The 449,822-nt window shown below is 60.9% G+C and carries 446 protein-coding genes, 3 tRNA genes and 2 pseudogenes (1 of these 451 running past the window's edge); 237 read left to right on the top strand and 214 right to left on the bottom strand.

Annotation, left to right across the window (positions count from 1 at the left end):
- Positions 1–1,095: the 5' portion of an aminotransferase class V-fold PLP-dependent enzyme gene (locus Q0844_RS18080; protein WP_299047780.1), read on the bottom strand. The gene continues 63 nt to the left of window position 1, outside the view; the window shows 1,095 of its 1,158 coding nt (coding positions 1–1,095); its start codon is at positions 1,093–1,095; the stop codon falls past the left edge of the window.
- An 84-nt stretch (positions 1,096–1,179) separates the two neighbouring features.
- On the opposite strand from Q0844_RS18080, the gene Q0844_RS18075 reads away from it, so the two are divergent.
- From Q0844_RS18075 to Q0844_RS18005, 16 genes are all read left to right on the top strand, one after another.
- Entirely contained in the window at positions 1,180–2,112 is a 933-nt protein-coding gene (locus Q0844_RS18075; protein ID WP_299047777.1) for a DUF4007 family protein, read from the top strand.
- Positions 2,109–5,399 (top strand): hypothetical protein, encoded by a 3,291-nt coding sequence (locus Q0844_RS18070; RefSeq protein ID WP_299047775.1) that lies wholly within the window; start codon positions 2,109–2,111, stop codon positions 5,397–5,399. The genes Q0844_RS18075 and Q0844_RS18070 overlap by 4 nt, the downstream gene beginning before the upstream one ends.
- On the top strand, positions 5,396–6,229 hold the full coding sequence (locus Q0844_RS18065) for a phosphoadenosine phosphosulfate reductase family protein (protein ID WP_299047773.1): 834 nt from the start codon (positions 5,396–5,398) through the stop codon (positions 6,227–6,229). Before Q0844_RS18070 ends, Q0844_RS18065 begins: the two co-directional genes overlap by 4 nt.
- A gap of 84 nt (positions 6,230–6,313) precedes the next feature.
- Entirely contained in the window at positions 6,314–6,835 is a 522-nt protein-coding gene (locus Q0844_RS18060) for a hypothetical protein (RefSeq protein WP_299047769.1), read from the top strand.
- Positions 6,832–8,094 carry a DGQHR domain-containing protein gene (locus tag Q0844_RS18055; RefSeq protein WP_299047767.1) on the top strand — a complete coding sequence of 421 codons (1,263 nt, stop codon included), beginning with the start codon at positions 6,832–6,834 and terminating at the stop codon, positions 8,092–8,094. Before Q0844_RS18060 ends, Q0844_RS18055 begins: the two co-directional genes overlap by 4 nt.
- An 8-nt stretch (positions 8,095–8,102) precedes the next feature.
- Positions 8,103–9,758 carry a DEAD/DEAH box helicase gene (locus Q0844_RS18050; protein WP_299047765.1) on the top strand — a complete coding sequence of 552 codons (1,656 nt, stop codon included), beginning with the start codon at positions 8,103–8,105 and terminating at the stop codon, positions 9,756–9,758.
- Positions 9,742–11,571, top strand: a complete 1,830-nt coding sequence (locus Q0844_RS18045; protein ID WP_299047762.1) for an ATP-binding protein — start codon at positions 9,742–9,744, stop codon at positions 11,569–11,571. Before Q0844_RS18050 ends, Q0844_RS18045 begins: the two co-directional genes overlap by 17 nt.
- A 182-nt stretch (positions 11,572–11,753) precedes the next feature.
- A complete protein-coding gene (locus tag Q0844_RS18040; protein WP_299047760.1) occupies positions 11,754–12,482 on the top strand; it encodes a hypothetical protein in 729 nt (242 codons plus the stop codon).
- Positions 12,483–13,287: 805 nt separating this feature from the next.
- Positions 13,288–13,530, top strand: a complete 243-nt coding sequence (locus Q0844_RS20925; RefSeq protein WP_366523034.1) for a helix-turn-helix domain-containing protein — start codon at positions 13,288–13,290, stop codon at positions 13,528–13,530.
- A 342-nt stretch (positions 13,531–13,872) separates the two neighbouring features.
- Positions 13,873–14,571, top strand: coding sequence for a TnsA endonuclease N-terminal domain-containing protein (locus tag Q0844_RS18035; RefSeq protein ID WP_299047758.1), 699 nt, complete (start codon positions 13,873–13,875; stop codon positions 14,569–14,571).
- A complete protein-coding gene (locus Q0844_RS18030; RefSeq protein ID WP_299047756.1) occupies positions 14,565–16,715 on the top strand; it encodes a Mu transposase C-terminal domain-containing protein in 2,151 nt (716 codons plus the stop codon). Before Q0844_RS18035 ends, Q0844_RS18030 begins: the two co-directional genes overlap by 7 nt.
- Positions 16,715–17,725 carry a TniB family NTP-binding protein gene (locus tag Q0844_RS18025; RefSeq protein ID WP_299047754.1) on the top strand — a complete coding sequence of 337 codons (1,011 nt, stop codon included), beginning with the start codon at positions 16,715–16,717 and terminating at the stop codon, positions 17,723–17,725. The genes Q0844_RS18030 and Q0844_RS18025 overlap by 1 nt, the downstream gene beginning before the upstream one ends.
- Positions 17,725–19,599, top strand: a complete 1,875-nt coding sequence (locus tag Q0844_RS18020) for a TniQ family protein (RefSeq protein ID WP_299047752.1) — start codon at positions 17,725–17,727, stop codon at positions 19,597–19,599. Before Q0844_RS18025 ends, Q0844_RS18020 begins: the two co-directional genes overlap by 1 nt.
- A 1-nt stretch (position 19,600) precedes the next feature.
- Complete coding sequence (locus Q0844_RS18015; protein WP_299047749.1) at positions 19,601–20,173, top strand: metallophosphoesterase; 573 nt, start codon at positions 19,601–19,603, stop codon at positions 20,171–20,173.
- Positions 20,170–20,346, top strand: a complete 177-nt coding sequence (locus Q0844_RS18010) for a type II toxin-antitoxin system prevent-host-death family antitoxin (protein WP_299047746.1) — start codon at positions 20,170–20,172, stop codon at positions 20,344–20,346. The genes Q0844_RS18015 and Q0844_RS18010 overlap by 4 nt, the downstream gene beginning before the upstream one ends.
- Positions 20,343–20,807, top strand: a complete 465-nt coding sequence (locus Q0844_RS18005) for a hypothetical protein (protein WP_299047743.1) — start codon at positions 20,343–20,345, stop codon at positions 20,805–20,807. The genes Q0844_RS18010 and Q0844_RS18005 overlap by 4 nt, the downstream gene beginning before the upstream one ends.
- 217 nt (positions 20,808–21,024) lie before the next feature.
- Here Q0844_RS18005 and Q0844_RS18000 read toward each other — a convergent pair whose 3' ends face one another.
- Genes Q0844_RS18000 through Q0844_RS17990 form a run of 3 tightly spaced genes read right to left on the bottom strand, consistent with a single transcriptional unit; the run spans position 21,025 to position 24,376 of the window.
- A complete protein-coding gene (locus Q0844_RS18000) occupies positions 21,025–21,924 on the bottom strand; it encodes a plasmid partitioning protein RepB C-terminal domain-containing protein (protein ID WP_299047740.1) in 900 nt (299 codons plus the stop codon).
- Positions 21,921–22,820 (bottom strand): plasmid partitioning protein RepB C-terminal domain-containing protein, encoded by a 900-nt coding sequence (locus Q0844_RS17995; RefSeq protein ID WP_299047737.1) that lies wholly within the window; start codon positions 22,818–22,820, stop codon positions 21,921–21,923. The genes Q0844_RS18000 and Q0844_RS17995 overlap by 4 nt, the downstream gene beginning before the upstream one ends.
- Positions 22,820–24,376: a recombinase family protein gene (locus Q0844_RS17990; RefSeq protein ID WP_299047735.1), complete on the bottom strand. Its 1,557-nt coding sequence runs from the start codon at positions 24,374–24,376 to the stop codon at positions 22,820–22,822. Before Q0844_RS17990 ends, Q0844_RS17995 begins: the two co-directional genes overlap by 1 nt.
- Positions 24,377–24,464: 88 nt before the next feature.
- On the opposite strand from Q0844_RS17990, the gene Q0844_RS17985 reads away from it, so the two are divergent.
- The 3 genes from Q0844_RS17985 to Q0844_RS17975 all read left to right on the top strand — a co-directional run bounded on the left by Q0844_RS17985 (position 24,465) and on the right by Q0844_RS17975 (position 26,733).
- Complete coding sequence (locus tag Q0844_RS17985; protein ID WP_299047733.1) at positions 24,465–24,836, top strand: XRE family transcriptional regulator; 372 nt, start codon at positions 24,465–24,467, stop codon at positions 24,834–24,836.
- A gap of 254 nt (positions 24,837–25,090) precedes the next feature.
- Complete coding sequence (locus Q0844_RS17980) at positions 25,091–25,993, top strand: LysR family transcriptional regulator (protein WP_299047731.1); 903 nt, start codon at positions 25,091–25,093, stop codon at positions 25,991–25,993.
- Complete coding sequence (locus tag Q0844_RS17975; protein WP_299047730.1) at positions 25,990–26,733, top strand: sulfite exporter TauE/SafE family protein; 744 nt, start codon at positions 25,990–25,992, stop codon at positions 26,731–26,733. The genes Q0844_RS17980 and Q0844_RS17975 overlap by 4 nt, the downstream gene beginning before the upstream one ends.
- A gap of 7 nt (positions 26,734–26,740) precedes the next feature.
- Here Q0844_RS17975 and Q0844_RS17970 read toward each other — a convergent pair whose 3' ends face one another.
- From Q0844_RS17970 to Q0844_RS17935, 8 genes are all read right to left on the bottom strand, one after another.
- A complete protein-coding gene (locus Q0844_RS17970) occupies positions 26,741–27,487 on the bottom strand; it encodes a sulfite exporter TauE/SafE family protein (RefSeq protein ID WP_299047727.1) in 747 nt (248 codons plus the stop codon).
- Between the two features lie 7 nt (positions 27,488–27,494).
- On the bottom strand, positions 27,495–28,160 hold the full coding sequence (locus tag Q0844_RS17965; RefSeq protein WP_299047725.1) for a fumarate hydratase C-terminal domain-containing protein: 666 nt from the start codon (positions 28,158–28,160) through the stop codon (positions 27,495–27,497).
- Positions 28,157–29,074, bottom strand: coding sequence for a homocysteine S-methyltransferase family protein (locus tag Q0844_RS17960; RefSeq protein WP_299047724.1), 918 nt, complete (start codon positions 29,072–29,074; stop codon positions 28,157–28,159). The genes Q0844_RS17965 and Q0844_RS17960 overlap by 4 nt, the downstream gene beginning before the upstream one ends.
- On the bottom strand, positions 29,071–30,027 hold the full coding sequence (locus Q0844_RS17955) for a fumarate hydratase (RefSeq protein WP_299047723.1): 957 nt from the start codon (positions 30,025–30,027) through the stop codon (positions 29,071–29,073). Before Q0844_RS17955 ends, Q0844_RS17960 begins: the two co-directional genes overlap by 4 nt.
- Positions 30,028–30,211: 184 nt before the next feature.
- On the bottom strand, positions 30,212–31,969 hold the full coding sequence (locus Q0844_RS17950; protein ID WP_299047722.1) for an FAD-binding protein: 1,758 nt from the start codon (positions 31,967–31,969) through the stop codon (positions 30,212–30,214).
- Positions 31,970–31,971: 2 nt separating this feature from the next.
- Positions 31,972–32,322, bottom strand: coding sequence for a succinate dehydrogenase, cytochrome b556 subunit (sdhC, locus tag Q0844_RS17945; RefSeq protein WP_299047720.1), 351 nt, complete (start codon positions 32,320–32,322; stop codon positions 31,972–31,974).
- Positions 32,319–32,651 carry a succinate dehydrogenase gene (locus tag Q0844_RS17940; protein ID WP_299047718.1) on the bottom strand — a complete coding sequence of 111 codons (333 nt, stop codon included), beginning with the start codon at positions 32,649–32,651 and terminating at the stop codon, positions 32,319–32,321. Before Q0844_RS17940 ends, sdhC begins: the two co-directional genes overlap by 4 nt.
- Positions 32,651–33,364, bottom strand: a complete 714-nt coding sequence (locus Q0844_RS17935) for a 2Fe-2S iron-sulfur cluster-binding protein (RefSeq protein WP_299047716.1) — start codon at positions 33,362–33,364, stop codon at positions 32,651–32,653. The genes Q0844_RS17940 and Q0844_RS17935 overlap by 1 nt, the downstream gene beginning before the upstream one ends.
- Before the next feature lie 131 nt (positions 33,365–33,495).
- Between Q0844_RS17935 and Q0844_RS17930 the strand changes: the two genes are divergently transcribed.
- Positions 33,496–34,341, top strand: coding sequence for a nitroreductase family protein (locus tag Q0844_RS17930; protein ID WP_299047713.1), 846 nt, complete (start codon positions 33,496–33,498; stop codon positions 34,339–34,341).
- A gap of 3 nt (positions 34,342–34,344) precedes the next feature.
- Here the strand turns inward: Q0844_RS17930 and Q0844_RS17925 are convergent, their stop codons facing one another.
- The 4 genes from Q0844_RS17925 to Q0844_RS17910 form a co-directional block, all read right to left on the bottom strand.
- The gene (locus tag Q0844_RS17925; protein WP_299047710.1) at positions 34,345–35,379 is read right to left on the bottom strand and encodes a zinc-binding dehydrogenase; all 1,035 of its coding nucleotides are present in this window, start codon (positions 35,377–35,379) and stop codon (positions 34,345–34,347) included.
- A gap of 95 nt (positions 35,380–35,474) precedes the next feature.
- The gene (goxB, locus tag Q0844_RS17920; protein WP_299047707.1) at positions 35,475–36,557 is read right to left on the bottom strand and encodes a glycine oxidase maturase GoxB; all 1,083 of its coding nucleotides are present in this window, start codon (positions 36,555–36,557) and stop codon (positions 35,475–35,477) included.
- Positions 36,557–38,584 carry a CTQ-dependent glycine oxidase GoxA gene (gene goxA, locus Q0844_RS17915; protein WP_299047705.1) on the bottom strand — a complete coding sequence of 676 codons (2,028 nt, stop codon included), beginning with the start codon at positions 38,582–38,584 and terminating at the stop codon, positions 36,557–36,559. The genes goxB and goxA overlap by 1 nt, the downstream gene beginning before the upstream one ends.
- Positions 38,585–38,742: 158 nt before the next feature.
- The gene (locus Q0844_RS17910) at positions 38,743–39,780 is read right to left on the bottom strand and encodes a hypothetical protein (RefSeq protein ID WP_299047702.1); all 1,038 of its coding nucleotides are present in this window, start codon (positions 39,778–39,780) and stop codon (positions 38,743–38,745) included.
- A 76-nt stretch (positions 39,781–39,856) separates the two neighbouring features.
- Between Q0844_RS17910 and Q0844_RS17905 the strand changes: the two genes are divergently transcribed.
- The gene (locus Q0844_RS17905) at positions 39,857–40,939 is read left to right on the top strand and encodes a serine protease (RefSeq protein WP_299047699.1); all 1,083 of its coding nucleotides are present in this window, start codon (positions 39,857–39,859) and stop codon (positions 40,937–40,939) included.
- Here Q0844_RS17905 and Q0844_RS17900 read toward each other — a convergent pair.
- The 6 genes from Q0844_RS17900 to Q0844_RS17875 all read right to left on the bottom strand — a co-directional run bounded on the left by Q0844_RS17900 (position 40,936) and on the right by Q0844_RS17875 (position 47,153).
- On the bottom strand, positions 40,936–41,355 hold the full coding sequence (locus tag Q0844_RS17900) for a hypothetical protein (protein ID WP_299047697.1): 420 nt from the start codon (positions 41,353–41,355) through the stop codon (positions 40,936–40,938). The two genes, Q0844_RS17905 and Q0844_RS17900, sit on opposite strands and share 4 nt — an antisense overlap.
- Positions 41,356–41,368: 13 nt before the next feature.
- The gene (locus Q0844_RS17895) at positions 41,369–42,865 is read right to left on the bottom strand and encodes a hypothetical protein (protein ID WP_299047695.1); all 1,497 of its coding nucleotides are present in this window, start codon (positions 42,863–42,865) and stop codon (positions 41,369–41,371) included.
- Positions 42,865–44,193: an NADH:flavin oxidoreductase gene (locus Q0844_RS17890; RefSeq protein WP_299047694.1), complete on the bottom strand. Its 1,329-nt coding sequence runs from the start codon at positions 44,191–44,193 to the stop codon at positions 42,865–42,867. Before Q0844_RS17890 ends, Q0844_RS17895 begins: the two co-directional genes overlap by 1 nt.
- The gene (locus Q0844_RS17885) at positions 44,190–45,050 is read right to left on the bottom strand and encodes a hypothetical protein (RefSeq protein WP_299047692.1); all 861 of its coding nucleotides are present in this window, start codon (positions 45,048–45,050) and stop codon (positions 44,190–44,192) included. The genes Q0844_RS17890 and Q0844_RS17885 overlap by 4 nt, the downstream gene beginning before the upstream one ends.
- Positions 45,032–46,819: a peroxidase family protein gene (locus Q0844_RS17880; protein ID WP_299047690.1), complete on the bottom strand. Its 1,788-nt coding sequence runs from the start codon at positions 46,817–46,819 to the stop codon at positions 45,032–45,034. The genes Q0844_RS17885 and Q0844_RS17880 overlap by 19 nt, the downstream gene beginning before the upstream one ends.
- 247 nt (positions 46,820–47,066) lie before the next feature.
- Positions 47,067–47,153: transfer RNA gene (locus Q0844_RS17875), tRNA-Leu, on the bottom strand.
- A gap of 203 nt (positions 47,154–47,356) precedes the next feature.
- On the opposite strand from Q0844_RS17875, the gene Q0844_RS17870 reads away from it, so the two are divergent.
- Positions 47,357–48,337: a complex I NDUFA9 subunit family protein gene (locus tag Q0844_RS17870; RefSeq protein ID WP_299047689.1), complete on the top strand. Its 981-nt coding sequence runs from the start codon at positions 47,357–47,359 to the stop codon at positions 48,335–48,337.
- On the opposite strand, the gene Q0844_RS17865 is transcribed toward Q0844_RS17870, so the two are convergent.
- Positions 48,334–49,137, bottom strand: a complete 804-nt coding sequence (locus Q0844_RS17865) for an undecaprenyl-diphosphate phosphatase (RefSeq protein ID WP_299047688.1) — start codon at positions 49,135–49,137, stop codon at positions 48,334–48,336. The genes Q0844_RS17870 and Q0844_RS17865 overlap by 4 nt on opposite strands.
- A gap of 212 nt (positions 49,138–49,349) precedes the next feature.
- Here Q0844_RS17865 and Q0844_RS17860 point away from each other — a divergent pair, with 212 nt between their 5' ends.
- The 4 genes from Q0844_RS17860 (at position 49,350) to gltB (ending at position 56,309) form a co-directional block, all read left to right on the top strand.
- On the top strand, positions 49,350–50,792 hold the full coding sequence (locus tag Q0844_RS17860; protein ID WP_299047686.1) for an NAD(P)-dependent oxidoreductase: 1,443 nt from the start codon (positions 49,350–49,352) through the stop codon (positions 50,790–50,792).
- A 114-nt stretch (positions 50,793–50,906) separates the two neighbouring features.
- Positions 50,907–51,353, top strand: coding sequence for a GFA family protein (locus tag Q0844_RS17855; protein ID WP_299047684.1), 447 nt, complete (start codon positions 50,907–50,909; stop codon positions 51,351–51,353).
- Positions 51,350–51,778 carry a GFA family protein gene (locus tag Q0844_RS17850; protein WP_299047681.1) on the top strand — a complete coding sequence of 143 codons (429 nt, stop codon included), beginning with the start codon at positions 51,350–51,352 and terminating at the stop codon, positions 51,776–51,778. The genes Q0844_RS17855 and Q0844_RS17850 overlap by 4 nt, the downstream gene beginning before the upstream one ends.
- A gap of 1 nt (position 51,779) precedes the next feature.
- Positions 51,780–56,309 (top strand): glutamate synthase large subunit, encoded by a 4,530-nt coding sequence (gene gltB, locus Q0844_RS17845; RefSeq protein ID WP_299047679.1) that lies wholly within the window; start codon positions 51,780–51,782, stop codon positions 56,307–56,309.
- Between the two features lie 3 nt (positions 56,310–56,312).
- Here gltB and Q0844_RS17840 read toward each other — a convergent pair whose 3' ends face one another.
- Entirely contained in the window at positions 56,313–56,546 is a 234-nt protein-coding gene (locus Q0844_RS17840) for a hypothetical protein (RefSeq protein ID WP_299047676.1), read from the bottom strand.
- Positions 56,547–56,712: 166 nt separating this feature from the next.
- On the opposite strand from Q0844_RS17840, the gene Q0844_RS17835 reads away from it, so the two are divergent.
- From Q0844_RS17835 to Q0844_RS17815, 5 genes are all read left to right on the top strand, one after another.
- Entirely contained in the window at positions 56,713–57,363 is a 651-nt protein-coding gene (locus tag Q0844_RS17835; protein WP_299047673.1) for an SGNH/GDSL hydrolase family protein, read from the top strand.
- A 35-nt stretch (positions 57,364–57,398) separates the two neighbouring features.
- A complete protein-coding gene (mtgA, locus tag Q0844_RS17830; RefSeq protein WP_299047671.1) occupies positions 57,399–58,124 on the top strand; it encodes a monofunctional biosynthetic peptidoglycan transglycosylase in 726 nt (241 codons plus the stop codon).
- 57 nt (positions 58,125–58,181) lie between these two features.
- Positions 58,182–58,847 carry a glutathione S-transferase family protein gene (locus tag Q0844_RS17825; RefSeq protein WP_039684904.1) on the top strand — a complete coding sequence of 222 codons (666 nt, stop codon included), beginning with the start codon at positions 58,182–58,184 and terminating at the stop codon, positions 58,845–58,847.
- A gap of 66 nt (positions 58,848–58,913) precedes the next feature.
- Complete coding sequence (queG, locus tag Q0844_RS17820; protein WP_299047663.1) at positions 58,914–59,957, top strand: tRNA epoxyqueuosine(34) reductase QueG; 1,044 nt, start codon at positions 58,914–58,916, stop codon at positions 59,955–59,957.
- 25 nt (positions 59,958–59,982) lie between these two features.
- Complete coding sequence (locus Q0844_RS17815) at positions 59,983–61,974, top strand: hydantoinase/oxoprolinase family protein (RefSeq protein WP_299047660.1); 1,992 nt, start codon at positions 59,983–59,985, stop codon at positions 61,972–61,974.
- Positions 61,975–62,019: 45 nt separating this feature from the next.
- On the opposite strand, the gene Q0844_RS17810 is transcribed toward Q0844_RS17815, so the two are convergent.
- The 3 genes from Q0844_RS17810 to msrB all read right to left on the bottom strand — a co-directional run bounded on the left by Q0844_RS17810 (position 62,020) and on the right by msrB (position 63,205).
- Entirely contained in the window at positions 62,020–62,193 is a 174-nt protein-coding gene (locus tag Q0844_RS17810) for a DUF1328 domain-containing protein (protein ID WP_299047657.1), read from the bottom strand.
- A 65-nt stretch (positions 62,194–62,258) separates the two neighbouring features.
- The gene (msrA, locus tag Q0844_RS17805) at positions 62,259–62,765 is read right to left on the bottom strand and encodes a peptide-methionine (S)-S-oxide reductase MsrA (protein WP_299047654.1); all 507 of its coding nucleotides are present in this window, start codon (positions 62,763–62,765) and stop codon (positions 62,259–62,261) included.
- Positions 62,762–63,205, bottom strand: coding sequence for a peptide-methionine (R)-S-oxide reductase MsrB (gene msrB, locus Q0844_RS17800; protein ID WP_299047651.1), 444 nt, complete (start codon positions 63,203–63,205; stop codon positions 62,762–62,764). Before msrB ends, msrA begins: the two co-directional genes overlap by 4 nt.
- Positions 63,206–63,387: 182 nt before the next feature.
- Here msrB and Q0844_RS17795 point away from each other — a divergent pair, with 182 nt between their 5' ends.
- The gene (locus Q0844_RS17795; RefSeq protein ID WP_299047976.1) at positions 63,388–63,846 is read left to right on the top strand and encodes a glutathione peroxidase; all 459 of its coding nucleotides are present in this window, start codon (positions 63,388–63,390) and stop codon (positions 63,844–63,846) included.
- A gap of 5 nt (positions 63,847–63,851) precedes the next feature.
- Here the strand turns inward: Q0844_RS17795 and Q0844_RS17790 are convergent, their stop codons facing one another.
- The 11 genes from Q0844_RS17790 to Q0844_RS17740 all read right to left on the bottom strand — a co-directional run bounded on the left by Q0844_RS17790 (position 63,852) and on the right by Q0844_RS17740 (position 74,787).
- Entirely contained in the window at positions 63,852–64,103 is a 252-nt protein-coding gene (locus Q0844_RS17790) for a hypothetical protein (protein ID WP_299047648.1), read from the bottom strand.
- 255 nt (positions 64,104–64,358) lie between these two features.
- Positions 64,359–64,601, bottom strand: coding sequence for a hypothetical protein (locus Q0844_RS17785; RefSeq protein ID WP_299047645.1), 243 nt, complete (start codon positions 64,599–64,601; stop codon positions 64,359–64,361).
- A gap of 115 nt (positions 64,602–64,716) precedes the next feature.
- On the bottom strand, positions 64,717–65,406 hold the full coding sequence (locus tag Q0844_RS17780; RefSeq protein ID WP_299047642.1) for a YjbF family lipoprotein: 690 nt from the start codon (positions 65,404–65,406) through the stop codon (positions 64,717–64,719).
- Positions 65,403–67,469 (bottom strand): YjbH domain-containing protein, encoded by a 2,067-nt coding sequence (locus Q0844_RS17775; protein ID WP_299047639.1) that lies wholly within the window; start codon positions 67,467–67,469, stop codon positions 65,403–65,405. The genes Q0844_RS17780 and Q0844_RS17775 overlap by 4 nt, the downstream gene beginning before the upstream one ends.
- 214 nt (positions 67,470–67,683) lie before the next feature.
- A complete protein-coding gene (locus tag Q0844_RS17770) occupies positions 67,684–69,591 on the bottom strand; it encodes a nucleoside-diphosphate sugar epimerase/dehydratase (RefSeq protein WP_299047975.1) in 1,908 nt (635 codons plus the stop codon).
- 192 nt (positions 69,592–69,783) lie between these two features.
- Complete coding sequence (locus tag Q0844_RS17765; RefSeq protein WP_299047636.1) at positions 69,784–70,401, bottom strand: sugar transferase; 618 nt, start codon at positions 70,399–70,401, stop codon at positions 69,784–69,786.
- A complete protein-coding gene (locus Q0844_RS17760) occupies positions 70,398–71,168 on the bottom strand; it encodes an NAD(P)-dependent oxidoreductase (protein WP_299047634.1) in 771 nt (256 codons plus the stop codon). The genes Q0844_RS17765 and Q0844_RS17760 overlap by 4 nt, the downstream gene beginning before the upstream one ends.
- A gap of 3 nt (positions 71,169–71,171) precedes the next feature.
- A complete protein-coding gene (locus Q0844_RS17755; RefSeq protein ID WP_299047630.1) occupies positions 71,172–72,419 on the bottom strand; it encodes a glycosyltransferase family 4 protein in 1,248 nt (415 codons plus the stop codon).
- 52 nt (positions 72,420–72,471) lie between these two features.
- Positions 72,472–73,494 (bottom strand): GlxA family transcriptional regulator, encoded by a 1,023-nt coding sequence (locus Q0844_RS17750; RefSeq protein WP_299047627.1) that lies wholly within the window; start codon positions 73,492–73,494, stop codon positions 72,472–72,474.
- Entirely contained in the window at positions 73,448–73,846 is a 399-nt protein-coding gene (locus Q0844_RS17745; protein ID WP_299047624.1) for a thioredoxin family protein, read from the bottom strand. Before Q0844_RS17745 ends, Q0844_RS17750 begins: the two co-directional genes overlap by 47 nt.
- A gap of 71 nt (positions 73,847–73,917) precedes the next feature.
- Positions 73,918–74,787 (bottom strand): DMT family transporter, encoded by an 870-nt coding sequence (locus tag Q0844_RS17740; RefSeq protein WP_299047621.1) that lies wholly within the window; start codon positions 74,785–74,787, stop codon positions 73,918–73,920.
- 130 nt (positions 74,788–74,917) lie between these two features.
- On the opposite strand from Q0844_RS17740, the gene Q0844_RS17735 reads away from it, so the two are divergent.
- Positions 74,918–76,288, top strand: a complete 1,371-nt coding sequence (locus Q0844_RS17735; protein ID WP_299047618.1) for a DUF3179 domain-containing protein — start codon at positions 74,918–74,920, stop codon at positions 76,286–76,288.
- Positions 76,289–76,343: 55 nt separating this feature from the next.
- Here the strand turns inward: Q0844_RS17735 and Q0844_RS17730 are convergent, their stop codons facing one another.
- From Q0844_RS17730 to ade, 3 genes are all read right to left on the bottom strand, one after another.
- Positions 76,344–76,631: an HU family DNA-binding protein gene (locus Q0844_RS17730; protein WP_299047616.1), complete on the bottom strand. Its 288-nt coding sequence runs from the start codon at positions 76,629–76,631 to the stop codon at positions 76,344–76,346.
- Between the two features lie 141 nt (positions 76,632–76,772).
- On the bottom strand, positions 76,773–78,233 hold the full coding sequence (locus Q0844_RS17725) for an AMP nucleosidase (protein ID WP_299047614.1): 1,461 nt from the start codon (positions 78,231–78,233) through the stop codon (positions 76,773–76,775).
- The gene (gene ade / locus Q0844_RS17720; RefSeq protein ID WP_299047611.1) at positions 78,230–80,032 is read right to left on the bottom strand and encodes an adenine deaminase; all 1,803 of its coding nucleotides are present in this window, start codon (positions 80,030–80,032) and stop codon (positions 78,230–78,232) included. The genes Q0844_RS17725 and ade overlap by 4 nt, the downstream gene beginning before the upstream one ends.
- Positions 80,033–80,148: 116 nt before the next feature.
- Between ade and Q0844_RS17715 the strand changes: the two genes are divergently transcribed.
- The 3 genes from Q0844_RS17715 (at position 80,149) to Q0844_RS17705 (ending at position 82,383) form a co-directional block, all read left to right on the top strand.
- Positions 80,149–80,568: a VOC family protein gene (locus Q0844_RS17715; protein ID WP_299047609.1), complete on the top strand. Its 420-nt coding sequence runs from the start codon at positions 80,149–80,151 to the stop codon at positions 80,566–80,568.
- A gap of 80 nt (positions 80,569–80,648) precedes the next feature.
- Complete coding sequence (locus Q0844_RS17710) at positions 80,649–81,404, top strand: class II aldolase and adducin N-terminal domain-containing protein (protein WP_299047607.1); 756 nt, start codon at positions 80,649–80,651, stop codon at positions 81,402–81,404.
- The gene (locus Q0844_RS17705) at positions 81,394–82,383 is read left to right on the top strand and encodes a sterol desaturase family protein (protein ID WP_299047605.1); all 990 of its coding nucleotides are present in this window, start codon (positions 81,394–81,396) and stop codon (positions 82,381–82,383) included. The genes Q0844_RS17710 and Q0844_RS17705 overlap by 11 nt, the downstream gene beginning before the upstream one ends.
- Positions 82,384–82,399: 16 nt before the next feature.
- Here the strand turns inward: Q0844_RS17705 and Q0844_RS17700 are convergent, their stop codons facing one another.
- Both Q0844_RS17700 and Q0844_RS17695 read right to left on the bottom strand, forming a co-directional pair.
- Positions 82,400–83,479, bottom strand: coding sequence for a Hint domain-containing protein (locus Q0844_RS17700; protein ID WP_299047603.1), 1,080 nt, complete (start codon positions 83,477–83,479; stop codon positions 82,400–82,402).
- A complete protein-coding gene (locus tag Q0844_RS17695) occupies positions 83,476–85,074 on the bottom strand; it encodes a Hint domain-containing protein (protein ID WP_299047602.1) in 1,599 nt (532 codons plus the stop codon). The genes Q0844_RS17700 and Q0844_RS17695 overlap by 4 nt, the downstream gene beginning before the upstream one ends.
- A gap of 246 nt (positions 85,075–85,320) precedes the next feature.
- On the opposite strand from Q0844_RS17695, the gene dapE reads away from it, so the two are divergent.
- Genes dapE through rnr form a run of 4 tightly spaced genes read left to right on the top strand, consistent with a single transcriptional unit; the run spans position 85,321 to position 89,738 of the window.
- Entirely contained in the window at positions 85,321–86,466 is a 1,146-nt protein-coding gene (gene dapE, locus Q0844_RS17690) for a succinyl-diaminopimelate desuccinylase (RefSeq protein WP_299047599.1), read from the top strand.
- Positions 86,463–86,885, top strand: a complete 423-nt coding sequence (locus tag Q0844_RS17685; protein WP_299047596.1) for a GNAT family N-acetyltransferase — start codon at positions 86,463–86,465, stop codon at positions 86,883–86,885. The genes dapE and Q0844_RS17685 overlap by 4 nt, the downstream gene beginning before the upstream one ends.
- Positions 86,882–87,451, top strand: a complete 570-nt coding sequence (locus tag Q0844_RS17680; protein ID WP_299047593.1) for a TIGR04282 family arsenosugar biosynthesis glycosyltransferase — start codon at positions 86,882–86,884, stop codon at positions 87,449–87,451. Before Q0844_RS17685 ends, Q0844_RS17680 begins: the two co-directional genes overlap by 4 nt.
- Before the next feature lie 31 nt (positions 87,452–87,482).
- Positions 87,483–89,738, top strand: a complete 2,256-nt coding sequence (gene rnr / locus Q0844_RS17675) for a ribonuclease R (RefSeq protein WP_299047591.1) — start codon at positions 87,483–87,485, stop codon at positions 89,736–89,738.
- Here the strand turns inward: rnr and Q0844_RS17670 are convergent.
- On the bottom strand, positions 89,735–90,427 hold the full coding sequence (locus tag Q0844_RS17670; protein ID WP_299047590.1) for a glutathione S-transferase family protein: 693 nt from the start codon (positions 90,425–90,427) through the stop codon (positions 89,735–89,737). The two genes, rnr and Q0844_RS17670, sit on opposite strands and share 4 nt — an antisense overlap.
- A gap of 83 nt (positions 90,428–90,510) precedes the next feature.
- Here Q0844_RS17670 and Q0844_RS17665 point away from each other — a divergent pair, with 83 nt between their 5' ends.
- Both Q0844_RS17665 and Q0844_RS17660 read left to right on the top strand, forming a co-directional pair.
- Positions 90,511–91,230, top strand: a complete 720-nt coding sequence (locus Q0844_RS17665; RefSeq protein WP_299047589.1) for a YafY family protein — start codon at positions 90,511–90,513, stop codon at positions 91,228–91,230.
- 57 nt (positions 91,231–91,287) lie between these two features.
- A complete protein-coding gene (locus Q0844_RS17660) occupies positions 91,288–92,655 on the top strand; it encodes a lytic murein transglycosylase (RefSeq protein ID WP_299047588.1) in 1,368 nt (455 codons plus the stop codon).
- 93 nt (positions 92,656–92,748) lie between these two features.
- Here the strand turns inward: Q0844_RS17660 and Q0844_RS17655 are convergent, their stop codons facing one another.
- The 5 genes from Q0844_RS17655 to Q0844_RS17635 form a co-directional block, all read right to left on the bottom strand.
- Entirely contained in the window at positions 92,749–93,633 is an 885-nt protein-coding gene (locus tag Q0844_RS17655) for an ABC transporter permease (protein ID WP_299047587.1), read from the bottom strand.
- Between the two features lie 6 nt (positions 93,634–93,639).
- Complete coding sequence (locus Q0844_RS17650; RefSeq protein WP_299047585.1) at positions 93,640–95,277, bottom strand: ABC transporter permease; 1,638 nt, start codon at positions 95,275–95,277, stop codon at positions 93,640–93,642.
- Between the two features lie 3 nt (positions 95,278–95,280).
- Entirely contained in the window at positions 95,281–95,568 is a 288-nt protein-coding gene (locus Q0844_RS17645) for a DUF1330 domain-containing protein (protein WP_299047583.1), read from the bottom strand.
- 91 nt (positions 95,569–95,659) lie between these two features.
- Positions 95,660–96,769: an extracellular solute-binding protein gene (locus Q0844_RS17640; RefSeq protein ID WP_299047582.1), complete on the bottom strand. Its 1,110-nt coding sequence runs from the start codon at positions 96,767–96,769 to the stop codon at positions 95,660–95,662.
- An 81-nt stretch (positions 96,770–96,850) separates the two neighbouring features.
- Positions 96,851–97,951, bottom strand: a complete 1,101-nt coding sequence (locus Q0844_RS17635; protein WP_299047581.1) for an ABC transporter ATP-binding protein — start codon at positions 97,949–97,951, stop codon at positions 96,851–96,853.
- Positions 97,952–98,143: 192 nt separating this feature from the next.
- Here Q0844_RS17635 and Q0844_RS17630 point away from each other — a divergent pair, with 192 nt between their 5' ends.
- The gene (locus tag Q0844_RS17630; RefSeq protein WP_299047580.1) at positions 98,144–99,295 is read left to right on the top strand and encodes a M24 family metallopeptidase; all 1,152 of its coding nucleotides are present in this window, start codon (positions 98,144–98,146) and stop codon (positions 99,293–99,295) included.
- A gap of 268 nt (positions 99,296–99,563) precedes the next feature.
- On the opposite strand, the gene Q0844_RS17625 is transcribed toward Q0844_RS17630, so the two are convergent.
- Positions 99,564–100,961, bottom strand: coding sequence for an aspartate aminotransferase family protein (locus Q0844_RS17625; protein ID WP_299047578.1), 1,398 nt, complete (start codon positions 100,959–100,961; stop codon positions 99,564–99,566).
- Positions 100,962–101,112: 151 nt separating this feature from the next.
- Between Q0844_RS17625 and Q0844_RS17620 the strand changes: the two genes are divergently transcribed.
- From Q0844_RS17620 to Q0844_RS17600, 5 genes are all read left to right on the top strand, one after another.
- Positions 101,113–102,195 carry a polyamine ABC transporter substrate-binding protein gene (locus tag Q0844_RS17620; protein ID WP_299047577.1) on the top strand — a complete coding sequence of 361 codons (1,083 nt, stop codon included), beginning with the start codon at positions 101,113–101,115 and terminating at the stop codon, positions 102,193–102,195.
- A 61-nt stretch (positions 102,196–102,256) separates the two neighbouring features.
- A complete protein-coding gene (locus Q0844_RS17615) occupies positions 102,257–103,381 on the top strand; it encodes an ABC transporter ATP-binding protein (protein ID WP_299047576.1) in 1,125 nt (374 codons plus the stop codon).
- Positions 103,378–104,253: an ABC transporter permease subunit gene (locus tag Q0844_RS17610; RefSeq protein ID WP_299047574.1), complete on the top strand. Its 876-nt coding sequence runs from the start codon at positions 103,378–103,380 to the stop codon at positions 104,251–104,253. The genes Q0844_RS17615 and Q0844_RS17610 overlap by 4 nt, the downstream gene beginning before the upstream one ends.
- Positions 104,250–105,068 (top strand): ABC transporter permease subunit, encoded by an 819-nt coding sequence (locus tag Q0844_RS17605; protein WP_299047572.1) that lies wholly within the window; start codon positions 104,250–104,252, stop codon positions 105,066–105,068. Before Q0844_RS17610 ends, Q0844_RS17605 begins: the two co-directional genes overlap by 4 nt.
- Complete coding sequence (locus Q0844_RS17600; protein ID WP_299047569.1) at positions 105,065–106,384, top strand: FAD-binding oxidoreductase; 1,320 nt, start codon at positions 105,065–105,067, stop codon at positions 106,382–106,384. The genes Q0844_RS17605 and Q0844_RS17600 overlap by 4 nt, the downstream gene beginning before the upstream one ends.
- Here the strand turns inward: Q0844_RS17600 and Q0844_RS17595 are convergent.
- Together Q0844_RS17595 and Q0844_RS17590 are read right to left on the bottom strand one after the other, a co-directional pair.
- On the bottom strand, positions 106,381–107,046 hold the full coding sequence (locus Q0844_RS17595) for a flagellar hook capping FlgD N-terminal domain-containing protein (protein WP_299047567.1): 666 nt from the start codon (positions 107,044–107,046) through the stop codon (positions 106,381–106,383). The genes Q0844_RS17600 and Q0844_RS17595 overlap by 4 nt on opposite strands.
- Before the next feature lie 3 nt (positions 107,047–107,049).
- Positions 107,050–108,759: a flagellar hook-length control protein FliK gene (locus tag Q0844_RS17590; protein ID WP_299047565.1), complete on the bottom strand. Its 1,710-nt coding sequence runs from the start codon at positions 108,757–108,759 to the stop codon at positions 107,050–107,052.
- 114 nt (positions 108,760–108,873) lie between these two features.
- Here Q0844_RS17590 and Q0844_RS17585 point away from each other — a divergent pair, with 114 nt between their 5' ends.
- From Q0844_RS17585 to Q0844_RS17560, 6 genes are all read left to right on the top strand, one after another.
- Positions 108,874–109,155, top strand: a complete 282-nt coding sequence (locus tag Q0844_RS17585; RefSeq protein ID WP_299047563.1) for a rod-binding protein — start codon at positions 108,874–108,876, stop codon at positions 109,153–109,155.
- Positions 109,145–109,504: a flagellar biosynthesis protein FlgN gene (locus Q0844_RS17580; RefSeq protein ID WP_299047560.1), complete on the top strand. Its 360-nt coding sequence runs from the start codon at positions 109,145–109,147 to the stop codon at positions 109,502–109,504. The genes Q0844_RS17585 and Q0844_RS17580 overlap by 11 nt, the downstream gene beginning before the upstream one ends.
- A 211-nt stretch (positions 109,505–109,715) precedes the next feature.
- On the top strand, positions 109,716–111,104 hold the full coding sequence (locus Q0844_RS17575; RefSeq protein ID WP_299047558.1) for a flagellin: 1,389 nt from the start codon (positions 109,716–109,718) through the stop codon (positions 111,102–111,104).
- 67 nt (positions 111,105–111,171) lie between these two features.
- Entirely contained in the window at positions 111,172–111,540 is a 369-nt protein-coding gene (gene flaF, locus Q0844_RS17570) for a flagellar biosynthesis regulator FlaF (protein WP_299047557.1), read from the top strand.
- On the top strand, positions 111,537–111,938 hold the full coding sequence (gene flbT / locus Q0844_RS17565) for a flagellar biosynthesis repressor FlbT (RefSeq protein WP_299047555.1): 402 nt from the start codon (positions 111,537–111,539) through the stop codon (positions 111,936–111,938). Before flaF ends, flbT begins: the two co-directional genes overlap by 4 nt.
- A gap of 2 nt (positions 111,939–111,940) precedes the next feature.
- Positions 111,941–112,729, top strand: a complete 789-nt coding sequence (locus Q0844_RS17560) for a DUF1217 domain-containing protein (RefSeq protein ID WP_299047554.1) — start codon at positions 111,941–111,943, stop codon at positions 112,727–112,729.
- 85 nt (positions 112,730–112,814) lie between these two features.
- Here Q0844_RS17560 and Q0844_RS17555 read toward each other — a convergent pair whose 3' ends face one another.
- On the bottom strand, positions 112,815–114,170 hold the full coding sequence (locus tag Q0844_RS17555; RefSeq protein WP_299047552.1) for a FliI/YscN family ATPase: 1,356 nt from the start codon (positions 114,168–114,170) through the stop codon (positions 112,815–112,817).
- A gap of 54 nt (positions 114,171–114,224) precedes the next feature.
- On the opposite strand from Q0844_RS17555, the gene Q0844_RS17550 reads away from it, so the two are divergent.
- The 9 genes from Q0844_RS17550 to Q0844_RS17510 are packed head-to-tail and all read left to right on the top strand — an operon-like array spanning position 114,225 to position 118,801.
- Positions 114,225–114,644, top strand: a complete 420-nt coding sequence (locus Q0844_RS17550) for a FlgB family protein (protein ID WP_299047550.1) — start codon at positions 114,225–114,227, stop codon at positions 114,642–114,644.
- 9 nt (positions 114,645–114,653) lie between these two features.
- Positions 114,654–115,046 (top strand): flagellar basal body rod protein FlgC, encoded by a 393-nt coding sequence (flgC, locus tag Q0844_RS17545; protein ID WP_299047549.1) that lies wholly within the window; start codon positions 114,654–114,656, stop codon positions 115,044–115,046.
- A 26-nt stretch (positions 115,047–115,072) separates the two neighbouring features.
- Complete coding sequence (gene fliE / locus Q0844_RS17540; protein ID WP_299047548.1) at positions 115,073–115,357, top strand: flagellar hook-basal body complex protein FliE; 285 nt, start codon at positions 115,073–115,075, stop codon at positions 115,355–115,357.
- Position 115,358: 1 nt separating this feature from the next.
- Positions 115,359–115,628 carry a flagellar biosynthetic protein FliQ gene (locus tag Q0844_RS17535; RefSeq protein ID WP_299047547.1) on the top strand — a complete coding sequence of 90 codons (270 nt, stop codon included), beginning with the start codon at positions 115,359–115,361 and terminating at the stop codon, positions 115,626–115,628.
- A 1-nt stretch (position 115,629) separates the two neighbouring features.
- A complete protein-coding gene (locus Q0844_RS17530) occupies positions 115,630–116,349 on the top strand; it encodes a flagellar hook-basal body complex protein (protein WP_299047546.1) in 720 nt (239 codons plus the stop codon).
- A 10-nt stretch (positions 116,350–116,359) separates the two neighbouring features.
- The gene (flgG, locus tag Q0844_RS17525; protein ID WP_299047545.1) at positions 116,360–117,145 is read left to right on the top strand and encodes a flagellar basal-body rod protein FlgG; all 786 of its coding nucleotides are present in this window, start codon (positions 116,360–116,362) and stop codon (positions 117,143–117,145) included.
- On the top strand, positions 117,145–117,558 hold the full coding sequence (flgA, locus tag Q0844_RS17520; protein ID WP_366523030.1) for a flagellar basal body P-ring formation chaperone FlgA: 414 nt from the start codon (positions 117,145–117,147) through the stop codon (positions 117,556–117,558). Before flgG ends, flgA begins: the two co-directional genes overlap by 1 nt.
- 50 nt (positions 117,559–117,608) lie before the next feature.
- Entirely contained in the window at positions 117,609–118,307 is a 699-nt protein-coding gene (gene flgH / locus Q0844_RS17515; RefSeq protein WP_299047543.1) for a flagellar basal body L-ring protein FlgH, read from the top strand.
- 11 nt (positions 118,308–118,318) lie between these two features.
- Positions 118,319–118,801 (top strand): flagellar basal body-associated FliL family protein, encoded by a 483-nt coding sequence (locus tag Q0844_RS17510; RefSeq protein ID WP_299047542.1) that lies wholly within the window; start codon positions 118,319–118,321, stop codon positions 118,799–118,801.
- Here Q0844_RS17510 and Q0844_RS17505 read toward each other — a convergent pair.
- Genes Q0844_RS17505 through flhA form a run of 4 tightly spaced genes read right to left on the bottom strand, consistent with a single transcriptional unit; the run spans position 118,770 to position 123,052 of the window.
- Positions 118,770–119,207 carry a hypothetical protein gene (locus Q0844_RS17505; protein WP_299047541.1) on the bottom strand — a complete coding sequence of 146 codons (438 nt, stop codon included), beginning with the start codon at positions 119,205–119,207 and terminating at the stop codon, positions 118,770–118,772. The genes Q0844_RS17510 and Q0844_RS17505 overlap by 32 nt on opposite strands.
- 1 nt (position 119,208) lies before the next feature.
- Entirely contained in the window at positions 119,209–120,294 is a 1,086-nt protein-coding gene (locus Q0844_RS17500; protein ID WP_299047538.1) for a flagellar type III secretion system protein FlhB, read from the bottom strand.
- A complete protein-coding gene (locus tag Q0844_RS17495) occupies positions 120,291–121,061 on the bottom strand; it encodes a flagellar biosynthetic protein FliR (RefSeq protein ID WP_299047535.1) in 771 nt (256 codons plus the stop codon). Before Q0844_RS17495 ends, Q0844_RS17500 begins: the two co-directional genes overlap by 4 nt.
- On the bottom strand, positions 121,058–123,052 hold the full coding sequence (gene flhA / locus Q0844_RS17490) for a flagellar biosynthesis protein FlhA (protein WP_299047974.1): 1,995 nt from the start codon (positions 123,050–123,052) through the stop codon (positions 121,058–121,060). The genes Q0844_RS17495 and flhA overlap by 4 nt, the downstream gene beginning before the upstream one ends.
- Here flhA and Q0844_RS17485 point away from each other — a divergent pair.
- Complete coding sequence (locus Q0844_RS17485) at positions 122,973–123,149, top strand: hypothetical protein (RefSeq protein ID WP_299047978.1); 177 nt, start codon at positions 122,973–122,975, stop codon at positions 123,147–123,149. The two genes, flhA and Q0844_RS17485, sit on opposite strands and share 80 nt — an antisense overlap.
- Here Q0844_RS17485 and Q0844_RS17480 read toward each other — a convergent pair.
- From Q0844_RS17480 to Q0844_RS17455, 6 genes are all read right to left on the bottom strand, one after another.
- Complete coding sequence (locus tag Q0844_RS17480) at positions 123,136–123,357, bottom strand: hypothetical protein (RefSeq protein ID WP_299047532.1); 222 nt, start codon at positions 123,355–123,357, stop codon at positions 123,136–123,138. The genes Q0844_RS17485 and Q0844_RS17480 overlap by 14 nt on opposite strands.
- Positions 123,358–123,435: 78 nt before the next feature.
- Positions 123,436–125,730, bottom strand: a complete 2,295-nt coding sequence (locus tag Q0844_RS17475) for a hypothetical protein (protein WP_299047530.1) — start codon at positions 125,728–125,730, stop codon at positions 123,436–123,438.
- On the bottom strand, positions 125,727–126,596 hold the full coding sequence (gene motA, locus Q0844_RS17470) for a flagellar motor stator protein MotA (protein ID WP_299047528.1): 870 nt from the start codon (positions 126,594–126,596) through the stop codon (positions 125,727–125,729). The genes Q0844_RS17475 and motA overlap by 4 nt, the downstream gene beginning before the upstream one ends.
- A 68-nt stretch (positions 126,597–126,664) precedes the next feature.
- Positions 126,665–127,156 (bottom strand): hypothetical protein, encoded by a 492-nt coding sequence (locus Q0844_RS17465; protein ID WP_299047526.1) that lies wholly within the window; start codon positions 127,154–127,156, stop codon positions 126,665–126,667.
- 107 nt (positions 127,157–127,263) lie between these two features.
- Complete coding sequence (locus Q0844_RS17460; RefSeq protein ID WP_299047524.1) at positions 127,264–127,644, bottom strand: hypothetical protein; 381 nt, start codon at positions 127,642–127,644, stop codon at positions 127,264–127,266.
- A gap of 10 nt (positions 127,645–127,654) precedes the next feature.
- Positions 127,655–128,143 (bottom strand): flagellar basal body-associated FliL family protein, encoded by a 489-nt coding sequence (locus tag Q0844_RS17455; protein WP_299047521.1) that lies wholly within the window; start codon positions 128,141–128,143, stop codon positions 127,655–127,657.
- Positions 128,144–128,264: 121 nt separating this feature from the next.
- On the opposite strand from Q0844_RS17455, the gene fliF reads away from it, so the two are divergent.
- The 4 genes from fliF to fliP are packed head-to-tail and all read left to right on the top strand — an operon-like array spanning position 128,265 to position 131,499.
- Positions 128,265–129,884, top strand: coding sequence for a flagellar basal-body MS-ring/collar protein FliF (gene fliF, locus Q0844_RS17450; RefSeq protein WP_299047972.1), 1,620 nt, complete (start codon positions 128,265–128,267; stop codon positions 129,882–129,884).
- On the top strand, positions 129,884–130,483 hold the full coding sequence (locus Q0844_RS17445; RefSeq protein WP_299047520.1) for a hypothetical protein: 600 nt from the start codon (positions 129,884–129,886) through the stop codon (positions 130,481–130,483). Before fliF ends, Q0844_RS17445 begins: the two co-directional genes overlap by 1 nt.
- Complete coding sequence (locus Q0844_RS17440) at positions 130,476–130,769, top strand: FliM/FliN family flagellar motor C-terminal domain-containing protein (RefSeq protein ID WP_299047519.1); 294 nt, start codon at positions 130,476–130,478, stop codon at positions 130,767–130,769. Before Q0844_RS17445 ends, Q0844_RS17440 begins: the two co-directional genes overlap by 8 nt.
- A gap of 52 nt (positions 130,770–130,821) precedes the next feature.
- Positions 130,822–131,499 carry a flagellar type III secretion system pore protein FliP gene (gene fliP / locus Q0844_RS17435; RefSeq protein ID WP_299047517.1) on the top strand — a complete coding sequence of 226 codons (678 nt, stop codon included), beginning with the start codon at positions 130,822–130,824 and terminating at the stop codon, positions 131,497–131,499.
- A gap of 333 nt (positions 131,500–131,832) precedes the next feature.
- On the opposite strand, the gene Q0844_RS17430 is transcribed toward fliP, so the two are convergent.
- The 5 genes from Q0844_RS17430 to Q0844_RS17410 all read right to left on the bottom strand — a co-directional run bounded on the left by Q0844_RS17430 (position 131,833) and on the right by Q0844_RS17410 (position 137,673).
- Positions 131,833–132,933, bottom strand: coding sequence for a flagellar basal body P-ring protein FlgI (locus Q0844_RS17430; RefSeq protein WP_299047515.1), 1,101 nt, complete (start codon positions 132,931–132,933; stop codon positions 131,833–131,835).
- Positions 132,930–133,937 carry a flagellin gene (locus Q0844_RS17425; protein WP_299047513.1) on the bottom strand — a complete coding sequence of 336 codons (1,008 nt, stop codon included), beginning with the start codon at positions 133,935–133,937 and terminating at the stop codon, positions 132,930–132,932. Before Q0844_RS17425 ends, Q0844_RS17430 begins: the two co-directional genes overlap by 4 nt.
- Positions 133,938–133,939: 2 nt before the next feature.
- Positions 133,940–135,394 carry a flagellar hook-associated protein FlgK gene (gene flgK, locus Q0844_RS17420; RefSeq protein ID WP_299047511.1) on the bottom strand — a complete coding sequence of 485 codons (1,455 nt, stop codon included), beginning with the start codon at positions 135,392–135,394 and terminating at the stop codon, positions 133,940–133,942.
- Positions 135,395–135,433: 39 nt separating this feature from the next.
- Positions 135,434–136,735, bottom strand: a complete 1,302-nt coding sequence (locus Q0844_RS17415; protein ID WP_299047508.1) for a flagellar hook-basal body complex protein — start codon at positions 136,733–136,735, stop codon at positions 135,434–135,436.
- Between the two features lie 98 nt (positions 136,736–136,833).
- Positions 136,834–137,673, bottom strand: a complete 840-nt coding sequence (locus Q0844_RS17410) for a flagellar motor protein MotB (protein WP_299047505.1) — start codon at positions 137,671–137,673, stop codon at positions 136,834–136,836.
- Between the two features lie 123 nt (positions 137,674–137,796).
- Here Q0844_RS17410 and Q0844_RS17405 point away from each other — a divergent pair, with 123 nt between their 5' ends.
- Complete coding sequence (locus Q0844_RS17405; RefSeq protein ID WP_299047503.1) at positions 137,797–139,011, top strand: MFS transporter; 1,215 nt, start codon at positions 137,797–137,799, stop codon at positions 139,009–139,011.
- Positions 139,012–139,248: 237 nt separating this feature from the next.
- On the opposite strand, the gene Q0844_RS17400 is transcribed toward Q0844_RS17405, so the two are convergent.
- Positions 139,249–140,172, bottom strand: a complete 924-nt coding sequence (locus tag Q0844_RS17400; protein ID WP_299047501.1) for a rhodanese-related sulfurtransferase — start codon at positions 140,170–140,172, stop codon at positions 139,249–139,251.
- A gap of 31 nt (positions 140,173–140,203) precedes the next feature.
- On the bottom strand, positions 140,204–140,629 hold the full coding sequence (locus Q0844_RS17395; RefSeq protein ID WP_299047499.1) for a hypothetical protein: 426 nt from the start codon (positions 140,627–140,629) through the stop codon (positions 140,204–140,206).
- Positions 140,630–140,750: 121 nt separating this feature from the next.
- Here Q0844_RS17395 and pncA point away from each other — a divergent pair, with 121 nt between their 5' ends.
- A complete protein-coding gene (gene pncA, locus Q0844_RS17390) occupies positions 140,751–141,347 on the top strand; it encodes a bifunctional nicotinamidase/pyrazinamidase (RefSeq protein WP_299047496.1) in 597 nt (198 codons plus the stop codon).
- A gap of 71 nt (positions 141,348–141,418) precedes the next feature.
- Positions 141,419–142,711: a nicotinate phosphoribosyltransferase gene (gene pncB / locus Q0844_RS17385; protein WP_299047492.1), complete on the top strand. Its 1,293-nt coding sequence runs from the start codon at positions 141,419–141,421 to the stop codon at positions 142,709–142,711.
- Here the strand turns inward: pncB and Q0844_RS17380 are convergent.
- The gene (locus Q0844_RS17380; protein ID WP_299047488.1) at positions 142,708–143,826 is read right to left on the bottom strand and encodes a Fic family protein; all 1,119 of its coding nucleotides are present in this window, start codon (positions 143,824–143,826) and stop codon (positions 142,708–142,710) included. The two genes, pncB and Q0844_RS17380, sit on opposite strands and share 4 nt — an antisense overlap.
- Positions 143,827–144,092: 266 nt before the next feature.
- Between Q0844_RS17380 and Q0844_RS17375 the strand changes: the two genes are divergently transcribed.
- Entirely contained in the window at positions 144,093–144,272 is a 180-nt protein-coding gene (locus tag Q0844_RS17375; protein ID WP_299047485.1) for a hypothetical protein, read from the top strand.
- 4 nt (positions 144,273–144,276) lie between these two features.
- Here Q0844_RS17375 and arfB read toward each other — a convergent pair whose 3' ends face one another.
- Entirely contained in the window at positions 144,277–144,699 is a 423-nt protein-coding gene (gene arfB, locus Q0844_RS17370; protein ID WP_299047482.1) for an alternative ribosome rescue aminoacyl-tRNA hydrolase ArfB, read from the bottom strand.
- Positions 144,700–144,777: 78 nt separating this feature from the next.
- Here arfB and Q0844_RS17365 point away from each other — a divergent pair, with 78 nt between their 5' ends.
- On the top strand, positions 144,778–145,167 hold the full coding sequence (locus Q0844_RS17365) for an STAS/SEC14 domain-containing protein (RefSeq protein ID WP_299047479.1): 390 nt from the start codon (positions 144,778–144,780) through the stop codon (positions 145,165–145,167).
- A gap of 225 nt (positions 145,168–145,392) precedes the next feature.
- On the opposite strand, the gene Q0844_RS17360 is transcribed toward Q0844_RS17365, so the two are convergent.
- From Q0844_RS17360 to Q0844_RS17340, 5 genes are all read right to left on the bottom strand, one after another.
- A complete protein-coding gene (locus tag Q0844_RS17360) occupies positions 145,393–146,022 on the bottom strand; it encodes a queuosine precursor transporter (RefSeq protein ID WP_299047477.1) in 630 nt (209 codons plus the stop codon).
- A 64-nt stretch (positions 146,023–146,086) separates the two neighbouring features.
- Positions 146,087–146,920 (bottom strand): esterase-like activity of phytase family protein, encoded by an 834-nt coding sequence (locus tag Q0844_RS17355; RefSeq protein WP_299047474.1) that lies wholly within the window; start codon positions 146,918–146,920, stop codon positions 146,087–146,089.
- On the bottom strand, positions 146,893–147,822 hold the full coding sequence (mepA, locus tag Q0844_RS17350; protein ID WP_299047471.1) for a penicillin-insensitive murein endopeptidase: 930 nt from the start codon (positions 147,820–147,822) through the stop codon (positions 146,893–146,895). The genes Q0844_RS17355 and mepA overlap by 28 nt, the downstream gene beginning before the upstream one ends.
- Positions 147,792–149,189 carry an MFS transporter gene (locus Q0844_RS17345; RefSeq protein ID WP_299047468.1) on the bottom strand — a complete coding sequence of 466 codons (1,398 nt, stop codon included), beginning with the start codon at positions 149,187–149,189 and terminating at the stop codon, positions 147,792–147,794. Before Q0844_RS17345 ends, mepA begins: the two co-directional genes overlap by 31 nt.
- A gap of 67 nt (positions 149,190–149,256) precedes the next feature.
- The gene (locus tag Q0844_RS17340; RefSeq protein WP_299047467.1) at positions 149,257–149,823 is read right to left on the bottom strand and encodes an acyl-CoA thioesterase; all 567 of its coding nucleotides are present in this window, start codon (positions 149,821–149,823) and stop codon (positions 149,257–149,259) included.
- Between the two features lie 125 nt (positions 149,824–149,948).
- Here Q0844_RS17340 and Q0844_RS17335 point away from each other — a divergent pair, with 125 nt between their 5' ends.
- From Q0844_RS17335 to yaaA, 3 genes are all read left to right on the top strand, one after another.
- Positions 149,949–150,230: a YggT family protein gene (locus Q0844_RS17335; RefSeq protein WP_299047466.1), complete on the top strand. Its 282-nt coding sequence runs from the start codon at positions 149,949–149,951 to the stop codon at positions 150,228–150,230.
- An 80-nt stretch (positions 150,231–150,310) separates the two neighbouring features.
- Entirely contained in the window at positions 150,311–152,353 is a 2,043-nt protein-coding gene (gene recQ / locus Q0844_RS17330) for a DNA helicase RecQ (protein ID WP_299047463.1), read from the top strand.
- Positions 152,354–152,383: 30 nt separating this feature from the next.
- A complete protein-coding gene (gene yaaA / locus Q0844_RS17325; RefSeq protein WP_299047460.1) occupies positions 152,384–153,157 on the top strand; it encodes a peroxide stress protein YaaA in 774 nt (257 codons plus the stop codon).
- Here the strand turns inward: yaaA and Q0844_RS17320 are convergent.
- On the bottom strand, positions 153,154–155,334 hold the full coding sequence (locus Q0844_RS17320; protein WP_299047457.1) for a response regulator: 2,181 nt from the start codon (positions 155,332–155,334) through the stop codon (positions 153,154–153,156). The two genes, yaaA and Q0844_RS17320, sit on opposite strands and share 4 nt — an antisense overlap.
- A gap of 146 nt (positions 155,335–155,480) precedes the next feature.
- Between Q0844_RS17320 and Q0844_RS17315 the strand changes: the two genes are divergently transcribed.
- Together Q0844_RS17315 and pbpC are read left to right on the top strand one after the other, a co-directional pair.
- Complete coding sequence (locus tag Q0844_RS17315) at positions 155,481–160,859, top strand: alpha-2-macroglobulin family protein (protein ID WP_299047454.1); 5,379 nt, start codon at positions 155,481–155,483, stop codon at positions 160,857–160,859.
- Complete coding sequence (gene pbpC, locus Q0844_RS17310; RefSeq protein WP_299047451.1) at positions 160,856–162,808, top strand: penicillin-binding protein 1C; 1,953 nt, start codon at positions 160,856–160,858, stop codon at positions 162,806–162,808. The genes Q0844_RS17315 and pbpC overlap by 4 nt, the downstream gene beginning before the upstream one ends.
- Before the next feature lie 31 nt (positions 162,809–162,839).
- Here the strand turns inward: pbpC and Q0844_RS17305 are convergent, their stop codons facing one another.
- Genes Q0844_RS17305 through Q0844_RS17290 form a run of 4 tightly spaced genes read right to left on the bottom strand, consistent with a single transcriptional unit; the run spans position 162,840 to position 169,526 of the window.
- Positions 162,840–164,882: a hypothetical protein gene (locus Q0844_RS17305; protein WP_299047448.1), complete on the bottom strand. Its 2,043-nt coding sequence runs from the start codon at positions 164,880–164,882 to the stop codon at positions 162,840–162,842.
- Positions 164,879–167,644 (bottom strand): DUF4159 domain-containing protein, encoded by a 2,766-nt coding sequence (locus Q0844_RS17300; protein ID WP_299047445.1) that lies wholly within the window; start codon positions 167,642–167,644, stop codon positions 164,879–164,881. Before Q0844_RS17300 ends, Q0844_RS17305 begins: the two co-directional genes overlap by 4 nt.
- A complete protein-coding gene (locus Q0844_RS17295; RefSeq protein WP_299047443.1) occupies positions 167,641–168,522 on the bottom strand; it encodes a DUF58 domain-containing protein in 882 nt (293 codons plus the stop codon). The genes Q0844_RS17300 and Q0844_RS17295 overlap by 4 nt, the downstream gene beginning before the upstream one ends.
- A complete protein-coding gene (locus Q0844_RS17290) occupies positions 168,519–169,526 on the bottom strand; it encodes a MoxR family ATPase (RefSeq protein WP_299047440.1) in 1,008 nt (335 codons plus the stop codon). Before Q0844_RS17290 ends, Q0844_RS17295 begins: the two co-directional genes overlap by 4 nt.
- A gap of 70 nt (positions 169,527–169,596) precedes the next feature.
- Here Q0844_RS17290 and Q0844_RS17285 point away from each other — a divergent pair, with 70 nt between their 5' ends.
- The 6 genes from Q0844_RS17285 (at position 169,597) to Q0844_RS17260 (ending at position 174,041) form a co-directional block, all read left to right on the top strand.
- Positions 169,597–170,172: a DUF1285 domain-containing protein gene (locus Q0844_RS17285; RefSeq protein WP_299047437.1), complete on the top strand. Its 576-nt coding sequence runs from the start codon at positions 169,597–169,599 to the stop codon at positions 170,170–170,172.
- 212 nt (positions 170,173–170,384) lie between these two features.
- A complete protein-coding gene (locus Q0844_RS17280) occupies positions 170,385–171,050 on the top strand; it encodes a hypothetical protein (protein WP_299047436.1) in 666 nt (221 codons plus the stop codon).
- A gap of 12 nt (positions 171,051–171,062) precedes the next feature.
- Positions 171,063–171,983: a hypothetical protein gene (locus Q0844_RS17275; RefSeq protein WP_299047434.1), complete on the top strand. Its 921-nt coding sequence runs from the start codon at positions 171,063–171,065 to the stop codon at positions 171,981–171,983.
- Positions 171,984–172,241: 258 nt separating this feature from the next.
- Positions 172,242–172,943: an SDR family NAD(P)-dependent oxidoreductase gene (locus Q0844_RS17270; RefSeq protein WP_299047431.1), complete on the top strand. Its 702-nt coding sequence runs from the start codon at positions 172,242–172,244 to the stop codon at positions 172,941–172,943.
- Between the two features lie 43 nt (positions 172,944–172,986).
- Positions 172,987–173,739: a TIM barrel protein gene (locus Q0844_RS17265; protein ID WP_299047428.1), complete on the top strand. Its 753-nt coding sequence runs from the start codon at positions 172,987–172,989 to the stop codon at positions 173,737–173,739.
- Positions 173,740–173,813: 74 nt separating this feature from the next.
- The gene (locus tag Q0844_RS17260) at positions 173,814–174,041 is read left to right on the top strand and encodes a DUF2798 domain-containing protein (protein WP_299047426.1); all 228 of its coding nucleotides are present in this window, start codon (positions 173,814–173,816) and stop codon (positions 174,039–174,041) included.
- A gap of 830 nt (positions 174,042–174,871) precedes the next feature.
- On the opposite strand, the gene Q0844_RS17255 is transcribed toward Q0844_RS17260, so the two are convergent.
- The 5 genes from Q0844_RS17255 to Q0844_RS17235 all read right to left on the bottom strand — a co-directional run bounded on the left by Q0844_RS17255 (position 174,872) and on the right by Q0844_RS17235 (position 183,145).
- Entirely contained in the window at positions 174,872–175,384 is a 513-nt protein-coding gene (locus Q0844_RS17255) for a DUF5946 family protein (RefSeq protein WP_299047423.1), read from the bottom strand.
- A 70-nt stretch (positions 175,385–175,454) separates the two neighbouring features.
- Complete coding sequence (locus Q0844_RS17250; RefSeq protein ID WP_299047420.1) at positions 175,455–176,285, bottom strand: alpha/beta hydrolase; 831 nt, start codon at positions 176,283–176,285, stop codon at positions 175,455–175,457.
- A gap of 81 nt (positions 176,286–176,366) precedes the next feature.
- Positions 176,367–178,079 carry a hypothetical protein gene (locus Q0844_RS17245; RefSeq protein ID WP_299047418.1) on the bottom strand — a complete coding sequence of 571 codons (1,713 nt, stop codon included), beginning with the start codon at positions 178,077–178,079 and terminating at the stop codon, positions 176,367–176,369.
- Between the two features lie 71 nt (positions 178,080–178,150).
- Entirely contained in the window at positions 178,151–179,104 is a 954-nt protein-coding gene (locus Q0844_RS17240) for a homocysteine S-methyltransferase family protein (RefSeq protein WP_299047415.1), read from the bottom strand.
- Between the two features lie 420 nt (positions 179,105–179,524).
- On the bottom strand, positions 179,525–183,145 hold the full coding sequence (locus Q0844_RS17235; RefSeq protein ID WP_299047412.1) for an AAA family ATPase: 3,621 nt from the start codon (positions 183,143–183,145) through the stop codon (positions 179,525–179,527).
- Between the two features lie 375 nt (positions 183,146–183,520).
- Between Q0844_RS17235 and Q0844_RS17230 the strand changes: the two genes are divergently transcribed.
- A complete protein-coding gene (locus Q0844_RS17230; protein ID WP_299047410.1) occupies positions 183,521–183,763 on the top strand; it encodes a hypothetical protein in 243 nt (80 codons plus the stop codon).
- 234 nt (positions 183,764–183,997) lie between these two features.
- Here the strand turns inward: Q0844_RS17230 and Q0844_RS17225 are convergent, their stop codons facing one another.
- Positions 183,998–184,615 carry a TetR/AcrR family transcriptional regulator gene (locus Q0844_RS17225; RefSeq protein ID WP_299047407.1) on the bottom strand — a complete coding sequence of 206 codons (618 nt, stop codon included), beginning with the start codon at positions 184,613–184,615 and terminating at the stop codon, positions 183,998–184,000.
- A 187-nt stretch (positions 184,616–184,802) separates the two neighbouring features.
- Between Q0844_RS17225 and Q0844_RS17220 the strand changes: the two genes are divergently transcribed.
- The 6 genes from Q0844_RS17220 to Q0844_RS17195 are packed head-to-tail and all read left to right on the top strand — an operon-like array spanning position 184,803 to position 188,790.
- Positions 184,803–185,747 carry a homocysteine S-methyltransferase family protein gene (locus Q0844_RS17220; RefSeq protein WP_299047404.1) on the top strand — a complete coding sequence of 315 codons (945 nt, stop codon included), beginning with the start codon at positions 184,803–184,805 and terminating at the stop codon, positions 185,745–185,747.
- A gap of 37 nt (positions 185,748–185,784) precedes the next feature.
- Positions 185,785–186,489 carry a hypothetical protein gene (locus Q0844_RS17215; RefSeq protein WP_299047402.1) on the top strand — a complete coding sequence of 235 codons (705 nt, stop codon included), beginning with the start codon at positions 185,785–185,787 and terminating at the stop codon, positions 186,487–186,489.
- 29 nt (positions 186,490–186,518) lie between these two features.
- Entirely contained in the window at positions 186,519–187,166 is a 648-nt protein-coding gene (locus Q0844_RS17210) for a GNAT family N-acetyltransferase (protein ID WP_299047399.1), read from the top strand.
- A gap of 21 nt (positions 187,167–187,187) precedes the next feature.
- Complete coding sequence (locus tag Q0844_RS17205) at positions 187,188–187,511, top strand: hypothetical protein (RefSeq protein ID WP_299047396.1); 324 nt, start codon at positions 187,188–187,190, stop codon at positions 187,509–187,511.
- 20 nt (positions 187,512–187,531) lie between these two features.
- On the top strand, positions 187,532–188,515 hold the full coding sequence (locus Q0844_RS17200; protein WP_299047394.1) for a cytochrome-c peroxidase: 984 nt from the start codon (positions 187,532–187,534) through the stop codon (positions 188,513–188,515).
- On the top strand, positions 188,512–188,790 hold the full coding sequence (locus Q0844_RS17195; RefSeq protein WP_299047391.1) for a hypothetical protein: 279 nt from the start codon (positions 188,512–188,514) through the stop codon (positions 188,788–188,790). Before Q0844_RS17200 ends, Q0844_RS17195 begins: the two co-directional genes overlap by 4 nt.
- Positions 188,791–189,342: 552 nt before the next feature.
- Here Q0844_RS17195 and Q0844_RS17190 read toward each other — a convergent pair.
- Positions 189,343–190,299, bottom strand: coding sequence for a hypothetical protein (locus tag Q0844_RS17190; RefSeq protein WP_299047388.1), 957 nt, complete (start codon positions 190,297–190,299; stop codon positions 189,343–189,345).
- Between the two features lie 208 nt (positions 190,300–190,507).
- The gene (locus Q0844_RS17185; RefSeq protein WP_299047385.1) at positions 190,508–193,591 is read right to left on the bottom strand and encodes an adenylate/guanylate cyclase domain-containing protein; all 3,084 of its coding nucleotides are present in this window, start codon (positions 193,589–193,591) and stop codon (positions 190,508–190,510) included.
- A gap of 557 nt (positions 193,592–194,148) precedes the next feature.
- Between Q0844_RS17185 and yghX the strand changes: the two genes are divergently transcribed.
- Positions 194,149–195,060, top strand: a complete 912-nt coding sequence (gene yghX / locus Q0844_RS17180; RefSeq protein ID WP_299047384.1) for a YghX family hydrolase — start codon at positions 194,149–194,151, stop codon at positions 195,058–195,060.
- Positions 195,061–195,313: 253 nt separating this feature from the next.
- Here yghX and Q0844_RS17175 read toward each other — a convergent pair whose 3' ends face one another.
- Positions 195,314–199,003 (bottom strand): GAF domain-containing protein, encoded by a 3,690-nt coding sequence (locus Q0844_RS17175; protein WP_299047381.1) that lies wholly within the window; start codon positions 199,001–199,003, stop codon positions 195,314–195,316.
- A 127-nt stretch (positions 199,004–199,130) separates the two neighbouring features.
- On the opposite strand from Q0844_RS17175, the gene Q0844_RS17170 reads away from it, so the two are divergent.
- A complete protein-coding gene (locus Q0844_RS17170) occupies positions 199,131–199,538 on the top strand; it encodes a nuclear transport factor 2 family protein (protein ID WP_366523028.1) in 408 nt (135 codons plus the stop codon).
- 472 nt (positions 199,539–200,010) lie between these two features.
- Here Q0844_RS17170 and Q0844_RS17165 read toward each other — a convergent pair whose 3' ends face one another.
- Positions 200,011–200,061, bottom strand: coding sequence for a hypothetical protein (locus Q0844_RS17165; RefSeq protein WP_299047971.1), 51 nt, complete (start codon positions 200,059–200,061; stop codon positions 200,011–200,013).
- 458 nt (positions 200,062–200,519) lie between these two features.
- Entirely contained in the window at positions 200,520–201,383 is an 864-nt protein-coding gene (locus tag Q0844_RS17160; protein WP_299047376.1) for an endonuclease/exonuclease/phosphatase family protein, read from the bottom strand.
- 76 nt (positions 201,384–201,459) lie between these two features.
- Here Q0844_RS17160 and Q0844_RS17155 point away from each other — a divergent pair, with 76 nt between their 5' ends.
- Positions 201,460–202,212 carry a glycerophosphodiester phosphodiesterase family protein gene (locus Q0844_RS17155; RefSeq protein WP_366523027.1) on the top strand — a complete coding sequence of 251 codons (753 nt, stop codon included), beginning with the start codon at positions 201,460–201,462 and terminating at the stop codon, positions 202,210–202,212.
- 8 nt (positions 202,213–202,220) lie between these two features.
- On the opposite strand, the gene Q0844_RS17150 is transcribed toward Q0844_RS17155, so the two are convergent.
- From Q0844_RS17150 to Q0844_RS17130, 5 genes are read right to left on the bottom strand one after another with little or no spacing between them, the layout of a single operon-like run.
- Positions 202,221–202,940: a glycerophosphodiester phosphodiesterase family protein gene (locus tag Q0844_RS17150; protein ID WP_299047372.1), complete on the bottom strand. Its 720-nt coding sequence runs from the start codon at positions 202,938–202,940 to the stop codon at positions 202,221–202,223.
- 58 nt (positions 202,941–202,998) lie between these two features.
- On the bottom strand, positions 202,999–204,168 hold the full coding sequence (locus tag Q0844_RS17145) for an extracellular solute-binding protein (RefSeq protein ID WP_299047370.1): 1,170 nt from the start codon (positions 204,166–204,168) through the stop codon (positions 202,999–203,001).
- Positions 204,165–205,046, bottom strand: a complete 882-nt coding sequence (locus Q0844_RS17140; RefSeq protein ID WP_299047367.1) for an ABC transporter permease — start codon at positions 205,044–205,046, stop codon at positions 204,165–204,167. Before Q0844_RS17140 ends, Q0844_RS17145 begins: the two co-directional genes overlap by 4 nt.
- Positions 205,040–205,897, bottom strand: coding sequence for an ABC transporter permease (locus Q0844_RS17135; protein ID WP_299047365.1), 858 nt, complete (start codon positions 205,895–205,897; stop codon positions 205,040–205,042). Before Q0844_RS17135 ends, Q0844_RS17140 begins: the two co-directional genes overlap by 7 nt.
- Positions 205,894–206,949 carry an ABC transporter ATP-binding protein gene (locus tag Q0844_RS17130; RefSeq protein ID WP_299047363.1) on the bottom strand — a complete coding sequence of 352 codons (1,056 nt, stop codon included), beginning with the start codon at positions 206,947–206,949 and terminating at the stop codon, positions 205,894–205,896. The genes Q0844_RS17135 and Q0844_RS17130 overlap by 4 nt, the downstream gene beginning before the upstream one ends.
- An 83-nt stretch (positions 206,950–207,032) precedes the next feature.
- On the opposite strand from Q0844_RS17130, the gene Q0844_RS17125 reads away from it, so the two are divergent.
- Entirely contained in the window at positions 207,033–208,166 is a 1,134-nt protein-coding gene (locus Q0844_RS17125; RefSeq protein ID WP_299047361.1) for an ROK family transcriptional regulator, read from the top strand.
- 216 nt (positions 208,167–208,382) lie between these two features.
- On the opposite strand, the gene polA is transcribed toward Q0844_RS17125, so the two are convergent.
- The gene (gene polA / locus Q0844_RS17120) at positions 208,383–211,172 is read right to left on the bottom strand and encodes a DNA polymerase I (RefSeq protein WP_299047358.1); all 2,790 of its coding nucleotides are present in this window, start codon (positions 211,170–211,172) and stop codon (positions 208,383–208,385) included.
- 101 nt (positions 211,173–211,273) lie between these two features.
- Between polA and Q0844_RS17115 the strand changes: the two genes are divergently transcribed.
- Positions 211,274–212,023: a methyl-accepting chemotaxis protein gene (locus tag Q0844_RS17115; RefSeq protein ID WP_299047357.1), complete on the top strand. Its 750-nt coding sequence runs from the start codon at positions 211,274–211,276 to the stop codon at positions 212,021–212,023.
- A gap of 155 nt (positions 212,024–212,178) precedes the next feature.
- On the opposite strand, the gene Q0844_RS17110 is transcribed toward Q0844_RS17115, so the two are convergent.
- The 3 genes from Q0844_RS17110 to Q0844_RS17100 all read right to left on the bottom strand — a co-directional run bounded on the left by Q0844_RS17110 (position 212,179) and on the right by Q0844_RS17100 (position 213,550).
- Entirely contained in the window at positions 212,179–212,829 is a 651-nt protein-coding gene (locus Q0844_RS17110) for a TIGR02117 family protein (RefSeq protein ID WP_299047355.1), read from the bottom strand.
- A gap of 5 nt (positions 212,830–212,834) precedes the next feature.
- Entirely contained in the window at positions 212,835–213,014 is a 180-nt protein-coding gene (locus Q0844_RS17105; RefSeq protein ID WP_299047354.1) for a zinc-finger domain-containing protein, read from the bottom strand.
- Between the two features lie 68 nt (positions 213,015–213,082).
- The gene (locus Q0844_RS17100; protein WP_299047353.1) at positions 213,083–213,550 is read right to left on the bottom strand and encodes a DUF1203 domain-containing protein; all 468 of its coding nucleotides are present in this window, start codon (positions 213,548–213,550) and stop codon (positions 213,083–213,085) included.
- Between the two features lie 194 nt (positions 213,551–213,744).
- On the opposite strand from Q0844_RS17100, the gene Q0844_RS17095 reads away from it, so the two are divergent.
- The gene (locus tag Q0844_RS17095) at positions 213,745–216,717 is read left to right on the top strand and encodes an error-prone DNA polymerase (RefSeq protein ID WP_299047351.1); all 2,973 of its coding nucleotides are present in this window, start codon (positions 213,745–213,747) and stop codon (positions 216,715–216,717) included.
- Between the two features lie 10 nt (positions 216,718–216,727).
- Entirely contained in the window at positions 216,728–217,186 is a 459-nt protein-coding gene (locus tag Q0844_RS17090) for a hypothetical protein (protein WP_299047349.1), read from the top strand.
- Here the strand turns inward: Q0844_RS17090 and Q0844_RS17085 are convergent, their stop codons facing one another.
- Positions 217,187–217,678: a DUF3291 domain-containing protein gene (locus tag Q0844_RS17085; protein WP_299047348.1), complete on the bottom strand. Its 492-nt coding sequence runs from the start codon at positions 217,676–217,678 to the stop codon at positions 217,187–217,189.
- A gap of 118 nt (positions 217,679–217,796) precedes the next feature.
- Here Q0844_RS17085 and gpmI point away from each other — a divergent pair, with 118 nt between their 5' ends.
- The 3 genes from gpmI to Q0844_RS17070 are packed head-to-tail and all read left to right on the top strand — an operon-like array spanning position 217,797 to position 221,776.
- Positions 217,797–219,308, top strand: a complete 1,512-nt coding sequence (gene gpmI, locus Q0844_RS17080) for a 2,3-bisphosphoglycerate-independent phosphoglycerate mutase (RefSeq protein WP_299047346.1) — start codon at positions 217,797–217,799, stop codon at positions 219,306–219,308.
- Complete coding sequence (locus tag Q0844_RS17075) at positions 219,305–220,429, top strand: peptidoglycan DD-metalloendopeptidase family protein (protein ID WP_299047344.1); 1,125 nt, start codon at positions 219,305–219,307, stop codon at positions 220,427–220,429. Before gpmI ends, Q0844_RS17075 begins: the two co-directional genes overlap by 4 nt.
- 6 nt (positions 220,430–220,435) lie before the next feature.
- A complete protein-coding gene (locus Q0844_RS17070) occupies positions 220,436–221,776 on the top strand; it encodes a S41 family peptidase (RefSeq protein ID WP_299047341.1) in 1,341 nt (446 codons plus the stop codon).
- 56 nt (positions 221,777–221,832) lie between these two features.
- Here the strand turns inward: Q0844_RS17070 and Q0844_RS17065 are convergent, their stop codons facing one another.
- From Q0844_RS17065 to Q0844_RS17045, 5 genes are read right to left on the bottom strand one after another with little or no spacing between them, the layout of a single operon-like run.
- The gene (locus Q0844_RS17065) at positions 221,833–222,921 is read right to left on the bottom strand and encodes a mandelate racemase/muconate lactonizing enzyme family protein (protein WP_299047337.1); all 1,089 of its coding nucleotides are present in this window, start codon (positions 222,919–222,921) and stop codon (positions 221,833–221,835) included.
- Positions 222,914–223,846: a 2-hydroxyacid dehydrogenase gene (locus tag Q0844_RS17060; RefSeq protein WP_299047334.1), complete on the bottom strand. Its 933-nt coding sequence runs from the start codon at positions 223,844–223,846 to the stop codon at positions 222,914–222,916. Before Q0844_RS17060 ends, Q0844_RS17065 begins: the two co-directional genes overlap by 8 nt.
- Positions 223,839–224,681, bottom strand: coding sequence for a fumarylacetoacetate hydrolase family protein (locus tag Q0844_RS17055; protein ID WP_299047332.1), 843 nt, complete (start codon positions 224,679–224,681; stop codon positions 223,839–223,841). The genes Q0844_RS17060 and Q0844_RS17055 overlap by 8 nt, the downstream gene beginning before the upstream one ends.
- A gap of 10 nt (positions 224,682–224,691) precedes the next feature.
- On the bottom strand, positions 224,692–226,494 hold the full coding sequence (locus Q0844_RS17050; protein WP_299047329.1) for an IlvD/Edd family dehydratase: 1,803 nt from the start codon (positions 226,492–226,494) through the stop codon (positions 224,692–224,694).
- Positions 226,491–227,237, bottom strand: coding sequence for an SDR family oxidoreductase (locus Q0844_RS17045; protein ID WP_299047326.1), 747 nt, complete (start codon positions 227,235–227,237; stop codon positions 226,491–226,493). Before Q0844_RS17045 ends, Q0844_RS17050 begins: the two co-directional genes overlap by 4 nt.
- Before the next feature lie 117 nt (positions 227,238–227,354).
- Here Q0844_RS17045 and Q0844_RS17040 point away from each other — a divergent pair, with 117 nt between their 5' ends.
- The 3 genes from Q0844_RS17040 (at position 227,355) to Q0844_RS17030 (ending at position 230,157) form a co-directional block, all read left to right on the top strand.
- Positions 227,355–228,233 (top strand): NAD(P)-dependent oxidoreductase, encoded by an 879-nt coding sequence (locus Q0844_RS17040; protein WP_299047324.1) that lies wholly within the window; start codon positions 227,355–227,357, stop codon positions 228,231–228,233.
- Positions 228,230–229,204, top strand: coding sequence for a D-erythronate dehydrogenase (gene denD, locus Q0844_RS17035; protein ID WP_299047321.1), 975 nt, complete (start codon positions 228,230–228,232; stop codon positions 229,202–229,204). The genes Q0844_RS17040 and denD overlap by 4 nt, the downstream gene beginning before the upstream one ends.
- 83 nt (positions 229,205–229,287) lie before the next feature.
- Complete coding sequence (locus Q0844_RS17030; protein ID WP_299047319.1) at positions 229,288–230,157, top strand: hypothetical protein; 870 nt, start codon at positions 229,288–229,290, stop codon at positions 230,155–230,157.
- A gap of 4 nt (positions 230,158–230,161) precedes the next feature.
- Here Q0844_RS17030 and Q0844_RS17025 read toward each other — a convergent pair whose 3' ends face one another.
- Positions 230,162–230,818, bottom strand: a complete 657-nt coding sequence (locus tag Q0844_RS17025) for a GntR family transcriptional regulator (RefSeq protein WP_299047317.1) — start codon at positions 230,816–230,818, stop codon at positions 230,162–230,164.
- A 197-nt stretch (positions 230,819–231,015) separates the two neighbouring features.
- Here Q0844_RS17025 and Q0844_RS17020 point away from each other — a divergent pair, with 197 nt between their 5' ends.
- The 9 genes from Q0844_RS17020 to Q0844_RS16980 all read left to right on the top strand — a co-directional run bounded on the left by Q0844_RS17020 (position 231,016) and on the right by Q0844_RS16980 (position 240,670).
- Positions 231,016–232,041 carry a TRAP transporter substrate-binding protein gene (locus Q0844_RS17020; protein ID WP_299047316.1) on the top strand — a complete coding sequence of 342 codons (1,026 nt, stop codon included), beginning with the start codon at positions 231,016–231,018 and terminating at the stop codon, positions 232,039–232,041.
- Between the two features lie 98 nt (positions 232,042–232,139).
- Positions 232,140–233,030: a TRAP transporter small permease gene (locus Q0844_RS17015; protein ID WP_299047313.1), complete on the top strand. Its 891-nt coding sequence runs from the start codon at positions 232,140–232,142 to the stop codon at positions 233,028–233,030.
- Between the two features lie 4 nt (positions 233,031–233,034).
- Positions 233,035–234,657, top strand: coding sequence for a TRAP transporter large permease subunit (locus Q0844_RS17010; RefSeq protein WP_299047311.1), 1,623 nt, complete (start codon positions 233,035–233,037; stop codon positions 234,655–234,657).
- A 10-nt stretch (positions 234,658–234,667) separates the two neighbouring features.
- Entirely contained in the window at positions 234,668–235,615 is a 948-nt protein-coding gene (locus tag Q0844_RS17005) for a phytanoyl-CoA dioxygenase family protein (RefSeq protein ID WP_299047309.1), read from the top strand.
- Complete coding sequence (locus Q0844_RS17000; protein ID WP_299047970.1) at positions 235,615–237,114, top strand: altronate dehydratase family protein; 1,500 nt, start codon at positions 235,615–235,617, stop codon at positions 237,112–237,114. The genes Q0844_RS17005 and Q0844_RS17000 overlap by 1 nt, the downstream gene beginning before the upstream one ends.
- Positions 237,114–238,010 carry a phytanoyl-CoA dioxygenase family protein gene (locus Q0844_RS16995; RefSeq protein WP_299047307.1) on the top strand — a complete coding sequence of 299 codons (897 nt, stop codon included), beginning with the start codon at positions 237,114–237,116 and terminating at the stop codon, positions 238,008–238,010. Before Q0844_RS17000 ends, Q0844_RS16995 begins: the two co-directional genes overlap by 1 nt.
- A 1-nt stretch (position 238,011) precedes the next feature.
- A complete protein-coding gene (locus Q0844_RS16990; RefSeq protein ID WP_299047306.1) occupies positions 238,012–238,899 on the top strand; it encodes an NAD(P)-dependent oxidoreductase in 888 nt (295 codons plus the stop codon).
- A 2-nt stretch (positions 238,900–238,901) separates the two neighbouring features.
- Complete coding sequence (locus Q0844_RS16985; protein ID WP_299047304.1) at positions 238,902–239,795, top strand: DMT family transporter; 894 nt, start codon at positions 238,902–238,904, stop codon at positions 239,793–239,795.
- A complete protein-coding gene (locus Q0844_RS16980) occupies positions 239,792–240,670 on the top strand; it encodes a sugar kinase (RefSeq protein WP_299047302.1) in 879 nt (292 codons plus the stop codon). Before Q0844_RS16985 ends, Q0844_RS16980 begins: the two co-directional genes overlap by 4 nt.
- Here the strand turns inward: Q0844_RS16980 and Q0844_RS16975 are convergent.
- Positions 240,667–241,854: a mannitol dehydrogenase family protein gene (locus tag Q0844_RS16975; protein WP_299047299.1), complete on the bottom strand. Its 1,188-nt coding sequence runs from the start codon at positions 241,852–241,854 to the stop codon at positions 240,667–240,669. The two genes, Q0844_RS16980 and Q0844_RS16975, sit on opposite strands and share 4 nt — an antisense overlap.
- Positions 241,855–241,857: 3 nt before the next feature.
- Positions 241,858–243,213, bottom strand: coding sequence for a glucuronate isomerase (gene uxaC, locus Q0844_RS16970; RefSeq protein ID WP_299047292.1), 1,356 nt, complete (start codon positions 243,211–243,213; stop codon positions 241,858–241,860).
- 89 nt (positions 243,214–243,302) lie between these two features.
- On the opposite strand from uxaC, the gene Q0844_RS16965 reads away from it, so the two are divergent.
- The 8 genes from Q0844_RS16965 (at position 243,303) to Q0844_RS16930 (ending at position 251,899) form a co-directional block, all read left to right on the top strand.
- Positions 243,303–244,340, top strand: a complete 1,038-nt coding sequence (locus Q0844_RS16965) for a Gfo/Idh/MocA family oxidoreductase (RefSeq protein WP_299047289.1) — start codon at positions 243,303–243,305, stop codon at positions 244,338–244,340.
- Positions 244,337–245,344 (top strand): Gfo/Idh/MocA family oxidoreductase, encoded by a 1,008-nt coding sequence (locus Q0844_RS16960; protein ID WP_299047288.1) that lies wholly within the window; start codon positions 244,337–244,339, stop codon positions 245,342–245,344. The genes Q0844_RS16965 and Q0844_RS16960 overlap by 4 nt, the downstream gene beginning before the upstream one ends.
- Entirely contained in the window at positions 245,341–246,384 is a 1,044-nt protein-coding gene (locus tag Q0844_RS16955; protein WP_299047286.1) for a Gfo/Idh/MocA family oxidoreductase, read from the top strand. Before Q0844_RS16960 ends, Q0844_RS16955 begins: the two co-directional genes overlap by 4 nt.
- Complete coding sequence (gene uxuA, locus Q0844_RS16950; RefSeq protein ID WP_299047284.1) at positions 246,381–247,574, top strand: mannonate dehydratase; 1,194 nt, start codon at positions 246,381–246,383, stop codon at positions 247,572–247,574. The genes Q0844_RS16955 and uxuA overlap by 4 nt, the downstream gene beginning before the upstream one ends.
- Positions 247,571–248,578 (top strand): Gfo/Idh/MocA family oxidoreductase, encoded by a 1,008-nt coding sequence (locus Q0844_RS16945; RefSeq protein WP_299047281.1) that lies wholly within the window; start codon positions 247,571–247,573, stop codon positions 248,576–248,578. Before uxuA ends, Q0844_RS16945 begins: the two co-directional genes overlap by 4 nt.
- 151 nt (positions 248,579–248,729) lie before the next feature.
- Entirely contained in the window at positions 248,730–249,641 is a 912-nt protein-coding gene (locus tag Q0844_RS16940) for an NAD(P)-dependent oxidoreductase (protein WP_299047278.1), read from the top strand.
- Positions 249,638–250,504 carry a sugar phosphate isomerase/epimerase family protein gene (locus tag Q0844_RS16935; RefSeq protein ID WP_299047275.1) on the top strand — a complete coding sequence of 289 codons (867 nt, stop codon included), beginning with the start codon at positions 249,638–249,640 and terminating at the stop codon, positions 250,502–250,504. The genes Q0844_RS16940 and Q0844_RS16935 overlap by 4 nt, the downstream gene beginning before the upstream one ends.
- A gap of 105 nt (positions 250,505–250,609) precedes the next feature.
- A complete protein-coding gene (locus Q0844_RS16930) occupies positions 250,610–251,899 on the top strand; it encodes a nucleotide sugar dehydrogenase (protein WP_299047272.1) in 1,290 nt (429 codons plus the stop codon).
- Positions 251,900–251,909: 10 nt separating this feature from the next.
- Here Q0844_RS16930 and Q0844_RS16925 read toward each other — a convergent pair whose 3' ends face one another.
- Together Q0844_RS16925 and Q0844_RS16920 are read right to left on the bottom strand one after the other, a co-directional pair.
- Positions 251,910–253,067, bottom strand: a complete 1,158-nt coding sequence (locus Q0844_RS16925) for a hypothetical protein (RefSeq protein WP_299047270.1) — start codon at positions 253,065–253,067, stop codon at positions 251,910–251,912.
- Between the two features lie 77 nt (positions 253,068–253,144).
- Positions 253,145–253,828 carry a cupin domain-containing protein gene (locus Q0844_RS16920; protein WP_299047268.1) on the bottom strand — a complete coding sequence of 228 codons (684 nt, stop codon included), beginning with the start codon at positions 253,826–253,828 and terminating at the stop codon, positions 253,145–253,147.
- Between the two features lie 128 nt (positions 253,829–253,956).
- Between Q0844_RS16920 and Q0844_RS16915 the strand changes: the two genes are divergently transcribed.
- The 3 genes from Q0844_RS16915 to Q0844_RS16905 all read left to right on the top strand — a co-directional run bounded on the left by Q0844_RS16915 (position 253,957) and on the right by Q0844_RS16905 (position 258,177).
- Positions 253,957–254,517, top strand: a complete 561-nt coding sequence (locus Q0844_RS16915) for a TetR/AcrR family transcriptional regulator (RefSeq protein ID WP_299047266.1) — start codon at positions 253,957–253,959, stop codon at positions 254,515–254,517.
- 79 nt (positions 254,518–254,596) lie between these two features.
- Positions 254,597–256,207, top strand: a complete 1,611-nt coding sequence (locus Q0844_RS16910) for a glutamate synthase-related protein (RefSeq protein ID WP_299047262.1) — start codon at positions 254,597–254,599, stop codon at positions 256,205–256,207.
- Positions 256,204–258,177 carry a thiamine pyrophosphate-binding protein gene (locus Q0844_RS16905; RefSeq protein WP_299047260.1) on the top strand — a complete coding sequence of 658 codons (1,974 nt, stop codon included), beginning with the start codon at positions 256,204–256,206 and terminating at the stop codon, positions 258,175–258,177. Before Q0844_RS16910 ends, Q0844_RS16905 begins: the two co-directional genes overlap by 4 nt.
- A gap of 212 nt (positions 258,178–258,389) precedes the next feature.
- On the opposite strand, the gene Q0844_RS16900 is transcribed toward Q0844_RS16905, so the two are convergent.
- The 5 genes from Q0844_RS16900 to Q0844_RS16880 are packed head-to-tail and all read right to left on the bottom strand — an operon-like array spanning position 258,390 to position 263,207.
- Positions 258,390–259,157: a 5-oxoprolinase subunit PxpA gene (locus Q0844_RS16900; protein ID WP_299047259.1), complete on the bottom strand. Its 768-nt coding sequence runs from the start codon at positions 259,155–259,157 to the stop codon at positions 258,390–258,392.
- A gap of 4 nt (positions 259,158–259,161) precedes the next feature.
- Complete coding sequence (locus Q0844_RS16895; protein ID WP_299047258.1) at positions 259,162–260,184, bottom strand: biotin-dependent carboxyltransferase family protein; 1,023 nt, start codon at positions 260,182–260,184, stop codon at positions 259,162–259,164.
- Positions 260,181–260,930: a carboxyltransferase domain-containing protein gene (locus Q0844_RS16890; RefSeq protein WP_299047257.1), complete on the bottom strand. Its 750-nt coding sequence runs from the start codon at positions 260,928–260,930 to the stop codon at positions 260,181–260,183. Before Q0844_RS16890 ends, Q0844_RS16895 begins: the two co-directional genes overlap by 4 nt.
- 37 nt (positions 260,931–260,967) lie before the next feature.
- The gene (locus tag Q0844_RS16885; protein WP_299047255.1) at positions 260,968–262,176 is read right to left on the bottom strand and encodes a crosslink repair DNA glycosylase YcaQ family protein; all 1,209 of its coding nucleotides are present in this window, start codon (positions 262,174–262,176) and stop codon (positions 260,968–260,970) included.
- Complete coding sequence (locus Q0844_RS16880) at positions 262,173–263,207, bottom strand: LacI family DNA-binding transcriptional regulator (RefSeq protein ID WP_299047254.1); 1,035 nt, start codon at positions 263,205–263,207, stop codon at positions 262,173–262,175. Before Q0844_RS16880 ends, Q0844_RS16885 begins: the two co-directional genes overlap by 4 nt.
- Before the next feature lie 126 nt (positions 263,208–263,333).
- Here Q0844_RS16880 and Q0844_RS16875 point away from each other — a divergent pair.
- Positions 263,334–263,410 (top strand) — tRNA-Arg (locus Q0844_RS16875).
- 278 nt (positions 263,411–263,688) lie between these two features.
- Positions 263,689–263,988: a hypothetical protein gene (locus tag Q0844_RS16870; RefSeq protein WP_299047253.1), complete on the top strand. Its 300-nt coding sequence runs from the start codon at positions 263,689–263,691 to the stop codon at positions 263,986–263,988.
- A 464-nt stretch (positions 263,989–264,452) separates the two neighbouring features.
- Here Q0844_RS16870 and Q0844_RS16865 read toward each other — a convergent pair whose 3' ends face one another.
- From Q0844_RS16865 to Q0844_RS16855, 3 genes are all read right to left on the bottom strand, one after another.
- A complete protein-coding gene (locus Q0844_RS16865; RefSeq protein WP_299047252.1) occupies positions 264,453–264,743 on the bottom strand; it encodes a HigA family addiction module antitoxin in 291 nt (96 codons plus the stop codon).
- A gap of 12 nt (positions 264,744–264,755) precedes the next feature.
- Positions 264,756–264,959 carry a type II toxin-antitoxin system RelE/ParE family toxin gene (locus Q0844_RS16860; protein WP_299047250.1) on the bottom strand — a complete coding sequence of 68 codons (204 nt, stop codon included), beginning with the start codon at positions 264,957–264,959 and terminating at the stop codon, positions 264,756–264,758.
- 260 nt (positions 264,960–265,219) lie between these two features.
- Complete coding sequence (locus Q0844_RS16855) at positions 265,220–265,375, bottom strand: hypothetical protein (RefSeq protein ID WP_299047247.1); 156 nt, start codon at positions 265,373–265,375, stop codon at positions 265,220–265,222.
- 119 nt (positions 265,376–265,494) lie between these two features.
- Between Q0844_RS16855 and Q0844_RS16850 the strand changes: the two genes are divergently transcribed.
- Positions 265,495–267,015, top strand: coding sequence for an anti-phage dCTP deaminase (locus Q0844_RS16850; RefSeq protein ID WP_299047244.1), 1,521 nt, complete (start codon positions 265,495–265,497; stop codon positions 267,013–267,015).
- A 223-nt stretch (positions 267,016–267,238) separates the two neighbouring features.
- Here Q0844_RS16850 and Q0844_RS16845 read toward each other — a convergent pair whose 3' ends face one another.
- The 4 genes from Q0844_RS16845 to Q0844_RS16830 all read right to left on the bottom strand — a co-directional run bounded on the left by Q0844_RS16845 (position 267,239) and on the right by Q0844_RS16830 (position 269,659).
- The gene (locus Q0844_RS16845; protein ID WP_299047240.1) at positions 267,239–268,279 is read right to left on the bottom strand and encodes a serine/threonine-protein kinase; all 1,041 of its coding nucleotides are present in this window, start codon (positions 268,277–268,279) and stop codon (positions 267,239–267,241) included.
- Complete coding sequence (locus Q0844_RS16840; protein ID WP_299047237.1) at positions 268,257–268,715, bottom strand: hypothetical protein; 459 nt, start codon at positions 268,713–268,715, stop codon at positions 268,257–268,259. The genes Q0844_RS16845 and Q0844_RS16840 overlap by 23 nt, the downstream gene beginning before the upstream one ends.
- A gap of 106 nt (positions 268,716–268,821) precedes the next feature.
- Positions 268,822–269,118, bottom strand: a complete 297-nt coding sequence (locus tag Q0844_RS16835) for a hypothetical protein (RefSeq protein ID WP_299047234.1) — start codon at positions 269,116–269,118, stop codon at positions 268,822–268,824.
- A gap of 4 nt (positions 269,119–269,122) precedes the next feature.
- A complete protein-coding gene (locus Q0844_RS16830) occupies positions 269,123–269,659 on the bottom strand; it encodes a helix-turn-helix transcriptional regulator (RefSeq protein WP_299047233.1) in 537 nt (178 codons plus the stop codon).
- A 41-nt stretch (positions 269,660–269,700) separates the two neighbouring features.
- Here Q0844_RS16830 and Q0844_RS16825 point away from each other — a divergent pair, with 41 nt between their 5' ends.
- Both Q0844_RS16825 and Q0844_RS16820 read left to right on the top strand, forming a co-directional pair.
- Positions 269,701–270,684: a DUF6634 family protein gene (locus Q0844_RS16825; protein WP_299047230.1), complete on the top strand. Its 984-nt coding sequence runs from the start codon at positions 269,701–269,703 to the stop codon at positions 270,682–270,684.
- Positions 270,685–270,846: 162 nt separating this feature from the next.
- The gene (locus Q0844_RS16820; RefSeq protein WP_299047228.1) at positions 270,847–271,644 is read left to right on the top strand and encodes a hypothetical protein; all 798 of its coding nucleotides are present in this window, start codon (positions 270,847–270,849) and stop codon (positions 271,642–271,644) included.
- Between the two features lie 542 nt (positions 271,645–272,186).
- On the opposite strand, the gene Q0844_RS16815 is transcribed toward Q0844_RS16820, so the two are convergent.
- Genes Q0844_RS16815 through Q0844_RS16805 form a run of 3 tightly spaced genes read right to left on the bottom strand, consistent with a single transcriptional unit; the run spans position 272,187 to position 274,010 of the window.
- Positions 272,187–273,242: a YeeE/YedE family protein gene (locus tag Q0844_RS16815; RefSeq protein ID WP_299047227.1), complete on the bottom strand. Its 1,056-nt coding sequence runs from the start codon at positions 273,240–273,242 to the stop codon at positions 272,187–272,189.
- Positions 273,243–273,284: 42 nt separating this feature from the next.
- Positions 273,285–273,656, bottom strand: a complete 372-nt coding sequence (locus Q0844_RS16810; RefSeq protein ID WP_299047224.1) for a metalloregulator ArsR/SmtB family transcription factor — start codon at positions 273,654–273,656, stop codon at positions 273,285–273,287.
- 18 nt (positions 273,657–273,674) lie between these two features.
- Positions 273,675–274,010, bottom strand: coding sequence for a hypothetical protein (locus Q0844_RS16805; protein ID WP_299047969.1), 336 nt, complete (start codon positions 274,008–274,010; stop codon positions 273,675–273,677).
- 112 nt (positions 274,011–274,122) lie between these two features.
- Between Q0844_RS16805 and Q0844_RS16800 the strand changes: the two genes are divergently transcribed.
- The 13 genes from Q0844_RS16800 (at position 274,123) to hemA (ending at position 285,855) form a co-directional block, all read left to right on the top strand.
- Complete coding sequence (locus Q0844_RS16800; protein ID WP_299047221.1) at positions 274,123–274,863, top strand: cytochrome c biogenesis CcdA family protein; 741 nt, start codon at positions 274,123–274,125, stop codon at positions 274,861–274,863.
- Positions 274,864–274,878: 15 nt separating this feature from the next.
- The gene (locus tag Q0844_RS16795) at positions 274,879–275,439 is read left to right on the top strand and encodes a thioredoxin family protein (protein WP_299047218.1); all 561 of its coding nucleotides are present in this window, start codon (positions 274,879–274,881) and stop codon (positions 275,437–275,439) included.
- A 152-nt stretch (positions 275,440–275,591) separates the two neighbouring features.
- Positions 275,592–276,047 carry a sulfur oxidation c-type cytochrome SoxX gene (gene soxX / locus Q0844_RS16790; protein WP_299047217.1) on the top strand — a complete coding sequence of 152 codons (456 nt, stop codon included), beginning with the start codon at positions 275,592–275,594 and terminating at the stop codon, positions 276,045–276,047.
- Between the two features lie 24 nt (positions 276,048–276,071).
- A complete protein-coding gene (soxY, locus tag Q0844_RS16785) occupies positions 276,072–276,494 on the top strand; it encodes a thiosulfate oxidation carrier protein SoxY (protein ID WP_299047215.1) in 423 nt (140 codons plus the stop codon).
- A gap of 24 nt (positions 276,495–276,518) precedes the next feature.
- Positions 276,519–276,848 (top strand): thiosulfate oxidation carrier complex protein SoxZ, encoded by a 330-nt coding sequence (gene soxZ / locus Q0844_RS16780; protein ID WP_299047212.1) that lies wholly within the window; start codon positions 276,519–276,521, stop codon positions 276,846–276,848.
- A gap of 56 nt (positions 276,849–276,904) precedes the next feature.
- Complete coding sequence (gene soxA / locus Q0844_RS16775; protein WP_299047209.1) at positions 276,905–277,735, top strand: sulfur oxidation c-type cytochrome SoxA; 831 nt, start codon at positions 276,905–276,907, stop codon at positions 277,733–277,735.
- 91 nt (positions 277,736–277,826) lie between these two features.
- Complete coding sequence (soxB, locus tag Q0844_RS16770) at positions 277,827–279,527, top strand: thiosulfohydrolase SoxB (RefSeq protein WP_299047206.1); 1,701 nt, start codon at positions 277,827–277,829, stop codon at positions 279,525–279,527.
- A 17-nt stretch (positions 279,528–279,544) separates the two neighbouring features.
- Positions 279,545–280,807: a sulfite dehydrogenase gene (gene soxC, locus Q0844_RS16765; protein WP_299047205.1), complete on the top strand. Its 1,263-nt coding sequence runs from the start codon at positions 279,545–279,547 to the stop codon at positions 280,805–280,807.
- Positions 280,791–282,125, top strand: coding sequence for a c-type cytochrome (locus Q0844_RS16760; protein WP_299047203.1), 1,335 nt, complete (start codon positions 280,791–280,793; stop codon positions 282,123–282,125). The genes soxC and Q0844_RS16760 overlap by 17 nt, the downstream gene beginning before the upstream one ends.
- A 20-nt stretch (positions 282,126–282,145) precedes the next feature.
- The gene (locus tag Q0844_RS16755) at positions 282,146–282,832 is read left to right on the top strand and encodes a c-type cytochrome (protein ID WP_299047967.1); all 687 of its coding nucleotides are present in this window, start codon (positions 282,146–282,148) and stop codon (positions 282,830–282,832) included.
- A 24-nt stretch (positions 282,833–282,856) separates the two neighbouring features.
- Positions 282,857–284,125, top strand: a complete 1,269-nt coding sequence (locus tag Q0844_RS16750; RefSeq protein WP_299047201.1) for an NAD(P)/FAD-dependent oxidoreductase — start codon at positions 282,857–282,859, stop codon at positions 284,123–284,125.
- 81 nt (positions 284,126–284,206) lie between these two features.
- A complete protein-coding gene (locus tag Q0844_RS16745; protein WP_299047198.1) occupies positions 284,207–284,638 on the top strand; it encodes a DUF302 domain-containing protein in 432 nt (143 codons plus the stop codon).
- Positions 284,638–285,855, top strand: a complete 1,218-nt coding sequence (hemA, locus tag Q0844_RS16740; RefSeq protein WP_299047196.1) for a 5-aminolevulinate synthase — start codon at positions 284,638–284,640, stop codon at positions 285,853–285,855. Before Q0844_RS16745 ends, hemA begins: the two co-directional genes overlap by 1 nt.
- A 94-nt stretch (positions 285,856–285,949) precedes the next feature.
- On the opposite strand, the gene Q0844_RS16735 is transcribed toward hemA, so the two are convergent.
- The 6 genes from Q0844_RS16735 to Q0844_RS16710 form a co-directional block, all read right to left on the bottom strand.
- Positions 285,950–286,138 (bottom strand): DUF2892 domain-containing protein, encoded by a 189-nt coding sequence (locus Q0844_RS16735; RefSeq protein WP_299047195.1) that lies wholly within the window; start codon positions 286,136–286,138, stop codon positions 285,950–285,952.
- A 69-nt stretch (positions 286,139–286,207) separates the two neighbouring features.
- Positions 286,208–286,828: a Crp/Fnr family transcriptional regulator gene (locus Q0844_RS16730; protein ID WP_299047193.1), complete on the bottom strand. Its 621-nt coding sequence runs from the start codon at positions 286,826–286,828 to the stop codon at positions 286,208–286,210.
- On the bottom strand, positions 286,825–287,769 hold the full coding sequence (locus Q0844_RS16725) for an MBL fold metallo-hydrolase (protein WP_299047190.1): 945 nt from the start codon (positions 287,767–287,769) through the stop codon (positions 286,825–286,827). Before Q0844_RS16725 ends, Q0844_RS16730 begins: the two co-directional genes overlap by 4 nt.
- Positions 287,766–288,680, bottom strand: coding sequence for an MBL fold metallo-hydrolase (locus Q0844_RS16720; protein WP_299047187.1), 915 nt, complete (start codon positions 288,678–288,680; stop codon positions 287,766–287,768). Before Q0844_RS16720 ends, Q0844_RS16725 begins: the two co-directional genes overlap by 4 nt.
- A 226-nt stretch (positions 288,681–288,906) precedes the next feature.
- Positions 288,907–289,539: a tyrosine-type recombinase/integrase gene (locus Q0844_RS16715; RefSeq protein WP_299047185.1), complete on the bottom strand. Its 633-nt coding sequence runs from the start codon at positions 289,537–289,539 to the stop codon at positions 288,907–288,909.
- Positions 289,540–290,344: 805 nt separating this feature from the next.
- Positions 290,345–291,355: a helix-turn-helix domain-containing protein gene (locus Q0844_RS16710; RefSeq protein WP_299047182.1), complete on the bottom strand. Its 1,011-nt coding sequence runs from the start codon at positions 291,353–291,355 to the stop codon at positions 290,345–290,347.
- 84 nt (positions 291,356–291,439) lie between these two features.
- Here Q0844_RS16710 and Q0844_RS16705 point away from each other — a divergent pair, with 84 nt between their 5' ends.
- The 15 genes and pseudogenes from Q0844_RS16705 (at position 291,440) to Q0844_RS16635 (ending at position 302,737) form a co-directional block, all read left to right on the top strand.
- Positions 291,440–292,471: a homocysteine S-methyltransferase family protein gene (locus Q0844_RS16705; RefSeq protein ID WP_299047179.1), complete on the top strand. Its 1,032-nt coding sequence runs from the start codon at positions 291,440–291,442 to the stop codon at positions 292,469–292,471.
- 122 nt (positions 292,472–292,593) lie between these two features.
- Positions 292,594–292,809, top strand: a complete 216-nt coding sequence (locus Q0844_RS16700; RefSeq protein WP_299047176.1) for a hypothetical protein — start codon at positions 292,594–292,596, stop codon at positions 292,807–292,809.
- A 98-nt stretch (positions 292,810–292,907) separates the two neighbouring features.
- Positions 292,908–293,489 (top strand): hypothetical protein, encoded by a 582-nt coding sequence (locus Q0844_RS16695; protein ID WP_299047173.1) that lies wholly within the window; start codon positions 292,908–292,910, stop codon positions 293,487–293,489.
- 68 nt (positions 293,490–293,557) lie between these two features.
- The gene (locus Q0844_RS16690; protein WP_299047170.1) at positions 293,558–295,096 is read left to right on the top strand and encodes a cytochrome c peroxidase; all 1,539 of its coding nucleotides are present in this window, start codon (positions 293,558–293,560) and stop codon (positions 295,094–295,096) included.
- Between the two features lie 77 nt (positions 295,097–295,173).
- Positions 295,174–295,917 (top strand): isoprenylcysteine carboxylmethyltransferase family protein, encoded by a 744-nt coding sequence (locus tag Q0844_RS16685; RefSeq protein ID WP_299047167.1) that lies wholly within the window; start codon positions 295,174–295,176, stop codon positions 295,915–295,917.
- A 78-nt stretch (positions 295,918–295,995) separates the two neighbouring features.
- Positions 295,996–297,198 (top strand): NAD(P)/FAD-dependent oxidoreductase, encoded by a 1,203-nt coding sequence (locus Q0844_RS16680; protein WP_299047164.1) that lies wholly within the window; start codon positions 295,996–295,998, stop codon positions 297,196–297,198.
- A 62-nt stretch (positions 297,199–297,260) separates the two neighbouring features.
- Positions 297,261–298,631: an MATE family efflux transporter gene (locus tag Q0844_RS16675; protein ID WP_299047162.1), complete on the top strand. Its 1,371-nt coding sequence runs from the start codon at positions 297,261–297,263 to the stop codon at positions 298,629–298,631.
- Complete coding sequence (gene gstA, locus Q0844_RS16670) at positions 298,628–299,230, top strand: glutathione transferase GstA (protein WP_299047160.1); 603 nt, start codon at positions 298,628–298,630, stop codon at positions 299,228–299,230. The genes Q0844_RS16675 and gstA (Q0844_RS16670) overlap by 4 nt, the downstream gene beginning before the upstream one ends.
- Entirely contained in the window at positions 299,230–299,919 is a 690-nt protein-coding gene (locus Q0844_RS16665) for a class I SAM-dependent methyltransferase (protein ID WP_299047157.1), read from the top strand. Before gstA (Q0844_RS16670) ends, Q0844_RS16665 begins: the two co-directional genes overlap by 1 nt.
- 36 nt (positions 299,920–299,955) lie before the next feature.
- Entirely contained in the window at positions 299,956–300,582 is a 627-nt protein-coding gene (locus tag Q0844_RS16660; RefSeq protein WP_299047154.1) for a LysE family translocator, read from the top strand.
- A 48-nt stretch (positions 300,583–300,630) separates the two neighbouring features.
- Positions 300,631–301,167, top strand: coding sequence for a dihydrofolate reductase family protein (locus Q0844_RS16655; protein ID WP_299047151.1), 537 nt, complete (start codon positions 300,631–300,633; stop codon positions 301,165–301,167).
- Positions 301,168–301,281: 114 nt separating this feature from the next.
- On the top strand, positions 301,282–301,620 hold the full coding sequence (locus Q0844_RS16650; protein ID WP_299047150.1) for a hypothetical protein: 339 nt from the start codon (positions 301,282–301,284) through the stop codon (positions 301,618–301,620).
- Between the two features lie 218 nt (positions 301,621–301,838).
- Positions 301,839–302,170 (top strand): annotated as a pseudogene (locus Q0844_RS16645) (transposase); the annotation flags it as partial.
- A gap of 43 nt (positions 302,171–302,213) precedes the next feature.
- Complete coding sequence (locus tag Q0844_RS16640; RefSeq protein WP_299047147.1) at positions 302,214–302,501, top strand: aminotransferase class V-fold PLP-dependent enzyme; 288 nt, start codon at positions 302,214–302,216, stop codon at positions 302,499–302,501.
- Between the two features lie 101 nt (positions 302,502–302,602).
- Positions 302,603–302,737, top strand: a complete 135-nt coding sequence (locus tag Q0844_RS16635) for a hypothetical protein (RefSeq protein WP_299047146.1) — start codon at positions 302,603–302,605, stop codon at positions 302,735–302,737.
- A 63-nt stretch (positions 302,738–302,800) separates the two neighbouring features.
- On the opposite strand, the pseudogene Q0844_RS16630 reads toward Q0844_RS16635, so the two are convergent.
- The 6 genes and pseudogenes from Q0844_RS16630 to Q0844_RS16605 all read right to left on the bottom strand — a co-directional run bounded on the left by Q0844_RS16630 (position 302,801) and on the right by Q0844_RS16605 (position 306,255).
- Positions 302,801–303,547: pseudogene (locus tag Q0844_RS16630) on the bottom strand (PepSY domain-containing protein).
- Between the two features lie 159 nt (positions 303,548–303,706).
- On the bottom strand, positions 303,707–304,096 hold the full coding sequence (locus Q0844_RS16625; RefSeq protein WP_299047143.1) for a VOC family protein: 390 nt from the start codon (positions 304,094–304,096) through the stop codon (positions 303,707–303,709).
- Positions 304,093–304,608, bottom strand: a complete 516-nt coding sequence (locus Q0844_RS16620) for a GNAT family N-acetyltransferase (protein WP_299047140.1) — start codon at positions 304,606–304,608, stop codon at positions 304,093–304,095. The genes Q0844_RS16625 and Q0844_RS16620 overlap by 4 nt, the downstream gene beginning before the upstream one ends.
- Positions 304,605–305,297: a glutathione S-transferase family protein gene (locus Q0844_RS16615; protein WP_299047138.1), complete on the bottom strand. Its 693-nt coding sequence runs from the start codon at positions 305,295–305,297 to the stop codon at positions 304,605–304,607. The genes Q0844_RS16620 and Q0844_RS16615 overlap by 4 nt, the downstream gene beginning before the upstream one ends.
- 74 nt (positions 305,298–305,371) lie before the next feature.
- On the bottom strand, positions 305,372–305,740 hold the full coding sequence (locus tag Q0844_RS16610; protein WP_299047136.1) for a cupredoxin family copper-binding protein: 369 nt from the start codon (positions 305,738–305,740) through the stop codon (positions 305,372–305,374).
- Positions 305,728–306,255, bottom strand: a complete 528-nt coding sequence (locus tag Q0844_RS16605) for a DUF4142 domain-containing protein (protein ID WP_299047134.1) — start codon at positions 306,253–306,255, stop codon at positions 305,728–305,730. The genes Q0844_RS16610 and Q0844_RS16605 overlap by 13 nt, the downstream gene beginning before the upstream one ends.
- 140 nt (positions 306,256–306,395) lie before the next feature.
- Between Q0844_RS16605 and Q0844_RS16600 the strand changes: the two genes are divergently transcribed.
- The 3 genes from Q0844_RS16600 to Q0844_RS16590 all read left to right on the top strand — a co-directional run bounded on the left by Q0844_RS16600 (position 306,396) and on the right by Q0844_RS16590 (position 308,423).
- Positions 306,396–307,352 (top strand): AraC family transcriptional regulator, encoded by a 957-nt coding sequence (locus tag Q0844_RS16600; protein WP_299047966.1) that lies wholly within the window; start codon positions 306,396–306,398, stop codon positions 307,350–307,352.
- 130 nt (positions 307,353–307,482) lie between these two features.
- Positions 307,483–307,851: a hypothetical protein gene (locus Q0844_RS16595; protein ID WP_299047965.1), complete on the top strand. Its 369-nt coding sequence runs from the start codon at positions 307,483–307,485 to the stop codon at positions 307,849–307,851.
- A gap of 29 nt (positions 307,852–307,880) precedes the next feature.
- Positions 307,881–308,423 carry a carboxymuconolactone decarboxylase family protein gene (locus tag Q0844_RS16590; RefSeq protein ID WP_299047133.1) on the top strand — a complete coding sequence of 181 codons (543 nt, stop codon included), beginning with the start codon at positions 307,881–307,883 and terminating at the stop codon, positions 308,421–308,423.
- Positions 308,424–308,461: 38 nt separating this feature from the next.
- Here the strand turns inward: Q0844_RS16590 and Q0844_RS16585 are convergent, their stop codons facing one another.
- Positions 308,462–308,884 (bottom strand): helix-turn-helix domain-containing protein, encoded by a 423-nt coding sequence (locus tag Q0844_RS16585; protein ID WP_299047130.1) that lies wholly within the window; start codon positions 308,882–308,884, stop codon positions 308,462–308,464.
- 135 nt (positions 308,885–309,019) lie between these two features.
- Between Q0844_RS16585 and gstA (Q0844_RS16580) the strand changes: the two genes are divergently transcribed.
- Genes gstA (Q0844_RS16580) through Q0844_RS16545 form a run of 8 tightly spaced genes read left to right on the top strand, consistent with a single transcriptional unit; the run spans position 309,020 to position 313,326 of the window.
- Positions 309,020–309,634 (top strand): glutathione transferase GstA, encoded by a 615-nt coding sequence (gene gstA, locus Q0844_RS16580; RefSeq protein WP_299047127.1) that lies wholly within the window; start codon positions 309,020–309,022, stop codon positions 309,632–309,634.
- A gap of 59 nt (positions 309,635–309,693) precedes the next feature.
- Positions 309,694–310,086 (top strand): nuclear transport factor 2 family protein, encoded by a 393-nt coding sequence (locus Q0844_RS16575; RefSeq protein ID WP_299047125.1) that lies wholly within the window; start codon positions 309,694–309,696, stop codon positions 310,084–310,086.
- A gap of 3 nt (positions 310,087–310,089) precedes the next feature.
- Positions 310,090–310,296 (top strand): 4-oxalocrotonate tautomerase family protein, encoded by a 207-nt coding sequence (locus Q0844_RS16570; RefSeq protein WP_299047122.1) that lies wholly within the window; start codon positions 310,090–310,092, stop codon positions 310,294–310,296.
- Between the two features lie 11 nt (positions 310,297–310,307).
- The gene (locus Q0844_RS16565) at positions 310,308–311,285 is read left to right on the top strand and encodes a nitronate monooxygenase (protein WP_299047119.1); all 978 of its coding nucleotides are present in this window, start codon (positions 310,308–310,310) and stop codon (positions 311,283–311,285) included.
- Positions 311,282–311,932 carry a glutathione S-transferase N-terminal domain-containing protein gene (locus tag Q0844_RS16560; RefSeq protein WP_299047116.1) on the top strand — a complete coding sequence of 217 codons (651 nt, stop codon included), beginning with the start codon at positions 311,282–311,284 and terminating at the stop codon, positions 311,930–311,932. Before Q0844_RS16565 ends, Q0844_RS16560 begins: the two co-directional genes overlap by 4 nt.
- Positions 311,929–312,705 (top strand): cupin domain-containing protein, encoded by a 777-nt coding sequence (locus tag Q0844_RS16555; RefSeq protein ID WP_299047113.1) that lies wholly within the window; start codon positions 311,929–311,931, stop codon positions 312,703–312,705. Before Q0844_RS16560 ends, Q0844_RS16555 begins: the two co-directional genes overlap by 4 nt.
- Positions 312,705–313,010 (top strand): hypothetical protein, encoded by a 306-nt coding sequence (locus tag Q0844_RS16550; RefSeq protein WP_299047112.1) that lies wholly within the window; start codon positions 312,705–312,707, stop codon positions 313,008–313,010. Before Q0844_RS16555 ends, Q0844_RS16550 begins: the two co-directional genes overlap by 1 nt.
- The gene (locus Q0844_RS16545) at positions 312,970–313,326 is read left to right on the top strand and encodes a Mu transposase C-terminal domain-containing protein (protein ID WP_299047111.1); all 357 of its coding nucleotides are present in this window, start codon (positions 312,970–312,972) and stop codon (positions 313,324–313,326) included. Before Q0844_RS16550 ends, Q0844_RS16545 begins: the two co-directional genes overlap by 41 nt.
- Positions 313,327–313,658: 332 nt before the next feature.
- Here Q0844_RS16545 and Q0844_RS16540 read toward each other — a convergent pair whose 3' ends face one another.
- From Q0844_RS16540 to Q0844_RS16465, 16 genes are all read right to left on the bottom strand, one after another.
- Positions 313,659–313,883: a hypothetical protein gene (locus tag Q0844_RS16540; RefSeq protein WP_299047108.1), complete on the bottom strand. Its 225-nt coding sequence runs from the start codon at positions 313,881–313,883 to the stop codon at positions 313,659–313,661.
- Between the two features lie 4 nt (positions 313,884–313,887).
- Entirely contained in the window at positions 313,888–314,268 is a 381-nt protein-coding gene (locus tag Q0844_RS16535) for a hypothetical protein (RefSeq protein ID WP_299047105.1), read from the bottom strand.
- Between the two features lie 119 nt (positions 314,269–314,387).
- Positions 314,388–314,633 (bottom strand): hypothetical protein, encoded by a 246-nt coding sequence (locus Q0844_RS16530; RefSeq protein ID WP_299047101.1) that lies wholly within the window; start codon positions 314,631–314,633, stop codon positions 314,388–314,390.
- A gap of 69 nt (positions 314,634–314,702) precedes the next feature.
- Positions 314,703–315,872 (bottom strand): 4-hydroxybenzoate 3-monooxygenase, encoded by a 1,170-nt coding sequence (gene pobA / locus Q0844_RS16525; protein WP_299047100.1) that lies wholly within the window; start codon positions 315,870–315,872, stop codon positions 314,703–314,705.
- A 48-nt stretch (positions 315,873–315,920) separates the two neighbouring features.
- Complete coding sequence (locus Q0844_RS16520; protein ID WP_299047963.1) at positions 315,921–316,586, bottom strand: TetR family transcriptional regulator; 666 nt, start codon at positions 316,584–316,586, stop codon at positions 315,921–315,923.
- A complete protein-coding gene (locus Q0844_RS16515) occupies positions 316,583–318,112 on the bottom strand; it encodes a trimethylamine methyltransferase family protein (RefSeq protein WP_299047097.1) in 1,530 nt (509 codons plus the stop codon). The genes Q0844_RS16520 and Q0844_RS16515 overlap by 4 nt, the downstream gene beginning before the upstream one ends.
- Positions 318,109–320,514 (bottom strand): FAD-dependent oxidoreductase, encoded by a 2,406-nt coding sequence (locus Q0844_RS16510; RefSeq protein ID WP_299047095.1) that lies wholly within the window; start codon positions 320,512–320,514, stop codon positions 318,109–318,111. The genes Q0844_RS16515 and Q0844_RS16510 overlap by 4 nt, the downstream gene beginning before the upstream one ends.
- A 338-nt stretch (positions 320,515–320,852) precedes the next feature.
- A tRNA-Pro gene (locus Q0844_RS16505) sits at positions 320,853–320,929 on the bottom strand.
- 15 nt (positions 320,930–320,944) lie between these two features.
- A complete protein-coding gene (locus Q0844_RS16500) occupies positions 320,945–321,928 on the bottom strand; it encodes a DMT family transporter (protein ID WP_299047092.1) in 984 nt (327 codons plus the stop codon).
- A gap of 72 nt (positions 321,929–322,000) precedes the next feature.
- Positions 322,001–322,363, bottom strand: coding sequence for a hypothetical protein (locus tag Q0844_RS16495; RefSeq protein WP_299047091.1), 363 nt, complete (start codon positions 322,361–322,363; stop codon positions 322,001–322,003).
- Between the two features lie 121 nt (positions 322,364–322,484).
- Positions 322,485–323,588, bottom strand: coding sequence for a 3-isopropylmalate dehydrogenase (gene leuB, locus Q0844_RS16490; RefSeq protein WP_299047089.1), 1,104 nt, complete (start codon positions 323,586–323,588; stop codon positions 322,485–322,487).
- Positions 323,589–323,621: 33 nt separating this feature from the next.
- Positions 323,622–324,623 (bottom strand): endonuclease/exonuclease/phosphatase family protein, encoded by a 1,002-nt coding sequence (locus Q0844_RS16485; RefSeq protein ID WP_299047087.1) that lies wholly within the window; start codon positions 324,621–324,623, stop codon positions 323,622–323,624.
- A gap of 32 nt (positions 324,624–324,655) precedes the next feature.
- Positions 324,656–325,492 carry a hypothetical protein gene (locus tag Q0844_RS16480; protein ID WP_299047084.1) on the bottom strand — a complete coding sequence of 279 codons (837 nt, stop codon included), beginning with the start codon at positions 325,490–325,492 and terminating at the stop codon, positions 324,656–324,658.
- 297 nt (positions 325,493–325,789) lie between these two features.
- Positions 325,790–326,395 carry a 3-isopropylmalate dehydratase small subunit gene (leuD, locus tag Q0844_RS16475; RefSeq protein ID WP_299047082.1) on the bottom strand — a complete coding sequence of 202 codons (606 nt, stop codon included), beginning with the start codon at positions 326,393–326,395 and terminating at the stop codon, positions 325,790–325,792.
- Between the two features lie 91 nt (positions 326,396–326,486).
- Positions 326,487–327,890, bottom strand: a complete 1,404-nt coding sequence (gene leuC / locus Q0844_RS16470; RefSeq protein ID WP_299047081.1) for a 3-isopropylmalate dehydratase large subunit — start codon at positions 327,888–327,890, stop codon at positions 326,487–326,489.
- 55 nt (positions 327,891–327,945) lie between these two features.
- Positions 327,946–328,104, bottom strand: coding sequence for a hypothetical protein (locus Q0844_RS16465; RefSeq protein WP_299047079.1), 159 nt, complete (start codon positions 328,102–328,104; stop codon positions 327,946–327,948).
- Between the two features lie 23 nt (positions 328,105–328,127).
- Here Q0844_RS16465 and Q0844_RS16460 point away from each other — a divergent pair, with 23 nt between their 5' ends.
- The 5 genes from Q0844_RS16460 (at position 328,128) to rlmH (ending at position 331,923) form a co-directional block, all read left to right on the top strand.
- Positions 328,128–329,525, top strand: coding sequence for a mechanosensitive ion channel domain-containing protein (locus Q0844_RS16460; RefSeq protein WP_299047077.1), 1,398 nt, complete (start codon positions 328,128–328,130; stop codon positions 329,523–329,525).
- A complete protein-coding gene (locus Q0844_RS16455) occupies positions 329,522–330,187 on the top strand; it encodes an MBL fold metallo-hydrolase (RefSeq protein WP_299047075.1) in 666 nt (221 codons plus the stop codon). The genes Q0844_RS16460 and Q0844_RS16455 overlap by 4 nt, the downstream gene beginning before the upstream one ends.
- 73 nt (positions 330,188–330,260) lie before the next feature.
- The gene (locus tag Q0844_RS16450) at positions 330,261–330,932 is read left to right on the top strand and encodes an FAD-binding oxidoreductase (RefSeq protein WP_299047073.1); all 672 of its coding nucleotides are present in this window, start codon (positions 330,261–330,263) and stop codon (positions 330,930–330,932) included.
- A 147-nt stretch (positions 330,933–331,079) separates the two neighbouring features.
- Positions 331,080–331,439: a ribosome silencing factor gene (rsfS, locus tag Q0844_RS16445; protein WP_299047960.1), complete on the top strand. Its 360-nt coding sequence runs from the start codon at positions 331,080–331,082 to the stop codon at positions 331,437–331,439.
- A gap of 13 nt (positions 331,440–331,452) precedes the next feature.
- Positions 331,453–331,923: a 23S rRNA (pseudouridine(1915)-N(3))-methyltransferase RlmH gene (gene rlmH / locus Q0844_RS16440; protein WP_299047070.1), complete on the top strand. Its 471-nt coding sequence runs from the start codon at positions 331,453–331,455 to the stop codon at positions 331,921–331,923.
- 97 nt (positions 331,924–332,020) lie between these two features.
- Here the strand turns inward: rlmH and Q0844_RS16435 are convergent, their stop codons facing one another.
- Together Q0844_RS16435 and Q0844_RS16430 are read right to left on the bottom strand one after the other, a co-directional pair.
- Complete coding sequence (locus Q0844_RS16435) at positions 332,021–332,380, bottom strand: hypothetical protein (protein ID WP_299047067.1); 360 nt, start codon at positions 332,378–332,380, stop codon at positions 332,021–332,023.
- 36 nt (positions 332,381–332,416) lie between these two features.
- On the bottom strand, positions 332,417–333,115 hold the full coding sequence (locus tag Q0844_RS16430) for a DUF599 domain-containing protein (protein WP_299047064.1): 699 nt from the start codon (positions 333,113–333,115) through the stop codon (positions 332,417–332,419).
- 84 nt (positions 333,116–333,199) lie between these two features.
- Here Q0844_RS16430 and Q0844_RS16425 point away from each other — a divergent pair, with 84 nt between their 5' ends.
- The 7 genes from Q0844_RS16425 (at position 333,200) to Q0844_RS16395 (ending at position 339,827) form a co-directional block, all read left to right on the top strand.
- A complete protein-coding gene (locus Q0844_RS16425) occupies positions 333,200–334,648 on the top strand; it encodes an FAD-linked oxidase C-terminal domain-containing protein (RefSeq protein ID WP_299047061.1) in 1,449 nt (482 codons plus the stop codon).
- Positions 334,649–334,699: 51 nt separating this feature from the next.
- Positions 334,700–335,821 carry a glycolate oxidase subunit GlcE gene (glcE, locus tag Q0844_RS16420; protein WP_299047058.1) on the top strand — a complete coding sequence of 374 codons (1,122 nt, stop codon included), beginning with the start codon at positions 334,700–334,702 and terminating at the stop codon, positions 335,819–335,821.
- Positions 335,821–336,174, top strand: coding sequence for a hypothetical protein (locus tag Q0844_RS16415; RefSeq protein WP_299047055.1), 354 nt, complete (start codon positions 335,821–335,823; stop codon positions 336,172–336,174). Before glcE ends, Q0844_RS16415 begins: the two co-directional genes overlap by 1 nt.
- Before the next feature lies 1 nt (position 336,175).
- Complete coding sequence (gene glcF, locus Q0844_RS16410; protein ID WP_299047052.1) at positions 336,176–337,489, top strand: glycolate oxidase subunit GlcF; 1,314 nt, start codon at positions 336,176–336,178, stop codon at positions 337,487–337,489.
- A 75-nt stretch (positions 337,490–337,564) separates the two neighbouring features.
- Positions 337,565–338,359: a trypsin-like serine protease gene (locus Q0844_RS16405; protein WP_299047957.1), complete on the top strand. Its 795-nt coding sequence runs from the start codon at positions 337,565–337,567 to the stop codon at positions 338,357–338,359.
- Positions 338,356–339,162, top strand: coding sequence for a trypsin-like peptidase domain-containing protein (locus Q0844_RS16400; RefSeq protein WP_299047049.1), 807 nt, complete (start codon positions 338,356–338,358; stop codon positions 339,160–339,162). Before Q0844_RS16405 ends, Q0844_RS16400 begins: the two co-directional genes overlap by 4 nt.
- Positions 339,163–339,362: 200 nt before the next feature.
- On the top strand, positions 339,363–339,827 hold the full coding sequence (locus Q0844_RS16395; RefSeq protein ID WP_299047046.1) for an Hsp20 family protein: 465 nt from the start codon (positions 339,363–339,365) through the stop codon (positions 339,825–339,827).
- A gap of 60 nt (positions 339,828–339,887) precedes the next feature.
- Here Q0844_RS16395 and Q0844_RS16390 read toward each other — a convergent pair whose 3' ends face one another.
- The 5 genes from Q0844_RS16390 to Q0844_RS16370 form a co-directional block, all read right to left on the bottom strand.
- Entirely contained in the window at positions 339,888–340,340 is a 453-nt protein-coding gene (locus Q0844_RS16390) for a GFA family protein (protein ID WP_299047042.1), read from the bottom strand.
- A gap of 42 nt (positions 340,341–340,382) precedes the next feature.
- Positions 340,383–341,618 carry an Hsp70 family protein gene (locus Q0844_RS16385; protein ID WP_299047039.1) on the bottom strand — a complete coding sequence of 412 codons (1,236 nt, stop codon included), beginning with the start codon at positions 341,616–341,618 and terminating at the stop codon, positions 340,383–340,385.
- A 121-nt stretch (positions 341,619–341,739) separates the two neighbouring features.
- Positions 341,740–343,911, bottom strand: coding sequence for an esterase-like activity of phytase family protein (locus tag Q0844_RS16380; protein ID WP_299047036.1), 2,172 nt, complete (start codon positions 343,909–343,911; stop codon positions 341,740–341,742).
- Positions 343,912–343,996: 85 nt separating this feature from the next.
- Entirely contained in the window at positions 343,997–344,968 is a 972-nt protein-coding gene (locus Q0844_RS16375) for a threonine dehydratase (protein WP_299047034.1), read from the bottom strand.
- Positions 344,969–344,986: 18 nt separating this feature from the next.
- Positions 344,987–345,814 carry a polyhydroxybutyrate depolymerase gene (locus Q0844_RS16370; protein ID WP_299047031.1) on the bottom strand — a complete coding sequence of 276 codons (828 nt, stop codon included), beginning with the start codon at positions 345,812–345,814 and terminating at the stop codon, positions 344,987–344,989.
- 182 nt (positions 345,815–345,996) lie between these two features.
- On the opposite strand from Q0844_RS16370, the gene Q0844_RS16365 reads away from it, so the two are divergent.
- Positions 345,997–346,287, top strand: coding sequence for a hypothetical protein (locus Q0844_RS16365; RefSeq protein WP_299047029.1), 291 nt, complete (start codon positions 345,997–345,999; stop codon positions 346,285–346,287).
- On the opposite strand, the gene Q0844_RS16360 is transcribed toward Q0844_RS16365, so the two are convergent.
- Both Q0844_RS16360 and Q0844_RS16355 read right to left on the bottom strand, forming a co-directional pair.
- Positions 346,288–346,953: a L,D-transpeptidase gene (locus Q0844_RS16360; RefSeq protein WP_299047026.1), complete on the bottom strand. Its 666-nt coding sequence runs from the start codon at positions 346,951–346,953 to the stop codon at positions 346,288–346,290.
- A gap of 103 nt (positions 346,954–347,056) precedes the next feature.
- A complete protein-coding gene (locus tag Q0844_RS16355; RefSeq protein WP_299047025.1) occupies positions 347,057–348,532 on the bottom strand; it encodes an NAD-dependent succinate-semialdehyde dehydrogenase in 1,476 nt (491 codons plus the stop codon).
- 74 nt (positions 348,533–348,606) lie between these two features.
- Here Q0844_RS16355 and Q0844_RS16350 point away from each other — a divergent pair, with 74 nt between their 5' ends.
- From Q0844_RS16350 to Q0844_RS16290, 13 genes are all read left to right on the top strand, one after another.
- Positions 348,607–349,401: an alpha/beta hydrolase gene (locus Q0844_RS16350; protein ID WP_299047023.1), complete on the top strand. Its 795-nt coding sequence runs from the start codon at positions 348,607–348,609 to the stop codon at positions 349,399–349,401.
- 98 nt (positions 349,402–349,499) lie between these two features.
- Positions 349,500–350,708 carry a M24 family metallopeptidase gene (locus Q0844_RS16345; RefSeq protein WP_299047021.1) on the top strand — a complete coding sequence of 403 codons (1,209 nt, stop codon included), beginning with the start codon at positions 349,500–349,502 and terminating at the stop codon, positions 350,706–350,708.
- 120 nt (positions 350,709–350,828) lie between these two features.
- The gene (locus tag Q0844_RS16340) at positions 350,829–351,914 is read left to right on the top strand and encodes a histidine kinase dimerization/phosphoacceptor domain -containing protein (RefSeq protein ID WP_299047018.1); all 1,086 of its coding nucleotides are present in this window, start codon (positions 350,829–350,831) and stop codon (positions 351,912–351,914) included.
- Positions 351,915–352,033: 119 nt separating this feature from the next.
- Complete coding sequence (locus Q0844_RS16335) at positions 352,034–353,110, top strand: hypothetical protein (RefSeq protein WP_299047016.1); 1,077 nt, start codon at positions 352,034–352,036, stop codon at positions 353,108–353,110.
- A gap of 47 nt (positions 353,111–353,157) precedes the next feature.
- Positions 353,158–353,454, top strand: coding sequence for a hypothetical protein (locus tag Q0844_RS16330; protein ID WP_299047014.1), 297 nt, complete (start codon positions 353,158–353,160; stop codon positions 353,452–353,454).
- 130 nt (positions 353,455–353,584) lie between these two features.
- A complete protein-coding gene (locus tag Q0844_RS16325; RefSeq protein ID WP_299047011.1) occupies positions 353,585–354,700 on the top strand; it encodes a hypothetical protein in 1,116 nt (371 codons plus the stop codon).
- Between the two features lie 75 nt (positions 354,701–354,775).
- The gene (locus Q0844_RS16320; RefSeq protein ID WP_299047008.1) at positions 354,776–356,710 is read left to right on the top strand and encodes an ATP-binding protein; all 1,935 of its coding nucleotides are present in this window, start codon (positions 354,776–354,778) and stop codon (positions 356,708–356,710) included.
- Positions 356,710–357,021 carry a hypothetical protein gene (locus Q0844_RS16315; protein ID WP_299047005.1) on the top strand — a complete coding sequence of 104 codons (312 nt, stop codon included), beginning with the start codon at positions 356,710–356,712 and terminating at the stop codon, positions 357,019–357,021. Before Q0844_RS16320 ends, Q0844_RS16315 begins: the two co-directional genes overlap by 1 nt.
- Positions 357,022–357,250: 229 nt before the next feature.
- A complete protein-coding gene (locus Q0844_RS16310; RefSeq protein ID WP_299047004.1) occupies positions 357,251–357,544 on the top strand; it encodes a hypothetical protein in 294 nt (97 codons plus the stop codon).
- Positions 357,541–357,837 (top strand): hypothetical protein, encoded by a 297-nt coding sequence (locus Q0844_RS16305; protein ID WP_299047002.1) that lies wholly within the window; start codon positions 357,541–357,543, stop codon positions 357,835–357,837. The genes Q0844_RS16310 and Q0844_RS16305 overlap by 4 nt, the downstream gene beginning before the upstream one ends.
- Entirely contained in the window at positions 357,834–359,165 is a 1,332-nt protein-coding gene (locus Q0844_RS16300) for a DUF6638 family protein (protein WP_299047000.1), read from the top strand. The genes Q0844_RS16305 and Q0844_RS16300 overlap by 4 nt, the downstream gene beginning before the upstream one ends.
- Before the next feature lie 4 nt (positions 359,166–359,169).
- Positions 359,170–359,433, top strand: coding sequence for a hypothetical protein (locus tag Q0844_RS16295; protein WP_299046998.1), 264 nt, complete (start codon positions 359,170–359,172; stop codon positions 359,431–359,433).
- Between the two features lie 11 nt (positions 359,434–359,444).
- Positions 359,445–360,092 (top strand): DUF1523 family protein, encoded by a 648-nt coding sequence (locus Q0844_RS16290; RefSeq protein WP_299046996.1) that lies wholly within the window; start codon positions 359,445–359,447, stop codon positions 360,090–360,092.
- An 80-nt stretch (positions 360,093–360,172) separates the two neighbouring features.
- Here Q0844_RS16290 and Q0844_RS16285 read toward each other — a convergent pair whose 3' ends face one another.
- Positions 360,173–361,291: a class I SAM-dependent RNA methyltransferase gene (locus Q0844_RS16285; protein ID WP_299046993.1), complete on the bottom strand. Its 1,119-nt coding sequence runs from the start codon at positions 361,289–361,291 to the stop codon at positions 360,173–360,175.
- A 48-nt stretch (positions 361,292–361,339) separates the two neighbouring features.
- On the bottom strand, positions 361,340–362,917 hold the full coding sequence (locus Q0844_RS16280) for a DUF5928 domain-containing protein (RefSeq protein WP_299046990.1): 1,578 nt from the start codon (positions 362,915–362,917) through the stop codon (positions 361,340–361,342).
- Positions 362,918–363,057: 140 nt separating this feature from the next.
- Between Q0844_RS16280 and Q0844_RS16275 the strand changes: the two genes are divergently transcribed.
- Positions 363,058–363,876 carry a sulfotransferase family protein gene (locus tag Q0844_RS16275; RefSeq protein ID WP_299047954.1) on the top strand — a complete coding sequence of 273 codons (819 nt, stop codon included), beginning with the start codon at positions 363,058–363,060 and terminating at the stop codon, positions 363,874–363,876.
- 5 nt (positions 363,877–363,881) lie between these two features.
- Here the strand turns inward: Q0844_RS16275 and Q0844_RS16270 are convergent, their stop codons facing one another.
- Positions 363,882–365,318, bottom strand: coding sequence for a septation protein IspZ (locus Q0844_RS16270; RefSeq protein WP_299046988.1), 1,437 nt, complete (start codon positions 365,316–365,318; stop codon positions 363,882–363,884).
- A gap of 203 nt (positions 365,319–365,521) precedes the next feature.
- Entirely contained in the window at positions 365,522–366,193 is a 672-nt protein-coding gene (locus Q0844_RS16265) for an SGNH/GDSL hydrolase family protein (RefSeq protein ID WP_299046987.1), read from the bottom strand.
- A 112-nt stretch (positions 366,194–366,305) separates the two neighbouring features.
- Here Q0844_RS16265 and smpB point away from each other — a divergent pair, with 112 nt between their 5' ends.
- From smpB to Q0844_RS16245, 4 genes are all read left to right on the top strand, one after another.
- Positions 366,306–366,782 carry an SsrA-binding protein SmpB gene (smpB, locus tag Q0844_RS16260; protein ID WP_299046986.1) on the top strand — a complete coding sequence of 159 codons (477 nt, stop codon included), beginning with the start codon at positions 366,306–366,308 and terminating at the stop codon, positions 366,780–366,782.
- A 128-nt stretch (positions 366,783–366,910) separates the two neighbouring features.
- Complete coding sequence (locus Q0844_RS16255; protein WP_299046985.1) at positions 366,911–367,180, top strand: hypothetical protein; 270 nt, start codon at positions 366,911–366,913, stop codon at positions 367,178–367,180.
- Between the two features lie 69 nt (positions 367,181–367,249).
- The gene (gene sseA, locus Q0844_RS16250; RefSeq protein ID WP_299046983.1) at positions 367,250–368,104 is read left to right on the top strand and encodes a 3-mercaptopyruvate sulfurtransferase; all 855 of its coding nucleotides are present in this window, start codon (positions 367,250–367,252) and stop codon (positions 368,102–368,104) included.
- Positions 368,104–369,285, top strand: a complete 1,182-nt coding sequence (locus tag Q0844_RS16245) for an amino acid aminotransferase (RefSeq protein ID WP_299046980.1) — start codon at positions 368,104–368,106, stop codon at positions 369,283–369,285. The genes sseA and Q0844_RS16245 overlap by 1 nt, the downstream gene beginning before the upstream one ends.
- 130 nt (positions 369,286–369,415) lie before the next feature.
- Here the strand turns inward: Q0844_RS16245 and amt are convergent, their stop codons facing one another.
- Complete coding sequence (amt, locus tag Q0844_RS16240; protein ID WP_299046977.1) at positions 369,416–370,726, bottom strand: ammonium transporter; 1,311 nt, start codon at positions 370,724–370,726, stop codon at positions 369,416–369,418.
- Between the two features lie 28 nt (positions 370,727–370,754).
- Positions 370,755–371,093 carry a P-II family nitrogen regulator gene (locus tag Q0844_RS16235; RefSeq protein WP_039681805.1) on the bottom strand — a complete coding sequence of 113 codons (339 nt, stop codon included), beginning with the start codon at positions 371,091–371,093 and terminating at the stop codon, positions 370,755–370,757.
- A 252-nt stretch (positions 371,094–371,345) separates the two neighbouring features.
- On the opposite strand from Q0844_RS16235, the gene Q0844_RS16230 reads away from it, so the two are divergent.
- A complete protein-coding gene (locus tag Q0844_RS16230) occupies positions 371,346–373,523 on the top strand; it encodes a PBP1A family penicillin-binding protein (RefSeq protein ID WP_299046968.1) in 2,178 nt (725 codons plus the stop codon).
- Positions 373,524–373,528: 5 nt separating this feature from the next.
- Here the strand turns inward: Q0844_RS16230 and Q0844_RS16225 are convergent, their stop codons facing one another.
- Both Q0844_RS16225 and Q0844_RS16220 read right to left on the bottom strand, forming a co-directional pair.
- Entirely contained in the window at positions 373,529–374,116 is a 588-nt protein-coding gene (locus Q0844_RS16225; protein ID WP_299047953.1) for a phospholipid-binding protein MlaC, read from the bottom strand.
- An 8-nt stretch (positions 374,117–374,124) separates the two neighbouring features.
- Positions 374,125–374,847, bottom strand: coding sequence for a VacJ family lipoprotein (locus Q0844_RS16220; protein ID WP_299046966.1), 723 nt, complete (start codon positions 374,845–374,847; stop codon positions 374,125–374,127).
- A gap of 202 nt (positions 374,848–375,049) precedes the next feature.
- Between Q0844_RS16220 and Q0844_RS16215 the strand changes: the two genes are divergently transcribed.
- From Q0844_RS16215 to Q0844_RS16185, 7 genes are all read left to right on the top strand, one after another.
- Complete coding sequence (locus Q0844_RS16215; RefSeq protein ID WP_299047951.1) at positions 375,050–376,786, top strand: type I secretion system permease/ATPase; 1,737 nt, start codon at positions 375,050–375,052, stop codon at positions 376,784–376,786.
- Complete coding sequence (locus Q0844_RS16210; RefSeq protein WP_299046964.1) at positions 376,783–378,084, top strand: HlyD family type I secretion periplasmic adaptor subunit; 1,302 nt, start codon at positions 376,783–376,785, stop codon at positions 378,082–378,084. Before Q0844_RS16215 ends, Q0844_RS16210 begins: the two co-directional genes overlap by 4 nt.
- A 66-nt stretch (positions 378,085–378,150) precedes the next feature.
- Positions 378,151–378,609 carry a RidA family protein gene (locus tag Q0844_RS16205; RefSeq protein WP_299046962.1) on the top strand — a complete coding sequence of 153 codons (459 nt, stop codon included), beginning with the start codon at positions 378,151–378,153 and terminating at the stop codon, positions 378,607–378,609.
- Positions 378,606–379,373 (top strand): glycerophosphodiester phosphodiesterase family protein, encoded by a 768-nt coding sequence (locus tag Q0844_RS16200; RefSeq protein WP_299046959.1) that lies wholly within the window; start codon positions 378,606–378,608, stop codon positions 379,371–379,373. Before Q0844_RS16205 ends, Q0844_RS16200 begins: the two co-directional genes overlap by 4 nt.
- 52 nt (positions 379,374–379,425) lie before the next feature.
- Positions 379,426–380,613, top strand: a complete 1,188-nt coding sequence (locus tag Q0844_RS16195; protein ID WP_299046956.1) for a GNAT family N-acetyltransferase — start codon at positions 379,426–379,428, stop codon at positions 380,611–380,613.
- A complete protein-coding gene (locus Q0844_RS16190) occupies positions 380,610–380,906 on the top strand; it encodes a 4a-hydroxytetrahydrobiopterin dehydratase (RefSeq protein ID WP_299046953.1) in 297 nt (98 codons plus the stop codon). The genes Q0844_RS16195 and Q0844_RS16190 overlap by 4 nt, the downstream gene beginning before the upstream one ends.
- A gap of 3 nt (positions 380,907–380,909) precedes the next feature.
- Positions 380,910–381,764 carry a mechanosensitive ion channel domain-containing protein gene (locus Q0844_RS16185; protein ID WP_299046951.1) on the top strand — a complete coding sequence of 285 codons (855 nt, stop codon included), beginning with the start codon at positions 380,910–380,912 and terminating at the stop codon, positions 381,762–381,764.
- A gap of 59 nt (positions 381,765–381,823) precedes the next feature.
- On the opposite strand, the gene Q0844_RS16180 is transcribed toward Q0844_RS16185, so the two are convergent.
- On the bottom strand, positions 381,824–382,312 hold the full coding sequence (locus Q0844_RS16180; protein ID WP_299046950.1) for a peroxiredoxin: 489 nt from the start codon (positions 382,310–382,312) through the stop codon (positions 381,824–381,826).
- An 80-nt stretch (positions 382,313–382,392) separates the two neighbouring features.
- On the opposite strand from Q0844_RS16180, the gene Q0844_RS16175 reads away from it, so the two are divergent.
- On the top strand, positions 382,393–383,601 hold the full coding sequence (locus tag Q0844_RS16175) for an FAD/NAD(P)-binding oxidoreductase (protein ID WP_299046947.1): 1,209 nt from the start codon (positions 382,393–382,395) through the stop codon (positions 383,599–383,601).
- Positions 383,598–384,143: a 16S rRNA (guanine(966)-N(2))-methyltransferase RsmD gene (gene rsmD / locus Q0844_RS16170; protein WP_299046945.1), complete on the top strand. Its 546-nt coding sequence runs from the start codon at positions 383,598–383,600 to the stop codon at positions 384,141–384,143. Before Q0844_RS16175 ends, rsmD begins: the two co-directional genes overlap by 4 nt.
- Positions 384,144–384,166: 23 nt before the next feature.
- Here rsmD and map read toward each other — a convergent pair whose 3' ends face one another.
- Positions 384,167–384,991 (bottom strand): type I methionyl aminopeptidase, encoded by an 825-nt coding sequence (map, locus tag Q0844_RS16165; RefSeq protein ID WP_299046943.1) that lies wholly within the window; start codon positions 384,989–384,991, stop codon positions 384,167–384,169.
- 50 nt (positions 384,992–385,041) lie between these two features.
- Entirely contained in the window at positions 385,042–385,746 is a 705-nt protein-coding gene (gene sfsA / locus Q0844_RS16160; protein WP_299046941.1) for a DNA/RNA nuclease SfsA, read from the bottom strand.
- A 48-nt stretch (positions 385,747–385,794) separates the two neighbouring features.
- On the opposite strand from sfsA, the gene Q0844_RS16155 reads away from it, so the two are divergent.
- From Q0844_RS16155 to Q0844_RS16110, 10 genes are all read left to right on the top strand, one after another.
- Complete coding sequence (locus tag Q0844_RS16155) at positions 385,795–386,517, top strand: molybdopterin-binding protein (RefSeq protein ID WP_299046940.1); 723 nt, start codon at positions 385,795–385,797, stop codon at positions 386,515–386,517.
- On the top strand, positions 386,514–387,230 hold the full coding sequence (locus Q0844_RS16150; RefSeq protein WP_299046938.1) for a GNAT family N-acetyltransferase: 717 nt from the start codon (positions 386,514–386,516) through the stop codon (positions 387,228–387,230). Before Q0844_RS16155 ends, Q0844_RS16150 begins: the two co-directional genes overlap by 4 nt.
- On the top strand, positions 387,227–387,793 hold the full coding sequence (locus Q0844_RS16145) for a peroxidase-related enzyme (RefSeq protein ID WP_299046936.1): 567 nt from the start codon (positions 387,227–387,229) through the stop codon (positions 387,791–387,793). The genes Q0844_RS16150 and Q0844_RS16145 overlap by 4 nt, the downstream gene beginning before the upstream one ends.
- Before the next feature lie 2 nt (positions 387,794–387,795).
- Positions 387,796–388,743, top strand: a complete 948-nt coding sequence (locus Q0844_RS16140) for an OmpA family protein (RefSeq protein WP_299046934.1) — start codon at positions 387,796–387,798, stop codon at positions 388,741–388,743.
- Between the two features lie 303 nt (positions 388,744–389,046).
- Positions 389,047–389,916 carry a PhnD/SsuA/transferrin family substrate-binding protein gene (locus tag Q0844_RS16135; protein WP_299046932.1) on the top strand — a complete coding sequence of 290 codons (870 nt, stop codon included), beginning with the start codon at positions 389,047–389,049 and terminating at the stop codon, positions 389,914–389,916.
- On the top strand, positions 389,909–390,727 hold the full coding sequence (locus Q0844_RS16130) for an ATP-binding cassette domain-containing protein (RefSeq protein ID WP_299046929.1): 819 nt from the start codon (positions 389,909–389,911) through the stop codon (positions 390,725–390,727). The genes Q0844_RS16135 and Q0844_RS16130 overlap by 8 nt, the downstream gene beginning before the upstream one ends.
- On the top strand, positions 390,720–391,538 hold the full coding sequence (phnE, locus tag Q0844_RS16125) for a phosphonate ABC transporter, permease protein PhnE (RefSeq protein WP_299046926.1): 819 nt from the start codon (positions 390,720–390,722) through the stop codon (positions 391,536–391,538). The genes Q0844_RS16130 and phnE (Q0844_RS16125) overlap by 8 nt, the downstream gene beginning before the upstream one ends.
- Complete coding sequence (locus Q0844_RS16120; protein WP_299046924.1) at positions 391,535–392,188, top strand: class I SAM-dependent methyltransferase; 654 nt, start codon at positions 391,535–391,537, stop codon at positions 392,186–392,188. The genes phnE (Q0844_RS16125) and Q0844_RS16120 overlap by 4 nt, the downstream gene beginning before the upstream one ends.
- Positions 392,185–393,399 (top strand): alpha-D-ribose 1-methylphosphonate 5-triphosphate diphosphatase, encoded by a 1,215-nt coding sequence (locus tag Q0844_RS16115; protein ID WP_299046922.1) that lies wholly within the window; start codon positions 392,185–392,187, stop codon positions 393,397–393,399. Before Q0844_RS16120 ends, Q0844_RS16115 begins: the two co-directional genes overlap by 4 nt.
- 130 nt (positions 393,400–393,529) lie before the next feature.
- Entirely contained in the window at positions 393,530–394,345 is an 816-nt protein-coding gene (locus tag Q0844_RS16110) for a sugar phosphate isomerase/epimerase family protein (protein WP_299046919.1), read from the top strand.
- Between the two features lie 223 nt (positions 394,346–394,568).
- Here Q0844_RS16110 and Q0844_RS16105 read toward each other — a convergent pair whose 3' ends face one another.
- The 17 genes from Q0844_RS16105 to Q0844_RS16025 form a co-directional block, all read right to left on the bottom strand.
- The gene (locus Q0844_RS16105) at positions 394,569–395,195 is read right to left on the bottom strand and encodes a DapH/DapD/GlmU-related protein (protein WP_299046916.1); all 627 of its coding nucleotides are present in this window, start codon (positions 395,193–395,195) and stop codon (positions 394,569–394,571) included.
- Positions 395,195–396,052 (bottom strand): phosphonate ABC transporter, permease protein PhnE, encoded by an 858-nt coding sequence (gene phnE / locus Q0844_RS16100; protein WP_299046913.1) that lies wholly within the window; start codon positions 396,050–396,052, stop codon positions 395,195–395,197. The genes Q0844_RS16105 and phnE (Q0844_RS16100) overlap by 1 nt, the downstream gene beginning before the upstream one ends.
- Positions 396,049–396,981 carry a phosphonate ABC transporter, permease protein PhnE gene (gene phnE, locus Q0844_RS16095; protein WP_299046911.1) on the bottom strand — a complete coding sequence of 311 codons (933 nt, stop codon included), beginning with the start codon at positions 396,979–396,981 and terminating at the stop codon, positions 396,049–396,051. The genes phnE (Q0844_RS16100) and phnE (Q0844_RS16095) overlap by 4 nt, the downstream gene beginning before the upstream one ends.
- A gap of 60 nt (positions 396,982–397,041) precedes the next feature.
- Positions 397,042–397,950 carry a phosphonate ABC transporter substrate-binding protein gene (gene phnD, locus Q0844_RS16090; protein ID WP_299046908.1) on the bottom strand — a complete coding sequence of 303 codons (909 nt, stop codon included), beginning with the start codon at positions 397,948–397,950 and terminating at the stop codon, positions 397,042–397,044.
- A 42-nt stretch (positions 397,951–397,992) separates the two neighbouring features.
- The gene (phnC, locus tag Q0844_RS16085) at positions 397,993–398,805 is read right to left on the bottom strand and encodes a phosphonate ABC transporter ATP-binding protein (protein WP_299046906.1); all 813 of its coding nucleotides are present in this window, start codon (positions 398,803–398,805) and stop codon (positions 397,993–397,995) included.
- Positions 398,806–398,884: 79 nt separating this feature from the next.
- Positions 398,885–400,051 (bottom strand): alpha-D-ribose 1-methylphosphonate 5-triphosphate diphosphatase, encoded by a 1,167-nt coding sequence (locus tag Q0844_RS16080; RefSeq protein WP_299046905.1) that lies wholly within the window; start codon positions 400,049–400,051, stop codon positions 398,885–398,887.
- Positions 400,035–400,754, bottom strand: a complete 720-nt coding sequence (locus tag Q0844_RS16075) for an ATP-binding cassette domain-containing protein (protein WP_299046902.1) — start codon at positions 400,752–400,754, stop codon at positions 400,035–400,037. Before Q0844_RS16075 ends, Q0844_RS16080 begins: the two co-directional genes overlap by 17 nt.
- A complete protein-coding gene (locus tag Q0844_RS16070) occupies positions 400,751–401,548 on the bottom strand; it encodes an ATP-binding cassette domain-containing protein (protein ID WP_299046901.1) in 798 nt (265 codons plus the stop codon). Before Q0844_RS16070 ends, Q0844_RS16075 begins: the two co-directional genes overlap by 4 nt.
- Positions 401,545–402,459: an alpha-D-ribose 1-methylphosphonate 5-phosphate C-P-lyase PhnJ gene (locus Q0844_RS16065; RefSeq protein WP_299046899.1), complete on the bottom strand. Its 915-nt coding sequence runs from the start codon at positions 402,457–402,459 to the stop codon at positions 401,545–401,547. The genes Q0844_RS16070 and Q0844_RS16065 overlap by 4 nt, the downstream gene beginning before the upstream one ends.
- Entirely contained in the window at positions 402,456–403,547 is a 1,092-nt protein-coding gene (locus Q0844_RS16060) for a carbon-phosphorus lyase complex subunit PhnI (protein ID WP_299046896.1), read from the bottom strand. The genes Q0844_RS16065 and Q0844_RS16060 overlap by 4 nt, the downstream gene beginning before the upstream one ends.
- A gap of 69 nt (positions 403,548–403,616) precedes the next feature.
- Positions 403,617–404,153, bottom strand: a complete 537-nt coding sequence (phnH, locus tag Q0844_RS16055; protein ID WP_299046893.1) for a phosphonate C-P lyase system protein PhnH — start codon at positions 404,151–404,153, stop codon at positions 403,617–403,619.
- The gene (locus Q0844_RS16050; protein ID WP_299046891.1) at positions 404,153–404,560 is read right to left on the bottom strand and encodes a phosphonate C-P lyase system protein PhnG; all 408 of its coding nucleotides are present in this window, start codon (positions 404,558–404,560) and stop codon (positions 404,153–404,155) included. Before Q0844_RS16050 ends, phnH begins: the two co-directional genes overlap by 1 nt.
- Complete coding sequence (gene phnF, locus Q0844_RS16045; protein ID WP_299046889.1) at positions 404,553–405,269, bottom strand: phosphonate metabolism transcriptional regulator PhnF; 717 nt, start codon at positions 405,267–405,269, stop codon at positions 404,553–404,555. The genes Q0844_RS16050 and phnF overlap by 8 nt, the downstream gene beginning before the upstream one ends.
- A gap of 326 nt (positions 405,270–405,595) precedes the next feature.
- Entirely contained in the window at positions 405,596–406,402 is an 807-nt protein-coding gene (locus Q0844_RS16040; protein ID WP_299046888.1) for an ankyrin repeat domain-containing protein, read from the bottom strand.
- 241 nt (positions 406,403–406,643) lie between these two features.
- Positions 406,644–407,549 carry a LysR family transcriptional regulator gene (locus Q0844_RS16035; protein WP_299046886.1) on the bottom strand — a complete coding sequence of 302 codons (906 nt, stop codon included), beginning with the start codon at positions 407,547–407,549 and terminating at the stop codon, positions 406,644–406,646.
- A gap of 133 nt (positions 407,550–407,682) precedes the next feature.
- Positions 407,683–408,453, bottom strand: a complete 771-nt coding sequence (locus tag Q0844_RS16030; protein ID WP_299046884.1) for a hypothetical protein — start codon at positions 408,451–408,453, stop codon at positions 407,683–407,685.
- Entirely contained in the window at positions 408,450–408,929 is a 480-nt protein-coding gene (locus Q0844_RS16025; RefSeq protein WP_299046882.1) for an RNA polymerase sigma factor, read from the bottom strand. Before Q0844_RS16025 ends, Q0844_RS16030 begins: the two co-directional genes overlap by 4 nt.
- 106 nt (positions 408,930–409,035) lie before the next feature.
- Between Q0844_RS16025 and Q0844_RS16020 the strand changes: the two genes are divergently transcribed.
- A complete protein-coding gene (locus tag Q0844_RS16020) occupies positions 409,036–409,485 on the top strand; it encodes a DUF4399 domain-containing protein (RefSeq protein WP_299046880.1) in 450 nt (149 codons plus the stop codon).
- A gap of 112 nt (positions 409,486–409,597) precedes the next feature.
- On the opposite strand, the gene Q0844_RS16015 is transcribed toward Q0844_RS16020, so the two are convergent.
- A complete protein-coding gene (locus Q0844_RS16015; RefSeq protein WP_299046878.1) occupies positions 409,598–410,533 on the bottom strand; it encodes a zinc transporter ZntB in 936 nt (311 codons plus the stop codon).
- 70 nt (positions 410,534–410,603) lie between these two features.
- Positions 410,604–412,631, bottom strand: a complete 2,028-nt coding sequence (locus tag Q0844_RS16010; protein ID WP_299046877.1) for an NADPH-dependent 2,4-dienoyl-CoA reductase — start codon at positions 412,629–412,631, stop codon at positions 410,604–410,606.
- Positions 412,632–412,841: 210 nt separating this feature from the next.
- On the opposite strand from Q0844_RS16010, the gene Q0844_RS16005 reads away from it, so the two are divergent.
- The 4 genes from Q0844_RS16005 to Q0844_RS15990 all read left to right on the top strand — a co-directional run bounded on the left by Q0844_RS16005 (position 412,842) and on the right by Q0844_RS15990 (position 416,296).
- Positions 412,842–413,318, top strand: coding sequence for a GNAT family N-acetyltransferase (locus tag Q0844_RS16005; RefSeq protein WP_299046876.1), 477 nt, complete (start codon positions 412,842–412,844; stop codon positions 413,316–413,318).
- A gap of 643 nt (positions 413,319–413,961) precedes the next feature.
- On the top strand, positions 413,962–414,765 hold the full coding sequence (locus tag Q0844_RS16000; RefSeq protein ID WP_299046874.1) for a potassium channel family protein: 804 nt from the start codon (positions 413,962–413,964) through the stop codon (positions 414,763–414,765).
- Between the two features lie 475 nt (positions 414,766–415,240).
- A complete protein-coding gene (locus Q0844_RS15995; protein WP_299046872.1) occupies positions 415,241–415,729 on the top strand; it encodes an RNA pyrophosphohydrolase in 489 nt (162 codons plus the stop codon).
- A gap of 27 nt (positions 415,730–415,756) precedes the next feature.
- Entirely contained in the window at positions 415,757–416,296 is a 540-nt protein-coding gene (locus tag Q0844_RS15990; RefSeq protein WP_299046871.1) for a hypothetical protein, read from the top strand.
- Here Q0844_RS15990 and Q0844_RS15985 read toward each other — a convergent pair.
- The 3 genes from Q0844_RS15985 to nth are packed head-to-tail and all read right to left on the bottom strand — an operon-like array spanning position 416,293 to position 418,577.
- On the bottom strand, positions 416,293–416,889 hold the full coding sequence (locus Q0844_RS15985) for a GNAT family N-acetyltransferase (protein WP_299046870.1): 597 nt from the start codon (positions 416,887–416,889) through the stop codon (positions 416,293–416,295). The two genes, Q0844_RS15990 and Q0844_RS15985, sit on opposite strands and share 4 nt — an antisense overlap.
- Before the next feature lie 57 nt (positions 416,890–416,946).
- Positions 416,947–417,936, bottom strand: coding sequence for an adenosine kinase (locus Q0844_RS15980; RefSeq protein ID WP_299046869.1), 990 nt, complete (start codon positions 417,934–417,936; stop codon positions 416,947–416,949).
- Positions 417,933–418,577, bottom strand: coding sequence for an endonuclease III (gene nth, locus Q0844_RS15975; protein ID WP_299046868.1), 645 nt, complete (start codon positions 418,575–418,577; stop codon positions 417,933–417,935). The genes Q0844_RS15980 and nth overlap by 4 nt, the downstream gene beginning before the upstream one ends.
- A 101-nt stretch (positions 418,578–418,678) precedes the next feature.
- Here nth and Q0844_RS15970 point away from each other — a divergent pair, with 101 nt between their 5' ends.
- The 5 genes from Q0844_RS15970 (at position 418,679) to Q0844_RS15950 (ending at position 423,443) form a co-directional block, all read left to right on the top strand.
- The gene (locus tag Q0844_RS15970; protein ID WP_299046867.1) at positions 418,679–419,938 is read left to right on the top strand and encodes a DUF2254 domain-containing protein; all 1,260 of its coding nucleotides are present in this window, start codon (positions 418,679–418,681) and stop codon (positions 419,936–419,938) included.
- A 376-nt stretch (positions 419,939–420,314) separates the two neighbouring features.
- The gene (locus tag Q0844_RS15965) at positions 420,315–421,175 is read left to right on the top strand and encodes a bifunctional helix-turn-helix domain-containing protein/methylated-DNA--[protein]-cysteine S-methyltransferase (protein ID WP_299046866.1); all 861 of its coding nucleotides are present in this window, start codon (positions 420,315–420,317) and stop codon (positions 421,173–421,175) included.
- Between the two features lie 142 nt (positions 421,176–421,317).
- The gene (locus Q0844_RS15960; protein ID WP_299046865.1) at positions 421,318–421,980 is read left to right on the top strand and encodes an OmpA family protein; all 663 of its coding nucleotides are present in this window, start codon (positions 421,318–421,320) and stop codon (positions 421,978–421,980) included.
- Positions 421,981–422,092: 112 nt separating this feature from the next.
- On the top strand, positions 422,093–422,635 hold the full coding sequence (locus Q0844_RS15955; protein WP_299046864.1) for an NADPH-dependent FMN reductase: 543 nt from the start codon (positions 422,093–422,095) through the stop codon (positions 422,633–422,635).
- Between the two features lie 10 nt (positions 422,636–422,645).
- The gene (locus Q0844_RS15950) at positions 422,646–423,443 is read left to right on the top strand and encodes an acyl dehydratase (RefSeq protein WP_299047948.1); all 798 of its coding nucleotides are present in this window, start codon (positions 422,646–422,648) and stop codon (positions 423,441–423,443) included.
- On the opposite strand, the gene Q0844_RS15945 is transcribed toward Q0844_RS15950, so the two are convergent.
- Entirely contained in the window at positions 423,440–424,477 is a 1,038-nt protein-coding gene (locus Q0844_RS15945; RefSeq protein WP_299046863.1) for an FAD-dependent oxidoreductase, read from the bottom strand. The genes Q0844_RS15950 and Q0844_RS15945 overlap by 4 nt on opposite strands.
- 51 nt (positions 424,478–424,528) lie before the next feature.
- Here Q0844_RS15945 and mnmD point away from each other — a divergent pair, with 51 nt between their 5' ends.
- On the top strand, positions 424,529–425,191 hold the full coding sequence (gene mnmD / locus Q0844_RS15940) for a tRNA (5-methylaminomethyl-2-thiouridine)(34)-methyltransferase MnmD (RefSeq protein ID WP_299047945.1): 663 nt from the start codon (positions 424,529–424,531) through the stop codon (positions 425,189–425,191).
- On the top strand, positions 425,188–426,057 hold the full coding sequence (locus Q0844_RS15935) for a DMT family transporter (RefSeq protein ID WP_299046862.1): 870 nt from the start codon (positions 425,188–425,190) through the stop codon (positions 426,055–426,057). The genes mnmD and Q0844_RS15935 overlap by 4 nt, the downstream gene beginning before the upstream one ends.
- Here the strand turns inward: Q0844_RS15935 and Q0844_RS15930 are convergent.
- Positions 426,022–427,998, bottom strand: coding sequence for a lytic transglycosylase domain-containing protein (locus Q0844_RS15930; protein WP_299046861.1), 1,977 nt, complete (start codon positions 427,996–427,998; stop codon positions 426,022–426,024). The genes Q0844_RS15935 and Q0844_RS15930 overlap by 36 nt on opposite strands.
- 129 nt (positions 427,999–428,127) lie before the next feature.
- Here Q0844_RS15930 and dapA point away from each other — a divergent pair, with 129 nt between their 5' ends.
- Complete coding sequence (gene dapA / locus Q0844_RS15925) at positions 428,128–429,000, top strand: 4-hydroxy-tetrahydrodipicolinate synthase (protein WP_299046860.1); 873 nt, start codon at positions 428,128–428,130, stop codon at positions 428,998–429,000.
- Positions 429,001–429,122: 122 nt separating this feature from the next.
- Here the strand turns inward: dapA and Q0844_RS15920 are convergent, their stop codons facing one another.
- The 8 genes from Q0844_RS15920 to Q0844_RS15885 form a co-directional block, all read right to left on the bottom strand.
- Complete coding sequence (locus Q0844_RS15920; RefSeq protein ID WP_299046859.1) at positions 429,123–429,995, bottom strand: DmsC/YnfH family molybdoenzyme membrane anchor subunit; 873 nt, start codon at positions 429,993–429,995, stop codon at positions 429,123–429,125.
- Positions 429,995–430,753: a 4Fe-4S dicluster domain-containing protein gene (locus Q0844_RS15915; RefSeq protein WP_299046857.1), complete on the bottom strand. Its 759-nt coding sequence runs from the start codon at positions 430,751–430,753 to the stop codon at positions 429,995–429,997. The genes Q0844_RS15920 and Q0844_RS15915 overlap by 1 nt, the downstream gene beginning before the upstream one ends.
- Positions 430,750–430,959: a hypothetical protein gene (locus Q0844_RS15910; RefSeq protein WP_299046855.1), complete on the bottom strand. Its 210-nt coding sequence runs from the start codon at positions 430,957–430,959 to the stop codon at positions 430,750–430,752. Before Q0844_RS15910 ends, Q0844_RS15915 begins: the two co-directional genes overlap by 4 nt.
- Positions 430,956–433,772 carry a molybdopterin oxidoreductase family protein gene (locus Q0844_RS15905; protein WP_299046854.1) on the bottom strand — a complete coding sequence of 939 codons (2,817 nt, stop codon included), beginning with the start codon at positions 433,770–433,772 and terminating at the stop codon, positions 430,956–430,958. Before Q0844_RS15905 ends, Q0844_RS15910 begins: the two co-directional genes overlap by 4 nt.
- Positions 433,772–434,839: an acetate kinase gene (locus tag Q0844_RS15900; RefSeq protein ID WP_299046852.1), complete on the bottom strand. Its 1,068-nt coding sequence runs from the start codon at positions 434,837–434,839 to the stop codon at positions 433,772–433,774. Before Q0844_RS15900 ends, Q0844_RS15905 begins: the two co-directional genes overlap by 1 nt.
- On the bottom strand, positions 434,836–435,765 hold the full coding sequence (locus Q0844_RS15895; RefSeq protein WP_299046850.1) for a phosphate acyltransferase: 930 nt from the start codon (positions 435,763–435,765) through the stop codon (positions 434,836–434,838). Before Q0844_RS15895 ends, Q0844_RS15900 begins: the two co-directional genes overlap by 4 nt.
- Before the next feature lie 66 nt (positions 435,766–435,831).
- Entirely contained in the window at positions 435,832–437,613 is a 1,782-nt protein-coding gene (gene xsc / locus Q0844_RS15890; protein ID WP_299046848.1) for a sulfoacetaldehyde acetyltransferase, read from the bottom strand.
- Positions 437,614–437,735: 122 nt separating this feature from the next.
- A complete protein-coding gene (locus Q0844_RS15885) occupies positions 437,736–439,187 on the bottom strand; it encodes a PLP-dependent aminotransferase family protein (RefSeq protein WP_299046845.1) in 1,452 nt (483 codons plus the stop codon).
- 271 nt (positions 439,188–439,458) lie between these two features.
- Here Q0844_RS15885 and Q0844_RS15880 point away from each other — a divergent pair, with 271 nt between their 5' ends.
- Together Q0844_RS15880 and Q0844_RS15875 are read left to right on the top strand one after the other, a co-directional pair.
- Positions 439,459–439,824: a BrnA antitoxin family protein gene (locus Q0844_RS15880; protein ID WP_299046842.1), complete on the top strand. Its 366-nt coding sequence runs from the start codon at positions 439,459–439,461 to the stop codon at positions 439,822–439,824.
- Positions 439,825–439,899: 75 nt separating this feature from the next.
- Complete coding sequence (locus tag Q0844_RS15875) at positions 439,900–441,249, top strand: hypothetical protein (RefSeq protein WP_299046839.1); 1,350 nt, start codon at positions 439,900–439,902, stop codon at positions 441,247–441,249.
- Between the two features lie 71 nt (positions 441,250–441,320).
- Here Q0844_RS15875 and Q0844_RS15870 read toward each other — a convergent pair whose 3' ends face one another.
- Entirely contained in the window at positions 441,321–442,715 is a 1,395-nt protein-coding gene (locus Q0844_RS15870) for an aminotransferase class III-fold pyridoxal phosphate-dependent enzyme (RefSeq protein WP_299046836.1), read from the bottom strand.
- 394 nt (positions 442,716–443,109) lie between these two features.
- Between Q0844_RS15870 and Q0844_RS15865 the strand changes: the two genes are divergently transcribed.
- From Q0844_RS15865 to Q0844_RS15855, 3 genes are all read left to right on the top strand, one after another.
- Positions 443,110–444,117 carry an ABC transporter substrate-binding protein gene (locus tag Q0844_RS15865; RefSeq protein ID WP_299046834.1) on the top strand — a complete coding sequence of 336 codons (1,008 nt, stop codon included), beginning with the start codon at positions 443,110–443,112 and terminating at the stop codon, positions 444,115–444,117.
- A 116-nt stretch (positions 444,118–444,233) separates the two neighbouring features.
- Complete coding sequence (locus Q0844_RS15860; RefSeq protein WP_299046832.1) at positions 444,234–445,040, top strand: ABC transporter ATP-binding protein; 807 nt, start codon at positions 444,234–444,236, stop codon at positions 445,038–445,040.
- Entirely contained in the window at positions 445,037–446,302 is a 1,266-nt protein-coding gene (locus Q0844_RS15855; protein ID WP_299046830.1) for an ABC transporter permease subunit, read from the top strand. Before Q0844_RS15860 ends, Q0844_RS15855 begins: the two co-directional genes overlap by 4 nt.
- Positions 446,303–446,350: 48 nt before the next feature.
- On the opposite strand, the gene Q0844_RS15850 is transcribed toward Q0844_RS15855, so the two are convergent.
- The 4 genes from Q0844_RS15850 to Q0844_RS15835 form a co-directional block, all read right to left on the bottom strand.
- Entirely contained in the window at positions 446,351–447,205 is an 855-nt protein-coding gene (locus Q0844_RS15850) for a DUF547 domain-containing protein (RefSeq protein ID WP_299046828.1), read from the bottom strand.
- A gap of 110 nt (positions 447,206–447,315) precedes the next feature.
- A complete protein-coding gene (locus tag Q0844_RS15845; protein ID WP_299046825.1) occupies positions 447,316–447,717 on the bottom strand; it encodes an MAPEG family protein in 402 nt (133 codons plus the stop codon).
- A 62-nt stretch (positions 447,718–447,779) separates the two neighbouring features.
- Entirely contained in the window at positions 447,780–448,760 is a 981-nt protein-coding gene (locus Q0844_RS15840; protein WP_299046822.1) for a haloalkane dehalogenase, read from the bottom strand.
- A 52-nt stretch (positions 448,761–448,812) separates the two neighbouring features.
- On the bottom strand, positions 448,813–449,397 hold the full coding sequence (locus Q0844_RS15835; RefSeq protein ID WP_299046819.1) for a hypothetical protein: 585 nt from the start codon (positions 449,395–449,397) through the stop codon (positions 448,813–448,815).
- Positions 449,398–449,822 lie beyond the last annotated feature (425 nt).

Below are 449,822 nucleotides of genomic sequence, written 5' to 3'. Positions count from 1 at the left end.
CACTTGTTCCACTGTAGAAAAACGACCAAAGCTAAATCGGATGCATTCGTTGGCGAAGTCTTCGGAATAACCCATTGCGCGCAGTACATGGGATGGCTCAACGGACCCGGAAGAACACGCTGATTGAGAAGAGGCTGCGATCTTCGGCTGAAAACGCGCCAAGAGATCAGACGCCTCCAACCCGGGAAACCGCATTAGTGCGTTGCCCGGGTGCCGATCATTTAGATCGCCAACCAGCACGGCAAGACGCCTCTCTTCAAGTCGCCGCACGAAGCTATCCCGCAAACTCGCAACGCGCATTCGCTCAGATGCACCGGTTTCAGAAAGAATTCGACAAGCCTCTCCAAATCCCACAATGAGCTCGGTTGGCTGCGTTCCACCTCTCAGGCCAGCCTGTTGGCCTGCGCCTAAGATAACAGGCTTCAATACCTTGGAAATCCCAGGCGAGGTCAACAGAGCCCCTACCCCCTTCGGACCGTAGAGCTTATGCGCGGAGATCGTGGCGAGCCCGATATCATGTTCGAGCAGGTCGACATCCAGCGCCAACGGAGCTTGAGACAGATCGGCGTGGAACAAGACACCATGTTGCGAGCAGACCTCGGCAATCGCGTCGAGATCCGCAATAGCGCCGTTTTCATTGTTCACACCAACGATCGATACGAGTGCCGTTTGTTCGTTAATGAGAGTTTTTAGATGATTGGCATCGGGCGCACCGTTGCTATCGAGCGCAATATGACGGACGATCAGGCCAACGTTTTCCGCCTCATTCAGGGCAGACCAATGATCACCAGAACCGATGAGGATTTCTTTGCGGTTCGAACGTTCTGCAATGCCCTGAGTCGCACGAAAAACCATGGCATTGGCTTCACTTGCGCCTGACGTAAAAACAACGTCATCACCCTGTAATCCAAAGAGATTTCCGACTTGTTGAGCTGCATTCTGTATTGCGGCAGCGGCTTGCCATCCGAGGACATGATCTGCCGAGTGTGGGTTGGCAAACAACGTCATTGTCGCATTTGACATCGCCTCAACGACCCGGTCGTCGACGGGTGTCGACGCTTGGTAGTCGAAGTAGATCGTTTCACCAACCTGCATGTCAGCCCCAATACTGGACGAAGTATCCAGAACGTGTATAACTGATTTGTATACTGGATGACATCCCCAGCAGGTCACGCAAGCATGGAAAACCTCAAATCCGATGGCTATCGCCCCACCTTCTCAGGCCATGAGACTTTCCCATTGCGATATGGGTGGCTGCAGAAAGCATATCGCGCGGTCAATGATGCGCCATCCGCAAAGGCCGCAGTTCATGTTTTCAGGGATCCGGATTCCATCGCGCGCTTTGGCGTGGGGCGAAACATGGTCGGTGCAATCAGATATTGGGCGACTGCCGCAGGTGTGCTCGAAGAGACTGAAGATGGCCTAGTAACAACATGGCTTGGCGACTTGCTCTTTGGAAAAAATGGAACAGATCCGTTCCTTGAGGAAGATGCATCTCTATGGTTGATTCATTGGAACCTAGTCTCACGCCCTAGGCTGACGTCGGCTTATTGGCTTTTCAACGAGTACCGGGGCGGAAGCTTTGTGCGAAAAGACATCGAAGAGCAGCTGCTAAAACTTGCTCTGGAATGTGGGTGGAGCCGCGTGGCGCCGACGACAGTTGACCGCGACCTTCAATGTCTGCTCAGGAGTTACGTCGGCGGACGCGGATCGAGTGAAGCGGGTGACTCCATTCTCGCGGAGCTTGGTTTGATAAGGCCTATGGACAAAACGCGCTCGCGTTTGTCTCGTGGCCGAAAACCGTCATTGCCGGACTCTGTCTTCTTATATTGTTTCAAAGATTTTTGGGGGCAGTTTTCACCAAATCAAGCGACGATGACGTTTGAAAACGCCGCCTACGCCCCTGGCTCCCCGGGGCGCGCTTTTCTTCTGGACGAGGATGACATTGTTGAGCGTCTAGAACGGCTTGATGAGAGCTCAGACGGGTCTCTCGTTTGGTCCGAAACAGCGGGGCTGCGGCAGATCATTCGCCACAAAGATCGATCAAGGAAGACTGAGCGCCGCGTCCTGAAAGATGCCCTGAGTCGCAGTCGAGTGCAGGTTGCAACATGAGCGAGATGGCGACGATAACGCCGAGGTTTAGACGGTCGGTTCGGCTCGACACAGACTTTGCGTCGGCAACCGCAATAGATGGCTTCCATTGCCCCGCATCTTTTCAAGTGGCCGTAAAGTTTATGGCATCGCATGTGGCCGAAACTGAACAAGGCGCTTTCACATGGACAGGGCCTTATGGTGGAGGCAAATCAAGTTTGGCTGTTGCGCTCGCGTGTTTGTTCGGCGCAGCAAAGCCGGTCAGAGAGCGGGCAGCTGATCTGTTCGGAGATGACGTTTTCAACGCTTTGAAGTCCGCGCTCCCGTACTTCCCATCCCGATGGGATGTGCTGCCGCTGGTGACCGAGCGGCGGTCCATGTCTGACCAATTAGCGGAACTCCTGGATCTGCCGAGACCATCCAGCGCATCTGATATCTTGCGGGAGATCGAAGCCAGAACCAAGAACCGATGTCTCTTTCTCATCATGGATGAGCTGGGGCGTGGGCTCGAAGCTGCCGCCGAAGGAGACGGCGACTTGCATCTTCTTCAAGACATTGCCGAACTCGCAGCTCGAAGCCAAGGACGGTTCATTTTCCTTGGCGTTTTGCACCAAGCGTTTGAAGAATATGCGGAACGCCTCGGACGCAAAGCCAGAGATTCCTGGGCAAAGATTCAAGGTCGGTTCGTCGATATATCGATATCCGTGTCTCTTGAAGAAACCGTAGAACTCATAGGGGAAGCTTTAGGTCACGAACGCGCTGTCCGAAAAGCCCTGCCTCTGGCAGAAGAATGTGTTGCTCAGTTGCGGCCATTGCGGAAGAAAACAGAAGCGAAGCGGATGGCCGGCAAACTCGCTCGGACTGCGCCGCTGCATCCTTTGACCGCATGCCTTGTAGGCCCACTCTCTCGGAGGCGGTTTGGGCAAAACCAACGGAGTGTGTTTTCATTCTTGAGCTCGGCAGAACCCTTTGGTCTGCAGGATGCGCTCGCAAGAGATTTGGCCGCTGATTACTACCCTCCTCATTTGTTGTGGGACTACCTTCAATCAAATTTCGAAGCTGCGATCCTGTCGTCTGCTGACGCACGCCGGTGGGCCTTAGCACATGATGTTTTGGAGCGATGCATTGCTCGGAGCGCAGGCGAAACGGAACAAGCCGTTTTGAAGACGATAGCAATCTTCGAGCTACTCAAAGAGCGATCAGGGCTTGTGTCTGATCTCGACACCCTAGCGCTTGCGCTCAACCAAACTCGTCGTGTTGACGTTGAGACCGCGCTGGCCCGCCTTGAAGAACAGTCGGAGATCGTTTTTAGAAAACACGTAGGCAGCTACGTCCTTTATGCGGGATCAGACTTCGACGTCGAAGCTCGCCTCGAAGAAGTCTTGTCCGAAACGAGAGAACTCGACGTCGATCTGGTCCGAGCGCTTGCAGACTTGCAGCCGATGCTTGCCAAGCGGCATCACGAAGAGACTGGTGCCATGCGCTGGTTTGAAATGGTGATCGAACCTGTCGAAGCACTGGATGACGTAAAACTGCCGAAAATCGTGCAAGATATCATTGGACGCGTCGTCTTTGCTCTACCCATGGCCGGTGAGGGTCAAAAAGAAACACGCGACAGATGCACGCGCGCAGCGAAAGCCCATCCCGAATTTCCACAAATCGTCGGTCACCACTCTGAGGCGTCGAAACTGCTCGACCTCGCTCGCGAGCTTGAGGGTCTCAATGCTCTTGAAAGAAGGTTTCCTGAACTGCAAGGCGACCCTGTTGCACGCAAAGAAATCGATGCCCGATCTTCGGATGTTCGCCAACGCATTGAGGCGTTCCTGCATAGCCTAATCAATGAGTGCGATTGGTATGTCGCAAATGGCAAGCCACATAAGCTGACCAAACGTCGCCTGAACGAACAACTGTCCGATCTCGCAGATCGCATCTATCCTGATGCCCCGCTGATCCGCAATGAGCTGCTGAACTGCTCAGACCCATCTTCGAATGCTGTGAGCGCACGCACAAAGCTTATGAAGCGCATGGCAATGCGAGGTATGGAGGACGACCTTGGTTTCGGTGGAAAGAATTACCCCGCCGAGCGTGGCCTGTACATCTCCTTGCTGAAGGAGTCTGGGGTTCACCGTGACGGAACGTATCTCCCGCCAACTCCAGAAAGCACACTGGCACCGCTTTGGCGATGTGCTGACGATCTATTGGCGTCTCGGAAGGGCACAGTCGGCGCCGACGAGATCATTCGTGCGTGGGGCGAAGCTCCGATTGGCTTGAAAAATGGGCTCGGGCCGGTGTTTTTGACAGCCTATGTGTTTTCGCGCCGAGATCGCGTGGCCGTCTACGGGGAAGGTGTCTTTCAGGCCAGTTTCAATGAACTTTGCGTGGAATTTCTTGCAAGAGATAGCAAAGATATTCAGCTGCGACGCGTGGAGATGCAGGGTTTTGTTGGGGAGACGCTGAAGACTTTGGGCAGCCTTCTGAAGATTAAGGGCGAAGTACAACCACTCATTGTCGCGCGAACCATAATCGGTGAATTTGACGCACTGGTCCCTTGGACATCTCGAACCCAGTCGTTGTCTCCCAAAACGCTGAAGGTTCGCGAAATTCTCAAGCGCGCGAGTGATCCAAACAAGCTCCTGTTTGATGATCTGCCAAAACTGACAGAACCCCGTGCCGATGGTAGCTTCGATCCAAACGCAACTGCGGTGTTGCTCCGAGACGCGCTCGCTGAAATGAGAGCTGCCTACCCGAAGATCCTTGATGATCTAAAGGACTTGATGCTGCGGGAGCTCGACGCGCGCAGTCAATCCGAAGAGTCATATCAGGCACTTCGTGATCGCGCTGACAACATTCGGCATATTGGAGGAGATCTGCGTCTTGAGGCGTTTGTCGGTAGGTTGACGCAGTTTCATGGAACCCGCGAGGACATGGAAGGCTTGGCGGGCGTCGCCATCAATAAGCTTCCGCGAGATTGGAATGACAGTGACCGCGAACGGGCTGCCGTCGGTCTAACGGAGTTGGCGACTGACTTCTTGAAGACCGAAACCATGGCCCGGGTGAAGGGTCGGAAGGATGGTCGCCACGCAATGGCTGTTGTCATGGGCAAAGAAGACATGCCTCATTCGCTCTTCGAGGAGATCCAGGTCGCCGATGTTGATTGGGGTGACGTAGAGACACTTGCCAAAAACTTGGATCGGGCACTCAGCGAAGCAGACCAGCAGCGTCGTGAGGTTATCTTGGCCGCACTTATCGAAGTGACGTCCAAGTATCTCAATGCGAACGACAAAAGCCGCGTTGGAGAACGTGCATGAGCCAAACACGCCATGTCTTGGGTCTGTCGGGTGGGCGCGATAGTGCTGCGCTCGCAATCTTCATGCGCCAACGCCACCCTGAGATCGACATCGACTACTTCTTTACTGACACCGGGAAAGAACTGCCCGAGGTATATGAATATCTGACCCGCTTAGAGGGGTATCTCGGCAAGCCGATCCAGCGTCTCAACCCAGATCGTGACTTCGATTTTTGGTTGAAGAGCTACAAAAGCTATCTCCCATCCGCGCAATCCCGGTGGTGTACGCGGCAGCTGAAGCTTCGGCCGTTCGAGAAATGGGTTCGCGAGTTCTTGGAAGCCGGTGATACAGTAGTTTCTTACGTCGCCATTCGCAGTGACGAAGAGTACCGTGAAGGATATCAGTCGAAAAAAGAAAAGTTGTTCGTACGGTTACCTTTCAAGGACGCGAACATTGACAAGCCTGGGGTCATCGAGATCCTTGAAGGTTCCGGGCTAGGCCTTCCCGAATACTACAATTGGCGCAGCAGGAGCGGATGCACGTTCTGTTTCTTTCAGCAGAAGATCGAGTGGGTCCGGCTTAAGGAAGAGCATCCGGAAGCTTTTGAAGAAGCCAAGCGCTACGAGAAAACCGCGCTGGAGCATGGTTCGCCGTTCACATGGAGCCAGGGCGAGTCTTTGACCGATTTAGAGCAGCCGGCGCGGCAAATGCAGATTAGAGACGAACATCAAAAGCGGTTGGCGAGAGCCAAGTCCCGGATGCAATCTAATCCACTACGTCCAGAAACAGAGATAGATCTGGATGATATCTATGGCGGAGCCGCAAAGGCATGTTTAACCTGTCATAAGTGAAGTCGCGTGATTGCATTTGTACCCAAGGCATTTTTGTTAAATTAGTTATCGCACCAAATGTGAGCCTAAGAAGAGGCAGAGTAGTTGGATCTAAAGTCCCTTGAAGACTTCGCAGATGACGCAACAAAAGAGATTGCCAAGTTCGAAGTGCGTTTCAACCTTTCACCAGAACGAATGGTGTCAGAAGAGTTTGGCATTGACGGACTCTGCTGGTCGCAGATCCCTTACGGCCCTGACCAGATTGATGACATTCCAAATGATCGGAGAGGTGTTTATGCATTTGTTGCTTGCAACAAGAACGGGATTTTGCCGCCGCATAACTACGTCATGTATATAGGTATTGCGGGGCGGAAGTCCGACAGACATCTGCGCGCTCGATATCGCGATTATCTGAACGCAAGATCCGTCAAAAAGCGCCCGAAGATAGCAAGAATGATCGGGACCTGGCATTCTGTACTGTGTTTCTACTTCGCGGCGGTTGACGACGACGTTGATTCAGACACCCTCGAAGCCATCGAAAAGGCACTGAACAACGCTCTTTTGCCGCCGTTTTCGCAAGGAGACCTCGACATTGAGTTAAAGCAAAAGAGGAGCGCGTTCCAATGAGCAAGGCACCAAAAAGTCAGAAGATCGCTCTTCCTGCTCTTCGGGGAATAATGGGTGATTGGGTATATTACTCCGCTTTGATGAAAATGTCTGAAGTCGGGCAGCGGGTTTCCTACGCTAACGAAGTTCACAAGAACAAGCAGCTGTCAGATATGATCCAAAGACGTTTGAAGTCGACCAGAAGCAAAGAAATCGCTCGATACATTCACGAGCAGCCAGAACGGTTCTTCAACTCTCTGGTTATTGCAACTTACGATGGTCAACCAAATTGGTACGCGGTCGCGGGGGTCAGTGCTTCTGACAATTCCTTAGATGAAGTGGAGTTGTCAGAAGAGGCGGTTGCCTCGGTCGGTTTCCTGACACTAAGAGGCGATGAAAAGCTCTTTGCTATCGATGGTCAGCACAGGTTGGCGGGAATTAAGAAAGCCATTCGTGACGGACTAAACCAAGATCCGGTCGATGAGTTGTCAGTCATCTTTGTAGCTCACAAGCAAAGTTCGAAAGGGCACGAGCGTACCAGGCGCCTCTTCACCACCCTAAACAAGACAGCAAAACCGGTCTCGAAAGGCGATATCATAGCTCTGGATGAGGACGATGTGATGGCCATTTGCGCGCGCCGGCTTATTGAAACAACCAAGAACTTTGGGCAAAGCCGCATAGCTTTCGTCGCAAACAATAATCTGCCGAGTAGCAACTTTGAGAGTCTTACAACGATTGGCAACCTATACGACGTTCTAAAGACTGTTTTCACCAAGATTCCCTCGCCTGTGAAAGAGACATCCCCAACCCTAAAAAACTTCAGGCCAAGTGATGATAGGCTCGATGAATTCTTCGAGTTCTCAAAGAAGTTCTTTTCTACACTCGGAAAAAACTTTGAAGAGATTGACGAGTTTTTCCGCGCCAAGGATACGGAGGCGGTGGTTAGGAAGTATCGAGGCAGTCACGGGGGCAGCGCGTTGTTCCGGCCTATCGGAATCCAGATATTCGTTGAGATTATCGCAAAACTCTCGAAGGACCATTCTTTGTCTGAAGCCGTCCAAATCGCGTCAAAGCTACCACGAACATTGAGCGCCGAACCGTTTTCTGGCTTGATGTGGGACACCAGCACCCAAACGATTTTGAATGCGCATAAAGTGACCTTACGGGAGGTCCTATGCTACATGGTCGGTTGTTCATCTTATTCCGAGAAACACCTGACCGAGCGTTATTCGAAGGCGCTCGGTGTTGAGGAGATTGACTTGCCGAAGCAGGTCATCTGAACTGATGGGTGGTAACGATCGAGGCCGATAGCTTGTCGCAAAGTGCTCCAGGAATTTCAGTTACGGACGTGCTGTCGTCGGCAAAGCCAAAGTCAGTCAGTGCGCTTCTCCCGAAATCAGCGAGAGACCTGATCGAACGCATGTCTCCAGGTCTGTTGGAAACATCAGAAGCCAATAGAATTGCGCTTGCTACGATTGACCCCGCAGAAGCGCTTCAGGATTCTTCTACAAGAGCAAAGCTGATAAGGCTCTTGCCGTTGGCCAAGGCACGCGAACTCTGTGTGAAGCTGGGAGTAGAGGCTGAACGCAGCCCATACGACGCGATTGGAAAGTCTATCCAACACTCAAACCTGGAGGTTCTCTTTGACTTCTTCGGGATCGTCGAGGACCCAAGAGCTCCTAAAGCAACTAGTCCAACCTCTTTTGACGCCGTTGCCACGTACGGACTTTTTGATCACCAGCGTGTAGCAGCACGGCAAGTCGCCGACGCGCTGTCAAGAGCGCCTCGCAAAACCGTTCTTCACATGCCCACAGGGGCCGGTAAGACAAGAACGGCGATGCATCTCGTTTCACGACATCTGCGCGAGTATGGACCAACGGTTGTCGTTTGGTTGGCACAAAACCGAGAACTCTTGGACCAGGCCGCCGAAGAGTTTGAGAAAGCATGGCAACCTCTCGGAGATCGGTCCGTGCAACTCGTGCGGTTTTGGGGAAACAGACGCGCCTCGCTTGAAGAACTACGCGACGGCGTTCTTGTGGCGGGTCTCGCCAAGATGGCGAGCTTGGACTCAAGAGATGCCACGACCTTTTTGACGATTGCGGATCGCGCTTCGCTGATCGTTATTGATGAAGCGCACCAAGCCATCGCGCCGACATATGCAAATGTGTTGCAAGCGCTTTACTCCAAGCGGCCACAAAATGCGCTTCTCGGTCTAACCGCAACACCGGGCCGCAGTTGGTCAGAGATTGAGGAGGACAAGCGTCTCTCTGATTTCTTTGATGGGCAGAAAGTACTGCTGGAGGTCGAAGGGTATGATGATCCAGTGTCGTTCTTGATGAGTGAGAAATACCTCGCACGGCCCGTTTTTCATCAGCTTGAGGCACCGTCATCCGTTCAACTTGAGAAGTCTGACGAAGTGTCACTGAACGACGATCCAGACTTGTCAGCCGAGCTTCTCGAAAAAATTGGTCTGGATGCTGCAAGGACCGAAGCGGTTCTAGCCACAATCTTAGACGCTACAAATAGACATGACCGGATCATTGTTTTTGCGCCCTCCGTCGAGAATGCCAGGCTTCTGCAAGCAATGCTCACTGTCAAAGATGTTGAAGCAGTGTTTGTGTCTGGGGAGACTGAAAGCTCCGAGCGTGATCGCCGCATTCGTCGCTACAAGTCAAACTCGAACAAGAAAATTGTAATGTTGAATTTCGGGGTTCTGACAACGGGTTTTGATGCGCCACGCACAAGCTGCGCAATCATTGCGCGGCCGACACGCTCACTTGTTCTTTATAGCCAGATGGTCGGACGAGCGACACGCGGTGTCCGGGCTGGAGGGAATGAAGAAGCTGAGATTATCACTGTTACTGACCCAAGCCTTCCCGGCTTCGGATCGGTGACAGAGGCTTTTTCGAACTGGGAGGATGTTTGGGATGAACCAGCAATCTGAAGACCCTGAGACTGTTATTCATGCGGAGATCATTCCGCCAGAACTCGCTGTCAGGGCAATGCGGGACAGCGGATATCGCAACACCGACTACGCTCTCGCGGAACTCATAGACAATTCTGTCCAGGCCGATGCCAGCCAAGTGGACGTTATATGTGTCGAAGTCATGAAGCAGGTCAATCAGCGTAAGAGCCGGAGGATCGAGCAGATCGCGGTGCTTGACAATGGCGAGGGCATGACGCCCGAAACGCTGCGGATTGCTCTGCAATTTGGGAACGGGACGCACCTAAAGGACCGCAAAGGGATCGGTCGGTTCGGCATGGGCTTGCCAAACTCCTCGATCTCTCAGTGCAGACGCCTGGAAGTCTGGTCATGGCAGGCAGGTCCCAACAATGCGATGTGGACCTACCTTGATGTCGACGAAATCGAGGCCGGCGGATTGAAGGCGGTCCCGAAACCGATTGAGAAAGCAGTTCCATCTGAATGGCGCGAACGCTCAGAACTCTTTGGGACAACCGGAACCCTCGTCCTGTGGACCAATTTTGATGATCATCGCCTGCAGTGGCGCGGTGCGAAGGCCACCTTAGAAAATACAGAAAACCTGATCGGCCGAATGTACCGAAAGTTCATTGAGGCAGGCGATCTCACTATTCGATTGGCTGCCTACAATGAGGGCGAAACGACCTTCGACGCCGACACACGCGTCAATGACCCGCTCTATCTCACTCAAGAGTCTTCAACTCCGGCACCCTTTGATAATCTGCCAATGTTCCAGACCTGGGGTGAAGGAGATCAAAACTTCACCATCACCTTGGACGGCAAGGAGCATATCGTTTCAGTCCGCATCAGCTGGGCAAAGGATGAAACGGTCTTGCGTGGTTCAACCGGTGATCGCGGGTCAACTTCATACGGGAAACACGCTGCGAAGAACGTCGGCGTGTCCGTTGTGCGAGAACGGCGCGAGCTGGAACTCGATAAGGCTTGGACGATCGGCTACGACCCGAGAGAACGTTGGTGGGGAGTTGAGGTGGAATTTCCATCAGCTCTAGATGAGATGTTTGGCGTTACGAACAACAAGCAACACGCCAACACGTTTGCTGCCATGGCCCAGTTTGACTGGGAGGAAGAAGCTGAGCCTGGGGAGAAGAAGTCTGCGTTCAGGGAGAGGATTTTAGCCAATGGCGATCCACGCGGATTGCTGATCGACATTTCCGAGTACATCCAAGAGCAACTGGATGAAATTCGCCGACGGATCAAAGGCCAAACAAAGGGGAAACGCAGCACCCAGAAACGACACGACGATCCTGATGTAGAGGACCAAGCTTCTGACAAGTTCCGCGAACGTGCCAAGACGGGACATGCTGCCCCAACTGACGAAGCCGGTTTCACGGAAGACGATAAAGACAATCTTCAAAACGACCTGACCGAGAATGACCACTACTCATCTGAAGATGCAAAGAACATCGTCGACGCAATCGTAAGCAGAGAACGAAAGGTGCAGTTTTCGACCGGGCATCTGGATGGGCATCACTTCTTTTCGACAAAGCAATTCGGCGACCTGACAAAGATCACTTTCAACACAAACCATCCGATCTACGAACAGCTCCTCGAGGCGCTTGATCCGGATACTGAAGACGATACGGATGCGGACCTAATTGATCGTGTGCATCGCGCATCTGACACCTTGAAGCTCCTCTTTGCCGCTTGGGCACGTTACGAATTGGAAGAAACCCAAAAGCACGACGACCTCATGGAAATGCGCCAGGAATGGGGGAAAATGACCAAAGTGTTCTTGCGCGAAGAAGATGAGGGATAGACTTGAGGATCGGCGATCGCCTGCTAACACTCCTTTGCGACGCGCAAGAACGCGTTCGGATCGCTGCGCCGTTCGTCAAAGCTTATGCTTTAGAACGGGCACTTCTCGCGATACCTGACGGAGTCCCAGTGACTTGTGTTGCCCGTATGCGGCCAGAGGATATCGCAGCAGGTGTTTGTGACTTGGAGGTGTTCGACCTTCTGCGTCAGCGATATGGCGCGAAGTTTTTGATTCACACTCACTTGCATGCAAAGTTCTTCGCGGCGGATCAGTCGTGTTTGGTCGGTTCTGCCAATCTCTCCCAAACAGCGTTAGGTTGGCGTACCCCGTCAAATGTCGAATTGCTCGTCGAGCTTAATGCCGCTGAGCACGGGTTAGATGCATGGTGGGATGAATTATTGGATCATTGTATTGAAGCAACTTCCGAGATGCGTGACGCGCTAGAAGCTGAATCCGCACGGCTACGAGATCTGGGAACTCCAATTCCAAGGACAGAAATTGAGCAGGAAACCCAAGCTGACGTCGTATGGGTGCCTGAGTGCCCGAGGTGGACAGGATTGTGGGAAGCCTACTCTGGAGATGAAGACCAAATGCCAGCAAGCGCACTTGCGTCAGCCGTGTCGGACTTAAAGGCACTCGGCCTGCCGCCGGGGCTAAACCAGCCCGGATTTGAAAAAGCGGTTCGGGCAACCTTCAAGAATACCCAGATCTACTTCGAGCTGGATCACCTGTCAGAGAAAGGTCTCACCGATCTCGCAGCACACAAACTGCTCGTGGAAGAGTGTGGCGTGACCGAGACCGACGTCGAGCGACGTTGGCAACTTCTAAAACGCTGGTTGAGCGGTCTCTATCCCGATGAATTCAGAGTGGAAACAAACCAGGAAGTCCTCTTGAAGGGAAAGTCGTTCTAACGCATCGAAGCCTGATGTTTTGAATTTCGCCACGAGCTTAGCCCACGATTATGCAAGCCAAGACCGTCGCGTAGTACCTCCAGAGTTCATGAGAACATTTGCTATTTTCTCGAAGGTCGCTAATCCGCCCTTTGGAGCCCGCTTGTCCTTAAGGCGAGCAGCGCTGCAATAGCTAGTGTGTCTACGCTTCTCGCTATCTTAATATGGCAAACAACACTCGACCGCGGCAAGCCTAGTAGGATTGCGCCTACGCACCAATCTTTGCGCGGTTGTTCACCGGAAATATGCAGCCGTAGCTCATAGCGAATCAGGTACCAATCCATGCGTGGTGCAGGTTTGTTTTGGCGTCAATTGAAACCAATGGCACCCAAAAACCCATATATTGCCGCCCTAACGTTGAGAGAAGTCAAGAAAATTGCCCTTAGTCTTGAGAGAAAAATAGGGGCCACTCTGACGCAATCTGGGAGCAATACGAAGTGTGATCACATTTAGAATTTCTGCTGACTTAAACATATACATCAACACATCTCGCCATCACAGGTTGGCAATTCCTCGCCCCTGAAGGTTCTCACGCTGAAGTCGTTGTGTATATGTATACCGGTTTAGAACGTGATTAGATCCGCAGCCGGCACAAGCAATTCCCGGCGTTCGCCCCAGATAAACATATAACATTCAGTGGCTTAGAAAATAATGCAGCTTGCCAGCTGAACTTGTTTAGCGCAAGAATTGCGCCGAATTCGGCCGCAAGGTCTGCCCATCGGCAACGCTCGACTCATAGCGGGAAACGAAAAAGGATTTCTACGTCTTGGCCATTGATTTGGATAGGCATGCGCAAATCAGGATCGAACTTCTGAAGCTCGGGGTCAGTTTTTCAGACGTTGCGTCGCGCGCCGAGCGAAGCCGGTCTGGGGCTACAGGTTGTAGCCAAGGCCGTTTCTTCAGCCACGCTATACAGGCCGAGCTTGCGAAGAGCCTCGGCACGACACCTCAAGCACTATTTCCTGAAAGATACGATGAGGAGGGTAATCCGCTGAAACACAGATCCTAAGATCAAAACCCAAAAATGACGAAGACCCAGATGCGTCAACATCCGGGCCCTCTAGAACAGATCAAATCCATCCTTCTTCTAGGATTTGATCCCATTTCTAGCGTCAGAAGTCAAGCTTTTCGCGGCCGTTTTGCGGTCCGCGCAGGGCATTTCTTTTCACAAACAAAGCTGAACTGGGAACTCCATGTTTACAGAACCACGAGTCCTGCGCTCAACGCAGGAAACATACATTCGCGACCTTCAACGGCTGCTTGAGCCGACGGTATTGCCGGAACCGATTCTGGCAGATCACGAAATCCAAGAATACCTCCGTCTGTCCTCGTATCTCGAGGAGGCACGGCCATGATGCACCCTCTTATGACCGACACAGGCTACCGCGAACCCCTCCCTAGCCTCTCAACCCGCAAGGTTGCCATGCGATCTCGGACCAGCTGCCGGGGGTTCATCCCGGTATGGCTCGCTTCCGAGCAGTGGTGGCGCCGCATCGTTTTCGAGAGCCAGCTAGAACTGATGTTCATCCAGCTGATCCTATCAAAGGGCAATGTCTTCGACATATGGGAGCAACCACCAGCGATGCCGTATGTCGATAAAAACGGGAAGCGTGCTCAGCACTTCTTCGATTTTCTCGTCACATGGACGGATGGTTCAAAGACAGCTTGGGCTGTTAAACCGCTTGAACTCGTTCAGAGACGAAACTTTGATCGCGAAGTTGCTCTCATTGCGTCTCAGACACCCAAACCCTTCGCGAATGAGGTTCGACTGTTCACTGATGCGGGGTTTCAGCGACACGATGCTGTGAATGCAGCACGCTTCCAGCAGCTCTCAAAGACAGATGATCCGGTTGCTGATGCCGCTGTCGCATCGGAAATAGCGAAACTCGATGGCACGATAACGGTCGAACAACTTGTGAAGCGGACAGCGATGGCTGGCCGAGCATACCGCGCCGTCGTTCGAGCTGTCTTTCGGGGTGACCTGCGCCAAATCAGGGTCGGGCTCATTGACTATCCGACGCTCGTAAAGCGGGGGGTGCCATCATGCTGAAGCCTCATTTCACTACAAATGATCGTGCCCTCATCGGGAAACCTCCGCACTACAGATTTCTAGGGCAAGATGCGACAACGACCAGTTGGCTTAGGGAAGGCGAGAACGGCCAAGTTGAACATTTCACATATGAACAACTGACGGAGTTTCGGAAGTCATCTCAATGGCGATACGACCGGGACTACTACGATCTGACCCAAACAAAGCTGGCGTCGTCTATGCCAGCTTTAACGCTGGATCACCTATCAGAATCCGCTCGTAAGAAAACCATTTGGTACTTTATCATCTGCATGGCTGTGAAAGCCATGTACGACGCGGGCGAAATCTCATTGACCGACGCCAGCATAACCATGGCGAAGGCCGCCCTTCAGGAAAAGATGAATGAGATCGAAGCGCAAAGGCACAATATCGGCGTCGATATCAAAGGCTTTACAGACATGCGCGTCCGTAAGCTCCCGTGTAGCAAAACCATTCGCACAAAATTCGCGACCCTGAGGCGTTTTGGGTACAACCTGCTCAGCCTGTCGCCCGGTTGGTTCCGCGCTACAAAGATCGGCTCCAAATTCAATGAAGAGACCGAAGCAGCTGTTATGCAGTTGGTTCGGGCGATTGCATCTCGCGAGATGGACAACAAAGCAGAGATTGCGCGACAGGTCATTGACCGGCTCATGGAACTAAATGAGGAACGTGCGCTCGAAGGCATTGGTGCTCTGGGTGTTCCGTCGCAACGCACAATCGAACGCCGGATTGCCGCGATGAACCAAGCGGAGCTCTATGCCATCTTTCACGGGGCAGATGCGGCGCGAAAGGAGTTCGCACTGTCGGCCGGCGGAAGGCCCAGGCAGTTCGCCATGGATGAGATCATGTTCGACGAATGCGAAGTCGATCTCTTTACGTATTTTACCAACCTGGGCATTTACGACCACCTGCCCAAGCTCGTCAGGGAAAACTTACCACGCGGACGTAGGTGGATCTGCGCAGCCATCGATACACGCACGCGCGTCATATTAGGTATTCGAGTTGCCGAGAAACCTAGCGCCGAAGAAGCGGTCAAGCTGCTTCGGATGGTTGTCCGCGACAAGACGGATATTGCAAAGGCAATGGGCGCAGAGTCGCTTTGGTCCTTTCACGGCGGCTTGGGCATGGTCGCATGCGATACTGGATCAGCGTTTGCAAGCGACGAGTTCATTTCAGCTGTGACCGCGCTCGGCGGAACCATTTTCTTTCCACCAGTCAAGATTCCAGAGCTGCGCGCCGAAATCGAACGCGTCTTCGGCACGATCAACTCTAAACTTCTGACACGGCTGTACGGACGTGCGTTTCACAAACCGAGCGCTAGAGGCGACTACGACTCGGAAGGTCGCGCGGTTCTGGACGATGACGAGCTGGCACGCATCCTGACGATCTTCTTCGTCGACTTCTATCACCATAACCAGCACACCGGCCTGAACTTTAAGACGCCGGCGAACTGTTGGGCCGAAGTTCAAGAAAAATACTTCATCAATGCCCCGCCAGACCGGCACACGGTGAGATCCGCTGTCGGTGTGGAAATGCAGCGCAAGCTTTCAAAACGCGGCATCGACGTCTTTGGCAACTACTATACCTGCCCAGAACTTCAGGCATTTTGGCATGCATCCGCAAAACGGCAGATGCGCATCAAGGTCGATCCACATGACATTGGGGCGATCTCGATTTTGATCGGGGATACTTGGGTCAGTGCCGATGCTTTGGACTGCGACCTCGACGGCGTCCATATGAGCAGTTGGGTCAAAGAGTTTCGTGAAATCAAGGCGCACAACAAAGCCGAGAGCGAGCTCAGCAGCGACCTCAGGGACCGCGCACTCAAGAACATTGATGCCATCTGCCAAAAAGCCGCCTTGCGGGCTGGCATTGGCCCTCATGATCTCACCAAGGAGCAAGTCCTAAGGCTGCAGAAAGACCCGTTCCATGGGACAACTTTCAAGCCTCGCCCAGAGATCGGGTCTCTCGATGAAACTCCTGACATGATGGGAACGCGCTTTGATACCGGGACTGCACTGGAACCCACAGAGCCGCCCCAAAGGCCTTCTATGGAGACGGATGCAGATCCCACTGAAACGCCTCAGCCAATCACCAAGCCCACCTGGAAGTTGGAGGACAAGTAATGACCTTGAAGAAGCAAAAAGCACTCGCAACCGGCCAAATTATCTCAGACCTTTGCGCCAAGTTTGTCCCCCACACACCTTTCTCGGATCTACAAGATCAATTCGATCTATTGCTTTATCGACGACGCGCGGAGCTAGCAGCCGGGCGCTCGAGCAAGGCGCGTGGCATTGTTTTGATTGGCAACTCAGGCTCTGGCAAGTCGACCGCGATGACCCACTTGTTCAACCGTCACGGAGATCTTGAGCGTTTAGAACCAAACAAGACCAAGGCTGAGGTCATCAGCCTAGCCGTTCCGTCCCCGGCAACTCTGAAACATGTCGGAATGTCTTGCCTGAATGCCATTGGTTATCCAATTCGCAGGGATCGCACTTCTGGGATCATTTGGGAGCTTCTGCAAAACCACCTAAGAGAGCGAGAGACCCTGTTCTTGCATCTTGATGAGGCGCAGGATCTGCACATCAACCGCAACGAGCGCGAGGTGCAATCGGTCGTCAACACGCTAAAATCGTTGATGCAAAATCCATCGTGGCCAACCGGTTTGATTCTGAGCGGAATGCCGGCGCTAAAGGACCTTCTTCACCTTGACCCGCAGCTGTCTCGGCGCTTCGTTCCGATTCATCTCGCACCCATCAGCTTTACGACGCATGGCAACATGCTGATGGAAATCATCGCCAATTACCTGGACGCCGCGAAGCTTCCGATGGCTGATGGAACGTACAATTCTGAATTTACAAAGCGTTTGATCCATGCCGGAGCAGGCGAACTTGGGCTTGTCATTGAGATCATCATTGCCGCCATCGAAGAGGCGTTGCTCGCTGATGATACGTCGGTTGGCTTGGACAATTTCATAGCGGCGTTTCGGCGTCGGTCTGGTTGTGTCGATGATCTTAATCCCTTCATCTCCGAAGACTTCCGCGCCGTCGATGCACGCAAACTTCTTGCGGAAGTCGAAGAGGAGGAGCCGGACGTTCTGATGCCAAATGCGCGAAAACGTCGGAGGGCAGCATAATGCAGCTTGGTCTCACACTTCCTCTTCGCCCAGCTCAGACTGTTACGTCGCTCGTGGCCAACGTCGCCGCCTTCAATGGCAGCCTGTACGCCCAAGATTTCTCACAAGACATGCGGATAAACTGGAAAGGCCTCATCAAAGGCGACACCGAAGACGTCGATTTGGTCTCAGAACTGACGGGCGTCCGACGCGCACAAATCGACAGGTATGCTTGCTGCCTTGTCGTAGACAAAGATGGCAGAAAGTCTCTGAACATCGCAGGCCAAGTTCTATCCCACCGACAGTTTGAGCGCGGCAATCTACGCGTTTGCCCACAATGCCTCCTGAACGATGAACGCAAGTTTGGCCGCTTTGGCCCATACACGAGAGTGTATTGGCATGTGGCATCAATCCGAACTTGCGCAGATCATGGTGTCCCGCTGGTTGCCTTGCCGACTGCAGACTTTCCTCGGAGTATTCATGATACCTTTGGACGTATCAGAGATCATTGGGCGCTGATCGAAGACGCCTCACGACGTACCAGTCGACGTGAAGCCTCCGCATTTGAACGCTATCAAATCGACAGATTGGACGGCCTAAGCTCAGCGAGCTGGCTAGATGATTTACCATTCGAAATCATCACCAAAACCGCCGAAATGTTAGGGCTGGTCTACACGTACGGCCCAAAATCTGCCTTCTCGAGGGCAACTGACAATGAGCTTGCAAAGGCCGGGGCACAAGGCTTTGACATCCTACTTACCGGACATGACGGAATTCGTTCTGCTCTGAAGCAGGTTCAAAATCGCTCGCAAAACATCAATGCAGGTCACTACACCGACTTCGGCAACTTCGCACGATGGCTTGAGCGCATGGCGTATGACGCGCGGTATGAGCAGATCCGTCATATCTATCGCGAGTTCGTTTTCCAGAACTATCCGATTGCGAAAGGTGAACTTGTCCTGGGTGAGCCGTGCCCAAAGCGCTATCTGCATTCCTTTGCAACCATAAAGAATACATTTGATATCAACCCACTCCGCCTGAAAAACTTTCTTTGGGGCTACGGCTTTGCCAATGGTAAGCGCACGAACGGACTTAACACTCAAGAGATCGGATATTTTGACGCTGAAGCCAGTGAAGCGAAGATCCGAAACGTTATTGGGGTTGTTGACCGTCTTGAGGCGGCCAGAAGATTGAACATCAGCAGGTCGACATTTGATCGATTGCGCAAATCGGGGATCATTTCACCCGTTGCTGATTTCGAAGGTCTGAAGGGCCTCTATCAACCGGATCATCTCGATGATGTTCTGGACCGTGTGCTAGGCCAAGCTGAGCTGGTTGAAAAACCAGTGGGCTCGCAGATGGCATTTGGCCTTGCCTGCAATAAAGCCAAACTTACCATGGAAGAGGTCCTCCCGCGCATTCTGGATGGCGGATTCACATGGCTTGGACGCAAAAAGGGCGTTCCTGGCTTCGCCGGACTTCTAGTCGATCTCGAGGAAATGCTTGATCTGTTTGAAGCGGAACCTTTGCATGGTTACACAAAGCAAGAGCTCAAACGATTGCTTCGTGTGAACGACCCGACGGTTACATACCTTGTAAATCGCGGGTTCATTCAGGCTGAAAAGACCCGGCATCCGCGTTCCCGCCGACCAATGTCGATCGTGCCTGAAGCTTCCTACACCGCCTTTCTGGATCGGTTTGTAACACTGGGCATCCTGGCGCATCAGATTGGCACGCAGGCAAAGCACGTCTCGTCAAAATTGGAAAAGCTGAAGATCGATCCGATAAAGTTGGCCCCGAGATTCAGCAAAATTTATGAGCGGTGCCTTTTGCGCGGTGTCATCGAGAGTGGGGGCTGGGTCACAGAGGCCTTCCCATCAGTGAGGAGCAGCTAAAATGACAAATTGGTACACTGCCGATCCGCACTTCGGCCACGAGAATGTCATTTCGTTTTGCAAGCGCCCATTCGAAAGCGCCGAGGAGATGGACAACACGCTGCTCCAAAACCTCTGGTCCAAAGTGGGATCTGACGACGACCTTTGGATCGTAGGTGACTTTGCCTTCGGTCCAAAAGCACGAAATCCGAGCTATGTGGAAGGCATCTTCAAAGAGCTACCAGGCGTACGGAAACACCTCATTGTCGGTAACCATGACCTTGAGCCAACCCTAGCGCTACCTTGGGACAGCATCGCTCATCTGGCTGAAGTTCGCGATGGGCCGCATAACCAAGCACACACGCTGTGCCATTATCCGATGATCACGTGGAACCACGCTCGCAGGCAGGCCCTGCAACTATTTGGCCATGTACACAACAACTGGCGAGGCTCGCGAAACAGCATCAATGTTGGCGTTGACGTCTGGGATTTCTTTCCGGTGCGCTTCGAAGAGATTGCTGAACGCGCAAGATCACTGCCGCTGAACAAACATTGGGCGGATGTCGAACGCGATGCGAAGGACCCGACGCCATGAACAAATCAGCACGTGTTGCCACCATTACCACCCTTCGTCGCAGGACGAAGGCACTTCTGAAGCTGGCTCAAGAGCATCCGATCGCAATCTCACGATACGGAAAGCCTGCTTTTGTTCTGATGTCGGTGCAGCATTACGAATTACTATTCGATGAGCTTCGGGATGCGACATGATCGAGCACACATATTTTGGTCTCGAGATCGTCGGCGCCAAAGGCGTACGCCCTGCCGATATCGCATTACTGCCATTTGCAGATTTCTGGTCTGAAAGTTCCATCAGATCTGCTCAAACGAAAGACGCAGCTACAGGTGAATGGCTTGTTCGTCTCAGCGATTGGGAGGAGTTCAGCAAGCTGTTCATCGAAACGGGACGACATCGCAACATGCCAAGTCCACCACAAGTGCTATGGTTTGACCGTGAGGATGATGAACTGGGACGGACGTATTTCGGGATCGAGGTGGTTGATCATAGGTTTGTTCGTCGCAAAGACATCGGAGCATTGCCGTTCTACGAATTCTGGTTGGCAAGAAACGGAGACGATAGACGGACAGTTGTTGATCTGTTGGTCGACCTTAAGGGTTGGCGGAACTTCTCAAGACGTTTCATTGAGATGGGGCAAAAATATTCGCCATGAATCCTCCCTCTAGAAAGCAGAGCGTTTACACAAAGCCGGTCTGGCCATTTTATGATAGCGAAGTCGTTGCCGGGCATATGGCCCGGCATGATGGGCCCCGACGGGTTCGCCGCCATTCCCATCACCGCACTTGATCCGCCCCACAGTGCGGCTTCTCCTGCGGTCCCCGCGCTTCATGGGTCCGGGTCCCCAAGTCGTCCTGTTCGAAAAAAGGCCGTCAGGATGCGAAGGCCTCCGTTTCGGTGATCTTCTCAAATGCGGGCAAAAATTCTTGGTGATGCATCGACAGATATCGCGCCACTCGCTCGCTGCTCATCAGTTTTGAGATGTATCCGCGTGCCAGAACCAGATCGAGATGGTCCGCACCGTAACTGTCTTCGACAAGCCGAACCTCTCGTTCCAAGTTGGCGGACTCGCGTTCCATCAGGTCCAGCTGCTCACGCGAAATCCCTTTGATATTCTTCGGCGTTGCAGCCGACACCAGCAGGTTTTCCGGTGTCGCTGCCAAAAGAGATCGGGCGTAGTTGATGGTGAATTTGTTCATGGCTACCATCAATTGTGCCGCTTCGATCTGGCGCATGGGTTTCATCTTCTTAAGAATTTGAAAGCTGGTCAGGGCAACCTGCTTGTCTTTCAGAAGCTCTGCGGCTTCGTCGCAGATACCGTCGAGCAGTCGCCGTTTGTCTTTGATGGTCTTGATATTGACGTTCAGCGCACTGGCTAGGCGCTCTTCGGGGACGCCCAAGGACAGCGCCCGTAAGATCATTTTGTGCTCCTGAATGGTGGCAAGGCGATTGATCCGTTTGTTGTATGTGAAGGCTTCGTCGTCGGTCGAAATCAAGCATTGCGTCTTGGCATGGCCATGATCTTTCAGCACCTCCAGGCGCAGGTGACCATCCAGCAATGTGTATTGGTTCGGCTCATGTTTGTCCGGTGCCACGACGACGGGTTCGACAAGACCGATTTCGTGGACGGACGCGGCGATCTGTTTGTACTTGGTGCTCGCCTTCTTTTGCGGGGTGACAATATAAAGTGGCGCGATCTGATCAAAGCGAACCGTCAGTAGCTCTCGTTCAAAGGCAGCGACGACCTCTTTTTCAACTGAGCTCGTGGTCATGTCGGCGCACTTTCAGCATGCGAAAGCCGATCAGCAATTGTCTTTGGTAGGCTGGCCAATCCTTCAGCACGCAGCAGCGTGACGAAGTTCTCGTCGGCCATCAGTGTTTTGAGCGATTGCAGGAGAAAGAGCATTTCGCTGCGCGTGGCATGCGCCTTGCGGAGGAGCATTTTCTTCTTTTCGACATCGTTCTCATAGGTCTTCAATATACTCTCAACCGACATGCTTTTCCGTGAACGGCCATCCGAAGACGCCCGCCCTTTCCCGTGCTTTTGGCGCGCCTCAACGAGGCGCTTGGCCCTCAACAGGCTTCCGCCTCGCAGAAGCTTTTTCTCATAAGCCTGCCTGAGAACCGACTGTACTTCTACGTCGTCCGCATCGGCGATATCGACCGCAACACTGACCGGGATCCTTCCACTTTCGACTGCGCGCAACAGGCGATGTTCATGGCTTTCCAAAAGCTTGATGACGCCATGCACATATTTGGTGGAAAGCTGTGTTTTGGCTGCGATCTCCCGGACCGAGTAACCTCCTTCTTTCAGCCGCCTAATGTCTCTCAGTAAATCAAGTGAGTGGTGGTGACGGCGGGCCAGGTTTTCCACGAGGCTCATCACCAGACAGTCTTCACTACTAGCATTGATGACAATCGCTGGGATCTCCGATTTGCCGAGCGCTTTGAGCGCCTCCATACGCCCCTGACCGCACACCAACTCATAGTTTGGTTCGTCCCCATCTTCAGTTTCGCGCACCGCAACTGTGATCGGTCGCTTGAGCCCAAGTTCAGCGATATTGGCCTTGATCTCTTCGAAAACCTTTTGATTGCGAACCCTTGGATTCACGACGGTGATCGCATCGATCGGAACAAGTACCGTCTGTTTGAGATCGGTATCGCTCATCAAGCCACCTCCAGAAGCGGTGCGCGCGCCGCCATCGCGAAGAAATGCGACAGGTCATCGAAACGGAATGCATCAAGCGACAGGCCATTGTTCTCCGACAGGCGCAACTTGGATTGCGTCATGTCGAAGGTCGGCAGCAAGTAGTAATCCAGTGGCAGCTCACTCATTTGCCCCATCCGGACGACAATCGTCATATCGGGCAAGCGCCCGGTATCGAGGCGAATGTTCCATCGAAACGCACCAGCGCCGGTCTGCATGCAGCGCGCAATGACAATAGACACTGTGAACTCGTCATTGATGGTTATGAGGTCAGTTTGCGCATCTCGATCAGCTGTTCCACCGACCGCGTCAACGCCGGCGACAACATCACTTACGATATCAGCATGGACGCCCCGCAGGCGTTTGTTGATTTCAATGTAGCGATAGTCCCGATCTGGTTTAAAACCGACAAGACTGTAGGCCCGCAGCAGGCTGCCAAACCGGCTTTGATAAGCGCCACTCGACGGCAGGCCAGCGGCTTCGTTAATCACGAAGCCGGAGAGAAACCCGTGTTGCTCCAGCGTCTCTTTCAGACCTTCAAGCATTTCCGCGTCAGACATCCGTTGCGAACGAGCGCCGATAAGCGCGCTCGCAGCCTCGAAAAGGTCTGCACTGACAATGGCTTCAAAGGCACCGACGGCGCGCACCCAATTGCTGGGGTCATTGCGGACATGACGCTTCTTCAGTTTGAAGGAGTTGCGGTTCCAGATGTTGTTGCCGATGTATTTTTCGTTGGTGAGGATTTGGCGCACGACAGCGGGCGACCAACTCCGATTCAGATCAGTTTTGATCCCGCGTGCATTGAGGTCGGCGGCGATTTCAGCTTCTGATCGGCCATCTTGGACGAATTCCTTGAAAATCTGATTTACAACCGCGATCTCGTTTTCCGGCCCTGGCACGAGCGTCACACGATCAGTCTGAATACTCTTATGTTCGCCGCGGGACAGAACGCCTTTCGCGTTGCCTGCTTCATCAATCAGCATGCGCCTTAGGCCAAATCCGGGTGCGCCACCTTGCCGGAAACCCAGTTCAATCAGGCGGGACTGACCTGCGAAAACCTTTTGCGACAGCTCTCTGCTGTATTCACCAGCCATCGCGCGCTTCAGGCCTTTGACGACAGTTGACATCGTACTGCCGTCGTTTTCGAACTGTTCGGCGTAGTATTCGACTGAAATGCCCGCGCGCTTGCAGGCATACTCATAGTAGGCGCTTTCGTCGGCGTCTTGGAAACGACCCCAGCGGCTGACGTCGTAGACGAGAACTGTCTTGAAGTCGGCGTTGCCGTTTTCAATATCGTAGATCAATTGTGTAAGTCCTGCGCGGCCTTGAATGCGCAGACCGCTCTTTCCCGCATCTGAATAGGTCTTGATGATCTGATAGCCGCGCTCATCGGCGTATCGCTGGATTGCATCCACTTGGTTTGCTGTCGAGTAGCGCTGATGCTCAGTCGACATGCGGACATATTGCGCAGCTTTGCGGCGATTTTCTTCTTCTTGATCAGCATCTGGCCAACTCAATGCTGCGGCCCTCCATCATCCAAATTCGCAAACCTGCACGGGATCTTTGCGATTCCTTTCTCAATCTTAACGAGAGAGGGGCGGAAACATGTTGCATAAAAAGGGCAACTCGTTTCATCGAGAATGCGAAGGGCGTGTTTCTGCGTCAGAATACCGAAAAGCAATCAGCGCTGCGCTGTCTCAAGAACTTGGCGGTGCTGGTCAGGCAGCAAAAGCAACCATGCGGTGGACCGGCGCGAGCGAACGCACAGCGAAGAACTGGATATCCGGTTCGTACGGACCAACGGCCGAGCATCTGATCGAACTGATGAGGCATTCCGACACAGTACTGAATGTGGTCTTAGGACTTTCTGGAAGGCCGGAGGCCATGACGATGGAACGTATCAATGCCGCAAGAGATGAACTGGCCGACGTCCTTGAAAAGCTCGATCTTCTGTGTGGGTCACAAGATACCAAATAGCCAATTCTTACGAGTTCACAACCTTTCCAGCAGAGGAAGAAAGCTCTGTCGAAAAAGGAAAAACTTCTGTCATAGCTAGATTGCAGACTTGTGTGAAATCAATGAGATAGTATCCTGCAAAAGGAAAGATCTAATGACATTTCACAAGAACGTATGTCTCCTTGGCACCAATTTCGGCGCTGTAAGCAGGGATTGCATGCCCGTCATGATCGCGCATAGTTTTGAAAGGCCCGCTTTCGAAACGCAGGGGTGCCATGACCATTCGCCTGTTGCGCACCCTTGTTGCGGTGGCCGACAACAAGACATTCAGCGCGGCGGCATCCGCCGTCCATGTCACCCATGCCGCTGTCAGTCAGCAAATGCAGACGCTGGAAGCGGATCTGGGCCTGACCCTGTTCAACCGATCCACGCGCACCCCCGAATTGACCCCTGTGGCGCACGAGGTTGTGGCCAGAGCCCGGGCGCTGTTGGCGGATTACGACAATCTGGTGCCGTCCGTCTTGGCGGATGGCGGTCTGAGCGGTGTGCTGAAGCTGGGCGCATTGGGTACGACACTGACGGGTTTGACGCCGCAGGCCGTCGCGGTTTTCAAGGGGCGGTTCCCGGCGGTCGGGTTGCATATTCGCCCGGCGCTGACAGGTGTGTCCCTGGCCGAGATCGAGCGGGGCAACCTGGATGCCGCCCTGATCACGAAACCCCATCTGATGCCCGAGGGCCTTGTGTTCCGTCCCCTGGCCGAAGAGCCCATGCACCTGATTGCGGCGCATGAGGACTCCGTCGACGATCCGCTGGTTCTGTTGCGGACGCGGCCTTACATCCGGTTCAATCGAAGTGCGGTTCTGGGCACGCTGATTGACAATTGGATTCTGTCCAAGAGGATCCGCGTCACCGAGACGATGGAACTGGACAGTCCCGAGGCGATTTCCAGCATGGTCCACGCCAATCTGGGTGTATCCATTGTGCCCGATCTGACCGTGCAACCGCTGGAACGCGCACCGGTCAAGCACCTGTCGCTTGGCCCGGACCGGCCCACCCGTGTGATTGGTCTGGCCTATCCCGAAGATCACATCAAAGCGCGTGCCATGGACGAGTTGTTTGACGCCTTTGCCAGCGTCATTGCAACGGCACGCGCAGGCGCGCGCGCGGGTCGACCATGACGGCGGACGTCATTGCCTATCTTGCCATCGGGGCTGCGGCCGGCGGGTTTATCAACGGGCTGTCCGGCACCGGCACCGCGCTGTTTGCGTTGGGGTTTTACCTGGTGGTGCTGCCGCCAACCACGTCCGTGGCCATCGTCGCCCTGATGTCCGTACTGGTTGGCGTGCAGGGGATGTGGATTGTGCGTGCTTCCATCTTTGCCCGCCCGGATCGTCTGTTGCGGTTCATCGTTCCGGGTCTGATCGGTGTGCCCCTGGGCCTGATCTTGCTGGACCGTGTCGACAGCGGGACGCTGCGCATCGGGATTGCGGTGTTTTTGATCCTGTATGGCGGGTATTTCGGGTTTCGGGCCGCGTTGCCGTCCTTTTCGCGCCCGACACCCATTGTCGATGCCGTCGTCGGCTTTGCAGGTGGCGTGCTGGGTGGCACTGCGGGTGTGTCGGGTGCGCTGCCGTCCATGTGGTTGTCGATCCGGCCGTGGACCAAGACGGAAACGCGCGCCGTCTTGCAGCCCTTCAACATGATCATGCTGATCACCACCGTGACGCTGTTGTTCTTCAGGGGGGCCTATGATGGCACTGCGGTCACTGCGCTGGCGGTGACGATCCCGTGTGGGTTGGTTGCGGCGCAGGTGGGTGTCATGGTGTTTCGCCGCCTCAGCGACACCGGATTTCGCCGGTTGCTGATCCTGTTGACGCTGGTCATGGGGATTGGAATTCTGCTGACCGAATTGACGTAACCGGGCGCTATCCGAAGATCGTGCCAAAAAGCAGATTGGCGCCCAGCAGCGAAAACGCCGCGAGGAAGTACGTCTTGAACTGCTCTGGCTCGGTCCGGTGCCGCAAGGCCTCTCCTGCTGAAAAGCCGATCAGCGCGGGGAGGAACAGAAAGGCCGAGATTGCCAGATCCGGGCCAGTGCTGTGCCCGACGGCGATGTACATCACAAAGATTGAAACGCTACCCGCTGTGATCAGGAAGCCCAGTGCCTGAACAAAGGCGTCCCGGTCCAGTCGAAGGCCGGTCAGGTACATTGCCAAGGGCGGCGCCCAGGCGGCCGTCAATCCGCCGACCAGCCCGGCGGTCACCGCGCTGATCCCCTCGAACAGGCGCACGCGGCGGTCGGGGATCCGGGGTACCATGTTGCGCCAGCTGAAATAGCAGAACACCAGCACAAAACTGCCAAGAACGGCGCGCAGAAACCTGTCGGGTGCGGATTGGCTGAACCAGACCGTTGCCGCCACAAACAGGATCAGGATGGCCGCGTAGCGCCAATGCCGCCGCACGCATCCGGCCATGTCCGGTCCGCGCCAGAACTGCCAGAGATTGCTGAGCAACATGGGGATCACGACCAGTGAAACCGCGGATCGCGCGTCAAGCTGAAGCGTCAACAGTGTCAGCGCAACGGTCGGCATGCCCAACCCGATGAACCCCTTTACCGTTCCCGCCAGCAACAGAACGGCGCTTGCAAATGCAATCAGGGACAGATCGGGCATGAACGTTTCAGATAACTTCGTCCGTGCGGTCGTCGCTTTCGCCGTAACGCTTGAGCACCGCAGGCTTTGTCCCCTCGTAAACCCGCGCCACGTTCTGTGCAATCTTGGCGTTCTCGCGTTCGAACAGACAGTCCCCGTTCATGTCGGACGCGACGATGAACGGGCCCATCCTGTTGCACTTGATGACCCACATGGCCTGGGCAAGGCCCAGTTCCTCATTCCAGTGCACCGCTTCGACGTTTTCGACCCCGCGCCCCAGCAGCGCACCGGTGCCGTAGCCGACGGTAGACAGGTACACGGCCCCGTTTGGGACGAAGTAGTCCTTGTAGTCCCGGGACGTCATCCCGCCCTTGCCGACAATCAGCTTGGCCCCCGTCTTGGCCATCCATTCGGGCAACCATTTGGCAAAGCGGAAGGATGCCGTGGCGGTGACTGCGCCCATGTCAAAGCTGCCATCGGCATTGATGCGCGCGGCGGGCGAGCAGTGGAAGTTGGCCGCCGATTGGCTGGGCAGTTCCATCGGGATGTTCGCCTTGTCCTCGAGCGCGCGCATGTAGACACCCTCGCGCGCGGTATACATCAGACCGTCGAGGTAGACGACATCGCCAAGGCGCAGGTCAGCGATGGCTTCGTCTGTGGGGGTGGTGGACAGGCGCACTTCGCGGGGGCTCATGTCGTGATTTCCTCTGCGATTTTGCGCATGTGCCGCATGTCAGTCCCGCAGCACCCACCCAGTACGTTCAGGGCCGGATATGCGGCCGCGAGATGGGCGATCTGTGCGCCCAGTTCGCTCGGGTCACCGTCGTCCAGTGTTGTAGCCTCGTCGAGTTCGGCATGAGCGCACCGCGACGCGTTGGCGACCAACCCTTTCAACCTCGGTATGCCACTCAGCACACCGGCGAAGTGATCGGGATGTACGCAATTGATCATGTAGTAAGCCGGACCTTGCTGTGTCAGCGTGTCGATCCGGGCGACGGCATCGGCTACCGGTGTTCCGTCGTCGAGCTTGCCGTCGGTTTCGACCACCAGCGACAGGGCAACCGGCACTTGCAGATCCTTGGCAGCCAGCACCGCGCCCGCCGCCTCGTCCACCTTGTTGAAGGTGTAGGCGTTGACTAGGTCAATGCCGAGGTCCTTGACCGTTTCGATTTGGGTCCTGTGGTACGCGCGCGCGTCTTCGACCGACAGCGGGTCGTCCGAACCATAGGGGTCTCGCCCGGGCCCAAGGCAAAGCGCAAGCAATATATTGTCCGCCGCGATGCTGTCCCGCAGTTCGCGCATCATGATCACGGCCTGTTGGTTGATCGCAATCAGCTGGTCGGCGCTATACCCAAGGCCAGCTGCCCGGTCGCGGTTGGCGGTCCAGGTTGGCGTGTCGATGATGGCACCCAGTCCGGCGGCTTGCGCGACTTCAATCAGTTCGCGCATTTGCTGCACCAGTACTGCCCGCGTGTCTGCGTTTTGGACCAACGGAAAAGATGCAAAACCCGGCAGGTCGATACCACGGTTGAAGATGAGGTCAGTGCCCGTGCCCGCGTAGACTAGATAGTGCCTGTCAGTTTGGTGTGGAAGCAGCCGTACGGTCATTCTGCCGCCTCCCTCTGGGGTTCCCACTCCACCGTTTCGCGGCGCTGGTAATCGGTGAACCAATCCGGGTCCGTGCGATGTTCCACCCGCCCGTCCGCGTGGATGCGTGCGACGGCGCGGCGCGAGGACAGGCAGAAGGCGTGGACCGACATGGGCATCCCGCCCGTGTGGCAGTACCCGACCTCGATATTGCAATCGATCACCATGTTCTTGCCCACGAAACCCATGGCCCCCATGCCGATGGAATTGCCGAGTTCCTTGAACTCGTCCTCCATCTCTGCAATCCGGGGGTCGGAGTTGCGGCTGCCCACGATCCGCAGGGTCGAGGCGCGTTTGCCCAGTGTCATGCAGATGTCCTTGGACCCGCCCAGCCCGATGCCGATGATCGCGGGTTGGCAGGCCAGCCCGCGCTTGCCGAAGGCCATGAGGCTGTCGAGGTAGAAGCGTTTGATCCCCTGAACGCCGTCGGACGGGAACAGCATGCGGTAATCGGTACCAAACAGGCCCCCCTTGTGTACGGTAATCAAGTCGATCCATTCGCCTTCCGGCTCGAACCCGTATTCAATCTCGGGCGCGCCGATACCGACATTGTTGTTGTGATCCGTCCGCCACAGCGGGTGCACGCGGTTGGGGCGCAGGGGCACGCCGTTTGTGGCGTTGGCCGTGGCGCGGCGCAGGGCGGCCTCAAGTGCCACCATCCCGCCCTCGACCCGCGCCTCGTTTCCCATTTTCACGAACCAACGGGGGACACCGGTGTCGCCGCACATGGCGCGGCGGTCTTCCTTGGCGGCCTCGTAGTTTTCCAGCATGGCCTTGAGAACGAAGGAGGACAGATCGCCATCTTCGGTCTTGGCCGCGTGTTGCAGGCCGTCGAGGTAGTCCTGCGGGATTTCGATGGCCGCCTTGTCCATGAGAACCTCGGCAGTGGATTGGATGAGGGAGATTGGGATCATGTCTCGTCTCCTGATTGTGCAAGTGGATGGGCCAGCCCCGACCTCGGGAGGGCGTTGCCGCTTGCGCTGACCGTCGTTCTAAATAGCATCAATGGATGTGCATGTTGCCATTGGTGCGACATAGCCCCTCCCGGGGGGGAGGTCGGGGCTGGCGCATGCGCGCCGGTTGAGCTGTTTTCCAATGTCATTGCGCTGCGACCAATGTCTCTGGCTCACCCTCGGGCAGGATCGTTTCGCCAGGGCGGACGATTGTGAACTGAACGGGGTCCCGGGACACAGTAACGTCTTCGCCTTGTAGCGTCGCCACGGTGAAGTCACTATTTTCTAAACCGCCGTCTCCGGGAAAGTCCTCGCGGTAATGCGCACCGCGCGAGTTTTCGCGGGCGATTCCGGCCTTCGTGATCACCTCGGAGACATCGCACAGCGAGCGGAGGTTCAGCCAGTCGTGCCAGGTGAGGTTGAAGGCAAGGTTGCTGTCATCGACACCGACATGCATCAGCGCATCCGATACCTTTGCGATCCCGTCCAGTCCGCGCTTCATGCCCGCCTCGGTGCGCATTACGCCGACTTCCTCCCACATCAGGTCCTGTAACTCTTTGCGCAGGGGCAGGATCAGGTCGGGTTTGCGGGTGAGCGGATAGGTGGCGCGTTCGAATTCGGCGGCCAGCACGTCTTCGTCCGGGTCGCGCAGGGTCATTCCGCCCACATCCTGTCCCATCGTATCGCCCGCGATGCCGCCATAGACGGTGGAGTTGGCGACGCCGTTGCCGCCCAGACGGTTCGACCCGTGCGCGCCGCCTGCGTCTTCGCCCGCGACATAGAGCCCTTCCATCGCGGTGCGCGTGTCCACGTCCACAACCACGCCGCCCATGAAGTAGTGGGCGGTCGGCACCACCTCGACCTTGCCCGCAGCCAGATCAAAGCCGCTGTCGGCGCAGCGTTTGACCATGCCCTTGAACTTCTGCGCCACCCATTCGGGACCTAGGTGAGACATGGAGATGAACACCCCCTCCTGGTCCGGATTGTTGTTCTTGCGCATCTCGGCATAGATACCCCGGCTGACCACGTCGCGCGTGGCCCGTTCGCCCTTGCCATCGTAGTCGAACATGAACCGCTGGCCTGCGTGGTTGATCAGCTGTCCGCCTGCGCCACGCAACCCTTCCTCAAGAACCGTGCCGGTCATGCGGGTGTGATCCCCGGCCAGAAGGCCCGTGGGGTGGAACTGCACCATCTCCATATCGCGCAAGGGCAGCCCCGCCCGCAGCGCCATGGCGAGACCGTCCATCGTCTTGTCACCGCTTGGCGTGTGGTACTTGTACATGGTCGGGCCACCGCCGGTGGCCATCAGCACCGTCTTGGCCCGCACCAGACGGAAGCGCCCGGTGCGCATGTCGATCATCAGGACACCCGCCAGCGCGCTGCGATCCCTGGTTGGGATCAGGCCGACGGCGCGGTGTTCCTGCAGCTTTTCGACACCCGATGCCAGCACCTTCTCCATCAGCCGATTGATGATCTCGATCCCCGTCAGGTCGCCTTTGTGCACGGTCCGGTCCGCAGTCTGCCCCGCAAACGCCTTTTGATGCAGTGAGCCGTCCGGGTTGCGGTCAAAGAAGCAACCGACCTCGTTCTCCAACTCTCGAATCCGAACAACGGCCTGTTCGCACAGCCGCCACGCCATGTCCTGATTGGGCAACCACTTGCCGCCCTGGATCGTGTCCATGAAGTGCCGCTCGACCGTGTCACCGCCACCCAGGGCGACGTTGTAGCCCCCTTGGACCATCCGCGTGCAGCCGCACTTGCCGATCAGCCCTTTGACCGCGATGGTGATCCTGGTCCCCTCGGGCGCGGTTTGCTGGGCATGCAGCGCGGCAAACAATCCTGCCCCCCCGGTGCCGAGGATCAGGATGTCCGTTTCGTGGCGTTCGATTTCTGAAATCTTCATGATCACACCGCCTGCATCAGAAATAGCGTGGCAATCAGGAAAGACACGGCTGTAGCCCCGGCGGCCAGTGTCTTTTGCGGTGGCGTCCATGGCAGCCATTCCATCGCCATCAGCCGCAGACCGCCGAACATATGGACGGCCAAAAGAAAAACGAGGCCAAATTCTGCAAGTTTTACAATGCCAATGTCGGTGAAGGCCAGAAAGCTGTCCAACCGCGCGGGACTGGTGAGCGCCAGCGACAGGATCCAGAAGTGGACAGGCAGAAACAGGGCAAGGCCAAGCCCGGACAGCCGATGCAGGATATAGGCCAGCCACAGCGGATGCGCGCGGGATGTGATGCCGGCCGCGCTCATGCGAAGGTCACGGCCCAGACGGCCCGCGCTCCGAGTGAAAGGAGGCCAAGGCCAATGATCCACATTGCCGCTTCGAGCGCAGGGCCTTTCAACCTGCCCCATTCATACGCGATGGTCCGCACCCCGATTGCGCCGTGGATCGACACAGCCACGACAAACAGGCCGTAAAACAGGAACCATGCGACCGAGCCCTGGGTGCGGCCCAGAATTTCGGCGGCACTCAGCCCACCCTGGATGGCGTAGATCATCACGGCAAGATGGCCGATCACCAGCGGTGCCATCAGCAGCGCCGTGATCCGTTGCAGCATGTAAAGGCGCAAGGACAGCATCAGCGCCCCCTCCGGAAAAACGACTTGGCCGTTTCGCGTTTCAGGCCGGCGATGGCTGACATCGGGTCCAGATCGTTGGGGCAATAGGCGGTGCATGACCCCATTGAGTGGCAGTTGTGGCACCCGCCGGACCCCGACACCGCGTCAAGGATCGCAACGCGCCCTTCGTCCTTTGCGTCATTGAGCAGGGTCCATGCCCGTTGCAAGGCGGCAGGGCCAAGGTAGTCGGGGTTGCCCGCAACCGTGTCACAAGCCGCATAACAGACCGAGCAGTTGATGCATTCGATACCGGCATTCGCCTCGACACGTGCGGTGCTGGCCTCGTCCACAGGGGCGATAGGATCGTTGCGCGTCAGGGCACCGTGATGCACCCCTTCCGCGTTCACCCATTTGTCAAAGAACGGGTCCATGTCGACCACGAGGTCCTTGATCACCGGCAGGTTGCGCAAGGGGCCAATCGTGACCGCGTCGCCCGTCAGCACCTTCGATATGTGCGTGCGGCAGGTCCACCGCGGAACACCATTCACCATCATGGCGCAGCTGCCGCACATCCCGACACGACAGGCAAAGCGATAGCTGAGCGTCGGGTCGGCGTTCTGCTGCACCCAGGACACGACGTCCAGCACCGTCTGGCTTTCGTAGGCGGGGACATCGAACACGGCCTGAGCGTCCACTGCGCGCTCGATCGTCACCTTGATCGTCTGGGTTGACATGGTTGGCTGGGTCTTTCCCGAGCTATGCGGTTCGTGCCAGAGTATAACCGACAGTGATGCTTAATAAATGCGATATTGAGTGAACATATTCGTAAGCATCACTTACAGTTCATTGCCCATTGGATCCCCACATGACCGACAGACCTGATCCCGATCTGAATGACGCCTTGATGGAACGCTATGGCGACGCCGTGGATGCACCGGATATGCCTGCGGATGTCCGTCAGTCATTGCGCCGGATGGCATCGCGCGGGTCTTGTCGTCGGTTCCAGCCGACGCCGGTGCCCGATGATCTCTTGCAAACGCTATGTGCCGTTGCGCTGGCGGCGCCCACGAAGAGCGATTTGCAGCAACGCGACATCGTGGCGCTGAAGTCCGAGGATCGGCGGGCAAGGCTGGCTGATCTGGTGGCGGGGCAAGACTGGGTGGCGGCCGCACCCATGGTGCTTGTGTTCTGTGGCAACAACCGACGCCAACGCCTGTTGCATGACTGGCATGATGTGCCATTTGCCAATGATCACATGGATGCGGTCATCAATGCGGCAGCTGATGCGGCGATTGCGATGGCGGCATTTGTCACGGCGGCCGAGGCGGCCGGATTGGGGTGCTGTCCGATCAGTGCTGTGCGCAATGACGCGGCAGCGGTGTCCGACCTGTTGGGGTTGCCTGAACACGTCTTCCCCTTTGCAGGTCTTGCCGTTGGATATCCTGCCCACCCTCCAGAAATCGCGATGCGCCTGCCCCTGCATGTGACCTGTCATGTCGATACCTATCGGGAGGACGGGTTGAAAGAGAGTGTCGCGGCCTATGACGTCCGCCGTGCCCGCGCCCAGCCCTACAACCGCCAACGGTTTGTCGCGACGTTCGGGACATCGGATACATATGGCTGGTCAGAGGACAAAGTCCGCCAATACAGCCAGCCGGAACGCGCGGAGTTCGGCGCGTTCCTGCGGGCGCGGGGCTTTCAACTCGATTAGATGCTAGCCGGTGAATTCCGTGATGACGGCGGTGCCGGGCGCGGTGGGCCCGTGCATAGCCCGCAGTTCTGCACTGGCACCGGACAAGGGCACTTTGCGTGCGACCATGGGCGACAGGTCAACATCACCCCGCTCGATCATGTCCAGCAGCGTGGGGTACTTCCAGGCGGGCATGCCGCGCGTCCCGAAAAAGGACAGCTGCTTTGCATAGATCGCCCGCATGTTGATCTGCATCATGCCCGACCCGGCAGGCATTCCGACATGCACATGGCGGCCCAGAATGCGCAGACACTCGACAGACGCATTGGTGGTTGCCTCGATGCCCAGTGCCTCGATCGACACATGGGCACCGCCAGCGGTGATGTCATGGATCGCGGCCGCCACGTCGCCGTGCGTCGCATTGACCGTGGCATCTGCCCCCAGCGCCTTGGCGTGGGTCAGCTTTTCGTCAACGACGTCGACCACCACGACCCGGGCGCCCAGCATCTTGGCCAACAGCATCGCGGCGAGGCCGATGCCGCCCGTGCCATGTACGGCGACCCATTCTCCGGCCCGGACATTTGCCCGGTCGGTCAACGCGTGCCACGCGGTGGTCACCCGGCAGCCCAACCCGGCGGCCAGCGCAGGCGACATCGTGTCGGGCAGATGGACAAGGTTGTGATCGAAGGGCACCGCGACATACTGCGCATAGGCGCCCGGCGTGCCAAAGCCGGGAACGATCTGATGGGCGCACGTGTTCGACACTCCGGTGTGGCAGGCCGGACAATCGCCGCAAGACAGGATGAAGGGCGCAATCAGCCGGTCGCCGATTGCATGTCGTGCGCCCTTGCCTGCCGCGACCACCGTGCCGCAGTATTCGTGCCCGAGGATTGATCCGTTCTGCACCTTGGGATGCTCGCCCGTCCAGCCGTGGTAATCCGACCGGCATACGCCGCAGGCGGCGACCTCGAGAACCACGCCGTTGTCCGGGCAGTCCGGATCGGCAACGGTTTCAATGGACAAGTCTTCTCCGAATGTACGTACGACCGCGGCGCGCATGACGACCCTTCCCTGTGCCAGCCCAATGGCGTGTTTACCGAGGGCTGTTGGAAACGCAAAGAAAATTGCGATGGCCGGTGTTCCCGGCGGCGGTCCTAGCCCTCTTGCGTGGCGGCATGATCCGGTGCGACAGGCGCGATCCGGCGCGACCAGAATGCGCTGTCGGTCCATCGCCCCTCGCGTGCATAAACGGCGCGGCGGGCGGTCAGGAAGTCCTGCACCCCCTTCGCGACACTGTCGGCATAATCCTGCATTTTCTGCTTGTCGCGCGCTGCGAATGCGTCGGCTGCGGTGATCGCAGACCACAGGGCCGTGGTCATGCCGTGGGACGACAAGGGATCGAAGGCCGCGGATGCGTCGCCGATTGCGACCCATCCCGCGCCAATGGCCGGGGCGATCCATGCGCTGTTCGATGTGGCGCGCCCCGATTGGCCAGATAACGACAGCCCATAGTCGGCCAGATACGTGGAAATGGCCCGCGTCCCGCGTGCGTGTACATCCAGATCCGCCGTGTCGAAACCGGGCAGATCACTGTCCGTGTAGAAGTTCACCACAACCCGATGATCGGCCAGAACCGACAGGTACCACCAGCCGCGTTCCTCGGCCTCGATCAGGGTAACGGGTCTGGGCGCGGTTGCAGGGTCAGTGGTATACAGCCCGTATTGGCAGCCCATCTTGTCCGCCTGAAACCGTGTGGCAAAGCGCGATGCGACGCGTGCCTTGCGTCCGGTTGCATCGAATACGAACCGGGCGGTGATGGCCCCGGTGTCGTGCGCCAGCTGCCAGTGGTCCGTCTTGATCGTCACGTCCTGAACACTGCCGTCCATCCGTTGCGCGCCTGCAATCACGGCCTGTTCTGCAATGGCGGCCTCGAACGCGATGCGGTCCAGTACGATCGGGGGGCCTTCCAACTGGACGATGGCGTTGCGTTCAATCAACGCATCGCTGCCCCAGGCTGAATAGGTGCTGTGCGCGTGTCGGTGCACCTGGGATCGCAGGATTGCATCGGACCCAAGCGTCTTGAGAAGCGGAAGGGCCGCCGCGCTCAGATGTTCGCCCGGTTTGAACCCGGGTTGCGCGCGCCCGGTGATCCAGGCCGGACGCAACCCATGCTGCGCCAGACGCAGGGCCGCGGTGGCGCCCGCGACCCCTCCGCCCAGAACGGCGACATCGTGCATCAATTGGGCAGCATGCCCTGGCCCGGGTTCCAGTCGAACCGGGTTTCCATGTTGTCTGCATGCTGCATTTCGACAAACACGTCGCCGCGTGGCGACGGCATGCGCACGACAAAGCCCATGCGTTCCCACACCGTGATCATGTTGGTGATGCCGTCCCAATAGCTGGAATTCGCATGGTACCCGATGCCGGCCACACCACGGGACCAGTTGACCCGGTTGTCGAGAAACTTGTAACGCTCCGCTTCGGTCAACGTCTCGTCCAGCCCGGCGGTATAGTATGCTTCGGGCAAAACATCGATGGGCAATAGGGCGGGCCACCAGACCGCGGTGGGATAGTTCTGCTGCATGAGGACCTGTTGGCAGCTGAAGGCATCGCATTGCCATGGCAAGCCCATCCATCGTGTCAGATCACCTGCCATCTGCGGACCCAGGGGCGGCGGCGTGTCGCCGAACCCGTTGAACGCGACCTCGGGCGTCAGCAGGCGCCCCAGGTCCTGGTTCAGGCTGGGCCGGTTCCCGTGGGCAATGCGAAACGGTTCGGCGCTTTCGTCGTAGTTCCGGGCATACATCTCTTTGATGCGCAGATAGTAAGTCAGTTCGACCCCAGGGTGGAACGCCCCGCCCGAACACGGTTCAAGCGCGGCCTGGGTCAACGCGCCGGGTTGAAGTTCCAGCGGAATGTCGTCGAAGCTGAGATGCTCGGCCGTTGAATCTTCGGCAACCTGACCGCCATAATCGTTCACGAACTCGCCTGCGGCCCACGCTTTCAGATATTCATATTGCTGCTTGGGGAACTGGAACCACTGCAACGGGCTGCCGTCATAGTTCACGCCGTCGCCCAGCATGTAGGGGATCTTGAGCCGCTCTTCGAGATAGGCGCCGTCGCCAAGATTGTAGGGATCGCGGAACAGGTCAAAGATCTGCGCGCGCAATTCGGCGTTCCCTGGGGCCGGATCCGCCAGACGCGCCACATAGTCCGGATCGCTCAGGTCGCCGATGGCAAGCCAGCCGCGCCGCAGGTTGGCCGCCTGGGTCACCCATTCCATCAGTGCGATGCGGCGGAAAGTCGGGTATATGTATTTCATGAAGGACAGGGGAAGGTCCGGCAGTTGTGACCATCCCTCCTGGACGTTCATGTCTTCGACTACATCGTAGAGGGTGGTGATCGGCGGGATCTCTGGCGCAAAGTTCGGTCCGACGCAGGCCACCCAGGATGGTTCGGCCTCAAATTCCTGATCGCCGATGCGCACGCGTGCGGTCACCGGTCCGTCGCACCAATCGTCATGCCACGCGTTGTTATCGGCAAAGCTGGTGATGGCGGCGTTGCTGGGCGAATTCGAGACGCCGTCCGGAGGCACCACCATCAGACGTCCCGCGTCGTCGGTCCGCAGCTGGCCTAAACCGACAGAGATGGCATCAGGTTGTCCGCCCCAGAAGGTGCCTTCGAACCGGTACGCATCATCGCCGCCACCTGCGTTTGTTGCGCGTCCCGAAATCTCGATCCTGCCGCCGTCGATCAGAAGGTTCTCTTCGCGGTCGGCATTGGCCACGAAATACTGGTTTCGCTTTTGCGAGGGCAGGCCAGGCGCCAGGTCGCCATTGTCGAGCGGGTTGTTGAACCCGTACCAGTTGGCCTTGGTGTTGGCGAGGTGGACGCCCCATGTGATGTCGTCACCCGTCACTTCACCGATGATGTTGTCATCGGCGTCAAAGGCATAGACGCGGAACCGCTGGACCTGTTTCTTGATCTTTTCGAGGCCATCCTTGAAGTTGCCGTCTTCCGGCATCGGAGGCAGACCGGGTACCTCGGGTGCGTAGAACCATTTGTCCGAGCCGCCCACCCTGCAAATACCCAGCGCCGGGTAAATCCGCACCTTGGTGACGGCGGCCCCGTCAGACGCGACGGAATATGCATTCCTTGGATCAATGTTGGCCCGTGCGGGCCAGGGTGCGCCAGCAATCAATGCCGCGCTTGAGGCCATCCCCAGAAATTGACGGCGTGAATTGGACGAAGGACGTGACGACATAATGTGAACCTGAAAATTGCTTTGTGTTGGGTCGAGCGTCTATGCAACCCGTGCAGAAATCAACTCAAAGGTGAAAATTGCAGGCGGCAGCGCCGTGCAGGCCCCCACAAACCGATGGCTGGCGGCACGACGTGGCGCACCGCCTCACGGGCCAGGCGCTAGTTGCCTGTAAGGACAGCATCAAGCGTTGCGCGGAACCGGTCGGTGACCTTGGCAAACCCTTCATCCGTGCCATGGATTTCATCGATCCAATCGGTGACCTCGGACATTGCCCCGCGGCAGTCGACGACCAGAACGTTGCCGTGCGCCTGGGCCAGGTCGTTCAACAGGTCGTACAGCTTGTCAATCAGGTGGATCACGATGTTCCGGCGCAGGTTGCGTTGGGCCTGCGTGTCGGATGGGAAGTTGCGTTGATCCAGTGGTTCGCCCAGCCATTCATTCTTGGCCGCGTGCCGCGGGTTGCGGGGATCATGTTCCAGATGTGGATACGGGAATGTATAGTCATACCCGTGCACCACAATCGGCAAGTTCTGCAGCCCCGGTTCGTTGCGCACGTCGGTGATCACCTTGGTGTAGACGGCGCGCAGACTGTCCAGTCGGTCGTTCAGCACGTCAGTGTTGATATGCGCCTCGATCGTGGTTCGGGTCGGGTCGAACTTGTGAATGATGTCGAACAGCGCCGATTTCCCCGTGATCGGATCCTCGCCTATGATGTCGTTACCGGCAGCAGAGAACAAAAAGGCGCGGACATGATCCTTTTGGCGGCGCAGGTTGGTCAGATATTCGCGACCGCCGGATTCCTCGGGTCCCTCGACCATGTTTTCCGCCGTGTCCCCCGCAGCGGCCAGCGACAGGATGGCGAATTTGTCGGACAGGTGATCCAGGATCTCATCGATCAGAATTGGAAACTGGAACCAACTGTCGCCTTCGGCCACCAGCACCGGTTTGTGGCGGTTGAAAATACGATCCAGATTGAAGGAGAGGCGGCGGGCCGTTCGCTCAATCCCATTGCCGGCCTGCATCGCATTTTCAAGCTGGATATCGTCGGGAATGTCGACAACCAGGTCAGGATTGGGGACCACGCGAAAATCGAAGGCGCGTTCGCCGGGGATCACAAGGGAATAGGCGCGAAACTCCTTGCGGCGATTGCGGTCTGCCGACATGGAAACATAGGTGTCGTAAGAAATCTTATCCATTGGAAATAACCTTGCATAATAGAGCCCGTTTTCTAGGCTCGAGGGTATTCTACACCAAGTTTTATTGCGAGATCACATGCCAATCACACCCGAGGATTTAGGGCTCGACAACCTTGCCGACAGTATAGGACGCCTTCAGGCACGCAAATCTAAGTGGCAGCTGGCATTACATAAAATTGCCAAAGGCAATGGCCGCGCACTGGAAAGCGATCAGCGCAAACTCAAGGCCGAACTGCGCCAGATGGCGCTGGACGAGGCCGAATCGAATGCCGAGGATGATTTCCTCATACTCACGCCAGGGTTGGGTCAAGAAGCCAATATTGGCAAGCGTGACAACATTCTGTCGGGCGAGTTTCTGGAGATCGGAATCCTGACCGCCCGCTCGGTTTGCCGCATATCCCAGGGCCTGAAAACCGGCACCGGGTTTCTGGTGGGCAATGGCATCGTCGTCACCAATTATCACGTGATCAAATCCAAGACTGAGGCCGCGTCATCCCTGTTCGAATTTCTGTTTGACGACAACAGCATTGGCACGCCCCGCAGCACGGAGATGTACGCCGCCGATACCGATCATTTCTTTTGGGCGGATGAGGCGCTGGATATCTGCTTTCTCGGGCTCCAGGGGGTGACGGACATCAGCACCTTTGGCTGGCTGCCCCTTCTGCGCGAAGAGGGCAAGGCCCTGATCGGCGACCCCACCAACATCATTCAGCACCCGGCCGGACAGAAGAAGCGGATCGTCGTGCATGACAGTGTCTTTTCGCTGGTCGACAACGATACGGATGCAGATGCGTTTTGCTGGTATTCCGGTGATACCAACAAGGGCAGTTCCGGAGCGCCCGTTCTGAACAACAGGTGGGAAGTGCTGGCGGTCCACCACAAGGCCATCCCTGACACTGACGTGAACGGCCATGTGCTCGACATCAATGGCAAGAAGATCGCCAAAGAGCGTTTGGACGAAAACAACGCGCAGGTGCGGTGGCTGGCAAACGAAGGCATTCGCGTGTCCCGCATCGTTGACAAGCTGGAGGCGCAGACCTTTCCAGATGATCCGGGCTATGTGCAGGTGCGCGACGATCTGCTGGCCCTATGGTCGGACCCGTTGGCGACCGACAGGGCCCGCCGCGCATCGTTTGCGGGCATGGAAAAGCAGCTTTAGGGTCTTGTCTGCACCTCGGCGATCAGCGCGCGATAAAACAGGTACGACAGCGCCAGCGCGAACAGTCCGTCAAACGCGGCAAAGCGCCAGAACGCGTCGCCAAGGCAGATATAGATGATCACCATCAGCGCCCGCCCGAACATCGCAATCGCCACCTGAAAGCGGTGATTGATCGGGTCCAGCAAGGCAAAGACCTGCAAGGCAGAGGCCACAATCACCATGCCTCCCCAGATCGGCAGAAAGGGCAACGCAATGGACGGGTCCAGCCCAACCAATTGCGCGCCGAAGCGGGGAGCGATGATGCAGGCCAATGCAATCAGGCTTTGCAGGATCAGGTTGATGGCAAACAGGCGGCGGAACCGGGTCAACGTGCTGCGCGCCTGTCCTTCGGTCCATCCAATTTCAAGTGAAGACATAGGACATCCTCCTTCAGAACGTGAGCAGATAAGCCAGCAGGTCGGCCTTGTCGGGCTCTGGCAGGTCGGTGCCCCACAGATGGCCCATATTCGAGTTGCCGCGCACCGTCGTGTCAAAGCAGCGCGGGCCGTCAGAACAGGTGGGCGATACAAAGCCACCGTTCGGGTCGATCAGGTTACCGCCGCGTTCGAACCGTTTCGGTCGATCTGCGGGTGGCGCCAGAAGATCGGCCAGCGTCGGAACGGACCCATTGTGCAGATACGGCCCACGCAGCCACAAACCGTCCAGCGGTCCATTGGCATAGCCGTCGGTTTTGCGGAATTGCCGGAACGCATAGGGTGTGCCCTTGAACAAGTTGGTCACTTGCTGTTCGCGAAAGGCCAGGGTGTAGCTGTGCAACCTGTTGGGGTCGGTTCCGACAACATCCAGCGGCGCAACCGTGCCCAGGTCGTCGCCTTCAAAAACATAGCCATCCAGGCCCTGATATCCGTGGCAACTGGCGCAGTCGCGCATGTAGATTTCAAGGCCGCGCGCCACGGCGGCCGCATCCGGCATGTGTGGGCTGGCGGGCGGTGGAAGGTCCAGCAGCCATTCCGCGATCCGTTCAATGGATGCGTGGTCAACCGTGTCCGGTGTCACACCGGCCCCCAGCGCGGCAGACAGGTTGCGTTCGGCCAGCGACGGATTGTTGCCGTCCCAATGCAGCTGCATCCCTTCCCGTGGCCCCTGCAGGAAGATGGATGGGAAATCCGATGCCCCCACGACCTCGTTTTCGGCCAACGTTTCTGCGGGCCAGTTGAATTCCAGCACCTTGTACGGGTTGAATGTATCCACGCGCCCATGGGCCCATGCCGGCTGGCGGTCCAGCAAGGGTTGCAGGCGGCTGGCACGCGCAATCATACCTTCGCGCAGGCGCGGGAACACTGCGATTTTCCACAAGAGGGTTTCGATCGGTCCAAGACCCACGCCCGCCTCTTTCATTGCGGCGCGCAGCGGCTCTGGCGCCATCCGTGGGTCTGCGGCTGCACCCAGAACCACAGCCGTAAACCCGTGCAGGTCAAGTTGATGCGCAGGCATGCCGGTCACGATCCGAGGCGCATCACCTTCCTTTGCCCGGTAGGTACCCGTGTGGCAGACCGCGCAATTGAACCAGACAAGATCGACACCACTGACCCGTCGTTTGGAGATGCCGATGGGCAGATCGGATCGATCATCATACAAGTATCCGAAGCTGCTGTAATCACCCGTGGGAAACGCTTCGGGGAAGAGGACCGGCAAGGCTTTCCACACCTTGTAGGGAATGCCAGACGATGTTTCGGCCCCGATGGAACCATGGCGAAAGTGCTGATCTGCGTCGCGGTAATGTGGCGTGCCTGATTGCAGTACCCGGATGATCAATCCAACAGCGATGACCATCGCCACGAGAACGGCCAACAGCACCAGCCACATAACGGGTCGCCATTTGCGACGGCGCCGGGCGAGGGCGGCTTCGACGGCAGTGACAGCCATTACGATGCCTCCGGAATTTGAAGATCGGACCTGGTGGCATAGACCTCCATCAGCTGATCGATCATCGCGTCACGTGATGGAAACCGATCCAGTTCATGGCAACCCATCGGCAGCTTGGGCGCGCCGACAAGGCACTTGTTGCAATGGGTGCACGGGGCAGGGGGCAGGTCATGTCCCTGGGCCCAGATCTGTGGCAGGTCCGGGTTGGCGACCAGCGCGCGCGCCATCGATACGCCATCAATCTGTCCCAATGCGTCCCGCACGGCCGATGCAGTTTGCCACCCGCCCGTCGATATGACGGGGATGGTCACCGCATCCTTGATCAGCCGGGCCTCCTCGTACCCGACCCCTTCGACCGGGCGGCCCTTTTTCATGCGGAACCACAGCCAGCGAAAGATCGGGCGCAGCATTGGATAGCGAAACAGCAAGAAGTTGCGGAACCCGTGCACACCGGATGAAATCATCGCGTCATAAGTCACGGCCAGCACGTCCAGCGGCAGATCGCCCGGCGGGTTGAGTGGATGCGGGAACAGCGACCCGGTCGAGATGTGCAGGGCGTCCGCGCCCACTGCCTCGCACCATTGTGCGACTTGTATCGTGTCTGCGACGGTGTTGCCTTTGCCTTCCCACGGGATGACATTGTTGTGGTCAGTGGCAGACAGTTTCACCTGCACATGAAAATCGCGGCCCACCTTGTCGCGGATGGCCCCGATCACTTCCAACAGGAACCGCGCGCGATTGCGTAACGACCCGCCATACATGTCGGTCCGGTCGTTGATCCCAGAACTCAGGAATTGCGTGAACAGATAGCCATTGGCGGCGTGCAGTTCGACACCATCCAATCCCGCCTCGCGGGCGCGCCACGCGGCCTTGGCAAAGTCGCGGACCATCTGGCGGACTTCGTTTGTGGACATCGCCTGGCACAGAAAGCCGTGCAGCGTTTCCATGTTCGATGTGGGCGACGGGCTGGGCCGGTGCATGTTGTGCACGCCGGGGATATCCATCTGACGGCCGGAATGGCTGAGCTGCAGGATGTACTTGGCCCCGTGCGCGCGCACCGCCTCGCCCAGCTTTTGCCAAAGGGGGATGAAGTCGTCGCGGTGAATGGTGGCGTACCCCGCGATGATCCGCCCATCCATGCGTACCGGGACGTAGGACGAGATCACGGCCCCCGCCCCGCCAGCGGCAAAGCGGCATTCCCAGTTGATGCGCGTCTGCGTGAGCGACCCGTCTTCGTTGTCGAACCGACCAGAGATGTTGGACCGAAAGATGCGGTTCTTGACGGTGAGAGTGCGGAACGTCAACGGTTCAAAGATCGGGTCGGTCATGCGGCACCCCCGGCTTCCAACCAGATGCGGCGCAGCAGTTTCGGCACCAGTGCATGGGCTGGGCATCCGCTCCAGGCGTCGCGGAGGAACGCGTCGCGGGGGTCCAGCGTGCGACGGGCCACGTCCGCGGTTTGCAGGATGACAAGTGTGCCGTCATCGATGCTGCCTGCGCGGGTCTCGATCGGGCCTTTGCCCTGACGTACAACCTGGGTCGGAACGGCCAAGGCGCGGGCCATGGCGACCTCGGCGCGCGTGTCTTTCGGCAGGGCGCGCAAAACCCTCAGAGAGGCGGCAAAGTTCTGTGACGCGATGCCAAGTGCGTGCACCGCGTTCAGGTCCTCGTCGCAGGCTTTGAACAGCACGGCGCGGGCCTTGCGGGACCCGCCCAAGAGCCAGTCGATGAATTGACGGATCAACCCGCTGTTCAGGACATTTCCGATATCTTCGGCGGCCTTCACGGTCTGGTAGGTGGGGTTGAACTCATCCAGAACGACGGCGCCAAGAACCCCTTGGGTCAGGCGCATCGGTTCACCTGAACCGCCTGCCACATAGGCGGCCGCTTCTGCCAGCGGTGCGGCAACGCGTGCGTCCAGGGCCGGGTCATCGATGCGCGCACCGAGCGCAGTTCGCATGTCCAGTCGCATCCGATCATCCGGCGCGCGCCCGCTTGGCAACACGCGCCCCTCGGCCCGAAACAGGTCGGCCGCCATGCGGCCGATCAAACGGTTCAGCAATGGCCCTCGTCCGGCGGACACCCGTCCAATCCGGGTATCGGACGCAAGCGACCGCAACACGTGTGGATCACGCACGCGCTGCACGTCGATCACCCCGGGGATCTTCATGACGCGCGGGTCCATGGGAAGAACATGTTGCGAGCGTTGCCAAAGGCGGGGGCGAGTTCCGGGCAATGGCGGCGCACAACGGTTTCCATCGAGTTTTCCTGCACCCAGCGGAACCCGGCCTCCGTGTAAATCTCGGGCCGGAAATCGTCCGTGAAGAAACGGTCTGATTTCAGGCGGCGGGACGCCATCAGGATGAAGATACGAAAGGCCGTGTCCGAGAAACCGAAGCGGGGCGGCTGGCCGCGTTCCGATTGGCTTTCGGCAAGGGTTCCGATCAGCAGATCGACCTTGTCTACGGTGCCATAGACCTCGCGCAGCTCTGCCTGCCATTCGGCGTTCGAGGTGATGTCGGCAAAGGTTTCGGGCACTTTCATCCCGATCTGACGCCGGAATTCCGCAAAGCGGGGCACGCCGCGTTCCCGGTCGCGCAAGATATCGACGGCTGCAAGGTCAATGCGCCGCCCATTTTCACGCGTCATGTCGCGCAAGCCGTCCGGATAGTTGTGCAACGTCAGGGCACCGGGGTTTTCGGTGCACAGACTGTAACAGACGTCTTCAAAGCTCAGCTTGCCGTAAAGATCGCGGGACGCGCCGAAACTCACCTCTCTCAGACTGGCATCCAGCACATGCGCGTCATCGGCGTAGCGCCGGAAGGTGTAGGCATCGGGCATCAGCGAATGCAGGCGATACACCGCTGCAAATTCTTCGGTCATGGCATAGGGCGCGCCGTGGTGGTCCACGGGCGAGCCGGGGATGCCATTGATGACCTCGCTGTCGGACACGCGGCCAAAAGCGTTGGTGGAGCGTTCGCCCAACAGGCCCCAGTAGTTGCCGCGCATCGCCATGCGTCCCACGGGGCTGTCCATAAGGGCGGGCGTCCATTCAACCGTGTGGATCTTGGCCAGCAGCGCGGACACGACCAGCCGTGCCTTGCCAAACAGCCAATCCCCCGATGCGTCGGGATAATCGACCTTCAACCGGGCCACGACTGTGTTGTGTTCGCGGGCAAAGAGCGTGTGAAGGACAGACAGGCCAATCCACCAGTTTCCATTTACGCCCGAAAGTTCGAGGTTCTTGGTCTCGGCCTTGCTGTCGACGGGCAACAGGCCCTTGTCGTCCAGTGCCAGCGTGCCATCGGGAAGAACGGATGTGCCCGAGCCTGTGCGTACATGCTCGAGGCGGCTTTGGTTCGATCCGTAGATCTGGCTTGCGTCCCACCAGTGGGTTTCGACGTTGACGAAGGCGTTTGGCTTGCCCTCTTCCGGGTCTGGCCGCGTGGTCGCCAGCACCTCCATTTTGTCGCCCCAATCGTCACCTTCGGGCAGGGGAATTTCCATTGGCCTGGTCTTGTCGTTTTTGCCGTGCGACAGCCAGTCGTGGACCATGAATTGAATCCACGCGGCAGCCAGCACATTGAGGTGTGGGACCGGCACGAATGACTTGCGCTTCATCAGCTTGTTGGACACCAGCCGAGGCGAAGGCGTCATCAACGTGTCACCGGTTTCGCCAAAGGACGCGTCCATTGCCACGTTGCGCCCGAACCGTGCGCCCGCCATGCCCATCCAGGGCTGACCCAGATCGTTAAAGCTGCCATCGGCGGTGCGGAAGTTGACTGGATCGTCCACTTCGGGCGGTTTCGGGGGATCGACTTCCATGTCGATTAGGTTGTCGCGCCGCAGGTTTTCGCGGTGGCCCAGGATGATGGCAAGGGCGGCGACAAAGTTCCAACGGAACCAGACACGACGGGATTCGGTCAAACGGGCGAGCGTTCCCAAAATGGACATCGGCAGCCTCGAAAAAAAATTTGTTCAATAAAGCAACCGTAGCAACATTCCCTTTATTGGGGAAGTCCGCAGAGCGGTCAGCAGAATTGTGTCATAATTTCTGAGACTTAAAGTGCAAAACGTGGTTCGATTGCGTCCGAGAACAGCACGGTTCGACACGGCGTTTCCGCCACCAAAACGGCAATGCGCGAGTCACGGCCGCGCATGCGGCAAAGCCAAGGGTCGCATCAACACTTTTAAGGGAATTTGGTGCCCAGAAGAGGACTCGAACCTCCACGTCCATACGGACACTAGCACCTGAAGCTAGCGCGTCTACCAATTCCGCCATCTGGGCACGGGTTGGTGGAGCGTCGTTTAAGCGTGGGGGCAAAGGGTGTCAATCCGATTCTGGTGCCAGTTCTTGCGGAAAGCGTGGGACCCTCGTGCGGGGATTTTTTGAAACAGGGAAAAGGGACCTGTCCCGCGCCAAATTGGCGTCTTGTCTGACGGGCATGCGAGGGATAGACCAAATGCGAATTTGTGCGCGAGGAGCGAAACATGTCCAAGCTGGTCACGATCTATGGCGGATCCGGATTTGTCGGACGGTACATTGCGCGCCGAATGGCCAAGGCAGGTTGGCGTGTACGGGTTGCCGTGCGGCGCCCGAACGAGGCGATCTTTGTCAAACCTTACGGTGTTGTCGGTCAGGTCGAACCAGTGCTGTGCAACATCCGCGACGATGCGTCGGTTGCGCAGGTGATGACCGGTGCGGACGCTGTTGTGAACTGCGTTGGGATCCTTGCCAAACAGGGCAAGAACACGTTTGAGGCAGTTCAGGCGGAAGGTGCCGCACGGATCGCCCGTATCGCGGCGGCGCACGGGGTGTCCCAGATGGTGCATGTGTCCGCCATCGGTGCGGATGCGGACAGCGACAGCGACTATGCCCGGACCAAGGCGCTGGGCGAGGCGTCGGTGCTGGAACACATGCCCGGTGCCGTGATCCTGCGCCCGTCCATCGTGTTTGGGCCGGAAGACCAGTTTTTCAACCGGTTTGCGTCCATGTCTCGCCTCGGACCGGTCCTGCCCGTTGTCGGGGCGGATACCCGGTTCCAACCTGTCTATGTTGACGATGTCGCAAAAGCGGCCGAGGTGGCGCTGACAGGCGGTGCCGAAGGTGGTGTCTATGAGCTGGGCGGACCTGATACACACAGTTTCCGCACGTTGATGGCGACCATGCTTGAGGTGATCCGCCGTCGACGCGTGGTGTTGAACATTCCGTTTTGGGCGGCCTCGATCATGGGCTTTGGCTTTGACATGTTGAATGCGTTTACCCTGGGTCTTGTGCCTGCGCAGATCACGCGCGATCAGGTCCGGAACCTGCGCAACGACAATGTCGTCGCGGAAGGGGCCAGGGGATTTCCCGAGCTCGGCATCAAGCCTGTGGCCATGAGTTCGGTGTTGCCCGAGTATCTGTGGCGTTTTCGTCCGTCGGGGCAGTACGATGCCATCAAGGAAAGCGCAAAGAACCTGCGCGCCTAGGCATAGGCCCAGATCAACAGTCCGATCCCCAGGATCACCCGGTAAATCACGTATGGTGTGAAGCTGATGCTGCGCAGCAGCCGCATCATCAGAACAAGCGCAGCCAACGCAGCCAAGAACGCAAACGCAGCGGCGATGGTTGCATCGCGCAGGATGGCCCAATTGGCATCGGCCACGACATCGATGCTCAGCACAACGCCGGAGGCGAGGATGACCGGAATCGACATCAGCATGGATAACCTGGCCGCCCCCTCGCGTTCGTAGCCCAGGGCGCGGGCGGCGGTGATGGTGATGCCGGATCGCGATGTGCCGGGGATCAGGGACAGGCACTGGGCCAGTCCCATCAGGCCCGCGTGTTTGATCGTCCACCTGTCGGCGGTTCGGTCCGTTGGGCCGCGCCGATCAGCCCAATACAGGACCAATCCAAAAATCAGCATCGTCCAACCGATCACGGCAGCACTGCGCATGGCTTGATCCAGTCCGGTCAGCTTGATGGCAAGGCCGACGATCAGGGCGGGAATCGTGGCGGTGATCAGACACAGTGCAAGGAATGCGCCCTGTGTATCGACCTTGCGTCGGGCCAGGCGGGTCAGTCCGTGGGCGGCAACCCGCACATCACGCCAGAAGTACAGGATCACCGCAAGCAACGTGCCGACATGTACGGCCACATCAATGGCCAATCCTTGATCTGGTGTGCCGGTCAACGTGGGCAACAAGATCAAGTGACCGGATGAGGATACGGGCAAGAACTCTGTGACGCCCTGAACGATCGCCACTATCAGAAGTTGAAAAAGAGTCATTCTGGGCCCGGTGCTGTGATATGGTCAAAGTACAAACCTTCGATTCTGAACGCAAAGCGAGAATTTAGGGCCGAATCGGTTCTAAATTTCACTGAAAACCGCCCTAAGAGGGTGGTTTCAGCGCCAGAAAATTCAAAGTAAGTCATAAGTGCTGACTTTTAATTCCCTGCGCGATGCCATAAACGGCGCGGACTGACTTTGGAGGGAAAGCTTTGGCCGAACAACCGATGCTGAAATTCGTGAAAATCGAACGTGACATGCCTGAAAAGCGTGCCGCAGATATACGTCGTGAAGATTTCCACGAGATTTATGCCGAGTACGCAGATGCCAAGGCCAAGGAGCAGGCGTCGCGCTGTTCGCAATGTGGCGTGCCCTATTGCCAGACCCACTGCCCGCTGCACAACAACATTCCCGACTGGCTGAAACTGACTGCCGAGGGGCGGTTGCGCGAGGCCTATGAAGTCAGCCAGGCCACCAATACCTTTCCCGAAATCTGTGGCCGCATCTGCCCGCAGGACCGTCTGTGCGAAGGCAATTGCGTGATCGAACAATCCGGCCATGGCACTGTCACCATCGGATCCGTCGAAAAGTACATCACCGATACCGCATGGGAGGAAGGCTGGGTCCTGCCCATCGCCCCGACCACCGAGCGTGCTGAATCCGTTGGTATCATCGGTGCCGGCCCCGGCGGCCTTGCCGCAGCCGACGTCCTGCGCCGCGCCGGTGTGCAGGTCACTGTCTACGACCGCTATGACCGTGCCGGTGGGTTGCTGACCTACGGCATCCCCGGTTTCAAGTTGGAGAAGGATGTGGTCATGCGCCGGAACCAGCAATTGGACGCAGGCGGCGTGACCTTCAAGCTGAACTGTTCCGTTGGCGAAGACGTATCCTTCGCTGACATTCGGGCGGCCCATGATGCCGTGATCATCGCAACCGGAGTCTACAAAAGCCGTGACCTTTCAATGCCTAACGGCGAGGCCGCTGGTATTGAGAAGGCGATTGATTTCCTGACGGCCTCCAACCGCAAAAGCTTTGGCGACGTGGTTGCCGAGTTTGACAGCGGCCGCCTGAATGCGGACGGCAAGCGCGTTGTCGTCATTGGCGGTGGCGACACGGCGATGGACTGCGTGCGCACGTCGATCCGGCAGGGCGCGACGTCCGTGAAATGCCTGTATCGCCGCGACCGCGCCAACATGCCAGGCTCGCAACGCGAAGTGCAAAACGCCGAGGAAGAAGGCGTTGTCTTTGAATGGCTGAGCGCGCCCAAAGGCTTTGCCACGGACGGCGACAAGGTGGCTGGCGTCATGGTGCAGAAGATGCGCCTTGGCGCACCGGACGCGACCGGGCGCCAGGCGCCCGAAGTGATCGAGGGCGCTGATTATGTCGAGGAGGCCGATCTTGTGATCAAGGCGCTGGGCTTTGAGCCCGAGGACCTGCCCAAGCTTTGGGATACTGACGGTTTGGAAGTGACCCGCTGGGGCACGGTCAAGGCGGCATTCACCACCGGCCAGACCGAGCTGGACGATGTGTATGCCGTGGGAGACATCGTGCGCGGCGCGTCGTTGGTGGTATGGGCCATCCGTGATGGCCGCGATTGTGCCGAGGCAATCCTGCAGAAGTTCGGCGCGGGCGAAACGGTGATGGCAGCCGAGTAAGCCCCGAAAACGGCGGTACACTATGTGTGCACAACCTGTGCACAGACCGTGCACCGTTCTGGCAGACATCAGATGTTCATGGGTCAGCATTGCTGACGGATCAGGGAGGGAAAGATGGAAAAGAATGGAGGATGCCTGTGCGGTGCCGTGCGCTTTGTCGCGCGCAACGTGCCGTCCACTTTTGGCATCTGTCACTGCCCGTCCTGTCGACGCTGGACCGGGTCCGCCCTGTTCGAGGTCAGCGTGAAGACAGACGACCTGACCTGGACCGGGACCGAGCATATCGCCACCCGCGCGACCAGCGACTGGGCCGAGCGGGCCTGGTGCCGGGAATGCGGCACGAACCTGTATTTCCGCACCACCAAAGAAGGTGAGTGGTTCGGCGGCACCGATCTGCCGCTGGGGATCTTTGATGACCCAAATGGATTCACGGTGACGCACGAGATTTATACAGACCATGTGCCTGACGGCATTCACCTGGAAGACCACGGCCAAAAGCGCCTGACACGGGCGGATGTGGTGGCGATCAATCCGGACCTGGATGACGGGAACACACCATGAGCCTGCCACGCGACATTCAGGGCCAGTGCCTGTGCGGTGCCGTGACGGCCAAGGCGATGATCAGCAACCCGATCCTGCGTGCCTGCCATTGCGACATGTGCCGTCAGCACACAAGCGCGATGTTCATGTCGCTTGCGGTCGATGTCGGGACCTTGGAACTGGACGGGCCCGTGACCACCTTCAGGTCGTCCGATTGGGCAGAGCGCGGGTTTTGCGGCACCTGCGGATCGACCTTGTTTTATGCCACCGTTCATGATGGCGCGCGCCACCCGGCGGCGGGCCTTTTTGCGGACATTGATGATGTCCCGCTCAAGCTCGAGTTTTTCAGCGACATGTGCCCTGCGGGCTATGCGCTGCGGGGCGATCACCGTCGCCTGACCACTGACCAAACGATTGCGATGTTCACATCGTCGGAAGGAGACTGACATGACCAAATATGATGCAGACTGGGTTCGCCGCGAAGAAGCCAAGCGCACGTTCATGGCCGAGAATGGTTTGTACTCCGACGCAGAGGAGCATGCGTCCTGCGGCGTGGGTCTGGTGGTGTCGGTCGATGGATCGAAAAGCCGGGCAGTCGTTGAAAACGGCATCAAGGCGCTGAAGGCGATCTGGCACCGCGGTGCCGTGGATGCCGATGGCAAGACGGGCGACGGTGCAGGCATTCATGTGCAGATCCCGGTCGAGTTTTTCCATGATCAGGTAGAGCGCACCGGCCATACCCCTGCCCGCGATCAGCTGTTGGCGGTGGGCCAGGTGTTTCTGCCCCGCACGGATTTCGGCGCGCAGGAAACCTGCCGGACCATCGTGGAAACCGAAGTGCTGCGCATGGGCTACTACATCTATGGCTGGCGCCATGTCCCGGTCAGCATCGATTGCCTGGGCGACAAGGCCAACGCCACCCGGCCCGAGATTGAACAGATCCTGATTTCGAATTCAAAGGGCGTGGACGAGGATACGTTCGAGCGGGAACTGTACGTCATTCGCCGTCGGATCGAGAAAGCGGCCGCGGCGGCGCAGGTGCCGCAGCTGTATATCGCGTCGCTGTCGTGCCGGTCGATCATCTACAAGGGCATGATGCTGGCCGAGCAGGTGGCGGAATTCTATCCCGATCTGCTGGATGATCGGTTCGAGAGTGCGTTTGCCATCTATCACCAGCGCTATTCCACCAACACGTTTCCGCAGTGGTGGTTGGCGCAGCCGTTCCGCATGCTGGCCCACAATGGCGAGATCAACACGCTGAAAGGCAACCTGAACTGGATGAAGTCCCACGAGATCCGCATGGCGTCGGGCACATTCGGGGACATGGCGGACGACATCAAGCCAATCGTGGCAAACGGGTCCTCGGACTCGGCCGCGTTGGATGCCGTTTTCGAAGTTTTGGTCCGCGCGGGTCGCAATGCACCGATGGCCAAGACGATGCTTGTCCCGGAATCGTGGTCCAAGCAGGCGGTGGAACTGCCGCAGGCATGGCGCGACATGTATTCCTACTGCAACTCGGTCATGGAGCCCTGGGACGGCCCCGCCGCCCTTGCGATGACCGACGGCCGCTGGGTCTGTGCCGGACTGGACCGCAACGGGTTGCGTCCCATGCGTTACGTCGTGACCCGTGATGGTATGGTGATTGCCGGGTCCGAAACGGGGATGGTGCCGCTGGAAGAACCGAACGTGATCGAAAAAGGCGCGTTGGGCCCGGGCCAGTTGCTGGCCGTCGACATGGTCGAGGGCAAGTTGTTCCACGACACCGAGATCAAGGATCAACTGGCCGCTTCGCAACCCTTTGGGGACTGGGTTGGCAAAATCACCGATCTGGAGGGCGAACTGTCCGGCGTGACCGAAAAGGCGCTGTATGCCGGCGATGCATTGCGCCGCCGTCAGATCGCGGCCGGTTATTCGATTGAAGAGCTTGAGAACATTCTGGCCCCCATGGCCGAGGACGGCAAAGAGGCGTTGGCGTCGATGGGGGATGACACACCGTCTGCCGTTCTGTCCAAGCGCTATCGCCCGCTCTCGCATTTCTTCCGCCAGAACTTTTCCCAGGTGACAAACCCGCCGATCGACAGCTTGCGCGAATACCGGGTGATGAGCCTGAAGACCCGGTTCGGGAACCTGAAAAACGTGCTGGACGAAAGCAGCGCGCAGACCGAGATCATCACGCTGGACAGCCCGTTTGTGGGCAATGCGCAATGGGACAAGCTGGTCAGCTATTTCAACGCCGACCTGGTCGAGATTGATTGTACGTTCGAACCCGGTCCGGGCGCATTGAGCGCCGCGCTGACCCGTGTCAGAGCCGAAGCGGAAGATGCCGTGCGGTCGGGCGCGGGGCATATCGTGCTGACAGATCAGCATTCGAATGCGGACAGGGTGGCGATGCCGATGATCCTTGCCACGTCAGCGGTGCATTCGCATCTGACCCGCAACGGGTTGCGCACCTTCTGTTCGCTGAACGTGCGGAGCGCCGAGTGCATTGATCCGCATTACTTTGCCGTGCTGATCGGCTGTGGTGCCACGGTGGTGAACGCCTATCTGGCCGAGGATTCGCTGGCCGACCGCATAGACCGCGGGTTGATCGACGGGACCCTGACCGAGGCGGTCGCGCGGTATCGGAATGCCATTGATCAGGGGCTGCTGAAGATCATGGCGAAGATGGGGATTTCCGTTGTGTCGTCCTATCGCGGCGGACTGAACTTCGAGGCGGTGGGACTGTCCCGCGCGATGGTGGCAGAGTATTTCCCCGGCATGACCAGCCGCATTTCGGGCATTGGTGTGACCGGCATTCAGTCGAAGGCCGAGGAGGTGCATGCCCAGGGATGGACCGGCACCAACGTGCTGCCCATCGGTGGATTTTACAAAGCGCGGAAGTCGGGCGAGACGCATGCCTGGGAAGCAACCAGTATGCACATGATGCAAATGGCCTGTAACAGAGCCTCTTTCGAGCTGTGGAAGCAGTATTCGGCCAAGATGCGGTCGCAGCCGCCCATTCACCTGCGCGACCTGATGGACATCAAGCCCCTGGGCAAGCCCGTGCCGATCGAAGAGGTGGAAAGCATCACCTCGATCCGGAAGCGGTTCGTGACGCCGGGGATGTCCCTGGGCGCGCTGAGCCCGGAGGCGCACAAGACACTGAACGTGGCGATGAACCGGATTGGCGCGAAGTCGGACAGCGGTGAGGGCGGCGAGGATCCGGCGCATTTCCACCCCGAACCCAATGGCGACAACCCGTCGGCCAAGATCAAGCAGGTGGCGTCGGGCCGTTTCGGGGTGACCGCGGAATACCTGAACCAGTGCGAGGAACTGGAGATCAAGGTCGCCCAAGGGGCCAAGCCCGGTGAGGGCGGCCAGTTGCCGGGCATGAAGGTGACGGACCTGATTGCCCGTTTGCGCCATTCGACCAAGGGGGTGACGCTGATTTCGCCCCCGCCGCACCACGACATCTATTCGATCGAGGATCTGGCGCAGCTGATCTATGACCTCAAGCAGATCAACCCGCGCTGCAAGGTGACCGTGAAGCTGGTGGCGTCGTCCGGCGTGGGCACGATTGCGGCGGGCGTGGCGAAGGCCAAGGCGGATGTGATCCTGATTTCCGGCCACAACGGCGGCACGGGCGCGTCGCCGGCGACGTCGATCAAATATGCGGGCCTGCCGTGGGAGATGGGCCTGACCGAAGCGCATCAGGTGCTGAGCATGAACCACCTCCGGGACCGCGTGACCCTGCGCACCGATGGTGGATTGCGCACGGGCCGTGACATTGTCATGGCGGCGATGCTGGGGGCCGAGGAATACGGGATCGGCACCGCGGCCCTGATTGCCATGGGCTGCATCATGGTGCGTCAGTGCCAGTCGAACACCTGCCCCGTGGGCGTCTGCACGCAAGACGAAAGCCTGCGCGCGAAGTTCACCGGGAACGCGGACAAGGTCGTCAACCTGATCACCTTCTATGCGCAGGAGGTGCGCGAGCTTCTGGCACAAATCGGGGCGCGCAGTCTTGATGACGTGATCGGGCGTGCGGATTTGCTTGCACAGGTATCGCGCGGGTCGGCCCACCTGGACGATCTGGACCTGAACCCCATGCTGATCACCGTCGATGGGGCGGCGGATATCGTGTACAACCGCGACAAGGAGCGGAACGCGGTGCCTGACACGCTGGACGCGCAGATCGTGCGGGATGCGGCACGCTTTCTGGAAGATGGCGAGAAGATGCAGCTGTCATATGCCATCCAGAACACGCACCGGACGGTCGGGACACGCACGTCCAGCCATATCGTGCGCAAGTTTGGAATGCGCAATACGCTCCAACCCGATCACCTGACGGTCAAGCTGAAAGGCTCTGCCGGGCAATCGTTGGGTGCGTTTGCGGCGCCGGGGCTGAAACTGGAAGTGTCCGGAGACGCCAACGATTACGTGGGCAAAGGCCTGTCGGGCGGCACCATCGTGGTGCGTCCGCCGATGTCGTCGCCCATTATCGCCGCAGATAACACGATCATCGGGAACACTGTGCTGTATGGAGCAACGGATGGTTACCTGTTTGCTGCCGGACGTGCAGGTGAACGGTTTGCCGTGCGGAATTCGGGCGCGCAGGTGGTCATCGAAGGCTGCGGGTCAAACGGGTGCGAATACATGACGGGCGGCGTTGCGGTCATCCTGGGCGAGATCGGCGCAAACTTTGGGGCCGGCATGACAGGTGGCATGGCCTATCTGTATGACCCGGACCGCAAGGCAGGGCCGCTGATGAACATGGAAACGCTGGTGACCTACCCCGTGACGGTCGATCACTGGCGCGGCCAGTTGGAAGGGTTGCTGGAGCGGCATCTTGAAGAAACCGGCAGCGTGAAGACGGCCGACATACTGCAGCACTGGGACACCGAGCAGCACAATTTCCTTCAGGTGTGCCCAAAGGAAATGCTGGACAAGCTTGCGCATCCAATAGCTGTGGAAGAGGCCGCCATTCCGGCGGAATAGGGCCTAACCCTCGGGCTGGGCGACCATCTTGGTCGCCTGGTCCTTGCTGCCGACATGGGTGTTTTCCGCCAGAATGTCGGCCACCTTGCTGGGCATCGTGCCAAGCTTGTTTGCGATCACGTGGTCGGCATCGCCGGACCATTTCAGAACCCAGACCAGGGCAGCATCCGCCGCGTTCAACACCCGATACTGTTGTGCGATGGCGCCGGGCTGGACGCCATTTGTGGTTTCGATCATCTCCTGTCTCCGAACACAATCATGTGCCCTCACCAAAGGCGAGGATAGCAGAATCATCACATGGGTGTGAGCAATTAACCTTTTGTTTTTGATTATAGTTTTCTGATTAATTGGTGAATTGAACTTTGCCGCTGGCCGGACGCGCTGTGTGCCATATCTTTTCCCCATGTACAGATGTCTAATACTGTTCTGGTGCCTGGCATCGGCGGTGTCGGCGGACCCGGTTCGGGTTCTGGCCATCGGCGACAGCGTGATGGCGTGGCACAAGTGGACCGGGCGGGACATCCCGTCGGTCATGGGCGATCTGTTGGATGCGCAGGTGGACAACGGTGCGGTTGCAGGGGCGCGGTTTTCCAATGCATCGGCGCTGGGACGGGCAGCTGGCTTTGACGTGCGCGCCCAATTCCGGACCGGCGCATGGGATATGATCCTGATCAATGGCGGCGCAAATGATCTTCTGAACGATTGCCGGTGCCAGGCCTGCGACCCGGTTCTGGACGGCTTGATCGCGTCCGACCTGACGGGTGAGGTGCCCGATTTTCTGGCCCGGTTGCTGCGCACCGGCGCCCCGGTCATCTGGATGGGGTATTACGCCAGCGCACGGTCAGGACAATTCACCGGGTGCCGGCCCTATCTGGTCGAATATGACGCCCGTCTGGCCCGCCTGGCGGCCGAAAACACCGGCCTGACCTTCGTGGACAGCGAGGATGTGATGGATCCGAACGACCGGTCCCTGTTTGCCTTTGACGGCATTCACCCGTCACCATCTGGTGCGCGTCGTATCGGCACCTATCTGGCGCAAAGCGCCGCCCGGTAGTTTTCTTGTCCGATCCGGCGTCCTATAGCTGGTGCATGGCGAAAAAGAGCAGCAAACGCACGTCAAAATCCAAGACAAAGCCTCGGTTTCGACCGGGGCGTTGGCTGCTGCGTTGGGGGCTGCGCCTGGTCAGTGTCGTGTTTCTGGTCGCCGTTGCCGCGACCTTGTTGTGGTCCGTGTTGAACCCGCCGACCACCTTCTACATGCTGCAGGAGTCCCGCCGCCTGGGCGGTGTCGATCACCAGTGGGTGCCGATCGAAGATATCGCGCCGGTCATGGCCCGCGCCGCCGTCGCGGCGGAGGACGCGAATTTCTGCATGCACTGGGGGCTGGATATCGTGGCCATCCGCAAGGCCATCGACGAGGGCAGCAACCGAGGCGCGTCGACCATCAGCCAGCAGACGGTCAAGAATGTATATCTCTGGCACGGCCGGTCCTGGGTGCGAAAGGTGATGGAGGCGGCGATGACGCCGCTTGTCGAAGCCCTGTGGTCCAAACGCCGTATTCTCGAAGTGTACCTGAACGTCGCCGAATTCGATGAGGGCGTTTTCGGGGTGGAGGCCGCCGCGCGCCATTATTTTGACGTGGGACCGGAGGATCTGTCGCCCACGCAAGCCGCACGCCTTGCCGCGATCCTGCCGAACCCCAAGGGTCGGTCGGCCCGGAACCCGTCATCGTTTGTTCGCAAGCGGGCGGCCCAGATCGTCGACGGAGCGGCCACGATCCGCGCGGATGGGCGCGCAGCCTGTTTCGAGAGTTGAAAATCCTGTGCGCGCCGTGCATGGATGCCTGACCGCTTGACTGACCCCGGAATTTGTATGGCCCGCCTGTTTCACGTCCCCCTTTCCCCGTTCTGCCGCAAGGTACGTCTGAGCCTGGCCGAGAAGAAGATCGAGGTGGAACTGGTTGAAGAGCGGTATTGGGAAGCTGATCCCGATTTCCTGCGGCGCAACCCTGCGGCCAAGGTGCCCGTATTGCGCCTGGATGGCGTGATGATGAGCGAAAGTGCGGCCATCTGCGAGTACATCGAAGAAACCCGCCCCGAGCCGTCTCTGATGCCCTCCGATCCGGTTGCAAAGCTGGAGGTGCGCCGCCTGGTCGGCTGGTTCGATGACAAGTTCCATAACGAGGTGACATCCAAGCTGCTGTATGAACGGGTGAACAAGAAGGTCATGGGTCAGGGTTTTCCGGACAGCCGCAACGTCAAGGACGGTGCCAAGGCCATCAAGTATCATCTGGATTACATGACGTGGCTTCTGGATCATCGCCGTTGGTTGGCGGGGGATGTGATGACCCTTGCGGATTTTGCCGCCGCTGCGCATCTGTCGGCGTTGGACTATATTTCGGACGTGGACTGGAACCGTTCGGAGGTCGTCAAGGATTGGTATGCCAAGATCAAGTCGCGCCCGGCCTTCCGGTCCATCCTGGCCGATCAGGTGCCCGGCTTTCCGCCACCGCGCCATTACAATGATCTGGATTTTTGATCTGACGTCGGACTGGGGTGTTTCCACCCCAGACCCCCTGCAGGACTTTTCTGAAACAGAGACGATATGGACCTGAAAGAGCGCGTCATAAAGCGCGCTCTGGACGAAGGGTTTGTCCTGGCGCGGGTGTGTCGGCCGGATGCGGTGCCAGAGGTACCGGAGCGGTTGGAGGCTTTTGTCAATGCAGGGCGTCACGGCCAGATGGGGTGGATGACCGAGCGGATGCATTGGCGCGGCGACCCATCGGCCCTGTGGCCCGAGGCGCGGTCTGTGATCATGCTTGCTGAAAGCTATGCGCCGGAGCATGATCCGCTCGCTGTTTTGGAGCGGCCGGATCTGGGCGCCGTTTCCGTCTATGCGCAAGGGCGGGATTACCACGATATTGTCAAGAAACGGCTGAAACGTCTGGGTCGATGGCTGATCGAGGAAGCCGGGGGGCAGATCAAGGTGTTTGTCGACACGGCACCTGTTCCAGAAAAGGCTTTGGGGCAGGCGGCCGGTCTTGGCTGGCAGGGCAAGCACACCAATCTGGTGAGCAGGGATTGGGGCAATTGGGCCTTTTTAGGGTCTGTTTTCACGACGCTGGAGCTGGAACCGGACGCTGCGGAAAGCGATCATTGCGGATCGTGTCGTGCCTGCCTGGATGTGTGTCCGACAGATGCGTTTCCCGCGCCCTACCAACTGGATGCGCGGCGGTGCATTTCGTATCTGACGATCGAACACAAGGGACCGGTGGATGTGGCGCTGCGTCCGTTGCTGGGCAATCGAATTTACGGGTGCGATGATTGCCTTGCTGTATGTCCGTGGAACAAGTTTGCCGTTTCGGCCAGTGATATGCGGTATCTGGGCGTTGTGGGTGCGCCGCCCTTGGCGGAACTGGCGGCCCTGGACGATGCGGCATTCCGTGCGCGGTTTTCGGGTTCACCAATCAAACGGATCGGGCGGGACCGGTTCGTGCGAAACGTGGCTTATGCCATTGGAAATTCCGGACAAGCCGATCTGATGCCGGCTGTGCAAACCCTTGTGGATGACCCCGACCCGGCAGTGGCGGACGCTGCGCGCTGGGCCGTGACGCAATTGGGCGCGACGGGTCGCGAACAGGCGCGGTAGGCACGGCAAAAAAGCGGGGAACAGCATGGCCATTCTACTGGGCGTGGATACGGGCGGCACCTATACCGACGCAGTTTTGATGCAGGACGAGGATAGGGTTCTGGCCCGGGCCAAGGCGCTGACCACGCGCCAGGATCTGGCAATAGGTGTTGGTCACGCCGTGCGGGCCGTATTGGATGAGGCGCAGGTTGACCCGGCGGTTGTAGGCATGGCGTCGCTGTCGACAACCCTGGCCACCAATGCGCTGGTCGAGGGGCAGGGCGGGCGTGTTGGCCTGATCTATGTCGGGTTTCGCGAGAAGGACCTTGAAGCGCAGGGCTTGGCCGATGCCCTGAACGGTGATCCGGTCTGTGTCGTTGCAGGTGGGCACAAGCATGATGGATCCGAGGCGCAGGTGCTGGACGAAACAGCGGTTTCCGCCTTTTTAGAGACGCATGAGGCCGATGTGACCGGCTTTGCCGTCGCGGCCCAGTTTGCCGTGCGCAACCAGGATCACGAGCGGCGCGTCATGGACCTGGTACGAAGGATGACGGGCCGGCCCGTTTCGGCATCCCATCAGCTGTCGGCCAAGTTGGGTGGACCCAAGCGGGCTTTGACTGCGGTACTGAACGCGCGCCTGATCGGGATGATCGACGCGCTGATCGGGCGTGCCGAGGCAGAATTGCGGTCCATCGGGATCACGGCCCCGATGATGGTCGTGCGCGGGGATGGTGCGTTGATGTCGTCGGCGCAAGCGCGTGCGCGGCCCATCGAAACCATATTGAGTGGCCCGGCCGCCTCGATCGTGGGTGCGCGATGGTTGACGGGGGCAGATCATGCGCTGGTCAGCGATATTGGTGGCACGACGACGGATGTTGCCGTGCTGCGCGGCGGCAGACCTGTGATTGACCCGAACGGGGCGCGTGTGGGTCCCCATCGCACCATGGTCGAAGCTGTTGCGATGCGGACCACGGGACTGGGCGGCGACAGCGAGGTGCATTTCGTCGCCGAGGGGTTGCAAGGCGGTGTCACGCTGGGCCCACGCCGCCTTTTGCCGGTGTCCCTGTTGGCCCGGGATGCGCCCGATGTTGTGCATCCCGTTCTTGAGGCGCAGATGCGCAACGCGACGCCGGGTGATCACGATGGCCGCTTTGTGCGCGCCGTGCCCGGTGTGCAGGCGGATGGGGTGACCGCGCGTGACGCGGACCTGCTGGACCGGATCGGCACCGATGTGCATCCGCTGGGCGCGGTGTTACGCACGCGGATGGAATTGGGTGCGCTTCGGCGTCTTGTTGCGCGCGGGCTGGTTCAGGTTGCGGGGCTGACCCCGTCGGATGCCAGCCACGTTCTGGGCAATGTTGACGCGTGGGATGCAGATGCGGCGCGGATGGCATGCGTGTTGTTCGGGCGTCGGCGCACCGGGGCGGGTGAACGGTTGGCCGAGACAGCGGAACAGATGGCGCAGATCGTTGTCGATCAGTTGACGCTTCAGACCAGCACGGCGCTGTTGGAAGCGGCCCTGGCCGAAGATGGCCTGGACGAAACACTTGCCACCCACAGTTTGATGGAGCGCGGCCTGTCGCGTGTTTCGGGTCTGGTGCGCGTGTCGACGGGGTTGGACATCCCGGTCGTGGGGTTGGGCGCTTCGGCGCGGGTTTATTACCCCGCCGTCGGCAAGCGCCTTGGATGTGACATGGAACTGCCGGAAAACGGCGGTGTTGCAAACGCGATTGGCGCGGTTGTCGGCCGGGTGACCGTTCGTCGATCTGGAACGATCACCGCGCCCAGCGAGGGGCTGTTTCGCGTGCACCTGCCCACGGGACCCGAAGACTTTGGGTCATCTGATGCTGCTTTGGCCCGATTAGAGACTGTTTTGGTCGATCACGCGCGCGGCGCAGCACAGGCTGCTGGCGCATTCGATATCGAGGTACATGTAGCACGGGATATTCGGGTGGCGCAGGCGGAGGCGCGGGAGGTATTTGTCGAAGCAACCCTTACAGCCGAAGCGACCGGACGTCCGCGGATCACAGGCGCATAAAAAAGGCGGGCATCCTGGCCCGCCTTTTTTTGTTTTTGTCCTGTATCAGACCGGGGGTCTGCCGCGCACGGCGCGGGCGACCATTGCCACGACGAACAGGATCAGGAAGATCACGAACAGGATCTGTGCGATCCCCGCCGATGCTCCTGCGATCCCGCCGAAGCCCATAAGTCCGGCGATCAATGCGATCACCAGGAAGGTCAGTGCCCATCCAAGCATTTTCTCGTCCTTTCTGTTTTTCGTCTTGCAGAAAGAACGTGCCGACGCGCGGATGGTTCCGAAGTTTATTCAGCAGCGCGTTTGGGCAGCACCCAACCCGCACGGGGGAAGTGGCAGGTATAGCCGTTGGGGAACCGCTCGAGATAATCCTGGTGTTCTGGTTCTGCGTCCCAGAAGTCGCCAACCGGTTCGACTTCGGTCACCACCTTGCCCGGCCAGATGCCGGATGCCTCGACATCTGCAATGGCATCCAGAGCCACCTGTTTTTGCGCATCGTCCACATAGTAGATGGCAGACCGATAGCTCAGCCCGACGTCATTGCCTTGCCGGTTCAGCGTGGTCGGGTCGTGGATCTGGAAGAAGAACTCAAGCAGTTCGCGATAGGAGATCATCGAGGGGTCAAAGATGATCTCGATCCCCTCGGCGTGTGTGCCATGGTTGCGGTACGTCGCGTTTGGCACGTCCCCGCCGGTATAGCCGACGCGCGTCGCCTTTACCCCGGGTTTCTTGCGGATCAGGTCCTGCATGCCCCAGAAACAGCCACCGGCCAGGACAGCGCGTGCATCACTCATGTCACATCCTCCACTTGGTTCAGATAGGCAGCGTAACCTTCGGCCTCCATATCGTCACGATGCACAAAGCGCAGTGACGCGGAGTTGATACAATAGCGCAGGCCACCGCGGTCGCGCGGCCCGTCAGGAAAGACATGGCCCAGGTGACTGTCGCCGTGTTTGCTGCGCACTTCGGTGCGGATCATCCCCAGGCTGGCATCGCGGTGTTCGGTGACATTGTCGATCGGCTTGGTGAACGATGGCCAACCGCAGCCGCTTTCGTACTTGTCCGAGGATGCAAACAGCGGCTCTCCGGACACGATATCGACATAGATGCCTGGTTCCTTGTTGTTCAGCAACTTGCCGGTGCCGGGGCGCTCGGTCCCGCTTTCCTGCGTGACATGGTATTCTTCGGGCGAAAGGGTGGCGATGACGTCGGGGTTCTTGGTGTAGTTGGTCATGGTCTGCCTGTCTGTTCAGATTTGAATAATATGTGGGGCGCGCGTGTTGAATTGAAAGAGGGTGACGGCATGGCGCTGCGCGCTAACTCACCCCTATCGCAACACGGGAGAACGTCGTGCGCTTGTTTTTGGTTGGCTGTCTTCTGCTTGCTGCGCAGCTTGGCAACGCGGGCCTCCGCGATATGGGGTTTCCGTCGATAGATGGCGGGGTGCTGAACATGTCTGACTGGACCGGTCAGCCGGTTCTGGTGGTCAACACGGCGTCCCAATGTGCCTATACGGGCCAATACGAAGCGTTGCAGACCCTGTATGACACCTATCGCGAAGACGGGTTGGTTGTTTTGGCCGTGCCGTCGGACGACTTTCGCCAGGAACTTGATACCGCCGACGAGGTTCGCGACTTTTGCGAGATGGCCTTTGGCCTGGACATGCCGATGACCGACATTCTGTCAGTGAAAGGCCGCAACGCCCATCCGTTCTATCAGGCGGTCGAGGCGGATGTTGGCTTTGTTCCGCGCTGGAACTTCAACAAGGTTCTGATTGGTGAAAACGGTCAGGTTGTTGAAACGTGGGGTGCACGGACGGCCCCGATGGCGCCCGCCGTGCGTCGCGCCATCGAAGCCGAACTGAACCGCGAGTGACAGTTTCAGGGCGTTGTTGTGGTGGTTGTTGTGCCGCTGCTGTCAGATGACAATGCGATAATTGCAATGCCGACACCCAAAGCGGCGACACCGGCGGCGGGCGTGAGCGTCCCGCCCAGCAATTGACCCTCTGCGGGCGGTGGGGTTGTGTTCGCCGCCGGACCGGGCGGAGGGGCTTGGTTTGCGTCTTGTGCCACGGCGGGCAAGCCAACCATGGCAAGCGCAACGGCAGACGCAGCTGAGAGGGCGCGAATCATTTTCAATGAACCTTTTCCAAGTGACGGGTCAGGCCAATGATGTGCGGTGCGGTCTGTTGCGCACAACGGTGTGGCGGTGGACCAGCATGATCAGGACAAGGGTTGCCGCTTTGGCCCACCTGGCCCGGCGAAAGGTTGCGCACAGGACACTGAAGGCGGCGTATCAAGGGACGCGATACGCATTGTCTTGATCCGGACATTCGACAAAAAAAGGGCTCGCGGTTGCGAGCCCTTTTCTGTTGTAACCGCGAGGGTTTAGTCGCCAGTCGTCGTCGATGAAGACGAATTGGCCGCAGCAAGGGCAAGGCCGACTGCGAATACTGTTGTGACAGCGATTGGCGTGATGGCGAGAACACCTGCTTCGCCTTGACCGACTTGAATCTCGGCGCCTTGGCCACCGGACACAGTTGTGTTCAGCGGAACGTCTTGCGCCAGAGTTGCTGTCGAAGTTGCGGCCACAAGTGCGGCTGCGGAAATCAGTTTGAATGCTTTGGTCATGATATGACTCCTGTAGCGTCTGAGGGTTAGATAGGATGAATTCGGCAAAAAGACAATCAACATCGCGGCTTGCGGATAAATTTCGATGCATTTTTGCTGCATCGCGGCGGGTCGATCATTTTTTCAGCAAACGCGTACGAATGTAACCAAGGTCCGGCCCCGACCATTGCCGGGATTGCCATACAGTGGCATCCCGCCGGTCGATCCAGTAGTCGAATGCAACGACGCCCTTCCAGCCGGTGCAATTCTCTTGCAGGTGCACAACCGGGAAAGACCTGCCGACAATCACGAGGTCGTCGTGTCCGACGGTCCGCATCTCACACTCCAGGGCGATCTCGTCGATGCCATTGTCGCCGTTCTTGACGTAAAGCGTGTGCTTTCCGGAAATGGGCGACCGCGTTTGGATGGCCTGAACGGCGGCGTCGGCATCTACTGATCCGACATCGAATGCAATGCCGCGGGTCGCAGCGATGACGCCATCGCGCAAAGTGATTTGTACGTCATTGCCCGTGCGCCATGTCCGCACAACACCGGGGCCGGAATCGCGACGCTCGGAAAAGGGCACCAGAAACGCGGTCGAGTTCCGGTTTTCGACCGTCACTTCCAAAGCGGGCACGGTCAGGCTGTCGATGACCTCGCGCGTGATCGCCGGAGGCGGCGTCCCTGCCTGCCTTCGACCGTCGCGATAGGCATCATAAAGCGTCCTGAATTGCGCCGATTGCGTGCCTTGGGTGTCTGTCCCGCCGGAACACCCGGCCAGCAGCACAATGGCCGCAAGGGCCAGCGATGTCAGCCGCTTCATCATTCCCAAACCCTTCCCCAATCTGCGTTCAGGTCGGTGATGTGACCGTCGCGGATTTGTTCATACAGACGCCCGGACACGTTCAGGCGCGCGCCGCCATCCCGTTGGACCGGCCGGATCGTTGTCTTGACCAGTTGGCGATTTGGCTTGCCGGTGAACCAGCTGGTCGGGATCGTCACGTTGATCCCCTTGTCAAACGACCCCTCGCCAAATTCCTCGGATGTGACGTCTGTCAGGGTAAAGAATCCACCAAGGCGCCAGCCGTTGGCAAATTGACGTTCAAGCGTGAAGGTTGCGCCGACGTCGCCTGCCAGGTACCGCCCGACATCGACCTGCCCATAGTACCCTTTGCCAAAGTCGTAATAGGCCGACACGTGCCCGGTCGCGACATCATAATCCTGAAAGCCAAAGCGTTGATCGAAATCGCGCTGCTGGACATAGTTGGCCTCGATCCCGAGGCCCAAGCGGCTTGTTGCGGGTTTCCACAGGAATTCCGCCGACACACCGCCAAAGAACTGTTCAAGGTAACCGGCCGTCAGGCGGGCATAGGTATTCTTGCCGGTCTTCCATTGCCGCGACACAAACAGGTTTTCAATCGACGTGTCGGCAGCCTGCGCGTACAGCACTGCGTCGGTGCGCACGCGGGGCAGGACCGAATTGGACAGGCGCCCATCTTCGACGTTCCCGGCAAGGCGATGACGCACTTCGCCACTGACCAGCCATCCCGGTGCAAACCGGTATTGCGCCTGGACCGAAATACCGCCTTCAAGCCGCACAGGCTCGTCCGGATCAAAGAAACTGGGCCGCACGAACGGGCCGACCGAGTAGCTGAAGCGCGGATAGGCAAGCGTGCCGTCCACCGCCCCGTCGGCAGGGTTTGGTGCGGCATCTGATACGTCAGCCGCGGCCAAAAGCGCGTTGGCGGCGTCCGGTTGGAATTCGAGTGTTTCAAGATCGCGCCGCGATATGGTGATCTTTGACAGCGCCAGCCCTTCGTTCACCAGAATGATGTCAAAGAATTCGACCGATGGCGGAAGTTGCCGTGCCAAGGCGCGACCCGTCCGGCCCACGACAATGGCCAAGTTGTCGTAACGCACGCTTGAGACCCGGGCTTCGGCCCGGTTGGCGGTGACGGTCAGGCTTTCCAGGCGAATGCCGTCTTCGGTCAGTTCCGGTTCGACAACGTCCCGGATGATGACCGGTGCGCTTTGCGATGCGGCCCATGCCGTATCGTAGGACTGTGGGTTCGCTTCGCGCGATGGGCGCACGATGATGGGGCGCGGTCCGGCAACCGAGAAGGGTGTGGCGGGGCGCTTGGGGTTGAATTGCAGCTGTGCATTCACCCCGATTTCGGATCCGTACAGGTAGTATGCGCCAACACGCAGTGCGTTGGTCCACTGGTATTCGACGCCGAGGTTGATCCGGGATTCGCGTTCAAAAATACCCAGGCCGGTCTCGAGCGCGTAGGCATCGCTCGAATATTCGAGCTTGAAGCCCAGCCGGTCGCTGTATTGCCATTCCAAACCCGCAAACGGGGACACCGGGCCGCGGAACCATTGATCAAATGAGGGTTCGCCGCCTGTATCGTCGGGATCAAAGGCTGGGCGATCATCGCCCAATGGCGATCCAATGGAGCCGGACGTACCAAGGCGCCCCCAGCCCAGGCCACCGGTCACTTTCAGTGTGCCGGGCAACCGGAAAGGCCGGCGGAAATTCTTGGTCGCGACCAGATATTCGGCGGCATAAATGCCGGTGCCGGAAAAGTCCTGCAAGCCAACCGACACGGCAGGGCGATAGCGCCCCTCGTGAAACAGCAAATACCGAACATCAAAGCTGCGGTCCCGGAACGTGTCGAACCCGCCGGAATTGAAGTCGCGCAGGCCCACATAGCGGAATGTGCCTGTGATGCGCGGCGAAAACTGGAACGAAAAGGACGTGCGTGTAGTGCCCGCAAAGTTGGAGATGCCGATGGCGATCTGACCATCTGGCAGCGCTTCGGCTGATGGCATGTCCACGAGGCCGGGCAGGCCGTAGAAATTCAGTGTCGGCGATGATGTGACGACCACCGGTTTTGCCGACCCGGTGCCCTGTGCCGGCGCAAATGACGCGTAAACGGCTATAGACAGGCTGCCAAGACTGGCGAAAACAAGCGATCGTATCCGCTGATGCATAGGGTTCACTGTCCGGTCGTTTTTTGGTTTACCCGCTTTAGATCACGCGGGTGTGTCTTACACAATCTTGCTGCTGCGGGGCTGTCAAACTAGCAGAAAAGCGCGGCTTTCAAGATACAGGGGAAACGATTTCCCGGTCTGCATGAACTGTTTCCTTGGGCATGTTGTAACCCTCGACCCAGCGCTGAACCGTTGTGCGTGCCGCGTCTTCATCACTCGCCGCCAATGCCTGGCGCAAGGACCGCATCGCAGACGCGACTTCGATTTCGCTCAGGCAGTCTTCGATGGTGAAGAAAATCTTTTTGTGGCCGGTTCCCACCTGCGTCCCGCTCAGGGTCAACTCTTCGGTCATTTTCTCGCCGGGGCGCAGGCCGGTAAACTCGATCTCGATATCGCCATCGGGGCTCTGTGCATCGCGCACGGTGAATCCTGCGCTTTCAATGACCTGACGGGCCAGTTGTTCGATCTTCATCGGCTTGCCCATGTCAAGAACGAACACTTCGCCGCCATTCGCCATCGACCCGGCGCGCAGGACAAGGTGCACCGCCTCCTGAACCGTCATGAAATAGCGCGACACGTCCCTGTGGGTCACGGTGAGCGGGCCACCGCGACGCAGCTGTTCCTGAAACAGCGGGACAACCGATCCGGACGACCCAAGCACATTGCCAAAGCGCACGATCGAGAATTTCAGCCCCTTCGGCGCGGCAACACGGCGCGCGACATCCTGAACCACCAATTCGGCCAGCCGCTTCGATGCCCCCATCATGTTCGTGGGCCGCACGGCCTTGTCCGACGAAATGAGCATAAAGTGTCCAACGCCTGCCTCGGCCGCCTCGGTTACCAGCGTTTGGGTCCCCAACGCGTTGTTGGCGAGGCCCGCCAGCGGATTGAATTCGACAAGCGGCACGTGCTTGTAGGCGGCTGCGTGCAGCACCACTTCGATCTGGTGGTCGCTCAGGACCCGCCGCACCTGCCGGGCGTCTGTGACCGACCCCAAAAGCGGGATGATTTCGATATCACTGCCTTCGGCCAGCAGCGTCAGTTCCTGATGTATCTGATACAGGGCCAGTTCGCTGAGTTCATACAGCACGATCTTTTGGGGATTGTATTCCAGCACCTGGCGGCTGAGTTCGGACCCGATTGAGCCGCCCGCGCCGGAAATCAGGACCCGTCGACCGGCATATGCCTCGCCGCCACCTTCCTGCGCGGTCATCACCTCGTCCCGTCCAAGGAACTTGCGTGGATTGACCGGTGTCAGCTTGTCGACCAGCGCCTCTTCTCCGATCAGTTGCGAGAACGAGGGAAGGGTCTGTACCTCGAGCCCCATCTTTTGCAGGCGTCGCGCGATTTGCATCTGCTTCGGATGCGATTGCGATGGGATCGCCAGCAACACGCGATCAATCTTTTTCTCGGCAACGATCTCGGCGATGCGGACGGGGCTGTACACGGGCAGACGCAACACGTTCAGCCCTTGCAGGGCCTGGCTGTCATCCACGAATGCAACCGTTTCGATCTGCTCGTGGTTGCGCAGGGCCGACACCAGCTGCATGCCAGTTGTTCCTGCGCCATAGATCAGCACCCGACACCGATCTGTCCCGTTGCGATAAATGGCCAACACGACTTGCAACAGGACGGCCCGGCTCATGATTGAAAACACAAAAAACGTGATGCCGAAGGTCACGTGGCTCGACAGTGGAAGCGCCATGTTTGCAGCGGTCGACAGAAGGGTCGATGTCATTGCCAACAGTATCGAAAACACACCCGTCCGCCCGATCGATCCGGTGTCGTAGTCATTCAGGATTGTCGAAGAGATGCCAAGCCAAAGTGACAGGGCCGCGGCAACGATCAGCATGTAGGGCAAGATTGGCAGATAGGCCTGAAAGCTGGACCAAGCGGTGCCTGTGGACAGGTTCAAGCTGAAGGCGAAAAGCAATGCGAATGGGATCAGTGCCGCATCAATTGCGATCAGGATGTTTCGCTTCTGCGTACGCGTCAGCGACTTCAGCAGATCCAACATGTTGCCCCGTGACCCCTTGAACTTATACATTGCACCTACCGCTAGCACGTATTCGTATCAAATTCTTGCGACTATTTCGCAGGTGCAGAAAAATTGCCCCGTTCACTGGCAGAAAAACGCCAAAATATGCTTATGAATTAAGCGTCCCGCGCCGCTTTTTGCACATAATCACCGATTCGGTAAGTGTTTCGCCTATGTCCTTTTGCGGCGGAACAAGTTTCCAATCGTTTGAAAGACCAGATCAAAATCGTAACAGGTGCTTTGGTTGCGCTGATAGATGAGGTCAAGGCGCGCCTTCCGTGGAACGCAGATGCGGCAATACACGTCATCCGTCTGCTCCGGGGTGTCACATCGGGCCAAAAGACGGTCCTCATGCTTGTGAAACCGGATTGTGGCAAGGCCGGTGACGCCCGGGCGCGATTTCAGGACTTTTGAATACAGACCCGGAAACCGTCCCACGTATTCGCGCAGCGGCGGGCGAGGGCCGACAAATGACAGATCGCCCTTCAGGATGTTCCAAAGCTGCGGGAACTCGTCCAGCCGCTTGGCCCGCAGTTTGGCCCCAAGCGGTGTGATCCGTGCCTCTTTGTGCCCGCCCGAGACACCTTGGTCCGCATCGACCACGGTCATGGTTCGAAACTTCCAGAGGCCGAAGCTTTCTGTTGGGCTTTTCATGCGTTCGGCGACGTAAAACAGCGGGCGGCCCTGCTTTCGCCAGATAACCCAGATCAGGTAAAGGATCACGGGGCCAAGGATCAGCACCAGAAGGCTGGCAAAAAATAGATCGAAGATGCGTTTGCGCCAGGTCATTGGGTGCGGCCCCTTCGCCAGTCCGCGACGATCCCCGCAGCGGTGCTGTCCTTCGGTTCAAAACGGATCATGCGTTCCAATTGTGTTGTGTCCAGTTGCACCTTGCCGATTGTGCGGTCTGTGGCCGGTTTCGCTGTCCAGCGAAGACCGGCGGCATCCAGCAGATCACCCATCGCCACCGTACCCGGCGCTGCAATATTCAGGACAGCGGGCGGGTCAGTGGACGTGGTCAATTGCACAAGGACATGGGCCAGTGTGCCGGGTCCGATGTAGCTGCGGGCAGGTGTGTTCCCATCCGGATATTGATCCAATTGAAACCCAGGGGCCCATCCCCCGAGGATCGCGTCGGCGCCAGCCACGTTGCCAAGCCGAAGACATGTGCACGGATTGGGATGTGTGGCTGCCATCTCTTCCATTTTCAGCTTTGCGGTTGCGTATGCGCTTTGGGGGGATGTCGGCCCGGCTTCGGGACGCGGACTGGACAGTGCGCCGTATACGGCAGCCGAGGAAAACAGAAACACATGTGCACCCTGCGCTGCATCCAACGTGCGCTGTGCTACGTCGATATTGTGCGCCATGGGAACCGCCGCGCCATGGGTCGCCCCGGCGAGGCAAAAGACGGCATCGGCCTGGGTCAATACGCGTGTCAGTCTTTTTGTATCGTTGATGTCCACGTCATCGCGCGTGGTCCAAACGGCATCGGTGGGCCAGCGCGGACGTAAAAGCCGCCCCAGTTTTCCGCCCGCGCCCAGCACCACAATCCGCATGGGTCAGCCCATCGCGATGTGTTTGTCGGCGGGAACGAGCGCGTTGATCTGCCGGATATGCTCCGGCAGGCACACGGTTTCAAAGTCGTAATTCTCGATCACGTGCTGCCGCGCCGCGGGGCCCAGATGTGCATAGTCGCGCGGCGCAGCAAGCACAGCGCTGACCTGTGCGGCGATTGCCTCGGGGTCAAAGAAATCGACCAGGAGACCGGTCTTGCCGTGCTCGATCGCTTCGCGCACCGGGGCCACGTCACTCGCGACAAGTGTCGCCTGCATCGACATGCTTTCCAGCAAGGACCACGACAGGACAAATGGCATCGACAGATACAGGTGGCACGAACTGATCTGGATGATCGATTGATAGCTTTCGAATGGCACCTGCCCCAAAAAATGCAGCCTGTCCCAATCGATCAGATGGCCCACCTCGGCCTCCATCTGTCCGCGCAGACCGCCCGGATGATTGTTCTTGCCGCCATAGGACACATCGTTGCCGCCAATCACCAGAATGCGGGCATTCGGGCGCGCCTTTTGGATGTGTGGCACTGCGCGCATGAACTGGTGATATCCGCGCGTGGTTTCCAGGTTGCGGGACATGAAGGTGACGATTTCATCCTTCGGCGTCAGGGGGCGTCCGATCCGGCCCAGCGTGACTTGGGCCTTCGAATTGGGCTTTAACTTGTCGGTGCGGATCCCGTCATGGCAGACATACATCTTGTCGTGGAACTGGGGCGGGAACCGATCGCGTTGCCAGTAGGTCGGGCAGTGCGCCAGGTCGACGACGTTAAAGTTGACCTGCGGAACCACGTTGTGCCCGTACATGATGTACGGCGCATGGCTGCTTACGGGGCTTTCGGGGTCAAATCCCACGGGGCCGCCATGGACCGAATAGTAGTATTCGAAAAACCCGATCATCGGCGTGTCCGGCAGCACCTCGCGAAAGAAGGTCATTTCACCCCAGCCGACATGCCCGATCACGATGTCCGGGACAAAGCCCTTGTCGACGATCTCGCGCAGGGCTGTCACTGCGCCGAACCCATTGCCTGCCGCGTTTTCCCAGGTGCGCGACAGGCCATATGCGCCGTCCTTGGCCTGATGATGCGATTTGTAGACGACGGTTTGCACGCCGTCGAATTGCGGGGCCTTCTTGCGCTGGGTTAGAAACACGATCTGGTGGGTTTTCTGCGCCGCTAGCCATTGGATCAGTTCGCGATACTGCCCGGGCATGTTCTGGTGCACAAACAGGAATTTCATTGTCTACGTGTCCCTTTTGCCCATGAATACAGGGGGTCGATCCGGGCTGCAATCATGGCTGAACCGGCCACATCGACCCGGTGCCGCGTTTCTCCTGTCCGGGGCTAAGGCCAAAGGTGCCGCGATAGCTTTTGGAGAAATGTGATAGGGACCTGAACCCGCAGGCCACGCAGATGTCCGTGACACTGAGCGAGGTTTGCCGCAACAACCCGCGCGCTTTTTCCAGGCGCAGTTGCAAGTAGTGCCGTTTGGGTGACACGCCCAGATGCTTGGCAAAGAGGCGTTCAAGCTGCCGGGTGCTCAGTTCGATCAGTTGCGCGATCTCGTCCGGGCGCAGCGGGTCTTCAAGGTTGTTTTCCATGATCTGCAGCGCCATGCCCAGTTTACCATGCGCCATGTCGGGGCGCGCCCTGCGCGACAGGCGCTGTCCATGGCTGGCGGCGCGCGGGTCCGTATAAACCATCTGGTCGGCCACCCATGTCGCCAGATCAATGCCGTATTCCCCCTTGATCCGGTCCAGCATCATGTCCATGGATGCCGCCCCGCCTGCAGTCGTAAACACGCGCCCATCCCTTGAATAGAGACTGTTTTCGATGATCACATCGGGCAAGAGTTCGATCAGGGCATCGCGATATTCCCAATGGGTTGTCACTGTCTTTCCTGACAAAAGACCCGCCAGCGCAAGGGTGTAGGTGCCGGATGACAGCGCGCCGAAATCCATACCCTTGCGCGTTTCGCGCCGCAGCCAATTCAGGATCGGCCTGGTACTGCCTTCGGCGGCGCGGTTGCCGGCACAAACGACCAATGTTTCATCGCGCCACAGGTCAGGCAATGCGGCGTCCACCGCCGTCGTGATGCCGTTATAGGCTGGCACGGGATCGCCGGTTTCGCCAATCACGCGCCATTCATAAAACGTCTGGCCCGAGGGGTGCAGGTTGGCCAGGCTGAGCGCTTCGAGCGCGCAGGCAAAGCCCAATTGGGAGTAGCCGGGAACAAGCAGAAAGGCGTAACGCCGAGGAAACAACGCCTCAGGCGGCAAGGGCGGCGTCCAGAAGCGCGCGCACCGGGCGCGCATAGGGCTCGTTCACCAATCGGGTCACCTCGGTGCCGTTTTTCATCACCAACAGTGTCGACCGGCGTTCAACCTTCAGCCGTTGGGTCATCTGCGAGGGGCCAAACGTGTCCCAATCCACATCCACAAATGTAAGATTGGCATAGGCGGGGGTGTCGGCCAATGCCTCGGCTATCAGGTCCGCCTTGATCTGGCATGTCAGGGACCATGCGGCGCGAAAGTTCATCACGAGGGTCTGATTTGTCTCGCGCAGATCGCGCCATACAGCCGGGGTAAATGTTTGCGCCGGATAGGCAATGGCACCGCCGGGGACAGCCAGGGCACTTGCAGTCAGAAGGAATGTACGGCGGTGCATCAAAAGGGCTCCGAAACCTGAAATCTCGGGTCACAATATTGCGGGTGGCGGCGCACGCAAGTGGGCGCGGGTCAGCTTTTGACCTGTCGTGACAATTGCACCGCAAGAATGCCCGCCGTGATGATGGCAACGCCGATGATATCTTTCATGCCCAGTCGTTCACCCAGCAAGGCAGCCGCAATGGCGACGCCGAAAAACGGGTTGAGAAAGTGAAAAGTCGCGGCCTTGGTGGCACCAATGCGCGCCACAAGCGCAAACCAGATCCATGTGGCGGCCAGACCGGGCACAAACACAGTGTAGGTAAAGGCGGCATAAAGGGCGGGAGTGTGCGTGACCTCAATCGTTTCGATGGCAGCCGACACGATGCCAAGCACAACTGCGCCCACGAACATTTGCAGGCCCACAACCATCATCAGGTTACCGCCCGAAGACATGGTGCGCATCGACAAGGTTGCGATGGTCAACGCGAATGCGGCAATGACACACAAGGCAACACCGTACATGTCCACACCTGAATCCAACCGTGCGGACATGATCAGGAGGACGCCGGCAATCCCCAGAACCAGTCCGATGATGCCCAACGGCGGCAGTTTGTCCCGAAACACGACCCATCCGGCAAAGGCGACCATCAGTGGCATGGTCGACGCGATGATCGAAGCCAATGACGCCTCGACCGTTTGCATGGCGTAGAAGTTCAGGCCCAGATAGATGGCGTTCTGGCACAGGCCAAAGATCAGCGTGGCCCGCCACTGGTCACGGGTCAGGTGCCAGGTTTGCCCCATCGCGCGCGCAACGGCGACACCAATACACCCGGCAATGAAAAAGCGCAGGGATGAGGCGGCAAGTGGCGGGGCATGCGTGACGATGATCCGGGCCGAGGAAAAGGCAGACGACCAGATCAGGGCAAAGGTCAGGCCCATAGCGAGCGCGCGGAAATCCATGCCTGCCCCTTTCATCTTTGGCGGACGTTCGGGGAATTTCGCAGGGGATGCAAGGGGCCGATCACGACCCTTTGGGGTGCATGTGAACGTAGTCCGGGCCATGTATCACGCAACGCAAAGGAGCTTTGCAATGACCCTGACCCGCCGCGCCTTTACAGGCATGACGCTGTCCAGCGCGCTGGCACCGCGCATGGCCCTGGCGCAATCCGAACCCGACTTTCTGGCGCTGCACCGCGCGCCCCTGTTCGGCACTACGTCCGAGTTCAACGCGGCCATCAGCCAGATCAGCCAGCGTGGCAACCCGGATATGGCCGCCGGGTTGATCCAGTCCTTGCGGTTTTCGCGCGACCGCGGATTACCCATTGGCGAGACCTTGAACGCCATCACCGGCGAAACCCACGATACAGACTGGTTTGAATGGATGCTGTGGCAGGAACGGAACCCCCAAGTGGTGCCGCATCCCGCCTATATCCAGTTCAAACGCGATGTGCTGTTGCGCGTTGACGACGACTTCGACGACTTCTTGCGGCTGGAATACATCCAACCCGAGCGCATGAAAATCCGGCTGGAAGAAATCGCCTGGGGCGGTGTGGTCAAGGACGGGATCCCGTCGCTCGACAACCCTGACCTGATTGCTGCTGGGGACGCCGACTATTTGCGCGGTGATGATCTGGTCTTTGGTGTGTCCATCAATGGCGATGTGCGCGCCTATCCCCTACGGATCATGGGGTGGCACGAGATGTTCAACGAAGTGATCGGGGGCGTGCCGGTCGCGCTCGCCTATTGTACGTTGTGCGGGGCGGGCATCCTGTTTGAAACTGAGGTGGCGGGCCGGTCCCAACCACTGATCTTCGGCTCGTCCGGGTTTCTATACCGATCCAACAAGCTGATGTTCGACCGCGAGACGCATTCCCTGTGGAACCAGTGGACGGGTAAACCGGTGGTTGGCCCCTTGGTCAATAGCGGGATCGAGTTGAAACAACGCCCAGTGGTAATCACGACATGGGCCAGTTGGACTGCGTCGAACCCCTCAACCAGAGTGCTGAGCCTCAATACCGGGCATCGGCGCAACTATGGGTCGGGTGTGGTCTATAATGACTATTTTGCGTCACCTGACCTGATGTTCCCGGCCTTGGTGGATCAGAACCGGCATGCGCAAAAGGATTACATCTTTGCTGTGCGCCAGTTCGGTGCCGCCCGTGCATGGCCGCTGGATGCCTTCAAAGAGCGACCGATCATCAATGACGAGATCGCGGGGACACCGCTGTTGCTGATTGGCGATACGGACAAGCGCAGCGTGCGTGCCTATGAACGCGGTGATCGCACCTTCCGTCAGTCTGGCGGCAGGATCGTGGATCAGACGGGGGTCACATGGCGGGTTACCGAAAACGCGGTGATCGGACCCGATGGCGCGCGATTTGAACGTGTGGCCGGGCACATCAGCTATTGGTTTGCCTGGGACAATTACCTGGGCGACGCGGCGACGGTGTTTGATGGTTGAACGAAAAAGGGCCGCCCAACGGGCGACCCTTCGAAAATCTTTGGGACGTCGGGCCTTAGCCGTTCACGCTGTCCTTGAGCGCTTTCGCGATGGTCATCTTCACAACCTTGTCCGCTTCTTTCTTGAACTGTTCGCCGGTGGCAGGGTTGCGCACCATACGCTCGGGGCGTTCGCGGCAATAGATTTTGCCAACACCCGGCAGGGTCACTGCACCGCCGCCCGACACTTCGTCCGTGATCAGGCCGCAGATCGCGTCCAGCGCACTGCTTGCCGATTTCTTGTCTGTGTCCATCTTCTCGGCCAGCGCGGCGACGAGTTGGGTTTTTGTCATTGGTTTTGCCATTTCATGGTCTCCTTCGTCTGCCCGACAACTTGGGCCTCTGAACCGTAGTGTAACGGAATGTTGTGCGAACACACAACGAATAGTGGCCCTTGGCAAGCCAAAATGGCGGCTTTTCCGCTGTTTTTCGCCGTTTCAGCCCGATCAGAGGAAGGCTGTTTCCTCGAACGAGCGCAATTTCCGGCTGTGAATGCGTTCCAGCGGCATGGTGCGCAGATGCTCCATCGCGTGGATTCCGATCATCAAATGGCGGGCGACCTGCTCTTTATAGAAGTTCGAAGCCATGCCCGGCAGCTTCAATTCGCCATGCAACGGCTTGTCTGATACGCAGAGCAAGGTGCCGTAGGGCACGCGAAACCTGTACCCATTTGCGGCAATCGTGGCGCTTTCCATGTCCAACGCAATGGCACGGGACTGCGACAGGCGTTGCACCGGACCATGCTGGTCCCGCAATTCCCAGTTCCGGTCATCATAACTGGCAACCGTGCCGGTCCGCATGATGCGCTTCAGTTCGTAACCTTCCAGTTTGGTCGTCTGCGCGACGGCCTGTTCCAAGGCGATCTGGATTTCGGCCAGTGCGGGGATCGGAACCCAAGGCGGCAGGTCGGCGTCCAGCACGTTGTCTTCACGAAGGTAAGCATGTGCCAGCACAAAGTCGCCAAGCGCCTGCGAGTTGCGCAAACCGGCACAGTGCCCGACCATCAGCCAGGCATGCGGGCGCAGCACTGCAATATGGTCCGTGGCCGTTTTGGCATTCGACGGACCAACACCGATATTGACCAATGTGATGCCGGACCCATCCGCACGTTTGAGGTGGTAGGTGGGCATTTGCGGCATCTTCAGGCTTGTCTCCAGGGGCTGGTCGCCTGTTGTGATCTCGGCGTTGCCGGTGGATACGAACGAGGTATAGCCACTGTCGGGATCGTTGAGTTGCTGACGTGCGTAAGCTTCGAACTCGGACACATAGAACTGGTAGTTCGTGAACAGCACATGGTTCTGAAAATGATGCGCATCCGTCGCTGTATAGTGTGTAAGGCGCGCCAGTGAGTAGTCGATGCGCTGGGCAGTAAAGGGGGCCAGTGGCCCGATCCCATCGGTCGATTCATAGGTGCCGTTCACGATATCATCGTTCGTGTTGGTCAGATCCGGCACGTCAAACACGTCCCGCAAGGGGAAGGTCGCGGCACCTTGTTGCGGCACCGTGATATCGGGGTCGTGCGCAACGGCAAAGTGTACCGGCATCGGCGTCGTGGAATAGCCGATTTCCACCGGCTGATCGTGGTTGGTGATCAGCAATCCGATCTGTTGCGTCAGGTAGTTCCGGAACAGGTCGGGCCGGGTGACAGTTGTGGCATATGTTCCGGGGTCTGACACGTGACCAAAGCTGAGCCGCGTATCGACACCGGCATAGGTTGAGGTCGTGAAGCGGATTTCCGGATAATAGGCTCTGATCCGCCCTTCTGACGCGCCATGTTCCATCGCGTGCTGGAACTCCCGGCTCAGGAACTGGACCGCATCATTATATAACTCTTCGAGATGGGCCACTGCGGCCTTGGCATCGTGAAATTCGGTGTGGCCGTGTGCGGCCTGTTCTAGTGTTTTCATGTTGTTGGCTCGAGTATGGGAATGAAATCAAACGTGCGCACATCGACCAGTCCAAGGTCAGAGATGCGCAGTTCAGGAATAACGACAAGCGCCAGCAGCGAATGCTGCATATACGCATTGTTGAGGGTGCAGCCGCAATCGACCATGGCCTGCACCATCTTGTCGGCTTTGGCCGCCACCTCGCGTGCGGGGCTGTCGGACATGAGGCCCGCAATGGGCAATTCGACAAGCGCCAGTTCTTCGCCGTCCCGAAAAATGGTGATGCCCCCGCCCACGTCGGCAAGACGATTGGCGGCCAAGGCCATCTGATCCCGGTCGGTGCCCACGACAATCATGTGATGGCTGTCATGCGCCACGGTCGACGCCATAGCCATCTTGCCCTGGTAATTGAAGCCCGACACCAGCGCGTTTGTAACGCTACCTGTCGCCCGGTGCCGTTCGACCAGAGCGATCTGGCAGGTGTCCCCGTGCGGCTCGACCTTGCCGTCGCTGACGGGCATGTCCCTCTTCAGTGCCTTGGTTGGTGCCTGGTTTTCGACAACGCCGATGACGTTGGCAGTGACGGAATTGCGCCCCTCGGGCGCTGCGATTTCGAAGTCGGAGGCAGTCTTGGGCGCGCCCATGTTCACGGTCTGACGGGCCTTGGTCGGCCAGTCGAGATGCGGACAGTCCACGGTCAAATTCCCTGATACAGAGACTGTTTTTCCGCGCGCGATGACCTGTTCAACAGGCAAGGCCCTGAGGTCCGAAGTCAGGATCACGTCTGCGCGGCGCCCGGGTGTCAGCGACCCGATCTCACGCTCCAGTCCGAAATGCGTCGCCGTATTGATCGTTGCCATTTGCAGCGCAACCAGTGGATCACAGCCGCATTCAATCGCGTGGCGCACCACGCGGTTCATATGCCCGTCATTGATCAGCGTACCGGAATGGCAGTCGTCGGTGCACAGGATCATGTTTCTGGGGTCAAGCCCCTTGTCCGTGATCGCGGTGATCTGCGTTTCCACGTCATACCACGCGCTGCCCAGTCGGATCATGGACCGCATGCCTTGGCGCATCCGGGCAATAGCGTCTGCCTCGCATGTGCCTTCGTGGTCATCGGCAGGGCCACCCGCCACATAGGCGGCGAAATCCGGTCCCAAGTCCGGCGAGGCATAGTGCCCGCCCACTGTCTTGCCCGCACGTTGCGTTGCCGCCACCTCGGCCAGCATCTGGGGGTCGGCGGCGGCCATGCCGGGGAAATTCATCATCTCTCCCAGTCCGATGATACCGGGCCATCCCATGGCTTCGACCACATCTTTGGTGCTGATCTCGTATCCTGTCGTCTCCATCCCCGGCGCGGATGGCGCACACGAGGGCATCTGGGTCCAGATGTTGACGGGCTGCATCAGCGCCTCGTCATGCATCAACCGCACGCCTTCGAGGCCAAGGACATTGGCGATTTCGTGCGGGTCGGTGAACATCGTGGTGGTGCCATGCGGAATGACGGCAGCGGCAAATTCGGCGGGGGTCAACATACCGGATTCGATGTGCATGTGTCCGTCGCACAAGCCGGGGATCATGTAGCGACCCTTGGCTTCGATGATTTCGGTTTCGGGACCGATCTGGCCGCTTGCATCCGGCAAAATACAAGCGATGCGCCCATGTTTGATGGCGATGTCATGGTCTGGCAGGGTTTCTCGTGTGTGCACGTTCACCCAGACACCGCCACGAATGACCATGTCCGCGGGCGTGCGGCCTGCGGCGACATTCACTAGATCGGGGGCAACATCGGGCCAGGACGGGAAAAGGTCATGTTCCATGTCCCAAATAATCAAGTTTCGGAAGGAGGCGCAAGAGGGGGCGGGCACTTGTCGCCAAACTGTCACGGTTTCCGGCGGGACTTGACCGATCAAAATATATCAACAATGCTGACCTTATGGACTATGATTCAATAGATGCAGACGGCTTTGGCCGCAGCCTGCGTGGCATCGGCTTGAACCTTCTGGTGCGCGATGTTGCGGCCCAGATTGCCTTTTTAGAGACTGTATTCGGCATGAGAGCCTATCAGCCGACAAGCGATTTTGCGATCATGTCGCACGGCGATGTCGTGTTTCAGTTGCACAGCGATGGGACATACCATTCGCACCCTCTTTTGGGCCTGCTTCCTGAAAATCCGCCGCGTGGCGCCGGCATCGAAATTCAGTTGTACCAGACCGATCCCGACGCGGCCGTTGCCCGCGCATCGGATATCGGCGCGTCCATCCTGCAAGAGCCAACGGACAAGCCCCATGGTCTGCGCGAAGCCTACATTCTGTGCAAAAACGGGTATGCCTGGGTTCCCTCACGCCCGAAATAGGTCGCGGACAGAACAGGCTTTTGAGTTGATCAAAGCGGTCATGGCCGTGCAGCATCCCCGCAGACAGAAGGGAGAGCCGCATGAACGTTACCGAAATTCGTCCCAACATGGACCACTGGCAAGACCGCGTGGACCTGGCCGCAGCCTTTCGCTGGACCGTACGATTGAACATGCATGAAGCGGTCGCGAACCACTTCTCCCTCGCCATCAACGATGACGGCACCAAGTTCCTGATGAACCCCAACCAGATGCATTTTTCGCGTATCAAGGCATCGGACCTGATCGTGGTGGATGCGAACGACCCCGCCAGCATGGATGGGCCCGACGCACCCGATCCGACCGCGTGGGGCCTGCACGGTGGCATGCACCGGCACTGCGCGCATGCAAGATGTGCCATGCATGTCCATTCACCCTATGCCACGGCCCTTGCCGCCCTGGCCGACAGCACGTTGCCACCGGTCGACCAAAACGGATGCATGTTCTTCAACCGTGTTGTGGTGGACGAGGATTACGGCGGACTTGCCTTCGAAGAAGAGGGGGAGCGCTGTGCCAGGTTGTTCGATGATCCGAAAAAAAGGGTCATGGTTATGGGCAATCACGGGATCATGGTCATCGGCGACACGGTGGCCGAAACCTTCAACCGCATGTTCTATTTCGAGCGGGCCTGTCAAACCTATCTTCTGGCCTTGCAGACCGGCAGGCCTTTGCGGGTGATCCCGGATGAGATTGCCGAAAAGACGGCACAGGAGATCGAAACGTACCCGGAGCAGGACCTGCGACACCTCGCGGAACTCAAGGCCATTCTGGACGAGGAAGGATCAACCTATGCCAACTGACACAGAAAGTCGCGAAGCGGGCCGCTGGAACCACCGCCCGCCAACCCCCCTGGCGCAGAACCCGTTGTTCCAATGGCCGCTCAAACCCTACGCCATCTTCAAATGGTATGCGGCCTTCTGGCTTGAAATATCGACAACGACCTTGTGCTTTGCCCTCGCACTTGGCGCGTATTTCACGATCTTGCCTGCATTAGAGACGATGCAGACCTTCCAGCCTGGTTGGATGATCCGTGTGTGGCTCGCCAACCTTGTGCCCCAATGCATCATCGCTGGTGCATTGCACTACTGGCTGATCGCACGCAAAGGGCAGGGGAATGCAACCAAGTTCGACCCACGTGACCAGAACCGGAACAACGGGTCTTTCACCTTCAACAATCAGGTTCTGGACAACATGTTCTGGCACATCGTCAGCGGGATCACTTTGTGGAGCCTCGCGCAAATCGGCGTGTTTTGGATGATGGCAAATGGCTATGCGCCATCCGTCTTTTTCCCGGACAATCCCGTCTGGTTTGTCGCGTTCTTTGTCCTGCTGCCGATCTGGTCCAGTTTTCACTTTTATTGGGTGCATCGCGCCTTGCACTGGCCGCCGCTGTACAAGCTGGCCCACGCGCTGCATCACCGCAACGTCAATGTCGGGCCATGGTCAGGTATCGCGATGCATCCGGTCGAACATCTGATGTTCTACACCAACTTCGCTATCCACCTGATTGTGCCGAGCCATCCCTTGCACGTAATGTTCCACGGGTACGTGCAATCAACGCACCCCGTTTTCAGTCATTCAGGGTTCGAAGAATTGGTGGTCAAGGACACGCGACAGATGCGGATGGGGGTGTATTTTCATCAGCTGCACCACCGTTATTTCGAATGTAACTACGGCACAGTCGAAATGCCTTGGGATCGCTGGTTCGGCAGCTACCATGATGGCACCGGGCGGGCGACGGACGAGGCGCGCGCCCGCAAGACGCAGATGTACACCTGACATTTGGGTTATGGCGCTATGCCGCGCGCTGATCGACCAATGTAATGGCCTCGAACGGGCCAAGGACCTGGTGGATGGGCCGGGCGTGTTCGGGCAGCAGGCGACTGGGCACGTCACCAAGCACACTCGCATCCAATCGTTCGGCGTCGCGGCGAATACGCCCGATGTAAAGGCTTTCCAAAGCGCAGCCCGCAGCGACAATGGCCTCGTGTCCCGGCAGGATGACCTGCACGTAATCCATGGTGCTCTTGGCGTCACCCCACATGGCGGCCTGTCCATTGACCAGATGGCGGGCGGGGACCAGCACCGCCTCTTGCCCAAAGTTGTATTCAACTTCTGATCCGCGCAGGACGAGGCGTTGTTCAGGGGCGACCACAATGTCGCGGTCCAGACCGAAATAGGGTGCGCGCAACCGAACCGGGGCAAAGCTGCCGCGCGCGGGCACCGTGTGCCGGACGACATGCAGAACGGGAACGATGTCGCCGTTGCCGGTGATGACAGTATCGCCGCGCCGCAAGCTTTCGGCCGGTTTGTAGCCACGCGGCGTTGCGATCGGTGTTGCGGGATGCAGGCTGGGCATGGGCCCGATGGGTTGCACCTGATCGCTGATGGCCGCAAACAGCACCTCTTTGGACAGGGTCCGGGCGGGGTGCGCCAACGCGATGTCGCGCAAGTCATCTGTCATGAAGGCTTTCGGCATGTGAACCGGGCGGCTGATGATGCGATTGCCTTCGGGGCGTTCCAGCGCCAGTCGGCCCCACCCTTCGGGCGCATTCCACGCATAGGTGACGCGCAAGGTGTAGGCGCGCCCGTCATTCGCCCACCGAATGGCCGCGTGCGAAATGTCAGTGTTGTGTCGGTGCAGCATGGCAATACCGCCGCCGGGGATTGCACGAAATGCCAATTCCCGCGGCCATGGAAACGGGTGCGACATACCGACAAGGTCATGCGGCCGTTCATGTCCGGCAACTCGCGTTTCGAACATGAGCGTGCCGCGTTCCAGCATTGTGCCTTGCCGCGGCGCCAGTGTTTTTTGATCCAGCCCGGATTTCGAAAATCGGCCATCCTCGTGATTGGTGACGCCCAACCAGCTCATGCAGCGGCCCTTGCCTTGCGCCACAATCCGGCCTCGTATCCGCGCAATGTACGGCGGGCGGCTTGCCCGTATCCGCCCCCGGTGCTTGGGTCAAGCTCGGGGAAGATGTCACAGATCTCCTCCACGATTTCGCGTTCCAGGCTTTTGGTCGTTTGGGGACCAGGCAAGAAGCTTTCGGTGGCCAGTCCACCCGAAAACACAACCTGGTGCTTGTCAAACATCAGATGGACATAGGTGACCATCCCGCCTTCCTGCCGCGTGACGGAGCGGTCGTTGACCAGATCCTTGGCCGCCACCAACACTTCGCCTTCGCCAAACAGCAATTCGGCCAGGCTGTCGCGGATCAGGACACGGTGCAGCGGTGACACCATGACATCGTCATGCTGCCCAAAGGTGCCCGCCCGGATCAGTATTGGGGCGTATTGGTTTTGCGCGGGAACCGTGCGCGTCCCGATCCATCGCAAGGGCTGTGCGCCTTCATCTTGCGTAGTGACCAGATCCCCTGCTGTCAGGGTTTCGACCGGAACCTCACCGTCTGGCGTGGCAATCAGCGTCCCCGCGACAAAGCAGGGCACTGACGTCGCATTCACAAATCCGGTGTCGGTGTTGGCGCCGTCGGTCACCGTGTAGGTGAAGTTGAAATTCTCTTCGTCGCCGTCCCCGACAACGGTCAGTTCGCCGTTCGGACCAATGGTGACCTGTTGGCCTGTGGGCAGCGTGATGGTCGTGCCAATCCCCGTGACCGGGTCATAGCTGACGGGTTGTCCGTTGATGTGGGTGATGGTCAGAACGCTGCCATTGGGCGACACATCGTTGTCGAGCACGTTGAAGGTTTTACTGCCATCCGGAAAGACATCGACATCGTCGCCCACGGCCACGAGCGCGGTTTGCACCGAATCCGCGGCAATCAGCAGGTTTGAATCGTATTGGTTGTCGGACACATCGGCGATGCCGATCCGGATGTTGTTCATCTGACCCGGATTGACCACCATGGTCAGGGTCAGCGTGATGGTAAAGCCATCCATCTCGGTGTTGTAATCGTCGTTTGTGTTGTCGACGAACATGTTGATGTTGTTGGTCGTGTTGATGTTGCCCGGGTCGGTGTCGCCATCACCCACTTCCATTTCGACCAGCTGGCCGTTGACCCACACCCCGACAAAGTCTTGATAGACCGAGTTCTGAAATTCCGGATATTCTTCCGAACTGAACACGAATTGCATCGTCATCAGGTTGCCATCGGGGATAAAGTTCACATCCAGGTACGAGGCATCGAATGTGCGGGCGCCCGCAGCTGCATTGAACTGCGCGTTGTTGTTCTGGCCGGACGTGTTCGTTGATGTGCTGTTGGACTGATTTTCCTGTCCTGATGAATTCGTAAAGCTCTCCGCGTTGCCCGTCGACAGGATCACCCCGGTGTCGGATGGCGTGGCTCCTGGCGAAACCGAGTCGCCGTTCGAGTAGATCCCCGCGCTGTCGATGTCGCCTGTGTACGTGGCTGAATCCACAAACACGCCATCGCCAAAGATGGCATTTGCCATGTCTTCTGCGTTAACGCCTTCGCGCACCGTCTGGATCGGAAGTTCTGATGCCGGCATAGTCTACCCCACCCCAAAATCTTGCGGACAGAACAGACGCAGCGCACGCGGTTGATCCGCGTGTCATACGGTGTGCGCATTTTTGCACTTTCGTGGCCGCACGTTGGCGACCGGACTGCTGATGCCCTGCCTCGGGTCATATTATTGCGTGTACACTAGCACAGGAATTTATGGCCTGTTAACTGTCCCGTCGGTGCAAGGCGCGGCCCGCGTCCTTTTCGCCACATCTTAGTTTGGGAGCAGCCTATGCAACCTGTTGATCCTGTTGCGCTCACCGCTGATCTGGTGCGGTGCCCATCCGTGACACCCGAAGATGCAGGTGCGCTTGATGTATTGCACAGACTGCTGTCAGAGGCGGGGTTTGAGTGTGCCTGGGCGGATCGCGGTGGCATTCGCAATCTGTTCGCCCGCTTTGGACCCAACGGGCATCCGCGCACCTTTGGCTTTAACGGCCACACCGACGTCGTGCCCGTCGGCAACCCTGGTGATTGGTCGCGGCCCCCGTTCGGCGCCGAAATACATGACGGCACCATGTTTGGCAGGGGGACCACAGATATGAAATCCGGCGTTGCAGCCTTTGCCGCGGCGGCTGTTGATCTTGTGTCATCAAAGCCGCCCGAGGGGGCGATCATTCTGGCCATCACCGGTGACGAAGAAGGCGACGCCACCGATGGCACGCTGGCATTGCTTGACTACATGGCCGTTCAAAACGAAGCGATGACGGTTTGCCTGGTCGGAGAGCCAACGTGTCCCGAACACATGGGCGAGATGATGAAGATCGGGCGGCGCGGGTCGATGACAGCCTGGTTCACGATCACCGGGGTGCAGGGCCATTCCGCCTATCCGCACCGCGCCAAGAACCCGCTGCCGCCGCTGATGCGCTTGATGGACCAACTTGCCAGTCACACATTGGACACCGGCACGGATCACTTTGACCCTTCGACTTTGGCTGTGGTGACGGTGGACACGGGAAATCCCGCAACGAATGTCATTCCTGCAGAAGCGCGCGGTACGGTGAATATCCGGTTCAACGACACGCATTCCGGTGACAGCCTGACAACATGGCTTGGGGCGCAGGCGGACGCAATTGCGTCGTCTTATGGTGTCAAGATCGACATGCGCGTCACAATCTCGGGCGAGAGCTTTCTAACGCCGCCCGGACCGCTTTCCGACCTTGTCGCACGAGCCGTTGAGGCGGAAACTGGGGTTGCCCCGGTACTCAGCACCTCTGGCGGCACGTCTGACGCCCGCTTTGTCAAAGATCACTGCCCTGTCGTCGAATTCGGGCTTGTCGGGCAATCCATGCACAAAGTGGACGAACATGTCCGTGTCGAACATGTACACCAACTGAAATCCATCTATTCCCGGATATTGCAGGACTATTTTGCATGAGCTGGACCATCGTCCAGACACAGGATCTGGCAACCTGCCACGCGCTGCGCCGCGCCGTCTTTATCGAAGAGCAGGGGGTTAGCGAAGCGGACGAAGTGGATGGCCGCGACGCCAATGCTCTTCATGTTCTGGCCTGTGTGGACGGTGTGCCCATGGGGTGTGCGCGCATCCTGATTGAAGGGTCAACTGCCAAGATCGGGCGTGTCTGTGTGCTGCGTAACGGGCGCGGGACGGGACTGGGTGCTGCCATTATCAAAACCTGTCTTGAGGTTGCCCGGCAACACAAAGGTGTGACGACTGCCAAGCTTGGCGCGCAAACGCATGCTCTGGCGTTCTACGAACGATTGGGTTTTGTCGCGTTTGGACCCCTCTATGACGATGCGGGCATCCCCCATCGGGACATGGAGCGGCCACTGTGACACCCACACTGGTCGTGATGCTCAAGATACCCCGGCCGGGGCGGGTCAAGACGCGGTTGGGACGGGACATTGGCATGGTTGCTGCCGCCTGGTGGTTTCGGCACCAGGTGCGACGTCTGCTGAGGAGGATTGAAGACCCGCGCTGGCGCGTCGTGCTGGCTGTTACGCCTGACCAAGACGGGATGAAATCGCGTATATGGCCTGCTCATCTTCCGCGTTGGCCGCAGGGGCCCGGCAATCTGGGCGACCGCATGATCCGCATGATGCGGCAGGCTGGCGGAGCGGTATGTGTGATTGGTGCAGATATCCCCGAAGTTGACAGAATTCGCGTCGCGCGGGCTTTTGCCGCGCTTGGAAACCACGACGCAGTGTTCGGGCCTGCGCCAGATGGCGGGTATTGGCTGATCGGGGTTAAATCAGGCTCTAAACTGGCCTGTTCTGCCCTCGACGGTGTGCGGTGGTCCACGGAACACGCCTTGGCCGACAGCCGGACAGCATTGGGGTATCGTCGTATTGCGCTAGTTGATACGCTTGCTGATATTGACACCGTAGACGATTTGCCATGACGGCCTTGCGCGTGCATGTTACCCCGATTTCATGAGCCGAATTCCCACCAAAGCCGAAATTCTTGATTGGATATCCGCGAACCCGACCCTGACCGCCAAACGCGATATCGCCAAGGCTTTCGGGATCAAGGGTGCAGCGCGGATAGACCTCAAACGCCTGCTCAAGGAGTTGGAGGCCGACGGTCACCTTGAGAAGCGCAAGAAGACATATCAGGATCCCGATCGACTGCCGCCGGTCAGCGTTTTGCAGGTAGAAGCCCCTGATGATAATGGCGATCTGTTTGCGCGCCCGATGGAATGGCAAGGTGAGGGGGTGGAGCCCCGCATTCTGGTTTTGCCGCGCGCCTCAGATCCGGCGCTGGGCGCCGGTGATCGTATCCTGGCGCGTCTGACATTGGTCAAGCAAGACGACCACCATTACGAAGCACGGTTGATCCGTCGCATCGGGACAAACCCGCGCCGTATCCTTGGCGTGTTTCGCGCTGGGGCCGAAGGGGGGCGGATCCTGCCGGTAGACAAGGGCAGCGACAAGGAGTGGTCCGTGCCCGCCGGCGCGACACATGGCGCCAAGGATGGCGAACTGGTCGAGGCGGAACAGGCGGGCCCCAAGGGACGCATCGGTTTGCCAAGGGCCCGTATTGTCGAACGATTGGGCGATCCGTCCGCGCCCAAGGCCGTATCGCTGATCGCCATTCACGAACATGGGATACCCGATGCGTTTCCCGATCCGGTCATTGCCGAAGCGGATGCCAAGAAACCGGCTGGCCTGAAGGGCCGTGAAGACCTGCGCGATCTGCCGCTGGTCACGATTGATCCGTCGGATGCCCGGGACCATGATGACGCGTGTTATGCTCATGCAGATGACGACCCCAAGAACCAGGGCGGGCACATCATCTGGGTCGCGATTGCGGATGTTGCGGCCTATGTGACGCCCGGATCCGCCTTGGATCGCGAGGCGAAGAAGCGGGGCAATTCGACCTATTTCCCGGATCGCGTTGTGCCGATGCTGCCGGACAGGCTGTCGGGGGACTTGTGTTCGCTGCACGAAGGCGTGCCGCGCGCCTGTATTGCGGTGCGAATGCGGGTTGATGCGCAAGGTAAAAAGATCGGGCACAGCTTTCACCGTGGCCTGATGCGGTCGCCGGCTTCGCTGCACTATGAAGAGGTGCAGGCAGCCATTGACGGACATCCAAACGACCGCACATTGCCTTTGTTAGAGACTGGTATACGTCCGCTTTACGCGGCATATGCAGCGCTTGTTGAGGCACGCAAGTCGCGTCAGCCGCTGGAGCTGGACCTTCCGGAACGTCAGATCGTTCTGGCCGAGGATGGCACGGTCAGGTCCGTTGCGTTCAAGGACAGGCTGGATGCGCACCGCCTGATCGAAGAATTCATGGTGCTGGCGAATGTGGCTGCTGCCGAAACGCTGATCGCGAAGTCATCGCCGCTCTTGTTTCGGGTGCACGAAGAACCGTCGCCCGACAAGTTGGATAGCCTGCGCGAGACGGCACAGGCCGCAGGCCTGACGCTGGCGAAAGGCCAGGTTCTGAAAACCGCACATCTGAACCGCTTGCTGTCTCAGGCCGCAGACACTGACGATGCCGAACTGATCAATATCTCGACCCTGCGGTCCATGACCCAAGCCTATTACAGCCCGCAGAATTTCGGGCATTTTGGCCTTGCGCTGCGCAGCTATGCGCATTTCACGTCCCCGATCAGGCGCTATGCTGACTTGATCGTGCACCGCGCGCTGATTGCAGCGCATGGATGGGGCATGGATGGGTTGACGCCCGATGATGTCGAAGGGCTTGAGAAGACGGGGACCCACATCTCTGGAACGGAACGTCGGTCAATGGTGGCTGAACGGGATACGACGGATCGCTACCTGGCCGCCTATCTGAGCGAACGGGTCGGCGACGAGCTGGAGGGGCGGGTCGCCGGGATCGCAAAATTCGGCATCTTTGTGAAGCTTGATGACAGCGGTGCCGATGGGCTGGTGCCCATGCGGTCCATCGGCGCCGAGTATTTTCATTTTGATCGGGACGCGAATACGTTGATGGGGTCGGACACCGGACTGGTCATCAGCCTAGGCCAACGTGCGACGGTACGCCTGGCCGAGGCCGTACCGGTGACCGGCGGGATTGCTCTCGAACTGTTGGCGCTTGACGGGGAATCGCTGCCGCGCGGACGTCAAAGCCCGGCGGGCCGCAGCCCACGACGCAAGCCCGCCAAGGCCAAGCGACGGTCGGACAAGGCCAAGCGAAAGGTCAGCCGCAAGCGGCGCTAACCCAGCGCTGCCTCGACCCTGCGCATGTAATCGACAAGCATGACATCCTGTTGCACACGGCGCGACAGGGCTGTGCCGCCTGGCGTCGACGCCATCGCCCCCAGCATGGCAGCCACGCTCGCATCTGCCGCACTTGGTGCTTTTCCGAACAGGAACGGTCCGTGCCAAAGGCGATCAGAGATGGCTTGCAAGTCGGGTTCGATCCGTTCCAGGCGTTCGCCGGCAGTCAGACGTCCGAGCCCCTGGGCATCCATTCCGCGCAACAACACCCGACGTATGCCACGGGTGATGAACTTGCGCAGAAATGTGGGCATGGCAGCAAAATATGTGTCTCTAACCAATGGCCAAACGGCCTTGTCGCCCCAGCGGTCCATTACGACATGGAAATACATATGTTCCTCTGCCATCCGAATGAACGCGCGGGATGTGGCACGATCAAGATCACTGAGCCCGGCATCGAAATGAGCGCCACGCTCTTCCAGCCAGATGCGGATGTTGTCGCTGTCACCGATGATTTCGTCATCGACCCAAAGTGCAGGCAGCTTGCCCTTGGGCCAGTTGCGCGGGTCTGCGGTGTCTTTGCGTTGCCAGGGCAGTCCGGACAGGTTCAGAAGGTACAGCGCCTTGACGCAGAACGGGCTGCCACTGGGTTGGCCGAAGGCGGGAGGATAAGTCACAAGGGTCAGCATCTTTCTCTCCTGGAATGAAATCTGGACTTGAGATAGCGCTGTGTGCTGTCAGAAATTGACAGTACATGTGATATGACTGGACCATGACCAGAACACATCGCCTTTTCCAATTGATGCAAACACTGCGTCGTCTTACGCCGCCCATCACGGCGCAATCGCTGGCCCATGAAATGGATGTGTCGCTGCGCACGATCTACCGCGACATTGATGAATTGCGCGGGCTTGGCGCTGTGATTGATGGCGAGGCGGGTTTTGGATTTACACTGATCGAGGACGCGTCGCTGCCCCCTTTGGGATTTGAAGATGACGAATTGGAAGCACTGGTTCTGGGTCTGCGGGATGTCGCCGTGATCGCGGACCCTGCGCTTGCGAAGGCGGCGACCTCTGCGTTGGCAAAGATACAAGCGCGGGTGCCACCGAAACAGGCACACCGGTTGAAGCATGCGGTTCTTGACGCGCGCCGGTATTGGCGACCCGACCCTCCGCGCATTGACGTGGCACATTTGCGCCAGGCCGCGTGGGATGAACTGAGCGTGCGCTTTGCCTATCAGGATGCAAAGGGCGATCAGACCGAGCGGACTGTGAAACCATTGGGCATCGTCTATATGGAAAACACCAATGTGCTTTTGGCCTGGTGTCATTTGCGCGAAGACTTTCGCGTCTTCCGGCTGGACCGCATGGATGACTTGAACGTGACCGACCAAAGCTTTCGACCGCACAGGGTGTCATTGCTGCGCGATCACCTGGCCCGCATCCGCGCCGAAGTGCATGAAGTGGCGAAGGACCGCGCTCATTTTGACTGATCCCTTTGCCGTGGGGCCACTTTTCGCTAGACTGTAGAAAACGCGGTACAAGCGAGCATGAGGCACAATATGCGGTGGGCAGTCACCCTTGGCGCGACAATCGGCGCGCTTTTTCTGGTGGGAGCGGCGGTTTCACAGCCCGTTCCGTCTTCAATTCGACCTGAGTTGCGACCGGTGGGGGAAACGGTGGCGCGCGCGCAGACGCTGTCGCCTGTCGCGGTGTCGACCGCGGCGGTGATGCGGCCGCAATTGCGTCCGGTGGCCCTGACCCGGGACGCATCGACGCCCCGCCAGCCGTCAGCCAAGGACCCGGCGTTTCAGCAGTGGATCGCACAGTTTCGCAGCCAGGCGATACGTGAGGGTATCAGCGGCACCACCTTTGACCGGGCATTCCGGGGCGTGCGCTACGACGCTGACGTGATCAAGCGCGACCGCAATCAATCCGAATTCACCAAGACGATATGGGACTATCTGGACAGTGCAGCGTCTGACAGCCGTGTACGCAATGGCAAGGACGCGCTGCGCACACATGCTCGAACACTTGACGCGATCGAGGCGCGGTATGGCGTTGCCAAGGAAGTGGTCGTGGCGGTTTGGGGACTGGAAAGCAACTATGGCAGTTTCCGTGGGTCCAACGACGTTGTGCAAAGCCTTGCTACCCTTGCCCATGATGGTCGGCGTGGCGCGTTCTTTGAAGGACAGCTTGTTGCGGCCCTGAAGATTTTGCAAAGCGGCGACACCAGTCCACGAAACATGACCGGATCATGGGCCGGGGCGATGGGGCACACACAGTTCATTCCGACCTCGTACCTGGACTATGCGGTCGATTTCACGGGCGACGGGAAGCGAGACATCTGGTCAGATGACCCAACAGATGCCCTGGCATCCACCGCAGCCTATCTGTCACGCTTTGGCTGGATCAAGGGCCAGCCCTGGGGTGTCGAGGTGCGTTTGCCGCAGTCCTTCAACTACGCCTCTGCCAACCGCCAGGTGAAACGCAGCCCAGCACAATGGGCGCGTCTGGGTGTCATGGGCGTCGACGGCAAGCCGGTGCCGAATTATGGCGACGCATCGATCCTGTTGCCTGCAGGGACCAACGGGGTGGCCTTGATGGTTTTCAAGAATTTCGAGGTGATCGAGCGGTACAACGCGGCGGATGCGTATGTCATTGGTGTCGGACATCTCAGCGATCGCATCGGTGGCGGTCCGCCTTTTCAGGCCGATTGGCCGCGTGGAGATCGGGCCCTTACTTTTTCCGAACGGCAGGAAATGCAACGACTGCTGACGGCTGCTGGCTTTGATACCCAAGGTGTCGATGGCAAGATTGGACCCAAGACATTGGACGCCGTGCGCGCTTACCAGCAATCGCAAGGTTTGACTGCGGACGGCTATGCATCCCTGAGCCTGCTGATGCGTTTGCGGTGATCCAAAGGACGCGTGCCGCGACACGATTCATGTGAATGAATGAGGGGCTCTGCCCCTCAAACTCCCCGGGATATTTTCAGCCGAAAGAAACGCCTATCCGGGTGACATGCCACGCAGGCGTTCACTGCGGCGGCGGAGCAGTTCGACCGTGGTAAGAAGCGCGATCGAGATCACTACGAGGATTGTCGCAACCGCCAGGATTGTGGGGCTGATCTGTTCGCGCAGGCCGATGAACATTTGCCACGGCAGAGTTTTCTGGCTGGCGGAGCCGACGAACAGAACGACGACAACCTCATCGAAGCTGGTGATAAAGGCGAAGAGGCCGCCGGAGATGACGCCTGGCAGGATCAGAGGCATTTGTACCCGGAAGAAGGTTGTGACCGGGCCAGCGCCCATGTTCGCAGCCGCACGGGTGAGCGAGCGGTCGAAGCCGACCAGAGTGGCGGTGACTGTGATGATTACGAACGGAATACCTAGCACGGCGTGGGCCAGCACAACCTTGACGTAGCCTACGAACCCCTTGTCGAGGCCCAGGGTGCCTTCCATCCAGTTGCCGAGTTGCGCGTAGAAAAAGAACATTCCCGTGGCCGAGATGATCAGCGGTACGATCATGGGTGAGATCAGGATCGCCATGATCGTCCCCTTAAACGGCACGTGGCTTTGGCTGAGGCCGATGGCTGCCAATGTGCCAAGGCTGACGGAGATGATGGTGGCCAGCGGTGCAATGATCAGCGAGTTTTTGAGGGCCAGCTGCCATTGCGGGTTGGTGAAGAAGTCCCGGTAGTGTTTGAGCGAGTAGCCTTCGGGATCCAGCCGCAGCATTTCAGGCGTGAAGGTAAAGAAGTCCTGCGCGTTGAACGACAGCGGCATGACCACGACAATCGGTGCCACAAGGAAGAAAAAGATGAGTCCACAGATCACTCGGAAGCTGTAGTACCAGATCCGTTGACCCAGTGTGGCATATGGAGGAAGGCCCATGGTCGGTTACCCCAGCTTGACGTTGTCGATGCCCACGATCTTGTCATAGGCCCAATAGAGCACAAGCACAGCGGCCAGAAGGATGGTTCCGAGCGCCGCGGCAAGGCCCCAGTTGAGCGATGACGAGATATGGTAGGCGATCCGGTTCGAGATGAAGACACCCTTGGTCCCCCCCACGATTTCCGGCGTGATATAATAGCCAATGGACAGGATGAAGACGAGAATACTGCCTGCCCCGATACCCGGCACAGATTGCGGGAAGTAAACTCGCCAGAAGGCCGTCCAGTTCGTGGCGCCCAAGGACTTGGCCGCCCGCAGATAACTGGGCGGAATGGTCTGCATCACCGAATACATCGGCAGGATCATGAAGGGCAGCAGGATATGTGTCATAGCGACAATCGTACCGAACTGGTTGTTGATCATGATAAGGCGTCCGTCATCCGCGACCAGCCCGACCCAGACCAGCACATCGTTGATCACTCCCTGTTGCTGCAACATGACCTTCCATGCGGACGTGCGCACCAGCAGTGATGTCCAGAATGGTAGGAGGACCAGGATCAGCAGTATGTTTGCCTTGCGCATTGGCAGGTTCGCAAGCAACCACGCGATGGGATAGCCAAGCGCGATGCAGGAGAACGTGATCAGCAGTGACATCCAGATCGTGCGGCCAAAGAGGGTCAACAGGATCTGCTTTTCCTCAGGTTGCCATGCGATGCCGTCCGGCGTTTTTTGTGCGTCAACGGCGTTAAGGAAGTAACCGGACGTATATATGCCGGAATGGGTCTGGATGGTTTTCCAGACCGTCGCATCACCCCAGTCTTCGTCCATATCGGCAAAGGCGTCTGCCAGTGCGGGAACGGGAAGATTGGCAACCTGCGCTTCAACCAGAAGATCGGCACCGGACCCATCATATGCGGACAAGTCAGCCGTTTTCAGATCCAACGCCAGCGCCGTTGCGACGGCTTCCCACGGGTCCCGCGTGGCCGGGTCGCGCCCTTGTTGGGTTGCTGTGAAGATCGCCCATGCCGTGTAGGCGCGCGTCGTGCGCGGCAGAAGTTCAGACAGACGTGCATCAGGGGCAAAGTTCACATCGCCTGCGGCAGAGGCGCCCGTCAACGCAGCAACACGCCCCCGTTGCTGGGACATAAGTGCCGTATCGGCATCGGCAGTTGCGTTGAAAATTCCGTACCATGTCTCGCCGTCTTTCCACGCGTCGTTCAACTGTTCGAGCGGTTTTTGCGTTTCTTTGCCAATGTCATCCAACGCACGTCCCGTTTGCCTGAAAAGGGACGACACGCCCGTCTGCTCGTAATTCATGCGCGTGCCGAGCCGCGTATGGCGCTTGGCCTCGGCTGCGAGGAACATGTCAAAATACATGGCTTCGAACACGGCTTCGTCCGGCAATGCGCCCGAACGTGCGTCCCAGTCGGCGAGCGCCTCGACCGTCATGGGAAGCGTATTGCCGACAATTTCATTTTCGACCGACCGAAACAGCATGGATGCAATCGGCACGATAAATGTGATCAGAACAAAAAGAAGAAGCGGCGCAATCAGGGCCAGCGCGCGTATTTTTTGGCGGCGCAGTGCGCGCGCCAGGCTACGTTTCAATGGCGTGCCGTCAGCGGCTTGCATCACCTCTGCCATCGATCAGGCCCCCTTTGCCACAACGATCATGGATGTGGCAGTCCGGTGGCGAATCTTCATGACCTCCTGGTAGTCCGGGTCGTTGTAGGCAGCCAAGGCAGCCTCGTAGGTGGGAAACTCAAAGACGACATGGCGGGAAAATTCCGGGCCTTCCATCGATTGCGCCTCGCCCCCGCGGACCAGGGGCACTGCGCCATGGGACAGCAGGATCGGCGTGTCCCTTTCGACATACTCTTTGTACGCCTCTGGGTCGTTCACGGTGATGTGGCCGATGATGTAGCCTTTGGGCATGGTCGTTCCCCCTTGTGGCGCAAGGCGGGGGACATCCCCGCCTTGCGATTGTTGTGCGGCAAGGCGGACATGTCGTCCGCCAAACTCGGGCTTACTGTGCCAGCCACGCCTGGAACTTGGCGTCGATGTCGTCGCGGTAATCGGCCCAGAACTCGTAGTTGTAGAGGAACGTGTTCTTGGCGTTTTCCGGATCGGTCGGCATGTGCGGCGCCATGTCGATGCCCAGCGTCGCGTGCTGGCCCACCAGCGGCGCGGACGATGCGCGGGCCGGACCGTACGAGATGTACTTGGCCTGATCCGCCAGACGCTGCGTGTCGGTCGCGAACTTGATGAAGTCACGTGCACGCGCTTCGCGCTCGGGGCTCAGACCTGCGGGAATGATCCAACCGTCAAGGTCGAACACCTGCGCGTCCCAAAGCATGCCGATGGGCTGGTCCTGCTCTTCGATGGCTGCAAACAGGCGACCGTTATAGGTCGACCCCATGATAACTTCGCCATCGGCCAGCAGTTGTGGCGTGTCGGCACCGGCGGACCACCAGATCACGTCGTCCTTGATCGTTGCCAGCTTGTCCAGCGCCTGCTGCTGGCCTTCGTCGGTTGCCAGCACATCATAGACGTCGTCCTTGGCCACGCCGTCGCACAGCAGCGCCCATTCCATGTTGTTGATCGGGCGCTTTTCCAGCGAACGCTTGCCGGGGTACGCTTCGGTGTCGAACACGGCGCAGACGGATGTTGGCGGTGTGTCACCGACCAGATCGGTTCGGTAACCGAATGTGGTCGAATACACGATCTGCGGGATAAAGCAGTCGCTGACCAGCAGGTCGCCAAAGTCGTCCGCCGCCGATGTGCCATCGGGCGCTGCTGCAAGATCTTCGTCCGGGTCGATTTCCAGTGCCAGACCTTCGTCGCACAGCCGGATCGCGTCCGCCGCAACAACGTCAACGACGTCCCACGTGACGCTGCCCGCCTCGTTCATTGCGCGCAGTTTTGCCACGGCCTCGGCCGAGCTTTCGTCCCATACGGCGGTGACGCCCGGGTTGTTTTCGAGATACGGCGCGACATAGGCGTTTTGCTGGCTGGACTGGTATGCACCACCCCAGCTGACAAGGGTCATGTCGCTGGCCATATGGCCATCTGCAAATGCCGTGCCCGAAGCCAGCGTGAGTGCTGTCGTGGCAAGTAGGGTCTTGGTGAGTTTCATGAACTTACTCCCATTGTTAACGCCCGTTTGAATTGTGCGAAGGCCGGACCACGGGCGTCGTCGTGACCTTCTTCCTCTTGCTCAGGCGTCAAGGGCCCGGCAATCCTGTGGCAACCACCCGATTTCGATCTGGGTGCCCGGCGTTAGGCGGACCTGATCCGGGGCGTTGCGTGTTTTGATGACAAAATCGTCGTTTCCGGCGACCCGCAAGCGCGTGCGGAAAATGTCGCCCATATAGATGAATTCCAGCACTTCGGCCTTGAGCGTGTGTACGTCAGGCTGCAACCGGTCCTTGTTCATTTCGACCCGTTCCGGGCGGATCGAGACACGGGTGCGTTGGCCAACCTCGGTTACGTTTACCGGCTTGGCGTCGATGATCTCTCCGCCATCCAGCGTGACCTCGCACCGGTCACCTGCGATTTTGCTGATCGTGCCCATCAGCGTGTTGTTTTCGCCAATGAACTGCGCGACGAAGCTGTTTTCGGGCTCTTCATACAGTTGGTCAGGCGGCGCCAATTGCTGGATTCGGCCATCATCGAAAACGGCGACCCGGTCTGACATGGTCAGCGCTTCGGTTTGGTCATGGGTCACGTAGACCGTTGTGATCCCCAGATCGTGTGCCAGGCGCGTAATCTCGAATTGCAATGTCTCGCGCAGTTGCTTGTCGAGGGCGCCAAGCGGCTCGTCCATAAGCACAAGCTCAGGCTCGAACACCAAAGCGCGAGCCAAGGCAATACGCTGCTGTTGACCGCCGGACAATTGCGCGGGGCGACGGCCTGCAAAGGCTTCCATCTGCACCATTCCAAGCGCGCTCATGATCTTCTCCTCGCGATCGGACTTGCTGATCTTGCGCACTTCCAGCGGGAAGCTGAGATTTTCCGCGACCGTCATATGTGGGAACAAGGCATAGTTCTGGAATACCATGCCGATGCCACGTTTGTGCGGTGGAATATTGTTGATGGGGCGGCCGCCCAGCTTGATTTCGCCATGTGTGGCTGTCTCGAACCCGGCAAGCATCATCAGGCACGTTGTCTTACCGGACCCCGATGGCCCCAACATCGTCAGGAATTCGCCCTTAGGCATAGAGAGGTTAAGATCTTTGACGACGAGTATTTCGCCATCATAACTTTTCTGCACGCGTTCGAATTCGACGAACGCCTGGTCGGTCGCAGTGTCGGCCAAATCTGGCTCCCCGTTATTTTGTAGCGGTCTGATGCCGCCGCTTTGCGCAAACTAAACCGAGGCCGCCCACGCATTGCAACCAACTATGACACAAAACATGCGTTGGTAGCGCAATCCGGTCGGAATCACTGCACTGATGTGCGTTTTCGGGCAAAGTTCCCGCAACGATCAATTGGGGGAGTTGGGGGAATCATGGAACATGCCTTTGAAATTGCGGAGTATCGCACCCGCCTTGATCGCGTGCGTAATGCGATGGCTGACCGCAGTCTGGACTGCTTGCTGATCACTGATCCGTCGAACATGGGGTGGCTGACGGGCTATGATGGCTGGTCTTTCTATGTGCATCAGGGGGTAATTGTGACCCATCATGCCGACCCGATATGGTGGGGACGGTTGCAAGATGTGGCAGGCGCGCGCCGGACGGCATGGATGGGGGATGACTGCGCGGTCGGGTATGATGAACAGTACGTTCAGACGCCCACTCGCCACCCGATGCAAGACCTCGCCCCTCGCCTGGCAGGGCGTGTCGGGGTCGAGATGGACAACTACTACTATTCGGCCAAAGCGCATGCGGTACTGGCCGACGCGGGACTGGTACTGGCGGATGCGACATCGCTCGTGAACTGGTGCCGGGCTGTCAAGTCCGAGGCTGAGATTGGGTTCATGCACAAAGCCGCCCGCATTTCCGAAGCCGTCATCGACGGCATGGCCGACCGGATCGCACCGGGGGTGCCAAAGAATGAGGTCGTGGCCGAAGCCTACCGCGACGCTATTCGCGGGGTGGATGGGGCTTGGGGGGATTACCCTGCGATTGTGCCTTTGGTACCGTCAGGTGCCGATGCCGCAGCACCGCATCTGACATGGAATGGCGATGGATTTCGCGCGGGTGAGGCGACCACATTGGAAATCGCTGGATGCTACCGCCGTTACCATGTGCCGCTGTGCAGGTCCGTGTTTCTGGGCGTTCCACCGGACAAGATGAGGCGCGCCGAAGCCGCCGTGATCGAAGGTTTGGAAGCAGGCATTGACGCGGCGCGTGCGGGAAACCAGACACGCGACGTCGCCGCGGCGTTGAACAGCGCCTTGAAAAAGGTCGGGATCGAACGGACGGCGCGTTGCGGCTATCCCATCGGGCTCAGCTATCCGCCCGATTGGGGCGAGCGTACAACGTCGTTCAGGGCCGAAGATGACACCGTGCTTGAGCCAAACATGACGTTCCACTTCATGCCGGGTCTGTGGATGGATGATTGGGGGCTGGCAATCACCGAAAGCATTCGGATCACGGAAAGCGGTCCTGCCGCGTGCTTTTGCAACAGGCCGCGCGGCATGATCGTCAAGCTATAGGGGGGCTGTCTGCCCCCCGGCTTCGCCTCCCCCCGAGGATATTTTGTGCCGGAAGAAATTGAGGGACACCATGCAAGGCATCCCTCAAGGAAAGAAGTATGCACTTCTCCCGGCACGGTCATCGGCGTCCCCGCCTGTACCGTGCCTCAATGGTTGTTCGATCTCAGTTAAATTGACGTTAACGATTGGTCGACAACCCATTACTTCTCTTGGCCGGAAATATCCCGGGGAGTGTGAGGGGCTGGCCCCTCACGGCGGAACATGTCCGTCAAGCGGCCGGTTTCATCATGTCGCAGTCCTTGAGCAGGGCATGGCATTCGTCCAGTGCGCGGCGGGCGCGGCGGCCCAGTTCCGCGATCTCTTCCGGGGTGATGACCAGCGGTGGGGAAATGACCATCCGGTCATAGACGTGGCGCATGATCAAGTTGTTGGCAAAGCAACGTTCGCGGCACATGAATCCTGCGGTGCCTGCGTCCATCGCGAACTTTGCGCGGCTGTTCTTCTCCGGCGTGAGCGCCAGCGATCCCATCATGCCGCTGATCGTGGTTTCACCGACCAGCGGGTGATCGGCCAACCCGTGCCACATCTGGTGCAAGGCGGGCATCGCGACATCACGAACGTGATCGAGAACGTTCTCGTCCTCGAGGATGCGCAGGTTTTCAAGCGCGACTGCTGCTGCAACCGGGTGTCCTGAGTACGTGTAGCCGTGGTTGAATTCGCCCGACCCGATCACCTCGGCCACCTCGTCACAGACCACCGACCCGCCGATGGGCTGGTAACCTGACGAAAGTCCCTTGGCGATAGTCATGATGTGCGGCCTGATCCCAAGCGTTTGCGACCCAAACCAATTTCCGGTGCGGCCAAATCCGCAGATGACTTCGTCTGCAATCAGAAGGATTTCGTATTTGTCGCAAATGCGCTGGACTTCCGGCCAGTAGGTGCTGGGCGGGATGATCACGCCACCTGCGCCCTGGATAGGTTCGGCGATAAACGCGGCAACCTTGTCCTCGCCATGCGCCAGGATCGCTGCTTCCAGCTCTTGCGCGCGGGCGAGCCCGAAATCTTCTGGTGTCGCATCCCCGCCCTCGGACCACCAATTGGGCTGGTTGATGTGGACAATGCCTGGGATCGGCAGTCCGCCCTGTTCGTGCATCGCCGTCATCCCGCCCAGGCTGCCAGACCCGACAGAGGATCCGTGATAGGCGTTCTTACGGCTGATGACGATCTGTTTTTCGGGCTTGCCCTTGATCGCCCAGTAAGTACGGACCATGCGCAGATTGGTATCGTTGGCTTCGGAACCGGACCCGGCAAAGAACACGTGGTTCAGGTCGCCGGGCGCCAGGTCCGCGATCTTCTGCGCCAATGCGATGGCAGGCACGTGAGTCGTCTGGAAGAAGGTGTTGTAGTAGGGCAGTTCGCGCATTTGACGTGCGGCAACATCCGCCAACTCGCCCCGACCATACCCGATGTTTACGCACCATAGGCCCGCCATACCGTCGAGGATTTCGTTCCCTTCACTGTCATGCAGGAACACGCCATTTGCCCGGGTGATGACCCGTGCCCCCTTTTTCGCCAACTCGCCCCCGGCGGTGAACGGGTGCATGTGGTGGGCCGCGTCCAACGCTTGTAGCTCGGATGTGGGCAGATGATTGGTGATGGCAGGCATGGAACCCTCGGGCGGTTGAACAACGTGCCGAGAATATGGGCAAAGTGGCGGCCGTCAATCCGGCAACTGCAATCCCGCTGGACGCATGGAACAAAAGTTGATTTCATGTGCGCTGACCCGGGCATACCGGGCGTGATACGGGGAGTACACAATGAAGAAGACACTGCTGACCACGGTTACAGCCTTTGCGATGGCGGGCGCTGCTTTGGCCGACGAAGTACGCGTATACAACTGGTCCGATTACATCGACGAAGAGTTGTTGACCAAGTTCGAGGAAGAGACCGGGCTTGAGCTGATTTATGACGTGTTTGACAGCAACGAAGTGCTGGAAACAAAGATGCTGGCGGGTTCGTCCGGCTATGATGTCGTGGTGCCGTCGGGCACCTTCCTGCAGCGCCAGATTTCGGCGGGTGCGTTCCAGAAGCTGGATCCGTCCAAGCTGCCCAACGCAGAGAATCTTTGGGATGTAGTGGAAGCCCGCACAGCGCAATATGACCCGGACAATGCATATTCCATCAACTACATGTGGGGCACCACGGGGATTGGTGTGAATGTGGGTAAGGTCCAGGAAATCCTGGGCGAGGATGCGCCACTCGGGTCTTTGGACCTGGTCTTCAAGCCCGAGAACATGGAAAAACTGCAAGCCTGCGGCGTCCATTTCCTGGATGCGCCAACCGAGATGATCCCGGCCGCACTTAAATACATCGGCGAAGATCCGGACAGCCATGATCCGGAGGTGTTGGCCAAAGCCGAACCCATCCTGCTGGGTGTCCGGCCCTATGTGCAGAAGTTCCACAATTCGGAGTACATCAACGCGCTGGCCAATGGTGATATCTGCGTTGCCTTTGGCTGGTCGGGTGACATCCTGCAGGCCCGCGACCGTGCCGCCGAGGCCGAAAATGGTGTTGAAGTCGCCTATAATGCGCCAAGCGAAGGGGCGTTGATGTGGTTTGACCAAATGGCCATCCCGGCAGATGCGCCGAACCCTGAAGGCGCGCATGTCTTCCTGAATTTCATCATGGATGCGCAAAACATGGCGCAGGCGTCGAACTATGTCTACTACGCCAACGGCAATGCCGCGTCGAAAGAGTTCCTTGTCGAGGATGTGATCGGCGATCCGGCAATCTACCCGGATGAGGCGACGTTGGAAAATCTTTATACCACAACGCCCTATCCTGCACGCGTCCAGCGGACGGTCACGCGCATGTGGACCAAGATCAAGTCGGGCACCTGACGCCTGACTGTGGGCGCGGGGACAGCCCCCCGCGCCCTTTTCATTCTGAACGGAATTCCCCTTGGCAGAGACTGTTTTCGCCCCCTGGGACGACCCGAACGAAAAGCCGCTGATCCGGTTTCGCAATGTGACCAAACGCTTTGGCGACTTCACCGCCATCGACGATCTGAGCCTCGACATTTTTGAACGCGAGTTCTTTGCCCTTCTGGGCCCGTCGGGCTGTGGCAAGACGACGATGATGCGGATGTTGGCGGGGTTCGAAAACCCCACCGAAGGCGCGATTGATCTGGCCGGCCAGGACATTGCCGGGGTCCCCGCAAACAAGCGGGCCGTAAACATGATGTTCCAGTCCTATGCGCTATTTCCGCATTTGACGATCTGGGACAACATTGCCTTCGGGCTGCGACGGGAAAGCCGCGACAAGGCAGCAATTTCTGCACGTGTCGACGAGATGCTCAAGCTGACCCGGCTTGAGAAGTTTGCCCGGCGCAAACCGCACCAAATCTCGGGCGGGCAACGTCAGAGGGTTGCGCTGGCTAGGTCGCTGGCGAAGGCGCCGAAGCTGTTGTTGTTGGATGAGCCGCTGGGCGCTTTGGATGCCAAGTTGCGCGAGGCCACGCAGTTCGAGTTGATGGACATTCAGGAAAAAACGGGCACGACCTTTGTCATTGTTACTCACGATCAGGAAGAGGCCATGACGGTCGCGTCTCGTGTTGCGGTCATGGACGAAGGGCGGATCATTCAAGTCGCCACACCCGAACGCATCTACGAAGCCCCGGACAGTGTCTATGTTGCTGACTTCATTGGTGACGTGAACATTCTGCATGGCACTGCGAAGCCCGTCGGGACGGATGAGTTCCAAATCACATGGGCTGCCGGTCAGGCGCCCGTGTGCGCGGCGAGCCCCCGTGACTTGGCGGATGGTCAAACCTGCCATTTGGCGATCCGGCCCGAGAAGGTGTCGATCCACAAGGACAAACCCGAAGCGGACAACGCGTTGCAAGGCAAGGTGTTGGACATCGCTTATCTGGGCAACTTGTCCACCTATCACGTCGAACTGCAGACGGGGGACGTCATCAAGGCACAAGTGGCAAACACTCGGCGCATATCGCGCCGGGATTTTACCTGGGAAGACCCGGTCTGGGTCAGCTGGACCAAAACCGCTGGCGTGCTGCTCGAGGAATGAGGCGCGCGGTCCTCATAGCAGTGCCCTATGCGTGGCTCCTGGCATTGTTTTTGATCCCATTTGCGGTGGTTTTCAAAATCTCGCTCAGCGACATCGCGCTTGCCATTCCGCCCTACACGCCGACCGCCCAAAACGGCATTTGGAACATGCTGTCGCAACTTGATTTCGAAAACTTCATCTTTTTGACCGAAGATGATTTGTATTGGAAGGCCTATCTCAGCTCATTGCAGATCGCATTGATTTCGACGGTTTTGACGCTGCTGGTCGGTTACCCGATGGCCTATGCGATGGCCCGTGCGCCCGAACACTGGCGTCCGACGTTGTTGATGCTGGTTATCCTGCCGTTTTGGACGTCGTTCCTGATCCGCGTCTATGCGTGGGTTGGCATTCTGTCCGGCGAAGGGTTCCTGAACCAGTTTCTGATGTGGATCGGAGTCATCGACGCGCCCCTCACAATACTGAACACGAATACAGCGGTCTATATTGGTATCGTCTACACGTATTTGCCCTTCATGATCCTGCCGATCTATTCGGCGCTGGACAGGCTTGATGGATCGTTGATCGAAGCAGCCGAAGATCTTGGGTGTTCGCGGTTGAAGGCCTTTTGGTTGATCACCATCCCCTTGTCGCGCAACGGGATCATTGCAGGGTGCTTTCTGGTGTTCATCCCGGCTTTGGGAGAATTTGTGATCCCCTCGCTGCTGGGTGGGTCCGGGACCCTCATGATTGGCAAAGTCCTGTTCGAAGAGTTCTTTTCGAACCGCGACTGGCCGGTGGCCTCCGCGGTTGCCGTGATCCTTTTGCTGATCCTGATCATCCCAATCGTTCTGTTCCAGAGGAACGAACAGAAACAGGTGGAGGCCGAAGGATGAACCGCCTGTCTTCTTTCAATGTCGTGTCGCTGACGCTGGGTTTTGTGTTCCTTTACGTCCCGATGCTGATCCTTGTGATCTACAGCTTCAATGCATCGAAGCTGGTCACGGTGTGGGCCGGGTTTTCGACCCGATGGTATGGCGAACTGCTGTCGAACGAAGCGTTTCTGGACGCGGCGTGGGTCACCCTTCGGGTTGCGGTAATATCGTCCACGATTGCGACCGTGCTGGGAACCATGGCAGCCTACGTCCTTGTGCGCGGTGGGCGGTTTGTGGGGCGGACGCTGTTTTCCGGAATGATCTATGCACCTTTGGTCATGCCCGAGGTGATTACCGGTCTGTCGCTTCTGCTGCTGTTTATCGGTCTGGGCCTGGACCGGGGTGTCCTGACGATCGTTCTGGCACACACCACGTTTTCCATGTGTTTTGTTTCGGTTGTCGTATCGTCGCGGCTGGTTACCTTTGATCGCTCATTGGAAGAAGCGGCGCTTGATCTGGGGGCGTCACCCTGGGACGCGTTTCGGTTGATCACGCTGCCGATCATTGCCCCTGCCGTCATTTCGGGTTGGCTGTTGGCCTTTACACTCAGCCTTGATGATCTGGTCATTGCATCCTTTACCTCAGGACCATCCGCGACAACACTGCCGATGAAGATCTGGTCATCCGTCCGGCTTGGGGTCAGCCCCGAGATCAACGCGCTGAGCACCATTCTGATTGGGCTGGTCACTATTGGCGTGATCGTGGCGTCGTTGACATCGAAACACGCAGTGTTGCGGGCCAAAAGGGATGAGCAGGCCGCCAAACAGGCGGCATGACCCGTATTTTCCCTTCATTCGCCTATAGCGCGGGCCCGCGTAACGGCTGCTGGTGGGACAATACTGCGGAACTGCCGACGCACCCACGCCTTGAAGGGGATGTGACGTGCGATGTCGCCATCGTAGGGGGCGGTTTCACTGGGTTGTCCGCTGCCTTGCACCTGGCGCAAGAGGGTGCCCGGGTTGTCTTGCTGGAGGCGCAGCAGGTCGGCTGGGGTGCATCGGGTCGGAACGGAGGGTTTTGTTGTTTGGGCGGCGGAATGCGCGGAGATGCGAGCCTTGACCGGACCTATGGCATTGCAGCGCGGCGCGCGTGGCGGATGGCCGAACGTGCAGCGGTCGAGGGGGTGGATGCGCTGATCAGGGGCTTGGACATCAACGTCGATCGGCATTCTGTGGGTGAAACCTGCCTTGCTCACCGGCATCGCGATGCTGTCGCGTTCACAGCCGAAGCGCAGGCAATTCGGGAAAACTATGGTGTTGAGGCCAAGGTGCTGTCCGCAACCGATTTAAAGGCTGCGGGAATGTCAGGTCCGTTCCATGGCGGCATCACTGTTCCCATCGGCTTTGGGTTGAACCCGCGAAAGTTGCTGGCGGGTCTGGTCCATGCCTGCGCAAACGTGGGCGTTGCGTTTCATGGTGACAGTGCGGCTTTGAAAATCGGCGCGGGTCGGGTCACGACATCAAAAGGCGTTGTGTATGCGCCGCAAGTGATTGTCGCGACCAACGGATATTCAAGCGAAGATGTTCCAACGTGGCTTGCCGGTCGGTACATGCCCGCACAATCCACCGTCCTCGTCACGCGGCCATTAAGCGCGGAAGACGTGCAAGCGCAGGGCTGGACCAGCGACCAGATGGCCTATGACACTCGCCATCTGTTGCATTACTTTCGCCTGATGCCGGATGGTCGTTTTCTGTTCGGAATGCGTGGTGGTTTGCGTGCCAGCCCGCCCGCCGAAGATGCCGCGCGTGCGGCTGTAATACACGACTTTCGCAAGATGTTTCCTGCTTGGCAGGCGGTGGAGGTCGCAAACGTCTGGTCCGGGATGGTGTGCCTTGCACGAAACCGTTTGCCTTTTGTTGGGCCGGTACCGGGCATGCCCGGCGTGTTTACCGGATTCGCCTATCACGGAAACGGTATTGCGATGGGGATCCATGTCGGCAGCATTCTTGCGGCACTCGCGCATGGGCGTCGTGCTGCGCATTACCCCGATGTCATGGCGCGGCCTGCAAAACGGTTTCCATTTGGTGTGGCGCGCCGTGCAGTAATGCCAGGCATCTATGCCGCGTTCAAAATCGCCGACGCCCTACCTTAACCTGGCTCGCGCAGGCCAGTGACACTTTGCGCCAGCACCATGTAGCCGCTATCCAGAACAAGCAGAGTGTTGCCGCTGTCAACGCGGGCTTCGGTTACCCTATTATAGGCCAGGGCGGGTTCTGTCAGCAAAACCTCTCCGTTCGCAGCGCTCTCGATTTGAAAACTGTATTCGCCGTGCGGCAAGGCTGAACCGCTGCTGTCTAGACCATCCCACACATAGGGTTCCGCGCTGACTGGCAGGCTGCGCCGCGCCACTTCCGTTCCTTGTTCGTTGGTGATGATAAGCGTCACGTCCTGTGCTGCGACAGGTGGGTTCGGGGCGATTGTGACCGGGGTGCCGTCAAAGCGAACCGGGCCCTGAACCAATGCCTCCATCCCGATCCAGTTTGCGGCACTAGACATGTCGTTCGCGCCAAGGGCGGACAGCATCTCTTGCATCAGGTCGTTGGTCATGACCTGCTGTTCCACCATCGAGAATTGTGCCAACTGCGCCGCATATTCGGAGGAATCGATGGGTTCCAGGGGATCCTGATACTTCGCTTGCGCCGTCAACATTTGTAGGAAAACCTCAAAATCTGAGCTGAGTACACTGGATGTCGCGGCACTACCGAAGGCGTTGTTCTGGCCGGTTGCCGCTGCGGTTACTTGGTTGATGTCCATGGTTCAAAGCCTCATGTCGATGCCGGTCAGGGCGATGTTTTGCAAAGGCGCAGGTGACGCCGGACCGTTCGATTGGTCCGTCGTGTCCTGAGCGATCAAGGGAACGTGTGATGTGTCGGGCGCCTTGCCGTCAGGGTCTCCTGACGCATTCTGATCTTGTTCAAATGCAAATGATACGTCGGAAAATCCCAGGTCATTAAGTGATTTTCCCAAATCATCAATGTTGCGCCGCATCAGGTCCAACGTATCTCCACGCTCGGCGGTGATCGTGATGACAATGCCTGTTTCCTGGGTGGACATCACCATCCGCACGCGCCCAAGCTCGGCTGGGTTGAGGGCAAGTTCGATCGGTTTGTCAGGCGAGCGACGAAACGCATCGGCTATGGCCTGACTGATATGTGGCGGTATCTCGGCGCGGGACAGGTGCGATTGTACCGTGGTGGGGTTTGAATTTGCCGGCGCCGGGCGGGTGTCCCATATTGGGAGGTCCGATTTCACGGCGTGGTCGGCATCTGTCCCCAACGGGCCAAGTGGCCCGGTCTGGTCCTGCATGGCGTTTGTTTGTGTCATTTTCGGCATGTCCGACGCAGCCGTGTTTGTTGCACTTGGAGCCGCGTCTGCATGTCTCATTCGGTCTTTGTTCGGGACAATATCGCTGTTGGCAGGTGTTCCGTCTTCCAATTGATGCCGTTGCGTGTGCCCCTCAACCATAAACTTGATTTGATCGGTCGGGCCCGGCGCGGCTGGAACACCATCGGCACCTTGAGGCGGCGCTGCCTTGTGCGCAGAATTGGCCAGGATAGAGCCTGCTGTCTTGTCTCTCAGAGAACTGGTTGTCGCGACCTGCTCTGGTATCGCAGCGCCGTCGCCGCGACCCGAAATCAGACCCGCCTGCGTTACCGGCGCAGTTGTTTGTCCCGTGCGCATGGTATCGGCATCGGTGTCGGGCAAAAATCGTCCCACGGCAGTCGGCGCGGCATTCGGTATGAATCCAGTGCCCTCCGTGACCGGAACGATTGGTGCTACAGCATGTGTTTTTGGAGCGCCGTTGGACGCCATTGATTCTGCTGCGGCGTTATGCTTGTGACCCGTCTGATGCGCGGCAACCGGTGTTCGGCCGTCGCTGCTTGCGGTGATCTGGACATGCGCTGTGCCCCATAGTTTGCCCGCCTTCGCGGTTTGACCCGTTGGGATTGGAAAGGACGTGTGGTGTACAGACCTGGTTGCGGGGATCGCCAGTCCCTCCACCATCGCTGACATTGGCGACGTATTCTGTATTCGATTTGCAGAATCTTTTTTGGAAGTATCAGTTCCCCCGAGGACGCTATCGGTCCTTTGCGCGCTCGCAGGGGCGCTACTGTCGGTAGGTGGGCGTACTGGCGTGTGGTTCCGTGTAACTGCAGGCAGGCCGGACTGTTCCGACGAGACCGCACGCCTGTCGGAACGGGTCACCAGGGGCGATTGTTCAACATCGCCTTGGGTGACAGAGATTTCATTGGCGAACTGCGGTTTATGTTGGTCTGGTTGCGGCGACTGCTCTGTACGGTCCAGCGCGGCGGCCGGTTCTGACGCCTTGTTTGCATCGTCGGCCTGAACGTCTGGATTCAGAACACCTTCAAACGGCGTGTCTGGCGCCGGTGCGTCAGATCGGTTCTTGGGCCCAGCGTGACCCTTGGTCGTGTTGGCCGCATCAATGACTTGAACAAGTTGCACACAATTCTCCGGGTTTCTTCCACGTCTGGGACACATTGCATCGGGCGTGGTTACCGGTTCTTTACCGCTGTTGCGCAAAGGTCGGGAAAGTCATTCGAATTCTAAGGAACGCTGATGATCCCAGACACAGTGCAAACACAGTTGGTGCCGACGACCTCAAGTCGGGACGCGTCCCTGCGCGCGGCAGCCGAACAGCTTGAGGCGGCATTTCTTGCGGAGATGTTGAAATCAGCCGGGCTTGGCGAAAGCCGCGATACTTTTGGCGGCGGCGCGGGCGAGGATCAGTTTTCGTCCTTCCTGGTACAAGCGCAGGCCGAAAAGATGGTTGAAGCAGGCGGAATTGGCCTGGCGGAGGCGTTGTTTGAATCGTTGAAGGAACGCAGCAATGAAACATAGAGAATATCAAGATGTTGTTGATGAAATGGATGATCTTCTGGATGCGGAGCGTCAGGCGCTTCTTGCAGGCAAACTGGACGTGGTGAACCGTTTGTATGATCGCAAATCCCGCCTTATCGACGCCTTGTCTGACATTGGGTCAAGTGCGGCAATCGACCCGAACGAGTTGCGCACCAAGATTGCCCGCAATCAAGAACTTCTGGAATCCGCAGCGGACGGTATCCGGTCAGTGGGCCGGCGTCTTGCTGCGATCCGGCGCGTGCGAGAGTCGTTGGACACCTACGATGCACGCGGGCGTCGCACAAGCGTGGACGTAAAACCCGGAACGACCCTGGAAAAACGCGCGTAGCATGTTGGCTATTGATTCAAATCTGCGCCTTTCCGCTGGCGCTCCTTAGGGAAGCGTTAGTCAAATCATCGCAAAGGTGGCGGCGCACCTGATAACGGGTGGCGCATGACCCCAAGACGGGGTGTGCATTTGTCAGAACGGCAGTTTGGCCGTCCCATGGGGGGCGGGACGTAAACCAGGGCGCAAAGCGCCGTGACAAAAGGAAATGCACATGTCGAGCATTCTTACGAACAACAGCGCAATGGTGGCGCTTCAAACCCTCAAAGGGATCAACAAAAACCTGGCGATGACACAGAATGAGATTTCGACCGGTAAATCCGTGTCGAGCGCCAAGGACAACTCGGCCGTCTGGGCTATCTCGAAAGTGATGGAATCGGACGTCAAGGGGTTCAAGGCAATCTCTGAAAGCCTGTCGCTCGGCGAGTCTACCGTTGCAGTTGCACGGAACGCCTCCGAAACCATCACCGATCTTCTCACTGACATGAAAGGCCGTATCGTTGCGGCGCAGGAAGAAAATGTCGATCTTGATGCGATTCAGGCTGACATCGACGCGTTCGAAGCCCAGATCACATCCGTTGTCGGCGCAGCCCAGTTCAACGGTCAGAATCTGATTGACGGATCAAGCGCGGTTGATTTCGAAATTCTGGCATCGCTTGACCGCGACACGAGCGGTAATGTGACGTCCAGCTCGATCGATGTGGTACGGCAAAACCTTTCGGTGACAGATGCGACCGCAACACAAGTTCTGGGTACGGCTGATGGCGGTGCCGATCAGACTGCGGCGAACGCCGCATTCACTGCTTTGAACGGTGCAACGGTTGCTGATGGCGCCGACACAACTGGCGCCGCGGTCAACTCCTACTTTGAAAACGATGACCTGACCGACGAAGCGACCAACGCGGCCACGGCTCTGGCCGACGGAACCACGGCAACATTCTCCGTGAACGAAGTTCAGGCTGGTGCTACTTACCAGATCTACCTGAGCGACCTTGAGATCAATGTTGTTGGCGGTGGTACTACCACCGGCGCACGGACGTTCAGCTATGTTGCCGCAGAATCCGATTCAACAACTGATGTTGCAGCCCAACTGACCAGTCAGATCAACGCGTTCTTTGGTGCGGCCACCGGATCCGGTGACTACACGGCTTCGATCAACAGCACCACGAATACTGCGGGCGACGTGAACCAGAATGAAATCCAGATCAGCAACGCTTCTGGCGCGGCGATCAATTTCAGCGCGCAGATCACCCAGGGCGGTACTGCGGGCACCAATGCGTCCTCAGGCGGTTTGGGCGCTCTGGCCAACATTGACGTGACACAGGATGCGACGGGTGCTTTGGCCGCGATTGACGGTCTGATCCAACAGTCGATTGATGCGTCGGCGGCATTTGGTTCGGCTCAGAACCGGATTGAAACCCAGTCGAGCTTCATTTCGAGCCTGACAGACTCCTTGAAGTCGGGCATCGGGTCGCTTGTGGACGCCGATATGGAGGAAGTGTCCGCACGCCTGCAGGCGCTGCAAACGCAGCAGCAGTTGGGTGTGCAGTCGCTTTCGATTGCCAACCAGGCGCCGCAGTCGATCCTGTCGCTCTTCCGTTAACGCACTTGAAGGAGGCGCATATCGCGCCTCCTTCTTTCAAAAATGAGTAGGTGAAACCTTGAATGCGATGTCCCAGGCCCTGAAGGGTTACGCCGAACACGCGACATCCACCAAAAGTGGTCGCAGGTCAGAATACGAAGTGATTGCCAAAGTCACGCAACAACTGCGGGATCGTGCGGTCGAGTCCAAAGCGAATTTCCCGGCCTTCGCTGATGCGCTTCATTTGAACCAGAAACTGTGGACTGCCTTGGTGGTGGATATCGCCGACGACGCCAACCCGCTTCCTGACGAACTCAAGGCGCGGATTATCTACCTGGCCGATTTCACGCGACATCATACGGGTCGCATTCTTCGCGAGAAAGCGTCGGTGTTGCCGCTTCTCGAAATCAACATGGCCGTATTGCGTGGCTTGAAATCGGAAGGTGCGGTGACATGAGTGGACTGATCCTCAAATTGAGCCCCAAGGAACGTGTTTTGATCAATGGCGCGGTCATTGAAAATGGTGACCGTCGCAGCCGCTTGGCGATCGTCACACCGGACGCTCACATCTTGCGATTGCGAGACGCAATTCACCCTGAAGATGCCAAAACACCAGTCAAACGGGTTTGCTACGCCATCCAATTGGTTCTGTCCGGAGACAGCGACAAGCAGGAAGCGCGTCACCCATTGCTGCGAAGCATTGAAGAACTGAGCCAGGTTTTTGTTGACCCTGACAGCCGCAAACATCTGGATTTGGCGTCGCATGCGCTGCTTCAAGATGATCACTACAAGTGTCTCAAAGCGTTGCGTGCGTTGTTACCACGTGAAGAGCGCCTGCTCGCCGCAAATCACTGACCATGTATCAACCGGTTCTCATATCATCCGGGTTGGTTGGCTGGCAGTTCCTTCAGCGGACATATGATCAGCAACTCGCGACGTTCAGCGAGTCGACGCAGCTAAAACGTGATACCGACCATTTTGCCGAGAAGATCGCCTCGATTACATCTGCCGAAGAGTTGGTCGCTGACCGGCAAGTCCTGACCGTCGCCTTGGGTGCGTTTGGTCTGTCTGACGACATCAACAACACCTTCTTCATCCAAAAGATGTTGAGTGATGGAACGACCGCGGATGATGCACTGGCCAACAGATTTACTGACAGCAGGTATCGCGACTTTTCCGAAGCGTTCGGACTTGGTCCCGGAGAGCTCCGCGGTGGGGTCCAACCTGGATTTGCAGAAGACATTATCGCCCGTTTCCAAGCGAACAGTTTCGAAGTCGCCACAGGTGAACAAGACGACACGATGCGAATTGCCCTCTATGCAGAGCGGACACTCCCGGCTTTGGTGCAGAGCGATGGCACTGATGCATCCAAGTGGTTCGGAATTATGGGCCAGCCACCATTACGCAGTCTGTTCGAAACTGCACTGGGATTGCCTGAGGCCTTCGGTCAGGTCGACATCGATCAACAATTGACCGTGTTTCAAGAGCGCTCAGAACGCATTCTTGGCGTGAGCAGCCCGGCAGAGATTGCTGAACCAGAGACACTTGATCGTCTGATCACCACTTTTCTTGCCCGAGCACAACTCGGCGCATCCGGTGGTGGTGCGTCTGGTGCAGCTATAGCTCTTACGCTTCTCGGTGGCTGAAGCACCGCTTTGTTTCGGACGCTCGAAAGCAGTTGAACACGTGGCTTGGTTTCGTTTCTAACGTACTCATCATCGCCTAAACCAACTATCTTGGCGATCGCTGTTTTCCGACCTGACCGCCTCCGCGCCTCAGGGCCAGCGCAAGTTGGTCAAAGCTGTGCGCAGCGTCTTGCTCATGAACGACCGACATGACCTTGTCCAAATGGGGCCACGCTTGAATTGCCGTATCAATGTCTGGATCCGTGCCTTGCGTATATAAACCGGCACTGATCATCATTTGGTTCTGAGCGTGCGAGCCCAAGAGTTTTCGTGTCTCGGCGATCATCTCATTTTCCTGAGTGGTTGCGGCACCTGGCAGGCTTCGGGAAACGGATCGCAAAACATCCACCGCTGGAAAGCGGCCTCGCTCGGCAATACTGCGGTCGAGGACGACATGCCCATCGAGAACACCGCGCAAGATGTCTGCGATCGGTTCGTCCATGTCCGACCCGGCAACAAGAACGCTGAACACCGCCGTGATATCGCCGTGATTCGGACCACCTGGTCCAGCTCTTTCACACAGGGACATGATCATGTGAGAGGTGGATGCAGGGAAACCTCGTAGAACCGGTGCTTCTCCGGCGGCGACGGCAACTTCGCGATGCGCTTCTGCAAATCGGGTGATGGAATCCGCCAAAAGCAGCACTGACAACCCTTCGTCTCTGAAATGCTCGGCGACGGCCATCGCAGTCCAGGCACATCGGCGCCGCAACAAGGGTGATTGGTCCGAAGTGGCAGCAACAATTACGGATCGCTGCAATCCTTCGGATCCAAGAACATCGTCGACGAAGTGCCTCACTTCCCGCCCGCGTTCGCCGATCATCGCGATCACGACAATGTCGGCTGACATGCGCTTTGCGAATTGCCCCATAAGGCTGGACTTGCCCACGCCGGACCCGGCAAACAAGCCCATGCGCTGCCCTCGCACAATCGGGAGCATTGTGTCAAACACCACATGCCCGGTGTTCATACGCGCACCCAGAGCGCGTCGAGTTGCTGCAGCGGGCGGCGCACATTTGAGAGGCCTGGTGACGAAACCTTGCCCCAAGGGACGACCATCCAATGGCGTTCCGTTTGGATCAACAATGCGGCCAAGCCATGTCTCGTTCGGCGCAATTTTTGGCTGGCTGTCAATGGTTACCCGGTCGCCGAGCGCTATGCCCTCGAACGCGCCGTCAGGAATGATGGTCACATCCGTCTGTGAGAGTTGGACAATTTCTGCTGACAAGGTCTCACCGGATTGACGCGTGACCTCAACCCGATCACCGATCTTCGCCACTTCGTTCAGACCGGAAACGTTCAGAACGTTCCCACGCGCGGCGCAAATCCTCCCGATTGGCCGGACAACTTGAATATCGGCAAGTTTGGATTGCAGCATTTGCAATCGTACAGCGTGGCGCATCGGATCCTCCTGATGTCTGCAAACAGTTTTTTAGGGAATCAGAGTTAAGCGTTGATGAAACCACACGAGGGAGAAGCCCCGATGTTTCAAAAGCTGGCCATTTTCGAATCCGCACATGCGATGGCGATGCATGCCGGTCAAAGGCAGGCGGTTATTGCCCAGAACGTGGCGAATGCGGATACGCCCGGGTACGTTGCGCGCGATATTCCCAAATTCACCGAGGTGTATGCGCCCGCCAGTGACGGCGCATTTTCCCAGCGCGCAACGCGAGCCGCGCACCTGCATGGCAGTCTTGCTGGCAGCGGTCAGGCGAACATGATCGAAGACCAGACCTTTGCCGCGCCCGACGGCAATTCTGTCTCACTTGAGACGGAGATGCTGCGCGCGACGGATGCCAAGAGACAGCATGACCGTTCCCTCGCAATATACAAAAGCGCGATGACAATACTGCGTTCCAGCCTTGGGCGTCAGTAGGGGGTCGACATGAGCGAGTTTTCAAAATCACTGTCGGTTTCCGCAAGTGGCCTTCAGGCTCAGGCTGAACGACTGCGCCATTTGTCCGAGAATATCTCGAACGCCGACACGCCCGGCTACCGGCGCAAGACTGTGCCTTTTCGGACTGAGTTTGACGGCGGACATGGTGTGGCGCGGGTCGAAGTGGGCCGAATGTCACTGGATGATCGACCCTTGGATCGCGTCTACGATCCAGGCCATCCGATGGCGGATGGAAGCGGCCACTATGACGGGTCGAATGTCGACCTGCTCATTGAATTGGCTGACGCACGCGAAGCGCAGCGCAGCTACGAAGCCAACCTGAAAATGTTCGAACAAACACGGCAGATGTCGTCGAGTTTGATGCAGCTATTGCGCCGCTGAAGCGGGCGAATTGAAGGAGATCCAGAATGGAAACCGCAACTTTATCAGCAGTCAAAAACTACGCCGCACTGCGGCCAGCGACCCAACCGGGTCAGAGTGACGGGGGCAGCCTCTTTGGCAAAGTCGCGATGGATTTTGCGCAAACCCTCGCGCAAGGCGAACAGGTCGCCAAGGACGCGATGGTCGGACAGGCCGATCCGCACTCCCTGGTCCAGGCCCTTGCGCAGACCGAACTGGCCGTCGAAACCGCCGTGACCGTGCGCAACAAGGTTGTCGAGGCGTACCAAGAAATACTGCGGATGCCCGTTTGATATGCTGAACGAAGTCATCTTCTTCGACACCTTGCGCCAGGGCTTGTGGATTGCGGTTCTCGTATCGATGCCCATCCTGACCATTGCCTTGGTCGCGGGCGTCTCGATTGGATTGGTACAAGCTTTGACTTCAATCCAAGAGATGACGCTCACATTCGTACCCAAGCTTGCGGCAATCGTAGTCGTGTTCTGGCTGTCGATGGGGTTCATGACACAGACGCTGGTGTCGTTTTTTCAGGACCGGATCATTCCATTGGTGATCGGAGGGTAAAATGGACAGCACAGGGTATATCACACTGACCCGGCAATCCGGATTGATGCGCGAAATGCAAATTGTCGCCAACAACATCGCAAACAGTGCGACCACTGGATATCGTCAGGAAGGCATGGTGTTTTCCGAATACGTGCAGGCGATGCAAGGCGGCGCGTCACTGTCGATGGGGCACGGTAATGTGCGGCAGACGTCCTTTGTGCAGGGAACGCTCACTCAAACCGGCGGTACGTTTGATCTTGCGATCGAAGGGGATGGTTTTTTCCTGATCCAGACCCCGGATGGCGAACGCTTGACGCGCGCGGGTAGCTTCTCGCCGAACGGACAGGGGGACTTGGTCACACCGGACGGCTATGCAGTCCTTGATGCGGGCGGAGCGCCGGTTTTTATCCCACCGGGGGCTGCTTCGCTGTCGATTTCGCCGGACGGATCAATCAGCGCGGATGGCGCCTTTGTCGGTCAGATCGGGTTGGTGCAGCCCACCGATTCATCGCGAATGACACGTCAAGGCGGACTAATGTTTCGTGCAGATGACGGATTTGAACCGTCTGGAACAGCGCGTGTGATGCAGGGGTTCGTCGAAGAATCCAATGTCGATCCGATCGGGCAACTGGCCCGCATGATCGAAATCCAACGCGCCTACGAAATGGGGCAAAACTTTCTGAATTCTGAAGACGAACGTGTCCGTCGTGCGATGGATGCGATGTTGAAATCCAACTAAGGAGCCACATATGCGCGCTCTCAAGATTGCGGCTACGGGTATGCTCGCCCAGCAGATGCGAGTAGAGACCATCTCCAACAACCTCGCGAACATGAGCACGACCGGCTACAATGCGCGGCGTGCGGAATTTGCCGACTTGCACTACCAGCAAATGACTCGACCCGGTGCGATCAATGCATCAGACGGAACCGTATTGCCGACCGGTGTTCAGCTAGGACTTGGAGTACGACCGTCTGCGGTATCTGTCCACTTGGCGCAGGGATCGCTTGCTGCGACGGGTGGTGATCTTGACCTCGCAATCGATGGGAACGGATACTTCGAAGTGACCCTGCCGTCCGGACAAACAGGCTATACCCGTGATGGCGCTTTGAAGCGCACGGGAGAAGGCGTGATTGTTACGTCGGACGGATATCCCGTTGCACCGGAAATCGTCATACCCGAAGATGCCCGCAGCATCTCTGTCAACGGCGACGGCGAAGTCTATGCCTATTTTGCCGACACGACGGCAGGGCAGTTGATCGGTCAGTTCAACTTGACCGGTTTCACAAACCCCAAAGGTCTCGAGGCGCTGGGCAGCAATCTGTTTGCCGAAACAGATGCCTCCGGCCCCCCGGTTGTCACGACACCCGGCCTCGACGGTTTGGGCACACTGCGCCAAGGGTATCTTGAGGAAAGCTCGGTCGATGCTGTGCGTGAGATTACGGACCTTATTGCGGCACAGCGCGGGTACGAGATGAACTCGAAAGTGATTTCAGCCGCCGATCAGATGATGGGTGCGATGACGCAGGTGCGATGATGCGCGCTTTGCTTCTCCTGTTGCTGTCCTCTGGATGGGTTCTTGCGGACACGGTGACCCCGACGCGCACATTGCGACCGGGCACACTTATCACCGCCGCGGATCTTGCGGTGCGCGATGGCGTGCAACCTGGCGTATTCGATCGTATGTCGGATGTTGTTGGTCAAGAGGCGCGTGTTGCGCTGTATGCTGGTCGCCCGATTCCGTTCGACGCAATCGGAGCTCCTGCCATCGTGAACAGAAACCAGATTGTGCCGTTGTTCTTCAATACCGGGGGGCTTTCGATCACGACCGAGGGGCGAGCGTTGGAACGCGGCGGCGCCGGAGACCGCGTGCGGGTTATGAATCTCAATTCACGCGCCACACTGTTCGGCTTCGTTCAGGAAGACGGATCAATCAAGGTAACCAGATGACCACGTATCCCATTTGCAAATTTGTCCGAACCGCGACAGTCCTTATCGCCATGAGCGCTGTTGTCGCATGCGGTCGCATGGATCACATCGGCAAGGCGCCAAGCTTTTCGAACCCGCTTGAAACGCGCGAGCATTCGGCGATGGTATCGGCCAGTCTTCCGCTGGTCGTTGAAGAGGTCGGTCCGACCGATCGCGCCTCGCTTTGGAGCGGACAACGCTCGTCCCTGTTGGGCGACCGGCGTGCCGTCCAACGCGGCGACATTATGACGGTTGTCATCGAGATTGATGAAAGTGCTGAGATTTCCAATGAAACGGATCGGTCGCGCAGCGGAAGCGAAAGCCTTCAGGTGCCGCAGTTGGGTGGGCTGCCGCAGCGATTGGACGAAAAACTTCCAGAAGGTGCGTCATCTTCCGATCTGGTGTCCATCACCTCCAGTTCGGGATCAAGCGGCGATGGATCGGTGAAGCGGGAAGAGAAACTGACCCTCAGGGTTGCAGCAACCGTCGTCGATGTCTTGCCGAACGGGATCCTGTCGATCTCTGGCTCTCAAGAGCTGCGCGTCAATTTTGAACTCCGGGAACTCTTGGTGTCGGGCTACGTTCGACCGGAAGATATCTCGCGCAAGAATGAAATAACCTATGACAAGATTGCCCAGGCGCGCGTGTCTTATGGTGGTCGCGGACAGATCACTGATGTCCAGCAACCCCGGATTGGTCAGCAAGTTCTTGATGCAGTTTTGCCCTTCTAGGAGCTCGCGCCGTGAAAAAATTACTGCCTTTGATACTGTTGCTTGTCGGGCTGGGAGCCGGCGTTGGTGCGGGCGTGTTTCTGCGTCCTGACCCCGAACCGGTCGAGGTCGTCGAAGGTGAGATGCCCCAAGACGCCAGCATGCCTGCCGACCCGCCCGAAGATACGTTGAATCGAGAGTACGTAAAGATGAACAACCAGTTCGTGGTGCCGGTCGTAAACGACGATACCGTGCAGGCATTGGTCGTTCTGTCGCTCAGTCTCGAAGTACCCGCCGGGCAGAAGGATGCGATTTACTCGCGTGAACCAAAACTCAGGGACTCATTCCTGCAAGTGCTCTTTGATCACGCCAATGTTGGCGGATTTGACGGAGCATTTACGAATTCAAACAACCTGGCAGTTCTACGGGCGGCGCTTCGCGAAGTCGCGCAGAAAGACATGGGTGACCAGATTACGGACGTTCTCATTGTCGAGATCGCCCGTCAGGACTACTGAATTCGGACCGCACCACGGATGCATCGATCGCTTCATCAAGCGAACGCTTGACCTGATCCTTGCGCGCTTTGTGCTGTGATCGTTCCAGCAACGCATCAGACACTGCTTTTTTCCCGCTGGCAGTTCTGTGCTGAACCATCAGGTTTTCCTTCTGCGCAAGAACTTGCGCCAGCTCAATACTCAGCTTTCGTTGTTCTGACGCGAGCCACTTCAACCAAATGACGTCTCCTCCTATCGACCGCAGTTCTGCGTCTTGTACCGGAGTTTTGTGCGTCTCATGCGCGAGCGATTGCAACCGGCTCAATTCGGAACGCAGCGCCGATTCCCGGCCGCGCAGTTTTGCGATGGCCTGTTCGCTTTTTTGATATTTGAGATCCGAAATCTGCTTGAGTTGTCTGAGGTCCATATCAAATGCGCCCTCTCACCTGTTCACGCATCTTGTCTGCGAACCGAATGGCTGCGGCGACCGCGGCGTATTGATCGGGGTGCACTTCGTCACCTATAGCCGTTATCGCATGCAGTGTCCGTGCGGTCGGCGGATCGCTATGGATCGGCACACCATTTTCTTGGGCAATTTCGCGAATCCGCAACGCGATTTCGTCAACGCCTTTGGCGACACAAACAGGGGCAGTGCCGCTGCCGCGGCTCCATTTCAACACCACTGCATAGTGCGTCGGGTTCACGATTACGACGTCCGCTTGCGGAACGTCTGCCATCATTTGCTGCGTCGCGATGGCCTGTGCCCGCGCGCGGCGCTCCTGTTTCAGATGTGGATCGCCTTCTGAGTTCTTGGTTTCGTCCATGATCTCTTTGCGCGACATGCGATTTTTGCGGATATGTTCCTGATGCTGCCAGATGGCATCGATGCCTCCCAAAGCAGTCGAAATCAGGACGACAATAAAAAGGAAGGCGATGCACATCTCGGCCAGCAAGGCAGCAACCAACCCAGGCGATGCGTGCATGACCCCGACCATTTCCGGAAGCCGCGCAACAAGAAATAGAGCGAGGCAGGCAGAATAAAGCAGGAGCTTTGCAAAGCTTTTGCCAAACTCAAAGAATCCACTGCGCCCGAACTTCTGCTTCGCATTCTGAAGCAAGGAGATCCGAGAGAGTTTGGGCTGCAACTTGGATGGGGCAACAACAAATGCCCGCTGTGCAAGTACGGCCGCCAATACCGCCAAGGCCGGAACCGCGAACAACGGCGCAATCGAGGTGGAGGTTGTCCATAGAATGCCGCCCATCACAGCGGATGAGCCACCTTGGAACAAGACATCTGCCAGGTCTGCGGGTTGATCCAGCAAGACTTGCAAGGCGCTTCCAAACGACGCGACCATCTGCGTGCCAATGGCAACAAAAGTCAGTGTCAGCCCGGCATAGGCAGCGGCTGTATGCAGATCGACTGACTTGGCCACTTCGCCTTTTTTTCGCGCCTCCAACAGCTTTTGTGGCGTTGGATCAAAAGATTTGTCTGTGTCTTCGTCCTGGTTGCTCATTGCGCATGCTCGAACGGTGCGGCCATGAACTGATCAAGCGCCGATAGCCATACGGAGAGCATGACTGGTGCGGCCAAAAACAGAAGGAACAACCCGCCCAAGGTGATGACCGGCGCGCCAACAAACGCGACCATCAGCTGCGGCATTGCCTTGTTGATGACGCCCAGGGCCAGATTGTACAGCACGGACATCAAAACAAACGGGGCCGCCAACAAGAAAGCCAGTTCGAACGCGTGGGCGACCTGTGCAAGTCCCCAATCCGCAACGTCCGCGCCGGCAGAAAACAGTCCCATCGGCAGCAGCACGTAAGAGTGTATGAGGAGATGCGCGGCTTTGATATGCAGCCCGGCCATGACGGCCAAAGCAACTGCGCCGACCGTCAGAACATACCCCATTGCGGGCAGCGGCTCGATGGCTGCTCCGCCGAGGATCTGTGAAAGGGACGTTGATTGCGCCGCGATGGCCCCGGCCGTTTGCAAAGCCAGGATGAACAATCGAATGCCCAAGCCGATGAGGACACCAGCGACAACTTCCGTGATGGCAAAAACGGCCAACATGTCGACCGAGAAGGCCGGCACGCCGTCGGAGATCGCCGGTGTGACGATCAACGTGAAAGCCACTGCGAGAACAAGTTTGATCCGCATCGGTACGGACTGTTCGCCAAAGCCAGGGAGCAGCGCAACTGTAGCAGCGACACGCAAGAAGACGACAAACCCCAGCCAGAGTTCCTCCTGGAGCATTGCAAGGAAACTGGCCATCGCAGTCATGCCGCGACAACACCCACCAGGGACGGTCGTGCGTCCACCCCGATCTCTTCAAACGACAACACGGGATTGTTGATCCCCTTTGCGCGCATCAGTGTCTTCAGGAACCTTCGCCGTCGTGTATTTGTGACAACAGCTGGAAAGATGCCCTGATCGCCCGCATCCTGCAGCTTTTCCGTAACATTGTCTGCGAGCCTGTTGAACAAGTCCGGCGGCAGAGCGATATCCAACCCTCGGTCCGCATCGACCTGATAGCTTGCGAATGTATCCTCCCATTCGGGTGCGAGCTGGATCAATGGCAGCGTGCCATCTTCACGGCGAATGCCCGATATGATCTGAAAGCCCAGACGCTGGCGTACATGCTCGCAAATCGCTTCGGGTTGCGCGTTCAAGCCGCGCGCTTCGGCTACAGCTTCAAGTATGAGCGGCAAGTTTCGGATGGAGACCTGTTCGTCCAGAAGAAGGCGCAAAACAGCGTGCAGAATGTCCATCGGAACTTTGTCTGGAATCAGCGCATCCAGCATCTTCCCGTTTGCTTCCGCGCGCACGGGATCAGACACGGTTTTCATCTCTTCCAACAAACGCCGCAGCGATTTGAGCGTCAGCAGCCTGCTGAAGTTGCGTTTTACGACCTCGAGCAAATGGGTCGCAAGAATTTCGGTGGGGGTGACCAGGGTCACACCCGCCATAGCCGCAATTTCTTGATCTTCGGTCGCGATCCAACGCGCGGGCGCACCATAGACGGGCTCTGTGGTGTCTTCGCCATCCGGCAGATTGTCACTTGTGTCCGGGGCCAATGCCAGAATTTCGTGGGGTTTGATGGTGCCGCGCGCTTGTTCCACACCCTGAATGCGCAGCACGTACCCGCTGGTTGGCAGTCCTGGATTATCGGTCAATCGAATCTCAGGCAGAATGACGCCAAACACCGTCGCAACGTGCACACGCATGTTTGCGATCCTCGCGTCCAACCCCGTCCCTGGATCCAACACCATGTTCACCAGATCCGGCGCAAACTCGACATGGATATCGTCCAGCTCAAGAACATCCCCAAGCGATTTTTCGGGCGCGACCTCTTGCACTGAATCCAGATCTATTTCGACACTTTCTGCCGCGTTTGATTTTCGCTTGATCAGGAACGCGGCAACGGCAAGGGCAAGGGCGCCACCCAAAAAAGGGACAACCGGCAAACCAGGAAACAAGCCCAGCATCGCCATGAGTACTGCAACCGTCGCAAGGGCGGCCGGGTGACGGCCCAGTTGACCAAACACTGCCAGATCTGTCGCACCCTTGGCGCCACCGCGCGCCAGCAACAACGCAGACGCAATCGAGATGACAACAGCCGGGATTTGCGACACAAGCCCGTCGCCAACGGTGAGAATGGCATAGGTTTCGAACGCACTTCCAAGAGCCATGCCATGCACGGCAACGCCCATAACCAAGCCTGCAACAAGGTTTAGAAGCGTGATCAACAGCCCCGCAACTGCATCGCCTTTCACGAATTTCGATGCGCCGTCCAGCGACCCAAAGAATGTCGTTTCCGCTTGTTCAAGTTCACGCCGTGCCTTGGCTTCCTTGTGGTCAATGGCACCGGCGGACATGTCGCTGTCAATTGCCAATTGCTTGCCTGGCATGCCGTCCAAGGCAAATCGCGCTCCGACTTCAGCCATCCGAGTCGCACCCTTTGTGATGACCATGAAGTTCACGATCAGCAAAACGCAAAAGACGACCAAACCTAGAAATACGCTGCCGCCCATGATGAACTGGGCGAAGCCTTCGATCACATCACCAGCGGCATGCGTTCCTGTATGACCCTGACCGATAATCAGCTTGGTGGATGACACATTCAGGGACAAGCGGAGCATCAAAGACGCGAGGAGAATTGTCGGGAACGAAGAAAAGTCCAGGGGCCTTTCAATGAAAAGCGTGATCGTAAAGATCAGAATGGCAAGTGCGAATGATGCCGCGAGCCCAATGTCCAAGACCCATGCTGGCATCGGTAGAATCATCATCACGATGATGGCCATCAGCGCAACCGCGAGCATGACTGTTGGGCTGAATATCGCAGATGGGGAAAACTTCATCGCGCCATGACCCATGCAGGTGCGGCTGTATTGGAAGCAAAGACACCCGGCGCTTCGGCAACTTGATCAATGTGAAGGGTTTTCTCATGATCGCGAACCCATTTCCTGCTCAAGTTCAGGTGATAGGCATTTGTGAGCATCCAAGTGGAACGTGAACTAAGATTTTGCAACGTGGCAGGCGGGGGAATTGATTTCATCAATTTGCGGTTCACGATCATGCCTCATCACTTTCTGTGATAAGCGCAGCTTAGGCAGGATCCGGTTTAGATTTGGTAACCAAGTTTCGCTGGATGTGATCAGCCTTCCGGAAGTTGTGATACGGCATCCATGGTCAATAATTGCCGTATAACGTCTCTCGCATTTGCGCTTTCATCGAGTGCGTCCTCTGTCCGCCCCAGCATTCCGTTCAGATCGCCGGAGTTATCCAATGCCGATGTGGCTACGGTAACGGCTGGCCCAAGCACTGGTTCGGTCGGCTCGATCAACACCAGCCAATCGTCGGACAGCCAGGCAGATTGTAGCTGATCCGGGCCCGCATTCATTTCCGAGAACAGGGTGTATGCCATGCCATATTCGCCAGCATGCGCATTGGCTTGTGCTCGCAACCGCTCAGCTACCTCACCTTCGAGGTTGCCAAGAAATGCAAGCGCCTCTCTTGGGCGCGACAAGCCCATTGAAATACGCGCGCGCAAAAGACGATGCTGCGGCGTAAGGGTTTCGCCGCTCGCGGTCATCAAATGCTCTGCCTCGCTAAGGAACCCTAGCTCTATCAACCGCTCGGTCAAAAGGGACCTGGCTTGAGGCGATAGGTCCTGTGGGTGCGACGTGATCGCAGCAAATGCATGTTCCAGAAACGTTGCATCGTCCGCGGTTTTGGACAGCAATTCAATCAGCGGAGATTCAAGCCTGTCGGCGAGACCGGCATTCCCGCTCGGGCGCATGCGATCAAGTGCGGCAAAAGCCGCATCAAACTGCTCTGACTTGGCAAGTGCAAGAACATGCGTGCGCCTCAGCTCCTGTCCGAGGGGATCATCGCGAAACTCCAAAGCATAGGCCTCGACAAGGGTTGCGACATCATCATCAATCGCAACCTCCGCGTCCAAATGCGTGTCAACATATCGTATCAACGCCTGTGCCGATTGCTGGTCGTTCGATTCCACGATGCCCTTCAAACGGTCTTGCGCGACTGCGACGTCACCTTGCGCCAACTCGATGTCGGCCTTTGCCATTGCACCGGCAGACTGAAGTGGTTCGGATGTCCGCTCCAAGCCGCGCAACGCGGCCGCCGCCGCATCTTGGTCGCCATAGGCCAATAACTTCTTGCTCAGTGCCGGTGCAACGAAACGCCGAAGGTGCAAGGGCAGGCTGCTCAGGCTGCGAATGGCCGCATCACTGTTGATTGTATCCGATGGTTGCAGGTCTTGCTTGGCCAGGATCGCCCAGAGCGCGACATCTGAATCGCAATCCAAGAAGCTCTCAATGTAGTTGTCTGGTTTTGCCGAGCCGAACTCCATGACATCTGCTATGGACGCAAGCGGTGCGGTTGATTGGGTCGGTTGATCGATCATCGCGAGTATTTGCCGTGCTTCTGCTCCAAAGCCGAAGTGTAGATAGAGCCGCGCCAGGTCTGTTGCCACTTCGGGATTCAGTACATCAAACTCTGAGTACAAGTCGCGCCGGAGGTTCGAAACAGACTTTGCAAAGCCGGCATCATCGCCCCAGTCTTGTACGCGCACCAAAGCAGGGTCGATACACCGAACCCCAAGTGTTGTGGACGCCTGGATCTGGTCTATGCCGTCGCTTGGTACATCATTGCTGGATGTGATCCGAAGATTGCCACCTATCGGACCGATTCCCACTTCGTCGTCGAGCAACTGTACCGACGAGTCGAAGATTTGAGTGTTAATCTGCGGCCTTGCTTCGGCTCCGGGCAAATCAATGCCCTGGTTGTTTGGGCGCAAGACACCAGTGGTTGCAGCAAAACTGATCCTTTCGGCCAGTTTTTCTTGCGCTTGGCGCAGACTTTCCAAATCGGCCGTCCGAGATGTGCTCGCGATGTCTGCTGACGGTGTCGCGGTAGAAGGTTCGCGGCTATTTTCTGCGAAATCAATTGTTGGCGTCTGTGCCTCAGTGTTCAATGTTGGTGGCTTTTCAGCAGGATCAAATGCCAATCGGGTCGTTCCCACGAACTCCAATCCAAATGATATCTCGGAGGCGGTTGAAACCTCTGCGAGGCCCTCGGTTTGACTGATGTCGACGACGATCATGCTTGCGCCTGAACGAAAAACCTCTGCGGCACATTTGCAATTGAATGCGATGTTGAGCGTACCAGCTTCGCTGGAGACGGCCCGCACATAGGTTTGGTCGATGCGCTCAAAAACACTGGCGATGTCGAAACCGCCCGCGTGATCCGCAATACTGATTGTCGCTTGGTCGGTATCTTGTTGCACAGACCACTCTGTCTCGCGTGGGACGTCCAGAACCAATCGCGCGAACCCGTCATGTGCGCCCGATCGAACCGTAATCTCTGCAGCATTTGATACAACAGCAGAGGCAAACCAGAGAAAGATGGCCGGAAGAAAGCGTTTCATGCGGCGTTCTGTTTGACGGATTTCAAGGCTTCTTCGAGGTCGGAAAAAGACGGTCGGCAATGCGAGGGTGTATTCTGGCGCCCGACTTCGATGCAAATGTTGGTGGCGTGGTTGTGCAGGTTCGCGACCAGGACTTCGCGGATCAGTTGATAGAAGTGGCTGTCCTCTTCAACCACCGCTTTCACCTTGGCTGCAAACGGACCAACCAGTCCATAAGCCAGAAAAACGCCAAGAAACGTCCCGACAAGAGCGCCGCCGATCAGTTTGCCGAGGATTTCCGGCGGTTGATCAATAGAGGCCATGGTTTTGATCACGCCCAGAACGGCCGCGACGATACCAAGGGCGGGCAGGCCATCGGCGACCGTTTGTAGAGCGTGACTGGAATGAAGGGCATGATGCATGTTGGCATCCATGCGCTTTTCCAAAACCTCTTCGACCTGATGCGGGTCGTCATAGTTCATGGAGGCAGACCGCATTGTGTCGCATATCAACGCAGTTGCTTCCCCGTCCGCGACAATCTTCGGATATCTCGAGAAAATCGACGAATTCTCCGGATCTTCAATATGTTCTTCGATTGCGACGGGGTTTTGTCGGGCAAGACGTATCAGCTCGAACAACAGGCACAGCAATTCCTTGTAATCTTCGTGCGCCCATTTTGGGCCCTTGAACACCTTGCCAAGATCCTTGATCGTGTGTTTGATTTCGGACATGGAATTGCTGATCAGGAAGGCACCCACAGCGGCCCCGATGATCATCGTCATTTCGAACGGCAGGGACTTCAAGATGATACCCATCTTGCCACCTGCTGCCAGATAGCCGCCAAATACCATTACAAAGATGGTCACAATGCCGATGATTCCAATCACGTCACAATTCCCTCTTTCCGTTCGGCAGCAAAATTGCAGACAGCCGTTAACAAAGCCTCTCGGTGGCGTCAGTTTTTAGGTGCGCGCGCGTTCCGGCCGGCCAAGATTGCACTGATCGAATATGCCGCCTGGGGATCAAGACCCGCCAAAATCTTTGCCGCTGCCTCGGGTTGCATGCGCCCGAGGAAACCGGCAGCAAATGCAGGTTCCATCGCTTCAAACAAAGCCGACGCATCTTTGGGCTTCATGTTTTCATAGACAGTTGTCAGCTTTGCCAGATCATCTTCGGCCGCTGTTTGCGCAATAGTAAGTGTCTGTCGCAGCCGCGCTTCAGTCGCCTCAAGCGCTGCTAACCTTCTTTCGATCTCTGCCTGAGCCACATCAAGCGCCTTACTTCGCGCTGCCAATGCACCTTCGCGTTCCGCAACGCGGGCCTCGCGGGCCCGCAGGGCGTCCAGCAACGGTTTGATGTCAGTGTCGACTTCTTTTTGGGGCATGGGGTCGGTTGATCGCGCGCCAAGCGGAAGCGAAAAACCGTCGGATAGGTCGATGTCCGCCATGGCAGAGTTTGCACCCACACCAATTCGCAGTACGGCGGAGCCCGCCAACAACATCACCAGAAGTGCAACCGATCCGCGGTGGGCAAATGTGCGTTTCCCATTGCGCTTCATTGGCCACCTCCAACACGTCTTCGGGTGAAAATCGGTTCGGTTGGTTCTTGTGGTTCCGGGGGCGGTGGTGCGACAGGGTCCGGAAGCGATGCAGCGGGCACGTCATGCAGCGCCGCCATTTGCAGCTCCAGCCGCCGCGCCATCTCTGCGGCGCGTTGCGTCGTGTCACTTAGCGTTTCGGCAGACTCTGCCGCCGTTCGCTGTGCCGCTTCCAACGTCTTGGTCAAGTCGTCAACCTGTGCAGACAGCACGGCAACAGCTCCGCCCACTCCTTTTTCAAGGTTGTTGAACCGGTTCAAACGACGCCCCAGTACGAAACAGTAGAATCCGGCGCCCAACGCTCCGGCGGCCAGAAAGATATCGGCAATCAAGTCCATGCATACACCATCAGCTTAGTACGAATTCCATGATCAGAAGGTCATTCACGCGTCCGGGACCCGTCACGATTTGCACGCGTCTCAGCATCTGGGCACGCAACCGTGTCAGCGCCGCCGGACTTTCAATATCCTTGGTTTCCAAAGCACGCAGATATCCGTTCAGAACATCCACCACCCGCGGGAGAATGGATTCGACATCGGATGCATACTGCGAAGGCACTTCGAGCTGCGCGCGAAACCGGAGGTGTCGGCCTTGAGAACTGGGTGACAAAGAGATCACCATCGGCTCGACCGGAACGAACGAAACGTCCGGCAGACTGTCCGGTGCCGCATTCCTGTCCGCCTGTTTTGCTGCCGATTCGGGTGCCAGGATCATTCCGGAGAAAGTTGCAAAGAACCCACCGCCGGCCCCAAGCAAAAGGGCAACAAGGCCCAGTATCACAGGCAACTTAGAGGGTTTCTTGACCTCTTCTGGGGTATCCACAACTGCGTCTGTCATCCGAGTCCCGCTCAAAATTGTCGAAGCAAGATTTCTCACAGATCAACTAACCGATTGTTAAGGCTGTTCAGTCATTGCTGTTTCAACGCCGGGCAGAACGCGCGGTATGACGGAGGCGATTGTGCAGCAATTACTGAATGTCTGGATGGGACTGGATATCAAACGCCAGATCACTGTCGTGGCGGCAACTGTCGCCATGTTCCTGGCGGTCCTGGCGATGTCGCGAATCGCGACAGCGCCGACGATGACACTGCTTTATGCAGGTTTGGAAAACGGGGCTGCGGGGGATGTCGTTCGATCGCTTGAGCAGCGGGGCGTCCCATTCGAGGTTCGCGGTGGGTCGATTTTTGTCGATGCGCAAGAGCGGGATCAGTTGCGCCTTACCCTTGCGAGCGAAGGCTTGCCGGCCAACAGCAGCCGCGGCTACGAGCTTTTGGACAATCTGTCTGGCTTTGGCACTACATCGCAGATGTTCGATGCCGCTTATTGGCGTGCGAAAGAGGGGGAACTGGCGCGAACGATCGTGTCCAGTCCGCATGTTGCCATGGCGCGCGTTCACATCGCATCGACCGGGTCAAACCCCTTTCAGCGGAGCGTTACGCCAACTGCTTCCGTCTCGATCACGCCAAATGGTGGCGACCTTTCTGCGCAACAGGCCAAGGCGATCAGGTTCCTCGTTGCGTCCGCCGTGGCCGGGCTTGCGGCGGATGATGTCGCAGTAATTGACGCAAACGGTGCATTGGTCGGCACAGGAGATGACGCCGCGCAAACCGCTGGTGCTGATGACAAGGCACAGATGCTCAGGGAGCGTGTCGAACGCTTGCTCGAAGCCCGCGTGGGTCCCGGGAATGCGTTTGTTGAGGTTAGCGTCGACACCGTCACTGAAACAGAAGAAATTCGCGAACGTCGTTTTGATCCACAGCAAAGGGTCGTGGTCAGCACGGACACCGAAGAGCGCAGCAGCACGTCCAGCGAAGCTGGCAATGGGGATGTCACCGTCGCCTCCAACCTACCGGACGGCGAAGGCGCGGGCGGAGACAGTGCATCGTCTCAGAATTCCGAGACACGAGAGCGGATCAATTACGAAGTGTCGGAAACAGAGCGTGCGATTGTCAAAGCAGCTGGTGCCATCCGCCGTATAACCGTCGCCGTGCTGGTAAACGAGACGGTCGTGCCAGAAGATGCAGACGCGGACAGCATCCAACGGTCGCCGGAAGAATTGGATGCCCTGAAGGAGTTGGTGGCGTCTGCTGTCGGTTTCGACGAGGCGCGTGGCGACGTTATCACAATCAAAGCGATGGAATTGCAAAGTGTTGTGCCTCAAGGGACGATCGCGGAAACATCGATATTGGATCAAGTCCACATCGACGTGATGTCTGCCATTCAGATGGCAATCCTCGCAGTGGTTACTCTCGTCCTCGGGCTTTTTGTCGTGCGTCCCGTGTTGTCGCGCGCGCCGTCACAGATCGAAGGCTTGCAGGCCTTGCCTCCAGCCTCCGACGAAACGGCACCCGCGTTGGTCGCGTCCGCCTCCGATGTTGGCGCTGACTTTCCAGACATTGACATGAGTTCCGCGCAAGACATGCTGCCCGACTTGCCCGCGATGGGGACGGGTTCACCCGGCGCAAGTATTGAACAACTGCCTGCGGACCCCGTTGATCGTCTACGCTCCATGATAGGTGAGCGGCAGGAAGAAACCGTTGAAATCCTGCGCAGCTGGCTGGAAGAGGAGCGTGCGTGATGTCAGCGGCGCATCTATTCCAGGATTTCGGAGAGCCAAAGCCGAAGCAGGCTGCCCTTCAGCATCTGGGCGCGGAAGAAATCGAAGACCAGAAACTGGAAGCCTTTGAAAAAGGGTACCAGGCGGGATGGGACGATGCGGTGGCCGCACAAACGGAAACCCGTTCATTTGTTTCAAGCGGTCTTGCTGCCAGTCTTCAGAACGCGTCATTCGAATATCATGAGTTGCGCGCAACTTTGAACGCTTCGGTCGAAGCGATCCTTCGCAACGTCACTGACATCATTCTGCCGCAGATCGCGAAGGCCAGTCTTGGTGCACATGTGCGCGACACCGTTCAGAGCATGGTGCGCGACAGCCTGGATTCCGCGATCGAGATTGTTGTGGCACCTGAAAGCGAATCGTCTGTGCGCGCGGCTCTGAATGATGATCCTCCCAAACCGTTCATACTGGTGACTGACGAACTGTTGGCACCCACCCAAGTGACGTTGCGGGTGGAACGGACAGAAGCCGAGCTGCACCTGGACCGAACCGTTGCAGACATTTCGGCCGCAGTCGCATCCTTTTTTGAAAATCACACTGATGAGGTTAAAGATGGCTGAAACTCCCTCGACCAAAGCTCTGGCCTCGGACGCGCATAATCCCTTCACGGCTGTGCCGATCGAAATTACGGTGTCTGTCGGGCGCGCCCGTCCACTGGTACGCGACCTGGTGATGCTGGGCTCGAATGCCGTCCTCACGCTGGACAAACGTGTCGATGATCCCGTGGACCTGTATGTGGGTGACAAGTTGATCGCCCGCGGGACTTTGGAAGAAGCCGAAGGTGCAGATGAAGGTCAACTGGTTGTCCGGTTGACCGAGATCCTCGACCTTGGCGCAGGTCTTTGATCGCGTGAGGGTTTCGGGCCTGTGGCTGTGTGTACTTGTGCTCTTGCCCAGCATGGCGAGCGCTCAGGACATTGCGATCTCGCTTGGAGACGACAGTTCGTTGAGCGCGCGCACGCTGCAGTTGCTTGCGCTGATCACTGTTTTGAGCCTTGCGCCCGGTCTGGCCATCATGGTCACATGCTTTCCGTTTCTGGTGACGGTACTGTCGATCCTGCGCCAGGCAATCGGCTTGCAACAATCACCTCCGAACATGCTGATCGTCAGCCTGGCGTTGTTTCTCACCTACTTCATCATGGAACCCGTCTTTACCGAAGCGTGGACAAGCGGGTTGCGCCCGCTGCTGGACGAGCAGATAGACCCCGAAGCCGCGTTTGTTCGCACGCTCGAGCCGTTCCGTGTCTTCATGGCAGGCCGATTGGACGCGGATACATTTGCCGCGATGGCCGATCTGCGGCCTGATACGCAAGGTATCGTGCTGGAACCGGATGCGCCCTTGTCGGTATTGATCCCGAGTTTCCTTTTGTCCGAAATTTCGCGTGCGTTTCAGATCGGATTCCTGATCTTTCTGCCGTTCCTGATCATCGATCTTGTGGCTGCGGCCGTGTTGATGAGTATGGGGATGATGATGGTGCCGCCGGCCATCGTGTCGTTGCCATTCAAGCTGGCATTCTTTGTTATCGCTGACGGATGGAGCTTGATCGCCGGGAGCCTGGTGCGCAGCTACTTCTAGCCGCAAGCAGTCATGGCGGACGGCGCATACGAGCATCCCAGATTTGTTACGCCTGCGCTTTGGAAAAGTTAAAGCCGTGCTGCACGAAAGCGTTCCATATCGCATACCTTGGACGTTCGCGTTGGTGCACTGCCCCCTTTCGGTCTGTCCTCACACAGCAAGATCTCGTTGCGGACAGACGTGGTGGGCAAGGCGTTCCTTCTAAGTCCAGTCAATTTGCTCACGCCGTTTCAACATCACTTGAGTTGAGCAGAAGCTGGGGAGTGTCCGCATGGCGCGCACCCATGATTGCGCAGCTTCGCCGTACCCGGTGCGACCACCTTGCGCAGAGACTTAGCGGACAACAAACTCGGCATGCAGCGCACCCGCAGCTTTGATGCTTTTCAGGATATCGATCATGTCTCGCGGAGCAACACCAAGAGCATTCAATCCGGCAATGACCTCGGACAAGGATGCCCCTTCGGGAATTTCGGCCAGTCCTGGACCTTCTTCATCCTGCAAATCCACCGTTGTCCGAGGCACAACTACGGTCTGGCCGTTGGCAAATGGGTTGGGTTGGACGGCCAGAGGTTGCTCTTGAATACGAAGCGTCAGATTGCCTTGTGATACCGCAACGCGCGAAATTCGGACGTCGTCGCCCATGACGATCGTGCCCGATCGCTGGTCGACGACAACGCGAGCCTTGCGTTCCGGTTGCACGGCGATGTTTTCAATTCGGCCAAGCGCGTGCGCCACGGATCTGGCGCGGGTCTGGGGGATGCTCAAGGAAACCGTGCCAGAATCCAGCATCGTTGCGACCGAGCGTCCGAACACGGCATTGATTGCATCCTCGATCCGCGCCGCGGTGGTAAAATCCGGATCGCGCAGCGCCAACCGCATATCGGTCAGACTGCTGAGTTCAAAGTCGATCTCTCGCTCGATGCGGGCTCCGGATGGAATCACGCCTGACGTAGGGACGCCCTGGGTGACACGCGCACCATCACCTTCGGCAACGGCGCCGCCGGCAAGAATGGTGCCCTGTGCTACGGCATAGATTTCACCGTCTGCCGCGTTCATCGGCGTCATCACCAGCGTGCCGCCGAGCAGGCTCTTGGCGTCGCCGATCGCCGAGACCGTAATATCGATCTGGCTTCCGCTGCGCGCAAAGGGTGGGAGTGTGGCAGTGACGATCACGGCGGCCACATTCTTGGGCCGAAACTGTTCGCCCGTGACGTTCACCCCCAGCCGCTCGAGGATGTTCGTCATGATGTCTTCGGTAAAGGGCGCGTTGCGCAGACCGTCACCGGTTCCATCCAGTCCGACAACCAGTCCGTATCCAACAAGGTCATTGCCACGGACGCCATCAAAGTCGACAAGGTCCTTGATCCGCACGGGGTTTGCTATGGCTGCCGTTGCCCCAAGCGTGACGACCAGCCAGATGAGTGCGCGGATCATCTGACGAAGTTGACCAGCGACAGATCGGACATGCGTGCGGTGATCGTGTAAAGGGATTGAAGCTGGAATTGGACTGCCTCCAATTGGGTTGCGGTGTCATAGGGGTCGGCCTGCAGCAATGCGCCCTTGGCAAACTGCAGGGATGTGTCGCGGGCTGCGTTGCGGGTTGCGATGGTGTCAATGCGCGCCTCGGCTGAGCCGAGGTTGCTCCGGGCGGCGGTCAAGTCGGCCTTGGCTTCGAACAGTCCTTCGCCCGCTTGCTGAAGTAGGCTCTGTTGGGCTGGGCCGGAGAGGGCCAGACTGTCATCTGCAGCGATTGCGGCCAACGCAGTGTTCTTCATCAGGGTTCGGAACACAGTATCGTCCGCCTTCAGGCTGACCGATACCTGTTCGTCCTCCGCCAACTGGAATGCGGCAAGTGCGCTATCGGATCCGGTGTATGCCGAGGCACGAAACCCCGCGGGATCATCGAACCAGGCATCGACGGCGGCGCTGATGTCGTCGACCGTGGTATTGCCCGCAATTGCGGCGCGCAGGTCGGCCAGGATGGTGTCCGCGCCATTCAAGGCGGGCCGGTCGGTCGCGGCGCCCGCAAACAAAGATCGCCCACCGCTGGATGTGTTGAGCGATGTGACAATGCTGCTCAACTCGTTCTTTGCATCCACGGACATTTGGTCCAGCACCGGACCAACAGCACTGGATGATGCTGTGATCAGCGCAGTGCTGAGCGTCGCGACACCCGTGTCAATTCTGTCCAGCGCGCTTTGCGCGGCCGAGGCAAATTGCGCGGCTTCTGACGTGGCGACCTTGTAACCCGACAGTGTCCGCAAATCGCCTTCGATGTCGGACAGGTAGCTGACGTTGCCGGCAAGCACCGATTTGACGTCGCTGATCCGGCCGCTCGCCAACTCTTCATTCAGGCGCGTCATTTCCGTTTTCAATGCTGCGCCACGGCGTTGAAGAAGAAAGTTCTGAGCCAGATCACCCAGTCCATAGCTGTACATGTTCAAATCCTCATCAACGTGTCGAACATCTCATCGACGGTAGAGATGACCCGCGCATTGGCGGCATAGGCCTGTTCCAGGATCATCAGGTTCTGAATCTCCGCATCGGTGTCGACGCCATCAGCCAATTCGATTTGGGTCAGTTCCGTGAACTGGGCATTCGCGAATGACAGCTGGCGGTCTTCGCGCAGACGATCCGTTCCGATTTGGGATGAGAGGCTTGCCACGACGCCTTCAACGCTGAGCGGCGATGGTCCGAATGAACCGGACGCCTGCGTGCGTGTTGCACCCAGCACATCCGTCAACGCGATCAGAAGTGTGGACTCCCCTGCGTCGCCCGGTGCGGCGGCACCCAAGCCATCACGGATGCGCCATGTCTCTCCACCTTGATCCGGATCAACCAGCGCATTCAGGGACAGCCGTGTGGCCAGCCCCAGTTCCGTCGTCGCATCCAGAGGGTTTCCCTCATCTGTGAACAAGCCGGCATCGCCGGCCGCCAGTGTCGGGTCAACGGCGCTGTCTTCGAAGCGTTCGATCAAGTCTCGGGCGATCGCGTCAACTTGGGCTTGCGCCGCCGGGGCAATCTCATCCCTGATTTCGAACTGGGCGCCCAACGTCCCACCATGCAGACGGCCATTGGCAGAGGATGTGTTGATGGAAACGCCATTCAGGGTCAGCCCAGACAAAGTGCCATCGCCAATGGATTCGTAGGGTGTCACCGTGTTGGCCGGATCAAACCCAACCTCGACGGCGCGACCTTCCAGCAGGATCGCCCCACCTGTCGAATAAAGGGCCACCGCGCCATGGTCGCGTGGCACCGTGCGTACCGGTACCATTTCGCTGATCTCGTCGATCAACTGTTGGCGCTGGTCCTGAAGGGCCGCAATATCGGTGCCGCTTGCATTGCTTGCAACGATCCGCGAATTGAGCGTTTCGACACCTTTCAGAGCGTCGTTCAAACGTGTGACCTGAGCGTCGATGCTGCGATCGGCTTGGGTCCGGGCATCCTGTATGCCGCCCGCAACAGTCGCGATGGACTGGGCCAGGTCCTTGGCGGCAAACGCGACGCTTGTCAGGCGTTCGGTGGCGTCGGGCCGGCTGCTGGCAGTGATCAGGCTTTGCTCAAAATCGGCGACGCGCGCGGCAAGTGACCCGGCGCTGTCCGGTGTTCCGATCAGATCTTCGATCCGGGTCAGGGCGGATGTCGTTTCAGAACGATATCCTGTTTCTGCTCCGGCCAGCCGTCGGTCATTGATGATCTGCTGGTCGACATGCCGCACCACACCGTTGATCCGAACGCCGACCGCGCCGCCGCCCGTGTCCGAAGAAATCGACAGGGTGCGCCGGACGTATCCGGGCGTGTTGGCGTTGGCGATATTGCTCGATACGATTTCGGACCCGCGACTGGCCGCCCGAAGGCCTGACATGGCCGAAGTAAGTGCACTGGTCAGTGACATATCGCCAACTCCCGCGTTGTGCTGCGCCTTGCGGACTTATCAGCGTTTGATGTTCGTGGTTTCCTGCAGCATCTCGTCCACGGTCTGAATGACCTTGGCATTTGACGAATAGGCCCGTTGGGTCTGGATCATTGCGGTCAGTTCGCCCGCCACATCCACGGCGGATTCCTCGCGCGCATAGGACACGATGTCGCCCGTTGGACCGTCACCTGCATCCCAAAGAAAGAAGCTGCCGCTTTCCGGCGAGGGCAGATAGGTCTGCTGGTCCAGCGCCACCATACCGTTCGGATTGGGTAGGTCGACCAGCGGGATCTGATAGATCGTGCGGCTGATACCCGTGTCGAAGAACGCGGTCACAAAGCCGTTCGCGTCCACCTCGACATTGGTCATGTTGCCGACGGGTGAGCCGTCCTTCGAAATCGACACCGGGGCAAAACTGTCAGAGAGCTGGGTCAGCCCATCGCTTTCGCCCAGTTGGCCGATGTTGATTTCCAGCGGTCCACCCTCTGCGGTCACAATGATTGTGCCCGTCGCCGGATCATAGGCCCCGCCGCTGGTTGTCGCGACCGACGCGAGCGTTCCGCCCGCGGTTCGGCTGTCGTCGAAGGTCAGCACGTATTCACCCACGACGGCCCCCCCGAGGGCCGAGTCGGTCAACTGCATGGTCCATTCATTCGACGTGCCGGCGCCCGGAACCGTCGGCGTGAAACTGATGTTGATGTTCTCGGACGTGCCGAGGTTGTCAAAATACTCGACCGACAAGTACTGAACCTCGCCGGCAGATCCCGCATCCGTGTCCGTGGCGGGCAGGTTCACACCCAGCGACAGTTGCGTCGTCGGCTCTCCGGAAAACTGGTTCACGTTGATCTGAACCGGTTGCAAGCCATCCGATGTGTCACGCGGGAATGTCGGCACTGTCCCATCGGCCAACGCGGGCCAACCCAAGAGCACCAGGCCTGAATCCGACCTCAGAAAACCCTGCGCATCGGTGCGAAATGACCCGGTCGTGGTCAGGAACATCTGGCTGTTGCCGTTGCCGACATTCACATCGCTGCTTTGTGCGACCGGCAGCATGCCACGTCCGCGCACGGCAAGGTCCGTGGCGTTGGAGGTCGATACCAGCGACCCGCGCTGATCAATCAGCCGTTCAGTGGACGCCCGGACACCCCCGGCCGAATAGGTTGCCCCGTTTGACGAGATCACCAGCGACTGAAAGTCCGTCTGAACCCGTTTGTACCCGAAGGTTGAGGAGTTTGCGATGTTGTCCGAAATGGACGCAAGCCGCGTTGCATTTGCCTGCAACCCTGCAACACCTGCATTGAGCGAGGAAGAAATCGTCATGGACACGCCTTTCTGCTGTACCGACCGAATTGAGCCAACAGATAGGTGTGCCGCCTTAACGCCGGGCTAACAGATAAAATCCAAGCTATTCCGGCGGGTCAGTCCCGAAGAAAGATAATCTCGATGCGGTTGTTGCGTACTGCCATCGGATTTCTGACCGCCGGTTCGCGATCCGCGTGGCCCGTGACGCGTGCAATGCGTTGGGAATCAACACCAGTCTGTTCCAGCAAGACCCGCATCGCATTCGCGCGCGCCACGGAACTTTGCCATGTCGCGCGTTCGGCAATCACGATGGGCTGCGCCGGCACATGCCCTTCGACAGCGACGTTGTTCTTGACGGTGCGGGTGGCATCAGCAATCAGGCGCGACAGATCACGCAACAGCGGTGTCGGCGTGTCCGTCCCTTCGACAAACAGTGGCGTATCTTCCAGCGCAAACAGTTCGATCACCAGACCTTCATCCGTGATGCGGGTCACGATGTGTTGCAGGTCATTGTCCATGACCTTGGTCTCGCCGCCCTTGCCCAAAAGTCTGGCCTCGACAGATTTGAACACTTCTTCCTGCTCTGCCGTCAGATCACCGGTGTCGGTTGCGCCGGTCTCGCCACGCGCCTGCTTGGATTCGGTGGGCCGCTGAGACGAGGCGCCTGTACCGTTCTGGGGCAACGTGACTTCAGAGAACACGCTGTCGCCGCCAAAGCTGCCGTCGCCGCCGCCCGATACCCGGTTGATCGGAATGGTCGGAGAAAAGTAATCCGCGATGCCCTTGCGCTGTTTTTCGGTCGTCGCATTCAGCAGCCACATCAACATGAAGAAGGCCATCATCGCGGTCACAAAATCCGCATAGGCCACTTTCCAGGCACCGCCATGGTGACCACCACCGCCGACAACCTTCTTCCTCTTGATGATGATTGGCCGCGCATTGGCTTGCACGCTCATATCCCACACCTCAGTTTTTCACCCGGGAACAGGGCTAGCATGAGGCCTGTTACGGCAGGATTAACACTTCGAATTGTCAGCAACTTGCTTGCGTCGCGTCACGCCGGGTGCGCAGATGCCGGTATGACGACCACCGCTCACGACAGTACCTATTCCTGGATGCGCCTTGGGCTGACCTTGCTGATCGCGATGGTCGCCAATGTCGGCATGTGGGCCATCATTGTGATCATGCCCGCGGTCGAGGCAGAGTTCGGCGTGACCCGGGCCGCAGCCAGCATGCCCTACACGCTGACCATGGTGGGCTTTGCCATTGGCAACTTTGCCATTGGACGGGCCGTGGACACCTGGGGGGTCAGTCGCGTTCTGGTGGTATGCGCGGTTGGCATCGCGGCCGGGTACGGGTTGGCGATGGCCAGCGGGTCGATCCTTGGCCTGTCGCTGGCGCAGCTGCTGGTGGGCTTTGGAACCTCGGTCGGGTTCGGGCCGCTGATTGCGGACATTTCGCACTGGTTCCTGAAACGGCGCGGGATCGCGGTGGCGATCGCCGCCAGCGGGAACTATCTGTCGGGCGCGATCTGGCCCATCCTGCTGGCCGATATTCTGGAAACGCAGGGATGGCGCACAGCCTATGCCGTTCTGGCGGTCGTCACCCTGATTGTCGTGATCCCGCTGGCCTTTACGCTGCGCCGCCAAGTTCCTGATACCGCTCACCAAATGGCCGAAGCGGTATCGTCCGGCAATGCGGCATCCGTGGGCCTGCCGCCGCGCGCCCTGGCATGGCTGTTGGGCCTTGCAGGTGTCGGGTGCTGCGTGGCGATGTCCATGCCGCAGGTGCACATCGTCAGCTATTGCGTCGACCTTGGCTACGGGCCCGCGGTCGGGGCAGAGATGCTGGCATTGATGCTGCTTGGCGGGGTTGGATCGCGCCTTGTATCCGGGCTGTTGGCCGACCGGCTGGGGGGAGTGAAAACGCTGTTGCTGGGGTCTGTCCTGCAATGCATTGCGCTGGTGCTGTACCTGCCCTCGGACGCGCTCGTTTCGCTTTATGTGGTCAGCCTGATCTTTGGGCTCAGCCAGGGCGGGATCGTGCCCAGCTATGCCATAATCGTGCGTGAATACATGCCTGCGCGCGAGGCCGGTGCGCGGGTCGGATTTGTGATGATGGCAACGATCATGGGCATGGCGCTGGGCGGTTGGATGTCGGGCTGGGTCTATGACGTGACGGGCAGCTACCGGATGGCGTTCTGGAACGGGATCGCGTGGAACGGGCTGAACATCGCCATCATGGTGTGGCTGCTGATGCGGACACGGCCCAGGCGGGCCCTGCAACCCGCATGAGACGACCGTACGCGCAACGGGTCGGCATGTTGAAACGCCAACATGCGACAGCCCCGCGTTAACACCTTGCAGATAAGGGCCGGGGCCGGGTCACAACCCGTACACCGGGCGTGCACAACCCGTGCACCGCGCGTGCACGAAATCGCGGGGAAAGCAGGGTTAACGCTGCGTACGGTGCCAAGTCTGAAGAAAGGGTTAACGCCGCGGAGTGTGTGAGGAGGATGGGCTTTGCTCCCGTCAGCCCTTGTCCGGCACCATCGGTCCGCTCAGGTGATCCTCGCCCCGGGCGCGGGCCAGTTCGATCTGCTTCTGGCGCTCGCGAAAGCGGGCCTTGTCCTCGGTGCTGGTCTCGTCCACGCAGTGATGGCAGCTGACCCCGGCTTCATATGCTGGCCTGTCCATATCCGCAGGCAAGATCGGGCGGCGGCAAGCATGGCAGAGTTGGTGCGGACCGACCTTCAACGCGTGCCCGACACTCACGCGCCCGTCAAAGACAAAGCAATCGCCGCGCCACGTGCTGCGCGCGGCGGGCACCTCTTCGAGATATTTCAGAATGCCGCCCTTGAGATGGAACACATCCTCCACCCCCTGACCGAGCAGGTAGTTCGTGGATTTCTCGCAGCGGATGCCGCCGGTACAGAACATCGCCACCTTTTGCCCATGAAAGCGATGCTTGTTCGCCTCCCACCATGCGGGAAACTCGCCAAAGCTGCGGGTGGCGGGATCAATCGCGCCGTCAAAGGTGCCGATGGCTACCTCATAGTCGTTGCGGGTGTCGATGACGGCGACATCCTCGCGTTTGATCAGGTCATTCCAGTCAGCGGGCTCTACATAGTGGCCGACACGCGCGGCGGGATCGACATCGGGCTGACCCATGGTCACGATCTCGCGCTTCAGGCGCACCTTCATCTTGCCGAAGGGGGGCGTGGCACTGGTGCTTTCCTTCCAGTCCAGATCGGCGCAGCCCGGCAATGCGCGGATATGGGCCAGCACCGCATCAACGCCCGCACGCGGGCCCGCGATGGTCCCGTTGATCCCCTCGGGGGCCAGGAGCAGCGTGCCCTTCACGTCCTGACCACAGCACAGGGCCGCCAGCGGACCCTTGAGGGCAGCAGGGTCTTCGAACCGTGTAAAGTGGTAGAGGGCGGCGATTGTGAACATGCGGGGCAGATACGCGTTGATACCGCGTGCTTCAACCTTTGCCTGATCGTTGCGATGCCTTGAAGAAAAGCCAGCCCATGACCATCGACCAGACCGCAAGCGTGACGCCGATCGATTCCCCGTGGGTCAACTGCAATCCATGGCGGGCAAGGTTGTAAGGCGCATTCATGAACCACAGCGCCAAGAACAGGATGACGGGTGTGCCGCCGACAAGCACCACGGCCTGAAACCAGAACCGACTGCTCCACAGGATGTGTTGCCAAAGCTCGCGCATGATCCAAAATGTGACCCACCCGGCGGCACCCCAAAGCAAAAGCTGCCACATGAACATTGGCTCGGTCCAGGTTGTGGCCAAAGCTTCGGCGCGGAAAAGTGTTTCCCCATCGGGACAGTCGTAGACGTCAAATATCCAGGCACTTTCACGTAAGGTGCAGGATGTGATGTCGGGCTTGTCCATGTGTACCATCGGCTGAAACTGTCCTGTTTATCGCACGAAACGGCGAAGCGGCAAAATCGAATGCGCTTCACCTTGGGCTGCGGCCCCCGTAAACTGCACCAATCCCAGCCGGAGGCTTCCCATGACCCGCGCCCTGATCGTGATCGACGTCCAGAATGACTTTTGCCCCGGTGGCGCGCTGGCCGTGCCCGGCGGGGATGAGATTGTTGCGGGCATCAATGCGCTGATGGCGGAGGTCGAGGCGGTGGTGCTGACGCAGGACTGGCACCCGGCGGGGCATTCGTCCTTTGCGTCGTCACATGCGGGCAACGCAGCGTATGAAATGATCGAGATGCCTTATGGTCCGCAGGTGCTGTGGCCGGATCACTGTATTCAGGGGACGGACGGGGCGCTGTTTCATGACCATCTGAACACGGACCGGGCGGATATGATCGTGCGCAAGGGGTACCGTCCGGCCATCGACAGCTATTCCGCGTTCTTTGAGAACGATCACACGACCCCGACGGGGTTGGACGGGTATCTGCGCACGCGTGGGATTAAGGACCTGACGATGGTGGGGCTTGCCACCGATTTCTGCGTCAACTTCTCTGCCGTGGATGCGGCCAAGCTGGGGTTCAAGGTGGATGTGCGGATGGACCTGTGCCGGGCCATCGACCTCGATGGTTCGCTTGCGGCCGCGCAATCGGGGATGACAGCCGCGGGTGTCACGCTTGTTTGACATTGGGGCCTGACTTGCCCCTGTCCGCCTGATTGGGCACAACGGTACAAGCCGTTCAAGGAAGCCTGCCCATGGTCGATATCGCCACCCGTGTCTGGAACCATAAATGGAAGATCGACCCCATCGTGCGGTCGCTGATCGATACGGATTTCTACAAGCTGCTGATGTGCCAGTCTGTGTTTCGCAACAAGCCGGACACGCAGGTGACGTTTTCGCTGATCAACCGATCGACACACGTGCCGCTGGCCAAGCTGATCGACGAGGGCGAGTTGCGCGAGCAGTTGGACCATATCCGGTCCCTGTCGCTGCGCCGTGGGGAAAGCACGTGGATGCGCGGCAATACGTTCTATGGCAAGCGGCAGATGTTCACACCCGAATTCATGGATTGGTTCGAGACGCTGCGCCTGCCGGCCTACCATCTGGAGCGGACAGGTGACCAATACGAGCTGACCTTCGAAGGGGCGTGGCCCGAGGTGATGCTGTGGGAAATTCCGGCCCTGTCGGTGCTGATGGAGCTGCGCGGGCGGGCGGTCCTGAACGAGATGGGCCGGTTCGAGTTGCAGGTGCTTTATGCCCGGGCGATGACAAAGCTGTGGGAAAAGATCGAACGGCTGAAAGGGCATGAAGGGCTGCGCGTGGCGGATTTCGGCACGCGTCGGCGGCATTCCTTCTTGTGGCAGGACTGGTGCGTGCAAGCGATGGGCGAGGGGCTGGGCGATCAGTTCGCAGGCACATCCAATTGCCTGATTGCCAAGAACCGCGATCTGGAAGCCATCGGAACCAATGCGCATGAATTGCCCATGGTCTATTCGGCCCTGGCGGAAACGGACGAGGCGCTGGCGCAGGCCCCCTATGATGTTCTGAGCGATTGGCATGACGAGCATGACGGCAATCTGCGCATCATCCTGCCCGACACCTACGGCACCGAAGGGTTCCTGGATCGCGCGCCCGACTGGCTGGCGGGCTGGACCGGGATCCGCATCGACAGCGGCGATCCGGCCACCGGGGCCGAGGTGGCCATCAAGTGGTGGCAGGATCGGGGCGAGGATCCACGCGACAAGCTGGTGATCTTCTCGGACGGGCTGGACGCGGACAAGATCGTCGAACTGCACCAACAATTCGCGGGTCGGGTCAAGGTGTCCTTTGGCTGGGGCACGATGCTGACCAATGACTTCAAGGGCCTGACGGACGCAGACCGGTTGGCGCCCTTTTCGCTTGTGTGCAAGGCCGTGTCGGCGAACGGGCGACCGACAGTGAAGCTGTCGGATAACCCCAACAAGGCCATGGGACCGGAGGCTGAGATTGAGCGCTACAAGCGCGTGTTCGGGGTTGGAGCGCAAGACCGGGTCGAGGTCGTGGTTTAGGCTTCGTCGCTGATCAGCAGTTCAATCAGCGCGGTGTTTACATAGTAGTTGTTCCTCTTGATCGACAGTTTCTGAAGCAGGCCGATGTCGCAGACTTGCTCGAGGTAGCGACCAGCGGTTGGGCGGCTGACACCAACTTCATCCATGACATATTCAATGCGGGTGTACGGGTGGCGGAACATATTGTTGACCAACTCATGACTGTAGAGTTTCGTCTCGTCCTTGAGGCGCTGCTTGAATACATCCATCAGCGTCTTCATTTTTGAGACCAACTCAGATGTTTCCTTGGCCGTTTCGGCGACACCTTTGATGATGAAAACAGTCCAGTCCTCCCACAAGCCCTCGTCTCGGACAGCTTGAAGTAGCCTGTAGTACTCGATCTTGTTGCGGACGATGTACCGGCTTAGGTAGAGGATCGGGATTCTGAGATAGCCCATCTTGCATAGGTACAACACGTTGATAATACGCCCAATTCGCCCATTTCCGTCTGGGAATGGATGAATGCTTTCGAATTGATGATGAATCACCGCCATGGCCACGAGCGGATCAATGTCCTCTCGTAACTCTTCGTTCATGAATGCTTCGAGTTGTCCCATGGCTTCAACAATCTCAATTCTCGATTGCGGAGGAACGAACACGATCTCTTGGGTCTGGTCGTTTTTGAGAACGGTTCCGGGTGTCTGTCGGAACTCTCCTGTCGTTCTCTTGATGGTCTGAAACATGCCGATGATGCAGTTTGTCGAAAGAACGCCTTGCTGGTTCAACATATCAGCAAAGCCATGGCGCAATGCTTCGTTGTACAGGGCGACTTCTTTTGCTGCGGAGCTTGGGAAAATCTGCCGCGTCGCGTTTGTCTGAAAGAGTTCATCCTGCGTCGTGACGATGTTCTCGATCTCTGAACTGGCCGCCGCCTCCTGTAGTGCCAAAGTGTCAATCAGGATACCTTGGTTTGGAATAATTTCCGCCTTACCGTCTAACAGCGCCAGCCATCTGTGCGCATCTTTCAGCGCGCGCAGGATGCGCCTGCTTTCGAAATCAAATGCAGGTGGCAAAGTCGGGATCTTGTACGTGGGTTCGGGCAAGCTACCAGTGATGGATTCAGTTCTGTCCGACATTGAGCGCCCCACGTCCCTGATGTAAAGATTTTCCCGTTTTCTTTACATCAGCGGCGTCTGTCGGTCAATATTGCACGTTTTTGAACCTCGCCCAGAAAAAATTTAGAACGTTGATTCAATTCATTAAATTGGCATTCAACACCTTTCCCACGGCAGATGATCTGCTCTGGAAAAATGTCTTAAATTCACGAACAATCGCCCCAATCCTGCCCATATTGCCTGTCATGTTGTGAACAATAACAGGCAAATACCTATCGAGCAGATACATGAAACGACTTCAGTTCTTCCTTGTTTTGGCCGCCTTGACCACTGCCGCAGCTTGCGGTGGCTCAACCCATCATGTCACGCGCAGCGACACCGCGCCGTTGGGCTTTTCGCCGATCGCGCCCGACCATGACGGGTCCACGTCGCAACGGGCGATGGTCGATCTGCTGTCGCTGGGCTGATCCGCTATTCGTCGGGCCCCACGCGTCCGCGCAGGGCCTTGACCTCTCCTCGTTCCTTCTTGGCCTTGAGCCGGCGCTTTTTCGATCCCAGCGTGGGTTTGGTCGCGATCCGGCGTTTGGGCTTGACCAGCGCCTTGCGGATCAGGTCGGCCAACCTTTGACGTGCGATGTCGCGGTTGCGGGCCTGACTGCGGGTTTCGTCACATTGAATGATCAGGGCGCCCTCGGTGGTCCACCGACGGCCTGCCAGCCGCTTGAGCCGGGTTTTGACGGGACCGGGCAGGGATGGTGATCGCTGCGCCTCGAACCGCAGTTCCACTGCCGTTGCCACCTTGTTGACGTTCTGCCCGCCGGGACCCGAGGCGCGCACGAATTGTTCGTTCAGTTCCCAGTCCTGAAGGGTGATGTCGTCGTTAATCCGCAGCATGGCCCTTGATAAGGCGGGAACACGGGCCCACGCCAGTGCGTTCCCTTCCCAATCGCACAGAAATTTCGGAGGATGAACATGCTGACGACGAACAGTATCACCCAAGTGAAGACATCGCGCCCTGACCTGTATGCATTTCGCATCACCAACAAGGTAACCCACGAGGACATGGAGGCGATGGCCGAGACGATGAACCACGCGTTCGACAGTCACGACGACAAGGTCGACATGTTGCTGATCTTTGACCGCTACGATGGCGCGGAAACTGGCGCGACATGGAGTTGGGAGGCCCTGAAAAGCCGGTTCAAATCCATTACGAACGTGCGCCGGTACGTCGTGGTCGGCGCGCCGGACAGCGCCGAGGACCTGATCGAGTCCATGGCCAAAATCATGCCGGTCAAGGCCGAAACCCACGATACGGAAATTGCCGCATGGCGGTCGCTGGACGCCGAGGCGGTGGCCGCCTGATACGAAAAAGGGCCGCCTGTTATGGGCGGCCCTTCTCGAAATGTTTCGGAGGTTGTGCCGGTTAGATCAACCGACCAACTTGGCGGTCTGCACCGCGTAGGTTTGCCTTAGCAGGCGACCCCCCAAGCTGTTCCGACACCTCTCTCCAATACCTTTCTCGACACTGGATCACCTCCTTCCGATTTGTTGAATTCACTTTGGATGGTGGCACAGCGCCTGCGAATGTCAACGAATTTCAGCAGGGCCGCCCGCGCGGGCCGTCACCCAGCGGAAGGGTGCCAATGCAATAAGCGCAAGGGTCAGCTTGACCATCCAGTCCGCAGTCGCGAGCGAGACCCACAGCGGTACCAGCGGACCCACGCCCAGAAGCGGCAGAACCTCGCCGGCCCAAGATACGTCATTGCCCGGTTCCAGCCAGGTCAGCGCGCCCGAGAACGCGATGGTGAAGAAGATGGCGGTGTCCACGGAACTGCCGATGACGGTCGAGGCCAGCGGCGCTTTCCACCACGCGCCACGGCGCAGCGCCGAAAAGATGCCGACATCCAGCAATTGCGCGGTCAGAAAGGCAAGGCCCGAGCCGATGGCAATGCGGAAGGTCACGAGCGGGCCGAATTCGCCCATGATCTGTGTCCCGACGAGAGAGCAGAAGACCCCCACGATAAAGCCGACAAACACAACCGTGCGTGCAGGGCCCGCGCCGTAAACCCGGTTCATGATGTCGGTGACCAGGAAGGCCAGAGGGTATGTGAATGCCCCCCAGGTCAGCCAGTTTCCAAACAGGAACTGGACAAGGATGTTCGATGCCACAACGATAATGGCCATGGCAAGAATGCCGGGAAGGTGTGCGCGTGTCATATCTGGTGCCCGTTTTAGCAAGGTTGCGGCGACTTGGTCCGGCGACATGCCGGACGAGCGCCTCTTAGTCGCAGGTCGCCCCGCCCGCAAGTGTTTCCGTGAGGGCGTATTCGACCAGTTCGCTGCGTTGCAGAGACAAGAAATTGTTGTCAGACACCATGGTCAGGCACGTTGCCCCCGACTGCGATTGCCAGACAGCCAGCCCTTCAAGGTTTCCGTACGCGCCAAGGGCCGTGGTCAAAAGGGGTGTGAACGATCCCGTCGGATCACTTGGATCAAGCCGCGCAACCTGACTGCGAAACCCAACCGGCGAGAATGACCGCAGCAGAAGATAGAGATATCCGTCTGGACCAAGGTCTGCTCCCACCGGTGAAAATCCGTCAAGCGACGGCAGATGGGTCAACACGGACCAGCGACCCGAATTCAGCTGCAGCACCGGTATGCGCGCGCTATTGGACGCCGGGCGTTCAGGAATGGCATAGAGTATCCCGTCAGGCGTCCCGGCCAGCGCTTCGAACCCGCCATTTTGTGGAAACTCCCTGTAACTCGGTGCACGCGGCAGCACGCGTCCGTTGGATCGGCCCACTTCGGCAGGCCCCTCAAAACTGAAGAACAGCTGGCCGTTGGCCCAGGCGAGCCCCTCGGTATCGCGATCCGCCCAGGCGATGCCAACGGGCCGGGCAGCGACGTGCCGCGCGCGCCGGTCGATCGAAAATGCAAAGGCACTGCCACGGTCCGACAGGACAATAGCGGCATCCTGCGTTTGCATTTCTATCGCCGAAAATCCCCCAAAGCGCGGCAAGTCCGCGTCCAGTGCCGTCCGCCAGACAAACGTCAGTGGATCAGACAGGGCAGCGGTGGCGCATAGGATCAGCGCGAGGCCAGAACGCCAGAGCATTGTTGCGGCAAGTCTCCAACACGCAAGTCGCGGCGCGGTTTCGGGGCCGGGGCGTTGGGATCACGCGGGGCAGGTGGCGGCGGGTTCAGGATGTTGTTGACCCAGTCCTGCGCATCGGCACAGCCGTCTCCGGGGGGTGGCGGGTTCTGATCGACACAGCCGCGGGCACCTCGGGGGCAGTTCAGGCGGACGTGGAAATGGTAGTGATGCCCCCACCACGGCCGGACCTTGCGCAGCCACGCGCGATCGCCCTTTTCATCCTTGCACATCTGCACCTTGGCGCCCGGAAAGACAAAGATGCGGGCCGTGCGTGCATCGCTGGCGGCGGCCTTGATGATCTCGTGATGGGCGCGGGTCCAGTTGGAATTCACGTAAGCACCCGAGGCGCGACGGGTGGATATTGAGCTGATGTTCTCCCGGTCTGCCGCGCTCAGGGTCAGGTTGCGGGCGGGCAACATCCAGATGTCGGCATCCAGACCGATCTGATGGCTGCGGTGCCCGGTCAGCATCGGCCCGCCACGCGGCTGGCTCATGTCACCGACGTACAAGCCGGACCAACCGGGCTGCTGAGCGGCGGCGCGGCTCAGGTCCTGCACATAATCCACCAGTTCGGGATGCCCCCAATTGCGGTTGCGCGACAGGCGCATGGCTTGCCAGGTGGGTCCGGTTTCGGCCAGTTGTACGCCGCCCGCCAGACAGCCGCGCGCATAACCGCCAAGGGGCGCGGCGGCCTGGGCCGACGCCCGGCGCTTTGCCCCGAACTGGCCCTTGGCGACGTTCTGCAATGTCGCCGGATCCACGTCCGGCGTTGGTGTGCCATCAATATCGGTGCCCGCCCCGCTGGTGCAGGCGCACAGCAGAAAGGCGGCAATCAGGGTAAGGGAACGTCGGATTTTGACCATTGGGCGTGGTCTCCTTCGGGGTGTACGAAACGCAACAGATACAGGCCAAGGATGAACAGGGCGATGACCGGAATATACCCCAATTGTGCGCTGCCTGTCATGGTCGAGAAAAGGGCGATCATCATCGGCGCCAGAAAGGCGGTGGCCTTGCCGGACAGGGCAAACAGGCCAAAGGCCTCGGTCGGGCGTTCCGGGTGGGTATGGCGCACCATCATGGACCGCGACGCGGCATAGATCGCGCCACCCGCGCCGCCGATGGCCGCGCCGCAGACGTAGAAAATGATGTCCGGGACGGCCGACCCTTCGGGCAGCGCAATGATGCCGAAGATGCTGGTGCGCTTCATCCCGACAATGACCAGCGTGACGCCGATCAAGACGAAACAGCAGAACTTGATGATGGGTTTCGGGCCAAGACGGCTGTCAAAGATGCCGCCGATCTGCGTGGCAATCGCGGCGGTGATCGCACCCACGATACCGAACACACCAATCTGGATAATGCTCCACCCCAGGATCAGCGTGGCATAGACACCGCCCGCCGAATAAAGCGCGTTCAGCGCATCCCGGTAGAACATCGAAGACACCAGAAAGTTCAAGAGAGACCGGCGTTTCAACGCGCCTTTCAGCGATTGCTTGAGGTCGGCAAAGGCCTCGGACACGCCACCCGTGCGATTGGCCTGCCGGGGTTCGCGCACCCACAGAAAGAACGGGATCATGAACACGGCAAACCACACTGCGATAAAGGGGCCGACGGACCGCGTGCCCTCGCGCGCGGTGGCATCAAGGCCAAAGAGCGGATCAAGCCCGATCAACGTCTTGCCGCTTTCGTTTTCGGCCAGCAAACAAAGCATGATGAAAAGCGATACGACACCGCCCCAATAGCCCAACGCAGCCCCATTGCCCGATATCCTGCCAACCTCTTCCTTGTCACCAAGGGAGGGCAGGATCGCATTGACAAAAATCAGCATGAACTCTGCCGCGATCAGGGCGACGTTGAAGGCAATCAGGATCAGAAACAGGGTCGACGCGTCCGGCAAGGTCCACCACAGCGCTGCCGTCATGGCGACATAGATGAAGGTAAACATCCATATCCACGGCATGCGCCGCCCGGTGCTGTCGGCATAGGCCCCGATCAGGGGGGCGGTAAAGGCAATGAACATGCCCGCAATGGTCGACCCCCAGAACCACAAGGCCTGGCTTGAGGCGCGGGCCGCGTCCGGGTCGCTGGTCTGGGTCTCGAAATATCCCAGCGATACGGCTGCAAAATAGGGGCCAAAGATGAACGTCAGACCAAGCGTGTAAAACGGCTGCGTGGCCCAATCAAAGGCCATCCACCCCCATATGCGTTTTTTCAGGCTGATCTCTGCCATGGCCCCGTCCCCGTCTTTTTGTTGGGGCGACCAAAGCAGGCCGGGGGCGTTGTGGCAAGGTAAGGTTTTACGCCACTGACTTCAGGTGCGGCGCTTGCGCGTCCTGCATGGGCGGCCACGGGCGCTGTGCCTCGGCCTTGATCCAGGCGGCGATCCAGTCAGGGATAGGCGGCGACACCGCGTCCTGCCCCATGGCGGCCAGCACCTTGGACGGTGGCACAATCCCGTTCTTGTCCGTCACGGCAGAGCGGTAGAGCACGTGGCTCGCGCACTCACCATCCGGCTTCCACATGGACTGTTCCAGATAGGTGAACTTGTCATCCCAGCACACCGCGCGGCTGCGCATCTCAAACTTTTGGAAGGCATGCAGGCGGCGGCGATACCGCACGGACGATCCGGCCATGGTCAGCCCCCAGCGGTTCGCTTTCAGCACCTCGATCAACCCGGCGCGCTGGCCCAGACCCAGACGGCCCAGATCATACAATGTCAGGGCGCGCCCGTTGTTCAGCTCCATGAAACCATCCAGGTCCCACGGCCACACACGGTGCTGCGTGACATGCAAATCCGTCAGGCCCAATGGCGCTTGGCCGCGGGCAATGACCATCTCTTTGGCAAGGCGAACGAATGGAAACATGGACTTAACTCCTTGGTGCTTTACTTGCGGCACCGCAGCGAAAGTTCAATGGCCCGGCCCCCGTGACCTTGCGCCACATGGGTGTTCGGCCTAGGTCTGATGCGGAACAACAAAGGACCCTGCCCATGCTGGTGATCTATCAACTGCTCGATCTGATACTGAGCGTCGTCTACGTGATCATGATCGTGCACATCATCATGAGCTGGCTGATCAACTTCAACGTACTGAACCTGCATCAGCAACTGGTGGCGTCGATCTGGACCGGGCTGAACAAGCTGTTGGAACCGATCTATCAGCCCATACGGCGGTTCATGCCGGACACGCATCCGCTGGACCTTGCCCCGCTTGTGGCCTTTGTCATCGTGATCGCGCTGCGCAGCATCATCTTGCCTGCCATCTTCTTCTGATCCCTCTTGTTCACGGCCTGTTAAAATGTGAGTCTGTATCCAACGAGCAGACTACATAAAATTTGACAGGGTTTTGGGATATGGACGGCGCTGCCACGCTGTTGAGCACTGTATTCGGCTTTGACGGCTTCCGCCCGGGGCAGGAAGAGATTGTCGAGGCCGTCAGCGCGGGTGACAACGCGCTGGCCATCATGCCCACGGGCGGCGGCAAATCCTTGTGTTTCCAATTACCTGCGCTGATGCGCGACGGGGTCACGGTGGTTATCTCGCCCCTGATTGCCCTGATGCGCGATCAGGTTCGCGCCCTGCAAGAAGCAGGCGTGCAGGCCGGCGCGCTGACCTCCGGAAACACGCCCGAGGAAACCGATGCCGTGTGGGAGGCGCTGGAGCGGCGCGAACTGAAACTGCTCTATATCGCGCCGGAACGGCTGGCGGCGGGGTCGTCCATTGGCATGTTACGGCGGATCGGGGTCAGCCTGATCGCGGTGGACGAGGCGCATTGCGTCAGCCAGTGGGGTCATGATTTCCGTCCCGATTACCTGCGCATCGGCGAGTTGCGGCGCGCGCTGGACGTGCCGCTGGCCGCGTTCACGGCCACTGCGGATGCCGAAACGCAGGTCGAGATCATCGAAAAGCTGTTCGATGGCGTGCAGCCGCGCACCTTCCTGCGCGGCTTTGACCGGCCCAACATCCACCTGGCCTTTGCCGCCAAGAACGGGCCGCGCGCGCAGATCCTGAACTTTGCCGCCGCGCGCAAGGGGCAGTCGGGCATCGTCTATTGCGGGACGCGCGCCAAGACGGAAACGCTGGCCCAGGCGCTGCGCGAGGCGGGGCACACAGCGATCCATTATCACGGCGGGATGGAGGCAGAGGACCGCCGCATCGCCGAGCGCCGCTTTCAACAGGAAGACGGGCTGATCGTGGCCGCGACGGTCGCCTTTGGCATGGGTGTGGACAAGCCCGACATCCGCTGGGTGGCCCATGCCGACCTGCCCAAGTCGATCGAGGCGTATTATCAGGAGATCGGGCGTGCGGGCCGTGACGGCGCGCCTGCGGAAACACTCACGCTGTTTGGGCCTGATGATATCAAGCTGCGACGGACCCAGATTGACGAAGGGCTTGCACCGCCCGAACGGCGTATGGCCGATCACGCGCGGCTGAACGCCTTGCTGGGTCTGGCAGAGGCGCTGGAGTGTCGGCGCAAGACGTTGCTGGGCTATTTCGGCGAAACGGATGTGACCTGCGGCAAGTGCGATCTGTGCGATCAACCGGCAGAGGTGTTTGACGGCACCACGGCGGTGCGCAAGGCGCTGTCGGCCATGCTGCGGACCGATGAATGGTTCGGGGCAGGGCACCTGATCGACATCCTGCTTGGCGTCGAAACGGACAAGATCCGGCAGCGCGGGCACGACAACCTGCCCACCTATGGTGTGGGCAAGGAATACACCAAACCGCAATGGCAGGCGGTGTTTCGTCAGATGATGGGCCACGATCTGGTGCGGCCTGATCCCGACCGCTACGGCGCGCTGCGGATGACCGATGCGGCGCTGCCGATCCTGCGGGACGAGGCGCGCATCACCCTGCGCCGCGACACGATCAAGGCGGCCGCGGCCCGTCGTCCGGCGGTCAAGTCCATGGTGTCCGAGGAAGACGCGCCGCTGCTGTCCGCCCTCAAGGCCAAGCGTCGCGCCCTGGCCGAAGCGGCCAAGGTGCCCGCCTATGTCATCTTTCCCGACCGTACACTGATCGAAATGGCGGAACGAAGACCTGCCAACCTCGATCAGATGGCGCAGGTCAGCGGGGTGGGGGCCAAGAAGCTCGAAAAGTTCGGCCGCGCGTTCCTTGAGGTCATCAACGGCGCGGCAGAGGCGGTGCACCCATCGCGCCGAAAGCTGGCGGGGCACAGTGCGGGCACGATCTATGACCAACTGCTCGCCGTGCAGGCAGAGCTGGCGCGCGGCAGCGATGGCACCGACAAACCGCTCAGCTGTTCGGCCTCGCAACTGGCAAAGGTCGCGCAGCTGCGGCCGGATGACGACGCGGGGCTCGAACGGCTGCTGGGTGACCGCAAGGCGGAACGATTTGGGCCCGCCTTTCTGGACGTGCTGCGGGCCGCATCCTAGATAAGCCGAAACACGCATGGGGGTAGGCAGATGTTGGTGGTGATTTCCCCGGCCAAGCGGCTGGACTGGGCGGAACGGGACGTGCAGATGACGGCGCCCGCCATGCAGGACGACGCGGTGCGTCTGGCCAGGACGGCGCGGAACCTGACGCTGGGCAAACTCAAATCATTGATGGACCTCAGCGATGACCTGGCCCGCCTGAACCGGGACCGGTTCCAGGCGTTCGAGGACACCCCGGCAGAGGATGTCACCCGCCCTGCCATGCTGGCCTTTGCCGGTGACACCTATCAGGGTCTGAATGCCGAAACGCTGTCCGACCACGACACCGCCTATGCCCAGGATCACCTGCGCATCCTGTCGGGACTCTACGGTTTGCTGCGCCCGCTTGACGCGATCCAGCCCTACCGGCTGGAAATGGGCAGCCGCCTGAAAACGCGGCGCGGCACGTCGCTTTATGACTATTGGCGCACCGATCTGGCCAAGGCGCTGAACGCGCAGGGCCAGAAGACCGGCAGTGACATGCTGGTGAACTGCGCCAGCCAGGAGTATTTTGGCGCGGTGCCGGAAAAGGCACTGAAGCTGCATCTGATCACCCCCGCCTTCATGGAAGACAAGGGACAGGGCCCCAAGATCGTCAGCTTCTTTGCCAAGCGGGCGCGCGGGGCCATGGCACGCCATATCATCCAGAACCGGGTGACGAACCTTGACGGGGTGTGCGCCTTTGATGCGGATGGGTATGTGTATCGGCCCGAGCTGTCGACCGATGCAAAACCGGTATTCGTGCGGCCCTATCCGGCGGCCTAGGCGGCCCCTTCCTCGGACCTGTCGTCAAAGGGGGGTATCACCCCGTCGGGACATGTGTCGCGCAACATGCCGTGGATTTCGGGCTTGCGCAGCGGTTTGGTCAGGTAATGATCCAGACCGGAGTCCAGAATACCCTTGTCGTCACCATCCATCGCGTGCGCGGTCAACGCCACAATCGGCACGTGCCCGCCCGTGCCCCGTTCCAGCGCGCGGATTTTCTCCGTCGCTTCCTTGCCGTCCATCTTGGGCATGGAAATGTCCATAAAGATCAGGTCCGGCGACAGCGCTTCAAACATCTCGACGGCCTCGATCCCGTTGTTGGCGAAATGCAGGTCGATGTCAGCGTCCTTGACCATCTTGCCGAACACCAGCTGATTGGTCTTGTTGTCTTCGGCGGCCAGCACAATCATGCGTCGCGACTTGGCCGGGACGGGGGCCGCGCCGTTTGGCCCGATGACCGGACCCACGCTTTCGAGGCGCGCAAACAGGTCGGACCGGGGCACCGGTTTCTGCATGATGGCGTGCAAGTGCCGCGCGCCCGGATCATTGGTCGCGAAACTGGGGTTGGAACTGAGCAGCAGAATGGGCGTCTGCACATCGGCTGCGCGCACCGCTTCGGCCAGTTCCAACCCGTCCATGTCCGGCATGTTGTGGTCGGTCAGGATCAGGTCGATATTGTCCAGCTTGCGCAGCGCCTCCTTGCCCGACGCACAGCACACGACGCCCAGGCCCAGCAGTTCCAGCTGCCGTTGCAGGATCATGCGGTTGGCCTCGATATCGTCGACAACCATCACGCGCCGCAATCCTTCGGGCACCGGCGGGTGTTCGGGCAGCTTCGCCTCGCTCATCTTCAGCGGAATGCGGAAACCAAAGACCGACCCGACCCCCTCTTCGCTGCTGACCCAGACCTCTCCCTCCATCAGTGTGACAAGGCGCTGCGAGATGGCAAGGCCCAGGCCGGTGCCGTCAAATTGCCGGTTGCGTTCGTTTTCGACCTGATTGAATTCACCAAAGATGTGGTCGATCTTGTCATCGGGAATGCCGATGCCGGTGTCCTCGATCACGATGGTGACATCGGCATGGCCTGCGTCCAGGTCGGGCACCCCTGTGACGCGCACCAGAACGTGCCCCTCGCTGGTGAACTTGACCGCATTGCCCATCAGGTTGGTCAGCACCTGCCGGATGCGCCCCGGATCGCCCACATACATGGTGGGCAGGAACAGGTCGTAATCCAGCAGCAGCGTCAGCCCCTTGTCGCGGGCCGATGGCTGCAAAAGCATGATGATTTCGTGGATGCTGCGCTCAAGGTCAAAGGGCTCGAGGTGCAGTTGCAGCTTCTTCGCCTCGATCTTTGAATAGTCGAGAACGTCGTTGATGATGACCAGCAACGCCTCGCCCGAATTCTTGATCGTATCGACATAGAGCTGTTGTTCCTCGCTCAGCCCCGTGTCGCCCAGCAGTTCGGCCATACCGACGACCCCGTTCATGGGGGTGCGAATTTCGTGGCTCATGTTGGCAAGGAACGCGGATTTGGCGCGACTGGCGGCCTCGGCCTCGGCCCGGGCGGCCTTGAGCTGTTCCTGATAGCGCACGGATTCGGTGATGTTCAGGCCCAGTGAAACGATGTCACCGCCCTGGCCGCGCCGATCCACCAGCTTGACGTACTGGTCGTTCCACAGACGGATGGTGACCGGGTCGGGCTGCGGTTGCATCCAGCGGTCCAGCATCATCTGACGCCAGCTTTGCGCCTCCATCCCTTCGGTGTTCACGATCCCTTCATCGGTCATGACTTGCAGGATGGTGACATAGTTCGCGCCGGGCCGGATCACGTCGATACCGTCAAAGATCGCCAGATAACTTTCGTTGGCGGCGATCATCTGGTTGTCCGAATTGAAGAAGGCAAAGCCATCCGTGATCGTCTGCACCGAATGCCACAAACGGCGCTCGGCGATCTGAACCTTCTGGTTGGCCTGGCCCAGTTCGCTTTTGACGCGCGCGTTCTCGGTCTTGACGGTGGCGACTTCGGCCCGCGTTTCGACAATCTCGCCCTGCAGGGCGGCCGCATGTTTGCCCAGCTTGCGGTTGGCGGCCGACAGTTCGGCCTCTTTCAACTCCAGCAAACGCTCTGCTGCAAGGCGGCCGCGCCGCTCTTCTGCCAGTTTGTTTGCAAGGCTCATGCTTGCCCTCCGCCGCATACACGGTCGTTGGTATTCCACGGCTATGGTGAAGAACCGCTTAACCGCGGGGCGAAACCGTTGCGTGGGCCGCTGCGTGCGTGGCAGGCTGCGTATAAAGGTGCCAGTCCATTTGCAGGAGGTGCGCAATGCGCCCGTTCATGATCGCCGTCTGTATGTTTCTCTGGGGCACCACGGTGTGGGGCCAGGATGTAATGCCGGATCACCGCTATGTCGTGACCCGGGACATGGACTTTATCGGCGCGGACCGGACCGCCCTGTTCGCCACCACGTTCGAGGCGTGCGTGCGCGCATGCAGCGCCGACAGCGCCTGCGTCGCGTTCACCTTCAATGACCGGTCAAACGCCTGTTTCCCGAAATCCGAGATCACGGACCGGCAACCCTATGCGGGCGCGCGGTCCGCCACGCGCATCCCCGTGCCCGCAGCGCTGAGATCGGACGCGGCCCGGCGCGCTGCTGCGCTGGACCTGCCGCAGGCCGACAGTGACGCGGCACGGACACTGGCCGTCGACACCGGTCTGCGCTTTGCGCTTTCCGGGGACAGCGTCGATGATCTGCTGGCGGCCGCGCGGGCGGCATGGCAACGCGGAGACCGGGCCGCGGCGCTGCGCTGGACCGGCAGCGCCGTTGCTCTCACGGACGCGCCCGACCTGTGGACGCGCTATGCCTATATCGCGCTGCGCCAGACGGATGACGTGTCGTCATCCGAACGTCGCCGTGCGCGCCAGTCCGCTGTTTCGGCGGCACTGAACGGCTACGTGCGTGCAACCGCAGTGGGCGGGCAGGTCAGCGCGCTTCAGACCCTGGCCGACGCGCTTGAGGCGAACGGGCGTGGCCGGGACATGATCGGGGTGCTGCGCCTGGCCCAAGACCTGCAACCGCGCGACGATATCGCGGCGGCGCTGGACGATGCCATTGGCAAATACGGGTTTCGGATTGTCGACACCCAGGTCGACAACAACAGCGCCGCGCCGCGCATCTGCGCCACCTTCTCGGAACCGCTGGCGCAGGGCACCGATTTCGACCCCTTCGTGCGCATGGCCACGCCAGGCCTGGTGGTGGCCGCCGATGGGCGCGACCTGTGCATTGACGGGGTCAGCCACGGGACACGCTACAGCATGACCTTTCGGTCCGGCCTGCCCGCGGACAGTGGCGAGGTGCTGGCCCGGGATGTCACCCTTGCCCTCTATGTCCGCGACCGCGCGCCGGTGGTGCGCTTTCCCGGGCGCGGCTACGTGCTGGCGCGGGGCACAGGCCCCAGCATTCCGGTCGAAACGGTCAACGTGTCCGAGGTGGACCTGACCCTCGCACGGGTCAGCGACCGCAACCTCGTGGCCTCGCTGCGGCGCGACTTCTTTGGCCGCCCGCTGTCGCAATGGCAGGTGCAGGAATTCACCTCCGACATCGCAGAGGAGATCTGGCGCGGCACGGGCACGGTGCAGAACGCGCTGAACAGCGACATGCGGACCCTGCTGCCGCTGGACACAGCGCTGGATGGACAACCGCCCGGTGTCTACGTGCTGTCGGCGCGCGAGGCGGGGCGCGACCCGTCGGACGTGGCCGCGGCAACGCAATGGTTCGTGCTGTCGGATCTGGGGGTGTCGACATGGCAGGGCAATGACGGGCTGACGGCGTCCGTGCGCGCGCTCAGCGATGCGGGGGCCGTGGCCGGGGCCGAGGTGCGCCTGATTTCGCAAGCCAACGCCGTGCTGGGCACGGCCACGACGGATGCGGAGGGGTTTGTGCAATTCGACGCGGGGCTGACCCGCGGGCGTGGTGCCGCGCAGCCCGCGATGGTGCAGGTGGAAACGGGTGATGACTTCGTGTTCCTGCCCCTGACCGACGCGGCCTTTGACCTGTCCGACCGTGGCGTCGAAGGAAGGCCACCCGCCCCGCCGATCGACCTGTTCCTGACAACGGATCGGGGGGCCTACCGCCCGGGCAGCACGATCCACCTGACGGCCCTTGCGCGCGACGACCAGGCGCAGGCGGTCACCGGCCTGCCGCTCACCGTGATCCTCAGCCGCCCCGACGGGGTGGAATACAGCCGCACGATCAGCACGACGGGTCAGGCAGGCGGCCATGTCGTGGCGCTGCCGCTGTCACCGACGGTGCCGCGCGGGACATGGCGGATCGCGGTGATGGGCGATGTCAACGCGCCGGCCCTCGGAACCCGGACCGTGCTGGTCGAGGATTTCATCCCCGACCGGATCGATGTGACACTGACGCCGGAGACTGACATCTTCGATTTGCGCAGCGCAGCGCAGATCGGCGTGGACGCGCAATACCTCTTTGGCGCACCGGGGGCTGACCTGTCGGTCGAAGGCGACATTCAGGTGCAACGGCGCAGCGGGATGCAGGCATTCCCGGGTTACAGCTTTGGTCGCCATGACGCGGCCTTCGCACCGCAACGCCGCTATGTGCAGGGCGGGCGCACGGACGCAAATGGTCAGGTCCGGTTGTCCCTGCCGTGGCCCGAGGTCGCGGCAACCGACCTGTTGCTGGAAGCAGTGGCAACCGTGCGGGTGTCCGACAGTGGCGGCCGCCCGGTGGAACGGCAGGTCACGCAAACCATTGCGCGGAACGGACCGATGATCGGGATCAAGCCCGGCTTTGACGATGTCCTGCCGGAAGGCGGGACCGCCACGTTCGAGGTGATCGGCCTGGGCACGGCGCCGGACCTGCCTGTCACCTGGACGGTCAACCGGATCGAAACACGATATCAGTGGTACCAGCTTTTTGGCAGCTGGAACTGGGAACCGATCACGCGACGCGCCCGGACGCAGCAGGGTACCGCCACGCTGGGGACGGAGCCCCTGACGCTCAGCGCTCCGACCGAATGGGGGGAATACGAACTGGTGGTCGAAAGTGCCGCCGGGGCCTATGCCGCCAGTTCCGTATCCTTCGCGTCGGGCTGGTATGGCGGGGCTGACAGCAGCGCCACACCGGACCGTCTGACGCTGTCCCTGGATGCGGACCGCTATGCCGTGGGCGACGTCGCACAGCTGCGCATCGTGCCGCCGCATGACGGCGTGGCACTGGTGTCAGTCCTGTCCGGGTCGGTCATCGCGCGCCAGGCCATCCCGGTGCAGGCGGGCGAAACCGTGATCCCGCTTGAGGTGACCGAGGATTGGGGCACCGGGGCCTATGTCACTGCGTCGGTCCTGCGCAGCGCTGACGCGACGGATCCGGGTCCGGCCCGTGTGCTGGGGCTGGCCCACGCCGCCATTGATCCGGGTGCCAAGGCGCTTTCCGTCTCCATCGACGCCCCGGCCGCGGTGGATGGCCAACCCGGCACGACAGAGGTCGCGGTGCGGGTGGATGGCCTGAACGGTGCGGCGGGCCACGTGACGCTGGCGGCGGTGGATGTGGGTATCCTCAACCTCACCGGATTCGACGCGCCGGACCCCCAAGGGCACTATTTCGGGCAACGCCGTCTGGGCGTTGACCTGCGCGATGTCTACGGACGGCTGATCGACGGGCGCAGCGGCGCGCTGGGCACGGTGCGGTCGGGCGGCGATGCAGGCAACGCGATGACCCGACAAGGCCCACCTCCGACCGAGGCGGTGATGGCCGCCTTCTCCGGTCCTGTCCCCGTGGGGACAGATGGGGTGGCCCGCGTGACGGTGCCGCGCCCGAACTTCAACGGCACCATCCGCCTGATGGCCGTGGCGTGGTCGGACACAGGCGTCGGTCAGGCCGTGCAGGATGTGATCGCCCGCGATCCGGTGGTGATCTCTGCCGCCCTGCCGCGCTTCCTTGCCCCCGGTGATCAAAGTCGCCTGCAGCTGGAATTCGTGCATGCGGCCGGGGCGGCAGGTGCGATGCCGCTACAAGTGACGGCAAATGGCGTGACGGTCGGGACCGGCCCCGACGGCATCGACCTGTCCGAGCAGGGCACGGTGCGGCTGTCCCTGCCGCTGTCGGCGGATGTGGTCGGTGATCACGGCATCGACATCGCCCTGACAACCCCCGATGGAACGGTCCTGCGCAAATCGCTGTCCCTCGGCGTCCGGTCCAACGACCCAACGGTCGCCACGACCCGCCGCCTGACGCTGGCGGCAGGTGAGGCGCTGACCTTTGACGACAATGTCCTGGCCAACCTGCGCCCCGGATCGGCGCGGGCGACCCTGGCGGCCGGACCACTTGCGCGGTTCGACATGCCGGGGCTTCTGCAGCAGCTTGACCGCTATCCCTATGGCTGCACCGAACAGGTGACCTCGGCGGCGTTGCCCTTGCTCTATGTCCCGCAGACGGCGCAGGCGGCGGGGCTGTCGGACGTCAACGACCGGATCGCCACGGCCATCCGGCGCGTGCTGACGCGTCAGGCCAGCAACGGGGCCTTTGGCCTCTGGCGGGCACAGTCCGGGGATTTCTGGCTGGACGCCTACGTCACCGACTTCCTCAGCCGTGCGCAGGATCAGGGCCACGCGGTGCCGGACCGGGCATTGCGGCTGGCGCTGGACAACCTGCGCAACCGGATCAACTACGCCCCGGATTTCGATCGCGGCGGCGAGGATGTCGCCTATGCCCTCATGGTGCTGGCCCGGTCGGGGTCGGCCTCGATCGGGGATCTGCGCTACTATGCCGACACCAAGGCCGAAGCGTTCAGCACGCCACTGGCGCGCGCGCAACTGGGTGCGGCGCTGGCCAGTTACGGCGAACAGACGCGGGCCGACAGGCTCTTTGGTCTGGCGCAGGACCTGGCGCTGCGAGGCACCTCCACGGCGGGCTGGCGGTCGGATTACGGCACGGCGCGCCGGGACGCGGCGGGCCTTCTGCACCTTGCGGCAGAGGCGGGCAGCACGCGTGTCGACCAGTCGCAACTGGCCGGTGTGATCGCCACGGGCAGCCCCTATTCCACACAGGAGGCGGCACAGGTGCTGATGGCGGCACAGGCGCTGCGCACGGGCACAGCCGCGCCGGTCGTCTCGGTGAACGACGCGCCCGTGTCGGGCCCCGTGGTGCAAAGCCGCGTGGCCGGGGACGCGCCGGCGACCATCCGCAACGTGTCGGGGCAGGCGCAGGACGTGACGCTGACCACCTACGGCGTGCCCACGGTGGCACCAGCGGCGGGCGGGTACGGCTATGCCATCAGCCGCGCCGCCTTTGACATGGACGGAGCACCCGCAACCGGCCCATGGGCGGTCGGGGAACGGCGCGTGATCGTACTGACCGTGACGCCTTTCGAAGAGGTGGGCGCGCGGCTGATGGTCGATGACCCGCTGCCCGCCGGGATCGAGATCGACAATCCCAACCTCATCCGTTCGGGCGACGTGGCGGGGTTGGACTGGCTGCAAACCGCGGATACCGAACATGCCGAGTTCCGTTCGGACCGGTTCCTGGCCGCAGTGAACCACCGCAGCGCCGATCCCTTCCGGCTGGCCTATGTCGCGCGCGCTGTCAGCCCGGGTGACTTCCACCACCCCGCGGCACTGGTCGAAGACATGTACCGCGCCGAATACCGGGCCGTGACCGACACGGGCCGCGTCGTGGTGACCGAATGAAACGACCGCACCGGCCCCTGGTTGCCGTTGCGGCTGTGATGCTGGCCACGGCCGGCCTGCTTGACACCTGGGACGCCTGGGTGGCCCGCACGGTCCTGCCTGCCACCCTGACCGACACGTCGGTCGAAATGGTGGACCGCACCGGTCGGCTCATGCGGGCCTTCGCGGTCGAGGAGGGACGGATCAGGCTGGCCGTGCCGCGTGGCGGCGTGGACCCACGGCTGACAGACATGCTGATCGCCTACGAGGACAAGCGGTTCCGCCGCCACAACGGCGTGGACACCCGCGCGATGTTGCGGGCCGTGGGGCAGGCGCTGTGGTCCGGGCGGGTGGTGTCGGGCGGGTCCACGCTCACGATGCAGGTGGCACGCCTGCTCGAGAATTCGGGAACCGGGTCCGCCCGGGGAAAGCTGCGACAGATGCGGGTGGCCTGGGCGCTGGAACGGCGGTTCAGCAAGGATGATATCCTGCATCTCTACCTTCAGCACGCGCCCTATGGCGGGCGGATCGAAGGGGTGCGCAGCGCGACGTTCACATGGTTCGGCAAGGAACCCCACAGGCTGACCGAGGCCGAAGCGGCGCTGCTGGTGGCCCTGCCGCAAGCGCCCGAGGCGCGGCGGCCCGACCGGTATCCGCAGGCGGCACAGATGGCGCGGAACCGGGTGCTTGCCCGTATCGGGGCCGACCCGACGCAGGCACCGGTGCCACGCACGGCCCGGGCCCTGCCGCTGCACGCACCACACCAGGCAGACGCCCTGCGGGCAGCCGACAGCCAGACACAGCGCTTTGACACCACGCTGTCCCTGCCGCTGCAACGGGACCTTGAAAGGCTGGCCCGCATTCACGCGTCCGGGCAGGCACGGGGCACATCGCTGGCGCTGATGGTCCTGGACCACCAAAGCGGCGAGGTGTTGGCGCGCATCGGCAGCCCCGACTATTCCGATGCGGGGGGTGCACCGGGCTTTGTCGACATGACGCGGGCCAAGCGCAGCCCCGGTTCCACCCTCAAACCCCTGATCTACGCGCTGGCATTCGACCGGGGGCTGGCGCATCCCGAAACGGTCTTTGCGGACCGGCCCACGCGGTTCGGCAGCTATGCGCCGCAAAACTTTGACGGCGTGTTTCGGGGCGATGTCACGGCGCGGCAGGCGCTGACACAATCCCTCAACATTCCGCCCGTCGCATTGACCGATGCGCTGGGACCCGAACGGGTGATGGCCGCGCTGCGGGCGCTGGGCGCAGAACCGAAACTGCCCGGCGGACAGGCCGGGCTGGCGGTGGCGCTGGGCGGTGTGGGCCTGAGCCTTCAGGATCTGGTCACGGTCTACGGCCACCTCGCGGCCTCGGACAGGACGCTGATCGCGCCCCGTGCGGCATGGCAGGTGGGGGACATCCTGCGGGGCATTGCGCCGCCGCCCGGTGCGCCTGCGGGGCTGGCGTACAAGACGGGCACGTCCTATGGGCATCGGGATGCGTGGGCGATCGGCTATGACGGCCAGCACGTCATTGGCGTCTGGATGGGGCGGCCCGATGGCACGCCGGTGCCGGGCGCCTTTGGCGGTGCCCATGCCGCGCCACTCCTGTTCGAGGCATTCGGGCGGCTCAAACCGCAGCTGGCCCCGGCCCCTCCGCCCCCGCCAGACACCCTGCGGTTGGCGACGGCGGACCTGCCGCCCAACTTGCAACGGTTCGGCCCGGCGCATGGCGCGGGCACAGGCCCGGCGCTGGTGTTCCCGCCCGACGGCGCACGGTTGGGGCAGGCGGATGCCGTGGTCAAGGTGGCCGGTGGCGTGTTGCCGCTGACGGTGCTGGTCAACGGACAGGTCGTTGCGGCGCAGGTCCGGGATCGGCAGATCGATATCGGGCAACTGGACCTTGGATTTTCGGACATCGCCGTGATTGACGCCGCCGGGCGGGCCAACCGGTCAGCGGTCGAGGTCCGGCCCTGAGCAGAGCCAGCTTCTCACGTATCGGCGTGGCTCAACGTCGTCCTTCGCGCAGCCAGGCCGCAACGATAAAGCCCGAGGCAAGCAGCAGCACAAGCCAGGGCGGCAACAGGCCCATCTGGCGCACGTCCTGCGTCTCGTAAGCGCCGCGCGGCGTGATCCCGATCCAGCCGCGCCCGGCCGCAGGCCGCCCCTCGCGCACGGTCCGAATGCGCGGCGTGCCCTCTTCCAGGCGCAGAACGCCCCCGCGCGTGCCTTCGACCCGGGCGGCCAGCAATGCACCGGTCGCGATTGTCTCTTCGAATTCTTTCGGCGCGGCGGGGCCAAGGCCGATCACGGTCTTCGCTTCGCCGTTTTCCAGTCGATACAAACCAATTTCCGGCCCCTCAAAGGGGGTCGTGAACCGGCCCGGTCCGGCCTCGGTCATCTCCAGCGTGACCACGTTGCCCAAGGGGTCCGTTATGGTCACCGGCGGGACGGTGTCCGACAGGCTCCGGCGCTCGATCCGCATTGACTGGCCTGTGGCTGTCGCGGTCAGCGCCTCTTCCTCCAGTTCAGGTTCCTTCATCATCCAGTGGGCCAGACGGCGCAGCAACTCCAGCTGCGGCCCGCCGCCTTCGTATCCGCGGTTCCACAGCCACGCATGGTCCGAGGCAAGCAGCGCCACACGGCCCTCGTCCACCCGGTCGAGGATCAGCAGGGGGCGGCCATCGACGCCTTCCATGACAACACTGCCGGATTGCGCCTCGACGTCGATCTGGCGCAACCAGCGACCCCAATCCCCGGCCTCGGGCAGGCCAGTGGTGACCGGGTGCTTTTCACCCAGTTCGGACACGGTCGGGCGATAACTTTCCTCAAGCACCCGCGCCGACGGTTGCGCCGGGATCACCGACCCAAGGGGCGAGCGATACAGGCTGTCGGCGCTGGCAAAGTCCGGACCGGCGGCGACCAGAACGGCCCCGCCATCCCGGATGTAACGGGCGACATTGTCGAGATACAGAGCGGGCAGGATGCCGCGCCGCTTGTACCGATCAAAGATGATCAGGTCGAAATCGTCGATCTTCTCCAGAAACAGCTCGCGGGTGGGGAAGGCGATCAGGGACAGCTCGCCCACCGGCACGCCGTCCTGCTTTTCGGGCGGGCGCAGGATGGTGAAGTGGACCAGATCTACGGAACTGTCGGATTTCAGCAGGTTGCGCCACGTGCGCCCGCCTGCATGAGGCTCACCCGACACCAGCAGGACGCGCAACCGGTCACGCACGCCGTTCATCTGGATCAGCGCGGTGTTGTTGCGGTCGGTCAATTCGCCGTCGGCCTCGGGCACGGTGAACTGGATCACGTTGCGCCCGCCATGTGGCAGGCTGATGGGCAGTTCGATATCCTCGCCCACCCGCACGTTGAACCGCTGCGGCGGCGCGCCATCAACAGAAATGTCCAGCGGGGCCACGTCTGCCCCCGCGGGGACAGCGCCCATGTCTTCGATGCGCAGGGTCAGGGTCACCGGCTCGCCGATGATGGCAAAGGCGGGGGCATTCTTGACCAGCAGGCGGCGGTCCCAATCGGTCTCGCGGCCCGTCAGCAGCAGGTGCAGCGGCGCAGGCAGGTCCAGCGGCAGGTCGGCGTCATGCACCTGCCCGTCACTCAGCGCGATCAGACCCGCAACCCGGGCGCGCGGTTCTTCGGCCAGCGCATCGGACAGCGCGGACATCAGGCGCGTGCCTGCATCCTCTTCGCCATCCGGCACGGTGATGCGGCGCACCTCGGTGTCCTCGCGCGCCGACAGGGCCGCTTCGATCGCATCGGCGGCAGAGGCCGTCTGGTCCGGGCGGTCCCGCAGGCGCTGGCTCGCGCTTTCATCCTCGGCCAGGATCACGATGTCGGACAGGGGCGCACGGTCTTCCTGTTGCAGGGACGGACCGGCAAGGGCGGCCAGCACCACCAACGCGGCCATGCCCCGCAGGGCCCAGCCGTTCAGGCCCCGGATCAGGGCCAAAACAACGCCGGCCACCGCCAAAGCGGCAACAATCGCCAGCACGGGCCACGGAAGAAGCGGATCAAACAGAACGGTCCCGGTCATTGGCCCAACCGATCCAGCAGGGCAGGCACATGGACCTGGTCGCTTTTGTAGTTTCCGGTCAGCACATGCATCACAAGGTTCACGCCAAAGCGGTAGGCCAGCTCGCGTTGCCGTTCCCCGCCAAATCCGCGACCGATGGGCAACAGCGCCTGACCGGTTGGGGTCACCGCCCAGGCGGCCGCCCAGTCATTGCCGCCGATCACCACGGGCGTCACCCCGTCATTGAGATTGCGAAACGGCATCCCCTCGACCTGCTCGGCCCCCGGAGGGGCGGCTTCGACCCAAACCTCGCCATTCAGGTGACGGCCGGGAAAGTCCTGCAACAGGTAAAAGGTGCGGGTCAGCACGTGATCACGCGGCACAGGTTCCAACGCCGGAATGTCCAGCGGGGCCGCCAGATCCTGCAACTTGCGGCCATTGGGTGTCGATCCGCCAAAGCCCGCAATGTCGCCATCGCGCGTATCAAACAGGATCAACCCGCCCGAACGCAGGTAATCATTCAGCTTGGCATAGGCCTCTTGGCTGGGGCGCGGCTGATCCGGGGTGACGGGCCAGTAGAGAATGGGAAAGAACGCCAGCTCATCCATCTCAAGATCAACGGCAAAGGGGGCGGCAGGTTCGACCGAAGTGCGGAAAAACAGCGTGTCGGACAGGCCGCGCAAACCCGCTTCGGCAATCTCGTCCACCTCCGGGTTGCCCGTGATGACGTGGGCCAGCACAACCTCGGCGGCAGCGGCAATCTCGTCCGCGGGATCCTCCTGCGCCTGTGCCCCCGGTGCTGTCACACCAAACAGCAGCGTGGCGGCAACAAGGGCCGACGCAGTGGCACGCACGCGGCCCGTCAGGCGCCCGGACAAGGCCAGCGATGCCAGAACATCCGCCAGAAGCAAGCCGATGGCGGCGGCCAACAGCATCCCGCCCAACGGGCGTTCCGGCGCGGCCACCAGACCGGTCACAGGCACATCCGCAGGCCATGTGGCGGGGGCCAGGGTCGCCTCGGCGGTCAACACGTTGCGGGCCAGGGCACGGTCCCCGGACGTATAGACACCCGGCAGCAACGCGGGCCCAGTGGGCGCGCTTACCAATGCGGGGCCGGGCACACCGGGCATTGCCCCTGCATCGCGCAGGGCTCCAAATCCATCCATGACAATCTCCGGGGTCCAGATCGTGCCCTCAAGATCACCCGCCTCGGGCGACCCGGCTGTGGCCGATACGGCCAGCCGCTCCAGCATCTCGACAAACAGGCCCGACAGGGGCAGGGACGACCATTCGGCATTGGCGGTCACGTGGAACAGCACGATCTGCCCCTGACCGGTCCGCTTGCGGGTGACAAGCGGCGTGCCGTCGCTCAGTTCTGCAATGACGCGCTCGGCAAGCGTTGGGTCCGGCTGCGCCATGACCTGCGCGGTGATCGCGACGTCCTGCGGTACAGACAGGCCAAAGAAGGGCGAATTTTCGCGGAACGGGGCCAGCGTCTTGGGCGACCCCCAACTCATGGCTCCACCCACGGACCGCCCGCCGGCACGCAGGCGCACGGGCATCAACGGGTCCTCGTCACCGCGACTGATATCGCTGGCGGCGACGCGCGGCCCGGCAAAGCGCAGCAGCAAACCACCCTGATCAACCCAGTCCAGAATGGCCTCGGCCTCGCCATCGGCAAGGGTGGCGACATCGGCCAAAACAATCACATCCGGGTTGGCGGGCAACACGTCGCCAAGTGATCCGCGCAACAGGTCCGCATTCGGGGCAAGCGCACGCTCAAGGTAATGCAGCGGCGATAGCAGCTCCAGCCCTTCGCGCCCTTCGCGGCCCGCAATCATGGCGATCTCGCGCCGCCTCAGACTGTCATCGACCAGCGTGACCGCCCCGGCAGAGCGGGCATTGGCCACCTCGAACCGGGTCACGCGGGCGCGCAATTCCGCCGGAAGGGACAGGGATGTGGTGGCCGTCACGGCACCGGCGTCAAAGACGGCATTGGCAGTGGCCAGAATGGTGGCATTGCCCGCCGGGTCACGGCCCTGCGCCAGAATGCTGACGCCCCGTTCAGGCCCACCATCGGCGCGCACCGCGGTCACTTCAACCACGCCATCCACATAGGCGGCGGGGGTCAACGCGATGATGTCCGTGGCACTTTGCACCACACGCACCGCGCCGCGCGACTGGAACACGTTCAGCAGCTCCGCGCGCGCGGAATAGTCCAGCGCATCGCTGTACCACACCGTTTCGAACCCACCCTCCGGCAGGATCGCGGCGATGGCGTCGGCCTCGGCGGGTTGCCACGGGGATGGCGCAAGTCCTGGCAGGGTGGTCGCCACTGTGTTTGCCGCGCGGAACACGGGCTGTTCAGGGTCGGCCAGATCCAGCAGCGCAACCTCGCGCCCGCCTGCCCCCGCGCGGCGCAACTCCGTATCCAGCGCTTCGGTCAGCCGCGCCCAACGCGCGGCCCCGGCCCACGTGCCGTCCACCGCGATCAGCAGGGGGCCGTCGCCCGCAGTGCCATCGTCTTCCGGGTTCAGGACCGGCCCGGCCAGCCCAATGATCATCGCCGCCACCGCAAGCATCCGGATCAGCAACAGCCACCAAGGCGTGCGATCCGACACGCTTTCGTCGTCCTGAAGGCCCAGCAGCAGCGCCACTCCGGGAAAGCGCTGGCGGATGGGCGCAGGCGGTATGGCCCGCAGGATCAGCCACAGCACAGGCAGCGCGATCAGCGCGACCAACAACCACGGCGCGGCAAAGCCGATGGGGCCAATCACCATCATGTGCGCGCCCGCCCGCCATCCAGCGCGCGCCACAACCACAACAGGCCCGACTGCGCAGGCGTATCCGTATGGTGCACCCCGTACTGCCACCCGGCTACGGAACACAGGTGCTGCAACTCGGCCTTCCGCGCCGCGAGGCGTTCCAGATACCGGTCCTTCAGATCCGAGGCTTTCAAGGTCTCATGCTCCAACGTACCGCCCACGCTTTCAAAGATGGTGCGGCCCCGAAAGGGAAAGGCTTCCTCGGCCGGATCCAGCACATGCAGCAGCACACCCCGCACGCCCCGGTCGGCGGCCTTGGTCAGCGCGGTTTTCACATCGTCGATATTGCCCATGAAATCCGACACGAACACGGCGCGGGCATGCGGAATCATGGCGCGATGTTCGGGCGGCTCATAGTCGGCCTCGGCATCCTCGGTGAACATCTCGGCCAGTCGCAGGATCTGGGCGTTGCCCCGGCGGGGCGGCAGCCGCGTACCGGTCAGGCCCACACGTTCGCCGCCCCGGATCAGCAGGATGGCACAGGCCAGGCCCAGCACGCGGGCGCGCTCGGCCTTGGTCGGCAACGCGTCGGTCGAGGCAAAGCGCATCGCCGCCCCCTGATCGACCCACAGCATGACCGACTGCGCGATCTGCCATTCGCGCTCGCGCACGAACTGCACGTCACCCATCGCGCTGCGGCGGTGGTCGATCATGCGGCGGCTGTCGCCGATCTGTGCGGGGCGGTACTGCCAGAAATCATCTCCCATGCCCGCACGACGGCGCCCATGTTCACCCAGCAGCACGGCCCCCGCCAACTGCTCCGCGCGTGCAAGCAGCGCGGGCAAGCGGGCGGCTTGCGTTTCGGCCTTTTCGCGCAGGGCGAGGGGGGTGATCACGCGGCAGCTGCCTTGCGGCCAAGGCCCGCCGCCGTTTCTTCGATCAGATCGGACAGGCTGTCGCCACGGGCACGGGCGGCAAAGTTCAACGCCATGCGGTGGATCAGGACAGGGCGGGCCATGTCGATCACATCCTCTGCCGACGGCGCCAGGCGGCCCTGCAACAGGGCGCGGGCCCGGACGGCCAGCATCAGCGCCTGCGCCGCACGCGGGCCGGGACCCCAGGCGACGGTCTCTTTCACCTGCGCGGACGCGTCAGCCTCGCCCGGACGGAAGGCACGGACCAGATCCAGGATCATCTCGACCACGCTGTCGCCCACCGGCATCCGGCGCAACAGCGTCTGGGCCGCCAGCAATTCCGCGCCGGTGAACACGGCGGTCGATTGCGCATCCTCGGTCCCGGTGGTGGCCAGCAGGATATCCCGCTCGGTCGCCCGATCGGGATACAGCACGTCAATCTGCACAAGGAAGCGGTCCAACTGCGCCTCGGGCAGCGGATAGGTCCCCTCCTGTTCAATCGGGTTCTGCGTCGCAAGCACATGGAAGGGTACGCCAAGGGGGCGATCCTGCCCCGCCACGGTCACCGTCTTTTCCTGCATCGCCTGCAACAGCGCCGATTGGGTCCGGGGCGACGCCCGGTTGATCTCGTCCGCCATCAGCAACTGGCAAAACACCGGCCCGGGCACAAAGCGGAACGCGCGGTGCCCGTCCTCGGCAGTGTCCAGCACCTCCGAGCCCAGAATGTCGGCGGGCATCAGGTCCGGCGTGAACTGAATCCGGCTGCCATCCAGCCCCATCACGGTGCTCAGCGTCTCGACCAGCCGCGTCTTGCCCAGCCCGGGCAGCCCGATCAACAGCCCGTGACCGCCGCACAAAAGCGCCGTCAGGGTCAGGTCCACAACACGTTCCTGCCCGATGAACCGCCTGGTGATCGAGGCCTTCGCCTCTGCCAGTTTCGCTCCAAGCGTCTCGATTTCGGCAACAAGGTCCTCTGCGTCAGTCATGACATCTCTTTCATTCGGGATATATGATCTTGATACCAACCTATTGCCTCAACGGAGAATGGCAAAAGATATGAGCGGACAAAAAACCGTGACACCTGATGCAGAAGGGCTTGTGGCGTCGATCACTGCTGCAAAAACACGCGGTTTGCCGCCGGTACACCTTTGGAATCCACCGTTTTGCGGTGATCTGGACATGCGGATCGCGCGGGACGGGACGTGGTTCTACCAGGGCACGCCCATCGGGCGGCCCGGTCTGGTCAAGCTGTTCTCGTCCATCCTCAAGCGCGAAGAGGGCAAGTATTTCCTTGTCACCCCGGTCGAAAAGGTCGGGATCACGGTCGATGACGCCCCCTTTGTCGCGATCGATTTCGAGGCGACGGGCGAGGGTGCGGACCAAACGCTGACCTTCGTTACCCATGTGGAGGACAGCGCGGTGGCAGGTCCCGATCACCCCATCCGTGTTGACCGTGACCCCGACACCGGTGAACCGTCGCCCTACGTTCTGATCCGCGCCGACCTCGAGGCGCTGATAGATCGCAAAAGCTTCTACCGGCTGGTCGAGCTTGGGGTGCACCATGACGGGTGGTTCGGCGTGTGGTCGCAAGGACAGTTCTTCGGGATCATCCCATCCGAGGAGTTGCCCTAGGCGCTCAGAACGGCCCGCGCCACGTATCCCAAACAACCCGGTGAACAGGCGGTTTTGAGCCGCCGGATGTCACCAACGATGCGAATCGACCCGCATTCTGCTACCATAAGGTGCACGCCCCACCGTTTTTTCGGGGCTGACGTCTATTTTTGACCAACAACTTTCCATGACTGCTCCGCGATTTTTGGAGCATGAAAATAAAGGAGACAGCTATGTCTGTTCGACTTCTCGAAGTGCAATCCGTCATTTTGCAAGCCTTGCCCGGCGACAAGCCCTCGGTATCCGTGACCGTGCAAGGGGTCGCTGCGACGCCCGGCTATGGCAATGTGCGCTTGAACCCGCTTGAGAAAGTGCTCTCGGACGACGGTATTCTCGACCTCGAATTCATCGGCGATCCACCCGATGGTATCGTGGCCCAAGTCGTTACGCCCGCCATGGCAAGCATGGTCATCACCGAAGACGTTGATCGACTTGTGGGTGTGCGCGTCGAGGCACGCACAAATGCCATGACCGAACTGCTCCAGATGATGGCGGCGCGCCAGGCGAACATCGCGGCCGGCCCTGCCGGTCTGACACCCGTGCCCGGCGGGCCAATCCCCAAGACACTTCCGATCCAGGAAGAGGCCAAGACACTGGCCCTGTTTGAGGAAGGCAAGACAGCCCTGCGTTTCGAAGAGGGCAAGACCTTCGTGCGCTTCGAAGAAGGCAAGACAGCCGCCCTGTTCGAAGAAGGCAAAACGCCTCTGATCTTCGAAGAACAAAAGCCGGTGTTCGGTGAAACCGATCCGCGCGTGGACGATCCGAAACCTCCGTTTGGCGAAGACAAGGCCCCGTTCGGAGAAGACTTCGGGTTCCGCAATCCCTTTGGCGGACGGTAGGTGGAGACGGCCATGCACTATGATCTGATACTTGCAACGGGCCGCTCGGATCCGAATACGGCATGCATCCTTGCGGCCGCGAAACGCCAGAACCTGTCGGTCTGCGAAATCGTTCCTGACGAGAATACGGAACCTGCCGTGACGTGGGACCCGGTGTCGGGCGACTTGTTCGTGTCCGGTGAAAAGACCACCGCAAACGGTGCCTTTTTGCGGTACGATTGCTTTGGCCCCGGCGGCTACACACCGGATCAGTCGCGATCCGACCGGGCGTTGGCGTGGTTTTCGACCATCGCCAGCTGGGCATATGCCAGTTCTTCGGTTCGGATGTTCAACCGAAACCACAGCCAGGCTGCTGCGCACAAGGGCTATGCCATTCATCGCGCGGCCACCTTGGGTGTGCCGATTCCAAGAACGCTGTTGACCAATGCCCGGGACGCCATGGCCATGATGGGGCCGGACCACGATCTTATTGGCAAGCCTGCGGCAGGGGGCGCGTTCACGGCAGAGCTGAATGACCTTGACGCAGAGGTTTGGGCCACCGGGACAGCCCCCGGCCCCGCCATCGTTCAGGAAAAGCTGATCTACCCGGAATACAGGGTCTACCTGATCGGCGATGCACCGGTGGTTTTCGAGACGCATGCACAGACCCTGGACTTCCGTGCAGATCGCGACAGCAAGACCATCTGGCGGGATACCGCGATCTTGCCGCCGGATTTGCTGGCCGGATTGCGGACCCTTGCGGCCGACCTGGGTCTCGATTTTTGCGCATACGACCTCAAAACCCGGAAAGAGACGGGGGAGCTGTGCTATCTTGAGGTCAATTCAGGACCGATGTTTTCGGCTTTTGATGCTCTTGCAGAGGGCACCCTGGCCGAGACGATGGTCACGTACCTGGCGCAAACGCCCGCCCCACGGCAGATGGCCGCCGAATAGGCGCAGGATCAAGGGCACGTCACCTTGTTCCAAACCCGACCCGTCCGGGGACGCGCGGCGCGCCCCCGGACAGGTCACGCGTTCTGCATGTCCTGCGTTGTCGCTGTGCACTGAACGAAGCAGCGTGGCATCGTTTGCGTGGTATCGTGTACGCGACGCACACCGCCTGTGCAGGTTGTCCGGTGGTGGACCACGGTTTTCCGTAGCATTCTTCCCGCGCAAGGCGGACATGTCGTCCGCCCAACCGGAGGACACATCATGACCCAGGGCACCGCACTCATCATCGGCGCAGGCAGCGGTCTGTCAGCCTCGTTGGCCCGGCAGTTGCACGCCCGCGGCCACGACCTTGTTCTTGGCGCGCGCAACACGGATAAACTGGCCGACCTCGCCGCCGAAACTGGTGCCCGTACCGTGGCGCTGGATGGCAGCGATCCGACGGCGGTCGAGGCGCTCTTTCAAAGTCTTAACACTCGGTTAAGCGTCGCCATCTACAACCCCTCCGCCCGCCAGCGCGCGCCCGTTGCCGAGCTGGACCCCGAAGAGGTGCGCCGCGCCATCGAGATCACCGCCTTCGGGTCCTTCCTTATGGGTCGTGCAGCGGCAAAAATGATGCAGGATCAGGACCTTGTGGACGGCAAACGCGGCACGATCCTGTTCACCGGCGCCTCTGCCGGGGTCAAGGGGTTCGCCCAATCCGCGCCCTTCGCCATGGGCAAATTTGCGCAGCGGGGCCTGGCCCAATCCATGGCCCGCGAATTGCATCCCAAGGGCATTCACGTGGCCTGGATCAACATCGACGGAGGCATTTCCAACACCGCCCGCGCCGAGCGCACGGATGACGGCACCGACAAGATGCTGGACCCCGACGCCATCGCCGGCAGCTACATGCACCTGATCGATCAGCACCGGTCCGCCTGGTCGGATGAATTGAGCCTGCGCCCCTGGGTCGAAACGTTCTGAATTCGCTGGTCCCCGCGGGGACAGCACGGTAGCGTCCGGTTCGATGCCAAGATTTGCCGCGAACCTGACCTATCTCTGGGCCGAGTTGCCCTATCTCGACCGGTTCGAGGCGGCGGCAGAGGCCGGGTTCACCGCCGTCGAGGTGCAGCAGCCCTATGACGTGCCCGTGCCCGAAACCCTTGAGGCGTTGCACGGCAACGGCTTGCAATATGTCCTACTGAATGCGCCGGGTCCCAACTATGCCGGTGGCGCACGCGGCTTTGCTGCGGTGCCAAGGGGTGAGGCGCGCTTTGCCTATGACATGCGGCGGGCGGTGCGCTACGCACAGGCGCTGGGTGCCGGCGTGATCCATGTGATGAGCGGGGATGCCGCAGGCCGCGCCGCGCGGGACACGTTGATCGCCAACCTGTCCCGTGCCGCCGAGACCCTGCCCGCCGGCCTGACCCTCACGATCGAACCGCTTGGTCCGTCAAGCCAGCCGAACTACTTTCTCAACAGCTTTGATCTGGCCGCGGAGGTGATCGAGGCTGTTGGTGCAGACAATGTGGGCCTGCAATTCGACACCTACCACGCCCACGACATCACCGGCGACGTGCTGGGCACCTACCGGGCCATGCAACCGCTGATCCGACACGTGCAGATCGGCGACGCACCGGGGCGGGTGGCGCCGGGGGCGGGCGACATCGACTTGGACGCAGTCCTGACTGCCCTGGACGCCGACGGCTATACAGGCTGGGTCGCTGCCGAGTACAGGACCGATGGGAAGACGGATGCGACCCTCGACTGGATGCGCTGACGCTGTGCGTTGACGCAGATTGTGAGGCGCCCGGAATTCCGTAACGTGGCGCCTACAGATTGCAGGAGCCGTCCATGATCCCCGCCCGCTACGCCCACATCGCCTTTGGCTTTTTCCTGAGCGGCATGATGTCGTTTCTGGTGTCGGGCATTTCGACATTCCTGGCCGTCGGCATGGTGACGGGGTTCTTGGGCCAGTGGATCGGGGCGTGGTTGCCCAGCTGGGCCGTGGCCTTTCCCATCGTGCTGGTCGTGGCGCCGGCGGCGCGCCGTCTTGTGGCGAAACTGACGATCCCTGAGTGATGTGTCCCCGCGGGGACACGGGTTTCGCCGCGTTCAAGATATTTTAGCCGCTTTGTGATTTGTCAAATGGATCAAAAGCTTGCTGCGGCGCACGGTCCGGTAGCGCATGTTAACCCCATCAAACGCACCATCGTGCCCGACGGGGCGCGGTTTATTGGCGCAAGGAAGCTGACGCGCGTACGGTTGGTGCTGGTTCATTCGGGTGGCGCGTGCGGAAACGCAGTCGACGTGTGGAGAAGATGGCAAGTGCCAGCGCAAACCAGACATGACGATCTAGCACTTCGGGCGGTGGGCATCAACCACCACCAAATTCAGGTTGGTAATAGGGTTGCCCTTTATGGGCCGTCCAAGAACAGAGAAATGGGGGATTACCACAGTGTTATCTCCATTTTTGCGGGTGCATAGAAATACGACCTTGCAACCCAAAGACTTGGACCAGAACGTCGTCTTCAAATCACTGCAGTTACCGGCTGCAATTGGCTTGTTGGAAGCTGTCCATGATTACGCTCGACAAGCCAGCGTTGTACTGCCGCATCATCTCACAAGTCACCACAGCCATTTGATCGAAGACGGATGAACATGTGAGACGTTCATGAAAGCCAGCATATCGCCCAAGCTGATTTGTCCGATATGAGGTCCAATCTCATGAAGGTTCATGTTGCATCATAAAGAATGATGACGGAGTGTTTACGTATGGCACAACGGTCGCGATACGGTTCGCTGCGGCGCGTTCCGCCGACCTATCATGCGCTCCCGTCGTGTGTCGTTCCGCTACCGCCCTGCGGAGCGGACGGGACCGAACGCTCTCCATCTCCCGGAGCGGCAACCACTCATTTACTCTTCGTGTAAGCGATCCAGTCGCGGATGTAGTCGTATTGAATTGCCCAGTCGTTCCAGGTGGCGGCGGCCCATGCCGTTACCCGTTCGCAGTGGTCCGGCTGGCCTGCATGGGGCGCGACATCGGCTGCCGTGACCGCAAACCGCCTGGGAGGTTCAAGCTTTTTCAGCGTCGCTTTGTGCTTCGCGAATCCGAGCATGACATCGTTGGTCTCGCGGGACGGCACAGGTGCAGCAAGCTGAACGCAAAGACGCGCCAAGTGAAGTCCGACGGACTGGATTTGTCGCCGGTCGGTTCCGTCGCCTGGGTGTTGAACCGCGTAGGCATCGACCGTGAAGTGGTGGGTCCTCATGAAAGCCGCGGACTCGTATTCCGCCGCAAGGATGCTCGTAAATTTCCTGTAACAGGCGGGCGAAGCGATCATGTAGGGGTGCGTCGGTCCATCGACGCACGCGAGAACCGCGCCGCATCCTGGGCAGCGAGAGGTTTCAACACGTCGCGTCATCGCACACGGGGACGGCTGTACGTCGTACGACCGTGCTCTGGCGCGCCGGAGGGGCTGGTCATCATGTCCATCATCTTCTCACCGCTACGAAATTTCGCACAGCATCTGCGTATTGCTGTGGTGCGGTTGTCATGCCTTCATGTGCCTGTCCCGAAAGGACGCCAATGATCGCCGATGGAAGAACTGACGCAAGGGCGCCTGTGACGTAGAGTTCGGGTGGGCTTTGGCTGCCCGTCTGCAAAAGGACAGGCATCGTCAGGCCGCGGTAATCTTCTGGGTCGAAGCGGTGGCGCGCAAGCGCGCGGAGATCGCCGAGCGAGGCTGGTGCATCAGCAAGAACTTGGTTCCATTGTTCCGTGTGCTGCGCCGCGTCCAGTTCGGCTTGTGGCACCGACAAGACCTGGCTGAAGAACCGCATCGAGAAACCTTGCCAGTCACCCGATGCGCCGAGCCCGGCAAGCGCATCGATGGTCTCGTCATCGACGATATGCGGCCACGGCGCCTCGTAGACCACAAGCTTACGCACGAGGTCCGGCACGGCCGCTGCGGCACCAAGTGCCACCGCTGCGCCGTAGGAGTGGCCGAGCAGATGCACGGGCTTGCCGATCGTTTCGATCAGTGCGACCGCGTCAGCAATTTCATCTGGCAGTTTGTGCCCTTCGGTCCTGTCCGTCAGCCCGCGACCCCGTCGTGACATCGCGTATCCGGTGACATGCGGCGCGAGCAGCGGCTTCACGTGCCGCCAATTCGTGATCTGGTCGCTGAAGGAGCCGTGGATGAGAACCAGCGGCGGGCCTTCGCCCCAGATGTCGTAGCCGATCTTGACACCTGCCGGCGAAACAAGCGTCGGTGTTCCATGCGGTGCGGCTTCATCCGCGGCAGAAATCTGTGTCTCTTCCATGGTCTGTTGGCCTGTCCCAAAATCTGTCGAAAATTGTCCTTTGGACGGGTCCCGGCGAGGCGCCGCCAGAACCCGCAGCGCTCAAAGCCGGTCGAGCGATGGTTCGCCTTCGCCAAGCCATGCCCGTTCGAATGCCCGGCGGGCGGCGGCGACCGTGCCTTCGTCGAGCTGGTCGACGGCGAGCCCCTCTTCGGCCTGCCAGACGCCCCAGAGCGCCCAGGCATTGCTGGGATGGGTTTTCAGCGCGGCCTCGAAAGCATCGAGCGCGCCCAATTCGTCACCGGCCTGAAGCCGGACGGCGCCGAGTGTCTGGCGCACCGGGTAAGACCAGTAGGGCGGCTCCATGTAAGGGATCGTGTCCTCAATCGCCATGGCCTCCTCCAGATGGTGCTCGGCCATGGGCCAGTTGCCTTGCGCCTGCTCTATCCGCGCCTCGACGAGGTGCTTGGCGAGCTCAAGGACATCACGCGCGGGAAGGTATTGATCCTCCAGACCAGAAAGATCGGCGTCCTTTATGATCGCCTCGATGGCGCGCTGTTCCTGCAAGGCAGCGTCCAGATCGCCAAGAAGGGCGAAAGCGGTGCCGCGCGCCCAGTGCCAGTGCCCCCGAACAAAGGGAAAGCGGCCGCCCGGATCGGGCAGTGCGAGAATAGCCTTCGGCTCGGCAAGCTGTGCGTGCGCTGCATAGGGCGCCGTGTCGATCGCCTGCACCCAGGCGAGTTCGCCCGAGATTTCATCCGAGGTCACGTGCGCCAGCCGATCCGCTGCCTCTAACGCATCCTCGCTGAGCCCGGCCATCTGAGCGCCCACGAGAAGGAAGTGGAGGTTGTGCGGATAGTAGCCGTAGCGGTAGAGCGGGCTGGCGGCGTCGCCGGCCGCTTCGAGATAGGCCTGGTCGGCCGCGATGGCCTCCTTGTTGACCGCGATAGAGTCCGCATAGCGCCCGATGCGATTGTAGATGTGCGCCGGCATGTGCAGAAGGTGTCCGGCAACTGGCACTGCGCCGCGCAGCGCATCCGCCGCCTTTTCTGCCGCGCCTGGATCGGCCGACGCCTCCACCGTGTGGATGTAGAGGTGCAGCGCACCGGGGTGCTGCGGCGAAAGCTCGATCGCATGCTCAAGGGTCGCGAGGATCGTCTCGGTCTTTCCTTTCGCCGTTGTCCCGTCCGCTTCCCAGTAATCCCACGGCTGCAGGTTCATAAGCGCATCCGCGTAGATGACCTGCACGTTAGGATTGTCGGGCATGCGTTCGGCCGCTACCGCCATCAGGTCGGCGAAGGCCCGATCCTGCGCGGCGCGGTCGCCGTGCTCTTCGTTGTACCGCGCGACGACTGCGGCCGCGAGCATCCGGTCCCGTGGCGTGAGCGAAAGCGCGAAAGCGCGCGCGGCAGCCGCCGCAGCCGGGCCTGCATTTGGCGCGTGCATCCCGTCGTTCAGATTCGGGCCAAGCGCGTAAGCCTCGCCCCAAAAACACGCCGAACAGTTGGGATCAGCCGCCTGGGCCGTGTGGAAGGCCTGCACTGCGGCCGTGTGATTAAAGCCCCAGAGCAAAGCGATGCCGCGTGCGAACGCGTCACGGGCTGCCGGAATGTCGGTCCCGGCGTCGAAGCCAAAATCGCCATAGCCCGCAAGCGCCATCGCCGCATGGGCGTCTTCCGCCGGTATCTGCCCTTCGGCATGGGCGACACCGGGTCGGAAGAGTTCTGTCCGGCGCTGGGTTTCATGGGCCGAAGCGGCACAAGTGAGAATTGTCGTTGCCGCAAAGACAGCAAGAAGTGACATGCGAGGTTGCATGGGTGTTCTCCGTTCAGAAAGGGTTGGAATGGCAGCCCGGCCACGCCGGATTGCCAGAGGATGGGATAGGGTCAGGCTGTGTCCCGCGCCGCGCAGCAATCCGCCATCGCCTCGACATGCCGATGATCGGTGCCGCAGCAGCCGCCAAGCACCCGCAGGTTCGGCAGCATCCGTTTGAGCAGGGCGTAGTCTCGCCCGAGATCGGCGGGATTTCCGGCGTCCAGCTCCTCGGCTTCGTCAAGTTCGGCATGGCTGAGACGCGAGGCGTTTGCCCGAACCCCCCAGATGCGCTTAAGCCATGCCGCGTCGGTCTCGAGCACGGCGCGGAAATGATCGGGATGGGCGCAGTTGATCATGAAGTAAGCCGCTGCGCCGGCCGTCAGCATGTCGGTCCGTTCGATCGCCTCGCCAAGCGGTGTGCCGTCGGGCAGCCGTCCGTCCGTCTCGGTCGTGTAGGAGACGACGCTTGGAATGCCCGCCGCGGACGCGGCGCGGATCACGCCCACACCCTCGTTCACCGTCGAGAGCGTGAAGGCGCTGACCATGTCGGCCTCGGTCTCGGCAAACCAGCCGATCTGCTCGGCATGATAGGCTTCGGCCTCATCGGCGGTCATAGCGGTGTCTGGCTGATAGCCGTCGCCGCGCGGGCCGATATTGCCCGAGATGACGACGGGCGAGACGCTGTCGGACGCCTTGCGGATTTCGGCAAGCAGCGCGATCGCAGCCTTGTTCCACCGCGCGAGGTCTTTCGGCGAATGGCCGAGCTGGGCCCCCCAGTCGCGGCTGGCCCGCCAGGTCGGCGATTCAAGCAGGAAGCCGGTGCGATGGTCCGCCGCAATGGCCAGATGGCGCTCGAAATAGGCGCGCAGCGTCTGCCGGCCCGTGACAGTGTCGAGGAGCGGGTAAGACGCGAAGCAGGGCAGATCGAGCTCTTCGAGGAAGATCAGGGTCGTTTCCAAACCCGAGTCGGTCAGCAGCAGTGCTTCGTCCGTTTGCGGAAGCCTTTGACGATACAGGGCGGTCATTGGACGCCACCCCAGTTGCCGCAAACGGCAAGATGATGCAGGCGTCGGAGGTACCGGCTGATCTGCAGTTCGCTGCGATCGAATTCGTGGAGTCCGGCGTCGCGGCGAAGATGCGCATTAAGCGTCGAGGCGTCGAACCCGCGGCGCGAAGGTCGCCAAGATATGGTGGGAAATTGCATGGGTCAGTCCTGTTGCAGTTGATAACCCGGTCTTGCGCGCTGCCGTTTCCAGCGGCGCCTTTCGACCGTTACGCAGCCGTTAAATATGCGTCCGCGGCCGAACGCACCCAGCACACCGGTCGATGTTGCGCAGTGCCAGGCTCTAAGAGCGGAATGCCCTGGCGGCGGGATGAACGCCTGCGAACTGAGGGTGCGGAACGCGAACGCCGCAGTGGGTCTGCCAAGCAACGCGCCTCGCGAGTTAGGCAGATGCCGTGAATGAAGCAAAGATGCGCTCTTCGGGCAGCCGGCAGATCGCATAGCCCTGCTCTTCGACGATGGCGGCCGCTTCCCCGAGGAGTTTTTTGGAAGCCGTTGGCTCTCGTTTGGCGAGCGCACGCAGGAGCGATACCCGGACCAGTGGCAAATCCAGCATTTCGGCCGACTGCAGAAGACCCTTCAACCTTTTTGCCCCAAACACATCCTGGGCCCCGGCCCGACAGGCAAGGGCAGCTTCGGCCTCCATCCGAAGAACCGGATCGACATCCGCCGCGCCAAGGAGCGTCTCCAGCCGCGCAACGCCGCTGTCGACGTCCGCTGTGCCAAGTTCCGCTTTCCCAAGCTGGACCGCGGCGAGTATCTCGAAGAACACATGTTCCTGTTTGCGAGCGATTTCCGTGGCACAGCGGAATGCAGCAACCGCCTGGTCGTTCCGATCCGCGAAAGCGAACAAATCGCCGACGGCAAGCAAGGCTATGTAGCGGTCAATCGGGTGGTCATTGTCCACCGCGGCCTGTACTGCACGCTGCGCGTGTTTCAATGCCCGTTTCGCGTCGCCCGTTGCTGCAAAAGATCTGGTGAGAAGAAACTGATTCATGACGAAGCGCGAGACGAGATATTCATCGCGCTCGGCGCGACTGTCCTCCCACGCTGTGGCGTAGTCGTCGATCGCGGCCAGAGCCTCCCGCATCTTGCCTTGGAACGACAGGATCTGACAGCGGGATATCGCGCTTTCGCGCGATAGCGAGGCATCCTTGATCGCTTCGGCGATGCCGCGCGCGGCGTCGGCATGCTCAAGAGCCCTGGCCGGGTCGTAATGCTGAAACACGAACGCGGCATGAAGCGACAGAAATGCAAAGATCTCATCGTCACCCAGTTCTCGCGACAATGCCAATGCCTCCGAAAGATTGGCCTGCAGCTTTTCCGCGTCGGCATAGGCGACCAGGACCGGCAGGCGCAGTTGCAGCCGCCGCAGTTCAAGGCGTCGCACCTCCGGGTTGTGTTCGAGCGTCTGCAACGACTTGCGCGCGATGTCGAGTGTGCGATCGGCGAATGCAAAAGCGCACGCCGAGACGGCGTCTTCGGCGGCGACGAACGCAAAGTCGATTGCCTTTCGTGCCAGGCCCGCCTTCGCCGCATGCCCTGCCAGCAAGGCGCCTTTGGTCTTGTCTCCTTCGAGCCAAGCGGGTTCAAGCCGTTCGACGATCTCGGCATGCAACGCCTGCCGGCGCTTGGACGGGATCGACTGATACGCGGCGTCCCGCAGCAGGGCATGCTTGAAGCCATAGACACGCTGCGGAACGCTGCGGATCCGGAAGAGAAGGTCAGCTTCCGCCAGCGCAAGAACGGCGGCTTCATAGGCCTCGGGGTGAAGGTTGGACATCACCGTCATAAGGTCGTCCGATGGCTCGGATCCGATGACAGCAGCCGCTTCGATCACGCGGCGCGGCCCCGGTGGCAGCGCGTCGATGCGATGCGACAGCATGTTGGTCAGCGCGATCGGGACCCCAGCCGATGCGCCAACGTCCGGGCCAAGCCGTGCAAGTTCTTCGAGAAAAAGTGGGATGCCGCCGCCACGTTTAAGAAGCGAAACCACAGACGAACGCGGCACGTGGAACGAGTTGAGCAACGCCGCGGCGCAGGTGTCATCGAGTGGCCGAAGCGTCAGAACCGCAACCTGTCCGTGTCCGGCCCACGTGTCTGCTACGCCCGGCCTTTGTGAAACCGCAAGCATCGGACCGGCGCCATCGAGAGATCGGACAAGGCGGTCAAGAAGGAGCCTGGCGTCCTCGTCCGCCCAGTGCGCGTCCTCGACAACAAGGATCGCGTTGCGGCCACACTGCGCCTCGATGGCCATCAACAGCGCGTCGGCGAGCCACGGAAATTTCTGACCGCGCGACGCTTCGATCCAGGCTTGCGCGGTCCCGGGGCGGCCTAGCAACGCCGCGAGAGGCGGCATCGCCCGCGCGACCAAAGCCGGCTCTTTCAATGTGCTCGCGATGACGTCGAGTACATCTTGCGTCGCATTGGTATCACGGATCCCCGACAGAACGAACAGCGGTTCGGCAAAGCGGTCGATACCCCCGCCAGCTTCGCCCTTGGTGAACCGCACGCGCAGCAGCATCGTCCCGGATCGGTTGGAGACGAATTCGTGCAGCAGCCGCGACTTGCCGATCCCGGGCTCGCCAATGACCACAACGGCGCGAGGGCCATCGGAGTTCAGCGCGCGCTCCAGCGCCGACATTTCCGCCTCCCGCCCGACAAAACGACTGAGGCCGCGCGCCTTTCGAATGTCAAAGCCGTCGCGGGCCATGGCCTCGCCGGAAAGGCGCCAGACCGGGCGCGCTTCGGCACCGGCGTCGACAGGCGGCACTTTTTCCAGAGCAAACGCGCCGCGACAGGCGAGTTCGACCGGTTCGGTCAATTGGACCGTTCCGGACGGCGTTTTCTCGGCAAGGCTCTGGGCGACATGGGCGAGCGGCAGGCTTTCTGCCCCGGCTCCGATCATCGCGGGACCCGCGTGCAGCGCGACGGCACTGTTGCGACCGGCAATCTCGAAGCCCGCCAAGGCAGCCGAAAGCGAAGGGCTCTCATCGGGGCGTTCGGCTCCGAAGACGCATGACAGATGATGGCCCGCCCGGCCCACGACCTTGCCGCCTTCACGCTTTACCGCCTCCTCGATCGCCCCCAGCGCTGCGCGGCTCTGCGCTTCCGCATTCTCCGGGTCGGGGTCTCGCAGCGCCGCGGCGAGCCGTTCCGAGATGACGTGCATGAACGCAAGATGGCGCAGATGTGCTGGCGTCTCGGTCGCGGCATCCGCGGTCGGGGGCGTGACATCGCGCAACGGTGGTGGACTTTGCTCGGCCACAACGTGCGATCCGGCAGCTTCCGCCGCAGGCACCGGGGTCGCGGTTCGGACCGTCTGAAACAGTTCCAAAGTTGCAGGTTCGACCGAGACCGAAAGTTCGGTGCGGATGCGTTTGCTTGTGTCCTGGAAAGCTTCGAGTGCTGCGTTCCGGCGCCCTTGACGCGACAACGCCGTCATCAGCATCCTCAGAGCGCCTTCGTCGTAGCCATCGAGCGACAGGTGCAGACGCGCAAGTTGCTCGAGTTCGGTAAACCGTCGCGTCTCCGCCGCGGTCATCTGAGCGCGTTCCAGCCACGCCACGAAGCGATGCCTCAGCTCCGCTCTCCGGGCGTGCAAGAGATCCTCTATCTCGGGCTCGAAACCGGACAGTCCGTCAAGCGGCAACCCTTTCGGCACATCCGACAGCGCGGCGGACGGTCGCAACCTGTCCGCGTCAAGGATTACGCTGTCGCGGCGCAGCTTGAGCCATCCGGTTGTGACGTCCAACGCCGATTCATGAGACGCGCCCAGTGCCGACCGCAATCGGAAGATGGCCTGGCGAAGCGATGCACGCGCCTGCGCATCCGCCTGTCCTGGCCAGATAACGGAAGACAGGTGGGAACGGCTGACCGCCCGGTCGATGTCGAGCGCCAAGAGCGCCAGGATCAGCTCAACCCGGCGTGTCGGCATGCGGACGGGCGCACCATCGGCCCGCGCCTCGAATACTCCGAACAGGTTGATCTCGAGCTTGTCCATTGGATTCAGTGTATCACGAGCCACGGCACTTGATGTAGTCAGACTGCGTCGCAAAACCGACCGTCGGTGCACATCGGAGTTTACGGCTGCCAAACCGGCGATCTTTGCACGCAGCACAAGATCAGGAACCTCGCCGAGGTCGTGTGCACGCAAGACACCAGGCTGATCGAATACACAATGTCTCCCGGCGTCCTGTCATCATTCGGGATTCGTCATTTTTTTGATGGGAGGAGACATCGAGTTGATCGTAATGCCAAAGCAGTTCGCGCGTAGGTGCGGGGGTGCTTTGGACGTGCTATCGGATAGGCGGGCAAGCAACACCCATGGCAACCTTAACATCGAAATGTTCTGAGAACACCGGATGGTCATCTCGCAGTGCTGGCCTGCGACGAAGCTCGTCGCGACCTCGTACTTTTTGATTGCGGACATCCGGCAGCTGATGACGAGATTGCAAAACGCGCGCGGCTTGCTGGCGAGATTGCGTGGAGTTGGATCATCAAACCCGAACATGTGAAGGCCTTGGCGATTGCATGTGGTAATACTGCAATTCCCCAAAACAGACGCGCCAAGCACAAGCCAACGTCCGCGCTGAAATCACACTTCGTCCGCGATTTTTGAATTCGACCATTCGCTGATTTTGCAACTGCAGCGAAAGTCCGGAATTACGGGCCGCACCGCAGCGATGGTAAGGCACAGTCAATGGCCGGAAAGGGCCGTCCTTGACGGTCGCCAATCCACCTATGTAAGCCGCCGCTGCGCCGGCTCCAAAGTCGGTATAGAGCCCATAGTGCCGAATGCTGCGCAGTAGATGAATGTCTGGTTTGGGTTGGCAGGTTTTGTCGAGACCAACACTCAAGAGTGCTTTGGCGCAAACAGAAGCTTCAAATAGGTCCGGAACAACATGATTTGTTCAGAGGCGTTGTTGTGTTCACGCAGTGCGCGCTGAAGCACCAGGCCGCCTTCCACGACGCTAGACACCATATCACCCAAAGCATCCATATTGACGGTTTCACGAAGCTCATAGACTTCCGCTATTTCTTCAAACATCCCCCTGAAGCGCCTGCGCCATCCAAGAATAGCTTGCCGGTTCAACTCGCGCACACCCTCGTCAAAAAGCCGGTCCTGATACGCAGTTGATGCAATGACGCAGCCCGGATGACCTGCCGGCATTTCTTCAAGCATCTCCGCCAACAGCTTCAGCCCGATCAACATACAGTGCAGCGGGTCATCATTCAGTTCTCTCGCCCGAGCAAAGAGGTCATCGTAAAGCGCGTCCTCGGCTTCGATGTAGCGTTCAAGCATCGCGCGGGCCAAGGCATTCTTGTCCTTGAAGTGATAGAAGAACCCGCCGCGCGAAATCTCCGCACCTGCGACAATCTCTTCAATCGAGGTTGCTTCAAACCCTTTGTCCAAAACGGCCGCTTCGGCGATGTCGAGGATTCGGCTCCGTGTGTCGACTTTTTCGTCCACGGCAGGTCTCCCACTGTACTGCGAGTCCAGTTGACTGCACGTCGGCAATAGGACGGGCCAACTGTCTTCCGGTTACAGTCTGAATTTACAGCGAAAATTGAAATGAAACAACCAGACCACGCGACAACTATCGGTCGGCACGAGGTCAGAAGTATCACCTTGGCATCACCAGACAAGGACGACTTCGATGCGAATTCAAACACTTAAAGACGCCCGCCGCTTCTTCCTCTCAGACGGAGGGTTAGAGACTTTCCTGATTTTCAACAAAGGTTATGACCTGCCCTGCTTCTCGGCGGCAGTGCTGCTGGACACGAGTGAGGGCCGCGCTGATCTGCGGGCCTATTTCGAGCGGTTCATAGAAATCGCCAAAGCCTCAGGTCGCGGGTTCGTGCTGGATGCGCCGACGTGGCGCTCGGGAACAGCCTGGGCCGGACCGCTTGGGCAGACGCTCAAGGAGGTGATGGAAACCAATAAACGAGCGGTCTCTTTCGTCTCTGATCTGCGCGCGCAGCACGAAACCGATGATTGCCCGATCCTGATCAATGGATTGGTGGGCCCTGCAGGCGACGCCTATGCGCCGGATACGGAGATGTCTCAGCAAGAGGCCCTGTTAATTCACGCGCCGCAAATCCATGCGCTTGGCAAGGCTGGCGTCGACATGATCAGCGCCATGACGCTGACCCACGCGGGTGAAGCTATTGGTATCGTCCAGGCCGCGCAGGAAATCGATGTGCCGGTTGTGATCTCCTTTACGCTGGAAACCGATGGGCGCCTTCCGTCCGGCCAGTCGCTGGGCGATGCGATCGCGGAAGTCGATGATGCGACTGACACGGGCCCACTTTATTACATGATCAATTGCGCGCATCCGGACCATTTCCGCGACGCATTGGACACCACGCAAGCATGGACCCTGCGTATTGGCGGGATCCGGTCCAATGCCTCACGCCAAAGCCATGCCGAACTGGACGAAGCCGAGATCCTTGATGACGGCGATCCGGCAGAGCTTGGCAAACTCAGCGCGGATCTTCTTTCGCGTCTTCCGAACATCCGGGTTCTGGGCGGTTGCTGCGGCACCGACCACCGGCATGTGGGCTGCATTGCGGGTCACGAACACCCTTTGACCGCAGCCTGAACTTCACCAACTCCAAACCTCTCTGAAAGGACATCACATGTTTAACACATTCATCACTTCTACGGCGCTCGTTTTGTCACTGGCGACTTTCGCCAAAGCCGAGGCTCCTGTCGCCTTCGACGTCGCCGAGGACCATACCCGCATCTACATGGCCGCTGCTCCGGTCCATGAAAACGGGATGCCCGCGCACGGCAATGCGTTTATCAGCCAAGGCTACATCTACCCCGAGGGCACGCTTGCTGACGGCACGGTCGGTGTTCTCGAAGATGGCAGCCCGGCTTTCCCCGGCCTCGTTCTGGGCACATGGACGTGCGATGGATACTTCGTTGGCGAGGGCGGCAATGCGACCACGGGCGTCTGGATCATCAGCCGCCAGACCTTTGTGTTCAACGACGGCGCAACTGTCGTGACACAGGGAACTGAAATTGCTGATATTGGTAAGCCAAACCTGCGCCCAGTAACCGGAGCGACAGGAGACTTCGCCGAGGTCGAAGGTGATCTGATTCAGACCACATTGGGCTTCAACGACTTCTGGGGGCTGAGCGCGACTTACAGCTTCGAGTCCGGCGCATCAGATCACGCAGACGCTGGTCGCACGACGTTCGACTTCACGGTTAATGACGCGGCTCTGGACACAATCTACTACGGCCACACAACGATCGATGAAGACGACCACCTGGAGTGGGATTCCGGCGCGCCGGTAGGTCCCATTTTTGATGAGAGCGTCATTCCTTCAATCTGAAAAACAGCACCAACGGTCGGGCGTATTCCATGCCCGACCTAGATGACTACGCGCATGAGGACAGAACAATGAACATACAAAATACCCCAACTATTCGGCAAGCTGACGCCTCGGACGCCGAAAGTCTTGCCAAGCTGATCAACCTTGCCGGTGAAGGCATCCCGAATTGGCTTTGGACCCGTGCCTGCGTCGAGGGGCAGACGCCACTCGAAATTGGCGTTGAGCGCGCCAAACGGACATCGGGCGGCTTTTCCTATACGAATGCTTTGGTTGCAGACCCATTTGGATATCCGATCGGTATGGTTCTGAGCTACGCAATTACCGAAGCACCGGCCGAAAATCCGGATGATCTGCCAGCACCGATTGCCCCTTTTGTTGCGCTCGAAAAGCTGTCGTTGAACACGTGGTTCATCAACGCACTGGCTGTCTTCGAAGAAGGTCAAAATCAAGGCTTAGGGTCTCAACTCATGGCGGCGGCCGAAGATCAGGCGTGGGCCAATGGTTTCGCCAAAATGAGCCTTCAGGTCTATGCGCAGAACGCCAGCGCGGTACGTCTTTATCAAAGGCTTGGCTATGTCCATGTCGCAAGCGAACCCGTCCGACTGCACCCAAGCCCACCTTACTACACGGGCGATGTTCTCCTTCTGATGAAAACACTCAACAGCAACGTGGCTTGAGGCAACAGTTTCCCGAAAGACATGATCATGGCGTCCTATTGGTTTGTTCTCGCCGCCGTCGGAGGCAGTTTCACTCTGGGCAACGTGCTGCTCAAACAGTTCGCTGACACGGGTGTCGGTTATGTTCTGCTTCTCGCAATTTTCGCGCTGGGGATCGGCAATCTGGGCTTCATTCGTTTGTTGGTGCACGGCCTTGGACAAGGTGCTGTGATGTCCAGCATGATTCAGGTCATCGCGCTGTCTCTCCTTGGGGCGTTGCTTTTCGGAGAGCGTCTTGAGTCGCAACAATTGGCCGGGCTGGGGCTGGCTGTCGCCAGTATCTGGCTCTTTTCGCAACCCCGATAGAATTCAGTGAGGTGACGAAGATGAATTTTCGATATTCAACCCCGATTGTTTTGGCTGCCCTCTCTGGCGGCGTGCTAAGCGCGGCTTTGGCCATCGCATCTGGCGACGAGGAGATGACGACCACCTCGTTGCCATCGCCATTAACGGATCAGGACTTTCTCTACGACGGGGCGCCCGATGCGTCACTTGTGGAACTTGGGCGGACCCTCTTTTTCGATCCGATCCTGTCTGGAAACAAGAACATATCCTGCGGCACCTGCCATGATCCTGCTTTCGGATCAGGTGACGGCCTGGCCCTTGGCATCGGTGAAGGCGGCATTGGTGCAGGACCCGACCGGACGACCGCTGATGCGGTCTTAGGGCGCGTGCCAAGAAACGCGCAACCTTTGTGGAACATTGGTGCGCGCAGCTATGTTTCGTTGTTCCACGATGGGCGCGTTGAAGCGCTTGCCGCAAAAGGTTCAACTGGCGCCATCCGCAACCCAGCCGGATCGGACTTGCCTTCCGATGTTTCCAGCCCGCTGGCTGCACAGGCGTTCTTTCCGGTCACCTCACCGATTGAGATGGCGGGGCAATATGGTGAGAGCCAGATGGCCAATGCCGCGCACCATGAAAGCAGGCGCGAGATCTGGGATATGCTGGCGCAGCGGGTTGCCGCCGTTCCGACGTATCTGGATATGTTGCGCGCCGCGTTCCCCAAAGTGGAAATAGCTGGCGATGTCGAATTTCTGCACCTCGCCGAAGCGCTGGCCGCGTTTCAGGCTGAGGCATTCAGAGCGGATCAAAGTCCATTTGATGTTGTATTAAGAACTGGCGACCCGACGTATCTCCCGTTGGAGACTCAAGCAGGACTTGACCTGTTCTATAGGGCTGCTGGTTGTGCACGCTGTCACAGCGGCCCATTGCTGACAGATCATCAATTCCATGCAATCGTTGTCCCGCAGATCGGACCGGGTACGGGCGAGCCTTCTTTGGTCACGTTGTTCCCGAAAGGAGTGAGATGATGGTCGATCTTCGAACCCAAGCATGGCTGGACGATATGTTCATCTATGGTGGAGGCAACGTATATGGCCCCCCCCAATTAAAGGAAGAAATCGACGCCCTCACCGAGTGGGCCGAACGCTTCCGTTCAAACTTTGATCATGTCCTGTCCGAAAGAAGGCTTACGGCTTCGGAGTATGAGGATCGCACAGAGATCAGCTTTGATAACGATGTTGAGTTTTACGATTATCTCGCAAAGCTTCATCGCTTTCTGTTCTCGGATGGCCCGATGCCTTGATGAGTTAATCAGACAATTGCCTTCGCCCCGACATGTATCGGATGATGAAAAAACTGTCATCAACGAGTTCGTTAAGGTGCCGAATCCCTGCGAAAAATGCCATTTTGTCGGCGAAGCAGCTGGAATTTTGGTCTAAAGCGGTTGGCATAAGCGAATGTCCGCATTGAGGGCTGCGACTGCAGCATTCGGCATTGTCACTGAGAGTCCGGTTTGGGCCGCGAGCGGTGGCGACTACTTGGACCAGCGTCTTGGATATTATGGCGCACTTGGTAAATGCTCAGTTCAACAGATGGCAGCTTGTGTGACCATACTAAAGAAGCAGGCCGGTCCAAAACGTAAACAACTCAGTCGGACAGTCGCAACATCACGAGCCCGAGACGCTTTGGGTTGCTCTGTCGGTCGGTTTTGCCAGCCGCACGTTGATCAAGCAATTAGTCCAATACACCAAAACATAACTGCCGATGAGAAAAGGTCCTTCTCATCATTGCAATGTCTCATGAACCGGAAAAGATCTCTCAGTCCATGGGTTTAGACAGGAAAAGCTGTTTGAACTTAGTGTGTCGCATCAAGCCTCGGCGGTCGATTGCCACAAGCACCGCCCGCACAGAACACCAAGTCGCCCGGTTTTGAAATCATGACGGGCTGGTCCGGAACCGGCACAATGTTGAAGAAGATGTCGATACAGGCGTTAGGAGATGTCTTGTAAATCGGATCAGTGCGAGGCTGCCGGACACCTGACACATAGTAGGACACAAGCTCTATGCCATTTCCTTGCGCTGATAAACGATATGGGTAAACCGGGGCACTGGGATCGCTTGGCGGGAACCGTTGATCTGTTCGCGCGATGAGCGCGCCGTCACCAACATTTATCACCCACCGTCGATCAACGATGATCGGGTAACTGTCGGCTGGCGTCTCTGGCACCACACACATCAACAGCTTGATCGAAGCGACATCGAATTGTCCTCTCCCGAAGTTCGATCCGTTTGGTAATTCCCCGATATTGAAGTGCAAGTCCATTTCGCTTCGGATAAGGCGCGGTCGGGGGGCGCCATCAGCGTCTTGTGGCCACATCACACCACCGGCGGCGAGGCAATTGGCTGATCCCTGGACGAAGGCCAGTATTTCCTCAGCCGCAAGAGCATGCATGCCGCCGTCACGCAGCGCCGACGCGATCCCTTCCATACCGGCCAAAAACTGGTTGTCGTTCACGTCAGGGCGCGGGAATGTCTGCAACACCGCCTCCAGAAAGTCGTCACTTCTATACTCCAGACCAAGGTCGAGCACCTGTTCGGCCAATGCCTGGATATCCAGCTGAGCGCGTCCGTCTTGCGTCTCAATTGTATAGGAGGCGAGCCTGGCCTCGCTTGCTAGGCCCTCAAGTCTGACGGACACACCGAGATCAACAGAGGACAGTGCAGTTTGGTCCTGCGCGAATACGGGGGAGAACGAACCGGTCGCGAGTCCAACCATAATGCCAAATGAAATCATACGTAGGGAACGGGTCATTGCAATCACCTTTATGAAAGTGTGTTGAAGAGCAAACCAACACGTAATTTAAAGCTACTGTGTTACACTATTTTTGCGATTCTGAAAAATCAGCGGTGAATCAGATGCTTGTGGTCGGTTGAAACCGGACGCACTATCCGCGGACAGACTGGCTCCACCGGACAAGGCGTTCCGATCGCGCGTTCGCGTCCCGGGCGCACAGCTTGTGTTATGACGTTTCGGCGGCTGTTCTAAGCTTCGCCTCGACGATCTCAGTGATCTTGGTTTGATACCTGATCGTCTTGGCCAGCGGATCTGCCCGAACGCTTGCGATGATGGACAGGCCCGTCTCAATGTCTCCAGCGACGTACCACGCATCAGCAAGCAGCGTTCGCGCATAGAGCGTCATCTGCGTCGAACCTGTTGCGACGTAATCATCAATCGCGCGCACGATTTTCTCGGCCCCGACGGACGGATCTCCGGCGCACGCCACTGCCCAACCGTGCAGAATGCCGCTCCAGGCGCTCCAATACTGGAATTTGCGTTTTTCGCTGATCTCGAGCGCAGCCTCGCTCAATCGGATCACCGTCTCGACGTCGCCAACCATCTGGTTGGCAGCGGCAAGAATGCTGAGTGCATAGCACTGTGAAAAGTCGTGTGGTTCGTCGATGACTTCCAAAAGCGCTTCTTGCAGCGACGGATGTTCATCTCCTCGGCAGACCTGTGCCCATACTGCCATAGCGGTATCCACCGCACGTATGTCAGCCGAATAGAACGCAAATCCGGCGTCAGGTTTGATGCTCTTGCGTAACTCCAACGCTTCAGCGAAGCATCGCATGGCGTCATCGAACGAGGCCGACATGAAACGCGTCATCCCTTCGCTGTGCGCCGAGATGGCAGCCATAACTGTATCGTCCGTCGCCTCAGCAATTTGGCGCATCTCATGATTGAGGTTCAGCGCGCTTTCCGTATCGCCCAGCATCAACTGGGTCCCGTATTGAACCGTCAACCCAAGGAAAATGTCATGCGCACTGGCACTCGTTTTGCGCAGCAACTCATGAAGCCGATCCCGGTTCTCACGGACGTCCAATGATCCGAAAGCATGCGTGTTGAGAGCCAGGTTCAAAAATCGCCGCAATTCTATTTCTTGGGTGTTTCGTTCTAGTTCATCTTCGATCTTGTCGTTTTCGGCCAACGCGAATTGCAAATGTTGAATTGTCTCTTCTGTCGCAACCTGACTGGCGGCACGCTGGGCCGCCTTGTGCCAAGCATCGCGCGCCTTAGCAGGCAGACCGGACAATGTGTAGTGATGCGCAAGCTGCTCTGGCATGCGCGTTGCGATCTCTGGAAAATGCCGGGCCAAGGTCTCTGCAACACGCTCATGCAATGCGCGCGCTTTGCTTGGAAGCATCAGATCGTAAACGGCGTCTTGGATCAGGGCGTGACGGAAAAAATATCTTGTCCCATCGCCATTGCGTCGTCGGACCAGAATTTGCGCTTCGATCAATTTACCAAGCATCCGCTGAACGGTGTCCTTTGTCTCGCTGGTCACCTTCTCGAGCATTTCAGGCATGATGGAGCGGCCGATCACCGCACAAAGAGAAACAAAATCTTGCGGTGCTGACACTTTGTCAATTTGCGCACGAAGCAGATCCTTGAGGGTGGCGGGCAAAGACAGGGCATCTTCCTGTATAACACCCGCATGAGCCGCTGCCAGTCTCTGGTCTACCATGCGCGTCATCTCTTCGAGAAAGAGCGGCACACCGTCCGTTTTGTGAATGATCTGCGTTTCAAGTTCGGGGGGAACGTCTGCGTGCGCAATCATGTTGCGTACCATCTGACGGGAATAGCGGGTTTCGAGCCGGGAAATCGTCAATGATGTTGTGCCGGCAAGCCCGATCCAGCGCGGCTTGTAATCAGGACGATAGGTGCAGATCGCCAAGACGGGAGCGTCTTCCAAGCCTTCGATGATCATATCAAAAAGCTCTTCAGAGGATGGATCAATCCAATGCAGGTCTTCGAACTGTATGAGCAGCGGTCTTGTTCGCGCCAAATGTCGAACGATACCGACCAGCGCATCTCGCAATTGACCCTTCATTTCTTCAGGTGGGTTATCAATCTGATCCAAAGACGGCGGGACCGATAGCAGGCGCGCAAAAACCGGCAGTACGGTATCGGGCTGATCGGTCCACCCGCTCAACAAACCTGTCAGTTTTTCAATCCGTCGCGCAGTATCGTCGGTTCGCAAAATCCGTGCCGCATGAACTATGAACGCGATGACGGGGTGGAAGGCGCTTGCACTGTGATTGGGCAGGCATTGGAAACTAAGCCGCCACCGGGTGTCACGTGACATACCGTTGCTCAGTTCCTCGACGAGCCGGGACTTGCCTATACCGGCCTCTCCACACAGCATGACGACTTGTAAGCCCTCCGTTTGGGCCACGTCCCAACGGCGCTTCAGCAACAGCAATTCATCCTGCCGGTTCACAATTGGCGTAATCTTTCCGTGCTGCCTTGACTGGAAACGCAGCCGCGCTTCGTGGGCACCGCGGACGATCCAGATGTTGGCCGGATCCGAGAAACCCTTGAGCTCATATTTGCCAGCTAACTCGCAATCGAAGTTCGCGCCTAACAACGACCTGGTTTCATCACTTACGGCGACAGTGCCAGGAGCGGCCTCCGACTGGATGCGCGCGGCTAGGTTGGCAGCCTCACCAAGCGCATGCACCCGATGCCCTTCGCGCGTATCGACCACAACATCCCCTGTGGCGATTCCAACCCGTACTTTAATTGGCGTGCCAGCTGATACGACCATACTGGCCACGGTTCGGCAGATCTGGAGACCCGCAAAAACCGCTCGTTCCGCATCATCCTCTGTCGCGGCAGGATAACCAAAATATGCAACGACACCGTCGCCCTGGAACTGCGCCAAATGACCGTGGTGCCCCTCAACCGCTTTCGCGCAAGCGGTCTGATAGCCATGCAATAGATCGCGGTATGCTTCAATATCCAAGTCTTCCGAAAGCTGTGTGGAACCAGAGATGTCGGCGAAAAGGAATGTCAGGTGCCGAACTTCGGGCGCCCCCGAGTGCTGTACATGTGGACCTGTCGCCTTGGCTTGCGGCGGTTCTGCATCCAATTTTGCTATCGCCACCAACAGGCGACGGCGCGCTCCAATCGGCATGCCAAGTTCTTTCAGATCCCCCTCGGTCAGGTGTGGGAGGTCATTGAAGCGAACGTCCTGTTTCGCGAACACTTCAGAGTAATCCGCGAGGTCATGAGACTGCAGCCATTCGTCGAGCTCGCTGACCATGATGAGCTTCCCCTAGAGGGTAAAAGGAAAACAATATGATGCAAAGCTGCTTGTGACTATCGCTTATGATGATCCCGGGCGATACTCTAACGTGTTGCGCAGAGTTCGGCCTACGTTAAGTATGGCCGACAGTTTATGTATCCCAAGACATTCGTTTTGTAGGGTTGCGGTCGTTGCGGTGAGCAGATGAAACCGTGTCATTTCGGTGCAGAATTGCAAGTCGTGTATTCTTTGAGCTCAACTCAAGCAGAATTGTCGTGGTGCAGCGAACGGCAACAACACAGGTTGCGACTGCAGCATCTCGACCGGTCGGTGAAAGGCAGGAACGGGCCCTCCCTTCCGGGGCGGTTCGATCCGCCAAGTGAACATGCTGCAATCGATCTAACGGCAGCGACGGAGCCCAAACGTCGGAATGCTGCGGCTGGCACGAATGTCGGCTTGGTGGCGTGTCCATCACGTTCCTTGTGCATCGTCCTTCTGCCAAAGCAACCGAACAAAGAACATCGGTCGCGGCGACAATTGGTGCTAGCCTCTGGGAGAATCAGGGAGACGGTAAAATGAACGACCAGGCACCAGCCCGTCGATTGACCGCAGCAGACTTTGATCAGGATCTTCTCGATCTTTACGACTACTACGCTCATGGCAAAATCTCAAAAAGAGAGTTCCTTGACCGCGCTGGCAAGTGGGCGGTCGGCGGACTCACCGCTGCGGCGATCCTCAGCACGCTCTCACCGAACTATGCGCTGGCCCGACAAGTTGCCGAGGACGATCCAGACATCGAAGGCGAAGAAATAGTCTATTCAAGCCCAAACGGCACCGGCGACATCACGGCCTATCTCGTCCGTCCATCCGAGATTGATCCCGACAGGCCGCCTGCAGCGGTCCTCGTAGTTCATGAAAACCGAGGTCTCAATCCGTATATTCGCGACGTGGTGCGTCGTCTCGGCAAGGCCGGTTTCATTGCAATGGGACCTGACGGCCTGTCCTCGCTCGGGGGGTACCCGGGCACCGATGACGAAGGCCGCACAATGCAACGCACCCTCGATCAGGGCGAACTGCTAAATGACTTCTTTGCCGGCTTTGAATACCTTCAGGTGTTCGAAGGGACGAATGGCAAGGTTGGCGCAACGGGGTTCTGCTATGGCGGCGGAGTCGTCAGCAGATTGGCCGCTGCCTATCCTGAGATGGCTGCAGGCGTTCCGTTCTACGGATCATTCCCGGATACAGAGCAGGTTCCGGGCATTGAAGCGCCGCTTATGGTCCAGCTTGCGGCGCTCGATCAGCGCATCAACGCCATGTGGCCGCCGTTTCAGAAGGCCATGGAGGCAAACGACAAGGTCTATGAAGCGCACATCTACCCAGGCGTGAACCATGGTTTCCACAATGACACGACGCCGCGCTATGACGAGGCAGCGGCGATGCTTGCAGAGGAGCGAATGATAGCCTGGTTCCGCACCTATCTCGCTTGATGGGCAATGGCGCGCCTGCCCGGCCCGGTGGGCGCGACGCATTCGGAGTAGCGGTCGTTCAGTTCAAGTGTGAGAAGGTCCGGTTTGTCCCGCACAACGGTAGTTCAAGCATCTCCAAATCTCGCATGTGTGGCGAATGTCCGGAAAGCGGGCTGCGACCGCAGCATCCCGGTGCTGAGCCTAGCGTCCGGTTTGGGCCTTTACGCCATGACGCAGTGCATTAGATCAACCTCACGTCAGGTGCAAAGGTCCGTCATATCTCTCCCGACAGCCTGAAAACCTCGATAGGCTCGCGGATCCCTTTCAAACTGAGTTCCCCACGGGTCTCAACTTCAAAACTGTCCTCGACAGCAATCCCGGCCCGCGTGCTTAGCAGGATTTCGCCGTCGACAGCCTCATCGCACAGCCGTGACGCAAGGTTGATTGCGGTGCCGGATGCGGTGTAGTCAAACCGGCCTGCAAACCCGACAAGGCCAACTGTGGCATACCCGAGTGAGACGCCGACGCCAAAGCCCAGGCGGTGGCCAAGTCGCTTCCATCCGGTACACAATTCAGCCATCCGCGCGCGCATCGCAATGGCAAGGCGCACCGCGTCACCGGCGGGGTCATCGCAAGGGACCGGGTCATTGAATAACACCATGACGCCATCCCCCATGCGAAGGTCAACACCTGCGCCATGCTCATTTATCAGTTTGCCCATCTCTTCATGGTAGGTCTGCAAGACCTCAATCGTCTCTTCAGGTTCTGCCGTTTCGCAGAACGCAGTAAAGCCGCGGATGTCGCAAAACAGGACCCCCAACAGGGCGCGGTGGCTTTGCAGCATCTTCTCGGAGCCCGAGGACACGACAGTGTCCGCGACGGCAGCCGGGAGGAAACGTTTCAATCGTCCCATCCGCTCTATTTCGACAACCTGCGCGTCGACCTTGGCCTCGAGCGAGGCGTTCAGTCCCTGAACCTCGGACGTCCGCGCCTGCAGGTCCCTGAACTGGCGCGCATTCTCGATCGCGATGACGGCTTGTGCGGCGAACGTCTCGACCAGCGCAATTTCGTCGTCCGTGTAGGGCTTTACCTCTTTGCGGAACAGGATCAGCACCCCAATGGCGCCTTCGCTGGTGACGAGCGGGACAAGCAGATTGGTTCGGGTGCCGTTCTCTTCGACCACGGAGACAAATACGGACACGCCTTTCTTGTAGGCGTCTGTTTCCGCCATGTCCGGGACGTGGATTGTTTTTTGCGTCAGGATGGCTTGCGCACCAACGGACAGAGTCGGGTCCATAGGGACACGTCCTTCGTCATAGACCTTGATCGTCGCAGGATCCAAGCCGTAGGACGCCTCCATCGTCTGATGCGTATCCCCGGCCTGACCCATTGCAAGGGCCGCGGCATGCGCATTGCACAAATCCGCGGCGCGTCTCAGGATCAACTCAAACACCGGCGCTTCGTTATCCCGGCTTTGACTGATCATTGTCAGAATATCGCTTGAGGCTTTTTCCCGCTCCAGTCGGGTTTCAACCGCGCGAAACTGCCGGACATTTTCGAGAGCAATCGCGGCTTGCGCGGCAAAGGTTTCGACCAGCGCGATTTCGTCAGGTGTGTAGGGCTTCACCTCTTTGCGGAACAGCACCAAGACACCTTCGCCGCCTTCGGGAGTCATCAAGGGCACAAACAGGTTCGTGCGGATACCCGTGTCGTCAACCACGGAGGTATAATGCGATACGCCAGCGCGATACCCATCCGTATCGGCCATATCCGCCACGTGGACCACATCACCGGACAGGATCGCTTTGGCTGCCATTGAGATGTCGGGGTTCATCGACACCTCACCGCGCTCATACACATCAAGTGTTGCCTGACTGACGCCCTGAGAAACGGCCATGCGTTGATGCGTATCGCCCTTGGCCCCGAGCGTCAGAGCACCGGCGCTTGCGCCGCAAAGATCAATCGCGTTCTTCAGAATAGCGTCAAAAACGGGCCGCGCATCTTTACGGTTTTGATTGATGACTTGCAGGATTTCGCGCGTCGCGGCCTCTCGCTCCAAACGCTGCCGGAGGTCCCGGAACTGCCGGACGTTGTCCAAGGCGATGACGGCCTGAGTGGCGAAGGTCTCGACCAGGGCGATTTGTTCGTCGGTGTAGGGGCGCACCTCGTGACGGAATATGATGAAACAACCGATGCCGATCCCGTCCCGAATGAGCGGGACAAAAAGGTTGGTGCGGATACCTTGGACATCGCAGAGTTCAACGACGTTGGGCACGCCTGCACGGTACTGTTCTGTCTCCATCATGTTATGCAGGTGTACAGGACGCTTTTCGATGATGGCGCGCGCGGCAAAGGACTTGTTCGGGTCCATTGGCACTTGGCCTTGGCTGTATAACTCTTCGGTGCTTTGAAGCGCACCGTGATGCGCGATCATGGTCTGGTGGTCGTCGGTCTCACGTCCCAGTATGAGTGCTGCGAACGGCGCGTCGCAGAGTTTGCGGGCGTTGCCCAGAATAGCGTCGAACACTGGCCGTTCATCGTCACTTGCGGCGCTGATAGCCTCAAGAACTTCACGCGTGGCTGCGGCCCGTTCCAGCCGATCCCGCAACGCGCGAAACCGGCGGACGTTCTCAATCGCGATGACCGCCTGAATGGCGAGATTTTCAACGAGGCGGATACTCTCGTCCGAGAAGGGGGCGACTTCGCGGCGGCTGAGGACAATTGCGCCGATACTGACACCGGACGCGATGAGAGGCACACATAGATAGGTGCGGTAGCCTTCCTCCTCCACCATCCTCACACGGGTCGGGTTGCCGCTTAGATAAAGCTCCGATTTCGACAGGTCGTGGATATGGCGCACCACACCTTCACGGATGGCGGTCGGTAGATCGTTCGGTTGATCAAGGGGCAGGGCCTCGCCCACCTTGAACGACCGCATCGCATCACCCCAGGCAGCCGCGCAATAATGTGTCTGCCGCGCAGCGTCAGCCAACTCCAGTCGGGCCATCGGCGCATCGCAGAGCTTGGCAGCATTGCGCAATATGGCGTCGAACACCGGCCCTTCGTCATCGCTCGACGCGCTGATCGCATCCAGAATTTCGCGGGTCGCGGACGACCGCTCGAGCCGGGCTTCCATCTCATTAATGTGAGCGGAGTTTTCAATTGCGATGGCCGCCTGATCGGCAAAGGCTTGCGCCAGTTCCAGGGCACGGTCATTGAACGGGTGCACACGGGTCCGATACACACTGAACACCCCAATCAAACGCCCGCCAGCCGTCATCGGGATCGCCGCCAGTGACCGCGCCTGACCAAACTTGAGGGTCGCAAAACGCAACGGGTTGTCTTCGTATGCAACGTCCTCTGCGTTCACATCTGCAATGCTGACCGGCTTCAGAGACCGGGCCGCCCGCCCAACAGCTGTGTCCGATCCTGGATTGAACAGCCCTTGTTCTGACAGCCAGGCGGCAAAAGGCGCACTTATGTGGCTGGAACGCATTTCGGTGAAGGTGAAATCACCGTGATGCGCCATCAGAATGCCGAACTCCGCCTCGCAGATTTCCAGCGCCTGTTCCAGGACTTCGTCAATTACTTCATCGAGGTTTCCACTGCTCTCTTTGATGATCCGTAGAACACGCGTCATTGTCCGTTCGCGCCGCATGGCCTCATCCAGTTCCAGCGCCAGATCAGCGGTCAGATCCGCTGCATTCTGGTGCTCGGCCGATTGGGCATCTGGATCCGCTAGCGCCTGCGCCAAGGCGATTTTCGATGTAACATTCAGTTTGCCATAGACCGTGCGCAAATGAGATCGAACGGTGGTCGGGGATATGCCAAGGTCACGGGCAATGACCTTGTAGCTGGCACCGTCCGCATAGGCATTGGCCACCTCAGCCTCTCGTTTTGACAGTGTTTCAATCGATTGCGCCGTGTCCGACATAATACCCTCGGCAAAGTGTTGCGCGACCATACCCTACATCCGTACTGCATCAATTGGTCCATTTGAACGATATCGCCGTTCTCCGCGGCTTCGTACCTTCATCGCATTACACCAATGGGATTGTCCCAAGGTCGACACGAGGAAACACGCGATGAACATGACAGAGACAGCACGGGCCTTTTTCGAAGCCTGCGAGACAGGCAAAGGTTGGGATGGGTGCGCCACGTATTGCAATGCGGACGCCAGTTTTGCGTGCCAGTCTGGCGCGCTGGCGGACACGCACACTCTTGAAGCCTATGCAGAGTGGATGAAGGGCCTGCTCACACCTATTCCGGATGGCCATTATGAGCTGAAAGGGTTCGCATCCGACGAAGACCGCAGCATCGTGCTGGCCTTTGCTGTTTTCCATGGCACGCAATCAGGTCCCGGCGGGCCTGTCGATCCTACCGGAGCGAATGTCGCATCAGACTATGTTTACGCCATGGAATTCGCCGGCGGGAAAATCGCGCACATGACCAAGATCTGGAATGACGGTCATGCGTTGGCGCAACTTGGCTGGGCCTAATACAGGGGACGGGGCGGCCAGTCCGCCCCTATTCCAACGTCCGGAATAGTCTGCTTTGGGGAAGCTGCGTTGCAGCGACACGTGACCGTTCGGGTATCTTCTGTGCATGGCTGCTGCATTGCAAGCGATTTTTGCGATTGCGATGGTACTGTCAGTACAGTCTTGTGTCCGGCCTGTTTGCGTGGCGTTTGCAACTGGCCCTCATAAGGTCCGCGAGCAAGGTTTCTGTCGGCCAAACGACCTCGAAGGCCGCGACATTCGTCGGAGTGTCCTTACTCTTGGTTGACTTCGTTTCGCATCACCACATCAAGCGCCTTGCATCTTGGGGCAGGATCAAGCGACCGGCTGCCGGTATGCTTCTCCCTTCGACAGGATCGCCCATATGATCCGGGCAGATGTGTTGGCCATGGCGACAGTTGCCAGCCCGAAAGGTTTCTGGTCGAGTGATTTCGCAGTCCAGGTGTCCACCTTCTCAGGTTTGTTCCTTGCCGCCGCTCGCTTTGTTGAGCGGCGTCAGACCCAGCCACGTGGCAAAGTCGCGTTCGGTCTCGGGTCCGATGAATTGCCAACACCACCTGCTGGCCTTGGGATTTTATCTCAACTCAGCGCATCGTGGGGCGGCGAACCGCCTCGCAGATCGCATCGGCATCGGTGGCGTCTGTTTTACCGAGTTTTGGACAGGGTTTGACATTAACAGCTGGCAGGCGCCACCCATCTCTTCCCCTTCGGACCGTTCGTTTACGGACCCTCTTGCGCGGGACAGTCGGAAGCCGCACTGCACCCTAGGGCTGGTTAGAACCCAGAGTGACCGATTTCCCGATCTTTGCGGGTTGTCGCGAGAGTACCCCATTCTTAGGACGAACCTCCGTCATGGATATCGCGCCCTCGATCCCAAACACCGCCTCACTTCGTGGCACGGCCGCGGGAGCGAGGACAAGGTTTTTCGAGGTCAGCGACGCCTAACCGCGCGTCCTGCTCAAATCAAGAAAGCGCTATTTCCAAGGGAAAATGATCCGACCCGGTTGCGGATGCTTGGATGTGCGCCTTCCTGACGAACCTCCGCAATCCTGCCGTCAAAAAACAGTAGTCGATGCGCGCTGCTTGGTCTGCGATCGTTTGTCCGGACCTTTCCTCGTTACCCGCGAGTGTCCAACTGTCGAAAAAACCCTTGATGGAGCCAAGGCGGCCGTATCTTTGCGTCATTGGGCCTGTGAGAAGCGCATATTCCTCCGACCCGGGCTCGAAATTGAAATCGCCCAAAAGGACGGCCTCATCGGGCATCGGCGGCATGGCACCTTCTGTCCAACCGCTTTTCGGATCGGGGTGGCCCCCGCACCATGCGCCCCCTTCGGCAGGGGCGCGGGCATGGATGTCAAGCAGGGCGCGGATCTGCGGCAGGCGCGTTTCGGGGCAAAGATGACTAAGATGGATCGAATAGAAGCGCACGGGCCCAAACTCTGTGTTGATGACGCATTCAAGCGCGCCTTGCTGGATCGAATGGTGATCGGTCAGGCCAAGCTTGGGCAAGGGGAAGTTCCTGCTGGAAAGGATCGGCATCCTTGACATAAGCATTGTGCCGAACTGTCGGCGGCGATTGATTAGCGCGCCGCCCTCGCTGCGATAGCTGGCGTCCATATCCAGGTTGGCACCATAGACCCAATGATGGTCGGGCAAAAGGCGCCCCAGTTCGGCTGGCTGGTCCACCATTCCGGATCGTTTCCAGAACCGTTCCACTTCTTGCAGCGCAATGATGTCTGCGTCTGCAACCTCGGCCGCGATCCGGTTCAGATCATAGACCCCGTCACGACCGAGGCCGTATTGGATATTGTAAGAGATGATCTTCAAATCGTTTTCTCCTTTGAGTTTCGTGTACTTCAAGACCTGTCATCTGCGCTTTAACCGCGTCCCCTAAGATGGAACGATGATGGATGTCTGCAGAATTGCCGCGCACAGAGGCGGCGCGTTGGAGCAAATAGAAAACACGCTTCCGACGTTTCGGCATGCCGTTGCCATAGGCGCCGACGAGGTCGAACTTGACATTCATCGGTCCGCAGATGGCGTGGTCGTCGTGCATCATGACGCAACACTCGATCGCATGACCAGCGGACAGGGCGCGATTGGGGATCATGACCATGCATCGCTCCAGACCCTGCGCGTCGGGGCGTCGGAAACGGCGAGAATTCCCACTCTCGAAGCCGTACTTCCTGTCCTTGCTGCATCATCTGTGACCTTGCGCCTGGAGGTGAAACGCGCGCCTGATGGGGCCGCCTATCCCGGAATGCTCGCGCAAGCCATTGACCGCGTCGTGGCGCATGGATTGGAACGGAGGTTCTATGTGACGTCGTTCCACGTTGACGATCTGGCGTCCCTTGCAAGTGTTCTGGGCGACGCGAAGTCCCTGCTTTTGATGGAAGATCAGACGTATCGCGCCATTGGTCCGGACGGACTTTCGCGCAAGCTCGATACCGCCAACACGCGAGAAGTTGCTTTGCCGATCGGATCTGTCGATGCTGACCTGCTCGAGCAGATGCAAAAGCGCGGCATCGTCATGAGTGCGTTTGGATGTCACGATGAGGCCCGGATCAGGAAGGCGCTTCAGTTGCAGCTTCCGGTCTTCACGACGGATCGACCGAGCCTTGCCCTTGCGCTGCGGCGACAGGCCAAAACGACCTGAGCGGGCGGTCAATCGGCATCCAAAAGTCTGGGCCAGTCGGTCATGATCCCATCAGCACCGTCCTGCAGAAAACGACGGGCCATTTCGGCGTCATTGATGGTGGCGATGGCCACGTCCAGGCCAGCGGCGTGCATCGCAGATATGTCCTGCGCGGTTGTCCATTCAGCGTTGCAATGGATGGCCGACAGTCCGAGCGCGGCCTTGACTGCCGAAGGATCGCGCGGCGGGCGCAAGCTGGCCAGACCGAGATCGATGTCGGGGCGCGTTTGCGAAACCGTGCGCAAGGCCGTGACCGAAAAACTGGTGACCATAATCGGAAACTCCGGTGACGCAGGAAGCAGATCGCCAACCGCGCGCGCGTCGTCGGCATCGATGCCCCAGGTCGCCTTGATCTCGAGTATCAACCCAAGGCCTGTTTCCGCGCAAAGCTCGATTGCACTGGACAAGGTGGGAATGCCTTCATCAGTCAAGTCGCCGGTCTGAGGATCGCGCGTCCGAAGGGCGCGCACCGTTGCCATGTTGGACATGGCCACCGGCCCCGCCCCATTGGTCGTGCGGTCAAACGTGTGGTCATGCATCACGATGACGCCGCCATCGTCGAGGACCTGGGCATCAAGCTCGATCCAGCGACACCCCGCGGCATGGGCCGCTTCGAAGGCTGCAATCGTGTTTTCCGGCTTTTGAGCGGAGGCGCCGCGATGGGCGATAATGGGTCCTGCGGCGGCCATTGTCTTTCCTGTCTGGATAGGGGCGCTGGCCGGACCGATCCGGCCAGCGCGATGTTTCTCAGCGCTCGAGAGCGACGTTTTCGATGAAGGCCTGACGGATTTCCGTGTTGAACGGGTTGCCCGGCCAGATCGTCTGGAAGGCGCGCATGTCGTTGGGCACCAGCGCGTTGCTGTCGTCTGCGTCGGGATGCATCGGAGCGGCACCAAAGACCTCGTTGAACTTGGTCTGCGTTTCAGCCGAGCTGACCCAGTTCATGAAGACAAGAGCCGCCGCAGGGTTCGGCGCATTCGCCGGCACGACGTTGTAGTTGCCGCCACCGTTCATGCCAAACTCTGGGATGTAAAACGCAATACGGTCGTCGACTTCGCCCTTGCCCTGAAGGTTGAACAGGTGGTCTTCCCACGCGGCCACCGCTGCGAACTCGCGGTTGGATAGCCGCACAAGGCTATCGGTATTGGATGCGGTGATCACGTAGCCTTCGGGATCGTCAAGGAACCAGTCCCAGGCCGGTTGCATCATCGCCATCTTTTCTTCGGATACGGCGCCATCGAGGAACTCGGCTTCCGGCAGTTCGGTGACGTGGCGGGCGATGTTCTGGATGAAGGACGGGCCGGATCCGCCGTTTTCATAGTTGAAGCCGAACTTGCCGGGCTCGTTTGCGAAAAACGCCTTGAAATCTTCAACCGTTTGCGGCGCGTCCTCGAAGGACAGGACTTCGGGATCATAGGCGATGCCGGTCTGGTTGCCCCAATAGGCAAAGGCATAGCCCATGCCATCATAGCCGCCCAGTTCGGTGACCATCTTGGGGCCATTGGGAAGCACATCCGTCAGCGGGCCAACGGTCATCTCGGCAGGATCGAACAGGTCGATGCGGTCAAGGCCCATGGCCAGAACGTCGATGTCACCCGTGTCACGGCGGGCTTCGGCGAGGAATTTCTCGATATTGCCATCATGGGTGCCTTCGGGGATCGTCACATCGATCCCGAATTCGGCGGTGAACGCGTCGGCGATCTCGCGATACTGGGGCTGGAAATACCAGACGAACCAGCTGACTTCGCCTTCTTCCTTGGCTTGGGCGACGATCTCGTCCCAAGGCTTGGACAGAAGGTCCGAGTGGCCTTCGGCCGCGGCGCCGGTGGCCAACGCTGCGAGTGCAGCAGATGCGATAAGGGTGCGATACATGGTCTCTTTCTCCGGATTGAAGGTGCAGGCGGGCTGCGGTTTCATCCTTTGACACCGGCCTGGGCGGGATTGGCGGATTTCAAAAGCCGCTCCAGACCCAGCATCAAAAGGACATTGGGAACCACGAGCACAAGGCTGACGACCGCTGCGTTGGGGCGGACGAAGTTGTACCCGAGATAGGAGTAAAGGATTGACGGAATGGTCACGAAATTTGGTGCGCCCACGATGAAGGCGATCGCGAATTCCTCGATCGATTGGATGAAAACGATGATGAGGGAGGCCAGAATGCCCGGTGCAAGCGCAGGCATGTATGCTACGCGGATACGCGCCCAGGGCGAGGCGCCAAGGTCGCGCGCGGCATCGACCAGATCCTGTTGCACATTCTCGAAAGCGACCGTCATGATCCGGATCGCGTAAGGAAGAAACAGAACGCAATGGGCGATCAGGATCGACAGGAAACGCGAATAGATCCCCAGCTTGAAGATCAGCGACGAAAAGAAGATCGCCAGGACAAACCCCGGCACAACCAGAGGCAGGAGCGTTGCAACCTGAGCCAGCCCCTTGCCCGGAAAGTCGTAGCGGGCAAAGCAGTAAGCGGTCGGCGTTGCCAGAAGAAGCGTGATGAACGCCGCAGTCGGCGCAAGCAGATAAGAGTTTCGCAACGCGTCAGGCAGCGCGGTGGTCGTCCAGACGTCGACCCAACGTGCAAACGACAGGCTGGGTGGCAGGATATCGGGATAGTTCCAGCCAGTCTCGGGATCCACCAGCGACCAGACAACCGCCATAGCGAAGGGCACGACCAGCCAGATGGTGCAGATCACCAGAAGCATCCCCATCAACAGCCGGTTGAGCCCGCTTCCCTTCTGGCGTCGCGAAGGGCGCGATTTTTCCGGTGCCGTGGGTGTATCTGTCAGGCTTACCATCGTCCCCCCCGCAGCAAGAGCCGGGAGGTCATCGCCAAAAGAAGCGATCCGCCGAGGGCCAGACCCATCAGGCAGACCCCAACGACCGCGGCCTGATTCCAGCGCCCAAAACTGTCCTTGAGAAAGACCATCAACTGGGACATCGACTGCACGTTCGTCGGGCCTGCAGTGACCTGAAACGCAAAGTCGCCTGCGGCCTGGATGAAAATGATGATCAGCGCGGCCTGCATGGCTGACACTGACAAGGGCGCGATCACCTTGCGAAAGCGATCCCAGCCCCCGGCGCCAAGATCGCGCGCCGCATCAAGCACCTCATCCGAGATGCCCTGCACCGCGCCGGACAGAAGGAGCAGCGCGAAGGGCATGTTTTTCCAAAGCTGGAGGAACACGACCCCCCATGCCCCACGGTCGTTCTGCATCCGGATCGGTGCGTCGATAAAGCCAAGCCAGATGAACAATTGATTGAGGATGCCGTGGTAGGCGACGATATTAATGAACAAGAACGCGGCCACAAGGCCCGGCACGAACAGCGGTGCCTTGAGCAAGGCCGAGACGACAAGCGATCCGCGAAACGGGCGGCGCAACCAGATCGCAATCGGATAGGCCAGCGCCACGGATCCAATGGCGCTGACCGTGGCGATATAGGCCGAGTACTGAAACGCCCGGTTGAAGGAGCGACTGTCGAGAACTTTTTGCCAATGCTCGAGCGAGAACGTGTCCTCGCCCACAAGGTTGAAGAACCCAAGGCTTTGCATGACGGCGACGTAGAAAACCGAGCCAATCATGACCAGGATCAGGCCAAGTCCCGGGAGGAGCAAAAGCAGGATCGTGCCCGTGCGCCGCCAGTTCATGCAATCTCTCCGGTGACAAAGCGCAACCGGTCGGGGGGCAGGCGAAAGCTGATGCGCGTATCAGATGGCATATGCGCATGCGGCAGGTGGAGCCGTTGTTCGGGCGAGCTTCCGACCCGAACATGCAATTCGGTGTATGCGCCCTGATAAGCGCGCTCTGTCATCTCGGCTGTGATCGCGCCGGCCTCGTCCGGCGCGCAGGGTTCGGCGTCCTCGGGTCGCCAGACAAGATAGCTGGCCGATGGATCGGGCGCGTCGTTCACCGCAAGCGTTCCGATGGGTGTGGTCACATGACCGTTCGCACCGCGTTCGAACGGGAGCATGTTCGCCGCCCCGATGAAATCCGCGACGAAAGCTGTGGTCGGGCGGTTATAGACGTCTTCGGGCGTCCCGATCTGGTCTATGCGTCCATTGCGCATGACGACGACGCGATCGGACATTGACAAGGCTTCGGACTGGTCATGGGTGACGTAGATCGCCGTAAAGCCGAATTCCTTTTGGAGGCCGCGAATTTCGCGGCGTACCTGATCGCGAAGTTTTGCGTCCAGATTGGAAAGTGGTTCGTCGAACAGAACGACGGCAGGTTGCATTGCCAGCGCTCGGGCAAGGGCGACCCGCTGTTGCTGGCCGCCCGACAGCTTGTTGGGCAATTTGTCGCGATGCGGCTCCAGTTCCACTTGGCCCAACAGGCGTTCCAGACGTTCAAACCGCTCGGATCGAGGCACGCGGTTCTGGCGTGGCCCAAAGTCGATGTTGTCGGCAACGCTGAGATGAGGAAACAGAGCGTAAGACTGAAAACACATCGCCATATCGCGCTTTTCTGGCGGGTTTTCGGTGATGTCCTGTCCCGACAGCTCGATCCGGCCACTGGTCGGGATATGAAAACCGGCAATGGTTTTCAAAAGAGTGGTTTTACCGCATCCCGAAGGGCCAAGCAGCGTCAGAAATTCACCCTGCGAGACGGTCAAGTCGATCCCGGTGAGCGCGGTAAAGCCGTCTTCAAACACCTTTGAGATGTTCGACACCATCAAAGAAACCGGCCGATCGACCATGCTTACCCCACCAAATCCATCTTGCAATCGTGCTACCGACAATTAAATTCATAGCGTGAATATAATAGCTTGGATTCAATTTGATGACGCTCACGCAAAGTATTGATGACGTTTGGAGGCCAAAGGCCATGCGCGCCTTACGCGAGACAGAACGTGCGATCCTGGAATCTATCCGGCGGTTCCCAAATCAAAGCCGCGCAGAGTTGGCCCAACGGCTCGACTACTCCAAGGCGCTGCTGACGCAATGCGTGACTGGCTTCCTTCAGGAGGGCTGGGTTACGGAAGAAAGAGAGCGTGTCCCATCGCGCCGCGGGCAACCGGCGCTGCGCGTGAAGGTCAGAAAAGGCGCGATTGGTGGCCTTGGGCTTAGCCTGTCCACCGGCGGAATACGCGGCGCAATCGTCGATCTCAGCGGTAGCATCCTGGGAACGGCGGAAAGCAGCGTGAACGCACAGGACGTCCAAGCAGGCCTGGCTGCCGCTGTCGACATTGTCTCAGATCTGCTGCACCGGGCGGATTGCCTGGCCGGTATAACGATTTGGGCACCAGCGATGTTCAACGCGGCTGGCGAAATTCAAGAAGTGACGCCGACGCAAAGCGGGATCGACTTCAATGAATACCGATCCCAGATTGAGCAAAAATTCGGCGTTTCCGTTTCCTTGGAAAGCAAATGCCCTTCCATTGATGAAGCAATGTTCGGAAGCGACCCGGATGCATTGATTTTCGTGCTGTTCCTGGACTACGGCGTGGGCGGAAGCCTGGTCGATGGGCTGCGCGTGTTTCGCGGCGGATACGGTCAAGCCGTCAACATAGGTGCGCTTGTTCCGGACCACGGCATTCGACCCTCCCTGCCGGACCTGGCGACGTATCTCGACCTTGCCGATCCCGAGCCTGACCCCGCCTTGATCGCCACACTTCTTGAACATGAAGACCAACGACTCTGGACCTGGATTGAGTCCCGTGGAAAGGCTTTGTCTGATCCATTGAGCATCGTCGTACAGTTCTTTAATCCCACCGATGTCGTGCTGAGCGGGATGTTCCCAAGGCCTGTCCTTGAAGGCCTTCTGGGGCAAATAGACCTCACAAGATACGATGCTCCGGGGCGCGTCCCAATAACGAAACCGAGGCTGCGCATCGGACGAAACGTTGGCGCGACTTCGCTTGCCGCGACCGCTGGTTCGACGTCCTTATTTCGCGTTATGGTCGCGCAAGGATAGACCAACCAAACAAAAGCGCCTCGATCTTTGCCGATCGAAAGGCTGCTCCGTCTGCACCGCTGTCATCCGCCCACACCCTGGTTTTGCGTGCGCAGCGAATTTCGCCTGTCACGGGCCGCGTCGCAGCACGACGATAGTGGATGAAGGTCGGCTTTGGGCCGCATACACAACTTTGAAAAGTCCGCTCCCTGCGCTCCTAATCGAACGCCAGCCTCCTTAGTGCGCTTCGGCCCAGTTCTGTCCCTGGCCCGCATCGACCGTCAGTTTCACATCCAGCTTCACCACCGGGTCATTGGCGCTTTCCATCACATTTTTTGCCACGCCGATCAGGTCATCGACCGCGCCGTCGTCCACTTCGAACAGCAATTCGTCATGCACCTGCAACAACATCGCAGCAGGAATGTCCTTGATCGCGGCGGGCATGCGGATCATGGCGCGGCGGATGACGTCGGCGGCCGTCCCCTGGATGGGCGCGTTGATCGCGGCGCGTTGCGCGAAACCGGCCCGGGGGCCCTTGTCGGCGATGTTGGGCGTGTGGATCTTGCGCCCGAACAGCGTCTGGACATAGCCGTATTCCCTGGCGAACGCCTTGGTGTCGTCCATGTAGGTGCGGATACCGGGGAAGCGTTCGAAGTAGCGGTCGATGAAGCCCTGCGCCTCGGCCCGCGGGATGCGCAGGTTGCGCGCAAGGCCAAAGCCCGAAATGCCGTAGATGACCCCGAAGTTGATCGCCTTCGCCTTGCGGCGGATATCGGGCGTCATCTCGTCCAGGGGCACGTCGAACATTTCGCTGGCCGTGAGTGCGTGGATGTCGATACCGTCCTTGAACGCCTGCTTCAGTTCCGGGATGTCGGCGATGTGGGCGAGGATGCGCAGTTCGATCTGGGAGTAATCGAGCGCGACGAGCGTCTTGCCCTGTTCAGACACAAATGCCTCGCGAATGCGCCGCCCTTCTTCCGTACGGATTGGTATGTTTTGCAGATTGGGATCGGTGGAGGCGAGCCGGCCTGTGGACGCCCCCGCGATGGAATAGGACGTGTGCACGCGGCCCGTGTCGGGGTTGATGTGGTCCTGAAGCGCGTCCGTGTAGGTGGATTTCAGTTTGGACACTTGCCGCCAGTCAAGCACGCGGGCGGGCAGTTCATGCATCGTTGCAAGGTCTTCGAGCACGTCGGCACCGGTGGCATAGGCCCCTGTCTTGCCCTTCTTGCCGCCTTCGATCCCCATTTCGTCGAACAGGATTTCGCCAAGCTGCTTGGGCGAGCCGACGTTGAACTTGCGCCCGGCGAGTTCGTAGATCTCATCCTCGAGCCCCGCCATTTTCTGGGCGAAGGCGTTGGACATGCGGGAGAGTGTGTCGCGGTCCACTTTGATTCCGGAGCGTTCCATGGTTGCGAGTGTGTGCACCATAGGCCGTTCCAGCGTTTCGTAGACTTTCGTCACCTGTACGCGGTGCAGTTGTGGTTTGAGAAGCTGCCAGAGCCGCAGGGTGATGTCGGCATCCTCGGCGGCGTACGCCACCGCATCGGCCACGGGCACCATGTCGAAGGTCTTTGCCGATTTGCCTGACCCCAGCAGCGGTTTGATCGGGATCGGCGTGTGGCCGAGGTAGCGTTCCGACAGCGTGTCCATTCCGTGCCCGTGCAGCCCGCCGTGCAGCGCATAGGACAAGAGCATGGTGTCGTCGATGGGCGCCACGTGGATATTCAGACGCGCAAAGATCTTGGCGTCGTATTTCATGTTCTGCCCGATCTTGAGGATGCTGTCGTCTTCGAGCACGGGCTTGAGCATATCGAGCGCCCGGTCCAGCGGCATCTGCCCCTCGGCCAGGTCGTCGGAGCCGAAAAGATCGTCGCCCCCCTGCTTGTGCGTCAGCGGGATGTAACACGCGTGGCCGGGGTTCACCGCCAGCGAGATACCCACCAGATCGGCGGTCATTTCGTTGAGGCCGGTTGTTTCGGTATCCACGGCGACGTACCCGCGCTCATAGATCAGGTCGATCCAGCCTTGCAGTTGGTCCGCGGTTTGCACGTGTTCGTAGGTGCTGTCTTCGAAACCGGGGGCATCGGGCGCGTCCTGCGCTTCGGGCGCGCTGGGTTCCTTGATCTCGGGCGCGTCGACCCCAAGCTGATCGGCGATGCGGCGGGTGAGGGTGCGGAACTCCATCTCGGCCAGGAAGGGCATGAGTTTTTCGGGGTCGGCATCCTGCACTTCGAGGTCATCAAGCGTGAAGTCGAGAGGTGTGTTTTCATCGAGGCGAACCAGGTCGCGCGACAGACGGATCTGGTCCGCGTGATCGATCAGGGTTTGGCGACGCTTGGGTTGCTTGATCTCCTCGGCGCGTTCCAGAAGGGCGTCAAGGTCGCCGTATTCGTTGATCAGCAGGGCGGCGGTCTTGACCCCGATCCCCGGCGCGCCGGGCACGTTGTCCACGCTGTCACCCGCCAGCGCCTGCACATCGACCACGCGGTCGGGATAGACGCCGAATTTCTCGAACACGCCGTCGCGGTCGATGCGGGTGTTCTTCATGGCGTCCAGCATCTCCACCCCGTCGCCCACAAGCTGCATCAGGTCCTTGTCGGAACTGATGATGGTGACGCGGCCACCCGCCGCGCGGGCCTGCACGGCGAGGGTGGCGATGATGTCGTCGGCCTCGAACCCCTCTTTTTCCTTGCAGGCGATATTGAAGGCTTCGGTGGCCGCCCGTGTCAGCGGGATCTGCGGGCGCAGGTCCTCGGGCATCGCCTCGCGGTTGGCCTTGTACTGGTCATACATGTCGTTGCGAAAGGTGTGGCTGCCCTTGTCAAAGATCACCGCAACATGGGTGGGCGCGTCCGGGCCGTGGTTCCCCTCGACATATTTGTGCAGCATGTTGCAAAAACCGGACACCGCCCCGATGGGCAGCCCGTCGGACTTGCGGGTGAGCGGGGGCAGCGCGTGGTAGGCGCGGAAGATAAAGGCCGATCCGTCGATCAGATGCAGGTGACACCCTTTGCCAAACGCCATGTTCTCGCCCCCTTGATGTGCGGTGTTCAGGTGATGTGCCACGATTCCGGAAAAGGGGAAAGCACAAGCCTTTGTTAACGTCGATCTGCCAAGACGGGCCCATGACAGCGATGAACCGTTTGGGCGACGTGACGGATGTATTGGGGCAGCAATCCGGGGCAACCGGGATTGCCGCGCGGATCGAATTGTTGCGGGCGGTGGACATGATCCGGTCCCATTGCGCGCGGGCGACGCTGTATTGTGCGGCGGGTCTGTTGTTCGACACGCCAGAGGATCACGAGAAATGCCTGCAAGGCATTCAACGCGCGATGCCCGGTGCGCATTCCGGCGTGCGGCTGCTGGCCGGGACACAGCCCGAGCGCGGGATTGACGCCCATGCGCTGGACTGGTTGCGGCGTACCATCGCCGATCTGCCGGACAGCGTGGATGTCATGCGCCAATTCGTGGCCGCCGTCACCGACATGGTCCGCCATTTCGAGCAGGGCACATGCAAGACAGAGCAGTTGCGCAACTTGACGACGTTCGCCGCAGGGTCGTTCAATCGACACTTCGCAAAGCTGGTGAACAGGCTAAGCGGTGATTTGCATACCGACCGCGTCGACCGGCGCGCAACCGCGACTCAGACCGGCACCGATGCCCGCGATGCGCTGCGCGAGATCAGCGAGATTTCGCAAAATGTCGGGCTGATCGCCATCAATGCGTCGATCGAGGCCGCACATGTGGGCGAACAGGGCCGCGGCTTTGCTATCATCGCAAGCGAAATTCGGGACCTGTCGGAAAAGATCGAGCAGGCCAATCTACGGGTCCAAACGCAGGTTGATGCCCTGATCCGGCAGGTGATCGACGACTAGCCGGTGTTCGATCCGGAGACGGGCCGTGGTCACTTTGGTGTCGCCACGATCCTGCTTGCTGGATGTCGGGCCATATCGGCACCGCCTGCGGATCCCTTGAAGCCTCGTCCAAAGTAGTCCGGCTTTCGGACCCGATGGCCTGGGGCGTGGCCCGGTCAGCTGTGAAACATGCGCCACGACAGCGTGACGGCGTAGGGCGTGGGCGTCCATATCCCAAATCGGATGCCTGCATGCCGCAACATATCCCCCACCCAGACGTTGCAGGTATTGAACAGGTGAAACCGCCCCCGCGCGGGAAAGAACCGGTCCCACTCCGAAAACCCGGGATGATCCATGGGCTGCGTCGCCGCCCCGCTTGCAAAACTGTCGGTAAGGCCCGCGATCAGGGCCCGGTATTGCGCGTCCGTCAGATGCAGCGCAGGCCAGTCCGCCGGCACGGTCCCGGCCAGGTCCACCCGCATCACGCCCCTGTCGCCCGTGATCGCCCGCCAGATGCTGCGGGGCGCAAGGTCCAGATAGGTGCCGGTGCTGGTATAGAAGTCGCGCGCCCCCCATCCCACCACCAGCCAGTCCGCACCGGGGTGATCCAGCGCGATGCCTTTGGCCGCAAGCCAGCCCAGATCGCGACGCGCGTCCGCGATGGGCAACAGGATGTCATAATGGATCGGCCCGTGGATCAGTCGGACAGTGTGGGTCTTTGGCCCTGTGGGCGGTGCGGTGCGTCCGGGCCAAAGCCCGCCAAGTGCCGCCGCCAGGGCATACAGCAGCACGATCCCAGCAAGTCCCGCACCCAGGCGGCGGAGCATTCGGATCAGGCCGCGCCTGCCGTGTCCTCGTATACATATTTGCAGTCACAATACGGGCATTCGACCCAGCCGGTATCTTCGGGGATCTGCAGCCAGACGCGCGGATGCCCCAGCGCGCCTTCGCCCCCGTCACACGCCACGCGGTGGGTGTGGACCGTCTTGGTTTCGGGTGCGTCGATGGGCATGGGGGCAATCCTTGGCTGGGGCGCGTGCGGGAGCGTTTATGCGCCAAGGCGGCAAGCCAGACAAGGGGTTACCCGTCCCGGTCCACGCGCGCCTGGTAACAGTTGTTGCGGGCAGAGCGCACATGCAGGTAGGCCACGTCCGGGTTGGCAAAGATGGCCGCCACCCGTGCCCCGATCTCGGGCGTCGGGGTGACGGCACCGGTGCCATAGACGATGCGGTCATCGGCCGAATACCCTTTGATCAGGTAGTCGGGCGAGGTGGTCAGGATGTCGGGTAAATCGGACCCGCCGCCGCGTGGGCAATCGTCGGCACACAGAAAGATCGGCCCGACCTCGGCATAGGGGTGGCGGCCTTCGAACGGTTTATGGGCCAGCACCAGCATCTCGGCGCCGGCGGGCACGTCGCGCAGGCAGTGGCGGCACGGGTTGCCGGCCCCGTCCGAGATGTGCCGTTCGGGCGGGTTGCCAAATGCATCCGGTGCACCGGCGCGGTAGGCTTTGACGATGTCTGTTGGCAGGGCGGTGAATCTTGGCATTGTGGCCTCCTTTTTTTCCATTTTGACCTGCCTGGGTGGCGCCGGGCGATCCGATTCCTGCGCCTTTGTTTCTTCCGACTGAAAATACGATGGGGGAGCGCCGCAGGCGCGGGGGCAAAGCCCCATCTCGACACTTCAAATGAGAACAAAAATAGAACATAATGGCGCCCTGCTGCCACCGAATCTGCTGTTTCATGTTTTGCGAGCTGTCGATCACGTCGAATTTCACCTTCCTCACCGGGGCGTCCCACCCCGAGGAGTACATCAACCGTGCCGCCCTGCTGGGGATGGAGGCGATTGCCGTTGCCGATGACAATACGGTGGCGGGGATCGTGCGGGCGCATACCCAGGCCAAGGTGATTGCGCGCAACGTCAAGGAACGGCGCGAGTTCGATAAAATCCACGGCCTGATTGGCCCGCCCAAGCCCGACCATGTACCGAATCCACCGCGGGCGTCGGTCGATATTGTCCCGCGCCTGATCCCGGCAGCGCGTCTGCTTTTCACGGATGCCCCGCCGATCACGGTGCTGCCCGTGGACCGGCAGGGCTGGCGCAGCCTGTGCCGGATCATCTCGAAGGGTCGTCTTGATGCCGAAAAAGGCGAATGCCATCTCCAACTGAAGGACCTCGAAGAGTTTGCAGATGGTCTCCATCTACTTCTTTGGCCACACGCGCAGGGGGGGCAGGGCGGCGCGTGCGATTGGGTGCAAACGGCGTGCCGGTTGACGCGCCGCTTTGCCGGGAACATGCATGTGCTGCTGCCCCCCCGCTATGACGGGCGCGACACGGTGCGCTTTGACCGGATTGCGGATCAGGCGCGGGGGTTGGGCGTGCCGACCCTTGCCTCTGCCGCGCCGCGCATGCACCACGGATCACGCCGCAAGCTGGCCGATGTGGTCACGGCCATCCGCCTCAAATGCCGTGTCGATGCGTTGGGCCGCGCGGCGCTCAGCAACGGTGAAGGACGCCTGCGCAGCGCTGCGGATATGTTGCGTCTTTTTGCCGGGCACGAAGAGGCCGTGCACAGGACGGGGGAGCTTGCCGCGCGTCTGGACTTCTCGCTTGATCAACTCCGCTATGAATACCCGTCCGAGATCACTGAGGATGAGACCCCCAGCCAGCGGCTCGAACGGCTGGCCTATGAGGGTCTGAAATGGCGCTACCCGGCGGGCGCCCCCGAAAAGGCGCAGACCCTTCTGCGCCACGAACTCGCCCTGATCGCCAAGCTGAAATACGAGCCCTACTTCCTGACCGTCCGCGATATTGTCCACTTTGCCCGCTCGCGCGGCATCCTGTGTCAGGGGCGCGGGTCGGCGGCCAATTCGGTGGTCTGTTACTGCATGGGCATCACCAGCGTGTCACCCGAGATGGGCACGATGGTCTTTGAACGCTTCGTGTCCGAGGCCCGGGACGAGCCACCCGACATTGACGTCGATTTCGAACATGAGCGGCGCGAGGAGGTGATCCAGCACATCTATGAACGCTATGGCCGCCACCGCGCGGGCCTGTGCGCGACGGTCGTGCATTACCGGGGCAAGCGCGCCATCCGCGAGGTGGGCCGCGCCATGGGCCTGACCGAGGACACGATCAGCGCACTTTCTTCCCAGCTCTGGGGCTTCTTTTCCACCAAGGGGTTGGAGGCGGAGCGCATGGCCGAGATCGGCCTCGATTTCCGCGACCGCCGCCTGCAGCAGACCATCGAACTGGTCTACGAGATCAACGGCTTTCCCCGGCATCTGTCCCAGCATGTGGGCGGTTTCATCATCACCGAAGGGCGGTTGGATGAACTGGTGCCCATCGAAAACGCCACGATGGAAGACCGCACCGTCATCTGTTGGGATAAGGACGACATCGACAGCCTTGGCATCCTGAAGGTCGATGTGCTCAGCCTTGGTATGCTGACCTGTATCCGCAAGGCCTTTGACCTGCTCAGGATGCACCACCAGCAGGATTATACCCTTGCCACCCTGCCGCCCGAGGACCCGCGCGTCTACGACATGCTGTGTGCGGCAGACAGCGTGGGTGTGTTCCAGGTCGAAAGCCGGGCGCAGATGAACTTTCTGCCTCGCATGCGCCCCCGCAACTTCTACGACCTGGTGATTGAGGTGGCGATCATCCGACCGGGCCCCATTCAGGGCGACATGGTGCATCCCTATATTCGCCGCCGCAACGGAGAGGAGGAGGTGTCTTTCCCCTCGGACGAACTTGGCGCGGTGCTGGGCAAGACGCTGGGCGTGCCGCTGTTTCAGGAACAGGCCATGCAGATCGCCATCGTGGGGGCGGGCTTTACCCCCGATCAGGCCGACCGGCTGCGCAGGTCGCTGGCGACGTTCAAGAAGCATGGCAGCGTCAGTGAATTCCGCGCCCTGTTCCTGCATGGCATGCGCAAGAACGGCTATGACGACGATTTTGCCGAGCGCTGTTTTTCCCAGATCGAGGGTTTTGGCAGCTACGGCTTTCCCGAAAGCCACGCAGCCAGCTTTGCGCTGCTGGTTTATGCCTCAAGCTGGCTCAAATGCCACCATCCGGGCATCTTTGCCTGTGCGCTGCTGAATGCGCAGCCCATGGGGTTCTATGCGCCCGCCCAGATCGTGCGCGATGCGCGCGAACACGGGGTCGAGGTGCGCCCCATCTGTGTGAATGCGAGTTTCTGGGACAACGCGATGGAACCTGACGGGCGCGGGGGCCTCGCCCTGCGGCTTGGGTTCCGGCAGATCAAGGGATTGTCCGAGGAGGACGCAAGCTGGCTGACGGCGGCGCGCGGCAACGGGTATCAATCCGTGCAGGATATCTGGCGGCGGGCCGGTCTGTCACCGCCGGTGATCGTGCGGCTGGCCGAGGCGGACGCCTTTGCATCCGCAGGACTTACCCGGCGCGAGGCGCTATGGGAGGCCAAGGCCATTGCCCCGGGTCCGGTCCTGCCCCTCTTTGCCAACGATCTGGATGGCGAGGTGGTGGACGAGCCCATGGCATTGTTGCCCGAGATGAGTTTGGGTGAGCAGGTGGTCGAGGATTACGTATCGACCCGCCTGACCCTGCGCGCGCATCCCGTGGGCCTGTTGCGCCATATCCTGACCCCGGGCGCGGCCCCGGTCGAAGTGTTGTCCACCACGCAACAGGCCCCGGACCTGTCGAAGATCAGTTTCACGCGGGGGACCCCGGATTGAGAGGAACAGCATGACCACACTTGCCAGTTACAAGGCCACATCGGGCACGTTCATCCCGGTCTGGACCCTGGAAATACAGACCTTGCACGAAGATACCGACCGCATTCTGGATGCGGTGATGCAGGTGCACCCATTGGGCTATGGCCGGTATCAGCGCAATGCCAGCATCTCGGCCGTGGGACGCGAAACGGCCCGGCCCGAGGCCGGATCGACCACCACAACCCATGTGGACGGATTTCAGGCCGGCGAGACCGAAACCTATCCCATGGTGGAATTGAAGATTTCCATCGAACGGGATGCGGTCGTGCTGGAGAAGGTCATGGATGCGATTCTGGAAGTGCACCACTACGAGGAACCGGTGATTTTCCTCCGCGAGGATTGGGTCAGCCGGGCGGCCTATGATCCCAACAGCGACAATCCGCATCGCTGGTGGAATAACGGCAAGGGCCTGCCGGATCGCATCACGTGATCAGTCCGGCGGATCAAACCGGGTTTGCAGTGTAAAGGCGTTGGTCGAGGGACCATCGGCCCGCAGCATCTGCAACCGCTGCCATCCGTCCTCCAACGTCACGCGGGTGCCACGTTCGGTCCACCACATGACCATGGTTGCGCCGGTCGACCGGTCCACCCAATCACGGAGCGTTTTCATCCCGTTGCGGTGCAGGGCTTCACGATAGGCAAACCGGTGCAGGGCGTGCACGTCGCGCCACCCGGCCATGGTCAGGATGTGGAAATTGTCTTCGGTCCTTGTGGTGCGCAATTCCAGAAGGTCGGTCATGTCGCCATACCGGCCGTCCGGCAGACGCGCCCCGTGATTGTGCCAGAACATGCCGTCATCCGCCTTGGCCGCCGCGAACACCTTGGGCAATTCACCAAAGAAGAACTGGGCATTGGGGTGGCCCGCGCTGAAGGCGCCGACAGGGCGCACGACATTCAGGTGTACCAGCATGTAGTCGCGCATCTCACGGCCCTCCGCCCGGGGTCGGACCGTACCGCGCGCGCCAACCTATGCAAGCCTTCTTTCCAAGCGCCGGGCGGCGCGGTAGAACGCAGGCACCCCACCGGAAGGACCCCCCAAGATGGCACCACCCAAACCCGTTGTTCTGTGCATCATGGATGGCTGGGGCCTGCGTGACGACAGGACCGGCAACGCGCCCAGGCTGGCCCGCACGCCCACGATCGACCGGATCATGGACACGTGCAGCCATGCGACCCTGGTCACCCATGGTCCCGATGTGGGACTGCCGCGCGGGCAGATGGGCAATTCCGAGGTCGGTCATACCAACATCGGCGCGGGCCGTGTGGTGGCGATGGATCTGGGTCAGATCGATTTGGCCATCGAGGACGGCAGCTTCTTTCGCAACCCGCGCCTGACCGACTGGATCAACGGTATCAAGGAAGCAGAGGGCCGCGCCCATCTGATGGGTGTATTGTCGGATGGTGGCGTGCACGGGCATATCAGCCACCTGATCGCCGCCGCCAAGGCCTGTACCGATGCGGGGCTGTCCGTTGTGATCCACGCCATCACCGATGGCCGTGACGTCGCGCCAAAATCGGCCCTCTCCTATCTGGAGCAATTGACCGAAGCCTTGCCTGCGGGGGCGCGCGTCGTGACCGTCACGGGCCGCTATTTCGCGATGGACCGCGACAACCGCTGGGACCGGGTCGAGACCGCCTTTGCCGCCATGGTGCGGGCCGATGGACGGGTGGTCGAAAGTGCGCAGGCCGCCATCGAGGCCGCCTATGACGACGACAAGACGGACGAGTTCATCCCGGCGGCCGTCATGGATGGCTACAAGGGCGCCAGGGACGGCGACGGGTTGTTTTGCCTGAACTTCCGGGCTGACCGCGCGCGCGAGATCATGGCGGCGCTGGGCGATCCGGGCTTTGACGCTTTTGATCCTGCGGGCCGCCCCGACTGGTTCGGCTTGATGGGCATGGCGGACTATTCCGAAGACCACGCGGCCTATATGACCACCGTCTATCCCAAGCCCGAGATCGTGAACACGCTGGGGGCGTGGGTCGCCAAGGCAGGCTTGCGCCAGTTCCGTCTGGCCGAGACCGAGAAATACCCGCACGTGACCTTTTTCCTGAATGGCGGAGAGGAACGACCAGAAACGGGCGAGGACCGCGCGATGCCCAAGTCGCCCGCGGTCGCCACCTATGACCTGCAACCCGAGATGTCGTCGGTCGAGGTGACGGACAAATTTATCGCCGCCATCGAAGAGGGGTATGACCTGATCGTGGTGAACTATGCCAATCCGGATATGGTAGGCCATACCGGCGATCTGGATGCCGCCATTGCCGCGTGCGAGGCCGTGGACACGGGGCTGGGCCGCGTTCTGCCTGCATTGGACCAGGCGGGCGGGGCCATGATCCTCACGGCGGATCACGGCAATTGCGAAACCATGATCGACCCTGATACCGGTGCGCCACATACGGCGCATACGACAAACCTTGTCCCCGTGGCCCTGATCGGCGCCGAGGGGCAGTTGAAGTCGGGGCGGCTTGCCGACTTGGCACCCACGCTGCTGCACCTGATGGGCCTTGAACAGCCCGTCGAGATGACAGGCGAAAATCTGATCGAATGAGGACAGGCGTCGCGCTTTTTCTGGCCCTTTTTGCCCTGCCGCTTTGGGCGCAGGAGGATGCGGGTGCGCTGGCACGTGAAGCAGGCGCGCAACTGGAGGCCGCATCGGTCCGGTTGACTGACGCGGGCAGCGCCCGCGACCGGGTACGGGCCTTGACCGATACGGTCCAAGCCTACGAGGCCGGGCTGTCCGCGATGCGGGCCGGGTTGCGCCGTGCGGCGATCCGCGAGGCGCAGCTGCGCGGCCAATTGCAGGCGCGCGATGCCGAGATTGCCCAACTGGTCGCCGTGTTGCAGACCCTGTCCCCGGACGAGACCCCGACCGCATTCCTGCATCCGCAGGGGCCAAACGGAACGGCGCGCGCCGGGATGCTCTTGGCCGAATTGACACCGGCCCTGAACCAACGCGCCGCGCAGCTGCGCCAGGACCTGAGCGATGTCGAAAGCCTGCGACTGCTGCAAGAACAGGCCGCGGCACAATTGCAGACCGGTCTGGCCGAAGTGCAGACAGCCCGGTCCGCCCTGAACCAGGCGATGGCCGAACGGACGGATCTGCCCCAACGCTTTACCGAAGATCCGGTGCGCACCGCGATCCTGATCGCCTCTGCCGAGACATTGGATGCGTTCTCGAGCGGGCTGGCCAGCATTGCGGAAGGGGACGCCGGGTGGTCGGCGCCACCCATAGATGACCTGATCGGTGAGTTTCCGATGCCCGCCCGGGGCCTCATTCTGCGCCAGGCCGGTGAACCGGATGCCGCCGGGATCACGCGCCCCGGCATCCTGCTGGCAACGCGCCCCGGCACGTTGGTGACCTCGCCCACGGCGGCGACGCTGCGCTATGTCGGTCCGCTTCTGGACTTTGGCGCCGTGACCATCCTTGAACCACGCCCCGGCACGCTGATCATTCTGGCGGGCATGGCCGTCAGCTATGGTAAAACCGGTCAGATTATCGCCGCTGGCACCCCATTGGGCCTGATGGGTGGCCTGCCTGCGCCAAATGCCGCTTCAACAGGTGGTGAAGGGGGTGGCGCTGAGCGTTCGGAAACGCTCTATATAGAGGTAAGAGAGAATAACGTGCCAATGGACCCGCTTGAGTGGTTCAGCACCGAACAGGATGGATAAGCTGTAATGAAGAAATTCGTGATGGCCGCCTTGGGCGGAACGGTGGCGGGTGTGATCGCCACCACGCAGGTCGCCGGGCCGCTTCTGGCACAGGAAAAGGCGGCAAATGCCAGCGTCTATGAACAGCTTGACCTGTTCGGGGACATCTTTGAACGCATCCGCGGCCAATACGTCGAAGAGGTCGAGCCCAAGGAACTGATCGAGGCCGCCATCGACGGCATGCTGACCTCGCTTGATCCGCACTCAAGCTACTTGTCGCCCGACGATGCGGCCGCGATGCAGGTGCAGACCCGTGGCGAATTCGGCGGTCTTGGCATCGAGGTCACGCAAGAAGAAGGGTTCATCAAGGTGGTGTCGCCCATCGACAGCACGCCGGCAGCCGAGGCGGGCATCGAAGCGGGTGATTTCATCACCCATGTCGATGGCGAATCGATGCTGGGCCTGACCCTGGACGAAGCGGTCGAACGGATGCGCGGACCGGTCGGGTCCGAGATCATCGTCACCGTGGTCCGCGAGGGCGAAACCGAACCCTTTGATGTGTCCATCATCCGCGACACCATCGAATTGCAGGCTGTCCGCAGCCGCACCCAAGGCGAAACCGTTGTCCTGCGTGTGACCACCTTCAACGACAAGACCACCCCGAACCTCATGTCCAAGCTGGAAGAAGAGGTCGAAACACTGGGCGGTATGGAGAACGTCAACGGCTTTGTTCTGGACCTGCGCAACAACCCCGGTGGTCTGTTGACGCAGGCCATTCGCGTGTCGGATGCCTTCCTCGAAGAGGGCGAGATCGTATCGACCCGGGGCCGTGATCCGGCCGATGGTGACCGGTTCAATGCGACACCGGGTGACCTGGCCCAGGGCAAGCCCATTGTCGTGCTGATCAATGGCGGGTCGGCATCGGCCTCGGAAATTGTGGCGGGCGCGCTGCAGGATCACCGTCGCGCCATCGTCGTGGGCACCAAGAGCTTTGGCAAGGGATCGGTTCAGACGGTCATGCCGCTGCGGGGTGAAGGCGCGATGCGTTTGACCACGGCGCGGTACTACACCCCGTCTGGTCGGTCGATCCAGGCGCTGGGCGTTAGCCCCGACATCGTCGTGGAACAACCCCGCCGCCGTCCTGCCGAAGAGGAAGAAGAGGGCGCAGCAAGCGCCATCGGCCCTCGGTCCGAAGGTGACTTGCGCGGCAGCCTCGACAACGATTCGTTGACCGAGGACCAGATCCAGCAAATTGAAGCGGACCGTGCCAAGGCCGAAGCCGCCGCGGAGTTGCGGGAAGAGGATTATCAGCTGGCCTATGCCATCGATATTCTGAAGGGCCTGAACGCATTGGGTCCGACCGAGTAGATCGCGCGAGATACGAGATTGGGAAGGGCGGTGCCGCTGGCGCCGCCCTTTGTCATTCAAAGGGTGATTTCATGCGGGGTCAGTTTTGACCAATCAAATGTCACACCCGTGCCGGGCACGTTCGGGGCAACGGCAAGGTGATCTTCGATCACCAATGGCCGCGTTGTGTAGCGGTCGATGGGAAAACTATGCACTTCCAGCCAACCGCCGTGGGCTTGGGATGACACCAGCGACACGTGCAGTTCCTGCATCCCGTGGCTGCACACCGGTACGCCCGCATCAGCGGCCAGTTTCGCGACGTCCAGCCAGCCGGTGATCCCAAGGCAATTCGAGGCGTCAGGCTGGATGAAGTCCACATGGGGCAGGGCGCGGCGGAACTCGTGCATGGTGTGCAGGTTTTCGCCTTGGGCCACTGGCATGCCTGTGGCGTTGCGGATGGCTGCGAAGTCTTCGAACAGGTCCGGCTCGATCGGTTCCTCGAACCAGGTAATGTTCTGATCCTTCACCGCGTGGGCCAGGCTGATCGCCTGGGCCGTAGTCATGGAATAGTTGGCATCGATCATGAATGTGATGTCGGGGCCGATCAGGGCCCGCACCGCCTTGATCCGTTCGACATCTTCGGCTTCGGTCGGCTGGCCGATTTTGATCTTCACCGCGTTGTGCCCGCGCGCCAGATAGGCGCGGACGCTGTCCAGCAGCTTGGGCAGGTCGAAGCCAAGGTCGATGCCGCCCGCATAGGCTTTGCACCGGTCAGAGGCCCCGCCCGCCGCCTTCACGAGCGATTGGCCCGCCCCTTTCAGCCGTGCGTCCCAAAGCGCGATATCAACTGCCGAGATGGCAAACGACAGGATGCCGCCGCGCCCCACATAGTGCAGGTGTGCGTCCATGCCGTGGGCAAGCCGTTCCACATCGCCCGCATCCTGCCCGATCAGGAACGGGGCAAGGTCATGCGTGATCATCGCCGCTGTCGCATGCCCGCCGCGTCCGCCATTGTAGGTATAGCCGGTGCCCGTACGCCCGTCGTCCAGCGTGACAGTGGTCGTAATCAGGTGAAAATGACTGTGATCGCCATGCTTGGCATCGACGAGGATTTCGTCCAGCGGCACGGCGAACAGGCGGGCGGTGACGTCCGTGATCTTAGCCATTGAGGTGCTTGGTCTCTGGAACCGGTGTGATCACCAGCCCGTTGTCCAGGTGGCTGATCAGGTTGTCCACGACCAGCGCACCCATGGCGGCCCGTGTTTCATGCGTGGCGCTGCCCACATGGGGCAGAAGGACCACGTTGGACATGGTTTTGAGCGCGTCGGGAATTTTCGGTTCCTCCTCGAACACATCCAGGGCGGCATAGCCCAGCTTGCCTGATTGCAGGGCCTCGACCATCGCCGCCTCGTCAATCACCGACCCGCGCGACACGTTGATCAGGGTGCCGTCAGGGCCAAGCGCCTCGATCACGTCCTTGTTGACGATGTGGTGGGTCGAAGGGCCGCCGGGGGTGATGCAGATGACCACCTCGACCGCCTGTGCCATGTCCACGAGGTTGGCGTGGTAGGTGTAGGGCACGTCCTTTTCACTGCGGGTGTGATAGTGGATGTCGGCATCGAAGGCCTTGAGCTTGTCCGCGATGGCCTGTCCGATGCGGCCCAGCCCGAGGATGCCCACACGCCGGTTGTCGGCGCTGCGTGACAGCGGCGCGTTGCCTTGCGTTTCCCAATTGCCGGAGCGGGCGTGCGCCTCGTCCGCCAGCAAGTTGCGGAAGCTGGCGAGCATCAGCATGATTGTGGTGCTGGCGACCTCGGCATTCAGCACGTCGGGGGTGTGGGTCACGATGATACCGCGTTCCACACAAGCATCCGTATCGATGGCGTCATAGCCCACGCCGTAGCTGGCCGCCATCTGCACGTTGGGGCATTTGGCCAGCACATCGGCGGGCACGCCGTCATGGCCGTTGGTGACAATGTGGGTGATGGCATCGGCCGGGTAATCACCGGTCGTCTGATGGATGGTGAAGCGCTCTGACAGACGGTCGCGCATGGTGTCGGTGATCCCACCGATTTGCAGAAGATCAGGCATCCTGTTTCACCTCTTGTCGCTGCGTGCCAAGGCCCGCGATTTCCAGTTCCATCACGTCGCCCACCTTGAGGTAGGTCTTGGGGTTCATCCCGTCGCCCACGCCGGGGGGCGTGCCGGTACTGATCACGTCACCAGGGTGCAGCGTAAACAGATGCGACAGGTGTTCGATGATTTCGGCCACGGAAAAGATCATGGTGGAGGTGTTCCCGGTCTGCATCCGCTTGCCGTTGACCGACAGCGACATGTCGAGTGCCTGGGGGTCTTCGACCTCATCCCGGGTCACAAGATACGGTCCTGTAGGTCCATAGGTGTCGCAGGATTTCCCCTTGGTCCATTGGCCCGTCAGGTTCTGCTGGAACTCGCGTTCGGACACGTCGTTGACGATGCAATAGCCCGCCACGTAGTCGAGCGCGTCGTCCCTGGAGACGTATTTGCAGGTCTTGCCGATCACCGCGCCCAATTCGACTTCCCAATCCGTACGCTTCGATCCACGCGGCATAACGACGTCGTCATTGGGGCCGACGATGGCCGAGTTCGCCTTGAAGAACAGGATCGGGTGTTCGGGGATCGGCAGACCCTGTTCGGCGGCGTGGTCCGAGTAGTTGAGGCCGATGCACAGAAACTTGCCGATGTTGCCGACGCAGGGGCCGATGCGCGGGGTGCCGTCGACTGCAGGCAGGGTGGCCGGGTCGATGGCGCGCAGCGTATCAAGTGTCGCATCGTCCAGAGTGCCGCTGTGGATGTCGTCAATGTGGCCGCTGAGGTCGCGGAGCATGTCGCCGTCCATGAGGCCGGGCTTTTCGTGACCAGTGTCACCGTATCTTACAAGTTTCATCTGGGGCCTCTTAGTGGTTGTCGCGCGGCATGTGCTTGCGCGAGATGTCCTGGTACTTGGTGGCGCCGCGCAAGGTCATGCCTTCGTCAAAGCGGCCGACATAGTCGCGGAACATCTCCTGCCATGGGCTTTGGCTTTCGGGGACGGGATAGCCGCCCGCGGCCATGATCGCCTCGGCACGGGCCTTGAGCACGGTGTCGTCGACCAGCATGTCGGCGGTGCATTTTCTCAGATCAATACGCACGCGGTCGCCGTTTTCCAGCAGAGCCAGACCGCCGCCATCTGCCGCCTCGGGCGAGGCGTTGAGGATCGAGGGCGAGCCGGAGGTGCCGGATTGACGTCCGTCGCCGACGCAGGGCAACGCCTGAATGCCTTTTTTCAGCAGGTAGGACGGCGCACGCATGTTCACGACCTCTGCACCGCCGGGATAGCCCTTGGGACCTGCGCCGCGCATGAAGAGAATGCAGTGTTCGTCGATTCCTTCGGCCTCGTCATCAATGCGGTGGTGGAAGTCCTCGGGTCCATCAAACACCACGGCCCGCCCTTCGAACGCTTCTGGGTCGTCGGGGTTGGACAGGTAGCGGTTGCGGAATTCCTCGGAAATGACGCTCGTCTTCATCAGCGCGCTGTCGAACAGGTTGCCCTTGAGGTTGATGAACCCGGCCTCGGCCTTGAGCGGGTCGGACACCGGTTTGATCACTTCGGTGTTTTCGCTGCGCAGATGGGCACAGTTTTCCCGCATCGTCTTGCCGTTGGCGGTGATGACATCGGGGTGGGGCAGCAGGTCGGCCGCGATCAATTCGCCGATGACCGCAGGGACGCCGCCCGCGTGCTGGTAATCTTCGCCCAGATATTCGCCTGCGGGCTGGAGGTTCACCAGAAGCGGAACGTGGTGGCCGTGTTGCTGCCAATCGTCGTTGTTCAATGGCACATCGAGGTGCTTTGCAATGCCGTTTAGGTGGATTGGCGCGTTGGTGGACCCGCCGATGGCCGAGTTGATGACGATGGTGTTCTCGAATGCCGCGCGCGTCATGATGTCGGACGGGCGCAGGTCCTCCCACACCATGTCCACGATACGGCGGCCTGTTTCATAGCTGATCTGGCTGCGCTCGCGGTAGGGGGCGGGAATGGCGGCCGAACCGGGCAGTTGCATGCCCAACGCTTCGGCCAGCGAATTCATCGTGGTCGCGGTGCCCATCGTGTTGCAATAGCCGACCGAGGGGGCGGAGGACGCGACAAGTTCCATGAACCCTTCGTCGTCAATCTCGCCCCGCGCCATCATCTCGCGTGCTTGCCACACGATCGAGCCTGAACCGGTGCGTTGCCCCCGGAACCAACCGTTCAGCATGGGGCCAACGGACAAGGCAATGGCGGGAATATTGACCGTCGCGGCAGCCATCAGAAGCGCCGGCGTGGTCTTGTCGCAGCCGATGTTCAATACGACACCGTCCAGCGGATAGCCAAATAGCGTCTCGACCAGAGACAGGTAGGCAAGGTTCCGGTCCAGCATCGCCGTGGGGCGCTTGCCGGTTTCCTGAATGGGGTGCACCGGCACTTCGATGCACGTGCCGCCCGCCGCGATGATGCCGTCGCGCACCCGCTTTGTCAGCTCAAGGTGGTGGCGGTTGCAGGGTGACAGGTCGCTGCCCGTTTGCGCAATGCCGATAATCGGCTTGCCCGATTGCAGTTCGTCCCGCGTCAACCCGTAGTTCAGGTAACGTTCCAGATACAGCGCGGTCATTTCCGGGTTGTCCGGGTTCATGAACCATTTGCGGGATCGCAGATCCTCTGTTCCGATTTTCTTCTTGGTCATTGTCCTGACCAGCCTCCATCAATGATGTGGGTGTGTCCTGTGGTGAATGCGCTTTCGTCGCTGGCAAGGTAGACGACAAGCGCTGCTATTTCCTCGGCTTTTGCGACCCGGCCCATGGGCTGGCGGGCAACGAATTGCTCCATGGCCTTGTCATAGCTGCCAAGCTGTTCGCCCAGGGCCTTGACCCGGTCGTGCCAGCTGGGGCTTTCCACCGTGCCGGGGCAGATGCAATTGCAGCGGATGCCCTGCGTGATGTAGTCGACGGCGACGGATTTGGTGAGGCCGACAACGGCGGCCTTGGTCGTGCCATAGATAAAGCGGTTGGGCGCGCCGATGATGGAGCCCAAGGCCGATGACATGTTGATGATGCTGCCCCCGCCACGTTCCAGCATCCCGGGAAGCGCCGCGCGGATGGTGCGATACATGGACCGCACGTTCAGGTCGAATGCGAAGTCCCATTCGTCATCCGTACTATCCAGTATGGTGCCGTGGTGCACAAACCCTGCGCAGTTGAACAGGATATCGGGCGTGGCGCGCATGACCCCATCGGCAATGCTGTCACTGTCACGGGCATCTAGTGGAAAGGCCTCGATATTGGCGTGGTCCAGCGTGCCCAGGGCATCCGCGTTCACATCGGTTGCAAAAACCTGCGCCCCCTCTGCTGCCATGGCAAGCGCGCTGGCACGCCCAATGCCTTGTCCCGCAGCGGTCACAAGTGCGCGCTTTCCGTCAAGACGGCCCATGGACTTCCCCCCGTATCGGATCAGGTGTTGCGCAGACGGCAGGTCTGCGTTTTGCTGTTAGCGTAGGACAAGGTGCGGGCGTTGACCAGACGTCACGATAATTTCGAGAGGAAAGTCATGGCGTTCGAAAAGGTGGCCCTTTTGGGCACGGGTTTGATGGGGTTTCCGATGGCGCGGAACCTCGCGCGGGCCGGGGTGGCGGTGACCGTCTGGAACCGGACCCAGGCCAAGGCGGATCCTCTTGCCGATGAGGGTGCGGCGGTGGCGGCCAGCACAAATGCGGCGGTCACCGGCGCCGACATCATCATCACGATGATGAGCGATGGCCCAACGGTCCTGTCCGTAATCGATGAGGTGCTGCCGTCCCTGACATCCGGCGCGCTGTGGATCGACATGTCGTCCACCAAACCCGCCGAGGCGCGTGCGGCACGCGATGCCTTGTCCGGCGCGGGGATCGGGTTTCTGGACGCGCCGGTGTCGGGCGGCACCAAGGGCGCCGAGGCGGCGTCACTTGCGATCATGGCAGGCGGAGATGCGGCTGATTTTGAACGGGCAACCCCGGTTCTGAAACGGATGGGTCGTCCGGTGCATGTGGGTCCGACCGGGGCGGGGCAACTGTCGAAACTGTGCAATCAGGCCATCGTCGCTGTGACCATCGGCGCAGTGGCAGAAGCAATGCTGCTGGCCGAAGAGGGCGGCGCCGACCCTGCCGCCTTGCGCGCGGCCCTCAAGGGCGGCTTTGCCGACAGCACGATTCTGCAACAACATGGCGAACGGATGACAACCGGCAATTTCGTTCCGGGTGGCCTGTCGAAATTCCAGCTCAAGGATCTGGACAATGTGCTGCACGAGGCGGCGGCAGCGGGCGTCACCTTGCCCATGGTAAGGGACGTGCGCGACCGGTTTGCCCATTTCGTGGATCGCATGGACGGGGCGGACAAGGATCATTCGGGCCTCTATCTTGAACTCAAGGCGCGGCAGGGGGACGGCACATGAAACGTATCCTCATCCTGGGCGGCGGCGGCATGGTTGGTCAAAAGCTGACCCGCCGGCTCGAGACGCACGGGCTGCCCGGCTTTGGCGATTTCCGCGTGACGCTGCATGATCTGGGCTACGCTCCGGACGCTGCGGGCGATGACAAGCGCGTTGGTGACCTGTCGGTTCTGGCCGAGGGCGCAGCGCTGGCGGCTGAGCGGTTTGACCTGATCTTCTATCTTGCCTCCATCGTGTCGGGTGAGGCCGAGACGAATTTTGACTTGGGCTGGCAGACCAACCTGACGCCCCTGTGGTCCTTTCTTGAGGCGTTGCGCGCCCAGCACCGGGCGACCGGGGGCGAATATGTACCGCGTGTCGTGTTCACGTCGTCCATTGCAGTCTTTGGCGGCCCTTATCCCGACAGGATCGGTGACGAATTCCTGACCTCGCCCCAGACCAGCTATGGCGCGCAGAAGGCGGCGTGCGAATTGATGATCCAGGATTATTCCCGCAAGGGGTTCATTGACGGGATGGCGCTGCGTCTGCCCACGATCTGCGTGCGGCCGGGCAAGGCGAACCTGGCGGCGTCGTCCTTCTTCTCGGGCATCATCCGCGAGCCGTTGAACGGGCAAGAGGCGGTCCTGCCGGTGGACGACGCGGTGCGGCACTGGCATGCCTCGCCGCGGTCTGCGGCGGGTTTTCTGGCCCACGCCGCAGTGCTGAACACCGACGAACTGAACGGACGGCGGTCCCTGAACCTGCCGGGGCTCAGCTGCACCGTGGCCGAGCAGATCGAGGCGCTGCGCGAGGTGGCGGGCAACAATGTCGTGGCGCTGATCAAGCCGCAGCGGGATGAGGCGGTGGCCAAGATTGTCGAGGGCTGGCCGCGGAATTTTGCCCCAGAGCGGGCACTGGCGCTGGGGTTCGAGGCGGAACAGAGTTTTCGCGAGATTATCGACGTTTATGTTGAGGAAGAGTTGGAGGGGCGTTAAGCCGCGTTTTCACCAAACGGGCCATGCTTTGACCACATTGCTTTGCGATTTGTGCTCTTGGGTGGAAAAGGGAGCGCACGTATTTGCAGGCTATCAAATTTGCCGCAATCAGCTTGGCGCTGATAGCAGCCATTCTGCTTTTGTATGTGGTCGGTATGGGCGGGTACATCCTGGTCCTCTCCGCCGTTTCGTCCCATCAAGCGGCAACTGCAAACGATGCTGCCAGGCTCGAACTGTACTCGGATCCGGGTGCGGTCCAGCTGTATGTCGACAACCGGCAGCAGTGTCACGGTGCAGAGTTCGAATATTATTGGATTTGCGGGCTGGTGATCGCCCGGCCGGTAACAGAGCGCTATGGCAAGTGTTCGTCGCCCGAGCATCCGATTTACTCTGGGACGCTGGGGCAGGATGCATTGGGCCACCGAATGGATCGCGACACGTTTTGGCACGGGCTTGAAGCTGCCGGGCACCAGATCATGCCGGGTAATGTAGCTTGGTTTGACGATGAACTGGCCGGTGTTGAGGCGCCTTTGCCACCCGTTCCTGTCTTCGAAACGACGCAAAGGCAGAGCCAGATGGTCTGGGCGCGCCAAGGTGATGTGACGGCATTGTTCATCAAGGGTGGTCGGTTCTCGCGAGTGCCGGAGCGATTATTTGAACTGGAAACGCTGGACGAAATGAATGCGTCTTTGCCCAGGGTCATTTTTCGCCACCCTGTTTATCCGATCCTTGTTGATACGTATGCGTCAGAACCCGATGGCAGTGATTGGCCGCTGATTGCCGCGTCTGTCAGCGCTGAGTTGGAAGCCTCTGTTCGGTCGTTTGACCCAGGCGCGCAATGCGGCGCACCACCTGACAACGTGCAGTTTCGCTTTCGCGGGACGTTGCCTGATGAAGAGATCAGGATTGTACGCAATTGGCAGAACCAACGGCGGGTCACGCCGGGCAACTGAGCGATCAGGCCGGCTCTGTCGCCGCTTCGCTCAACAAATGCCGGGCAAGGTGATCGTGGATTTTCTGCCGTGTCAGCGCCTCGTCCCCGGACATCGCAGCGTCCAGGATATGCTGGTGCTGCTGGATGTTGTTCGAGATGAAGTCGAAGCGCCGATCCTCGACCATCAATTGCTGACGGAACCGGCAGTAGACCTGAAAATGCGTGTCGATCAGCGTTTGCGACCCGCAGGCCGAGATCAGGGTTTCATGAAACTGTGCTTCTGCGTTGAACCACAATTCGACAAAGGGCGACCGGTCCGTGGCGGTGTTCAGACGCATCTCAAGATGGCTCAGCTGGTGGTGGGCGGCGGTCAGCCGCGCCTCCCACGCGACGCCACCGCGGCGGATCGACATGGCGGTACCTTCGGCCTCGAGCAGCACGCGCAAGTGCGTCAGTTCGTGAATCGCCTCGCGTGACTTTTGCGGCACGCGGAACCCGCGCTGTTCCTGGAACTCGACCAGTCCCAGCGTCGACAGGCGAAACAGCACCTCGCGAATCGTACTGGCAGAGCAGCCGAACTCCTGCCGCAAATGCTCTGCCCGAACCTTCTGACCATGCTCAAAAGCGTTTGTCATCAGGCGATAGCGCAGTGTTTCAAAGATGTCGGTGTCGTAGGGCATTGCAGTTTTCTGGCACACGAAGTCTGCACATCGATAAATCACGAAATCTCGAAATTCCATATAAATCTCAAAAATCGCCTTAATTTCATTTTTCTGTTGTCCCGCGAGGGCAACTGCGCATAGCCTCAGGTCACGACACACAAAGGCAGGCGACTGAATCTGCCGGTGCGCATACATAAAATGTCAGGGAGGATGACATGACATTTATCAAGAAGGCGGCGGCTGCCGTCGTCGCGGCCACTGTGGCCGCAACGGGTGCGATGGCCGACGGCCATGCCTCAACCAAACTGCGGATCCAGACGCACTATGCCCCAGAGACGGTCTCGGGCAAGCTGGCGGCACAGTACATCGAAGACATTCAGGACATGTCGAACGGCGAGATCCAGGTCGAGATGTTCTACTCGTCGTCGGTCGTGAAGTCGGTCGAAACATTTGACGCGGCATCCACCGGGATCCTTGACTGCGACATGACCGGTGGTGGCTACCAGACCGGCAAGAACTCCGCCTTCCAGTTCGTGGGCGACATCATGGGCGGCTACGAAACCCCCTATCAGCAGTTGAGCTGGCTGTACTTCGGTGGCGGCAAGGAAGCTGCGGCGCCGCTTTACAACAAGTACGGCATGGAGCTGATCGGCTGGTGGGTCTACGGTCAGGAGAGCTTTGCCTCGTCCAAGCCGATCGAAAAGGTTGCCGACTTCAAAGACTGGAAATTCCGGTCGCCCCCCGGCATGGAAACCAAGATCTTTGAAAAGCTGGGCGCCTCGCCCATCGTGATGGATTTCACCGAGATCTTTACCGCGCTGGAAACCGGCATCATCGACGGGGCTGACGCATCCGGCCTGGCCAACAACGTGGGTCTGGGTCTGTATGACATCGTGAAATACGCCAACTTCCCCGGCTTCCATTCGATGCCGTCGGATCACCTGGCATGCAACAAGGCCGTGTTTGACGCGATGCCTGCGCACCACCAGAAGATCATGAAGGTTGCAATGGAAGCGCTGGCGCTGCGCACCGCCCTGACGTTCGAGAAAAAGAACGCCGAAGCGGCCGCACAACTGCGCGAACAGGGCGTGACCCTGTCGAAGTGGGCACCCGAAGAGCTGCAGAAGTTCCGCAACGCGGCCCAGGCCACATGGCCCGAATTCGCCGACACGCCGGAAGCCAAGGCGCTGGTTGATGCGCACCTGAGCTACCTGAAACAGCTGGGCCTCGTGTCCGAGTAAGCGATCCTTGGGGTCCCGCATGTCGGGGCCCCAACCCGCCTGACGCCGCTCGGGACAAGACGTGCGCAGGCCATTTCTCATGACAGGGGGACTTCGTGATGCAGGTGCGCTCCGGCACTCCGATCGAGTGGCTTGTGCCTTTGGCTTTCATCTTCTGTGCAGGCTGGGTGGTCTGGCACATGCCGGCCTTCACGCTCGACTTCTACCCCCCGACAGACGCATCCCAATTCGACAAGCTGTCGGCGCTGTTTCGACGCAATGATGTGACCCCGGGCCTTGGCGGCCTGTTTGGCGGGTTTGCCGATATTGTGGACTGGCTGGCAGCCATCGGTGTCCTTGGCTTTGGCTATGTTGGCATCCGCACCGTGCGCCGCGCGGGCATGGAATTTGAAAGCTGGCGCACCGCTGACCGGTTGGCCGTGTTTATCGGTCGCGTCACCATGATGCTGATCCTGTTGCTGACATCGGTCATGTTGTACGAAGTGATCCTGCGCTACGTGTTCGAAGCGCCGACACTGTGGGCCAACGAACTGTCATTGTGGCTCGCTGGTTTTGTGTTCCTGTGTGCGGGCCTGTACGCCATGCAGCAACGCAGCCACATCCGTATCGTTCTGCTTTACGATGCCGTTCCGCGCTGGGTGCAACGCATCTTTGACTGCATTTCCACCCTGCTAATCGTCACCTTTGCCGCCTTCCTGATCTATGGCGGCTATGGCGAAGCGTTTGACAAATTCTATCGCTGGGAAACCTTCGGCACTGCCTTTGACCCGCCGATCCCGGCCACGATGAAACCCATGGTGCTGTTTGTCGTGGGCATGGTCGCGATCCAGGCCGTGATCAACCTGATTTCCGACTGGAACAAGGAAGAGGTGCATTACGGCGGCGAAGACCTCGACGAGGAAGAGATCGAGCGCATCAAGGCACAGGTCGGCAGCGACGGGGTCGGCGATCTCGACGTGACCGGCCAACACGTGAAGGCAAAGGACTGAGCCCATGGATATCGGTACTATTTCGCTTGTCCTGATGCTGGGGCTGATCCTGCTCTTGGCCATCGGGATGCCGTTGGGCCTCGCGTCGGCCATCCTCGCCGTGGGCGTGCTGGTGATGAAGTTCGAGCCGCAATTGCTGCTGGCCCCATGGACCTTTGGGGATGGTATCCTGACCGGACGGCCCGGGGCGGGGCCGCTCAATATCCTCGCCCAGCGAATATACGGGCTCTTAACGGACTATGTCCTCATATCCATTCCGCTGTTCATCTTCATGGCGGCGCTGCTGGAACGGTCCGGCATTGCCAAGGAAATGTATTCGTCCCTGAACGTGTGGCTGAACCGCACGCGGGGCGGCATCGCCATCGTGACGTCGATCATGGCGGTCATCATGGCGGCCATGTCGGGCATCATCGGGGGCGAGGTCGTGCTTCTGGGTCTGATCGCACTGCCGCAGATGCTGCGGCTGGGCTATAACCAGAACCTTGCCATCGGTGTGATCTGTGCATCGGGCAGCCTTGGCACCATGATCCCGCCATCCATCGTACTGATCATTTACGGTTTGATAACGGAAACCTCGATCAAGGCGCTGTTCACCGCGTCCTTTATCCCCGGTTTCATGCTGGCGTCCTTCATCATCATCTACATCATCATCCGCACGCAATTGCGCCCGCAGGACGCCCCGTTGCCAGATCCCGTGCCGGGCGAGCCGATGGGACGCGAAAAAACGATGTTGTTCTTTGCCTTCCTCGCCGTTGTCGTCGCGGGCTTTTCCGCGGCCCTTATGGGACGGGCGATGTTCTTTGAATTCTCGGGCTCGAACGCGGCAGCCACAGGGGAACAGGCGCGGTTCGGTACAGCGCCGTACATCACCTATTTCGGCGTTGCGCTGGCGATATCGCTGGCGCTGATCTTTGGTGTCTTTGGCCGCGCCCGCACCGCGACGGGGTGGTCGATGGGCAAGGGCCTCGTTCCGCCCATCGTGGTGATTGGCGTTGTGATGGGGTCCATCTATGGCGGCATTACGGGCATCACCGAAGCGGCAGGCATGGGTGCGATGGCGGTCTTCATCATCGCGGTCTTCCGGGGCGAGGCGTCCTTTGACCTGGTGTGGGAATCGTTGATGCGAACGCTGAAATCCACCGGCACGATCATCTGGGTGACCATTGGTGCTACGGCGCTGGCCGGGGCCTATACCATCGCGGGTGGCCCGACCTATGTTGCGGATTTCATCGTCGGCTCGGAACTGCCGACAATGGCCGTGATCCTGTTCATGATGTTGATACTGCTGTTCATGGGCGCCTTCATGGATTGGGTGGGCATCGTGTTGCTGATCATACCGGTGTTCCTGCCCATCGTGCTGAAGCTGCCCATTGACGAGATTGGCCTGTTCGGAGAGTTGAACCCGCGTCACGTCGCCATCTGGTTCGGGGTGGTGTTCTGTATGAACATGCAGGTGTCGTTCCTGTCGCCGCCCTTTGGCCCGGCCGCCTTCTACCTGAAATCCGTGGCGCCGCCGCACATCCAGCTGACCGACATTTTCAAGGGGTTCCTGCCCTTCATCGGCATCCAGCTGATCGCTCTGTCGGTGCTGCTGATCTGGCCGCCCATCATCTCGATCCTGCTCTAGGAGGGGTCCCATGCTGACCGAAGCCCAAGTCGCGGCGTTCCGCACCCAAGGCTACCTGGTCATCGAGAACGTAATCCCTGCGCCTGTAATTGACGCGGTGCGCAGGGAATATGCCACATTGCTCGATGGGCTCTATGCAAATTGGGTGGCCGAGGGTCGTCTTGTCCCCGCGGGGACAGATCTGGATTTCTGGGGCAAGTTGCGCATGTCCTATGCGGCCGGATGCGACTGGTTCCAGCCGATGGACATCAGCCTGCCGGGCGGAGAGATCGAGGCAGATTGCCCGATGCATTTCGGGCCTGCGATCTTTGATCTGGTGGTGCAGGAACGTTTGCTGGATGTGGTCGAAAGCCTGATCGGGCCGGAGATCACGTCGAACCCGATCCAGCATGTGCGTATCAAGCCCCCAGCGCCGGACTTGGCCGAGGATGAGATACGCGCCCATATCACCGTTACCGACTGGCACCAGGATCGCGGCGTGGGTCACGAGGATGCGGACATGACGGATATGGTGACGGCATGGGTCGCCGTCACGGATGCCACGGTCGAAAACGGGTGTTTGCAGGTGGTGCCCGGCATCGACGACGGCTTGCTGCCGCATTGTCCGCAGGTGCAGACGGCCATTGCCCCCGAACATCTGGACACGTCGCGTGCCGTACCCTTGCCCGTCCGGTCGGGCGGCGTGGTGCTGTTTCACCCGCTTGTGCCGCATGCGTCCTTGCCCAATCTGTCGGACGGGTTCCGTTGGTCCTTTGATCTGCGGTTTAACGTGACCGGGCAGCCCACCGGCCGCGATCATTTCCCCAGCTTTATCGCGCGCAGTCGCAGCGCGCCGGACACTGAGTTGCGCGACTGGCGGGTGTGGCGCGATGCGTGGTTTGATGCGCGTGACCGGCTTGCGGCGCAGCACCACATCCCGATCCACCGCTGGTCGGCTGACAGCCCGGTGTGTGCATGATGGATGTCATCCGGCTTGATCCCAGTGACACGGTCGTCACCGCCACCCGCGCGTTGGAGGTGGGCGTCGCGGTCGAAAAAGTGGTGACCACGGCGCTGATCCCGTCGGGGCACAAGATCGCAACACAGGCCGTGGCGCGGGGTGACCCGATCCGCAAATACGCACAGATCATCGGCTATGCGGCGCAGGACATTGCCGCCGGCGACCACGTGCACACCCATAATGTGGAGTTTCGTGGCACGGACGTGGCATACGAATTTGCCACCAATCTGCGCCCTGTCCCCGCGGGGACACCGGATACATTCATGGGGTTCAAGCGTGAGAACGGGCAGGTCGGCACGCGCAACTACATCGCCATCGTCACGTCCGTGAACTGTTCCGCCACCGCCGCGCGGATGATTGCGGCGCATTTCACGCCCGAAATTCTGGCCAAATATCCCAATGTCGACGGGGTCGTCGCCTTTGTGCATGGCACAGGCTGCGGCATGGCCGACAGCGGCGACGGGTTCGAGGCGTTGCAGCGTGTGATGTGGGGCTATGCGCGCCATCCCAACCATGCAGCTGTGCTGATGGTGGGCCTTGGTTGCGAGATGAACCAGATTGACTGGTTGCTCGAAGCCTATGGGTTGAAGCAGGGGCCGCTGTTCCAGACGATGAATATTCAGTCCGTGGCCGGACTGCGCCGTACGGTCGAGAAAGGAATTGAAAAGGTTTACGCCATGCTGCCGCGGGCCAACGCGGCGGTGCGCGAACCGTGCCCGGCATCGGAGCTGAAGGTGGCCCTGCAATGCGGCGGGTCCGATGCATGGTCCGGGATCACGGCGAACCCGGCACTGGGCCATGCCACCGATCTGCTGGTAGCGCAGGGCGGGACGGGTGTTCTTGCCGAAACGCCCGAGATTTACGGGGCGGAGCACTTGCTGACTGCGCGGGCCGTCGATCAGGCGACGGGCGAGCGGTTGCTTGACCTTATCCGTTGGTGGGAGGATTACACCGCCCGCAACAAGGGGTCGATGGACAACAACCCGAGCCCCGGCAACAAGGCAGGTGGGCTGACCACCATTCTGGAGAAGTCGCTGGGTGCTGCGGCAAAGGGCGGGACAACGCCCTTGAACGGGGTCTATAAATACGCCGACATCGTGCGCGCGCGAGGGTTCACGTTCATGGACACGCCCGGCTATGACCCCGCGTCGGTCACCGGACAGATCGCGGGCGGATGCAATCTTGTCTGTTTTACCACCGGGCGCGGGTCGGCATTTGGATCAAAGCCCAGCCCCACGATCAAGGTAGCGACCAATACGGAAATGTATGGTCGTATGACCGAGGACATGGATGTGAATGCCGGTGCGATGCTGAGCGATGGCGTGTCGCTGGAGGAGAAGGGCCGCGAGATTTACGAGCTGTTCCTACGGGTCGCGTCGGGCGAGATGTCGAAATCCGAAGCGCAGGGCTTGGGCGACTATGAATTCGTGCCCTGGCAGATCGGGGCGGTGATGTGATGGAATGCCTGACCGAAGTGCAAAAGGCGCAGTATGAAGAGCATGGGTATCTTCTGGTCGAGAACCGCATCCCGGACAAGTGGCTGACCAGGATCAGGGACGAGATCGCGCGGTTCGAGGACGAAGCCGCGACGATGACCGAAAGCAATGACCGGCTGGACCTTGAGGACAGCCACACGCCCGCAGACCCGCGCCTGCGCCGGATCAAGCTGCCCCATACGATATCGGATGTTGTGCGCGACCTGATGTATTCCGACCATGTCCTTGCCCCGGCACGTGATCTGATCGGGCCGAACCTGCGGCTGCACACCACCAAGCTGAACATGAAATCGGCGGGCTATGGCGCAGCGGTGGAATGGCATCAGGACTATGCGTTCTATCCGCACACCAATGACGACATCCTCGCCATCGGCATCTGCATTGACGACATGGCCGAGGAAAACGGGCCGCTCATGGTCTTTCCCGGCTCGCACAAGGGGCCGCTGTTTGATCACCATGTGGACGGCGTCTTTGCCGGTGCGATGCTGCCCGAGGACAACGGGCTGGACATGGCCGACGCGGTGAAACTGACCGGGCCTGCGGGGTCGATCAGCATCCATCACGGGCGTATCGTGCATGGGTCCGCGTTGAACACCAGCGACCGGGCGCGGCGCATCCTGTTCTACGAGATGATGGCGGCGGATGCCTTTCCCATCATGGGCAGCATGACCAAGTGGGACGGGATCGAGGATTACAACACCCGGATGCTGTGCGGTGTGCCGACGCTGACACCGCGTCTGAAGGATATTCCCATCCGCATTCCACAGCCGCAGCCGGATGTCCCGATTTCGATCTATGAAATTCAGAAGGGGCTGAAGACACGCGCCTTCGACACCATTGGCAAAAAGGATACGTGACATGAGCAAGCCGACAATTGGATTTATTGGTCTGGGCCTGATGGGCGGGGCCATGGTGGGGCGCTTGCAGGATCAGGGATACGCCCTGACGGTGATTGCGAACCGGACGCGAACGTATGTTGACCGCGCGGTGGAGCGTGGCGCGACGGAGGTCACGACCGCCAAGGCCGTGGCCGAGGCCAGCGACATCGTCATGCTTTGCATGGATACGTCAGACAATGTCGAGGCGCGGATGCGTGGGGCGGAGGGCGTGATAGCGGGGTTGAAGCCCGGTGCGGTTGTCATTGATTTCGGAACGTCCCTGCCAGGCTCGACCCGGACCCTGGGCAATGAGGTTGCCGCGGCGGGTGGCCACTATCTGGATGCGCCCTTGGGTCGCACGCCGTCCCATGCGGTGGATGGCCTTTTGAACATCATGTGTGCCGGCGACGAGGGTGCGTTCAACACCGTGCGCCCCGTGCTGGATGATCTGGGCGAGAACGTGTTCCATCTGGGCGCGTTGGGATCGGGGCATACGATCAAGCTGATCAACAACTTCTTTGGCATGACGGTGGCCAACGCGATGGCCGAAGCCTTTGCCATGGCGGATGTTGCGGGTGTGTCCCGGCAAGAGTTGTACGACGTGATGGCGGCCGGGCCGCTGAAATCCGGGATGATGGATTTCGTGAAGGGGTATGGTGTGGATGGCGATCCGAACCAATTGGCCTTTGCCATCAAGAACGCGGCCAAGGACGTGGGATACTATGCGCAGATGGCGTCGGATGCAGGCGTGGAATCCGTGATGTCGAAATGTGCGCTGAATGCGCTGAGCGATGCACGCGACACCGGGCGGGCAGACGATATGGTGTCGCAGATGGTGGATTACTACGCCGACCGGTTCAAGGGCTAGGCGTGGCCATCGCGGCCCACCCCACCGAAGACCGCGCGGCCCTTGGCATCGTCATGACGCTGGGGGCCTATGCATTTTTCACGCTGATCGACACCTCCGTGAAATGGCTGCTCCTGGCGGGGTTGCCAGCGTTCCAGTTGGCGTTCATGCGGTATTTTCCGCATTTCCTGATTTCGACCGCGCTGCTGCTGCGCAAGGGGGTCAGCTGGTCCAGTTTTCAGTCGGCGCATATGGGGCTGGTGCTGCTGCGCGGGTTCCTGCTGGCCTCTGCCACGCTGTTCAACTTCATCACGCTGAACTATCTGCCGCTGACCGTTGTCGGGTCGATCATGTTTTCCGCCCCGATCATCGTGTGTTTTCTCAGCTGGCCGCTGCTGGGCGAGCGGGTCGGGCCGTGGCGCTGGTTTGCGATCATTCTGGGCTTTACCGGCGTGTTGGTGGTGATCCGCCCCTTTGACGCCACCTTTCACGCGATTGCGTTCCTGAATGTCTACAATGCGTTTTCGCTGGCGCTGTATTCCATCATCACCCGCAGGATATCTGGCATTGTCGCCGCCGAAACCATGCAATTCTGGATGAGCGCCTTTGGCGCCGTGGCGTTGGCCCCGCTGGCCTTTGTCGCCTGGACGACGCCCGAAACGGCACTGCAATGGGCGCTGATGATTGGCCTTGGCATCTGGGGCTGGGCCGGGCACGAGATTTTCTCGCGGGCGCATGCCTTTGCCCCTGCAAATACGTTGATGCCCTATACCTACAGCTTTCTTCTGTACCTGGCCGTCGCCAGCTATCTTGTGTTTGGCGATGTTCCGGATGCGTGGACGCTGCTGGGCGCTTCAATCATCGTTGTGTCCGGGTTGATCATCTGGCGACGGACCGCACGAAAGGAACCAGCATGAAAATCGCGGCCATTGGCGAAGCGATGATCGAATTGTCCATGGCGGGCGACAAGGCAGATGTGCGGGTGGCGGGCGATACGTTGAACACCGCCATCTACCTCAAGCGCTGCGCGCCTGACCTGCAGGTCGATTACATAACGCGTGTCGGAACGGATGCCTTTTCGGACCGTATTCTGGAGACGATGCAGGCCGAAGACATCGGCACCGAGGCCATCGAGAGGGATCCCGGCGGCATGCCCGGGCTTTACGCCATCACAACGGATGCAGAGGGCGAGCGCAGCTTTTCCTATTGGCGTGACACGTCTGCCGCACGCATGGTCTTTGTCACGCCGGATGGACCGAATTTTTCGGCGCTGGAACCGTATGACGTGATTTATACCTCGGCCATTACCCTGGCGATCATGCCCGCTTCGACCCGAGCGGCATTGATCCGGTGGTTGCAGGCGTTTCGCAAGAGCGGCGGTCGGGTTGCCTTTGACAGCAACTACCGTCCGCGTCTGTGGGGGGATGTTGATGCCGCGCGGGCGGCCATGTCGGCGATGTGGGTCTTGTGTGACATCGCCTTGCCGTCGATCGATGATGAAATGGCCCTGACCGGCGAAACCGCCTCCGCCGTGGTGGCGCGGTTTCTCGGGTTGAAGCGGACCGGGGCGCTAAAGCGGGGCCCGGACGGGCCGCTGTGTCTGCAAACCGGAACGACGGCTGCGTATCCGGCCGCCGAGCGCGTGGTGGATACCACGGCGGCGGGCGACAGCTTCAACGGGGCCTATCTTGCCTCTGTCCTGACGGGCGGGCCGCAGGACGATGCGCTGCGTGCAGGTCACGAGCTTGCCCGGCAGGTCATCGGGCACCGGGGTGCCATCCTGCCGCGCTAGGCCCCAATGATCCGGCGCAACGCGGCGTCGGGATCTGCCGACTGGCAGGCGGCCCTGAGATCGTCTGACCGCGGATCATCCAGCGCCCGGCCTGCCGCCACCTCGGCCTGAACAAAACCGACCCATGCATTCAGGGCGCAGTCGAGTGCCGGGCTGTCTGCGTGCCCACGGTCGCGCAGCGTGGCAAGGATGCGGATTGGCAGCTTTTGGCTGCCATCCATCGCGATCTGCCGCAGACTGTGTTGCAGGTTTGGATTTGCAAACCGGTCCACAAGCGCAGTCGCATAGGGCGCTGCCTGGGCGTGCATGTCCGATGGCAAGGTTTGCGCCGCCTCGGCCATCAACACCTGTGCCGTGCTGCGCAACCGCGCATCTTCGATGGCCTGGTGAACATAGGTGTGGCCCCGCAACGCGCCAGCATAGGCCAGAAAGGAATGCGCGCCGTTCAGCATCCGCAACTTGCGCATCTCGTGGGGGGCAACATCATCGACCCATTGTACACCCGGCCAGTCGGGCCGCCGTGCCGCAAAGCGGTCTTCGACCACCCATTCGGAAAACGCCTCGGTCGGGACGGCCATGGGGTTGCCTGCCTCGGCGCGCATCGCATCGGTGGTGGCAGGCGTGATCCGGTCCACCATGCAGCCGGGGAATGTCACATCGCAGCCAAGGGACAGATGCGCGGCATCGGCAAAGGTGCGCACGGCCTTTTCCAGCTTGGCGCCATTGTCGGGCAGATTGTCGCAGCACAGGACGGTCACAGGCGCTCGCCGCAGCGCAAGCCCGCGCGCCAGCACTCCGACGACGGTTGTGCCGGTGCCCCCGAGGTCGGCCTGAATATCGGCAGCGTCCAGGTCCAACTGGCCATGCGTATCCAGGTGATACGCCTTTTCGGTGACCGTCAGGGTGATGACGTCAAAGTCGTCCGACACAATGGCATCGATCACGCCACCCGGGTCGTCCGCCGCGACGTACATGTCTGTCAGGCACGTGATGGGTTTGACCGTTGTCCCCTGCGCATCCTTGATCACCAGCGGATAGTCATAGCCCTGCGCCGCCAATCCATCGCGTATGGTACCGGACCGGAAGCTGACGCCGGTGATCTGCCAGCCCGGCGTGTCTTGCGTGTAGGCGGCGATATGCGCCCGAAAGAAGTTGCCGACCCCAAGGTGAAGAATGCGTGGCATGGGTCAGTCCAATCGGTATGTCGTGCGCGCAAGGTCCGTTGCCAACACGCCGGCAAGACGGTCGGCGGTCGTGCGGTCAAAATACCCCCTTTGCATCTGCGTATCCAGGTGCAGCGCCACGGCCCTGCGCCACAGATCGTGGCGCGCGGGGATCGACAGGAAGGCGCGGGTGTCGTCGTTGAACCCGGCCAGGTTGTGATACCCGGCTGTCTCGACCACCTGATCCAGATAGCGGGCGATGCCCGCCGCGCTGTCGTGGAACCACCAGGGTGGCCCGATACGCAGGCACGGCCAATGGCCTGCCATCGGCGCCAGTTCGCGGGCATAGGTCGTTTCATCCAGCGTGAACAGGATCAGCGTCAGCCGTGGATCGTTGCCCACACGGTTCAAGAGCGGCTCCAACCCCCGGACCCAATCGACGGCGATGGGAATGTCGGCCCCCTTGTCCGCACCAAATTGGTCGAACAGGGTATGGTTGGTGTTGCGCCGGCTGCCTGCATGCAGCTGCATGACCAGCCCATCCTCAAGCGACATATGCGCCATTTCGACCAGCATGTGACCGTGAAACGCATCCGCCTGTGCCAGATCACCCCGCAACAGTGCCGAAAAAACGTCGCCCGGCGCGTCAAGCCACACTGTTTTGGGGTCCTCGATCGCGTGATCGGTTGCCGTGGCGCCCAACGCCTTGAAGGCCGCGCGCCGGATGCGCAGGGCAGTCAGGAATCCATCAAAGGTCGACGTGTCGATATCCGTCATCGCACCCAGGGCCCGGACCTCGTCCGCCCAACGGGGGGTATTGGGATCAAGCAGCGCATCGGGCCGGAACGTGGGGATCACCTTGCCCTGCCAGGCGCTGCCCGCGATGGCCGCGTGATGGTCAAGCGGGTCCAATGCGGCATCGGTGGTGGCCAGAACCTCGATCCCGAACCGGTCAAACAGGGCGCGCGGACGATTGTCCGGCGCCGCAAGCCAGGCGTCGATATGATCATATATGGCATCGGCGGTCTGCGGCCCCAAAGGCATGTCGCAGCCCAGCGTTTCGCGCAGGACATATTCGATCCAAAGTTGGCTTGGCGTCCCAAGAAAAAGGTGCCAATGCGCTGCGAACAGGCGAAAGATCTCTCTGGCATCGCGGCTGTCCGCATCCACGCCAATGCCAAGGCGTTCCAGGGGGACACCCTGTGAGTAGAGCATGCGAAACACGTAGTGATCCGGGATCACAAGCAGCGCAGCCGGGTCCGCAAAGGCGCTGTCCGTGGCAAACCAGGCCGGGTCGCAATGACCGTGGGGCGATACGATGGGTGCGTGCCGGATGCCCGCATAAATCTTGTCGGCCATGCCAGCCAGTTTCAGCGCCATTTCCGCCCCTTTCCTTTTTGCGCAGCCTAGCACGAAAGCCCCTTGGCGCACGCGCGAAATACCGTCACTCTGCATGTGGGAGGACCAGAATGAACGTCTTGATGATCGGCGCCGGCATGGTGGCGCAGACGCATGTTCTGGCGGTGCGGGACAACCGGGAAGGTGCGCGCCTGGTGGGGGTACTGGGGCGCGATCCTGTCCGGACGCGTGCGTTCTGTGCCACCGCTTCGGCCACTTTGGGCTATGACGTGCCGGCCCACACGGATCGCGCGGCTGCGCTGGACCAAAAGCCGGACATGGCACTGTTGATCACGCCGCCCGATGCGCGCATGGACCACGCCCGCGCCCTCGCAGCAGCAGGCATCCCGACGTTGATGGAAAAACCAGTGGAACGCAGCCTGACAGCCGCACGGGACATCGTGCAGACGTACGCGCGCGCGCATGTGCCCTTGGCGCTGTGTTTCCAACATCGGACACGGTCCGCGGCCCGGGCGTTGAAGCGCCGGTTGGACGCGGGCGACCTGGGGGCACTGGTACATGTTGAGATGCGTGTGCCGTGGTGGCGCGACCAGGCGTACTATGATGCGCCGGGGCGTGGCACCTTTGAACGCGACGGTGGGGGCGTGATGATCAATCAGGCCATTCACACCCTTGATCTGGCCCTGTGGCTGGCCGGACCGGTGGCCCGCCTTCAGGCGATGATGCGCACCAGCCCGCTGCACGCCATGGAAGCCGAAGACATCGCGGCCGCTCTGCTGCACTTCGCGTCGGGCGCAACCGGGGTGCTAAGCGCCACGACAACCGCATATCCGGGCCGCGCGGAAAGCATCACGCTGACCACGACGCGGGCGCAGGTCCATCTTGAGGGAGAGACGCTTGGCATCGAATGGCTGTCGGGTGCGTCGGAACGGAGTGCACCGGATGGGGATGTGACGACGGGCGGGGGGGCCGACCCGATGGCGTTTACCCATGCCTGGCACCAATCCGTGCTCGAGGATTTTGTCACGGCTGTTGCCCGGGGCCGGCCCCCGATCGCGTGTGCCGCAGATGCGTTGCATGTGCACGCCGTGATCGACGCGATGGAACGGGCCGCGCGCAGTGGACACGGTATTGAGGTCGCCCAATGACGCTTGCCTTTGTTGCGCTTGGTCTGGACCACCGTCACATCTACGGCATGACCGAAAACATGTTGGCGCAGGGCGCGCGCTGCCTTGGCTACTGGACCGAAGGGGCGCCCCAGCCGTTGGACGGTTATGTTCGGCGCAACCCTGATCTGCGCCGGTTCGACACGTTGGACGCGGCCCTGTCCGCCGGTGCGGATCTGGCGTTGGTGTCCTGCGTTCCGGCCGACCGCGCCGCCCTTGCGATCAAGGCGATGCAAACGGGCCATGACGTGATGACGGACAAACCCGGCTGCACCACGATGGACCAGTTGGCGGCGATCAGGGCCTGCGTGGCAGAGACCGGCCGCATCTGGTCCATCAACTTCTCGGAACGGTTCGAAGTGCCGTGCGTGACGCTGGCCGATGCACTTGTGCAGGAGGGGGCCATTGGGCGCGTTGTGCACACCACCGGGTTGGGGCCGCACCGTCTGAACCGCGCCACGCGGCCGGAATGGTTCTTTCAACGCGAAAGATACGGTGGTGTATTGGCGGATATCGCCTCGCACCAGATCGATCAATTCCTGCACTTTACCGGGTCAGACGATGCGCAGGTGACACTGGCCCACGTGGCCAATCACGCAAACCCGGACGACCCCGGATTGCAGGATTTCGGAGAGATCGCGCTGCGGTCCGCGCACGCGTCGGGATACATCCGTGTGGATTGGTACACACCCGACGCCTTGCCCAATTGGGGCGACGGACGGCTGACGCTGCTGGGCACGGACGGCTACATCGAATTGCGCAAGTATGTGGATGTTGCGGGGCGTGACGGCACCGATCACCTTGTGCTGGTGAACGGCGCGCGCTGCGAGACCATCGATGCGCGTGATGCGGGCCTGCCGTATTTTGCGCGCCTGGCGCATGACATCGCGCACCGGACAGAAACGGCCATGACCCAGGCCCATTGTTTCAAGGTCATGGAATTGGCGTTGCAGGCCCAGGCGATGGCCGAGGGGCGCCGGGCGTGATCCGGGTCGCGATCCTTGGCGGCGGTATCGGGGCCCAGCACCTTGCGGCCTACGACCGGTTGGACGGGTTCGCCGTCACCCATCTGGTGGATCAGGACGCGGACCGGTTGGATGCGTTGTGCGGCGATCGGATTGCGCGGCTGACATCCGTTGACGCGGCGCTGGCCGCGGATGTGGACCTGATCGACATCTGCCTTCCGCCCCATCTGCATGCGCCGGTGGCCATCTCGGCTCTTGCGGCGGGCAAGCATGTGATCTGTGAAAAGCCGCTGGGCACGTCTTTGGCGCAGGTCGACGCGATCACGGCGGCGGCGAACGCGTCGGGCAAAACTGTGTTTCCCGTGTTTCAGTACCGCTTTGGTCGCGCGTTTGATCAACTGCGCGCCTTGCGCGCCGCCGGGCTGGTTGGCGCACCCAAGGCCGCATCCATCGAAACCCATTGGAACCGCGGTGCCGACTACTATGCGATCCCGTGGCGCGGCACGTGGGCGGGCGAACAGGGCGGCGCGGTGCTGGGGCACGCCATTCATGCCCATGATCTGTTATCGACCTGTGTTGCGCCTGTCGTTGCTGTGACCGCGCGTCTGGGCACGCTCGTCAACCAGATCGAGACGGAAGACACCGCCGCCCTGATCCTTGAGCTTGATGGCGGAGCACTGGCGACCAGCAGCGTCACGTTGGGGGCGGCGCGGGACGAAACGCGGATGCGGCTGGTGTTTGAACACCTGACTGCGACGTCAGATACGCTTCCGTACAGTCCGGCGGAAGGCACCTGGCACTTCACGGCCCGCGATCCGGTAGACCAAAAGGCCGTGGATGCGATATGTGCCGATATCCCGGAAGGGCCGCAAGGGTTTGCCGGGTTCCTGACAGAGGTCGGAAAGGCGCTGAACGCGGCACCGAACCATGCCGTGACCCTGGCTGACGGGGCCCGGTCCATTGAACTGGTGACGGCGATCTATGCCTCCGCGCGCGCGCTGTCGCGCGTGCCCCTGCCGCTGCCTGCAACGCATCCGCTGCGCGAAGGATGGCAACCATGATCGAATGCTGGCGCTGGTTTGGACCTGACGACCCCACACGGCTGTCTGACCTGCCGCAAGTTGGGGCACGCGGTGTCGTGACGGCGCTGCACCAATACGCGCCGGGCGCCGAATGGCCCCGGCAAGCGATCCAGGCGCGCAAGCAGATGATCGAAGCCGCCGGTCTGACCTGGGAAGTTGTCGAAAGCCTGCCGGTGTCCGAAGCGATCAAGACGCAAGGCACGGACGCGGCGCAGCATATCGCGGCCTACAAGGCCAGCATGGCATCCCTGGCCCAGGCCGGGGTGCGCACGATCTGCTATAACTTCATGCCGATCCTTGATTGGACACGCACGGAAACCCACGCGCGTCAGCCCCATGGCGGCACGGCAATGCTGTTCGACCTCGTCCAGTTCGCGGCCTTCGATTTGCACGTCCTGCAACGCCCGTCCGCCCCGGATGACTACCCGCCCGCGGTACAGGACGCGGCCCGTGCGGCATTTGCTGCAATGCAGGACGCCGACATCGCGCGCTTGACGCGCACCATCATCGCGGGCCTGCCGGGGGCCAATGATGGCTGGACCCTGGCAGACGTACGCGACCGTCTTGCGACCTATGACGGCATCGATCCGGCGCAGCTGCGGTCGCATCTGATCGACTTCCTGGCCGAGGTGGCGCCCGTGGCCGAGGCGTTGGGTCTGCGCCTGTGCTGCCACCCCGATGATCCGCCCTTTTCCCTGCTGGGCCTGCCCCGGGTCATGTCGTCGACGGATGACTACCAGGCCGTTCTGGACACTGTGGATGTCGCGGCAAACGGGGCGACCTTGTGCACGGGGTCATTGGGCGTATCCCCAGACTTCGATGCGCCGGAGTTTGTGCGCCGCCTTGGCCCGCGCATACATTTTGCGCATCTTCGCAACACCAGTCGACTGCCGTCGCCTGACCCGCAGCGCCCCGGCTTCCTTGAAGCGGCCCACCTGGAAGGTGATACCGACATGGTCGCGACGATCCGGGCCCTGATGGACGAAGAAGCCAGGCGGCGCGGTGCGGGCCGACCGGATCATGCAATTCCGATGCGCCCGGATCACGGGCAAGAACTGTTGATGGACCGCGCACGCGACAGCCTGCCTGGCTATCCGTTGATCGGGCGCATGCGCGGGTTGGCGGAACTGCGCGGTATCATGGCCGCCGTCGCCGGAGCGCAGTCATGATACGGATCGGAGTCGCGGGCGTTGGGCTGATCGGGCAACAGCATCTGAAGGCGATTGCGCGGGCCACTGGTGTTTGTCTCTCTGCGGTGTTCGACCCCGCGCTGGACAGTAACGCCCCATGGGAGGTCGTGGAAACTCTGCCTGATCTTGCAGAGCGTTCGGACGGTGTCATCCTTGCCGTGCCGAACCACTTGCATGCGACAATGGCCCTGAGGCTGATGGATGCGGATTGTCCCATCCTGATCGAAAAGCCCTTGACGGCGACAGCGGCAGAGGGCGCGACGGTCGTGCAGGCCGCGGACATGTCCGGCGTGCCGATCCTTGTGGGTCACCATCGGCGGCACAATCCGGTTGTCATAAGGGCACACGAGGTGATTGCAAGCGGTCAGCTTGGCACGATCACGACCGTTCAGGGCACGTGCTGGTTGCCCAAGCCCGACAGCTACTATGCGCAGGCGTGGCGTCAGGGCGCCGGGGCTGGTCCGCTCTTTATCAACCTGATCCACGACATTGACCTGCTGATGTACCTGTGTGGACCCATTGCCGAAGTCCAGGCGATGCAAAGCAACGCGGTGCGTGGGGCCGAGGCCGAAGAAGTGACTGTGGCGACGCTGAAATTCGCAAGCGGTGCGCTGGGCACAGTCAACCTGTCCGACGTCGCAGTCGGTCCCTGGAGTTGGGAGCTGACGGCAGGAGAGAACCCGGCCTATCCCAGGACGGACCAGTCCAGCTATTTGATCGGTGGCACCAAAGGCGCCTTGTCGCTGCCCAATCTCAGCCTGTGGACACAAAAGGACGGGCCGGACTGGTGGGCGCCCATGGACCAGACCCGCGTGCCCCTGCCGCTGTCCGACCCGCTCAAGGATCAGATCGAACATTTTGCGCAGGTGATCCGGGGCAAGGCCGCGCCGCTTGTCAGCGGTGCCGATGGTCTGCGTGCGGTGCAGGTGATCGAGGCGATCAAGACCGCTGCGGTATCCGGCACCCGTGTCGCGGTTGGTTAAAAAACGCTCGCGCCCGCCCAAACCTGTGCTAGCGTGACCGCGCGCAGCCTGGGCTGCGCCGCGCTAGGGCAGGGGGTGTCTTCTGGACCTGCCCGGCATCCGCGCCCGATGTGAAACCCCATCCTGAAAACCTGAAACGGAGGACCCGCTGATGACGTCAGTTGGTGTGATTGGATTGGGCGATATGGGCAGTGGGCTGGCCAGGAACCTGATCGCACATGGATTTGAAACCTGGGGCATCGACCTGCTTGCCCACAGGCAAAGTGCCTTTGTCGATATGGGTGGGCATGCGGCAACAGATGTTGCGCAGGTCGGGCGCAATGCCGAAGCCGTCTTTGTCATGGTGATGAAAGGGACCGAGGCGCAAGAGGTTATTCTGGGCACCGGTGGACTGGCAGAGACGATGGCGCCCGGCGGGATCATACTGCTAACGGCCACGATCAAACCGGCCGAGGCGCGCGCCATCGGGGTCGCGCTGGACGGCACCGGTCTGCACCTGATCGACAGCCCCGTTTCGGGTGGTTTTCCCGGCGCCCAAGGCGGGACACTGACCATGATGGCCGCCGGGTCCGATGCTGCACTGGCGCAGGCCCGCCCGGTGATGGAGGCGGTGTCGGCCAGCATCCACCGCGTGGGCGACACGCCCGGCGACGGCCAGACCGTCAAGGCATGCCTGCAATCGTTGATCGGCGCGCAATTCTCGGCCACGTTCGAGGCGGCCGCATTGGCGGCCAAGGCCGGTGTGCCGGGGCAGGTCATTCTGGACGTGTTTTCCACCTCTTCCGCCGGGTGCGGTGTGGTCAACAACGCGTTGGAAAAGATCATCGACCGGCAATTCGACGGCACCGGCAGCCACATCAACACCATGCACAAGGACCTGACCATCTCCATGGCGCTGGGCGAAGAGCTTGGCGTGCCGCTCCATACGGCGGCGTCTGCGATGCAGGTCTTTCACGCAGGCCGCACGCGCTATCCTGACGGCGACAACTGGGCCTGCACCCGCGTGATCGAAGACATCGTGGGGGCAGAGTTGCACCGCAACGGCGCCAGGATGACGCGATGAAACTGGGTGTGATTTGCGACGGCATCAGCCGCGACTTGGCCCATGCCGTTGATGTGATGGACGAATTCGACCTGACCTATGCCGAATTGCAATTCGTCGGTGACACCGAAGTGGGCGACCACTCAGCGCAGGACATCCGCGGGATCGACAGGCTGTTGCGGGATCGGGGCAAGCCCGTGTCCTGCCTGTCCCGCCACATCTTTGCCGGGACAACATCGGCCAACCGACCGGGCGACGCGCTGCATACGCAGCATATGGATGCATTGAAACGGGTGATCGACATGGCGCATGTCGTGGGCAGCCCATTGGTGCGCATCATGACCCAGAAGAAAGAGCAGATCCTGTGGGGTCGAAACGGGGCTGAGACGTGGAATGTCGCACATGGCGCGTGGGACACGATGGCTCCGATGATTGCCCCGGCCGTGGAACTGGCCCGGGCCGAAGGGATCACGCTGGTGGTCGAGACGGGCAACGGCACCATGGTCAATTCCAACTACACAGCGGCAAGGCTGATCGACGAATTGGATGCCAAGGACGCGCTCAAGGTGTTGTGGGATCCGGCCAACAATTGCTGGTGCCACGAATTGGCCTTCCCCGACGGCTACGACGCGGTCCGGGACGGCTATCTCGGCCATGTGCACATCAAGGATGTGAAGGTGGATACACCGCGCGCCACGCTCGAAGTGCGGAAAATGGGCACGGGCCAGCTTGGCCCCCTGTTTCAGCCCATGGCAGACGCCTTGCGGGCGGATGGCTATGACGGCGTGATCAGTTTCGAATCCGTGTACCACCCCGGAAATGGTGACTTCGAGGCGGGGTTCCGGGCGTGCATCGACACGTTCAAGACGATTTTCGGCCCCTGAGGTTCACCCGAACGTGCCCGCACCTGACACAGGCGCGGGCCACCCCATATTGCGTCGCGGGTGTCTCGCCGCTAGGCAAGGCATCGCAAGACAAAGGCGCACATGATGACCCAAGCCCCCCTGCCGACCCTTGACGACATGCGCGTGGCCGTGATCGGGCTGGGCTATGTCGGCCTTCCGCTCGCGTTCGAGTTCGGCAAGCAGCGCCCCACCATCGGCTTTGACCTGAACGAAAAGCGGATCGCGGCGCTGACCGCAGGCACGGACAGCACCGGAGAGATCGAGGACCTGAGCGCGGCGACACATCTGCGCTATACCGCGCAACTGGCGGACATCGCCGATTGCAACGTCTATATCGTTGCGGTCCCCACCCCGATCGACAGCCACCGACAACCCAACCTTGACCCGTTGCTCGCGGCCTCTCGCACCGTGGGCAAGGTCATCAAGCGCGGCGACATCGTCATCTTCGAAAGTACGGTTTACCCCGGCGCAACCGAAGAGGACTGCCTGCCGCTGGTCGAAGAGGTGTCGTGCCTGACGCGCAACATCGACTTCTACGCAGGCTACAGCCCCGAGCGGATCAACCCCGGCGACAAGGACCGCCCGCTGCCCAGGATCATCAAGGTGACGTCGGGCTCGACCCCCGAGGCAGGGCAGGCGATTGACGCGCTCTATGGCACCATCATCACCGCGGGCACCCACCTGGCCCCGACGATCCGCGTGGCCGAAGCGGCCAAGGTGATCGAGAACACGCAGCGGGATGTGAACATCGCGCTGATCAACGAATTGTCGATCATCTTCTCGCATCTGGGTATTGATACGGCGGCGGTGCTGGATGCGGCGGATACCAAGTGGAATTTCAACCGCTACACGCCGGGCCTTGTGGGTGGGCACTGTATCGGGGTCGATCCTTACTACCTGATCGACAAGTCGATTTCGGCGGGCCACATCCCCGACATCATCCGCATGGCACGCGAGATCAACGACGGCATGGCGCAGCACGCGGCATCGCTGTTGGTCAAGGCCATGATCCGCGCGCAGGCACAGGTGCATGGCGGGCGTGCCCTGATCCTTGGCATCACGTTCAAGCAGAACTGCGCCGACATTCGCAACACCAAGGTCGTGGACATGATTGGCGAATTGCAAGGCTACGGCCTGCAGGTCGATATCCACGATCCCTGGGCCTCTGCCGAAGAGGTGCGCCGCGAATACGGGATCGCGTTGCTGGACGACGTGCCGGACAAAGCAGCGTACGAGGCGGTGATCCTTGCCGTGCCGCATGACGCCTTCGTCGCCCAGGGGGCGGAACGCTTGCGTGCGCTTCTGACGGATCAGGGCGTTCTGTTCGACATGAAGGCGGTGTTTGACCCGGGCGACAGCGACTTGCGCCTTTGATCGGCGCTAGTCAATGCCGGTAGAAAGCCTCTATTTCACCTCTCAGTGTGAATTTTACTGATGCTCGCAAGCGGCTTTCGGGTCCAAATTCTCTCAGAAAGTCATCCTTCATGTTCCCACATGCCTCAAGCAAAGGCGCTCCTTGGGAAGCACAGGAAATATACAGTGAGAATTCGCAACTACCGGGACGGCAAGCCATGTCACTTAGGTCAAATGCTTGTACTTCCAGCGACCCCACCCAAGACCGGAAATTGCAGCTCCCATCGTCGGCGATGAAAACTTCCGCTCCGCCTGCCGCAACGAGTGATGCAACGCCAGTGGACAGATAGCTACATATTGGGCGCGTGATCTGGTCGGTAATGTCAGGACGGGCCATTTCTTCCAGTACGCTTTCCTCTCCCTGAAATAGATAGCCACCCCCTGCCGAGACACCATCTAGTCGTTCGGAAAGCCGTGTATTGATTTCCATAGGTGTAGTGCCGTGAATAAATGAAACGGGTTGTTCCGAATCGTCGCCATCGAAAAAGATACGCGGGTTGGCTATACGGCCATAACTCAACGACGAAATGTACTCACTCCAGTTAAAGCGAACACGTTTTTCGAAGGTACGCATCATGCGACTGTTAATTTTGAAGAATGTGAATTCTTGAACTTCACCTCTGGTCGTTACATCCTGAACAGAATCTGGCGTCCGAACGGAACCGATAAAGTAGTAAGCATTGCCGCTGGTTCTATGCACAGCTTGTACAATGTACAAAATATCGCCATTCGTTTTGTCGAACAAATTATTCGAGTTTCGAATAAACTGGATGCTGGAAAACTCTTCGTTCTCAAATGTTTTCGATGAGCCCTCTTTGCGTAGCAGTGTTAGGTCCAGCTTTTGGAAGCGAGCAGGATTAAGACCGTCTCCAGATATCTTGAACGCAACAAAGTTATTTGGAACAACATTTTGCGCAAACTCGTAGTCGTCAGGCACTTTCGGCTTGCTTGAAAACATAGTTGCCGGGATCAATCTTCCATCGTGGGGACGTTTTTTAAATAGCCCGAGCATGCTTCCAGAGTTAAGATAGGAAATAGTCTCAGCACGACTAGGCGATTGTAAGCCAAATATTCCATTGAGTAAGACTACGGCAAGTATTAAGGTGAAGAGAAAATTGGCATGCCGCACGATATTTAACCTTTTTGGTGACTTCAGTATTGGTAGCACTCATATTGCCTGGCAGTCAACGCGCCTCATGTGGTGGCCTATTTAATTCCGTTGGGTTTGAGCAGCGTCTTTAGATGCCCGCGTTTTGTCCAAAGGCGCGCGCCATCCGGACCAGCGGTCATGTCGGCCACGTCGCCCGGTGACAGGCGCACCCAGTCACGCGGGCCCAATGCCGCGCCGTCGTGATGCAGATTGCCCTCCATCACCAGCACCTCGGCCCCATCCGGCGCGGTCAGGGTGCTGGCGGTGCCCGCGGCCCAGACCTCCAGCGCCACATGTTCGTGCGCATCCTCGAACAGCGTCGCCGTTTCAACACCGGGCCTGTCGGCATCCGGTGCCGTGGCCACCGTATTCATGTCGACCCGCACATGCTGCCGGTCGTCCGGATCGAATTGCCACAACTTCACAAAGATCGTCGCGCCCGGCTCGGACCTTGGTGTATGGCGGGACGTGGGCGGGTTGCGGACATAGGTGCCGACGGGGAAATCCCCCGCCTCGTCCTGAAATACGCCCTCCAGAACGATGTATTCTTCGCCCCCGTCATGGGTATGCGGGGCAAATGCGCTGCCGGGTGCAAACCGCACAATGGTCGTCGCGCGGGCCACTTCATCCCCGATCCGATCCAGCATCTTGCGGTCCACACCGGCAGAGGGCGACGCCCGCCACGGGTTGTCTGCGTTCAGAACGCGCACGGTCCGGGTGAAGTCCGCATTCAGTTCCATTGTCGTCCTCCGATGTGATTACCTACCATAAGGTAGATATTCTTGTTGCAAACGCAAGGGAAATGCCTATCTCTTTTCTAGAAATACGCAAAATAGACATTTTTTGAACCCGACCAAAAGATAGACAAATGGACACACAAACCCGATTGCTGGACCATGCCGAGACGTTGGCGCGCACGCGCGGGTTCGACGGTTTCAGCTTTGCGGACCTCGCCCTCAGCACAGAGATTCGCAAGGCGTCGGTGCACTACCACTTTCCGGCAAAGGCCGATCTGTCGCTTGCCCTGATTGCGCGGTATCGGGGTGTCTTTCTGGAAAAGCTACACGGGATATCGCAGGCCGAGCCGACGGCGGGGGCACGGGTGCTTGCGTTTCTGGACCTTTACCGCGCAGCGTCGGATGGCGGGCGCAGCCTGTGTCTGTGCGTGGCGCTGTCCGTCACGCAAAGGGCGCTGCCCGACGCCGCACGCGCGGAACTGGCCGCATTCCACCGCGACGTGACCGCATGGCTGGAACCCGTGTTCCGGCTTGCGCAAGCCGATGGCAGCCTGCGGCACGTCACCGACCCGCGCGCAGAGGCGAGCGCGGCCATGGCGCAGGTGGAAGGGGCGCAGATCATGGCGCGCGCCGCCAGGGATGCCACCCGGTTCGAAGCGGCGATCCAATCGCTGGTCGCCCGCGTCATCTGACAGGTCTGGCGAAAATTGTGAGGTGCTTTTCACGGATGTATATGTCAGCCTGATCTGACAGACGACAGTGGAAGACCCTATGCAAAAAGAAATCGTGGCGCAGCTTTCGGCGCTGCCCGACCGAAGCCCTGCCTATGCCATCGTGGGGGAGGTCGATCTGGTCGTTGTCAGATTTGATGACGACATCTCCGTCTTCTACGGCCGTTGCCTGCACCGGGGTGCGCTCATGTCCGACGGATTTGTTCGTGGCAATAACTTGATATGCGGCGTGCACGATTGGGACTACCGTCTGCACAGTGGGGTCAGCGAATACGCCAATGACGAAGCGCTGCCCAAGTTCAAATGCTGGGTCGAGGGTGACGATATCTGCGTCGACGCGCACGAAATCAATGCATGGGGTCACGCCAACCCGCAGCCGTTCAATCGCGATGCGTATTTGGGCCTTTATGCCGACACGTCCCACGGGACCGAGGAAGAACCCTATACCGGTCTGATCCAGCAATACGCCCGCGATGGCCTGTCCAAAACCGGCCATCATGGCAAGGTGGACGCCATGGGCGTGCCTCGGGTTCAATTGCCCGATTGGGACGACATCCAACTGCTGACCGCGCAGCTGCACAAGCCCCCGCTGCTGGACGATGACCCGGTTGGCACCGATGTGGTGATCGGACCAAACGCGCAAAAACCCTTGCGCCTCGATATCCCGCTCTTTGTCTCTGACATGTCCTATGGCGCGCTGTCGGAACCTGCCAAGCTGGCGTTGGCGCGCGGCGCGGAATTGGCCGGAACCGGTATCTGCTCTGGCGAAGGCGGGATGCTGCCCGAGGAACAAGAGGCCAATTCGCGCTACTTCTACGAACTCGCGTCGGCCCGGTTCGGGTTCTCGTGGGACAAGGTGCAAAAGTGCCAGGCCTTCCACTTCAAGGGGGGGCAAGGGGCCAAGACGGGCACCGGCGGCCACCTGCCCGGCAACAAGGTGCACGGCAAAATCGCCGAAGTGCGCGGGCTGGAGGAAGGGCAAGACGCCATTTCCCCGGCGCGCTTTCCCGACTGGACGGACCCCGCGCAGATCAAGGACTTCGCGGACGAGGTGCGCGACAGGACCGGCGGTATCCCCATCGGCTACAAGCTGTCGGCGCAGCATATCGAAAAGGACATCGACGCGGCCCTCAAGGTCGGCGTCGATTACATCATCCTGGACGGGCGCGGTGGCGGCACGGGCGCGGCCCCGATCATCTTCCGCGACAATATCAGCGTGCCCACGATCCCCGCACTGGCCCGCGCCCGCGCGCATCTCGACCGGCTCGACCGGCACGACGTGTCGCTGGTCATCACCGGTGGGCTGCGCAAACCGGCGGACTTCATCAAGGCGCTGGCATTGGGGGCCGACGCCATTGCGCTGTCGAACTCTGCCATGCAGGCCATCGGCTGCATCGCCATGCGCGCCTGCCACACCAACAACTGCCCCGTCGGCATCGCCAGCCAGAAACCGCATCTTGTGAACCGGCTGGTCGTCGAAAAATCGGCCCGCCAACTGGCCAACTTCTTCGAAGCCAGCACCGAACTGATGCAGGTCATGGCCCGCGCCTGCGGCCACGACCACCTGTCCAAGTTCAACGCAGATGACCTGACCACCTGGAAGAAAGACATGTCCGACATATCGGGCGTCCCGTTTGGAGGAGTAGCATGACCGAAACGCTCGACTGGATCTCGGTGGGACATACCGGCGACTTGCCCGAAGGGCGGGTCAAAACGGTCACCGCGCGCACGGTCTCCATTTGCCTGTCGCATTTCGACGGGCAATGGGCCGCGATGGACAATCATTGCCCCCACCAGCGGGGTCCCCTGGGCGAAGGATCGATCGAAAAGGGCGAAGGCGGCAAATGCTGGATCCGTTGCCCCTGGCACGGCTGGGACTTTGACCCGCTGACCGGTGCCCCTCCGGGCGGGCACGAGGATACGGGGCAAAAAATCTATCCGCTCAGGATCGAGGATGACGAGATATTTGTGGGGCTCGAACCCGAACCGCCACACGAACGCACCGTGTCGGACCAGATGGCCGAAAGCATGGTGAACTGGGGCCTCAAACATGTCTTCGGCATGGTGGGCCACTCGAACCTCGGTCTGGCCGATGCGATCCGCCTGCGGGTCGAGGCGGGCGAGATGAAATATGTGGGCATCCGCCACGAAGGGGCCGCCGCCTTTGCCGCGTCGGCCTATGGCAAGCTGACGGGCCACCCCGCCGCCTGCCTGACCATCGCGGGGCCGGGGGCAACCAACCTGCTCACCGGCCTCTGGGACGCCAAGGTGGACCGCGCGCCCGTGCTGGCCCTCACGGGGCAGGTGCAAACCCAGGTCTTCGGCCCCGGCGCGTTCCAGGACATCGACCTGGCCTCGGCCTTCGATGCGGTGACCAAGTTCAGCCAGACGGTGCTCAGCACCTCCAAGCACGCTGAACTGGTGTCGCTGGCGATGAAAAACGCGGTCGTGCAACAGGACGTGGCCCACCTGATCTTCCCGGATGACATGCAGACGAACCCGTCAGATGCGCCTGCGTCCACACCGGATGGCCGTATGGGCCGGGTCGCGATCAAGCCAACCGAGGACGACGTGTGGGATGCCTTGAAGCTGCTGAACAGGGCCAAGCGTCCCATTCTGGTGATCGGCTTCGGCGCGTGGGCGCATATGGGGGCGATCACCAAACTCGCCGAAACCCTTGGCGCGCCGGTCCTGACCACGTTCAAGGGAAAGGGCCTGCTGGCCGACAGCCACCCGAACGCCGCCGGCGTCCTGGGCCGCTCCGGCACACCCATCGCGTCATGGTTCATGAACGAGGCGGACCTGATCCTGACCCTCGGCACCTCCTTTTCGAACCACACCGGGATCGAACCGTCGAAACCCATCATCCAGGTCGATTACGAGCGCATGCAACTGGGCAAGTTCCACCCCGTCGACCTGCCCATCTGGTCCGAGATCGGGGCGTTCTGCGACGCGATCACACCGGGCCTCAAGAAATCCGCCGACGCCGACGACCAGATCGCCGAGCTGGCCGACCGCTGGGACATCTGGCGCAAGGAAAAACGCAGCAGGATGGAAGAGGAAACAGCCAAGGGCATCCACGCCTTCGCCATCTTCGACGCACTCAGCCGCGTGGCGCCCGAGGATGCGATCATCGCCGTGGACGTGGGCAACAATACCTATTCCTTCGGGCGGTACTTCGAGACGAAGGGCCAGCGCGTTCTCATGTCCGGCTATCTCGGCTCCATCGGCTTCGGCTTTCCCGCCGCGATGGGTGCATGGGCGGCCACACAGGATTTCGAGTGGTTGAAAGGGCGCAAGATCATCTCGATCTCCGGCGACGGTGGCTTTGGTCAATACGCCATGGAACTGACGACCGCTGTGAAATACGGCATGGATATCACCCACGTGCTGCTGCACAACGGCGAGCTGGGCAAGATCACCAAGGAACAGAAATCCGGTGAATGGCCGGTATGGGAAACGTCCCTGCACAACCCGTCCTTCGCGGCCTTTGCCAAGATCTGTGGCGCGCATGGCGAAAAGGTGGTGTCGTCCGACGCCATCGAAGCGGCGTTGCAGAAAGCGCTGGCCGTCGATGGCCCCGCCCTGGTCGAGATCATGACGGACGCCGAACTGGTGTAGGGTGCGCATTCACTGCGCACCGCCCGCCGTTAACCGATGATTAACACATCCGACCGCGCGCTGCGTTAACCCACGTTCCGGTGTACCGTCGGTGCACGCCCTGTGCACAGGTTGTGTACGGGTTGTGCATCGCGGATTCGCGTTGTTTTTATGGCGTTAACCCGGCTTTTGCGGTCCCGCGCGCCGAAATCGGATGAACCGTTGCGCGTACGCTACCCCGTCCGCCCCTCAAACGCCTTGACGGCGATCCCCTCAGCCTCCAGCGTCCTCCGGACCGAGGCGGCGATGTCCACCGCTTCCGGCGTGTCCCCATGACAGCAGATCGTGTCGATCGGTGTCTCGATCCGCGTGCCACTGTCGGTGATGATGGCCTGCGCCTTCACCATCTCGACCATTCTTTTTCCTGCAATTTCAGCATCATGGATGATGGCCCCGGGCTTGCGACGGTCCACCAGCGTGGCATCGTCATTATATGCCCGGTCTGCAAAAATCTCGCACGCAAACCGCGCCCCAAGGCTGCGCGCCGCGCGCTCCTGCGCTGTGGCGGCAAGCACCATGATGATCGCATCCGGATGCGCCGACAGCGCCGCCTCGTAACAGCCCCGCGCCATGTCTTCATTCTCCGACGTCATGTTGCCAAGCGCGCCATGCAGCTTGATGTGACGGACCGTCGCCCCCAGCGCATTGGCCATGCCAAGCGTCGCACCCACCTGACAGCGGATCGAATTCTGAAGCGATTTCAATGGCATATCAATGCGCCGCCGCCCGAACCCCTGAATGTCGGCAAAGCCGGGATGCGATCCGATGCCAACCCCCTTCTCCAGGGCAATCCCCATCGTCGCGGCCATCACATCCGGGTCCCCGGCATGCGCCCCGCAGGCGATGTTGGCCGACGTCACCGTGTTCAACAGGGCGGCATCATCGCCCATTGTCCAGGGACCAAAGCTTTCGCCCATATCGGCGTTCAGATCGACTTGCATGTTTTTATCCTTCATCCAACAGCGCATCGGTTGCAGACACGACGCCGCCAACCAATTGATAACTCAGCAAATCCTGCATGTCAGCCGGGTCGCGCACAAGCGGGGTCACGGCCTTGGGCAGCGCGGCCCAGGCGGCCCGCGCCCGCGCCTCGATGGCCGCGCCGTCCTCCAGTTCGACGAACTGGAATTGCAAGGACGCGCCAGCGGGCGCCTGGGCGACGCGCGGCAGATCGCAAGGCAGAACCGTTCCGATACGGGGGTAGCCCCCGGTTGTCTGGCTTTCGGCCATCAGGACAAACGGCGTGCCATCGCCGGTGATCTGGATGTCGCCCGGAACGATGACCTCGCTCACAATGCCAAGCGCACTTGGGCTGGCAAACCCTGCGCCATCACTGTCGAGACGGATGCCCTGACGGTTGGCACGCGGGTCCCTGCGAAACGTCGTCGCCTCAAAGCGCGCGCGTGTTTCATCAGGAAAATCAGCAGTTTGCATGCTGGGGACAATGCGCACTGTGCCGCCGCCAAACCGGGTGTCGCGGGGCAATGTCAGGCCGACATCGCGCCGCTGATCGTCGCCGATTGGCAAGTGTTCCCCGGCTGCGACAAGCGCCCCCAACCCGCAGGATTGATGCGTCGCGCGGGATCCAAGCATGGGTTCAGTGGCAAAACCGCCACCGACATGCAGGTAACCATAGGTGCCAACGCGCGTTGGCCCGATGACCAGCGTCGCCCCCGCGGGGACCATGTGACTGGCGTTCCAGGCCACGGCCGCGCCATCGATCTGCGCGGTCATTTCCGCACCGGACAGGGCGATGCGTACATCCTCTGTCGCCGCGAACGACCCGCCTGTGCCAACCATCTCGAGAACAGCCAAGTCCTTGGATTGCTTGAGCAATGCGGCGCCTTCGTGTACGGCCAACCGGTCCGCTGCACCGCCACGTGTCAATCCTTTGGCGAGAAAACCCTCACGGCCCAGATCCTGCACGGCAACGCCGGGTCCAACCTGATGAACCACCAGCGCCGTCATCCGATGATGTCCCGCGTTGCACCGCCTGTGCCATCGGTCACGGTTGCCTCGATCCGGGCCAGTTCAACTGCCGAAACATCGGCAAATTGCACCTCGTCCCCCGGTGCCAGCGGAAAAGGCGTGTCCCCGCTGGGACAGAAACAGGCAAAGGCCGATTGCCCGACATGTCGCCATCCTGTCGGGGTATCCTTGGCAAAAAGGCAAATCTGGCGCACCGCCGCGACCAGTGCACCAGCCGGGACATTCGGCGTCAGTTCTTTCTGCCGTGGGATGTTCCAGGCCTCGCCCAGCGTGCCCAGATAGGGCTGCCCGGGCGCAAACCCCAGCGTCAGCACCCGCAGCCGCGTTGACGTCATGTCGCGCAAGGCCTCTGCTTCGCTCAGCCCCGCGGCATCTGCGGCTTCCGCAAATTGCGGGGCGCGGTCCGATCCGAAAACAGCGGGTATTGTCCAAAGGGTCCTGCCCTCGGGCAAGCCTGCGTCAAACCAGTCCTTCGTGTTCAGAACCTCCTCCAACCGGTGTGCGAGGGAGTCGAACCGATATGCGGACAGGTCCACCCGAAAGAACGCCGACACCAACGTGCTGCTACTTTCGCTGACCTCTGTCCAACCCTGCGCGTCTACGGCGTCGCGAAAGGCAATGGCGGCCCTGTTTGCGGCGTCTGTTGCGCTGTCGCCAAAGGTCACAAGCACACCGTCCAGGCCAACCGACCTGACCTTGGGCGTGTATGCGGTGACGTCATTCATGCGGCGCAGGGTAAGCGCTTTGATTGCGGGCGCAACGCTAAAGCGCGTCCCGCAACCAGCCATCTTCGAAGGTGAAGGCAGAGACACCGGCCAGCCTGACGATCCGGTCCAGCTCACTCTCGAACGCGGCCTGCCGGCCCTTGCCCCACCGCACTTTACGCTCGGGCCACAGGGCGCGGATACGCAGAACATCATCGGCGCGATGTGCTTTCATATCGACGCGGCCCACCAGCCGGTCGCCTTCCATCAGCGGGAATACATAGTAGCCATAGGTGCGCTTGGGTTCCGGGACGAAAATCTCGATCCGGTAGGCGAACCCGAACAACCGCTCGGCCCGTTTGCGGTCGCGCAAGGCCGGATCGAACGGGCTGAGCACGCGCAGCCGCGCGGTGGGCGGGCAGTCCAACGCGGGGTCATCGGGCAGCGACGGCCAGGCAAAGGCAGGGCGGGCGACGCCATCCGCACCTGCAACCGTCACGTGCACGATGCGTCCCGCGGCAAGGGCCCGTGTGCACCAGTCCTTCGCTTCGGCCGGGCTGATGTGATCCCAGAACGCAGACAGTTCACCATGGGTGGCAAAGCCCAGCCGGTCCAGCGCCGCACGGCAGCACCAATCGATGGTTTCTTCGGTATCCGGCGCATTGCCGATGGTGCGGGCGTCCATCACCCGTTCGGTCAGGTCATAGTATTTCTGAAAACCTTCCCGCCTGACCACCTGCAGCGCGCCGCTGCGCCAAAGGTATTCCAGCGCAGTCTTGGACGGATGCCAGTCCCACCAGCCGCCGGACCCGCGTGTTTCCCCCTCGCCCACATCGCCCGAGCAGCACGGACCCTGTTCGCGAATACGGTCCAGGACAGGCTGAAACTTGTCCTCGAACCCCTCGCGGCGCCACGCGCTCCACTTGTCGCGCAATCGCGCGGCATCCCGTTCACGGCGCAAATGCCAATAGGGGTAGAACGCGTTCGGGATCACCGCGGCATCATGCGTCCAATGTTCAAACAGCGCCCGGTCCCGTTCATAGAGAGTGCGCAGGTTCTTGGGGCGGTACTGGGGTTTGCGGGCAAACAGGATCAGATCGTGGGCGCGGGCAACGGTGTTGATACTGTCAAGCTGCACAAAGCCAAGGCGCGTGATCAGATCCAGCAGGGCTGCGCCACGGGCGGGGCCGGCGGGCGTGTCTGACAGGGCGTGCCGGTCCAGAAAAACGCGCCGCGCTTGCGTGTTCGTCAGGGCAAAGGGCGTCACGTCCGCAGGGCGCGGCGCAATGTGTCGCCATAGGAAATGGTGGGCTTGAGCGTGATGTGCCTGGGGTCCGGATCTGCGCCGTCGGCGTTGCGATCGCGAATAATCTCTGCCGCTGCGCGCCCGATCTCTAACCGACAGGCATCTGTCGTGGCCAGTTGGCGGGGCAACCCTTGCAACAATTCAACCCCGTTGAACCCCGCCAGCCCGATTTGGCCGGGCACATCGATCCCTTCGTCCAGCAGGTAAAGCAGGCCACCGGCACCGATCATATCATTGGAATAATACAGGAAATCCAGTTCGGGGTTCGCGTCAAGCATCGTTTTGGTCATCTCGCGCCCCTTGGCCAGGGCCGACCCGCCTTCATAAAAGTCGCGGGCCTCAATCTCGATCCCGGCCTTGGCCAGGCCCTCTGTCAGACCTTCGAACCGCTTGCGGGCGCGGTGATCGCGCGGCATCGATGTGCCCATGAACCCGATCCGGGAATACCCCTGCTTGAGGATCGCCTTGGCCATGTCCAGCCCCGCCTGGCGGTGCGAGATGCCGACCATGTTGTCCACGGGTGTGCCATCGGTGTCCATGATTTCGACCACGGGGATGCCTGCATTCTTCAGCATGGCCTGGGCTGCGTCCGAATGCTCTAGCCCTGCGATGATCACGCCGGATGGGCGCCAGGACAGCATTTCGTAAAGCACCCGCTCTTCCTTGTCGCGCATGTAGTCCGTGACACCGAAGACAGGTTGCAACGGCGTATCTTCCAGCACCTGGTTGATGCCGGTCAGCACCTCGGGAAAGACCATGTTGCTGAGCGACGGGACAATCACCGCCACAAGGTTGACATGTTGGGATGCCAGCGACCCTGCGATCTGGTTGGGCACGTAACCCAGCGCCTTGGCCGCTTCGAGCACTTTCTTGCGGGTCGCTTCCGAGACATCGCCCCGATTGCGTAGCACGCGACTGACGGTCATTTCGGACACGCCCGACGCGGCTGAGACATCGCGCAGGGTCAGCGGGCGGGCAGGGCGGTCGGTCAAGGAGGGTCCTTTCAGTCGTTTGTCCGAGTTACCGCCAAAACCGCGCGGGATTCAAGCATTTGGGCGACCCGAAGGTTGCTGAAACGGGTGACAAGGGCTGCTTGAAACGATAATTCGGTGCACAGCGGCCCCGTGGCTCAACTGGATAGAGCAGCCCCCTCCTAAGGGGCAGGTTGCAGGTTCGAATCCTGCCGGGGTCGCCAAAACTGCCTGAAAAATATGACTTATTTGCAAGGGGTTCTGCAGGAGCGTGCAGAAACACCCGTTTCGTTTTCCGCAGAATTCTCCGGAAACGACCGAAATCTCGTACAAAACCTGTACAAAATTCGCACGTCTGTGCGGCTTTCGAGGCCTCCCAATGAGCTGGCGCGTGGCAAACGCATGCGCCGAGCGGAAGTTTGGGAGTGCGACGCGCAAGCAGATCATCATGTTTCTGGCGGACAAGGCCTCTGACGATGGCTCTGGCATCGAGGAGGATTAGATGACCCAACTGACAGCCTTGGAACGCGACTTGCTCGCCTGCGTCGAGCGGTTGGTGACGGCCTCAGAGGCCTCCGCGAAGGATTTGACCGCCTTGGAGACACGCTCGACCGGCAGGATCGAGAGGGAACTGGCTGGATTGAAAGACTGCGTGGCCTTGCTCATTCGTTCGCAGGCCGCATCCATGAAGGCCTTGAACGGATTGCTGACCGACGAGGCGAGCTACAAGACGCTGGACGAGAGCTTGCAGCAGAGCTTGACCTTAGCGAAAGTCGCCGCCGAGAGATTGAGGGACAGCTAGACAGCCAGGAGGCCCATGCGGAGCGGGGATCTGCGAGCCCTTGGAACTTGTAAGAACCTACCTCAAGGTGTGCTTTCCATCCGGGAAAGCACCTCAATATCTGAAAGAGTGATACCTGACCTTCTTTTCTGAATGCGGAGGGGGTCAGGGTATATGCTTCGTTGCCTACTCCACGAAGTATCGGCCTAGAAATCGGGCTGGCCAATTGTCCGACCAGATCGTCCAGCATGCGTAAAGTGTCTTCAGCCGTTTCAAGATACACTAGGTTGACGTAATCCATTTTTGTAATCTTCGTTTTCGTGTCATGCCAATAGTGTCCTGAGGGAGCGCTAGGTTTCGCTCAACGACTTAGCCAAACCAGCTTCTCGTGCTGCGAATAGTGTCGGTTAAATGGAGTTCGTTCTTTGCTGAAGAACTTCTGCGAAGAACACACAGGTCTCTCTCCTTCGGGCAGCCGTCATTAACTAGGCGGCAACGAGCGGTTCGATGCCAGACACGTCAATTTCCTTGGCCGCTAAAGCCATGTCATAATTCGTCTGCAAGTTCACCCAGTAAGCCGGGGTCGTGTTGAACACACGGGCTAGGCGCAGCGCCGTGTCAGGCGTGATCCCGGTCGTCCCCTTGATCAACCGCTCGATCCGCGTTCGAGGTACGCCCAGACGCCGCGCAAACGCGATGGCCCCCATCTCCAGGGGATCGAGGTAAAGCTCCTTCAGGACCTCACCGGGGTGCATAGGGTCTTCAAGTAAGCTCATCAGCGTATCCTCTCAATGGTAGTCCACAATCTCGACATCGGCGGGGCCGTTCGGCGTCCAGACAAAGCAGATGCGCCATTGCCCGTTGATCCTCACGGAGTGTTGCCCGGCACGATCCCCTTTCAGTTCTTCCAGGTGGTTGCCGGGCGGGAACCGCAAATCCTCAACAACCACCGCAGCATCCAGCGCCGAAAGCATCGCACGCGTGCGCTTCACCAAGTCACCCGGGAAGCCTTTGCCGTATTGCCTTTAACAGCGCTGGCGGCGAGTTTGCCCTTGGTACTTTGAATCATGAGGGGTGCGTATCATATCGCGATACATGTGTCAATGTGTGATACATAGCTCAATAAATGAACGCTAACAAAGAGACGCAACACCCAATACAATGTTTCGCAGCATGCTCTCTTGCAAGGCTGAGGGGCAACCGTGCAAGCAAATTTTTGTTAAATGTAAATGCCTTAGCTGACTATCATGTCCTAAGCAGAGAGAAGCTTACCTCGTGTATACTCTCTTGAAGCTTCCGACTGACGCTCAGCCATCCGTTCGAACTCTGCTCGTTCTTTGTCCAGATCGCGGGCCAGAGCATCCTCGTTTGGTTCATGCTGAGGTTGTTGCTGCTTTTCTTGATCCATTGTGTCTGCTCCCTGTTGTGATTCTATTGTGAATCACTTTCAGTGATGGATCAATGCTTGCCTTGACGTTGGTTAAGGATGGACCGACACTCGTGCTCCGGTTGTTAAAGGAGTGCAGAATGAGTAACCGCGTCGAACTGGTGTTTGGGTTGGTTGGTCCAATTGGATGTCCAATCCATCAAGCACGTGACATTCTGGCTTCGACGATCAAGAAATTGGACTACACTCCAGTGACAGTGTCGCTCAGCGCAGAGATGGACAGGCTCTTGCAGGCGAAAGGAAGCGTAGTCAAGGGGGGCTCCGAGTCCGTACTTGAGGAAAAGATTCTCAAAGGAAACAAGCTTCGAGAAGCGTTCAATAACAACGGAGTGCTTGCCGCTGAAGCTATCAGACAGATCGTTGATTTTCGAAAAGACTTTGCAAGAAATCAAGGAGAAACGGATGAGGAGAAAATAGACGAGCGAGCGCTCATCCCACTCGACGAACATGCATTCATCATTGACCAACTAAAGCGACCTGAAGAAGTCGAACTGCTCATCAAGGTTTTTGGAAAGCGCTTTGTTCAAGTTTCTGTCGTTTCTTCGCTAGAGCAACGCAGACAGTCTTTGGTAGCTCGGCTGCGTAGTGAGCAGCATGGTTGGGACAACGCCCGCTGCGAAACCCATGCAGACAAGCTGATTGCAACTGATCAAAACGAACGAAGCGACAAACGTGGGCAGCGCATCTCTAAGATTTTTCATCTAGGTGACGTTTTTTTTGATGGCGCGTCCGAGGATTCTCTCGAAAGGTCCAGCCAGCGTTTTTTGAAAGCCTTCTTTGGGCGCAACAATGTCGCACCAACCCGTGATGAATTTGGTAGCTACATGGCAAAAGCTGCGTCGTTGAGGTCGGTCGATCTTTCAAGACAAGTCGGTGCCGCAATCATGACGCCCGAGGGCGATTTGATCGCTGTCGGTTGCAACGAAGTCCCAAAATACGGAGGGGGAAACTACTGGGACGAAGATACGAATAAGAAGCGTGACATTGATCTCGGTGGTGAGGCAAATAAGAATGAAATCAATAGGATAATCTTTGATTTCCTAGGTGTTTTGCAAAAGCAAGGGCTTATTGTTGATGGCCATGATGTCGATAGTATCTTGCAGAATGATGGCCACCGAAAAGCAATAAAGGGCTCCTTAGTATCTGGTGTGACTGAATATGGTAGAATGGTTCACGCCGAGATGAATGCTCTGTCTGATGCAGCGCGCCTGGGCCGTTCGCTTAAAGGTGCATCAATTTTTGTGACTACTTACCCATGTCACAACTGTGCGAAACACCTGATTGGGGCTGGCATCGAGCGGATCGTCTTTGTTGAACCCTATCCCAAAAGCAAAACTGAAAGTCTATTCCAAGACATCGTAGGCCCCGACGCAGCCGAAAGTGCAAAGGTCAGTATCGAACACTTTTTTGGTATATCGCCAAGACGTTACCGCGATATTTTTGAAAAGGGCTCTAGGCAAACGACAGAAGGTGAAGTTGTCGATTGGTATAACGGTGAACGAGCGCCAAGACTGGGTAGTATTGAGGTTGGGGCACCGGCTCGTGTCATCTATGCAGTGCTCGAAAATCTCTACGGTTCAGATATAAAAAGTTCCGCATAGCAAGCCTATGCCGAAAAAACTAAATCGCGGTCTATTCTAGAGTAGAAGCAACTTACTTGTTTGGTTTCTTGCGTACAGTGACGTTTACTTCCCGTGTCATCTTCACGCTCAACAAATCCTTGCGTGAGTTTGGATCGCGCCGCGCATCCAGAGCGCTCCAAGCCGACGCCTTAATCTCACGTCGCTTGTATGAGCATGGGTTGTTCTTGATCCGCTTCATCGACTACCCCTCGCTCTTTAGAACGCCACGTATTTTTGTTGGGGTCATTGTCGCTTTACAGTGAGCAGTTTTGCGGCGCGATCTCCCATTCTTTGTCGTTAAAAACTCAGTTGAACCATCCCCTCTTACGGTAAAACTCTTCACTGTTCCATTGTCGTGCCGTTTCCAATGCTTTTCGTCTCCAACGGCCTCATACATCCAGTCAAAGCAACTATCGACCTTCGCAAGTTCGTTTGCGACTGCCAAGGCAGAAAGGAATCTGTCGTTTGGATCTGGCTTTAAGCACTGAATAACAACACTTTTCAGCCGGTTAGGTATATGTTCTGGGAACAGTGATCGGCTTGGATAGGTCCCCTTTTCAAGTGCTCCTACAAAAGCCTTTCGGTCGCCTCCAAACGCATCGAACTGCTCTCTGACGGAAGCTTCACCACAGCACATCCTATAAAGCGTTAGGCCGAACTGATATATGTCATGCTGCAAGTTGAAAGGTGGTCCAACCACTCTTTCTGGCGGGGCTATGGGCATATAGAACTGGTCCTGCCAAGCCTCTCCGGCATACATCTGCTTAGCAAGACCAAAATCCGAAATCAAAGCTTCGCCGCGTTCTGACAGCAGAATGTTGTCAGGTTTGATGTCGAAGTGGATCAAGCCTTTCGAGTGGATGTTGTGTAGACCAGACAAAAGCTGGCACGATATTCTAACAATCTCTCGAACCGTAAGATTGCGAGACGCCATCAGCGATCCCAACGAACCGCCTTCATAGAATGGTAGCGCGATGTAGACGTATTCGTCATCTTCGCAGGAGTAGAGAACTGGAACGACGTTTTGATGTGCAGTCGCATACAAAGCCTTAGCTTCATCAAAATATTCAGCGGCAGAATCCAGCTTTGCTTTTGCGATCCTCTTCATAACGATTTCAGCGCCTAGCTGGACATCTTCAACAACATACGTGGTTGAATTCTTACCCTCTTGCCCAATCTCGCGGATTTCGTGCCACTCAACCTCAGCTCTTTTGTGTGGCTTAAGCATTTTGTTCAGCTCCAAGTGCACACAGGACGGCTTCTCTTTCTTCTTTGGACATATTCTCCCAGTCATCAACATCGAAGGCGACGTCACCATCAATCATCGGTTTCAGGTCTGTTCGAGTTCGGCCCAAACGCGATGCAATTGAGGAGATATGACCGACATAGTAGCCCTTAAGCGGGCTGCTCGCAAAGGCCTCGATGATCACTCCTTCAATCTGAAGCCTCTGGATGTTCATACGTTGTGAATTTGGTTCAGTGGCTCGGATGCCAGCCTGCTGGACATCGTATTCACGGATTATGTCCAGAAAGTTGCTCCGGACGTACTTGAGCGCATCGGGTGTATCAAATGCCAATGGCACAACTATCTCATCAAGGTTCACGATACTACCGTCAGCCGTGTCAACTACAGCGTAGACCACGCTAGAGGGCCGGGCCCGGATGCCGATCGTCATCATTTTACTTCACCTTTGAGTGGAACATAAAGTGAACATATGCGCTGCTGCTATAATTGGCAACCTAACCGTGTTCGTACTGTAGTACAGTGAACACTGGACTCTTGCTTCACCCGCCAATCAGGCGAGCCAACCTGCGATCTGCAAAACGCAGGGTCAAAACTGATCCAGTCAGAACAGGCACAAGTAGACCGGCAGTGGCTGCTACCAGAACGAAGGCGCCGGAAGCCCACGAAAATTCATCAGTTTGAGCGAATAGATTTAGGCGCAGAAATCCGGCCAAGTACAACGCGCTGGCTCCTAGCAGAGCCAGGTGAACGACCTCCAAAGGTTCAATCATATTGCGGCGCGCGCGTTCCAGTGCTGCACAGCGAAGTTTCTTCCATTGGTCGCTTGGTTTTTGCATTTGCTTAATCCCTTACGAGTTCGATCCAAGTGTGAACGTCATCATCCGTTACTTCCCGCCCCTCAACATGCGACTGGTACCAACGCGCGACGATGGCCCCGCGCTTTTCACTTTTGATTTTGATGTTCTCTGCGTTGAGGTGCTGATCGAGTGAGGTCTCGATCTCCTTCAAAGCATTGAAATCGTGGCCAGCGCGTATCGCCTTGGTGCCCAATAACAGCCACGGCACATCGACTTCGAATTGCTCACCAAAGGCCACCAACGCTTCAACTGGAATTCCGCGCTGGCCCTTCTCGTAGCTGTGATACGCCCGAGGCGACACACCAAGCGCTTCAGCCATGGCAGCTTGAGACAACCCTGCTTCGTTACGCGCAATCGTTAGGCGCGCACCCATCGAAGCAAACAATTCAGCGTCTTTCCGCGCCATGTGCAGTTTCCATTTGACGAGATCGTATTTTTTCGCGAACATTGCAAAAAATGACGAACTATTCCGATTATTTCCATCTGACCACGTCAATTGGTGCTTAACAAGCGATTCCATGCGGCGTGGGGTTTCAACTCAAGCGGACAAGGACGACTGAAATGACAGAGACCGACAAATCAGACAGCTCCCAAATCCTCGGCCTTGGGAAAAAGCCTTCCGAATGGGTCGAGCTGATGGCGGATATGGGTATCGATATTTCTGAGCGGACCCTGCGGGAGCGAGCAAACGAGACTGGGGCATTCTACCGCCTTGGGCGGACAATGCTGATCACACCGGCGCAGATCGACAAGATTTTTGAAGGAGGCCAGGCATGCCGCTCGAAATCTACAAGAGGGGCCGAGTTTACTGGGCGAAAGGTTGGGTCGAGTACAACGGCAGGCGCATCGCAGGCCCATATCCAAACGAGCAGCCCGATGTCTCGGCAGCCTATTTGCGAGACGCCTGCGCATGGGAGAGCCGCCATGGAGCTGAATGAGCGTGATCTCGACCTGCTCCAAAGGCTTCGGTCAGCCCGCCCCCTCTGGGTGGAGGGGCATGATGACGGCACGGTGGTGTCGTGGGACAACCTCGACCGCGACCTGCGGGAGACATTCCTGACAGTCGCGCCCGAGTTTGAACCGACCCGCATCGACGGCGGGCTCTACGTCACCGCATTCGAATGGGTATTCGCCTATGAGGACATCTGGCGGCTGATCACGACCCGCATGCGGCTGCGGTCGCTCGAATTGGCGGTGGCTGGGCCGGCGGCGGCGGAACTGGATTGCGCGCCATTCCTGGCGGGCTGGGTCCCAGTCCGATCCGATGGCGGTACCGGCGCGCATCTCGTCGGTGATGTTGATGCGCATCCCGTATCCATCGGCCCTATGATCCATACATCCCCGCTCTGCGGTATCGATCCCGACGCAGGCTGGGCGCGTACCGTCTCGCGCTGGTATCGGCTCGGCGATCGATCAACGCCGACAGCATTTTACCGCAGATGGGGCAAGAAGGCGGAAGGCATCAGCGCAATCGCCATCGAGACAAGGGAAGCACAGGCGATCTGCGTCGCAGAGCAGATTGAAGAGGGCGTTCGGGGGGCATGAGGGATACTGCGGAAATCAGGAGAAAAATTTGTCCGGCAAAGAAGAAGGTCCGGCTTTGGGAACAGGAAGCGTGAAGTGACAGAACCAACCCAACCCAGAAGCCGCCCACGCGCGGCCTGCCTCGATCTGATGGGGCAGAGGCCCGCCGCCTATCCCGTTCCTATGAGAACAGGACCAATCATCGGCGGTCAGGTGGCGGAAACCTTCGAAGATGCGCTGCTTCGCCTCGCGCTTGAGACCGGGTTGCCCGTGATCGCCTTGTCCGGCGGCCCTTTACGACTGCCCGAGGTGGCCGAGGATGCGAACGAGCCTCATCTGACAATTGTCCGAGTGGACCCGCTGACCGTCACCGCAGGAGAAATGCTAAGACGACTGGAAAGCCAGTTGCACAAGCTTGGCATACCAACTGATGACACCGTGATTTTCTCGGATCGGAACCTGCGCAGCCTGACCGCCGCGTATCAAAATTTTCCGTTCCGGAAGGCGATCCCAACCCTGAATGACCTCTCCCACGCAAACCGCAGCGCGTTGCTCATGGGATACCATGAAATCACTCCTCAGATGGCGCATACGGTTCTGGTCCCGCTCGACCTGGAGCTTGGGAACACACCCGATGCCGACCTACTTGCCATCGGTGGCCGGTTGCTGTTCGATACCGTGCTGTTGCTCGAGGAAGCGGTTCCAGTCGCGGGTTTCCGCGTGAAGTCATTGGAAAAGCTGGTCGCCGACTATGCGCCCATCCTTTACGGCCTTGAAGACGAAACGGATCCTGAAGACCCCTTCGATGATGCCATGCGTCGCTTACGTCGCGCGGGGGCCAAACGGATGATATTCGTAGGCAAAGACGACATACCTGACGCGCCGTTCACAAGGTATGCAGATCAGGCTCGGTCGGTAGGCTTTACGTGCAGCCGCCAGACATGGGAAAGTTTGATCGCGCAGTGCGAGGCCCACAGGTGAAGCCCGCCGGTGCTCGGTCGACAGCCGTTTTGCGAACGACACCTCGAGTTGCGACGAAGAAACAACGCCTTCTGCGACTTCAGGAAAGCAAAAAGACCTGCCTGAAGCGGTCATTCACTGCGCATGCACTGAATGCCTTGCTTGCGGGACAAACCGGACTTATGCAGTCGCAGCTATTGCCGGCGCAGCATATCTTGGCAAGAGCGGCATGTGTATCGCCGCAGGGCAATCCAACTCATGGAAGCGGTCGTTGCAAGTCGGTGTTAGGACATGAATTAGAATTCCTGGCGCTGCAACTTACCTAAGTTGTGAAGATCTGGGCACTGCAAGCCATAGGCCGGCGTCTTTATTACTTCTCAACAGCGTAACCGGCAGTGAAGTGACTTTTCGAAGCTTGTATGTAACGACACTACCGCGTTTTTGATGCCTCGGTCTTTTGATGAATACCAGTAGTCTACCAGAGCAATCGCTGTGTGTTTCAGAGCACGCGTGATCCTGAAAGTGGCGCTTCACTCTTTCATGTGATCAATCAAAACGGTTCTCTACTCTGCTGGTGAAAAGCCTGTGATCAGTTGCCTTAGGCCAAAACTTGCACCGAGGAAAATTGCGATAAAGGCGACGGGGGCGCTGAAGGCCAAGGTCGAAAAGGCGGAGATGCCTTGGCCCACGCTGCACCCCACGGCAAGGATAGCGCCGGGCCCCATCAAGGCGGCACCTGAAATCTGGCGTTTCAACTCGCGCGGGTCTTCGCAGGCTTCCCAGCGGAAATGGCCCTTGGAATACGACCCCACTGCCGCGCCGATGACCACGCCAGCCACCGATCCGACGCTGAACGACAGCGTGTTGCCGGAGGCAGTCATCATGTAGAAAATGGTGTCCCCGATGGGGGCCACGAAGCTGTGTGTTTCGATGGGCTCCGGTTCGAAGCCGACGGTGGTCACCCAGTAGGTGCCAACCCAGCCAGATACGATGGCCAACCCGACGACACAGCCCCATAGGATGTGTTTGGGTGACCGGCGTATCTCAGCGCTGCCGAGGCCGACGGTAAGGATCACCCCCCCTGCGAGAAGCCCGGTGAGAATTGGAGAGACGGCAAACTGAGCATCGAGCAATTGGCCAAGTCCCTGCGGGCTGGTGGCGCCGGCCTCGACCGGAAAGAGCCAGACACGCGCATGCGCCAGTGGGCCGGACATCACGAAATAAGCCGAGAGGCCCATGACAATTACGATGATGAAAGAGCGTAAGTCGCCGCCGCCGAGGCGCGCCAAAGCGCCGTAGCCGCAATTGCCGCTGAGTGCCATGCCGTAGCCGAAGAGGAGACCGCCGACGATTGTGCCCGCCGGGTTCCATACGCGGTCGAGATAGGCGGATTGGGAGACGTCAAATGCGCCCAAGGCCACGGCCACGTGCGTGCCGATGATCGCCACACCAATCGCTAGCGCCCACATCCGCATGCGTCTGTCATCAGAACCATAGAGCACGTCCTCAATCGCACCCAGTGTGCAAAAGCGCCCGATGCGCGCGGCCAGACCCAGGGCGATGCCACCCAAAAGTCCAATCAAAGCAACGGTGTTGGCTTCTCCTAGCGTGTCCAGCATATCGGCTTCCTTCCCAGGACCGACCGCTGGCGAGGCGACCGGTCAGTCGTCCCGGCAGAACAGGTCGTAGACGACTTCCATGATTTGCCGGGGCCGGTCATCTGTCAAGCTGTAGTAAATCGTCTTGCCGTCGCGCCGCGGTTTCACCAGCCCTTCGAGCCGCAGGCGCGAAAGTTGCTGGGACACGGCCGCCTGACGGGCGGACAGCAGATCTTCAAGCTCAGTCACCGACTTTTCGCCGGATGTGAGGTGGCACAGGATCATCAGACGGCCCTCGTGGCTGATCGCCTTGAGGAAATTCGACGCTTCCTGCGCATTGCGCATCATCTTTTCCATGTCCTCGGCACACATGTTCGGGTCGAAGACAGGCAAGCGCGAGGGCAGGGTGCCCTGAGTGTCAGGTTCAGTTGACATATCCAGCGACATAGCGATTCATCCGCTCTTTTCCAAGGGGATATTCGCGCGCTCGAACATCGTTGTGAGAAGGCCCCAAAAGAAGTCTTCGCCGGGGTATCCTTCGATCCGTCCCACCTCTACGCCGTCTTGCACCAGCACGAAAGTGGGGGTGAAATGCACACGTTTGTCAAAGGTGACGTCCGGCGTTTCACTGTGCAGATCGTAGCGTTGCAGCGGTGCCATTTTGCCTTCGGTTGTCTTTGGATAGATGTGGGCAATCTCTTCATTCCACTTGGCGCACCAATAGCATCCGTCCTCCTCTGCCATCAGCAGGTAGGTCTCCGCAACCGAGGCAGCGGGCAGCCACAGCATGGCCACGACCCAAAGGATGTGAAGACGTTTCACCCAAACACTCCGATTGACGTTTCGTGTCATCCAATCATAATCTAATTTTTGAATATCTCAAGGCAAGGGCGCTTACTTCATGTTTGATGTCACATATTTGGGCGCTTTGCTGGCGGGTCTGCTGTCTTTTTTGTCACCGTGCATTCTGCCCATCGTGCCATTCTACCTCAGCTACCTGGCAGGGGTCGGCATGAACCAGATTTCGGCCGAGGCCGAGATCTCGCGCGAGGTGCGGCTGCGTGCATTCCTGGCGGCATGCTGCTTTGCGCTTGGGGTCATCACTGTATTCATGGGGCTTGGCGCGACGGCCACGGCTTTTGGGCAGATGGTGCGCGAGTATTTCGATATCCTGCGGTGGGTGGCTGCGGGGATCATTATCGCGATGGGCCTGCATTTTCTGGGCGTGGTGCGCATCGGGGTCCTTTGCCGCCAATTCCGAGCGGATGCGGGAAACACGTCAAATGTCGGTTTTCTGGGCGCGTTCGTCATCGGGTTGGCCTTTGCCTTTGGCTGGACGCCCTGCGTGGGGCCGGTGCTGGCCGCCATTCTGTTCACTGCCGCAGGACAGGATACGGCGAGCCAGGGGGCAAGCCTACTGTTTGTCTATGGTCTGGGCATGACGTTGCCCTTCATTGCGGCCGCACTTTTCATTGGGCCATTCATGTCGTGGATGGCCCGGTTCCGCCGCCATCTGGGCCTGATCGAAAAAGGGATGGGCGCGCTCTTGATCCTGTTTGGCGTGCTGATCGCCACAAATTCCATCAATTACATCGCTCAATGGATGCTGGAGCATATCCCGTGGTTCAGCGCTGTCGGGTAAGTCTGGGAGGACATCATGAAACACATCGCTACGTTTTTGATCGCATTGCTGTTGGCTGTGCCCGTTGCCGCTGCTGAACTTGGCGATGACGGCCTGCACAAGACGTCGTGGATGCGCGACACGTTCAAGGACCTGTCCGAGGACCTCAACGAGGCGACCGCCGAGGGCAAGCGCCTGATGGTCATGGTCGAACAACGCGGCTGTATCTATTGCACCAAGATGCACGAAGAGGTCTTTGTCGTGCCCGAGATCGAAGCGTTCATCGAAGAGAATTTCTTTGTCGTGCAGATCAACATGTTCGGCGACGTGGAGGTGACGGACTTCGACGGCACCACCCTGCCGGAAAAGGACATGGTGAAACGCTGGGGCGCACTGTTCACACCCAGCATCTACTTTTTCCCCGAAGAAGTTGGCGATGATGTGATGGCGACACAAGCAGCGGTGGCCAACATGCCCGGCGCGTTTGGCCGCTGGACCACGTTCAACATGCTGAACTGGGTGGTCGAAAAAGGCTATGACAGCGACGAGCCGTTTCAGAAGTACCACGCGCGCAAATTCGAAGAGCAGGAGGGCTGATCGTCTTTCTGCGCCTGCACAATCATTGCCGAAAATGCTGCGGATGCGAACAAATATAAAAATTCAAGTAGTTGAATTTGATATTGCGTGAGCGCGCCGGTGTACGATAGTGTGCCAAAAACCAAGGCCAAGAATCGACCCAGGGAGGATGCATGAAACACGCATTGGGAGGGGCCATCGCCGTGACGTTGATCACGTCGGTCGCAACTGCGGAAGAGATCAAGCCAACAGCCGTTTCCTTTGTCGATGGCACGGTTGAGCAATCCCTGACCGGCCAGCCCGGTGACCCGGTCGAGGGGCGCAAGGTGTTTGCCAACCGCAAGCAGGGCAATTGCCTCGCATGCCACATGAATGCCGACCTGGCCGAAGAAAGCTTTCACGGTGAGGTGGGTCCGCCCATGGACGGCGTTGCCGACCGCTGGACCAAGGCCGAACTGCGCGGCATCGTCACCAACTCCAAAATGATGTTCGAAGGCACGATCATGCCCGCCTTCTACGTAGACAGCGGTTACGAGCGGCCGCTCGATGACTTTGCGGGCCAGAGCATCCTGACCGCGCAGCAGGTCGAGGATGTGGTGGCCTACCTTCAGACGCTCACATTCGAATAATCCCCGAACCCCGAGGAGAAAGATATGAAACTCACACGACGCAATCTGCTGATCCTCAGCTCGGCAGGCGTGGCTGCGACGGCCATGGGCTCATTGCCCGCCTTTGCTTCGCTGACCGATGACGCCATCGCGGAACTGACAGGTGGCGCGGCGCTCGGTGAAGGCAGCGTGACGCTGACCGCACCCGAGATCGCGGAAAACGGTAACACAGTGCCAATCGAAGTCGACGCGCCCGGTGCGGTGGCCATCACGCTTTTCGCGGACGGCAACCCGGTGCCCAACGTGGCGACATTCAACTTCGGCCCGCTCAGCGCGTCGCGAAGTGCTTCGACCCGCATCCGGCTGGCCACTACGCAAAACGTCGTGGCCGTGGCCAAGATGGAAGACGGCTCGTACCAGATGGCCAAGGCCAACGTCAAAGTGACCATCGGCGGCTGCGGCGGCTGATCCCAAAGGACAAGGAGCAAGAACATGGCATCCGGCGTAAAACCCCGCGTGAAAGTCCCGAAAACAGCCGCGGCTGGCGAGACTATCACAATCAAGACCCTGATCAGCCACAAGATGGAAAGCGGTCAGCGCAAGGATGATGATGGCAACGTCATCCCTCGCTCAATCATCAACCGCTTCACGGCTGACTTCAACGGTCAGAACGTGATCGACGTGACCCTGGAACCCGCAATCTCGACCAACCCGTACTTCCAGTTTGAAGCAACGGTGCCCGAAAGCGGCGAGTTCACGTTCACATGGTACGACGACGACGGCGAAGTCTACGACACCAGCAAGAAGATCGAAGTCGTCTGACAACAGGGCGACACGATCCAGCCAGGCCCACACCGGGTCAGCCAGGGAGGGACAACATGAATGTGAAACCGTGGATTGCAGTGGTTGCGGCGGGCATCGCCAGCGCGGCCACAGCGCAGGACAACAATACGCTCACGATCGAGGGCGAAACCATGGTGACCGAAGCCGCGGCGCCGGCCCATGTCGAAAACCTAGACACGATCTATTCAGGTTGGCGGTTCCGCTCGGGCGAGACTCAAGCGCTTGAAACAGACGACTTCGACAATCCGGCCTTTGTGTTTGTCGATCAGGGCATTGACCTTTTTGACAAGGTTGATGGGACCGAGGGTAAGGCTTGTTCCTCCTGTCATGAGAATGTCGAGGACTTCGCCGGTCTGCGCACGCAGTTGCCCCGCGTCCAGGATGGCCAATTGGTCGCGATGGAAGACCTCGTGAACGATTGCCGGACCGAACGCATGGGTGCTGAGCCGTGGAAGTGGTCTGGTGGCCAGATGACTGCCGTGACGGCACTGATCGGCCTGCAATCGCGTGGCATGCCAATGGATGTGGCAATTGACGGCGACGCGGCCCCCTTCTGGGAAACCGGTAAGGAACTGTACTACACCCGCGTGGGCCAACTCGACATGTCGTGCTCAAACTGCCACGAAGACAATTATGGCGTGATGATCCGGGCTGACCACCTGAGCCAGGGCCAGACCAACGGCTTTCCGACCTATCGTCTGAAAAACGCCAAGCTGAACTCGATCCACGGGCGGTTCAAGGGTTGCATGAAGAATATCCGCGCAACCCCCTTTTCCGAAGGCGGAGACGAGTTCAAGGCGCTGGAACTGTACCTTGCCTCGCGCGGTCAGGGCCTGTCGGTCGAAACACCGTCGGTACGCAACTAAGCTATTTAGGGTCTCGCGTCTTCTGGCGCGGGGCCTTTTTCATACCATATAAATTCAAACATACGCATATGTATTAAAGGACGATCTGCACATGATCTCTCGCCGCGACTTTCTTCAGGTTGGCATGGCCGCCTCGGCTTTGGTCGGCGCGTCCGGCTTTGGGAACTGGGCCCGTTTGGCCGCGCAACAGGCGTTGACGCAGGATCAGCTCTTGGAATTTGACACGTTCGGCAACGTCTCGTTGATCCACATCACCGACATCCATGCGCAGCTGAAGCCCATCTATTTCCGCGAGCCGTCAGTCAATATCGGCGTCGGCGGGAACAAGGGCGCCGTGCCCCACGTGACCGGTGCCGATTTCCGCAGGCTCTATGGCATCGTCGACGGCAGCCCCAGCCATTATGCACTGTCCTCCGGTGACTTCTCCGCCCTTGCCCAGGGGTACGGCCACGTGGGCGGCATGGACCGGGTCGCAACGGTTGTCAAAGCGATCCGCGCCGACCGACCTGACGCGATCCTGCTGGATGGTGGCGACACCTGGCATGGTTCATACACCTGTCTCAAGACCCAAGGTCAAGACATGGTCAACGTGATGAACGCGCTGGAGCCGGACGCGATGACCTTCCATTGGGAATTCACGTTGGGGTCCGAGCGGGTGAACGAACTGGTCGACAGTCTGCCCTTTGCGGCGCTTGGCCAGAATATCTTTGACGTCGAATGGGACGAACCGACCGAGCTATTCCCGCCCTACAAGATGTTCGAACGTGGCGGCACCAAGATCGCCGTCATCGGGCAGGCCTTTCCCTATATGCCCATCGCAAATCCGGGTTGGATGTTCCCCGAATACGCCTTCGGCATCCGCGACGAAAACATGCAGGCCATGGTGGATGAGGTGCGCGCAGCGGGGGCCGAATGCGTTGTCGTGCTCAGCCACAACGGCTTTGACGTCGACAAGAAGATGGCAACTGTCGTCAGCGGCATCGACGTGATCCTGTCGGGTCACACCCACGACGCGTTGCCCGAACCTGTGCTGTCAGGCGACACGCTGATCTTCCCGTCCGGCTCCAACGGGAAGTTCGTGACGCGCATTGACCTCGATATCCGCGACGGTCGGATGATGGGCTACAGGTCCAAGCTGATCCCGATCTTCTCCGACGTGATCTCCCCGGATGCTGATATGGCTGCGCTGATCGACGCACAGCGCGCACCGTTTGAGGCCGAATTGTCGGAGGTGATCGGCCAGACCGACAGCCTTCTCTACCGTCGCGGGAACTTCAACGGCACGTGGGATGACCTGATCTGTGATGCACTGCTGTCCGAACGCGAGGCCGAGATTGCTCTGTCTCCCGGCGTCCGCTGGGGCCCGTCAATGATCCCCGGTCAGGACATCACGCGCGAGGATATCTTCAACGTCACCTCGATGACCTACGGCAAGGCATACCGCACGGAAATGACGGGTGAGTTCCTCAAGGTCGTGCTGGAGGATGTGGCCGACAATATCTTCAACCCCGACCCCTACTATCAGCAAGGCGGTGACATGGTGCGCACCGGTGGGCTTGGCTACCACATCGATGTGCGCCAGCCGCAGGGCAGCCGGATCAGCAACATGACCCTGCTAAGCACGGGCGAAGCCATCGACCCGGCGCGCAGCTACGTGGTCGCAGGCTGGGCCTCGGTCAACGAAGGCACCGAAGGACCGCAAATCTGGGACGTGGTCGAAAGCCACATCGCCAAGATGGGGACCGTCACCGTCAAACCGGACAATAACAGCGTCGTCGTCACCGGCGTTTAACCAAGGGATTCAACACCATGGATGATATGTTCAAACCATCCCGGCGGGCCTTCCTGCGCGGCAGCGCCGCGGTTGCCGCGGGCACTGTCGCCGGTGCGGCCAGCGCGAATGGGCCCGACCCGCTGATCACCGAATTGCAGGACTGGGCCAGCTACACCGGCGCTGGTGTGGACGAGACGCCCTATGGCATGCCCATTAGCTTCGAATCCCACGTGGTGCGGCGCAATGTCGAATGGCTAACTGCCTCACCCATTTCGTCGATCAACTTCACGCCGATCCACGCGCTCGACGGGACGATCACGCCGCAGGGCTGTGCGTTTGAACGGCACCACTCGGGTGCCATCGAACTGAGCAAGCAAGATTATCGCCTGATGATCAACGGCCTCGTGGATCGTCCGCTGGTCTTCACCTATGACGACCTCGAGCGCTTCCCCCGCGAGAACCACGTGTATTTCTGCGAATGTGCCGCGAATACGGGCATGGAATGGGCCGGTGCGCAGCTCAATGGCGTGCAGTTCACCCACGGCATGATCCACAACATGGAATATACCGGCATCCCGCTGCGCGCGCTGTTGCAAGAGGCGGGCGCGGACATGGGCGATGACAAGTGGGTCTATGTCGAAGGGGCCGATGCGTCCTCGAACGGCCGCTCGATCCCCATGGAAAAGGCGCTGGACGATGTGCTCGTCGCCTTCAAGGCCAACGGTGAGGCACTGCGGATGGAACACGGCTATCCCGTCCGCCTCGTCGTGCCGGGGTGGGAAGGCAACATGTGGATCAAGTGGCTGCGCCGCATCGAAGTGACCGACATGGCCGTGGAAAGCCGCGAGGAGACCTCGAAATACACCGACGTCTACGAAGACGGCACCGCCCGCAAATGGACATGGGAGATGGACGCGAAATCCGTCATAACCTCGCCCAGCCCGCAAATGCCGATCACGCACGGCAAGGGGCCGCTGGTCATCTCGGGCCTCGCATGGTCCGGCCATGGCAAGATCACCCGTGTGGATGTGTCCAAGGATGGGGGCATCACCTGGGAAACCGCCCGTCTGGGCAAGCAGGGCGACACCAAGGCGCTCACGCGCTTCTACCTCGATATGGACTGGGACGGCGCGCCGATGCTGCTGCAATCCCGCGCGATGGACGACACCGGCTATGTCCAGCCGACCAAGGCGCAGCTGCGCGAAAAGCGTGGCGAGAACGCTGTCTACCACAACAACTGTATCCAGACCTGGTACGTGAACGCAGAAGGGACCGCCGAGAATGTCGAAGTCTCCTAACATCCTCCTCCCCGCTCTCGGGGTGACCGGTATTGCTTTGGGCGCGGCCTATGGCATCTCGCAAAAGAACTACGGCGCGGACAAGATCGCGACGCTGGAAACCCGCGTGGCGCAGATCGAAACCCAAGCCGAGGGCGCATTGGCACGCGCATCGGAAGCCGCGGCGCAAGCGCAAGCAGAAGCGGCCCGTGCGGCCGAATTGCAAGAGCAGGTGGCGCTGGTGCAGGCCAAAGCCGAAAAGGCTGTGGCCAGCGGCGCATCGCTGACCGAAGCCGCCCCCATCCCGGCGGGCACATTGGGCCTGGGCCGTGCAGCGCATCCCGAAGAGATCGCCGCCTGGGACGTGGACGTGCTGCCCGACGGGCGCGGCTTGCCCGACGGCAGCGGCGACGCGATCACGGGCGAGGAGGTGTTCTACGATTACTGCGCGTCCTGCCACGGTGACTTTGCCGAAGGGGTGGACAATTGGCCCGTACTAGCGGGTGGTTTCGACACGCTCGCGGACGAGGATCCGGTCAAGACCGTCGGCAGCTACTGGCCGTACCTGTCCACCGTGTTCGACTACGTGAACCGCTCCATGCCCTTTGGCGGCGCGGGCACTCTGACGTCGGACGAAACCTACGCCATCGTCGCCTACATCCTCTATTCCAACGACATGGTGGATGAGGATTTCGTTCTCAGCCGCGACACATTCATGGATGTCGAGATGCACAACGCCGATGGCTTTGTCGTCGATGACCGGCCCGAGTTGGAATACGCCGAATGGCGCACCGAACCTTGCATGCAGAACTGTAAGGACGAAGTGGAGATCACCATGCGCTCCGTCTTCCTCGTGGAAACCCCGCCCGAAGGTGGCTCGGAATCCGTGATGAACCACGCCACGATCGACGATCTGCCGTCGTTTACCGCCGCAGGCCCGTCCTTTATCCCGGCAGCCGCCCCTAAACAGGCAGCGGTCGAAGCTTCGGCGCCGACCCAAGTCGCTGCGACCGACAGCGATCCACTTTTCGAGCACGGCGAAAAGGTGTTCAAGAAATGCGCCGCCTGTCACGCCGTGGGCGACGGGGCCAAGAACAAGTCCGGCCCGCACCTGAACGCGCTGATGGGCCGGACGATGGGTTCTGTCGATGGGTACAAGTATTCCAAAGGCTTCCTTGAGGCAGGTGCCGAAGGACGCGCGTGGACGCCCGAAGAACTCGCCGCCTTCCTCGCCAAGCCCAAGTCTTACATGAAAGGCACCAAGATGGCGTTTGCTGGCCTCAAGAAGGACGAAGACCTGGCCGCCATCACCGTCTACCTCGAGAGCTTTGGCGAATGAGGGTGTGCGGCACGCGATACCTGGCGGCGCTGGTTTTGTCGGCGCTGCTGGCTGGGTTCGGCTTGGCCGACACCGCTGATATCGAAGCGGGCGAAAAGGTGTTCCAGCAATGTAAGGGCTGTCATCAGGTCGGTAGTGGGGCCAAACACCGCAGCGGCCCGCACCTTAACGCGCTCTTCGGGCGCAAGGCGGCCGGGCTGGACGATTTCCGCTATTCCAAGAGCTTTCAGCGCGCGGGCGCCAGTGGCCTCGAATGGCATGCCGACACGATCGATGTCTTTCTCGAAGATCCGCGCGCCATGACCTCCGGCACGCGGATGAGCTTTCGCGGGATCAAAAGTGCGGAGGACCGAACGAACCTGATCGCGTTCCTGCGCCAATATTCGGACGATCCGGCCAACATCCCCGAAGCGGACCCGACAGCCACGGGCATCGACCATGACCTGGACCCGGCGATCCTCGCGCTCAAGGGCGACCCGGAATATGGCGAATACCTGAGCGGCGAGTGCACCACCTGCCATCAGGCCGCAGGTGGTGATGACGGGATCCCGTCCATCACGCTCTGGCCCGAAGACCAGTTTGTGGTGGCCATGCACGCCTACAAGAACAAGCAACGCAAGCATCCGGTCATGCAGATGATCGCCGGGCGTTTGGCCGACGAAGAGATCGCAGCACTCGCCGCGTATTTCAAAGACCTCGAGAATTGAGGCAACCCTAGGGAGGAGACAGACATGACTTTCAATAGACGGACGTTCCTTGGAACATCTGCCGTGCTGGCGGCCAGCCTTGCAGCACCGATGGTGCGCGCGCAGGGCAAACCGCGTGTTGTCGTGATCGGCGGCGGAGCCGGTGGCGCGACGGCGGCCCGATACATCGCAAAGGACAGCAAGGGCGGCGTCGACGTGACCCTGATCGAGCCCACGCGCACCTATTACACCTGCTTTTTCTCGAACCTCTATATTGGTGGCGTGAAAGAGATCGAGGATCTGGGCCACAGCTACGGCGGGCTGGCAGCGGGCGGCATGAACGTTGTGCACGACTGGGCCGTTGGCGTTGACCGCGGTGCCAAGACGGTCACCCTGGCCGGTGGCGGTAGCCTGACCTATGACAAGCTGATCCTGTCTCCGGGCATCGACTTTGTCGAAGGGGCGGTCGAAGGTTGGGACTTGAATGCGCAAAACGCGATGCCGCATGCCTACAAGGCCGGGTCGCAGACCGAGCTGCTCAAGTCGCAACTGAAAGCGATGCCAGAGGGCGGCACATTCGCCATGGTGGCCCCGCCGAACCCCTATCGCTGCCCCCCCGGCCCCTACGAGCGGGTGTCGATGGTCGCGCACTACCTCAAGGCCAACAACCCCACGGCCAAGATCATCGTCGCCGACCCCAAGCCGAAATTTTCGAAAATGGCGCTATTCCAGGAAGGTTGGAACAACCACTACGCGGGCATGGTCGACTGGGTCGGCGAAGACTTTGGCGGCGGCAACGTTTCCGTGGACCCGGCAGCCATGACCGTGACCATCGACGGTGAGGTGACAAAGGTAGACGTCTGCAACGTCATCCCAGCGATGAAAGCAGGCCGCATTGCCGAGATCGCAGGCGTGACCGATGGTAACTGGGCTCCGGTAAACGCAGCCGACATGTCCACCAAGGCGGACCCGGATATCTATGTGCTGGGTGATGCCAGCCAACAGGGCGATATGCCGAAATCCGGCTTCTCCGCCAACAGCCAGGCCAAGGTCTGTGCCAATGCGGTGCGCGGTGCCCTGACAGGCTCCAAGGTGTTCCCGGCCAAGTTCTCGAACACCTGCTGGTCGCTCATCGACACCAATGACGGTGTCAAGGTGGGCGCGACCTACGAGGCGACGGACGAAAAGATCGCCAAGGTCGATGGGTTTATCTCGCAGACCGGCGAAAGCGCGGATGTGCGCAAAGCCACCTACGAGGAATCCGAAGGCTGGTACGCAGGCATCACCGCCGACATGTTCGGCGCCAAAGCCTGACAAAACTAAGCGCGGCGTTGATCCATCTCAACGCCGTGCTCCGCACGATCGGCGAGAATGCGGCACATTCAGGAGGATCAGATGAAACAGACTTTTCTTGCCATCTCTCTCGGCCTTGCTGCCGCCGCAGGACATGCCGAAACACCGATTGTCGTACCGTTTGACGGCAGCTTTGACGACGCCGCTTTTGCCGTCGAAAGCGCAATTGTCGACCGGGGGCTGGTGATTGACTATGTCAGCCATGTCGGCGACATGCTGAACCGTACGGGAGCGGATGTAGGTAGTGATACCAAGCTGTTCGAGGCCGCAGACATCTTTATCTTCTGCTCTGCCGTTCTGTCCCGCGAAGTGATGGAGGCGGATCCGATGAACATCGCGCACTGCCCCTATGGAATTTTCGTCGCCGAACAGGCGGGGGCCGTGGTGATCGGCTACCGGGACTACCCCGAGGGCGAGATGTCCAAGGTCGAAGACCTGCTGCAAAGCATCGTCGCAGAGGCTGTGGAGAACTGATGAACTACCAGGATTTCTTTCGGTCCGAGTTGGACCAGTTGCGCACGGACGGGAATTACCGCGCGTTTGCCGAGTTGGAACGGCACCGTGGGGCATTCCCGCGCGCCACTTGCCACAACGGGCCGGGAGAAGTCACCATCTGGTGTTCCAACGACTATCTCGGGATGGGCCAGCACCGGGACGTGCTGGCCGCCATGCACGACACGCTGGACCGGACGGGTGCCGGAGCGGGCGGGACGCGCAACATCTCGGGCACCACGCACGATCACTTGGTGCTTGAGGCCGAACTGGCCGATCTGCACGGCAAAGAGGCGGCGTTGCTGTTTACCTCGGGCTACGTGTCGAACTGGGCCGCGCTAGGGACGCTGGGAGCGCGTATTCCGGGGTTGACGATCCTGTCCGACGCGCTGAACCACGCGTCGATGATCGAAGGCATGCGGCATTCCAAAGCGACCCGCGTGATCTGGAAACACAACGATCTTGCCGACCTTGAGGCCAAGCTGGCCGCTCTGCCGCGCAACGTCCCCAAACTGATTGCCTTCGAGTCCGTCTATTCCATGGATGGCGACATCGCCCCAATTGCACAAATCTGCGACCTTGCCGACCGTTACAACGCGATGACCTACCTCGACGAGGTGCACGCGGTCGGTCTCTACGGCCCGCGCGGCGGCGGCATTGCGGAACGTGAGGGGCTGATGGACCGGCTCACTGTGATCGAAGGGACGCTAGGTAAAGCCTTTGGAGTCATGGGCGGCTACATCGCGGCCAGCGCGGAGCTGTGCGATTTCGTGCGCTCGTTTGCCAGCGGGTTCATCTTTACCACCGCGCTGCCACCCGCTGTGGCCGCCGGGGCAACAGCGTCGATCCGCCACCTGAAAACCAGCGCATCCGAACGCAACGCCCATCAGGCACGTGTCGCAGACGTACGCGCCCGGCTCGACGCCATCGGCCTGCCGCATATCGACAATCCCAGCCACATCATCCCGGTGATGGTGGGCGATCCGGTCAAGTGCAAGTTCATCTCGGACACGCTCTTGCGCGATCACTGCATCTACATCCAGCCGATCAACTATCCGACTGTCCCCAAGGGAACCGAGCGGTTGCGGATCACGCCCTCTCCCGTCCATACCGCACAGGATGTGAACCGGCTTGTCGCGGCGCTCGGAGACCTTTGGACGCAATGCCAATTGGCGCGCCTGCCCATTGCCGCGCAGTGACGTCAGGCCAAATCCGCAAACACAACAGCCGACGACAAAAGCACTACCGCCGCGGCAAATGCAGCCGCGGCTATGGCCCAGATCAAACGTCGGATCAGCAGTCTTGGCATGATTTAAGGCCAAAGGCCCGGTAGATCGGGCAGAAGCTGAAAAACGCGGTACCAACGAAAATCACACCCAGATAGCCCCAGATACCGATGGTGCCCATCGCGGCCAGCAGAATCATCAATCCGCCCAGGGCGATGCGGGCGATACGGTCGATTTGTCCAAGATTGCGGGTCATGTCAGTCACTCCTGTCAGGTTGAGACGACCCTGTTCTGACCGCGCCCGCGGCGCTTGTCCGTGACTATGTCACAGTTCCGCTTGTGCTCCGTGCGCCGCAAGTGCCCGCGCATCCCGGATCTGGATCGCCCCACGTTCCAGCGCAATCCAGCCACTCCGCTCAAACGACTTGAGGGTGGGCGACACGACCTCGCGCGCGGTGCCAAGCTCTTGGGCGATGTCCTGCTGGGTGCGGTGCAGTACTGTGGCGTCCTGCCGGCTCAACCACCGTGCCAGCCGCAGATCGGTGCGGTGCAACAGCAGTTCGTCAATCACATCCGTCAACTCGCCCACGCGTTGGGCAAAGCCACGGAACACCAATTCCTGAAACGCCGCATCCTGCGCCAGCAAACGCCGAAACCGCTCGGCATCAATGGCCACGGCGGTAACGGCCCCCTCGGCATAACCATATCCAGAATAAGGCCGCGCCGACAAAAGACAGGTGGTCGTCAACACACAACTGTCCCCGGCGCGCACACGGTACAGCACGATGGTGCGCCCGGCGCTGTTGGTTTGCTCAACCCGCACCACGCCCGACACCACAATCAGGAACGCGCGGCCCTCATCGCCGGGCTGGAACAGGCAGGTGCCGACCGGCACCTCGATCCGGTCGCCCTGCGCGGCATAGTCCCTCAGGCTGTCTGCGCTCACTCAAACTCCATTTGCTCATACACGCGGCCTGCATTGCGCGTCGCCAATTCCTCGAATGTATCAAGGTGCGTGAATGGCGATTGGTCAACATAATACGACTCGGCCAGATCCCCGCCCGCGTCCAGATGCGCGCCCACGACATCACGCAGATGCTGCAGGTAGTCGCGCGTGTACCGGCGCACCTGCGCCATGTTGGTCGGGTGGCCGTGACCGGGGATCACATAGGTCGCATTCAACGCCTCGAAACAGCACTCCCACGTCTCGATCCAGTCCAGAACAATCGTGTCCTCGAAAATTGGCAACATCCGCTCATGAAAGGCCATGTCGCCCGCGATCACCAGCCCCTGTTCCGGCAGCCACACCTGCGTGTCACCGGGGCTGTGGGCCGGGCCAAGGTGCAGCACTTCGATGCGGAAATCGCCCATCTCGATGATCTCGGTCTCTTCGAACGTGCGCGTGGGCGGGGCGACGAACGTGCCCTCGGCCTTGTCCCGGTTATAACGCTTCATGTTCTCCAGAATACGATTGCCGCGCTCTTCGATTTCGTGTGCGGCGTCTACATGGGCCAGGATCGGCACGCCCTGTTCGGCCCAATAGGAATTGCCCAGCATCGCGTGGCCTTGCCCATTCTCATCAATCACCAATTTGACGGGCTGATCGGTGATGCCCTTGATCTCGTCATGCAGTGCCTTGGCCAGCAGGTACGCGGCCCCGCCATTGATCACCACAACCCCGTCGCCGGTGACGATAAAGCTCAGGTTGTTGTTATGCCCGCTGTTTTCATAGGTCGGCGGTGCTGTGGCCCCAATGGCGGACCACACATGCGGGATCACTTCGACCGGTTTGGAATACAGGACCGAGCCGGGATACTGGTCCGCGATGTCTTCGCTGGCCAGGGCGGGACTTGCGACAAGGGCGAGTGCGGTCAGCAGCCGTTTCATGTCGCGTCCGGCACAAACACGAACCCCTCCGCCGCGCGGTCCACGCGGCCCATCCCGCCTTGCGGCAGGTGAAAGCCCACGACCTGCATCTGTTCCGCCATGATCCGGTCAAACAGCATCTGCCGTGTGGCGGCGGCCATGTCCCCATCCTGATCCGACCCGCTGATCCATGCGGGCTTGCGAAAGGCCACATGATGGTTGCCAATCGCATCGCCCAGCACCAGCGCGCTTTGCGACCCGCCGCGCAGCTCAAAGCTCATGTGCCCCGGCGTGTGCCCATGCGTGGCGATGGCGGCGATGCCCGGTAGTACTTCGTCACCATCGTCGAACAGCACCACACTGTCCTCGATCATCTCCATCCGTCGCTTGGCCCCCACGGCGAACGCCGCGCGTGCTTCGCCAATCGTGTCGACGGTTTCGGGGTTCCACCAGTAATCCCACTCCGCACGCCCCATCATATATGTGGCGTCGGCAAAAACGGGCTCGTCGAAATCATCCAGCAAGCCCCAGATGTGATCCGGGTGGGCATGGGTGAACAAAACATGGGTGACGTCTTCGGGCGCCAGTCCGGCTGCCACCAGACTGTCGATCACCGCGCCCGCGGTGGGCATGAAATCCGGCCCCGACCCGACATCAAACAGCACATTGCGCGTGCCGTCCTGGTACAGCGCCAGATTGCATTCCGGCTCAAGCCGGTCGTGCTGAATTCCGTAATCCGCCAGAATGGGCGTCAGCGCGTCCTGCGGCATCGGTTCAAAGATGAAACTGCCCGGAAGAGTTAACGTGCCGTCGCTCACAGTTGTCAGCGTCGCTTCACCCAACGCCGTCTGCGCCACAGCCTGGGCGGTCGACATGGTCGCCGCCGCATACGCTCCGCACTGCACCAGAAATGCGCGTCTATCGAAATCCATCGCGACATACCTCCAATATAAATTCTCACATTTGAATGTGTATTGAATGTGGTGTGGAAAGCAAGCCTGTGCGACACACTGAGCCGAAGTTGCACAGAACAAATCTGCTGGAGACACAGGAGTTTCCGACGCAGCCCAAAGCACCTCGAAAACTGCCGCCGCGGCCACATTGCGAACAACAACCCGATTTACGATGGCGAACGGCCAGACCGTTCGCCATGTTGGATCACATGTCGATGCTCTCAGCGATACTCAGCGCATCTTCAAGTTCAACACCAAGATAGCGCACTGTACTATCGACCTTTGTGTGGCCCAGCAGAAGCTGCACGGCGCGAAGGTTGCCTGTCTTGCGATAAATCTCCGCCGCCTTAGTGCGACGCAGGGAATGAGTGCCGTAGCCGCTTGGTTCCAGTCCAATTGCGGTTACCCAATCACGGACCATCCTGCCGTATTGGCGCGTCGAGATATGCGCACGATCATGGAAGCGACTTGGGAACATAAATCTGCAAGCCAGCATTGCCGGCGATTTTACCCACGCTAAAGCAGACTCGCGTGTGTTTTCTGTCAGTTCGAATTGAACCGGACGCTTTGTTTTGCTCTGAACCACAGAAACCCGTTCGCGAACGCGGTCATCTTTCACAAGGTCGGTGACCAAAAGTTTGATCAAATCGCAACCGCGCAACTTGCTATCGATAGCGACGTTGAACAACGCTAGGTCCCGAAGATTGCCCGCGAGCTCTAGCCGCGCGCGGATCGCCCAGACCTGTTTCGGCAACAGCGGTCGTTTCTGACCGATGATACGCCCCTTGTTCCAAGCTCTGCGTTTTCGCGTGACGGCGGGAAGTTGGACTCTTGGCATGATATGCCCTCCTATCCGCCCTCCGCGCCCTGTCATCAGCACCGCGCTGACGGAGAAAGCATAGCATATCGTGAATGGCCGCTTTATTTGCAGCTGAACACTCCTCTGCATCGTGCAATTGCGGCGATTTCTTCGCTGCGAGCGCTTGCAGCGAGAAATCTGAATTCACAGGTTGGGCTCACACCCGCCATCGGATGCAGCGCAGCATTCGCTCAAGCTTGCCTGTTATTGGCAACACGCCCGGCCCATTGCTGACCGTCAACTGTAGATCGCGACGCTGCGGCGCGGCCCGTCACAGCCGCCGTTCGCTGCGGGCGCAAAATCCAGTGGTGGTCGAACTCACAGATCGCGAGACAAATCCATCATTCTGTTTGTACACTTCGCTGACGCAGAACCTTCTCGCATCCGCAGCAATCATATCGCCGCTTCGCAGGGCATGTCGCCAGACCGATCATTCGCGGGTGACATAACCGCTCCAACCAACACCGCACTTTCGCCGCGGCCAGGTTGGATAAGCGGGACGCGGACTTTGCCGACATTGATGTTTGGCCATGCTGCTGAAGCAGCATTCCTTCGCACCCGCGGCAAACCAATCGAAGCTGCGCAGCGCTTTCCACAATACCGGTCATTTGTGGGTGATATTCCTGCAGGAACCGAAACCGCGCTTTCGCTGCGGCCATTTCAGTTATCTTCTTAAGAACGCAACATAAAACACCCCACGACAGCGAAGCTACAATAAGAATATATTGATCGCGCGCCGAAATGCGTTCTTGTAGGAACTCCCGGAATGTCGGATTTCCAACGATCACTGAGTTGCTGGTGAGAGAGCCTGCCATTTCTTTCGATAGGCCGAGGCGGAGATACCGACGCGCTTTCGAAACGCCGATCGGAAGCTTGACGGTTCGGAATAGCCGACCTCCGCGGCGATCTCGTCAATCGGAGCGGCGGTGGTTTCCAGTAACTGCTTTGCTTCTTCGACCCGCAGGGTCTGGATGTACTCAACAGGTGCCTGACCAGTTGCCTTCCTAAACCGACGGTGGAAGCCGCGTTCGGTCATGCCACTTCGTTCGGCCATGGCTGCGACCGGGCTTGGCGTGTCATAGTGCTGCGCCGCCCAAACCTGTGCATCTGCGACCAACTGGTCCTCGTGCTGGCGCGAGGTGGTCAGCGATGCATAGATCAACTGCCCATCAAGGTGCGGATCGATCAGATATATCTTCGCGATCCTGCGCGCTTCCTCGGTGCCGGCGAACCGCCCGATCAGATAGAGCATGAGGTCTTCCCAAGCCGACATTCCGCCGGCGGTGATGACGCGGTGACCCTCACCCGTCGGCACGAGGATGCGTTCGCGACAAACGTTTACCGAAGGGAAATCCCGGCCCAGCATGTCGGCATAGCCCCAATGGGTCGTCGCCTCCTTCCCGTCGAGCAGGCCAGCCATGCCGAGGAGCACCGCACCGGAGCAGACCGAGGCGACGATGGCGCCACGCGCATGGGCATCGCCAATCCAGTCGGCGATAGAGGTGAAATCGTCAGGCAGTCCAGTTTCCGGGGCGAACAACAGATCGGGCACGATGACCAGGTCGATGACGGGTGGTTCGTCCAGCATCGCGTCCGGCGTGATCTTGCGCCCGTTGACGTCCCAATATGGTGCCCCGTCCAGAGTCCGCAGACTGATCTCGAAAATCGGTTCCGCCGCCGGGATGCCGTGCAGCATGGCCCAGTCACGCCCAACCGAGGCCAGCACGTCGAGGATCGAGAACACCACCGAGGATCCGGCAAGGCGCGATCCGATAACAGCAGCATTAATGCTCATTTGTGCCTCCTGATCACTGAATTGGTCCGATAAGAACCGTTTTGGTCTTTTCCTCTTCTAACGCGACTCGCTGGCTGGGTCCATATGACAGCCAATGAAACGGCCTTTTGGGCCAACCCAAAGCAAAAAGGGACCAGGATGACTATTCAAAACCAAAGCCCAGCGTTTCACTCCGACGTGATCCGCAACTACCTCGCCGACCCGCGCACCTACTTGACCGATGGCGGTTTTGAGACCTTCATGCTGTTCCTCGAGGGGTTCGACCTGCCGGCCTTCGCGGCCTGCGTCCTGCTCGACGACAACGTTGCCCGTGCGGCAATGGACCGGTACTTCGATCGCTTTCTCGCGATGGCAGAGACGGCAGGCACCGGTTTTGTTCTCGACACCAACACCTGGCGCTCCGGGACGCATTGGGCGGACGCAGTCGGCCGTACGCCCGCCCAGATGCAGGACCTCACCCGCGATGCCGTCCGGTTTGCCGTGGCGATCCGGGAAAGGTGGCAAGATCGCGTGTCGCCGATCCTGATCAACGGGGTGATCGGACCCGCCGGCGACGCTTATGACGGCACGCTCGCACTCGATGCAGCCGAGGCTGAGGCGATCCACGCGCCGCAGATCGCATTGCTTGGCTCATGCGGGGTCGATCTGGTCAGCGCGCTGACCTTCGGCAGCCTGCCGGAGGCGATCGGGTTCGCCCGTGCAAGCGTCAAGGCGGGCGTGCCCGTTGCGATCTCGTTCACGGTGGAGACGGACGGATGTCTGCCCGATGGAACGCCGCTCGCGCGCGCCGTGCTTGAAACAGACGCCGCAACCGGGGGTGCACCGATCTACTACATGATCAATTGCGCACATCCCGAGCATTTTCGCGACGTTCTTGACGACGAAGCCTGGTGCCGACGTATTCGCGGTGTCCGCGCGAACGCATCGCGGCTGAGCCATGCGGAACTTGACGAAGCAGAGACTCTGGACGACGGGAACCCTGAAGAATTCGGTGCGCTACATGCCGATCTCTCCCGAAAGCTTCCTGAGCTGAAAGTCGTCGGCGGGTGCTGCGGCACCGATCACCGTCACGTCGGCTGCATGGCCGACGCCATGCTTCCCGCAACCGCCGCCTGAAATTCCCGCGGCGTCGATGCCCACACCGGACAGGTTTCGATCGAGCGTCCCGGTCCGGGTGTGGGCGCCCGAAAGCCAAAACCATCGCTCGCCTCCGAGCGCTCATCAATAGGACGAAAAACATGACCATGATTTCCCTCCACGCGGGCGCCCCGCGCCGACAGCCTTCAAGCATAGCCACCTTGCTACGCAATCTGCTGGCAGAAGCCGCGAGGCGGCGGCGCATCCGCAAGGAGATGAAAGCGCTGTCTCGGCTGCCCCGTCACCTCCTGCGCGACATGGGCCTCGAGCACTATGCGGAGCCGCCCGAGACCATCATCCGTCACCGAATTCTGTAGTCGGGATTGCCGATCTCCAGCCCAAACAGCCCGGAGCGCGTCCGTCGCGCTTCGTCTGTGACCCTCGTTGTTCAACTCAAACCAGAAAAGGACACCCAATGTATAAGTCAACTCTCTGTGCAATCGCACTGATGGCGGCGGCGACCACCCATGCCTTCGCGGGCGACACACCCATGTCATTCGACGTGGCCGAAGACATGAGCCGCTTCGTTTTTGCGCCGGCCCCTGTCTTTGATGATGGCATGCCAGCCTATGGCAACGCGTTCATCACGCAGGGCTACATCTATGAAGACGGCACGCTCGACAGCGGCGTCGAAGGCACTTTGCCCGACGGCAGCCCTGCCTTTCCCGACAAGGTGATCGGCCGCTGGACCTGTGACGGGTATTTCGTCGGTGACGGGATGCGCACGCAGACCGGTGCTGTCGTCATCACCCGGCAGGTCTTTGAATTCGACAATGGCGACATCCTGATCAACCAGGGCACCGAACTGGTCGACGTCAATGTCAAGGCCCCACGTGTCATCACCGGTGGCACTGGCGCTTTCGCCGGGATGTCGGGCGAGATGACGCAGGTTTTGCTGGGCATGTCTGAGGGCTACGGCGTGCGGCTTCTGATCGACGTCAAGCCCGAAGAGCACGCGGCGCTGTCGCCGGGCCTGTCTCAAAGTGACATCGACTAAAGCCCCTTCCAGATCACGAAAGCTTTCGCCGCCCATCGCGGCGAAAGCACCCAACCGAGGACGCGATCATGAAATCCCCGATGACCATCGCCTTGCTTCTGACCACCTGCATCGGTGCACAAGCTGCCGATCTTCCCGGCCCGCTTGAGGACAGGGATTTTCTATGGAACGGAGTACCCAGCCCGGAGCTTTACGAGCTTGGCAGAAGCCTGTTCTTCGATCCCATTCTGTCCGGCAATCGAAACATCGCCTGCGCCACCTGCCACGATCCGGCGCGCGGAACAGGCGATGGCGTCTCATTGTCCATCGGCGAAGGCGGCATCGGCTTTGGTCCCGAACGTGTCACCCAGGACGGCGTGACCGGGCGCGTGCCCCGCAATGCGCAGCCGCTCTACAACATTGGCGCGCGGGCATATACCTCGATGTTTCATGACGGGCGGCTTGAGCTTGACCACATGGGTGGCTTTCCAAGCCGCCTCAGAAGCCCGGCCAATGACCAACTGCCCGAGGGTCTGGACAATGCCCTGACCGCGCAAGCGATGTTCCCGGTCCTTTCGGCGGTGGAGATGGCAGGCCAGCCCGGCGAGAACCCGGTCGCCGACGCCGTTTCAAAACGAGATTTCAAACAGGCGTGGCGCCTTCTGGCGGGTCGGCTGGCCGCAAATCCCGGCTATGCCGAGCAGTTCGTGACGGCTTTCGACGAAATCGAGGCAGCCGACGACATCCGGTTCGACCACGCGGCCACGGCGATTGCCGCCTTTGAAACAGCAGCCTTCCGGTCTGACTTGAGCCGGTTCGATGCGCGTCTTGCTGGCTGGCCGATGACCACAACCGAGGAAGCCGGGCTGGAGTTATTCTATGGCGCGGCGGGGTGCAGCTCCTGTCACAGCGGCCCGTTGCTGACAGATCACGATTTTCACGCAATCGCTGTTCCACAGATCGGTCCCGGCAAAGATCAGGGATCAGACGGCAGCTACGCTGTCCATTCCGGCTATCCGCATCGGGTCGAGGATCAGGGCCGTTTCAATGTGACCGGTGAAAAGGCCAACCTCTACGCATTCCGTACGCCATCGCTGCGGAATGTCTCGCTGACAGGGCCGTGGGGGCACAACGGCGCCTTTGCCTCGCTTGAGGATATGGTGCGGCACCATCTCGATACGGTGGCATCGCTGACGCGCTACACCCCGGCGGAGCTTCCGCCGCTCGATACCGTGATCCAGCCGGTGCGCAGCAGAACCGGCGTCAGCTACCAAGCCCTGAGCCCGATGCAACGCGGCGCCTATGATCTGCGAGACATCTGGGTACATAGTTCGGAACGGCTGAGGAACGAGATCGCCCGCGCCAACACGCTCGCGCCGGTGGACCTGTCGGATGAAGAGGTGTCGAGCATCCTTGCGTTTCTGGAAACGCTCACCGACCCGACGGCGATTGATCGCTCTTATCTTGTGCCAACGGTCGTGCCGTCCGGCCTGCCGCCGCAACCCGGTCGTGGCGACGCGTGCTTAAGCGACACCCCTTCCTTGGCAGGCGCAATGGCATTCTCAGGAAAGGCAGAAGGACTGCCGGAGCCTCGCTGCAACGGCCGGGGAGACAAAATCCAGCATTAGCCCAAAACCAAAGCGGCCCTGGCTTGCCGGTGCGGCCCTCCGAGAATTCTCAAGTACATCAATACGAAAGTTACACCATGAAATACCTTATTTTTGCCTACGCGCTCATCAGCTACGCCCTGTTTGGAGCTGTGTTTTTCTGGCTGGTCGCCTTCCTGCACAACCTCGGCGATCTGCGTGGTCCGGCGACACGTCCCGCAATGACTGCCGCCCTCATCAATCTGGCGCTGATCCTGCTGTTCGGCGTTGTCCACAGTGTGATGGCGCGGCCAGCTTTCAAGCGGATTTTGACCCGCATCATCCCGCCCGCGTCCGAACGCGCGACCTACGTGCTGCAATCCTCTTTGCTGCTGGGCTTGTTCATTTGGCAATGGCAGCCGATCCCGGCGATCATCTGGCAGGTCGAAGGACCGGCGGTCTGGATATTCTACGGTGCGTCGGCGCTTGGCGCGGTGATCATTCTGGTCGCGACCTTTCTGCTGGGTCACTTCGAGTTCGTCGGCCTGTCACAAGCCTGGCACAACCTAACTGGTACCCCGACGCCGCCCGCGACGTTCCGAACCCCGTTGCTCTACCGCATCGTGCGCCACCCGCTACAGTTCGGCCTTCTGATCATGATGGTCGCAACCCCTGTGATGACACTGGGCCACCTGATCTTCGTTGTGGCGATGGCCGTCTATATCGCCATCGGTCTGCGCTTTGAGGAACGTGCGCTGCTGCGGGACTTCGGCGCGGCTTACGCGGCCTACCAGCGTGACGTGCCCATGTTGATCCCTAACCCATTCCGTCGCTCACGCGGGTCTGTTCACGGTGCCCCGTAATAGCCCATCGCGATCCAAACACTTCAACCTTCAACGGCTCAGTCGCCCCTTGGTGACCGCTGAACAGAAAGAATAACCATGGAAACCACCATTCCAAACAACGTCCTGATCGTCGGTGCGGGCCTGTCAGGTCTGGCCGCCGCAGAGGCGCTCAGGCGCCGCGGTATCGCGGTCACCATCCTCGAAGCGCAGGACCGCGTTGCCGAACCCTGGCGGAAGCGCCATCCTGCATTGCGGCTTAACATCCATCGCCATTTCGCCCGGCTGCCGGGGATGCGCCCGCCACGCGCCGATGGCGCCTATCTACGGCGCGACAGCGTTGTCAGCTACCTTGAACGATATGCGCACCAGATCGGGGTTCCTATCCGCTTCGGTGTGAACGTGGCGGCGATTGAGCGCGATGCCTGCGCATGGCTGGTTCGCACCTCGGCCGGGGTGTTCGGTGCCGCGCATGTCATTTTCGCTACGGGCCGCGACTGCGTTCCGCATGTCCCCGACTGGCAAGGTTTGCAGGATTTCGAGGGCACGGTCCTGCATGCCGCTGACCTTGGCGATGTTAACCGCTTCGATGGTCAGCGAGTCCTTGTCGTGGGGGCGGGCAATTCAGGCAGCGACGTGCTGAACCACCTTGCGCGCCATAGTCCTGCTGAGGTCATGATGTCCGTCCGATACGGCCCCGCAATCGTGCCCAATCGTGTCTTCGGGTTTCCACTGCACCGCGCGGCGCGATTGTTTCAGGCTATGCCGGTACCGCTCGTTGATCGCGCATTCGCGCTGACCCAGCGGCTGTTCTTTGGCGATCTGAGTCGCCACGGCATGACCACCCATCCGCTTGGCGGTGGCAGCCGCCTGGCGAAGGACGGCACAGCATTTGCGATCGACGATGGATTTGTCGCGGCGATCAAGAGCGGCCGTTTCAAAGTCGCTCCGGCCGTCAGTGAATTCCATGGCTCTCAAGTCATTTTTGAAGACGGAAGAAGCTTTGAACCCGACGTCGTGATCTGCGCCACGGGATACCGCACGAACCTCGAACCGCTCGTGGGGCAACTCGGTGTTCTCGACGCTCGAGGCTCCCCCGTCCGTCCCGCAGGAGAACCCGACCCGAAGCACCCGGGGCTTTGGTTCACCGGCTACAAGCCCCAGTTCACGGGCTATTTCGAGGCTGCCCGGACTGCAGCAAAGCGCATCGGCAACGGCATTGCCTCTGACCCGCAACGCCGCATCCAAAGTTCTTCTTCCCCAGCCCAACGCAACGTGGTGCCCGAGACCGCCGAAAGCTGACGGCGCTGCGGTTTCCCGCCACTCCCGGCACGATTGGTCGGGCTACACCTAGGATCAGATCCATGACTTCGTTTGATATCACGCGCCCATCGGGCCACTCTCTGAAACGCGCGGGTCGCCATGTGAGCAGCGCAGAAGCCGCAGCACTCGTGCGCCTTGCCGCACCGCTGACCGGCCTAGCCCTCGTCAACATGGCGATGAGTGTGACGGACACAATGATGACGGCAGCCTTCGGAATGGAGGCCCTTGCGGCGGTTGCCGTCGCGAGCGATTTCTATTCGATCTTCTTCTATCTCGCCATCGGCTGCATCGGCGGTCTTGGACCACTATACGCGGCGGCCCACGCGGCGGGCGATACGGGTCGGCTGGCGCGGCTCAGGACGGCCGGCACTATTGTCTGGATTGTACTGGCCGCTCCGATCAGTGTCCTCTTGTGGCAGACGCCGTTGTTTCTCAGCCTGCTCGGCATCGAAGACGGTCTTGTCGAGGCGGGGACGGGCTACGTCCGTGCGATGGCGCTGACCTTGGTCCCGATGCTGGCCGTCGGCGTCTTGCGCACAAGGCTGACCGCGATTGAACGCCCGGGCGTCATGTTGCGGATCACGCTCTGCGCGGTGCCTCTGAACGCGGTCTTCAACTACCTGTTCATGTATGGCGCTCTGGGTTTGCCGCAGCTTGGTGTGACGGGCGCGGGCGTGTCCTCGCTGCTGGTTGGCTTACTGACTCTCGCCGCCTTGTCGTGGGAAACCTACCGCGCAGGTGACAGCGGACCAGGTCGGGCGGACCGGGGGGACGTTGCCGAGATTTTCTGCATCGGGGTACCAATCGCCGTCGCCACGCTGGCGGAGGTCGGCATCTATCTGGGCGCAACGATCTATGCCGCGTCGCTTTCGGTGACAGACGCCGCCGCCCATTCCGTAGCGATCCGTCTGGCGGGCATCGGCTATACCTTCTACTTCGGCCTGCAACAGGCGGCGATGACCCGGCTTGCAAGAGTCGAGCCCATGTCAGATCGCGCGAATGAAGTGAAGAACACGGCGATGTTGCTTGGCGTCGCGATCGGAGTATCGCTTTGCCTGACCCTTTTGGCCGTAGCGTCGCCGGTTGCGAGCTATATGCTGCAGAGTTCAACGCCTGCAGCAGTGAGTGTCGCAATCGCGGTCATTGGAGCGCTCGCCATGGCTGAGCTTATTGGTCCGGCGGGGGCGGGCGCAGCGGGCTTGCTGCGTGCCAGGAGAATGACGCGGCCCGTCATGATCTATTCGCTGATCGGCAACTGGGTGGTTGCCGCACCCCTGATCGGTATCTCAACGATTGTGTTCGACATGGGTGCGATCGGAATCTGGATATCGATGGCAACAGGAACCATTGTGTATTCGGGGCTGTGTGTGCTGGCGCTTCGTAACCTTCCATCCAAGGGGGCGGAGACATGAAGCTCTATTTTATGCCAGGCGCTTGCTCCTTGGCACCGCACATCGCCCTTCGGGAAGCCGGTCTGCCATTCAGCCTTGTCGCGGTAGACTACCGGACGCGAAGAACGGCAGGCGGCGGCGACTTCAACAAGATCAGTCCCAAGGGGTATGTCCCCGTGCTGGTTTTGGAAAGTGGCGAGGTCTTGACCGAGGTGCCGGTGATCCTTCAATTCGTGGACAGCAGGGTGCCGCAGGCCGCGCTGTTGCCGACCTCCGACCTGCAACACCTGCGATCGCTGGAATGGCTGAATTTCATTGCAACGGAGATCCACAAGAGTTTCAGTCCGCTTTTCCGGCCCGAAACCCCGACGTCTTTCTGTGTGCCAGGCAGGTTGCACCTGTGTCGACGGCTTTCGATCGTCGAGGACTATCTTTGCCAACACGAATACCTGATGGGAGGCGATTTCTCTCTGGCGGATGTCTACCTGTTTGTACTGTGCCGCTGGTTGAAGGACCAGGACATGGCTCTTGCGGACTGGCCGTCTCTGCACAGGCATTCCGAGACAATCGGGATGCGCCCCTCTGTTCAGCAGGCAATGGGCCGGGAAGGATTGTTGTAATGCCCGTTTCAAAAGAAGAATCCGCCGACCGGCGAGCCATGTACCGCGAGATGCAACGCACTGTGCCGGGGCCCGACGGCATGTACCGGCATGTTCACGTTCTTATTTCCAGCGACGATGACACAACGTCTGGGGTTCTGATTGTCGGAGCTGGTGGAGGCCGCGAGCTTGAAGAGCTTGCCAAGGGGCAGTTCAATGGCCAGATCACGGCGCTTGATCCGTCGACGCGCAGTCTCGATTTGGCGCGGGATGTCGCCAGGGATCATGGATCATCTCTGAATGTTCGGTTTTTCGTCGGCACGGTGGACGATATCCCCCAAGGGGAGAGGTTCAATATCGTCACGTCGCTTCTGGTCATGCACCACCTTCGGGACGACGGCGCCAAACTTGCCTATCTGAAAGGCCTTCGGGACAGGCTCGCCCCCGATGGTCGCCTTATTCACGCCGATGTTTGCTTCGATGAAATCGACGACTTCAAACGACTGGTCCCAATCTATTTAGCGCACGCGGATATCTACGGTGTATCAGCCGACGCAACGCGTTTGGAACTAGATGCGATTCCCAACTTGCCGGTCATATCAGGCAGGCGCACCCGCGCGCTCTTTGCCGAAGCGGGTCTGATCGAGCCAATCGAGATTTTCCGCAGTCTCTGGTACAGATGCTGGACCAGCAGGCGAGCCCCTCATTGACCAAGCCCACGCGCAGTGAATGAAGGAGCCTACACCATGCCCGAATTGCCGGTTCTGTTGACCTACATCGCCGTTCTAACGGGGTTCGTCTTCTTTCCTGGCCCGTCGATCCTGCTCACGCTCACCCGGTCATCAACCTCGGGAATACGCGTTGGTGTCGCAACAAGTCTTGGCATCGGACTGGGCGATCTCTTCCATACGGTCATGGCGGTCGCTGGGATCTCCGCGATCCTGCCGGCCTCGGCACAGGCGTTTACGCTGATCAAGCTGCTTGGAGCCGGATATCTGATCTATATCGGCCTGCGTTCGCTGTTCGAGAGCAGCTTTCGCATGACTTCCGAAGCCACGCCGCCGATTTCGATAGGTCAGGCATTCCGACAAGCCAGCCTTGCCGAAATTCTGAACCCGAAATCCGCGATGTTCTTTCTCGCGTTCCTGCCACAGTTCGTCGATCCGGGCATCGGACAGATTGCGCTGCAGCTTACGATCTTTGGACTGCTCTTCGTTCTCATGGGGACATTCGCAACGCTGGTAGCGGCTGTCGCCGCTGGCCACGTTGGTCGGTTTCTTCGGCAACATCCGGCTGTCCAGCGCTGGCAATCTAAAGTCGTGGGCAGCATCTACTGTGCGCTTGGCATCAGACTGGCGTTTCAGGAGCGCTGACCGGCTGGGTTTTCCGTCAACCAACCAACGCTACTAGAGGTGTGTCAGATGCAACAAATCATTTATGATGTCGCCGTCTCGATCGACGGATACATTTCCGGGCCCGGCGCCGATATCTCGCAGTTTGCCCAGGAAGGCGCTGTGGTCGAAGACTATTCAGCCCGCCTCGAAACCTACGCGACCGCGATCATGGGCCGGGCGACATACGAGTTCGGCTATCGCTTCGGCATGCAGCCCGGCCAGAACCCCTATGCGCACATGGAAACAATAGTCCTTTCGAAGTCGCTCGACCTGCCGGATGACGCAGAGGTTGCGGTGCAGAGATCCAGCGATGCCCAGGCAATCGACGCCATAAGAACCCGATCTAGCGGGCCGATATACCTCTGTGGAGGAGGCGCATTCGCCGGATCGCTTCTTGCCATGGGAAAGATTGATGTTCTGCGCCTCAAGCGTGCACCAATCATTCTCGGTGACGGTGTTTCGCTATTCGGACACATCAAGGGATCGCTCGGCTTAGAGCATACGGAAACACGAGACTATGGTCGGGGGTACTTGTTTCAGGAGTATCGGGTTCTCCATGCGTAGCGATGGGCAACGCTGCGCCCGCCATTTCACTTCCAAACAACTGGCACGAATATGACTGCTCGAAAACTACAGACATGCCTTTCACTAATTTTTCTCCTATTGGGTTCGTGGTGCTTGTTCTTCCCGAGCATGGTCGTTGAAGTAACGTTCCGCCCGGAGCTTGCTTTCGCCTCGGAGCAGGCTCGGTTCATCATGGGCTGCTTTGGAGCGCAGGCGGTGTTGACGGACACAATCATTTTGACCGCCCGTTTTTCTTCAATGACTTTCCTTGTGTTCGGTTTGGCAGGGTCGATTCCATTCTTCGTTTTCAACTTTTGGTTTCTGTACATCGAACCGGTCCTGAACCAATGGATGTTGCTCGACTTCGCCGGGAACCTCGGCATTCTCGTCATTGGCATTTGGGGATGGCGTTTGTGCAAAACTGCCCAAGATCCCGATAAAGCTTTGGATTGAACCCGTTCGGCAACCCAGGCTCTGAGATACCCTAGCCCGGATTCCAAATTTCCGCAGACTTCCGGGGCTGGACGAAGCAGTCTCGATCGCGCGATGCATTTCATGGCTCCGAAAACGGAGCTGAAGGCCCTTAGAATCGAGAAAATCATAGAGGTGACCCAGCCCCCTGAAATCAGGCCAGTGAGGTGTTAGTAATCCGTCCAAGCAAAGGATGGACTATGAAACGCAGATTTAGTGACGAGCAAATCATTGGAATGATCAAGGAATACGAGGCTGGCGTGAAAGCGCAGGAGCTGTGCCGAAAGTACGGGATCAGCGATGCGACTTTCTACAAATACAAAGCGAAGTTTGGCGGCATGAACGTGTCGGACGCGAAGAAGCTGCGCGCGCTTGAGGACGAGAACAATCGTCTGAAGCGCATGCTGGCGGAGGCGATGCTGGACAATGCTGCTCTGAAGGATCTTGCCACAAAAAATTATTGACGCCTGATGTGAAGCGCAGGGCCGTGTCGGATGTGATGGATCGGCACGGCCTGTCTGAGCGTCGGGCGTGACCGTATATTTTGACCCAATCAGCCCAATGGAGAAGACACCATGATCGACATAGCCCAAGTCCGGCGCGACACACCCGGATGCGAGACCTTCATTCATTTCGACAATGCCGGTGCATCGCCAATGCCCGATCCGGTCTTTCGTGCCGTGACCGATCATATGGCTGCGGAACGCGCCTTGGGCGGTTACGAGGCGGAGCGCCGCGCGCAATCCGCACTTGAAAGTCTCTACACCGGATTGGCAGAACTTTTGCACGCGGCGCCGGACGAGATCGCTTATGCAGAGAACGCAACGCGCGCCTGGAACATGGCAGTCTACGCCTTGCCGTGAAGACGGTGTTCAGCGCCACGTTCCAAAGCCCCAGATCGCCTTCGTGAAGGGCGATCCCCCAGGCCATCGACTTGGCATAGGGGGAATAGTCGGCGTAGCGTATGTCGGCCAGAACGTTGCCGGTGAACCGGTCCAGATGGATCGTGCGGTCGGCCGATGGGTCCGGCCCGTCATTCGACATGCTGTCATGGCTGATCGTCCAGACGCCCGTCTGGTCCGATGGCAGGTTGACCTGATAGCGCCCCCGAAAGCCCAGCCGGTCAGCGAAGGCGTTGACACTGTCGATCGTCACCAAGCCGTCAATCGCACGGGGTTCCAGCCAGCAACCCCGAGGCCGGCAACGGCGTCTGCTCCAGTGTCCATGGTACCTCCTTTGCCGCACCGTGGTTCATGCTGGCATGCGTGGCATGCGTGGCATCGGACAGGGGCACGTTATCCCACTTGGCCGCGGGGAAGGTATTCCACGCCTGCACCAGCTTGCCGCCCCAGATGCCCGTCCAGCTCAACCCCGAGACCAGAAAGAAGATCAGGATCAGCGAGAACCAGAAGGCCGTCACGCCATGCAGCGATTTCCACAGCGCACGACCGGATCCGGCAAGCGCGGGCAAGAGCATGCGGCGCATGCCGGCCCCGTTTCGTGGCCAGTGCAGGTAAAGCCCGGTCGCCACCAGCAGAAACCCGAGGCTCGCGGCCGCCTCGATCAGCAGGTCGCCCGTATCGCCGATCAGGAGGGTACCGTGAACCTCGTTGGCGAAGTCATACCACCCGGCCCGCCACGGAAAGGTGTTCAGCACCGATCCCGTGTAGGGGTCGAGCGTGACGCCGGTCGCGTCGCCCGCACCTGTCACCTTGAAGACCGCCGCCCGATCAGGCGCCAGCGGCGCGATTTATTGCGATGCGGACCCGCCTGGGACGGCGGCCTCGGCGGCCGATTGCAGGGCACTTGTGGCGAGCGGCGCCTCGCCCGGGGTGACGGCGCGCTTTTCGTCGCCAATCCCCTGAGCAAAGGCGACCCACAGCATGACGAGGCCGGTCACCGACAGCATCAGCAGGAACGGGATGACGTAGAGCCCGGCATAGAAATGCCAGCGCCAGGCGGCGAGATAGAGTGCTGTTCCGCGAGTCGGGGGGACGGTGTCTGGGGTGGCCATGGTGCTTTTTTGTCCTCTCTAGGGATGGTCGGTGGTCTGATGGCATACGGTCGGTCAGGCGCTGAATCCGCCATGGACCAGTTCGATCTTGTTGCCCCAGGGGTCGCGCAGATAGGCGGCGAAGACGCCGGGCATCGGATAGGCGGCACGCACACCCGGAGCTCCCTCGTCGGTTGCCCCAGCGTCGAGGCCCGCGGCATGGGCCTTTGCGACCGCCTCGCGATCCGGCGCTGCGAAGGCTACGTGAGCGCCGTTGCCCGCGGAGGCCAATCCGCCATTGAAAGGAGTCAGGAGCAGAAAGGATACGCGGTCACGTCCGAAGGCGGCGAACCCGTCTCCTTCCGCGAGGCAGCGTATGCCGAGGACGTCCAGAACGCGGCAGTAGAAGGCGCGCGCCGCAGGCACGTCTGTAACCCCGAGGCTGAGATGGTCGATGGTGGTCATGGGAACTCTCCTTGTGAACGCTGGTTGATCGACGTGGTGTCGAGACGAAATTTCAGGAATGTCGCGCCGGAGTGGTCCTGCCGACCGGCAGACTGTGCCCCCATCCGGTGCAGCGCACCGAGGTTGCGGCGCGAAGGCGGCAAGAGGAAGGTGACGAAGGGAATGCGCGGATCGGCGCGCGCGAAGTCGAGCGCCGCATGCGCGATCCGCTGGCCAAGCCCGAAATCCCGCGGCCGCAACACGAGGCCGAAGTCCCATTCCGCGTCTTCCTTCTGGAAGCCACCCCAGCCGACATACCGTTTTTCGGCCAGGAAGGCCCAGTGGCCAAGACCGTCGCGCGCCCAAGCCGCCTCCTTGGCCGCCACGAAGGCCCGCGCCTCCGCCTCGCCCCAGGCGCCAGTCAGCAGCGGCATGTGTGCGCGCAGCCGCGGGTCGGACATATGCGCAACCACGTCCCCGAGCGGCACTTCGGTCAGCCGCGCGAAGCGGAGGGCGAGGACGGCGCCGGTCATGCAGATTGCCGGAGTGTGAGGCAGGACAGCTCCATCATCCGCGACAGCGCGCTGTCCTTCCGGCGCAGGAAATCGGCGAGCCTCTCGGGATACTCCGCCGTGACCGCGTTCTGAACGGAGGACCTCCCGGCCAACGCGTGACGCCATTCGGCCATCCCCGGCAGACCGTCGAAGACGCCGAAGTCGCCGATCCGGTCGAAGGTGTCGAAGTAGCGGAACACCGGCGCGAAAACCGCGTCGACGAGGCTGAACTCCTCTCCGGCAAACCATGGGCCTAGGCCGAACTGGCCCTCCATCACCCGGAACCGGGCGTGGAGCGCCGCGGCCTTGCGTTCGAGCGTCGTGGTGTCGGGGGCCGAATAGAATCCCGCGATGTCGTTCAGGCACTCCGAGGCGAAGCCGATCCAGGCGCGGTGCCGCGCGCGTTCGATCGGGTCGGTTGGGTGGAGCGGATTCGGCTGCGTCTCTTCGAGGAATTCGAGGATCGCGGCGGATTCGAATAGCGCCGCCTTGCCGACCCGCAGGACGGGCGTTCGCCCGAGCGGCGAAAGCGCCAGAAACCAGCCGGGCTTGTTCGCCAGATCGACGGTGACGCGCTCGTGCGCGACGCCCTTTTCGGAAAGCGCGATGGCGATGCGCTGGACGTAAGGGCACAGCGCGTGGCTGACGAGGGTGATGGACAGTGTCATAATATTCGCCTCTGGAAATGGCGCGCAGGCCGCCCTGGGGGTGTCTGGGGAACAGAGGGCGGCCCGTGCGTGCGTCAGGCGCCGGACCGGGTCCGGACGGTGACGGTTGCTTTCATGTGGGGGTGATAGGCGCAGAAGTAGGAATAGTCGCCGGGCGCGTCGAACGTGATGCGTGCGCGGCCGCCCTTTTCCAGCGTGCCGGTATCCCAGCTTCCGTCCTCGGCCGTGGCGGTGTGCGGCGCAAGATCGGCGTTCGTCCAGGTGATGCTGTCGCCCACAAGGACTTCGACGCTAACCGGATCGAAGGCGAAGCTGGCGATGCGCACCTCGACCTCGTGCGCGCCGTCATGAGCGCGCGCAAGCCCCGGCAGCCCGGCCAGAGACAAGGCTGCGCCAAGTCCCCGGCCGAACCCGCGCCGCGTGAGGTGCGTCAGCCCGCGCACGTCAACCCCGCGACCATTTGCTCGGCGTGCTGCTCGTGTGCCTTGAAGGTCACCAGCGCATCCTCGAGCAGCGCCTTCAGCGGTTCCACCGTGACGGCGGGGATGAAGCTCTCGGCGACGGTCTTGTTGACGATCTGGTGATAGCCCAGTTCGTTCGTCGCATAGGCACAGTCGAAGGCATTGCCGTTCAGCGCCATCAGTTCGGCGCGCTTGGCGGCGGCACCCTCGACCAGGGCCTGGGACAGGGCGTTGTCCTGCGGCGTCACGTTCAGCTCGGCGATCAGCGCGCCGGCCGCCTCATTCACCGCCGTATGGTCGCGGATCATCGTCTGGGCGAAGTCGCGCACCGCGTCGTTCTCGGAAACCGCCAGCGCGAGATGCGCATAGCGGATGTCGATGCCGCCGGCAGTATAGGCGGTGTGGGCGATCTCGAGGTCGTTCATCGGCTCATCCGCCAGAGCGGCGAAGCCAGTCGTGGCGAGGGCGAATCCAATGGCAAGGGTCAAGGTCTTCATGGGAGTGTCTCCGGGTTGGTGGTTTGAATGCCACCGATTTGCCCGAGATCGTCCGGCGTTTGAATGCCGGAAAGTCCGGAATTCATGCGGGATCGTCCGGCGGGCTGGACGTGCCTGAAATTGCTGATAAACTTTTGGCCATGTTGGACCTGCTCAGTGACATCCTCACCCGCCTTTCGCTTCGTGGTACGCTTTACTTCCGCACGAGCTTCACCGAGCCCTGGGGCGTCCGCGTGCCCGCCTTCCGCGACGTGGCACGTTTCCACTTTGCCCATCGGGGCGAGGCGCTGGTGCGTGTCGCGGGGGTGCCGGTCCCCGTGCACCTGGCGCAGGGAGACCTGATCGTGATTCCGCACGGGACAGCCCATGTCCTGTGCTGCCGTCACACCGGGCCCGACGAGGCCCTGCCGTTGGACGATGTGCTGTCCCGGTCCGGGTTTCCGGGTCATGGGACGCTGGTTTGGGGTGGCGACGATAGCCCGCGTGATACGCAGCTGATTTGCGGGCACTTCGCGCTGGCCGAAGGGTCGAGGCACTTGCTGTTCGACCGCTTGCCCCCCTTCATCCACCTGCGCGGCTATGGCGAGGAGGCGGGCCCCTGGCTTGAAGCCACGCTCAGGGTCATCGGGGCCGAGGCCGGCGGCGCGCGGCTCGGCGGCGATCTGATCGCGCTGAAGATGTCCGAAGCGATCTTCGCCCAGGCGATCCGCGCCCATATCGAGGCGGAGCACGAGACCAACTGTGGCGTGGCCGGTTTTGCCGACCCCCATCTTGCAAGGGCACTGACCGCCTTTCACCACGCGCCGACAGCCGACTGGACGGTCGCTAGCCTCGCCCGCGAGGCGGGGCTGTCGCGGACGGGCTTTGCCGAGCGGTTCTCGGATCGACTGGGCGTGACACCGATGGCCTATGTGACCTCCTGGCGGATGCAGATCGCGCGCGAGGCGCTCGCAACGCGGGGGCTCTCGGTCGCCGAAGCGGCGGAAGTCTCGGGCTATGCCTCGGAATCCGCGTTCAGCCGGGTCTTCAAGAAGGAGATCGGCGTGTCGCCCGCCGCCTTCCGACAGTCCGGCTTCGCGCCTCACGAGGCAGCTTAGAACTTCGTCCGGGTTCTCGGACGATCTGCAATTCATTACGGACAATATGAAATTCATCGTCCGCACTGATGCCCTTAGGTTGGAGACTGCGACGGCGGAGCTCGTCGTTTGATTTCCAACCGAAAGGACCCTGCACATGCGCTTTGTCACCAAGACGATCCATGCCTGGCTCGACTATCCCGTCGCGCTGGCCCTCATCGCCCTGCCGTTCCTGCTCGGGCTCGGCACCTCCAACCCGCTCGCCCTCACGATCTCGCCGGTCGTGGGCGTCGCGGCGTTACTGCTGACCGTATTCACCGACCACCACCTCGGCGTGATCCGCGTGCTGCCCTACAAGCTGCACCTCGCCGTCGATCTGGCGGTTGGCCTGCTCTTCCTGATCCTGCCCTTCGCGCTCGGCTTTTCCGGGCTCGATGCCGCCTACTACTGGCTGAACGGCACCGCCGTCGTTGCTGTCATCAGCCTCTCCAAGCCCGAAACCGAAATGGTCTCGGCCTAAACCCCCACAACATCGAAAGGATATAGACAATGGCTCGTATCACCCAGATTTCCGACTCTGCCGCCGCCCCCGAGGCCGCCGCGCTTTTCACCGCAATCAAGGGAAAGGTCGGCATGGTGCCGAACCTCTACCGCGTCGCCGCGAACCAGCCCAAGGTGCTGGCTGCCATGCTCGGGTTGAACGAGACACTGGCGGGGGGCGGCTTCGATGCCCGCACCCGCGAGGCCATCGCGCTGACCGTCGCCGGGGCGAACGCCTGCGACTACTGCGCTTCTGCCCATGCCGCGATCTCGGCCGGACTGAAGGTCGCGCCAGAAACCATCGACGCGCACCTTGCCGGACGTTCCGAAGATCCGCGCACGGCGGCGATCCTGCGGCTTGCGGCGGCCATCGTGGCCGCGAAAGGAATGGTCGAGGATGCAGACCTCGATGCCGCACGGGCTGCAGGACTGACCGAGGCCGACATCGTCGAGACGGTTGCGAACGTGGTGGCGAACATCTTCACCAACTACCTCAACCACGTCGCCGCCACCGACATTGACTTCCCCTCTCGCAAGGCCCGCGCGGCCTGAAGTCATCGGCCCGGCGGTCCGTCCGCCGGGTCAAGCCGCTATTCTGTGGTCTCGGCGCTGCGCGCCGCACGGAAATGCTTCAGCCGGGGCGTCGCCGCAGCCTGACTGCGCTCGCCGCCAGCGCGGCGCTTGAGCTCCTCACCCACAGCGGCAATCGCCTCGATCGCGGGCACCAGTCGCTGCCCGAGCTCGTTGAGCGCATATTCGACCGAAGGCGGCGAAGTGGGCATCACGCGCCGGTCGATCACGCCGCATTCCTCCAGCTCGCGCAACCGCGTCGTCAACACCTTCGGTGAGATCTGCGGGATGTCGGCGCGCAGCTCGCTGAACCGCCGCGGACCGCCGCGCAGATACCAGATGATGTTCGGCGTCCACGCGCCGCCGATAATCGCCATGCATTCCAGCAGCGGACAGGCTTCCGGCACCTCGGGCCCCCGGTTTCTCCGCATCTTCAGTGCCATCGCATCCTCTGGTTACCGAATGGAAACTCGAAATTGACGGTAACCTTAGGAAACCCGATTTACAATAGATACCTGCATTCCTATCCATATTTCGTGCCCATCGCGGGCAATGGATGAAAGAGGAAAGGACCCCAGATGAAACTCTACTACAGCCCCGGCGTCTGTTCGCAGTCGGTGCATATCGCGCTAAACGAGGCCGGCATCGAGCACCTGATCGAAAAGGTCGATCTGGCCAACAAGATCACCGAGAGTGGCACCGATTACAGCCGCGTCAATCCATTAGGATATGTCCCGGCGCTGGAACTCGACGACGGCGAGGTGCTGCTTGAGGCGCCGGCGATCCTGCAATATGTCGCCGATCTGAAGCCCGAAACCAGCCTCGCCCCCGCGAACGGTACCCGCGAGCGCGTGCGGCTGCAGGCCGAGCTCAACTACACGGCCTCGGAACTGCACAAGTCCTTCGGGCCGTTCTTCGCGCTGGTGAAGCCCGAGGGCGCGCTGAAGGAGCAGGCGCTGGCCAAGCTCGCCAAGCGCTTCGACGCGCTCGAGGCCAAGCTCTCGGACGGCCGCGACTACATCATGGGCCGCGATTTCACGGTCGCGGACACCTACACCTTCGTCGTCGCCTCCTGGGCAGGTCTGATTGGGTTCGACCTCTCGGGTTATCCGCATGTGCGAGCCTACATCGAACGCGTCCGTGCCCGACCCAAGGTTCTGGAAACGTTGAAGCGCGAAGGCCTCGCTGCCTGAGACTTCGGGCGGAGCGGCCGCCCTGCCGCTCCGCCTCCTGCCTGGAAGGGAGCATCCCGATGCAAGACACGAAAACCTTGATCGAGGCCCGCATGAAACTCTATTTCGATGGACTCTATCACAGCGACACCGAAAGGCTCGGCCAGGTCTTCGCCCCCGGAGCGCGTTACGTCTGCGCGACCGGCGGCGAAGTGATCAATCTCGGTCTCGACGAGTACTTCCCGCTCGTGGACCGGCGCGAGCCGCCGGCTGCGCGGGGCGAGCCCCGGCGCGACGAGATCGTTTCGATCACCATGGCGGGCGACCGTGCGGCGCTGGTCGTTGCCCACTGCGCCATCGGCGAGCGCCATTTCACCGATCTTCTCAGTTTCATCGACACGGCCGCAGGCTGGCGGATCATCGCCAAGGTCTTCCACTACGACCTGATCCCTGCGCCGCAACCGCAGGAGTGAACCATGCCCTATGTCAATATCAAGATAACCCGCGAAGGCGCCACGCCCGAACAGAAAGCCCGCTTGATCAAGGGTGCGACCGATCTCCTGGTCGATGTTCTGGGCAAGAACCCGACCACGACCTTCGTCGTGATCGACGAGGTCGAGATGGAGCACTGGGGCATCGGCGGTCTTCCGGTCGAGGAATACCGTCGCCAAGCGGCCCGGTGACGGGGTCCGAGATGCCATCCTGCCATGATCTGCTGACCCAGTTCGGGATGTCCGCCCCGCTGTTCCTGGCACCGATGGCGCTGGTCAGCGGCGGCCGCCTTGCTGCCGCCGTGACGCGTGCAGGCGGGTTCGGCTTCATCGGCGGCGGCTATGGCGACCGCGACTGGTTGATGCGCGAGTTTGATGCCGCGGGCGATACGCCCGTGGGCGTCGGTTTCATCACCTGGGCGCTGGCACGGCAGCCCGGCCTGCTGGATCTCGCACTGGCGCGCCGCCCCCGGGCGATCTTCCTGTCCTTCGGCGACATCGCGCCCTTCATCGCGCGCATCCACGCTGCCGGGCTTCCGGTCTTCGCGCAGGTCCAGACCGTGGCCGGCGCGCGCGCGGCGATCGCGGCAGGCGCCGACGTCATTGTCGCGCAAGGCACCGAGGCGGGCGGTCACGGGGCGGCGCGCGGCACACTGGCGCTTGTGCCCGCGGTGCGCGATGCCATCGGCGCGGCGCCGGTGCTGGCCGCGGGCGGCATCGCTGACGGCCGCGGCATGGCCGCCGCCCTGATGCTTGGCGCCGATGCCGTCCTGTGCGGCACCGCCTTCTATGTCGCCGAGGAATCCCTGGCCCATTCCCGTCTGCGCGAAGCGGCGGTCGCGACCTCGGGTGACGACACGGCCCGCGACTCGGTCTTCGATCTGGCGCGCGGGCTCGACTGGCCCGTGCCCTGGACGCTCCGCGCCCGCCGCAACGCGTTCCACGGCCGCTGGGCCGAAGCGCCCGGGGCGATGACGCAGGACGACCGCGCTGCCTATGCCGCCGCCGCGATGAAGGGCGACCCGGCGACCGCCGCCGTCATCGTCGGCGAGGCGGTGGACCTCGTGCAGTCCGTCGAACCCGCAGCCGCGATGACCACGCGCATTGCAGGCGAAGCGCGTCACATCCTGTCCGGAGCCGCGGAACGGCTCTGGCCCGAACCGAAAGGACTGACACGATGATCGATTTCTACACTTGGAGTACCTCGAACGGCCGCAAGGTCGCGATCGGGCTGGAGGAGATGGGGCTTGCCTACCGCGTGCATCCCATCGACATCTATGCCAACGCCCAGTTCGACCCGGCCTTCGCCGCCATTTCCGCCAATGCCAAGATCCCGGCCATCGTCGATCACGACGCGGGCGTGACGATGTTCGAATCCGGCGCGATCCTGATCCATCTGGCCGAGAAGACAGGGCAGTTCCTGCCCGCGTCCGGGCCGCGCCGGGCCGAGGTGCTGCAATGGCTGATGTGGCAGATGGGCGGATTCGGCCCGATCCTGGGCCAGACCGCCCATTTCCTGCACTATAGCCCCGGCAAATCGGCCTATGCCGCCGAGCGTTTCGGCACCGAGGCGCGGCGCCTCTACGGCGTGCTCGACCGGCGGCTGGCCGCGGCCGAGTTCGTCGCCGGCGACTATTCCATCGCCGACATGGCGATCTGGCCGTGGTCGACGCGGTTCGAGCACCAGAAGATCGATCTGCGGGAGTTTGCCCACGTCGCGCGCTGGTACGCGGCGGTCGCTCGCCGCCCCGCCGTGCAACGCGGCTACCGCGTGCCCGATGCCAGTCTCACGCCACCAACCCCTTCCGCGCAGGGAGCCGCCGCATGAAGCTCAACGCCGATTTCACCCGCCGCGCCGTCGTCCATGCCGCCGGGCAGGATTTCGTGCCCTCGCCGATGCCGGGGGTGGAACGTCTCATGCTCGACCGGATCGGCGACGAAGTCGCCCGCGCGACCACCATCGTGCGCTACGCCCCCGGAAGCAATTTCTCGCCCCACACCCATGACGGCGGCGAGGAGTTTCTGGTGCTCGATGGTGTGTTTCAGGACGAACACGGTGACTCTCCCGCCGGCACCTATGTCCGCAACCCCCCGGGCTCGCGCCACCAGCCGGGTTCGGAACCGGGGTGCACGATCTTCGTCAAGCTGCGCCAGTTCGCATCCGATGACGACCGGCATGTGGTGGTCGATACCACGACGCCCAGCATGGCGCCGCTGGTTGGGCGTCCCAGTGCCGTCGGGCGGGTGATCCACGAGGATAAGCGCAAGGTGCAGGCGGATATCGCTGCGATCTTCGCAGCGACGCCGGCAAGCTTCGCTGACGACAAGGTCGTCGTGAATGGAGACGGCTACACCCGAGGATTTCGGGACAACCTGTTTCGGGTCTGGGAAGCGACGAAATGCCCTGACCAGGAAGCGGACGATCACCTGCTCGATGTGGCCCGTCGGACATCCTTCTGGGACCTTGGTCAGTTGATCCGCTCCTGCAAGCTTGAGAGCCCAAGGGCCTTTGATGCGGCATTGCGGCTGATTGGGCGCAGGGCCCTGGGGACGAACTGGCACACCCTCATCTGGATGCGCTCAAGGGTGTGGGTTGGCTGATGGACTACGCGGCCCTCTATAAAGTTCCGATCGGCTCCGAGCTGATCCTCGAGCATGTGCGATGGCGCGTGGTCGGGAAGGACTCGTACGGCTTTGCTGTAGAGGGGCTCGAAGACGAAGAGTTCACCAATCTCTCGTTCGAGCGGGTGTACGAGGCGAACCGTCTGAACGACTGCGAAGTCACCACGCCGAAGCAGTCGGAAAAGAAGAAGAAGCTTCTCGCCTACACCGGCGGTATCGCGTATGTCTCGCAGCTCGCCGCGCATGAAGCGGCTGGCTTGCCAGGCGCAATACGGCGAGATTAGGCCGCCGAGTCCCGAAGAGCGGCGGATTCACCTTGGTGAGCGCCAAGTGGTCACCACTACATCAGAAGGCGTGTGCATCTCCGGTATCTGGTACAACTCCTTTAAGCTGCAGGAGTTCGCCGGGGGCAAGCCAAAGAAGGTACTGGTTTGCCTTGATCCCGATGACTTGCGCCTCGTGACTATCTTTAGCCAAGACACCAAGGATGTGATGACCGCCCAGCTGAGGATGGTCGAGTTCGCCGACATGACGCTCGACGAGGCGATTGACTCGATGGTCGAGACGGTCGAGGCCTTCCCCGAGGAGATCCCCGGCTGACCAACTCCTCTCAGATCGGCTGATCCGAAGCCCGTGTCCTTGGACGCGGGCTTTTTCGTGGGCGAGTAAGATCGGGCAAAGTTTTTTCGAAAAAAGTTTGCGCAGACTATTGGTATTCCGCGCAGACTATTGATTTCAGCGCCGAATCATTACCGTGATAACCGCCTGAAATAGCATATAAAATCCGGGTGTCGCAGGGGTCGGATTTTGCGCTTGCGCATGATTTTGGTTTCTCTGGCAGTTTGCCCCCCAAGCCCGCAATGTGGCGAGACGTGCGCGATTGTCCGCGCACGTCAATTCTTAGTCGACTGTCCGGGATATCCCGGTGCCTGTCACGCCGGAACAGGTGCGGTCCGGGAATAGTCGTATCCGTGTGGCGGTTGCAGCATGTCGCCCATTTCGGGGAAAAACAGCTGGAGCGTGCCGGTTATGTCATAAAGCTCATCCGCCAAGGTCATGCCCTTGTCGAGGGGCATGGACACCAGGTGAGGTTCGCCCACCGGGAAGAACCACACTGCGCCGTTGCCACCATTGGATTTGAAGACGTCAACCTGCACGCCCTCAAGGCTGACGCTGCCTTTGGGGGGAGTAGGTTTCCGGCCTGCTTTCGAACACTTCCTTTTCGATCCATTCCGTGAATTCGGTCTGGGTCGTCATGGTGAAACCGAAAGCTGTGTTTGTCTTGCCCATGATATCGGTCCGGGCCATGGGAATGGACACACCTGCTTCGGACGAGTGTTCGAGGCTGAACACCGTTTCCATGAAAAGGCGCGTGGCCGACAAATGCGAGACGCGGCTTGAGACGAAGGTTTCGATGGTCTGGCCCTCGGGCACGGCGCCAAAGACAGCCAGACGCCCGTTGTCCTCCAGTTCCGAAGCGGAGTAGTTGGGGATGTAGTGCAGGCGCAGCGTGTCCAGGTCTTCACCGCGCTCGCCGCCCAATCCGATGATGCGGACATTCTTGAACTCTTGCGTGTTGCCCTTCGCATGGCCCGCGCCAAACGTCCGGCCCAGGTTCGTCTTGGCAAAGATGCCGTAGACGCGGCTGCCGTAATGAACGGTCAGGTTGCTGATGTCCTCTCAATGGCCATGGTGATTTCCTTGCGTTCCGTGCCGCCATTGCCGCCATACCGGACCCCGGTCAGGATCAACGCATCGATGCGCGACCCGGACCGAAAGCCAATGGATTGCACGGCCTGGATGTCGAAGGATTTGCCGCCGTCGCCACCGGGGGCGAGTGTTTCAATTCTTCTTTTCCAATGGGTGCGAGACCGCTGCGAGGGCGGACATGCCGCGTGTGGCCTCATGTCACGACAACCGACAAGGAGGGTGGTTCATTTACGCTAAAGCAGCGGAAATTTGAAAAGTGTTTAAGATCAGTACGGTAGACCGACATAGCTGAGCGCCATTGCGGCCTGTGCTTCGCGACTGTCGCGCAGCAGGGCAAGTTCGGCCAGTTGCATCTTCTTGTCAAAGTCGGTTTGGCCGGGGAAATGGTGCATCAGCGTGGAAAACCACCAACTGAAGCGCTGCGTTTTCCAGACGCGCGCAAGGGCGCGCTCGGAATACCGGTCGATCCCTTCGCTGTTTTTCTCACCGTAAAACTGGCGCAAACCCTGGTTCAGGTAATGCACATCCGACGCAGCCGTGTTCAGACCCTTGGCGCCTGTCGGCGGCACGATGTGGGCCGCATCCCCACACAGGAACAGCCGCCCCCACCGCATCGGTTCACAGACAAAACTGCGCAAGGGGGCGATGGATTTTTCAATGCTTGGCCCCGAAACCAGCACATCCGCCGCTTGCGATGGTATCCGGCGCCGCAATTCGTCCCAGAATGCATCATCGGTCCAGTTTGATGGATCGTCGGATGTGTCACACTGGATGTAGTAACGGCTGAGATTGGCATTGCGCATCGAACACAGGGCAAATCCGCGATCCGAATTGGCATAGATCAGTTCATCGTTCACGGGCGGGGTCTCGGACAGAATGCCAAGCCAGCCAAAGGGATAAACCTTCTCGTATTCCCGCCGCACGGCCTCGGGAATCGTCTTGCGACTGACCCCGTGAAACCCGTCACAGCCCGCGATGAAATCACAGTCGATCCGATGCGTCTGGCCCTGCTGCGTGTACGTGACAAAAGGGGCGTCCCTGTCGGCATCGTGGATGACCACACCCGTGACCTCAAACCTCGTATCCCCACCGGATGCGTCCCGCGCATCATAAAGATCACGCGTCACTTCGGTCTGGCCATAGACCAGGACGGTGGCGTCGGTATGTGCGGCGAAATCCACGCGGAACATGTCGTTGTCATAGGCAATCAAGGTGCCGTCATGGACAAAGCCTTCGGCCTTCATGCGGGTGTCCACACTTGCTTCGCCCATCAGACCGACAAGGCCACGCTCCAGCACACCGGCGCGAATGCGGCCCAGCACATGCGCCCGGGATTGCCGTTCCAGCACGATCGTTTCGATGCCCGCCTTGTGCAGCAATTGCCCAAGCAACAGGCCGGACGGGCCGCCGCCGATGATCACGACCTGAGTGCGCATGATGTCCCCCCGAGGTTTGTGATACGACATAACCAATTGCTGCAAAGGTCAAGCACCGGCGACCGCGCGGGCATAGGCGGCAAAGTCCGCGACTTCGCCTTCACTTGCGGGACGGCCCGTAAACGCCACCAGGTATCCCGGCACCATGGCAAGCCGTTCCTCCAGTGTTTCGCCCAGGTTGGCGTCGTCATAGCCAAGCTGCATGTAATAGATCACGCGCGCCCGTGCGGCGGCTTCCAATTCCGGATAATCAAAGCGCAGGAACATCTGGGTCAGTGCGGCCAGCCTGGCATCGTCGCCGGCCCTGAGCACGGCATTGACCTGATCGGACCGCCGGGCCCAGTCCCGCACAGCAAAGTCGAGCCGATTGTCAAAGAGGTCCGTGTTGATGTTGCAGCGAAAGATGTTGCAGCATGCTTCGGTGATTGTAAGCGCGGGCGCGTTGGCCTGCGCCACCATGGCGGCCGTGTTCGTCCGTTCCCAATGCTCAAGAAGCGCGTTCAACAGATCCGTTCGGTTCTTGAAATACCAATAAAAGCTGGATCGCGACACGCCCATGGCCACCGCCAGTTCGGCCACTTTCACGGCCTCGACGCCACCTTGCTTCAAAACGGACAGGGCCGCGTTCAGCCAATCCTGTCGCGTCACCTTGATGTTCCCGACCAACGGATCCTTGGCCGGATCGTCCCTGTGCAAGAGCGGTTCAGACATCAGCTTGTGGGGGCGCAACCGCCTGCGGCAGTGCGGTCTGCTATGTATTTGTGCAAGGCCTCCAGACGATCGCCATTGGTCGCAGGCGGGGTAAAGTCGCGCAGGATACCTTTCCAGATGTCAGTCGCCCGCGTGGTGGCATCCAAACCGCCGCGTTCTTCCCATGTCCCGAAGTTGGCAAAATCCGCCACGACGGGTTCATAGAATTCGGTCGCATAGCGTTCCATCGTGTGGGCCGCGCCAAAGAAGTGCCCGCCCGGTTGCACCTCTTCCAATGCGTCCATCGCGATCTCGGCCTCGTCCGCCGGAGTGGCGGCGCAAAGTTCGGCCACCATCTGCAAGACCTCGACATCCGTGACCAGCTTTTCATACGAAATGGTCAATCCGCCCTCCAACCACCCCGCCGCGTGCAACGTGACGGTGGCGCCGGCCATCAGGCAGCCCCAGGTTCCAAACTGCGTCTCGTTCGCGGCCTGCACATCGCCAAGGTTCGCCGCGGACCCCGACGCACATCGCCACGGCAAACCGATATGGCGGGCAAGCTGACCAGCGGCCAATGATGCCTTGAAGTGTTCCGGCGTGCCAAAGATGGGCGCGCCCGACTTCATGTCCACATTCGATGTGAAAGTGCCGTAGCACACCGGCGCGCCGGGATTGACCAACTGGCCCAGTGTGATTGCCGCCAACGCTTCGGCATGGCTGAGCGTCATGGCCCCCGCAACCGTGATTGGTGCCATGGCCCCCATCAGCGTGAACGGCGTGATGATCGCCATCTGGCCCGCACGGGCAAAATCCATGATCCCAAGCGCCATGGGGATGTCCAGTTGCCGGGGCGAATTGGTGTTGATGATGGTGTAGCAATGCGAACGGGCCGCGAATTCGGCATCTGAAAGCCCGCGAAAATCGCGCAGCATTTCAAAGCTTTCATCGACCTGCCCGGTCCCACGCGAAAAGATGAAGGGCAGTTTGTCCGTCAGTTCCATCTGCCCTTGGATCATGGCGTAGTGGCGCAGGTGGATGGGCACATCCTGCGGTTCCACCAGCGGCGGGATCATGTGCAGCACGTCATAGTGCTGCGTCAGGCTGATCAATTCACGAAAGTCCTGTTCCGTGCCCGGACGGCGACCCCGGTCCAGATCGGTGGCATGGGGACAGCCCGCGCCGGGCTGAAAGATCATCGACCCCAGTTCCATCACCAGATTGCGGTCCGGGCTTCCCGCGATCAGGGGAAAGGATCTTGGCGCGGTTGCCAGCGCCGCCTCGACCATCTCGCGCCCGATATGCACCATTTCGGTACTGTCATTCACGCGCGCGCCCCCCGATTTGAACCTGGCCCGCGCTTCGGGCAGCAAAACCTTGATGCCCAACCGTTCCAGAACGTCCAGGGACGCTTCGTGCAGCGCTGCAATCCGGTCCTGCGAAAACACGTTCATCGGCGGGAAGGGATTGCGCAGGGTGCGGTAGTTGGTGGTGCGGCTCCTCACGGGGGCCGCACCACGACCGCGGCGGCGACGGGCAGGGTCTGTCATCCCCGCATGGCCTTGCCTGTCGGGTCATAGGGCGAGGGGCCGATCACCTTGGCGGACCGTTCCACGCCGACGACGTGGACCTTCAGGTCGGTGCCTTCGGCTGCGGCATCAACGTCAACCAACGCCATGGCGAGGGACTTTTGCACCGTGTGCCCATAACCGCCCGACGTGACGAAACCCACGCGCGTATCGCCATTCCATACGGGTTCGTACCCGCTGGCATCCGCGTCATCGGCATCTATTTCAAGCGTGACCAGCTTTTGCGCCGGACCATTCCCGTCACGCTCAGCGATGGCGGCGGCCTTGCCCACAAAGTCCTTGTCCCAGTCGATCCACCGGTCCATGCCGGTCATGCCGGGGGTATAGCCTTGGGTAAATTCAGCCGACCAGATGCCAAAGGATTTTTCCAGCCGCAACGACAGCATGGCGTTGAAGCCGTATTCCTGCAGGCCGAAATCCGCGCCAGCCTCCAGCAGCATCCGCCGCAATTTCACATGATCGCCGTAGCGGCAGTTGATCTCGTACCCCAACTCACCCGCGACAGACATGCGCGCCACCTTTGCCCGGATCATGCCCACATCAAAATCACCACAGCCCATGAACCCCAGCGCGCCAATGTCCTGATGGCACAGCTTTTCGATCACCTTGCGCGCATTCGGGCCGGTCAGGCCAAAGCCGCACATCTCCTCACCCAGATCGCGGACCTGCACGCCGTCGATCATGTGGTCGTCGAACCAGCGCATGTGCCAGGCGCGCAGGTAATAGGACCCCATGATCCACCACGGGCCGTCACCCCAGTTCAGGACCGTCAAGTCACCCTTCAGTCGCCCGTCCTCGCCCAGCATCGGGGCCAGCTTGGCCCGATCCGGCGCGGGCAGTTTCGACGCCATGACGTGGTTCAGCCACGCTTCGGCCTGCGGTCCTGTCACCTCGAACCGCGAGAAGCCGGTGATGTCGACCATGCCGACATTTTCGCGCACGTTCCGGCATTCGGCGGCGACAATATCATGCGCGTTCGACCGCTTCAGCGTCAGGTTTTCCACGAAATCGTCGGAGGGCGCAAAATACAAGGGCGTCTCCAGATCCCAGCTTGACCCCCAGCGACACCCGGCCGCCGTCATCGCATCATGCGCAGGTGCCATCTTCAGCGGCCGCCCCGCTGGAAGCTGTTCGTTCGGGTACGACATCACGAAGCGGCGGGAGTAGAACTGTCCGGTGGTTTCCTTGATGTACTGCTTGTTATCGGCGAACTTGCCATAGCGGGCGACGTCCATGCAGTAGACATCGGCTTCCGGTTCGCCCTCGATCATCCATTCTGCCAGCGACTTGCCGACGCCGCCGCCCTGCAGGAACCCGGCCATGACCGCACAGGCGGACCAGTAGCCGCGCTTGCCCGGCACCGGCCCGACCAGCGGGTTGCCATCGGGGCTGAACGTGAAGGCGCCGTTGACCCAGGTTTTGATCCCCACATTCTCGGCCGATGGATAGCGGGCAAAGCCCAGCGTCAATTCGTTCTCGATCCGGTCAAGGTCTTGCTGAAACAGCTCCATCCCGTAATTCCACGGCGCGCCGTCCATGGCCCAGTGCTGGTGCTCCAGCTCGTAAATGCCGATCAGGATGCCCTTTTGGTCCTGCCGCATGTAAGTGAACCCCTCAAGGTCGACGGTCATGGGCATCTCAAAATCATGCGCGGCCACTTCGGGGATCTGGTCGGTGATCAGGTAATGGTGCTTCAGCGGCGAGACAGGCAATTCGATCCCCGCCATGCGTCCCACCTGCTTGGCCCAAAGACCCGCCGCATTGACCACATGTTCGCAACGGATGTCGCCCTTGTCCGTCTTCACGATCCAGCCGTCATGCACCTGTTCCAGCGCCTCGACCTTGGTGTGTTCGAACACTGATGCACCGCGTTTCTTGGCCGCCGTGGCATAGGCATGCACGGTGCCGGTTGTGTCCACATACCCTTCACGGTCGGCCCACATGGCCCCCAACACACCATCCGTGGACATGATGGGACAGCGGTCTTGCGCTTGCTGCGGTGTCAAAAGCTCGCAATCCTCAATCCCGATGGACTGGAACACGCGGTAGGCTGATTGCAGCCATTCCCAGCGTTCGGGCGTGCCCGCCAGGGTCAGGCCGCCGGTCATGTGCAGCCCGATGTTCTGGCCGCTTTCCTCTTCGATCTCTGACAAAAGATCGATGGTATAGGCCTGAAGCGCGGCCATGTTCGGGTCCGCATTCAGCGCGTGAATGCCGCCTGCCGCATGCCAACTGGACCCGGCTGTCAGAACGGATCGTTCGATCAGCGCCACGTCCGTCCACCCCATCTTGGCCAGGTGATACAGGACCGATGCCCCCACAACACCCCCGCCAATCACCACCACGCGATATTGCGACTTCATCCCGATATTCCCTGTTCCGAGTCGTTGTTGCGGAAACGGTGCGAAATACTGGACATCCCTGTCCAGTGCTTTCGCGACATACAACGATCCTGCTGCGACGGGTGGCAAGGCCATGCAGGGTCCATCTGGCACAGGCCAGTCAAATCGACCGGGATGGCGGACAGTGAACGCGCCCATTTCGAAAAATGCGCCTCACGGTAAAAGCGTGATGACGTCGGTATCGTGTGGCGTTCGATCACACGGTCGTCCGCCGCGCACAGCGCGGATGCGGTGCAAACCCAAGATCGTTGCCGCGGGCGCGATCAAGGGCAAGGGCAATGTAGACAAGGGGTGTTTCTTGGTCGGAGTGAGAGGATTCGAACCTCCGGCCCCTGCCTCCCGAAGACAGTGCTCTACCAGGCTGAGCTACACTCCGACCGATGCGCGCGGATTACTCCGCGTCCGGGGTTTTGGCAAGGGGCTTGTCCCGGAACCTGCCGCTGGTCATCAGGCTGCTGACACGGAACGTACCGGGCGTGCCGATGCGGCTGCGGGTGCGCAGCACGGGGGTGTTTTCGGAATTTCCGGACGTGCTTTCGCGGAACACGATGAACAGGCCGGACGCGATGATAATGCCCGCTCCGACGCCGGTGAACATGTCCGGCGTTTCATCGAAAAAGATCAGGCCATAGGCCGTTGCCCACAGGATCTGCGAATACTGCATGGGCGCCACGATCGCGGCTTCGCCGGTCTGGTAGGCGGCGATGATAAAGCGGCCCGCGACCCAGGCCATGACCGAAATGATGGCCAGCATCGCCAGATGCTCGCCCGGCATGGGTTTGTAGACAAAGATCAGGGCAATCCCCATCACGACAAAATTCGCAACCATCGGATACAGCAGCAGGACAACCGTCCGCTCTTCGGCCCCGATCTTGCGCACGACGATCGACGCAAACGCCCCGGCAAAGGCGGCGACGATGGCGGCGGCATGGCCAAGGGTCAGATCCGTCGTGCCCGGGCGCAAGACAACCATCACACCCAGCAGCCCCACAATGACGGCAAGCCATCGCGGCAGACGCACCTTTTCGCCCAGGATCGGGATCGACAGCACGGTAATCAGCAACGGCGTGGCAAACAGGATGGCATAGGTCTGCGTGAGCGGCAGGTTCGAAAACGCGTAAAACGCCGACACCCCGGTGATCACGGCCCCCACGGTGCGCAGGGCCATCCACCACGGATGCACGGGAACCAGCGTGCCGGGCCTTGCATCCCGCATCAGCATGATCGTTGCCAGCGGAAAGCTGAGCAGCACGCTGAAAAACACGATCTGGATGGGCGAATACGTGGCCCCGAGCGTCTTGATGAAGACGTCGTGGGTGGAAAACAGCCCAAAAGCGATCAGGGCCAGAAGCGCCCCCTTGGCATTGGATGACATCAGCGTCGCCTTGGTGGTTGGGTCAGGGGCTGCATAGCGGGGCTGGCCGCGCTCCACCAGCCCCGCCACTGCCTAAATAGACAGCGCACCTTGTCCGAAGATGAACTGCCAGCGGCTGCCATCGGTCATTGTGACAAAGCCGGAACCACTGGTGGGCGATTGGAAATAGGCGGTGCCGACGCCGCGCAGGCCGTTGTTGCACACGACGGGGAAGCTCACCGTGCTGATATCCGCGAACTTGTCATAGGTGCCCGAACACACCGCGCTGCCATTCGTCGCCTGAAAGCTGCCACCATGCAGGAACGTGTCGGTGGCAGAGCCGCGGAAGGTCATGCCGTCATCGCCAATCACGCTGACGGGGTATGCAAGATCACAGGCCGCAAGGCCACCAAGAACAAGGGCGCACAGTGCAGTGCGCAGGGAATACAGGGACATGGGATTTCCTTTGGTCCGTTACTACGGATCACGAAGTGGTGACCGCGTCGTGATGTCCCAAGTCAGGAATTCCTGCCCTGACATGGCGCGCGACCTGTGGCAGTCGCGCGCCCGCGCCCTGTCAAAGGCTGGCGTCAAGGGCCGCGAGGATCGCGTCGCCCATGTCTGCCGTCGACAGCGGTGTGCCGCCTTCGGGTCCCATCAGGTCAGCCGTGCGTGCCCCGTCTGCCAGCACCTTTTCGATGGCGTTCTCCAGCCGCGCGGCTTCGTCCCCTTGGTCGAAGGAATAGCGCAGGGCCATCGCAAAGCTGAGCATGCAGGCAATCGGGTTCGCCTTGCCCTGACCCGCGATGTCGGGGGCCGAGCCGTGGACGGGCTCGTACATGGCCTTGGGCCGTCCGTTCGCCATCGGTGCACCCAGCGAGGCGGAGGGCAACATGCCGAGCGAACCCGTCAGCATCGCGGCACAGTCCGACAGGATGTCGCCGAACAGGTTGTCCGTGACGATCACGTCAAACTGCTTGGGCGCGCGCACCAGCTGCATCGCGCCATTGTCGGCGTACATGTGGCTCAGCTCCACCTCGGGATAGTCTTCGCCCACCTTGGTCACGACTTCGCGCCAGAGAATGCCCGATTCCATCACGTTGGCCTTCTCCATCGAGCAGACCTTTTTGCTGCGGCGCATCGCCAGTTCAAAGGCCGAGCGGGCGGCGCGTTCGATCTCTGATTCAGTATAGCGCTGGGTATTGATACCGACGCGTTCGTTGCCTTCCTCGAAGATGCCGCGCGGTTCGCCAAAGTAGACGCCGGATGTCAGCTCGCGCACGATCATGATGTCAAGGCCTGCGACCACATCCTTTTTCAACGAAGAGAAATCCGCCAGCGCGTCAAAGCATTGTGCCGGGCGCAGGTTCGAAAACAGGTCCATCTCCTTGCGCAGACGCAGCAGGCCGCGCTCTGGCTTCACCGAAAAGTCCAGGTCGTCGTATTTCGGCCCCCCAACGGCACCCAGCAGAACCGCGTCCACCTCTTGTGCCTTGGCCATGGTGTCGTCGTGTAGCGGCACGCCATGCGCGTCATAGGCCGCCCCGCCCACAAGGTCGGTCGAGACGTCAAAGGCCAGGTCCCGTTTCGCGCCGTACCAGTCGATGACCCGGACCACCTGGTCCATGACTTCGGGGCCGATGCCGTCGCCGGGCAGGATCAAGATCGACGGATTGGACATGGGCGAAACTCCTTTGATTGCTTGAGGTTTCGCCTACTCACCACCGTCCGCAGGGTCAAGGGTCAGGTCGGCCCAAACAAGCCGGTGGCGGCTGGCTGTGGCGACCGAGTCGGCAAAGGGATCGTCCGGTGCGGGCCACAACACGCCGCTGTCGATGGCGGTCCAGTGGGTCGAGGGCAAAACATAGCTGACGCGCAGGTCGCCGGGCACGGGATCGGTCCAGTCCACGGTGTCGGTGCCAAACTGTCCCCGCGGGGACACATCGCTAAGCCGTTGATCTTGCAGAAGGTCAATGATCGCACTGTGCAAACCGCTGCCGTCCCGGGGGTCAAGGTTTGCATCCCCGGCAATCACAAACGCACCCGGCGGTGCGGTGCCAACGGTGCCGTCCAGAACGTGCTGCCACAGCCGGACCTCGTCGTGATTGCGCTTGCCGTTCCGATCTTCGGGCCCGTCAAAGACCGGCGGGCTGGCATGGAAGGTCATCAGGTGAAACGGACCGTCCGGCGTGGTGATGGACACGATCCAGTGCCCGGTCGTGGACAGGCGCTGAGCGGCTTGCGCCTCTTTGGATGGGAAGGGGGCCCCGTTCACCTCGGGCAGACGCGCGTCCGGCACATCGACCCACAGTAGGTCGGACAGGTCCTGGACGTTGGCGGCATCAATCGGCAGGCGCGACAGGATCGCCATACCGCCCTGACCGGAAAAGTAACCAAAGCCCTGGGCGTCGCGCGGTCCGCCAAGCCGTCCGTCACCATCCATATCCAGTCCGGTGGGACGGCCGGTGTTGGGACGCAGCGCAAAATGGTGTGGGTACCCCGCAGCGTCGGCAAGGCGGCTGAGCGCTTCTCCGGTCAGGTCGTAGTCGATGCCCTGGAGCGCCAGAACGTCGGCATCCGCCCGCGCGATGACGTCGAGCACGGCAGTGATCTGGTCATCGTCACCTCGCACGAGGTCACGCAGGAAAAGACCGGGGCCCTTGCGTTGGAGTTCCGTGTTGTAGGTGGCGATGCGCAATGTGTCCGCCTGTGCCACGGCCCCGCACAGCAGGGCCGCAAGCGTCGTGATCAGGCCGGCAACATGTCCGGATCCGCGTTGGCATAGGCGCGCTTGCGCTGGTCCTTGATCATCTCTGCGATCCGCTGCATCGCGATGCCGCGCATGATCATGCTGGCGGGAAGAAAGGCCCATGCGCTCATCGTCCAGATCAGGGTTTGCGGGTTCTCAAGCGTGATCGGGTTTAGCAGGTCCGCTGCCATCTTGACCACCGCCGGAATGAGGAAGGGCAGAAGGAAGCCAAGGGCGATGTTGATGCGCGCGTCACGGTTGAGGCGGTACAGGACATCGCCGCCCGCCGTGGGGTCGAACAAGGGCAGGTTGACCCAGACGTTGAACGACCCGTTGCGCGACGGCCAGCCCAGAACGCGAACGAGGAACAGGAACATCGCCATGCCGATCAGCGAGATGAGGTAGGCAATACCGGCCGCTGTGCGCACCGATTGCACCACACTGTCATGTGCGTCGGGCGGCAGCATCAGCACCACAAGGCGCACCGGGCTGTAGGGAAAGTCGATGCTGCTGCCGATGATCGTGCCGACAGAGGTCAGCGCATTGGTCAGCAGGGTGGGGTCCGTCTTGCCACGACAAATGATGCTAAGCAGCAGAACGGTGGCCAGAAGGGCGGCAAAGCGCAGGCGGTTGAACGGGGCGGCATCGCGGAACTCGACAATGCTGGGGCTTTGCGCATTGTATTCGATGAACGTCAGAAAGGCTGCAAGAAGCGCAATCAAAACAGTGGCTTGCGATGAATCAATGGACACCCCGGGCACCACAAGTGCGGGCGTGGCAATCATCAAAGCCACCAAAAAACCGCGCAATGCGGCTCCAGACAATCGTGCAATCACGTTTCTCGATCCCTTCAAACTGGCCAGCCGCGATACGTTGCCGCGTGCTTGTTCCAACTTGATCCCACCGGGTCAGGCGGGTGCCTCATTCTGGCCACATTTGTGCCTTGATTGACCCGGTCTCTCAAGCCTTGTGGTTAATGAAACGTAATCCATTGGGCATTTTGAGGGTCGGTGTGGTGCGTTTGTGCATCATTTCTGAGGCGGGATTTTGGCAGGGCGCAAGATGTTGTGTTTGCGCCCTGCGGCAGGCATAGCGATGCACCACCGCTATGCCATATCTTGGTTAATGGTGGCTTAGACCCACGGACGCGCCTGTGCCGCCTGCGCCTCGTAGCTGTCGATGCTGTCGACCTTTTCCATGGTCAGGCCGATATCGTCGAGCCCTTCCATCAGGCAGTGCTTCTTGAACGCGTCCACCTCGAAGCTGAAGCTTTCGCCGTCCGACGTCGTCACCGTCTGGTTTTCCAGATCGACGGTCATGCGGGCATTGGCGCCTTTTTCGGCGTCTTTCATCAGCACGTCGACCGCGTCGGCAGGCAGCGCGATGGGCAGGATGCCGTTCTTGAAGCAGTTGTTGTAGAAAATGTCGGCAAATGAAGAGGATATGACGCAGCGGATGCCGAAATCCTTGATCGCCCAAGGCGCGTGTTCGCGGGACGATCCGCAGCCGAAATTGTCACCGGCCACGAGGATTTCCGCATTGCGGTATTGCGGCTGGTTCAGCACGAAGTCCGATATTTCGTTGCCCTGCCGGTCAAACCGCATCTCGTCAAACAGGTTCGCACCAAGGCCCGAGCGCTTGATGGTTTTCAGGAACTGCTTGGGGATGATCATATCGGTGTCGATATTCACCAGCGGCATGGGCGCCGCGATCCCTGTAAGTGTTTCGAATTTGTCCATTTATCTTGTCCTTTTCCCGCGGGATGGTGCGCCCATAGGGCACACCTTACGCGCCGGGTGTAGGGTGCGCATTCACTGCGCACCTATGGCGTTACATCAATTCCCGTACGTCCGTCAGCTTGCCGGTGATTGCGGCCGCCGCTGCCATGCCGGGCGACACGAGGTGCGTGCGGCCCTTGTAACCCTGCCGCCCCTCGAAGTTCCGGTTGGAGGTGGAGGCGCAGCGCTCGTCCTCGGCCAACTGGTCGGGGTTCATCGCCAGGCACATGGAACAGCCCGCAAGGCGCCATTCGAAACCGGCCTCCTTGAAGATGTCGGCAAGGCCTTCTTCCTCGGCCTGCGCGCGCACAAGGCCCGAGCCGGGGACGACCATGGCGCGTTTGACCTTGATCTTCTTGCCCTTGAGGATTTCGGCGGCGGCACGCAGGTCCTCGATGCGGCCATTGGTACAGGAGCCGATGAAAACGGTGTCGATTTCGATGTCGGTCAGCGGCGTGCCGGGCGTCAGGCCCATATAGTCGAGCGAGCGTTGGGCCGCGCCGACCTTGCCGCCTTCGAAATCATCCGCAGCCGGCACAGTGGCCGTGATCGGCAGCACGTCCTCGGGCGAAGTGCCCCATGTGACGACAGGCGCGATGTCTTCGCCCTTGATCGTGATGACCTTGTCCCAATGGGCGTCGTCATCGGAGTAGAGCGTTTTCCACCACGCAAGGGCGGCCTCGAACTGCGCGCCCTTGGGGGCATGGGGCCGGCCCTTGACGTAGTCAAAGGTCTTTTCGTCCGGCGCGATCAGGCCAGCGCGTGCCCCGCCCTCGATCGCCATGTTGCAGACGGTCATGCGCCCTTCCATCGACAGGTCCCGGATCGCTTCGCCGCAATACTCGATGACATAGCCGGTGCCGCCCGCGGTGCCGGTCTCGCCAATGACGGACAGGGTGATGTCCTTGGCCGTCACGCCGGGGCGCAGCTTGCCCGTGATCTCGACCTTCATGTTCCTGGATTTCTTCTGGATCAGCGTTTGGGTCGCCAGCACGTGTTCCACCTCGGACGTGCCGATGCCGTGGGCCAGCGCGCCGAAGGCGCCGTGGGTGGCGGTGTGGCTGTCACCGCAGACGACGGTCATGCCGGGCAGGGTCCAGCCCTGTTCGGGGCCGACGATGTGCACGATGCCCTGACGCACGTCTGATACGGGATAGTAGTGAATGCCGAAGTCGCGCGCGTTCTTGTCAAGGGCGGCGACCTGGATGGCCGAATCCTCGGTCATGTTCTTGGGGTCTTCGCGCCCTGCGGTCGTCGGCACGTTGTGGTCCGGCACGGCGATGGTCTTGTCCGGTGCGCGGACGGGGCGGTTTGCCATGCGCAACCCTTCAAAGGCTTGCGGGCTGGTCACTTCGTGGACCAGGTGGCGGTCGATATAGAGCAGGCAGGTGCCATCGTCGGCCTCGTGCGCGACATGCGCATCCCAGATTTTGTCATAAAGCGTCTTGGGGGACATTTTGGTCCTCTCCCTTAAAGATACGAATTTTCAGATGGATGGCGGGCGGCCAGCCTTATAGGCGCGCCAGCACCGTGTGCGTCGCCCCGAAAAAGCGTTCGCGCAGGCGTGCGCGGTCATCCATGTCGAACAGGCGTGTCATGTCTGCCAGATAACGGGATTCCATGCGCCGATCAAGCGAGGTGCGATTGATCGTGCTGCGTGTGCGTTGCATGCTGTCCGGAACGAGGAGACAGGATGGCCAATCACACCGACGGCACCGGCAACGAGATTGCGGATGCGCTGAACTCGGCTGCCGAGGCGGCAGCGCTGGGCGAAACGCAGGACGGCGAAACACTGCTTGAGGTCGGCACATCCCTGGGTGTGTTGCTGCTGGAACATGCGCAGACATTCCTGTCCTCGTTGCTTCGGCCCTGGGTCGCCTACCAGATCGGCATCGCGCTGCTGGCTTTTGTCGGGGCGATGTTGCTGCGTCGTGTGCTGGGGCCACGCATCCGCGAATGGATGGGCACGCGCGAAGGCTGGCCCAAATGGCGCATGCGCGTGCTGGTGGTGGTGCACCAGCGCTTGCGCGCCATTTTCTTTGTCGTCCTGATGTGGATGGTCGTTCTGGTCATGCAAGAGATCACGTGGCCGTCCCGATCGTACATTCTTGACCTGATTGCGACGCTGGCGACCGCATGGCTGTTGGTGGCGTTTGCCACCCGGCTGATCCGGTCGATCTTTTTGCGGCGGATGGTGCGGTACGGGGCGTGGATCTATGTCACGCTGTATGTCCTGGGCGTCGTGGACGAGGCGGCGCAAATCCTGGATGCCGCGGCCTTCAGCATTGGCGATGTGCGCATATCGCTGCTGCTGATCGTTCAGGGCATCGTCATCATCGGCGTCCTGTTGGCGCTGGCCCGGTTTATCACCGTCACAACCTCCAGCCGGGTCCAGTCGAACGAGGATATCTCGCCCTCGATGCGGGTGCTGATCGTCAAGGTCGTGCAGATCGTGTTCTACGCCATCGCGTTCTATGCGGGCGTGCGGGCGCTGGGGATCGACCTGACGGGGCTGGCGGTGCTGTCGGGGGCCATCGGCGTGGGCCTTGGCTTTGGTCTGCAAAAGGTGGTGTCGAACTTGGTGTCCGGTGTCATCATCCTGCTGGACAAGTCCATCAAGCCCGGCGACGTGATCAGCCTGGGCGACACGTTCGGGTGGATCCAGACGCTGGGCGCGCGCTATGCGTCCGTGGTGACGCGGGACGGGCGCGAATACCTGATCCCGAACGAGGATCTGATCACCGGGCAGGTGGTGAACTGGTCCCACTCCAACGATTTCGTGCGGCTCGATATCTATTTCGGCACGTCCTACGGCTGCGATCCGCACAAGGTGCGCAAGCTGTCCATCGAGGCCGCCAAGGGGGTCGAACGGGTGCTGTCCTCGCGCCCGCCCGTGTGCCACATCGTGGGCTTCGGCGACAGTTCCGTCGACTATATTCTGCGCTTCTGGATCACGGACCCGACCGGCGGGCTAACCAATATCCGGGGCAATGTGTATCTGGCCTTGTGGGATGCGTTCAAAGAGAACAACATTTCCATTCCGTTCCCGCAGCGCGAGGTGCGGATGTTGGGGGAGGACGACGGATCATGATCCAGATTGCAGAGAACGTGTGGCAGATCCCGGTGATGCCGCGCCAGTCGGTGAACTGCTACCTGATGGGTGATGTGCTGGTGGATGCGGGCGTGAAACGGTCAGGTCCCAAACTGCTGCGCGCGCTGCAGGGCAAGGCGGTGTCGGGCCACGCGCTGACCCATGCCCATCCGGATCATCAGGGGGCCACGGCGGATGTGTGCAAGGCACTGAACCTGCCGCTGATGTGTCACGCAGAGGAGCGGGAGGCGGCGGAGACGGGCCATGTCCTGGGCTCGTTTCCGAACCCGGGGTCGCTGATGGCGCGGATGCAGCAGCGCTTCTTTGCCGGTGCGGGGCATCCGGTGGCACGCGTGCTGGCCGAAGGCGACCAGGTCGGCGGGTTCGAGGTGATCGAGACGCCGGGGCACACGCGCGGCCACATCTCGTTCTGGCGGGCATCGGACGGGGTGCTCATTGCGGGCGATGCCGTGGTGGGCATGAACCTGCTGACAACCCGGCCGCAGCTTGGCCTGCCCCTGGGGATCGCGACCTGGGACATGGAGGTGGCAAGGCAGTCCATCGCCAAACTTGCCGCGCTGTCCCCGAGAAAGGTGGCGTTCGGACATGGGCCTGCCGTCGACGGCGCGGCTTTGGCCGCATTCGCCGACAGCCTGGGCTAAGCCGCGCCCCCGGGTGGGCTGCGGAACGCGACGGCCTGCATTTGCGTTGCCTTGCCAGACAAGGAGAGCCGCCATGCCCTACGATCTGACCCTGCGCGAGATCACCCCACTGACCCATGATACGCACCGCTACGTCTTTGACCGCCCCAAGGACCTGAATTTCGAACCCGGACAGGCGGCGGACCTGTACCTGACCCAGGACGGCTGGCGGGACGAGGGGCGCCCCTTTACCTTCACGTCGCTGCCTAAGGACGATCATCTGGAGTTCGTGATCAAGAGCTATCCCGACCATGACGGCGTGACGGCCCGCCTGCCGACCCAGGCGCCCGGCACCGCCTTTTGCCTCGACGATGTGCGCGGCGCAATTTCCGATCAGGGCCCGGGTGTCTTTCTGGCGGCAGGCGCCGGGATCACGCCCTTTACTCCGATTTTGCGGGCGCGGGCGCAGGCGGGCTCGGTTACGGGCTGTCACCTGATCTTTTCCAACACGCGTGCGGCTGACATCATCCTGCGCGGCGAATGGGCGGTGATGGAGGGTTTGCGCGTCGATCACGTGCTGGCAGAGGAAGACGCGCCCGGCCTGCATCACGGCCAGGTCGACGCGACATTCCTGCGCGAACAGGTGCAGGATTTCGACACGACGTTCTATGTCTGCGGCCCGCCCGGCTATGTGGATGCCATGCGCGACGCGCTGCGGGCGAGCGGTGTGGACGACAGCGCCATGGTCATCGAAGACGGATGGTGAGGCCTTTCATTGAAATGTCACGCGCGCGTTGTTACCATAACCCTATCCCAGCGCCGGGGACCCGTGGACGGCGTGCTGACCAAGGAGGACAATGTCCTGTCATTCTCTGCTGACGCGGTTCAAGCCGCTGATGGAGCCGCGGCTGTGATGGCCGCCCCTCAAACGCAAGCCACAAGCGAAGCGATCCTTGAGGCTGTGCTGTCTTCTCTCAACGACGACAAGGCCGAAGATGTCGTGCAGATCGATCTGCGCGGCAAGACCGCCATGGGTGATTACATGGTGATCTGTTCGGGCCGCTCGTCCCGCCAGGTGGCGGCCATCTCGGAAAAGCTGGTGGAGCGCCTGAAGGCGACCTTCGGCATTCCGACACGGACCGAGGGCAAGGACACCGGGGATTGGGTGCTGATCGACACGGGCGATGTGATCGTCCACGTGTTCCGCCCCGAGGTCCGCGAATTTTACCAGTTGGAGAAGATGTGGCAGCCCGGCGCTGCGGCAGCCAACTGATCACGCCCGACAGATGCGTGTGCATATCTGTGCCGTGGGCCGCCTGCGTGGTGGCCCCGAGAGCGATTTGGTCAGCGACTATGTGACCCGCTTTGACCGCACGGGCCGGGCCCTTGGCCTGGGCCCCCTGATCCTGACAGAGGTGGACGACCGCAAGGGCGGCGGGATGGCGGCAGAGGCCGACCTGCTGCGCCGCGCGCTGCCCAGGGGTGCGGTGGTCTGTTGTCTGGACGAACGCGGCAGGGTCGAGACCTCGCCTGCCTTTGCCAAGCGGTTGAGCGGATGGCGCGACAATGGCCGCGGTGACGTGGCCTTTGTCATCGGCGGGGCCGACGGGATTGACCCGGGCCTGCGGGCCGAGGCGGATTACCAGCTGTCCTTCGGGTCCATGGTGTGGCCGCACATGCTGGTGCGGGTCATGCTGACCGAACAGCTGTATCGCGCCGCATCCATTCTGGCCGGGTCGCCCTATCATCGGCTGTGACCCGAAGGACGCCTTGCGGCGACGCGATTCATTTTTGTGAATGAGGGACGCTGTCCCTCAAACTCCCTGTCGTATTTCCGGTCGGAAGAAGGCGCGGTCAGCTGCCGGGCAGGTCGACGATCGTGGTCCCTGCATTCCAGCCTGCCGGCAGATCGCGGGCCTGGACCTGCACCTGTGTGGTGCCTGCCGGAATGACCACCCCGTCCAGGCTGCGGGTGAAGGGCTGTTCCGTCTCGTGCGGATGGAACAGGACCCGCATGCCCAGTTCGTTGCCCTCCATATCCAGCACGCGCCAGCCATCGGCATAGTGGTCCCAGCCGGTGTCGGGATGGCGAATGGTCACCGAAAAGCGATAGGTGTCGGTGCCGGTTCTGGTGACGGACACGTTTTCGATCACCGGGTCTTCGGCAAGTGCGGGGGCCGCGATCAGCAGCGCAAGGGCAATGAGGCGTTTCATGGCGTCAGGGTAAGGTGCCCGTGCGCGCCTGTCATGTCACGTGTCCGTGCCCAGCAGGATGGTACGCGAGTTCGAGGCGAATTCACGCCGCCAGATCACGGCCAATGTGAAGATCGTCGCCCCGATCAGGCTGATCGGCCCTGCCAGCCAGGCCACGCAGGCCAGCGCGAAATAGACCGAGCGCAGTCCCCGGTTGAACGAACGCGCCGCGGTGATGTTGACCTCTGCCGCCTGGGCCGCGCGCGGATTGCAATCGGGATGCGTGGTGTCATTGGGCACAGCCGCCATCACCACCGCCGCATAGCCGAACAGCCGGTTGGCCCAGACGAATTTCAGGAAGGCATTGGTCAGAAACAGCGCGACGATCAGCATCTTCGCCTCCCACACGAAGGTGGGCGCATCCATCAGGACCAGGTCATTGGCGATTCCGGTCAGCCGTTCTGCATTCCCGATCAGGGCCAGGGTGCCGCCGATCGCGATCATCGCGGTCGAGGCAAAGAACGCCGTGCCCTGCCGCAGGCTGGCCACGATCTGGGCGTCGAAGATGCGCGGTTCGCGCGTGATCATCTGCTGCATCCACTGGCGCCGGAAGCCCGCCATGATCTGGGACGTCGACGGGTGTCTGGCGGCGGGATGTTCGATCCGCCATCCGATCAGCAGCCACCCCAGCACGACCATCGCCAGGGCTCCGAAATCCAGAGGTGTGAAAAGCGTGATGCGGTCGAGCCAGGTCATGGCTGCGGTCTTACACCGCAGAGAACAGGATTGCATCCCGCAGAAATTGGTCATATTATTTTACCAATTGTCGGAGGATGTCCCATGGAAATGCCTGTCCCTGATTCTGATGTGCTGGCCCGCAAGACACGTGTTGTCGAGCGGTTGCGCGGGGTGCTGCCCGGGACCGCCGTCATTGATGATCCCGCCGAAACGCGCGCATATGAATGCGATGCGCTGACCGCGTATCGGTGTCCGCCCATGGTTGCCGTGCTGCCCGGGACCACGGCAGAGGTGTCTGCCGTTCTGCGCATCTGCCACGAGGAAGGCGTGCCAGTGGTGCCGCGCGGGTCGGGCACGTCACTGGCGGGCGGGGCCCTGCCCACCGCGGACTGCGTCATCCTGGGCGTGGCGCGCATGAATGATGTGATCGAGACGGACTATGACAACCGCATCATCCGGGTGCAGACCGGCCGCACCAACCTGAGCGTCACGGGTGCGGTGGAGGCGGACGGGTTTTTCTATGCGCCTGACCCGTCCAGCCAGCTGGCCTGTGCCATTGCGGGCAATATCGCGATGAATTCAGGTGGCGCGCATTGCCTGAAATACGGTGTGACCACCAACAACCTGATGGGCGTCACCCTTGTGCAGATGGACGGCACAGTGGTCGAGATTGGCGGCGCGCACCTGGATTCCGGTGGGTTGGATTTGCTGGGCGTCATCTGCGGGTCCGAAGGGCAGTTGGGGGTCGTGACCGAGGCGACCCTGCGCATTCTGCACAAGCCCGAGGGCGCGCGGCCCGTGCTCATGGGCTTTGACAGTGCCGAGGTGGCGGGGGCCTGCGTGGCCGACATCATCAAGGCGGGTGTGCTGCCCGTGGCCATCGAGTTCATGGACAGGATGCTGATCGAGGTGTGCGAGGATTTCGCCAGGGCCGACTACCCGATGTGCGGCGCGCTGCTGATTGTCGAGGTCGAAGGGTCCGATCCGGAAATCGACGCGCAACTGGCCCTGATCACGGCGATTGCCGGACGGCACAACCCCGTAGCCCTGCGCGAAAGCGCCTCGACCGAGGAAAGCGCCCGCATCTGGGCCGGGCGCAAGGCGGCGTTTTCGGCCATCGGGCGCGTCAGTGACTACATGTGCCTTGATGGCACCATTCCGGTGTCGGAATTGCCGTATGTGCTGCGCCGCATTGGTGAGATGTCGGAAAAATACGGTCTGCCCGTGGGCAACGTGTTCCATGCGGGCGACGGGAACATGCACCCGCTGATTTGCTATGACGCGAACAAGCCCGGTGACCTGGAGCTGTGCGAGGCGTTCGGGGCCGAGGTCTTGAAATTGTGCGTCGAGGTGGGTGGCTGCCTGACCGGAGAGCACGGCGTGGGCATCGAGAAGCGCGATTTGATGACGTATCAATATGCGCCTGCTGATCTGGAGGCGCAGATGGCCGTAAAGGACGTGTTTGACGCGAAGTGGTTGTTGAACCCGGCCAAGGTTTTTCCCTTGGCGGTGTCAGAGCAGTGGCGTGGCGCGCAGATGGCGGCGGAGTAGGGGGCCAGCCCCCTCGGCCTGTGGCCTCACCCCCGGAGTTTATAGGGCAAGATGAAGATGAGCATTTTGACGACGGAAGACGCGGTGGCCGAGGCGGTGGCCTCAGCCAAGGGGCCATTGGCCATACGCGGCGGCGGAACGCGGTCGGTGGGACGCCCTGTGGTGGGCGAGGTGCTGGATGTGTCGGGCCTGTCGGGCGTGACGCTGTATGAACCCGGTGCGCTGACCATCGTGGCGCAGGCGGGCACGCCGGTGGCCCGGATCGAGGCGACGCTGGCCGCCGAGAACCAGCGGCTGGCCTTCGAGCCGTATGATCTGACCGGGCTGCTGGGCACGTCGGGGGCATCCACCATTGGCGGTGTGGTTGCGACCAATGCCAGCGGGCCGCGCCGCATCATGGTGGGCGCGGCCCGGGACTTTGCGCTGGGCGTGCGCATGGTGGATGGGGCCGGACAGGTCATCAAGAACGGGGGGCGGGTGATGAAAAACGTCACCGGCTATGACCTGGTCAAGCTGATGTGCGGGTCCTGGGGCACCTTGGGTGTGTTGACAGAGGTGAGCCTGAAAGTGCTGCCGTCGGTCGAGGCGGAGACGACGCTGGCCATCGACGGATTGGACGCCGCACGCGCCGTGGCCGCGATGAGCCGGGCGCTTGGGTCCCCGTTCGAGGTGTCGGGCGCGGCCTGGACCGGTGGGCAGGTCTGGTTGCGTCTCGAGGGTTTTGACGCGTCGGTCACGTACCGCGCGGGACAGTTGCAGGCCCTGTTGTCCGGATTTGGCGATGTGACAGAGATATCGGCCGATTGGACATCTGTCCGGGATGCCCGGCCGCTGCATGCGGCCGCCGGTGTCTGGCGCATTTCCGTAAAACCGGGGGATGGACCGGCCGTGGTGGCGCTGGCGCCGGACGATGGTGTGACGATGATGGATTGGGGTGGTGGCCTGGTCTGGGTCGGTCAAATGTCCGGTGACATCGCGGCAACGCACACCGCATTGCAGTCCAAGGTGGCACAGCTGGGCGGCCACGCGACCCTGATCAAAGGCCCCGACGCGGTGCGCGCATCCGTGCCCGTCTTTCAACCCGAAGCACCGGGGGTCGCCACGCTGACCGCGGGCTTGCGTCACCGCTTTGATCCGCAGGGTATCCTGAACCCCGGCTTGATGGCCGCGTGATGGTTACGATCCTGTTCACCATGGCCTTTGTCATCGGCCCCGCGCTGTTCTTTGCACTGGACCGGGTGGCGGAACGGCATTGGCCGCTTGCCTTTGCCGCATCGGTGCTGGTGATGATCAGTTTCCTGTTGCGCAGCGGGGCGAACCTGACCCTGGCCTTTGATGCGACGCGGACCTTCCTGAGCGTTGCCAGCATCTGGATCGCCTGGGTCCTGGTGATGGTGCTGGCCGCCGGCGCCTTGCGCCGCGCCTACCCCTCGATCCGCGCACGGCGTCTGATCCGTGTCGCGGGTGCCATGGGCACAACGGTGCCCTGGTTCGGCTTTGCCGCAGCTCAGATGATGGCGAGATAACATGCAAACGACGTTTACCCCCGAACAGCTGACCGACCCGCAAACCCATCGGTCAAACGAGATCCTGCGCAATTGCGTGCATTGCGGGTTCTGCACCGCGACCTGTCCCACCTATCAGGTGCTGGGCGATGAATTGGACAGCCCGCGCGGCCGCATCTACCTGATCAAGGACATGCTCGAGAATGACCGCGACCCCGACGAGAAGGTGGTCAAGCATATCGACCGCTGCCTGTCGTGTCTGGCCTGCATGACGACCTGCCCGTCCGGCGTGCACTACATGCACCTGGTCGATCACGCGCGCGAATACATTGAAAACCGGTACAGGCGCCCTGTCATGGATCGGGCGTTGCGCTGGATTCTGGCGCGCATCCTGCCCTATCCCATGCGCTTCCGCGTGGCGCTGCTGGGGGCCAGGATTGGCCGCCCCTTTGCCCGTCTGATGCCCGATGCCCGCCTGCGCGCCATGCTGGAAATGGCCCCCGATCACATCCCGCCCGTCAGCCGCAATGACGATCCGCAAAGCTTTGCGCCGGTGGCGGAACGGAAAATGCGCGTCGCCCTGATGACGGGGTGTGCGCAGAAGGCGCTGAACACCGATATCAATGACGCCACCATTCGGTTGCTCACCCGGTTGGGATGCGAAGTGGTCGTGGCCGAAGGTGCGGGGTGCTGCGGCGCGCTGACCCACCACATGGGCAAGGCACGCGAAAGCCACGCGACGGCCGCCAGGAACATCACGGCCTGGGCGGCCGAGATGGACGGCGATGGCCTGGACGCGATTGTCATCAACACCAGCGGTTGCGGCACGACGGTCAAGGATTACGGGCACATGTTCCGCACCCATGCGCTGGCCGTGGACGCAGCCCGCGTTGCGGGGATCGCGATGGATGTCAGCGAGGTGCTGATGAAGCTGGATCTGCCCGAGGGTAAGGCGCAGGACATGACCATCGCCTATCACGCGGCCTGTTCCCTGCAGCACGGCCAGCAGATCAAGACCTATCCCAAGGACCTGCTGAAACGGGCGGGGTACAAGGTTGTGGAGCCTGCGGACAGCCATCTGTGTTGCGGATCGGCCGGCACCTACAACCTGATGCAGCCCGAGATTTCCAAGCAGTTGAAAGAGCGCAAGGTGCGCACGCTGGAGGCCAAGACCCCCGACATCATCGCGGCGGGCAATATCGGCTGCATGATGCAGATCGGGTCGGCCGCAGGGGTGCCCGTGGTGCATACGGTTGAACTGCTTGATTGGGCCACCGGCGGGCCACGTCCCCCGGCGCTGGACCGTCATCCGAATGATGTGCCGATTTTGCGATAAATTGCGTCCATGCCCTAATTTTGCCCCCATTCGATCCTAGACCGGGCAAACCCCTGGGATCGGAGAGTGATGAGTATGCGCCGATGGATGGCCCTTTCTGTGTTGGCCGTGGTGATAACGACAACCGCAGTGGCACAAGATGCGCAACTGCGCAGGCTTGACTCCGGCGCGGATGCTGCGGGCTGGGAAGCCGTTGGACGGCTGAACATCGGTGGCACCGGTTTTTGCACCGGCGCACTGATCGCCCCGAACCTGGTGCTGACAGCGGGCCATTGCCTGTATGACAAGACCACCGGCGACCGGATCGACCACACGCAGGTCGAATTCCTGGCGGGGTGGCGCAATGGCCGGGCATCGGCCTATCGCAATGTGCGGCGCGCCGTCGTGCACCCCGACTATACCTATGTGGGCCATGTCGGGTCCGAAGGCGTGCGCAATGACCTGGCACTGCTGGAACTGGAACACCCGATCCGCGACGGCAAGATCATACCCTTCGAGACCGCCGCACGACCGCGCCGTGGCGCCGAGGTGGGCGTGGTAAGCTATGGAACCGGGCGGTCCGAAGCACCGTCATTGCAAGAACTGTGCCGGGTGCTGGCCCAACAGGACGGGCTCTTGGTGACATCCTGTTCCGTCGAATTCGGAAGTTCGGGCGCACCCATCTTCATCATCGACAAGGGGCAGGCACAGATCGTGTCGGTCGTCTCCGCCAAGGCCGAGGTCGAGGGCAAGGCCGTGTCGCTGGGCACCTCGCTTGGGGCGCCGCTGGCACGGCTGCAAGCCGAACTGGTGGCGCAGCGCGATGATGTCAGCCCCCGTATCTCGGGTGGCACCCGCAGGGACACGGGTGCCAAGTTTGTGAAACCATGAGGGCGCTGGCGCTGATCCTGGCCCTTGTGACGGCCCCCGTTGCGCAGGCGCAGACAACGCAATTGCGCACGCTGGATACCGATTATTCCGCGGCAAGCTGGAAGGCCGTCGGGCGCATCGAATTTGGCGGCGGACGCGCGTTCTGTTCGGGCACCCTGATCGCGCGCGATCTGGTCCTGACCGCGGCACACTGCCTGTACAAGCCAAACACGACCGAGCTGTGGGCCACCGACACGATCCGCTTCAGGGCCGGATTTCGCGATGGCGAGGCCGCAGCCACCCGTCGCGCATCGGAGGCCGCCGCCCATGACCGCTTTGATGCCGCGGGCCCGCTCACGGCAAGAAACGCGTCATATGACGTGGGGCTGATCCGGCTGGCCGAACCCGTTTCGACCTTCGAGGTCCCGCCCTTCTACGTGCACGAGGGGGCGATCCCGCGCGGCCCCGTCAGCGTCGTCAGCTATGGGCGCGGGCGCGAAAACGCGCAGTCGCGGCAAAAGGAATGCCAACTGCTGGACCGGGTCAACGACGCCATGCTGTTTGACTGTGATGTGACGTTTGGTTCGTCCGGCGCACCGGTCTTTACTCACCAAAACGGGCGTGGTCAGATCGTGTCCGTGATTTCCGGCATGGTCGAGGTCAAGGGCAGCAAGCGCGCCCTGGGCATGGTGCTGCCCCAGCGTGTCACCGAAGTGAAGCGCCAGTTGCGCATGCAGGTGGCCCCGCCCGTGGCACAGGCCCGGCGCATCACAGTGGGCGGCGGCGCACGCACCGGTACAGGCGCGAAATTCGTACGTCCCTGACGTATCAAATCCCCCGGAATCAAAGGGTTGACCGGCATTGCCCATTGGCAACGTCCCGGCCTGCCCGACGGGTCTTGAACCACGCCAGATCCTTCCCAATATAGGGGTATCGGATGCCCGAACGGGGTCCGACCATAGCAACCATGCGGGCCTGTCCGGATCGGAAGGTCTGCCGTTAATCGCTCTGAATGAGGATGAACATGCGTACATACGACTTTGCACCGCTTTACCGCGCAACCGTTGGCTTTGACCAGATTGCGGACCTGATGGACCGGGTCCTTGCGACGGACAGCAACACAAACAGCTACCCCCCCTACAACATCGAAAAGACCGACGAGGATGCCTACCGCATCTCGATCGCGGTTGCCGGGTTCTCGGACGCCGACCTGGGCGTCGAGGTCAAGGAAAAGTCCCTGATCGTGACCGCCAGGAAAGCGGATGAGCAGGACCGGACGTACCTTCACCGTGGCATCGCCACCCGCGCCTTTGAACGCCGGTTCCATCTGGCGGACCACGTCGTGGTGACTGGGGCCTCCCATGTGGACGGCATGCTGCATATCGACCTGGTCAAGGAAGTGCCCGAGGCGCTCAAACCCCGCCGGATCGAAATTGCCAGCCAAAAGGCGATTGAAACGGATGTGGTCGACGCCAAGGCCGTGAACTAAGGCTGACATCTTCCCTGTCGGAGGGACCCGGGACGCGCGTGTGTCCCGGGTTTCTTGTGCTCAGGTGTCGTGGTCGGGATGCTGGTGCGACACCACGGATGCGTTCCACGCCTCGTCCGCCGCCTTCAGATCTTCGGATTTTTCGGGCAAGTCAGCCAGCCGGGCAAAGCACGCGCGCCGGTATGTGGTGTTGATTTGCACCTCGGGCGCAGCAGCGTCGGGATTGTCCAGCGCACCAATCGCGATTTCCAGTCCGCCGTCGAATTCATAGGTCAGCGGCGTGCCACAGTCCTTGCAGAACCCGCGCCAGTTGGTGTCCGAGCTGTGGAACACGGACCGCGCCCCGCGCGTCCAGACGACATCCGACGGCTCAACCTCGACCAATGCCGCAAAGAGTTGGCCAAAGGCCTTCTGGCACATCCGGCAATGGCAGATCGACGCCGTTCCAAGTTTGGATATCGCAAAGCGCACAGCGCCGCACTGGCACCCGCCCGTGAACGTCTGATCAGACATGACATACCTCCGCATCCCGCCTATCATTGCGCCAGCACGCCTTTATGCGCTGGCCGCCAGCGCCAGACCATCGGCCACAGTCGTGAACACCTCGGAAAAGGAATGCCGCGCCTGCGGGAACGCGTCGTTCATCGTGTCCGTAACCATCGACATCAGGCTCGAGCCCCCAACATAGATGACCTGATCAATCCCGCCTGCGGCAATCCCCGCCATCTCCAACGTCTCGGATATGCCCGCCTGCAATGCATTGGCATGGGGATCAAGAATGCCCCGCAACGCGCCCGCAGGCAGCGCAGCGGACAATCCGGGGGACACCTGGTCCAGCCTGATCACAGCATCCGTGCGCCCCGAATTGGCGTCGATCTTGCCCTGTTCGACCGCAAAGGCGACATCGTGCCCAAGTTCGTTTTCCAGCACCGTGTCCAGCCGCCGCATCTTGTCCGGTTCCGCGGCCAGTTGCGCCATGTCGCGCGCCATCCGCCGGGTCTTGGCCGTGTAGAGGAACGGTATCTTTTCCCAGGTCGCCAGATCGTTGAATATGGCCTTGGGCGCAGGCAGGGTGCCCGGCCCGATGGCGTTTCGGATCAGGGTGCCCGCGCCGAAATGCGGCATCACGCGGTCAATGCTGATGGACCGGTCAAAGTCCGTGCCGCCAATCCGCACGCCGTGATTGGCCAGGATGGTGACGCCGTCATTGCCGGTGCGAAAGACCGAAAAATCTGATGTGCCGCCGCCGATATCCACGATCAGGCCGGTTGCGCCCGGATGATCCAGTGCACCGCTTGCAAGGGCCGCCGCTTCGGGCTCCGGCAGAAAGGACACGTCCCTGAACCCCGCTGCCAGATAGCAATCGCGCAAATCCGCCTCGGCCTGTGCCTCGCGCGCGTCGCCCGCACCGTGAAACACCACGGGCCGTCCCGACAGCGCATGGTCGAACGGGTGCCCCGCCTCTGCCTCCGCGCGCCGCTTCACCTCGGCCAGAAAGCGCCCGATGATATCGACAAAACTCATCCGCGTGTTCAAGAGCTGACGCTTTTCATGCATGATCGACGTGCCCAGCACGCGTTTCAGCGCCCGCATGAACCGCCCCTCGATCCCGTCCAGCAGCGCCGCGTGCGCCGGATGACCCATCAGCATCTCGCGCGCGTCGTAATCAAAGAACACGGCTGTCGGCAGCGTCACTTGCCCCGGCGCCATGGTCACCAGATGTGGCGCACCCTCGCGCACATAGCCTGCGGCCGAATTCGACGTCCCGAAATCAATCCCCAAGGTCGCCATGACGCGCCGCCCCGCTCCTTCATCTTGCCAAGTAAACTCCCCCCGGAGGGCCGATACGAAACAAAAAACGCCGCCCGATTTCTCAGGCGGCGTTCGCAAAGTAAACCGAAAAGTGGACGGATCAGTTCGCCAGGTCGAAGGAATAGAACATCGTCTCGCCCGAATGGTCATCGACCCCGTCATTGTCGGTCGAAATCCATGCGGTGCCGTCGGCAGTGATCGCCAGCCCCTCGACCTTGTCCAGCACATAGCCGCCGGTCGATGTCAGGTCGGGGATCAGGTCGCGCACCTCTTCCTTGGACACCACGGGCAGATCACCACCCAGGGGGGCGGGCTGCATCTCGGCCAGCGGCACGCGATAGACCTTCTTGGTCACGGCCTCGATTCCGTGCTGGTTGTCCCGCTCCACGATATAGACGTGATCGCCATGGGCCACGATCTCGGACAGGCCAACCCACCCCTTGGCGGGTTCGGCCTTGGGATAGTGCACGGCCCCCCATTCCTCGGTCTCGATGTTGTAGGAGACGAGCTTGACGTGGTTCTCGGGGTCGTCCTTCCACTCGCGCTGCACGGCCATCCACAGGGTGTCGCCGATCTTGGTGATGCCTTCGAAGCCAAAGCGGCGTTCGACCGCCATCAACTCAGGCGGCAGGCCGATCTCTTCGTCGATATTGCCATCCGCCTCGACCTTGTAGATCGCGTGGGGGATGACGCGATCCGTGCGGCCCTCGCTGGCGATCCAGAACGCATCACCATCCAGGGCAATGCCTTCCATGTCCAGCTTCTGGGCCGGGCGACCGGCGCGGGTCACGTCGATGGCCTCGACGATGCGGGCCGGGGTTTGGGACGGGTCGATCTTGAAGATGCGCGGCTGGTAGCCGTAAAAGCTGTCGGACACGGCAAAGATCATGCCGTCCGCGTCCGCGACCATGCCGGAAATGGCCCCCCAGCCTGTCAGTTCATCCATGCCTTCGGACGTCAGGTGCGGATAGACGGCGTCGCCTTCGGCATATTCAAACAGCATGACATGGGCCCGTGCGGCCCCGTCTTCCAATCCGTCCACCTCGTTGGCCGAGACCAGCAGGTTGCGGTCGGGGATGGTCACGTATCCTTCCGGCCCGATGCCCGATGGCAGCAATTGTTTCAGGACGGGTGCGGCCGGGTCGGTGACATCATAGACACCGACGACCGAGCCGCGCTCGGAGCCCACAAACACGAAGGGCGTGCCGTCAAAGGTCGCAGCCGTGACGCTTTCGGGTTCCACACCTTTGCTGTCGGACCGTTTATCGGGGTAGTGGCCGATCTGGATCAGCGCATGTTCGAAGGTCACACCGCTTTCATACACAACGGTGCCGTTCTTGTTGAAGATCGTCCAGCCGCGGCTGCCGCCTTCATAGTCGCCTTCGTTTGCTGTGGCGAAATGCTGGTCGTCGATCCACGTCACCGCATCGGGTTCACGCAGGCGCCCGGGTTGGCTTTCGGTAAAGATCAGCGCCCCGCGTTCGTCCGTGGCGTCGATGTTATCAAGGTCCACGGACCCGGCAGAAAAGGCCGAGATAACGGTGCCACCCTGATCAATCACCACCATGTGGTTGTTTTCCTGCAGCGTCACGACCGTCTCGCCCAGGCTGTTGATCGACACATATTCCGGTTCGGGATCGCTGGGGGCCACGTCAGCCACACCGGCAAGGTCCACATATTTCAGCGAACCGCAGTCCAGATTGCCGTCGACCATATTCACCAACACGACACCGCCGCCGGGCAGTTGCGGCAAAAGGCCGTCATTCAGATCCTCGTCCCGTTCGTTTTCGATCGCCACGGCGACAAACGACCCGTCGGGGGCCTTGGCCACGCTGTCGGGCTGACCCGGCAAATCGCATGTGTCCAATTCTGTCCCCGAGGGAACAGCCAGCGCCATCAATTGCCCCGACGGTTCGGTGAACGAAGCGGACGTGTTGATTCCAACCACGGCGGTAGAGCCGATGACGGCCACGGAGGTCGGCTCGCCCCCAAGGACGATATTGCCCAGCGGGGCGGGGTTGGCGGGGTCGGTGATGTCGACAAGGCCCAGGGCTTCGAGCGGGCTGTCGGTATAGACAAGGGTCATGCCGTCGGCTGTCGCATCGATGATTTCGGGCGAACTTTCGCGGCTGATGTCTTCGCCCGCGGCCATGTTGGTCACGACCGGGAAGGAGGCGATACGATTGAAATTCTTGGTCGCATGGCCGTCTGCGGCAGCGGCACCCGCGGTCAGGGCCAGCGCCGAGGTCATGCACAGGAAAGGTTTGGTCATCAGTCACTCCATCGGGATGAAATCCCTGATGCAGTGACCGCGCGCCGCGACGTTGGTGTAACAGTCAGGTGTCAGTTTTGTAAAATCAGACCTGTGGCGTATGGCCGTCCAGCACGGTGCGGAACCAGCCGGTGTCGATATTGCCGCCGCACAGGATGACACCCACCTTCCTGCCTGCCATCTGGTCACGTTCCTGCATCAGGCCGGCCAGCGGCGCGGCCCCGGCCCCTTCGGCCACGTTGTGCGTGGCGGTAAAGTAGAGGCGGATGGCGTCGGCCACTGCGTCGTCGCTGACCGCGATGATCCGTTCCGCACCTCTGGAATAGATGTCGAACGCGTCCTGTACCGGCACCCGCACGGCCATGCCGTCCGCGAATGTGGCGGCAGAGTTCGTCTCGATCAGCCGCCCCGCCTCGACCGACAGTTTGGCGGTCTGCGCACGGTCCGACACAACGCCCACAACCCTGGTTTTCAGCCCCAGCGCATCGCGGGCCAGTATCGTCCCGCAAATCCCCGATCCACAGCCGATGGGCACATACACGGTGTCGAGGTCGGGTTGCGCGGTGAACAGTTCGAACGCGTAGGTCGCCACGCCGCGCACGAGTTCCGGGTGATAGGGCGGGACGATGAACAGCCCTTCGACCTCCGCGACGCGAAAGGCTTCTTCGCGCGCGGTGTCGAAATCGTCGCCATGTTCGATCAGTTCGGCACCAAAGGCCGTCATCGCCGCGTTCTTTTCCACCGAATTGCCGCGCGGCACATAGACCTTGGCCGTCAGTCCGGCGTTTGTCGCGGCCCAGGCCTGCCCCTGCCCGTGGTTGCCGCGCGTGGCGGTGCAGATGCCCGGCACATTCGGGTGCGTGCGCACCAGCCAGTCCATGAAGGTCAGCGCGCCCCGCACCTTGAAGGCGCCGGTCGGCGTGTGATTTTCATGCTTGACCCACACTTCCGCCCCGGCGGCGGCGCTGAGCAGTGGCCAATGGTGCTGGGGAGTGGGTGCCATGCGGGCATGGACAAAGGCGGCGGCGGTCTCAAGATCGGAACGGGTCAGCATCATGGGCGCATCTGACCCCGATCACCCCTCGGCGTCCAGCCCCTTGCCCTCGAACCAGTCCATGACGCGCACGGCCCAGCCCTGCGGCGCGCCATGTCCGCCCTTGTGCAGCATCAGCCGGATGTCACCGGCGGTGCAATCGGTCCAATGGCGGAACCACAGGTCGCCCTCGAAACTGTTGCGTTCGGGTTGGCGGGCATTGCAGCCATTGGTTTCGCGCAGGATTTTCAGCGAGGCCCAGACATCGCCCTGCACGACGGCACCATTGGCGAAAGACCTGCCTTCCAGCGGCACGGTGCGGTCGTTCCAGCCGTGGGTGTGGAAAAGGCGCACAGGCGCGGCGCAGTCCGTGGGCAGATCATCCCAGAACGCGCCGGCAAGCGGGGCATAGGCATCGGCAAAACCCGGCGATTGGCAGGCCATGTCCCAGACAAAGGAGCCGCCGCGCGAGAACCCGGCAAGCAACACGGTGCCCCCGTCAAGCCCGGTGCGGGCCCGCACGTCTTCCATCACCTCGGGCAGAAAGCCAAAGTCCTGGCGGTCATACTCCAGTCCCTTGCCGCGCACGGACCAATCCCGATTGAAGCGGCGGGTGGGCTGGTCGCCATCCGGCGCGACAAAGATGTACCCGCGGGCCAGCGCCTCGCGGGCGAGGCCGGAATTCAGCATGCCCTGACCCCGCCCGCCGCCCCCGTGCAGGTGCATGACGATGCCCTTGGGGGCCATTTCGGGTGTTGCCATGTGGTAGGCGCCGGACGGCAGTGCACAGGCATCGTCGCGCCCACCGCAGGCCAGTGCGGGCAGGGACATCAGGCAGACGGCAAGGCAGCTGGCAATCAGGCGGATCATGGGGGCACTCCGAAGCAGGGACAGCCAAAGCAGACTGCATCCCACGCCCTATCGCAAGTCACGAGCGCGTCACATTGGCCCGACCCAAGATGCCAGTTGCAGGAACAGGCGTATGGCCCGATAAAAGAGCGCAAGGGGCGCACGGGCACACAGACGATGCGCGGGACCATGTGGGGATGGATATGAAACGGACTGTTTTTGTGATTGGCGCGGCCGCGTTTGCCTTGGCCGCTTGTGACGAGACGACGCAATCAGGCGCGGGCGGGCCGTTTATCAACCCGCTGCCGGACCGGATCGTGTCGCTGGCCGATCCCAGGCAAGACCTGAACGCGGTCAAGGTCGACCCGGAGGACGGGTGCCTTGTCTATCGCCACACCGGTCCGGTCGAGACGACATTCCTGCCCCTGCGCACGCGCGACGGGCGGCCCATCTGCACCTCGGTCGAGGCGCAGGAGCCAGCCCCCGCCACATGATCAGCTGGCAGCGGTGACGCTGTCTTCGGTTGGGTACAACACCGCCGTCGATCCCGGCGTGACGTTTGGGTAAAGCTGGTTGATATGCGCCATGATCATGCGCACGCAGCCCGAACTGGCCCGCCCGCCGATGGACCGGGGATGCGGTGTGCCGTGAATGCGCAGATACGTGTCGCGGTTGCCCACGAAAAGATACAGCGCGCGCGACCCGAGCGGGTTTGTCGGCCCCCCGTTCATGCCATCGGCATGCTGTGCAAAAGAGTCCGGATCGCGTTCGATCATGGCCGCCGTCGGTGTCCATGTCGGCCATTTGGCCTTGCGCTTGATGGTGTAGGTCCCCGGTTCGTAGAGGTTGCCGCGCGCAATCGCCGCGCCATAGCGCATGGCGGTTCCGTCGTCCTGGATGTGGTACAGGTACCGCGCCACGGCATCGACATGGATGTCGCCCGGCGTCAGCCCGTCATTGGCCTGCACACGCTGCGGCAGGAACCGCCGATGCACACCCCAGGGGTTGGATGTGGCCAGATCGAAATTGGCCGGGGTGACCTGCGCGTCCCACCGCGCCCACTTGGATTGATCCGAGACGGGCCGTGCCAGGGCCGGCCCCGCAATCGGCGCCGAAAACAGGGCCGCTGAGGTGATAACGAAATGTCGTCTGGTCAACATGTAATGTGATCCTTCGCACTGGAATGGGACATATGTACGTCAATGTCGGGCCTGTGGGCAAATGGGCCAGCCGGACAAGTCACGGCTGTGTGACCGCCTGACCTCAGATGCTCATGCAGATGTATTTCATTTCCAGGAATTCCTCGATCCCGTGATGCGATCCCTCGCGGCCAAGCCCGGATTGCTTGACCCCGCCAAAGGGCGCCACCTCGGTCGAGATGATCCCGGTGTTGACGCCGACCATGCCGTATTCCAGCTCTTCCGCGACCTTGTAAACGCGGCTGAGGTCCTTGGCGTAGAAATACGCCGCCAACCCGAAGATGGTGTCGTTGGCCATGGCGATCACGTCGTCCACGTCCTCGAACCTGAAAAGCGGTGCGAGGGGGCCAAAGGTCTCTTCGTGCGCCACTTTCATGTCCTGGGTGACGCCGGTGACGATGGTGGGTTCCAGAAAGGTGCCGCCCAATGCGTGGGTCTTGCCGCCGGTCAGGATGGTGCCGCCATTGTCGACGACGTCGTTCAAGTGGGACTGCACCTTGTCCACGGCCTTGTCCGTGATCAGGGGGCCGGTGGTGACACCATCCTCCAGGCCATCGCCCACTTTCAGCGCCTCGACCGCGGTTTTCAGTTTCGCGGCAAAGGCGTCATAGACACCGGTCTGCACATAGATGCGGTTGGCACAGACGCAGGTCTGGCCTGCATTGCGGAACTTGCAGATCATCGCGCCTTCGACGGCGGCATCCAGATCGGCGTCGTCAAAGACGATGAAGGGCGCGTTGCCGCCCAGTTCCATCGAACATTTCATCACCTGATCCGATGCCTGGCGCAGCAGGATGCGTCCGACTTCGGTGCTGCCGGTGAAGGTCAGCTTGCGCACGACAGGGTTCTCGCAGAACTCCTTGCCCGTGTCGGACGCGTTCGAGGTGGTGACGACCTGGAACAGGCCCGCCGGGATCCCGGCCCGGTCCGCCAGCACGGCCATGGCAATGGCCGACAGGGGCGTCAGTTCGGCCGGGCGCGCGACAAAGGCACATCCGGCGGCCAGGGCCGGGGCCGCCTTGCGGGCGATCATGGCGTTGGGGAAATTCCAAGGTGTGATCGACGCGGCCACGCCGATGGGTTGCTTGATGACCGTGATCCGCTTGTCGCGCTGATGTCCCGGGATCGTTTCGCCATAGATCCGCTTGGCCTCTTCGGCAAAGAATTCGACAAAGGATGCGCCATAGCCGATCTCGCCCTTGGCCTCGGCCAGGGGTTTGCCCTGTTCGGCGGTCAGGATGATGCCCAGGTCGTCCTGGTGCCGCATCATCAGGTCGAACCATGTGCGCAGGACGGCGGCGCGTTCCTTGCCGGTCCACCTGGCCCATTCCCTTTGTGCGGCCTGCGCGCCTGCGATGGCGTCGGCGACCTGTGCCCGGCTCAGGTCCGCGACCTGCGCAATCACGTCCCCGCGCGCGGGGTTGGTCACGTCGAACGTGCCTTCGTCGCCGTCGACCCATGCGCCATTCACATAGGCACGGGTTTCCAGCAGGGACGGATCATCGAGCATGGATTTGAGGTCAGTGGTCTGGTCAAGCATGGGGCATCCTTTCGGGTCTGGCGCATGTGAAACAACACGGGGTAGGCTTGTCCAGTTCCAAAGTGGGGGTGAACATGAAGCCAGACATGGACGACGCCTATGCCAATGGTGCGTATATCGAAGGGGCGGCAGACTATCCGCCGCGCTGGGCCGCCGAGGCCGAGGCATTTCGTACCTCCCTTGGTGCGCGGGCCCGTCTGGGGCTGAGCTATGGCCCATCCGAGCGGATGGCGCTGGATCATTTCATGCCCGAGGGCGAGGCCAGGGGCACGCTGATCTTCGTGCATGGTGGGTATTGGTTGAAGTTCGACCGGTCCTGCTGGTCGCATCTGGCGGCGGGCGCCTTGGCGCGGGGATGGTGCGTTGCCATGCCGTCCTATGACCTGTGCCCACATGTCCGCATTGCCGGTATCACCCAGCAGATTGCCCAAGCCGTGATGGCCGTTGCCGACGGCAGCATGGGGCCGATCAGTCTGGCGGGGCATTCCGCGGGCGGTCACCTCGTGTCACGGATGCTGGCGCCCGGCATGTTGCCTGCGTCGGTGACATCCCGGTTGACGCATGTTCTGCCGATCTCGCCCGTGTCGGACCTGGAACCGCTGTTGCAGACGGCCATGAATGCCGATTTCGGTATGGACACGGCGATGGCCCGTGCCGAAAGCCCGGTGCATCAGCCCAAGCCGGGCACACCCGTGACGGTCTGGGTGGGGGCCGACGAGCGGCCGGTGTTCCTGGACCAGGCGCGGTGGTTGGCCGAGGCCTGGGATGTCGACCCTGTCGTGACACAGGGTGCGCATCATTTCGATGTGATCGACGCCCTGACCGATCCGCACGGCGACATGATCCGACGCTTGACGACGGCGTTGTGACGCGCCAGATGTGATCCGGCTGCGGGCGATGGCGTCGCCCGCGTTTCCAGCCCAACCCGTCCTGAACGCCGGGACCTTTCTGCAAAGGAGGGTCAAGGATGACCGCTCGCCCCGATTTCTACCGCTTCCACAACGGCGAAAAGGCCGTCTTGCCATTCGATGCCGCCGAATACGACGCCCGCCTGACCGAATTGCGCGCGCGGATGGATGCGCAGGGCGCCACCGCCGCCGTATTCACATCAATGCACAACGTCGCGTATTATTCGGGCTTTCTGTACTGTGCTTTCGGTCGCCCCTATGCCTGCGTGGTAACGGACGACGCGTGCGTGACCATCAGCGCAGGCATTGATGCAGGCCAACCGTGGCGGCGCTGTCATGGCGACAACATCACCTATACGGACTGGCAGCGCGACAACTTCTGGCGGGCCGTGCGCGAGGTGACGGGCGAGGGGGCCGTGATCGGGGTCGAGAGCGACCACCTGACCCTGTTGCAGCAGGCCAAGATGGAAGATTTCCTCAAACCCGTTGCCACGGTCGACCTGTATGAGACCACCATGATCCAGCGGATGCACAAGTCCGAGGCCGAGATCGCCCTGATCCGTCATGGCGCACAGGTGGCCGATATCGGCGGGTATGCCATCCGCGATGCGATCAAGGCAGGTGCGCGTGAGATCGACGTCGCCATGGCGGGGCGTGACGCGATGGAACTGGAGATCGCCAAACGCTTTCCCGATGCCGAATACCGCGACACCTGGGTCTGGTTCCAATCCGGGATCAACACCGATGGTGCGCACAACCCGGTCACCGGGCGGGTGCTTGAGCGGGGTGATATCCTGTCGCTGAACACTTTTCCGATGATTTCGGGCTACTACACGGCGCTGGAACGCACCTTGTTCGTGGAAACGGTGGACAAGGCCAGCCTGACACTGTGGGAACATAACGTGGCGGCACATGAGTTGGGTATGTCGCTGCTGAAACCGGGCGCCACATGCGCCGATGTGACCGAAGGCGTAAACGCCTATTTCCGCGAACACGACCTGCTGCAATACCGCAGCTTCGGATACGGCCATTCCTTTGGCGTTCTTTCGCATTACTACGGGCGCGAGGCCGGGCTGGAACTGCGCGAAGACATCGACACGGTGCTTGAGCCCGGCATGGTCATCTCGATGGAACCGATGTTGACCATCCCCGACGGGCAACCGGGTGCCGGCGGGTACCGTGAGCACGATATCCTGGTGATCACCGAAGACGGGAATGAAAATATCACCGGCTTTCCCTACGGCCCGGAGCACAATGTCATCGGCTGATTTAAACTATGACATATCCGGTTGAGTTCATTGCCAGAATTACAACCTTGGTTTGCGTCGTGTCGCAGAATCGCCCTATGATCACTGCGAACGGTGCGCGTTCAACTAACGGGATTGCCCATGCTGGCCGATCGCCATCCTTTTCAGGACGAACGTCTTGATATTCTTCATTCATACGACGTGTTGGACACGCCGTATGAAGAGGATTTCGATGATATTGTCGGCCTTGTCGCCAGCATTTGCGAGGTGCCCATTGCGCTGATCAGCCTGGTTGACGGGCACCGGCAATGGTTCAAGGCGGTCAAGGGGCTGGACGTCGGCGAAACACCGCTTGAATCGTCGATCTGTGCCCATGCCATCCTGGAAAAGGAACTGGTCGAGATCCGGGACACCCACGCCGATCCGCGCATGGACGGCAATCCGCTTTGCGTGGATGACCCGGGCTTGCGGTTTTACGCCGGGGCGGTGCTGATGGGGGTCGAAGGGCTGCCCCTGGGTACGCTGTGTGTTTTGGACTACACGCCCCGAACCCTGACAGACACGCAACGCCAGACCCTGCGGGTGCTTGCCGGTCAGGTGATGGCCCGGCTTGAACTGCGCCGCACGTTAAAACGTCAGGCCGTCCTGCACAGCGAAGCCGATCACAGGATCAAGAATTCGCTGCAAATGCTGTCTTCGCTGACCCGGTTTCAAAGCCGTATATCCGAACTGGACGAAACGCGAGAGGCGTTGGATGCCGTGGGCCAGCGGATTGAAACCATGGGGCGGTTGCACGAGGTGCTTCAGGCGGGCCATGTGCAAACCCATGTCGATCTGGATGATTACCTGATCCGCATCGTGGATTTCCTGTCTGAACAGGCGCCGGAACATGTGGTGATTGATACCGCGCTGTCCCGCATCAGCATGACGCCGTCGCGGGCGGCCTCGATCGGGATTGTCCTGAATGAATGGGTGACAAACGCCTACAAGCATGCGTTTCCGGATGGTCGGGCTGGCGTCATCAAGGTGACGGTCACGGATCTTGGTGCCGGGACCGCGCAGTTGGAGGTGGGCGACAACGGCCGTGGCACAACCGCAGACGCGACATGCCGCCGATCCGGGCTGGGTACCCAGATCACCGAGGCGGTGGCCCAGGCGCTGGACGGAACCCTGACGGCAGATGCCAACGCCTTTGGTACGCGCCACCGGTTGCTTTTCGCCATCTGAGCGCCTTTCCTTGCCGCATCCTTTTTGCAACTATTCGCCTGAATATCGGCCTTGCCCGATGTAAACGCGTGTTACATTGCCTATATTGGCATCAACGCATTGAATAGAAGGGGAATTTCATGGCCGATTTTGCAAGCCAAGTGGCAGAATCTCAATCCCAGGTGGCCGAGGCACAAAGCAAGATCTCGGAACTGACCAGCCGGATCGAGGCTGCGCGGGCCAAGATGAAATCGGGTGATGACATTTCGATGGACATCGAAAACGCGACACTTGAGGACGTGCATGCGCATACAGACGTGATGAACGCCAATATCGCGGAACTGATCATGGGGCTTGATGACGTGACGGCCGCGTTCTCGAAGGACTTTGACGAGATGCGGTCCAAGACGGGTTGGGAAAGCTTTGTCGGCATTTTTGCCAAGGCCAAGTCGGAATCCATGCGTCAGGAACGGGTGCGGTCGGCATCCATTGACGACAAGTTGCAGGATCTGATTTCGAAATCCGACGTGATCGTGCAGTTGCTGCAAGGCCAGTTGACCATGCTGGAAGACCAGAAAACCAAGGTCGAGGCCAACCTGACCGAAACGCTGGATGAGCGTGAATTCACGGTACAGGAATTGTCGGCCCTGCAAGCCGACATCCAGGCGATGGACCCGCAGATCATCACATTGGAAAACAAGATCGCGTCCGAGACAGACGCCGCCAAGCGCACGGCGCTTGAGACGGAACTGGCCGACATGAACTCGAAATACAACGAGATGGTGCAGGAAGAGCAGGTCAAGCTTGCAAAATCGCAGACGCTTGAGCGCTATATCGAGAAGGGCAAGACCTGGGTGGACAGCCTGCAAAACCAGGCCGCGACCCAGATGGTGCTGATCAACAAGCTGCAAACAGACACCAAGCAGCGCGTGGTGCTCTATGACGCGCTGACCAAGTCGTTGAAGACGGCGCAGCAGCAGGACGTCGCCCACCGCATCAACGAGATCGGGGTCAAGACGGACCAGGAGGCGCAAACGGCCATGGCCGGGATCGGTGCGGCGACCAACGCGCGCATGGCCGACATGCTGGAAGCCCACGAGGACCAGATGGTTTTTGCCCGCGACGTGCTGGAGCAGAAGGCGAAGGCGGATGAACGGTTCGCCCGGCGGTTCGCGCAGATCGTCGAGAAGCATGACAGCAATGCGTATGGTGGGTGAACTGAGTGCTGCAGTCGCGACGGCCACCACCACTCCGCATTGAAAGCGTGAACGAACTTTCACCTGGATTCCGTCCTCGCTGGGTGAGGACGCGAAAGTGGGCATTGATTGCTTCGCTTGGTTTTCAGTTGGCCTTTGTTTTCTTTCTGAATGGACACATGCCTTTATTGGCCGCTACCAGCCTTTCTCTCGCGTGTCTCTCTGGTTGGTATTGGGTGCACCCTAAGTACTACTCCGCTCTTGTGGGAATGCTTCTGCGACGTTTTCCTGAACTGGCGCTCAAACATGCGAAGCTGGAAAGCTGGTTGGAGTTTGATCTCGATTGGGATGAACGGCGGCAATGACTAAAACTGAAGAAACTCGTGAGCCCGGCGGCACCGCCGGGCAGCCCCCGACCGCCCCCTCGGGCGGGGGCTACACCCCCACCCGCGGTCGGGGGATGCCCTCTGTCTTTGGGGCGCAATCGGTTTGAGCATGACCAAACCCGAAACCTCCGGCCTCACTGACCTTTTCGCCTCGCGCCGTTACTTCAAGAAGTTCGAGACGATCACCGGGCACCTGGCCCGTGTCGCGGGCGTGATGGAGGCCGAGGGCGATTTGAACCGCGACGAGGTCAAGATCCTCACCCGCTACATTGCCGAGCTGACCTTTACCTTCCGCGCCTTGGGCCAGAAGTATCTGCTTGTGGGCCGTGACACGGGCCGGTTCTTTGGCTCGCTTGCCATCGACAAGCGCTACAGCGGGTTTCCGGCGGCTGAGGAACTTCTCACCATGGCGTCGGACGCGCTGCAGGCCGACCGGCATCTGGACCGGATCGAACCCGCCGACGCGCTGAAAAAGCAGATGGTCGAGGTGATTATCGGCGACCGGCAGGTGCCCACAAAGCTGCAATTCGCCCTGTCCCAGCGGCTTTATTACGAGGACCTGATGCGTGGCCAACTGTTCTGGCCCCGCAACGATCCGCAGATCGTCTGGACCGGGAACCTGAGCGACGACCGCCGCAGCTTTCGCATCCACTGGGCCGTCTATGATACCGAACTGAACCTGCCCGTCATCTACATGATGGAGGTTGAGGATACCGGCCGCACCGCGCTGCCCAAGGACCCGCGCCGCTGGCCCGAAGCGCAAGCACATCTGATGGCGCAATCGCTGGGCAAGCTGAAGCTGGTGACCATCGCCAAGGGGTTTGACGAGGATTTTGACGATCTGCACCCCAAACGGCTGCGCCGGTTTTATGCGGGACCGATGTATTCGTCGGCGTTCACCGCGCAATCCGGGCCCATTCTGGATGTGCTGAAAACCGCCCGCGCGCCGGAGGGGCAGGATTGGGCGCTGGTCTGGACCGAAGAGGATCTACGCTCTGAACGCGTGATCGAGGAACGGTCTGGCTGGTTTTCGTCCGTCGAACGCGAGGTGTTCGCGCTTGATCCGTTCTCGGGCCGTGGTGCGGACCTTGGGGCCACGCGGATGGAGCGCAGCATCGTGTTGCCGCAACGCGCGTTTCAGGCGCTGGAAGAGATGAACCCACCCGGCTTTGGATCGGTGCGCAAATACGTGGTCAGCCCGGCTGGCCGTGTGTTGCGGTACTGAGGGGGGGTGACATGATGGCAGATCGGCCCTCCGGGGGGAGTTTATTTTGCAAAGTGAAGAGAGCAGGTCAGTGATATGAGCCAGACGTCGGACCAAATGGAACTGCGCGAGGCCGAGATTACGGCGCATTACCCCATGGCGCTTGCCATGTTGCAAGGCTTTGACCACGCCCCGCGGATCGGGAAGGGGAAGGATGCGCCGCAGCAGGAGCGGTCCTCGGGTATCGGGACGCGCCGCCGGTTTCGCACCACCACGCCCGGGCTTGTCACCCGGCGCACCGTGCCCACCGGGGCCGTGCAGGTGATGGCGACCATTGAAGGGGCCGACGATGATGACGCGCTGATGTCACCGGTGCAAGCCACCGTTCTGAATGCATTGCGCCGCGCGATCTCAATCGCGCTGGCCGTGGCGGAAAATTACGCCTCTGTCTCGGGCCTTGGTGATCTGAAGCGCGCGAACCTTGAAGGGGCGCTGCCCACCGCGCGCAAGACCGAATTTGCCGAACTGCTCGCTGCTGAGGCGCTGATCACCCTTTATGTCTTTGGCAATGCGGTGGCCTATCTTTTGTCGGCGCACCAGACCGAGGTGACGGTCGAGGTGGGTGAGGTCGAAGAAGTGTTGACGGATAACGGCCAGACCGCCCTGCACGGCGCATTGTGGGAGTTGGATCTGGACATCGCCACACACGCCCCGGACGATGCGCATCTGGTGGCCACCATCACCGCCTTTGCCGAGGCGCTCATGGAGAAGGTGGCCTTGCGCGCCGGGTCTGCCCCGCGCCTTGCCCCGTTCCAAAGCGCCAGTTGGCATGTGGAGGCGGATGATTTCACCGTTCAGGGGTTTACGCCTGCGTCCCGCGCCAAGACGCAAACCCTGACCATGACCTTCAAGAAACCGCATGAGGTCGTGGGCAACCACATCGCCAAGTACCAGGCGATGAAGCTGGCCAAGATGCTGATGGCCTATGATTTCGATAGGCGGCTGAATCCCTTTGCCGAACTGGGCGGCTTCATCTTTACCTTCATGGGGGACGGGGCGCCGGGGACGGGCAAGACGACGCTGATCCAGATGATGGCGGGTCTGATCAACGAGTATTGCAGCGTTGCGGGTTATGCCTTTCGCTACCAGAACCTGAGCACCGACAACATCGACAGCTATCAGGGCAAGTCGGGCCAGAACGCCAAGGCGTTCATCAACAACGTGATCGACCCGAACGTGATCGGGTTCGGCACCATCGATGACATTGACCAGCTTGCGGGCAAGCGGGGGGATCGGCAGTCTTCGGCGGGGCAGTTGGAGATCACGGCGGTGCTGATGGAAAGCTTTGCCGGGGCCAACACGGTTGTGCGCGGCAATTGCACGTTTGGCATGTTCTCGAACTACCCCGAGAATGTGGATGACGCGTTGCGCCAGCGGGCAGGTGCACGGTTTCTGGTGGACGGCCCGCAGACGCGGGAGGATTACATCGACATCCTGGCCCTGCTGATGGGCAAGAACCACGACATCCCCATGGGCGCGCATGAATTGTTCTCGGCCCAGGAGATCAAGAAGGCTGTCGCCGCCAGCTTTGATGCGCATTCCCGGCCCCATGAACCGGGGTTGATGGAGGTGTTCGACCGGGTGCATTCGGAAGTTGGCGCGTTGGATACCATCGCCAAGCTGGGCACCTATCTGAAAGGCATCCAGCAGGCGGATGAGCGGTTCACCGGCCGCGCGATCAAGAACATCACGGATGCGGTGAAAGTGCGGGCGATGGATTTCGAATTGCCCGACGAATGGATGGAGAACCCGGAACTGTTCCTGTTCAAGAGCTATGACGAGAAGAAGGCGATGATCGAGGAACTGCGCGTGCCGATCACCGTGGACATGGTGGTGCAGGAGATCAACCGCTATGCCGACAGCGAGTTCCGGTATGCGGACAAATCGGATGAAGTGGCGATCGAGGCGATGGTGCGCGACTTTGCGCGACAAGAAGAGGCGAAGAAGCGGTATTTGGGAGGGAAGGGGTGATGATGTCCAGTCTTGCAACCTTCTTGGCGATCCTGATTGTTCCGTTCTGGGCGCCGACACTCGTGAAGCCTGGGAAGTCTCTTATGCGCAACGCAGCGTTGCGTTTCGGGGTCGGTGCCTTGGCTACCGCTGCCGCTTTGCTGCCAGTACAACTCGCATTCTTTCCGTTGGGTCCGCTACGGCTGTTGCCGATGGATCTTGGGTTCTTGTGGCTTGGGGCCGCACCGTTCTGGGTGCCGTTTCTGGCCGTCCGGATTTTCCAGCTTGGTTTTGCAGACAGAGCGAAAAACACCATGAGGGCGCACGTATGAGTATCGTCAGCTGGGCAGCGCCTAATCGCGGGTGGGCTCACGTCACAGCAGTTCAGGGTGAGGCGGGTGAGTTACACAGTTCACCTGTTCGGTGCGTAACACCAACGCGCTCTCCCTGGGGGGCGCCCTCACGCGCATCTTTGATGCGCTTCCGGGTAATGGACTGGCGCGGCCCGGTGGTGCCGGGCACCTATAGGTCGAATAATGCACCTGTTTTGGAGGACGGCGTTTGATACTCTGGATCACAACCGCCGCCGCCCTCATCCTAGGCACCCTTCTCCCCCTCCGCTGGGGTGTCTTCGGCTTCCTCGCCGCCGCCGCCCTCCTGTTCCTTACCCAAGCAACCATCCACACCCTGATGGGCTTCGAAGGCACGCCGCTCTCTGAAACCATGCTGCTCTTCAACAACTCGTGGCCCGCCTATATCGGCTATAACGTCCAGATCACGTTCCGCGCCTTTGCCCTTCCGCTTCTGGCGCTTGCCGTGCCGTTGATCTTCCGCCTCGGCAGGGCCGTGCCTTGATCGTCACGGGTATCATCGCGATGGGCCTTGTCGTGGCTGCGGCCTGGATACTTCCGCCCCATATCAGGCGGTCATTGCCGTTGCCGGACTTCTTGTTCGGGATGGTGTGCACCAGTGCGATCATCGGCATTGCGGCTGTCCTTGTCTTCGCCATTCAGGCGATGGGCCTGCCGCTGCCTATCCTGGGCCCCAGTGGCGAGGCCGGGTTTGCCAATGCGCTTTTGTCGCTGTCGATGCCCAGCGTTGGCGTTCTGGTCGTGCGGCTGGCCCAACTCAGAAGGGACCGGCCATGATCCGCCTGATCCAACGCGGCCTGATGTTCGGCAACCTTTTCCACGTGGCCTCGCCCGCGCTGGTCGAACGCTATAACCGTGCGCTCGAACACCTGACGGGCAAGCGCACGGCGCTTACCGATTTCTACATCGACATCTCCGGCTACTCGCCCGAGGTGGGCAACGAGCTGGGCGATCCGCTTTACCTGAACCACAACGGGGTCAACCGGCAGTTCATCCTGCTGTCGACAGAACAGCGCAGATGCCCGCTGCTGGATGCGAAATTCTCGACCTCGCACGGTATTCTGAAACGGTTCATCGCCGAAAACGAAGCGGCCCTTTTTGCGCTGACCGCGCGGGATGCCGTTGCGGGCGAACTGGTCAACAGTGTCTACGACATCAGCCATCCCGCGCGGCTGTTTGATCTGCGCGCCATCACGGTTGAGGCGGATACCACCCGCGGTACCGTGCGCAATGCCGCCAAGCTGGCCGAGAAGGTGGATACGTTCCTGAGGGGTGATGACGCCTGGTTCGATGACGTCCTGATCGCAGAGATGATCCAGCTTGCGGGGCAAACCGGGGACGTGACGCGCAACCCCGTGACCCTGAAACCATTGCGCGTAGACAAGGGTAACTTTTGGACCGCCCATTTCGGGGGGCTTTATATTTTCCAGACGCTTGACCATCCGGCGACCATTGCCGCGACGGACAAACCCGACGACCTTCCGACCAAGTACATATTTGATCTGGGTGAACGAAACCGCATCGCCAAGTTTCTGGAGTACAACGACCTCGTCGAACCGGTGGTCAAGGCGCGCGGCATCGACGGGGCGGCGATCCTGCGGCAGAAGATGGACTTTATCCTGGTTTCCGCGGTGACCGAGGCGGGCGTGGATCTGGTCGGCACAACCCGGCGCGACATGCGGATGCTGGCCCGGCACCATGCGCACCTGCTGCCGGGCGAATTCCACACGTTGGCCGAACTGGTCAACTGGGCCGAGCACGGGGGCAAGTGGCCCCGGATCAGTTCCGAACATCCCGCCTATTTTTACACGTTGCGTGCGGCCGACACGCCCGATGCCGACCTTGTCAACATGCTGCTGGCCCAGCTGTGCCCGCGTGACGCGCGCCAGCTTTTTATCTGTCACAAACAGGCGTTCTACGCCGCCTACGCCACCTGGCCCGAAGCGAAAAAGGAATATGTCGCGCAGTATCTCGAAGCCGAGTACAAGGCCGACAAGGTGGGCGCGCGGCAAGCGCTGTTCGGGCATGACGCCCCAATGGACCCTGATCCCAAACCCCGTGACCTGATTGCGCGCGTGGGTCCCTGGGGCGCGGTAAGGAGGTAGGGATATGGCGGTTGCCAGACTGTTTCTGATCGCCTTCGTGGTGTTGACGGTGATCTACATCTCGCTGTCGTTCTATTCGCGCGCGCGGGCGCGCGACCGGTTGGAAGCCGAATGGGATGCGGGCGACAAACCCGGCCCGCGCGAGGCCTATGTCAAGCACGGGCTTGCCGATTATGACGGGTCGCTGCGGCGCAAGCTGATCCTTGGGGTCTATATCGTGCCCATGGCCCTTGTGTGCCTGATCATCTATCTTGTGAATTTCGCCTGAAAGGGGCCGTCATGCGTTACATCGGTTGGATCATCCTGATCACTTTCTGGGTCGCGGTCGGCGCGGCCCTGCACTATACGCTGCCGCAGCGCGACATCGTGCGGATCGTGAACACTTACGAAGAACGGCAGGAGCTGGGGGACTGGACACGCATGTTCTGGTCGCGGCCCGACACCCAGTCCGATGGGCTGATCAACCGGGATGTGCAGTTTATCCAGACCGTGCGCGCGAACGGCAAACCCATGGTTTACCGGAACGAGGACACAGGCTGGAGCTGGCCGCCCTATTTCAAGTTCGACACGTCGAACCTGTATACCGAGGCGGCGGATTCCGTGTCGACCCGCGCCGCGCCGGAATGGTACGTGATCACGCATTACGGCTGGCGGAACGAATTCCTGACGATTTTCCCCAACGCAATTTCCATCCGCCAGGTCGAGGGGCCGGATGCATCCAAGGGCATCCCGTGGGTCAACATCCTGATCCTTGGGACACTGGCGGCCATTGTCTACGCGATCTGGGTGCGCTGGCGCAGGTTCCGCCGGGCCCGCATCGACCCCAGGCTGGAAGAGATGCAGGACAGCTGGGAAGCTGCGGGTGACGCCGTGTCAGAACGACGTGGGCGCATCCGGCGCTGGCTTGCCACGTGGAAATCGAAATAGGGCGGAGGACACCGCCGCCGTACGATGGACGCAGGCACAGCGGGTGGTCTCAAGGCGGATCCTGATCCGCCGTGGCCGCATCACGGCAAGGCGTCGGTGCGCCAGAGCCTGACGCGCAACCCGCCATGGGCGATGCCGGGCCCTTCGGGCAAGAACGGCAGACCGGTGGCCTTTGCCAGCGATGCCTCGCTCGTGACGATGCCCACACGCCAGCCCGAGAACCGCTTGGCCAGCACCTGTCCCAGGCGGCCATAGACGGGATAGAGCGCCTTCTTGTTGCCGATGCGCGCACCGTAAGGCGGGTTGACGATCACCAGACCGGGGGGACCTTCGGGCGGCGTGATGTCCCCGGCATTGCCCTGCTGAAAGCGTACAAGGTCTTGGACACCCGCCCGCGCGGCGTTGGCCTGGGCCATGGCAATCACACCCTGATCCCGGTCCGAGCCTGTAAGGCGCACCTTTGGTGCACTTCGCCGTTCGGTTGTGCGCCGCTCGGCGAGCCCGCCGGGATCAAACCCCTCGAACTGTTCGAACGCGAAGTTGCGCGCCCGCCCTGCCTGCAACCCCGCAGCCAGTTCCGCCGCTTCGATCACAAACGTCCCCGACCCGCACATGGGGTCAAAGACCGGCTGAGTCCCGTCAAACCCGCAGTGTCGCAGGAACAGGGCGGCAAGGGTTTCGCGCATGGGGGCTTTGCCGACCGCTTCCTTGTGGCCCCGCTTGTGCAGCGGCTCTCCTGACGTGTCGACGCTTATCGTCACGCGATTGTCGTCGATGCGCACCTTCAGTGTCACAGGTGCATCCGCCGCGACGGGAATGCCCGCGCTTTCCACCAAGGCCGCTTCGATCCGTTTGGTCGCGGCACCGGCGTGATAGATCTTGGACTTGCGCGAGGTGGCGACCTCGACCCGCACCGGTACGTCCGTGCGCAGGACATCGGTCCACGCAAACTTGCGCGCCCGCTTGTCCAGCTGTGCAAGATGAAAGGCCATGAAGGACCCCATGCGCCACAGCACCCGCGTGGCCCCGCGCAATTCCAGGTTGGCGCGCCAGACTTCGGGCCAACCGCCACGCAGGCTGACGCCGCCAGCGGTCACCTCTGCCACGTCAAAGCCGAACTGCCGCGCTTCATCGGCGAGCGATTGTTCCATGCCCGGCAGGGTGATGGCAAAAATAGGGGCGTCGGGATCGGATGTCATGGCAGGGTCCATAGAGCGGAACGCGCCACGGCGCGACCACAAAGCCCATCAATCAGCAAAGAGGTAGTCGACCGATGCAATCTCGCGCGCCTTTTCCGGAGGCACGCTCAGAAACCTCGACAGCGCGTCCGCATTTGCGTCCAGGTCGGCGACTTCCTCGATCCGGTGCAGATGCTCGAAATCCGCATCCCTGATGCGGTCGGATTCAAATGTCATGTCGTTGCGGATCGTGGGCAGCAGGCGTTCCAGCGTTTCCTGGCTGGTTTGTTCACCTGCCAGGCCGACGCGCATGGCGTGCCCGATCAGGTACTCATCCGAGAACGCGCATTGGATTTCCAACATCCGGGTAACCGACCGGTCGCCGGCAAAATCCTGCAACAGGTCCAGGTTGCCGGGGTCCATGCACACGATCAGGCGGTCGGTGTCGAAATAGTCAAACAACATGCGCATCAGGGCCCGGCGGTGGCGCGTGCGCTTTTCCAGCGTCGTCTGGATGCCGCCCAGATCGGGCAGGGGCGTGTGTTCTTCGTTGAACAGGTATTCGATGGCGGGCACGTTGGTCATTACCCGGATGCGTTCCAGCAGGCGCTTGGCCACATGCCACTTCTTGCAGATGATGATCAGCAGCTCGCGATTGCGCCCCAGCGTGCTTTCGGTTTCCCAGAACCGGGTTGCAAAACGACGCCCGATGCGGCCCCGCCCGGTCAGGAACTTGAACAGGCTGGCGCCTTCGTTGGAAATCTGGAACGACACGTTCTCGGCCGCATAAAGCAGGCCCAGACGGCGTTTCAGGTCGTTCGCCTCCGCGCTGATCTTGCGGGCGAACAGGAAATCCTGGCTGAGCAACAGGTCATAGTGATCATCGTAAAACGTGACCGGCATGCCGTAGTCGGTGAACATCAGGAACGTGAGGGTCCGGGTGCGGATTTCTTCTTCGGGCACGACGTGGCGCACGATCGTCTGAAAAAACGTCTCGTCCGGGATCCACGTGGTGCGGAAAAAGCGCATCACGTCCTTGCGCTGGCGGGTGAAATCCAGAACCCATTCGATGGTGCGGCGGCGCAGGCACCACCATTGGCTGCCGATCTGCACCTGGATATCGGCAGGAATTTCGCGTTTGAAACCAAAGCGTTGCTGTAGGTGGTAGCTGGTGTAGAACCGCCATTTCTGCGTGCGTTCGTTAAAGAAATGGCGGTAGATCAACCGCTCTTCCTTCATGCCCGTCTTGATCCAGTCGCTTTCGAAATAGTCGAAGCTTTCAATGAAATCGGCGTCATTGTCGTCAAGGAACCGATGCGTGTACTCGGCCGACTTGATTGCCATGCAATCGCCGGACAACATGTAGAAATGGGTGGCCCGTGGAAACGCGTCGACTGCGCTTTCCACTGCGTAGAGGGTGGCTTGCACCAGGCTCCATTCGCCCCAGCCACACCGGATGCGCCGATGGGCAAAGGTGACGTTCGGATTGTCCTTCAACGCCTTGCGGATCTGGGCAAAGTGGGTTGCATTTGCACGCGCGTCGAAATGGATGGACATGTAGTCGCCCGCAGCCGTCAACCGTTCCGCCTGCTTGATGATGGCATCCGGATCCTTGTGACACAGCAGGATGTAGGCGATTTTTGCCATTCAGGAAACTTTACTGCCTCTTAGCGTATGATTGTTTACGGTGATAAAGCTAAGGAGAGATTGAATAAACAGGATTTCTTTGCTTTTTTGCGCCACAAGGCGAACGACAAGGTTCGCAACTAGTGAAAAGGGCGAGTGGTATGGGGTTCCCCGGCACCTGGATGACGGAAAGTGAAAGCGTGGTGTATCGCGTGGTGCCCAAGTGTGCCTGCTCGACCATCGGGCAAATCATGTTCTACTCGGATCATGGCACGTTCTTTGATGGCGATATCCATGATGCCCAGGGGGGCATGCACAAATGGGCGCTTGAGGCGAGCCAGCCGATCATCACCGACACTGTAAAGACGCACGGGTCCTATTCCTTTACCTGCGTCCGCAACCCGTACACCCGCATCCTGTCGTCCTTCTTTGACAAGATCTGTGGCATCCAGCGCAACGGCAAACGGTATCGCGGCAACCTGGTGCCGCTGCTGATCCAGAAATACGGGATCGAAGTGGGCGGCGACGACGGCAAGCAGGACTTTGACCAGATCAAGTCGTTCCGCCGCTTCCTGCTGTTTGCCCGTGACACCATCCGCTGGCGTCGCCCGATGGAGCCTGACATTCACTGGTCCGCCATGTCTGGCCATGTGTCCACCTTCATCGTGAACGGCGGCCGCTATGACAAGATCATCTGGACCGAGAAATTCAACGAAGGCATGGAAGCCGTGATGCAGGCGGTCGAAACGCCCCACGCTGTTGATATCGCAGGCATCCCGCGCTTCAACGAAAGCGAAGGGCACGGCCCCAAACGCGCCCACCCGGTCGAGGACTACTTTGACGACCTGTCGATGCACCTGGTCTATGAAATCTACAAACGCGATTTCGAAGTGTTCAAATACGACTTCGAAGACCCGTCAAACAAGATGCCGATCGGAGAGATCGATCTGGACGAGGTGCATAAGAAGCTGGGTGACTGAGGCGGCTATTGCCCCAACACAACTGGGTCTGGCCGACCCATCCGGCACAGATCACATATGCGCACGGCTTCGGTGATCCCCATCAACGCCAATTCTCGGAAACTCGGCAGAGCAAAAGCGTCCGCTGCGCCGTAGTTCACGGAATAGCCAAGGTCTTCGAACGATCCAAGTGTCAGGCGGCTGAGCGGGCGCACATCACCGGACAAAAACCCGGTCATCAACTCATTGCCGAACACCAACTCACGCCAGTGGCCTTCCCGCGTGCCCGGCCCACCGGTATTGGCCACGGGCACAGCCGCGCCGCCGGACGGATCAAGTGCTGCAAACTCCCGTGCCGCCGATGGGCCCACAAAACGCGGGTCCATCGTGCCCGCGCCCGCAATCAACCCGTTGCGCTCCCAAAGCGTGCCAAAGCCCAGCACATGGGCCATCTCGTGCAGAACGACGTCCTCAAATCTGTTTGCGGATTCCAGCGCCTGAGCATCTGCCTGATCAAACTCCATGATACCGGCGACGGGCAGGCCCGTATCCGGCCGCAGAATGGACGGCCCGGCCTGCCCAAGCACCCCATTTGCGCCGTCCAAGGGGCGCACGGACACGTCAATACGCACCCCGGCAACGGTCTGACCCTCAAGCTGGACCGGGGGGAAGGCCGTTTGCACGACCCCGTCCCAGCGCCTTGCCGCACGTTCGAAGACGGCCCGCCGGGTCGTCGGCACATCTCCTTCAAATCTCAACCCGATCATCGTTCTGCTCCGGTCTTGTTTGCCATGACCACAATGTCGGAACGGAAAATCTCTATGCCAGAGCAGAGCGGTTGTGCGGCACCTGACAGCCGAAACAGGGGCGCGCCACCAGCCAAATCCCGCCATGGCACCGGCAGCGTGCAAGTGGCTAGGCGCCGTCGTCCTCTGGGCCGTTCCAGTATTCCCAGGCGACCGCCCAGGTGACCACAAAGAACAGTCCGAACCAGGCAAAGTCGCAAAACCGTTATACAGAACCCACACCTGGTCAGACGCGTTGCGCCAGACCACTTCGTTGGCTGCGGCGCGCAGCAGCGTGACGGCGATCCACGCAAGGTTCATGATCAGCCACCCCTGAGCCGTCAGCTGCAGCTTGTAACCCAGCGTCCGTTCGACCAGGCTGGGCTTGAAAAACAGGCCGACGCCCAAGATGACGGCAAAGGCCAGCGATCCGACGGTCGTGCTGATCTTGACGAAGGTGGTATCGTTGAAGAAGAACCCCACCGTCACCAGGACGGCCGTCAGGGCAAAGATCGAGATGGCCAGCCACGGCAGGCTTTTGTCCCACCGCCACCGCACTGCAATTGCGACGACCGTCGCACATGCAGCACATGCGGAGCCAAGGAAAATGCCCCCCAGCGCATCGCCCAGCACAAAGGCGACGCCGGGCGCGAATTCCACAATCAGGCGTTTGTCCAAGGTACCATGCTTTCACATTGCTTGATCACACGTGACACCGGGCTGCCGCGGGCGGCGCCTGCAGATCGGGGCGGTCAGTCCGACGCTGAAACGTGCAAAACCGATTTAAGGTCGCGCGGCTGCCATGGAATACGCGCGGCGACACTATTGTGCGGATACGGGACGTTTTCGCAGCCAATCGCGCGACAGATCGGCGGGCGCGGCTACTTCATCACCGCCGCAATCCGGGCCGCAATCGCTGCGCTGCCCTTGGGTGATGGGTGTATCCGGTCCACGTCGTGAAAACTGCGGTCGCCGTTTGGCACGAGATCGGCCACCGACACAAAGGTGACACCGTCATCTCGCGCCGCCATGCGCATCAACCGCGCCTCGTAGGCGTCGCCCCACGCGCGGCAGTGATCGATCATGGACGGCACACCCGGTGTTCGCAGATATCCGACATAGATCACCCTGGCCCCGTCCCCCCGCACGCGCCGCACCGCATCCGCCACAGTGCCGCTGCGACCATCTTCGGAAATCAGCCGGTCCAGCTGTGCCTCACATTTGCGGCAGCCGCACCCCAGCCACAGGTCATTGCCGCCGCCGTTCATGACTGCCCAGTCCCATGTTCCCGGCACATATTGCGCCCCGATCCGCAGGCCCAGGCTGCCACTGACAGGCAAGACATAGTGGTAGCGTGCCCCCGATACGGACCGGTCCACCACGGCGGTGCCCAGGCGTTGTTCCAGCACATCGGCCACCGACCGGTTCGAGGCCGCGTTCCACGCCAGCATGCTGTCGCCGGTTGCAATGATCCGGGCGCTGCCGGAGGACGGAACCGGCTCTGTACATGCCAGAAGGCCAAGGCATGCCACCAAGATCATCCAAACACGCATGTCCAAACTCCTGAATCGCCCCCGCGCGGACAGTACCTGCGCATTTGCCAAGATTCCATGAACCACGCAGCCCTCTTGCCTGCCCACCGTCAACCGCCTACATCCACCCACCATGGCCCAAGGTAAATCAGACCCCAACTACAAGGTGGCCGCCGAAAACCGGCGCGCGCGCTTTGACTACGCGATCGAGGATGACCTTGAATGCGGCATCGTGCTGGAAGGGTCCGAGGTCAAGTCCCTGCGCGCGGGCGGCGCCAACATCGCCGAAAGCTATGCGCATGTGGACAATGGCGAATTGTGGCTGATCAACAGCTACATCGCGCCCTACGATCAGGCCAAGTCCTTTAAACATGACGAACGCCGCCCCCGCAAATTGCTGGTCTCGCGCAAGGAATTGGCGAACCTGTGGAATGCGACCCAGCGCAAGGGCATGACGCTGGTGCCCATCGTCCTCTATTTCAACCACAAGGGCATGGCGAAGCTGAAGATCGGCATCGCCAAGGGCAAAAAGCTGCACGACAAGCGCGATACATCCGCAAAACGCGACTGGAACCGCCAGAAACAGCGCCTTCTCAAGGAACGCGGCTGACATCAGCCGGTGGGAAATGCCTGCGGTCTTTCCCCTGCACCTCCGTATGGTCGGCGGGCTAGGGTCGTGTCGCCGGTACCGGACGGGGGCAGGGCCGGCCAGTGATACGCCCCTGTGGATGGGAAGCTATGGAACTTATCATTGGTCTGTTGTCCGGCGCGGTTGGCGGCAACGTTGCGGGCAGCCTGCTCAAAAACCTCAACCAAGGCGTCTTGATCAACTCGCTCAGCGGGATTGTCGGTGGCGGGCTGGGCGGCACGGTCCTGTCCATGATCGGCGCGCATGCAGGGGGTGGCATGGATCTGGCCGGTATTCTCAGCCAGGTCTTGGGTGGCGGCATCGGCGGCGGGGCGGTTCTGGCCATCGTGGGCCTGCTGCGCAAGCAACTGGGCAAGTAAGACTGATCTTGCACGGGCGTCCCTCTGGCGTTAGGCAAAGGCGTTTTTGCAGACCCAAGGGACTCACCCATGTCAGACGATCCCAGAACACTTGTATCGACGGACTGGCTGGCCGCGCATCTCAAGGATCCGGACCTGCGGGTGCTGGACGCGTCCTGGTACCTGCCCGAGCTTGGGCGGAATGCGCGCGAAGAATTCGATGCGGCCCACATTCCCGGCGCGCGGTTCTTCGATATCGACGACATCAGCGACGCACGGTCGGACCTGCCGCACATGGCGCCTCCACCGGAAAAGTTCATGTCCCGCATGCGGGCCATGGGTGTGGGTGACGGACACCAGGTCGTGGTCTATGACGGGGCCGGTCTGCTCAGTGCGGCCCGCGTGTGGTGGCTCTTTCGCTTGATGGGGCACCGCGATGTGGCTGTACTGGACGGTGGCTTGCCCAAGTGGCAGGCCGACGGGCACCCGGTTGAAGACATGCCACCGATCATCAAGGACCGGCACCTGACGGCCCGGTTCCAGAACCATCTGGTCCGCGATGTCACACAAGTCAGCCAGGCGTCCAAGCTCGGTTCGATCCAGGTGGTCGATGCGCGGGCCGCCGGACGGTTCAAGGGCGAAGCGCCCGAACCGCGCGAAGGCATGCGTCCGGGCCACATCCCGGGCGCGCGCAACGTGCCCTACGACACGCTGCTCAATGCCGACAAGACGATGAAGACACCTGACGAAACCCGCGCCGTCTTCGAAGCGGCAGGCGTCGACCTCGCCAAACCCATCATCACCAGCTGCGGGTCGGGCATCACCGCCGCGATCCTCGCGCTGGCCCTGGACCGCATGGGCCATGACCAATGGTCCCTTTACGACGGCAGCTGGGCCGAATGGGGCATGTCGCCCATGGTCCCTGTCGCAACCGGAGACGCCTGATGTTCGACCATCTTCAAGCCCAGAAACCCGACGGCATCCTGATGCTGATGCAGATGTATCGCGACGATCCGCGCGACAGCAAAGTCGACCTGGGCGTTGGCGTCTACAAGGATGCATCGGGCAACACACCGATCATGCGGGCCATCAAGACGGCCGAAGAACAGCTTTGGCACGCAGAGACGACCAAGACCTATGTGGGCCTTGCCGGTGCGCCGGATTTCAACGATGCGATGGTCAAGCTGGTGCTGGCGGACGCGGTGCCGCGTGCCGCCGTCAACTCGGTCGCGACACCCGGTGGCACCGGGGCCGTGCGCCAGGCCTTTGAACTGGCCAAAATGGCCAGTCCCGGCGGGCGCGTGTTCGTGTCGAACCCGACATGGCCCAACCACGTGTCGATCCTCGACTATCTGGGCATGGAAAAGGTCATGTACCGGTATTTTGATGATGAAACCCGGGGCGTCGATTTCGACGGCATGATCGCTGATCTGAAACAGGCCCGGAAGGGTGACCTGATCCTGCTGCATGGCTGCTGCCACAATCCGACGGGCGCCAACCTGACGGATCCGCAATGGGACGAGGTGATCAAGGTACTGCACGACACCGGGGCCACGCCCATGATCGACATTGCGTACCAGGGATTCGGCGACGGGCTCGACGCGGATGCGTCAGGCACACGCAAGGTTGCCGCAGCCGTCCCCGAATGCCTGATCGCGGCCAGCTGCTCGAAAAACTTCGGCATCTACCGCGAACGCACCGGCATCCTGATGCTCGTGGCGGGCGGCACGGACAAGACGATTGCCCAAGGCACGCTCAACTTCCTCAACCGCCAGAATTACAGCTTTCCGCCCGATCACGGCGCGCGGCTGGTGACGATGATCCTGAACGACGACGCCCTGCGTGCCGACTGGCAGGCGGAACTGGAAGAGATGCGCACGGGCATGCTGGGTTTGCGCGAACAGCTTGCCAGGGAACTGGAGCAGCGCTCCGGCTCCAACCGCTTCGGCTTTCTGGCGCAGCACCGCGGGATGTTCTCGCGCCTTGGTGCCGCACCCGACGCGGTCGTGAAGATGCGCGACGACAGCGGCATCTACATGGTCGGCGACAGCCGCATGAACATTGCGGGCCTCAACGCTCAGACCATCCCGGTGCTGGCAGACGCCATTGTCAAAGCGGGCGTCTGACCCTTCATTGTTCTCCAAATATGCAAGAGCCCGGTCGCATCCAGCGCCGGGCTTTTGTCGTTGGGACCCGAAAAAAAGACCGGGCGCGAACGCCCGGCCAGTCGGTTCTCTCGTCTGAGGGGAAGGAACCTCAGCCTTTTGAGAAATCCGGATAGGCTTCCATGCCCAGTTCCGACATGTCGAGACCAGTGATCTCTGCTTCCTCGCTGACACGGATACCCATGACGGCCTTGAGGATGAACCACAGGATCAGCGACGCGACGAAGGTGAACACGCCGTAGGCGATGATGCCGGTTATCTGCGCGCCGATGGTGGCCGAACCCGAGAAGGCCACGGCAATCGTGCCCCAGATGCCTGCGAACAGGTGAACCGGGATCGCACCAACCACGTCGTCGATCTTCAGCTTGTCCAGCAGCGGCACGGTGAAGACCACGATCACGCCACCTACGGCACCGACCAGCAGCGCACCGAACAGCGACGGGGCCAGAGGTTCGGCGGTGATGGACACCAGGCCCGCCAGCGCGCCGTTCAACACCATGGTGAGGTCGGGCTTGCGGTACAGGATCTGGGTCAGGATCAGCGCGGTCACGGCACCCGCAGCGGCCGCCATGTTGGTGTTGGCAAAGATGCGGCCCACGTCTGTGATGTCGCCCACGGTACCAGCCGCCAGCTGCGACCCACCGTTGAAGCCGAACCAACCCAGCCACAGGATGAACGTACCCAGTGTTGCAAGGGCCAGGTTCGAACCGGGCATCGGCACGGTCCGGCCATCCTTGTACTTGCCAATCCGCGGACCCAGCACGATGGCACCAGCCAACGCGGCCCAGCCACCGACCGAGTGCACGATGGTCGAGCCGGCAAAGTCGGAAAAGCCCAACGTGTCGAGCCAGCCACCGCCCCATTTCCACGAACCGGTAATCGGGTACAGGATGCCGGTCAGAACGACGACAAAGATCAGGAAGGGCCACAGCTTGATCCGTTCCGCCAGCGCGCCGGACACGATGGAAGCGGTCGCGGCCACGAACATCAACTGGAAGAAGAAGTCGGACGCGACAGAGGCATAATCCAGCGACGCGTCAGCAGCGGCCAGACCTACCGGCTCAAGCACGGTGGGGACAAAGTTCGGGGCGAAGTAGCCGTTGAATTCGCCCGGATACATGAGGTTGAAGCCAACCAGCCAGTACATGATCGCCGCGATGGAAAAGAGCGCGATGTTTTTGGTCAACTGCATCGCCACGTTCTTGGACCGCACCAGGCCCGCTTCCAGCATGGCAAAGCCGGCGGCCATCCAGAACACCAGAAAGCCGCCCACAAGGAACAGCAGCGTGGTCATGATGTAGGGGCCGATCTCGTCAAAGCCCGGGGCGGCGTCTTGCGCCAATGCCAGCGTCGGCAAGGCTGTCAGGCCTGCACCAACAACAAGAGATTTCGTGAGTTTCATTGTTCCGTTTTTCCCTAGGTTGGAGCGCTCAGATAGCGTCTTCGTTCGTTTCGCCGGTGCGGACGCGCACGGCCTGTTGGACGTCCAGGACAAAGATCTTGCCGTCCCCGATCTTGCCCGTCTGGGCCGTTTTCGTGATGGTCTCGACGATCTGGTCGGCCATTGAGGCGGCAACCACGATCTCGATCTTGACCTTGGGCACGAAATTCACCGCGTATTCCGCGCCGCGATAGATTTCAGTATGGCCCGATTGCGAACCGAAGCCCTTGATTTCCGTGACCATCATGCCGCGCACACCGGCCTCGGTCAGCGCTTCGCGAACCTCCTCCAGCTTGAACGGCTTGATCGTTGCAATGATGAGTTTCACCACATGTCCCCTTACGTTGGCAGGTTGTCCTGCAATACGTGTGGGAAAAGAGTGCAAACGAATGGGGCGGCCAACGTCCGACCCGCAATTCCTGCCACCGATGTCGCGGCCTGTGCATAAAAAATGCGCAAATCGGTATATGTGCGTAAAAAATAGACGAATCAGAATCCGCCGCCGCGACACTGCGGGGCGTGGCAAAAGGGATCAAACCGGATAAGCTGGCGCAAACAAAAGGCCGGGCAGGGGTCGACAATGAGTGATTCAAGAAAGGGCAAGCGCCCCTTGGTGGCCGATCGTCGCTACCCGAAGAAGGCGGCCAGGCCCGCCACGCGCAAAAAGACCGTCAAACGCCGCAAGGCTCCGGCGAAAAAGCCGTCGCGCAACATATTCGTGCGCCTGGTCCGCTGGGTGGTGCGGCTGGTCTGGTGGATCACCTGGCGCGTCGGCCTGACGGTGACGGCGGCCATTGCGCTGGCGGTCGGCTATTTCTGGACAACCCTGCCCGATGTGAACGAATTGCTCGACGGGCGGGCCCGGGGTTCGGTCACATTGCTGGACCGCGAAGGCGCCCGCTTTGCCTGGCGCGGGGACCAGTTTGGCGGTGCCGTGATGGCGGGGACCGTGTCCCCCGGCCTCAAGAACGCCGTGATCGCCACCGAAGACAAACGGTTCTACCGGCATTTCGGCGTCAGCCCGCGTGGCGTCGCCAGTGCGGTGCGCATCAACATGCGCGAAGGGCGCGGACCGTTGCAGGGGCATGGCGGCTCGACCATCACGCAGCAGACCGCCAAGCTGCTGTGCCTTGGCGTCGAATACGATCCGCGGGACTGGGAGTCCGAAGCCGCCTATGTCGCGGACTGCCGCCGTGGCTCGCTGCAGCGCAAGGCCAAGGAAGCCATCTATGCCATGGCGATGGAGGCCAAGTATTCCAAGGACGAAATCCTTTCGATCTACCTGAACCGGGCCTATATGGGCGCAGGCGCCTACGGGGCCGAGGCGGCGGCACAGCGCTATTTCGGCAAGCCTGCCGCGACGCTGACCCCGGCCGAAGGCGCGATGATCGCTGGGCTGTTGACCGCGCCGTCCCGGCTGGCGCCGACATCCGATCTGCAACGTTCGCAGGATCGCGCGGCGACCGTCCTGCGCCTGATGGGCGAACAGGGATTCCTGTCCAGCGCCGAAGTGGCCCAGTGGCAGCAAGACCCGGCAACCCTGTCCCCCGCGGCCCGGCGCAAGGCGGGCGGCTACTTTGCCGATTGGGTCATGTCGACCGGCCCCGAGTTTTTCACCCGCAACACAACCGAAGACGTGATCATCCGCACCACGCTGGACCAGCGCCTGCAACGCGCGGCCGAAGAGGCACTGCAACAGGTGTTCGAAACCAAGGTGCGCGAAGGGTCCAAGGCGCAGGCCGCCATCGTGGTGATGAGCGCGGATGGCGCTGTCCGGGCCATGGTGGGTGGGCGCGAAACGCGCGTCGCCGGCGTGTTCAACCGCGCGATCCAGGCGGAACGGCAAACCGGCTCGGCCTTTAAACCCTTTGTCTACGCGGCAGCACTGGAACTGGGCTATTCCCCGCTCGACACGGTCGAGGACGCACCGATGACGATCGACATCCCCGGGTCTGGGCCGTGGTCACCGCGCAATTACACCAACACCTATTCGGGCCGGGTGACGCTGACGCAGGCGCTGGCCCAGTCGCTGAACATCCCGGCGGTCAAAGTGTCCGAAAGCGTGGGGCGCGAACTGGTGCGCCGCGTGGCCACCGACTTTGGCATCGACAACGAAATGGCCGACGGGCCGGCGCTGGCGCTGGGTGCATCCGAAAGCACGCTCCTGGACATGACCGGGGCCTATGCCGGCATCCTGAACGGTGGCTCGTCGGTGACGCCCTATGGCCTTGTTGACCTGCGTCTGCAAGGCGACAGCGAACCGCTGATGGGCACCGGTGGCGGCATTGGCGAACGGGTGATCCGGGACGAGGCCGCCGCCCAGCTGATCTGGATGATGGAACAGGTTGTCAGCCAGGGGACCGGCGCCCGGGCGCAGTTCGAAGGGCGTGAAATCGCGGGCAAGACCGGCACGACACAAGCCGCGCGGGACGCGTGGTTTGTGGGGTTTACCGCGGATTACGTGGCCGGGGTGTGGATGGGTTATGATGACAACACGCCCCTGACAGGCGTGACCGGCGGCGGGCTGCCGGCCGAGATCTGGCGCGAAACCATGATCCGGGTGCACGAGGGCGTCCCGGCGCGTCCGCTTCCCATGCAGGCGCCTGTGGGCGCATCACGGCCTGATCCGGCACCATCGCAACAGCGCGACATTCCCCGCACGACCGAAGGGCTGATTGAAATGCTGGTGCGGGACATCCTGGGCGGCGGCAGCGGCCCGACCCGTCCGAATGACCGCATCCCCGGGGAAAGCCGCTAGGGCGCTCAGCCCAGACCGCGCAGTTGCGAAATCATCGTGTCGATGTCGCCGCCATTGCGGTCGATCAGCGCGCCGATCTCTGTCCGTTCGGTCAGCAGCAGGTTCACACCTTCGATGAACATGTTGAAGAACAGATCGCGCCCCGACCGGTTGGACACATGGAAGGTCACGGCAAAGGGCGACTCGCCCCGCAGGAAGGCCGTGGTTTCCACTTCGAACCAGTTCTTGACCTTGCGCACGCCCTTGACCTCAAGCCGCCCACCGATGAACTCGCGGAACCGGCGGCCATATTTCCGGGCGATGTAGCCCTGGAACGCATCGGAAAACGCACGCTTCTGCGCGTTGCTGGCACGTCGCCCGTCAACTCCCATCGCGTAGGCCGCGATATAGGACGTGTCGCTGTAGCGGGCAAAGATACGCTCGAAATCGCGGAACATCGCGCTTTCGCTCCTGCCCGAAGCGATGACGCCGTTGATGTCACCCACAAGCGCATTGATCAGCCGCTCGGCCCCCGCTTCGTCCAGCGCAAAGGCGGGCAGGGCGGGCAGCATGGCGGCGGCACTTGCTGCGGCGATGAAATGGCGGCGGTACATGGTCATGATCAGAACCCCTCGGTATCCAAGGCAAACGGGTCAATGTCAGCGGCTGCACCTGTGTCACCCAACTCGAAGCGGCGGTTCTGCAACCAGATCAGGCGCGCCTGTGCATAGCTGTCGGCGCTTTCATATAGGATGGAATCGACAGTGTCGGAAAACCGCCCGCGGCGCGATAGGCCGGAAGCCGCCGCCGCGACGGTGCCGTAATACCGCTCGGGACTGTCCACCACATAGCTGAGCGGATTGGTGAACAGGTCCACCACCATCCCTGTGGCCCTGCGGGATGTCGACGGGCCCAGAACGGGCAACTCCAGATACGCACCTTCACCCACGCCCCAAACAAACAATGTCTCGCCAAAGTCGGTGTCGTGCTGCGGCAGCCGGAAATCGGTGGCGACGTCAAACAGGCCAAAGATGCCCAGCACCGAATTGGTGACAAAGCGCACGGTGGAAATGCCTGCACCTTGCAGATCGCCCTGCAACAGGCTGTTCACCACCACGGACGGTTCGCCCAGATTGCGGGCAAAGTTGCCGACGCTGTCCTCGATCTCGTCCGGCAGCACGCTGGAGTAGCCGATGGCCGCCGGCCGCACGATCGCGCGGTCCAGCCCCCGGTTGAAGGCATGCACGCGACGGTTCTGCGTCTCGTAGGGGTCATTTATGCCATCAGGCTGCACACCTGCCGGGCCCGACGCAGCACATGCGGCAACCGATCCGACGGCAAACAAAAGAACGACAGCGCGCCGAACGCGACAAAAAAGAGACAATGCAAATCCCCACTGGATATTCTTGGTACGTAATTAATGCGGTAATTCTAAATGCCCATAGCGCCGCAGGTGGAACCTTGTACATGTGGCACTTGCGCGACAGGCAAAATACGCCATCGTGGGAAAAACACAAACTGAGCAGAAAACAAGCGAAGTCATGCCGATGCAAAACGAACTCACACAGCGCGGATTGGCCGAACTGCGTGCCGTGCGCCGTCACAGCCGGGGACTGTATTGGGCCGTGGGCCTGTTCAGCCTGTTTGCGAATCTGCTGATGCTGACCGGGCCGATGTACATGCTTCAGGTCTATGACCGCGTTTTGGGCAGCCGCAGCGAAGAGACGCTGATCGCCCTGTCGCTGCTGGTGGTCTTTCTTTACGGCATCATGGGCATTCTCGACTTTACGCGGGGCCGGATCATGGCGCGCGTCGGGGCCCGGTTCCAGTCCGAACTCGACCGCCGGGTGTTCGATGCGGTGGTGCGCAAATCGGCCGTGGCGCCCGATCTGAAAACACAAACCGGTCTGGCCGACCTTGAGGCCGTCCAAAGGTTCATGACCTCGCCTGTGCTGATGGCGTTTTTCGACCTGCCGTGGACGCCGATCTTTATAGCCGCGATCTTCATATTTCACCCGTGGTTGGGTGTGCTGGCGCTGGTTGGCGGCGGCACGCTGATCCTGATTGCTCTGGCCAACCAGCTGTTGTCGCGTCTGCCGCAACAGCGCGCCGGTCAGGCCGGTCAGGTGGCGGCGTCCATGTCCGATCAATTGCGGATCGAGGCCGAGATGGTGCAGGCCATGGGGATGCGCGGCGCAGCTTTTGATCGCTGGCAGCGGGCACGCGGCACGGCACTTGATGAACAGATCAAGGCAACGGATGTGGGTGGCGGGTTTACGTCGCTGACCAAGACGCTCCGCCTGTTTTTGCAAAGCGCGATGCTGGGCGTCGGCGCCTACCTTGTTCTTCAGAACCAGATGACACCGGGCGCGATGATCGCGGGATCGATCCTTTTGGGCCGCGCGCTGGCGCCCGTCGAACTGATGCTGACGCAATGGCCCGTCGCGCAGCGGGCGAGTAAGGGGTGGTCGGCGCTGGCGGATCTGCTGGGTGCCGTCGCCCCGGACACCACGCGCACCGAACTGCCCAAACCAAAGGCCCGGCTTGTCGCCAAGAGCCTGACGGTCGTGCCGCCGGGGGAAAAGGCGGCCGCGTTGCGCAGCCTCAATTTCGATCTTCCGCCGGGCCATGCAATGGGTGTGATCGGCCCCTCGGGGGCGGGCAAGTCCACGCTGGCGCGATGCCTGACCGGGGTCTGGCGACCTGCGGGCGGGTCCATCCGCCTGGATTCGGCGGCATTGGACCAATACGCCGCGGATGTGCTGGGCCAGCACATCGGATACCTGCCGCAACGTGTGCAGTTGTTTGACGGCACGATCGCTGAAAACATCGCTCGCCTGTCGATGGCACCGGATGATCAAAAGGTCGTGGCGGCCGCGCAAAAGGCCGACGCCCACAAGATGATCCTCGAATTGCCCGACGGCTACGACACCCGGATCACCGCCGGGCAACAACGCCTCTCCGGGGGCCAGGTCCAGCGCATCGGCCTTGCCCGCGCGCTTTACGACGATCCGGTTATCCTGGTGCTGGATGAACCGAACTCGAACCTCGACAACGAAGGCACGCAGGCGCTGAACCAGGCCATTCGCAGCGCCAAGGCCGATGGCCGGTCGGTCATCATCATGGCGCACCGGCCCGCCGCCATCCAGGAATGCGACCTGCTGCTGGTCATTGATGGCGGCGCACGCACGGCGTTCGGACCCAAGGATGAGGTGCTGAAATCCATGGTCAAGAACCACGAACAGATCCAACGGGCCCCCGCCAACGCAGGAGGTGTGACATGAGCGACAAACGCTGGTCCGCAAAAACGCCGCTTGTCCTTGGCTTCTTTGGGCTTTTTGGCCTTCTGGGGGGGCTTGTCGCCTGGGCCACCCTGACGGAAATCTCCGGCGCCGTGATCGCCTCGGGCCGGATCGAGGTCGACCAGAACCGGCAGATCGTCCAGCACTCGACAGGGGGCATCGTTTCCAAGATCGAGGTGAAGGAGGGCGACAGCGTGCAGGCAGGCGACCTGCTGATCCAGCTGGATGTCAAACAGATGCAGTCCAGCCTCGCCATCGTCGAAGGGCAGCTTTACGAGTTCATGGCCCGGCGCGGCAGGCTCGAGGCCGAACGGGACGAAAAGGAAGAGATCACCTTTGACCCCGCGCTTCTGGCCGTGGCCGACACGTGGCCGGATGTGCGGGAACTGATCACGGGTCAGGAAAACCTGTTCCACGCCCGGCGCGAATCCATCGCCAGCCAGGCCGAACAATTGGCCGAACGCGCCGCGCAAACGCGCAACCAGATCAAGGGGATCGAGGCGCAGGAACGCTCAATGGCGCGCCAGCTTGAATTGATCGAACAGGAGCTTGAAGCTCAGGAAAGCCTGTTTGAAAGGGGCCTTGTGCCCGCCTCGGGCGTGCTGGCCCTGCAACGGCAACAGGCCTCGCTGGATGGGCAGATCGGCGAACTTGCCGCGTCCAAGGCCCAGTCCCAACAGCGCATCACCGAAATTGAAATCGAGGTGCTCCGCCTCACCTCGGGGCGGCGCGAAGAGGCGATCACGCGCTTGCGCGACCTGCGGACGCGCGAACTGGAATTGATCGAACAGCGCCAGGCCCTGCTAACAGATATCGAACGGATGGAAATCCGCGCCCCCGTGTCGGGCATCGTTTACAACATGCGGGTCCAGACCATGCGCTCGGTCGTGCGCGCCGCCGATCCGGTGCTGTTCCTGATCCCGCAGGACCGCCCCCTTGTGATCGCCGCGCGCGTCGATCCGATCCATATCGACCAGATCGTGACAGGGCAGTCGGTGAACCTGCGGTTTTCGGCGTTGGATCAGCGCACGACACCCGAATTGGTGGGCGAGGTGGCGCTAGTCTCGGCCGACGCGTTCGAGGATGAAAACATCGGTGCCAGCTTCTACCGGGCCGAAATTGTCCTGAACCCCGGTGAGATCGACAAGCTGAACGAGGGCCAGGTCCTGGTCCCCGGCATGCCGGTCGAGGCGTTCATTCGTACCGCCGACCGCTCGCCGCTGGCCTACCTGGTCAAGCCGGTTGCCGACTACTTCAACCGCGCGTTCCGCGAATCCTGACATCGGCCCTTTTCAGGCGCGCGCGGGCGGTCTAGCGTCCGCGCAAACCGTTCAAAGGAGAACCCGATGTCCATCGAAGCCCGCCTGTCCGAGCTTGGCGTGACCCTGCCCGACGCCCCAGCCCCCGCCGCCAACTACGTGCCCTTCGTGCAAGTGGGCGACATCGTCTATGTCTCGGGCCAGATTTCCAACGGGCCGGATGGCCTGATCACCGGCAAGCTGGGCGCGGACATGGAGGTCGAGGACGGGGCCGCAGCCGCCAAAACCTGCGCCATCAGTCTTCTCGCGCAGGTCAAGGCCGCCTGTGGCGGGGACATCGACCGCCTTGCAAGGGTGATCAAATTGACGGGCTTTGTGAACTCGACGGCTGACTTCACGAACCAACCCCAAGTGATCAACGGCGCCTCGGACTTCCTTGTCGAAGCGTTGGGCGACGCGGGGCGGCACAGCCGCTCTGCGGTGTCGGCCGCCGCCTTGCCGCTGGGCGTCGCAGTCGAGATCGAAGGCATCTTCCAGATCAAATGACCCCGCGTCTGCCCGCCGCCTTCCTTGGCGCACCGCTCGCGCACCGGGCGTTGCACGACGTGACCGATGGTCGCCCCGAAAACAGCCGCGCCGCCATCCGCGCCGCGATCAGCCAGGGCTACGGGATCGAGATCGACGTGCAACTCAGCGCCGACAATCAGGCGATGGTGTTCCACGACTACGCGCTTGACCGGCTGGCCGATGGTACGGGTCCGGTGCGCGTTGTCCCCGCGGGGACACTTTCCGAAACGCCGCTCAAGGGCGGGGACGAAGGCATCCCGACCCTGCCTGAAATCCTGCACCTCGTCGCGGGCCAGGTCCCCCTGCTGATCGAGATCAAGGACCAGGACGGGGCCATGGGCGAGGGGATCGGCCCGCTGGAACAGGCCACGGCGGACGCGCTGGCGGGCTACACAGGCCCCGTGGCGCTCATGTCCTTCAACCCGCACAGCGTGGCGCGCATGGCGGAACTCTGCCCCGGCATCCCGCGCGGCATCGTCACCAGTTCCTATGCCGCAAGCGACTGGCCACTGAACGAAAGCTCCCGCGACCACCTGCGCGGCATCCCCGATTTTGACCGGGTCGGCGCATCGTTTATCAGCCACGAGGTCGCAGACCTGTCGCGCCCCCGCGTGGCGGAGCTGAAAGCCCAGGGCGCAAACATCCTCTGCTGGACTGTCCGGTCGCCACAGCAAGAGGCACAGGCGCGCGAGATTGCGCAAAATATCACCTTCGAAGGCTACCGCGCGCCCCATCCCGGTTGAACCTTGGCCCGCGCGACACACATTCTGGAACGATGAGCAGAAAAGGCCTCAGGTGTCCGAGCAAGAAATAGAAATTCGTGTGGTGCCAAGCCTTTCCGAGATCCCGGAGGCCGAATGGGATGCCTGCGCCTGTCCCGAGGCAGCAGCGGGCGGCAGGCCAAATGACCCCTTCACAACGCACCGGTTCCTGAAGGCGCTGGAAGACAGCAATTCGGTCGGGCCCGGCACCGGCTGGCAGCCGCAATACTTGCAGGCCGTGGCAGGTGGGCGGACCATCGGGTTCGCGCCGATGTACGCCAAGAACCACAGCCAGGGCGAATACATCTTTGATCACAACTGGGCGCACGCATTCGAGCGGGCCGGGGGCCGTTACTATCCCAAACTGCAGATCGCGGTGCCGCACACGCCTGCAACCGGGCGCAGGTTCCTGACGCATCCCGACTTTCCCGAACTGGGGATGCGCGGCCTGATGTCAGGCGCGGTACAACTGGGCGAAACCAACAACCTCAGTTCCCTGCATGTGACCTTCTGCACCGAAGCGGAGCGCGACTTTGGCGCGGCTCTGGGCCTGATGCCGCGCGCCACGCAACAATTCCATTGGCTGAACGACGGATACGGCACGTTCGACGATTTCCTTGCAACCCTCTCCAGCCGCAAGCGCAAGAACATCCGCAAGGAACGCCGTCAGGCGCAGGAGTTCGGCGGCGACATCCACGTGCTGACGGGCGATGACCTGCGGCCCGAACACTGGGACGCGTTCTGGCACTTCTACCAGGACACCGGGGCGCGCAAATGGGGCACACCCTACCTCACTCGCCGCTTCTTCGACATCGCGCACGAGACGCTGGCCGATGACATGGCGCTGGTGCTGGCGGAACGGGACGGGCGCTATGTGGCCGGTGCGCTGAACTTTTTCGGCGCACAGGCGTTATATGGCCGGTACTGGGGCTGTACGGAACACCATCCCTGCCTGCATTTCGAGCTGTGCTATTATCAGGCCATCGACATCGCGATCCGGCACGGGCTGGCGCGGGTCGAGGCCGGGGCACAGGGCGAACACAAGCTGGCGCGGGGCTATCTGCCGACACAGACCCACAGCCTGCACTGGATCGGGGACCCCGGCTTTGCCGATGCTGTCGCCCGCTACCTCGAAGCCGAGCGTGAGGCGGTGGAAGAGGAGATTGAAATTCTCACGGACTACGGGCCTTTCAAGAAGGTCCAGATCGAGGAACAGGAATGACCGAAAAGCTGAGCGATGAGACGCGGGGCACCCTGCTGGATCCGCTGCTGGCCACCGGATGGGCCGTGACCGACGGGCGCGACGCCATCCACAAGACGTTTGAATTCGCCGATTTCGTAGAGGCGTTCGCGTGGATGACACGCGCCGCCATCTGGGCCGAAAAATGGGACCACCACCCCGAATGGTTCAATGTCTACAAGCGGGTCGAGGTGACGCTGACAACACATGACGTGGGCGGCCTCAGCACGCTGGATGTGAAATTGGCCCGCAAATTGGACAGTCTGGCGGGCTAGATCATGGATTACATCAACGACCTGCTTGCCACCGAAGTGTGGCAAGGCAAAACGCTTGGCGACTACCTGTCGCTGGAATTCCTGGCCTCGATCGTGGGCTCTGTGCTGGCTGCGATCACGATCCTGATCGTTGGCTGGATCATTGCCGCGTGGCTGGGCCGCCGCGTCACGCGGATCGGGCTGCGCAGCAAACATCTGGACGACACGCTGTTCAACTTCCTGGGCTCGATCCTGCGCTACGTGGTGCTGGGGTTCACGTTCCTGATCGTGCTGAACACATTCGGGGTGCAGACGACGTCCGTCGTGGCCGCGGTGGGTGCGGCGGGCCTCGCCATCGGCCTGGCCTTGCAAGGGACACTGTCCAACGTGGCGGCAGGTGTGATGCTGATCCTGTTCCGTCCCCTCAAGATCGGGGATTTCGTGGATGTGGCGGGCAAGATGGGGACGGTCAAGGATGTGACGCTGAACTTCACCGAATTGGCCGATCTGGGCAACGTGCAGGTGATCATCCCCAATTCCGAAGTGTGGGGCAACGTGATCACCAACTACTCCGTCTATCCCGCCCGCCGGGCCGAATGGACCTTTGGCGTGGGCTATGGCGTGAACCTCAAACAGGCAGAGGATGTCATCCGTCACACGATCATGGCGGACGAGCGGTCCAGGTCGGACCCAGAGCCGTTCATTCAGGTGAACAACCTTGGCGACAGTTCGGTCGATTTCCTGGTGCGGGTCTGGTGCGACAGCGCGGTCTACTTCCAGTACCAGGCCGACATGAAGCGCAAGGTGAAGGAAGCCCTGGATGCGGCCGGGGTCGACATCCCGTTTCCCACCCGGACGATTGTCCAGGCCGCAGAGTGATCCAATTGAAAAAGGCCCCCGGATCGGGGGCCTTTTGCGTCATCCTGACATGGCGCGGATCACATCGCCTCAAGCAGCGCCTCACCGCCTGACACGTCACAAACGCCGGGGTTTTCCTCTTCCTGCAATACGGTCACGGTGCCGTCCTCGACCACCATCGCATAACGCTTGGACCGGTTGATCAGACCCGCGGGCGGCGCGGTGAAATCGCGACCCATCGCCTTGGTGAACGCCGCCTCGGCATCGCCCAGAAAGGTGATGCCCGCGGCCTCGGCCCCGGTGCTTTCGCCCCAGGCTTTCATCACGAAGGGGTCGTTCACGCTGATGCAGATGATCTCGTCCACGCCCTTGGCATCGAACTGGTCCTTGGTCCGGACAAAGCTGGGCACGTGGGCGGTGCTGCACACGCCCGTATAGGCGCCGGGCAGGGCAAAGATCACGACCTTGCGGCCCTTGGTCTTCTCGCTCAGCTGCACCTGTGCGGGCCCTTCGTCCCCCAGATAGACCAGCGATGCGTCGGGCAGGGTGTCACCTACGGAAATAGCCATGGAATGTGCCTTTCTTGGAATTGCGTCTGTGTTCCCCTGCGATATAGGCTGCACAACGGCAAAGGGCGAGGGCAAAGGTGATGGGCAATAGCCATGTGGTGGTGATCGGCGCAGGGCAGGCGGGGTCGTCCTGCGTGGCCAAGCTGTGCAATGGGGGCTTTGACGGGCAGATCACCCTGATCGGGTCCGAACCGGCGCTGCCCTACCAACGCCCGCCCCTGTCCAAGGCCTATCTGCTGGGGGATATGCCGCTGGACCGGATGTTCCTGCGGCCCGACAGCTTTTATGCCGAGAACAATATCACCGTACGCACCGGCGAAGAGGTCACTGCCATCGACATCTCTGCCCGGACGGTGGCGGTGGGCGACGACACGCTCGACTACACCGACCTGGTGTTGACCACGGGCTCGTTCCCCCGTCGCTTGCCTGCCTCCATCGGCGGGGATCTGGACGGCGTATTCACGGTCCGCGACCTTGCCGATGTCGATGCCATGGCGCCATGGTGCGCGTCCGGCAAAACGGCGCTGATCGTCGGCGGCGGCTATATCGGGCTCGAGGCGGCGGCGGTCTGCTGCAAGCTGGGTCTGAACGTGGTGCTGGTCGAAATGGCCGACCGCATCCTGCAACGGGTCGCAGCGCCAGAAACAAGCGCCTATTTCCGCGATCTGCACACCTCTCACGGGGTCGATCTGCGCGAAGGCGTCGGGCTGACCCGCCTGACCGGTGACGGCACGGTTTCGGGTGCGGATCTGACGGACGGCACCACGTTGGCCGTGGACCTTGTGATCGTGGGCGTCGGCATCACCCCCGCGACCGCCCTGGCAGAGGCGGCGGGCATCACCATTGACAACGGCATCGCGACGGATGCGCAGGGGCGTACCTCTTGCCCCCATGTCTGGGCCGCGGGCGATTGCGCGTCCTTTCCGTACAAGGGCCAGCGCATCCGCCTCGAATCCGTGCCGAACGCGATTGACCAGGCGGAATGCGTGGCCGAAAACATCATGGGGGCGGCAAAGGATTACGCGGCGCGGCCCTGGTTCTGGTCCGACCAATTCGACGTCAAACTGCAAATCGCGGGGCTGAACACAGGCTACGACCGCGTGGTCACACGCGACGGCGGTGCCGCCAAGTCCTTCTGGTATTACGCAGGCGACACGTTGCTGGCCGTGGACGCCGCCAACGACCCGCGCGCCTACATGATCGGGAAGCGCCTGATCGAAGCGGGCAAGACAGCGGACCCGGACGTCGTGGCGGACCCCGCGGGCGACCTGAAGGCCATGCTCAGGTGAGGATCATCGCGGGCCGCTGGCGGGGCGTGCGGCTTGCCACTGTGGGCAAGGGTGACCCGGGCGCGCATCTGCGCCCCACGCCGGACCGGGTGCGCGAAAGCATGTTTTCCATGCTCACCCACCGCGATGTGATTGAGGGCGCAAAGGTGCTGGACCTTTTTGCAGGCACCGGCGCGCTGGGGTTCGAGGCGCTGTCGCGCGGCGCGGCCCAGGCCACTTTCGTGGAAAATGGGCGCGTCGGGCAAACGCTGATTGCTGAGAACATCAAGAAGCTGGACGCGGGCGCGCAGGCCAGGCTGCTGCGTATGGATGCAACCAGGCCGGGGGCGTCGGACAGGGGGCCCTTCGATCTTGTCTTTCTTGATCCGCCCTATGGCAAGGGCATGGGGACGAAGGCACTGCTTGCGATCCGCCCGTGGTGTACGGGTGATGCGTTGATCATCTGGGAAGAAGACGCACCCATGGACGCGCCCGCAGGCTACGCGCTGCTGGATCACCGTCGGTACGGCAGCACGCATGTCACATTGCTCGAGGTTGCGTAGGGTGCGCAGTCCCTGCGCACCGCTCACCCATATGTCGGATGAAACCTGCCACCGGGCGACAGGGTAAAGATCTCGCACCCGTCCTCTGTCACGCCAACCGAATGCTCGAACTGCGCCGACAGCGACTTGTCGCGGGTCACGGCGGTCCAGTCATCGGCCAGGGTCTTGGTTTCGGCACGGCCCAGGTTCACCATCGGCTCGATGGTGAAGAACATGCCCGGCTCCAGCACTGCGCCGGTGCCGGGGCGGCCATAATGCAGAACGTTGGGCGGCGCATGGAACACCCGGCCCAGGCCGTGACCGCAGAAATCACGCACGACCGACATGCGATGCGCCTCGACAAAGCTCTGGATGGCGTGGCCGATGTCACCAAAGGTGTTGCCGGGTTTCACCGCCTCGATCCCGCGCATCAGACTGTCATGGGTGATCTCGATCAGACGTTCCGCCTTGCGGGGCAGCTTGCCCGCCACGAACATGCGGGACGTGTCGCCAAACCAGCCATCCACGATCACGGTCACGTCGATGTTCAGGATATCGCCGTCCTTGAGCACCTTGTCGCCAGGGATGCCATGGCACACCACGTGGTTCACGCTGATACAGCTGGCGTGCTTGTAGCCCTTGTAGCCGATGGTGGCCGATGTGGCTCCTGCGGCCTCGACCATGTCGGTGATGACTTTGTCGATGGCACCGGTGGTCTGGCCGGGAAACACATGATCCGACATCGCGTCCAGAATCTCGGCCGCAAGCTGACCTGCCGCGCGCATGCCGGCAAAGTCGGAAGGGTCATAGATGCGGATGCCATCCTTGGTCAGACGGCCGCGGGGTTCGTGGTCCAAAGCGCGCTCCATTGGCGTTGAGGCCTATAATATACTGCACTGCGGCAAAAAGGGCTAGTGGGTCAAAGAACCACGGCCAGGGGGGCACCAACCTGCACGCCCCGAGGACATATATGGGTGCCAAGACACAGGGTTTCCACCCCGGTCCCCGTCGCGGCCGCATAGGCGGCGGCGTAGGCGGGGTCGATATCGGCAGCCAGGGTGAAACGGTCGCAATCGGTGCGTTGCACCAGGTACAGCATCAGGGCCCGGTGCCCGGCCTGCGCCATGCGCGCCAGTTCCGCGAGGTGTTTTGCCCCGCGCGCGGTGACGCTGTCGGGGAACTCGGCCAGTCCCACCTGGCGCGACAGGGTCACCGATTTCACCTCGACATACGCGTCCGGCAGGCCGTTGCCCTGCAACAGAAAATCAATTCGGCTGCTCGCGCCGTATTTCTGTTCGGGTCGCACGGTGGCGTAGCGTTCAAACCCGGGTACGGCACCGGCCTCGAAGGCCGCGCGCAGCGCCTTGTTGGGCACGGATGTATCGACACCCGTAAAATGCCCGTCCGCATGTTCCACCAGCCGCCAACCGAATTTCAGCTTCTTCTTCGGATCGTCATTCGGCTCCAGCCAGATGCGCATTCCCGGTTCTGCCAGCCCCATCATGGACCCCGGGTTGGCGCAATGCGCCACCACCTCGCGCCCGTCTTCCAGCCTGCAATCGGCAAGGAACCGTTTGTAACGGCGGATCAGCGTGGCAGGGACAAGTTCGGTTTGAAAGCGCATGGGCGCAGCCCTATACCGTCACGGACCGCACACGCAAGGAGGCGCCAGATGCCCAACCCCACCGCCGCCATGCTGGTGATCGGAGACGAGATCCTCTCGGGCCGCACCCGCGACGCCAACATGCACCATCTGGCCGGGCAATTGACCGATCACGGCATCGATCTCAAGGAGGTGCGCGTGGTCAGCGACGACCCCGCCGCCATCATCGCGGCGGTTCAGGCGCTGTCGGAAGCCTACGATACCGTCGTGACCTCGGGCGGCATCGGCCCCACCCATGACGACATCACCGCAGACTGTATCGCGGCGGCCTTCGACACGCCCATCGACATCCGCGACGACGCCCGCGCGCTGCTCGAAGCGCACTACGCCAGATCCGGGCTCGAACTGAACGCCGCACGGCTTCGTATGGCGCGCATTCCCGACGGCGCGACGCTGATCGACAACCCCGTCTCGACCGCGCCCGGCTTCACCCTCGGGAACGTGCATGTAATGGCCGGTGTGCCTTCGGTGTTTCAGGCCATGGTGGCCTCCGTTCTGCCCACGCTCACCGGGGGGGCGCCGCTGATCTCCAAGACGCTGCGCATCGACCGGGGCGAAGGCGACATCGCAGGCCCCTTGGGCGACCTCGCCACCGCGCACCCAGACCTCAGCATCGGCTGCTACCCCTTCCAGAAAGACGGCCGTTACGGCGCCAATGTCGTCATCCGTGGCACGGACGAGGCCGAGGTGGACGCGGCGATGGGCGTGCTGGCGGCCCAAGTCCTCGAATGATCACCCCCGCCGCCTTCTACGCGGCCATTGACGGCACATGGCCTGCCGCCGCCACGGCGCGCGTTGGGACATGGACCATCCGGGACGGACAAGGCGGCGGCAAACGGGTCTCGGCCGCGACGGCGGACGGGTCGGGCGGCGACATTGCCCAGGCCGAAGACGCCATGCGGGCCATCGGCCAGCCCCCGCTTTTCATGGTCCGCCAGGGCGAAGACGCGCTCGACCACCTGCTCGACCAAAACGGCTACACCATCGTCGACCCGACCAATGGCTATATCGCGCCTGTCGACACACTTACCGACATTCCCATCCCCCGCGTCACGGCCTTCGCGATCTGGGAACCGCTGGCGATCATGGACGACATCTGGGCCAAGGGCGGCATCGGCCCCGCGCGGATTGCTACCATGCACCGGGCAAGAACCAAGACGGCGATCCTTGCCCGGCACAAGGACAAACCCGCAGGCACCGGTTTTGCCGCGATCCACAAAGGCATCGCCATGGTCCACGCGGTCGAGGTGCTGCCGCACCAACGCCGCCAGGGCGTGGCCGGTTGGATCATGCGGCGCGCGGCGTTCTGGGCCGTTGAAAACGGGGCCACCCACATCGCTGTGCTGACCACGGCGGCAAACGGTCCGGCCAACGCGCTCTATCAGGGCTTGGGGTTTGAACAGGTCTGCGGCTATCATTACCGCACCGCTCAGGAGACGACATGACAGATCAGCCCACCGCCCTCGACCTGCCCATGGTCGACCCATTGCCCGAGGCCACGCAAAAGTACTTTGACGTGTGCGAGAACAAGCTGGGCATGATCCCGAACGTGCTGAAAGCGCACGCGTTCGATATCGACAAGCTCAACGCGTTCACCGCGCTTTACAATGACCTGATGCTGGCCGACAGCGGCCTGACCAAGCTGGAACGCGAGATGGTGGCGGTGGTCGTCAGTGCCACGAACCGCTGCTACTATTGCCTCACGGCACATGGGGCCGCGGTCCGGCAATTGTCGGGCAACCCGGCGCTGGGCGAACAATTGGTGATGAACTGGCGGGTGGCCGATGTCACGCCGCGTCAAAAGGCCATGCTGGCCTTTGCCGAGGCGGTCACGCTCAAATCCGCACAAATCATGGAAGGCGACCGGCAGGCCCTGCGCGATCACGGGTTAAGTGACCGAGACATCTGGGACCTGATCAACGTGGCCGCCTTTTTCAACATGTCGAACCGGGTGGCCAGCGCCACGGCAATGCAGCCGAACCCCGACTATCACGGGCAGGCCCGCTAGGCATGCGCCTGAGGCTCGCGGCCCTTTTCTGTGCTCTGGCAGGGCCGACACTGGCGCTGCAACTCGAACTGCCATCGAACGCACGGCAGACGGCGGCACGGGACAGCGTGCTTGACCGGGCCGAAGTGCCCATAGCGGCCTTTGCGGATGGCGCGGTTGCGGCCCAGACCATTGACGGCCCGGTCAAACGTCGCAGTTACCGCGTGCCGTCGCCGGGCCTTACGCCGTTGCAAATCCTGGCCCCGTTGCGGGACCAGGTGATTGATGCGGGCTATGACCTGTTGCTGGATTGCGATGCGGATGCCTGCGGCGGCTTTGATTTTCGCTTTGCCATCGACGTTCTTCCTGCGCCCAACATGTATGTGAATGTCCGGTCCTACCATTTCATCAGCGCGCGGCACGCCGACACGGGCGATGCGGTCTGGCTGCTGACCAGCACCGCGCCGGACGCGGGGTATCTGCAGGTGGTGCAGGTCGGTTCCGGGCAGGGTGGCGGCCTGACACTGGACCCGCCCGACCCCACGGCAACCGCGCCTCTGCCATCCGCCGTGGCGCCGACAGAACCGGCCACGGATCTGGGCCAACGGCTTCTTGCCACCGGATCGGTCATCCTGCGCAGCCTCGATTTCGCGGTGGGCACCACCAATCTGGGCGACGGCCCGGCCCCGGAACTGGAACAGATCGCCCAACTGATGACTGACCGCCCAGACCTGCGTATCGCGGTGGTGGGGCATACGGACACCGTGGGCGGGTTGGACGCCAACATCGCCGTCTCGCGCGCCCGCGCCAGCGCGGTGCGGGACCGTCTGGTAGAGCGGTACAACGTCGCGCCCGACCGGGTCGAGGCAGGCGGCATGGGTTATCTGTCGCCGGTCGCCAGCAACTTGACGGCAGAAGGCCGCGAGATGAACCGCCGGGTTGAGGTGATCGTGGTGGGCGAAAGCGGGTAACGCGGACAACTGCGTTGTGGCGTCGTGCGAAGCTTTGTCGTATCTGCGCGCCCGCCCATATCCGGACAGCTTGAACAAACTGTTCTTCAACGCCGATTTGTCGAATGCGCGTCCAAGTCTCAGGACCCGGCACCTCGACGGCGTACGCTTGAGGTGACGGACCGGTCGTCTGCGGCCACTTCAAGTTTTCTGCCAAGGGCAACTGCCATGCGTGTCATTGCAACAAAGGTGTCACGTGACTGTCGTTTTGGCGTTTCATTCGCCCGAAATCATTCGAATGAATTTCATAATGGGGGAATCACCATGAAACTTCGTTCCATTCTTGCCGGGGCAGCGCTGGCAATCACCGCTGCTGTTGCAGCACATGCTGAAACTTGGAAACTGGCCGTCACAGATGTCGAAGGCATGGAGCGCCTTCAGCTTGAGTGGGGTCCTTTCAAGGAAGCCCTTGAGGCGGCAACCGGCGACACGTTTGAATTCTATGCCGTGAACTCGCGCACCGCAGCCGCCGAAGCCCTGCGCGGAGAGACCGTTGACTTCGTGGTCTCCGGCCCTGCGGAATATGTCGTCATCAACAAGCTGACCAACGCCACGCCCATCGTGGGCCTTGGCCGCCCGGATTACCACTGTGCCATCGTTGTGCGCGCCGACAGCGGCATCAACACGGTCGCGGACCTCAAGGGCAAGAAGGTCGCCTTTGGTGACATCGGCTCCACCTCCAACATGCTCTGCCCGATGCAGGTCTTGGCGGATTACGGCCTCGACCCGGTGAACGATATCGAGAAGACCCACACCAGCCGCAACATTGCGCATGAAGCGCTGAAAAACGGTGACGTGGACGCGCTTGGCTCGAATGCAGGCAGCTGGTTGAACGTGCGCAACAAGGAAACCGACCTGCCCTATGGTTTCTTCAAAATGCTCGCCCGGTCCGGCGATCTGCCAAACGACATGATCATGGTTGGCGCGCATGTCCCGGCCGAGGCCGCAGCATCTGTCCAGCAGGCCATCATCGCCAACAAGGACAGCATCATCGCGGGCATCACGGCCCATGAAGAGAACGACAAATATGTCGGCATGGACCTAGTCGAAATCGAAGACAGCGCTTACGACTATGTCCGGTCGATGTATTCGAATGCAGGTTACCCACAGTTCGACAACTTCATCGGTGACTAAGTCCGACGTGCAAACGCTGGTCGCACCTGCGCGGCCGGATGGGACCGGGGCAGATGTATCTGCCCCGGTTTTGCCTGTTGATCTGCGCGTCACCGGGCTTGCCAAAAGCTTTGCCGGAACGCCGATTTTCAAGGATGTCTCGTTTGGTCTGTCGCGCGGAGAGGCCGTGGCCATCGTGGGCGCGAACGGGACAGGGAAATCCACGCTTCTGCGCTGTCTGATGGGCTTGATCCCTGCGGATGCGGGGTCGATTGATGTGCTGGGTACAGATGTGCGCACTGCCGCAAATGCCGGTCTGCGGGCCATGCGCGCGCACATGGGGCTGGTCAGCCAAAAGCACAACCTGGTGCCGCGCCTGTCGGTTCTGTCCAACGTGGTGCAGGGGCTGTTGGGGCAAAAGCCGGGGCTGCGCCATTGGAGCCAGAGTTTGGCCCCTGCACCCTCACGCGAGGCGGCCTTGGCGGCCTTGGAAAAGGTCGGGCTGGCCCATCTTGCATCACGCCGCGCCGACCGCTTGTCGGGCGGACAATCGCAGCGCGTCGCCATCGCGCGCGCGCTCGTCGGGCAGCCCAAGATCCTGATCGCGGACGAGCCGACGGCCTCGCTTGACCCGGCGGCGGGCCAAGACGTCATGGACCTGTTCTTTGCCCTCGCGCGCCAAGAGGGGGTCACAGTGATCTTCATCTCGCACAACATCGATCATGCCCTGCAATACGGGGACCGCGTTCTTGGCCTTGCACAGGGCGGCATGCCGCTGGATGCGCGGGCCGACAGCCTCAGCGCCGAAGAATTGCGAGGGCTTTATGATTGACACGTCCCTAGCCACGGCCCTTCCCGCCCGATACGAGCGCCCATCAGCGCTGGCGTTCCTGGGATACGCCGCCGCTGTCGTGATCATACTGTGGTCCTTTGCCGGGGCGGGGTTTTCCATTGACAAGGTGATCTCTTCACCGCCGCGCTTTGCCGATTTTATTGATCGTGCCTTTCCGCCCAATCTTGAACCCAAGGTGCTGGCGCGGCTTGGCTGGAAGATGCTCGAAACCTTGCAGATCGCCCTTGCGGGCGCGGTCATCGGGATCCTTCTGTCGGTGCCGGTGGCACTTTTGGCCGCGCGCGGGTTGATCGCGCCGACCTGGATCAATCAGATCGTGCGGACGGCACTTGGCTTTGTCCGGGCCGTGCCTGATATCGCCTGGGCCTTGGTCTTTGTCGTTGCTGTTGGTCTGGGGCCCTTTGCGGGCATGCTGGCCATTGCCATCGACACGGTCGGGTTTTGTGGCCGGTTCTTTGCCGATGACATGGAAGCCGCGGACAAGGGCCCGTCCGAAAGCCTGACCGCGACGGGGGCACGCAAGCTGGACGTGGTCGCCTGCGCCACCATCCCGGCGGCCATGCCCGCCTTTATCTCGACCTCGCTTTTTGCGACGGAAAAGGCCGTGCGCTCGTCGACCATCCTGGGCCTTGTGGGTGCCGGGGGCATCGGGATCGAGTTGAAGGTGGGCTTTGACCTCTTTGACTATCCCACGGCCATGACCGTCATCCTGATGATTGCCGTTGTGGTCATCTCAATCGAATACCTTTCGGGCTGGGCCCGGACCAGGATCATCGGAGAACAGCGTTGAAGACGGACACGGCAGACCAGCATTGGAACGATCAGTGGGCCAATATCGAGGCAGGCAGCAAGTGGCTGGCGCCCGAGCCGGATGTAAAGCGGTGGGCGCAAACGTTGGAACAGGGTGCTGCCATTCTGGACCTTGGCGCAGGCGTGGGGCGACATGCGCTGTCATTGCAAGCCGCTGGTTTTGCCGTGACTGCGCTGGACGCGGCCCCCGACGGTCTGGCGGAAATTGACAAGCACCAAGCCGGCGTCAAGACCCGGTTGGGGCGGATGGATGACTTGCCGTTCGAGGATGGCGCTTTTGATCATGTGCTCAGCTGGAACGTGATTTATCATGGCGATGAAACGGTGCTGCTCAACACGATCAGCGAAGTGCGGCGTGTGCTGAAACCCGGTGGCACGTTCCTGCTGACGATGTTGTCCAAGCGCCGCCTTTGGGTCGACCGCGAAAAGCTGAATGGTCCACGAGAGATTTCCCGCAACACCTGGGTGTTCGACGAAGACATGACAGACAAGCGCCACCCGCATTACTATTGTGGTGCGGTGGAAATGCTTGCCCTGTTCCAGGGGTTCGAGGTGATGTGGATGGAAGACCGCGAACATGAAAGGCCCGGTTCGTGGCACTGGCACCTCATCCTGGAGCGTCAGGCATGATCCAGACGTTTGTGGGGGCGGAGGTCTATCTGCCTGGCGGGATCGAGGACGTCACGGTCACGGTTGATGGCGAAACCATTGTCGAGATCGGCGGCCCCGTGCAGGGCAAAGAGACATGCGCGCGCGGCAAGATCCTCGCGCCTGCGCTGATCGACGTGCATGGCGACGCATTTGAACGCCAGGTGATGCCGCGCCCGGGCGTGTTCTTTCCGATGGAAACCGCCGTTCTGGAAACCGACCGTCAGCTTGCGGCCAACGGGATCGCGACGACCTATCATTCGATCACGCTCAGCTACGAGCCGGGTTTGCGCAGCGTCGCGCGGGGACGCGAAATGATGCAGGCCATTCTTGATCTGGCCCCGCGTTTGACGGTCGAAAACCGCTTTCAGCTGCGCTGGGAAACCTTTGCTTTCGAGGCGCTCGATACGCTTGACTGGGCCATGGGCGCGCCGCTGACGCCGTCGCTCGCGTTCAACGATCATCTATCGATGGCGATGCGCAGCGCCGATACCGCGATCCAGGAACGGCCCTTTGAACACAGCCCCGCGTTCAAGGCCATGGACCCGTCTGATGCGGCCCTGTTCGAGGCGCGGTATCGCAAGCATACTGAACGCTCGGGGCTTGACTATGACGCGCACAAGGCGCTGGTGCACAAGGTCTGGGACAGGCGCCCCGACGTGGTCCAGACGATGAAGATCGTCGCCGAAAAGGCGCGCGCCAAGGGCATTCCAATGCTCAGTCATGACGACACACAGGCCGAAACGCGCCGCTTTTACCGCGGGATCGGGGCCACCAGTTCTGAGTTCCCGATGACGATGGGTCCGGTTGAACAGGCGCGCGCAGATGGCGACATGATCATCTTCGGTGCGCCAAATGCGGTGCGGGGCGGCAGCCACATCGGATCGCTCGGCGCAGGCGACATGGTCGAGGCTGGCCTGTGCGATGCATTGGCGTCTGATTACTTCTACCCGGCCATGCTGGCCGCGATCGACCGTCTGGACCGCGAAAGGCGCGCTGATCGGCTGGCCCTGTGGTCGCTGGTCTCAACTGGCCCGGCGCGCGCGATGGGGTTGACCGACCGGGGTGAAATCGCCACCGGCAAACGCGCTGATCTGGTGCTGGTCGATTGGCCCAAGGGGCAGACACCCGCCATCCAGGGCACCTGGGTCGGGGGCCGCTGCGCCTATCGCGGGAGACCGCTCGCGGCATGAGGTTCAAAGCGAACGATCATCCCGCCACAGGCCCCGGGGTCAACAGGTCCGTGGCGGCTGATGGCGCTTTGTGCGGTTGTTGCATTCCGCGCCTATCTCAGGATCGACGACCCAAGGAGAGACCCCGCCCATGACCCTGCTCAGGATTGGTGCCTGCCTCGCACCGCATGAGATCGCGGAGCATCGCGATTGGCTTTTTGACGCAGACCGGGATATCGAGTTGCAGGGCTTCAGCTCCTACACGGATCTGACCACCGAGTTCGAAGATCGGATCGCCGCTGCAAAGACAGCACTCAAAGGGTTCGGGGGTCGCCTTGGACTGCATGGCCCCTTTGAAGGGCTCGACATGGACAACAAGGACGCGCAGGTCCGGCCCATCATCACCGCGCGATACCTCAAGGCGCTGGACGCCGCCGACCGGTTGGGCGCGCGGCAAATGGTGCTGCATTCGCCCTATACCCGCTGGTACGCGTGGAACCGGCTGAACAAACCAAATTACTGGGAAAGCAAACTGGCCCGTATCCATGATGTGATGATGCCGGTGGTCAAGGCGGCGGAAACGGCAGGGATCACATTGGTGATCGAGAATATCTTTGACGTGGATCCGGCAACCCGCCGGGCCATGGTCGACAGTTTTGACAGCGACGCAATCGCCTTGTCGATCGACACCGGCCACGCCCATCTTGCCCGCCGCATGTCCGGCGCGCCGCCGGTGGACTACTTTGTCCGGGACGCAGGTGATCAGTTGCAACACGTGCACCTGCAAGACCTTGATGGCCATGCAGACCGCCACTGGGCCCCGGGCGAAGGCGAAATACACTGGGCGGAAGTGTTCCGTGCCGTGTCAGACTGCAGGTCCGAACCGCATCTGGTGCTGGAACTGCGGCGCAAGTCGGACATCCCGAAAGGGTTTGCCTATCTCAAGGGGCTCGGCCTGGTCGCGTGAAAACGGTCACGTCAATTGAAGCGCGCGAAAGGTGCCATGATCCGACCCTGGCATCGCCGTTGCAAACGCCACAGACCTCGCTGACCCCGAACGGGCGGGCGTGATTGGGCTGCCCCGTTTCGTCGTTCCGGCAACGGTTTGGCCCGAATGGACGGCGTGCGTCGGGTGCGGCACAATAGGCGCTCAGGCACCGCACGCGCGGCGTAACAAGCCGCATCTTGGATCACCGATACTTTTCGATGAACGCGTCAATCTCCAGCGCGCGAATGTCAGGCAGGGCAGCCTTGTAGGTGTCATAACTCCAATCCCAAACGGCGATCTCTTGCAAAGCCTCGGCCTGTGCGGGCGTGAAGCGGCGCTTGATCATGCGCGCGGGAACGCCGCCCACAACCGTGTATGGCGCCACATCCTTGGTCACAACTGCGCCGGCGCCAATCACAGCGCCGGTCCCGATCGTGACCCCTGCGGTGACGGTAACCCCGTGGCCGATCCAGACATCATGGCCGATCGTGACCCAATCGGCCTTGCGCCATTCGAAAAAGTCGTAGTCATCGCGTCCCAGCCCGTAAGCTTCGGCACGATAGACCGAATGGTGCTGCACCGCACGCCATGTCGGGTGATTGCCCGGGTTGATGCGGGTGGAATTGGCGATGGAGCACATCTTGCCAATCGTCGTCCACACCACATGACAATCCTTGGTGATGTAAGACCAGTCCCCCATGGACCCGTGCCTGAGCATCGTGCCCTTGCCGACCTCGGTCCACATGCCAAGCTCGAAATCGTCGACAATCGCGCCTTCGTGGACTGTGGGAGCCCTTGAAAGAGCGTTCTTTGATCCTGCCCCAGCCATCAATGCGCGCCTTCCCATTTGCCGATGACCCGCGTGCGGATCAGTCCCGACAGGTAGTCGATCAGATAAACCATCGCGATGATCAGAAAGATGATCGTCCAGGCCTGATCCCAAAAATATCCACTCATCCGGTCGCTCAGCATAAAGCCGATGCCGCCCGCCCCGACGATCCCGAGAATGGTGCCCGAACGCACGTTGGATTCAAAGTTGTAAAGTAGCACCGAAAGATGCACGGGCAGCACTTGGGGCATGATCGCGTAGCGGATCGATTGCAGGCGCGATCCGCCCGACGCGACGACCCCTTCGACCGGGCGCCGCGATGTGTTTTCGAGGGCTTCTGAAAACAGCTTGGAAAACGTCCCGATTTCCGAGACCGCGATGGCCAGAATACCGGCAAGGGGCCCCAAGCCAAAGGCGCGGATGAAAATCAGTGCGAGGATCAGCGTTTCAAAGGCGCGGATCACGTCATAGACCCGGCGCGAACCCTGGCGCAGCCAGAAAATCCGATTGATGTTCTTGGCCCCCAAAAACGACAGCGGAAAGGCCACGAGCGCCCCCAGCAGCGTTCCCATGAAGGCCATGGCGATGGTTTCGCCCAAGGCCGTGAACACCTCCAGCCATTCTTCCCACGTCTCCCACAGATGCGGCGGAAACATGAAGGACGCGATGCGCCCCAACCGTTGCAAGCCAACCCAGATACGCTCGGGTGAAAAGTTGAAATCGTAAAGGCACCAGGCGAACAGACCCGCGAACCCGACCCACAGCGCAATCTTGCGCGCCCGCACGGCCCCTTTGTCACGAAAGGCGCGGGGGTGTGCCGCCATTGCCTGCTGGATTTGCGCCTCTGTGGGGGTCATGTGGCTGGCCCTTTCTCAAGACCGATGATGCGGTGGCGAAGCTTTTCCGAGCCGTAGTCGATGGCCATCACGGTGACGAAGATGATCAGGAACAGCGCCGACAGGTCCGTGTATTCCTGCAGGGAAAGCGCCTCGCGGAATTCCTGCCCCAGACCGCCCGCGCCGACGTAACCGATGATCGACGAGGAGCGCACGTTGATTTCGAACCGCAAGAGCGTGTAACTGATGATGTTGGGGAGTACCTGGGGCACCGCGCCATATCTCACCTGATCAAACCACGTACCGCCTGCCGCCTTCACGCCTTCAAGTGGACGCATGTCGATGTTCTCGTTCACTTCTGAATAAAGCTTGCCAAGCGCGCCTGCTGAATGCAGCCCGATGGCCAGCACTCCGGCCAGCGGCCCGACCGAAAAGCAAAAGACAAAGATCAGCGCCCAGACAAGGTCCGGCACCGTGCGTGCAATCTCGAGATACCGGCGGCTGATCCACAGTACCCATGCGTTCGGGGCCAGATTGCGCGAGGCCGGGAACGACAACAGAAACCCACCGATCACGCCAAAGGTGGTGGCCATGAAGGCGATCAGAATGGTCTCGATCAGCAGGTTCAGCCAGACTTGCCAGCGCCAGAACCACTCGGCAAGATCCGCGCCAAGGCTGTCCCAGCGCAGGACGGGAAAGGTCTTTTCGATGAAATCGCCAAGGCGCGGGATGCCCGCCGGTATGATCCAGCGCCAGTCGCGCGTGCCATCGGGCAATGTGACTTGCGTGACCTTGAAAAAGTCGCCCAGCCAAGCCGAAAAGGTGAAAAATGCGATGAAGATGACGCTGGCGATCATCCATGCCAGCTTTGCCCGCCACCGCTGCGACGCATAATCCAGTTCGAACTGGTCCATGGGACGCAAGGGCGTCACATCTGCTACAGCGGTCATCCGGGATACCTCAAAACAGCTGAACCCCCGCGGTATGGGCGGGGGTCCGGCTTTGCTTGTTTACGAACGGCGCTGCTTTTTCAGCCAATCGCGCATGTCCACAATCCACTGGTAGCGCGCGTGGTCGACGCGAATCCAACCGGTTTGCGGGTTCGGATCATCTGCCGTGAACCCGGTCATCATCTTGAAGGCATTTTCGTCCTTCTCGGGTACGGCCATCAGCGCGTCACCGACCGCATCCTTCAACTCTTGCGGCAGGTTGGCGCGCGCTGTGAACGGACCATTGGTGATTTCGGGGCTTTCCCAGATCGGGCAGATTTCACCTTCGCTGATCATCCCCTTGGAAATCATGCGCTGCCAGCGCCCATCCACGGCGTTGTTCTGCCATGTGGCGGCGGCGTCGAACGTGCCTTGGGCAACGCCCGCGACGCCCGCTTCGTGAGACCCGGAAAACGGAATGGCGGAAAAGAACGTCTTTGGGTCCACTTCCTTGGCGATGTTGAAGTAAGGCACCGCGTAGCCCGAGGTGCTGTCGGGGTCTGCAAAGGCCAGAACCTTGCCTTCAAGATCCTGAATGCTGTCATAGCCGTCTGCGCAACGCGTCACGACGACCGAGTAATAACCGGTCGAGCCGTCCTGACGCAGACGCGAGATGAGTGGTTCGACCTTGCCATCCGTGCCGGTATAGGCGGCCGCATAAGACGAAGAGCCAAAGAAGGCGAATTCGATCTGGTCCGCCGCGATGGCCTGGATCACACCGTCATAGGAACCGGCGGTAAAGATCTCGACTTCGACACCCAATTCGCGCTCAAGATATTCTTCGAACGGGGTGTAGCGCGCGATCCGGTCCTTTTCGTTTTCACCGGACAGGATGCCGAACTTGATGACTTGATAGTCCTCTTTCCAGTCACCTGCGGCAACAGACGTGGCAACGACGGCAGCCATTGCAGTTGTAGTGAGGTATTTCATGGTCAGGTCCCCCTGGGTTGGTTTGGCGGTTGGATTTCCATGTCAGGCGGGCAGGGCGACCGATTGGGTCGACGTCACGGCCTCATTGAATTCTCTCAGGCCATCAAGGCCATAAATGTCGCGCACGATGTCATCGGTCAGCTGCGCGGCGGTGCCATCGAAAAAGACCCGGCCACCCCGCATCGCGATGATCCGGTCGCAATAGGCGCGCGCGGTATCCAGCGTGTGCAGGTTCACCAGAACGGTCAGGCCATCCTCCTTGTTGATCTGGTGCAAGCCATCCATGACCAGCGTCGCATTGGCGGGATCAAGCGAGGCGATGGGTTCATCGGCCAGCATGATCCTTGGCTGCTGCACAAGTGCCTTTGCGATGGCCACGCGTTGTTGCTGACCACCAGAAAGCGTGCCCGCACGCTGCAAGGCCTGCGGAACCAGATCCAACCGATCCAGCGCCTGCAAGGCCATGGTGCGTTCCGCATCGGTGAATTGCATCGCCATCGAACTGAGAAACCCGTGTTCGGCAAGCCGCCCGATCAGCACATTGGTCAGTACGTCCAAGCGGTCCACAAGGTTGAACTGCTGAAAGATCATCGCGCAATCGCGGCGCCAGTTGCGCAGCGCCTTGCCGCGCAGGCCGGTTATTTCAGTGCCCCCAAACGAAATCGACCCCTCGGTGGGGTCGATCAAGCGATTGATAAGGCGAAGCATTGTGGATTTGCCCGCGCCAGAGCGCCCGATGACGCCGACAAATTGACCCGGTTCGATCCTCAGTGTGACCTGGTCGACGGCGCGTGTTTCGTCAAAGAGTTTCGAAACACCGGTCAGGGTCAGGGCGGCAGGCGCAGAGGCTGTCATGGTGATTCATCCGAATGAATTACAATCCGACACTGACCTGCTTCTGTGACGCTCCCGAGTCCGTTTTGTAAAAATTTGTTTACGCAACGGCAGCGACATCGGGACGTGCCGCACCTTGCGGCCCCGCGCCATTGGAAAAGATGATCTCTCCCGCAGCGTATGTCTGCACAACACGATCTGAGGCATCGACGATGGCCAGATCCGCGCGCTTGCCGGGGGCGATCTCTCCCCTGTCGCCAAGGCCAAGGGCCTTGGCCGGGTTCTTCGATGCAAGGCGCACCGCACCAACAAGGCCGTCCGGATCCGCGTCAGCCAGGGCGCGAATGGCGGGCAAGATCGCCGCCGGATGATAATCTGCGGCCAGAATGTGCAAAAGACCGGCAGCATGGGCATCGCGCGCCGAAAGGTTGCCGGAATAGCTTTGCCCGCGCATCGCATTGGGCGCGCCCATGGCAATCATCAGCCCGCGTTCGACGGCAACCTCGGCCGCCTCCATGGTGACCGGGAATTCGCTGATCACCACACCGATATCTGCCATCAAGCGCGCCTTTTCGACGGTATCGTCGTCATGGCTGGCCATTGCCACGCCGCGGGCCTGGCACAGGCGCGATACGTCGCGCAAGTTTTGCAGCAACTCCTCTGTCGGCACCGCGTTGTCCATCTGGGCTTGCAGCCTGGCACGGGCTTCGGCCTCTGTCGCACCGCCACGGATCCGGTATGCGATCAGGTTCTCGATGTTGCGATATTGACCCTGCCCAGGCGTGTGGTCCATCACCGACACCAGATCGACGGCCCCCGCGTCCAGCAGCCCCTCCAGGGCGGCGATTGCCTTGGTATAGGTCACGTCAAAACGGGCATGGATGCGGTGGTCAACGCGTAGGCCCTGAACACTGTCCTTGAGGGCGCGGATGATCCTGCTGGTATGCTCGAATGACCGGCGCTCGCCGTCTTTTGCACTGCGCGAAAACGAGACACCGGCATAGGCCGTGGTGACCCCAGCGGCGGCAAGGCGCGCATCCAGATGTCCCACCGCAACCTGCATCGGGAAATCGACTTTGGGTCGTGGCTCCAGTTCCAGTTCGATCATGTCGCCATGCATGTCGATGAATCCGGGGAACACGGTGAAGCCAGACGGCTGACCTGCGCTTTCGGCGATCTCTGCAATCACGCCGTTTTCGATCCTCAAGCTGCCATTTTCAATCATGCGGTCCGCCAGGATCAGCTTTACGTCACAAAGCCACATCATCTCGCTCCTCGGTGGGCGTTGCATTCGGTGTCAGGTCAACCACCCGGTCGATCAGATGGATTACATCGTCGGGGTGGTGAAACACGCCGATCATGGCTGTGCCCTGGCCTTTCAGTTCTTGCAGTCGCGCCACCAGCGCAGCCCGCGCATTGGCATCCAGCGACGCGGTCGGTTCGTCCAGCATCAACAGCTTCTGCGGCAGGATCAGCGCCCGGGCAAGATTGACCTTCTGCTGCTCTCCCCCCGAGAACGTCGTGGGGTACGCGGCCCAGAGATCCGGTTTGACCCCAAAGGTCTCCAATGCCTTGCGCGCGGTGTTCAGGGCGGTGTCGCTGTCCCACCCGGCACGGCGTAAGGGTTCGGCCACAATCGCCTCTGCGCTCACCCGGGGCCGGGCGGTCAGGAACTGTGTGACAAAGCCGATCTCGGTGCGCCGCAGATGCGCGATGTCCACGTCCGCCGCGCGCGCAAGGTCAATGCGGCCGTGGCTTGAATGGAACCGGATTTCGCCCGCAAGCGGCAGGTAGGATCGGTAAAGGGTGCGCAGCAGCGTGGACTTGCCCGCCCCGTTTGCCCCCTTGAGCAGCACAAACTCGCCTGCGGCCACGTCAAACGAAATATCTTTGAATGCACCGATCTCCTTGCCCAGGTGGTGCAGCGAAAAGCCCTTGGTCAGCCCGCGTATCTCCAATACCTGCGTCATAGCTTTGCGTGCACCAATTGTTGCGTGTACGGGTGCTGCGGGTCCTGGAAAATCTGGTCCGCCAGACCGGTCTCGACCACCTCACCGCGCCGCATCACCATGACCCGGTCCGCCAACGTGCGTATGACGCCCAGATCGTGGCTCACGATGACCATCGCGATCTGTCGATCCTGCTGAAGGCGTTTCAATGTATCAAGCACCAGTGCCTGCACGCTGACGTCCAACCCCGTCGTTGGCTCATCCAGCAGCAAAAGCGCGGGTTCCAGTGCGATGGCCTTGGCCAGTTGCACACGTTGCTGCATCCCACCCGACAGCTCGATCGGCGGTGCGTCCAACCGGTCCAGCGGAAACTCCGACGCATCAAGCGCCCCCGTCGCCGCCTGGCGCAGCGTGGCAAAGCTGCGCTCGCCCGCGACCAGCAGACGTTCCGCGACATTCCCGGAAGAGGAGTGTTTCATCAGAAGACCCAAATGCGGGTTCTGGTAGACGATGCCGATCCGGGTGGCGCAAAGCATGCGGCGGGCGAAACGGTCCAGGTGAAAAAGGTTGCCCGAGACATCGGGCAGATCAAGCGTGTAGCTGCCCTGATCGGGCCTCTCTTCGAGGTTCATCATCCGCAAAAGGGTCGATTTCCCCGATCCGCTTTCGCCGACAATCCCCAGCACCTCGCCCGGATAGGCATGGGCGGACACATTGCGCACCGCCTGTACCGCGCCATAGGATTTGGACACGCCCAGCACCTCAAGCAGGGGCCGCGTTTCGACAATGCGGGGCGCGTCAAGCGTCAGGGTCATTGCGGCATCTTCCCGTCAATGTACCAGGTTGCGCCGCGCGCCTCGCCCTCTCCATCGCGGGCGCGGATTGTTTTCACACCCCATTCGCTATCAGAGACCTCAAAGGCAGATGTGCCGTCGTCCTGCGGGATCTCGTTCATGAAAAAACCCCTTGTGCCGGACCTGCTACAGGTAAGATTGCCATGATCTTCAACCCGGTACGGCACGTCCGAGAACACGAGCGGTTCGACACGTGTATAGGGTGGGACGGCAAAGATGCGCTTTTCGCGCCCTGCGGACAGGATTGTCAGATGTTTGGCCATGTTCAGCTTGGGCACATCCCAGCGGGGGATCGGCGAAGGGGTCATGACATGCCGCCCGTTCACGAGGCTGGGATAGCTCGCCCCCTGCATGACGCGGCCCGACCGCACGATCTGTTCATAAAGCTGCAGCCACATCCGCCCGTAATCCGCATCGCCATGCATCTGGCGCGCGATGGACATGTTGGGCTGAACCGATCGCAACGGTTCGGGGTTCGGCACTTGCAGCACAAGCACCTGATCTTCTCGCAGGATTTCTTCGGGGATGCGGTGGCGGGACTGGATCAGATCGGCCTCAAGCGTATCCATGGTCGTAGGCGTGCCAGCCACACGCGCGATGAAACGGCGGATCGAGGCGGCATTGACGCTGTCATCTGCGCCTTGGTCGATCACTTTCACCCGGGTCTTGGGAGTCACCAGCGTCAGCGAAACCTGCAATCCGCCCGTGCCCCAACCCCGCGCCATCGGCACCTCTCGGCTGGCATAGGGCATCTGGCACCCGGGCACGGCCACGGATTTGAGCATCTTGCGCCTCAGTTCCCGCTTGGCAGAGCCATCAAGGAAGCCGTAGCTCATGGCGTTCCAGGGGTTGGTAAGGGATGCAAGACTCATTCCGCCGGTTCCGTCCGGGTGGGCCCGACATGGTGTTGGCCCGGGGGCTCGGCGTCGGCCTTCTTGGCCTTCGCATCCCGCATCGCATCCAGCGACGATTGGAAGGTCACGTAGTGCGGCAGCTTGAAATGGATGCAGAAGCCCGAGCTTTCAACGCCTTCGGTGTGATAAAGAAAGAACTCCTCTTCGGTCGCCGACCCCTTCTCGGCGCCGGGGCTGTTGAGGTCAAGCGTCGCGGCGGCGATGCATTTCACCTCGTTCCAGCCAAGGGTTGCCGCATATCCGATTCCCAGTTTTTCGCCCTTCTTGTCAACGACCTCCGCCTGGCTGACCTTGACCCGCCCGGCCGAGAAGTGCCGCCCGTCCGGGTGGGTCACCACAACCTCGGCTTCGGCCAGACGCAGTTCGTTCACCGTCGGATGGGCCTGCCCATAGCCACGCATCGCCGCATAGCCAAGCGCCAGAACACCCCCGGTTTCCGCCCGCGCAAGGCTTTGCAGCGTATGGGCGCGTTTGGACGGGAACAGCAGCGGCTCGCGGGTCAGGTCGGGGATGTCGTTCCCTTGGGTCGGATCGTCCGCGGGCCGGTCAAGAAGGTCATTCTCGGCCTGCCAGGCGCTGACGCTTGGTTGGTGGGCCGGCGCGGGTTCGGCTGCCGGCTCGACCGGTTCCGGTGTCCAGGGGGTGCCCCGAAGAACGTCCGTGGCCAGGATGCGGTGCGCATAATCCAAGGTCGGCCCAAGGACCTGTCCACCGGGAATGTCCTTGAACGCTGCCGAAATGCGACGATGCGTGAACAGGGTCTCTTGCGCGATGGGGGCGGCGACCTGCAAACGGGGCTGCGTGGTCCGCCACGCGCGCAGCAGCAAAACCGCCTCATAAAGTTCCCCACCGGTCTGCGCCAGGGCCAGCGCGGCAAGATCTTCGTCATAAAGCGACGCCTCGCCCATGACCCGGTCGATCAGGTAGGGCAAGCTTTGTTTGACCTCATCCACGCGGCTGCGGTCAAAAGGCCCCATTTCGGCGCGGAAAAGCCGTTCGGATTGCTCAATGGCCCGTTCGCCGCCACGCGTCGCTACGTAGGCCATTATGCGCGTCCTATCGCTTCGCTACGTGAGGACATCATGCGCGTCCTATCGCTTCGCTACATGCGGACATTACAGAACCTCCACAGTCGTTGAGCGCGGCACCCCAATGACCTGATCCCCATCCAAAAGGAACAGATCAAAACCCATTGGATACCTCAAACGGGACATGCGGACGGCCCAGAACCCGTCCGGCAGGCCACCGACCTGAACCGTTGCGGATCCATCGACGCCGGGACCGGTCAAGCGCAGGGTGTGCCCAAATCCAAAGCGTGCGCGCAGGATGATCGTCGCACCGCCATCGGGGTAAAGGTCGCTGCCGGTTGCGATCTGGGCCAGCGGTTCACGCGCCGTCATCGTTCCAAAAAAGACGTGATCGGCGTGTTCGATGTCTACCAACTCGGCCCCTGTCCGCATGATCTCTGGTATCAGCAGAGGGTCGGCCGCATGCACCCGGCATTCGCGGTCGAGAAGGGCGGCAATGATGGATGCTTCGCCCGGCTCAGGCAGGGTGCGTGGCAAGCCTGGGCGGCTCAGCGACCAGAGCAACGCATCAAAGGCCGCGTTGTCGCGCGCCTCGGCCGGGCCGCGGGCGGGCGTCACCAACATCAGAAGGTCTCCATGTTCACGCGGGTGGCCTCGACCCGGCGCAGCACATCCTCGTCCGCCTGCGCGAGCGCTTTGGCCTCGGCCGCGCAAAAGGCGGCACACTCCGCCGCGCGCACATCGCTGGCCAGAGCCAGATCGACAAGAGCCATGGCCATCGCGGCTTCAAGGTCATGCCCGCGCCGCATTCCGTACCCGTCAACGCGGCCCTTGCGGACATGCGCCTCGCTGACCAGGACCTCGCCAAGGTGAAAGGCCACACCGCCCGCCGTATCCCGCATCGGGAGCATCACCAGACCCGTGCGCGATTGCAGGACTTCAAACGCGCCAAGGTCCGATATCAGCGTTTTGGCAAAGGCCTTCAGCCGTGCCTTGTCGGCCCGCGCCAGCGTGCCAAGCCTGTCATCCATCGGAATGCTCCATGGTGAACGTCACACGCGCGGCCGACCAGATCACGCGGCTCGTTGAAATCGGTGTGCCGTCCGGTGTGGCGTCGACCGCTGCAACGACCAGAACAGGAACGTCCGGGTGTTGTTTGAGCGTGCGGGCCTCATCCGCCTTCGCCGCACGCGAATAGATCGAGGTGTGCTGCCTGACATAGTCTTCGATCCCGAAGGACCGATAGGTTTCGGTGGTAGATCCCAAAACGTCGCGACGCTCGGCAAAATCCGGGAACCGTTCGGCGCAATGATAGACGCGCCCGAACGCGACAGGAAGGTCATTGGCCAGAGTGATCCTTTGACTTTCCGTGACATGCGCGCCCTTGGTCAACAGCAGGGCCTGCGCGACGTGATCCGGTGCCACGATCCTTTGGGCAGAGATAAGCACGCTCCTGACATCGACCCCTTGCGGGATCAGGTTGCGCCGCAACCTTGTCCGCTTGCCGATCTGGTAGGTCAGCCGAGGGGTATCGGCAACAAAGGTGCCACGCCCCTGCTCGATGCTGATCTTGCCTTCGCGTGCCAAAGTTTCCAGGGCGCGGCGCACGGAATGACGACCGATTTCAAAACGATCGGCCAGTTGCGTTTCCGTGGGCAACTGATCCCCTGATGACAACCGGCCCGAGCGAATGTCATCTGAAATCTCGTCCCGAATGATGGTCCAGTTTTCGCGTTTCATATCTTATTCATCCGAATGAATTTTTGGATATCCGGTTTGCGTGACACGCGCGTGACAGGATGGAAAGAAACATGTCGTGCCACGGGCGACATCAGCAACGCATCAGGCCATGTGCGGAATGGTCTGGTCCGTCGTTCGGCAGGCGGCCATACGCAGGGAAACATCTGTGACGTGTCCGGGAAATTGCCCAGATGGCCCGTGACCAGAGGGTTCGGGAAGCAGGCTCATGGGCCAGGTTGCGGGACAAAGGGGGCTTTCGCTGCATCTGCGCGAATGGCAGCTTCGCAGCAACAACGAAATTCGGTGATGACTCCTGTACAATGCTCTTAACGAAGTGGGGGTTCGAACCCTTCATCGCGATACATTTGCTTGATCTGTTGCTCAAGTTCATCGGAAGTTGGCCGAGTCGAGGCAGGCATCAGCTGAGTTAGCACCCGCAAAAGTTCAACCCTTTCCTCCAGTTCCTTCAACTTCTTTTCCCTTGAGATAGCCAGCGACACTTCTGTCAACGTCGAGTATAGGTCCGCTGCATCCTCGACTTTTCTTCGCACATCGAGGTCTGATTGAGAGCATCCTTCAAGCCACAGTTCCTTTGCCGATTCTAAAGAAGAGTCTGCTCCCGCATTCAGAAGTAGCTCTTGAATGCGCAGGTAAGGCCTTCGCTGTTCGTAATAGGGCAACTTGACAACGAAGGGTATAAGAACGAAAGGATTTTCCGCTTCCGGATGACACGCAAGCATTGTCTCAGATAGCGCCAACTGGGCGTGCTCGTATGCTGTTAGACCTTCGTTGTCTTCGCTGTTGAGCCATTGACTGGCTCTTTCGTGATCCAGCAAGAGTTCAACAAGAAAATAGAATCCTTGAGCGGATGCTTCATGCAAGGGCGTGCGCCCATGCTCGTTCAAGACAGAGCTGTCGGGCTGTAGATTTTGCAACGCCGACGTCATCTCACTAGCAGCAGTTTCTTCCAGTGATCGCCATTCTACTTCGCTACCCCCTGAAAGCTCGCCCGTCCTGTACAAGTCATTACCGAAGGCAGAGATTACCGAGAAAACACCATCTACGCGATCCTGCGCGAATGACGGATTTAGGAAACAGAACGTGGCTAGAACCCAAAGGGTTGACTTTTTCAAATTCGAAGTCCTTTTGGAAAAAATCCGACACAAAAGGCGGTCCACCAGAGAACGTACATCACACGCCACAGCATTCCAACAAAGCTGTGCGCCAAGGTGAAATTCAGGAACAAGCAGCCATTCATGCGCCGCGCAGCACTCGTCACCTTGGCCTCAAAGCCGCCCCCCATCCCCCAACAAAAAACCCCGGCACGAAACGCGCCGGGGGCAGTCATATAACCGAGGGGAGGTTGGTTAACTCTTACCAGTCCGACGGGCCCTTTTCGGCAAAGGCGTGGACCAGGAAATCGATGAAGGCGCGGACCTTGGGCTGGGTGAACCGGCCGGGCGGGTACACGGCGTAAATGCCCTGGGTCTCCGTGGGCAGATCGGGGATCGCATCCTCGACCAGGCCCTGCTCCAACGCATCGGCATACAGAAAGCTGGGCAGATACGCGATGCCAAGACCGGAAATCGCGGCGTTCAGCAGGGATTGCCCGTCATTCACGCTCAACCAGCCCGCCGTGCGCACCTGGCGCTTTTCCCCGGACGGGGCGGTCAGCTTCCAGACATTGCCCGACGACTGGTTGGAATAGTGCAAGAGCTTGTGCTCGTTCAGATCGTCGATCTTCTCGGGACGTCCGTATTTCTCGAAATACGCGGGGCTCGCGATCATGCGCTTGGTGGTCTCGGTCAGCTTGCGGGCGCGCAGGGTGCTGTCTTCCAACTCGCCAATGCGCACGGCCATGTCGAACCCTTCGGAAATCAACTCGACATAGCGGTTGTTCAGAACCATGTTCACGGTGATGTCGGGGAAATCGGCCAGAAATTCGGACAGGCGCGGCGACAGGTGGTTCACACCGAAATCGGTGGCCACGGAAATCCGCAACAGACCCGATGGCGCCGACTGCATCGAGGTGACCAGCGAATCCGCCTCGCCCGCGTCATTCAGAACGCGGCGGGCCCGGTCGTAATAGGCCAGGCCAATCTCGGTCGGGCTCACACGGCGGGTGGTGCGGTTCAGCAGGCGGGCGCCCAGACGGGCCTCCAGCGACGACACGTGCTTCGAGACGGCGGATTTCGAAATCCCCATCTTCTTGGCCGCGTCGGTAAATCCGCCCTGGTCCACGACCGTGGCGAATGCTTCCATCTCGGTAAGGCGATCCATGCCTGCTGCCTCTCAATTCATGCGTTGTTGAGGGCAGGTATGCGGGCCAATAAAGGCACGATCTGGGCAGGGGTGGGATAATATCGAGAAGTTTGCCGGGATCGTTCGTGGCATGGAAACGACGCAGGAAGGCTCAGATCTCGATATCTGCGCTCCAGGATTGGAACGTCTCGGCCTCGGCCGCGAGGGGGGCGGCGTCCGTGCCCCCGATCAGAAGGAACCCATAGCCCGGCGTGTTCCACCGCGCGAGGCCCAGACCTTCGGCGGCGCCCATGCTGACGGGCTTTGCATCCGGGCCGGACGGAATGATGCACAACGCCACCGGCGTGCCATCCGCGCGGGTAAAGGCGATCTGGATCAGCGGTTTGCCGTTAAAGCCCAGGGTCTGCGCCCGCTTGAACGTCAGCCCGTCGGTTGCGGGCAACCCGCTCAGGTCCAGACCCAACGCATCGGACACGCTTGCCAATTGCACGGCGGCCTCGGTCGGTGACGGGTCGGCCAAGGTCAACGTCTCGGCGGTATAAAGGGCCTGGTAAGAGGCCACGAAGGACACCCAGCCGCGGGGCGCCGGCTCGGGCGTGCCAAGGCCCGTGAACATCGCCACGGCCAGACCAGCGGCAAGGCCGGTGGCAAAGGTGCCCACACCCCACCCCCACCGGGCGCGGGGGCGCGCGGTCACAACGGGGGCCATCTCGGGCAGGTCCGGCATCGGAGGGGCATCCTGCAACAACGCATCATAGGCATCGACAATGGGGCCCAGCGGCACGTCCAGCGCGGCCAACTGCTCGACCACGGCCGGATCAGCCTCAAGCGCCGCGTCCACGGCGGCATGCAAGGCAGAATCCGCCTCCCCGTCCAGGTAGGCGGTCAGTTCTTCATCAGTGAACGCGCGCACGTTTGTCATTGCACCTGTGCTTGTTCCCCCGCCATTTCCGTGTTCAGCCGCTTGCGTGCTGCCGCAAGCCGGCTCATCACGGTCCCGATGGGGATCTCCATGATTTCAGCCGCTTCCTTGTAAGCGTACCCTTCGACATAGACCAGAACCACGGCCTGTCGTTGGGCCTCGGGAAGTCCATTCACCCTATTCAACACGTCACGCGCCAGAATATTCGTTTCCGCATCAGGAGATTTGTCAGGAAGGTCGATTTCTTCGACCGGAACCAACCCGCCGCCCGTACGCACCTTGCGCGACCGCAGCTCGTTCAGCCAGATCCGCTGGGCCATTCGGAACATCCAACGGTCCAGATGCGTGCCCGGTTCGAATTGATCGGCCTTGTCCAGGGCGCGCAGGCATGTTGTCTGCACCAGATCATCGGCCCAGTCGCGCCGCCCGGTCAGCGACACCGCATAACGCCACAATCGCGGATGCACATCTGCCATGCCATCCCGAACGATTCTGACAGGGTTTTGAGCAATCGTAGGAATAAATTTCGTCCCGGCATGTTAGTCTGGTGGCATATTCACAATGACACCTAGGAGAATGAAAATGAACTCATTTGTCAAAGCCGTGACTTTTGTAACATTTGCCGCGATGTCTGCGGTGCCTGCGATGGCACAGGATACACCGGCACCGGCGGATGCGCGGGTGTATTTTGTGAACCTGGCAGACGGGGACACGGTGTCGTCACCGGTGACGGTGATCTTCGGGCTTGAAGGCATGGGCGTGGCCCCCGCCGGAACGGAAAAGGACAATACCGGCCACCACCACATCCTGCTCAACCGTCCCCCACTGGGCGAAGGACCCGAAGGCGCGGACGAACTGGCCTTTGGCCTGCCTGCGGATGACAACCACATTCACTTTGGTGGCGGTCAGACCCAAGCCACGCTGGATCTGCCCGCTGGCGATCACACGCTGCAACTGGTTCTGGGTGACCTGAACCACATTCCCCACGCCGACCCGGTGGTCAGCGACGTGATCACGATCACGGTCGAATAGCGCCACGTCGCACGACGGGACACGGGGAGGGGGCGCTGCCCCCTCGCCGCATGCGCGGCTCACCCCCGGCATATTTGGCGAACAATGAAGGCATGGGGTCCGCCCGGACCCGTCAGATCCATTTGATCCGGCGCAGCACCCACACCGCCCCCGCGGTCATCGCGACAAGGGCCAGGCACAGCGCGGCAAAGGCCCATGGGGTGCCCGTGCCCGGCACCCCCGCCACGTTGACGCCAAACAGGCCGGTGACAAAGCCCAGCGGCAGGAACACCGCCGCCACGATGGACAGAACATACCCGTTGCGCCCCTGCCGCATCGCGGCCTGCGCGGTGTGATGGTCCTGCACGGCGGTCATCCGGGCAATCAGGCCCTCCAGTTCCTCGACCGTCAGCTTGGCCAGGTTGGCCTGTTCGCGCAGCAGGTCGCGGGCGCCTTGGGTCATCAGCACGCTGTCGGTGCCCACCAGCGCCACCAGCGCGTCGCGCTGCGGGGCCAGATACCGACGCATCCGTATGGCCATGCGCCGTTCCTCGGCCAGGTCAGGGGGCAGCGGGCTGTCATCCTCCTGCACGCTGTCCTCCATCTGGTCGACACGGCCCGACAGATCGAAGACCGTGTCCTGCACCCGGCCCATCAGGCGCGCGGCAAGGGTCGACACGAATGCCATCGGCGTGGCGGGGGCGTGGCCCTGTTCGGCCTCTTGCCGCAGGGCGTTCAGGGCAAAGACCTTGCGCACCCGCACCGTCACCACCCACTGCGCCGTGACCCACATGCGCACGGCCACCATCTGGTCGGCGGGCCCGTCCGCGTTCAGGTTCACGCCCCGCAGGTTCAGGATCAGCCCGTCGCCAAAGCGGTCGGCGCGGGGCCGCGTTTCGGGCGCGACCAGCGCCGCAGCGGGTATGGCCGGCACGTGGGTGTCCAGGAAGGCGGGCAGGTCCGCGTCACCCAGATCGAAATGGACCCACCGGTAGCCGGTGTCGGGCGGCGCGTCGCCGGTCGCGGTGGCGACCCCGTCAGCGGTGATGTCGAAAGCGCAAAGTGTCATTGGCGCACGCTATCACGCGGTCGGATCAAGGCAACTGCAGTAGGGTGGGCAATCTGCCCACCGGCACATGCTATAGCGTTGCCGCCAGCCGTGTGCCCTGATCAATGGCGCGTTTCGCGTCCAGTTCCGCCGCCACATCCGCGCCGCCGATCACATGGCAGGCGATGCCTTCGGCTTCCAGCGCATCGGCAAGGCTGCGGTCGGGAACTTGCCCCGCGCACAGGATGATGTCGTCGGCCTCGATCAGCGTGGGGTTTTCGCGGGCCTCGCCAAACGACACGTGCAGGCCGTCCGCGTCGATGCGCTCGTAGTTCACGCCGCCGACAAATTCGACATCCTTCATCTTCAGCGCGGCGCGGTGGATCCAGCCGGTGGTCTTGCCCAGCCGCTTGCCGTGCTTTTCGGCCTTGCGTTGCAGCAGCGTGACCGCACGCGCGGGCGCGTCGGGTTGCGGTCCCTGCGGGGACAACCCGCTGCGGTGATCTTCGGTGTCCGCGACACCCCATTCCTTCATCCAGTCTGGCAGGTTCTCGGTGGGGCTGTCGCCCTCGTGCACCAGATATTCCGACACGTCGAATCCGATGCCACCCGCGCCGATCACGGCGACGCGTTTGCCCGGCGTGGCACGCTTGCGCAGTACGTCAATGTAGGAATGTACGTTGTCGCCGTCCTGTCCGGGGATCTCCGGATCGCGCGGCAGGACGCCGGTGGCGATGATCACCTCGTCAAAGCCCTTGAGCGTGTCCACGTCCGCCTCGGTGTTGAGGTGCACCGTGATCCCCATCTCGTCCACCATGGCGCGGTACCAATCGACGAGGCCCCAGAACTCTTCCTTGCCCGGCACCTGCTTGGCCATGTTCAGCTGGCCGCCAATCTCGTCCGCGCGGTCAAAGAGGGTGACGGCGTGGCCGCGTTCTGCCGCTGTCAGCGCGGTTGAGAGGCCCGCCGGACCTGCGCCCACGATGGCGATCGTTTTCCGTGTCCCCGCGGGGACAATCTGCAACTCCGTCTCGTAGCACGCGCGCGGGTTCACCAGGCAGGAGCTGATCTTGCCCGAGAATGTATGGTCGAGGCACGCCTGATTGCAGGCGATGCAGGGTGCGATGTGGGCGGCCTTTTCCTCCATCGCTTTCTTCACGAAATGCGCGTCGGCCAGCATGGGCCGCGCCATCGACACCATGTCGGCGCAGCCCTTGCTCAGCACCTCTTCGGCCACCCCGGGCGTGTTGATGCGGTTGGAGGTGATCACGGGGATGCCGACCTTGCCCATCAGTTTCTTCGTGACCCATGCGAAGGCCGCGCGGGGGACGGAGGTGGCGATGGTGGGGATGCGCGCCTCGTGCCAGCCGATGCCGGTGTTGATGATGGTGGCCCCTGCCTTTTCGATTTCCTGGGCGAGTTGCACGACTTCTTCGTAGGTCGAGCCGTTGGGCACGAGGTCGATCATCGACAGACGGTAGATGATGATGAAATCGGTGCCGACGGCTTCGCGTGTGCGGCGCACCACCTCGATGGGCAGGCGCATCCGGTTCTCGTAGGACCCGCCCCAGCGGTCGGTGCGTTTGTTGGTGTGGGTGACGAGGAACTGGTTGAGGAAGTAGCCCTCGGACCCCATGATCTCGACCCCGTCATAGCCTGCCTTTTGGGCGCGGGCGGCGGTGGCGACGATGTCGCTGATCTGTTTTTCGATGCCGTCCTCGTCCAGTTCCGCGGGCGGGAAGGGCGAGATCGGGGACTTCACGGGCGAGGGGGCGACGCACATGGGACCATATGCGTAGCGGCCCGCGTGCAGGATCTGCATGGCGATCTTGCCGCCGTTTTGGTGGACCCGATCCGTGACGATCCTGTGGTTCGCGACATCTTCGTCCGTGGTCATCATGGCCGCACCGGGCAGCACGGAGCCTTCGAGGTTGGGGCCGATACCGCCCGTCACCATCAAACCCACCTCGCCCCGTGCGCGTTCGGCATAGAATTCGGCGACGCGGTTCCAATCCTTCGTCTCTTCCAGCCCGGTGTGCATGGAGCCCATGAGCACGCGGTTCTTGAGCGTCGTGAACCCGAGGTCCAGCGGGGCGAGCATGTGTGGATAGGCTGTCATGGTGTCCTCCCGGGCAAAATCCCTTACCGTTTCAGGTATAGCCCGCGCGATGTCACGTGCAACGCGGCGTCATGGGGCTGGGTTGTCCCCGCGGGGACAGGTTTGTGTGGCATTTTCCGCTTGCCCCATGGGGTAGCGGTGGGGCGCAGATATGCGATGCGAAAGGGCGGTGTTCCTTGCCGGGGACATAACGGAGCGGACGGTAGGACCATGGATCAGGCAACAGATTTGCATGTGCGCGACATGATCGTGGGTGAGGCGGATGCGCTGGGGCGCATCATGTTTCGGGCGATCCACGACGGGGCCAGCGCCTATACGGTGGCGCAGAAACAGGCGTGGTGTGCGGTGCCGCCCGGTGGCGCGGAATGGGCCGCGCGGCTCGCGCCGATGCAGGTGCGCGTGGCCGAGGCGCAGGGCGCGCCCGTGGGGTTTCTGGCGCGGGATGGGGCATATGTCGATTTCACCTTTGTCCTGCCGGAGTGGCAGGGGCGGGGCGTGTTTTCGATGCTGTATGACAGAACCGAAGCCGACGCCCGCGTGGTGGGGCTGTATCGATTGTGGGTGCATGCGTCATGCATGGCCCAGCCTGCATTTGCGGCGAAGGGTTTCCGCGTTGTCCGGCATGAAACGGTCGCTCGGCATGGGCAAATGCTGGCCCGCGCAGAGATGGAGAAGGTTTTGACATGACCTGAAGCAGACATGTTGCGACCGTCGGTAGGCGTGTCGGAGCCTGGCAGGAGATGGCGTTGATCTTTGTGCCGAACGCGGACCCCAGACAGGAAGGGCTGTGTGCCTGTCGGACATGGAGGCTGTCGGCTTCGAGCCTTGGTGCATGGGCTGCGTTCAGAAACAGATTGTTGCGCCCGACCTTGGGTGGGCGCATCTGCGGTCCGTTCTGGTGCGCTTTATGGTCGCCAGACACGGTGCTGGGGATGTGCTGATGTGAGCGGCTTGCAAAAGCGCCCTCCCGGGGGGGGTCAGGCGCGGCCCGGCGGCACTGCGTGCCTTGTTTCCGGGCTGGGGTTGGATGACCGGTTTGAGCCCATTTGTCAACCTTCGTACCTCGTGCCGATGGCTTGAAGACTTAGATGTTGGCCTTGAAAATAATCCACTGGATGCGTGTTTGCCCGAAACTAGTCCGTTTCAGAATTGGCATCCAGAACACTCCCCCGTAGGATATCACTCGCCCCTTCCACCTTGAGCACAAGCTGAACAACACTCGAATGAGAACCATGTAGAGCTTGCAAACTGGGAGCGACAAAGTCAAATGTGGTGCGAGCTTGGTTGAGCAGCTGAGCTGCACTATGAAGTATGCCGGAATCAAATTACCATGCGCTTGTTGCACATTTTTTGGGATTTTATTCAAGATCTTAGGGTCGTTAGTGGCGGCCTTTACCTATCACTTATTCCTCTATACGCTTTTTTTTACTTGCTGATTGCAGGAGATTTCTCTTCCAGCACAGTTCATTTGGATCCAAACTTCAAACTGACAACAGAAAGAATTGCTCGTCAAATTGAATCTACAATCAATGAATGCGAACATCCTGGTCCGCAAATCTTTAGTGTAATTGATACCAATGATTACACCATTGAAATTATAACCAAAGGCTATGAAGGCCTTGGCGACAGGCCACATGCACATGGAAGCTTGCAATTCTTGGCTGCAGATGTCTCGCAACCCGGAGCTAAACCGGAATGGCAGCAACTCGCGCGGACAGCTTATGAAAGCTCAAGCGGTAGGGTGTCTTCTGTCACCTATCAAATATGGGTCCCATTCCGCATTGTTACAAGTGTTAGTGCAGTTCACGAAACAGCATTGGTGAACAAGCTTGAAAGTTGTTTTGGACTGGAAAAGGAATCTCTCAGCTGGGAGGGGCAAACCGGGGTTACTATTGAGCAAGACCTTGCAGAACAAATCGATGCCCTTTTTGGCGCTAAGCAACACGGTTATGATGCTGGAGTGCATAATCAATACTTGCGCTTTTTATATTTTAGCACTGTTACCATAACAACACTTGGCTATGGTGATATATTGCCGGTCACTGATCGCGCGCGGGCTCTTACTGCATCACAAAGTATTTTGGGTGTTTTACTTATTGGGTTGTTTCTAAATTCGGTAGCGCGAAACCGTTAATTTCTGGGAGCTTGTACGCCTTGCCGTAGGTGTAACTGTGTGTGGCTTATCTCGAAATCAAAAACTACTACGATTGGAACAGGTGCGCACCGCGTGCTAAGAATTACACCGAAAACCATTTGTTAAGCACTAGTAGCCCAAGCTATTCTGTCACCAATTCAAATGTTTGGAGCATCGGTGCCAGCTAAAACGAATAAGACTTAATCTGGGCATCGCGCAACAACATGTGAGTTGACCTACGTTTGTTTTGGCCACGCAGCAACGGCGGCTTCGTCCGCACAGCGGACTTTTCCTCTCGTGCATCTCCCCGTCTGCGCAGACTCACGGCCCGGCGACGCGCGCCTTGAGGGATGCAACCGATGGCGGCTTCGTCCCGCTCAGCCGCCCCTTTTTTCAGGACCGGAGGCAAAACACCCTCTTCACACCGCGCGGAGAATAGTATCTTCCGGCCCAAGACCTGCCGGAGATACCCAAGATGACCCCCGAAGAGATCGAGAAGCTGCCCTATCGCAAGAACGTGGGTGTCATGGTGATGAATGCCGATGGCCTGGTCTGGGTTGGGCAGCGCACGGACCGGTACAGGGATGCGTGGCAGATGCCACAGGGCGGTGTGGACAAGGGCGAGGATGCGCGTGACGCCGCGCTGCGGGAGTTGGAGGAGGAAACCTCGATCCCCGCGGCGCTGGTCGAGGTGGTGGCCGAAACCGCCGATTGGCTGCCCTATGAACTGCCCCATGACCTGATCCCGAAGCTGTGGAAGGGAAAGTATCGCGGGCAGAAGCAGAAGTGGTTCCTGCTGCGCTTTACCGGGTGCGACGACATCATCAACCTCGAGACGGCGCACCCTGAGTTTTCGGCGTGGAAATGGATGACCCCGGCGGACCTGCCCGCCGCCATCGTGCCGTTCAAGCGCGATGTCTATGAACGGGTGCTGGCGGAGTTCGCGGTGCATCTGCGGGGCTGATATTGCATAACAGGGGCGGGTTGCCCCATGTCGGATGTGGTTGAGCGGGCCATTTCCCGTTCCTTGGCAAAGGTGGGTTCGGGTATGCGTTTTCTGGTGTTCGTTTTGGCGGTGTTGCCGGTATCCGCCTTTGCCTTGTCCTGCATGCCGCATGGCGTGACCAACGCCTATCAGGCGGCCGCCGCGGCGGAAGAGGGCTATGTCCCTGTTCTGGGGACGCTGGATTTTGATCCGGACCTGTTGCCCGAGATGGACCTGTCGGGGCAGAGCGATACACCGCCCGTGACGTTGATCCCCGCGACCTTCAGGGGCGTGGCCATGACAGTGCGCGGCCTGGACCGCCCGTTCGAGACGGATGTGGTGCTGGAGGTGCAATGTTCCGGGCCGTGGTGTCCGCAGCCTCAGCCGGGCAAGATGCTGGGGTTCCTGCGTCAGACCAGCCACAGCCATGTGCTGCACACCAATGCCTGTGGCGGGTTTCTGTTCGGCCGTCCGACGGACGGGCAGGTCGCGCAGGTCAGGGACTGCCTGGCCGGGCGCCGGTGCGAGGCCCGAACGCGGCCCTAGGGATCGAAGACGGGGATGTGGGGCGCGAGGCCGCGGTCATAACCATGTGCGATGCGCGGATCGTCCGCGATCTCGATCTGCTGGCGCACGGGGACAAAGCCCGAGCGCTGGTAGAAGCCAAGCGCCTGCGGGCTGTCGATGGTGCAGGTGTGCACGTGAAACCGCGAGATGTCCGCCGACCATGCCAGATCAATGGCCATGTTCATCAGGTACCGCCCCGCGCCCGTCCCGATCAGCGGCGCGGTCACGCCGAAATAGGCCAGTTCGCACGCGCCCTTGCCGCGAAAATCAAGTTCCAGCAAGGCGCCGTCCGCGCCGTCCCTTTGCAGGGTGTAGACATGCACGTCCGGGTCGCTGAGGATCGCGTCCAGGTCCGCATCCGGCATCGTCATCCGCCCGTACCAAAGCCAGTCTGAGCCCACGGCGGTGAAGACGGACCTGTACCACGCCCGCGTGGGTGACTGGATTCGCGTCAACATCCAGCCGTCGGGCACGGGCACCGCGCGCGTGGGCGCGGGCCGGGTCATCTCAAGATGGGTGACAACCATGGCAACCTTGCCCGGTGGAATGTCGTGCAGCCCGTCGCGTAGCATCGCTTCATTGTTCCTCAAATATGCACATCCACCCGGTCGGATGGGCGCGCCGTTTGGCTACAGCAGGCCTGCGCTGGCAAATTGCTGTTTCATGTCGATCTGGGGCCGGGGGCCGATATGGCTGATCACTTCGGCGGCACAGAGATTGCCCATGCGCCCGCAGGTCGCCATGTCCCGCCCGGTCGCCATGCCATAGATGAACCCGGCCGCGAATTGATCACCCGCGCCGGTCGCATCGACAGGTGTGATGGTTTCCACGGGGATGTCGTGGCGCGCGCCGTTTCCGATGATGGTCACGCCATCGCCCGAGCGGGTACAGACCATCAGGTCGATCATGTCGGCTGTTTTCGCCATGGCCGCCTCAAGATCGTCGGTTTCGAACAGCGATTTGATCTCGTGTTCGTTGCCGATCACGTAGTCGAGTTCATTGCCGATCATGTCGAGGAAATCGGGCCGGTGCCGGTCGACGCAGAACGGGTCGGAGATGGCGATACCCGCCCTGCCGCCCGCGCCGCGGGTGAGGCGGGAGGCCTGGCGGAACGCCTCCTTGCCCTTGTCCTTGTCGAACAGATAGCCTTCGAGGAACATGATTTCGGCATTGGCGGCCACGGTTTCGGGCACGTCATCGGGGCCAAGTTCGGTCGAGATGCCCAGATAGGTGTTGAGCGAGCGTTCGCCGTCCGGTGTGACGAAGATCATGCAGCGCGACGTGGGCAGTTCGCCATCGGGGATGGGGGCGTTCACGAAGTCGGTGCCGCTTTCAGCCATGGACTGCGCATAGAACCGCCCCAGCGCGTCGTCGTGCACCCGTCCGATGAACGCGGTGGGCAGGCCAAGCGCGCCCACGCCCGCGATGGTGTTGGCCACGGCCCCGCCGGGGGTTTGCAGCCGGTCGGTCATGGAGGCGTATAGCACCTCGCCCCGGTCCTGTTCGATCAGCTGCATGATCCCCTTCTCGATCCCCATGAGATCGAGAAAGCTGTCGTCGGCATGGGAGATCACATCGACAACGGCGTTGCCGATGCCGGCGAGCGTGTACTTGGTCATTGGGTCTTTTCCTCAAACGGGCAGAGATCTTTGATGATGCAGGTGGGGCATTGCGGCTTGCGCGCCTTGCAGTGGTAGCGGCCGTGCAGGATCATCCAGTGGTGGGCGTGCAGTTGGAAATCCGCCGGGATGTTGTCTTCGATGGCGCGTTCGACGGCGTCCACCGTCTTGCCCGGCGCGATGCCGGTGCGGTTGCCAAGGCGGAAGATATGGGTGTCGACGGCCTGGGCCGGATGGCGCCACCACATGTTCAGGACCACGTTCGCGGTCTTGCGTCCGACGCCGGGCAGCGATTGCAGGGCGGCGCGGGAATTGGGGACCTCGCCGCCATACTCGTCCACGAGGATCTGGCTGAGCTTCATCACGTTCTTGGCCTTCTGGCGGTAAAGCCCGATGGTCTTGATGTGCTCTGTCAGCCCGTCAAGGCCGAGGTCCAGCATCTTCTGGGGCGTGTCGGCCACCTGAAACAGCGCCTTCGTGGCCTTGTTCACCCCTGCGTCGGTGGCCTGTGCCGACAGGGCCACGGCCACGACAAGGGTGTAGACATTCACATGGTCCAGCTCGCCCTTGGGCGCGGGGTCCGCGGCCTGGAAGCGGGTGAAGATCGCGCGGATCGTGTGGTAATCAAGCTGTTTTGCCATGGCGCGGGGTTATGGGGGAGAATGGGGGCACGGGCAAGTGTTGCCCTACCTCTGCGTCGGTTTTGCGTTAGATGTCGGCTGTGCTGCCAAAGGAATAGCCAATGATGTCGCGCCTGAAATGGATCAAGATGGTGTTTTTGCGGTACTACCGCGACATGGGGCTGCGCGTGCTGCTTTATGCGTTGCTGTCGGTGGTGGCCACGCTGGTCAGTCCCCTGGCCAATGCGATGCTGGGCGAAGCGGTGAAGGCCAAGATCGACTTTGAGGCGGTCCTGGCGGTGCTGACGATCCTGGCGTCATCGATGCTGGCGGTGTCGACCTTTTCGCTCAACATCATGGTGTCGGCGCACCGGGCAGCGGCGGCAAATGCCACACCGCGGGTGCACCGCATCCTGCTGGAGGACACGACGACCCAATCGGTGCTGGCCGCGTTCATCGGGGCCTTCGTGTATTCGCTGGGGTCCATCGTGCTGTACCATCTGGGATTCTATGACCCGGATTCCGCATTCTTCGCGATGATGGTCACGGTGGCTGTTGTCATCCTGGTGGTGGTCTCTTTGCTGCGGTGGATCGAACATCTGACGATGCTGGGCAGTGTCGAGGAAAGCCTGAATGCCGCGCGGGACCGGGCCCGCGAGTCCCTGCTGGCGCTGGCGCGCAATCCCCGCCACGGCGCGTCGCCACTGTCGCAGGATACGGTGTTGCCGCAGGTCCTGACGCCGCTGCCCGCCCCGCGCACGGGCATCTTGCAGCTGATTGACATGGCATCACTGGAAGACTGCCTGCCGCACGCGTCAGTCATCTATCTGAAGGTGCGACCCGGATCGCATGTGCTGGAGGGCGAGACGCTGGGGCATGTGTCGGGCACGATGACGGAGGACGTGCTGGACCAAATTGCCGATCAGTTCACCTTTGGCGTCAACCGCACCCACGAACAGGATGCGGAGTTCGGCCTGACGGTCCTGTCCGAGATCGCGTCGAAGGCGCTGTCGCCGGGCATCAACGACCCCGGCACGGCAATCGAGGCGCTGATGGCGTTGAAATCGGTGCTGTGGGCCTATGCACAAGAGGCACCGGCGGCCGATGCATCCTCATCGCCGCGTGTTTTTGTCGCCTTTCCCGAACCGGCTGATTTCGTCGAGGCCGCCTTTGCCGCGATTGCGCGGGACGGTGCGGGCACCATCGAGGTTGCGCTGACGCTGCGCAAGGCGCTGGCTGCCCTGGCGGAATGCGGCGCGGACGGGATGGCGGATGCGGTGCGCGCCTTTGCCGACCGGGCGATGCTGCATGCGCAGGAGGCGGGGCTGCCCGAGCGCAGCCTTGAGCGGCTGCGGGCGGTGGAGATGCCGGAGGCGGGGTAGCGGTCTAGGTGCTTGCGGCCTTGGTGCGGTAAGACGGGTGGGTTTTGACGGCCCGCATCCAGTGGCGGCTGAGGAACCTCTGACAGACGTTCGGCCCTTTTCTCTGCACGGACTCAAGGCGCAGCCGCCGTGCATCGCCAGACCGCCCCCCGGGCTGGCGATTTGGCTGCCACCAGCGCGTCGCTCAGAGCGGAGATGTACTTTGCAGCCATAAAGTGCCCTGAACAAAGGGAAGATCGCCATCCCGCGGTCTGGCAATGCATGGCTTTCGACGGCGCGGCACAGCAAGGGCAACTTCGTCCCGCATAGCCGACCTGCACCGCTTCCCGCACGAAACGGGTCGCGTGTCTGACCGTCTTCGCCTAATTTCCACCCCATGGAACAGATCGCACATACCCCCACCGAGACCGGCTATCACTTCAACGTCATGCGCCGTGCCATCGACCTGATCGATGGGGCCGAAGAGCCTTTGAGCCTTGAGGCGCTGGCGGCCGAGATGGGGATGAGCACCGCGCATTTTCAGCGCATCTTTTCCCGCTGGGTGGGCGTGTCGCCCAAGCGGTATCAGCAATATCTGGCTCTGGGCCATGCCAAGGCGCTGTTGAACGAACGCTTTACCACGCTTGAGACGGCCCATGCCACGGGCCTGAGCGGGTCGGGGCGCTTGCACGATCTGTTTCTGCGCTGGGAATCCATGTCCCCCGGCGACTACGCCAAGGGTGGCGCGGGTCTGACCATCTATTGGGGGTGGTTCGACAGCCCCTTTGGCCTGTCGCTGGTCATGGGCACCGACAAGGGCATCTGTGGCTTGGGCTTTGCCGCCGAGATGGGCGAGGATTGGGCCATGCAGGATCTGGTGCGCCGCTGGCCCAAGGCCGATTTCGTCGAAGACCCCCTGCGTCTGCGCCCCTGGGTTCTGGCCGCCTTCGGCGCCAAGGAGGCAGAGTTGAAAGAGGCCCCGCTGTACCTGATCGGCGCGCCCTTTCAGATCAAGGTGTGGGAGGCGCTGTTGCGCGTGCCCAGCGGCCACGTGACCACCTATTCCGAGATCGCGGACAGCATCGGCAATCCGCGGGCGGTGCGCGCGGTTGGCACCGCCGTGGGCCGCAACCCGGTCAGTTGGCTGATCCCCTGCCACCGGGCCCTGCGCAAGTCCGGGGGCCTGGGCGGGTATCACTGGGGCTTGCCCGTCAAGCGCGCCCTTTTGGCCTATGAATCGGCGCGCGCGGAAGCGTGATCTGACCGATTACGGGTATGGGCGAGATGCTGCTTATGGCATTTTCCCCCTATTTCTTGGAACACAGCCCCCCTATCTTGCGTCTTTATAAGGGTGCGTGCCCGAACACGGACCCGTTTTGGAAGGCAGTAGGACAACAGATATGCTTAAAACACCCACATTCGTCGCCATCGGTGCCATTGCCGCACTGACCGCGTGTACCGACCCCGGCAGCCTTGGCACCGTTGGTCCAAGTGGTGAACCCATCAACCAGAAGCGCAATTCGGGGGCGGCCATCGGTGCGGCATCGGGTGCCGTGATCGGTGCGATTGCAGGCGACACGGGCACCGCCGTTGCGGGTGCGGTCGTGGGCGGCCTGATCGGCGGTGCCATCGGCTATGACCTGGACCAGCAAGAGGCCGAGCTGCGCCGCGAGTTGGCCAGTGGCGTGACCATCACCAACACCGGCGACCGGCTGATCGTATCCTTCCCCGAGGCAATCCTGTTTGCCACGGGCAGCTTTACCGTCCGCCCCGGTCTGAACAGCGACATGGCGGCCCTTGCGCGCAGTCTTGAACGCTATCCCGCGTCGACCGTGCAGATCGTGGGCCACACCGACAGCGATGGCGACGCCGCCTTTAACCAGCAATTGTCGGAACGCCGCGCGAATGCCGTGGCCGACGTGCTGTTGAACCAGGGCGTGCCCTTCAACCGCGTGCAGACCTTTGGCCGCGGCGAAAGCCAGCCGGTGGCCACCAACGCCACCGCGGCGGGCAAACAGCAGAACCGCCGGGTCGAGATCGTGATCCTGCCCAACGCGCGCTGAGCCGAAAAACCCATCAACCCAGTGTCAGGGGCCCCGGAACATCTCCGGGGCCCCTTGCGTTTGAGGGCCATCCGGCCATTCTGGGCGGGCTGATTGAACAAGGGATTTTCTGATGACGACGCCGACCTTGCTGGGCATTTCCGGCTCTTTGCGCACTGCTTCGACCAACACGCGCCTGTTGCGCGAGGCGGCCCGGCTGTTTGGCGATTGCACCTATGTCCAGGGTGATCTGCGGATGCCGTTGTATGATGGGGATCTTGAGGCCGAAGAGGGCGTGCCTGCGGCTGCCCGGACGCTGGGCGCACAGATCGCAGAGGCCGACGCCGTCATCATCGCGACCCCCGAATACAACAAGGCCCCGCCCGGTGTCCTGAAAAACGCGCTGGACTGGGTGAGCCGTGTGAAGGGCACCCCCTGGGCTGGCAAGCCCGTTGCCGTCATGTCCGCCGCGTCCGGCCGGGCCGGGGGCGAACGGGCGCAGATGATCCTGCGCGCCTGCATGGTGCCGTTTCGTCCCCGCATCCTGCAGGGCCCCGAAATTCACCTTGCCGCCGCCGCGGACCAGTTCGACCCCGAGGGCCGTTTGACGGGCGCGCTTTACGTGCGCGAGTTGACCACGCTGATGGAGGCCCTGCGGGCCGAGATTGGCCGTTAGCGCCGTTCCGATGCAGAAGGCCAAGACCGCAGAACTGCGCCAGCGGGACGTGATGGACCCGGCCCGCGCCTGTGCGATGCAGGTGGCGTTGGGGTCCACGCCCGCGCTGTCGGCGGGCGATGCGCTGCCGCCCTTTTTCCACCAGCTGTATTTCTGGGCACCTGCGCCCCCCAACCGCTTGGGCCGGGATGGGCATCCGCAGGTGGGGGGAGTGATCCCCGACATGGGGCTGCCGCGCCGGATGTGGGCCGGAGGGCGGTTGGCCTTTCACGCGCCCGTGCGGCTGGGATCGCCTGCGGAGCGGGTGACCGTTTGCGAGGATGCAGTCCGCAAGGAGGGACGGACCGGGCCGTTGGCCTTTGTCACCTTGCGCCATGAGATACGGCAGGCTGGCGTGCTGTGTGTGAGCGAGTGGCAGGATCTGGTCTATCGCGAGGATCCTGACGTGACCGTGCCGCGCCCGGCGCCGCCGGTTGCGCCTGTGGATGAGGAGGAGGCAGTGGCACATCGTTTCGATGCGACGGTGCTGTTTCGGTATTCAGCGCTGACTTTCAACGGGCACCGCATCCATTATGACCAGCCCTATGCGCGGGAGGTTGAGGGCTATGACGGGCTGGTGGTGCATGGCCCGCTTCTGGCGCAGCATCTGATGCTGATGGCGGAGGCGGCGTTCGGGTCATTGGAGCGGTTCCGGTTCCGGGCGACATCGCCCTTGCTGCATCACGAGTTGGGGACGTTTTGCCGGGCAGGGCGCCGGCTTTGGGTGCGGGGGCCGGACGGGCGGATGTGTATGGAGGCCGAAGCCTAGAGCGATGCGCTGACTTCGAACCCCGGTGGGATCGTGTCGCGGTTGTCGAGGATCAGGTCCGCCATGGTGGTGGCCACCTTGGGGGCCATGCCGAAGCCGATCTTGAACCCGCCATTGGCGATGAAATGGCCCGGACGGTCGGGCCATGGGCCAAGCATGGGCGCGCGGCTGCGGCTGCGGGGGCGCAGGCCCGCCCATTTTGCAATCACGGGTGCGTCTTGCAATGCCGGCATCGCTGCGCGGGCGCGTGTGATGATATCGTCAAGCTGGGCATCGGTGGCAGTGGGGTTGTCGTATTCGCGTTCCGTCGTTGAGCCGATGGCGGTGGTGCCATCAGCGTGCGGGATGATGTGCAGCGTATCGGCAAAAAGCTGGGGGGCATCGTGCGCGGTGAAGTCCAGAAGCGCGGCCTGGCCCTTGATACCGGCGCCGACCATACGGGTGTGACCGGCGTTGAGATGATCAAGCCCGGCCACGCCTGTGGCGTGGAGGGTGATGTCGGTCTCGGGGGCGCGTTCGACGATGCCGACACCCTTGGCCTTGAGTGCGGCGGCGAGGGCTTGGCACGCTTGACGCGGGTGGATTCGGGCGCTGAGCGTGTCGTGGATTTCCATGCCAGTGGGGCTGTGTGCCGCCCATTTTGGGTCTGCGATAGGGCGGACCGTCCATGTGGCGGCTTTGCTCCACAGGTCTTTGGCCGTCTCGGCACGTTTCTTTGCAAGGGTCAGCGCCGCGTCGTCTGCGATGGGTTGGCAGCGCCCGGTGCGTCCGTAGCCGGAGGATCGCCCGCCTGTGGCTTCGACCTCGGCCCAGAAGGCGGTGGCCATCAGCAGGCTGTCCAGTTGGAACTGCTTTTTCGGGTTCCAGTTTTCGGGCACATGCGGGGCAAGGGCCCCCACGATGCCGCCCGACGCTCCTGCGGCCACGCCGTTCGGGTCCACCACTTGCACACGCGCGCCCCGCTGCGTCAGAACCCACGCGATGGACAGGCCAAAGATGCCTGCGCCGCGGACGGTGATGTCTGCCGTTGCCATTCCAGATGCCTTTCGCCAAGGTCGCGCCGGTATCCTTTACAGGGGCGGATGATGCAGGACCAGCGGGCAGAGCTTGAGTGGCGTGAGGGCCGTGTGCCGGTGTCGGTGCGCTTTGACGATCCGTATTTTTCGCTCGACAACGGCCTGGCCGAGACGCGGCATGTGTTTCTGGATGGCAACGACCTGCCCGCGCGGTTTCGTGACGGGTTTCATGTTGCAGAGCTGGGGTTTGGAACGGGTCTGAACTTTCTGACCGCCTGGGCGGCGTGGCGGGACGCGGGCGTGCCGGGGCGGTTGCAGTTCACCAGTTTCGAGGCGTTCCCGGTGGAGGTGGAGGCGATGGAAAAGGCGCTGGCCGCGTTTCCCGAGGTGGCGGAGTTTGCGGCGCAGTTGGTTGCCGCCGGTGGTGGGTCGGCGGCCTTTGACGATGCCACGGTGACCGTGATCGAAGGTGATGCGCGCGAGACGTTGGCGGCGTGGGACGGGCGCGCCGATGCGTGGTTTCTGGACGGGTTTTCGCCCGCGAAGAACCCGGAACTGTGGGGGCCGGAATTGATGGCAGAGGTGGCGCGCCACACTGTCCCCGCGGGGACAGCCGCGACCTATACGGCGGCGGGGTTCGTGCGGCGGGGGCTGGAGGAGGCCGGGTTCACTGTGACCCGCGCCCCCGGCTTTGGCCGAAAGCGCCACATGACGCGGGCCGTTTTGGGATGAGCCAGGGCAACAACACCCGGTTGGGCATTGCGCTGATGATCGCGGTGTCGGTTGTGTTTGCGAGCCAGGACGGTATCTCGCGCCACCTGGCGGCGGAATACAATGTCTTCATGGTGGTGATGATCCGGTACTGGTTCTTTGCGGCCTTTGTCGTCGCGGTTGCGGCCCGCAAGGCCGGTGGCGTGCGGGCGGCGGCGCAGACGCAACAACCCGTGGTGCAGGGGCTGCGCGGGCTGCTGCTGGCGGCGGAGATTTGCGTGATGGTCACTGCCTTTACCGTGTTGGGACTGGTGGAGAGCCATGCGGTGTTTGCCGCCTATCCGCTGTTGGTTGCCGCGCTGTCCGGGCCGATATTGGGTGAGCATGTGGGGTGGCGGCGCTGGGCGGCGATTGGCGTCGGGTTCATCGGCGTGCTGTTCATCCTGAAGCCCGGTCTGGGCGTGTTTGATCCGGCGGCGGTGATCCCATTGGCCTCGGCCATCATGTTTGCCGTCTATGGTCTGCTGACACGCTACGTGGCGCGGGATGACAGCACGGCGACCAGCTTTTTCTGGACGGGCACCAGCGGGGCGGTGGCGATGACATGCGTCGGCCTGTGGTTCTGGGAGCCGATGAGCGGGCCGGATTGGGCGTGGATGGGCGCGCTGTGCATGACCGGTGCGTTGGGCCACTGGCTGCTGATCCGCACCTACGAGGTGGCGGAGGCGAGTGCGGTGCAGCCCTTTGCCTATTTCCAGATGGTGTTTGCCGCCGCCGTGGGCATCAGCGTGTTTGGCGAGGTGCTGGAGGTGAACGTGATCATCGGCGCGGCCATCATCGTGGCGGCGGGCCTATTCACCCTGTGGCGCGAACGGCAACAGGGTTGAGCCGGTGAGTTCCGCGCTGAAGGGGACCGGCAGCGGGTCCTGCCCCAGACGGGCGCGGTAGATCGGCAGGCTTTCGGTGACGCGCATCACGTAGTTGCGGGTTTCGCGGAAGGGGATGTGTTCGATCCAGTCGATGACGTCGAAATCATCCGTGCCCCGGCGCGGATCGCCAAAGCGCAGCATCCATTGGTCGGGGCGGCTGGGCCCTGCGTTATAGGCCGCCGACATCAGGATCACGTTGCCGTCGAAACGGCCCGCAAGCTGGCTGAGGAACGTGGCCCCCAGTTTGGCGTTGTAGACCGGATCGGAGATCAGGCGCGCGGTTGTGTGGTCATCGGACAGACCGAGGTCGCGGGCCACGTCGCGGCCCGTGCCGGGCATGATCTGCATGAGGCCGCGCGCGCCGACACCCGATTGGACAACGGGGTCGAATTCGCTTTCGCGGCGGGCGATGGCAAGGGACATTTCGGGTGCCATCGGCAGGTCTGAGTCAGCCAGCGGGTGCAGCGGGTAGTAGGGGGCGTGGAGCGTGACGCCGCGCCGTGCGACACGCTTGCCGATCATCACGGCGAGGTGCGGTTGCCCGGCGGCAATGGCGACCTGGCCCAGGCGGCCCGCTGCATCGCGGTCAAGCGTTTCGGCGAGGTGGGTCCAGAAGCGTTCCGCCAGGTTCAGTTCGCCGGAGGCCTGGAGGAGCAGGCCCGCTTCGAACAGGTCGTTGCGGGCGAGTGGCGCATCGGGTGCGGGGAAGGATTCGGACCCGTCGAGGAGCGGGTCGATGGCAAGGTTGCCGCGTTCTGCGGCGAGAAGGCCGTAGAACGCGGTTTGATATTGCGCCCCCTCGGCATAGGCGGCGCGGGCGGCATCGGCGTTGCCCATGGCGTCGTGTGTGCGGCCGATCCAGTATCCGGCGCGCCCGCGCGAGATCGGGGAGCGGGTGGCGTCGCGGTGGTTCTGGAAGTGGCCGAGCGCAACCTCGGGGTCCCGAAGCTTGCGCAGGGCGATGTAGCCCGACAGCCATTCGAGGTCGGCATAGGCGGACCCTTCGGTCAGGAAGTGCCGGGCGGCCAGTTGATAGGCGTTCGCGGCGTCGCCATCGCGCATTTCATCGCGGGCAAGGGCGCGGCGGCGATTGGCCCATGCCTCGGGTCGGCCCAATGCCTCGACCGAACGGGAGCGGTCCAGTAGCAGGGCCTTGGCGTCGTCCCAACGCCCCTTGCGGATGCGCCATTCAAAGCGGGCATGGGCAAGGCCGGGGTCGTCCTGCAGCGCTTCGGGCACCGCTTTGATCAGGGCGTCCACGGTGTTGGACAGGGCGCGCAGGGCGATGCGGGCCTGGGCCAGTGCCAATGGCCCCTTGTCGACCAGATCGAACATGCGCCGGGCGCTGGTGATGTCGCCGGACCACAAAAGGGCGTCGAGGCGCGCGGCGTGGTGGGGTTTCAGGAGCGTCTCGTGGGCGGCGAGAAAGCGGGCCTGAGCCGTTTCATCCATGGGCAGTGTGCGCCAGGCCAGAACCAGGTTGGCGTCCGCCTCTCCGGTGCGGTCGGCGCGGGTGAGGGCGGCGGCGTGGGCAAGGATGCCTTCGGGTGTTTGGGGACCCGTGTCTTCGAAGAAGGACAGGATGGCGGTATCGCCTGCGTCGACCACCGCCTTTTCCGACCGCTGGCGCAACAGTGCCTCGCCCGGCCAGTCGGGGCGGCGATCAAGGAAGGCGACCACCTCGGCATAGGTGCCGCGGCTGGCACGCAGGCGCTGCCATTCGACGATGTCGGCAGCCACATCGCCGTCGCGTGCGGCGATCTGTGCGGCACTGTCCCAGTTGCCTGCGCGCAGTGCCTCCATCGCCCAACCAAGGGGGCGGGGCCGTTCGGCCAGCGCCGCCACAGCGGATACAAAAAGCAAGGCAAAGGCGAGGGCAATCCGGCTCATCTCTTGCATTTCCCTGCGTCGCGTGGCTAGAGCCTCTGAGCATATGCCCGGTGCGTGACAGTTCAACTCACGTTTCCGGGCATGTGCGAAAATCATCCCAGGCCCTCTGCCTGCCACACGTAAAAAAGGAGCGTGAGAATGTTCAAAGGTTCTATGCCTGCCCTCGTCACGCCGTTTCGTAACGGCGCTTTGGATCTGGAAACCCTCAAGAAGCTGGTGGAGTGGCATATCGGCGAGGGATCGCACGGCCTTGTGCCCGTCGGGACCACCGGAGAAAGCCCGACGCTGAGCCATGAAGAGCATGAGACGGTGATCGAGACGGTGGTGAAAGCGGCCGCCGGTCGGGTGCCCGTCATTGCCGGTGCGGGGTCCAACAACACGGTCGAGGCCATCCGCTTTGTCGAATGCGCGGCGAAGTTTGGTGCGGACGCGGCCCTTGTGGTCACGCCCTATTACAACAAGCCGACGCAGCGAGGCCTGATCGCGCATTACACGGCGCTGCATGATTGCGCGGATATTCCGATCATCATCTACAACATTCCCGGCCGGTCGGTCATCGACATGACACCCGACACCATGGGCGCGTTGGCCAAACTGCCCCGTATTGTGGGTGTGAAGGATGCCACCGGCGACCTGGCGCGCGTGTGTGATCAGCGCATGACCTGCGGTGCGGATTTTATCCAGCTGTCGGGCGAGGATGCGACCGCGCATGGCTTTAACGCGCAGGGCGGGGTTGGCTGTATCTCGGTCACGGCCAATGTGGCGCCCAAGCTGCTGAGCCAGATGCAGGAGGCCTGTTTGGCTGGGGATTATGCCACGGCGCTGGACATTCAGGACACGCTGATGCCGCTGCACAAGGCGATCTTTACCGAGCCGGGGCTGGTGGGCGCGAAATATGCCATGTCGCGTCTGGGGCTGTGTTCAGACGAGGTGCGGCTGCCGCTGACCGGGTTGGCGGACGAGACCAAGGCCAAGGTTGATGCGGCGTTGGAGCACGCCGGGCTGATGTGAGGGGTGGTGGGCAGATTGCCCACCCTACTCCCGGTTTGATCTCAGGTGCGGTGCGCGCAGAGCGCGCACCCTACGACCCGGGTGTTGGTGTGGTAGGGTGCGCATTTACTGCGCACCGCACCTTAGCGTTTGCCGTAGTAGAGGCCGACCACGTGTTCGGCTTCTGCAAAAAAGAGCCAGCGCGCGGCGAGTGCGCCCGCCACGTGGCTGATCACGGCGAGGGCCGCCACCCAGTGCGCGAAGGGCGCCGCCAGCAACAGGACCGGCAGGCCGACCATCAGCACAAGCGAGAGGATGCGCAGCTTGAGGCTGTGTTTGCGTCCGACCACGTAGGCAAATTCCTTGAGCAGGTAGTTGGTGCCGGTATGGGGCGGTTCGAACGCGCGCACGCTGCCCTTCGTGCCAAGCCCGGTCGCGGTGGCGAGGGTGGAGCCGGAATTGGCCAGCGCACCGTCGCCTTGCAGCCACAAGACGATCTGGATGACCCCCGCGACCAGCAGGAGCGCCACGGCCCATGTCACCTGCCCGGCCAGCAATGCACCGCCCGCAAGGCTGTAGCTGAGGAACATGGCCGGCGTGGCGGGGGAGTTCCAGCGGGGGATGGTCTTGAGCTGGGTGTAGATCATCGAGGTGGTGAAGACCGTCAGCAGCGAGAAGACTGCGCCGATGACACCCAGCAGGCCCCAACGCTGACCGAAAAAAACGAGGCCCATGCCATAGAGCGCCATGGCGATGAGTGCGGCGACTGCGCACCAGCCTTCGCGGCTGAGCCACGACGAGCGCCATTGCGTGAACGCCTTCATCGCGCGTTCGGGGTGGCCCAGGTGGAAGGTGGACGAGATCAGACCGCCCACCGCGCACAGGTACGCGATGGTGAAGAAGGCGAAGGCGGTCCAGCCGGTGACCGCCGGGTAGCCGAGGCCGAGGAAGGTCAGGAGGCCAAAGCCGATGCCGGAGAAGACGGTGAAGAAGATGACGGAAGGGGCCGGATGCATCAGAGTTTCTCCAACGTCTTGTCGAGCCAGCCGAGGAAGCCCTTGGCTTCCTGTGCGACGGGTTCGAGGTAGGGGGCGAGGATGTCGATGTCGCCTGCTCCGTCGGACAGCGTGTCCTTGGGGCGGGGTGGCAGGTACTTGTTCACCGGTTTGGTGCCCTGTTCGGGCATCAGGTCCATGCCGCCGCGTTCCGCGGTCAGTTTGGACACTTTGCTTTCGGGATCCGCGAAGTCACCGAAGTGCCGGGCGCCTGCGGGGCAGGTCCGGACACAGGCCGGTTCGCGGTCTTCCTCGGGCAGGTTTTCGTTGTAGATGCGGTCCACGCAGAGGGTGCATTTCTTCATCACCTTTTCGACGGCGTCCATTTCGCGTGCGCCATAGGGGCAGGCCCAGGCGCACAGGCCGCAGCCGATGCAATCGCTTTCGTTGACCAGCACGATGCCGTCTTCGACCCGCTTGTAGCTGGCACCCGTCGGGCAGACGGTGACGCAGGGCGCGTCCTCGCAATGCAGGCAGGATTTGGGGAAGTGGATGAGTTGTGCGTCGCCCTGCTGCGGCTGCACTTCGTAGCTGTGCACGCGGTTGAGGAAGGTGCCGGACGGATCGCTGCCATACGCATCCGTGTCAGACAGCGGCGCGCCGTAGTTTTCTGTGTTCCAGCCCTTGCACGAGATCACGCAGGCGTGGCAGCCCACGCAGGTGTCGAGGTCGATGACGAGGCCGAGCTTGCGTTCGGTCGATGGGGGAAGAGTTGTCATGCGGTTGCTCCTGCTGCTGGGGCAGGACTGGGGCGCTGCCCCAGACCCCGGAGTTTATTTGGCAAAGTGAAGGGAGCTGCATCGTTTTTCATGCCGATGGGGGCCGTGTTGCTCGCGTCCCAGTTGGCGATGAAGTAGATGAACGTGCCTATGGCGACTGCGAGGAAGGCCGCGATGGCAAGAAGGGTGCGCTGGATGCCGGTCATTTGCCCACCTTCCACGAGAGTTGCTTGGGCCCTTTGCCAACGGGGGATTTGATTGGCGTCATTGCCGGTTGGGATTCGGCGGGCGCGTCGGCCTTTTCGAGGCGCACCTTGAGGTCGAACCAGGCCGCCTGCCCCGTGATCGGGTCGGAGTTGGCCCAGCGGAGTCCGTCGCCCTTGGGCGGGAGCAGTTCGTGGATCAGGTGGTTGAGCAGGAAGCCCCTGGTGGCCTCGGGGGCGTTTTCATCGAGCGCCCAGGCCCCTTTGCGCTTGCCGATCGCGTTCCAGGTCCAGACCGTGTTTTCGTTGAGCGCGGCCATTTCCAGGACCGGCACGGTGATCTCGCCGTGGGGCGAGGTGACGCGTGCCCAGTCGCCGTCGGCGAGGTTTTTTTCGCGCATCAGCCTGGTCGGCAGGTAAAGCGGGTTGTGCCCGTGCAGTTGCCGCAGCCACGCGTTCTGCGACCCCCAGGAATGGTACATTGCCATGGGACGCTGGGTGAGCGCGGTGATGGGGAAATCGTCCACCTTGTTGTCGGGCGCGGGGTCGTACCAGATGGGCAGCGGGTCCATCGTGGCCTTGATCCGGTCGCGCAGGTGGTCGGGGGGCTGGCGACGCCCGTGACCTTCGGCGGCCAGTTGGAAGCGGCGCATGGGTTCGACGTAGAGCGAGAACAGGTAGGGTTGCGGGCTGTCGTAGAGGCCCATGCCCACGGCCCAGTCCTGATAGGCCGCATTCCACGGTTTGTAGTAGTTGGCGCCCTCGGGGATGTGTTCGACAAAGAAGCCGCCGTTTTCGATGTATCTGTCGAGTTGGTCCGGGTTCACGTCGCCGCGCCCGACCTGATCGCCATTGCCCCGGAAGCCTGCGAGCGGGCCGATGCCGGGTTTGCGTTCGTGGTTGACGATGTAATCGGCGTAGTCGGCGTATTTCTGGCTGCCGTCTTCGTTGGTGAAGCCGGGCAGGCCCAGTTTTGCCCCGAGGTCGCAGAGCACCGACTGGAAGCCGCGCACGTCACGGTCAGGTTCTATGACCGGCCAGCGGATGGCGTCCGCGGCGGCGTCCGCCTCGCAAATGGGCCGGTCGAGCAGGGAGATGCAGTCGTGCCGTTCCAGATAGGTCGTGTCGGGCAGGATCAGGTCGGCATAGGCGACCATTTCCGAACTATACGCATCCGAATAGATGATGCGCGGGATGACATAGTCGCCGTTTTCATCCTTGTCCGTGAGCATGTCGATCACGCCGCGCGTGTTCATGGACGAGTTCCACGACATGTTGGCCATGTACATGAACAGCGTATCGATCTTGTAGGGATCGCCCGCATGCGCGTTCGAGATCACCATGTGCATCAGGCCGTGCGCCGACATGGGGTTTTCCCATGTGAACGCCTTGTCGATGCGGGCGGGGGTGCCATCGTCTTTCAGCGCCAGATCGTCGGGGCCGTGCACAAAGCCGAGATGCGGGCCGTCAAGCGGGCAGTCCGGTGTCGTGTTGCAATGCGGTTTGGGGTGCGCCGTGGCCGGTTTCGGGTAGGGCGGCTTGAAGCGGAAACCGCCGGGCACCTCGACGCTGCCCAGCAGGATTTGCAGGACGTGCAGGGCGCGGCAGGTCTGGAAGCCGTTGGCGTGGGCGCTGATCCCGCGCATGGAGTGGAAGGAGACCGGGCGACCCTGCATTGTCTTGTGCGTCTCGCCCCGGAAGTCGGTCCATTCGTGGTCCAGCTCGAACGCCTCGTCAAAGGCGACGCGAGCGATTTCGGCGGCCAGTGTACGGATGCGTTTGGCCGAGATGCCGACGCGGTCGGCCACGGCCTCGGGCGCATAGTCGTCGCTGAGATAGCGTTCCGCCATGTGTTGCATGACGGTGCGATGGCTGAACCCGCCGTGACGGTAGGTGGCCGCGAGGTCCGGTTTGACGCCTTTTTGGTCAAAGGGCGTCAGCTTGCCCGTGGCGCGGTCCATCACCAGCTCCTTGCCATTGTCATCGCGTAGCAAGAGGCCGAATTCGGGGGACTTTTCATCGCCGTTCACCAGGCAGGGGGCGTTGGTGTATTGGGCGAGGTAATTCACGTCGATCTTGCCCGCCTTCATCAGGCAGTGGACCATCGACAGGATAAAGAGCCCGTCGGTGCCGGGCGTGATGCCGACCCAATCATCGGCCACGGCGTTATAGCCGGTGCGGATCGGGTTCACGCCGATGACGCGAGCGCCGCGCGCCTTGATCTTGCCGATGCCCATCTTGATCGGGTTGCTGTCGTGGTCTTCGGCCACGCCGAACAGCATGAACAGCTTGGTGTGGTCCCAATCGGGCTGGCCGAATTCCCAGAACGCGCCGCCCATCGTATAGATGCCCGCCGCCGCCATGTTGACCGAGCAGAAGCCGCCATGGGCTGCGTAGTTGGGGGTGCCGAAGTTCTGGGCGAAGAAGCTGGTGAATGACTGCGATTGGTCGCGGCCCGTGAAGAAGGCGAGTTTCGAAGGGTCGTCCTTGCGGATGGGCGCCAGCCAGTCGGTGGCGATCTGCAGGGCCTCGTCCCATTCGATTTCCTGAAACTCGCCCGACCCGCGGTCGCCCACGCGTTTGAGCGGTTTGCGCAGGCGGGATGGGGCGTTGACCTGCATGATGCCCGCCGACCCCTTGGCGCACAGCACGCCCTGGTTCACCGGGTGGTCGCGGTTGCCTTCGATATAGGCGACCTTGCCGTCCTTGAGGTGTACGTTGATCCCGCAGCGGCAGGCGCACATGTAGCAGGTGGTTTTGCGCACCTCGTCCGAGACTTTGGGCGACAGGTTGATATCCGGTTGGTCCTTGGGCATCAGGTGTCTCCTTTGATCAGGGTCAGGGCGTCGGTTGCGATCTGGCGTTCTTCGTCGGCTTTGACGACATGGACCGGGACATCTCCGAACAGTTCGAGATGCTCCATGATACGGGTGCGAATGGGCTCTGCGTTTTCGCCGATGCCGCCGGTGAAGGCGACGGCGTCAAGGCCGCCCATGGCGACAATGGCGGAGCCTGCGTGGCGGGCCGCCCAATAGCAGAAGTGGTCGACGGCCAGTTTGGCGCGGTCCGTGTCTGCGGCAAGCAGGAGCCGCATGTCATTGCTGCCGCCAAGCCCCTTGAGCCCGCTTTCGTGGTTGAGCATATGGGCGGCTTCGGAGGCACCGTAGATCTCGGCCAGACGCAGGACGGCCATGCCGTCGATGGCGCCGGAGCGGGTGCCCATGGTCAGCCCGTCGAGGGGCGAATAGCCCATGGACGTGGCAACCGACACGCCGTTGTGGATGGCACAGAGCGAGGCGCCGGAGCCCAGGTGGAAGGCGAGCAGGCGTTCCGGGAGCGCATCGCCAAATTGCGTGACGATCCAGGCATAGCTGAGGCCGTGAAAGCCATAGCGACGGATGCCCATGCTGCGCGGTTCCCGGGGCAGGGCGTAGGTGGTGGCGACCTCGGGTTGGCCCGCGTGGAACGCGGTGCCGAAGCTGGCGTATTGCGGCAGGTCGGGCGCGAGCGCCTGCAGCGCGCGGATCCCTGCGAGGTTGTTGGGGTTGTGCAGGGGGGCGAGGGGCGTGGCCGCCTCGATGCCTGCGATCACGGTGTCATCGACGGCGACCGGGTCCACGAGGGAGGTGCCGCCATGCACCACGCGGTGGGCGGCAGCGGTCAGGGTGTCGGGCGTGATCCCTTGGCGCGTGAGGCTGTCCAGAACGGTTGTCAGGGCCGCGTCGTGGTCGGGTGCGCTGACATTCTGGTCTTCGTCGCCCAGTTTCAGATGGGCCAATGCGCCGCCAATGCCGCTGACCTGCCCGGCCATCACTTCGGTCAGATCGGGCTGAAAAAGTGCCACCTTGATCGACGACGAGCCTGCATTGACGACAAGAATCATGGCGCGGCCATGATGGCCCCGAGGGCCACGGAAGACAGGCGCGCAGCCGGTGGGTCGGCGCGGGAGGTCAAAAGGATGGGCACCTTTGCCCCCATGACGATGCCACCCGCGCAGCCCCCGGCCAGGTAGACGAAGGATTTGAACAGGCCGTTGCCCGACACGATGTCGGGCACGATGATCGCATCGGCCTGGCCCGCGACGGGGTCGTCGGTCATCTTCTTGGTGGCGACCGATTTGGGCGACATGATCAGGTCAAAGGCCAGCGGGCCGGAGAAGTCGGCATCTGCGATGTTGTCCTGCGCCCAATCGCGCAGCGCGCGGCCTTCCATCGACGAAGGCACGGCTTCGATGGGGGATTCGGTGGCCGACAGGAACGCCACCTTGGGGCGCGGGTTGCCCAGTTTGTGCAGCAGTTTGACGACCTCTGCCGTCGCATCCTTGCGCGTGTCGATATTGGGGTTCACGTTCACCGCCGCGTCCGAGATCGTGATCGACCCGGTCCCGTCAGGCGTGGTGATGTGGAAGATATGGACAAAGCGGTTGCCGGTGCGCAGGCCTGCGTCACGCGACACCGCGGCACGCATGAACGCATCCGTATGGAGTTGGCCCTTCATCAGGACATCTGCACGGCCTTCACCACAGGCGACGGCGGCGGCCACACCCGAGGCCACCTCGCCCTCGGCCTCGATCAACTCAAACTGCGAAATGTCCCAGTCCAGCTTCTCGGCCTCGGCCTCGATCATGTGACGTTCCCCGGTGAACACCGGGATCATCATGTTGGCCTCGAACGCTTCCTTGGCTGCCAGCATGGGCAACGGCGCACCGGCGCGGGCAATCGCCACGCGCGGGCTGGCCGCCTTTTGCGCCATTTCGATGATGTGCGCGGGGGAGACGGCAGTGGCGTCGGACAGGAAGGATTGGGGCAAGAAACGGCCTTTCAAAAATGAAAAAGAGGGGACGGGCGCGAACCCGTCCCCTCGTTACCTAGCAGATCACGCAGCAGTTTGCGGAACCATATCGTCTTTGGAGATGCCAGCCACTTCGACGGGCTTCTTCATGGCGTCGCGGCGGAAGGGATCGCCCAGTTCCTGGTTGATCATCGCTTCGATCAGGGTGGTGATGCCGTTTTCCATCTGGTCCTTGATCGCCTGGTTCAGGGCGGCTGTCAGTTCCTCTTGCGTGCGGGCAACAACGCCCTTCAGGCCACAGGCATTTGCGATGCCGGCGTAGGACACCTGTTCGTCCAGTTCGGTGCCGACGAAGTTGTCGTCGAACCACAGGGTCGAGTTACGCTTTTCCGCGCCCCACTGGTAGTTGCGGAAGACGATCTGCGTGATGGCGGGCCATTCGCCGCGGCCGATCGCAGTCAGTTCGTTCACCGCGATACCGAAGGCACCGTCACCCGCGAAACCGACAACCGGCACATCGGGCTGACCGATCTTGGCGCCCACGATGGCGGGCAGACCGTAGCCGCACGGGCCAAACAGGCCGGGTGCCAGGTATTTCCGGCCCTCTTCGAAGGACGGGTAGGCGTTGCCGATGGCGCAGTTGTTGCCGATGTCGGACGAGATGATCGCCTCGACCGGCAGGGCGGATTGAATTGCGCGCCACGCCATGCGGGGGCTCATCCAGTCCGGCTTGGCCGCGCGGGCGCGCTCGTTCCAGTTGGTGCCGGGGTCGTCCTGTTCTTCGTTCATGGACGTCAGTTCCTGCGCCCAGGCCGATTTCTTCTGTGCGATGTTGGCCTTGCGGTCCTCCCGGCCTGCGTCGCCTGCGTCATCGGCCAGTTGGCTGATGATGCCGTTGGCGACTTTGGCAGCGTCACCCACGATGCCAACGGTGACTTTCTTGGTCAGGCCGATACGGTCGGGGTTGATGTCGACCTGGATGATCTTGGCATCCGTAGGCCAGTAGTCGATGCCGTAGCCGGGCAGGGTCGAGAATGGGTTGAGGCGTGTGCCCAGGCACAGCACGACGTCCGCTTCTGAGATAAGCTGCATGCCTGCCTTGGAGCCGTTGTAGCCCAATGGACCTGCGTAAAGCGGGTGGTTGCCGGGGAACGCGTCATTGTGTTGGTAGCCCACGCAGACGGGCGCGGTCAGACGCTCTGCCAGTTCCTGAGACGCGGCCAACCCGCCTTTGGACAGGACAACGCCGGCACCGTTCAGGATGACGGGGTTCTTGGCTTCGGACAGGATGCGCGCCGCCTCGGCCACCGAGTTCTGGCCGCCCGGGGACGCTTCGAATTCGATCGGATCGGGGATTTCGATGTCGATCACGTGCGTCCAGAAGTCACGCGGGATGTTGATCTGGGCGGGGCCGGACAGGCGCTTGGCCTGGCTGATCACGCGCGTCAGAACCTCGCCCACGCGGGTCGGGTCGCGGACCTCCTCCTGGTAGGCGACCATGTCTTCGAACAGTTTCATCTGTTCGACTTCCTGAAAGCCACCTTGACCAATCGTCTTGTTGGCGGCCTGTGGGGTTACCAAAAGTAAAGGTGTGTGGTTCCAGTATGCGGTTTTGACGGCCGTGACAAAGTTGGTGATGCCGGGGCCATTCTGCGCGATCATCATCGACATCTTGCCGGTGGCGCGGGTGAAGCCGTCGGACATGAAACCGGCGGAGCCTTCATGGGCGCAGTCCCAGAACGTGATGCCCGCATCGGGGAAGATGTCAGAAATCGGCATCATGGCCGAACCAATGATACCAAAGGCATGTTCGATGCCGTGGCGTTGCAGGCATTTCACAAAGGCTTCTTCAGTGGTCATTTTCATGGGGCAGTCTCCAATAGGGGCGGGGGCGTCGAATCGCCCCGGATGAGTTGGACCTGAGGTTAGTGCCAAGGGGGATGCACGGTTAGGGCCAGTTGGCGTGTCCATTTAAGTCCAGGTCGTAGTTAAAGGTGTTTGGCGATAAGGCCAATGCCGTCCCGAATGCGATCGGCGTTGATCGACGAATAGCCAAGCCGGTAAAATCCCTGTGGCTGATCGGCCCCGGAAAAGAACGCGTGCCCCGGTTCGATGAGCACACCAACCTCTTGCAATTGCTGCGCAAGGACCCGCGTATCTACGCCTTGCGGCGCGCGCATCCAGTAGGATGATCCGCCAAATGCGCCTTGGCCTGCAATGTCGAGGCCGTACGTATCGATGGCCTCTTGCATCGCGTCGCGCCGGGTGTGGAGCGCCGCGCTCATCTTGCGGATTTGCGCATCATAGTGCCCCATCGACAGGAAATAGGCCGCAGTCCGCTGGATGTGGCCCGGCGGGTGCCGCAACACGGAGGTGCGTAGCGCCCGTGCCTCGCGCACAAAGGGTTCGGACCCCACCAGATAGCCCAGCCGCAGCCCCGGAAACAGCGACTTGGAAAAGCTGCCCACATAGATCACCCGCCCGTCCACATCCATGGACTTCAGGGCGGGTGAGGGCGGGTTGAGAAAGGACATCTCGAATTCGTAATCGTCCTCGACAATCAGGGCGTCCAGTTCGCGGGCGCGGTCCAGCAGGGCCTGCCGGCGCGGCATCGGCATGGTCGAGGTTGTGGGGCATTGGTGGCTGGGCGTTGAAAAGATCACGTCCGTGTCGGGTGGAATGCCGTCGGGCGGCAGGCCGTCACGGTCCACGCGCACGGGGGCCAGATGGCAGCGCGATTGGGTCAGAATCTCGCGCAGGGCGGGGTAGCAGGGATCCTCGAACGCGGCGGTGCGGCGTTGGGTCAGAAGGATCTGTGCGGACAGCCAAAGCGCGTTCTGGGCACCAAGGGTGATCAGGATTTGATCGGCGTTGGCCGAAATGCCCCGGCGTGGCAGCGTGTTGCGCTGGATAAACTCGATCAGCTGCGGGTCGTCCCGGTCAAAATAGTCCGAGGTGAGCGCCGCAAAATCCCGTTGCCCAAGCGCTTGCAGGGCGCATTGCCGCCAATTCGTGTGGTCAAAGAGTTGCGGGTCGGTCTGGCCGTAGATGAACGGGTATTTGAACCGCGCCCAATCCTGCGGTTTGCTGAGGGTATGGCCGCCCGAAAAGCGTTGTCCGATGGCGCGTGTCCAATCCACCGCGTCGCCGGATGCGGGTTGCGGTTGGTAGCTGGGTGGGACGGGCGCGTTGGCCGATACGTAGTACCCCGACCGGCCCCGCGCGGTGAGGTAGTCGGAGGCCACCAGTTCGGTATAGGCCAGCGTCACCGTGATCCGGCTGATGCCCAGGTGGGCGGCGAGCTTGCGGGTCGAGGGCAGCTTTTCTCCCGACCCGAAACGGCCCGACAGGATGCCGTGGGCAATCATCTGCTGCACCTGGCTTTGCAAGGTGCCCTGGTGGCCGGGCTGCAAGAAGAAGGTTTCGACGGGGAGAGCCATGGGGGTACAGTAATCTGGACCTAAGCAGAAAGCAATCTGGCATTAAGCAAAGACGAAAGTGGTGCGCGTTGTCCATACAGAGCGCGCTGCAATATCATCATTAATGAGATTATTTGTATCATTAATGGCGTTGCGATGCAAGTGATATCCTGAAAACCGCGATGCACATCCTGTGCACAGCCTGTGCACAGGCCGTACACCGCGCGGTCATATCACCCGGGCTTAACCGAACCTTGCGAAGGTACGGGCTGTTCAACCCGAGGAGGTGCCGATGCCGACCCCAACGAAAACCACCGCCCGCACCCAAGCGATGTACGAGCTTGAAGCGCTGCAAAACGATCTGTTCATCAACTGGATCGACCAAAGCCTGCCGGACACATGGAACGGGTTTGATATCGACGACCCGGTCGAGCCGCACAAGACGCGTGTCACCCTGCGCATGGACAGCGACATGCTGGCGTGGTTTCGCAAACTGGGCCCGGGCTATCAGAAACGGATCAACCGGGTCGTGCGCGTCTATTGGCTATCATTGCTGTGCGGGCATATCGAAGGGTATCCATCCGACAACGTGTTGCCGCGCCTGGAGATGGAGGCGCGTCGTCTGCAAAAAGAAATACGGGCCCAACGCGCGGGGTAGCGGGACTGACGGCGATGCACGGCTGCGGTCACAGGAGACTTGCCTGACGGGCCACGTCTTGCGCATGCTGGTGCCATGACAAAGCACCTGTCCTTTTGGCTGGGCGTTTTTGCGGCCGCCCTTTTGATCGTCCCGATTGCGGCCGGGATCATGGGTGCGGCAGAGCAGGAACTGCGCCGGATTGCTGTTGTTGTCTTTGTCTTTGTCGCCGGTTTGGTCCTGGCCCTGGTCGTAGCGCTGTTTTTTCGCGACTGGATCCTGCGCAAGCTGTTTGGCCGGGCCGAGGCCACGCTGGATGATGTGAGCGCATCGTTGATCGCGGGCGTGTCGGCGGCATCTGCAGGCGACCGGGATGCGGCGACGGCCCATGCGCAAGCGTTGGTGCAGCGCGGGATGGGCTGGTACGCGTGGACCAACTTTTACCGCTGGGTGATCGCAACGGCGGTGGCGCTGCTGCTGGCATTCGGGGCATTCATGGGCACCGTGCTGCTGTTCGAGCAGAATCGGAAGCTGGGAGAGCAGACCGAGGTGCTGCGGGCGCAGGGCGAGCGGCTGGCTGAGCAGACCGGGTTCATGGAAGCGCAGACGGCGTTGATGCAGGCGCAGACGGAGCGGTTGGAGGAGCAGACCGCGGCGGCGGCGATGCAGAATGAGATTATGTCGTTGAGCCTGGTGACCGAAATTCGTGCACAGATGCTGGCCACCATAGAGGAACGCTCGTTGGGCGAATGGTTGCAATTGCATGGCTCTGTCGGTGCGGACATGCCGTTGGCCACCTATGCGCGCACCGAGGAAAGCTGTCGGGTTTGGCTGGATCAGGCGCACATCCTGGCGTCTTCACCCAGTGCAGCGACCGTTGGCGCCATCGCCGAACTGACGGCCAGAGGGACCTTGGGAGAGGACGTGTTGGGTGCGTTGGAGTTGTTGACCCGCGACCGCAATGGCGGCGTGGCGCTGGGCGCGATTATGGTTCTGGATCTGGTCGGGCACCCGACCGGCACCGGGACGGTACGCATGCAGAACGTGATTGTGGAGGACCGTGTGCAGTTTCGGTCGGATGCCCATGCGTTGGAGTTTGACGGGTCATATGTGACCGGATTGCGATGCGAGGGGTGCGAGGTGCAGATGCAGAATTCCGTCTTTTACCAGGTCACGCCGCATTTGCTGGGCGGTACCGGCAATCTGCATATTCCCTTGCCGCGCGACGAGGACCCGGAGGCCGAGGGGTATTTGTGGGACGGGATTAACGTGACGCCCGCGACCGAGCGCCCGACGGATTTCGATTTTGTGCTGCTTGGCGATGCGCCCTATGTGGGGTGGTCCCGACAGGCGTGGATGCACGAGCCGACGGATGGGACCGTCTGTGAAGAAATGGCCGAGATTGCGCGCGGCAACCCGCTTTTGACCCTGCGCGCCCCGGAATAGGGCGGGGGATACCCCCCGCCTTGCCAGATTCAATATGCCCCGTAAGGCGCAGGTGTCCTGCGCCCCCCAGCTTACCCGAACACCCGGGTCAGCGCGCCATCCACCGCTTCGACAGTCTGGTCGATGTCGTCCTTTGTCGCGATCAGCGCGGGCGAGAAGCAGAGCGTGTTGTTCTTGCCCGGCAGGGACCGGTTGGTCGCCCCGATGATCACAGCCTGCCCCATGCAGTCCTTGACCACCGCTTGCACCTTGGCCTCTTCTGCCGGGTCGCGGCTGTCGCGGTCTGCGACCAGTTCCGCGCCCAGGAACAGGCCCTTGCCGCGGACGTCGCCGATCACCGCGTGCTTGTCCTTCAGCGCGTGCAACTGGTCGAGCATGTAGTCGCCCATGGCGACCGTGTTGCCGAGCAGGTCCTCGTCCTCGATGATGCGCATGTTTTCGAGCGCTGCCGCCGGGCCTGCCGTGCAGCCACCGAAGGTGGAGATATCGCGGAAGTAGTTCATCGGATCGGACGTGTCGTCCTTGAACATGTCGAAGACGTCATTGGTTGTCGCAAGGCACGAGATGGCGGCGTAGCCGGAGGCGACCCCCTTGGCCATGGTCACCATGTCCGGTTTGATGCCGTAGTGCTGGTAGCCGAACCATGTGCCGGTGCGGCCCACGCCGCAGACAACCTCGTCGATGTGCAGCAGGATGTCGTATGTCTTGCAGATCTCCTGCACGCGGTCCCAATAGCCCTCTGGCGGCACGATGACGCCGCCGCCTGCGGTGACAGGTTCAAGGCAGAGGGCGCCGACGGTGTCGGGGCCTTCGCGCAGGATGACTTCTTCGATCTGGTTGGCCGCCCATTCGCCGTAGTTCTGATCCGGCGCGCCGTCCTGTTCGTGCTTGCGGTATTCGAGGCAGTGCGGGACGCGGACGAAGCCCGGCGTGTAGGGGCCGTATTGCGCATTGCGTTCGTCCTGTCCGCCCGCCGACAGGCAGGCGATGGTGGTCCCGTGGTAGTCGCGGTCGCGGTAGAGGATCTTGTGCTTCTTGCCGCCGTAGCGCTTGTGCGCGATCTGGCGGACCATCTTGAACGCCTTCTCGTTCGCTTCGGAGCCGGAGTTGGCGTAGTAGACGCGGTCGAGACCGGGCATTTTCGTGAGCAGCTTTTCGGCAAAGAGCGCACCTGGGATCGAGCCGACGGTGCCGCCGAAGAAGTTCATCTTTACGATGGCGTCGCGCACGGCATCGCCCATGGATTCGCGGCCATAGCCGACATTGACCGTCCAGACCCCGCCGGACACGGCGTCGATATGTTCGATGCCTTTCTGGTCCCAGACGCGCAGGCCCTTGCCCTCGATGATGATCTTGGGGTCGGCGCCGGTGAAGAACGGCTGGTGCTGGATCAGGTGGTGCCACACATTTGCGCGGTCGGCTTCGATCACGCGGCTCATATCGTTTTCGTTGAACGTTCCGTCCATGGGTCAACCTTTCGAGACGTGGGGGGCGGCCCATGAAACTAAGGGCCGAACAGGCATGCTGACGCGCACAATCGCTGAGAATCTGGTCACAACAGTAGGGCCAGTTCGGGCGCACAAGTAAAGCCAGTTTAACGCCAGACCGCGAAGGGTGCCGCGCGCGTGCTGCCGATTCCCCCTTGTTTTCATGGCTCTGTGGGAAATTCAGGATTCCTTAAGCGACACTTTACCCGCACAAATTTATGACAGATGCCCCGATTTTACGTTGATCCGCGCAGGATTATCGGCTCGGATCACGCCAGCGCCGCGCCATGCGCGTGCGACCAGAGGCGGACCACCGCCCAAACCGATCCAAACGCGGGCTCCACTGTCCGCGAAAAAACACGGGAGTTAAGACATGACATTCAAGACAAAGCTGATGGGTGCCGTTGCAGCCACTGCGATGCTGGCCGGTGCCCAGGGCGCCGTGGCGGCAGGCCATGGCGGCGAGATCACCGTCGCCTATTTCCTGGAGTGGCCGATGCCCTTCCAGTTCGCCAAAGAGACCGGCATGTACGAAGAGGCCATGGGCGGCACCAAGATCAACTGGGTGAGCTTTGACACAGGCACCGCGATGTCTGCCGCCATGGCGTCGGGCGACGTTCAGATCAGCGTGTCCCAGGGCGTGCCGCCCTTCGTGGTTGCGGCCTCTGCCGGGCAGGACATCCAGATCGTCGACGTGGCCGTGTCCTATTCCGAGAACGACAACTGCGTTGTCGCGTCCGGTCTGGAGATCGACAAGGAGTCCGCAGCCGAGCTGGCCGGCAAGAAAGTGGCCGTTCCGCTGGGCACCGCGGCCCATTACGGCTTCCTGAGCCAGATGAACCACTTTGGCGTCGACCTCGCGTCGCTTGACGTTGTGGACATGGCCCCTGCCGAAGGTGCGGCTGCACTGGCGCAAGGCTCTGTCGACATGGCCTGCGGCTGGGGTGGCGCGCTGCGCCGCATGAAAGAGTCGGGCAACGTCCTGCTGACCGGCGCGGAGAAGGAAGAGCTGGGCATCCTGGTGTTTGACGCCACAACCGCGCCTGCCAACTTCATCGCCGAAGAGGGCGAGCTGCTGAGCCAGTTCCTGGCCGTGACAGCCGAAGCCAACGCGATGTGGGCGGACGAAGCGAACCACGCGAAAATGCTGCCCGTCATCGCGAAAGACGCCGGCATGGACGAAGACGCGACAGCCGCGACGCTGGCGACCTTCAAGTTCCCAACCGTCGAAGAGCAGCTGAGCGAAGCATGGCTGGGCGGCACAGCGCCGACCTTCATGAAAGGTGTGGCGGACGTGTTCGTGAACGCGGGTTCGATCGACAGCGCGCTGGACAGCTACGAAGGCACTGTGAACACAGGGCCCCTGTCGTCCATCAACTAAGACGATGTGATCGGGCTCGTGCGCGTTTGCGTGCGGGCCCTTTCATTTGAGACCGAGGCGGGGCGAACCCCGCCCAACCGGGTGTCCGCGGGCACCTAAGCGACAGGTGGGAACCGATGTCCGGACTTTCAATTCAAAACCTTTCGATGCGCTTTGACCTGCCGGATGGCGGGCATGTGCAGGCGCTGCAAGATGTGTCGCTGGACCTCAAGGCCGGTGAACTATTGAGTGTGCTGGGCCCGTCGGGCTGCGGCAAGACAACATTGCTGAACATCGTTGCGGGCTTTTTGGCGCCGACCGATGGCAAGATGATCCTGAACGGTCACGAGATCAACGGACCAGATGCCGAACGTGGCATGGTGTTCCAGCAGGGAGCGCTGTTTGAATGGATGAGCGTGCGCGAGAATGTGGGCTTTGGCCCGTCGATGAAGGGCATGCCGAAGACCGACAAGGCAGAGATCGTGGATCACCTTCTGGATGTCGTCGGCTTGCAGGACTTCAAGGAGAAGGCCGTCTACGAATTGTCGGGCGGCATGCAGCAGCGTGTGGCGCTGGCCCGCTGTCTGGCCAATGACCCCGATGTGATCCTGATGGACGAACCGCTGGGGGCGCTTGACGCGCTGACCCGCGAGAAGATGCAGTCGCTTGTCCTGAAGCTGTGGAAGGAGACGGGCAAGACCATCATCCTGATCACCCATTCGGTCGAGGAGGCGCTGCTGCTGGGTGAGCGTCTGTTGGTCATGGCGCCGCGCCCGGGCCGCATTCACAAGGAATACCGCCTGCCATTCGCCGAGATGGGCGTGGGTCAGGACCTGCGCGAGGTCAAGAAGCACCCCGAGTTCGGGGAGCGGCGCGAGGAAATCCTGGGCATGATCTGGGACATGGAAGAAGAAATTATGGGCCGCACGGAGGCAGCGACATGATCCCGTTTCTGATTTACGTCGCGATCTTTGTGGTCGCGTTCTTTGCCGTCACCAAGATTGCGCAGCGTTCGGCCATTTCGGATTACGGGTCGCTCAAGACCGTGACCTTTGGCGATGAAAGCGCCGTGACGCCCAACCGGGCGGCCAGCATCATTTCGATCCTGACCATATTCCTGTTGTGGGGCATGTTCACGGGGTCGTCCCTGTTGCCCAGGTTCCTGCATGCGCCGGGTCCGTTCGCGGGCACCGGCACGTTCGAGTATACCGCGCAGGCGGGCAATGACATCGACAGCGCAACCGTGACCGTTCTGGTGCATCCGATCGACACCCCGACGGACGCCCCGGAGGTCGACCCCGGGGACGGCTGGGCCAAGGATGACAGCATTGCCATCGGTGTCTGGCGGTCGGGCCTGTTGCGCGTGGACCGCAATGACGAGTTGGGCCGCGGAGAGGGCGCTGAGATCACCGAGATCAACGGCCAGAAGGTCCAGCCCGGCGACACGGTTGATGTGGGTTTTGGCACCGTGACCATTTCCGACAAGGGCACGCCGAATATTGCCCCCGCGAAGGGCTGGCAGATGGAACCCATCTGGCTGCCGTCCCCCGAGGCGGTGGTGCAGCGCGTGGGCGAGATTGCGAGTGAGGGGTTTCGCGGGTCCACCCTGTGGGAACATCTGGGCTATTCGCTGTTTCGCGTGGTTGTCGGATTCTTTTTCGGCGCGCTGATCGGCATCCCGCTGGGCTATGCCATGGGTCTGTCCAACTGGTTCCGGGGCTGGTTTGATCCCATCGTGGAATTCATGCGCCCGGTGCCGCCCCTGGCGCTGATCCCGCTTGTCATCATCTGGGCGGGGATCGGCGAGACCGGCAAGATCATCCTTCTGTTCCTGGCCGCCCTGTGGATCATGGCGATTGCTGCAAGGTCCGGTGTGAGTGGCGTGAAGATTTCCAAGGTGCATGCCGCCTATTCGCTGGGCGCCAGCAAGGCGCAGATCATGCGCCATGTGATTGTGCCGAACTCTTTGCCCGAGATTTTCACCGGCGCGCGCGTCGCGATGGGTGTCTGTTGGGGCACCGTTGTGGCCGCCGAACTGGTGGCCGCCGAGCAGGGCGCAGGCATGATGATCATGGTGGCGTCGAAGTTCCAGAACACCGACATCGTCATCATGGGGATCATCCTGATCGGCATCATCGGCTTTGGCATCGACATGCTGATGCGCTACGCCGAAAAGCTGCTGGTGCCGTGGAAAGGCAAGGGCTGAGGCCTGCGGCCGAGCCTTTGGAGAGCGGCGCCCGCGTGGCGCCGTTTTCTATTCCGCCGCCTGTGCGATTGTATCGGCTGCGGCGTTCAGCCCCCAATCATACGCATAGCCGCCGATCTGGCCGCTGGCATCCAGGGCGGCCCGCAGATCCGGGTTGGCGCGGCTTTTGATGTAGGCGAGGACCGATGCCTCGGTGCCGCCGAAGTCTTCGCGGAACCAGCCATAGATTTTCGAGACGATCACGCGCCCGTCCCCGGTCAGGGTGACCCCGCGCGGATCATGGATATAGGCGTGTTCCGCCGCGTCCAGCTGCGCATTGAGCGTTGCGCCTTGCCAGGCCTGCGGTGCCAGGTTCGGGCATCCCACGGCGGCACAGTTGAGGGCATAGTGAATGCGGGGATCGGCGAACACCGGGCGGATGATGCCGTGTTCGATGTCATTGAGGCTGAGCCGGGCGCCATTGACCCGCAGATCGGCATCCGCCCACGGCCCCAACCCCAACAGCCCGTCGCCGATGTCGCGGATACTGTCCACCGGGTAGTGATCAAGGATCACGCGGATGGTTTGGGCATTGTAGAGGTTGATCCAGTAGGCCAGTTGCTGGTTGCGGTCGAGTTGCGCCGGGTCCACCTGCTGCATCGCGATCAGGAAGGTTTCAAGCGCCCCCTTGTCCGCTTCCGTCACCTGCGCATACCGCACCCGCGCCGTGCCGTCCGCCGCCTGGTGGTGGTACCGGTCGAGGAAGCCGTTCAGCGCAGCATAGTCGGGTTCGCGTCCCGGGGTCGTGGCGATCCTGAGCCACCTGTCGGACATGAGGTCTGCCGTGGGCGCAAAGAGCCGTTCCATCGGCATGCACGCGGAAAAGGTCAGAAGAGCGAACAGAGCGGGCAGCAGACGCGACATGGGGCACCTTTGAGGTTTGTGGTGCTTGTGATGTCAGGTCAGGCGCGCGCATTTCCAGTGATCTCTCCTGGATGTGCGCACGCGCGATTGATCCGTGTTCGCCCGTGATCCTAGGTGGTCGCAAGTGCGGTAACCACGAGATAGGCCAGAAAGAGCGTGCCGAAGGACCCCGCGCCGAAGCCGAGGATGCGGATGAACGGGAGGCCGGTGTAGTAGAGCGCCACAAAGGCGGCACGCCCCGCCACGATAATCGCGGCCGTTGTCTGCGCGGCCGCGCTGTCGAGGCCCAGCACGGCGGCCGCGGCCAGCACCGGCACGATATAGGCCGCGGATTCCGCCTGGTTGCGATAGGTCCGCTCGATCCGCAGCCCCATGGGCGTGCGGTCCACGCGTGGCCGGTTCGAGGAAAAGCCGAAGCCGAACCCTTGCGTGGCATAGGTGTAGAGGATTTCGACGGTGATCGCTGTCATCGTGATCAGGGCAAAAGCAAGCAGCGCGGCGGTTGGGGTCATGGGGTGTGTCCTTTGGGGGTGGTGTCCCCGCCAACACCGTGGCTGGCGGGGGGGGTGATGGATCAGGCAGAGGGCAAGCGGTCGAGCCATGCGCGCACGGCCTGACCGATGGCGTCGGGGTGCTCTTCCTGCACAAAGTGAACCCCTTCGCCCAGATGGACGTCATCAAGGTTGGATGCGTTTGCCTTGATAAAGTCCACGGCGGGCGGCGGGATCAACGCGCCCGGCGTGACATGCAGCAACAGCTTGGGCAGGTCCGAGGAAAAGAGCCACGCGCCGTTGTCGGTGATCACCTGCGTCGTGTCCGCAGGTTCGCCCGCGATGGGAATCTGGCGCGGCCAGACAAGGGTTGGCAGGCGGCTGGCAGGCGTCGGGAACGGAGCGCGGTAGTGCTGCATGACCGCGTCGCCGAGCGGGGTCGCGACACCGAACTTGCCCAACACTTCTTCGACAAAGAAGTTCTGGTTCAGGACCAGATCCTCTCCGGCTGGTGAGCGGAGCAGGCCGAACAGTTCTGCGCTTTGCGGCCCCATGGCTTCGAGGCTGGGGGCGGGCATGGCGGGGGGAACAATCGCCTCCATGAACGCGACGCCGCGCACGTTTCCTTCGTTCAGGCGCGCGTAGCGCATGCCCAGGGCAGAGCCCCAATCGTGGATCACCAGCGTGATGTCGCGGAGATCGAGTGCGGCGATGAACGCATCGAGATATGCGGCATGTTCCGCAAATGTGTAGCCGATGTCGGGTTTGCCGCTGTCGCCCATGCCGATCAGGTCAGGTGCAATCGCGCGGTACCCGTCCGTGACATGGGGAATGATATTGCGCCACAGATACGACGACGTGGGATTGCCGTGCAGGAACAGAACAACGGGCCCTGTCCCTTCGTCGACATAGGCCATGGTCGAGCCGTTGACCGCGACCGTCTTCTTGGTGAAGGCCATCTTGGCGGACGGGCTGCTTCCCTCTGCGAGGGCTGGCAATGCCCCCGTCACCAGCGCTGTTGCTGCGACACTGCCCAAGAGCGTGCGGCGGTTCAGTTTGGACATGTTGTTTTCTCCCTTTTTTGGTTCACTGATTGGTGAATAATAGGCAAGTGTCTCAGGTCATATCGGCCACTGCCTGATGGGCGATATGAAGCAGTTGGTGTTCCGGTCGCCCGGCCCGCCTGAGAATGCACAGGGCAACATGGGTGCCCATCAGCGCGTCGGCCTTGCGGGCCAGATCAGGTGGTTCAATTCCGATGTCGCCACGTGCAGCGGCGCGGGTCAGCGCATTCAGATGGGCCGCACGAATGCGATCAAAGAATGCGTTCATGCGTGCTGCCACTTCGGCGTCATCTGCGATATCCTCTTGTGATGTGCTGCACACCATGCAGCCATTGCGCCCGTTTTCACCTGTTGTATCTGTGGCGAATGCGGTGAACAGGTCCGCGATGTCGGATATGCAAGCGGTTTCGGCTTCAAGCGGTGCCAGAAGGGTCCGGCCCGACAGGTCGATGAAGTCATCCAGTGCCTGCATGAACATCGCCCGCTTGTCGCCGACACCGTTGTACAACTGCCGCCGGTTCAGCCCTGTGGCCGATTCCAGGTCCGACAGCGAGGTTTCGGCATAGCCCTGCGCCCAGAACACCCCCATGATGTCCTGTTTCAGCTTGGTCTGGTCATATCCGATTTGGCGGGCCATAGGTGTTTATATTCACTGGTTGGTGAATAAAGCAAGGCCGATGTTGAGGAAATGTGAATGTGGATGCCCGGTGCGCGTCTGCCAGTGCCTGTCGGGACGCGTGGGCGTGCCCGGTGCAGATGTGCGGTGCAGGGGGGGATGGTGGCGCATGACGGGACGCGACCGCTGCACTCAGCGTAGCGGCGGAGCCGGTGCGCGTCAGTCAGCGCCCATCGGGACGCGTGGGCATGCCCGGTGCAGATGTGCGGTGCGGGGGGGATGGTGGAGCATGGCGGGACCCGACCGCTGCACTCAGCGTAGCGGCGGAGCCGGTGCGCGTCAGTCAGCGCCTGTCTGGACGCGTGGGCGTGCCCGGTGCAGATGTGCGGTGCGGGGGGGATGGTGGAGCATGGCGGGACCCGACCGCTGCACTCAGCGTAGCGGCG

This window comes from uncultured Tateyamaria sp. (assembly GCF_947503465.1).
GTDB lineage: Bacteria > Pseudomonadota > Alphaproteobacteria > Rhodobacterales > Rhodobacteraceae > Tateyamaria.
The sequence above is the reverse complement of the archived record's forward strand: the minus strand, read 5'-3'. Positions and strand labels throughout refer to the sequence as shown.

Bases quoted from the DNA above. Each gene is read 5' to 3' on its own strand.
- Q0844_RS18075 (WP_299047777.1), top strand. From the start codon at position 1,180: ATGGAAAACCTCAAATCCGATGGCTATCGCCCCACCTTCTCAGGCCAT.
- Q0844_RS18070 (WP_299047775.1), top strand. From the start codon at position 2,109: ATGAGCGAGATGGCGACGATAACGCCGAGGTTTAGACGGTCGGTTCGG.
- Q0844_RS18065 (WP_299047773.1), top strand. From the start codon at position 5,396: ATGAGCCAAACACGCCATGTCTTGGGTCTGTCGGGTGGGCGCGATAGT.
- Q0844_RS18055 (WP_299047767.1), top strand. From the start codon at position 6,832: ATGAGCAAGGCACCAAAAAGTCAGAAGATCGCTCTTCCTGCTCTTCGG.
- Q0844_RS18045 (WP_299047762.1), top strand. From the start codon at position 9,742: ATGAACCAGCAATCTGAAGACCCTGAGACTGTTATTCATGCGGAGATC.
- Q0844_RS18035 (WP_299047758.1), top strand. From the start codon at position 13,873: ATGATGCACCCTCTTATGACCGACACAGGCTACCGCGAACCCCTCCCT.
- Q0844_RS18030 (WP_299047756.1), top strand. From the start codon at position 14,565: ATGCTGAAGCCTCATTTCACTACAAATGATCGTGCCCTCATCGGGAAA.
- Q0844_RS18025 (WP_299047754.1), top strand. From the start codon at position 16,715: ATGACCTTGAAGAAGCAAAAAGCACTCGCAACCGGCCAAATTATCTCA.
- Q0844_RS18020 (WP_299047752.1), top strand. From the start codon at position 17,725: ATGCAGCTTGGTCTCACACTTCCTCTTCGCCCAGCTCAGACTGTTACG.
- Q0844_RS18015 (WP_299047749.1), top strand. From the start codon at position 19,601: ATGACAAATTGGTACACTGCCGATCCGCACTTCGGCCACGAGAATGTC.
- Q0844_RS18010 (WP_299047746.1), top strand. From the start codon at position 20,170: ATGAACAAATCAGCACGTGTTGCCACCATTACCACCCTTCGTCGCAGG.
- Q0844_RS18005 (WP_299047743.1), top strand. From the start codon at position 20,343: ATGATCGAGCACACATATTTTGGTCTCGAGATCGTCGGCGCCAAAGGC.
- Q0844_RS18000 (WP_299047740.1), bottom strand. From the start codon at position 21,924: ATGACCACGAGCTCAGTTGAAAAAGAGGTCGTCGCTGCCTTTGAACGA.
- Q0844_RS17995 (WP_299047737.1), bottom strand. From the start codon at position 22,820: ATGAGCGATACCGATCTCAAACAGACGGTACTTGTTCCGATCGATGCG.
- Q0844_RS17985 (WP_299047733.1), top strand. From the start codon at position 24,465: ATGTTGCATAAAAAGGGCAACTCGTTTCATCGAGAATGCGAAGGGCGT.
- Q0844_RS17980 (WP_299047731.1), top strand. From the start codon at position 25,091: ATGACCATTCGCCTGTTGCGCACCCTTGTTGCGGTGGCCGACAACAAG.
- Q0844_RS17975 (WP_299047730.1), top strand. From the start codon at position 25,990: ATGACGGCGGACGTCATTGCCTATCTTGCCATCGGGGCTGCGGCCGGC.
- Q0844_RS17970 (WP_299047727.1), bottom strand. From the start codon at position 27,487: ATGCCCGATCTGTCCCTGATTGCATTTGCAAGCGCCGTTCTGTTGCTG.
- Q0844_RS17965 (WP_299047725.1), bottom strand. From the start codon at position 28,160: ATGAGCCCCCGCGAAGTGCGCCTGTCCACCACCCCCACAGACGAAGCC.
- Q0844_RS17960 (WP_299047724.1), bottom strand. From the start codon at position 29,074: ATGACCGTACGGCTGCTTCCACACCAAACTGACAGGCACTATCTAGTC.
- Q0844_RS17955 (WP_299047723.1), bottom strand. From the start codon at position 30,027: ATGATCCCAATCTCCCTCATCCAATCCACTGCCGAGGTTCTCATGGAC.
- Q0844_RS17950 (WP_299047722.1), bottom strand. From the start codon at position 31,969: ATGAAGATTTCAGAAATCGAACGCCACGAAACGGACATCCTGATCCTC.
- sdhC (WP_299047720.1), bottom strand. From the start codon at position 32,322: ATGAGCGCGGCCGGCATCACATCCCGCGCGCATCCGCTGTGGCTGGCC.
- Q0844_RS17940 (WP_299047718.1), bottom strand. From the start codon at position 32,651: ATGCTGTCCTTGCGCCTTTACATGCTGCAACGGATCACGGCGCTGCTG.
- Q0844_RS17935 (WP_299047716.1), bottom strand. From the start codon at position 33,364: ATGTCAACCCAGACGATCAAGGTGACGATCGAGCGCGCAGTGGACGCT.
- Q0844_RS17930 (WP_299047713.1), top strand. From the start codon at position 33,496: ATGACCGACAGACCTGATCCCGATCTGAATGACGCCTTGATGGAACGC.
- Q0844_RS17925 (WP_299047710.1), bottom strand. From the start codon at position 35,379: ATGCGCGCCGCGGTCGTACGTACATTCGGAGAAGACTTGTCCATTGAA.
- goxB (WP_299047707.1), bottom strand. From the start codon at position 36,557: ATGCACGATGTCGCCGTTCTGGGCGGAGGGGTCGCGGGCGCCACCGCG.
- goxA (WP_299047705.1), bottom strand. From the start codon at position 38,584: ATGTCGTCACGTCCTTCGTCCAATTCACGCCGTCAATTTCTGGGGATG.
- Q0844_RS17910 (WP_299047702.1), bottom strand. From the start codon at position 39,780: ATGGATAAGATTTCTTACGACACCTATGTTTCCATGTCGGCAGACCGC.
- Q0844_RS17905 (WP_299047699.1), top strand. From the start codon at position 39,857: ATGCCAATCACACCCGAGGATTTAGGGCTCGACAACCTTGCCGACAGT.
- Q0844_RS17900 (WP_299047697.1), bottom strand. From the start codon at position 41,355: ATGTCTTCACTTGAAATTGGATGGACCGAAGGACAGGCGCGCAGCACG.
- Q0844_RS17895 (WP_299047695.1), bottom strand. From the start codon at position 42,865: ATGGCTGTCACTGCCGTCGAAGCCGCCCTCGCCCGGCGCCGTCGCAAA.
- Q0844_RS17890 (WP_299047694.1), bottom strand. From the start codon at position 44,193: ATGACCGACCCGATCTTTGAACCGTTGACGTTCCGCACTCTCACCGTC.
- Q0844_RS17885 (WP_299047692.1), bottom strand. From the start codon at position 45,050: ATGGACCCGCGCGTCATGAAGATCCCCGGGGTGATCGACGTGCAGCGC.
- Q0844_RS17880 (WP_299047690.1), bottom strand. From the start codon at position 46,819: ATGTCCATTTTGGGAACGCTCGCCCGTTTGACCGAATCCCGTCGTGTC.
- Q0844_RS17870 (WP_299047689.1), top strand. From the start codon at position 47,357: ATGTCCAAGCTGGTCACGATCTATGGCGGATCCGGATTTGTCGGACGG.
- Q0844_RS17865 (WP_299047688.1), bottom strand. From the start codon at position 49,137: ATGACTCTTTTTCAACTTCTGATAGTGGCGATCGTTCAGGGCGTCACA.
- Q0844_RS17855 (WP_299047684.1), top strand. From the start codon at position 50,907: ATGGAAAAGAATGGAGGATGCCTGTGCGGTGCCGTGCGCTTTGTCGCG.
- Q0844_RS17850 (WP_299047681.1), top strand. From the start codon at position 51,350: ATGAGCCTGCCACGCGACATTCAGGGCCAGTGCCTGTGCGGTGCCGTG.
- gltB (WP_299047679.1), top strand. From the start codon at position 51,780: ATGACCAAATATGATGCAGACTGGGTTCGCCGCGAAGAAGCCAAGCGC.
- Q0844_RS17840 (WP_299047676.1), bottom strand. From the start codon at position 56,546: ATGATCGAAACCACAAATGGCGTCCAGCCCGGCGCCATCGCACAACAG.
- Q0844_RS17835 (WP_299047673.1), top strand. From the start codon at position 56,713: ATGTACAGATGTCTAATACTGTTCTGGTGCCTGGCATCGGCGGTGTCG.
- mtgA (WP_299047671.1), top strand. From the start codon at position 57,399: ATGGCGAAAAAGAGCAGCAAACGCACGTCAAAATCCAAGACAAAGCCT.
- Q0844_RS17825 (WP_039684904.1), top strand. From the start codon at position 58,182: ATGGCCCGCCTGTTTCACGTCCCCCTTTCCCCGTTCTGCCGCAAGGTA.
- queG (WP_299047663.1), top strand. From the start codon at position 58,914: ATGGACCTGAAAGAGCGCGTCATAAAGCGCGCTCTGGACGAAGGGTTT.
- Q0844_RS17815 (WP_299047660.1), top strand. From the start codon at position 59,983: ATGGCCATTCTACTGGGCGTGGATACGGGCGGCACCTATACCGACGCA.
- Q0844_RS17810 (WP_299047657.1), bottom strand. From the start codon at position 62,193: ATGCTTGGATGGGCACTGACCTTCCTGGTGATCGCATTGATCGCCGGA.
- msrA (WP_299047654.1), bottom strand. From the start codon at position 62,765: ATGAGTGATGCACGCGCTGTCCTGGCCGGTGGCTGTTTCTGGGGCATG.
- msrB (WP_299047651.1), bottom strand. From the start codon at position 63,205: ATGACCAACTACACCAAGAACCCCGACGTCATCGCCACCCTTTCGCCC.
- Q0844_RS17795 (WP_299047976.1), top strand. From the start codon at position 63,388: ATGGGGTTTCCGTCGATAGATGGCGGGGTGCTGAACATGTCTGACTGG.
- Q0844_RS17790 (WP_299047648.1), bottom strand. From the start codon at position 64,103: ATGATTCGCGCCCTCTCAGCTGCGTCTGCCGTTGCGCTTGCCATGGTT.
- Q0844_RS17785 (WP_299047645.1), bottom strand. From the start codon at position 64,601: ATGACCAAAGCATTCAAACTGATTTCCGCAGCCGCACTTGTGGCCGCA.
- Q0844_RS17780 (WP_299047642.1), bottom strand. From the start codon at position 65,406: ATGATGAAGCGGCTGACATCGCTGGCCCTTGCGGCCATTGTGCTGCTG.
- Q0844_RS17770 (WP_299047975.1), bottom strand. From the start codon at position 69,591: ATGTTGGATCTGCTGAAGTCGCTGACGCGTACGCAGAAGCGAAACATC.
- Q0844_RS17765 (WP_299047636.1), bottom strand. From the start codon at position 70,401: ATGACCTGGCGCAAACGCATCTTCGATCTATTTTTTGCCAGCCTTCTG.
- Q0844_RS17760 (WP_299047634.1), bottom strand. From the start codon at position 71,168: ATGCGGATTGTGGTGCTGGGCGCGGGCGGAAAACTGGGGCGGCTTTTA.
- Q0844_RS17755 (WP_299047630.1), bottom strand. From the start codon at position 72,419: ATGAAATTCCTGTTTGTGCACCAGAACATGCCCGGGCAGTATCGCGAA.
- Q0844_RS17750 (WP_299047627.1), bottom strand. From the start codon at position 73,494: ATGCGCGCCCGGTGCGCGCGCTTCTGGACGCCGCCCTTGCCGCCTGAG.
- Q0844_RS17745 (WP_299047624.1), bottom strand. From the start codon at position 73,846: ATGCACCGCCGTACATTCCTTCTGACTGCAAGTGCCCTGGCTGTCCCC.
- Q0844_RS17740 (WP_299047621.1), bottom strand. From the start codon at position 74,787: ATGGATTTCCGCGCGCTCGCTATGGGCCTGACCTTTGCCCTGATCTGG.
- Q0844_RS17735 (WP_299047618.1), top strand. From the start codon at position 74,918: ATGACCCTGACCCGCCGCGCCTTTACAGGCATGACGCTGTCCAGCGCG.
- Q0844_RS17730 (WP_299047616.1), bottom strand. From the start codon at position 76,631: ATGGCAAAACCAATGACAAAAACCCAACTCGTCGCCGCGCTGGCCGAG.
- Q0844_RS17725 (WP_299047614.1), bottom strand. From the start codon at position 78,233: ATGAAAACACTAGAACAGGCCGCACACGGCCACACCGAATTTCACGAT.
- ade (WP_299047611.1), bottom strand. From the start codon at position 80,032: ATGGAACATGACCTTTTCCCGTCCTGGCCCGATGTTGCCCCCGATCTA.
- Q0844_RS17715 (WP_299047609.1), top strand. From the start codon at position 80,149: ATGGACTATGATTCAATAGATGCAGACGGCTTTGGCCGCAGCCTGCGT.
- Q0844_RS17710 (WP_299047607.1), top strand. From the start codon at position 80,649: ATGAACGTTACCGAAATTCGTCCCAACATGGACCACTGGCAAGACCGC.
- Q0844_RS17705 (WP_299047605.1), top strand. From the start codon at position 81,394: ATGCCAACTGACACAGAAAGTCGCGAAGCGGGCCGCTGGAACCACCGC.
- Q0844_RS17700 (WP_299047603.1), bottom strand. From the start codon at position 83,479: ATGAGCTGGTTGGGCGTCACCAATCACGAGGATGGCCGATTTTCGAAA.
- Q0844_RS17695 (WP_299047602.1), bottom strand. From the start codon at position 85,074: ATGCCGGCATCAGAACTTCCGATCCAGACGGTGCGCGAAGGCGTTAAC.
- dapE (WP_299047599.1), top strand. From the start codon at position 85,321: ATGCAACCTGTTGATCCTGTTGCGCTCACCGCTGATCTGGTGCGGTGC.
- Q0844_RS17685 (WP_299047596.1), top strand. From the start codon at position 86,463: ATGAGCTGGACCATCGTCCAGACACAGGATCTGGCAACCTGCCACGCG.
- rnr (WP_299047591.1), top strand. From the start codon at position 87,483: ATGAGCCGAATTCCCACCAAAGCCGAAATTCTTGATTGGATATCCGCG.
- Q0844_RS17670 (WP_299047590.1), bottom strand. From the start codon at position 90,427: ATGCTGACCCTTGTGACTTATCCTCCCGCCTTCGGCCAACCCAGTGGC.
- Q0844_RS17665 (WP_299047589.1), top strand. From the start codon at position 90,511: ATGACCAGAACACATCGCCTTTTCCAATTGATGCAAACACTGCGTCGT.
- Q0844_RS17660 (WP_299047588.1), top strand. From the start codon at position 91,288: ATGAGGCACAATATGCGGTGGGCAGTCACCCTTGGCGCGACAATCGGC.
- Q0844_RS17655 (WP_299047587.1), bottom strand. From the start codon at position 93,633: ATGGGCCTTCCTCCATATGCCACACTGGGTCAACGGATCTGGTACTAC.
- Q0844_RS17650 (WP_299047585.1), bottom strand. From the start codon at position 95,277: ATGGCAGAGGTGATGCAAGCCGCTGACGGCACGCCATTGAAACGTAGC.
- Q0844_RS17645 (WP_299047583.1), bottom strand. From the start codon at position 95,568: ATGCCCAAAGGCTACATCATCGGCCACATCACCGTGAACGACCCAGAG.
- Q0844_RS17640 (WP_299047582.1), bottom strand. From the start codon at position 96,769: ATGAAACTCACCAAGACCCTACTTGCCACGACAGCACTCACGCTGGCT.
- Q0844_RS17630 (WP_299047580.1), top strand. From the start codon at position 98,144: ATGGAACATGCCTTTGAAATTGCGGAGTATCGCACCCGCCTTGATCGC.
- Q0844_RS17625 (WP_299047578.1), bottom strand. From the start codon at position 100,961: ATGCCTGCCATCACCAATCATCTGCCCACATCCGAGCTACAAGCGTTG.
- Q0844_RS17620 (WP_299047577.1), top strand. From the start codon at position 101,113: ATGAAGAAGACACTGCTGACCACGGTTACAGCCTTTGCGATGGCGGGC.
- Q0844_RS17610 (WP_299047574.1), top strand. From the start codon at position 103,378: ATGAGGCGCGCGGTCCTCATAGCAGTGCCCTATGCGTGGCTCCTGGCA.
- Q0844_RS17605 (WP_299047572.1), top strand. From the start codon at position 104,250: ATGAACCGCCTGTCTTCTTTCAATGTCGTGTCGCTGACGCTGGGTTTT.
- Q0844_RS17600 (WP_299047569.1), top strand. From the start codon at position 105,065: ATGACCCGTATTTTCCCTTCATTCGCCTATAGCGCGGGCCCGCGTAAC.
- Q0844_RS17595 (WP_299047567.1), bottom strand. From the start codon at position 107,046: ATGGACATCAACCAAGTAACCGCAGCGGCAACCGGCCAGAACAACGCC.
- Q0844_RS17585 (WP_299047563.1), top strand. From the start codon at position 108,874: ATGATCCCAGACACAGTGCAAACACAGTTGGTGCCGACGACCTCAAGT.
- Q0844_RS17580 (WP_299047560.1), top strand. From the start codon at position 109,145: ATGAAACATAGAGAATATCAAGATGTTGTTGATGAAATGGATGATCTT.
- Q0844_RS17575 (WP_299047558.1), top strand. From the start codon at position 109,716: ATGTCGAGCATTCTTACGAACAACAGCGCAATGGTGGCGCTTCAAACC.
- flaF (WP_299047557.1), top strand. From the start codon at position 111,172: ATGTCCCAGGCCCTGAAGGGTTACGCCGAACACGCGACATCCACCAAA.
- flbT (WP_299047555.1), top strand. From the start codon at position 111,537: ATGAGTGGACTGATCCTCAAATTGAGCCCCAAGGAACGTGTTTTGATC.
- Q0844_RS17560 (WP_299047554.1), top strand. From the start codon at position 111,941: ATGTATCAACCGGTTCTCATATCATCCGGGTTGGTTGGCTGGCAGTTC.
- Q0844_RS17555 (WP_299047552.1), bottom strand. From the start codon at position 114,170: ATGCGCCACGCTGTACGATTGCAAATGCTGCAATCCAAACTTGCCGAT.
- Q0844_RS17550 (WP_299047550.1), top strand. From the start codon at position 114,225: ATGAAACCACACGAGGGAGAAGCCCCGATGTTTCAAAAGCTGGCCATT.
- flgC (WP_299047549.1), top strand. From the start codon at position 114,654: ATGAGCGAGTTTTCAAAATCACTGTCGGTTTCCGCAAGTGGCCTTCAG.
- fliE (WP_299047548.1), top strand. From the start codon at position 115,073: ATGGAAACCGCAACTTTATCAGCAGTCAAAAACTACGCCGCACTGCGG.
- Q0844_RS17535 (WP_299047547.1), top strand. From the start codon at position 115,359: ATGCTGAACGAAGTCATCTTCTTCGACACCTTGCGCCAGGGCTTGTGG.
- Q0844_RS17530 (WP_299047546.1), top strand. From the start codon at position 115,630: ATGGACAGCACAGGGTATATCACACTGACCCGGCAATCCGGATTGATG.
- flgG (WP_299047545.1), top strand. From the start codon at position 116,360: ATGCGCGCTCTCAAGATTGCGGCTACGGGTATGCTCGCCCAGCAGATG.
- flgA (WP_366523030.1), top strand. From the start codon at position 117,145: ATGCGCGCTTTGCTTCTCCTGTTGCTGTCCTCTGGATGGGTTCTTGCG.
- flgH (WP_299047543.1), top strand. From the start codon at position 117,609: ATGAGCGCTGTTGTCGCATGCGGTCGCATGGATCACATCGGCAAGGCG.
- Q0844_RS17505 (WP_299047541.1), bottom strand. From the start codon at position 119,207: ATGGACCTCAGACAACTCAAGCAGATTTCGGATCTCAAATATCAAAAA.
- Q0844_RS17500 (WP_299047538.1), bottom strand. From the start codon at position 120,294: ATGAGCAACCAGGACGAAGACACAGACAAATCTTTTGATCCAACGCCA.
- Q0844_RS17495 (WP_299047535.1), bottom strand. From the start codon at position 121,061: ATGACTGCGATGGCCAGTTTCCTTGCAATGCTCCAGGAGGAACTCTGG.
- Q0844_RS17485 (WP_299047978.1), top strand. From the start codon at position 122,973: ATGAAAAGCGTGATCGTAAAGATCAGAATGGCAAGTGCGAATGATGCC.
- flhA (WP_299047974.1), bottom strand. From the start codon at position 123,052: ATGCCAGCATGGGTCTTGGACATTGGGCTCGCGGCATCATTCGCACTT.
- Q0844_RS17480 (WP_299047532.1), bottom strand. From the start codon at position 123,357: ATGATCGTGAACCGCAAATTGATGAAATCAATTCCCCCGCCTGCCACG.
- Q0844_RS17475 (WP_299047530.1), bottom strand. From the start codon at position 125,730: ATGAAACGCTTTCTTCCGGCCATCTTTCTCTGGTTTGCCTCTGCTGTT.
- Q0844_RS17465 (WP_299047526.1), bottom strand. From the start codon at position 127,156: ATGGCGGACATCGACCTATCCGACGGTTTTTCGCTTCCGCTTGGCGCG.
- Q0844_RS17460 (WP_299047524.1), bottom strand. From the start codon at position 127,644: ATGGACTTGATTGCCGATATCTTTCTGGCCGCCGGAGCGTTGGGCGCC.
- Q0844_RS17455 (WP_299047521.1), bottom strand. From the start codon at position 128,143: ATGACAGACGCAGTTGTGGATACCCCAGAAGAGGTCAAGAAACCCTCT.
- Q0844_RS17445 (WP_299047520.1), top strand. From the start codon at position 129,884: ATGTCAGCGGCGCATCTATTCCAGGATTTCGGAGAGCCAAAGCCGAAG.
- Q0844_RS17440 (WP_299047519.1), top strand. From the start codon at position 130,476: ATGGCTGAAACTCCCTCGACCAAAGCTCTGGCCTCGGACGCGCATAAT.
- fliP (WP_299047517.1), top strand. From the start codon at position 130,822: ATGGCGAGCGCTCAGGACATTGCGATCTCGCTTGGAGACGACAGTTCG.
- Q0844_RS17430 (WP_299047515.1), bottom strand. From the start codon at position 132,933: ATGATCCGCGCACTCATCTGGCTGGTCGTCACGCTTGGGGCAACGGCA.
- Q0844_RS17425 (WP_299047513.1), bottom strand. From the start codon at position 133,937: ATGTACAGCTATGGACTGGGTGATCTGGCTCAGAACTTTCTTCTTCAA.
- flgK (WP_299047511.1), bottom strand. From the start codon at position 135,394: ATGTCACTGACCAGTGCACTTACTTCGGCCATGTCAGGCCTTCGGGCG.
- Q0844_RS17415 (WP_299047508.1), bottom strand. From the start codon at position 136,735: ATGACGATTTCTTCCTCGCTCAATGCAGGTGTTGCAGGGTTGCAGGCA.
- Q0844_RS17410 (WP_299047505.1), bottom strand. From the start codon at position 137,673: ATGAGCGTGCAAGCCAATGCGCGGCCAATCATCATCAAGAGGAAGAAG.
- Q0844_RS17405 (WP_299047503.1), top strand. From the start codon at position 137,797: ATGACGACCACCGCTCACGACAGTACCTATTCCTGGATGCGCCTTGGG.
- Q0844_RS17400 (WP_299047501.1), bottom strand. From the start codon at position 140,172: ATGTTCACAATCGCCGCCCTCTACCACTTTACACGGTTCGAAGACCCT.
- Q0844_RS17395 (WP_299047499.1), bottom strand. From the start codon at position 140,629: ATGGACAAGCCCGACATCACATCCTGCACCTTACGTGAAAGTGCCTGG.
- pncA (WP_299047496.1), top strand. From the start codon at position 140,751: ATGACCCGCGCCCTGATCGTGATCGACGTCCAGAATGACTTTTGCCCC.
- pncB (WP_299047492.1), top strand. From the start codon at position 141,419: ATGGTCGATATCGCCACCCGTGTCTGGAACCATAAATGGAAGATCGAC.
- Q0844_RS17380 (WP_299047488.1), bottom strand. From the start codon at position 143,826: ATGTCGGACAGAACTGAATCCATCACTGGTAGCTTGCCCGAACCCACG.
- Q0844_RS17375 (WP_299047485.1), top strand. From the start codon at position 144,093: ATGAAACGACTTCAGTTCTTCCTTGTTTTGGCCGCCTTGACCACTGCC.
- arfB (WP_299047482.1), bottom strand. From the start codon at position 144,699: ATGCTGCGGATTAACGACGACATCACCCTTCAGGACTGGGAACTGAAC.
- Q0844_RS17365 (WP_299047479.1), top strand. From the start codon at position 144,778: ATGCTGACGACGAACAGTATCACCCAAGTGAAGACATCGCGCCCTGAC.
- Q0844_RS17360 (WP_299047477.1), bottom strand. From the start codon at position 146,022: ATGACACGCGCACACCTTCCCGGCATTCTTGCCATGGCCATTATCGTT.
- Q0844_RS17355 (WP_299047474.1), bottom strand. From the start codon at position 146,920: ATGCTCTGGCGTTCTGGCCTCGCGCTGATCCTATGCGCCACCGCTGCC.
- mepA (WP_299047471.1), bottom strand. From the start codon at position 147,822: ATGGTCAAAATCCGACGTTCCCTTACCCTGATTGCCGCCTTTCTGCTG.
- Q0844_RS17345 (WP_299047468.1), bottom strand. From the start codon at position 149,189: ATGGCAGAGATCAGCCTGAAAAAACGCATATGGGGGTGGATGGCCTTT.
- Q0844_RS17340 (WP_299047467.1), bottom strand. From the start codon at position 149,823: ATGTTTCCATTCGTTCGCCTTGCCAAAGAGATGGTCATTGCCCGCGGC.
- Q0844_RS17335 (WP_299047466.1), top strand. From the start codon at position 149,949: ATGCTGGTGATCTATCAACTGCTCGATCTGATACTGAGCGTCGTCTAC.
- recQ (WP_299047463.1), top strand. From the start codon at position 150,311: ATGGACGGCGCTGCCACGCTGTTGAGCACTGTATTCGGCTTTGACGGC.
- yaaA (WP_299047460.1), top strand. From the start codon at position 152,384: ATGTTGGTGGTGATTTCCCCGGCCAAGCGGCTGGACTGGGCGGAACGG.
- Q0844_RS17320 (WP_299047457.1), bottom strand. From the start codon at position 155,334: ATGAGCCTTGCAAACAAACTGGCAGAAGAGCGGCGCGGCCGCCTTGCA.
- Q0844_RS17315 (WP_299047454.1), top strand. From the start codon at position 155,481: ATGCGCCCGTTCATGATCGCCGTCTGTATGTTTCTCTGGGGCACCACG.
- pbpC (WP_299047451.1), top strand. From the start codon at position 160,856: ATGAAACGACCGCACCGGCCCCTGGTTGCCGTTGCGGCTGTGATGCTG.
- Q0844_RS17305 (WP_299047448.1), bottom strand. From the start codon at position 164,882: ATGACCGGGACCGTTCTGTTTGATCCGCTTCTTCCGTGGCCCGTGCTG.
- Q0844_RS17300 (WP_299047445.1), bottom strand. From the start codon at position 167,644: ATGATGGTGATTGGCCCCATCGGCTTTGCCGCGCCGTGGTTGTTGGTC.
- Q0844_RS17290 (WP_299047440.1), bottom strand. From the start codon at position 169,526: ATGACTGACGCAGAGGACCTTGTTGCCGAAATCGAGACGCTTGGAGCG.
- Q0844_RS17285 (WP_299047437.1), top strand. From the start codon at position 169,597: ATGAGCGGACAAAAAACCGTGACACCTGATGCAGAAGGGCTTGTGGCG.
- Q0844_RS17280 (WP_299047436.1), top strand. From the start codon at position 170,385: ATGTCTGTTCGACTTCTCGAAGTGCAATCCGTCATTTTGCAAGCCTTG.
- Q0844_RS17275 (WP_299047434.1), top strand. From the start codon at position 171,063: ATGCACTATGATCTGATACTTGCAACGGGCCGCTCGGATCCGAATACG.
- Q0844_RS17270 (WP_299047431.1), top strand. From the start codon at position 172,242: ATGACCCAGGGCACCGCACTCATCATCGGCGCAGGCAGCGGTCTGTCA.
- Q0844_RS17265 (WP_299047428.1), top strand. From the start codon at position 172,987: ATGCCAAGATTTGCCGCGAACCTGACCTATCTCTGGGCCGAGTTGCCC.
- Q0844_RS17260 (WP_299047426.1), top strand. From the start codon at position 173,814: ATGATCCCCGCCCGCTACGCCCACATCGCCTTTGGCTTTTTCCTGAGC.
- Q0844_RS17255 (WP_299047423.1), bottom strand. From the start codon at position 175,384: ATGACGCGACGTGTTGAAACCTCTCGCTGCCCAGGATGCGGCGCGGTT.
- Q0844_RS17250 (WP_299047420.1), bottom strand. From the start codon at position 176,285: ATGGAAGAGACACAGATTTCTGCCGCGGATGAAGCCGCACCGCATGGA.
- Q0844_RS17245 (WP_299047418.1), bottom strand. From the start codon at position 178,079: ATGCAACCTCGCATGTCACTTCTTGCTGTCTTTGCGGCAACGACAATT.
- Q0844_RS17240 (WP_299047415.1), bottom strand. From the start codon at position 179,104: ATGACCGCCCTGTATCGTCAAAGGCTTCCGCAAACGGACGAAGCACTG.
- Q0844_RS17235 (WP_299047412.1), bottom strand. From the start codon at position 183,145: ATGGACAAGCTCGAGATCAACCTGTTCGGAGTATTCGAGGCGCGGGCC.
- Q0844_RS17220 (WP_299047404.1), top strand. From the start codon at position 184,803: ATGCGAATTCAAACACTTAAAGACGCCCGCCGCTTCTTCCTCTCAGAC.
- Q0844_RS17215 (WP_299047402.1), top strand. From the start codon at position 185,785: ATGTTTAACACATTCATCACTTCTACGGCGCTCGTTTTGTCACTGGCG.
- Q0844_RS17210 (WP_299047399.1), top strand. From the start codon at position 186,519: ATGCCCGACCTAGATGACTACGCGCATGAGGACAGAACAATGAACATA.
- Q0844_RS17205 (WP_299047396.1), top strand. From the start codon at position 187,188: ATGATCATGGCGTCCTATTGGTTTGTTCTCGCCGCCGTCGGAGGCAGT.
- Q0844_RS17200 (WP_299047394.1), top strand. From the start codon at position 187,532: ATGAATTTTCGATATTCAACCCCGATTGTTTTGGCTGCCCTCTCTGGC.
- Q0844_RS17195 (WP_299047391.1), top strand. From the start codon at position 188,512: ATGATGGTCGATCTTCGAACCCAAGCATGGCTGGACGATATGTTCATC.
- Q0844_RS17190 (WP_299047388.1), bottom strand. From the start codon at position 190,299: ATGACCCGTTCCCTACGTATGATTTCATTTGGCATTATGGTTGGACTC.
- Q0844_RS17185 (WP_299047385.1), bottom strand. From the start codon at position 193,591: ATGGTCAGCGAGCTCGACGAATGGCTGCAGTCTCATGACCTCGCGGAT.
- yghX (WP_299047384.1), top strand. From the start codon at position 194,149: ATGAACGACCAGGCACCAGCCCGTCGATTGACCGCAGCAGACTTTGAT.
- Q0844_RS17175 (WP_299047381.1), bottom strand. From the start codon at position 199,003: ATGGTCGCGCAACACTTTGCCGAGGGTATTATGTCGGACACGGCGCAA.
- Q0844_RS17170 (WP_366523028.1), top strand. From the start codon at position 199,131: ATGACAGAGACAGCACGGGCCTTTTTCGAAGCCTGCGAGACAGGCAAA.
- Q0844_RS17155 (WP_366523027.1), top strand. From the start codon at position 201,460: ATGATGGATGTCTGCAGAATTGCCGCGCACAGAGGCGGCGCGTTGGAG.
- Q0844_RS17150 (WP_299047372.1), bottom strand. From the start codon at position 202,940: ATGGCCGCCGCAGGACCCATTATCGCCCATCGCGGCGCCTCCGCTCAA.
- Q0844_RS17145 (WP_299047370.1), bottom strand. From the start codon at position 204,168: ATGAAACCGCAGCCCGCCTGCACCTTCAATCCGGAGAAAGAGACCATG.
- Q0844_RS17140 (WP_299047367.1), bottom strand. From the start codon at position 205,046: ATGGTAAGCCTGACAGATACACCCACGGCACCGGAAAAATCGCGCCCT.
- Q0844_RS17135 (WP_299047365.1), bottom strand. From the start codon at position 205,897: ATGAACTGGCGGCGCACGGGCACGATCCTGCTTTTGCTCCTCCCGGGA.
- Q0844_RS17130 (WP_299047363.1), bottom strand. From the start codon at position 206,949: ATGGTCGATCGGCCGGTTTCTTTGATGGTGTCGAACATCTCAAAGGTG.
- Q0844_RS17125 (WP_299047361.1), top strand. From the start codon at position 207,033: ATGACGCTCACGCAAAGTATTGATGACGTTTGGAGGCCAAAGGCCATG.
- polA (WP_299047358.1), bottom strand. From the start codon at position 211,172: ATGGCGTTTGGCAAAGGGTGTCACCTGCATCTGATCGACGGATCGGCC.
- Q0844_RS17115 (WP_299047357.1), top strand. From the start codon at position 211,274: ATGACAGCGATGAACCGTTTGGGCGACGTGACGGATGTATTGGGGCAG.
- Q0844_RS17110 (WP_299047355.1), bottom strand. From the start codon at position 212,829: ATGCTCCGCCGCCTGGGTGCGGGACTTGCTGGGATCGTGCTGCTGTAT.
- Q0844_RS17105 (WP_299047354.1), bottom strand. From the start codon at position 213,014: ATGCCCATCGACGCACCCGAAACCAAGACGGTCCACACCCACCGCGTG.
- Q0844_RS17100 (WP_299047353.1), bottom strand. From the start codon at position 213,550: ATGCCAAGATTCACCGCCCTGCCAACAGACATCGTCAAAGCCTACCGC.
- Q0844_RS17095 (WP_299047351.1), top strand. From the start codon at position 213,745: ATGTTTTGCGAGCTGTCGATCACGTCGAATTTCACCTTCCTCACCGGG.
- Q0844_RS17090 (WP_299047349.1), top strand. From the start codon at position 216,728: ATGACCACACTTGCCAGTTACAAGGCCACATCGGGCACGTTCATCCCG.
- Q0844_RS17085 (WP_299047348.1), bottom strand. From the start codon at position 217,678: ATGCGCGACTACATGCTGGTACACCTGAATGTCGTGCGCCCTGTCGGC.
- gpmI (WP_299047346.1), top strand. From the start codon at position 217,797: ATGGCACCACCCAAACCCGTTGTTCTGTGCATCATGGATGGCTGGGGC.
- Q0844_RS17075 (WP_299047344.1), top strand. From the start codon at position 219,305: ATGAGGACAGGCGTCGCGCTTTTTCTGGCCCTTTTTGCCCTGCCGCTT.
- Q0844_RS17070 (WP_299047341.1), top strand. From the start codon at position 220,436: ATGAAGAAATTCGTGATGGCCGCCTTGGGCGGAACGGTGGCGGGTGTG.
- Q0844_RS17065 (WP_299047337.1), bottom strand. From the start codon at position 222,921: ATGGCTAAGATCACGGACGTCACCGCCCGCCTGTTCGCCGTGCCGCTG.
- Q0844_RS17060 (WP_299047334.1), bottom strand. From the start codon at position 223,846: ATGCCTGATCTTCTGCAAATCGGTGGGATCACCGACACCATGCGCGAC.
- Q0844_RS17055 (WP_299047332.1), bottom strand. From the start codon at position 224,681: ATGAAACTTGTAAGATACGGTGACACTGGTCACGAAAAGCCCGGCCTC.
- Q0844_RS17050 (WP_299047329.1), bottom strand. From the start codon at position 226,494: ATGACCAAGAAGAAAATCGGAACAGAGGATCTGCGATCCCGCAAATGG.
- Q0844_RS17045 (WP_299047326.1), bottom strand. From the start codon at position 227,237: ATGGGCCGTCTTGACGGAAAGCGCGCACTTGTGACCGCTGCGGGACAA.
- Q0844_RS17040 (WP_299047324.1), top strand. From the start codon at position 227,355: ATGGCGTTCGAAAAGGTGGCCCTTTTGGGCACGGGTTTGATGGGGTTT.
- denD (WP_299047321.1), top strand. From the start codon at position 228,230: ATGAAACGTATCCTCATCCTGGGCGGCGGCGGCATGGTTGGTCAAAAG.
- Q0844_RS17025 (WP_299047317.1), bottom strand. From the start codon at position 230,818: ATGCCCTACGACACCGACATCTTTGAAACACTGCGCTATCGCCTGATG.
- Q0844_RS17020 (WP_299047316.1), top strand. From the start codon at position 231,016: ATGACATTTATCAAGAAGGCGGCGGCTGCCGTCGTCGCGGCCACTGTG.
- Q0844_RS17015 (WP_299047313.1), top strand. From the start codon at position 232,140: ATGCAGGTGCGCTCCGGCACTCCGATCGAGTGGCTTGTGCCTTTGGCT.
- Q0844_RS17010 (WP_299047311.1), top strand. From the start codon at position 233,035: ATGGATATCGGTACTATTTCGCTTGTCCTGATGCTGGGGCTGATCCTG.
- Q0844_RS17005 (WP_299047309.1), top strand. From the start codon at position 234,668: ATGCTGACCGAAGCCCAAGTCGCGGCGTTCCGCACCCAAGGCTACCTG.
- Q0844_RS17000 (WP_299047970.1), top strand. From the start codon at position 235,615: ATGGATGTCATCCGGCTTGATCCCAGTGACACGGTCGTCACCGCCACC.
- Q0844_RS16995 (WP_299047307.1), top strand. From the start codon at position 237,114: ATGGAATGCCTGACCGAAGTGCAAAAGGCGCAGTATGAAGAGCATGGG.
- Q0844_RS16990 (WP_299047306.1), top strand. From the start codon at position 238,012: ATGAGCAAGCCGACAATTGGATTTATTGGTCTGGGCCTGATGGGCGGG.
- Q0844_RS16980 (WP_299047302.1), top strand. From the start codon at position 239,792: ATGAAAATCGCGGCCATTGGCGAAGCGATGATCGAATTGTCCATGGCG.
- Q0844_RS16975 (WP_299047299.1), bottom strand. From the start codon at position 241,854: ATGCCACGCATTCTTCACCTTGGGGTCGGCAACTTCTTTCGGGCGCAT.
- uxaC (WP_299047292.1), bottom strand. From the start codon at position 243,213: ATGGCGCTGAAACTGGCTGGCATGGCCGACAAGATTTATGCGGGCATC.
- Q0844_RS16965 (WP_299047289.1), top strand. From the start codon at position 243,303: ATGAACGTCTTGATGATCGGCGCCGGCATGGTGGCGCAGACGCATGTT.
- Q0844_RS16960 (WP_299047288.1), top strand. From the start codon at position 244,337: ATGACGCTTGCCTTTGTTGCGCTTGGTCTGGACCACCGTCACATCTAC.
- uxuA (WP_299047284.1), top strand. From the start codon at position 246,381: ATGATCGAATGCTGGCGCTGGTTTGGACCTGACGACCCCACACGGCTG.
- Q0844_RS16945 (WP_299047281.1), top strand. From the start codon at position 247,571: ATGATACGGATCGGAGTCGCGGGCGTTGGGCTGATCGGGCAACAGCAT.
- Q0844_RS16940 (WP_299047278.1), top strand. From the start codon at position 248,730: ATGACGTCAGTTGGTGTGATTGGATTGGGCGATATGGGCAGTGGGCTG.
- Q0844_RS16935 (WP_299047275.1), top strand. From the start codon at position 249,638: ATGAAACTGGGTGTGATTTGCGACGGCATCAGCCGCGACTTGGCCCAT.
- Q0844_RS16930 (WP_299047272.1), top strand. From the start codon at position 250,610: ATGACCCAAGCCCCCCTGCCGACCCTTGACGACATGCGCGTGGCCGTG.
- Q0844_RS16920 (WP_299047268.1), bottom strand. From the start codon at position 253,828: ATGGAACTGAATGCGGACTTCACCCGGACCGTGCGCGTTCTGAACGCA.
- Q0844_RS16915 (WP_299047266.1), top strand. From the start codon at position 253,957: ATGGACACACAAACCCGATTGCTGGACCATGCCGAGACGTTGGCGCGC.
- Q0844_RS16910 (WP_299047262.1), top strand. From the start codon at position 254,597: ATGCAAAAAGAAATCGTGGCGCAGCTTTCGGCGCTGCCCGACCGAAGC.
- Q0844_RS16905 (WP_299047260.1), top strand. From the start codon at position 256,204: ATGACCGAAACGCTCGACTGGATCTCGGTGGGACATACCGGCGACTTG.
- Q0844_RS16900 (WP_299047259.1), bottom strand. From the start codon at position 259,157: ATGCAAGTCGATCTGAACGCCGATATGGGCGAAAGCTTTGGTCCCTGG.
- Q0844_RS16895 (WP_299047258.1), bottom strand. From the start codon at position 260,184: ATGACGGCGCTGGTGGTTCATCAGGTTGGACCCGGCGTTGCCGTGCAG.
- Q0844_RS16890 (WP_299047257.1), bottom strand. From the start codon at position 260,930: ATGAATGACGTCACCGCATACACGCCCAAGGTCAGGTCGGTTGGCCTG.
- Q0844_RS16870 (WP_299047253.1), top strand. From the start codon at position 263,689: ATGACCCAACTGACAGCCTTGGAACGCGACTTGCTCGCCTGCGTCGAG.
- Q0844_RS16865 (WP_299047252.1), bottom strand. From the start codon at position 264,743: ATGAGCTTACTTGAAGACCCTATGCACCCCGGTGAGGTCCTGAAGGAG.
- Q0844_RS16855 (WP_299047247.1), bottom strand. From the start codon at position 265,375: ATGGATCAAGAAAAGCAGCAACAACCTCAGCATGAACCAAACGAGGAT.
- Q0844_RS16850 (WP_299047244.1), top strand. From the start codon at position 265,495: ATGAGTAACCGCGTCGAACTGGTGTTTGGGTTGGTTGGTCCAATTGGA.
- Q0844_RS16840 (WP_299047237.1), bottom strand. From the start codon at position 268,715: ATGATGACGATCGGCATCCGGGCCCGGCCCTCTAGCGTGGTCTACGCT.
- Q0844_RS16835 (WP_299047234.1), bottom strand. From the start codon at position 269,118: ATGCAAAAACCAAGCGACCAATGGAAGAAACTTCGCTGTGCAGCACTG.
- Q0844_RS16830 (WP_299047233.1), bottom strand. From the start codon at position 269,659: ATGGAATCGCTTGTTAAGCACCAATTGACGTGGTCAGATGGAAATAAT.
- Q0844_RS16825 (WP_299047230.1), top strand. From the start codon at position 269,701: ATGACAGAGACCGACAAATCAGACAGCTCCCAAATCCTCGGCCTTGGG.
- Q0844_RS16820 (WP_299047228.1), top strand. From the start codon at position 270,847: ATGAGAACAGGACCAATCATCGGCGGTCAGGTGGCGGAAACCTTCGAA.
- Q0844_RS16815 (WP_299047227.1), bottom strand. From the start codon at position 273,242: ATGCTGGACACGCTAGGAGAAGCCAACACCGTTGCTTTGATTGGACTT.
- Q0844_RS16810 (WP_299047224.1), bottom strand. From the start codon at position 273,656: ATGTCAACTGAACCTGACACTCAGGGCACCCTGCCCTCGCGCTTGCCT.
- Q0844_RS16805 (WP_299047969.1), bottom strand. From the start codon at position 274,010: ATGCTGTGGCTGCCCGCTGCCTCGGTTGCGGAGACCTACCTGCTGATG.
- Q0844_RS16800 (WP_299047221.1), top strand. From the start codon at position 274,123: ATGTTTGATGTCACATATTTGGGCGCTTTGCTGGCGGGTCTGCTGTCT.
- Q0844_RS16795 (WP_299047218.1), top strand. From the start codon at position 274,879: ATGAAACACATCGCTACGTTTTTGATCGCATTGCTGTTGGCTGTGCCC.
- soxX (WP_299047217.1), top strand. From the start codon at position 275,592: ATGAAACACGCATTGGGAGGGGCCATCGCCGTGACGTTGATCACGTCG.
- soxY (WP_299047215.1), top strand. From the start codon at position 276,072: ATGAAACTCACACGACGCAATCTGCTGATCCTCAGCTCGGCAGGCGTG.
- soxZ (WP_299047212.1), top strand. From the start codon at position 276,519: ATGGCATCCGGCGTAAAACCCCGCGTGAAAGTCCCGAAAACAGCCGCG.
- soxA (WP_299047209.1), top strand. From the start codon at position 276,905: ATGAATGTGAAACCGTGGATTGCAGTGGTTGCGGCGGGCATCGCCAGC.
- soxB (WP_299047206.1), top strand. From the start codon at position 277,827: ATGATCTCTCGCCGCGACTTTCTTCAGGTTGGCATGGCCGCCTCGGCT.
- soxC (WP_299047205.1), top strand. From the start codon at position 279,545: ATGGATGATATGTTCAAACCATCCCGGCGGGCCTTCCTGCGCGGCAGC.
- Q0844_RS16760 (WP_299047203.1), top strand. From the start codon at position 280,791: ATGTCGAAGTCTCCTAACATCCTCCTCCCCGCTCTCGGGGTGACCGGT.
- Q0844_RS16750 (WP_299047201.1), top strand. From the start codon at position 282,857: ATGACTTTCAATAGACGGACGTTCCTTGGAACATCTGCCGTGCTGGCG.
- Q0844_RS16745 (WP_299047198.1), top strand. From the start codon at position 284,207: ATGAAACAGACTTTTCTTGCCATCTCTCTCGGCCTTGCTGCCGCCGCA.
- hemA (WP_299047196.1), top strand. From the start codon at position 284,638: ATGAACTACCAGGATTTCTTTCGGTCCGAGTTGGACCAGTTGCGCACG.
- Q0844_RS16735 (WP_299047195.1), bottom strand. From the start codon at position 286,138: ATGACCCGCAATCTTGGACAAATCGACCGTATCGCCCGCATCGCCCTG.
- Q0844_RS16725 (WP_299047190.1), bottom strand. From the start codon at position 287,769: ATGAAACGGCTGCTGACCGCACTCGCCCTTGTCGCAAGTCCCGCCCTG.
- Q0844_RS16720 (WP_299047187.1), bottom strand. From the start codon at position 288,680: ATGGATTTCGATAGACGCGCATTTCTGGTGCAGTGCGGAGCGTATGCG.
- Q0844_RS16715 (WP_299047185.1), bottom strand. From the start codon at position 289,539: ATGCCAAGAGTCCAACTTCCCGCCGTCACGCGAAAACGCAGAGCTTGG.
- Q0844_RS16710 (WP_299047182.1), bottom strand. From the start codon at position 291,355: ATGAGCATTAATGCTGCTGTTATCGGATCGCGCCTTGCCGGATCCTCG.
- Q0844_RS16705 (WP_299047179.1), top strand. From the start codon at position 291,440: ATGACAGCCAATGAAACGGCCTTTTGGGCCAACCCAAAGCAAAAAGGG.
- Q0844_RS16700 (WP_299047176.1), top strand. From the start codon at position 292,594: ATGACCATGATTTCCCTCCACGCGGGCGCCCCGCGCCGACAGCCTTCA.
- Q0844_RS16695 (WP_299047173.1), top strand. From the start codon at position 292,908: ATGTATAAGTCAACTCTCTGTGCAATCGCACTGATGGCGGCGGCGACC.
- Q0844_RS16690 (WP_299047170.1), top strand. From the start codon at position 293,558: ATGAAATCCCCGATGACCATCGCCTTGCTTCTGACCACCTGCATCGGT.
- Q0844_RS16685 (WP_299047167.1), top strand. From the start codon at position 295,174: ATGAAATACCTTATTTTTGCCTACGCGCTCATCAGCTACGCCCTGTTT.
- Q0844_RS16680 (WP_299047164.1), top strand. From the start codon at position 295,996: ATGGAAACCACCATTCCAAACAACGTCCTGATCGTCGGTGCGGGCCTG.
- Q0844_RS16675 (WP_299047162.1), top strand. From the start codon at position 297,261: ATGACTTCGTTTGATATCACGCGCCCATCGGGCCACTCTCTGAAACGC.
- gstA (WP_299047160.1), top strand. From the start codon at position 298,628: ATGAAGCTCTATTTTATGCCAGGCGCTTGCTCCTTGGCACCGCACATC.
- Q0844_RS16665 (WP_299047157.1), top strand. From the start codon at position 299,230: ATGCCCGTTTCAAAAGAAGAATCCGCCGACCGGCGAGCCATGTACCGC.
- Q0844_RS16660 (WP_299047154.1), top strand. From the start codon at position 299,956: ATGCCCGAATTGCCGGTTCTGTTGACCTACATCGCCGTTCTAACGGGG.
- Q0844_RS16655 (WP_299047151.1), top strand. From the start codon at position 300,631: ATGCAACAAATCATTTATGATGTCGCCGTCTCGATCGACGGATACATT.
- Q0844_RS16640 (WP_299047147.1), top strand. From the start codon at position 302,214: ATGATCGACATAGCCCAAGTCCGGCGCGACACACCCGGATGCGAGACC.
- Q0844_RS16635 (WP_299047146.1), top strand. From the start codon at position 302,603: ATGTCGGCCAGAACGTTGCCGGTGAACCGGTCCAGATGGATCGTGCGG.
- Q0844_RS16625 (WP_299047143.1), bottom strand. From the start codon at position 304,096: ATGACCACCATCGACCATCTCAGCCTCGGGGTTACAGACGTGCCTGCG.
- Q0844_RS16620 (WP_299047140.1), bottom strand. From the start codon at position 304,608: ATGACCGGCGCCGTCCTCGCCCTCCGCTTCGCGCGGCTGACCGAAGTG.
- Q0844_RS16615 (WP_299047138.1), bottom strand. From the start codon at position 305,297: ATGACACTGTCCATCACCCTCGTCAGCCACGCGCTGTGCCCTTACGTC.
- Q0844_RS16605 (WP_299047134.1), bottom strand. From the start codon at position 306,255: ATGAAGACCTTGACCCTTGCCATTGGATTCGCCCTCGCCACGACTGGC.
- Q0844_RS16600 (WP_299047966.1), top strand. From the start codon at position 306,396: ATGTTGGACCTGCTCAGTGACATCCTCACCCGCCTTTCGCTTCGTGGT.
- Q0844_RS16590 (WP_299047133.1), top strand. From the start codon at position 307,881: ATGGCTCGTATCACCCAGATTTCCGACTCTGCCGCCGCCCCCGAGGCC.
- Q0844_RS16585 (WP_299047130.1), bottom strand. From the start codon at position 308,884: ATGGCACTGAAGATGCGGAGAAACCGGGGGCCCGAGGTGCCGGAAGCC.
- gstA (WP_299047127.1), top strand. From the start codon at position 309,020: ATGAAACTCTACTACAGCCCCGGCGTCTGTTCGCAGTCGGTGCATATC.
- Q0844_RS16575 (WP_299047125.1), top strand. From the start codon at position 309,694: ATGCAAGACACGAAAACCTTGATCGAGGCCCGCATGAAACTCTATTTC.
- Q0844_RS16570 (WP_299047122.1), top strand. From the start codon at position 310,090: ATGCCCTATGTCAATATCAAGATAACCCGCGAAGGCGCCACGCCCGAA.
- Q0844_RS16565 (WP_299047119.1), top strand. From the start codon at position 310,308: ATGCCATCCTGCCATGATCTGCTGACCCAGTTCGGGATGTCCGCCCCG.
- Q0844_RS16560 (WP_299047116.1), top strand. From the start codon at position 311,282: ATGATCGATTTCTACACTTGGAGTACCTCGAACGGCCGCAAGGTCGCG.
- Q0844_RS16555 (WP_299047113.1), top strand. From the start codon at position 311,929: ATGAAGCTCAACGCCGATTTCACCCGCCGCGCCGTCGTCCATGCCGCC.
- Q0844_RS16550 (WP_299047112.1), top strand. From the start codon at position 312,705: ATGGACTACGCGGCCCTCTATAAAGTTCCGATCGGCTCCGAGCTGATC.
- Q0844_RS16545 (WP_299047111.1), top strand. From the start codon at position 312,970: ATGAAGCGGCTGGCTTGCCAGGCGCAATACGGCGAGATTAGGCCGCCG.
- Q0844_RS16530 (WP_299047101.1), bottom strand. From the start codon at position 314,633: ATGAGGCCACACGCGGCATGTCCGCCCTCGCAGCGGTCTCGCACCCAT.
- pobA (WP_299047100.1), bottom strand. From the start codon at position 315,872: ATGCGCACTCAGGTCGTGATCATCGGCGGCGGCCCGTCCGGCCTGTTG.
- Q0844_RS16515 (WP_299047097.1), bottom strand. From the start codon at position 318,112: ATGACAGACCCTGCCCGTCGCCGCCGCGGTCGTGGTGCGGCCCCCGTG.
- Q0844_RS16510 (WP_299047095.1), bottom strand. From the start codon at position 320,514: ATGAAGTCGCAATATCGCGTGGTGGTGATTGGCGGGGGTGTTGTGGGG.
- Q0844_RS16500 (WP_299047092.1), bottom strand. From the start codon at position 321,928: ATGTCATCCAATGCCAAGGGGGCGCTTCTGGCCCTGATCGCTTTTGGG.
- Q0844_RS16495 (WP_299047091.1), bottom strand. From the start codon at position 322,363: ATGTCCCTGTATTCCCTGCGCACTGCACTGTGCGCCCTTGTTCTTGGT.
- leuB (WP_299047089.1), bottom strand. From the start codon at position 323,588: ATGTCCAATCCGTCGATCTTGATCCTGCCCGGCGACGGCATCGGCCCC.
- leuD (WP_299047082.1), bottom strand. From the start codon at position 326,395: ATGGACAAATTCGAAACACTTACAGGGATCGCGGCGCCCATGCCGCTG.
- leuC (WP_299047081.1), bottom strand. From the start codon at position 327,890: ATGTCCCCCAAGACGCTTTATGACAAAATCTGGGATGCGCATGTCGCG.
- Q0844_RS16465 (WP_299047079.1), bottom strand. From the start codon at position 328,104: ATGCAACGCACACGCAGCACGATCAATCGCACCTCGCTTGATCGGCGC.
- Q0844_RS16460 (WP_299047077.1), top strand. From the start codon at position 328,128: ATGGCCAATCACACCGACGGCACCGGCAACGAGATTGCGGATGCGCTG.
- Q0844_RS16455 (WP_299047075.1), top strand. From the start codon at position 329,522: ATGATCCAGATTGCAGAGAACGTGTGGCAGATCCCGGTGATGCCGCGC.
- Q0844_RS16450 (WP_299047073.1), top strand. From the start codon at position 330,261: ATGCCCTACGATCTGACCCTGCGCGAGATCACCCCACTGACCCATGAT.
- rsfS (WP_299047960.1), top strand. From the start codon at position 331,080: ATGGCCGCCCCTCAAACGCAAGCCACAAGCGAAGCGATCCTTGAGGCT.
- rlmH (WP_299047070.1), top strand. From the start codon at position 331,453: ATGCGTGTGCATATCTGTGCCGTGGGCCGCCTGCGTGGTGGCCCCGAG.
- Q0844_RS16435 (WP_299047067.1), bottom strand. From the start codon at position 332,380: ATGAAACGCCTCATTGCCCTTGCGCTGCTGATCGCGGCCCCCGCACTT.
- Q0844_RS16430 (WP_299047064.1), bottom strand. From the start codon at position 333,115: ATGACCTGGCTCGACCGCATCACGCTTTTCACACCTCTGGATTTCGGA.
- Q0844_RS16425 (WP_299047061.1), top strand. From the start codon at position 333,200: ATGGAAATGCCTGTCCCTGATTCTGATGTGCTGGCCCGCAAGACACGT.
- glcE (WP_299047058.1), top strand. From the start codon at position 334,700: ATGAAGATGAGCATTTTGACGACGGAAGACGCGGTGGCCGAGGCGGTG.
- Q0844_RS16415 (WP_299047055.1), top strand. From the start codon at position 335,821: ATGGTTACGATCCTGTTCACCATGGCCTTTGTCATCGGCCCCGCGCTG.
- glcF (WP_299047052.1), top strand. From the start codon at position 336,176: ATGCAAACGACGTTTACCCCCGAACAGCTGACCGACCCGCAAACCCAT.
- Q0844_RS16405 (WP_299047957.1), top strand. From the start codon at position 337,565: ATGCGCCGATGGATGGCCCTTTCTGTGTTGGCCGTGGTGATAACGACA.
- Q0844_RS16400 (WP_299047049.1), top strand. From the start codon at position 338,356: ATGAGGGCGCTGGCGCTGATCCTGGCCCTTGTGACGGCCCCCGTTGCG.
- Q0844_RS16395 (WP_299047046.1), top strand. From the start codon at position 339,363: ATGCGTACATACGACTTTGCACCGCTTTACCGCGCAACCGTTGGCTTT.
- Q0844_RS16390 (WP_299047042.1), bottom strand. From the start codon at position 340,340: ATGTCTGATCAGACGTTCACGGGCGGGTGCCAGTGCGGCGCTGTGCGC.
- Q0844_RS16385 (WP_299047039.1), bottom strand. From the start codon at position 341,618: ATGGCGACCTTGGGGATTGATTTCGGGACGTCGAATTCGGCCGCAGGC.
- Q0844_RS16380 (WP_299047036.1), bottom strand. From the start codon at position 343,911: ATGACCAAACCTTTCCTGTGCATGACCTCGGCGCTGGCCCTGACCGCG.
- Q0844_RS16375 (WP_299047034.1), bottom strand. From the start codon at position 344,968: ATGATGCTGACCCGTTCCGATCTTGAGACCGCCGCCGCCTTTGTCCAT.
- Q0844_RS16370 (WP_299047031.1), bottom strand. From the start codon at position 345,814: ATGATCCGCCTGATTGCCAGCTGCCTTGCCGTCTGCCTGATGTCCCTG.
- Q0844_RS16365 (WP_299047029.1), top strand. From the start codon at position 345,997: ATGAAACGGACTGTTTTTGTGATTGGCGCGGCCGCGTTTGCCTTGGCC.
- Q0844_RS16360 (WP_299047026.1), bottom strand. From the start codon at position 346,953: ATGTTGACCAGACGACATTTCGTTATCACCTCAGCGGCCCTGTTTTCG.
- Q0844_RS16355 (WP_299047025.1), bottom strand. From the start codon at position 348,532: ATGCTTGACCAGACCACTGACCTCAAATCCATGCTCGATGATCCGTCC.
- Q0844_RS16350 (WP_299047023.1), top strand. From the start codon at position 348,607: ATGAAGCCAGACATGGACGACGCCTATGCCAATGGTGCGTATATCGAA.
- Q0844_RS16345 (WP_299047021.1), top strand. From the start codon at position 349,500: ATGACCGCTCGCCCCGATTTCTACCGCTTCCACAACGGCGAAAAGGCC.
- Q0844_RS16340 (WP_299047018.1), top strand. From the start codon at position 350,829: ATGCTGGCCGATCGCCATCCTTTTCAGGACGAACGTCTTGATATTCTT.
- Q0844_RS16335 (WP_299047016.1), top strand. From the start codon at position 352,034: ATGGCCGATTTTGCAAGCCAAGTGGCAGAATCTCAATCCCAGGTGGCC.
- Q0844_RS16325 (WP_299047011.1), top strand. From the start codon at position 353,585: ATGACCAAACCCGAAACCTCCGGCCTCACTGACCTTTTCGCCTCGCGC.
- Q0844_RS16320 (WP_299047008.1), top strand. From the start codon at position 354,776: ATGAGCCAGACGTCGGACCAAATGGAACTGCGCGAGGCCGAGATTACG.
- Q0844_RS16315 (WP_299047005.1), top strand. From the start codon at position 356,710: ATGATGTCCAGTCTTGCAACCTTCTTGGCGATCCTGATTGTTCCGTTC.
- Q0844_RS16300 (WP_299047000.1), top strand. From the start codon at position 357,834: ATGATCCGCCTGATCCAACGCGGCCTGATGTTCGGCAACCTTTTCCAC.
- Q0844_RS16295 (WP_299046998.1), top strand. From the start codon at position 359,170: ATGGCGGTTGCCAGACTGTTTCTGATCGCCTTCGTGGTGTTGACGGTG.
- Q0844_RS16290 (WP_299046996.1), top strand. From the start codon at position 359,445: ATGCGTTACATCGGTTGGATCATCCTGATCACTTTCTGGGTCGCGGTC.
- Q0844_RS16285 (WP_299046993.1), bottom strand. From the start codon at position 361,291: ATGACATCCGATCCCGACGCCCCTATTTTTGCCATCACCCTGCCGGGC.
- Q0844_RS16280 (WP_299046990.1), bottom strand. From the start codon at position 362,917: ATGGCAAAAATCGCCTACATCCTGCTGTGTCACAAGGATCCGGATGCC.
- Q0844_RS16275 (WP_299047954.1), top strand. From the start codon at position 363,058: ATGGGGTTCCCCGGCACCTGGATGACGGAAAGTGAAAGCGTGGTGTAT.
- Q0844_RS16265 (WP_299046987.1), bottom strand. From the start codon at position 366,193: ATGCGTGTTTGGATGATCTTGGTGGCATGCCTTGGCCTTCTGGCATGT.
- smpB (WP_299046986.1), top strand. From the start codon at position 366,306: ATGGCCCAAGGTAAATCAGACCCCAACTACAAGGTGGCCGCCGAAAAC.
- Q0844_RS16255 (WP_299046985.1), top strand. From the start codon at position 366,911: ATGGAACTTATCATTGGTCTGTTGTCCGGCGCGGTTGGCGGCAACGTT.
- sseA (WP_299046983.1), top strand. From the start codon at position 367,250: ATGTCAGACGATCCCAGAACACTTGTATCGACGGACTGGCTGGCCGCG.
- Q0844_RS16245 (WP_299046980.1), top strand. From the start codon at position 368,104: ATGTTCGACCATCTTCAAGCCCAGAAACCCGACGGCATCCTGATGCTG.
- amt (WP_299046977.1), bottom strand. From the start codon at position 370,726: ATGAAACTCACGAAATCTCTTGTTGTTGGTGCAGGCCTGACAGCCTTG.
- Q0844_RS16230 (WP_299046968.1), top strand. From the start codon at position 371,346: ATGAGTGATTCAAGAAAGGGCAAGCGCCCCTTGGTGGCCGATCGTCGC.
- Q0844_RS16225 (WP_299047953.1), bottom strand. From the start codon at position 374,116: ATGTACCGCCGCCATTTCATCGCCGCAGCAAGTGCCGCCGCCATGCTG.
- Q0844_RS16215 (WP_299047951.1), top strand. From the start codon at position 375,050: ATGCAAAACGAACTCACACAGCGCGGATTGGCCGAACTGCGTGCCGTG.
- Q0844_RS16210 (WP_299046964.1), top strand. From the start codon at position 376,783: ATGAGCGACAAACGCTGGTCCGCAAAAACGCCGCTTGTCCTTGGCTTC.
- Q0844_RS16205 (WP_299046962.1), top strand. From the start codon at position 378,151: ATGTCCATCGAAGCCCGCCTGTCCGAGCTTGGCGTGACCCTGCCCGAC.
- Q0844_RS16200 (WP_299046959.1), top strand. From the start codon at position 378,606: ATGACCCCGCGTCTGCCCGCCGCCTTCCTTGGCGCACCGCTCGCGCAC.
- Q0844_RS16190 (WP_299046953.1), top strand. From the start codon at position 380,610: ATGACCGAAAAGCTGAGCGATGAGACGCGGGGCACCCTGCTGGATCCG.
- Q0844_RS16185 (WP_299046951.1), top strand. From the start codon at position 380,910: ATGGATTACATCAACGACCTGCTTGCCACCGAAGTGTGGCAAGGCAAA.
- Q0844_RS16180 (WP_299046950.1), bottom strand. From the start codon at position 382,312: ATGGCTATTTCCGTAGGTGACACCCTGCCCGACGCATCGCTGGTCTAT.
- Q0844_RS16175 (WP_299046947.1), top strand. From the start codon at position 382,393: ATGGGCAATAGCCATGTGGTGGTGATCGGCGCAGGGCAGGCGGGGTCG.
- map (WP_299046943.1), bottom strand. From the start codon at position 384,991: ATGGAGCGCGCTTTGGACCACGAACCCCGCGGCCGTCTGACCAAGGAT.
- sfsA (WP_299046941.1), bottom strand. From the start codon at position 385,746: ATGCGCTTTCAAACCGAACTTGTCCCTGCCACGCTGATCCGCCGTTAC.
- Q0844_RS16155 (WP_299046940.1), top strand. From the start codon at position 385,795: ATGCCCAACCCCACCGCCGCCATGCTGGTGATCGGAGACGAGATCCTC.
- Q0844_RS16150 (WP_299046938.1), top strand. From the start codon at position 386,514: ATGATCACCCCCGCCGCCTTCTACGCGGCCATTGACGGCACATGGCCT.
- Q0844_RS16145 (WP_299046936.1), top strand. From the start codon at position 387,227: ATGACAGATCAGCCCACCGCCCTCGACCTGCCCATGGTCGACCCATTG.
- Q0844_RS16140 (WP_299046934.1), top strand. From the start codon at position 387,796: ATGCGCCTGAGGCTCGCGGCCCTTTTCTGTGCTCTGGCAGGGCCGACA.
- Q0844_RS16135 (WP_299046932.1), top strand. From the start codon at position 389,047: ATGAAACTTCGTTCCATTCTTGCCGGGGCAGCGCTGGCAATCACCGCT.
- phnE (WP_299046926.1), top strand. From the start codon at position 390,720: ATGATTGACACGTCCCTAGCCACGGCCCTTCCCGCCCGATACGAGCGC.
- Q0844_RS16115 (WP_299046922.1), top strand. From the start codon at position 392,185: ATGATCCAGACGTTTGTGGGGGCGGAGGTCTATCTGCCTGGCGGGATC.
- Q0844_RS16110 (WP_299046919.1), top strand. From the start codon at position 393,530: ATGACCCTGCTCAGGATTGGTGCCTGCCTCGCACCGCATGAGATCGCG.
- Q0844_RS16105 (WP_299046916.1), bottom strand. From the start codon at position 395,195: ATGGCTGGGGCAGGATCAAAGAACGCTCTTTCAAGGGCTCCCACAGTC.
- phnE (WP_299046913.1), bottom strand. From the start codon at position 396,052: ATGACCCCCACAGAGGCGCAAATCCAGCAGGCAATGGCGGCACACCCC.
- phnE (WP_299046911.1), bottom strand. From the start codon at position 396,981: ATGACCGCTGTAGCAGATGTGACGCCCTTGCGTCCCATGGACCAGTTC.
- phnD (WP_299046908.1), bottom strand. From the start codon at position 397,950: ATGAAATACCTCACTACAACTGCAATGGCTGCCGTCGTTGCCACGTCT.
- phnC (WP_299046906.1), bottom strand. From the start codon at position 398,805: ATGACAGCCTCTGCGCCTGCCGCCCTGACCCTGACCGGTGTTTCGAAA.
- Q0844_RS16080 (WP_299046905.1), bottom strand. From the start codon at position 400,051: ATGATGTGGCTTTGTGACGTAAAGCTGATCCTGGCGGACCGCATGATT.
- Q0844_RS16075 (WP_299046902.1), bottom strand. From the start codon at position 400,754: ATGACGCAGGTATTGGAGATACGCGGGCTGACCAAGGGCTTTTCGCTG.
- Q0844_RS16070 (WP_299046901.1), bottom strand. From the start codon at position 401,548: ATGACCCTGACGCTTGACGCGCCCCGCATTGTCGAAACGCGGCCCCTG.
- Q0844_RS16065 (WP_299046899.1), bottom strand. From the start codon at position 402,459: ATGAGTCTTGCATCCCTTACCAACCCCTGGAACGCCATGAGCTACGGC.
- Q0844_RS16060 (WP_299046896.1), bottom strand. From the start codon at position 403,547: ATGGCCTACGTAGCGACGCGTGGCGGCGAACGGGCCATTGAGCAATCC.
- phnH (WP_299046893.1), bottom strand. From the start codon at position 404,153: ATGTTGGTGACGCCCGCCCGCGGCCCGGCCGAGGCGCGCGACAACGCG.
- Q0844_RS16050 (WP_299046891.1), bottom strand. From the start codon at position 404,560: ATGGATGACAGGCTTGGCACGCTGGCGCGGGCCGACAAGGCACGGCTG.
- phnF (WP_299046889.1), bottom strand. From the start codon at position 405,269: ATGAAACGCGAAAACTGGACCATCATTCGGGACGAGATTTCAGATGAC.
- Q0844_RS16035 (WP_299046886.1), bottom strand. From the start codon at position 407,549: ATGGATCGCCTTACCGAGATGGAAGCATTCGCCACGGTCGTGGACCAG.
- Q0844_RS16030 (WP_299046884.1), bottom strand. From the start codon at position 408,453: ATGACAAACGTGCGCGCGTTCACTGATGAAGAACTGACCGCCTACCTG.
- Q0844_RS16025 (WP_299046882.1), bottom strand. From the start codon at position 408,929: ATGGCAGATGTGCATCCGCGATTGTGGCGTTATGCGGTGTCGCTGACC.
- Q0844_RS16020 (WP_299046880.1), top strand. From the start codon at position 409,036: ATGAACTCATTTGTCAAAGCCGTGACTTTTGTAACATTTGCCGCGATG.
- Q0844_RS16015 (WP_299046878.1), bottom strand. From the start codon at position 410,533: ATGACACTTTGCGCTTTCGACATCACCGCTGACGGGGTCGCCACCGCG.
- Q0844_RS16010 (WP_299046877.1), bottom strand. From the start codon at position 412,631: ATGACAGCCTATCCACACATGCTCGCCCCGCTGGACCTCGGGTTCACG.
- Q0844_RS16005 (WP_299046876.1), top strand. From the start codon at position 412,842: ATGGATCAGGCAACAGATTTGCATGTGCGCGACATGATCGTGGGTGAG.
- Q0844_RS16000 (WP_299046874.1), top strand. From the start codon at position 413,962: ATGCGCTTGTTGCACATTTTTTGGGATTTTATTCAAGATCTTAGGGTC.
- Q0844_RS15995 (WP_299046872.1), top strand. From the start codon at position 415,241: ATGACCCCCGAAGAGATCGAGAAGCTGCCCTATCGCAAGAACGTGGGT.
- Q0844_RS15990 (WP_299046871.1), top strand. From the start codon at position 415,757: ATGTCGGATGTGGTTGAGCGGGCCATTTCCCGTTCCTTGGCAAAGGTG.
- Q0844_RS15985 (WP_299046870.1), bottom strand. From the start codon at position 416,889: ATGCTACGCGACGGGCTGCACGACATTCCACCGGGCAAGGTTGCCATG.
- Q0844_RS15980 (WP_299046869.1), bottom strand. From the start codon at position 417,936: ATGACCAAGTACACGCTCGCCGGCATCGGCAACGCCGTTGTCGATGTG.
- nth (WP_299046868.1), bottom strand. From the start codon at position 418,577: ATGGCAAAACAGCTTGATTACCACACGATCCGCGCGATCTTCACCCGC.
- Q0844_RS15970 (WP_299046867.1), top strand. From the start codon at position 418,679: ATGATGTCGCGCCTGAAATGGATCAAGATGGTGTTTTTGCGGTACTAC.
- Q0844_RS15965 (WP_299046866.1), top strand. From the start codon at position 420,315: ATGGAACAGATCGCACATACCCCCACCGAGACCGGCTATCACTTCAAC.
- Q0844_RS15960 (WP_299046865.1), top strand. From the start codon at position 421,318: ATGCTTAAAACACCCACATTCGTCGCCATCGGTGCCATTGCCGCACTG.
- Q0844_RS15955 (WP_299046864.1), top strand. From the start codon at position 422,093: ATGACGACGCCGACCTTGCTGGGCATTTCCGGCTCTTTGCGCACTGCT.
- Q0844_RS15950 (WP_299047948.1), top strand. From the start codon at position 422,646: ATGCAGAAGGCCAAGACCGCAGAACTGCGCCAGCGGGACGTGATGGAC.
- Q0844_RS15945 (WP_299046863.1), bottom strand. From the start codon at position 424,477: ATGGCAACGGCAGACATCACCGTCCGCGGCGCAGGCATCTTTGGCCTG.
- mnmD (WP_299047945.1), top strand. From the start codon at position 424,529: ATGCAGGACCAGCGGGCAGAGCTTGAGTGGCGTGAGGGCCGTGTGCCG.
- Q0844_RS15935 (WP_299046862.1), top strand. From the start codon at position 425,188: ATGAGCCAGGGCAACAACACCCGGTTGGGCATTGCGCTGATGATCGCG.
- Q0844_RS15930 (WP_299046861.1), bottom strand. From the start codon at position 427,998: ATGCAAGAGATGAGCCGGATTGCCCTCGCCTTTGCCTTGCTTTTTGTA.
- dapA (WP_299046860.1), top strand. From the start codon at position 428,128: ATGTTCAAAGGTTCTATGCCTGCCCTCGTCACGCCGTTTCGTAACGGC.
- Q0844_RS15920 (WP_299046859.1), bottom strand. From the start codon at position 429,995: ATGCATCCGGCCCCTTCCGTCATCTTCTTCACCGTCTTCTCCGGCATC.
- Q0844_RS15915 (WP_299046857.1), bottom strand. From the start codon at position 430,753: ATGACAACTCTTCCCCCATCGACCGAACGCAAGCTCGGCCTCGTCATC.
- Q0844_RS15910 (WP_299046855.1), bottom strand. From the start codon at position 430,959: ATGACCGGCATCCAGCGCACCCTTCTTGCCATCGCGGCCTTCCTCGCA.
- Q0844_RS15905 (WP_299046854.1), bottom strand. From the start codon at position 433,772: ATGCCCAAGGACCAACCGGATATCAACCTGTCGCCCAAAGTCTCGGAC.
- Q0844_RS15900 (WP_299046852.1), bottom strand. From the start codon at position 434,839: ATGATTCTTGTCGTCAATGCAGGCTCGTCGTCGATCAAGGTGGCACTT.
- xsc (WP_299046848.1), bottom strand. From the start codon at position 437,613: ATGAAAATGACCACTGAAGAAGCCTTTGTGAAATGCCTGCAACGCCAC.
- Q0844_RS15885 (WP_299046845.1), bottom strand. From the start codon at position 439,187: ATGGCTCTCCCCGTCGAAACCTTCTTCTTGCAGCCCGGCCACCAGGGC.
- Q0844_RS15880 (WP_299046842.1), top strand. From the start codon at position 439,459: ATGCCGACCCCAACGAAAACCACCGCCCGCACCCAAGCGATGTACGAG.
- Q0844_RS15875 (WP_299046839.1), top strand. From the start codon at position 439,900: ATGACAAAGCACCTGTCCTTTTGGCTGGGCGTTTTTGCGGCCGCCCTT.
- Q0844_RS15870 (WP_299046836.1), bottom strand. From the start codon at position 442,715: ATGGACGGAACGTTCAACGAAAACGATATGAGCCGCGTGATCGAAGCC.
- Q0844_RS15865 (WP_299046834.1), top strand. From the start codon at position 443,110: ATGACATTCAAGACAAAGCTGATGGGTGCCGTTGCAGCCACTGCGATG.
- Q0844_RS15860 (WP_299046832.1), top strand. From the start codon at position 444,234: ATGTCCGGACTTTCAATTCAAAACCTTTCGATGCGCTTTGACCTGCCG.
- Q0844_RS15855 (WP_299046830.1), top strand. From the start codon at position 445,037: ATGATCCCGTTTCTGATTTACGTCGCGATCTTTGTGGTCGCGTTCTTT.
- Q0844_RS15850 (WP_299046828.1), bottom strand. From the start codon at position 447,205: ATGTCGCGTCTGCTGCCCGCTCTGTTCGCTCTTCTGACCTTTTCCGCG.
- Q0844_RS15845 (WP_299046825.1), bottom strand. From the start codon at position 447,717: ATGACCCCAACCGCCGCGCTGCTTGCTTTTGCCCTGATCACGATGACA.
- Q0844_RS15840 (WP_299046822.1), bottom strand. From the start codon at position 448,760: ATGTCCAAACTGAACCGCCGCACGCTCTTGGGCAGTGTCGCAGCAACA.
- Q0844_RS15835 (WP_299046819.1), bottom strand. From the start codon at position 449,397: ATGGCCCGCCAAATCGGATATGACCAGACCAAGCTGAAACAGGACATC.